This window comes from Chryseobacterium sp. 7, from assembly GCF_003663845.1.
GTDB lineage: Bacteria > Bacteroidota > Bacteroidia > Flavobacteriales > Weeksellaceae > Chryseobacterium.
In genome coordinates, this window is record NZ_RCCA01000001.1 from 2,133,840 (window position 1) to 2,595,212 (window position 461,373).

Annotated in this window: 432 protein-coding genes, 5 tRNA genes, 1 other RNA gene, 2 pseudogenes and 1 CRISPR repeat array (2 of these 441 running past the window's edge); of the genes and pseudogenes, 219 read left to right on the forward strand and 221 right to left on the reverse strand. The window is 36.1% G+C overall.

From position 1 onward, the window contains the following. Positions 1-673, forward strand: partial view of a glycerophosphodiester phosphodiesterase family protein gene (locus CLU97_RS09785; RefSeq protein WP_121487758.1) — the 3' portion only. Its footprint begins 272 nt before the window's first position; the window shows 673 of its 945 coding nt (coding positions 273-945); its start codon lies off the left edge, out of view; the stop codon is at positions 671-673. Positions 674-768: 95 nt separating this feature from the next. On the opposite strand, the gene CLU97_RS09790 is transcribed toward CLU97_RS09785, so the two are convergent. The 5 genes from CLU97_RS09790 to aroB form a co-directional block, all read right to left on the reverse strand. Further along, positions 769-1,488 (reverse strand): porin family protein, encoded by a 720-nt coding sequence (locus CLU97_RS09790; protein WP_121487759.1) that lies wholly within the window; start codon positions 1,486-1,488, stop codon positions 769-771. Between the two features lie 365 nt (positions 1,489-1,853). Then, positions 1,854-2,561, reverse strand: coding sequence for a porin family protein (locus CLU97_RS09795; RefSeq protein ID WP_121487760.1), 708 nt, complete (start codon positions 2,559-2,561; stop codon positions 1,854-1,856). A gap of 446 nt (positions 2,562-3,007) precedes the next feature. After that, positions 3,008-3,592, reverse strand: coding sequence for a porin family protein (locus CLU97_RS09805; protein ID WP_121487762.1), 585 nt, complete (start codon positions 3,590-3,592; stop codon positions 3,008-3,010). Positions 3,593-3,795: 203 nt separating this feature from the next. Then, on the reverse strand, positions 3,796-4,431 hold the full coding sequence (locus tag CLU97_RS09810) for a porin family protein (protein WP_121487763.1): 636 nt from the start codon (positions 4,429-4,431) through the stop codon (positions 3,796-3,798). A 275-nt stretch (positions 4,432-4,706) separates the two neighbouring features. After that, entirely contained in the window at positions 4,707-5,753 is a 1,047-nt protein-coding gene (gene aroB, locus CLU97_RS09815; protein WP_121487764.1) for a 3-dehydroquinate synthase, read from the reverse strand. A 369-nt stretch (positions 5,754-6,122) separates the two neighbouring features. Here aroB and CLU97_RS09820 point away from each other — a divergent pair, with 369 nt between their 5' ends. Next, on the forward strand, positions 6,123-7,037 hold the full coding sequence (locus CLU97_RS09820) for a pseudouridine synthase (RefSeq protein ID WP_410493423.1): 915 nt from the start codon (positions 6,123-6,125) through the stop codon (positions 7,035-7,037). A 177-nt stretch (positions 7,038-7,214) separates the two neighbouring features. Here CLU97_RS09820 and pncA read toward each other — a convergent pair whose 3' ends face one another. Continuing rightward, positions 7,215-7,820 carry a bifunctional nicotinamidase/pyrazinamidase gene (gene pncA, locus CLU97_RS09825; RefSeq protein WP_121487766.1) on the reverse strand — a complete coding sequence of 202 codons (606 nt, stop codon included), beginning with the start codon at positions 7,818-7,820 and terminating at the stop codon, positions 7,215-7,217. Positions 7,821-8,036: 216 nt separating this feature from the next. Here pncA and CLU97_RS09830 point away from each other — a divergent pair, with 216 nt between their 5' ends. From CLU97_RS09830 to CLU97_RS09850, 5 genes are all read left to right on the forward strand, one after another. After that, positions 8,037-9,179, forward strand: coding sequence for a DEAD/DEAH box helicase (locus tag CLU97_RS09830; protein WP_121487767.1), 1,143 nt, complete (start codon positions 8,037-8,039; stop codon positions 9,177-9,179). 219 nt (positions 9,180-9,398) lie between these two features. Then, positions 9,399-9,935 carry a YfiT family bacillithiol transferase gene (locus CLU97_RS09835; protein ID WP_121487768.1) on the forward strand — a complete coding sequence of 179 codons (537 nt, stop codon included), beginning with the start codon at positions 9,399-9,401 and terminating at the stop codon, positions 9,933-9,935. Continuing rightward, positions 9,929-10,390 (forward strand): DUF1569 domain-containing protein, encoded by a 462-nt coding sequence (locus CLU97_RS09840; RefSeq protein WP_228437619.1) that lies wholly within the window; start codon positions 9,929-9,931, stop codon positions 10,388-10,390. Before CLU97_RS09835 ends, CLU97_RS09840 begins: the two co-directional genes overlap by 7 nt. Then, positions 10,387-10,767 (forward strand): bacillithiol system redox-active protein YtxJ, encoded by a 381-nt coding sequence (gene ytxJ, locus CLU97_RS09845; RefSeq protein WP_121487769.1) that lies wholly within the window; start codon positions 10,387-10,389, stop codon positions 10,765-10,767. The genes CLU97_RS09840 and ytxJ overlap by 4 nt, the downstream gene beginning before the upstream one ends. Then, positions 10,764-11,360: a Crp/Fnr family transcriptional regulator gene (locus CLU97_RS09850; RefSeq protein WP_089691886.1), complete on the forward strand. Its 597-nt coding sequence runs from the start codon at positions 10,764-10,766 to the stop codon at positions 11,358-11,360. Before ytxJ ends, CLU97_RS09850 begins: the two co-directional genes overlap by 4 nt. A 138-nt stretch (positions 11,361-11,498) precedes the next feature. Here CLU97_RS09850 and CLU97_RS09855 read toward each other — a convergent pair whose 3' ends face one another. Next, positions 11,499-12,920 (reverse strand): PLP-dependent aminotransferase family protein, encoded by a 1,422-nt coding sequence (locus CLU97_RS09855; protein WP_121487770.1) that lies wholly within the window; start codon positions 12,918-12,920, stop codon positions 11,499-11,501. A gap of 97 nt (positions 12,921-13,017) precedes the next feature. On the opposite strand from CLU97_RS09855, the gene CLU97_RS09860 reads away from it, so the two are divergent. From CLU97_RS09860 to CLU97_RS09905, 9 genes are all read left to right on the forward strand, one after another. After that, positions 13,018-13,902: a DMT family transporter gene (locus tag CLU97_RS09860; RefSeq protein ID WP_121487771.1), complete on the forward strand. Its 885-nt coding sequence runs from the start codon at positions 13,018-13,020 to the stop codon at positions 13,900-13,902. 343 nt (positions 13,903-14,245) lie between these two features. Further along, complete coding sequence (locus CLU97_RS09865; RefSeq protein WP_121487772.1) at positions 14,246-14,842, forward strand: Crp/Fnr family transcriptional regulator; 597 nt, start codon at positions 14,246-14,248, stop codon at positions 14,840-14,842. Between the two features lie 57 nt (positions 14,843-14,899). Beyond that, positions 14,900-15,514, forward strand: a complete 615-nt coding sequence (locus CLU97_RS09870) for a Crp/Fnr family transcriptional regulator (RefSeq protein WP_228437621.1) — start codon at positions 14,900-14,902, stop codon at positions 15,512-15,514. A 219-nt stretch (positions 15,515-15,733) separates the two neighbouring features. Further along, positions 15,734-16,321, forward strand: coding sequence for a ferritin-like domain-containing protein (locus tag CLU97_RS09875; protein ID WP_121487773.1), 588 nt, complete (start codon positions 15,734-15,736; stop codon positions 16,319-16,321). A gap of 52 nt (positions 16,322-16,373) precedes the next feature. Then, positions 16,374-16,691 (forward strand): hypothetical protein, encoded by a 318-nt coding sequence (locus tag CLU97_RS09880; protein ID WP_147436469.1) that lies wholly within the window; start codon positions 16,374-16,376, stop codon positions 16,689-16,691. 15 nt (positions 16,692-16,706) lie between these two features. Beyond that, positions 16,707-17,084, forward strand: a complete 378-nt coding sequence (locus tag CLU97_RS09885; RefSeq protein ID WP_121487775.1) for a hypothetical protein — start codon at positions 16,707-16,709, stop codon at positions 17,082-17,084. 35 nt (positions 17,085-17,119) lie between these two features. Beyond that, positions 17,120-19,258: a catalase gene (locus tag CLU97_RS09890; protein ID WP_121487776.1), complete on the forward strand. Its 2,139-nt coding sequence runs from the start codon at positions 17,120-17,122 to the stop codon at positions 19,256-19,258. Between the two features lie 135 nt (positions 19,259-19,393). After that, a complete protein-coding gene (locus tag CLU97_RS09895) occupies positions 19,394-19,894 on the forward strand; it encodes a CinA family protein (RefSeq protein WP_121487777.1) in 501 nt (166 codons plus the stop codon). Positions 19,895-20,172: 278 nt separating this feature from the next. After that, on the forward strand, positions 20,173-20,829 hold the full coding sequence (locus CLU97_RS09905) for a DUF6766 family protein (protein WP_121487778.1): 657 nt from the start codon (positions 20,173-20,175) through the stop codon (positions 20,827-20,829). Here the strand turns inward: CLU97_RS09905 and CLU97_RS09910 are convergent. Further along, entirely contained in the window at positions 20,811-21,614 is an 804-nt protein-coding gene (locus CLU97_RS09910; protein ID WP_228437623.1) for an AraC family transcriptional regulator, read from the reverse strand. The genes CLU97_RS09905 and CLU97_RS09910 overlap by 19 nt on opposite strands. Before the next feature lie 116 nt (positions 21,615-21,730). Between CLU97_RS09910 and CLU97_RS09915 the strand changes: the two genes are divergently transcribed. After that, on the forward strand, positions 21,731-22,867 hold the full coding sequence (locus CLU97_RS09915; protein ID WP_121487780.1) for an Atu1372/SO_1960 family protein: 1,137 nt from the start codon (positions 21,731-21,733) through the stop codon (positions 22,865-22,867). Between the two features lie 120 nt (positions 22,868-22,987). Here CLU97_RS09915 and CLU97_RS09920 read toward each other — a convergent pair whose 3' ends face one another. Beyond that, complete coding sequence (locus CLU97_RS09920) at positions 22,988-24,418, reverse strand: PLP-dependent aminotransferase family protein (protein WP_121487781.1); 1,431 nt, start codon at positions 24,416-24,418, stop codon at positions 22,988-22,990. A 101-nt stretch (positions 24,419-24,519) separates the two neighbouring features. Here CLU97_RS09920 and CLU97_RS09925 point away from each other — a divergent pair, with 101 nt between their 5' ends. The 3 genes from CLU97_RS09925 (at position 24,520) to CLU97_RS09935 (ending at position 26,242) form a co-directional block, all read left to right on the forward strand. Continuing rightward, positions 24,520-24,975: a cupin domain-containing protein gene (locus CLU97_RS09925; protein ID WP_121487782.1), complete on the forward strand. Its 456-nt coding sequence runs from the start codon at positions 24,520-24,522 to the stop codon at positions 24,973-24,975. Positions 24,976-25,114: 139 nt separating this feature from the next. Further along, positions 25,115-25,999 (forward strand): dihydrodipicolinate synthase family protein, encoded by an 885-nt coding sequence (locus CLU97_RS09930; protein WP_121487783.1) that lies wholly within the window; start codon positions 25,115-25,117, stop codon positions 25,997-25,999. Between the two features lie 9 nt (positions 26,000-26,008). Next, on the forward strand, positions 26,009-26,242 hold the full coding sequence (locus CLU97_RS09935; RefSeq protein ID WP_121487784.1) for a thioredoxin family protein: 234 nt from the start codon (positions 26,009-26,011) through the stop codon (positions 26,240-26,242). A gap of 86 nt (positions 26,243-26,328) precedes the next feature. On the opposite strand, the gene CLU97_RS09940 is transcribed toward CLU97_RS09935, so the two are convergent. Continuing rightward, positions 26,329-26,835, reverse strand: coding sequence for a pyridoxamine 5'-phosphate oxidase family protein (locus CLU97_RS09940; RefSeq protein WP_121487785.1), 507 nt, complete (start codon positions 26,833-26,835; stop codon positions 26,329-26,331). Between the two features lie 159 nt (positions 26,836-26,994). Between CLU97_RS09940 and CLU97_RS09945 the strand changes: the two genes are divergently transcribed. After that, positions 26,995-27,792 (forward strand): helix-turn-helix domain-containing protein, encoded by a 798-nt coding sequence (locus CLU97_RS09945; protein WP_121487786.1) that lies wholly within the window; start codon positions 26,995-26,997, stop codon positions 27,790-27,792. Positions 27,793-27,858: 66 nt separating this feature from the next. Beyond that, a complete protein-coding gene (locus CLU97_RS09950; RefSeq protein ID WP_121487787.1) occupies positions 27,859-28,812 on the forward strand; it encodes a nitrilase family protein in 954 nt (317 codons plus the stop codon). Between the two features lie 165 nt (positions 28,813-28,977). On the opposite strand, the gene pdeM is transcribed toward CLU97_RS09950, so the two are convergent. The 6 genes from pdeM to CLU97_RS09980 form a co-directional block, all read right to left on the reverse strand. Continuing rightward, positions 28,978-29,622, reverse strand: a complete 645-nt coding sequence (gene pdeM, locus CLU97_RS09955; RefSeq protein ID WP_121487788.1) for a ligase-associated DNA damage response endonuclease PdeM — start codon at positions 29,620-29,622, stop codon at positions 28,978-28,980. 49 nt (positions 29,623-29,671) lie between these two features. Continuing rightward, positions 29,672-30,274 carry a 2,3-bisphosphoglycerate-dependent phosphoglycerate mutase gene (locus tag CLU97_RS09960; RefSeq protein WP_034698193.1) on the reverse strand — a complete coding sequence of 201 codons (603 nt, stop codon included), beginning with the start codon at positions 30,272-30,274 and terminating at the stop codon, positions 29,672-29,674. Positions 30,275-30,630: 356 nt separating this feature from the next. Further along, the gene (locus CLU97_RS09965; protein ID WP_121487790.1) at positions 30,631-33,084 is read right to left on the reverse strand and encodes a ligase-associated DNA damage response DEXH box helicase; all 2,454 of its coding nucleotides are present in this window, start codon (positions 33,082-33,084) and stop codon (positions 30,631-30,633) included. Between the two features lie 185 nt (positions 33,085-33,269). After that, positions 33,270-34,850, reverse strand: coding sequence for an ATP-dependent DNA ligase (locus CLU97_RS09970; protein WP_121487791.1), 1,581 nt, complete (start codon positions 34,848-34,850; stop codon positions 33,270-33,272). After that, entirely contained in the window at positions 34,847-35,869 is a 1,023-nt protein-coding gene (locus tag CLU97_RS09975; protein WP_121487792.1) for a ligase-associated DNA damage response exonuclease, read from the reverse strand. Before CLU97_RS09975 ends, CLU97_RS09970 begins: the two co-directional genes overlap by 4 nt. 194 nt (positions 35,870-36,063) lie before the next feature. After that, the gene (locus CLU97_RS09980) at positions 36,064-37,512 is read right to left on the reverse strand and encodes a S41 family peptidase (RefSeq protein WP_121487793.1); all 1,449 of its coding nucleotides are present in this window, start codon (positions 37,510-37,512) and stop codon (positions 36,064-36,066) included. Between the two features lie 199 nt (positions 37,513-37,711). On the opposite strand from CLU97_RS09980, the gene CLU97_RS09985 reads away from it, so the two are divergent. The 3 genes from CLU97_RS09985 to CLU97_RS09995 are packed head-to-tail and all read left to right on the forward strand — an operon-like array spanning position 37,712 to position 39,731. Continuing rightward, on the forward strand, positions 37,712-38,503 hold the full coding sequence (locus CLU97_RS09985) for an SDR family oxidoreductase (RefSeq protein ID WP_121487794.1): 792 nt from the start codon (positions 37,712-37,714) through the stop codon (positions 38,501-38,503). A gap of 4 nt (positions 38,504-38,507) precedes the next feature. Further along, entirely contained in the window at positions 38,508-38,909 is a 402-nt protein-coding gene (locus CLU97_RS09990) for a GlcG/HbpS family heme-binding protein (protein ID WP_121489699.1), read from the forward strand. Positions 38,910-38,927: 18 nt separating this feature from the next. Next, positions 38,928-39,731: a helix-turn-helix domain-containing protein gene (locus tag CLU97_RS09995; protein ID WP_121487795.1), complete on the forward strand. Its 804-nt coding sequence runs from the start codon at positions 38,928-38,930 to the stop codon at positions 39,729-39,731. Positions 39,732-39,964: 233 nt separating this feature from the next. On the opposite strand, the gene CLU97_RS10000 is transcribed toward CLU97_RS09995, so the two are convergent. The 4 genes from CLU97_RS10000 to CLU97_RS10015 all read right to left on the reverse strand — a co-directional run bounded on the left by CLU97_RS10000 (position 39,965) and on the right by CLU97_RS10015 (position 43,055). Continuing rightward, positions 39,965-41,032, reverse strand: a complete 1,068-nt coding sequence (locus CLU97_RS10000) for an SDR family oxidoreductase (protein ID WP_121487796.1) — start codon at positions 41,030-41,032, stop codon at positions 39,965-39,967. An 86-nt stretch (positions 41,033-41,118) separates the two neighbouring features. Next, complete coding sequence (locus CLU97_RS10005; RefSeq protein WP_121487797.1) at positions 41,119-41,703, reverse strand: Crp/Fnr family transcriptional regulator; 585 nt, start codon at positions 41,701-41,703, stop codon at positions 41,119-41,121. A 48-nt stretch (positions 41,704-41,751) separates the two neighbouring features. Next, entirely contained in the window at positions 41,752-42,198 is a 447-nt protein-coding gene (locus CLU97_RS10010) for a PPC domain-containing DNA-binding protein (RefSeq protein WP_121487798.1), read from the reverse strand. Positions 42,199-42,209: 11 nt separating this feature from the next. Beyond that, positions 42,210-43,055, reverse strand: a complete 846-nt coding sequence (locus CLU97_RS10015; protein ID WP_228437626.1) for an NAD(P)-dependent oxidoreductase — start codon at positions 43,053-43,055, stop codon at positions 42,210-42,212. Between the two features lie 221 nt (positions 43,056-43,276). On the opposite strand from CLU97_RS10015, the gene CLU97_RS10020 reads away from it, so the two are divergent. Then, a complete protein-coding gene (locus tag CLU97_RS10020) occupies positions 43,277-43,903 on the forward strand; it encodes a chloramphenicol acetyltransferase (protein WP_121487800.1) in 627 nt (208 codons plus the stop codon). 527 nt (positions 43,904-44,430) lie between these two features. Then, on the forward strand, positions 44,431-44,772 hold the full coding sequence (locus tag CLU97_RS10025; protein ID WP_121487801.1) for a helix-turn-helix transcriptional regulator: 342 nt from the start codon (positions 44,431-44,433) through the stop codon (positions 44,770-44,772). Between the two features lie 18 nt (positions 44,773-44,790). On the opposite strand, the gene CLU97_RS10030 is transcribed toward CLU97_RS10025, so the two are convergent. Then, positions 44,791-45,522 carry an MBL fold metallo-hydrolase gene (locus tag CLU97_RS10030; RefSeq protein WP_121487802.1) on the reverse strand — a complete coding sequence of 244 codons (732 nt, stop codon included), beginning with the start codon at positions 45,520-45,522 and terminating at the stop codon, positions 44,791-44,793. Positions 45,523-45,767: 245 nt separating this feature from the next. Here CLU97_RS10030 and CLU97_RS10035 point away from each other — a divergent pair, with 245 nt between their 5' ends. Beyond that, positions 45,768-46,952: an MFS transporter gene (locus CLU97_RS10035; protein ID WP_121487803.1), complete on the forward strand. Its 1,185-nt coding sequence runs from the start codon at positions 45,768-45,770 to the stop codon at positions 46,950-46,952. 78 nt (positions 46,953-47,030) lie between these two features. Here CLU97_RS10035 and CLU97_RS10040 read toward each other — a convergent pair whose 3' ends face one another. Next, the gene (locus CLU97_RS10040) at positions 47,031-47,411 is read right to left on the reverse strand and encodes a winged helix-turn-helix transcriptional regulator (protein WP_121487804.1); all 381 of its coding nucleotides are present in this window, start codon (positions 47,409-47,411) and stop codon (positions 47,031-47,033) included. A gap of 158 nt (positions 47,412-47,569) precedes the next feature. Here CLU97_RS10040 and CLU97_RS10045 point away from each other — a divergent pair, with 158 nt between their 5' ends. The 7 genes from CLU97_RS10045 to CLU97_RS10075 all read left to right on the forward strand — a co-directional run bounded on the left by CLU97_RS10045 (position 47,570) and on the right by CLU97_RS10075 (position 53,541). Next, positions 47,570-48,499, forward strand: coding sequence for an alpha/beta hydrolase (locus CLU97_RS10045; protein WP_121487805.1), 930 nt, complete (start codon positions 47,570-47,572; stop codon positions 48,497-48,499). 8 nt (positions 48,500-48,507) lie between these two features. Continuing rightward, on the forward strand, positions 48,508-49,674 hold the full coding sequence (locus CLU97_RS10050; RefSeq protein ID WP_121487806.1) for an MFS transporter: 1,167 nt from the start codon (positions 48,508-48,510) through the stop codon (positions 49,672-49,674). A gap of 249 nt (positions 49,675-49,923) precedes the next feature. Then, on the forward strand, positions 49,924-50,625 hold the full coding sequence (locus CLU97_RS10055) for a DsbA family oxidoreductase (protein WP_121487807.1): 702 nt from the start codon (positions 49,924-49,926) through the stop codon (positions 50,623-50,625). Between the two features lie 102 nt (positions 50,626-50,727). Continuing rightward, a complete protein-coding gene (locus tag CLU97_RS10060; RefSeq protein ID WP_121487808.1) occupies positions 50,728-51,309 on the forward strand; it encodes a nucleosidase in 582 nt (193 codons plus the stop codon). Positions 51,310-51,326: 17 nt separating this feature from the next. Continuing rightward, positions 51,327-51,848, forward strand: coding sequence for a GNAT family N-acetyltransferase (locus CLU97_RS10065; RefSeq protein WP_121487809.1), 522 nt, complete (start codon positions 51,327-51,329; stop codon positions 51,846-51,848). 143 nt (positions 51,849-51,991) lie between these two features. Continuing rightward, positions 51,992-52,567, forward strand: a complete 576-nt coding sequence (locus tag CLU97_RS10070; protein ID WP_121487810.1) for a Crp/Fnr family transcriptional regulator — start codon at positions 51,992-51,994, stop codon at positions 52,565-52,567. Between the two features lie 161 nt (positions 52,568-52,728). Further along, positions 52,729-53,541 carry an alpha/beta hydrolase gene (locus CLU97_RS10075; RefSeq protein ID WP_121487811.1) on the forward strand — a complete coding sequence of 271 codons (813 nt, stop codon included), beginning with the start codon at positions 52,729-52,731 and terminating at the stop codon, positions 53,539-53,541. A gap of 128 nt (positions 53,542-53,669) precedes the next feature. Here CLU97_RS10075 and CLU97_RS10080 read toward each other — a convergent pair whose 3' ends face one another. Beyond that, positions 53,670-54,767: a TauD/TfdA family dioxygenase gene (locus tag CLU97_RS10080; protein WP_121487812.1), complete on the reverse strand. Its 1,098-nt coding sequence runs from the start codon at positions 54,765-54,767 to the stop codon at positions 53,670-53,672. Between the two features lie 215 nt (positions 54,768-54,982). On the opposite strand from CLU97_RS10080, the gene CLU97_RS10085 reads away from it, so the two are divergent. From CLU97_RS10085 to CLU97_RS10125, 9 genes are all read left to right on the forward strand, one after another. Beyond that, positions 54,983-56,509 (forward strand): pyridoxal phosphate-dependent decarboxylase family protein, encoded by a 1,527-nt coding sequence (locus CLU97_RS10085; RefSeq protein ID WP_121487813.1) that lies wholly within the window; start codon positions 54,983-54,985, stop codon positions 56,507-56,509. Beyond that, complete coding sequence (locus CLU97_RS10090; RefSeq protein WP_121487814.1) at positions 56,481-58,889, forward strand: GNAT family N-acetyltransferase; 2,409 nt, start codon at positions 56,481-56,483, stop codon at positions 58,887-58,889. The genes CLU97_RS10085 and CLU97_RS10090 overlap by 29 nt, the downstream gene beginning before the upstream one ends. Continuing rightward, positions 58,882-60,198: a lysine N(6)-hydroxylase/L-ornithine N(5)-oxygenase family protein gene (locus tag CLU97_RS10095; protein WP_121487815.1), complete on the forward strand. Its 1,317-nt coding sequence runs from the start codon at positions 58,882-58,884 to the stop codon at positions 60,196-60,198. The genes CLU97_RS10090 and CLU97_RS10095 overlap by 8 nt, the downstream gene beginning before the upstream one ends. A 7-nt stretch (positions 60,199-60,205) precedes the next feature. Then, on the forward strand, positions 60,206-62,017 hold the full coding sequence (locus CLU97_RS10100; protein WP_121489700.1) for an IucA/IucC family protein: 1,812 nt from the start codon (positions 60,206-60,208) through the stop codon (positions 62,015-62,017). A gap of 124 nt (positions 62,018-62,141) precedes the next feature. Further along, a complete protein-coding gene (locus CLU97_RS10105; protein WP_228437628.1) occupies positions 62,142-63,416 on the forward strand; it encodes an MATE family efflux transporter in 1,275 nt (424 codons plus the stop codon). Between the two features lies 1 nt (position 63,417). Further along, complete coding sequence (locus tag CLU97_RS10110; RefSeq protein WP_047374822.1) at positions 63,418-63,663, forward strand: acyl carrier protein; 246 nt, start codon at positions 63,418-63,420, stop codon at positions 63,661-63,663. A gap of 4 nt (positions 63,664-63,667) precedes the next feature. After that, complete coding sequence (locus CLU97_RS10115; protein ID WP_121487816.1) at positions 63,668-65,056, forward strand: AMP-binding protein; 1,389 nt, start codon at positions 63,668-63,670, stop codon at positions 65,054-65,056. Beyond that, complete coding sequence (locus CLU97_RS10120; RefSeq protein ID WP_121487817.1) at positions 65,043-67,460, forward strand: TonB-dependent receptor; 2,418 nt, start codon at positions 65,043-65,045, stop codon at positions 67,458-67,460. Before CLU97_RS10115 ends, CLU97_RS10120 begins: the two co-directional genes overlap by 14 nt. Positions 67,461-67,462: 2 nt before the next feature. Continuing rightward, on the forward strand, positions 67,463-68,650 hold the full coding sequence (locus CLU97_RS10125) for a PepSY-associated TM helix domain-containing protein (RefSeq protein WP_121487818.1): 1,188 nt from the start codon (positions 67,463-67,465) through the stop codon (positions 68,648-68,650). Between the two features lie 263 nt (positions 68,651-68,913). On the opposite strand, the gene CLU97_RS10130 is transcribed toward CLU97_RS10125, so the two are convergent. Continuing rightward, positions 68,914-70,404 (reverse strand): PLP-dependent aminotransferase family protein, encoded by a 1,491-nt coding sequence (locus CLU97_RS10130; protein WP_121487819.1) that lies wholly within the window; start codon positions 70,402-70,404, stop codon positions 68,914-68,916. Between the two features lie 66 nt (positions 70,405-70,470). Here CLU97_RS10130 and CLU97_RS10135 point away from each other — a divergent pair, with 66 nt between their 5' ends. From CLU97_RS10135 to bioA, 5 genes are all read left to right on the forward strand, one after another. Continuing rightward, positions 70,471-71,094 (forward strand): hypothetical protein, encoded by a 624-nt coding sequence (locus tag CLU97_RS10135; RefSeq protein ID WP_121487820.1) that lies wholly within the window; start codon positions 70,471-70,473, stop codon positions 71,092-71,094. After that, a complete protein-coding gene (locus CLU97_RS10140) occupies positions 71,087-72,196 on the forward strand; it encodes an aminotransferase class I/II-fold pyridoxal phosphate-dependent enzyme (protein ID WP_121487821.1) in 1,110 nt (369 codons plus the stop codon). Before CLU97_RS10135 ends, CLU97_RS10140 begins: the two co-directional genes overlap by 8 nt. A 52-nt stretch (positions 72,197-72,248) precedes the next feature. After that, entirely contained in the window at positions 72,249-72,863 is a 615-nt protein-coding gene (gene bioD, locus CLU97_RS10145; RefSeq protein ID WP_121487822.1) for a dethiobiotin synthase, read from the forward strand. Continuing rightward, the gene (gene bioB / locus CLU97_RS10150; RefSeq protein WP_121487823.1) at positions 72,863-73,846 is read left to right on the forward strand and encodes a biotin synthase BioB; all 984 of its coding nucleotides are present in this window, start codon (positions 72,863-72,865) and stop codon (positions 73,844-73,846) included. Before bioD ends, bioB begins: the two co-directional genes overlap by 1 nt. Before the next feature lie 393 nt (positions 73,847-74,239). Next, positions 74,240-75,532, forward strand: coding sequence for an adenosylmethionine--8-amino-7-oxononanoate transaminase (gene bioA, locus CLU97_RS10155; RefSeq protein WP_121487824.1), 1,293 nt, complete (start codon positions 74,240-74,242; stop codon positions 75,530-75,532). A gap of 121 nt (positions 75,533-75,653) precedes the next feature. On the opposite strand, the gene CLU97_RS10160 is transcribed toward bioA, so the two are convergent. Both CLU97_RS10160 and CLU97_RS10165 read right to left on the reverse strand, forming a co-directional pair. After that, a complete protein-coding gene (locus CLU97_RS10160; RefSeq protein WP_121487825.1) occupies positions 75,654-76,208 on the reverse strand; it encodes a hypothetical protein in 555 nt (184 codons plus the stop codon). 81 nt (positions 76,209-76,289) lie between these two features. After that, positions 76,290-76,604 carry a winged helix-turn-helix transcriptional regulator gene (locus tag CLU97_RS10165; protein WP_121487826.1) on the reverse strand — a complete coding sequence of 105 codons (315 nt, stop codon included), beginning with the start codon at positions 76,602-76,604 and terminating at the stop codon, positions 76,290-76,292. A gap of 92 nt (positions 76,605-76,696) precedes the next feature. Here CLU97_RS10165 and CLU97_RS10170 point away from each other — a divergent pair, with 92 nt between their 5' ends. Further along, positions 76,697-77,464: an MBL fold metallo-hydrolase gene (locus CLU97_RS10170; protein WP_121487827.1), complete on the forward strand. Its 768-nt coding sequence runs from the start codon at positions 76,697-76,699 to the stop codon at positions 77,462-77,464. An 81-nt stretch (positions 77,465-77,545) separates the two neighbouring features. Here the strand turns inward: CLU97_RS10170 and CLU97_RS10175 are convergent, their stop codons facing one another. Further along, positions 77,546-78,751: a CynX/NimT family MFS transporter gene (locus tag CLU97_RS10175; protein ID WP_228437630.1), complete on the reverse strand. Its 1,206-nt coding sequence runs from the start codon at positions 78,749-78,751 to the stop codon at positions 77,546-77,548. 71 nt (positions 78,752-78,822) lie between these two features. On the opposite strand from CLU97_RS10175, the gene CLU97_RS10180 reads away from it, so the two are divergent. The 8 genes from CLU97_RS10180 (at position 78,823) to CLU97_RS10215 (ending at position 90,810) form a co-directional block, all read left to right on the forward strand. After that, positions 78,823-79,602: a helix-turn-helix domain-containing protein gene (locus tag CLU97_RS10180; RefSeq protein WP_121487829.1), complete on the forward strand. Its 780-nt coding sequence runs from the start codon at positions 78,823-78,825 to the stop codon at positions 79,600-79,602. A 584-nt stretch (positions 79,603-80,186) separates the two neighbouring features. After that, a complete protein-coding gene (locus tag CLU97_RS10185) occupies positions 80,187-80,795 on the forward strand; it encodes a hypothetical protein (RefSeq protein ID WP_121487830.1) in 609 nt (202 codons plus the stop codon). Between the two features lie 85 nt (positions 80,796-80,880). Then, entirely contained in the window at positions 80,881-81,009 is a 129-nt protein-coding gene (locus CLU97_RS24190) for a hypothetical protein (protein WP_262689888.1), read from the forward strand. 176 nt (positions 81,010-81,185) lie between these two features. Beyond that, a complete protein-coding gene (locus CLU97_RS10195; RefSeq protein ID WP_121487831.1) occupies positions 81,186-81,518 on the forward strand; it encodes a hypothetical protein in 333 nt (110 codons plus the stop codon). A gap of 201 nt (positions 81,519-81,719) precedes the next feature. Beyond that, positions 81,720-86,057 carry a CusA/CzcA family heavy metal efflux RND transporter gene (locus CLU97_RS10200; protein ID WP_121487832.1) on the forward strand — a complete coding sequence of 1,446 codons (4,338 nt, stop codon included), beginning with the start codon at positions 81,720-81,722 and terminating at the stop codon, positions 86,055-86,057. Between the two features lie 7 nt (positions 86,058-86,064). Next, on the forward strand, positions 86,065-87,216 hold the full coding sequence (locus CLU97_RS10205; RefSeq protein WP_121487833.1) for an efflux RND transporter periplasmic adaptor subunit: 1,152 nt from the start codon (positions 86,065-86,067) through the stop codon (positions 87,214-87,216). Positions 87,217-87,550: 334 nt separating this feature from the next. After that, positions 87,551-89,359, forward strand: a complete 1,809-nt coding sequence (locus tag CLU97_RS10210; RefSeq protein WP_121489701.1) for a hypothetical protein — start codon at positions 87,551-87,553, stop codon at positions 89,357-89,359. Between the two features lie 506 nt (positions 89,360-89,865). After that, complete coding sequence (locus CLU97_RS10215; RefSeq protein WP_121487834.1) at positions 89,866-90,810, forward strand: aldo/keto reductase; 945 nt, start codon at positions 89,866-89,868, stop codon at positions 90,808-90,810. A 165-nt stretch (positions 90,811-90,975) separates the two neighbouring features. Here CLU97_RS10215 and CLU97_RS10220 read toward each other — a convergent pair whose 3' ends face one another. Further along, positions 90,976-92,823, reverse strand: coding sequence for a chloride channel protein (locus CLU97_RS10220; protein ID WP_121487835.1), 1,848 nt, complete (start codon positions 92,821-92,823; stop codon positions 90,976-90,978). A gap of 173 nt (positions 92,824-92,996) precedes the next feature. Between CLU97_RS10220 and CLU97_RS10225 the strand changes: the two genes are divergently transcribed. The 6 genes and pseudogenes from CLU97_RS10225 to CLU97_RS10255 all read left to right on the forward strand — a co-directional run bounded on the left by CLU97_RS10225 (position 92,997) and on the right by CLU97_RS10255 (position 99,735). Continuing rightward, positions 92,997-93,671 carry a response regulator transcription factor gene (locus CLU97_RS10225; protein ID WP_121487836.1) on the forward strand — a complete coding sequence of 225 codons (675 nt, stop codon included), beginning with the start codon at positions 92,997-92,999 and terminating at the stop codon, positions 93,669-93,671. Positions 93,672-93,699: 28 nt separating this feature from the next. Beyond that, positions 93,700-94,058 (forward strand): annotated as a pseudogene (locus tag CLU97_RS10230) (four helix bundle protein). A gap of 26 nt (positions 94,059-94,084) precedes the next feature. Then, the gene (locus CLU97_RS10235) at positions 94,085-95,371 is read left to right on the forward strand and encodes a sensor histidine kinase (RefSeq protein WP_121487837.1); all 1,287 of its coding nucleotides are present in this window, start codon (positions 94,085-94,087) and stop codon (positions 95,369-95,371) included. Between the two features lie 292 nt (positions 95,372-95,663). Then, positions 95,664-96,419 carry a hypothetical protein gene (locus tag CLU97_RS10245; protein ID WP_121487839.1) on the forward strand — a complete coding sequence of 252 codons (756 nt, stop codon included), beginning with the start codon at positions 95,664-95,666 and terminating at the stop codon, positions 96,417-96,419. A gap of 22 nt (positions 96,420-96,441) precedes the next feature. After that, positions 96,442-98,892: a TonB-dependent receptor gene (locus CLU97_RS10250; RefSeq protein ID WP_317125979.1), complete on the forward strand. Its 2,451-nt coding sequence runs from the start codon at positions 96,442-96,444 to the stop codon at positions 98,890-98,892. Positions 98,893-98,925: 33 nt separating this feature from the next. Further along, complete coding sequence (locus CLU97_RS10255; RefSeq protein ID WP_121487840.1) at positions 98,926-99,735, forward strand: phosphatase PAP2 family protein; 810 nt, start codon at positions 98,926-98,928, stop codon at positions 99,733-99,735. Positions 99,736-99,793: 58 nt separating this feature from the next. Here CLU97_RS10255 and CLU97_RS10260 read toward each other — a convergent pair. Then, positions 99,794-100,596: pseudogene (locus tag CLU97_RS10260) on the reverse strand (SDR family oxidoreductase). Positions 100,597-100,614: 18 nt separating this feature from the next. After that, positions 100,615-102,273 carry an FAD-binding dehydrogenase gene (locus CLU97_RS10265; RefSeq protein WP_121487841.1) on the reverse strand — a complete coding sequence of 553 codons (1,659 nt, stop codon included), beginning with the start codon at positions 102,271-102,273 and terminating at the stop codon, positions 100,615-100,617. Between the two features lie 110 nt (positions 102,274-102,383). Here CLU97_RS10265 and CLU97_RS10270 point away from each other — a divergent pair, with 110 nt between their 5' ends. The 3 genes from CLU97_RS10270 to CLU97_RS10280 all read left to right on the forward strand — a co-directional run bounded on the left by CLU97_RS10270 (position 102,384) and on the right by CLU97_RS10280 (position 103,663). Further along, entirely contained in the window at positions 102,384-102,647 is a 264-nt protein-coding gene (locus CLU97_RS10270; protein ID WP_121487842.1) for a hypothetical protein, read from the forward strand. Between the two features lie 82 nt (positions 102,648-102,729). Further along, positions 102,730-103,158: a rhodanese-like domain-containing protein gene (locus CLU97_RS10275; RefSeq protein ID WP_121487843.1), complete on the forward strand. Its 429-nt coding sequence runs from the start codon at positions 102,730-102,732 to the stop codon at positions 103,156-103,158. Between the two features lies 1 nt (position 103,159). Continuing rightward, on the forward strand, positions 103,160-103,663 hold the full coding sequence (locus tag CLU97_RS10280; protein WP_228437632.1) for a TlpA family protein disulfide reductase: 504 nt from the start codon (positions 103,160-103,162) through the stop codon (positions 103,661-103,663). 456 nt (positions 103,664-104,119) lie between these two features. Here CLU97_RS10280 and CLU97_RS10285 read toward each other — a convergent pair whose 3' ends face one another. Then, on the reverse strand, positions 104,120-104,437 hold the full coding sequence (locus tag CLU97_RS10285; protein WP_121487845.1) for a DMT family transporter: 318 nt from the start codon (positions 104,435-104,437) through the stop codon (positions 104,120-104,122). A 257-nt stretch (positions 104,438-104,694) separates the two neighbouring features. Between CLU97_RS10285 and mug the strand changes: the two genes are divergently transcribed. Next, positions 104,695-105,198, forward strand: a complete 504-nt coding sequence (gene mug / locus CLU97_RS10290) for a G/U mismatch-specific DNA glycosylase (RefSeq protein ID WP_121487846.1) — start codon at positions 104,695-104,697, stop codon at positions 105,196-105,198. 6 nt (positions 105,199-105,204) lie between these two features. Here the strand turns inward: mug and CLU97_RS10295 are convergent, their stop codons facing one another. The 3 genes from CLU97_RS10295 to CLU97_RS10305 form a co-directional block, all read right to left on the reverse strand. After that, positions 105,205-105,807 (reverse strand): DNA-3-methyladenine glycosylase, encoded by a 603-nt coding sequence (locus CLU97_RS10295; RefSeq protein WP_121487847.1) that lies wholly within the window; start codon positions 105,805-105,807, stop codon positions 105,205-105,207. Positions 105,808-106,099: 292 nt separating this feature from the next. Beyond that, positions 106,100-108,271: a S9 family peptidase gene (locus CLU97_RS10300; RefSeq protein WP_121487848.1), complete on the reverse strand. Its 2,172-nt coding sequence runs from the start codon at positions 108,269-108,271 to the stop codon at positions 106,100-106,102. A gap of 14 nt (positions 108,272-108,285) precedes the next feature. Continuing rightward, the gene (locus CLU97_RS10305) at positions 108,286-109,680 is read right to left on the reverse strand and encodes an aminopeptidase P family protein (RefSeq protein ID WP_121487849.1); all 1,395 of its coding nucleotides are present in this window, start codon (positions 109,678-109,680) and stop codon (positions 108,286-108,288) included. A 149-nt stretch (positions 109,681-109,829) separates the two neighbouring features. Between CLU97_RS10305 and CLU97_RS10310 the strand changes: the two genes are divergently transcribed. From CLU97_RS10310 to CLU97_RS10365, 12 genes are all read left to right on the forward strand, one after another. Continuing rightward, positions 109,830-110,336: a GNAT family N-acetyltransferase gene (locus CLU97_RS10310; protein WP_121487850.1), complete on the forward strand. Its 507-nt coding sequence runs from the start codon at positions 109,830-109,832 to the stop codon at positions 110,334-110,336. Between the two features lie 216 nt (positions 110,337-110,552). Then, entirely contained in the window at positions 110,553-110,969 is a 417-nt protein-coding gene (locus CLU97_RS10315) for an RrF2 family transcriptional regulator (RefSeq protein WP_027372388.1), read from the forward strand. A gap of 83 nt (positions 110,970-111,052) precedes the next feature. Then, positions 111,053-111,766 carry a phosphoadenylyl-sulfate reductase gene (locus tag CLU97_RS10320; protein WP_121487851.1) on the forward strand — a complete coding sequence of 238 codons (714 nt, stop codon included), beginning with the start codon at positions 111,053-111,055 and terminating at the stop codon, positions 111,764-111,766. Positions 111,767-111,778: 12 nt separating this feature from the next. After that, entirely contained in the window at positions 111,779-112,687 is a 909-nt protein-coding gene (gene cysD, locus CLU97_RS10325; RefSeq protein WP_121487852.1) for a sulfate adenylyltransferase subunit CysD, read from the forward strand. Between the two features lie 105 nt (positions 112,688-112,792). Further along, a complete protein-coding gene (locus tag CLU97_RS10330; protein ID WP_121487853.1) occupies positions 112,793-114,031 on the forward strand; it encodes a sulfate adenylyltransferase subunit 1 in 1,239 nt (412 codons plus the stop codon). Positions 114,032-114,035: 4 nt separating this feature from the next. Then, positions 114,036-114,866, forward strand: coding sequence for a serine O-acetyltransferase EpsC (epsC, locus tag CLU97_RS10335; protein WP_121487854.1), 831 nt, complete (start codon positions 114,036-114,038; stop codon positions 114,864-114,866). Positions 114,867-114,893: 27 nt separating this feature from the next. Continuing rightward, the gene (gene cysK, locus CLU97_RS10340) at positions 114,894-115,805 is read left to right on the forward strand and encodes a cysteine synthase A (protein ID WP_121487855.1); all 912 of its coding nucleotides are present in this window, start codon (positions 114,894-114,896) and stop codon (positions 115,803-115,805) included. A 23-nt stretch (positions 115,806-115,828) separates the two neighbouring features. Continuing rightward, positions 115,829-116,674: a uroporphyrinogen-III C-methyltransferase gene (cobA, locus tag CLU97_RS10345; protein ID WP_121487856.1), complete on the forward strand. Its 846-nt coding sequence runs from the start codon at positions 115,829-115,831 to the stop codon at positions 116,672-116,674. Further along, positions 116,664-118,376 (forward strand): sulfite reductase flavoprotein subunit alpha, encoded by a 1,713-nt coding sequence (locus CLU97_RS10350; protein WP_121487857.1) that lies wholly within the window; start codon positions 116,664-116,666, stop codon positions 118,374-118,376. The genes cobA and CLU97_RS10350 overlap by 11 nt, the downstream gene beginning before the upstream one ends. Before the next feature lie 33 nt (positions 118,377-118,409). After that, positions 118,410-120,086: an NADPH-dependent assimilatory sulfite reductase hemoprotein subunit gene (locus tag CLU97_RS10355; protein ID WP_121487858.1), complete on the forward strand. Its 1,677-nt coding sequence runs from the start codon at positions 118,410-118,412 to the stop codon at positions 120,084-120,086. A 366-nt stretch (positions 120,087-120,452) separates the two neighbouring features. Then, positions 120,453-123,329, forward strand: coding sequence for a TonB-dependent receptor (locus CLU97_RS10360; protein ID WP_121487859.1), 2,877 nt, complete (start codon positions 120,453-120,455; stop codon positions 123,327-123,329). A gap of 5 nt (positions 123,330-123,334) precedes the next feature. Further along, positions 123,335-124,852 (forward strand): TSUP family transporter, encoded by a 1,518-nt coding sequence (locus tag CLU97_RS10365; protein ID WP_121487860.1) that lies wholly within the window; start codon positions 123,335-123,337, stop codon positions 124,850-124,852. A gap of 209 nt (positions 124,853-125,061) precedes the next feature. Here the strand turns inward: CLU97_RS10365 and CLU97_RS10370 are convergent, their stop codons facing one another. The 6 genes from CLU97_RS10370 to CLU97_RS10395 all read right to left on the reverse strand — a co-directional run bounded on the left by CLU97_RS10370 (position 125,062) and on the right by CLU97_RS10395 (position 129,446). Continuing rightward, positions 125,062-125,769: a type 1 glutamine amidotransferase domain-containing protein gene (locus CLU97_RS10370; protein ID WP_121487861.1), complete on the reverse strand. Its 708-nt coding sequence runs from the start codon at positions 125,767-125,769 to the stop codon at positions 125,062-125,064. A 10-nt stretch (positions 125,770-125,779) separates the two neighbouring features. Beyond that, entirely contained in the window at positions 125,780-126,688 is a 909-nt protein-coding gene (locus tag CLU97_RS10375) for a helix-turn-helix domain-containing protein (protein WP_121487862.1), read from the reverse strand. Between the two features lie 118 nt (positions 126,689-126,806). After that, a complete protein-coding gene (locus tag CLU97_RS10380; protein ID WP_121487863.1) occupies positions 126,807-127,742 on the reverse strand; it encodes an NAD-dependent epimerase/dehydratase family protein in 936 nt (311 codons plus the stop codon). Positions 127,743-127,957: 215 nt separating this feature from the next. Next, positions 127,958-128,143 (reverse strand): hypothetical protein, encoded by a 186-nt coding sequence (locus CLU97_RS10385; RefSeq protein ID WP_121487864.1) that lies wholly within the window; start codon positions 128,141-128,143, stop codon positions 127,958-127,960. After that, entirely contained in the window at positions 128,143-128,355 is a 213-nt protein-coding gene (locus CLU97_RS10390; RefSeq protein ID WP_121487865.1) for a hypothetical protein, read from the reverse strand. The genes CLU97_RS10385 and CLU97_RS10390 overlap by 1 nt, the downstream gene beginning before the upstream one ends. A 104-nt stretch (positions 128,356-128,459) precedes the next feature. Continuing rightward, a complete protein-coding gene (locus CLU97_RS10395) occupies positions 128,460-129,446 on the reverse strand; it encodes a polysaccharide deacetylase family protein (RefSeq protein ID WP_121489703.1) in 987 nt (328 codons plus the stop codon). A 90-nt stretch (positions 129,447-129,536) separates the two neighbouring features. On the opposite strand from CLU97_RS10395, the gene CLU97_RS10400 reads away from it, so the two are divergent. Next, positions 129,537-130,397, forward strand: a complete 861-nt coding sequence (locus CLU97_RS10400) for an AraC family transcriptional regulator (protein WP_121487866.1) — start codon at positions 129,537-129,539, stop codon at positions 130,395-130,397. 7 nt (positions 130,398-130,404) lie between these two features. Here the strand turns inward: CLU97_RS10400 and CLU97_RS10405 are convergent, their stop codons facing one another. Then, positions 130,405-130,896 (reverse strand): hypothetical protein, encoded by a 492-nt coding sequence (locus CLU97_RS10405; protein ID WP_121487867.1) that lies wholly within the window; start codon positions 130,894-130,896, stop codon positions 130,405-130,407. 394 nt (positions 130,897-131,290) lie between these two features. Here CLU97_RS10405 and CLU97_RS10415 point away from each other — a divergent pair, with 394 nt between their 5' ends. Further along, complete coding sequence (locus CLU97_RS10415) at positions 131,291-132,505, forward strand: hypothetical protein (RefSeq protein WP_121487869.1); 1,215 nt, start codon at positions 131,291-131,293, stop codon at positions 132,503-132,505. A gap of 434 nt (positions 132,506-132,939) precedes the next feature. Continuing rightward, positions 132,940-133,296 carry a hypothetical protein gene (locus tag CLU97_RS10420; RefSeq protein ID WP_228437634.1) on the forward strand — a complete coding sequence of 119 codons (357 nt, stop codon included), beginning with the start codon at positions 132,940-132,942 and terminating at the stop codon, positions 133,294-133,296. 58 nt (positions 133,297-133,354) lie between these two features. On the opposite strand, the gene CLU97_RS10425 is transcribed toward CLU97_RS10420, so the two are convergent. Continuing rightward, positions 133,355-133,744 carry a Fur family transcriptional regulator gene (locus CLU97_RS10425; RefSeq protein ID WP_121487870.1) on the reverse strand — a complete coding sequence of 130 codons (390 nt, stop codon included), beginning with the start codon at positions 133,742-133,744 and terminating at the stop codon, positions 133,355-133,357. A gap of 86 nt (positions 133,745-133,830) precedes the next feature. Here CLU97_RS10425 and CLU97_RS10430 point away from each other — a divergent pair, with 86 nt between their 5' ends. The 10 genes from CLU97_RS10430 (at position 133,831) to CLU97_RS10475 (ending at position 143,857) form a co-directional block, all read left to right on the forward strand. Further along, positions 133,831-134,169, forward strand: a complete 339-nt coding sequence (locus tag CLU97_RS10430; RefSeq protein WP_121487871.1) for a MerC domain-containing protein — start codon at positions 133,831-133,833, stop codon at positions 134,167-134,169. A 3-nt stretch (positions 134,170-134,172) separates the two neighbouring features. Next, positions 134,173-135,375, forward strand: a complete 1,203-nt coding sequence (locus CLU97_RS10435; protein ID WP_121487872.1) for a GTP-binding protein — start codon at positions 134,173-134,175, stop codon at positions 135,373-135,375. A 77-nt stretch (positions 135,376-135,452) separates the two neighbouring features. After that, a complete protein-coding gene (locus CLU97_RS10440; protein ID WP_121487873.1) occupies positions 135,453-136,850 on the forward strand; it encodes an alkaline phosphatase in 1,398 nt (465 codons plus the stop codon). Between the two features lie 151 nt (positions 136,851-137,001). Then, positions 137,002-137,616: a TetR/AcrR family transcriptional regulator gene (locus CLU97_RS10445; RefSeq protein WP_121487874.1), complete on the forward strand. Its 615-nt coding sequence runs from the start codon at positions 137,002-137,004 to the stop codon at positions 137,614-137,616. A gap of 85 nt (positions 137,617-137,701) precedes the next feature. Then, positions 137,702-138,985, forward strand: a complete 1,284-nt coding sequence (locus CLU97_RS10450) for a TolC family protein (protein WP_121487875.1) — start codon at positions 137,702-137,704, stop codon at positions 138,983-138,985. A gap of 15 nt (positions 138,986-139,000) precedes the next feature. After that, on the forward strand, positions 139,001-139,930 hold the full coding sequence (locus CLU97_RS10455) for an HlyD family secretion protein (RefSeq protein WP_121487876.1): 930 nt from the start codon (positions 139,001-139,003) through the stop codon (positions 139,928-139,930). Positions 139,931-139,953: 23 nt separating this feature from the next. After that, the gene (locus tag CLU97_RS10460) at positions 139,954-140,883 is read left to right on the forward strand and encodes an ABC transporter ATP-binding protein (protein WP_121487877.1); all 930 of its coding nucleotides are present in this window, start codon (positions 139,954-139,956) and stop codon (positions 140,881-140,883) included. Next, positions 140,873-141,616, forward strand: coding sequence for an ABC transporter ATP-binding protein (locus CLU97_RS10465; protein ID WP_121487878.1), 744 nt, complete (start codon positions 140,873-140,875; stop codon positions 141,614-141,616). The genes CLU97_RS10460 and CLU97_RS10465 overlap by 11 nt, the downstream gene beginning before the upstream one ends. 13 nt (positions 141,617-141,629) lie before the next feature. After that, the gene (locus CLU97_RS10470; RefSeq protein WP_121489704.1) at positions 141,630-142,736 is read left to right on the forward strand and encodes an ABC transporter permease; all 1,107 of its coding nucleotides are present in this window, start codon (positions 141,630-141,632) and stop codon (positions 142,734-142,736) included. Further along, entirely contained in the window at positions 142,733-143,857 is a 1,125-nt protein-coding gene (locus CLU97_RS10475) for an ABC transporter permease (RefSeq protein ID WP_121487879.1), read from the forward strand. Before CLU97_RS10470 ends, CLU97_RS10475 begins: the two co-directional genes overlap by 4 nt. A 76-nt stretch (positions 143,858-143,933) precedes the next feature. On the opposite strand, the gene CLU97_RS10480 is transcribed toward CLU97_RS10475, so the two are convergent. Continuing rightward, positions 143,934-144,722 (reverse strand): XRE family transcriptional regulator, encoded by a 789-nt coding sequence (locus tag CLU97_RS10480; RefSeq protein WP_121487880.1) that lies wholly within the window; start codon positions 144,720-144,722, stop codon positions 143,934-143,936. 450 nt (positions 144,723-145,172) lie between these two features. Here CLU97_RS10480 and CLU97_RS10485 point away from each other — a divergent pair, with 450 nt between their 5' ends. Continuing rightward, a complete protein-coding gene (locus CLU97_RS10485; RefSeq protein ID WP_121487881.1) occupies positions 145,173-145,457 on the forward strand; it encodes a bacteriocin-like protein in 285 nt (94 codons plus the stop codon). A 91-nt stretch (positions 145,458-145,548) separates the two neighbouring features. Here CLU97_RS10485 and CLU97_RS10490 read toward each other — a convergent pair whose 3' ends face one another. Beyond that, on the reverse strand, positions 145,549-145,932 hold the full coding sequence (locus CLU97_RS10490; protein ID WP_147436470.1) for a hypothetical protein: 384 nt from the start codon (positions 145,930-145,932) through the stop codon (positions 145,549-145,551). A 281-nt stretch (positions 145,933-146,213) separates the two neighbouring features. Between CLU97_RS10490 and CLU97_RS10495 the strand changes: the two genes are divergently transcribed. The 10 genes from CLU97_RS10495 to CLU97_RS10540 all read left to right on the forward strand — a co-directional run bounded on the left by CLU97_RS10495 (position 146,214) and on the right by CLU97_RS10540 (position 155,902). Next, positions 146,214-146,399 carry a hypothetical protein gene (locus tag CLU97_RS10495; protein ID WP_121487883.1) on the forward strand — a complete coding sequence of 62 codons (186 nt, stop codon included), beginning with the start codon at positions 146,214-146,216 and terminating at the stop codon, positions 146,397-146,399. Between the two features lie 152 nt (positions 146,400-146,551). Then, positions 146,552-147,517, forward strand: a complete 966-nt coding sequence (gene gwsG / locus CLU97_RS10500; protein ID WP_121487884.1) for a grasp-with-spasm system ATP-grasp peptide maturase — start codon at positions 146,552-146,554, stop codon at positions 147,515-147,517. After that, a complete protein-coding gene (locus CLU97_RS10505; protein WP_121487885.1) occupies positions 147,514-147,714 on the forward strand; it encodes a hypothetical protein in 201 nt (66 codons plus the stop codon). Before gwsG ends, CLU97_RS10505 begins: the two co-directional genes overlap by 4 nt. Beyond that, positions 147,686-148,684, forward strand: a complete 999-nt coding sequence (locus CLU97_RS10510) for a hypothetical protein (RefSeq protein ID WP_121487886.1) — start codon at positions 147,686-147,688, stop codon at positions 148,682-148,684. The genes CLU97_RS10505 and CLU97_RS10510 overlap by 29 nt, the downstream gene beginning before the upstream one ends. A 20-nt stretch (positions 148,685-148,704) precedes the next feature. Beyond that, on the forward strand, positions 148,705-149,511 hold the full coding sequence (locus CLU97_RS10515) for a GLPGLI family protein (protein ID WP_121487887.1): 807 nt from the start codon (positions 148,705-148,707) through the stop codon (positions 149,509-149,511). Between the two features lie 226 nt (positions 149,512-149,737). After that, positions 149,738-152,122: a TonB-dependent receptor gene (locus tag CLU97_RS10520; RefSeq protein ID WP_121489705.1), complete on the forward strand. Its 2,385-nt coding sequence runs from the start codon at positions 149,738-149,740 to the stop codon at positions 152,120-152,122. A gap of 303 nt (positions 152,123-152,425) precedes the next feature. Beyond that, the gene (locus tag CLU97_RS10525; RefSeq protein ID WP_183084549.1) at positions 152,426-153,580 is read left to right on the forward strand and encodes a BspA family leucine-rich repeat surface protein; all 1,155 of its coding nucleotides are present in this window, start codon (positions 152,426-152,428) and stop codon (positions 153,578-153,580) included. Between the two features lie 54 nt (positions 153,581-153,634). Beyond that, positions 153,635-153,844 carry a T9SS type A sorting domain-containing protein gene (locus CLU97_RS24360; RefSeq protein WP_410493424.1) on the forward strand — a complete coding sequence of 70 codons (210 nt, stop codon included), beginning with the start codon at positions 153,635-153,637 and terminating at the stop codon, positions 153,842-153,844. Positions 153,845-154,161: 317 nt separating this feature from the next. Then, positions 154,162-155,115, forward strand: a complete 954-nt coding sequence (locus tag CLU97_RS10535) for a DUF6624 domain-containing protein (RefSeq protein WP_121487889.1) — start codon at positions 154,162-154,164, stop codon at positions 155,113-155,115. A gap of 421 nt (positions 155,116-155,536) precedes the next feature. Further along, positions 155,537-155,902: a VOC family protein gene (locus CLU97_RS10540; protein ID WP_121487890.1), complete on the forward strand. Its 366-nt coding sequence runs from the start codon at positions 155,537-155,539 to the stop codon at positions 155,900-155,902. 283 nt (positions 155,903-156,185) lie between these two features. Here CLU97_RS10540 and CLU97_RS10545 read toward each other — a convergent pair whose 3' ends face one another. Further along, on the reverse strand, positions 156,186-156,968 hold the full coding sequence (locus CLU97_RS10545) for a YdcF family protein (RefSeq protein WP_121487891.1): 783 nt from the start codon (positions 156,966-156,968) through the stop codon (positions 156,186-156,188). A 574-nt stretch (positions 156,969-157,542) separates the two neighbouring features. Here CLU97_RS10545 and CLU97_RS10550 point away from each other — a divergent pair. Then, positions 157,543-158,307, forward strand: a complete 765-nt coding sequence (locus CLU97_RS10550) for an O-methyltransferase (protein ID WP_121487892.1) — start codon at positions 157,543-157,545, stop codon at positions 158,305-158,307. Between the two features lie 257 nt (positions 158,308-158,564). On the opposite strand, the gene CLU97_RS10555 is transcribed toward CLU97_RS10550, so the two are convergent. Continuing rightward, complete coding sequence (locus CLU97_RS10555; RefSeq protein WP_121487893.1) at positions 158,565-158,798, reverse strand: SymE family type I addiction module toxin; 234 nt, start codon at positions 158,796-158,798, stop codon at positions 158,565-158,567. Between the two features lie 150 nt (positions 158,799-158,948). Here CLU97_RS10555 and CLU97_RS10560 point away from each other — a divergent pair, with 150 nt between their 5' ends. The 8 genes from CLU97_RS10560 to CLU97_RS10595 all read left to right on the forward strand — a co-directional run bounded on the left by CLU97_RS10560 (position 158,949) and on the right by CLU97_RS10595 (position 166,200). Next, a complete protein-coding gene (locus tag CLU97_RS10560) occupies positions 158,949-159,350 on the forward strand; it encodes a helix-turn-helix transcriptional regulator (RefSeq protein ID WP_121487894.1) in 402 nt (133 codons plus the stop codon). Positions 159,351-159,380: 30 nt separating this feature from the next. Continuing rightward, the gene (locus CLU97_RS10565) at positions 159,381-160,736 is read left to right on the forward strand and encodes a HEPN domain-containing protein (protein WP_121487895.1); all 1,356 of its coding nucleotides are present in this window, start codon (positions 159,381-159,383) and stop codon (positions 160,734-160,736) included. 207 nt (positions 160,737-160,943) lie between these two features. Next, positions 160,944-163,058: a carboxy terminal-processing peptidase gene (locus CLU97_RS10570; protein WP_121487896.1), complete on the forward strand. Its 2,115-nt coding sequence runs from the start codon at positions 160,944-160,946 to the stop codon at positions 163,056-163,058. A 154-nt stretch (positions 163,059-163,212) separates the two neighbouring features. Next, complete coding sequence (locus CLU97_RS10575) at positions 163,213-163,539, forward strand: ArsR/SmtB family transcription factor (protein ID WP_121487897.1); 327 nt, start codon at positions 163,213-163,215, stop codon at positions 163,537-163,539. Positions 163,540-163,684: 145 nt separating this feature from the next. Beyond that, positions 163,685-164,152 carry an SRPBCC domain-containing protein gene (locus tag CLU97_RS10580; RefSeq protein WP_121487898.1) on the forward strand — a complete coding sequence of 156 codons (468 nt, stop codon included), beginning with the start codon at positions 163,685-163,687 and terminating at the stop codon, positions 164,150-164,152. A gap of 160 nt (positions 164,153-164,312) precedes the next feature. Then, positions 164,313-164,891, forward strand: a complete 579-nt coding sequence (locus CLU97_RS10585) for a YdeI/OmpD-associated family protein (RefSeq protein ID WP_121487899.1) — start codon at positions 164,313-164,315, stop codon at positions 164,889-164,891. Positions 164,892-165,009: 118 nt separating this feature from the next. Next, positions 165,010-165,306: a DoxX family protein gene (locus CLU97_RS10590; protein WP_317125980.1), complete on the forward strand. Its 297-nt coding sequence runs from the start codon at positions 165,010-165,012 to the stop codon at positions 165,304-165,306. A 339-nt stretch (positions 165,307-165,645) separates the two neighbouring features. Beyond that, the gene (locus CLU97_RS10595) at positions 165,646-166,200 is read left to right on the forward strand and encodes a DUF4256 domain-containing protein (RefSeq protein ID WP_121487901.1); all 555 of its coding nucleotides are present in this window, start codon (positions 165,646-165,648) and stop codon (positions 166,198-166,200) included. Between the two features lie 7 nt (positions 166,201-166,207). On the opposite strand, the gene CLU97_RS10600 is transcribed toward CLU97_RS10595, so the two are convergent. Then, positions 166,208-167,170 (reverse strand): hypothetical protein, encoded by a 963-nt coding sequence (locus CLU97_RS10600; RefSeq protein WP_121489707.1) that lies wholly within the window; start codon positions 167,168-167,170, stop codon positions 166,208-166,210. Positions 167,171-167,327: 157 nt separating this feature from the next. On the opposite strand from CLU97_RS10600, the gene CLU97_RS10605 reads away from it, so the two are divergent. After that, positions 167,328-167,831, forward strand: a complete 504-nt coding sequence (locus tag CLU97_RS10605) for a hypothetical protein (protein WP_121487902.1) — start codon at positions 167,328-167,330, stop codon at positions 167,829-167,831. A gap of 50 nt (positions 167,832-167,881) precedes the next feature. On the opposite strand, the gene CLU97_RS10610 is transcribed toward CLU97_RS10605, so the two are convergent. Next, entirely contained in the window at positions 167,882-168,910 is a 1,029-nt protein-coding gene (locus CLU97_RS10610; protein WP_121487903.1) for a threonine aldolase family protein, read from the reverse strand. 85 nt (positions 168,911-168,995) lie between these two features. Here CLU97_RS10610 and CLU97_RS10615 point away from each other — a divergent pair, with 85 nt between their 5' ends. Both CLU97_RS10615 and blaIND read left to right on the forward strand, forming a co-directional pair. Then, positions 168,996-169,649 (forward strand): metal-dependent transcriptional regulator, encoded by a 654-nt coding sequence (locus CLU97_RS10615; RefSeq protein WP_121487904.1) that lies wholly within the window; start codon positions 168,996-168,998, stop codon positions 169,647-169,649. Between the two features lie 273 nt (positions 169,650-169,922). Beyond that, complete coding sequence (gene blaIND / locus CLU97_RS10620; protein WP_121489708.1) at positions 169,923-170,651, forward strand: IND family subclass B1 metallo-beta-lactamase; 729 nt, start codon at positions 169,923-169,925, stop codon at positions 170,649-170,651. Positions 170,652-170,703: 52 nt separating this feature from the next. On the opposite strand, the gene CLU97_RS10625 is transcribed toward blaIND, so the two are convergent. The 4 genes from CLU97_RS10625 to CLU97_RS10640 all read right to left on the reverse strand — a co-directional run bounded on the left by CLU97_RS10625 (position 170,704) and on the right by CLU97_RS10640 (position 175,042). Beyond that, positions 170,704-171,879, reverse strand: a complete 1,176-nt coding sequence (locus tag CLU97_RS10625) for an aminotransferase class V-fold PLP-dependent enzyme (RefSeq protein WP_228437636.1) — start codon at positions 171,877-171,879, stop codon at positions 170,704-170,706. 99 nt (positions 171,880-171,978) lie between these two features. Further along, positions 171,979-173,118, reverse strand: coding sequence for a hypothetical protein (locus tag CLU97_RS10630; RefSeq protein ID WP_121487906.1), 1,140 nt, complete (start codon positions 173,116-173,118; stop codon positions 171,979-171,981). Between the two features lie 25 nt (positions 173,119-173,143). Continuing rightward, entirely contained in the window at positions 173,144-174,046 is a 903-nt protein-coding gene (locus CLU97_RS10635) for a TssN family type VI secretion system protein (RefSeq protein ID WP_121487907.1), read from the reverse strand. A gap of 54 nt (positions 174,047-174,100) precedes the next feature. Beyond that, on the reverse strand, positions 174,101-175,042 hold the full coding sequence (locus CLU97_RS10640) for a type VI secretion system baseplate subunit TssG (RefSeq protein ID WP_121487908.1): 942 nt from the start codon (positions 175,040-175,042) through the stop codon (positions 174,101-174,103). Between the two features lie 444 nt (positions 175,043-175,486). Between CLU97_RS10640 and CLU97_RS10645 the strand changes: the two genes are divergently transcribed. The 6 genes from CLU97_RS10645 (at position 175,487) to CLU97_RS10670 (ending at position 182,118) form a co-directional block, all read left to right on the forward strand. Further along, complete coding sequence (locus tag CLU97_RS10645; RefSeq protein ID WP_121487909.1) at positions 175,487-176,278, forward strand: S1/P1 nuclease; 792 nt, start codon at positions 175,487-175,489, stop codon at positions 176,276-176,278. A gap of 369 nt (positions 176,279-176,647) precedes the next feature. Further along, positions 176,648-177,514: an RNA polymerase sigma factor RpoD/SigA gene (locus CLU97_RS10650; protein WP_002979276.1), complete on the forward strand. Its 867-nt coding sequence runs from the start codon at positions 176,648-176,650 to the stop codon at positions 177,512-177,514. A gap of 234 nt (positions 177,515-177,748) precedes the next feature. Continuing rightward, positions 177,749-178,357 carry a hypothetical protein gene (locus CLU97_RS10655; RefSeq protein ID WP_121487910.1) on the forward strand — a complete coding sequence of 203 codons (609 nt, stop codon included), beginning with the start codon at positions 177,749-177,751 and terminating at the stop codon, positions 178,355-178,357. 15 nt (positions 178,358-178,372) lie between these two features. After that, positions 178,373-178,873, forward strand: coding sequence for a GNAT family N-acetyltransferase (locus tag CLU97_RS10660; protein WP_121487911.1), 501 nt, complete (start codon positions 178,373-178,375; stop codon positions 178,871-178,873). Between the two features lie 42 nt (positions 178,874-178,915). Continuing rightward, positions 178,916-180,034, forward strand: a complete 1,119-nt coding sequence (locus CLU97_RS10665) for an FAD-dependent monooxygenase (protein WP_121487912.1) — start codon at positions 178,916-178,918, stop codon at positions 180,032-180,034. A gap of 221 nt (positions 180,035-180,255) precedes the next feature. Beyond that, on the forward strand, positions 180,256-182,118 hold the full coding sequence (locus CLU97_RS10670) for an alpha/beta hydrolase family protein (protein ID WP_228437638.1): 1,863 nt from the start codon (positions 180,256-180,258) through the stop codon (positions 182,116-182,118). A gap of 102 nt (positions 182,119-182,220) precedes the next feature. Here the strand turns inward: CLU97_RS10670 and CLU97_RS10675 are convergent, their stop codons facing one another. The 9 genes from CLU97_RS10675 to CLU97_RS10715 form a co-directional block, all read right to left on the reverse strand. Continuing rightward, positions 182,221-182,838, reverse strand: coding sequence for a hypothetical protein (locus CLU97_RS10675; protein ID WP_121487913.1), 618 nt, complete (start codon positions 182,836-182,838; stop codon positions 182,221-182,223). A gap of 226 nt (positions 182,839-183,064) precedes the next feature. Continuing rightward, positions 183,065-185,962, reverse strand: coding sequence for a multicopper oxidase domain-containing protein (locus CLU97_RS10680; protein WP_410493425.1), 2,898 nt, complete (start codon positions 185,960-185,962; stop codon positions 183,065-183,067). A gap of 104 nt (positions 185,963-186,066) precedes the next feature. After that, positions 186,067-186,540: a DUF3347 domain-containing protein gene (locus CLU97_RS10685; RefSeq protein ID WP_121487914.1), complete on the reverse strand. Its 474-nt coding sequence runs from the start codon at positions 186,538-186,540 to the stop codon at positions 186,067-186,069. A gap of 121 nt (positions 186,541-186,661) precedes the next feature. Beyond that, on the reverse strand, positions 186,662-187,042 hold the full coding sequence (locus tag CLU97_RS10690; RefSeq protein ID WP_228437642.1) for an HYC_CC_PP family protein: 381 nt from the start codon (positions 187,040-187,042) through the stop codon (positions 186,662-186,664). Positions 187,043-187,172: 130 nt separating this feature from the next. Next, the gene (locus CLU97_RS10695; RefSeq protein WP_121487915.1) at positions 187,173-189,410 is read right to left on the reverse strand and encodes a TonB-dependent receptor plug domain-containing protein; all 2,238 of its coding nucleotides are present in this window, start codon (positions 189,408-189,410) and stop codon (positions 187,173-187,175) included. A gap of 43 nt (positions 189,411-189,453) precedes the next feature. After that, complete coding sequence (gene kdsA / locus CLU97_RS10700; protein ID WP_121487916.1) at positions 189,454-190,263, reverse strand: 3-deoxy-8-phosphooctulonate synthase; 810 nt, start codon at positions 190,261-190,263, stop codon at positions 189,454-189,456. A 311-nt stretch (positions 190,264-190,574) separates the two neighbouring features. Then, positions 190,575-191,099 (reverse strand): DUF1697 domain-containing protein, encoded by a 525-nt coding sequence (locus CLU97_RS10705; protein ID WP_121487917.1) that lies wholly within the window; start codon positions 191,097-191,099, stop codon positions 190,575-190,577. Between the two features lie 302 nt (positions 191,100-191,401). Continuing rightward, positions 191,402-192,667 (reverse strand): hypothetical protein, encoded by a 1,266-nt coding sequence (locus CLU97_RS10710; RefSeq protein ID WP_228437644.1) that lies wholly within the window; start codon positions 192,665-192,667, stop codon positions 191,402-191,404. 89 nt (positions 192,668-192,756) lie between these two features. After that, the gene (locus tag CLU97_RS10715; RefSeq protein WP_121487918.1) at positions 192,757-196,242 is read right to left on the reverse strand and encodes a DUF2723 domain-containing protein; all 3,486 of its coding nucleotides are present in this window, start codon (positions 196,240-196,242) and stop codon (positions 192,757-192,759) included. Between the two features lie 223 nt (positions 196,243-196,465). On the opposite strand from CLU97_RS10715, the gene CLU97_RS10720 reads away from it, so the two are divergent. From CLU97_RS10720 to CLU97_RS10730, 3 genes are all read left to right on the forward strand, one after another. Next, entirely contained in the window at positions 196,466-197,503 is a 1,038-nt protein-coding gene (locus CLU97_RS10720) for a PLP-dependent cysteine synthase family protein (RefSeq protein WP_121487919.1), read from the forward strand. Positions 197,504-197,587: 84 nt separating this feature from the next. Then, positions 197,588-198,859, forward strand: a complete 1,272-nt coding sequence (locus CLU97_RS10725; RefSeq protein ID WP_183084633.1) for an aminotransferase class I/II-fold pyridoxal phosphate-dependent enzyme — start codon at positions 197,588-197,590, stop codon at positions 198,857-198,859. A gap of 66 nt (positions 198,860-198,925) precedes the next feature. Beyond that, the gene (locus tag CLU97_RS10730) at positions 198,926-199,804 is read left to right on the forward strand and encodes a DMT family transporter (RefSeq protein ID WP_121487921.1); all 879 of its coding nucleotides are present in this window, start codon (positions 198,926-198,928) and stop codon (positions 199,802-199,804) included. A gap of 76 nt (positions 199,805-199,880) precedes the next feature. Here CLU97_RS10730 and CLU97_RS10735 read toward each other — a convergent pair whose 3' ends face one another. Beyond that, complete coding sequence (locus tag CLU97_RS10735) at positions 199,881-200,531, reverse strand: NADPH-dependent F420 reductase (protein ID WP_121487922.1); 651 nt, start codon at positions 200,529-200,531, stop codon at positions 199,881-199,883. Between the two features lie 137 nt (positions 200,532-200,668). Beyond that, positions 200,669-201,256: a Crp/Fnr family transcriptional regulator gene (locus CLU97_RS10740; RefSeq protein ID WP_121487923.1), complete on the reverse strand. Its 588-nt coding sequence runs from the start codon at positions 201,254-201,256 to the stop codon at positions 200,669-200,671. Between the two features lie 349 nt (positions 201,257-201,605). Here CLU97_RS10740 and CLU97_RS10745 point away from each other — a divergent pair, with 349 nt between their 5' ends. Then, complete coding sequence (locus CLU97_RS10745; RefSeq protein WP_121487924.1) at positions 201,606-202,367, forward strand: hypothetical protein; 762 nt, start codon at positions 201,606-201,608, stop codon at positions 202,365-202,367. A 122-nt stretch (positions 202,368-202,489) separates the two neighbouring features. Next, the gene (locus tag CLU97_RS10750) at positions 202,490-204,679 is read left to right on the forward strand and encodes a B12-binding domain-containing radical SAM protein (protein WP_121487925.1); all 2,190 of its coding nucleotides are present in this window, start codon (positions 202,490-202,492) and stop codon (positions 204,677-204,679) included. Positions 204,680-204,870: 191 nt separating this feature from the next. Here the strand turns inward: CLU97_RS10750 and CLU97_RS10755 are convergent, their stop codons facing one another. From CLU97_RS10755 to atpD, 3 genes are all read right to left on the reverse strand, one after another. Then, complete coding sequence (locus tag CLU97_RS10755; protein ID WP_121487926.1) at positions 204,871-205,689, reverse strand: hypothetical protein; 819 nt, start codon at positions 205,687-205,689, stop codon at positions 204,871-204,873. An 80-nt stretch (positions 205,690-205,769) separates the two neighbouring features. After that, positions 205,770-206,051: a FoF1 ATP synthase subunit delta/epsilon gene (locus CLU97_RS10760; protein ID WP_121489710.1), complete on the reverse strand. Its 282-nt coding sequence runs from the start codon at positions 206,049-206,051 to the stop codon at positions 205,770-205,772. 81 nt (positions 206,052-206,132) lie between these two features. Beyond that, entirely contained in the window at positions 206,133-207,641 is a 1,509-nt protein-coding gene (gene atpD / locus CLU97_RS10765; protein ID WP_121487927.1) for a F0F1 ATP synthase subunit beta, read from the reverse strand. 216 nt (positions 207,642-207,857) lie between these two features. Here atpD and CLU97_RS10770 point away from each other — a divergent pair, with 216 nt between their 5' ends. Next, a complete protein-coding gene (locus tag CLU97_RS10770) occupies positions 207,858-208,793 on the forward strand; it encodes a bifunctional riboflavin kinase/FAD synthetase (protein ID WP_121487928.1) in 936 nt (311 codons plus the stop codon). Then, positions 208,768-209,814: an acyltransferase family protein gene (locus CLU97_RS10775; protein WP_121487929.1), complete on the forward strand. Its 1,047-nt coding sequence runs from the start codon at positions 208,768-208,770 to the stop codon at positions 209,812-209,814. The genes CLU97_RS10770 and CLU97_RS10775 overlap by 26 nt, the downstream gene beginning before the upstream one ends. Positions 209,815-209,830: 16 nt before the next feature. On the opposite strand, the gene CLU97_RS10780 is transcribed toward CLU97_RS10775, so the two are convergent. Both CLU97_RS10780 and CLU97_RS10785 read right to left on the reverse strand, forming a co-directional pair. Continuing rightward, positions 209,831-210,322 (reverse strand): YbaY family lipoprotein, encoded by a 492-nt coding sequence (locus tag CLU97_RS10780; RefSeq protein WP_228437646.1) that lies wholly within the window; start codon positions 210,320-210,322, stop codon positions 209,831-209,833. Between the two features lie 82 nt (positions 210,323-210,404). Beyond that, entirely contained in the window at positions 210,405-210,758 is a 354-nt protein-coding gene (locus CLU97_RS10785; protein ID WP_121487930.1) for an MmcQ/YjbR family DNA-binding protein, read from the reverse strand. A gap of 118 nt (positions 210,759-210,876) precedes the next feature. On the opposite strand from CLU97_RS10785, the gene CLU97_RS10790 reads away from it, so the two are divergent. Then, complete coding sequence (locus tag CLU97_RS10790) at positions 210,877-211,533, forward strand: NAD(P)H-binding protein (RefSeq protein ID WP_121487931.1); 657 nt, start codon at positions 210,877-210,879, stop codon at positions 211,531-211,533. Positions 211,534-211,633: 100 nt separating this feature from the next. On the opposite strand, the gene CLU97_RS10795 is transcribed toward CLU97_RS10790, so the two are convergent. From CLU97_RS10795 to CLU97_RS10855, 13 genes are all read right to left on the reverse strand, one after another. Further along, entirely contained in the window at positions 211,634-212,149 is a 516-nt protein-coding gene (locus CLU97_RS10795) for a VOC family protein (RefSeq protein ID WP_317125981.1), read from the reverse strand. A 75-nt stretch (positions 212,150-212,224) separates the two neighbouring features. Next, positions 212,225-212,800: a glutathione peroxidase gene (locus CLU97_RS10800; RefSeq protein WP_121487932.1), complete on the reverse strand. Its 576-nt coding sequence runs from the start codon at positions 212,798-212,800 to the stop codon at positions 212,225-212,227. 35 nt (positions 212,801-212,835) lie between these two features. Beyond that, complete coding sequence (locus CLU97_RS10805; protein ID WP_121487933.1) at positions 212,836-213,498, reverse strand: histidine kinase; 663 nt, start codon at positions 213,496-213,498, stop codon at positions 212,836-212,838. An 84-nt stretch (positions 213,499-213,582) separates the two neighbouring features. Continuing rightward, positions 213,583-214,305, reverse strand: coding sequence for a 3-deoxy-manno-octulosonate cytidylyltransferase (gene kdsB, locus CLU97_RS10810; RefSeq protein WP_121487934.1), 723 nt, complete (start codon positions 214,303-214,305; stop codon positions 213,583-213,585). Between the two features lie 140 nt (positions 214,306-214,445). Beyond that, a complete protein-coding gene (locus tag CLU97_RS10815) occupies positions 214,446-215,432 on the reverse strand; it encodes a phosphatase PAP2 family protein (protein ID WP_121487935.1) in 987 nt (328 codons plus the stop codon). Positions 215,433-215,559: 127 nt separating this feature from the next. Continuing rightward, the gene (locus tag CLU97_RS10820; RefSeq protein ID WP_121487936.1) at positions 215,560-216,150 is read right to left on the reverse strand and encodes a hypothetical protein; all 591 of its coding nucleotides are present in this window, start codon (positions 216,148-216,150) and stop codon (positions 215,560-215,562) included. A 116-nt stretch (positions 216,151-216,266) separates the two neighbouring features. Then, positions 216,267-217,520: a pyridoxal phosphate-dependent aminotransferase gene (locus tag CLU97_RS10825; protein ID WP_121487937.1), complete on the reverse strand. Its 1,254-nt coding sequence runs from the start codon at positions 217,518-217,520 to the stop codon at positions 216,267-216,269. A gap of 28 nt (positions 217,521-217,548) precedes the next feature. Continuing rightward, a complete protein-coding gene (locus CLU97_RS10830) occupies positions 217,549-218,460 on the reverse strand; it encodes a hypothetical protein (RefSeq protein ID WP_147436471.1) in 912 nt (303 codons plus the stop codon). Positions 218,461-218,477: 17 nt separating this feature from the next. Continuing rightward, entirely contained in the window at positions 218,478-220,193 is a 1,716-nt protein-coding gene (locus tag CLU97_RS10835) for a phospho-sugar mutase (RefSeq protein WP_121487939.1), read from the reverse strand. Between the two features lie 56 nt (positions 220,194-220,249). Beyond that, the gene (locus tag CLU97_RS10840) at positions 220,250-220,951 is read right to left on the reverse strand and encodes a GIN domain-containing protein (RefSeq protein ID WP_121489713.1); all 702 of its coding nucleotides are present in this window, start codon (positions 220,949-220,951) and stop codon (positions 220,250-220,252) included. 326 nt (positions 220,952-221,277) lie between these two features. Further along, positions 221,278-221,670 (reverse strand): hypothetical protein, encoded by a 393-nt coding sequence (locus CLU97_RS10845; protein WP_121487940.1) that lies wholly within the window; start codon positions 221,668-221,670, stop codon positions 221,278-221,280. Then, on the reverse strand, positions 221,670-222,620 hold the full coding sequence (locus CLU97_RS10850) for a glycosyltransferase family 2 protein (protein WP_121487941.1): 951 nt from the start codon (positions 222,618-222,620) through the stop codon (positions 221,670-221,672). The genes CLU97_RS10845 and CLU97_RS10850 overlap by 1 nt, the downstream gene beginning before the upstream one ends. A 16-nt stretch (positions 222,621-222,636) precedes the next feature. Then, positions 222,637-223,239, reverse strand: coding sequence for a DUF4199 domain-containing protein (locus tag CLU97_RS10855; RefSeq protein WP_121487942.1), 603 nt, complete (start codon positions 223,237-223,239; stop codon positions 222,637-222,639). A gap of 131 nt (positions 223,240-223,370) precedes the next feature. Between CLU97_RS10855 and ffs the strand changes: the two genes are divergently transcribed. After that, an RNA gene (gene ffs / locus CLU97_RS10860) (signal recognition particle sRNA small type) lies at positions 223,371-223,468 on the forward strand. Positions 223,469-223,585: 117 nt separating this feature from the next. Here the strand turns inward: ffs and CLU97_RS10865 are convergent. The 6 genes from CLU97_RS10865 to gyrA form a co-directional block, all read right to left on the reverse strand. Further along, on the reverse strand, positions 223,586-224,272 hold the full coding sequence (locus CLU97_RS10865; protein WP_121487943.1) for a metal-dependent hydrolase: 687 nt from the start codon (positions 224,270-224,272) through the stop codon (positions 223,586-223,588). Positions 224,273-224,388: 116 nt separating this feature from the next. Next, positions 224,389-224,835: an SRPBCC family protein gene (locus tag CLU97_RS10870; RefSeq protein WP_121487944.1), complete on the reverse strand. Its 447-nt coding sequence runs from the start codon at positions 224,833-224,835 to the stop codon at positions 224,389-224,391. Positions 224,836-224,853: 18 nt separating this feature from the next. Then, the gene (menA, locus tag CLU97_RS10875) at positions 224,854-225,783 is read right to left on the reverse strand and encodes a 1,4-dihydroxy-2-naphthoate octaprenyltransferase (protein ID WP_121487945.1); all 930 of its coding nucleotides are present in this window, start codon (positions 225,781-225,783) and stop codon (positions 224,854-224,856) included. Between the two features lie 75 nt (positions 225,784-225,858). Then, positions 225,859-226,695, reverse strand: a complete 837-nt coding sequence (locus CLU97_RS10880; RefSeq protein WP_121487946.1) for a 1,4-dihydroxy-2-naphthoyl-CoA synthase — start codon at positions 226,693-226,695, stop codon at positions 225,859-225,861. Positions 226,696-226,914: 219 nt separating this feature from the next. Continuing rightward, positions 226,915-227,946, reverse strand: a complete 1,032-nt coding sequence (locus tag CLU97_RS10885) for a tetratricopeptide repeat protein (protein WP_121487947.1) — start codon at positions 227,944-227,946, stop codon at positions 226,915-226,917. A gap of 30 nt (positions 227,947-227,976) precedes the next feature. Further along, positions 227,977-230,571, reverse strand: coding sequence for a DNA gyrase subunit A (gene gyrA / locus CLU97_RS10890; RefSeq protein WP_121487948.1), 2,595 nt, complete (start codon positions 230,569-230,571; stop codon positions 227,977-227,979). Between the two features lie 149 nt (positions 230,572-230,720). On the opposite strand from gyrA, the gene CLU97_RS10895 reads away from it, so the two are divergent. Beyond that, positions 230,721-231,035 carry a DUF4286 family protein gene (locus CLU97_RS10895; protein ID WP_121487949.1) on the forward strand — a complete coding sequence of 105 codons (315 nt, stop codon included), beginning with the start codon at positions 230,721-230,723 and terminating at the stop codon, positions 231,033-231,035. A gap of 40 nt (positions 231,036-231,075) precedes the next feature. Here CLU97_RS10895 and CLU97_RS10900 read toward each other — a convergent pair whose 3' ends face one another. The 3 genes from CLU97_RS10900 to CLU97_RS10910 form a co-directional block, all read right to left on the reverse strand. After that, entirely contained in the window at positions 231,076-231,348 is a 273-nt protein-coding gene (locus CLU97_RS10900; protein ID WP_228437648.1) for a hypothetical protein, read from the reverse strand. A gap of 150 nt (positions 231,349-231,498) precedes the next feature. Then, positions 231,499-231,990 carry a GNAT family N-acetyltransferase gene (locus CLU97_RS10905; protein WP_121487951.1) on the reverse strand — a complete coding sequence of 164 codons (492 nt, stop codon included), beginning with the start codon at positions 231,988-231,990 and terminating at the stop codon, positions 231,499-231,501. A 5-nt stretch (positions 231,991-231,995) separates the two neighbouring features. After that, positions 231,996-232,508 carry a DUF421 domain-containing protein gene (locus CLU97_RS10910; protein WP_121487952.1) on the reverse strand — a complete coding sequence of 171 codons (513 nt, stop codon included), beginning with the start codon at positions 232,506-232,508 and terminating at the stop codon, positions 231,996-231,998. Positions 232,509-232,629: 121 nt separating this feature from the next. Between CLU97_RS10910 and CLU97_RS10915 the strand changes: the two genes are divergently transcribed. Together CLU97_RS10915 and CLU97_RS10920 are read left to right on the forward strand one after the other, a co-directional pair. Then, positions 232,630-232,833 (forward strand): hypothetical protein, encoded by a 204-nt coding sequence (locus CLU97_RS10915; RefSeq protein WP_121487953.1) that lies wholly within the window; start codon positions 232,630-232,632, stop codon positions 232,831-232,833. A 38-nt stretch (positions 232,834-232,871) separates the two neighbouring features. Next, a complete protein-coding gene (locus CLU97_RS10920; protein WP_121487954.1) occupies positions 232,872-233,171 on the forward strand; it encodes a hypothetical protein in 300 nt (99 codons plus the stop codon). Between the two features lie 30 nt (positions 233,172-233,201). Here CLU97_RS10920 and CLU97_RS10925 read toward each other — a convergent pair whose 3' ends face one another. From CLU97_RS10925 to CLU97_RS10955, 7 genes are all read right to left on the reverse strand, one after another. After that, a complete protein-coding gene (locus CLU97_RS10925; RefSeq protein WP_089692266.1) occupies positions 233,202-233,336 on the reverse strand; it encodes a bacteriocin-like protein in 135 nt (44 codons plus the stop codon). A 113-nt stretch (positions 233,337-233,449) separates the two neighbouring features. Continuing rightward, positions 233,450-233,854 carry a hypothetical protein gene (locus tag CLU97_RS10930; protein WP_121487955.1) on the reverse strand — a complete coding sequence of 135 codons (405 nt, stop codon included), beginning with the start codon at positions 233,852-233,854 and terminating at the stop codon, positions 233,450-233,452. Positions 233,855-234,100: 246 nt separating this feature from the next. Beyond that, positions 234,101-236,932, reverse strand: a complete 2,832-nt coding sequence (gene uvrA / locus CLU97_RS10935) for an excinuclease ABC subunit UvrA (RefSeq protein ID WP_121487956.1) — start codon at positions 236,930-236,932, stop codon at positions 234,101-234,103. Positions 236,933-237,187: 255 nt separating this feature from the next. Next, positions 237,188-238,075: a class A beta-lactamase, subclass A2 gene (gene bla, locus CLU97_RS10940; protein WP_121487957.1), complete on the reverse strand. Its 888-nt coding sequence runs from the start codon at positions 238,073-238,075 to the stop codon at positions 237,188-237,190. 272 nt (positions 238,076-238,347) lie between these two features. Further along, positions 238,348-240,231 carry a type VI secretion system baseplate subunit TssF gene (locus CLU97_RS10945; RefSeq protein ID WP_121487958.1) on the reverse strand — a complete coding sequence of 628 codons (1,884 nt, stop codon included), beginning with the start codon at positions 240,229-240,231 and terminating at the stop codon, positions 238,348-238,350. Positions 240,232-240,255: 24 nt separating this feature from the next. Next, on the reverse strand, positions 240,256-240,696 hold the full coding sequence (locus CLU97_RS10950) for a GPW/gp25 family protein (protein WP_002979175.1): 441 nt from the start codon (positions 240,694-240,696) through the stop codon (positions 240,256-240,258). Between the two features lie 159 nt (positions 240,697-240,855). After that, positions 240,856-242,268: an APC family permease gene (locus CLU97_RS10955; protein WP_121487959.1), complete on the reverse strand. Its 1,413-nt coding sequence runs from the start codon at positions 242,266-242,268 to the stop codon at positions 240,856-240,858. 142 nt (positions 242,269-242,410) lie between these two features. Between CLU97_RS10955 and CLU97_RS10960 the strand changes: the two genes are divergently transcribed. Continuing rightward, positions 242,411-242,908: a DUF4920 domain-containing protein gene (locus tag CLU97_RS10960; protein WP_121487960.1), complete on the forward strand. Its 498-nt coding sequence runs from the start codon at positions 242,411-242,413 to the stop codon at positions 242,906-242,908. A 123-nt stretch (positions 242,909-243,031) separates the two neighbouring features. On the opposite strand, the gene CLU97_RS10965 is transcribed toward CLU97_RS10960, so the two are convergent. Further along, positions 243,032-244,141, reverse strand: a complete 1,110-nt coding sequence (locus tag CLU97_RS10965) for a M14 family zinc carboxypeptidase (protein ID WP_121487961.1) — start codon at positions 244,139-244,141, stop codon at positions 243,032-243,034. A 968-nt stretch (positions 244,142-245,109) separates the two neighbouring features. Here CLU97_RS10965 and CLU97_RS10970 point away from each other — a divergent pair. Next, positions 245,110-245,646, forward strand: coding sequence for a helix-turn-helix transcriptional regulator (locus CLU97_RS10970; protein ID WP_121487962.1), 537 nt, complete (start codon positions 245,110-245,112; stop codon positions 245,644-245,646). Positions 245,647-246,100: 454 nt separating this feature from the next. Here CLU97_RS10970 and CLU97_RS10975 read toward each other — a convergent pair whose 3' ends face one another. The 31 genes from CLU97_RS10975 to CLU97_RS11125 all read right to left on the reverse strand — a co-directional run bounded on the left by CLU97_RS10975 (position 246,101) and on the right by CLU97_RS11125 (position 276,272). Next, on the reverse strand, positions 246,101-247,270 hold the full coding sequence (locus tag CLU97_RS10975; protein WP_121487963.1) for a proline dehydrogenase family protein: 1,170 nt from the start codon (positions 247,268-247,270) through the stop codon (positions 246,101-246,103). Positions 247,271-247,333: 63 nt separating this feature from the next. Beyond that, positions 247,334-248,263 (reverse strand): UbiA family prenyltransferase, encoded by a 930-nt coding sequence (locus CLU97_RS10980; RefSeq protein ID WP_121487964.1) that lies wholly within the window; start codon positions 248,261-248,263, stop codon positions 247,334-247,336. Between the two features lie 10 nt (positions 248,264-248,273). Then, on the reverse strand, positions 248,274-249,200 hold the full coding sequence (locus CLU97_RS10985; protein WP_121487965.1) for a mevalonate kinase: 927 nt from the start codon (positions 249,198-249,200) through the stop codon (positions 248,274-248,276). A gap of 133 nt (positions 249,201-249,333) precedes the next feature. Continuing rightward, positions 249,334-251,454: a M12 family metallo-peptidase gene (locus CLU97_RS10990; protein WP_228437650.1), complete on the reverse strand. Its 2,121-nt coding sequence runs from the start codon at positions 251,452-251,454 to the stop codon at positions 249,334-249,336. Positions 251,455-251,625: 171 nt separating this feature from the next. Further along, positions 251,626-252,507 carry an IS982 family transposase gene (locus CLU97_RS10995; protein WP_121486905.1) on the reverse strand — a complete coding sequence of 294 codons (882 nt, stop codon included), beginning with the start codon at positions 252,505-252,507 and terminating at the stop codon, positions 251,626-251,628. A 151-nt stretch (positions 252,508-252,658) separates the two neighbouring features. Then, positions 252,659-254,149 carry an MFS transporter gene (locus CLU97_RS11000; protein WP_121487966.1) on the reverse strand — a complete coding sequence of 497 codons (1,491 nt, stop codon included), beginning with the start codon at positions 254,147-254,149 and terminating at the stop codon, positions 252,659-252,661. A gap of 106 nt (positions 254,150-254,255) precedes the next feature. Continuing rightward, the gene (locus CLU97_RS11005; RefSeq protein WP_121487967.1) at positions 254,256-255,434 is read right to left on the reverse strand and encodes an acetyl-CoA C-acyltransferase; all 1,179 of its coding nucleotides are present in this window, start codon (positions 255,432-255,434) and stop codon (positions 254,256-254,258) included. Positions 255,435-255,491: 57 nt separating this feature from the next. Then, on the reverse strand, positions 255,492-255,902 hold the full coding sequence (locus tag CLU97_RS11010; RefSeq protein WP_121487968.1) for a hypothetical protein: 411 nt from the start codon (positions 255,900-255,902) through the stop codon (positions 255,492-255,494). A 2-nt stretch (positions 255,903-255,904) separates the two neighbouring features. After that, a complete protein-coding gene (locus CLU97_RS11015; RefSeq protein WP_121487969.1) occupies positions 255,905-256,309 on the reverse strand; it encodes a hypothetical protein in 405 nt (134 codons plus the stop codon). A gap of 334 nt (positions 256,310-256,643) precedes the next feature. Further along, a complete protein-coding gene (locus CLU97_RS11020; protein ID WP_121487970.1) occupies positions 256,644-258,026 on the reverse strand; it encodes a nucleoside permease in 1,383 nt (460 codons plus the stop codon). A 22-nt stretch (positions 258,027-258,048) separates the two neighbouring features. Continuing rightward, on the reverse strand, positions 258,049-258,648 hold the full coding sequence (locus tag CLU97_RS11025; protein WP_121487971.1) for a bifunctional nuclease family protein: 600 nt from the start codon (positions 258,646-258,648) through the stop codon (positions 258,049-258,051). 189 nt (positions 258,649-258,837) lie between these two features. After that, positions 258,838-259,785: an electron transfer flavoprotein subunit alpha/FixB family protein gene (locus CLU97_RS11030; protein ID WP_110010256.1), complete on the reverse strand. Its 948-nt coding sequence runs from the start codon at positions 259,783-259,785 to the stop codon at positions 258,838-258,840. A 98-nt stretch (positions 259,786-259,883) separates the two neighbouring features. Continuing rightward, the gene (locus CLU97_RS11035) at positions 259,884-260,630 is read right to left on the reverse strand and encodes an electron transfer flavoprotein subunit beta/FixA family protein (RefSeq protein WP_121487972.1); all 747 of its coding nucleotides are present in this window, start codon (positions 260,628-260,630) and stop codon (positions 259,884-259,886) included. A 149-nt stretch (positions 260,631-260,779) separates the two neighbouring features. Then, positions 260,780-261,487: an SDR family oxidoreductase gene (locus CLU97_RS11040; RefSeq protein ID WP_121487973.1), complete on the reverse strand. Its 708-nt coding sequence runs from the start codon at positions 261,485-261,487 to the stop codon at positions 260,780-260,782. Positions 261,488-261,567: 80 nt separating this feature from the next. Continuing rightward, entirely contained in the window at positions 261,568-262,506 is a 939-nt protein-coding gene (locus CLU97_RS11045; RefSeq protein WP_121487974.1) for a T9SS type A sorting domain-containing protein, read from the reverse strand. A 209-nt stretch (positions 262,507-262,715) separates the two neighbouring features. Then, entirely contained in the window at positions 262,716-264,095 is a 1,380-nt protein-coding gene (locus CLU97_RS11050) for a dipeptidase (RefSeq protein ID WP_121487975.1), read from the reverse strand. A 157-nt stretch (positions 264,096-264,252) separates the two neighbouring features. Beyond that, on the reverse strand, positions 264,253-264,534 hold the full coding sequence (locus CLU97_RS11055) for a hypothetical protein (protein WP_121487976.1): 282 nt from the start codon (positions 264,532-264,534) through the stop codon (positions 264,253-264,255). A 131-nt stretch (positions 264,535-264,665) separates the two neighbouring features. Beyond that, positions 264,666-265,751, reverse strand: a complete 1,086-nt coding sequence (locus CLU97_RS11060; protein WP_121489715.1) for a class I SAM-dependent methyltransferase — start codon at positions 265,749-265,751, stop codon at positions 264,666-264,668. Positions 265,752-265,851: 100 nt separating this feature from the next. Beyond that, positions 265,852-266,235 carry a GxxExxY protein gene (locus CLU97_RS11065; RefSeq protein ID WP_121487977.1) on the reverse strand — a complete coding sequence of 128 codons (384 nt, stop codon included), beginning with the start codon at positions 266,233-266,235 and terminating at the stop codon, positions 265,852-265,854. A 209-nt stretch (positions 266,236-266,444) separates the two neighbouring features. Next, positions 266,445-267,608, reverse strand: a complete 1,164-nt coding sequence (locus tag CLU97_RS11070; protein WP_121487978.1) for a methylmalonyl-CoA mutase family protein — start codon at positions 267,606-267,608, stop codon at positions 266,445-266,447. Between the two features lie 108 nt (positions 267,609-267,716). Further along, a complete protein-coding gene (locus CLU97_RS11075; RefSeq protein WP_034697620.1) occupies positions 267,717-268,073 on the reverse strand; it encodes an FtsB family cell division protein in 357 nt (118 codons plus the stop codon). A gap of 3 nt (positions 268,074-268,076) precedes the next feature. Next, positions 268,077-268,691 (reverse strand): uridine kinase, encoded by a 615-nt coding sequence (udk, locus tag CLU97_RS11080; protein ID WP_034697618.1) that lies wholly within the window; start codon positions 268,689-268,691, stop codon positions 268,077-268,079. Positions 268,692-268,901: 210 nt separating this feature from the next. After that, positions 268,902-269,207, reverse strand: a complete 306-nt coding sequence (locus CLU97_RS11085) for an ATP-dependent Clp protease adaptor ClpS (RefSeq protein WP_089692611.1) — start codon at positions 269,205-269,207, stop codon at positions 268,902-268,904. A gap of 10 nt (positions 269,208-269,217) precedes the next feature. Then, positions 269,218-270,576, reverse strand: coding sequence for a hemolysin family protein (locus CLU97_RS11090; protein WP_121487979.1), 1,359 nt, complete (start codon positions 270,574-270,576; stop codon positions 269,218-269,220). 269 nt (positions 270,577-270,845) lie between these two features. Continuing rightward, positions 270,846-271,709 carry an ATP synthase F1 subunit gamma gene (atpG, locus tag CLU97_RS11095; RefSeq protein ID WP_121487980.1) on the reverse strand — a complete coding sequence of 288 codons (864 nt, stop codon included), beginning with the start codon at positions 271,707-271,709 and terminating at the stop codon, positions 270,846-270,848. Positions 271,710-271,785: 76 nt separating this feature from the next. Then, entirely contained in the window at positions 271,786-273,363 is a 1,578-nt protein-coding gene (gene atpA / locus CLU97_RS11100; protein ID WP_121487981.1) for a F0F1 ATP synthase subunit alpha, read from the reverse strand. 16 nt (positions 273,364-273,379) lie between these two features. Beyond that, positions 273,380-273,919 (reverse strand): ATP synthase F1 subunit delta, encoded by a 540-nt coding sequence (gene atpH, locus CLU97_RS11105; protein ID WP_121487982.1) that lies wholly within the window; start codon positions 273,917-273,919, stop codon positions 273,380-273,382. Positions 273,920-273,921: 2 nt separating this feature from the next. Then, complete coding sequence (locus CLU97_RS11110) at positions 273,922-274,419, reverse strand: F0F1 ATP synthase subunit B (RefSeq protein WP_002979110.1); 498 nt, start codon at positions 274,417-274,419, stop codon at positions 273,922-273,924. Between the two features lie 83 nt (positions 274,420-274,502). Further along, positions 274,503-274,697 carry an ATP synthase F0 subunit C gene (gene atpE, locus CLU97_RS11115; RefSeq protein WP_002979108.1) on the reverse strand — a complete coding sequence of 65 codons (195 nt, stop codon included), beginning with the start codon at positions 274,695-274,697 and terminating at the stop codon, positions 274,503-274,505. 46 nt (positions 274,698-274,743) lie between these two features. Continuing rightward, entirely contained in the window at positions 274,744-275,841 is a 1,098-nt protein-coding gene (gene atpB, locus CLU97_RS11120) for a F0F1 ATP synthase subunit A (RefSeq protein WP_121487983.1), read from the reverse strand. 59 nt (positions 275,842-275,900) lie between these two features. After that, on the reverse strand, positions 275,901-276,272 hold the full coding sequence (locus CLU97_RS11125; RefSeq protein ID WP_121487984.1) for a hypothetical protein: 372 nt from the start codon (positions 276,270-276,272) through the stop codon (positions 275,901-275,903). 157 nt (positions 276,273-276,429) lie between these two features. On the opposite strand from CLU97_RS11125, the gene ffh reads away from it, so the two are divergent. Next, entirely contained in the window at positions 276,430-277,791 is a 1,362-nt protein-coding gene (gene ffh / locus CLU97_RS11130; protein ID WP_121487985.1) for a signal recognition particle protein, read from the forward strand. 70 nt (positions 277,792-277,861) lie between these two features. Here the strand turns inward: ffh and CLU97_RS11135 are convergent, their stop codons facing one another. From CLU97_RS11135 to CLU97_RS11165, 7 genes are all read right to left on the reverse strand, one after another. Then, positions 277,862-278,281, reverse strand: a complete 420-nt coding sequence (locus tag CLU97_RS11135) for an outer membrane beta-barrel protein (protein ID WP_183084550.1) — start codon at positions 278,279-278,281, stop codon at positions 277,862-277,864. After that, complete coding sequence (locus CLU97_RS11140; protein ID WP_121487987.1) at positions 278,241-278,519, reverse strand: hypothetical protein; 279 nt, start codon at positions 278,517-278,519, stop codon at positions 278,241-278,243. Before CLU97_RS11140 ends, CLU97_RS11135 begins: the two co-directional genes overlap by 41 nt. 77 nt (positions 278,520-278,596) lie before the next feature. Next, positions 278,597-279,262: an outer membrane beta-barrel protein gene (locus CLU97_RS11145; protein ID WP_121487988.1), complete on the reverse strand. Its 666-nt coding sequence runs from the start codon at positions 279,260-279,262 to the stop codon at positions 278,597-278,599. Between the two features lie 72 nt (positions 279,263-279,334). Next, positions 279,335-280,003, reverse strand: coding sequence for an outer membrane beta-barrel protein (locus CLU97_RS11150; protein ID WP_121487989.1), 669 nt, complete (start codon positions 280,001-280,003; stop codon positions 279,335-279,337). Between the two features lie 458 nt (positions 280,004-280,461). Continuing rightward, positions 280,462-280,962, reverse strand: a complete 501-nt coding sequence (locus tag CLU97_RS11155) for a hypothetical protein (protein ID WP_121487990.1) — start codon at positions 280,960-280,962, stop codon at positions 280,462-280,464. 145 nt (positions 280,963-281,107) lie between these two features. Beyond that, positions 281,108-281,773 carry a porin family protein gene (locus tag CLU97_RS11160; protein ID WP_121487991.1) on the reverse strand — a complete coding sequence of 222 codons (666 nt, stop codon included), beginning with the start codon at positions 281,771-281,773 and terminating at the stop codon, positions 281,108-281,110. 118 nt (positions 281,774-281,891) lie between these two features. Further along, positions 281,892-282,851: a PhoH family protein gene (locus tag CLU97_RS11165; protein WP_121487992.1), complete on the reverse strand. Its 960-nt coding sequence runs from the start codon at positions 282,849-282,851 to the stop codon at positions 281,892-281,894. 133 nt (positions 282,852-282,984) lie between these two features. Here CLU97_RS11165 and CLU97_RS11170 point away from each other — a divergent pair, with 133 nt between their 5' ends. From CLU97_RS11170 to rplI, 7 genes are all read left to right on the forward strand, one after another. Then, the gene (locus CLU97_RS11170; RefSeq protein ID WP_121487993.1) at positions 282,985-283,812 is read left to right on the forward strand and encodes an S-adenosyl-l-methionine hydroxide adenosyltransferase family protein; all 828 of its coding nucleotides are present in this window, start codon (positions 282,985-282,987) and stop codon (positions 283,810-283,812) included. A 63-nt stretch (positions 283,813-283,875) separates the two neighbouring features. Continuing rightward, positions 283,876-285,183, forward strand: a complete 1,308-nt coding sequence (locus CLU97_RS11175; RefSeq protein WP_121487994.1) for a dihydrolipoamide acetyltransferase family protein — start codon at positions 283,876-283,878, stop codon at positions 285,181-285,183. Positions 285,184-285,338: 155 nt separating this feature from the next. Then, a complete protein-coding gene (locus CLU97_RS11180) occupies positions 285,339-286,772 on the forward strand; it encodes a serine hydrolase (protein ID WP_121487995.1) in 1,434 nt (477 codons plus the stop codon). A gap of 293 nt (positions 286,773-287,065) precedes the next feature. Then, entirely contained in the window at positions 287,066-288,418 is a 1,353-nt protein-coding gene (locus CLU97_RS11185) for a chloride channel protein (RefSeq protein ID WP_121487996.1), read from the forward strand. A 146-nt stretch (positions 288,419-288,564) separates the two neighbouring features. Further along, complete coding sequence (gene rpsF, locus CLU97_RS11190; RefSeq protein ID WP_105701385.1) at positions 288,565-288,906, forward strand: 30S ribosomal protein S6; 342 nt, start codon at positions 288,565-288,567, stop codon at positions 288,904-288,906. Between the two features lie 32 nt (positions 288,907-288,938). Next, positions 288,939-289,241: a 30S ribosomal protein S18 gene (gene rpsR / locus CLU97_RS11195; RefSeq protein ID WP_034706728.1), complete on the forward strand. Its 303-nt coding sequence runs from the start codon at positions 288,939-288,941 to the stop codon at positions 289,239-289,241. 110 nt (positions 289,242-289,351) lie between these two features. Beyond that, complete coding sequence (rplI, locus tag CLU97_RS11200; protein WP_105701384.1) at positions 289,352-289,855, forward strand: 50S ribosomal protein L9; 504 nt, start codon at positions 289,352-289,354, stop codon at positions 289,853-289,855. A gap of 268 nt (positions 289,856-290,123) precedes the next feature. Here rplI and CLU97_RS11205 read toward each other — a convergent pair whose 3' ends face one another. Next, positions 290,124-290,927, reverse strand: a complete 804-nt coding sequence (locus CLU97_RS11205) for a helix-turn-helix domain-containing protein (RefSeq protein WP_121487997.1) — start codon at positions 290,925-290,927, stop codon at positions 290,124-290,126. Between the two features lie 214 nt (positions 290,928-291,141). Between CLU97_RS11205 and CLU97_RS11210 the strand changes: the two genes are divergently transcribed. From CLU97_RS11210 to CLU97_RS11225, 4 genes are all read left to right on the forward strand, one after another. Further along, the gene (locus CLU97_RS11210; RefSeq protein ID WP_121487998.1) at positions 291,142-292,398 is read left to right on the forward strand and encodes a TolC family protein; all 1,257 of its coding nucleotides are present in this window, start codon (positions 291,142-291,144) and stop codon (positions 292,396-292,398) included. 5 nt (positions 292,399-292,403) lie between these two features. Next, the gene (locus CLU97_RS11215) at positions 292,404-293,450 is read left to right on the forward strand and encodes an HlyD family secretion protein (RefSeq protein ID WP_121487999.1); all 1,047 of its coding nucleotides are present in this window, start codon (positions 292,404-292,406) and stop codon (positions 293,448-293,450) included. 320 nt (positions 293,451-293,770) lie between these two features. Then, positions 293,771-295,333 carry an MFS transporter gene (locus CLU97_RS11220; protein WP_121488000.1) on the forward strand — a complete coding sequence of 521 codons (1,563 nt, stop codon included), beginning with the start codon at positions 293,771-293,773 and terminating at the stop codon, positions 295,331-295,333. Between the two features lie 98 nt (positions 295,334-295,431). Next, positions 295,432-296,793 carry an aldehyde dehydrogenase gene (locus tag CLU97_RS11225; protein WP_121488001.1) on the forward strand — a complete coding sequence of 454 codons (1,362 nt, stop codon included), beginning with the start codon at positions 295,432-295,434 and terminating at the stop codon, positions 296,791-296,793. Between the two features lie 73 nt (positions 296,794-296,866). On the opposite strand, the gene CLU97_RS11230 is transcribed toward CLU97_RS11225, so the two are convergent. Further along, the gene (locus tag CLU97_RS11230; RefSeq protein WP_121488002.1) at positions 296,867-297,439 is read right to left on the reverse strand and encodes a thioredoxin family protein; all 573 of its coding nucleotides are present in this window, start codon (positions 297,437-297,439) and stop codon (positions 296,867-296,869) included. 80 nt (positions 297,440-297,519) lie between these two features. Here CLU97_RS11230 and CLU97_RS11235 point away from each other — a divergent pair, with 80 nt between their 5' ends. The 3 genes from CLU97_RS11235 (at position 297,520) to CLU97_RS11245 (ending at position 300,185) form a co-directional block, all read left to right on the forward strand. Then, complete coding sequence (locus tag CLU97_RS11235; RefSeq protein ID WP_121488003.1) at positions 297,520-298,404, forward strand: lysophospholipid acyltransferase family protein; 885 nt, start codon at positions 297,520-297,522, stop codon at positions 298,402-298,404. A gap of 6 nt (positions 298,405-298,410) precedes the next feature. Continuing rightward, entirely contained in the window at positions 298,411-299,388 is a 978-nt protein-coding gene (locus CLU97_RS11240) for a glycosyltransferase family 2 protein (protein WP_121488004.1), read from the forward strand. 242 nt (positions 299,389-299,630) lie between these two features. Continuing rightward, positions 299,631-300,185, forward strand: coding sequence for a 3'-5' exonuclease (locus tag CLU97_RS11245; RefSeq protein WP_121488005.1), 555 nt, complete (start codon positions 299,631-299,633; stop codon positions 300,183-300,185). A 38-nt stretch (positions 300,186-300,223) separates the two neighbouring features. Here the strand turns inward: CLU97_RS11245 and apaG are convergent, their stop codons facing one another. From apaG to glgB, 8 genes are all read right to left on the reverse strand, one after another. Continuing rightward, on the reverse strand, positions 300,224-300,613 hold the full coding sequence (apaG, locus tag CLU97_RS11250; protein ID WP_065398091.1) for a Co2+/Mg2+ efflux protein ApaG: 390 nt from the start codon (positions 300,611-300,613) through the stop codon (positions 300,224-300,226). Between the two features lie 81 nt (positions 300,614-300,694). After that, positions 300,695-301,948: a 2-oxoglutarate dehydrogenase complex dihydrolipoyllysine-residue succinyltransferase gene (odhB, locus tag CLU97_RS11255; protein WP_121488006.1), complete on the reverse strand. Its 1,254-nt coding sequence runs from the start codon at positions 301,946-301,948 to the stop codon at positions 300,695-300,697. A 39-nt stretch (positions 301,949-301,987) separates the two neighbouring features. Beyond that, on the reverse strand, positions 301,988-304,801 hold the full coding sequence (locus CLU97_RS11260; RefSeq protein WP_121488007.1) for a 2-oxoglutarate dehydrogenase E1 component: 2,814 nt from the start codon (positions 304,799-304,801) through the stop codon (positions 301,988-301,990). A 125-nt stretch (positions 304,802-304,926) separates the two neighbouring features. Next, complete coding sequence (locus CLU97_RS11265; protein ID WP_121488008.1) at positions 304,927-305,967, reverse strand: polyketide cyclase; 1,041 nt, start codon at positions 305,965-305,967, stop codon at positions 304,927-304,929. 249 nt (positions 305,968-306,216) lie between these two features. Next, the gene (locus CLU97_RS11270) at positions 306,217-307,485 is read right to left on the reverse strand and encodes a glucose-1-phosphate adenylyltransferase (RefSeq protein WP_121488009.1); all 1,269 of its coding nucleotides are present in this window, start codon (positions 307,483-307,485) and stop codon (positions 306,217-306,219) included. A gap of 17 nt (positions 307,486-307,502) precedes the next feature. Beyond that, entirely contained in the window at positions 307,503-308,012 is a 510-nt protein-coding gene (locus tag CLU97_RS11275) for a hypothetical protein (protein ID WP_147436472.1), read from the reverse strand. Positions 308,013-308,041: 29 nt separating this feature from the next. Beyond that, the gene (locus CLU97_RS11280) at positions 308,042-309,448 is read right to left on the reverse strand and encodes a glycogen synthase (RefSeq protein ID WP_121488011.1); all 1,407 of its coding nucleotides are present in this window, start codon (positions 309,446-309,448) and stop codon (positions 308,042-308,044) included. A 3-nt stretch (positions 309,449-309,451) separates the two neighbouring features. Beyond that, a complete protein-coding gene (gene glgB, locus CLU97_RS11285) occupies positions 309,452-311,398 on the reverse strand; it encodes a 1,4-alpha-glucan branching protein GlgB (RefSeq protein ID WP_183084551.1) in 1,947 nt (648 codons plus the stop codon). Between the two features lie 201 nt (positions 311,399-311,599). Between glgB and CLU97_RS11290 the strand changes: the two genes are divergently transcribed. The 10 genes from CLU97_RS11290 (at position 311,600) to ampC (ending at position 322,934) form a co-directional block, all read left to right on the forward strand. Then, positions 311,600-312,721, forward strand: coding sequence for an alpha/beta hydrolase-fold protein (locus CLU97_RS11290; protein ID WP_121488013.1), 1,122 nt, complete (start codon positions 311,600-311,602; stop codon positions 312,719-312,721). A 71-nt stretch (positions 312,722-312,792) separates the two neighbouring features. After that, positions 312,793-314,208 carry a M17 family metallopeptidase gene (locus CLU97_RS11295; RefSeq protein ID WP_121488014.1) on the forward strand — a complete coding sequence of 472 codons (1,416 nt, stop codon included), beginning with the start codon at positions 312,793-312,795 and terminating at the stop codon, positions 314,206-314,208. Between the two features lie 141 nt (positions 314,209-314,349). Continuing rightward, positions 314,350-315,564 (forward strand): acetyl-CoA carboxylase biotin carboxylase subunit family protein, encoded by a 1,215-nt coding sequence (locus CLU97_RS11300; RefSeq protein ID WP_121488015.1) that lies wholly within the window; start codon positions 314,350-314,352, stop codon positions 315,562-315,564. A 291-nt stretch (positions 315,565-315,855) separates the two neighbouring features. Next, complete coding sequence (locus tag CLU97_RS11305) at positions 315,856-316,569, forward strand: alpha/beta hydrolase-fold protein (protein ID WP_121488016.1); 714 nt, start codon at positions 315,856-315,858, stop codon at positions 316,567-316,569. Positions 316,570-316,625: 56 nt separating this feature from the next. Beyond that, on the forward strand, positions 316,626-317,579 hold the full coding sequence (locus CLU97_RS11310; protein ID WP_121488017.1) for a RimK family alpha-L-glutamate ligase: 954 nt from the start codon (positions 316,626-316,628) through the stop codon (positions 317,577-317,579). A 32-nt stretch (positions 317,580-317,611) separates the two neighbouring features. Continuing rightward, positions 317,612-318,733, forward strand: a complete 1,122-nt coding sequence (locus CLU97_RS11315; RefSeq protein WP_121488018.1) for a carboxylate-amine ligase — start codon at positions 317,612-317,614, stop codon at positions 318,731-318,733. A gap of 33 nt (positions 318,734-318,766) precedes the next feature. Further along, the gene (locus tag CLU97_RS11320; RefSeq protein ID WP_121488019.1) at positions 318,767-319,600 is read left to right on the forward strand and encodes a type 1 glutamine amidotransferase; all 834 of its coding nucleotides are present in this window, start codon (positions 318,767-318,769) and stop codon (positions 319,598-319,600) included. Positions 319,601-319,773: 173 nt separating this feature from the next. Continuing rightward, the gene (locus CLU97_RS11325) at positions 319,774-320,952 is read left to right on the forward strand and encodes a hypothetical protein (RefSeq protein ID WP_121488020.1); all 1,179 of its coding nucleotides are present in this window, start codon (positions 319,774-319,776) and stop codon (positions 320,950-320,952) included. A 15-nt stretch (positions 320,953-320,967) separates the two neighbouring features. Further along, positions 320,968-321,426, forward strand: a complete 459-nt coding sequence (locus tag CLU97_RS11330; protein WP_121488021.1) for a hypothetical protein — start codon at positions 320,968-320,970, stop codon at positions 321,424-321,426. 338 nt (positions 321,427-321,764) lie between these two features. Further along, positions 321,765-322,934, forward strand: coding sequence for a class C beta-lactamase (gene ampC, locus CLU97_RS11335; protein ID WP_121488022.1), 1,170 nt, complete (start codon positions 321,765-321,767; stop codon positions 322,932-322,934). Positions 322,935-322,982: 48 nt separating this feature from the next. Here ampC and CLU97_RS11340 read toward each other — a convergent pair whose 3' ends face one another. Both CLU97_RS11340 and cphA read right to left on the reverse strand, forming a co-directional pair. Continuing rightward, positions 322,983-324,413 carry a tetratricopeptide repeat protein gene (locus tag CLU97_RS11340; protein WP_121488023.1) on the reverse strand — a complete coding sequence of 477 codons (1,431 nt, stop codon included), beginning with the start codon at positions 324,411-324,413 and terminating at the stop codon, positions 322,983-322,985. Positions 324,414-324,595: 182 nt separating this feature from the next. Further along, positions 324,596-327,226, reverse strand: a complete 2,631-nt coding sequence (cphA, locus tag CLU97_RS11345) for a cyanophycin synthetase (protein WP_121488024.1) — start codon at positions 327,224-327,226, stop codon at positions 324,596-324,598. Between the two features lie 201 nt (positions 327,227-327,427). On the opposite strand from cphA, the gene CLU97_RS11350 reads away from it, so the two are divergent. From CLU97_RS11350 to CLU97_RS11360, 3 genes are all read left to right on the forward strand, one after another. After that, entirely contained in the window at positions 327,428-328,315 is an 888-nt protein-coding gene (locus tag CLU97_RS11350) for a cyanophycinase (protein ID WP_121489716.1), read from the forward strand. Between the two features lie 168 nt (positions 328,316-328,483). Continuing rightward, on the forward strand, positions 328,484-329,326 hold the full coding sequence (locus CLU97_RS11355) for an isoaspartyl peptidase/L-asparaginase (protein ID WP_121488025.1): 843 nt from the start codon (positions 328,484-328,486) through the stop codon (positions 329,324-329,326). A gap of 100 nt (positions 329,327-329,426) precedes the next feature. Then, a complete protein-coding gene (locus CLU97_RS11360) occupies positions 329,427-329,663 on the forward strand; it encodes a YtxH domain-containing protein (RefSeq protein ID WP_121488026.1) in 237 nt (78 codons plus the stop codon). A 128-nt stretch (positions 329,664-329,791) separates the two neighbouring features. Here CLU97_RS11360 and CLU97_RS11365 read toward each other — a convergent pair whose 3' ends face one another. The 11 genes from CLU97_RS11365 to CLU97_RS11415 form a co-directional block, all read right to left on the reverse strand. Further along, a complete protein-coding gene (locus CLU97_RS11365; RefSeq protein ID WP_121488027.1) occupies positions 329,792-330,583 on the reverse strand; it encodes a class I SAM-dependent methyltransferase in 792 nt (263 codons plus the stop codon). 46 nt (positions 330,584-330,629) lie between these two features. After that, positions 330,630-330,758 (reverse strand): SHOCT domain-containing protein, encoded by a 129-nt coding sequence (locus CLU97_RS24365; protein WP_121488028.1) that lies wholly within the window; start codon positions 330,756-330,758, stop codon positions 330,630-330,632. After that, positions 330,739-330,963: a PH domain-containing protein gene (locus tag CLU97_RS11375; protein WP_262689984.1), complete on the reverse strand. Its 225-nt coding sequence runs from the start codon at positions 330,961-330,963 to the stop codon at positions 330,739-330,741. The genes CLU97_RS24365 and CLU97_RS11375 overlap by 20 nt, the downstream gene beginning before the upstream one ends. 26 nt (positions 330,964-330,989) lie before the next feature. Next, entirely contained in the window at positions 330,990-331,166 is a 177-nt protein-coding gene (locus CLU97_RS23675) for a hypothetical protein (RefSeq protein WP_183084553.1), read from the reverse strand. 43 nt (positions 331,167-331,209) lie between these two features. Continuing rightward, positions 331,210-331,857, reverse strand: a complete 648-nt coding sequence (locus CLU97_RS11385) for a GNAT family N-acetyltransferase (RefSeq protein WP_121488031.1) — start codon at positions 331,855-331,857, stop codon at positions 331,210-331,212. A gap of 18 nt (positions 331,858-331,875) precedes the next feature. After that, positions 331,876-332,508 (reverse strand): PH domain-containing protein, encoded by a 633-nt coding sequence (locus tag CLU97_RS24025; protein WP_228437653.1) that lies wholly within the window; start codon positions 332,506-332,508, stop codon positions 331,876-331,878. After that, the gene (locus tag CLU97_RS11395; protein WP_183084554.1) at positions 332,508-332,723 is read right to left on the reverse strand and encodes a DUF4428 domain-containing protein; all 216 of its coding nucleotides are present in this window, start codon (positions 332,721-332,723) and stop codon (positions 332,508-332,510) included. Before CLU97_RS11395 ends, CLU97_RS24025 begins: the two co-directional genes overlap by 1 nt. A gap of 10 nt (positions 332,724-332,733) precedes the next feature. Beyond that, complete coding sequence (locus CLU97_RS11400; protein WP_121489718.1) at positions 332,734-333,597, reverse strand: SHOCT domain-containing protein; 864 nt, start codon at positions 333,595-333,597, stop codon at positions 332,734-332,736. 189 nt (positions 333,598-333,786) lie between these two features. Continuing rightward, on the reverse strand, positions 333,787-335,403 hold the full coding sequence (gene hisS / locus CLU97_RS11405) for a histidine--tRNA ligase (RefSeq protein WP_121488033.1): 1,617 nt from the start codon (positions 335,401-335,403) through the stop codon (positions 333,787-333,789). 302 nt (positions 335,404-335,705) lie between these two features. Then, a complete protein-coding gene (locus CLU97_RS11410) occupies positions 335,706-336,161 on the reverse strand; it encodes an HRDC domain-containing protein (protein WP_228437655.1) in 456 nt (151 codons plus the stop codon). A 14-nt stretch (positions 336,162-336,175) separates the two neighbouring features. Beyond that, on the reverse strand, positions 336,176-336,508 hold the full coding sequence (locus CLU97_RS11415) for a single-stranded DNA-binding protein (protein ID WP_121488035.1): 333 nt from the start codon (positions 336,506-336,508) through the stop codon (positions 336,176-336,178). A 351-nt stretch (positions 336,509-336,859) separates the two neighbouring features. On the opposite strand from CLU97_RS11415, the gene CLU97_RS11420 reads away from it, so the two are divergent. From CLU97_RS11420 to CLU97_RS11465, 10 genes are all read left to right on the forward strand, one after another. Continuing rightward, complete coding sequence (locus CLU97_RS11420) at positions 336,860-337,222, forward strand: helix-turn-helix domain-containing protein (protein ID WP_183084555.1); 363 nt, start codon at positions 336,860-336,862, stop codon at positions 337,220-337,222. Positions 337,223-337,789: 567 nt separating this feature from the next. Then, on the forward strand, positions 337,790-338,383 hold the full coding sequence (locus CLU97_RS11425) for an HPP family protein (RefSeq protein ID WP_121488036.1): 594 nt from the start codon (positions 337,790-337,792) through the stop codon (positions 338,381-338,383). Positions 338,384-338,388: 5 nt separating this feature from the next. After that, positions 338,389-338,733, forward strand: a complete 345-nt coding sequence (locus tag CLU97_RS11430; protein ID WP_034695532.1) for a hypothetical protein — start codon at positions 338,389-338,391, stop codon at positions 338,731-338,733. 26 nt (positions 338,734-338,759) lie between these two features. Continuing rightward, a complete protein-coding gene (locus tag CLU97_RS11435; protein WP_121488037.1) occupies positions 338,760-339,665 on the forward strand; it encodes a TIGR01777 family oxidoreductase in 906 nt (301 codons plus the stop codon). A gap of 48 nt (positions 339,666-339,713) precedes the next feature. After that, positions 339,714-340,295, forward strand: a complete 582-nt coding sequence (gene nudK / locus CLU97_RS11440; protein WP_121488038.1) for a GDP-mannose pyrophosphatase NudK — start codon at positions 339,714-339,716, stop codon at positions 340,293-340,295. A 100-nt stretch (positions 340,296-340,395) separates the two neighbouring features. After that, positions 340,396-340,770: a hypothetical protein gene (locus CLU97_RS11445; protein ID WP_228437657.1), complete on the forward strand. Its 375-nt coding sequence runs from the start codon at positions 340,396-340,398 to the stop codon at positions 340,768-340,770. Between the two features lie 63 nt (positions 340,771-340,833). After that, positions 340,834-341,292 carry a DUF2750 domain-containing protein gene (locus CLU97_RS11450; RefSeq protein WP_121488039.1) on the forward strand — a complete coding sequence of 153 codons (459 nt, stop codon included), beginning with the start codon at positions 340,834-340,836 and terminating at the stop codon, positions 341,290-341,292. 23 nt (positions 341,293-341,315) lie between these two features. Then, positions 341,316-341,978: a DUF2306 domain-containing protein gene (locus CLU97_RS11455; protein WP_121488040.1), complete on the forward strand. Its 663-nt coding sequence runs from the start codon at positions 341,316-341,318 to the stop codon at positions 341,976-341,978. Positions 341,979-342,543: 565 nt separating this feature from the next. After that, positions 342,544-343,308 (forward strand): hypothetical protein, encoded by a 765-nt coding sequence (locus tag CLU97_RS11460; protein WP_121488041.1) that lies wholly within the window; start codon positions 342,544-342,546, stop codon positions 343,306-343,308. 249 nt (positions 343,309-343,557) lie between these two features. Beyond that, positions 343,558-344,004 (forward strand): KTSC domain-containing protein, encoded by a 447-nt coding sequence (locus CLU97_RS11465; protein WP_121488042.1) that lies wholly within the window; start codon positions 343,558-343,560, stop codon positions 344,002-344,004. A gap of 303 nt (positions 344,005-344,307) precedes the next feature. On the opposite strand, the gene CLU97_RS11470 is transcribed toward CLU97_RS11465, so the two are convergent. From CLU97_RS11470 to recQ, 11 genes are all read right to left on the reverse strand, one after another. Next, positions 344,308-347,496 carry an efflux RND transporter permease subunit gene (locus CLU97_RS11470; protein ID WP_121488043.1) on the reverse strand — a complete coding sequence of 1,063 codons (3,189 nt, stop codon included), beginning with the start codon at positions 347,494-347,496 and terminating at the stop codon, positions 344,308-344,310. A gap of 7 nt (positions 347,497-347,503) precedes the next feature. After that, on the reverse strand, positions 347,504-348,565 hold the full coding sequence (locus CLU97_RS11475) for an efflux RND transporter periplasmic adaptor subunit (RefSeq protein ID WP_121488044.1): 1,062 nt from the start codon (positions 348,563-348,565) through the stop codon (positions 347,504-347,506). Positions 348,566-348,574: 9 nt separating this feature from the next. Further along, positions 348,575-349,942 carry a TolC family protein gene (locus tag CLU97_RS11480; RefSeq protein ID WP_121488045.1) on the reverse strand — a complete coding sequence of 456 codons (1,368 nt, stop codon included), beginning with the start codon at positions 349,940-349,942 and terminating at the stop codon, positions 348,575-348,577. Positions 349,943-350,030: 88 nt separating this feature from the next. Further along, on the reverse strand, positions 350,031-350,624 hold the full coding sequence (locus tag CLU97_RS11485; protein WP_121488046.1) for a TetR/AcrR family transcriptional regulator: 594 nt from the start codon (positions 350,622-350,624) through the stop codon (positions 350,031-350,033). 242 nt (positions 350,625-350,866) lie between these two features. Further along, positions 350,867-351,691, reverse strand: a complete 825-nt coding sequence (locus CLU97_RS11495) for a S1 RNA-binding domain-containing protein (protein ID WP_121488048.1) — start codon at positions 351,689-351,691, stop codon at positions 350,867-350,869. 196 nt (positions 351,692-351,887) lie between these two features. Next, positions 351,888-352,760, reverse strand: a complete 873-nt coding sequence (locus CLU97_RS11500; protein ID WP_121488049.1) for a DUF4476 domain-containing protein — start codon at positions 352,758-352,760, stop codon at positions 351,888-351,890. A 104-nt stretch (positions 352,761-352,864) separates the two neighbouring features. Then, positions 352,865-354,268 carry a dihydrolipoyl dehydrogenase gene (gene lpdA, locus CLU97_RS11505; RefSeq protein WP_121488050.1) on the reverse strand — a complete coding sequence of 468 codons (1,404 nt, stop codon included), beginning with the start codon at positions 354,266-354,268 and terminating at the stop codon, positions 352,865-352,867. A gap of 130 nt (positions 354,269-354,398) precedes the next feature. Beyond that, positions 354,399-354,785 carry a cupin domain-containing protein gene (locus CLU97_RS11510; RefSeq protein WP_121488051.1) on the reverse strand — a complete coding sequence of 129 codons (387 nt, stop codon included), beginning with the start codon at positions 354,783-354,785 and terminating at the stop codon, positions 354,399-354,401. A 32-nt stretch (positions 354,786-354,817) separates the two neighbouring features. Continuing rightward, entirely contained in the window at positions 354,818-355,162 is a 345-nt protein-coding gene (locus tag CLU97_RS11515; RefSeq protein WP_121488052.1) for a hypothetical protein, read from the reverse strand. 79 nt (positions 355,163-355,241) lie between these two features. Next, positions 355,242-356,324: a glycosyltransferase gene (locus CLU97_RS11520; RefSeq protein ID WP_121489720.1), complete on the reverse strand. Its 1,083-nt coding sequence runs from the start codon at positions 356,322-356,324 to the stop codon at positions 355,242-355,244. Between the two features lie 199 nt (positions 356,325-356,523). After that, positions 356,524-358,728, reverse strand: coding sequence for a DNA helicase RecQ (recQ, locus tag CLU97_RS11525; protein ID WP_121488053.1), 2,205 nt, complete (start codon positions 358,726-358,728; stop codon positions 356,524-356,526). Between the two features lie 158 nt (positions 358,729-358,886). Here recQ and CLU97_RS11530 point away from each other — a divergent pair, with 158 nt between their 5' ends. The 4 genes from CLU97_RS11530 to CLU97_RS11545 all read left to right on the forward strand — a co-directional run bounded on the left by CLU97_RS11530 (position 358,887) and on the right by CLU97_RS11545 (position 364,570). Next, positions 358,887-359,846: an SIS domain-containing protein gene (locus CLU97_RS11530; protein WP_121488054.1), complete on the forward strand. Its 960-nt coding sequence runs from the start codon at positions 358,887-358,889 to the stop codon at positions 359,844-359,846. Between the two features lie 135 nt (positions 359,847-359,981). After that, positions 359,982-360,809: a twin-arginine translocase subunit TatC gene (tatC, locus tag CLU97_RS11535; protein WP_121488055.1), complete on the forward strand. Its 828-nt coding sequence runs from the start codon at positions 359,982-359,984 to the stop codon at positions 360,807-360,809. 139 nt (positions 360,810-360,948) lie between these two features. Then, positions 360,949-362,580 carry a M1 family metallopeptidase gene (locus CLU97_RS11540; RefSeq protein WP_121488056.1) on the forward strand — a complete coding sequence of 544 codons (1,632 nt, stop codon included), beginning with the start codon at positions 360,949-360,951 and terminating at the stop codon, positions 362,578-362,580. Between the two features lie 133 nt (positions 362,581-362,713). After that, complete coding sequence (locus tag CLU97_RS11545) at positions 362,714-364,570, forward strand: PDZ domain-containing protein (RefSeq protein WP_121488057.1); 1,857 nt, start codon at positions 362,714-362,716, stop codon at positions 364,568-364,570. A 111-nt stretch (positions 364,571-364,681) separates the two neighbouring features. Here CLU97_RS11545 and CLU97_RS11550 read toward each other — a convergent pair whose 3' ends face one another. From CLU97_RS11550 to pepE, 4 genes are all read right to left on the reverse strand, one after another. Then, complete coding sequence (locus CLU97_RS11550) at positions 364,682-365,869, reverse strand: sensor histidine kinase (protein ID WP_121488058.1); 1,188 nt, start codon at positions 365,867-365,869, stop codon at positions 364,682-364,684. A 7-nt stretch (positions 365,870-365,876) separates the two neighbouring features. Next, positions 365,877-367,250, reverse strand: a complete 1,374-nt coding sequence (gene dacB, locus CLU97_RS11555; protein ID WP_121488059.1) for a D-alanyl-D-alanine carboxypeptidase/D-alanyl-D-alanine-endopeptidase — start codon at positions 367,248-367,250, stop codon at positions 365,877-365,879. 95 nt (positions 367,251-367,345) lie between these two features. Then, on the reverse strand, positions 367,346-368,206 hold the full coding sequence (locus CLU97_RS11560; protein WP_121488060.1) for a hypothetical protein: 861 nt from the start codon (positions 368,204-368,206) through the stop codon (positions 367,346-367,348). After that, the gene (gene pepE, locus CLU97_RS11565; protein WP_121488061.1) at positions 368,206-368,898 is read right to left on the reverse strand and encodes a dipeptidase PepE; all 693 of its coding nucleotides are present in this window, start codon (positions 368,896-368,898) and stop codon (positions 368,206-368,208) included. The genes CLU97_RS11560 and pepE overlap by 1 nt, the downstream gene beginning before the upstream one ends. Before the next feature lie 247 nt (positions 368,899-369,145). Here pepE and CLU97_RS11570 point away from each other — a divergent pair, with 247 nt between their 5' ends. Continuing rightward, complete coding sequence (locus tag CLU97_RS11570) at positions 369,146-369,628, forward strand: tetratricopeptide repeat protein (protein ID WP_228437659.1); 483 nt, start codon at positions 369,146-369,148, stop codon at positions 369,626-369,628. A gap of 68 nt (positions 369,629-369,696) precedes the next feature. Here the strand turns inward: CLU97_RS11570 and CLU97_RS11575 are convergent, their stop codons facing one another. Beyond that, entirely contained in the window at positions 369,697-370,185 is a 489-nt protein-coding gene (locus CLU97_RS11575) for a YdeI/OmpD-associated family protein (protein ID WP_121488062.1), read from the reverse strand. A gap of 279 nt (positions 370,186-370,464) precedes the next feature. Here CLU97_RS11575 and fsa point away from each other — a divergent pair, with 279 nt between their 5' ends. The 3 genes from fsa (at position 370,465) to CLU97_RS11590 (ending at position 374,249) form a co-directional block, all read left to right on the forward strand. Then, positions 370,465-371,118: a fructose-6-phosphate aldolase gene (gene fsa / locus CLU97_RS11580; RefSeq protein ID WP_105703618.1), complete on the forward strand. Its 654-nt coding sequence runs from the start codon at positions 370,465-370,467 to the stop codon at positions 371,116-371,118. Between the two features lie 125 nt (positions 371,119-371,243). Further along, positions 371,244-372,236, forward strand: coding sequence for a serine hydrolase domain-containing protein (locus CLU97_RS11585; RefSeq protein WP_121488063.1), 993 nt, complete (start codon positions 371,244-371,246; stop codon positions 372,234-372,236). Positions 372,237-372,839: 603 nt separating this feature from the next. Further along, positions 372,840-374,249, forward strand: coding sequence for a beta strand repeat-containing protein (locus tag CLU97_RS11590; RefSeq protein WP_147436473.1), 1,410 nt, complete (start codon positions 372,840-372,842; stop codon positions 374,247-374,249). A gap of 189 nt (positions 374,250-374,438) precedes the next feature. Here CLU97_RS11590 and CLU97_RS11595 read toward each other — a convergent pair whose 3' ends face one another. The 3 genes from CLU97_RS11595 to CLU97_RS11605 all read right to left on the reverse strand — a co-directional run bounded on the left by CLU97_RS11595 (position 374,439) and on the right by CLU97_RS11605 (position 377,665). Next, entirely contained in the window at positions 374,439-375,329 is an 891-nt protein-coding gene (locus CLU97_RS11595) for a GLPGLI family protein (protein ID WP_121488065.1), read from the reverse strand. Positions 375,330-375,392: 63 nt separating this feature from the next. After that, positions 375,393-377,294, reverse strand: coding sequence for a M56 family metallopeptidase (locus CLU97_RS11600; RefSeq protein WP_121488066.1), 1,902 nt, complete (start codon positions 377,292-377,294; stop codon positions 375,393-375,395). 5 nt (positions 377,295-377,299) lie between these two features. After that, entirely contained in the window at positions 377,300-377,665 is a 366-nt protein-coding gene (locus CLU97_RS11605; protein WP_121488067.1) for a BlaI/MecI/CopY family transcriptional regulator, read from the reverse strand. A 458-nt stretch (positions 377,666-378,123) separates the two neighbouring features. Here CLU97_RS11605 and CLU97_RS11610 point away from each other — a divergent pair, with 458 nt between their 5' ends. The 8 genes from CLU97_RS11610 to CLU97_RS11645 all read left to right on the forward strand — a co-directional run bounded on the left by CLU97_RS11610 (position 378,124) and on the right by CLU97_RS11645 (position 384,728). Next, on the forward strand, positions 378,124-379,080 hold the full coding sequence (locus CLU97_RS11610) for a heme-binding domain-containing protein (protein ID WP_121488068.1): 957 nt from the start codon (positions 378,124-378,126) through the stop codon (positions 379,078-379,080). Between the two features lie 3 nt (positions 379,081-379,083). Continuing rightward, on the forward strand, positions 379,084-379,557 hold the full coding sequence (locus tag CLU97_RS11615) for a hypothetical protein (RefSeq protein WP_121488069.1): 474 nt from the start codon (positions 379,084-379,086) through the stop codon (positions 379,555-379,557). A 55-nt stretch (positions 379,558-379,612) separates the two neighbouring features. Continuing rightward, complete coding sequence (locus CLU97_RS11620; protein WP_121488070.1) at positions 379,613-380,506, forward strand: hypothetical protein; 894 nt, start codon at positions 379,613-379,615, stop codon at positions 380,504-380,506. A 224-nt stretch (positions 380,507-380,730) separates the two neighbouring features. After that, positions 380,731-381,663 (forward strand): sensor histidine kinase, encoded by a 933-nt coding sequence (locus CLU97_RS11625; protein ID WP_228437661.1) that lies wholly within the window; start codon positions 380,731-380,733, stop codon positions 381,661-381,663. Then, positions 381,638-382,399, forward strand: coding sequence for a LytR/AlgR family response regulator transcription factor (locus tag CLU97_RS11630; protein ID WP_121488072.1), 762 nt, complete (start codon positions 381,638-381,640; stop codon positions 382,397-382,399). Before CLU97_RS11625 ends, CLU97_RS11630 begins: the two co-directional genes overlap by 26 nt. A 148-nt stretch (positions 382,400-382,547) precedes the next feature. After that, on the forward strand, positions 382,548-383,219 hold the full coding sequence (locus CLU97_RS11635; RefSeq protein WP_121488073.1) for a Crp/Fnr family transcriptional regulator: 672 nt from the start codon (positions 382,548-382,550) through the stop codon (positions 383,217-383,219). Between the two features lie 35 nt (positions 383,220-383,254). After that, the gene (locus tag CLU97_RS11640) at positions 383,255-383,821 is read left to right on the forward strand and encodes a glutathione peroxidase (RefSeq protein WP_121488074.1); all 567 of its coding nucleotides are present in this window, start codon (positions 383,255-383,257) and stop codon (positions 383,819-383,821) included. 325 nt (positions 383,822-384,146) lie between these two features. After that, positions 384,147-384,728 carry a hypothetical protein gene (locus CLU97_RS11645; RefSeq protein WP_121488075.1) on the forward strand — a complete coding sequence of 194 codons (582 nt, stop codon included), beginning with the start codon at positions 384,147-384,149 and terminating at the stop codon, positions 384,726-384,728. Positions 384,729-385,065: 337 nt separating this feature from the next. Here CLU97_RS11645 and CLU97_RS11650 read toward each other — a convergent pair whose 3' ends face one another. Beyond that, on the reverse strand, positions 385,066-385,518 hold the full coding sequence (locus tag CLU97_RS11650; RefSeq protein WP_121488076.1) for a GNAT family N-acetyltransferase: 453 nt from the start codon (positions 385,516-385,518) through the stop codon (positions 385,066-385,068). Between the two features lie 181 nt (positions 385,519-385,699). Between CLU97_RS11650 and CLU97_RS11655 the strand changes: the two genes are divergently transcribed. After that, entirely contained in the window at positions 385,700-386,413 is a 714-nt protein-coding gene (locus CLU97_RS11655) for a 2OG-Fe(II) oxygenase (RefSeq protein WP_121488077.1), read from the forward strand. Between the two features lie 33 nt (positions 386,414-386,446). After that, positions 386,447-386,704 carry an Ada metal-binding domain-containing protein gene (locus CLU97_RS11660; RefSeq protein ID WP_121488078.1) on the forward strand — a complete coding sequence of 86 codons (258 nt, stop codon included), beginning with the start codon at positions 386,447-386,449 and terminating at the stop codon, positions 386,702-386,704. Positions 386,705-386,953: 249 nt separating this feature from the next. Here CLU97_RS11660 and CLU97_RS11665 read toward each other — a convergent pair. The 5 genes from CLU97_RS11665 to CLU97_RS11685 form a co-directional block, all read right to left on the reverse strand. Then, positions 386,954-387,026 (reverse strand) — tRNA-Met (locus tag CLU97_RS11665). A gap of 38 nt (positions 387,027-387,064) precedes the next feature. Further along, positions 387,065-387,137, reverse strand: a tRNA-Met gene (locus CLU97_RS11670). Positions 387,138-387,175: 38 nt separating this feature from the next. Next, positions 387,176-387,248: transfer RNA gene (locus CLU97_RS11675), tRNA-Met, on the reverse strand. A 38-nt stretch (positions 387,249-387,286) separates the two neighbouring features. Continuing rightward, positions 387,287-387,359 (reverse strand) — tRNA-Met (locus CLU97_RS11680). A gap of 38 nt (positions 387,360-387,397) precedes the next feature. Then, positions 387,398-387,470: transfer RNA gene (locus CLU97_RS11685), tRNA-Met, on the reverse strand. A gap of 101 nt (positions 387,471-387,571) precedes the next feature. Between CLU97_RS11685 and CLU97_RS11690 the strand changes: the two genes are divergently transcribed. The 7 genes from CLU97_RS11690 to CLU97_RS11720 all read left to right on the forward strand — a co-directional run bounded on the left by CLU97_RS11690 (position 387,572) and on the right by CLU97_RS11720 (position 393,600). Beyond that, entirely contained in the window at positions 387,572-388,183 is a 612-nt protein-coding gene (locus CLU97_RS11690) for an L-threonylcarbamoyladenylate synthase (protein WP_121488079.1), read from the forward strand. Positions 388,184-388,241: 58 nt separating this feature from the next. Further along, complete coding sequence (locus CLU97_RS11695) at positions 388,242-388,943, forward strand: CPBP family intramembrane glutamic endopeptidase (protein ID WP_121488080.1); 702 nt, start codon at positions 388,242-388,244, stop codon at positions 388,941-388,943. 4 nt (positions 388,944-388,947) lie between these two features. Next, a complete protein-coding gene (gene yaaA, locus CLU97_RS11700; RefSeq protein WP_121488081.1) occupies positions 388,948-389,706 on the forward strand; it encodes a peroxide stress protein YaaA in 759 nt (252 codons plus the stop codon). Beyond that, positions 389,707-390,555: a peptide chain release factor N(5)-glutamine methyltransferase gene (gene prmC, locus CLU97_RS11705; protein WP_121488082.1), complete on the forward strand. Its 849-nt coding sequence runs from the start codon at positions 389,707-389,709 to the stop codon at positions 390,553-390,555. A gap of 21 nt (positions 390,556-390,576) precedes the next feature. Further along, positions 390,577-390,936, forward strand: coding sequence for a DUF4180 domain-containing protein (locus CLU97_RS11710; RefSeq protein WP_121488083.1), 360 nt, complete (start codon positions 390,577-390,579; stop codon positions 390,934-390,936). Positions 390,937-391,478: 542 nt separating this feature from the next. Continuing rightward, complete coding sequence (locus CLU97_RS11715) at positions 391,479-392,051, forward strand: hypothetical protein (protein ID WP_121489722.1); 573 nt, start codon at positions 391,479-391,481, stop codon at positions 392,049-392,051. A 7-nt stretch (positions 392,052-392,058) separates the two neighbouring features. Beyond that, on the forward strand, positions 392,059-393,600 hold the full coding sequence (locus tag CLU97_RS11720) for a lectin-like domain-containing protein (protein ID WP_228437663.1): 1,542 nt from the start codon (positions 392,059-392,061) through the stop codon (positions 393,598-393,600). Here CLU97_RS11720 and CLU97_RS11725 read toward each other — a convergent pair. The 7 genes from CLU97_RS11725 to CLU97_RS11755 all read right to left on the reverse strand — a co-directional run bounded on the left by CLU97_RS11725 (position 393,582) and on the right by CLU97_RS11755 (position 402,467). Further along, positions 393,582-394,661 carry an NAD-dependent epimerase/dehydratase family protein gene (locus tag CLU97_RS11725; protein ID WP_228437664.1) on the reverse strand — a complete coding sequence of 360 codons (1,080 nt, stop codon included), beginning with the start codon at positions 394,659-394,661 and terminating at the stop codon, positions 393,582-393,584. The genes CLU97_RS11720 and CLU97_RS11725 overlap by 19 nt on opposite strands. Then, positions 394,607-395,392: an SDR family NAD(P)-dependent oxidoreductase gene (locus CLU97_RS11730; protein ID WP_121488086.1), complete on the reverse strand. Its 786-nt coding sequence runs from the start codon at positions 395,390-395,392 to the stop codon at positions 394,607-394,609. The genes CLU97_RS11725 and CLU97_RS11730 overlap by 55 nt, the downstream gene beginning before the upstream one ends. 146 nt (positions 395,393-395,538) lie before the next feature. Further along, positions 395,539-396,627 (reverse strand): helix-turn-helix domain-containing protein, encoded by a 1,089-nt coding sequence (locus CLU97_RS11735; RefSeq protein ID WP_121488087.1) that lies wholly within the window; start codon positions 396,625-396,627, stop codon positions 395,539-395,541. A gap of 31 nt (positions 396,628-396,658) precedes the next feature. Next, positions 396,659-397,300: a rhomboid family intramembrane serine protease gene (locus tag CLU97_RS11740; RefSeq protein WP_121488088.1), complete on the reverse strand. Its 642-nt coding sequence runs from the start codon at positions 397,298-397,300 to the stop codon at positions 396,659-396,661. Positions 397,301-397,341: 41 nt separating this feature from the next. Further along, positions 397,342-399,933, reverse strand: a complete 2,592-nt coding sequence (locus CLU97_RS11745) for a DNA gyrase/topoisomerase IV subunit A (protein WP_121488089.1) — start codon at positions 399,931-399,933, stop codon at positions 397,342-397,344. A 5-nt stretch (positions 399,934-399,938) separates the two neighbouring features. Continuing rightward, entirely contained in the window at positions 399,939-400,355 is a 417-nt protein-coding gene (locus CLU97_RS11750; RefSeq protein ID WP_228437666.1) for a hypothetical protein, read from the reverse strand. A gap of 225 nt (positions 400,356-400,580) precedes the next feature. Beyond that, entirely contained in the window at positions 400,581-402,467 is a 1,887-nt protein-coding gene (locus CLU97_RS11755; RefSeq protein ID WP_121488091.1) for a DNA topoisomerase IV subunit B, read from the reverse strand. A gap of 490 nt (positions 402,468-402,957) precedes the next feature. Here CLU97_RS11755 and CLU97_RS11760 point away from each other — a divergent pair, with 490 nt between their 5' ends. Further along, complete coding sequence (locus CLU97_RS11760; protein WP_121488092.1) at positions 402,958-404,106, forward strand: methionine aminotransferase; 1,149 nt, start codon at positions 402,958-402,960, stop codon at positions 404,104-404,106. A 103-nt stretch (positions 404,107-404,209) separates the two neighbouring features. On the opposite strand, the gene CLU97_RS11765 is transcribed toward CLU97_RS11760, so the two are convergent. From CLU97_RS11765 to CLU97_RS11795, 7 genes are all read right to left on the reverse strand, one after another. Next, complete coding sequence (locus CLU97_RS11765) at positions 404,210-405,460, reverse strand: tail fiber domain-containing protein (RefSeq protein ID WP_121488093.1); 1,251 nt, start codon at positions 405,458-405,460, stop codon at positions 404,210-404,212. A gap of 422 nt (positions 405,461-405,882) precedes the next feature. Continuing rightward, positions 405,883-406,647, reverse strand: coding sequence for an SDR family NAD(P)-dependent oxidoreductase (locus CLU97_RS11770; RefSeq protein WP_121488094.1), 765 nt, complete (start codon positions 406,645-406,647; stop codon positions 405,883-405,885). Between the two features lie 89 nt (positions 406,648-406,736). Further along, the gene (locus CLU97_RS11775) at positions 406,737-407,675 is read right to left on the reverse strand and encodes a helix-turn-helix domain-containing protein (protein WP_121488095.1); all 939 of its coding nucleotides are present in this window, start codon (positions 407,673-407,675) and stop codon (positions 406,737-406,739) included. Between the two features lie 59 nt (positions 407,676-407,734). Then, the gene (locus CLU97_RS11780) at positions 407,735-408,514 is read right to left on the reverse strand and encodes a helix-turn-helix domain-containing protein (protein WP_121488096.1); all 780 of its coding nucleotides are present in this window, start codon (positions 408,512-408,514) and stop codon (positions 407,735-407,737) included. A gap of 6 nt (positions 408,515-408,520) precedes the next feature. Continuing rightward, a complete protein-coding gene (locus CLU97_RS11785) occupies positions 408,521-409,564 on the reverse strand; it encodes an MBL fold metallo-hydrolase (RefSeq protein WP_228437668.1) in 1,044 nt (347 codons plus the stop codon). Between the two features lie 83 nt (positions 409,565-409,647). Then, positions 409,648-410,301 carry an NAD-dependent epimerase/dehydratase family protein gene (locus CLU97_RS11790; protein WP_121488098.1) on the reverse strand — a complete coding sequence of 218 codons (654 nt, stop codon included), beginning with the start codon at positions 410,299-410,301 and terminating at the stop codon, positions 409,648-409,650. Positions 410,302-410,304: 3 nt separating this feature from the next. Further along, the gene (locus CLU97_RS11795; RefSeq protein ID WP_121488099.1) at positions 410,305-411,330 is read right to left on the reverse strand and encodes an SDR family oxidoreductase; all 1,026 of its coding nucleotides are present in this window, start codon (positions 411,328-411,330) and stop codon (positions 410,305-410,307) included. Positions 411,331-411,549: 219 nt separating this feature from the next. On the opposite strand from CLU97_RS11795, the gene CLU97_RS11800 reads away from it, so the two are divergent. From CLU97_RS11800 to CLU97_RS23680, 3 genes are read left to right on the forward strand one after another with little or no spacing between them, the layout of a single operon-like run. Then, entirely contained in the window at positions 411,550-411,741 is a 192-nt protein-coding gene (locus tag CLU97_RS11800; RefSeq protein ID WP_121488100.1) for a hypothetical protein, read from the forward strand. Positions 411,742-411,771: 30 nt separating this feature from the next. Then, positions 411,772-411,969, forward strand: coding sequence for a bacteriocin (locus tag CLU97_RS11805; RefSeq protein ID WP_121488101.1), 198 nt, complete (start codon positions 411,772-411,774; stop codon positions 411,967-411,969). Positions 411,970-412,005: 36 nt separating this feature from the next. Continuing rightward, positions 412,006-412,164 carry a hypothetical protein gene (locus CLU97_RS23680; protein ID WP_183084556.1) on the forward strand — a complete coding sequence of 53 codons (159 nt, stop codon included), beginning with the start codon at positions 412,006-412,008 and terminating at the stop codon, positions 412,162-412,164. Positions 412,165-412,606: 442 nt separating this feature from the next. On the opposite strand, the gene ychF is transcribed toward CLU97_RS23680, so the two are convergent. The 7 genes from ychF to CLU97_RS11845 all read right to left on the reverse strand — a co-directional run bounded on the left by ychF (position 412,607) and on the right by CLU97_RS11845 (position 420,920). Next, positions 412,607-413,698, reverse strand: coding sequence for a redox-regulated ATPase YchF (gene ychF, locus CLU97_RS11815; RefSeq protein ID WP_121488103.1), 1,092 nt, complete (start codon positions 413,696-413,698; stop codon positions 412,607-412,609). 125 nt (positions 413,699-413,823) lie between these two features. Next, the gene (locus CLU97_RS11820) at positions 413,824-415,776 is read right to left on the reverse strand and encodes an AAA family ATPase (RefSeq protein WP_183084557.1); all 1,953 of its coding nucleotides are present in this window, start codon (positions 415,774-415,776) and stop codon (positions 413,824-413,826) included. 97 nt (positions 415,777-415,873) lie between these two features. After that, positions 415,874-416,425, reverse strand: coding sequence for a ferritin (locus CLU97_RS11825; RefSeq protein WP_121488105.1), 552 nt, complete (start codon positions 416,423-416,425; stop codon positions 415,874-415,876). Positions 416,426-416,659: 234 nt separating this feature from the next. Continuing rightward, positions 416,660-418,276 (reverse strand): glycoside hydrolase family 10 protein, encoded by a 1,617-nt coding sequence (locus CLU97_RS11830; RefSeq protein WP_121488106.1) that lies wholly within the window; start codon positions 418,274-418,276, stop codon positions 416,660-416,662. Positions 418,277-418,405: 129 nt separating this feature from the next. Then, positions 418,406-420,211 (reverse strand): translational GTPase TypA, encoded by a 1,806-nt coding sequence (gene typA, locus CLU97_RS11835; RefSeq protein ID WP_121488107.1) that lies wholly within the window; start codon positions 420,209-420,211, stop codon positions 418,406-418,408. 137 nt (positions 420,212-420,348) lie between these two features. Continuing rightward, complete coding sequence (locus CLU97_RS11840; protein ID WP_121488108.1) at positions 420,349-420,555, reverse strand: bacteriocin-like protein; 207 nt, start codon at positions 420,553-420,555, stop codon at positions 420,349-420,351. A 110-nt stretch (positions 420,556-420,665) separates the two neighbouring features. After that, a complete protein-coding gene (locus CLU97_RS11845; RefSeq protein ID WP_121488109.1) occupies positions 420,666-420,920 on the reverse strand; it encodes a DUF1294 domain-containing protein in 255 nt (84 codons plus the stop codon). A gap of 193 nt (positions 420,921-421,113) precedes the next feature. Between CLU97_RS11845 and CLU97_RS11850 the strand changes: the two genes are divergently transcribed. Beyond that, positions 421,114-421,470 (forward strand): hypothetical protein, encoded by a 357-nt coding sequence (locus CLU97_RS11850; protein WP_121488110.1) that lies wholly within the window; start codon positions 421,114-421,116, stop codon positions 421,468-421,470. 74 nt (positions 421,471-421,544) lie between these two features. On the opposite strand, the gene CLU97_RS11855 is transcribed toward CLU97_RS11850, so the two are convergent. From CLU97_RS11855 to cas9, 4 genes are all read right to left on the reverse strand, one after another. Further along, complete coding sequence (locus CLU97_RS11855) at positions 421,545-422,222, reverse strand: YceI family protein (RefSeq protein ID WP_121488111.1); 678 nt, start codon at positions 422,220-422,222, stop codon at positions 421,545-421,547. Between the two features lie 287 nt (positions 422,223-422,509). Further along, positions 422,510-424,943: direct repeats of the CRISPR family, unit length 47 nt; unit sequence GTTGTGAATTGCTTTCAAAATTTATTATCTTCGTGATTAGTCACAGC. Between the two features lie 57 nt (positions 424,944-425,000). After that, positions 425,001-425,339 (reverse strand): CRISPR-associated endonuclease Cas2, encoded by a 339-nt coding sequence (gene cas2, locus CLU97_RS11860; protein ID WP_121488112.1) that lies wholly within the window; start codon positions 425,337-425,339, stop codon positions 425,001-425,003. Continuing rightward, positions 425,336-426,229 carry a type II CRISPR-associated endonuclease Cas1 gene (gene cas1 / locus CLU97_RS11865; protein ID WP_121488113.1) on the reverse strand — a complete coding sequence of 298 codons (894 nt, stop codon included), beginning with the start codon at positions 426,227-426,229 and terminating at the stop codon, positions 425,336-425,338. The genes cas2 and cas1 overlap by 4 nt, the downstream gene beginning before the upstream one ends. A gap of 4 nt (positions 426,230-426,233) precedes the next feature. Beyond that, a complete protein-coding gene (cas9, locus tag CLU97_RS11870) occupies positions 426,234-430,520 on the reverse strand; it encodes a type II CRISPR RNA-guided endonuclease Cas9 (RefSeq protein ID WP_121488114.1) in 4,287 nt (1,428 codons plus the stop codon). Positions 430,521-430,738: 218 nt separating this feature from the next. Here cas9 and CLU97_RS11875 point away from each other — a divergent pair, with 218 nt between their 5' ends. Together CLU97_RS11875 and CLU97_RS11880 are read left to right on the forward strand one after the other, a co-directional pair. Continuing rightward, the gene (locus CLU97_RS11875) at positions 430,739-432,862 is read left to right on the forward strand and encodes a Tex family protein (protein WP_121488115.1); all 2,124 of its coding nucleotides are present in this window, start codon (positions 430,739-430,741) and stop codon (positions 432,860-432,862) included. Positions 432,863-432,904: 42 nt separating this feature from the next. Then, positions 432,905-433,546, forward strand: coding sequence for an HAD family hydrolase (locus tag CLU97_RS11880; RefSeq protein WP_183084558.1), 642 nt, complete (start codon positions 432,905-432,907; stop codon positions 433,544-433,546). 95 nt (positions 433,547-433,641) lie between these two features. Here the strand turns inward: CLU97_RS11880 and CLU97_RS11885 are convergent, their stop codons facing one another. Together CLU97_RS11885 and CLU97_RS11890 are read right to left on the reverse strand one after the other, a co-directional pair. Continuing rightward, positions 433,642-435,213, reverse strand: coding sequence for a M28 family peptidase (locus CLU97_RS11885; protein ID WP_121488117.1), 1,572 nt, complete (start codon positions 435,211-435,213; stop codon positions 433,642-433,644). 277 nt (positions 435,214-435,490) lie between these two features. Next, positions 435,491-435,667, reverse strand: a complete 177-nt coding sequence (locus CLU97_RS11890) for a histone H1 (protein WP_047377485.1) — start codon at positions 435,665-435,667, stop codon at positions 435,491-435,493. Positions 435,668-435,998: 331 nt separating this feature from the next. On the opposite strand from CLU97_RS11890, the gene CLU97_RS11895 reads away from it, so the two are divergent. Next, the gene (locus tag CLU97_RS11895; RefSeq protein WP_121488118.1) at positions 435,999-437,483 is read left to right on the forward strand and encodes a M1 family aminopeptidase; all 1,485 of its coding nucleotides are present in this window, start codon (positions 435,999-436,001) and stop codon (positions 437,481-437,483) included. Between the two features lie 97 nt (positions 437,484-437,580). Here CLU97_RS11895 and CLU97_RS11900 read toward each other — a convergent pair whose 3' ends face one another. Beyond that, positions 437,581-438,993: a PLP-dependent aminotransferase family protein gene (locus CLU97_RS11900; RefSeq protein WP_121488119.1), complete on the reverse strand. Its 1,413-nt coding sequence runs from the start codon at positions 438,991-438,993 to the stop codon at positions 437,581-437,583. A 119-nt stretch (positions 438,994-439,112) separates the two neighbouring features. Between CLU97_RS11900 and CLU97_RS11905 the strand changes: the two genes are divergently transcribed. From CLU97_RS11905 to CLU97_RS11925, 5 genes are all read left to right on the forward strand, one after another. Continuing rightward, a complete protein-coding gene (locus CLU97_RS11905) occupies positions 439,113-439,628 on the forward strand; it encodes a hypothetical protein (protein ID WP_121488120.1) in 516 nt (171 codons plus the stop codon). A gap of 184 nt (positions 439,629-439,812) precedes the next feature. Then, on the forward strand, positions 439,813-440,727 hold the full coding sequence (locus tag CLU97_RS11910; RefSeq protein WP_121488121.1) for a helix-turn-helix domain-containing protein: 915 nt from the start codon (positions 439,813-439,815) through the stop codon (positions 440,725-440,727). A gap of 88 nt (positions 440,728-440,815) precedes the next feature. Then, positions 440,816-442,021 carry an MFS transporter gene (locus CLU97_RS11915; protein ID WP_121488122.1) on the forward strand — a complete coding sequence of 402 codons (1,206 nt, stop codon included), beginning with the start codon at positions 440,816-440,818 and terminating at the stop codon, positions 442,019-442,021. Between the two features lie 192 nt (positions 442,022-442,213). Further along, positions 442,214-442,729 (forward strand): MarR family winged helix-turn-helix transcriptional regulator, encoded by a 516-nt coding sequence (locus tag CLU97_RS11920; protein WP_228437670.1) that lies wholly within the window; start codon positions 442,214-442,216, stop codon positions 442,727-442,729. Continuing rightward, entirely contained in the window at positions 442,726-443,568 is an 843-nt protein-coding gene (locus CLU97_RS11925; protein WP_121488123.1) for a universal stress protein, read from the forward strand. The genes CLU97_RS11920 and CLU97_RS11925 overlap by 4 nt, the downstream gene beginning before the upstream one ends. A gap of 163 nt (positions 443,569-443,731) precedes the next feature. Here the strand turns inward: CLU97_RS11925 and CLU97_RS11930 are convergent, their stop codons facing one another. Next, entirely contained in the window at positions 443,732-444,328 is a 597-nt protein-coding gene (locus tag CLU97_RS11930; protein WP_121488124.1) for a Crp/Fnr family transcriptional regulator, read from the reverse strand. A 109-nt stretch (positions 444,329-444,437) separates the two neighbouring features. Then, positions 444,438-444,794: a winged helix-turn-helix transcriptional regulator gene (locus tag CLU97_RS11935; protein WP_121488125.1), complete on the reverse strand. Its 357-nt coding sequence runs from the start codon at positions 444,792-444,794 to the stop codon at positions 444,438-444,440. A gap of 116 nt (positions 444,795-444,910) precedes the next feature. Here CLU97_RS11935 and CLU97_RS11940 point away from each other — a divergent pair, with 116 nt between their 5' ends. After that, on the forward strand, positions 444,911-445,513 hold the full coding sequence (locus CLU97_RS11940) for an FMN-dependent NADH-azoreductase (RefSeq protein ID WP_121489724.1): 603 nt from the start codon (positions 444,911-444,913) through the stop codon (positions 445,511-445,513). Positions 445,514-445,825: 312 nt separating this feature from the next. Continuing rightward, positions 445,826-446,242 (forward strand): RidA family protein, encoded by a 417-nt coding sequence (locus CLU97_RS11945; protein ID WP_121489725.1) that lies wholly within the window; start codon positions 445,826-445,828, stop codon positions 446,240-446,242. Here CLU97_RS11945 and CLU97_RS11950 read toward each other — a convergent pair. After that, entirely contained in the window at positions 446,239-447,555 is a 1,317-nt protein-coding gene (locus CLU97_RS11950; RefSeq protein WP_121488126.1) for a M20 family metallopeptidase, read from the reverse strand. The two genes, CLU97_RS11945 and CLU97_RS11950, sit on opposite strands and share 4 nt — an antisense overlap. 472 nt (positions 447,556-448,027) lie before the next feature. Here CLU97_RS11950 and CLU97_RS11955 point away from each other — a divergent pair, with 472 nt between their 5' ends. The 4 genes from CLU97_RS11955 to CLU97_RS11970 are packed head-to-tail and all read left to right on the forward strand — an operon-like array spanning position 448,028 to position 453,553. Continuing rightward, positions 448,028-448,474: a hypothetical protein gene (locus tag CLU97_RS11955; RefSeq protein ID WP_121488127.1), complete on the forward strand. Its 447-nt coding sequence runs from the start codon at positions 448,028-448,030 to the stop codon at positions 448,472-448,474. Continuing rightward, positions 448,471-450,546 (forward strand): GMC oxidoreductase, encoded by a 2,076-nt coding sequence (locus CLU97_RS11960; RefSeq protein ID WP_121488128.1) that lies wholly within the window; start codon positions 448,471-448,473, stop codon positions 450,544-450,546. The genes CLU97_RS11955 and CLU97_RS11960 overlap by 4 nt, the downstream gene beginning before the upstream one ends. A gap of 4 nt (positions 450,547-450,550) precedes the next feature. Beyond that, positions 450,551-452,008 carry a ferritin-like domain-containing protein gene (locus CLU97_RS11965; protein ID WP_121488129.1) on the forward strand — a complete coding sequence of 486 codons (1,458 nt, stop codon included), beginning with the start codon at positions 450,551-450,553 and terminating at the stop codon, positions 452,006-452,008. Positions 452,009-452,026: 18 nt separating this feature from the next. Then, complete coding sequence (locus tag CLU97_RS11970) at positions 452,027-453,553, forward strand: peroxidase, FMP-type (protein WP_121488130.1); 1,527 nt, start codon at positions 452,027-452,029, stop codon at positions 453,551-453,553. A 72-nt stretch (positions 453,554-453,625) separates the two neighbouring features. On the opposite strand, the gene CLU97_RS11975 is transcribed toward CLU97_RS11970, so the two are convergent. From CLU97_RS11975 to gndA, 5 genes are all read right to left on the reverse strand, one after another. Next, positions 453,626-454,264 carry a TetR/AcrR family transcriptional regulator gene (locus CLU97_RS11975; RefSeq protein ID WP_121488131.1) on the reverse strand — a complete coding sequence of 213 codons (639 nt, stop codon included), beginning with the start codon at positions 454,262-454,264 and terminating at the stop codon, positions 453,626-453,628. A gap of 737 nt (positions 454,265-455,001) precedes the next feature. Continuing rightward, positions 455,002-455,640, reverse strand: coding sequence for a TetR/AcrR family transcriptional regulator (locus tag CLU97_RS11980; RefSeq protein ID WP_121488132.1), 639 nt, complete (start codon positions 455,638-455,640; stop codon positions 455,002-455,004). 649 nt (positions 455,641-456,289) lie between these two features. After that, positions 456,290-457,000: a 6-phosphogluconolactonase gene (pgl, locus tag CLU97_RS11985; RefSeq protein ID WP_121488133.1), complete on the reverse strand. Its 711-nt coding sequence runs from the start codon at positions 456,998-457,000 to the stop codon at positions 456,290-456,292. 27 nt (positions 457,001-457,027) lie between these two features. Next, on the reverse strand, positions 457,028-458,509 hold the full coding sequence (gene zwf / locus CLU97_RS11990; RefSeq protein ID WP_121488134.1) for a glucose-6-phosphate dehydrogenase: 1,482 nt from the start codon (positions 458,507-458,509) through the stop codon (positions 457,028-457,030). Between the two features lie 13 nt (positions 458,510-458,522). Then, positions 458,523-459,941 (reverse strand): NADP-dependent phosphogluconate dehydrogenase, encoded by a 1,419-nt coding sequence (gene gndA, locus CLU97_RS11995; protein WP_121488135.1) that lies wholly within the window; start codon positions 459,939-459,941, stop codon positions 458,523-458,525. A 252-nt stretch (positions 459,942-460,193) separates the two neighbouring features. On the opposite strand from gndA, the gene CLU97_RS12000 reads away from it, so the two are divergent. Then, a complete protein-coding gene (locus tag CLU97_RS12000; protein ID WP_089692434.1) occupies positions 460,194-460,553 on the forward strand; it encodes a prevent-host-death protein in 360 nt (119 codons plus the stop codon). A gap of 132 nt (positions 460,554-460,685) precedes the next feature. Here the strand turns inward: CLU97_RS12000 and CLU97_RS12005 are convergent, their stop codons facing one another. Further along, positions 460,686-461,373, reverse strand: the 3' portion of a protein-coding gene (locus CLU97_RS12005; protein ID WP_121488136.1) for a response regulator transcription factor. The gene runs 71 nt beyond the window's last position; only the last 688 of its 759 coding nucleotides appear in the window; the start codon falls outside the window, past its right edge; its stop codon occupies positions 460,686-460,688.

The window sequence follows — 461,373 nt, forward strand, 5'->3', positions numbered from 1 at the left end:
TTATTATAAAATTTATGAAATGCCTTATGCAAAGATTAAAACATTTGACGTAGGCTTAAAGAAATTGAATAACTATCCTGATCAAAAGAAAATAAAGGTTCAGAAACCTCTTTTCTCAGACGTTATAGATGCATGTGAAGCATACGCCCGTGAATTGAAGAGACCACTGCCTTTTTATAATATAGAAACAAAAACCCGTCCTTTCTCTGACAAGATATTGCATCCGGAACCGAAAGAATTTGTAAATCTGATGATGAAAATTATTATCGGAAAAAAGATTCAGGACAGAGTGATTATCCAGTCTTTTGATCCCAGAACACTGGAAATACTTCATAAAGAATATCCTAAAATCATGACCGCTTTACTGGTAGAAAAAGTAGATGATAAAAAACGGGCTCAGCAGCGGTCTTATTTTAAACAAATTCCTGTGGAAAAGTTCAAAATGTATCCTAATCATATGAGTGGAGTGGCTGGAGATATGAAATTCCTAAGCTTTACCCCGACTATTTACAGCCCGGAACATAACCTCGTTACACCCGAATTAGTAAAGGAATGCCATACATTAGGCATGAAAGTAATCCCTTGGACGGTGAATACCAAAGAAAGAGTAAAAGAACTTAAAGAGATGGGAATAGATGGGGTGATCAGTGATGATCCGAGAATATTTGAATAACAATTAATATGATATAAATAAATAGCCGGAAGAAATTCTTCCGGCTATTTTATGCGTGCAGGTTAATGCACTTCGGTTAAAAATTGGTTCTTTAATTAGAATTTATAGTTCAGTCCTAACTGAAATACTCTGTTGTTATTTTCAGCGGCAGGTCTGCTCTTTTCAATTTTTGTCAAGCTGTTTACATATCTTGCACTGATACCAATATTTGGAGTGATATCATATCCTAGACCAAGACCTAATCCAAAGTTGAATCTGTTGATATCATCTTTGTTGATATCTTCAGTATTTGAACTTGTAGTAGTGGTTGTAACACCTCCTGTAGTACTTGCTACACTCGTTTCTCCTTTAGTTTTTCCATTGATGAAATAACTGAATTCAGGCCCTGCTTCAATATAAAACTTGTCAATAGGTCTCATTTGAACCATTAGCGGAACTGAAATGTAGTTCATCTTTGCTCTGCCTTCTACCTTAGTCTTTACATTGGTAATTCCATTGTCTGTTTCCGTAGAAGAGAATACATCTTTCGCTCCCATTTGGTTATATAAAACCTCTGGCTGGATGCTGAATTGTTTTGAAAGTGGAATATTTACGAATGCACCTGCATGGAAACCTATTTGCTGGCTGTTAATACCAAACTTCTGCTCACTAAAATAAGCTGAGTTTCCCCCTGCTTTAATACCGAATCTAACGGGTTGAACATCTTTTTTTAGAGGTGATGCATTTACTGTTTTAGTCTCTGTCTTTGTTTCTGTTTCCTGAGCAAAAGCTAGCGTACCAGCAGTTAATGCTAATCCTAAAAATAACTTCTTCATAATTTTATTTTTTAATTTTACTATTTGTGTGTCGGATGATTTTTTCAGTCAGACTTCAATTATTTTGCAAATTGCTTGCCAAAGTCGAAAAAGGCTCATTTAAAGGGCTTTACAGGTTGTTTTAAGAATGTGTTTTCTTAATGTTTTTCCCTTTTTGATGAATAAATATAATGCCATACTCTATATTTTATACAAAAAACTCAATGCTTGAAATATATTATTGCCGATCATTGAAATGATTAAAAAAAGAAAAAATTAAAGCAGTTTTAGCCAAATGATGAACCATCCGGATCGTTTTTAGATGCAGAAATAAAAAATGCCAGGCTTTTTCAGTCCGGCATCAGTTTTGAAAATAATAAATATCGCTATTTAAATTGATAAGCCACTCCAATCTGAAGCGCATTGTTTCTTATTTTATTGTTATAATCATTGTTCTTAAAAAGACCCGTGATCCCCGCCGTAAATCTTGCAGTCACTCCAAAATTTTGGGTAAAATAATACCCTGCACCAATGCCTATCCCAAAATTGAACCTTTTGTAAAGCTCCATTGGAATTTTATTTGAAAAGCTATTACTGCTAACGGTTGTAGTACCTCCAAACGTATTTTCGGTTTTTTGATCCCCTTTCGATTTTCCTCCTAAAAGATACCCAAATTCCGGCCCTGCCTCTACATACAGCTGAGGAAGAATTTTGTACTGAACCATCATAGGAAGAGTAAGATAATTCAAATTGGTTGTATAGCTGAATTCCTGTCTTATTAAATAAGCATCTGATACAGACATATAGGTATACTTTTCTTCTGTTTTAGAGCCCATTTGGCTAAAAAGAAGTTCAGGCTGCACACTGAATTTTTCTGCAACAGGAATATTGACAAATACACCCACGTGAGAACCTAGTTTTACTTTTTCATTATAATCACTGTATTCATTGTTGCTATCACTAAATGTAGATGCATTGAATCCTGCTTTTACCCCAAATCTGACAGGAGATTTTGAAGTTGCCGGCTGCTCCTTTTCCTGAGCGTTCATTAAAAGTGATCCGGCTAAAGTAAGTCCTAGAAATATCTTTTTCATGGTTAAAGTTTAAAATTTTCTTTTTCGCGGCAAAAGATCTGCCACAAATAGTAGAAGTGATAAAAATCATACTGAAAAGCGAAAAAGTCAGACTTAAACTAATAAACCTGACCTTTTCTATTGAAATCAAAATGTATCTAATTATGAAGCAAAATACTTTTAAAGTATTTGCTTTGCACTGTAAAGTATTAAACCAACTCAATGCAGTTCCCGTTAAAAAGTTTAAAATGGTAATAGTTAGATTTTTAATATTGAACTTCAATTGACAAATCAACTGAAGCAATACCTATTTCATTGTAAAAACAGAAATCATAAGTTGGAAATTTCCGCAGTAGAGTACAATCATTACTCAATACGCAAATTCCTTGCCAAAATAAATGAAAAATAAAAAAGCCGGATTAAAATAATCCGACTTTGTATTGATTAGAAAGTTTGCTTTTAAAAGCTTAGAATTTATAAGCTAAACCAATCTGGAATACTCCGTTTCTTGAAGCATCACCTGTATTGTTTTTAGGGATATCAGATAATCCTGCAGTATATCTTACATTCACCCCAATATTTTGTGTGAAATAATATCCAGCTCCTAGACCAAGACCAAAATCAAAAGTCTTGAAATTGTCTTTAACGTCAACCGAAGCTCCGTTACCTTTTCCTTTAGCACTGATAAGGAACCCGAATTGAGGACCAGCTTCTACATATAGGTTAGGAATAAGGTTATACTGTAACATTACAGGTACTGCGATATAATCTGTATTTAGTTTTATATCACTATTACCTTTATACTTACCACCTAAACCACTATATAATACTTCCGGCTGTACAGAGAAGTCCTGTGCTACAGGAATGTTTGCAAAAACACCACCATAGAATCCAGCTTTTGAATTTAAATCACTGTTTGAAATACTAGAGATATTAAGACCTGCTTTTAATCCAAATCTAACTGGAGAAGATGCAGCAGTAGAAGTTGAAGTCTTCTGAGCGAAACTGAAAGTACCTGCTACTAGAGCCAGGCCTAAAATTAACTTTTTCATAAGTTTATATTTTAATAGTTTTTAAGTTTTATTTAACATTTCATTAGCAATCAAACAGCGTGCCAAAGTTAAATATTACTTCTACTTCTTTATTCATCAGCTTTTTCCGGGATAATATTATTTTAACATAAAAAAAGACCAGATTAAAGAATTAATCTGATCTTTTTCTATTGAATATAAAATTTGTTAGTGAATGGGTAAGCTTATTTGAATTTATAAGCTAAACCTACCTGGAATAGGTTGTTTCTTGTAGCATCAGATCCACTAGGTCTGTTTTTCGCTACATCCGTTAAACCTGCAACATATCTTGCGGTAAGCCCTAAGTTTGGAGTGAAATAATATCCAGCACCAAGACCGATACCAAAGTTAAATGTATTCAGATTGTCTTTGTAGTTATCTGTAGTATTAGACTGCCCGGTTGATTCATTTTTGAACTTGTTTTTAGCACTTACCATGAAACCGAATTCCGGACCTGCTTCCACATAAAGATTAGGGATCAGGTTATACTGGAACATTACAGGTACCGTAATATAATCTAATTTAGTAGAAGCAGAATATTTTGTTCCTGCTAATGTATAATCTGATTTATTACCATATTGAGAATATTGTACCTCCGGCTGAACACTGAATGAAGCTGCTAATGGAATGTTAGCAAATACACCTGCATTAAACCCTATTTTAGATTTCTGATCATCAAGACCACTGTCTTTTGAAAGTGAAGATACGTTCATACCTCCTTTTACCCCGAATGTTACCGGATTAGAAGATGTGTTTCCTGTCTGTTGAGCGAATGCGAATGTTCCTGCAGTTAACGCTAATCCTAAAATTAACTTTTTCATAACTTTAATTTTTTAATTTTACTCTTTCTTAATTTTAAATTTTACTACTGTTCAGCATTTTCAGTTGAACGCAGAGTATCTTTCAAATTGCTTGCCAAAAATATTTTTTATGACTAAAATCAATAAAAAAATCACTTAGTGTTTAAGTGATTTTTGAAATATTCATTTGGATATCAATTAGTTGTAATTTTAAATAAACATTTGTTTAGATGTGGTCTAAATTGACAATTTTGTCAAAAACTATTTAAAAACGAATTTATTTTTCCGGAAAATTATTAAGCATCATTCAATTTTCTGTAAAAAGAAAGTGATTCAAGGATATTTTCCTGACTAGACTGATGATCATACGTGCAAGAACCAATTCCGGAAAGCAGAGAGAAATTGATTTTGCTGTCTGTATTCTTCTTATCATTTAGTAATAATGCAGTAATATCTTCATCTTTAAAATCGCTGATATCAAGGTAAGGGTAGTATCTCTGAACATTTTCAATGATGGCTTTTGCATCTTCTTCAGAAATAAGATTTTCAAGATAAGCAAGATGAGCTTCTGCAATCATTCCCATAGCCACTGCTTCACCGTGAAGGATAGGATTTCCTTGCTGCAAACATAAGCTTTCTACGGCATGGCCAATGGTGTGTCCAAAATTCAGGGTTTTTCTGATATTCTGTTCATGAAAATCTTGATCTACAACCACTTGCTTAATATTCATAGAAGTCTGAATATGCGGAATTACCGTTTCTACTTCCAGCTTACGGATCTGAATCAGTTGGTCCCAATGATTTTTATCAGCAATTAAACCATGTTTCAGCATTTCTGCGAATCCGCTTCTTAATTCTTTAAAAGGTAATGTTTCTAAGAATTTCGGGAATATAAAGATCTGTTCCGGAAATGCGAAAGTTCCCACCATATTTTTATAATGCATCAGATCAATACCTGTTTTTCCTCCTATAGAAGCATCGCACATTGATAAAAGGGTAGTGGGGATGTTGATAAACTGGATTCCTCTTTTATATGTAGATGCAACAAATCCTCCCATATCCGTAATTACACCGCCGCCAAGGTTAATAACCAGTGCTTTTCTGTCCGCCTGCATTTCCGTAAGAATTTCCCAAAGCTGATTGGCAGTCTGGATGTTTTTCATTTCTTCTCCGGCTTCAATTTCTAAAATTTCAAAACCAAGGTCTGTTTCCATATTGCCTAAAAGAATAGGAAGACAGTATTCATGTGTATTTTCATCTACCAGGATGAAGATTTTACTGAAAGTTTTTTCATGAAGAAACGCATTGAGTTGAGAAAAATTATCGTTTAATATTGTTATCATCTTCTATATTATGTAAAGTTAAAAATGTAAACTATAGTGCAAAGTTATGATTCTTAATTTTTAACTCGTAACTAAATTACTATCTTTGCAGAAATTTTTAGAATGAGCAGAGATAATAATAATTCAGACAGACCAAAGAGACCAAGAATTTCAACCAAGAAAAGTTCTGATGATTCTCGTGCTTCCAGATCTGGAAATTCTTCAGGATCAAAGCCTTTTAAGAAACCGTTTTCTAAAGACGAAGGAAGAAAAGGACCAGAACATCAGGGATCCAACTCAAGATTTGAAAAGAAACCTTTCAAAAGAAATACAGACAGTTTCGAAAATTCCAATGAAGATTCAGGTTCAAAATCTGAAAGAAAACCTTACATCACGAACAAAAGTGAAGGATATGAGAAAAAATCTTTCGGTAAACCTAAAAGAGGCGGAAAAAATTTCGATACCAGAGATAAGTATGAAAGAGGCAGTCTGAAATACGGAAGAAGACCCTCTAACGGAGATGAAAGAAATGACGACAAAACAAGATCTTTTGTTCAGAAAAGAAGACTGAACAAAATTGAAAAAGACGTTCATAAAGACAGCATCCGTCTTAATAAGTATATTGCTAATTCCGGGATCTGCAGCAGAAGAGAAGCTGATGAGCTGATTACCCAGGGATTGGTAGAAGTAAACGGAAAGGTAGTAACTGAAATGGGATATCAGGTACAGAAAACAGACAGAGTAGTTTTTGACGGACAAAACATTACTCCTGAAAAACCTGTTTATGTACTTTTGAATAAGCCAAAAGGTTATATTTCTACTACAAAAGACGATAAAGCAAGAAAAACGGTAATGGATCTTGTAGCGAACGCTTCTCCATACAGACTTTTCCCAGTGGGAAGACTTGACCGTTCTACAACAGGAGTTATTTTATTGACAAATGACGGGCACATGACGAAAAAACTGACGCATCCATCTTTTGATGCTAAGAAAATTTATCATGTAACGTTAGATAAAAAGCTTACTGGTGAAGATTTACGTCTTATTGCAGAAGGAATCCGTCTTGATGAGGGAGTAGCAGTTGTAGATCAGATTTCATACATTGAAGGAAAGCCTAAAAACGAAATCGGAATTGAGATCCACATCGGATGGAACCGTGTTATCAGAAGAATTTTCCAAAGATTAGGGTACGAGGTAGAATCTTTAGACAGAGTAATGTTTGCAGGATTAACGAAGAAGAATATCAAGAGAGGACACTGGAGAATCCTTACCGAACTGGAAGTAAACAACCTTAAAATGCTTTAAAATAATGATAAATGATGAGTTATGAATTATGAATGACAAATTCAGGGCTCTAGCTTATATCATTTTTTCAAAAAGGATTTTAGGATAAAAACAATAAAAAGCGCAGAAAATTCTGCGCTTTTTATTGTATTAAGCTGTGAATCTAAAAATTCATAACTCATCATTTATAATTCATAATTACCCCAGAACTGTCACTCCTTTTTCAATCATGTCATAAATAGCATCTCTGGCGTTGTCCGGTTTTACGTTTACAGCACGCGTTCCGTTGAAATGAAGACAAGTTACATATCCGCTGGCTACAGCATCCTGTGCTGTGAATTTAACGCAATAATCTAATGCCAGCCCTACTATTTCAACCAATTGGATATCATGATATTTTAAGAAGTCATCCAAACCGGTTTTCATAAAGTGATTATTATCCTGGAAACCGCTGTAGCTGTCTATTTCTATATTTTTACCTTTTTGTACAATGTGGGTTACTTTATCTCTGTTCAGATCTTTGTGGAATTCTGCCCCAAAAGTTCCCTGAATACAGTGATCCGGCCACATAAACTGTGGAACACCATTTAAAATAATACTTTCTCCTACCTTTCTGCCATTGCTGCTTGCAAAACTCTTATGACCTGCCGGATGCCAGTCTTGTGTAAGAACTACCTGATCATATTCATTTTCCTCCATCAGGAGATTGATATAGGGAATAATTTCGTTTGCTCCAGGTACTGCAAGTGCTCCGCCTTCACAAAAATCATTCTGTACATCGACTATTATTAATGCTTTTTTCATATTTTAAATTCTCGAATTTTTGATAAATTTACAAAACTAATCCACAAAAATTTGTCCAAAACCGAATTATCGGACAAATCGGCAATATCAATTTTTAATTCTCCTGGAATAAAGAAGTTAGAAATTAAAATAATTAAACTTTGTCTGCATTGTATTAGGTTTTAAGGCATAAACCAAATATCAATAACGTATCTTTGCCGGAAATAAGTATTTTTTATGTCATTTGAGTCTTTAGGATTATCACACAATATTATTCGTTCTGTTAAAAAGTTAGGGTATTTAAAACCGTTTCCCATTCAGGAGCAGGCTGTTCCCGTTATTTTGCAGGGGAAAGATCTGATGGGAATTGCACAGACAGGTTCCGGGAAAACGGCTTGTTTTGTGATGCCGATTTTAGAAAAGTTGCAGAATGCAGAAGTTAAAAAAGACCGTAATGTTCAGGCTTTAATATTGGTTCCTACGCGTGAGCTGGCGATTCAGATAGATGAAGTCTGCAGGGCTTTTACCGAAAACCTGAAGAGAGAAGTTCGCACAATGGCTGTATACGGAGGTGTTTCCATCAACCCACAGATGAAAGGCATGTTTGGGATAGAAGTTTTGATTGCAACTCCGGGACGTTTGCTGGACTTAATTGATCATAATGCATTAAGCATTTCAGGAATTAAACATTTGGTGATTGATGAAGCTGATAAAATGTTTCAGTTAGGATTTGGTGAAGAAATGAATAAGCTCTTTGCCATGATGCCTGTTGCAAAACAGACTATCCTATTTTCGGCGACTCTGAATGATAAGGTTGCTGAAATGAAAGAACGTCTTTCTATCAATCCTACGATTATTGAAATCAAAAAAGAAGAAGTTGAAATTGATCATATTGAACAACTTGCTTACCACGTTTCTCCGGAAAATAAAGGTCCTTTTTTAAGATATTTAATTAAAGAAAAGAAGGTTGAAAAAGCGTTAGTTTTTGTTTCCTCCACAAGATCTGCAGATAATCTGGTAGAGAAGCTTAAAAAGAATAAAATAAAAGCCGTAGCAATTCACAGCCAGAAATCGCAAGGTGCAAGAAGGAATAACCTGGAAGAATTCAAGGTAGACGGCGCTCAGATTTTGGTAGCTACCGACTTAATTGGTCGTGGAATTCATATAGAATCTCTGCCATGTGTCATCAATTACGAATTGCCGCGTTCTCCACTAGATTATATTCACCGAATTGGTAGAACAGGACGTGCCAATGAAAAAGGAACCGCAATCAGTATTCTGACGGATGATGAATTGCAGCATTTCAGAGTCATTCAAAAGAAAATGGGCAGAAAAGTGACGCTGCAAAGAACAGAAGGTATTGATTTACACGGATATTAATCTTTCATGATAAATAAAAAAGGTTTCAGTTTATACAATTGAAACCTTTTTTATTGAAAAAATCGGTACCACAAAAATCATTATCGGTACAATTAATGCTTTATTCACTTTAAATTCTTGAATTTTTGATAAATTCGCGCAAGCTGATCTTTTTACATTGTCCTGATACATAATGACAGGACAAATCGGCAATAATTAAAAATTAAAAACCCTTGAACAATGAGCGATTTAGAGAAAAAAAAGTTTCCAATAGGCCAGTTTGAAGCTCCTGAAAACATTTGTGACACCACATTGGATACTTATATCAAAGTGATCAAAGACTTTCCCGGAAAACTGAAAAATCTCATTGAACATCTTACAGACGACCAGCTGGATACTCCTTACCGAGAAGGGGGCTGGACGGTAAGACAACTTGTAAACCATCTTTCAGACAGTCATATGAACAGTTTTATCCGTTTTAAACTGGCGCTTACAGAAGATAATCCTACCATAAAACCTTATGATGAAGCCAAATGGGCTGAGCTGCAGGACAGTTTTCATATGCCTGTAAAACCAGCTATGAGAATGCTGAAGGGAACACATCAGAGATGGGTGACACTTCTTAAAAGCCTTACCAATAAACAATTTGAAAGAACTTTTCATCATCCCGAACACAATAAAAACTATAACTTAAGAGAAAGTCTTGCTTTATACGTTTGGCATTGCAATCATCATTTTGCTCATATTGAAAATCTGAAGACAGAAAAAGGTTGGTAAGAAAACATCTTAATAATCCCATATATTATCAGGGAATTATCAACAGAATTTCCTTGTTATCTGAAAACTCCACCGGAAAGTGGGGTAAAATGAACGTGTGTCAAATGCTGAAGCATTGTGATCTTGTTCTTCAGGTAGCATTGGGAAAGCTTGAACTTCCGCGTATTAACGTCCTGTTTGAGTCCATTGGGAAATTTACTAAAATAGAAATGTATGTTTTCAACAATGGAATTCCCAGAAACATGCCTACTTTTCAAAAACTAATCGTTAATTTTGAGTGTGATTTTGATGGTTCAAAAACCAATCTGCTGAAAACGCTGGAGGAGTTCCGGGAAGCTTGTGAAATACACACGCTGCCCGACCGCCACAGATTATTCGGTAAAATGACTGAGAAAGACTGGACATTTTTAGAGTACAAACATCTTGATCATCATCTAAAACAATTTAATGTATGAGTTTTTTTGATAAAATATTTGGTGGAAAAAGCGAAGCCCCGGAACAGAAAACGTTCTGGAAAAAGATAGAGTCTGAAGAAGATCTTGCAAAAGCAATAGAAGATTCTTTTCAGAATAAAATAGCGATATTTAAACATTCAACAAGCTGTTTTATCAGCAGAACAGTATTGAAAAACTTTGAAAAAGAAATTGAAAATTCTGATCAGGAGGTACACATATACTATTTGGATTTATTGGCCCACAGACCTGTTTCTAACAAAATAGCAGCGGATTTTGAGATCCGACACGAAAGTCCGCAGTTGATTGTAATAGAAAATGGAAAGGCTGTAAACAACGCTTCACACCAGGATATTTCTTTAAGCCAGATTGTATCATGAAGAATATAAATAATTATTTAGCCAAAGTATTGAATGTTCCCCTTCAAAATGTGAACACCTGCAGCCTTCACTATGAAGTAAAGAAGATTCCTAAAAATCAGTTTCTTCTTCAGTATGGCGAAATCTGCCGTCATATTTTCTTTGTAGAAAAAGGTCTGATAAAGATGTATTCTATTGATAAAAACGGAAAGGAACATATTATACAATTTGCCCCTGAAAGCTGGCTGATTTCTGACCGAAGCAGTCTTTATTTCAATGAAAAATCCATTTATTATATAGAAGCAGTGGAAGATTCGGAAGTTCTGTTCCTTCACCCTGATTTCTTTAATAAGTTAGTGGAACAGTTCCCGAACAGTATTGAAAGAAGTGATTTTCTTCTTCAGAAACATATCAGAAGTCTTCAGAACAGGATCAATTCTTTGTTGGGAGAAACGGCAGAAGAAAGATACATGAAATTCATTAAAATGTATCCGGATTTACTTCTGAGAGTTCCACAATGGATGATTGCTTCCTATCTTGGAATTACACCTGAAAGTTTGAGCCGTGTAAGAAAAGAACTGGCAAGGAAAAATTTCGTTCCGGATAATAAATAAAAAAAGCTGGGAGATGGAAGAAGGAGGCTTGAAGTTCTGGTGAATAAAGAGCTGTAAGATATCCTTTACATTATCAATGAAAATTGAGATAATTTTTTTAAGACTACAATAATTTCCATCTTCCATCCTTCATCTTCCTTATTTTAAATAAATCTTTTTCGCAAGATTTCCAATCTGTGTAAGCTTTTCCTGGGTATTTTCAGTCCATGGAAGTCCTATGCAAAGTCTCATGCAGTTTTCAAACTGGTTCTGAAAGGTAAACATTCTTCCGGGAGCAATACTGATATTTTGTCTGATGGCGAGATCATATAATTCTGTGGTTCTTATTTTTTTATCAAATTCTACCCATAAAGAAAGTCCTCCCTGCGGACGGCTGGTTTTGGTTCCTTCCGGAAAAGATTCAGCAATCGTCTGAACATAATTCTGATAATTGAACTGTAATGTTCTGCGAAGCTGATGAAGATGTTTTTCATATTTTCCTGACTTCAAAAAGTTGGCAACAGCTTCATTCACAATCGAAATAGAAGAGGTGGAATGCAGAAGTTTAAGCTTAAGAATTTTATCTTTATACTTTCCCGGAGCAATCCAGCCTACACGATAACCTGGAGCCAGTGTTTTTGAAATAGAGCTGCAATACAGTACGTTTCCGTCTTTATCGAAAGATTTACAGCATTTTGGACGGCTGGAACCAAAATAAAGGTCTCCGTAGACATCATCTTCTATCAGTGGAATATTATTTTCAGAAAGTATCTTTACAATTTCCTTTTTATTTTCATCAGGCATGCAGCTTCCCAAAGGCGAATTGAAATTGGGAATGAGCAGGCAGATATCTATTTTCGGAATTACTTTTTTCAGAGCTTCAATTTCAATTCCGGTCATAGGATGGGTAGGAAGTTCCAGTACTTTTAAGCCTAATCCGTTGGCAAGCTGCAGGATTCCGGGATAGCAGGGACTTTCAATCGCAATGGTATCTCCTGGTTTTCCTAAAGCCATTAAGCAGAAAGAAAGGGCACTCATTCCGCCATTGGTAGTAATCAAATCGTTTTCACTCAGATTTCCTCCCCATTGCAGAGACCGTATAGCAATCATTCTTCTGAGCTTCAGATTTCCCTGAAGTTCTTCATATTCTGTACCTCCTTCTTTTAATTCTCTGATAGCGTTTACAATTTCTTTCTTGAGTTTAGCCTGAGGCAGCAGATCTCCAGATGGAATTCCGATAGAGAAAAAGGTAAGGTCTTTTTTACCCATATTTTCATATACTTTACTGATCAGCTCATCCGGTTCATCATTATTGGCAATCAATGAAGGTCGGCTTACTTCCGGCAAAGGAAGTTTTGCAGACAGCAGCTGGCTTACAAAATAACCGGATTGAGGTTTAGATTCTACCAAAGACTGGGACTCCAGCTCAAGGAAAACACGTTTGGCCGTATTCATGCTCACCTGATGTTCATTACACAACATTCTGACTGAAGGAAGTTTGTCCCCCGCCTTTAAAATGCCATTTCTGATCTGTCCTGCAATTCCGTCTGCAATTTCTGTATATAAGAATTCTTTGCTCATATTTTTAAACTGTGCTCATGCAAATATACAAAACTGATACTGTGTTTATCTAACTATCCTTTCTAATTTTGAACCATCAATTAAAAGCTCGAATAAAATGATGACAAAACAATTATCAAAAGATGAAAATATAAGCGGCTGGATTAATGGTTTTATTGGCGTAGTGCTATTCAGTGGCGGATTACCGGCAACAAAATTAGCCGTAATGGAAATGAGTCCTACTTTTGTAACCATCGTTCGTGCGGCAGTTGCGGGAGTTTTAGCACTTATTGTATTATGGTTGGGTAAAGAAAAACGTCCTGTCAAAAAAGATCTGGTGCCATTGCTTTTGGTTTCCCTTGGTTGTGTAATAGGCTTTCCGCTTCTTTCTGCATTGGCTCTTCAGTATCTTACTTCCGCTCATTCTATTGTATTTCTTGGAATGCTTCCTTTGGCTACAGCAATCTTTGGAGTTTTTCGTGGTGGGGAAAGGCCTCATCCTGTATTTTGGCTGTTTTCGATTGTAGGAAGTCTTCTCGTGATTGGCTATGCCGTTTCACAGGGAATATCTGCTTCTCCCGTTGGCGATATTCTGATGCTTCTTGCTGTTATTTTATGCGGAATGGGGTATGCTGAAGGGGCTAAGTTATCCAAAACTTTAGGCGGATGGCAGGTTATTTCATGGGCTTTGGTATTAGCATTGCCTATCATGATTCCTTTATTCTTTATTTATTTTCCTAAAGATATTCAGAATGTGAGTTTCCAGGGATGGTTTGGATTGGCTTATATTTCTCTTTTCAGCATGTTTATTGGCTTTATCTTTTGGTATAAAGGCTTGGCACAGGGTGGTATTGCCACAGTAGGCCAGTTGCAGCTGCTTCAGCCATTCTTTGGTCTGGCACTGGCTGCATGGCTTCTGCATGAGCAGGTAAGCATGGGAATGCTGGGTGTTACAATAGGAGTGATCTTATGTGTTGCAGGAACTAAAAAATTTGCTAAATAATTAAAAAATACAGTTATAAATGGCAGCCCAACGCCCTTTGGTGTTGCCCACAAAAGGCCCTTTTTCATAAAGAAATGGGGCTTTTATCTTTCAAAACCAAAATGTTGCAATAAATTTCAGACTTATTTAAATTGCAATAAACCGGCTATAAAGTGATTTTATTAGTTTATTTTAATCAATAAAATCAAAACTAATTTAAATTAATAATTATTTTAACTTTATTTAACGTTTTTATTATTTATAAAGGTTCAGTTTTTGCATGCATACCAAAATCGATTACCAATACAATTTTTACTAAGATTAAGAGGATAGGAAGAAGAAAACAATTCCAAAAAGAGCTATTATGGTTATCGACGAGAAGATTTTGATTTCAGCGGGAGCAGAAGCAAGACGTTATACCCCTTCAGAAACTCTATTCTGTGAAGGGGATATTCCTAATTACTACTACCAGATTATTAAAGGAGAGGTAAAACTCAACAATTACAATGAAGAAGGGAAGGAGTTTATCCAAAATATATTATCCAACGGAGAAAGTTGTGGAGAATCTATTCTTTTTATAGAAAAGCCTTATCCTATGAACGCTGAAGTGATCACAGAATGTACTGTTCTGAGGCTTCATAAATCTATTTTTTTCAATCTGTTGCAACAGTCTCCGGAATTATGGCTGGAAGTAAGCAGCTTTCTTTCACAGCGTCTTTATTATAAATTCATTATGATGCAGAGCCTGTCATCTCAGAATCCTTCTATACGGCTTCGGGGATTGATGGATTATCTTAAAAGTTTTCAACAGGATCTGAGTCCTTATTCTTTTTTGGTTCCGTTAACGAGGCAGCAAATGGCAAGTCTGACGGGGCTTTGTGTAGAAACAGCTATAAGAACCATTAAGCATATGGAAAGAGACAAGATATTAAGAATTGAAAACCGTAAAATTTTATACTAAAAAATTATTTTAGGTATATTATTTGCGTTTTTCATTACTTAAAAATCAATTAAAGCTATGAAAACTATAAGCTGTATGAATATTCCTGAAAGCCTTCTATACTCATTCGGGGCAGAAGAAAGAAATTATAAGAAACGCGAAATTGTCTTTAAAGAAGAAGATCATGCGCTTTATTATTTTCAGATCAGTGTAGGAAAAGTAAAGCTTAATAACTATAATGAAGACGGAAAGGAGTTTATTCATAATATTTTGGGCAAAAAACAAAGTTTTGGTGAAGCTATGCTCTTTCTCAATCAGGATTACCCGATTAATGCAGTTTGCCTTGATGAAACCCAGATTATAAGACTTCCCAAAAATAATTTCTTTGAAATGCTGAGCCAGAATCCGGATCTTTCACTGGAAATGAATGCCTGCCTTTCTCAGGAAGTTTTTTATAAGCTGAAAATGATGCAGAGTATGGCTTCTCAAAACCCGGCGCAAAGATTGAGAGCGTTATTGGATTATCTTAAAAGCTATCATGATGAAGACTGCCACCAGTGCTTTCATATTGAGTTTACCAGACAGCAGCTAGCCAATCTTGTTGGGCTGCGTGTAGAAACTGTGATCAGAACTTTAAAGAAAATGGAGAAAGAAGGTATGCTAAGTTTAAAAGACCGTAAAATTTTGTATTAATATCATTTAACATGATTCAGGTCATAAAAAAAATGTTTATTAAGACATACATTTGATATCTTATTCTTCACTACCTTCTTAAGACCTTAGTAAAAGGCGCGCAAAAAAGCATTTGCTTTTTATGAATTCATTTAACATTACCGATACTCAACTGTTGCCGTCTAATACTAGTCACGGACTGTAATACCCATCACTAAAAATATAAACACCATTCACACCATGCCAAATAAGATTTTAGAAACAGACAGTGCGGTTCCTGTCACAAAAAAAGGAACGGCAAACAAGTTAACCGCCAACAAGGAGGAAATGAAAAGTTCACCACTTCACAAGTTCTTCGTAAGCGCTCTTAAAGATATTTACTTTGCGGAAAATGCTATTCTTGAAGCATTGGAAAAAATGCAGGAATCTGCTACAACCGAAGAACTGAAAGATGCTTTTGAAGATCATCACCTTCAGACCCAGAAACACGTTAAACGTCTTGAAAAAGTTTTCCAGCTTATTGATGAAAAGCCTGAAAAAAAAGAATGTAAGGCCATAAAAGGAATTATTGAAGAAGGTGAAGAAGTGATCAAATCCACAGAATACGGCTCTACAACAAGAGATGTTGCATTGATTATTGCAGCACAAAAAGTAGAACATTATGAAATTGCCACTTATGGCGGATTGGCTCAGCTTGCCATCACCATGGGACATGATAAGGCAGCAGATCTTCTTGAAAGAACACTGCAGGAAGAAGAGGATACCGATTCTCATCTTACAGATATTGCAGAAGCATCCATCAATTTTGATGCAGAACAGGAAAATTAAATATACAATTACAATAAGCCATGTAGCTTTTTCTATGTGGCTTATTTTAAACATGAAATCAAAATATATGGACTGTCAGAAAATAATAAAAACATTGAGACACAAAGATTTTATAAAAGTAGACCATACGGGAAAGTGTTTCGAAGACGGAGCTGCAATCTATGCTAAAGAGATCACAGAAAATATCTTTCTTTTATTTGTCATTCTGAAAGATATTGATATTGAAAATATACAGGCATTAATTGCTCATTTTGACTGTTTCGGCAGCATCGGCTTAAAAGAGCCGGAACAGATCATGTTTTATTTGTCTATAAAAGATAAAAACGATCTCCATTATTTTGAACAATATTTGAAAGCTTCCCATAACTAATACCATTTTTTGAATATGACATTTGAAAACGACACTTTGCAAAATTCCGGATTAAATGATAAGAATAATGCATTAGAAAATGAGTCCTTATTCCCGCCTATTATCAATTCTTACGGAGTTACGGCTTTTCTGATCAAGTCTTTGGAAAAGATTAAAAACAATGCTACCTGTGAAGTTCTGAAAGGAGTAATAGATAATTATATGGAAGAATACATCCTTAATATCCGCGAGTTTCATATCAAAAACACAGCGGAAATAACCTGTAAGGATGATGAAATAAGATTTGAATCTCCCGCTTTCAGCCTGTATGCCAAAACAGCTTATTATAAAGTTATGAAGGAAGAAGAGTACATCATACGGCTTCTGGAAATCCTTAAAAATAAAACAGATTGAACTGTTTCTGAAAATATACTAACCACAAAAAGATTATGAATATGAAAACTAACGAACCTAATAAAAAAGCAGAACAGCTGGATGTACACAGTACTTCTAATGAAAATGAAAAGCTTACTACCAATCAGGGCTTAAAGATCAATAACAATCAGGATTCTCTGAAAGCGGGAGAACGTGGGCCTTCATTGCTGGAAGATTTTATTCTGAGAGAAAAGATTACCCATTTCGATCATGAAAGAATTCCTGAAAGAGTAGTTCATGCACGGGGTTCCGGTGCTCATGGAGTTTTTAAACTTAGCAAAAGCCTGGCAGGATATACCAAAGCCAAATTTTTAACAGAACTGGGAAAAGAAACTCCTGTTTTTGTAAGGTTTTCCACTGTTGCAGGAAGTAAAGGAAGCACAGACCTTGCAAGAGATGTAAGAGGTTTTGCAATAAAATTTTATACTGACGAAGGGAATTATGATCTTGTAGCCAATAATATGCCTGTATTTTTTATTCAGGATGCCATTAAATTTCCGGATCTGATACATGCCGTAAAGCCTGAGCCTGATAATGAAATGCCACAGGCAGCATCTGCCCACGACACCTTTTGGGACTTTATATCATTGATGCCCGAAAGTATGCACATGATTATGTGGGTCATGAGCGACAGAGCAATTCCGAGAAGCCTGAGAATGATGGAAGGTTTTGGGGTACATTCTTTCAAATTCATCAATGAGGAAGGAAAGGTTCATTTTGTGAAATTCCATTTTAAACCGAAATTGGGAGTACATTCCGTAACCTGGAATGAAGCTCAGATTCTTTCAGGAGTAGATTCTGATTTTCACAAAAGAGATCTCTGGGAAGCTATTGAAAATGGCGATTATCCGGAATGGGATTTCGGAGTACAGCTGATTCCTGAAGAAGATGAGCACAAATTTGATTTTGACCTTCTTGATCCTACAAAACTGGTGCCCGAAGAAGAAGTTCCTGTAGAAATCGTTGGAACATTAACGCTTAACAGAAATCCGGATAATTTCTTTGCAGAAACTGAGCAGGTTGCTTTTCACCCCGGACACATCATCCCCGGAATTGATTTCACCAACGATCCGCTGCTGCAGGGAAGATTATTTTCATATACAGATACTCAGCTTTCGAGACTGGGATCTCCCAATTTCCATGAAATTCCGATCAACAGATCCATTAATACCGTTCATAACAATCAAAGGGATGGGCATATGAGACAGCAGATTGTTAAAGGAAAAACAAGTTATGAACCGAATTCCATTGGGGGCGGTTGTCCTTTCCAGGCGATGATGTCTGATGGAGGATTTGCTTCCCAGCAGGAAAGAGTTTCCGGAGAAAAAGTACGGGAAAGAAGTAAAAGTTTTGTAGATCATTATTCACAGGCTAAATTATTCTATAACAGCCAGTCGACACCAGAGAAACTGCACCTGCAGAATGCTTTGATATTTGAATTGTCTAAAGTAACCCGTCCGGAAATCAGAGAAAGAATGGTAGGACAATTAGGTTATATTGATATGTTTCTTGCCTGGAGGGTTGCAGAAAAAGTAGGTGTAGAAGTTAAAAAACTGGAATGGCCTAACCAGAGCTTACCGGCAGATAGCAATATGGCAGAACTGCAGAGTGAAGAAAGAGAACCTAAAACAAAAATTTCTGATGCTTTGAGCATGAGACATACAGTAAAAGATACTATTAAGAGCCGGAAAATAGGATTTATTCTTGCCAATGGTGCTGATGGCGGAGCCATAAATGATCTTAAATCGAAACTTGAAGCAAAAGGAGCAAAAGTTGAATTGATTGCTCCAAGCCTGGCTCAGGTAAGAACCAATGACGGAGCTGAACTGACCCCGAAACATTCCTTAAGCAATACAACCAGTGCATGTTTTGATGCGCTTTATATCTGCTCAGGAGCAGATTCCGTAAAAGAACTGATGATTACTGAAAATAAAAACCTTGTTCTGCATTTTATCAATGAAGCTTATAAACATTGTAAAGCTATTTATTTCGGAACAGATACGCAGGTTCTTTATCATCATTCCAATGTCTCGGCAAAACAACATGATGACCCGGGAATTATTACATGGGAAGACGGGAAACAGACAGATAAATTCATTAACGCTATAGCTAAGCACAGAGTCTGGGATCTTGAAATGGAGAGAAACGCCTAATCACAATAAATACCTTTCACACCATATTAAATGTTTCAGTTATGAAAGCTGCTGTCTTATTCATTCAGCAGCTTTTTGAAACTCAGTTTTTCATTTTCTCAAATTAATTTTAAACACCATTCAAAATATAATATTATGAAATTTCAACAAAACCTTCTTGATTATATAAGCCAGTCACTCATTACCATTGATGAAACCATTTCTGTTGCAGAAAGTGTTACTTCAGGATGTTTACAACTGGCTTTTTCACAGATGCCGAATGCTTCAATGTTTTATAAAGGCGGAATGACAGCTTATTCTTTGCCTGAAAAAGTAAGACTGCTAAAAGTCAACAGACAGGAAGCTGAAGAATTTGACTGCGTTTCCGAAAATATTGTAGAAACAATGGCATTGAATGTTGCAAAATTGTATGAATCTGACTGGTCTATTGCCACCACAGGCTATTGCACACCCATTAGAAATTCAGGATATAAAATTTTTGCTTATTTCTCATTTTCCTATAAAGGTGAGATTATTCTGACTAAAAAACTTGAACTACATCCAAAAACCCAAGCTTTGAATGCCCAGTTATACTATACGGAATTTATTATGGGATGTTTTAAAAGTGAACTCAACAGGCTTTTAATCTTAAAATAATATCTTTTGTAAACGAAAGCATAAAGAAACTCTTATCAGAAGAAAAAAATGAGATGAGAAAACAAAAGTTGAAATTGAGAATCTGAACAGGAAATGCTTCATTTTTCAGGGAGATATCAATGATTATGAATTTTGTGAACACACTGTGAAAGAAATCGTTTCAGTATTGGAGGAAATTGCTTTCAGCTTTCTGTTTCTGGCAAGTGCTGAAGCCTCACAAATGACAGAGTTCTAATGGAGGACTGATTATAAACGGCTAAAACTTTAAACCAAAAAATATGTCACGTTCAAGTTTTTTTTATCGTAACAGCTTAAGTATTGTTTTGATTATTTTGATGATCATCTTTCTTATGGGACAGTTTTTTACAGGCTGGAAAACTGAAAACAAAGAATTAATGGAAAACGGGCAGGCAGCTCTAAAAATCAGTGAATACATTCATAGCGGGCATTTTATACAGGCTACTTTTGAAAACTGGGAAAGCGAATTCCTTCAGATGATGATTTATGTTGTATTAACGATTTTTCTCAGACAAAAAGGTTCCAGTGAATCAAAATCTATGACAGGTAAAGAAGATGTAGACAGAGAGCCTTTAGCACATTCTAAAGCACCATGGCCCGTTAAAAAAGGCGGAATTTGGCTGAAACTTTATAAACATTCTTTATCCCTTGCTTTTGCAGTTCTGTTCTTGGGAAGCTTTATTTTGCATTTCTACGGCAGCTTTACATATTTTAATGATGAGCAGATGATGAAAAATAAACCGGTTGTAACCGTTTTACAATATATTTCAGAATCAAGATTTTGGTTTGAATCCTTTCAGAACTGGCAGAGTGAATTTTTGGCTGTAGCTTCCCTTGTTCTTCTATCCATATGGCTTCGTGAAAAAGGTTCCCCCGAATCAAAACCTGTTGATATGCCTCATGATGAAACCCCCTGATTTTTATTCAGTTTTGGTTTTGTCTGCATGATGGCATAATAAGAAGATGTAAATGCTGAGAGACTTTGATAGCCCACTTTATAGGCTACTTCACTCAAGGTATACTGTTTGGTGTCTATCAGTTCAATGCTTTTCAAAATTCTTGTCAGCTGAAGGTATTTTTGCAGCGTAATTCCGGTTTCATTTTTAAAGATTCTCTGGAGACTTCTCACAGACATTTGTGCTTTTTCGGCTAAAGAATCGATATCCAGATTATATTTAAAATTAACATTAATATCATTGCATACGGGAATCAGCCTGGTATCAGCTGGCACAGGAATTTCCAGACCGCTGCTTTCCTTGCAGAAGTTGGGAAGACTTTTTAAAATAGCTTTAAAAAAAATATCCTGTTCTTCATTTTCATCCAAAGCTTGATTCCACTTTGAAGCATATAAAAGCATTTCCTTTAACACAGGCGGAACGGCAAATATCTGAACATTCTGATAAAATTCGTCTTCAAAGACAGATTTAAAAAGAAATACCATCAGATTCACTGTTTGTGCTTCAGAAGTTATTTTGTGAGCTTTTCCGGAAGGAATCCAGATTACATGATGCTGTGGAACAAGATAAATTTTCCTGTCGATGTGAAAATACTGATAGCCTTCTTCCACAAAAGTAAGCTGAGCCCGGTTGTGTCTGTGCTCGTAGTCATCATGTTTCCAGTTCTTTTCACACCACACGTAAGCTTCTTTTTCGATAGAATCTACAAACTGGCTTTCCGTTTTTTCAATCAATCCACATTTCATGTTGTCGTTTTGTATGTATATTTTGGCAAATTTAATAAAAACGCCATTAGTAATTTTGTATTATTAATGTAATCACTACATTATTACTATAAATTATAATCTATATTTTATTCAGAATGAAAAAACTATGTCTTTTTTTTATTTTAATTTTATTATCTAATACCACCAACATCATGGCACAAAATAAAGCTAAAATATTGGTTCTTATCCATTCAGACAATGGCGGAACTTACGAACTGGCTAAGGAAATAGCCAAAGGAATTGAAAGTGAAAATAATGCAGTTTCCTATATAAAATTAGTCAAAGCATCACAAAATCCCAATCTGAAGAATCTTCCGGTAGCAACAGTAGATGAACTTACAAATTATGACGGAATTGCTTTTGGTTCTCCCGTTTATTTTGGGAATATCAGTACTGGGATGAGTGAATTCTTATCCAAAACGGTTCAGCTATGGACCAATCACGCGTTGGAAGGAGTTCCTGCCACCGTTTTTATGTCTGCAGGAAGCGGAGCAGGAAAGGAGCTTGCTCTTCAGGCCTTCTGGAACAGTCTTACTGTTCACGGAATGGTAATGGTTTCTAATGGGATCCGTGGAACAGAAGAACTGAACAAAGCTATTCCACAAGGAAATACTGTTTTAGGAGTTACCAGTATGGCTTCTTTAAAAGATGTTGAAAGACCTACGAAAGGTGAACGAAATATTGCTGAGCTGCAGGGAAGAAATTTCGCCAATGTAGCCTTAGCATTAAAAGACACGCGACCGAAAAAAACGGCAGTTGTTGCTGAAAATCGTCAGAATTTCAATGAAATATTAAAACAGAAAAATATTACGCTTCCACAGGTTCCAAAGCCTGCGGGAAATTATCAGCCGTTTGTCCGTTCCGGAAACCTCGTATTTATCAATCAGGTTGCCTTGAAAGACGGTAAAATTTTCAATCCAGGAAAATTGGGTGTTGATGTGAATGAACAGCAGGTAAAAGATGCCACAAAAGTAACCATGCTGAATGTTATTTCTGTGTTGAATGAAGCTGTAGGAGGAGATTTGAGCAGAGTAAAGCAATGTGTCCAACTGACGGGGATTTTCAATACCAAAGATGATTATACAAAACATGCCGAGTTGATGAATGTGGCTTCTGATCTGGCTGTTGAAGTCTTCGGTGATAAAGGAAAACATGCCAGAGCTACTTTGGGAGCATCTTCTATTCCTGTGGGCTCTTCGGTAGAAATTCAGGCGGTTTTTGAAGTAGAATAAGCTTTAAATCTTTTTTAAATTAAAACATAGATGTCTCAGATTTTCAAGGATGTGAAAACCATAATATTTGGTTTGAACCTAATATCTGTGTAAATCTGAGTAATCTGTGGTTCAAAAAAATTAAGAAAACTTAGAAATAATCTCTGAAATAATAGAAATACTCTGTTCCAGCTGTTCCTCAGACAGCGCTCCATAACTTAATCTGAATCCATTCACCTGATTTTGGCTGTATTGTTCAGGATGAATAATTTTAATATTTTTTTCTAATAACAAAGCCGCTACCACATCCCAATCTAATTGTACTTTAGGAACAATCCAAAAAGCAAGACCACCTTCAGGCAGTGTAAAATCTGCAATGTCTATCATATGCTTTTTCAACAGTTCAAAGACAAAATCTCTTTTGTTTTTATAATGAACGGTTGCTTTTCTGATATGCTTTTTTACCGCACCTTCTTTAATCAATTGAAGCACTGCCTGTTCCATGATGACATCTCCATGCATATCTATAATCTTTCTCAGATCACCGATTTTTTTCAGTAATTCCAGGTTTTTAGTAGCCAGATAACCAATTCTCAAAGCGGGCGCTACCACCTTACTCAATGTTCCGATATACACATAATTGTGAAGCTCAGAAAAGCTTGAAATAGGCAGGATAGGGCGATATCCAAAATGAAACTCATTATCATAATCATCTTCAATGATAGTCATATTGTACTGGTTTGACAGCTCAATCAGTCTTAATCTTCTTGACAGGCTCAATGTAACTGTAGTAGGATATTGCCTGTGAGGAGTAATGTATATCGCTTTTATATTCTGATGTTGTTTTAAAAGTTTTTCAACAGCTTCAATATTGATTCCTTCCTGATCCACAGGCACAGGTAAAAGGTGTGCTCCGGCATATTGAAAAGCCTGCCATGCGGGCTGATATCCCGGGTCTTCTACAATAACACAATCCCCGGAAGTTAAAAGACTCTGAGCAGTCAGAAACATTCCCATCTGGCTGCCCCGGGTAATAGAGATTTCAGTTTCATGAATATGCATTCCGCGCTGATGGTTAAGCATCTGAGAAATCATTTTCCTGAATTCTATATCGCCATGTTCATCTCCATAACCCATCATCTGCCATTTTGCTTTGATGCTGAAAATTTGCCTGTAAGCTCTTGCCAGCTCTGTTACGGGTGCAATTTTACTGTCGGGGTGGCCGTCATCGAAATTGATTAATATTCTGTTAGACATTACTTGTTGATTGTGAGAATAGTGGAGCGCATCAGCATTTTTTTCATACAAAGCCGGAAGATTTTCAGAAACAAAAATTCCTTTCCGTTCTCTGGAAATCACCCATTCTTCATTGATCAGCACCTGATATGCTTCTACAACAGTATTCCTGTTGATTTTCAAAGCCTGTGCAAGATTTCTGCTTCCGGGGAGTGTATCTCCGGCTTTTAACCTTCCTGAGCGGATATCGGTGATAATAGTATCCGCAATCTGTAGATAAAGTGCCTTATCAAGCTTTTTATCAATTTCTAATTCCAATTTCCAAGGGCGTAACATCTGGACTATCTATTTATGTGAAAACTGAATCATTTAAACAGTCCAAATATAAAATAATTTTGTCATGCAATAAAGCACAAAACCATAATAATTTTAAAATCATGGATAAGAAACAATTCAGTTCTAAAGACTTCCACGAAACATTTGCAAGACCAAAGTATGTAAAGCCAAGTCATCTGATTCATAAAAATGTAGAAAATGCAGGTGAGCACAATCAGTTTTCAACAGAAAGAAAGCATCCGGTTTTCTTTGTAGACCTTCCGAGTAAGAATGTGAGCATGACGATTGGAGGATTAACTCCCGGACAGCAAACCAACAGACACCGTCATACGTATGAGACTGTATTATATGTCATTGAAGGAAAAGGCTGGACAGAAGTGGAAGATGAAAAAGTACACTGGGAAGCAGGTGATGCTGTATATATTCCTTCCTGGGCTTGGCATAAACACCAGAATCTGAGCAATACGGAACCTGCCAAATATATTGCCTGCGAAAATGCCCCTCAATTGCAGAACTTAGGTGTAGCCCTGAGAGAGGAAGAAGGAAGAGATCTTTAATATTAATATCTTAAGCCATTAAGAAGCATAAGTCTGTTGTATTTGATATTGGATATGATTTTTTTAAAGGAAGCTACTCTTAACAACTTATTCTTTCTGAATGGTTTAAAATTATTTTAAATTTTTAAACAAGCAAAACATGAAAAATGTACCATTCAAGGGGATTATAGCCTATCCCATAACCCCTTTTGATGAAAATGAAAAAGTAGATATTCCTCTTTTCAAACATTTGGTTGAAAGGCTGATCACCTCAGGAAGCCATGGAATTGCTCCATTGGGAAGTACAGGGGTAATGCCTTATCTGTCTGATGAAGAAAAAGAAGAAGTTACAGAAGCCACTTTGCAGCAGGTAAAAGGAAGAATTCCGACACTTGTAGGAGTTTCTAACCTGACGACAGAGAAAACGATTCACCATGCTCAGTTTGCGGAGAAAGCAGGAGCTGACGCTGTTATGATTATTCCCATGAGCTACTGGAAGCTTACTGATGATGAAATTGTAGCACATTATGATGCCGTAGCCAGTAAGATTTCCATTCCGATCATGGCCTACAATAATCCGGCAACGAGTGGAGTAGACATGTCTCCGGCTTTGCTGAGGAGGCTTCTTGAAATTCCTAATGTAACCATGATTAAAGAAAGTACGGGAGATGTTCAGAGAATGCACTATCTGAGAAGAGAACTGGGTGAGGAAGTGGCTTTCTATAATGGTTCAAACCCTTTGGCACTCGCTGCATTTTCTGCAGGAGCAAGAGGATGGTGTACAGCTGCACCCAATCTTATTCCTGAATTGAATATCAGTCTTTACAATGCAATAGAAGAAGGGGATCTTGAAAAAGCAAAAACGATTTTCTACCAGCAGTTTGACCTTTTAAAATTTATTGTGAACAAAGGATTACCAAGAGCTGTGAAATCCGGTCTGAATATTCTGGGTGAAAATGGCGGGAATCTGAGAAGCCCTTTGAAACCTTTACATGAAAAAGAAACAGAAGAATTAAAAAATATTATTAAAACCCTTATTAATTAATACAATCGTATGAAAAAATCCATTTTTTATCATGCAGGGTGCCCTGTATGCATTAGCGCAGAACATGATATCGTTAGCCTTATAGGTTTGGAAAATGTTGAAATTATCCATTTGGGTAATGACAGAAACAGAATTGAAGACGCTGAAAAAGCAGGTGTAAAGTCTGTGCCAGCTTTAGTAAATCCTAACGGCAATGTGCTTCATATTAATTTTGGAGCGTCTATGGAGGATGTGAAAGGTTAGACCATCATTAATCTTGTATACACGAAACGGCTCATTTTTTGAGCCGTTTTTTCTTGTTAAAGAATTTATTGATTATTTTGAACCTTCTAAATTACTGCATTTCCTTCCACACCGTCAGAATTATTGGTTTTATGTCCTGTTATGGCAGAAGCTACAAAACTAAAGAGACTGACCAGTTTTCCTGCTTTCGTATCCCAATAATAGGTTTCTTTAGGTTCTACACGAATAATAGTGACATTGGGATCATCTTTCCCGTCAAACCAAGCTTTAGCAAGAGGAGACCATTTATCTTCTATCGTTGCTTTGTCTTTATACACAGAAGCTTCTCCATATACCGAAAGATATTGAGAATCGCTGTTATTCATAAAAAATAACTGCACTCTTCGGTCTTCTTTTATTTCAAAATTTTTGTTGCTGGTTCCACTGCTGATAAACCATAGATTTCCGCTGTCGTCAGTTTCCTGCAGCGTCATAGGTCTTGAATTGATAGGAGTTGTTTCCAATTCTGTACAGAACATGCATATTCTGGCTTTTTCTGACAGTTCTTTGATCTTTTTAATCGCTTCCAGGTGGGTAAGATTTTCTGTTGACATAATATAATATTTTAAGTGATTGATATTGATTGTGGATATTTATCCATCAGAATGAACAAACATGTAGTAAATCATTCAAATACCTGACCAAAGAGAAATAAAGTGTGGTATCTGGGTTTAATTTCTCTTCAATCAATAAGTTTTGCGTAAATTTGATGGATGCAGATTTCGCCTCCCAAACATCTGGCCCGTTATATCAGGCATTATATTTTTTTGGAAAATTTCCAAGAGGATATAAAAAGCTTAAGGCTGTTTACGGATGGAAGTTCGGGGCTTATTTTGTCAGAAGATATGAATCTGTATTCCGGTATTTCTGAAGATCGGATGCCGGTTTCCTTTTTCTACGGTACTTTAAACGGCTATAAAGATTTCTCTTCAAAAGGTAAATTTTCCCTTATTGCTGTTGTATTTCAACCTTATTTTCTGAATATCCTTTTAAAAACTTCAGCTAAAGATATTCGGAATCAGATTGTTTCTGTAGAAGATGTATTGATGAACAAATTGGAAGTATTTCAGGAAAAGCTTTTTAATAAAGAGAACCCTTTGACAATAATCAAGGATTTGAATATTTTTTTTACCCATTTTTTATCAGAAAGAATGCATTCAGATCATCATTTAATAACAGCTACACAACAATATCTTCTTCAAAATAAAGGTTCTGTAACTTCCAAACACTTGCAGTATTTCACTGGATATTCTGAGCGTCATTTAGAGCGAAAATTTGAATACCACATGGGAATGTCTCCCAAAAAATACGGAAATATCATCCGTCTTCATTACTTTTTAAGTCTTATGAATTATGGGATTGATGATAAAAATATGACAACACTTTCCTATGAAGCCGGATATTCTGACCAGTCACACCTTATCAGGGAATTCAAAAATAATATAGGGCTTACTCCAAAACAATATCTGAATACAGAAAATAAAATGGCTGTTAATTTCATTGAGCTGTAAAACAAGGATGTCGGTTTTATACAATTTTTCAGATATGATACCAGCTAGTTTTGCTTAAAAAAATCAATGAATATTAAAATTTCAACTGCACAATTTGAAAACAGAAGCGGAGATAAAGCTTATAATCTATCCATTATAGAAAAATTAGCCGGTGAGGCAGCATCTAAAGGATCTCATGTGATTGCTTTCCATGAGTGTTCCATTACAGGTTATACTTTTGCCCGAAAGCTTTCCAGAGAACAGCTTCTTGATATTGCTGAACTTATCCCGGAAGGTGAAAGCATTCAAAAATTACAAGAAATCGCGATCAAGCACAATATCACCGTTTTAGCAGGATTATTTGAAAAAGATGAACATGATAACCTTTTCAAAGCATATGTCTGTGTTGATAAAACTGGTCTGAAGGCTAAATACAGAAAACTGCACCCTTTCATTAATTCCAATCTTACTCCTGGAAATGGGTATTGTGTATTTGATATTATGGGCTGGAAGTGCGGAATTTTGATCTGTTATGACAATAATGTGATTGAAAATGTAAGAGCCACTAAACTTCTGGGTGCTGAAATTATTTTTATGCCTCACGTTACAATGTGTACCCCTTCCACACGGCCGGGAGCAGGTTTTGTAGATCCTCAGCTTTGGGAAAACAGGGTAGCAGATCCTACTTCTTTACGTCTGGAGTTTGATGGAATGAAAGGCAGAGACTGGCTGATGAAGTGGCTTCCGTCCAGAGCTTATGATAACGGAGCTTATATTGTTTTTTCAAATCCTGTTGGGATGGATGATGATCAGCTGAAAAACGGATGTTCTATGATTATTGATCCTTTTGGAGATGTAATTGCAGAATGCCGTTCGTGGGAAGACAGTTTTGAATCAGCAGTCCTTACTCGTGAAAAACTTACCCAAGCAGGAGGATATCGCTATATCAAAGCCAGAAGGCCGGAATTATACAGAGATATTATTGGGCAGGAGCATTTATCTGAACAAAAAGTAGTTTGGCTTAATGATAAATCCCATTAAAAATTGACTCTCTTCTGTAGATAGTATGCAGGAGAGATTTATTCTTTTATATGGATAGGAATCCTATTTGTGCTATCCCTGTCAAGGTTCAAAACCTTGACAGGGATTCTTTTTATTTAATGACATTATTTTCCATATAAAATCCTCTAGTAATAAGATTTTAGATTAAATTTCATAAATTTCGGCATCTGTAAATACAAAAAATGTACTTTTCTTAGGCAGGTTTTTCGTGTCCAGTCCTGTAAATTTACTGAAAGCAGGTAATAATAACTGATTGCTGCTTAGAGCAAAACAAGGGAGTCGAATATTTTTCACAGCAGAATTTAGCACAATTCCCGGATGAATATGTCCGGTAATCTGAAACCCGGATTTTGTTGCATCAAAATCATGAATAAAAGTAATACCATTCACTTCAAAGTATTCAGATTTGTGATTAAAGCATAATTTTTTCTCCAGAGCTTCTGAAATCCGGTCATGATTTCCTTCAATAAGATAGAACTGTATGTCTGGATATTGGTTTTTCCAGGTGCAGAATTCGTCCACATCAGAATTGTCCCCTGCATGAAGTAAATCTCCAACTACAATGAATTTTTCAGGCTGAAAATATTCAATCAGCGCTGATAATCTTTCCAGATCACTTTTCATAATATGATTGGTAAGTGCAATCCCATTTTTACGAAAATGAGCAGTTTTCCCGATATGCAGATCAGAAAGGATCAATGCTTTTTCTTTTTGCCAGAATGCTGCCCGCTGATTGGTCAGAGTGAAAGTTTCGTTATGGATGGAAATATTTTTAGTTGCTATAAACACTTGATGGATTGAAAAATGAATGTTTAAAATTAAACTATTTAGATCATATTTAGCCAACCTTCCGGCTTACATGAAATTTTTCATCAAAAACATAAGTCAGAGGAAAACCGGTCGCAATCTCTCTTTCCAGAATTTCTTCCGGAGAAAGATGTTCAAGATACATAATGAGTGCACGAAGGCTGTTGCCATGGGCGACGATCAATACATTTTCGCCTTGTTTCAGCAAAGGTCTTATCTGGCTTTCAAAATAAGGAATCACTCTGTTGTAAGTATCCTTAAGACTTTCTCCGCCCGGTGGAACCACATCAAATGATCTGCGCCAGGTATGAACCTGTTCATCACCATACTTCAGAGCGGTTTCTGCTTTGTTGAGTCCTTCAAGATTTCCGTAAGAACGTTCGTTTAATGCTTTATCTTTGATGACCGGGATATTGGGATTTCCAATTTCATTCAGGATAATAGAAAGGGTGTGTTGTGCTCTGATCAGGGCAGAGGTGAATGCTATATCTATTCTTTCCCCTTTTAGCGCAAGACCTGCTTTTTTTGCTTCTTCAATGCCGGCTTCTGTTATATCGATATCTTTCCACCCTGTAAATCTGTTTTCAAGATTCCAGAGTGACTGCCCGTGACGGACTAAGAACAATTTTTCCATTATTTAAATTTTATTTCAACTTCTAAGAAGGTATATTCTAAGTTACGGTGATTATTTAAAATTATCAAGAAAATTAACGTATAATATTAGGCTGAGAATAAGATTAAAACGATAGGTTTTTATTTGATTTTATAAATTTTAGAATCTCGCAAATTTTATAGTATCTATTTTTATTTAAGGCGCAAGAACATTTCGACTTAGCTCAATGTGAGATTTTCAGCAAGTCTAACGGGACTAAATTTTACCGGAGATAAAATCTTTGTGCCATAAAACGTTATTATTATCAATTTTTTACGTCTTTGCGATAAACAAATATTCATCGGCATATCTGTTCTTACAGAAAACACATTAATTGATTATAAAAGATCACTTATATTGGATAGCTTCAGCATTCTTTTAATCCTTGCATCCAGTCCTTCGCTTGAAAGGGTCTGCCTTAAGCTGTCAACCTTGATCGGGAAGCTGATAGGAGTAAAAGAACGGGAATGTTTTAAGATAATTTCAGATTTTTCAATCCTTTTAAAAGCCTCCACAAGCCGCTGTTCCTGAAGCTGCATATTGAAGACTTCTGTATAGGCCTGTTTTATTAAAAAATGATTGGGATCATGATCTTCCAATACTTTAAATATCAGTCCGGCAGAACTTTGTAAAGACTTGTTGGAGCGCTGTTGTCCTGCATAATTTTGAATGACCATTCCTGAAATCACTGCGATATCACGAAATTTTCTCCTCGCCATTTCAGCAGAATTGATACTTGCAATTACATCATTCATCAGATTATCTCTGCTTAAAATGTGTTGCAGATTTTCTTCATTTAACGGAATTTCTTTATCGCTGAACAGCTCAAATCCATAATCATTCATCGCCATAGAAAAAGAAATTGGAGCCAATTTTGAGATACGATAAGCGATAAGAGCGGCCATTACCTCATGTACCAGACGGCCTTCAAAAGGATACATGAACAAATGATATCCTTCACGGTTTTTGATCATTTCCACGAGAAATTCATCTTCTTTGGGAATGTGTGAATTTTTTTCCTGATTGATCAGGAGAGGGTGTAAAAATTTAAGTTCTTTTTCCGAAGCTTTAGGACTTAAAGCATGCGACAGTTTTTCTCTTAAAAAGTTCCCCAGATTGGAACTCAGAGGAAGTCTTCCACCAAGATAACTTGGAACTAAAGCTCTTCCTTTTGCTGCTCTTACATATACTGTCATATCTTTAATCATAGCCACTTCCAGTGTACGTCCGGCCAGAATGAATTTTTCCTCTTTTTTCAGTTTTGAAATAAAATATTCTTCAATCATTCCGATATAGCCTCCGGAGATAAATTTTACTTTCAGCATGGCATCACTTACAATTACGCCCATATTCATCCGGTGGAGCATGGCTATTTTCCTTGAAGTTACTTTATAAAGACCGTCTTCCATAATGACGATTTTATGAAACTCTTCATAGTTTTTTAAAACACTGCCGCCAATGGTAAGAAATTCCAGAATATTTTTCCATTCTTCGTCCAGCATTTCCTGAAAAGCATATACTTTTTTGATTCTCTCATACAGTTCATCAGGATAAAAGCCGTCTCCAACCGCCAATGTCATCAGAAACTGCACCAATACATCAAAACATAAGACCTGTGGCTCTCTGGGCTCAACCACTTTCTGTTTTACGGCTTCTTTTAAAGCTGAAACTTCAATCAGTTCCAGAGAATGGGTTGGAACACAATATATTCTGGACGTTTCAAAAGGGGAGTGGCCGCTGCGTCCGGCTCTTTGAAGAAAGCGGGCAACTCCTTTGGCAGAACCAATCTGAATAACGGTATCAACAGGTTTAAAATCAATTCCAAGATCTAGAGATGATGTAGAAACTACGGCTTTTAATTTTCCTGAGCTTAAATTTTCTTCAATCCAGATTCTTAAATGGGCATCAATAGAACTATGATGAATGGCGATCTGACCTGCAAAATCAGGATAAGCATCCAGTAAAAGCTGGTACCACATTTCACTCTGGCTTCTGGTATTCGTAAATACAATGGTAGATTTTGACTCCAGAATAATGGGAACTACTTTATCTGCAAGTTTGTTTCCAAGATGTCCTGCCCATGGTAATATCTCGATTTCGTCCGGAAAAACGGGGAGAATATCTATTTTTTTATGTTCTTTGGCTGTAATTTTTGTCTTTTTGATGTCATACGGAATAAGCACTTCCATGGCTTCATCCAGGTTTCCAATAGTGGCTGTAATGCCCCAGATTTTAATCTTCGGAACATATTTTTTAAGTTGTGAAATTCCGAGTTCTACCATGACACCACGCTTGGAGCCCAGCAATTCATGCCATTCATCCACCACTACGCATTTCATATCCCTGAAAAAATTTTCATTATTTTTCTGAGCCAGAAGCAAATGAAGACTTTCGGGAGTTACCACAAGAATTTCAGGCATTTTTTTTACCTGCTGCTGTCTTACTTTTGGATCCGTATCTCCGTTTCTTACGCCTACCGCCCAGTCTAGCCCTATTTCATCAATAGCTTCCTGCATAGCCTTTGCAATATCTTTGGAAAGAGACCGGAGAGGCGTTATCCAAAGCATCTTTAAGCCTTTTTTGTATTGTTCAGGATGATTCAGAAAATCTGCAATTAAAGCTAAAAAGACAGAAAAAGTTTTCCCAAAACCGGTAGGAGCCACCACCATTCCGCTGTATCCGTTGCCAAATTTCTTCCAGGTTTCAAGCTGAAATTTAAAAGGGGCAATACCTTTATCGCCCATCCATTGCTGAATGATCTTTAATCCGTCGGTATGTTCAAAAGCTGCCAATTTATATTTGATTTAAATTTTTGACGCAAAAGGCGCTCAGAGTTTGTATAATAACATTTTATTTTTCGATCGCAAGAGCGTTTCACTTTGCAAAGTTCATATTTTATTGTAGCTGAACGAAGTGCCTTTACGAACAACGAATTTTACGCTTAAGTAAAAAATTCTTGTGTCTTTGCGTTAAAATATTACTGTATTAATTTTTTAATTTCTTCCAAATCATCAATTTCGTCTACTGTTTTGTCTTTCCGCCATCTTACAATTCTTGGAAACCGCAGGGCTACACCACTTTTATGACGATTGCTGAAACCAATTCCTTCAAAAGCAATTTCGAAGACCAGTTCTGCTTTTACGGTTCTTACAGGACCGAATTTTTCAATGGCATTTTTGGTAACAAACCGGCTCACTTCCATAATTTCTTTGTCCGTTAATCCTGAGTAGGCTTTGGCAATGGTCACCAAACTATCCCCGTTTTTCACGGCAAAAGTATAATCAGTATAATAGGCGCTTCGTCTGCCGCTGCCTTTTTGGGCATAAATAAGAACTGCATCAATGGTAAACGGATTGATTTTCCACTTCCACCAGTCGCCTTTTTTTCGTCCTGAGTGATAAGGTGAGTTTTTTTGTTTTAACATCAATCCTTCGCTGTTTACGTCTCTTGAATTTTCACGAAGAGAATCCAGTTCTTCCCATTTTTCGAAATCCAGGCTTTTGGAAATACTGATTCGTTCCGGATTTTCATTCAGTAGCAATTCTTCAAGCAAAGCTCTTCTTGCGGAGATTGGTTTTTCTCTCAGATCATTGTCTTCCAGTTCCAGCAAATCATAGACAAAAACTTCTATGGGAATTTCCGAGAGCATTTTCTTAGTTAAAGTTTTCCTGTTTAATCTTTTTTGTAATTCATTAAAATTTAAAACTTTACCCTCTTTTACCGCAAGTATTTCTCCATCCAGTACAAAGTTGCCTTTCATGGCTTTTATGACTTCTGCAATTTCCGGAAATTGTTCTGTCACGAGTTCTTCACCTCTTGACCAGATGAAGACTTCATCGTTTCTCCGGATGATCTGTCCGCGTATTCCGTCCCATTTGTATTCTACCAGCCATTCATCGGGATCTCCCAATTCTTTAGTTTCTTTTTCCAAAGGATAGGCCAGGCAGAAAGGATAAGGTTTTGAATTGTCCGGATTCACATTTTCCGCATCAATAAGTTCTTTGAAAGAGACTTCATCCGGCAGCCATTTCCCCATTAAACTGTGCATCAAAGCACTCGATTCCTGTCCTGAAAACCTGGTCAAAGCATTAATTAATGTTTTATCTGATACTCCGATCCGGAAGCTTCCACCAATTAATTTATTGAAAATCAAACGTTCGGTATAATCCAGACCGTTCCATGATTGCAGTACAAATTCTTTCTTTTCTGCATCTGTTTTACCTTTCAAACTGACAATATCGCTCATCCATTCTGATAATGAACGTTCTATCTTTTCCTCCGGAGGGGGAAGAATTAATGATAACGTTTCTCCAAGATCTCCCACGGAAGAATATGATTCCTGAAACAGCCAGTAGGGAAGTTTTATGATTTCCAGCGCCCATTCTTTCATGTAATTGGTGTTTACATTTCTCTTGGGTCTTTTTCCGGTAAACAAGGCAATAAACCATACTTTATCCTCATCAGGAGCCCGTTCCAGATAATCTATGATGGCATCAATTTTAGCATTGGTTTTATTGGTGGTTTCCAATGCGTTGATAAGTTCTGCAAAATGTCTCATGATTCCGGATTTTCTGGTGTTTCTTTTTCAGATTCTTCTTCATCCTCACCGTAAAGTGTTTCTACAACATCTGCTTCAATTCCTATTTCATTCAGATATTTTGAGAAAACCTCTGTCTGTCCGTGAGTAACGTGCACCAATTCTGCTTCAGTGGCTTTTACAGTCTGCAATAATCCTTTCCAGTCTGCATGATCACTCATGGCAAATCCTGCATCTGCACTTCTCCATCTTCTGGCACCTCGTACCTGCATCCATCCGGAGCATATGGCTGTAGCCGGATCCGGAATTTTCTTAATAATATTACTGTCGAGTAAAGCAGGGGGTACAATAACAATTTCATGTTCCACTTCTTTTGGACGTTCTCTGAAATCTGCAATGGTGTATTCCGGAAGATCAATTCCTACTGTTTCAAAAGCTTCATTCAGTTTTCCGATGGAATAATGGACGTATATTTTCCCCAATTCTTCCACTGCTTTCATGATACGCTGGGCTTTTCCCAACGAATATCCTATGAATACAGAGGTTTTATTGTTTTCTTTATTTTTCAGTACCCAGTTCTGAAGTTTTTTATTTAAATCCGGAACTTCCAGCCAGTTGTAAATGGGCAGACCAAAGGTGCTTTCTGTGACAAATTCATTGCATTTTACCAGGTCAAAAGGAGTGCTCAGTCCGTCTTCCTGAACTTTATAATCTCCCGAAATGACGGTTACATATCCTTTATATTCAAGCCTTATCTGTGCAGAACCAATAATATGCCCGGCAGGATGCAGGGAAAGTTTTACTCCATTAATGGTAATCACTTCTCCATATTCTACACTTTGACATTCAATGTCCGGTGCAATTCTTTGATATAGAATGGGCTTGGTAAAATGGTGGCAAAGATATTTTTTCATTCCCCAGCGGGCATGATCGGCATGACCATGGGTGATAACTGCCATATCTACGGGTCTCCAGGGATCTATGTAGAATTTTCCCTGTGGACAGTAAATTCCTTTTTTGGTAAATGTGATTAATTTCAATGGTGTGACTGGTTTAGAAAATACGCTTCAAAAACTTAACCAATTTACAATAAACTGTTTATTTTTTAATTTTTGTGGTATAAAATCTAATAACGGTTTCATATTAGATGAATGATTAATAAAATCATAGGTTTGATAGTGGAACAGTAAAAGAGATAAAAAAAGCTGTTTCGAATAGAAACAGCCTGTATCATTTATTTTTCATTCAGTACATCATTTACAAAGTCAATCCATTGATAATCCGGGATGGTTTTATCAATGAAATAGTCCGGCTGAATACCTTTTTCATCAATAGCCATATCGGGAATCCTGAAGCTTTTGGAAAGAGCATATCCCATTTTAAACTCGTTACAAGGTGAATTTATGAAATACATATTGGAGATATCCAGAACTCCGGCAGTGGTTGTCCCGAAAAGCTTTACTTTTTTACTCTGTTTAGCGGCGAGTAAAAATTCTTCTGCAGTACTTCCGTTTCCTTTATTGATGATAATCCCTACATTCTTTGGATAGGGTGAGATTTTATCCATTTTATTGATTCCCACTAAATTTCCATCGTCCTGCAGACTTACGAATTTTCCTAAGTTTTTATTGAGTTTATCATTGGCTTTTTTTAAATATTCTCTATCCTCCGGAGATATTCCATATTTTTGATAGTTTTCATACAGGTCTACCATTCTCTGATTATTCAGTTTTGTAGAATAAAATTGCGTTCTTACACTTCTGATAGGATTGGTATACAGGTATGGAATAATTTTAGCAAAACTGCCATCACTGCCACCTCCGTTATTTCTAATATCAATAATAAGGTTTTCCGTACTTTCAATTTTAGATTGATTGGCTGTAATGACACTGTCTATATCTTTTTTCAAAGCCCCATTGAATGAAGGGATTCTCAAAAGTAGTGTAGTTTTGTTAAGTTCTTTCAGAAAAGGTTTTTGAGCCGTGATTGCCTGATAATGCGTTTCAATTTCTTCCTCTTTTTCAAATTTAGGGGAAACTCTTTTCAAGGTAAAATCATTGATTTCAAGATAGTTTTTTCCAACAAGCCTTATATTGTAAATTTCCTGACCAGATTTATTTCTTAAATAGTAGGTTCCTTTGGTTTTATCGGCGTTGAAAATCAATTTCAACTCATTAGGTTTCCAGTTTTCCGCTCCGGACTCGATAATGAATCCTTTATAGGCTTCTCCAATCTTTTTAATTCCTATGGTATAAGGTTCAACTGCCCAGATACCTTCAATGTCTATGTCTTTTTTAGATGCAGCTTCTTTTTTGAACTTTTCAATATCTATTTTTACCAGTTCTGTTTTGGCATTTTCATTAACTATTAGTGGAGCTTCAGCCGTTTTATTTTCAATTTTTGAGATTGAAAAATGTCCGGATCTGAAAAATTTGAACCAATCATAAATGGTCTGATAACATTCTGTATCGGATTTTGAATTTTTAATTTTTTTCAGAAAGTCATCATTATGTGCCTGATAAGCTGAAACGCCTTTTTTATCAATGATATACTGATATCCTGCATCATTTTCCTCGAAAGTTTTTTTCACCCACTCATAATTACTTTCACAAGTACAGTTTTGAGCCAAGCTGAAAGAAGAAGAGGTGATAAAAATTAAAAGGAGTGTCTTAATTTTAAGCATACGTTGGTTTTTAGTTTTTAAAGGTTACAAATCTAACGATAAATCTGTTTTTTTATGATTTGGAATGATATTTATCTGGAGAAATATTTCATTTGAATGATTTTTTTGAACTTTTCAGCAATACAAAAATGAACGTTGCGCCAATATCATCCTTCTGAAAATCTATGAACTTTGTACCATCATTTAAAAAAGAATAACAATGAGTAAAACAATTTTAATTACAGGTGCAGCAAGCGGATTTGGGAAGATTGCGGCTTTTGATCTTGCTAAAAAAGGACATAAAGTAATCGCTACAGCTCAGGTCTATCCTCAGATGAGTGATTTAATCCATGAAGCAAAAGAACAGGGAGTTGATCTGACTGTGGACAAGCTAGATGTAACGAACCAAAGAGATGTAGATTATATCTTAAAGAAATATGGTGATATTGATATTCTCATCAGCAATGCCGGGATTATGGAAGGCGGTCCTATTGCCGAGCAGCCCGTAGATATTATCCGTTCTATGTTTGAAGTGAATGTATTTGGTGCTCTGAATCTTGCACAGGGCTATATCAAAAAGTTTGTGGAAAAGAAGGAAGGTAAGATTGTGTTCACCTCTTCAATGGGAGGTTTATGGACGGTTCCTTATGTTGCAGCTTATTGCTCTTCAAAACATGCCTTAGAGTCTATTGCAGAAGGTTTGAGAACTGAACTTGCACCATTTAATATCAAGATTGCAACTTGTAATCCGGGGGTATTTGGAACAGGTTTCAATGACAGGGGAGTAGATTCTATTTTCCACTGGTATGATCCGAAAACCAATTTCACTCCGGAATCGGCTTTTGACGGAGCTGCTGAATCTTTAGCACACCAGCTTGATCCACAATCTATGGCAGACGTTATTGTGAATGTAGCTCTTGATGATAACAGCAACTTTAGGAATGTACACCCGAAGGAAACCGAAGAGTTTGTAAAACAGCTTCAGGCAGATGCATGGACCGCAAAAAGCTAACATCATGGAATTGAGTTATAAAACTGCCGAAAAGGTTTTACAGGCGGCAAAGGAAAAGGCATTATTTCTGAATATTCCTGTGAGTATTGCGGTAGTAGATGCCGGAGGGCATCCTGTTGCATTGGCAAGACTTGATAGTGTTTATGGCGTAATTGATTTTGCCATTAAAAAAGCAAGAACCGCGGCTATGTTTGGAATAAACAGTGATGTAATGGGAGATATTATTTCAGAAACCGGTATTAATGGATATGGAATGCTGAATTCTAATGACGGAATTTTAACCATTGCAGGTGGCATTGTCCTTCAAAATGCAGAAGGAAAAATTATAGGTGCAGTAGGTTCTTCAGGGGGAACTCCTGAGCAGGATAAAGAAATTGCAGAGGCAGGAGCTCATGCTATTGCTTAAATTTCAGATATTTGTATCATGGAAAATACTTCTGAAATCATATTTGACAAACTGGTTTATTCATGTGCTTTCGAATCTTACAGAGGGCATGAGGAGTTTATTCCTGATCACTTTCTGGGGTTTCAGATATCCGGAGAGACTCATGCTTTTCATGAACATGGTAAAACAGTAATCAAAGAAAATACAGTAGTTCTGGTTAGAAAAAATCAACTGATCAGAACTATTAAATATCCATCTGCTCATGAAAAGTATCAGTTTGTTTCCATCACATTGGATGATGAAACACTGAGACAGTATGCCGCTGAAAATAAAATAGCTGTAAATACCCCTTTCCCAGATAATCAACGGTTATTTTTTAAACCTGATGATTTTTTTAAGAGCTATTTTACATCTCTTATTCCTTACATTAATAAAGCGCAGGGAATATCTGCCAAGTTAGCTGATTTAAAGGTAAAAGAGGCTATAGAATTACTGTTATTGAGTAATCCTGATCTTAGCAATCTTCTTTTTGATTTTTCTGAACCTCATAAAATTGATCTTAAAGAGTTTATGAATAAAAACTTTATGTTCAATGTCTCAGTAGATGCTTTTGCAAAGCTTACAGGGCGCAGTCTTTCGGGGTTTAAAAGAGATTTCAGCAAAACTTTTGAAATGACTCCCAAACACTGGCTGAAAGAAAAAAGATTAAAGGAAGCGTATTATTTGATTAAGAACAGAGATAAAAAGCCTTCAGATATTTATCTTGATCTGGGTTTTGAGAATTTATCTCACTTTTATTCTTCTTTCAAAAAGAAATTTGGAGTGACAACTACGGAGGTATAACTTTTAACCATAAAAAAACACAATTATATTATATGTAACTGTTGGAAAAACGCAAAGACGCAAGAAAGGTTTTATAATGTGACTGTTCTAAGACGCGAAGATTTTATCTCCGATAAAATTTAATCCTGGATATTTCAAAGCATTATTTTATTGCCCGTTGATTAATCACAAAATCTGCGAGAATCTATCAATCATTTGTAATTTCCTGCTTCTTTGCGTTTCTCTACAAGTTATTAAGGAATCATATTTTCAGATCTCAGTCTTTCAAAGACATTGATAAAAGAGTCTTCTGTACTTGTATAAGCTGTAAAGCCTAGTTTTCTGCTTTTGGACATGTCACACATTACTTCCAGAGGTCTTCCAAGATCCAGATCGGTATGCCATGCGGATGACAATCTATCCAGATTGGTTTCTTTGAGATTATATTTTTCTGCAATGGCTGTCCAGATTTCGTGGTCGTTTTCCAGCTCTTTTTCAAGAGGTCGTAAGCTACCGTTGAAACCTTCGGCTTCTATACCAAACCAATCTGCCAGTCTTTTCCATAACCATTTCCATCGGAAAACATCTCCATTGACAATATTAAAAGCCTGATTTTGGGCTGATTTTGTAGATGATGCCCAAACCAACTGTTTAGCTAATATTCTGGCATCCGTCACATCAGAAATACCGTTCCATTGTGCTTCAGAGCCTGGCCAGATGAACTTTCTTCCGGTTTCTTTGCAGATGCTGGCGTACACGGCCAAAGTTGCTCCAATATTCATAAGATTTCCCACGGCATATCCAACCACGGTGTGAGGCCTGTGAATGCTCCATGTAAAACCATCTCTTTCTGAAGCTTTGTATACTTCGTCTTCCTGTGCATAATAAAAGTTGGGGAGCGGAAGCCGTGGATGTTCTTCGCGGACGGGAGTTTCCGGTAAAACGCCTTCTTTAGCATAAGCCTCAAATGGCCCCAGATAATGTTTAAGCCCTGTAACCAAAGCCACATGCTGAACTGATTTTTTAGGAGATAAAACATTTAATAGGTTTCTTACCAGTGTACTGTTGACACGGATATTTTCTTCTTCAGTATCGTTGCGCATCCATGTGGTAAAGTAAATATGAGTAGGAGAGATCCCTTCTAATGCTTCTGCAAGGTTCTGCTCATTCATCAGATCTGCTTTAATAGGACGAAGACCTTGGGTATTGGTATCTGGATTTCTGGATAATCCATAGGTTGTCCAGCCCTGTGCAATTAATTCTTCTGCAAGGTTACTTCCTGTAATTCCGGTAGCGCCCACTACCAATGCAATATTTTCCATAAGTATTGTAAAATTTCTTGTACAAAATTATGGCTGTCGTCAGGCTTTTACCCTTGATTTGGGTCATGCATTTGCGTTGATCTGGATCAAGTGTTATTCAGAGAATTCTTTTTACGGATTCTGCTTATGGTTTCAGGGGCCATACCAAGGTAAGAGGCGATAAGGTTGTGTGGAACTCTTTTGATCATTTCCGGATTCTTTTGTGCCAGTTGAAGGTATTTTTCCTCGGCAGTGTAGCTATTTGACACAATGAGTCTGTAATCTTTCGTAACGAGACTGTTTTGATATAAAATTCTGAAATAACGATCCATCACCGGGATTTCCAGCATCATTTTTTCATAGTTTTCCAAAGTGATCATCAGTACTTCAGCTTCTTCAATGGCATCAATATTCAGTACAGATTTTTCCTGATTGATGAAACTATTAAAATCTGAAATCCACCAGCCTTCAAAGGCAAACATATTGATGTGCTCATTTCCTTTTTCATCCAGAAAATAAGACTTGAGCAAACCCTTGCTTACAAACGACAATGACTTGCAGATATCTCCTTCCTGAAGCAGATACTGTTTTCTACGAAGTTTTTTAAGGATAAAATAAGACTGAACCTGATTTTTCTGCTCGTCTGTGATATCAACCTTATTTTCAATATGCGAAAGCAACACTTCAAACATCAGATAAATATTTCATCAAAAATACTATTTTCAACCACAATTAATGTTCTACTTTTCAAAATCATAGAGATTGATTCCTATTTCTTCATTCTTCACTTTTACCACTCTTGTATTCAATGGATAAAAGATAAATTCCGCAGCTCCCTGAATTTTTGCGTCCAGCAGATGTCCTGCCAAAGCCGTGTAATCTTCTCTTCCCAGCGTAATGTGAAGATGAAGAGTGGATTTTCCTTCTATTTCAGATACATTTCCGGAAATATTGGTGACCTCCATTTGTTCTTTGAAAGTCTTATCCACATATTTTTTTGTTGATGGGTTAAAGAAACGTAGCGTAGCTTCACTCACAGCTCCTATTCCGGTTACTTCTCCTGCCTGAATATTCTGGTTTTGAATAAAATCTGTTAAACCTTCCACAATACTGGAATGATTATCAAGACTAACTATATAAATCTGGTCTACTTTTTTTGCAGACCAATTTTTTCCTTTGTAATTCATCAGTTCTATATTTATTCTATAGTTTTCAGATAATTGATGATTCCGATAACGTCATCATGACCAAAACCATTATCATGCGCATTTTGATATGTTTTAATCAAAGCTTCAGACAGAGGATAATCTGCGCCTGCATTTTTAGCAAGAAGAATATCTTTCAGCATCAGATCAAGGGCAAATGCCGGAGCGTACTGATCTGCAATCAACAGAGGTGTTTTTACTTTGGTAGCACCGCTTCCACTGGCACTTTCATTGATGATTTTCAGCATGTCTGATCTTTCAATTCCTAACTTTTCTGATAGTAAAACAGTTTCCGCCAGTCCCTGATAAATGGCAGACAGAAAATAATTGATCGATAGTTTTCCTGCGATTCCTTTTCCGTTTTCACCTAAATGTTTTACAGATTTTCCCATTTTCAAAAGGTAGGGCATAGCACGCTGGATATCTTTTTCTTCACCTCCTGCCATAATGATCAGTGTTCCTTCCTTTGCTGGCTGGGTACTGCCTGCTACAGGAGCATCAATAAACGAAGCTTCTTTTATTTTCAAGGCAGATGCAGTTTCTGTAGAAGCTTCCGGGGAGATGGTACTCATATCTATAAAGAGTTTCCCTTGAATGTCTAAGGGAAGAATTTCTTCGTATACTGCTTTTACAGCATTGTCGTTGGTCAGCATTGTGAATATAATATCGCTGTTTTGTACAAGGTATTTAATTTGAGTAGAGATGGTAGATTTTTCTTCGAAATCTTTAGCTTTTTCCGGTGATCTGTTATATACTGAAAGTGGAAATCCTGCTTTTTCAATATTCTTTGCCATAGGGTGACCCATATTTCCTAATCCGATGAATCCGATTTTTTCCATTGTCATCTTTTATTTTGTTATTAATTAAAATTTTATGTTTTCAACCTTCTGAATGAAAATGAGTTATATGAAGATAGGTTAATAAGTAGGTAAAATACATCTGTTTTGCAGCAAAATATCGACCAAATAGCCCCATTACAAAGTTAAGTTTTAATTATATTTTTAAGTATAAGTTTTTAAAACCGGAGAAACTTTCAGAAATTTGCAGCAAATAAGAATCAATGAAGATTGTAGATATAGAGAACTGGAACAGGAAAGAACATTTTGAATTTTTTTCTAATATGGCAAGCCCTTATTTTGGATTTACAACAGAGGTAGACTGTACAAAAGCCTACGATACGGCAAAAGAAAAGGAATATTCATTTTTTGCTTATTATTTTCACAAATCTATGGTGGCAGTCAATACGGTGGATGAATTAAAGCTCAGAATTATTGATGGGCAGGTAATACAGTTTGATATAGTTCATGCGGGCAGTACAATCGGAAGACCGGATGGTACTTTTGGTTTTTCATTTACTCCTTTTTCTGAAGATTTTGAAACATTCAACACTGCTTTACAGGAAGAGATAAAAGGAGTTCATGCCACTACAGGATTAAGGTTAAGCAATGAAAGGCTGGGGAAGGATCACATCAGGCATACTACTATTCCGTGGAATTCGTTCAGTGCAATATTGCATCCTACAGATTTTAATACCACAGAATCGGTTCCCAAAATTGCTTTTGGAAGGTTCAACATCAGAGAAGGCAGAAAATATCTTCCGGTTTCTATTGAAGCACATCATGGGCTGGCAGACGGAATTCACCTTTCCAAATACCTGGAAGAGTTCCAAAAGCAGCTTGATCAATAGTAATAAACACAATATAACTTACCCAAAAGCAGGATTTACAATAAATCCTGCTTTTTATTATGGATACTCCTTTTTTATTTCTGTGATGAACAGGCTGAAAAACATTGATCAAGATCATAAAAAGTAAACACACAAAGCCTCTATATTTACCATAACCAAAATGGGAGGGGAGATAATGGGAAACAGGCTGATAAAAGCTGTTGTGATATTTTGCTTACAATGTAACGTGGTATCTATGTGGTACGCATATTTAACAAAATTTTAATCATTTTTTCTTTCTTTGTCAGGATAAAAATAAACCGAAATTTATAGGTGATGTTTTTTAACTTAATTATTTATAGAATATTATTAAATATTGTAAACCATTGAGTTGAATTAATAAAAACCATTGAATTTTGAATATCTAAAAATCATTTTGTTGCCGATATTAAATTAGCAGAATACAGATTGATATTAGGAAAAGACTTTGTATGGATGCACAAAAAAGACGCTGGCATCTGAAAAATAAGTAGAGATGAAAAATTATTATGAAAAATAGAAAAACTGAAACTGATTTAGAAAATTTAGATCAAAAAATTCGTGTACAGGACGAAATAATGGCATTAGCCAAAAGCAATTCTCCTCGTCTCCTGAATAAATTCCGATTGGTTTATCCTGATTTTTTTAAGAAGTTATCTGATATACAGCCTATCCTTAAAAATTCTGAATTGATCTTTTGCATTTACCTTAAGCTCAACATGACCACCAAGGAAATTGCAACCTATATCTTTGTAACTCCAAAAGCAATACAGAACAGGAAAAACAGGATCAGAAAAAAGCTGAATATTCCTTCTGAATTTGATATTTATAAATGGTTTAATGAATTTTAAACCATTTTTTTTCTGTATTTAAACGTTTATTATGGCTTTGTCCAGATCATGATACAAAAGAATTTTCCAATTGTTTTCTCTTGCTTCTTTTTCCCACTTAAGCCTTAGTTCCATTGCTTTTCTGCCATCAAAATCACTTTTATAGGCTAAGTGATATTTTAAATAGGAAGCCTGTGGCAGGTCATCAGCACCGTAGAAAACCGTTTCCCCATTTTCCTTGATCCAGAAAACCTGCATAAAAGGGGTATGGCCACCTACTACTTCATAGGAAATTTCATCTGTGATCTGTCCATGATCTTCATTCATCCATATAATATTTGGAAGTTTGATCAATTTTTCCAGGATATCAAAATCAAAAGAAGGATTGCCTTTCTTTTCCATCGCAAAATCCAGTTCACGTTTTTGGATATAGATCTGGGCATTCGGAAAAGCAGCCTCGAAACCATTTTCCGTAAGCTTCACAGCTCCTTCAATATGATCTTTATGAAGATGGGACAACAATAATTTTGTGATCTGTTCAGGACGAATATTATTGTTTTCCAGAATTTCTGAGACTACAGTTATTCCGGACTCATTTTTCCAGCCAATACCGGCATCTAAAAGGATATAATCATTTTCAGTAATAATAAGAAACGGCTGAACAGACATTTTGATTCCTCCGATTGTATCAAAATTTTCTTCGGTTAAAAGAGTAAAGTCTTTGGTTTTACTTGCCGAAAAATTGCCTTCTTTGAGTGGAATGATTTTCATGCTGCAAATTTCCTCAATATTTCTAATATTCAAAAAGTTTTTCGTCGATATATATTATCAATAAAAACAATCATAGAGGCAGAATGCTGAAATTATTCTACTTACTGCAAAATCCTGCGCTATTCATGAAAATGTAAAGGAAGGAAGCTGATCAATTCTTTTTTTAATGATTATCTTTGATCTCTTAAAAATCTGGCGGCAGCTGCCGTTGGATTACTTTCAATTCAAATAAAACTTTATACGTAATGCAGGAGAGTTCTTCCCATGGTATTTCCCGGACTGTGATCTGGCTTATGTCCATTATTTCCGGGCTTGTAGTGGCCAACAATTATTATAATCAGCCTTTATTAGCCCTTATTTCTGAAGAGCTTCAGGTTTCTGAAAGTGCTGCGAGTAAAATTTCTGTACTTACGCAGATCGGGTATGCATTGGGATTGCTGTTAATAGTTCCGTTGGGAGATAAATTTTTTCGCAAGAAATTAATTTTAATTGATCTGTTTCTGGTGTTCGGATCACTTTTGTGGATGACTTTTGCGACTCAGTTGTGGATGCTGTATGCTGCCAGCTTACTGATTGGAGCTACATCGGTTATTCCGCAGTTGTTTGTCCCCATTGCCGCAGAACTATCGTCAGATAAAGAAAAATCCTCCAATATCGGATTGGTAATGTCCGGGTTATTGCTAGGAATTCTTCTTTCCCGTTTTATAGGAGGAATTGTAGGAGAGGTTTGGGGTTGGAGAGCCATGTTTGGTATTGCTGCAGGATTGATGATTCTGGTTTGGCTGGCTGTCTATAAAATGCTTCCTGAAATGTCTCCTAACTTTAAAGGTACCTACAAAGAACTGATGCGTTCTGTTGCCCAGCTTGCGAAAACACAGCCTGTCCTTCAGCTGGCATCATTCCGTGGAGCAATGGCATTTGGATCTATGTGTGCTTTATTTACCACACTGGTTTTTCATATGGAGAAACCTCCTTTTAATGCTGGATCTTCTGTAGTGGGCAGTTTTGGATTGGCAGGTGCTGTAGGCGCTTTAGCCGCAGCCAAAGTGGGAAAATTGCAAAAATATCTGGATATTAACCGAATCATACTGTATTCTTTATTAATCGTTATTGGAAGCTGGGGCTTTACCTATTTTGCAGGAGAAACGTATTGGGGGCTGATTGTAGGGGTAATTCTTGTTGATTTAGGAGTACAGTCGAGCCATATTATGAACCAGACCAATTATTTTTTAATTAAATCAAATGCTGTGAACAGGCTTAATACCGTTTATATGGTATCTTATTTCATTGGAGGATCACTGGGAACCTGGCTGGCTTCTATTGCCTGGCAAAAGGCTCAATGGACTGGTGTCTGTTTTGTAGGTACAGTATTTGGCGTATTGGCATTGATAGCGCATATATTATTTTGTAAAAGAGTCAATAAAGCATAAAACAGAATTTGTTTTACATTTCTGATTTTTTAGAGTTTCAGGGATTTTATCTGCGATAAAATCCTCGAAACTTTTTTATTATAAATCTACAGCATCTTCCTGTGCCTGCATTAATTCTCTGTGTCTTCCTCCCCATTCATCAAGCTGCTTCCAGATGGGGATCAATTCTCTGGCAATAGCTGTCAATTCATAATCTACCCTTGGCGGAACTTCAGCATGGACGGTTCTTTTTACAAGGCTTTCTTTTTCCAGCTCTCTCAGCTGAAGGGTTAGCATTCTTTCCGTTATTCCTGAAATAGAGTTTCTGATTTCACTGAAACGGAGTTTTCCGTCTTTTAACTTGTTTAAAATAATCAGCTTCCAACGTCCACCGATTCTGCATACTGCATAGCTCAGATCGCATCCCTGGATATACTTTTTGTTGATATTATTCGTTGAATTTTCTTTTATCGTTCCCATTACTTACAAATTTGTTAGTACCATACATTTAGCTGTATACAATGCAAATGTAAGGTTTGAGATTTAATTTTGTTCATCGAAATAGAAAATATACTGCCTAAAGAACAATAGCGCTAAAGTTCTCAGCAGAAGTAACAATAATTTAAATAAAAAATACAATGCAATTAACGCCTAAAATAACACAGATTTTAAATCATTTAGAAACCATACAACCTTTTAATCCTCAGGATTCTTTAGATGGTGCACGTAAATTCCTTGAAACCATGTCTTTCCAGCTTAGCGGGAAAAAAGAACCCGTGGCCATGATTGAAGAACTGAATATTCAACAAGAAAATCATCAGATTCCCATTCGGATTTATCGTCCTAAGGGAAGTGACACACAAAAGGCGCCAGCTATTATTTATATTCATGGAGGCTGGTTTATCGCTGGAGGATATGAGACTCATGATGCTGTAGTCCGTAAGCTAGCTAATAGAACAGGATCCGTAGTGATTTTTATAGATTACCGTCTTGCTCCGGAACATCCTTTTCCAGCTGGTTTAAATGATTGTATTGATGGGGTAAAATGGGTATTCGACAATGCAGAATCTCTAGGAATTGATCCTGATAAGGTTGGAATCATTGGTGACAGTGCAGGTGGTGCCTTGTCAACGGCAGTTTCTACTCAGCTAGGAAAACAGTTGAAATTTCAGGTATTGATTTATCCTGCAGTAGACAATCAATTGAACTCTAAAACCTGGAAAATCTATGAAAACGGTCCAGTTCTTAACAAACAAGGTGGTATAGAAGCCTGGGCTGGCTATCTTCCGAAAGAAGAAAAAGATAATCCCCTTGCGATTCCTATTTTGATTAAAGACTTTAAAGAAACACCGCCTACCTTAATCATTCTGGCAGAGCATGATCCTTTGCTGGATGATGGAAAACAGCTTTCTGAAAATATGGAAAATGGAGGGGTTGAGCTTAAAACAAGCCTTTACAAAGATATGGTTCATGGATTTATGCACATGGGAGAACTGTTGGAAGAAGTACAGTCAGCAGTGAATGAAATGGCTTCTTTTGCCCATCAAAATTTAAAATCTGACGAATAAAAAGGATCATGAAAAAATATGCATACATTGGATGTCTGGGATTTATAGCTGTTATTACCACAGAATTTGGGATCATCGGAATTCTCCCGCAGGTTGCAGAGCATTATAACATCAGTATAGACAAAGCGGGGTATCTTTTAAGTGCTTTTGCTTTGATAATTGCGCTTACGGGACCTTTTATGACCTTGCTTACATCAGGTTTTGACCGTAAAAAAATAATGCTCGTTGCTATTTTCATGTTTCTGATTACAGGATTTGTATCATCTTTTTCACCGCCTTTCTGGCTGTTGATGCTGGTGAGAATTTTACCTGCATTTCTTCAGCCAGTTTATATTGCGACAGCACTATCAGTAGCGGTATCTCAAGCAGATCAACGAAAAAAGAACGAATTGATGGGAATTGTTTTTAATGGGGTAGCTATTGCAATGGTAACTACAGTGCCTTTTGCCACTTGGATTGCAGGGCTTTGGTCTTGGGAATATTCATTTATGATACAGACTGTAGTAAGTTTGATTGCTTTGGCGATTATTTATTTCCTGCTTCCTCCCATGCCTGTGAAAGAGAAGAAATCTTATGGAAATCAGATCAGAATATTGAAGCAAACACCATTTGTTCTGAGTACACTGACTAATTTTTTCATGATTACAGCCTGGTTTTCTACCTACAGTTATTTTGCAGATTATCTGAACAAAGCGAAAGGAATGGATACATCAATGGTAAGCTATATGCTCTTGTTATTCGGAATTATCGGAGTATTGGCCAATGGAGTTGCCGGAAAAATGCTCAATAGAAATGTAGCAGGTACAACCGCTATTTTTCTTTCCGGAACCATTCTAGTGCCAATTCTTCTCTATTTTTCTGATGGAAACTTATGGGCAACGATAGCAGTTATTGGAATCTGGGGGTTTCTGTATTCACCAAGCTTTTTGAATGCATCTACGTATATGATTTCTTCAGCACCGGAATCTCTGGAGTTTGCCAACAGCCTTGCTACATCTTTCGGAAATCTTGGAGTTACGGTGGGAACTACAATCGGAGGATGGGTAATCGTTACAAAGGGCGTAGAGTATATTCCATGGATAGGCGTTGTTTTTGGGCTTCTTGCATTTCTGATGATGATCTTAAAAATGATAGTAAAGAAACGTAGTCAGGTGCTTTCCACCTGTCAGAGTTAAACTGTAATAATTTTTGTTACATTAAATAAAATACACTATCTTTGCATTATTAATTTGAAACTGGGTTAAACTTTTATTTTGATCCATTAAGATTTATAATTAAGCATTTAAGAGTAGTAAGATGAGCTTCGCTTTAAGCTTAAAAATCAGAATGATTCATCTTAACTATACTTTATTACTTAAATCTTTCTTAATGGTTTTATATTATTTGATAAGTTTAAACAGTTTTTTGATGTAAAATTAAATACAATGAAAATAGAAATCTGGTCGGACGTGATGTGTCCGTTTTGTTATATCGGAAAGAATAATTTTGAGCAGGCTTTGAATAAGCTTCCTTTTAAAGATGAAGTTGAAGTAGAGTGGAAAAGCTTTCAGCTGGATCCAAGTTTAGATCCGAAAGAAACTCAGGATACCCTTCAATATTTCAGAGAAAAGAAAGGTTTCCCTGAAGCTCAGGCTACCCAAATGCTTGGTCAGGTAACTCAAATGGGAAAAGGAGCGGGAATTGATTTTAATTTTGAAAAAACTCTAATTACCAATACCTTCAGTGCTCATAAATTGCTTCATTTGGCTAAAAAGCACAACAAATCCAATGAAATGGAAGAAGCATTATTTATTGCTCATTTTATTGACGGGAAAAATGTAGGAGATGCAGAAATTTTAGTATCTCTTGCTGAAAATTTAGGAATTGATAAAGAAGAAGCAAGACAGGCAGTTACAACGGATCAATTAGACGATGAAGTCAACCAGGATATTCAGGAAGCGAGAAACAATGGTATTTCCGGAGTTCCTTTCTTTGTTCTGAATGGTAAATATGCCGTTTCCGGTGCTCAGCCTGCGGAAGTATTTGAAAATGCACTTCAGCAAACTTATAAAGAAACGGTGAGTCCGTTTAAGGATCTTTCCGGTGAAAACGGAGCCTCCTGTGATGCAGACGGATGCAGCATTTAAGATATCAAAACCCCAAAATAAAACTATTTTGGGGTTTTTAATTGAATAGAGTCTCGTATCTTTGTCATACAGCGCCAATAGCTGTATAAATCTGATTTTTCAATGATAAAAATTAACAACGAAAGTCATTATTCAATTGATGATACCCTTTTTGTTTTTGCATTAGATTCCGAAGCGGGAACAGTATTCAACGATAAAAATAAATTAATTACCGGCATCGGAAAGGTGAACGCAGCAATTGAATTAACCAAAGAAATTCATGCTAGAAAACCTAAACTGATTGTGAATTTAGGTTCTGCCGGAAGTAAAGGATTTCACAAAGGCGAAGTGGTATGCTGTACAAAGTTCATCCAGAGAGATATGGATGTACGCGGCCTTGGTTTTAAACTCTATGAAACACCACTGTCCGGGGTTCCTCCAGTGTTGGAATACGGTCTTAAAATGGATACTCTGAAAGAGGGAATCTGCGGAAGTGGTGATAGCTTTGAAATGAATCATTCCGAAACCGATTATAATATCGTAGACATGGAAGCTTATCCACTGGCATTGATTGCCCAAAAGGAAAACATCCCGTTTCTATGCCTGAAATATATCTCCGATGATGCCGGAAGCGATGCTGCAGATGACTGGAGTGTACAGGTTCACCTGGCTTCTGAAGCTTTTAAGAAAATTCTTTTTTCATAACATTTAATCTTACCATCATGAGCTCAATCATTATTAACAAAGCCTCAGCTGAGGACGTAGAAATTATACAAAGTTTAGGTATAGAAACGTTTTCTGAAACTTTTGCAGAAGATAATACGGAAGAAGCTATGAAAAAATATCTGGAAGAAAGCTTCAATACCGAAAAGATAAAATCGGAGCTCAATAACCCTGATTCTCATTTCTATATTGCATGGGAAGAAGACAATCCTGTAGGTTATCTTAAAGTAAATACGGGCAATGCCCAAACAGAACTTCAGGATGATAAGAGCCTTGAAATTGAAAGAATCTATGTAAAGAAAAGCCATCATGGAAAAAAAGTTGGACAATTACTTTATGATCAGGCTTTGGAAATTGCTCAGCAACTCAAGAAATCTTACTTGTGGCTTGGAGTATGGGAAGAGAACCTGAGAGCTTTACAATTTTATAGAAAAAACGGATTCGTTGAATTTGATAAACATATTTTCAGATTGGGAGAAGAAGAACAAACGGATCTGATGATGAAAAAAATACTGGATTAAACTTTTTAATCACGGATGACGTAGATTTTCACAGATGATTGTGTTTTAAAATTTGAGAAAAATTAGTTTTAAATTTTTTATCAGAAATTTTGTGATTCAATGACAGAAAGTAAGGCAATTGTATTTGAGTAAAATATTTCCAAATGAACCATTCAGAGTTTGTAAAACATATTAATCAGTATTATCCTTTATCCGAGGAAACAGTTAAAGATTTATCAGATATCTGTACGGAAGAATATTACCGCAAAAATGATCTTCTGCTGGAATCCGGGTCTATGGGAAGGTATTATTATTTTGTAAAGTCCGGATTGATAGGCTATTATACAGAGGATGAACAAGGGAATAATATTTATAAAATCTTCTTCGAAGAAAACAATTTTGTAGCTTCCACAGCAGCCATTATTAAAAATGAACCCAGCAATTTCAATATCATTGCACTGGAAGACTGCTCAGTGATACAATACCCTGCAAAAGCCTACCGTGAATTGCTAAAAAAACATCATGATCTGGCTCTTTTTCATCTGTATTATCTGGAAAAAAATTGGGTAGTAAAAAAGGAACCACTTGAAGTCTCTCTAAAATATGAAACCGCAAAAAAACGGTATTTACAATTACTGGAAAATCCATCTTTATATAACAGACTGAAACAGCATCACATCGCTTCTTATTTAGGAATAACCCCTACACAGCTAAGCCGGATCAAAAAGGATGTTAGCTGAGATTGTAAATTCAACTAGAAAATAAATTAACAAAAGCTTCAACATATGTTGAGGCTTTTTCTCTTTTTCTGCCGCAATTTTGCTCTGTCAAAAGATCATTGGTACATTATATGTTCTACCATTAATAACCTGTGATTATAATTCATTAAATATTTTTCAACATGAAGAAGCTTATCAACATTGTATTTGTACTGACGGCATGTATTCAGCTATCAGCACAAAAAATTATTCATCAGGAAATTTTCAGTCCGAAAATGAATAAAAAAATTAAAACAGTAATCATTATCCCTAATCTTCAACCTAACACAACTTATCCATCAGTTTATATTCTTCACGGTTTCAGTGGTAATCCGGACAGAATTATTAAGCAGGATATTCCGGATCTGGTTAAAAAAGCACAGGAATTTAAAACCATCTATATACTTCCGGATGGTAACTACAGTTCATGGTATGTGGACAGTCCGATAATAAAAGATTCCCAATATCAAACCTTTATTGGGAAAGAGCTGGTAGAGTTTATTGATAAAAATTATCCGGTAAAAACAGAAAAAAAATCCCGCGGAATTTTGGGTTGGAGTATGGGAGGTTATGGTGCAACCAATATCGGAGTTACTTATAATAAAACATTTGGTATTGTAGGAAGTTCTTGCGGAGCTTTGGATTTCAATTCTTTTGGAGAAGGCTATCAGAAATATATGGTGAATAAAGTGCTTGGACCACTGGATTCTATCAATCCGAATTTCCTGACAGACAGCAAAATAAAACTGATGGCCGGAGCAGAGCAGCAATATATTTTCGATTGCGGAACAGAAGATACCCAAATGATCTACATGAATAGAAATTTTCATAAAAAACTGACAGAAATGAAGGTTCAGCATCTCTACACAGAATCTTTGGGAGGACACGTCCCGGAATATTGGAGCAGATCATTATCTGAGCAATTGTCTTTATTTGACAGGTTTTTTAAACAGTAAATTATACCCCATTGATTTTAGGTTTCGGCTAAGGCCAAAACTTAAAATCAAAAAAAAAATCCTTTTTGAGCTATGCGCAAAAAGGATTTCGATTGATTGATGTTAAAAATTGCTAATAAGTCAGCATATTAAAAATGTTGAAAGTTTTTACCCAAATGTTCTTCTATCACAAAAAACGGATCTTCTGTAAGTGTATGTGCTCTCATATCGATAAGACTCACTTTACTCATCATACGAAGCATGATTCTTCTCTCACACGGATGTTCTATTCCGTCAATATTTCTTACGCCCGCACGGAAAGCCGATCTCCCGTGAGCACATAAATGATTGTTTACAAGGATAACGTCTCCTGCCTGAGGTGTAAATCCTGAGTAAATCAAATGTCTGGCTTCTTCCCAGAACTCATGCAGTGTACTTTGCGCTTCCTCCGATTGTCTTATGCTTGAATTGAAAAGCTGTTCCGCAGCATCAAATCTCATAAACGGAAGACTATAATTACCATACAGTACAGAATCTAACGTCTCTTCTTCATTATCTCCCGTTTCCAGGTTGGCATCTTTCGGGATTTTATAAATACGCTCAAAAAGAGGTCTGTAATTTTCCCCGATAGACTCATGAGAACGGATAGAATAAAGGGTAGAAGGAACCTGCTCTTCATTTCTTACATACATAAAGCTTAAAAAATCGGCCTGATGTTTCAGAAAAGCATCTTCAGTATGCACATATAAATCTGTTGAAGACCCTGATCCGGTTTGTGTTTCCTTCATTTTTTCATCAGGAATAATGGCATGGATCAGTCCGCCTCCTTTACGTTGTGAATAATATTGCACAGGCTTTGATGGAAGTGCCCCATGAATAAGAGCACACGCAAAACCATATAAATTAAATTTCGAATAATCTGCTGCCTGCCAATTGGGAGGGGTAGATCCTATATCCTCCTGATCTATATCCATTAATCCTGTAAAGATCAGTGCACCATATTGATTTTTTGAAAAGTCACTCGCAAAATCAGCCGCTATATTTAAAATTCTCTCCGGTAAGAAATAAGACGCCAGCTGATGTACATGCTTTATAAAATCACGGTTTTCATAATTGTCATACTTTTTCTGAAGATGCAGCGCCGCATCTTTTATCATTCTTCTTTCCTGAGAGGTGACTTCTATGACCGTAGGAAGCAGTTTTACCGCTGTTAAACAGTCTTTATCTAAAATTTCTGTAGAATTCATTAAAAAAAATTTGGTGTTAAGTAATAATTTTTATCTTTGTTTTTAATTATTCTAAATAACAATAGCTGGTTCAAATTTAGTAATAATTACGTAATCACCAAATAAATTATAATAAAAAATGTAAAATTTAAAAACCTGACTATCAGATATATATAGTCGTATATCGAAAAAACCACAACAACTCACAGATTAAAAAATCACATTACAAAACTTTTATGAACAACAATTTAATATCCCTAGAAGAGCTCGCAAGCACCACTTCACCTCACATTTCGGGGAATTTTGGGAATATTTTTCATCCTGACAATTATGATCATTATCGTAATGCTGTCAACAGTACTTTAGACCTGGTTCAGGAATTTCTTCACAGAAACAACAAGCCTTTCAGTGGTATAGAAGCCAAAACAATGAAAGGAATGGTACAACAGATTGATCTTAATCAAAAATTATCTAATTATAATGAGCTGCTTACAGAAGTAGACGAAATCTATGTAAAACATGCCACTGCTTTTCACCTTCCACAATATGTAGCTCACCTTAACTGTCCTGTAGTAATCCCGGCATTGGCAGGAGAAATTCTTGTAAGTGCCATCAATTCTTCACAGGATACTTATGATCAAAGCGCAGGGGGAACTTTCATGGAAAGAAAACTAATCGACTGGACTGCCGGTCAGATCGGATATAATACGAATGTGAGCGATGGTGTTTTCACCGCGGGGGGCTCACAGAGCAATTTAATGGGATTGGTCATGATGCGTGACTGTTTTTCTCAGAAAAGATATCATCACAATATTAAAATGGATGGTCTGCCAGCAGAGGCAAGCCGTTTCAGAATATTTGTTTCAGATAAATCTCACTTCAGCAATCTGAAAAATGCGTCCATTATGGGACTGGGTGAAAAAAGTATTGTTAAAGTACCTACTGATGACCGTTTCCGTATGGATATTTCTCTTTTGAAAAAGTATATCAAGAGAGAAGAACAGCTGGGAAACATCCCTATTGGTATTGTAGCAACAGCTGGAACCACAGACTTTGGAAATATCGATCCATTAGATGATATCGCCAATATCGCAGAACAATATAACATCTGGATGCATGTAGATGCAGCTTACGGTTGTGCTTTATTATTAAGTGAAAAGTACCGTGACCTGATCAATGGTATTGAAAGAGCAGATTCTGTAACGATTGATTACCACAAATCATTCTTCCAGCCTATCAGCAGCAGTGCTTTTATTGTTAAGAACAAAAAAGAACTCCTGATTCTTAAACATCACGCCGATTATCTGAATCCGAAAGAAATGGACGAAGAGGAAATTCCGGCACAGATCAATAAATCCATTACCCAGAGTACGAGAAGATTTGATGCTTTAAAACTTTGGTTTACCATAAGAATGATGGGGAAAGAACAGTTAGCAGAATATACAGATACAGTGATTGATCTTACCAAAGATGCCGCCGCAATGATTACGGAAGATGCAGATTTTGAGCTTCTTTCTGATTCTGACTTAAGTGTTCTTGTTTTCAGATATATCAATCCGGAAATCAGTGATCTGAATGCGCTGAATCAATACATCAAGATGAAATTGTTCTACAGTGGAGAAATCCTTGTAGCAAGTACAAAAGTGGATGGAAACTTCTATCTGAAGTTTACGTTCCTGAACCCGATTACGACTACAGAAGACATTCATCAAATTCTCACCACAATCAAAAATCATGGAAAAGACTTTAATTCAGAAAAATAAAACAGGAGAAAAAGCCCGGGAAATTACTTTCAGAATTCTGTTGAACGGAATGTTGAGAGAACTGGGAAACGGAAAATTCTATCAGGGCGTTCCGAAATATGATCTTCTGACAGCAAAAGCTCTTCAGAATAGCAATTATCCGCTGTATATGAGATTTGAAATGAAGAAAAGCGGACTGTTTTTATTTGCTCCGGTTTCTTATCGTTCCGAAACCCTTTTTCATGAATACGGACCTGTTTTGTGGGCAGTGGATCATCAAAATCAGGAAGTTTTTGAAGTTAATGATCAAAAGCTTACTGAACTGGTTTACAGAGAACTTTCTGAGACTACAAACGAAACGGGTTTCAGAAACTTTGTGGAAAGAATTCAAAGCAGCTTAAGAAATCTGGAACTGACAACAGAAGCTTGTCTTCAGGATGATCAGCTGTTGACCTATTCTTTCCTTGAATCTGAGCAAATGCTTCCTGCCGGACACAATCTGCATCCTTTCACCAAATCAAGAATGGGATTCTCGGAGGAAGAACAGCTTTTATATGGTCCTGAATTCGGGAAAGGATTTCAACTGGATTATTTCCTGATTCACAAAGACTGCATCACAGAAAAATCTCTTCCAGGGATTTCGGCAAAAGAGATCTTCGAAAAATGGACTTCTTTACCGGAAAGCTACGATTTTGAAAACACAAATGATTTTTACATCGTTCCATGCCATCCATGGGAGGCACAATATCTTTTATCAACCGCAGAATACCCTGAAATGTTGGGTTCCGGGAAAATTATTCACATCGGACCATTAGGTGAGGATTTTTACGCAACATCTTCAATAAGAACGGTATACAATCCGGACTTTAGCTGGATGTTAAAGTTCTCTTTGCATGTTTTAATGACAGGCTCTGTAAGAACAAATAGCTTAAAAGATCTCAACAGAGGTTATGCTTCGGCAATCTGGTGGCAGCATGAAAAAGCTTCATTTGAGCAAAATTTCCCGAATTTTAAATTATTGCTGGAACCTTCCACGTTAAGTGTTCATTATGGAGGAAAGAATATGGACAGTCTTAATATACTGCTCCGTGAAAATCCTTTTTCAAATGAAGATAAGGTGATTTTATTAGCAAGACTTTGTCAGGATGAATCTACAGATGGGTTTAATTTTACAACGCATTTCTTTAAAAATGTTGCGAATCAATTGGGTGTAGATGTAGAAAAAGCAGCTATTATCTGGTTTGAAAAGTATGTAAATCTATTGCTCTCTCCTTTAAACAGGTTGTACGATCAATTAGGTATGGCTCCTGAAGTTCATCAGCAGAATCTGCTTGTACAATTGGATAATCAATTGCTTCCTCAATCTATTTATGTAAGAGACGGACAAGGATATTTGATCAAAGAAAGTGTCAAAGGAAAATATGAATCCCTGATCAAAGATTATCCTGAAGTGGAAGACCTTTTTATCAGAGATGAGCGTCTTCTGGATATTGTTTCTCATCATCTTTTGGTAAGTAACCTGAGCGCACTGATTGCTTCAATAGGCAAAACGGGACTGGTTAAAGAAAGAAGATTAATCCATATTCTATACAGGGAGTTTGAAAATCTTCATGAAACTGAACCTTCATCGTTAACGGATTATGCTTTGAATCAAAGATATTGGGCGGTTAAATCTAACTTACAATCGGCTGTAGCTGATTTAGACGGAGGAGTGAATGCGGCATCTATTGCTTATGCGAAAGTTCCGAATCTTCTTCACAAACATTTCTTCTCGGATCAGTTAATCAATCCTCAGGGAACAGAAGTTTTCTTTAAAAGGTATTTCCAGAAAGAAGATGTAACTATGAGTATGCGTCCTATAGATCTTGAAAATGACCTTGAAATGCTTCATGAATGGTTCAACCGTGAACATGCTGTAAAAATCTGGCAGATGAACTGGCCGATAGATGAGCTTGAAACCTACTACAGGCTGATGCTTCCAAGTGATGAAGCTCACAGTTATATCATCGCAGGAAACGATGAACCTTCTTGTAATATTGAAGTGTATTGGGCTTGCAGAGATATCGTAGGAGATTATTATGAAGTACTGCCTACCGATTATGGAACACACCAGTTTATTGCACCTATTGATCCTAAAAAGAAATTTGTATCTCCATCCACTCAATCTATGGTTGACTATGTTTTTGCACAGCCACAGGTAGGAAAAATGGTAGGAGAAGGATCTGTAGACTCTCTTGCATCTATGATGAATAAAGCCCATGTAGGCTTCAAAGTAGATAAAGTAATAGAAATGCCTCATAAAAAAGCCAATCTGAACTTCTGTTACAGAGAATGGTACTGGGAAAAATTCCCACAGAATAAAGAGGTACAAATCACCACAAACATCACAAAAAATGACTAACGAAGCCGTATACAATGTAATAGGCATAGGTATAGGCCCTTTCAATCTGGGACTTGCCGCATTATCCAATCCGATTTCAGAACTGAAAACCCTTTTCCTGGACCAGAGAGATGGTTTCGACTGGCACCCGGGACTGATGATTGACCATGTAACCCTGCAGACCCCATTTTTATGCGACTGCGTTTCCATGGCTGATCCTACGAATCCTTTAAGCCTTTTGAACTATCTGAAAGAAACCGGAAGACTGTATAAGTTTTTTATCAGAGAAGATTTTTTCATTCCGAGAAAAGAATACAACCGTTACTGCCAATGGGTGATTGAACAGCTTCCACAATGCCGTTTTTCTACTCAAGTAGTGGATATTACTTATGAAGATGGTTTATATCATGTAACTACGATTCACACCAAAACCAAAGAAACTGCGGTTTTCAAAACGGAAAGACTGATTTTGGGAACAGGGACACAGCCTCATATTCCTTCTTTCATTCCGAAGGATGATTCCCGTGTTATTCATACAAGTTCTTATCTGTATAGAAAAGAAGAACTTTTGTCTCAGGGTAAAAAAATAGCAATTATCGGTTCTGGCCAGAGTTCAGCAGAAGTTTTTTATGATCTTCTTCAAAACAGAAATGAAGAAACACAACTGGGATGGTATTCCCGTCCGGACAGATTTTTCCCTATGGAATATTCTAAACTGACGCTGGAGCTTACTTCACCTGATTATGTAGAATATTTCTACAACAGAAGCGAATCTGCAAGGAAAACCATTTTAAGCAAGCAGCAAGCTCAGTTTAAAGGGATCAATTACGATCTGATCAATGATATCTATGACTTCATTTATGATCTGAATATCGATAATGCTGATCCTAATCTTAAAATTATTCCTAACAGCCAGCTGAATAGAGTAGACAACAGTAATCCTGACTTCATCAATCTTGAATTTACCCAACTGGAACAGGAAGTACCTTATGATCAGGAAGCGGATTATCTGATTTTAGGAACAGGATATCGTTATCACGAGCCTGCCTTCTTAAAGAATATTCAGGATAGAATCAAGAGAGATTCCAGCGGATTATTTGATGTTAACAGAAATTATTCAATAGACCACAACGGAGGAGAAATCTATGTGCTTCACGCCGAAGTTCATACTCACAGCTATATTTCTACAGATCTGGGAATGGCTGCGTACCGTAATTCCTACATCATCAATGATATTCTGGGAAGAGAGCATTATAAAATTGAAAAGAAAATTGCTTTCCAGGATTTCGATGTAGAAAAATATGCTGATTTACCAACTGCCAAAATTTAATCAAAAAATGAACACCAACTTAAAAAATACAGTAAGCCAGGAAAACTGGAATCAGGCTAACAGAAACCTAATGGCCAAAACCATCGCAGAACTGATGCATGAAGAGCTTCTAAAGCCTGTGGTGACCTTTGAAAATAAAAACGGATATACTGTTTTTACCCTTGAAACCGGAGTTGAAAATATTATCTACAGCTTCCGCGGACAAGAGAGAATGATGGATTACTGGCATATTGATAAAGACAGCATTACAAAAACAGAAAACGGTGAAGACCTGTCTTCTGTGGATGTAGCAGCTTTCTTTTTGGAAATGCAGACTGTTTTTGACTTAGATCCTTATACCATTGCAAGATATACAGAAGAATTACTGCATACGTTGTATTGTGATGCTTTGATTTTATCTAAAGGTGTAATGTCTTCAAAAGATCTTGCTGATGCAGATTATCAGACGGTAGAACACAATATGACCGGACATCCGTGGGTCATTGTGAACAAAAGCCGATTAGGTTTTTCTCCACGTGATCTGAAAACATACGCTCCTGAAGCAGATGAAAATTTAAAAGTAATCTGGCTGGCTTCTCATAAAAGCAGATCATCATTTCAGTCTTTGGAACATATTAACAGAGAAGAATTTTATCGTTCTGAAATAGGAGAAAATCTATATAATGATTTTCAGCAGCAGTTGTTGAACAAAAGAAAGGTTGTTGAAGATTATCATTTTATCCCTGTACATCCATGGCAGTGGGAGCATAAGCTTCAAATCCATTTCGCAGGAGATATTGCTTCCGGGCTTTTAATCCAATTAGGAGAGGGTAGTGATACGTACAGTCCACAGCAGAGTATCCGTACTTTATTCAATGTAGATCATCCTAAAAAAAGATACCTGAAAACGGCTGTTTCTATTCTGAGCACAGGAAATATCAGGGGATTATCTCCTAAGCAGATGAAAATTGCTCCGGCCATTACAGATTGGGTAAAAGGTTTGATCAAAGACGATGCTTATCTGGAGAACAAAGAAACTATTTTCTTAGGGGAAGAGGCTGCTATCACTTATTTACATCCACAATATGGAGCTATTGCCAGTGTACCTTATCAGTATAATGAATTCCTTGGCGCATTATGGAGAGAAAGTGCTGAAAACTATCTGAAAGAAGATGAGCAAATGGTAACCATGGCTTCTCTACTGTATGTAGACGAAAATGGAGTTCCATTGGTTCAGGCATTCGCAGAAAAAGCAGGTGTGAGTATCAAAGAATGGATTGAAAGCTATCTTGATGCTTATCTTACCCCATTATTACACATTTATTACACGCATTCATTATGTGTAACGCCACATGGAGAAAACATTATGGTGGTTTTGAAAAATGGAATTCCAAAAAGAATCGTAATCAAAGATTTTGTGGATGATATTGTACTTACCACAGAAGCCAGAGAAAAACTTCCTGCACACCTTGCAGACGGTTTGATTCAGTCTTCCAACAAAGAAAATATTCCATTGTTTATTTTGCTTGGCGTTTTTGATGCCTTCTTCAGATATCTGTCGAATGCTTTGCATACGTATTCCAACTTTAATGAAGAAATATTCTGGGAACTCGTTCACAACTGTGTAGAAAATTATAAAGCTGAGAATACTCACCTTCAGGAAAGATACGAAAAGTATGACCTGTATGTGCCGGCATTCAAAAGATTCTATATCAACAGTCTGCGTTTGAAAAATAACGGGTATAGTGAAAACAAGGCATTTGCTATTCCGAGAAAAGACGGAGCACTGCCTAATCCGCTGTATCAGATTGCCAATAAAAATTCAGTAGCAGCAGTATGAGGAAATTCCTGCATATACTAAAAGAAGGAGCGGTTTTTACGTATGGAGCCATAGCCGGGAAAAAGTTGAACTGACTTCCGGAAGTATCAACCGTTCCATCTTTAGTCTTGCCATTCCCATGGTGATGGAACTTGTCATGGAATCTGTTTTTGTGAGCGTCAATCTATTGATTATCGCAAAATTAGGAGACAAGGTTCTGGGGCTTGTGGGAATTACAGATAACTACATCAACTTTGCTTATGCTATTGCCGTAGGTTTGGGAATTGCAGCAGCAACCCTTACCGCCAGGAGAGCGGGTGAAAAAGATAAAGAGGGAATGGGCAGAACAGCCCAATACATCATCTTACTGGCTCTGTTTTTTGCAGTGTTGATTGGTGGTGTTTCCTGCTTTTTCGCATCAGAAATTGTTGATTTTCTGGGGATCAATGCCAGTACGGTAACAGAAGGCGTTTCTTTCTCAAGACTGGTTTTCCTGAGTATCGGGCTTGTGATTCTTCGTCTTTCTGTGAATGGACTCTTCAGAGGGGCTGGTGACGCTGATATTGCTATGAAATCACTTTGGATCTGCCATATTTCCAATATTATTTTTGCTGTGATCCTTGTTTTCGGATTAGGATTTATTCCTGCTTTTGGATTGATGGGATTAGCGTATGCTACAGTTTTATCAAGGCTTTTAGGGGTTTTATATCAGGCTTTTATATTTATGTCCGGTAATACCAGCATCAGCATCAGAGTTCCTTTACAGCTTGATGTACCCTTACTGCAAAAGATTTTGAAAATAGCCTTTGGTGGATTGGTACAGTATATCATCCCAACATCCAGCTGGCTGATTATGGTGAAGATCATCTCCACTTTCGGAACCACAGCACTTGCAGGATATATCATTGCCCAGCGTATTGCTTCCGTGGCTACAATGCCTGCATGGGGAATAGGAAATGCTGCCGGAGTTCTTACTGGCCAGAATTTGGGTGCCGGAGAACCGGAACGTGCTGAAAAAACAGTTTGGAGAGCCGGAACCATCAACATGACGTACCTGGTACTTGTAGCCTTATTCTGGCAGATTGCAGCGGAATATGTAGTGAAATTTTTCACTACAGAACCGGAAGTTGCAAGATATGCGGTTCAATACATCCATGTGGTATCTATGGCTTATCTGCTGTTAGGATTCACAATGGTAATCAGCCGTGCTCTGAATGCGGCCGGAAACATATTACAGGTAACGTTGTTGTACCTCGTCATGTTTTATGTGATTCAGCTTCCTCTGGCTTATCTCTTAGGAGTAAGATTTCAGTGGGAACTGAGAGGAATATTTACCGCAATTGTTTCTTCGGAAATTGTTTTGGCTGTACTATTCCTCATGATTTTTAAAAATGGAAAATGGAAAACTATAAAAATTTAAAATGAACACTACAGAAGAATTTTATGAAATTATCGCCTCTGCCATCGCAATAAAAAAAGAATTGGTAGATGAAAAACTAACGTATCAGGAAATCCCGGAATGGGATTCCATGTCTCATCTTCTTATCGTAGAAGCGCTTGAGCAGTTTTATCAGATCAAGTTTGATTTTAATGATATTCTGGAGATGGGAACCGTCGGAAAAATTCGCGAAAAAATGAAAAAATACGAAGTATTCGTAGAAAACTAAGCATATGAAAATTTTAGAAAATGTAATTGCCAATAAGAACTTGGGGTTTACAGATGCTTCCACCGGTACAACAATACCGGTGGGAACACTGTACCGGTCTTTAGGCTTAAACCCGGTAGAAAAAGGACTGCTCTTTTTGTACAATGACAATCAGCTGTCCAGCATTGAGGTGCTTCTCAATTTTTACGGAACAGCACATACGATTGCTGTATTAGGGCAGAAACTGCATGAGGAATTCAAAGAACGTATTGAGGCAGAATACCGTCCGAAATACATCTTTGATCCACAAAGAGAAGCCATTGAAGGATATACTCTGAAAGCATTCTCAGACAACATCAGCATCTTTGCAAAGGATGATTATAAGAGTGAAGTTACCATTCACCCTGACATCAAAATCCTTTTGAGTACTTCAGGGACAACAGGTGTTCCGAAACTCGTTAAATTATCTGATGAAAGCCTTTATCAGAACGCATTGAGCATCCTTCAATATATGCCGATTCAGGGAACGGATGTAGTTCCTTTAAATGTTCCGATCAACTTCGTATATGGATTCTCTATTTTCACTACCAATTGTATGCGTGCCGGAAGAATCGTGTGTACAGATAAAGACATTATGCAGAAAGCATTCTGGGACGAAATGGAGGAGTACGGTTACAGTACTTTGGGCGGAGTTCCTTTCCTTTATGAAAACCTGAACAGAATAGGGTTTTTCAGAAAAGATTCTCCAAGCCTGAGATATTTTACCCATACCGGAGGCGTGATCAACGCTGAATTGAGAAAAACTATTTTCACGTATTGTCATGAATTTAAAAAAGATTTTTTTGCGCAGTACGGACAAACGGAAGCAGGAGGAAGAATGGCTTACCTTACCACAGAAGGATTGCTGGAAGAAGAAACATCAATCGGAAATGTGGTAGAAAGAGGAAGCTTCAAAATTGATCCTGAAACGGATGAATTGCTCTTTTCTCATGTCAGTATTTTCGGAGGCTATGCCAATAAACTGGAGGATCTTGCCACTTATGAGCAGCCTTCCGTACTGCATACCGGAGATACCGCCAGAAAAGGTGAAAACGGAATTTATTACATCACAGGTAGAATAAAGCGTATCATGAAGCTTTTCGGAATACGTCTTAATCTCGATGAGGTAGAATTTATCCTTAAAAATGAAATGCAGGGCAATACTTTCGTATGTCTGAATGCCAATGATAAAAAAATCGTGGTATTGTATGACAATCCGGAAATAGATCCTCAGATCATCACCGAAACTATTAAAAATAAACTGCGCATCAACCCCCAATATGTACGCACAGAACTTATAGAATCATTCCCATTATCACAAAACGGTAAAATAAACTATCCCCTGTTACAAAACTTACAGCATGAAAACATCTAAAACCCTTATATTACTTCTTGGTCTTGCTTTATCTTCAAATTCGCTTTCTGCACAGCAAGGCGACAGAATTCATGGCAAAATCATGCTGTCTGAAAAAGCACCGGTAAAAAATGCTATTTTAAGACTTGTCAACACGTCTTATCAGGCAAAAACCAATAATTTAGGAGAATATTACTTTGAAAATGTGCCACCTGGAGAATATACGCTTCAGGTGGTTTTAAATGACATTGAACTGATGAGGGAACCCATCCAAATTCTGAAAGATGTCTACGAAATCCCTGCGATCTACGCTCCTTTACACAATAATGTGATTGAGGGAATTACAGTATACGCAGTGAGCAGAAATAAATTTTTGGATAAAGACAGTACTTCAGTGGCTAAAATGCCTTTGAAAGTGCTTGAAAATCCACAGGCTTACACAAGCATCAACCAACAGATCATGAAAGAACAGCTTACTTACGATATTTCAGAAGTATTGAAAAACGTTCCGGGTATGGTAAAAATGCAGGGAAGTCCGGGAAGAGGTTCCGGAGACGGAAGTTTCTACTACAGCCTCAGAGGATTTCCTACCAAAGTATCCATGGTAGACGGTGTTCCTGCAACCACCAACGGAGAAATAGATCCTGCCGATCTTGAGCGTCTTGAAGTGATCAAAGGACCTTCAGGAACATTGTATGGAGGTGCGGTAACTTCCTTTGGAGGTTTGATCAACGCTGTAACCAAAAAACCGAAAGATTATTTCGGAGGAGAGGCCTCTTATCTGATGGGAAGCTATAACCTGAACCGTGTAACTGCTGATGTGTACGGCCCAATGACGGAGTCCAGAAAAATGTTGTTCCGTTTGAATGCCGCTTATCAGTATCAGAACGGATTCAGGGATTCTGAATTCAGAAAATCATTCTTTGTAGCCCCCACGATAAGCTATGAAGTGAATGACAGATTGAAATTCAATTTAGGAGCTCAGATTTACAATTATGAAGGAACCAATACACCGATTATTTTCCTTGCGAGAACAAGACCTTACTTCGCTCATAATCCGGACGAACTGGGCTTCGACTGGAAAAAATCGTATTCCAATAATGATATTACTTTAAAAGCACCATCTATCAACGTAAAAGCGGAGGCGAATTACAAAATTTCAGATAAATGGACTTCACAAACCTTACTTTCAAGAAACTTCAGAAAAACAGAAGGATTGTATCAATATCAGTTCATCAGAGGGAATTTAAATGATGCTACGTTGGAACGTAATGTACAGTGGCAGAACTCAGAAGCTTCTTCTACAAGTATTCAGCAGAACTTTAATGGTGAATTTAAAATCGGAAGCATAAAAAATAAAGTGTTGATTGGATTAGATTATTTAAATCAAACAATCAATAACAACCATTCCCCAATTGTGGTGTATGATAACATCAACGGACAAACTTTAGCAGGTTATGCCAATATCACAAGAGATCTTGTCCTGCAGAAAATCCAGACTTCCACAGCTCCTTTGGTAAGAAATAATTCTGCATCAAACCTTTATGGAGCATACATTTCAAACGTTACCTATATTACAGACCGTTTGATCACTCTTTTAAGCTTACGTATGGATCACTACGAAAGTAAAGGACAGCTCAACCTGAATAACAATACCAGAACCGGAGATTTCAATCAGACTGCATGGTCTCCAAAAGTAGGAATTGTATACCAAATCCTTAAAGATCAGTTATCTGCCTACGGTAACTATATGAACGGTTTCAGCTATACGGCACCTGTTGCACAGCAGCTTCCGGATATTAGCGGAGAAATGAAACCTCAGATGGCGAATCAGTGGGAAGTAGGATTGAAAGGAAACCTTTGGAGAAACAAGATTAATTTTACCGTTTCATATTACGATATTCTTGTTGACAATATCCAGAGAGGAAGCGGCGTAATACGTGACGGAAAAGAGTACAACATTGTTGTTCAGGATGGAAAACAGAGAAGTAAAGGGATTGAAATAGAAACCATCATGAACCCTGTTCAGGGATTAAATATTATGGCCGGATATGCCTACAATCACAGTAGATACGAAAAAGCAGACCCAACTGTAGACGGGCGTCGTCCGGAATCTGCAGGTCCTGCGAATGTATTCAATTCATGGATCAGTTATATCCTTCCAATCAAGGGACTTCAGGGACTTGGAGTTGGTTTCGGGGTAAACCGTGTCGGAAAACAGATTACCGGAAACAAAACCGTTACCGGACAGTTTGCATTTCCAGCCTATACTTTAGTGAATGCTTCCATTTCCCTTGAGAAAGAAAGATACAGATTAGGATTTAAAATGAATAACCTGGGCAATGTACAATATTTTGCAGGGCAGGGAGTTGTAGTCGCTCAGATGCCTCGTAATTTTGTTGCTGAGGTAAGCTTTAAATTTTAAGAATGAAGCTGAAGTTTAGAAAAATTGCATATCAGTTACATCTATGGCTCGGACTAACGTCCGGGCTTATAGTTGTTATCATGGCCGCTACGGGATGTATCCTGGCTTTTGAAGAAGAATTAAAACATATTGTTCACCCCAACAGATATTATGTTGAAAACATCGGAAGAAACAAACTTTCATTGTCAGAGCTTACGGAAAAAGCAGAAAGAGCACTTCCGGAAGGTTTAAAGGTCAAAAGAGTGGTTATGCCTTCCAATCCCTCAAGAAACTATGTATTCCGTACCTTAAAAATGAACGATGAAGCTTGGACGTATTGGGGAACTTATCTTTATTATTATCGAATTTACGTAAATCCTTACACCGGAAAAGTACAGGAAGTAGAAGATGCCAAAAAAGATTTCTTCGAAATTGTACTGGACCTTCACAGAAGGCTTCTATTAGGTGAAAAAATCGGAAAAACGATTACCGGTTATTCCACATTGATATTGGCTATTATACTTTTATCGGGGCTTGTGATATGGTATCCCCGAAAAATGAGTAAAGCCATGCTGAAAGGAATGTTTTTCATTAAAACATCTGCTAATTGGAAAAGGATTAACTATGACGCTCATAATGTGCTGGGATTCTATGCCATTATTCCTTTACTCTTAATCTCTTATTCCGCATTGATATGGAGCTTCGAAGATGTAGATAAATGGGTAAAGAACACACTGAACGGAAATACTCCTACAGAAAAAAAAGCAAAAAGTACCATTCCTTCCGAAGAATTTTCAAACCGTGAAAATATTCTCAATCTGATTGGAAATACTATGGAAAAAGGATTGAAAGACAAGGAATCAGCCCTTGTGAATTTTCCGAAATCGGAAGAAGGAACCTATTATGCTGAGCTGACTTATGACGGAAGGCAGTATAGAAATGAACATTTTAATTTTGATCAATATTCAGGAGAAATTTTAAAATCTCAATCTTATAAAAACAAAAATATCGGATATGGAACCGCATTAAGAGAAAGAAATTATGATCTTCACACCGGAAGTATTCTGGGACTGACTACCAGAATTATTTATTTTCTGGCAGCCATTATCGCTTTATCACTCCCGATTACCGGTTTTATTATTTATTTGAATAAGAAAAAGAAGAAACCAAAACATAAGAAAAACAAAGTTGTTTTTCCTTCTCATCATTAATAAAGAGAAGAGGTTATCTCAGAGGGTAATAATCCGGCTTTTGCCATTCTGACGAAGGAAGAATCTCATTAATAACTTAGGTTAAGAGATTCTTCACTACATTCCATTTCGTTCAGAATGACATTTCTGAATAACCTCTTTGCTTATATTATATATCCAGTATCAATTTTGTCGCAGATAAAATCCTCGCCTTAAAACAAGTTATCTTTATATCAATTGCGTCTTTGCGTTTTCCAACCAATAAGTATTCAATTGATTATAAATCACCCCATCAATTCCTTCACATTTTTTGAAAACACCTCAATTCCTTTGTTCATCTCTTCAAAATTAAGATCCCCAAACCCTAATCGCATGGACGTAAGTTCTTTATTCTGATACAGCAAAGTTTTAGGAATGAAAAGGTTATCCTTAGCACAGTTTCGGCTCAGTTGCATCAGATTCAGTGGAATATTCCATTCCAGCCATATGGCAAGCCCTCCGGAAGGTTTCTGAAACGTAATAAAATCTCCAAGATTTTCTTCCAGCAAAACAGAAAAATAATCACGTCTTTCTTGATATACTTTTAAAGATTTTTTCAGATAACGGTTGATTTCTCCTTCTGCAATCATCTCTCCAAGTGCTCTTTCCATCAGAATATCACCCTGTCGATCTATAATCCCCAGATATTTACGCATTTCCGTCATCAGATTCTCCGGAGCAACAATAAAACCTGTCCTAAACCCTGGAGCCAAGGATTTTCCGAAAGAACCGATGTAAATTACCATTCCATTCGTATCAGCACTGGCTAACGGAAGAATTGGACTTTTATCGTAGTGAAATTCGTAATCATAATCATCTTCCAGGATAATAAATCCGTACTCATTGGCAAGCTCCAACAGCTCAAATCTTCTCTGCGCACTCAATGCAACGGTAGTAGGATAGTGGTGATGCGGAGTAAGGTAAAGCATTCGTATTTTCTGTTTTTTACAGGCTTCTCTTACACTTTCTACAATAATACCTTCCTCATCAATAGGAATAGAAACAATATCAACACCCGCTTTCATAAAGATCATATTGACGGAGAAATAACTCAAAGCACCTACCAATACAGTATCACCAGCCGAAAGAAGAATCTCGGAAACAATATAAATACTCATTTCTGTACTTCGGGTGATGAGTAGGTTGTTCTTAGAAATAGGAAGTCCACGGGAAAGATTCAGGTATTGGGATAAATGTTCTTTAAAAAATTCACTTCCGTCATGATTATAATGTCCCAAAGCTTTCTGATTAGATTTACGTTTCAGGATAGAGCTGTAAAACCGTGAATGCTGTCCGATCTGAGTCAAACGGATATCCGGCACCCCATCATTAAAGACATACTCACAATCCGAATGTTCAAAAGGATTATCGAGAATATTAGATGTTTTGAACGAAAAACCAGTCGAAACAGGGTAGTTTTGAAGGTTATTTTGTTCAAAATCGTTTAATTTAACAGGTTTCTCCTGATCTTTTCCAATCACAAATGTTCCTTTATTCGGAAAACTCTCGGTCCAGCCCTGCGCAGAGAGTTCATCATACACTGCAACCGCAGTATTTCTGTGGATTTCCAGCATTTCACTGAAAGTTCTGGTTCCGGGAAGTTTTGTTCCAAAGGGTAAAAATCCTCTCTGAATCGCATTGATCAGCTGATTGGCAATCTGCAAATAGATAGAAGTCTCTGATTTTCTATCTATTTTTATAAAACTTTCATAAGGAATCTTAACCGGACTATCCATAATATCAAAACTGGCACCATGTAACCATCCGGCAATATACTACTTTTGACATCAAAATAAAAATCTATGGAATTTCATCATCTGTTAAAAAAAATTGTACAGGAAGGAAGTACCCACGCCAAATGGCTAAACACTCTTTCTTTTATGGAAAATGCCGGTGCAAGAAAAATATCAAAATGTGAACATCCAACATTGGTTTCTCAGATTCAGCTGAAACATGCTGCTGAAGAACACCGCCACGCTTATTATTTAAAAAAACAAATCGGGAAAATAAATCCTGCACTCTGCAAAACCTACGAAAGCACAGAGCTTCTGGCGCCTATTGCAACAAGCCAATATCTTCACTCACTGGATATTAAAGCCTGTCGTTATCTTCAGAAAGCATTCAATCTTGATAAGGTAGATATTAAATATGCAGCCTATCTTTTTGTAACCTATGCTATTGAAGTGCGTGCAGATGAGCTTTATCCTGTTTACCAACAAGTGCTTACAGAAGCGTCTTCTAAAATCATGGTAAAATCGATCATTCTTGAAGAAGAAGGACATCTGGAGGAAATGATTCATCAGCTTAATGAATTTTCATCTGACTGGAAGCGCCATGCCGATCATATTCTGACCATAGAAAAAGAACTGCATGAAGAATGGATCAACGCTATTACCCAGGAAGTAGCTCAATTGAATTATGCTTAGCAACAGCTCTCGTTTTCAGGAATCTCTTGATAAAAGAAAAGAGGAGGGAACGTTAAGGCGTTTACGGCTTCAACCTGATGGAATTGATTTTTATTCCAATGATTATCTGGGGTTTGCAAAAAATAAAGATCTACAACATTTGCTGTTGCAAAAGGTTATGAATAATCCTCAACTGCTTTCCGGAAGTACTGGTTCAAGGTTGATTAGTGGAAACAGTGACATTGTTGTTTCTGTAGAAAAGGATATTGCTCAGAAACATCAGTTTGACTCAGCATTGCTTTTTTCATCAGGATATAATGCAAATCTGGCCTTATTTTCTACACTTCCCAGCCGTCACGATACAATTATTGTGGACGAACAGATCCATCGGTCGGTACATGATGCGTGTAAATTATCGAATGCGAAAAAACTGAAATTCAAGCATAATGATCTTGAGAATCTTGAAAATGTTTTAAAAAAGCAAGAAGGTCATTGCTATATCGCAGTAGAAAGTCTTTACTCGATGGAAGGAGATTTTGCACCTATTCAGGAAATTGCTTCAATTGCAAGTAAATATAAAGCTTCTTTGATTGTAGATGAAGCCCACGCATTCGGAGTTTTTGGATATGGACTGATTGAAAAATATCAGTTACAGAATCATGTTTCAGCAGCAGTTATAACCTACGGAAAAGCTCTCGGATCTCATGGAGCTGCAATTGTTTGCAGTGAGACAGTGAAATCTTATCTGATCAATTTTGCAAGTCCGTTCATCTATACCACATCAGCACAGGATTTCCAGTGGATGAGTATAAGAACAGGATATGAATTTTTAGATCAGCATCATGAACTGGCCGTAAAACTTCAGGATAATATTAAAATTTTCCGAAGCCAAAATTTACAATCTCCGTCAGCAAAAACAAGTCCGGTTCAGGCTATTATAATCCCTGACAACCAAAAGCTAAAGGAATTACAGCAAACTTTATCTGAAGAAGGATTTTTAACCTACGCTATCTACAGCCCAACAGTAAAAGAAGGAAGTGAACGGTTAAGAATATGCCTTCACAGCTTTAATACAGAAGAAGAAATTATGAAATTAACCGGGATTATTAAAGAATTTGTTTAAAACAAAAAATAAACTTTAAAACCCGGAACACAAATCCAGAACCCCAAATTACATGAAATTATTTATAACAGGAATAGGAACCGAAATAGGAAAAACAGTCTGTTCAGCCGTTTTGGTTCAGCATTTTAAAACAGAATACTGGAAACCCATACAGTCCGGAGATCTTCACTATACAGATAGTCATAAGATTGAAGCATGGACAGATACCGAATTTTGCCATCCGGAAACTTACCGTTTACAGCTGGCAGCATCACCACATCAGTCTGCAAGAGAAGAAAATATTACCATTAATCTGAATGATTTTCAACTTCCAAAAACAGCAGGTCCATTAATTGTTGAAGGAGCTGGAGGACTTATGGTACCCATATCAGACACTACATTCATGATAGATCTGATTGAAGAATTAAACCTTCCTACAGCACTGGTAGTCAGAAATTATTTAGGATGCATTAATCACAGCTTGCTGTCAATCATCGCATTACGACAGAGAGAAATTCAGCTGGAATATTTAATTCTTAACGGAGATTTCCCTGAAGATACAGAAAGAGTGATCTGCAGTTTTATTGAAAAAGAAACAAAAATTATAAAGATTCCCGAAATCAGCAATACGAATAAGGAATCTATACAAAATGCTGCAAAGCAATTAACAATAACAAAAATAGGATAATGGATACAAAAACAACATTGAGAAACAACTGGACAAAAGAAGAAATTGAGGAAATTTATCACCTTCCTCTGATGGAACTGATTTATAAAGCAGCAACCGTGCACCGTGAATGGCATGATCCTTCTGAAGTACAGATTTCAACACTATTATCTATCAAAACAGGTGGATGTCCTGAAGACTGTTCATATTGCGGACAGGCAGCCCGTTATCACACGAATATCAAAGTACAGGCTTTATTACCTACAGAAACAGTAATTGCTCACGCTCAAAAAGCGAAAGACTCGGGATCTTCAAGGTTCTGTATGGCTGCGGCATGGCGTGAAGTTCGTAATAACCGTGATTTTGACAGGGTTATTGATATGGTAAAAGGAGTAAATGATCTTGGTCTGGAAGTGTGCTGTACACTGGGAATGCTTACAGAAGAACAGGCCGTAAGACTTCAGGAAGCAGGATTATACGCGTACAATCACAACCTTGACACTTCTGAGCAGTATTATGAAGAGATCATCTCTACCAGAACCTTTGACAACAGAATCAATACAATCAATAATGTAAGAAAAGCAGGAATCACAGTGTGTTCAGGAGGAATTATCGGACTTGGAGAAACCCATAGAGACAGAATTTCAATGCTTTTAACTTTAGCAACTATGCCAAAACATCCGGAATCCGTTCCTATCAATGCTTTAGCCAGAGTAGCAGGTACGCCGTTAGCAGATAACGAAAAAGTAGACACTTGGGAAATGGTAAGAATGATTGCTACCGCAAGAATCGTAATGCCTTCTTCTATGGTAAGATTAAGTGCAGGACGTATAGAAATGTCCGAAACAGAGCAGGCATGGTGCTTTATGGCAGGAGCTAACTCCATTTTTACAGGAGAAAGAGAAACGTTATTGGTAACACCTAACCCTGGAGTTTCTGAAGATATGCAGATGCTGGAGACGTTAGGGCTGAAACCTATGATGAAAAAAGAAACATGCTGTTAGGTAATTATGAATTATAAATGATAAATGATGAGTGATGAGCTGGATTGCTGGTGTTATAGCACTTATTATAAAATTTGTTTTTGAATTTTTATAAACTGCTCTACAAGTTGGAAAACGCAAAGACGCAAATATTTTTAAGTTTTAAGTTGCAAAGATTTTATCTCCGATAAAATTGATTACGTACAAATGATACAGACCAGTCACTCAATATGCGTTTCACTTGCTGAAAATCTCACATTGAGCTAAGTCGAAATGTTTTTGCGTCCTTAAAATAATAGCAATCGATGAAAAATTTTGTGCTTTTGCGATTAATCCAACATTCAACATAACATATTCAACTAAATTATTGTTAAATCCATCTCCATCACTCATTTCTATTCTTTACATCAATATATGAATACAATAAAAAAAGAAACCAGCCTTCAAAAAAGAGATAGAGCCGTCAACTGGCATCCCTATACCCAGATGAAAACAGCCGATGATGCCATTCCTATTGTAAAAGGAAAAGGGATTTATCTTTATGACAACGAAGGAAAACAATATCTGGATGTTGTTTCATCTTGGTGGGTAACGCTTCATGGGCATTCTCATCCTTATATTGCGCAACGTGTTTTTGAACAGTTAAATACACTGGAACAGGTTATTTTTGCCGGGTTTACGCATGAACCTGCGGTACAGCTTTCAGAAAATTTACTGAAACTTCTTCCGGCTGGCCAGGAAAAGGTATTTTATTCAGACAATGGTTCTACTGCAGTAGAAGTAGCCTTAAAAATGTGTATCCAGTACGCCTACAATAAGGACAAAAAGAAAACAAAGATTTTAGCTTTTAAAAATGCGTATCATGGGGATACCTTTGGAGCCATGTCTGTAAGCGGAAAGAGTTTCTGGACAAGACCCTTTGAAAGCATGCTGTTTGAAGTTGTTTTCATCGATACCCCCAACGCTGCGAACCTGGACAGTTTACATAAACAGATTAAAGAATTAGCCGATGAAGTAGCATGTTTTATTTATGAACCGTTAGTTCAGGGAGCTGCCGGAATGCTGATGTATAAAGCGGAAGACCTTAGCCAGCTGATGAAATTCTGTAGAGAAGAAGGTGTTCTTATGATTCAGGATGAAGTCTTTACAGGATTTGGAAGAACAGGAAAGCTTTTCGCAGCAGATTATCTTACGGAAAAACCGGACATTATGTGTTTTTCAAAAGGATTAACAGGAGGAACTATGCCCATGGGAATCACCACTTGTTCCAATGAAATTTACAATGCCTTTCTTTCCGATGACCGCCATAAAACCTTATTTCACGGACATTCGTTTACGGCTAATCCATTAGCCTGTACTGCGGCTCTGGCCAGTATGGAAATACTCTTGACAAATGAAACTCAAATGAATATTAACCGCATCACTCATCAGCATTCTGAGTTTGTGAAAGCGCTTGCTTTGCATCCTCATGTAGAAAAGGTACGTCAGATCGGAACTATTTTAGCTTTCGATTTTAAAACCGGGAATGATACTTCTTATTTCAATGAAATAGGGAAGAAGCTTTACAATGAATTCTTGCAGAGAGGCATTATTATGAGGCCGTTGGGAAATGTAATCTATCTGGTTCCCCCGTATTGTATTACTTCAGAAGAACTGGATTTTGTCTATCAGAATATTATGGAAGTTCTGGATCAGTTTAAAGAATAAGCTGATTCTCTTCAGATTATAATTATATTTAATTTTTTTAATACACCTTATAGGTTTTTGTAAACCTATAAGGTTTTATGTATCATTTTTTAAACAATCACTTCTCCTTTTGCAGGTTTCTTTAAAGCTCCTGTTCTGCTTTCTTCAAAAGGCCAATCAGATCTTTCAATTCATCTTTATTGAATTCCAGTAAGTTCTGATTAAAATAATGGGACGGAATTTTTATATAATTAACCCATGAAGAAAGCTTTTCACGATAAACACTTCCGAATTCAATATTACTCATCGTAACAAACTTGTACTTTGTTTCCTGACTCACTTTTTCATTTTCTTTCTGCTCCACAGTCTGAAGAGACTGAATCAGTTTTCCCAGTTCATTTTTATCAACGGTAAGTGTTTTTTTGGAGATTTCATCAAACGTTTCGTATTCATACATGATTCCCAGAAGAGACTCTGATGAATTGTCAGAAACATCTTTCGTCACAATTTTCTGAATATTCAGGTTTTTAAATTTGCCCAGATTACTGACTTTTTTCTCAATCAATGTCCCTTTTCTTGAATTAACGGCTAGTCCGCGGGAGGTTGGTATAGATCTTTGGATAGTAGGTGGTGGTGCTGTTTGAGCAGTTGCCCATGTACCTAATACACAGGATATCAAAATAATGATTCTTTTCATTTGTAAAAATTGTTATTAGTTTTTATACACTTAAAATTATACTGTAATATTCGACAATATATAAAATATTAATCAAATCTTTTACCCCAGCTCATTTCCCCAGGAATGCAATTGAAAAAGGATAGGACCTAATTTTTTTCCTTGTTCCGTCAACTTATAATATACCTCTGGCGGGAAATTGTAAACCTCGATTCTTTCAATAATGAGATCTTCCTCCAGCTGTTTCAGCTGTTCTGCAAGTACTTTCTTGGACACCCTGGGCATATTTCTCCAAAGTTCCACAAAACGGACCTGATCTTCTTCAAAAAGATTATGCAGGATCAGCGGTTTCCATTTTCCCGCAATGATATTCAGGCTTCGTCTTAATCCACAGTTTTTAAATTCTTCAAAATTCATATATCACCTAAGTATTTATGGGAAACCTTTTGGTAACCTTCGATTGTTTGACCTTCGTTAGTCAATAAATTTGTTCAACAAAAATACTCAAAATGAAATTACAATTATGGCGCAATGCAACATTGCTACTGAATATTGACGGAATTTCCATACTGGTAGATCCGATGCTCGGAGAAAAAGGGTCTATGGGAAAAATGCCTATGACAGAAAGTGAATTACTGAATCCTCTTGTTGATCTGCCTTTCAGTAGAGAAGAATTAAAGAAAAAATTAGAAGGAATAGATGCTGTCGCGGTAACCCATCTTCATCCGGATCATTGGGATGCTGACGCAGTAGAACTTCTCGATAAAAATATTCCGGTTATCTGTTCAGAGGTTATTGCTGATCATATTGCAGAACAGGGATTTACGAATATTTTAATTGTAAATGACCATCTTCAATGGAAAAATATTGAAATTTCTACCACCAAAGGCCAGCACGGTACCGGAGAAATTGGAGAAAAAATGGGAATAGTAAACGGTTTCGTTTTTAAAAAAGAAGATAAATCAGTTTACATCGCAGGAGATACCATTTGGTATGATGAAATTGCACAGGAACTCAACAAACATCAGCCACAGCACATTATTGTAGCTGGAGGAGCTGCTACTTTTTCCGTAGGAGATCCTATTATTATGACCAGCGAGAACATTAAAAAAGTCTGTGAATACGCTCCGGAATCCACTGTTTGGGTAACCCATTTGGAAGCCGTAAGCCATTGCAGGGAAGACCGGAAATTTATTCAGGATAAGATCAGAGAAAGCGGTCTGGAAAACAGATGTTTTATTCTTGATGACGGGCAGGAAGTTGAGCTTCATTTTTAATATTGAAGACAGAAAGTAATAATATAATTATAAAGGATAGAGCTTAAGCCTATCCTTTATTGTTTTTTATAAACACTCAGTTTAATCTTCCACATACTTATTTCTCGCTGCTTTCAACCCAAAATACAGCATTAGTAATACTGCAAAACTTAACAGATAGAAAGAGCTGTTCCAGGAAATATCCCAATCATGCAGCTTGCCAAACAGCGGAGGCCCGAATGCAGCAATCAAGTATCCTACAGACTGAGCCATTCCCGATATCTTAACTGCATTAATGCTGCTTTTCGTCCTCGTAGAAAAGAACAGAATCGAAAGACTGAAAGACAATCCGTTAGAAATCCCTATAATCACAGCATTCACATAGATCCACTGAGACTTCAGAAATACAAACATCATTGTACTTCCGAACATCAGAGCACATATAAAGAGGATCATAAGCCTCTGATCTTTCATTTTACTGGCAATAATCGGGCAGCAGAATGTTACAGGAATCATGGTAATCTGAATCACAAAAAACACCCATCCGGAACTTTCTCCCTGCATATGATAATCGGCAAGAAACGAAGGAAGCCACGCTACCAGACAGTAGTAAAATAATGACTGTAGTCCCATAAAAATACTGATATTCCATGCCTGTGCAGATTTGAACATATTAAAATCCGAAGTGCTGAGTGCCATTTTAGATGAGTTTGGATTTCTTTTATTAAAGATGAATTCCAGTGACAACACCAGAAAACCCAATGCCGCAATCACCAGCCAGATTCCAAGAGAACCTTTCCAGCCAAAACCCGTCAATTCTCCAATTTTCACACTGAATCCGGAAGCTAAAGCAGCTGTAAGATTCATAGATACAGCAAAAATACCTGTCATGAGAGCAATCTGTTTAGGGAAATTATTCTTCACATATCCCGGAGTAACCACGTTCCCGATGCATATTCCTAAACCAATAAATATTGATCCTAAAAACAAAAGCCAGAGCGATCCGGTAATTCGCAGAAACAATCCGAAGCTTAAAATAATCAGGGAATACATCAGAAGCTTACTGATCCCCAGTTTATTAGAAAACCGACTGACTAAAACTGAACAGGCTGCAAACATAAACAGTGGAATAGAAGTAAGCAGACTTACCTGAAAATTATCCAGTTTCAAAGCATCTCTTACTTCTCCCAATACAGGAGCCACTGCCACAATGGGCGAACGCAGGTTGCTGGAAATTAATATAACTACCAGAACATTAATGAGTAATAAAACATACGAAGCATTCTTTTTTACTTCATTCTTCATCATAATAAAAACTTTTGTACAAAAATAATATAGTAATTTTGTTTAATTTTGCCAAAGTTTTAACCTGAAACGACATGAACGCCAACGACGGTATTATAATAGACGATCTGAAGAAACCCTATTTTGTATGGTTTGAAGAAAACTGGGTTCATGATGACGTTCTTCATCATCACCAAAAAGGGCAGCTGGTATACGTAGAAAGCGGGTTCCAGTATATCACCATTGAAGAAAAAATATACCTTCTTCCGCAGAACCATGCGGTATGGATTCCTCCTAATGCTGTTCACAAAACCAATTCTCACTCAGAAAAGATCAAACTGATGATCATGTTTGCAGAGATTAGTACAAAAGTTCCATTTTATCAGAAAGTGAATGTATTTTCCGTTCCACCGGTTTTAAAAGAAATGATAAAATATGCTGAAAAATGGTCTAAGCTGATGACATCAGACGACGATGAAAATGTATTTTTAAAAGCACTTTTCAATGAACTTCCGAGGTTTGTAGAGCATTCTCTTACCCTTCACATCAGTCTTCCTAAAGATCAGCGTCTTACCAAAGTCATGAAGTATCTTCACACCCATTATCAGCATGACATTAAGATGGAAGATCTCAGTGATACAGCACTCTTATCTTTCCGTACTCTGGAACGTATTTTCAAAAAAGAAACCGGGCTTACTTTAAGCAAATACCAGCAGATGCTTCGCATTATTAAAAGTCTGGAGTTTTTAAGCTCAGGTGATCTCACTATTTCTGAAACCGCATACAAAGTAGGATATAAAAGTGTGCAGGCCTATACAAGAAGTTTTTTTTCTGTGATGCAATTCCGGCCAACAGATTTTATTAAAACCATCTAAAAGCCCTTCAAAGTACCTGCAAGAGGGGTGGAAATATAACAAAAAAGGGATTTATTAACCTGTTAAAACTTCCTGTATTCCTTTGTAGAAAAGCGATTGGCTCATTTGAAAAACAGAATATTTCACATTTAAGATAATTTTTCACTTCAATAGCCTATATTCAATTATGAGATTATTAGAAATAAAAAGGTCCCCACGAATGGAGACCTTAAAAAAACACAAATGATGAAAAAAAATTATTTCGATTCACAAATATAAGCAAAAATCCCGTTATACAAGACACTATAAGTTCAATTTTTTTAAAAATTGTTTATTTTAAGTAAAAATAAATATTCACTAAATGATTTTAATTTTTTTTAGGATTCCGGAATTCTTTACACAAAAAGATTGGCTAACAAAGATAATTCGCCACCTGATGAATTGTGAACGGTTTTTTAACTCAAAATAAAGAATAGCTAAAAGTGAATTATTCCCTAAACAAAGCTGTTTGATTATAGTTTTCAAACATTTGTTTAACTATTTTGTGACGCCAATCATAAAAATGTGTACGGTTTTTGTAGTAGTTTCCCAAAACATATAATTGCATGAGTCCAAAAACATTCAAGGGAGTTCCTACACAAAAATTCGGTGGTTTCCATGATACGGAAAGCAGGATACTATTTAAGCAGGACTTGATTCCGTTGAAGTTTGAAATATTGAAAGAAAAATTCTTATCAATTAATAAATGGGAAGATTATTGCGGAAAAGAATTTGCGTCATTTAAACTCTATGACTTCAATGGTCATCCGGCAGATCGTGAACCTCAAAAAGGAGATTTTATCCGTATCGATATTCCGGGGCCGGGAGAGAAGGAAGCCAAAGGATATGATTGGGTAGAAATTACCGATTTCTGCTTCTATGAAGACAGCTTTTCCGAAAGTATATCCATGATCTGCAGGCCATCCAGAAATCCTCAGGATAAAAAAAGTAAACATATTGCCCACTTTTACAGTTCTGCAGCCAGCTCTACCTTTATGATCTCCAGAAACCCAGCCCACTTGAAAGCTGCAGTATATGGCAGAAATGAAAGACCTAATTTCAATGCTAACTTCTTCGATATTATAAGAAATGTCACCATTGCTGCCGGAGGAATGGTGGGGACTGCTAAAATACAGTGGAAATGTCTTACTGATGGTTTTTTAAATCTTGATTAAAACTGTTCTGCTTTTTTTGATCTAAGTCAAAATTTTTTATTTGTTGTACCGGGACCTTTGTACCCGAATATTTTAAACAAAATTTATGAGTACAACATTAGAAAAAGGGCAGACGATTAATTTCTGCCATTTCCTGGATGAAAATCCTGTAGTGGTAAGAAGGCTTTCTAATAAAATGATGGCTTCATATCTTAATATTTCAAAGTCAGATTAAAATCTAGGCTTTGATTTTTGTTTGATGAAACTAACATTATTACGAAGAGTTATTATTTATTTAAACTGCTTTTAAACTGGCTAAAATTCTCAAAAAATTAATATCAGAGCCTTCTTAAGAAAAATTTAAGCCTTATATTTGCATCCATGTTAAAATGGTTCTCCATATTATGTTCAATGATGTATGTACTGGCTACCACCAATGCGGGGGAAGTATTAAAAGTGCCTATGTTTGTTGAACACTTCATGGAATACCACGGAAGCTTTTCAGAATTTGTTATGGAGCACTACGATAATCACAAAGAGGATTCTGACTGGGATGCAGATCAGAAACTGCCGTTTATCAATCCGCCAATTGTATTGACTGTACATGCCCAGCTTCCGCAGCTTTCATTCGAAATAAAAAAACCTAAGGAAATTACTGTTTCCCAAAAAAGCAGTATTTATAAGGAAAAAGATTTCTCTAATCAATATCTTTCTCAGATTTTCCAGCCTCCTCGGCTTTCTTAATCAACTTTACATTGAAAATTAACACTTTATGTTTTTTACTTAAAGTACTGAATTCTTGTTACATATCAATTAATCCGTAATGCATTGTATTGATGCTTAAGCCTTAACGAGAGAAGTTACAAACGCTTGTTTTGATACTTTAATTGTTGGGAGAATTTCAGCCTCTATAAAGCATTCCGAGTTACAATTAATAGTTTTTCCATGTTAAATAAAATCATTGAGTTTTCTGTAAAGAATAAACTCATCATTGCTCTGTTTACAGGGGCTCTCATCATTTTTGGGGTTTATGAAACCACCCAACTTCCCATTGATGCCCAGCCGGACATTACCAATAACCAGGTTCAGATCATTACTACAGCTCCTTCGTACGGTGCAGCAGATATAGAACGTCTTGTTACATTTCCTATTGAACAAGCTACCAGCAATATCAGCGGAATTACGGAGCTGAGAAGTTTCTCCCGATTCGGACTTTCACTGGTGACTGTTGTTTTTGATGACAAGACTGATGTGTATTGGGCACGCCAGCAGGTTCAGGAACGTTTACAGCTTGTTCAGGATAATATACCAGCCGGGATTGGTAAGCCGGAATTAGGACCCATTTCAACCGGATTGGGAGAGATTTTCCAGTATGTGGTAAGAGCAAAAAAAGGATACGAAAATGTATATGATGAAACAGAACTGAGAACCATTCAGGACTGGGTGGTCAGAAGACAGCTTCTCGGAACGAAAGGGGTGGCAGATGTAAGCAGTTTCGGAGGTAAACTGAAACAATATGAAATTGCCATTAATCCTAATAAATTACAGGCGTTCAACATCAATATCAATGATGTTTTTGCCGCGCTGGAAAAGAACAACCAGAATACCGGAGGCGCGTATATTGAAAAGAAAGAAACCGTTCTGTTTATCCGCAGTGAAGGACTTTTGGGAAGCACAGAAGATATTGGCAGCATTCAGGTAGCGGAAACCAAAGAAGGTATTCCAGTGCACATTAAAGACGTAGCATCTGTAAAGATTGGTTATGCGACAAGGTATGGCGCTATGACTTATAATGATACCGGAGAAGTGTCCGGAGCTATTGTTCTGATGCTGAAAGTGGAAAATGCCAATGTAGTAATTGGAAATATCAAGCAAAGACTGGAAAAAATTCAGGAATCATTGCCGGAAGGAGTAGTGATTGAACCATTCCTTGACCGTGCCAAAATGGTAAACAATACCATCAGTACCGTAAAAACAAACCTGATGGAAGGCGCTTTGATTGTTGTTTTCATTCTGGTTCTATTTTTAGGAAATTTCAGAGCGGGATTATTGGTTGCTTCCGTGATTCCTTTGGCGATGCTTTTCGCAATTATTATGATGAACATATTCGGGGTGGGAGGAAACCTGATGAGCCTTGGAGCACTGGATTTCGGTCTTATTGTAGACGGAGCCGTTATTATTGTGGAGGCCGTACTGCATCAGCTTGCCCATAAAAAACACTTTGGAAAAGACAATATGCTCACCAAAAAAGAAATGGATGATCAGGTTTCAAGCTCTGCTACCAAAATGGTTAGCAGTGCTGTTTTCGGACAGATCATTATCTTAATCGTATATCTTCCGATTTTTACGCTTCAGGGAATTGAAGGAAAGATGTTCAAGCCTATGGCTCAGACCGTCGCTTTTGCGTTGATTGGGGCATTTATTCTATCCCTGACTTATATTCCGATGATGAGCTCTCTGGTATTAAGCAGAAAGAAAAAGGAAAAAGAAAATATTTCAGACCGTGTCATGGGTAAAGTGGAAACCGGACACCAAAAACTCCTGATGAAAGCTCTTAAATTCAGAAAAACTATAATTATTGGTGTGCTGATTTTATTTGCTGGAGCTGTTTTTACCCTTTCCAGAATGGGTGGAGAATTTATTCCGTCTCTGGAAGAAGGTGATTTTGCTGTTGAAATGAGGGTTCTTCAGGGAAGTAACATTAATGAAACCAAGAAAGCCACCAGCCAGGCCGCAAATATCCTTTTAACACAGTTTCCTGAAGTGGAAAAGGTAGTTATGAAAATTGGTAGTGCAGAAATTCCTACGGAACCAATGCCGATGGATGCGGGAGATATGATTATTGTTTTGAAACCGAAAAAAGAATGGACTTCTGCAAAATCATTTCCTGAACTTTCTGATAAAATGAGCAAAGCATTAAGCGTTATTCCCGGACTGACTACCAGCTTCCAGTTTCCAGTACAAATGCGTTTCAACGAACTGATGACCGGAGCCAGACAGGATGTGGTTTGTAAAATTTACGGCGAAGATCTGGACAGCCTTGCTACCTATGCCAAAAAGATTGGAAGCATCATCAATACTGTAAAAGGGGCACAGGATCTTTATATTGAACCTGTAGTAGGTGCCCCGCAGGTTGTGATTAATTATAACCGTTCTGAGCTGTCCCGATATAATATTTCGGTAGCAGATATCAACAGGGTCATCAATATGGCTTTTGCTGGCCAGACTGCCGGAGCTTTGTATGAAGGAGAGAAGAAGTTTGATATTGTTGTCCGAATGGATAATGAACATAAAAAAGATATTACCAGCATCCGGAATCTTTTGGTTCCTACCTCTTCGGGAGAGCAGATTCCATTGTCACAGCTTGCTAAAGTAGAGCTTAAAAACAGTCCGAACCAGATTCAGAGGGAAGATACCAAAAGGAGAATTATTGTAGGATTTAACGCAAGAGGAAGAGATGTTCAGAGCATTGTGGAAGAACTTCAGCAAAAAACTGCTAAAAGTCTGAAACTATCACCGGGATATACCATTTCTTATGGAGGTGCTTTTGAAAATTTAAATGAAGCCAAAGCCAGATTAGGTATAGCTGTTCCCATTTCGTTAGTGATGATTTTCCTGTTATTGTTCTTTGCTTTTGGATCTGTAAAACACAGCCTGCTGATTTACACAGCTATTCCATTATCAGCGATAGGTGGTGTGTATTTTCTAGCGCTGAGAGGTATGCCTTTCAGCATCAGTGCAGGAGTAGGGTTCATCGCTTTATTTGGAGTGGCTGTACTTAATGGAATTGTTTTAATATCAGAATTTAACCGATTGAAAAATAATGGAATAACTAACACCAACAGAATCGTGCTCATCGGTACAAAAATAAGACTTCGTCCGGTTTTAATGACCGCTTTTGTGGCGTCTCTGGGATTTCTTCCCATGGCAATCAGCAACGGTGCAGGAGCTGAAGTACAGAGACCTTTGGCAACTGTGGTGATTGGAGGACTTATGCTGGCAACTCTTTTAACCTTATTTGTACTCCCAATTTTATACGTCCTTTTTGAACATATTAATAAAGATAAAATGAAATTCTCGAAAAAACTCAATTATAAAAAACTGTCTGTTTTCTTTCTGTTATTGTCCTTCGGAACTTATAAGGCTCAGGAAAGCATTACTTATGATCAGGCTTTGGAAAAAGCATACCAGCAGAACGGGACCCTTAAAAACTCAAAATTAATATCAGATTATCAGGAAAAACTGAAGGCCAGCTATCTGGATATTCCCCAAACGGAAGTTACGGGCGGATTTGGACAGATTCAGGGAGAAGAAACGGATAATTCATTCGGCATTTCTCAAAGGTTCAGCTTTCCGACAGTGTATTCAAAAAGAAAGCAAATGCTGGATGCCGAATGGTCTGCCAGTGTCATCAATCAGAATTTGACCAAAACACAGCTTACCAAAGAAGTAACAGACGTTTTCTACAGAATATTAGTCTTTCAGGAGAAGAAAAAAGTACTGGAATACATCAGTCAGCTTTACAATAATTTTGCAGATAAGGCAGGATTACGATTAAAAAAGGGGGAAGCCAATATTCTGGAGGAATCCACCGCTGAAATTCAGAAAGAACAGATAAAAGTACAGCTGAATACCCTTGAAAATGATTTGAATATCGCAAAACTTCAGCTTCAATTATTACTTCAATCTACAACTTCTTATCAACCTGTTGCAGAAAAGCCTATCATTAATATTGGACTTCAGATTTCAGAAGAAATGGTAAAAAACCATCCTGAGCTTCAATATCTGCAGCAACAGATTAAAGTGGAAGAGGCCGAAGTACAGCTTGAAAAAAGCAGACTGCTTCCGGATCTTCTTATAGGATACACTAATCAAAGTATGAAAAACATCAATAACAACCGTTTCAATTCGGTTCAGGTGGGTGTTGGAATTCCATTGTTTACCAAAGGGCAGAGAGCTTTGGCCAAAGCAGCACAAGCTAAAATCGCCATCTCCGAAAACCAATATCAGAGAAAAGAAATTGAACTTAAAAACAGGCTGAATCAACAACTGAGTAATTATATAAACCAACAGCGGATCATCGAAAATTATGAACAAAAACAGCTTCCAAAATCTGAAATCATTTTAAAAACAGCCCAGAAACAGATGGAAGTAGGAGAAATAGACTATCTGGACTGGGTAATACTGGTGAATCAGGCCGTAAAAACCAAGGCAGATTATATTGATCAGCTGGAAAAACTGAATCAGATCGGAGCCGAACTTCAATTCTTAATTTCAAAATAATACCATCATGCATTTCAAGAATATATCACTATACAGCCTTGCTTTCATCCTTACTTTATCTTCATGTGCAGGAAAAAAAGAGGAAGAAAAAACGGTTTATGAAAACACCAAATTTTCTAAAAACGACAAAAACTCCGTTCATCTTACAGAAAAGCAGATCCAGTCTGTAGGATTAACAACAACAAGTATTCAGAACAGAAATATGGAAAAGCTAGTGAGATTGAACGGAAAAGCGGAAATCGCCCCGTCTCACATTAGTTTGGTTTCCAGTATTATGGGTGGACATATCAAGTCTATCAATGTCATTAATGGAAGCCATTTCAATAAGGGGCAGGTACTTGCGGTGGTAGAAGATCCGCAGTTTATCCAGCTGCAGCAGGATTATCTGGTAACAAAAGCGCAGCTTGAAGCAGCAAGACTGAATTTCAACCGTCAGAAAGATTTGAATACAAGCAAAGCCAGCAGCGATAAGACTATGCAGACTGCTCAGGCAGATTATTCTACTTTGAATGCCACTCTAAAAGGGTTGGAAGAAAAGCTGAGAATCATTGGAATTAATGCCAAAGGTCTGACTACCGGAAATATCCGAAGTAAGATCAATATTTATGCTCCGTTTACAGGTTTTGTAAGTAAAATTCTGGTGAATAACGGGCAGTATATCAACCCCGCAGATACTTTATTTGAACTCATCAATCCGGCTGGATTACTTTTAGAATTAAAAGTTTTTGAAAATGATATAAATGACGTAAAAGTCGGCCAGGAAATTTTGGTGTACAATAATCAAAACCCTGATGTCAAATCCAGTGCCAAAATTGTCAGTGTAGTTCCAAGTATTGAAAATGGAGGTTCCGCAACGGCAATCGCCAAATTATCTTCCGTAAATACTGAATTTGTAAAAGGAATGTATGTGAATGCCGAAGTAAATATCAGCAGCCGTTATACACAAGGGCTTCCTAATGAAGCGGTAGTATCGTTTGAAAACAAAAACTATGTTTTCGAAGACCTTGGAAAATCCAATTATAAAATGATTCCCATAGTAACCGGAATTTCAGATGACCAGTTTACAGAGGTATTAAAAGCTGATTTTTTAAAGGATAAGAAAATTGTACAGAAAGGAGCTTACAGTCTTCTGATGATGCTTAAAAACAAGGCAGAATAGTATTAAATAAATTCTATATCAATAAAAAATAAACGCAAAGTTATCACAGCTATGTATTATAAAGTAAAGAGAGCAAAGAGAGAATCAATTTTATCGATTCATTTAAGCAAATGTATAATCATAAAGCTTCTTCAGCGACAAAGTCGCACTCACAATAAGCATCTGAATCATTGTTACTTTGCGTTAATGAAAATAGAAACATGACATTTGACATGTTTTACATATTGACAAATACTATTTGATGCATAATTCATTTTAAAATAATATTTTTAAGAAGTGAATAGTTGTAAAGGATTTTTAGATGAATAATAAAAGAACTTTTATCAAAAACTTTATGACAAAAAAACCTTTGCACAATTTCCATATTCCGGTAATGGGTCTGGCTTACACAATAGACAGCCCTATTCGTGTTGCCCAATATGGAATTTCTTCTGTGATCTCCATTATTGATGATGAAATCCTGGAAAAAATGAAGAACTTTTACAACAAAAAGTTCAACCTTGACTATTTCGGAATTTCAACAAAAACAGAAGATTACAGAGCAAAAAGAGTCACCGCTTATCTGGATATGGTGGATGATATCGTGAATGAAAAATTTGAATCTTTCAAACAGGAAATCAGCAAAAATAAAGAAGCACTGAAGGACTTCATGGCCATGCTTCCGAATACTTCAGATCTTAAAAACAGTCTTCAAAATCTTGTCAATCAAAAAGATGAGTGGAGCTCCAATATCAAAAGCTTTATTGAATCCAATCTAAAACCGGGAAGCATCGATGTCAATATCATGACGAAAGTAGATAAAGACAACTACCAAAACAATGAACAGCTTCCTGTGATGTATAACGACGCCCATGCTTCTCTGCGTGGATTTGCCAAAAGTAAATTATCATCATCAATGGTTCTTTCCGCAGGCATGAATCCTCGCTTATATAGCTATATGGAAGAATTCGAAGACTTTTTTCCCGACGAAGAAGGAAAGATCAAAAAGAAAATCATCCTTAAAGTCAGTGATTTCCGTTCAGCCATGATCCAGGGAAATTTTCTGGCGAAAAAAGGATTGTGGGTATCAGAATACCGAATAGAATCCGGATTGAACTGTGGAGGCCATGCTTTTGCAACTGAAGGAATGCTTCTTGGGCCCATTATGGAAGAATTTAAGCAGAAAAAAAATGATCTGATTCAGTCTGCTCATGCCTTAATGACAGCTGCCTTAGAACAAAAAGGAAAACCCTCATTTTCTGAGCCTTTAGAAATGAAAATTACCGTTCAGGGTGGAGTAGGAACTTCTGAAGAACACGAATTTTTATTGGCCAATTACAATGTAGACAGTGTTGGATGGGGTTCACCGTTTTTGCTTGTACCGGAAGCAACTTCTGTAGATAAAGAAACCAGAAATCTTCTCTTACAATCAAAAGAACAGGACTTTTATCTGAGTAATATTTCGCCATTGGGAGTACCTTTCAATACCATAAAAGGAACATCCAACGAAATATTAAAGCATGAAAAAGAAGCTAAAGGAAAATATGGAAGTTCATGTCCCAAAAAACTTTTGGCATTAAGCAAAGAATTTTCTCAGGAAGGAACCTGTACCGCTTCCAGAAAGTATCAGGACATCAAACTGAAAGAGCTGTATGAAAACAAGCAAACCCTGACCGAGAAGGAATTCAATAAAAGAAAATCCGAAATTACCGATAAAGCCTGCCTGTGCGTAGGACTTGTGAATGCGGCATATCTGGAACAAAACCTTGAAATTAAAGGTGAAAAACAAGGTGTGGTAATATGTCCGGGACCTAATATTGCCTTTTTTGATAAAGAAGTTTCTCTTTCGGAAATGGTAAAACATATCTACGGAAATACCAATATTCTTTCTGATAACCAACGTCCGAATATGTTTATCAACGAATTGAAAATGTATGTAGATTATCTGAAAAAGGAAATTGCAGAATCTGCCACACAGATTACCCATTCGCAGACAAAAAAATGGAATGCTTTCAGGAAAAATGTACTTGAAGGGATAGAATACTATTATGAGCTTTTTAAAGTATCATCATTCTTCAGCAACGGTTTATCAAATATCAACCATCAGTTACAGGAATATAAATTTCAGCTTATCGCTATTGATATTCCGCAGGTTGAAAAATAACCGTATTTTTTAATTGATAGATAATAAAAACAGCTTTACATAGGCTGTTTTTATTTTTTTAAATTACTAAGAAACATATATATTTTTTTGTTGGAGAAACGCAAAGATGTACAGCTTTATATTACAATATATATTTTTTAAGCCCCAAGAACATTTCGACTTAGCTCAATGTGAGATTTTCAGCAAGAGATATGTTATAGGTATTTGCCGCAGATTAATGAGAAGATTATACAATTTTTTTATTGTTATCTGTTTAATTTTTGGTATTTGTGAGAGACATAAAATAAACAGTATTCAATTTTATCGGAGATAAAATCTGTGCGTCTTAAAGCAGTTAGCTTTTAATTTATTTGCGCCTTTGCAATTTTCCAACAAACTATTAATAATCAAAAAAAACAAGGAAACATCAGCATTTTCATTTATAATAACTATAGCCGGAATGGCTATTTTGAATATTCTCCGGACTTAATATTTCTTACCTTAGAGCTCACTAGTAAATTATTTTTATGGAAAAAAGAAAAATCAAAAACACCGATTTATCGATTGCGCCAATCAATTTCGGAGGAAATGTTTTTGGATGGACGCTGGACGAGAAACAGTCTTTTGATATACTGGACCGTTTTACAGAAGCGGGATTCAATTTTATAGATACTGCAGATACCTATTCATGGTGGGTAAATGGGAAAGGCGGACAATCTGAAGAGATTATCGGTAAGTGGATGAAAAGCAGATCTAACCGTAATGATATCGTTCTGGCAACCAAAGTAGGTTCAGAAACAAAAGAACATGGCTATGATATCAGCAAAAAGCATATCCTAAAATCTGTAGATGAGTCACTGCAAAGACTTCAGACGGATCATATTGATCTCTATTATACGCACTTTGATGATAATATTACTCCGGTGGAGGAAACCCTTTCGGCTTATGATGAAATCATTAAGGCTGGAAAAGTACGTTATATTGCGGCTTCCAACTTATCTCCGGAACGTTTGAAAGCTTCATTTGAAGCCGCCGAAAAGAATCATCTTCCTAAATACGTTGCTTTACAGCCTCATTATAATTTAATGGAAAGAGAGGGCTTTGAGCAAAATTATGCTCCTCTGGCAGAGCAGTTTGATTTAAGTGTATTTCCGTATTGGTCGCTGGCAGCAGGTTTCCTTACGGGTAAATACCGTGATGAAGCAGATTTTGCAAAAAGTGCGAGAGGTGAAGGGGTAAGAAAATATTTAAATCCAAAAGGACTTGAAGTATTAAAAGCGCTGGATCAGGTAAGTGCAAAACACAATACCACTCAGGGAACGGTTTCTCTGGCATGGCTGCTGTCCAATCCATTGATCACTGCGCCTATTGTAAGTGCTACCAGTGCATCACAGCTTGAAACGGTATTCAATGCACCAAAACTTATTTTGGATCAGGAAGATATTGCTCTGCTGAATAACGCGAGCAACTAATTTTTTCAACTTTCATTATAGATTAAAATTAAATCCGTTCATTGCTGAACGGATTTTTTTATCATTCGACGATGTTAACTACCCCGTCAAAAATTCTTTGAATTTTCGCCACCCCTCCAGAGGAGGGAAATTCAGGTTTTCGGTTGTTATATTCTGTTATTACTATTAATCGGAATATTCTTTCAGAAGCTGTCTGTAGCTCATTAATATTGAAGACTTTGAAATAAACCCGATAAAATCATTGTTATGACTTACTACCGGAAGATTCCATACTCCAGTATCATCAAAGGTCTGAAGAATATCCAAGGGCTTATTCTCCCTGTGAAGAATGGCTGGTGGGGCTTTCATAATCTGGGTAACCGTCTGAGAGATTTCCATCTCTTTGTTGAATAAATAAGGTCTTATATCATCCAAAGTAAGAACTCCTTTCAGTCTTCTGTTCTCATCCACAACAGCAAAAATATTTTTATCACCATTCTTTACCATTTCAAACAGTTCTGTAACAGAGGCATTTTCATTAATGGTCTGTGAATATTTATCAATAAAATCTTCGGTTCTTAATGCGAAAAGAAGGTTTTTATCATGTTTATTCGTGAATATTTTCCCTTCATCAGCTAAAGATTTTAGTTCCGGAGAAATAGGTGAGAACCATTTGGCAATAAGGTAAGATATGATGGAAGCAATCATTAAAGGAATAAACAAATCATATCCGAAACTTGATTCTGCAATCAGAAATATAGCTGTAAGCGGAGCATACAGTACACCGCTCATGGCACCTGCCATTCCTACCAGAACAAGATTAGTCACCGGAACATCTGTAAAACCAATGTGCTGGCAAACTAATGCAAACAAATATCCCAAAGTTCCTCCTGCAAAAAGGGAAGGGGCAAAGTTACCACCATTTCCACCACTGAATATGGTAAATGAAGTGGCAAATGCTTTTAAAAGCAATACCAGAATCAAAAATATGATAATGGTCCAGTCTCCGATTTCAAAATATCTGAAAAAACTGTTTTCAATAATAGAGTAGGTATTTCCGTTGGTAAAAGCTTTTACCGTTTCATATCCTTCCCCAAACAAAGGAGGAAAAAGAACACATAATAGAGAAAGGACAGCTCCTCCAAACATAGCTTTACGTATTCTCGACAGCTGAAGTCCTTTTATAAAATGTTCTACTTTTTGAGAAATAATCACAAAATAACGGGCATACAAGCCTGTAACAATTCCTAAAATAAGATAATAAGGAACATTCTTATAGTTAAATGGATCTCTGGTATAAAACCTAAAAAGTACATCTTCCTGCAACAAAATCCTCGACAAAAGACTTCCGCAAACCGCAGCTACAACCAATGGAATAAAATCTGTAAAAACTACTCCGGTTAAAAGAATTTCAAAGGCAAACATAATTCCTGCAATAGGAGCATTGAAAGCCGATGCAATCCCTGCTGTAGCTCCTGCAGCCAGCAATAAAGTACGTTCTTTATAGCTTAATCTATACGTCTGTGCATAGTTGGAACCAATAGCTGCTCCGGTAACTGCAATAGGACTTTCCAACCCTGCAGAACCTCCCAATCCTACAGTAACCGCACTTTGTATAACCTGAGAATACATTTTAACAGAGGCTACAATACTTGAATTCTGTGCAATTTCATATAAAATAGCTCCGATACCTTTACGATCCTGACCTTTAAATATTGTCAAAACAATCATTGTAGTCAGAACAATTCCTAAAAAAGGAAAAACAATATAAAATAATATCTGGTATTCAAAATGAACTTTATTGGTAATAAAATAATGAATATTATGTACCAGCGTTTTCAGGATGACTCCCGCAAGACCAGCCGTACAGCCTACCAGAATTCCGGAAAGAACAAGAAACTGATTTCTGCTCAGCCTGTTGTTCAGCCAATGCAGGATAAGCTCATAACTGCGTGCCTTTTCCAGTCCGTATTTTTGGAAATCTCTTTTAAATTTAAGGAAGCTCAGGTACTTTTTTTTGTTGTGAATTTTCACCTTGGAAATATTTTACACTATCATCAGATTGATACAGCACCGTAAATTTATGAAATATATCACAAAAAACCGCCTTTTGAACCTTTACACTTGTTCTATAGATTCTATTTTTGTAATTTATGTTTTAATTTAAAATTCAAAATTTCTTCTAAATTTGGTAATAGATTTATCGCATGAAAATTCTCATCGTTGAAGACGAAGCTGCGCTTGCTCAAAGTATTTCCGAATACCTTTCCGGAGAAAATTACCTCTGCGAAACGGCCAGTACATTCGGTGAAGCGATGAATAAGATAGAAACATTCGACTATGATTGTATTTTACTGGACATTATGCTTCCTGATGGAAATGGACTTGCCATACTGGAAGAATTAAAAAAACAGCAGAAACAGGACGGTGTAATTATTATTTCGGCCAAAAATGCCCTTGATGATAAAATTGAAGGACTAAAGCTAGGTGCAGACGATTATCTCACCAAGCCTTTTCATCTTTCTGAGCTTATGGCAAGGGTATATTCTATTATTCGGCGGAAACAGTTCAGCAGTTCCAATGTAGTAAAGCAGAATGAACTTCAGATTGATCTGTTAGCCAAAACGGTAGCTGTAAACGATGAAGTTATTTCGCTGACTAAGAAAGAATTTGATCTCCTCATTTATTTTATCGGAAACAAAAATAAAGTAATCTCTAAAAGTACGCTGGCGGAACATCTCTCCGGAGATTTTGCAGATATGCTTGACAATCATGATTTTGTATATGCCCATGTAAAAAACCTTAAGAAAAAGCTCTATGACGCGGGATGCGGCCATTATCTTAGAACAGTGTACGGAACGGGGTATAAGTGGGAAAGCTAGAGTAATTATGAATGATGAATTATAAATTATGAGTGAAAAGAAAAATGTGCTGAAAGATAAAAGTTTTAGTTTTGCAATTAGGATCATTAATCTTTATAAATATCTTTCAGCTAATAAGAATGAATATGTTCTGAGTAAACAATTATTAAGAAGTGGAACTGCAGTAGGAGCCTTAATAAGAGAATCACAGAATGCAGAAAGTAAAGCAGATTTTATTCATAAACTTTCTATCGCCCAAAAGGAGTGTGATGAATCTATTTACTGGATTGAGCTTTTGTTTCAGACAGATATTTATCATCCACAGAATATGAAAGTATCAATAATGAAGCTACAGAAATATTAAAAATAATCCGAAGCATCATCATTACAACAAAAAATAAATCATAAATCATAATTTATAATTCATAATTACTGTGAAGCCTCTACTTACCAAACCCACCAAACCCTTTCTTATCTACGTACTCATTGTACTGATGATCAGTATTCCTGTGTACTATTTTGTGGTGGATACGATCTGGAAAAGTGAACTGGATGAGCACAATCAGATTATTGTAGAGAAAACGGCTTATGAATTCAATCAGCTGCAGCTTTCGGAAGAAGCACTCGACAAAAGTCTTGAATTATGGAATCATATTCAGCCTGAAACCAATATTGAAAGAATTTCTCCCAGACAGGTAAAACGGGACAGTGTTTATACTTATGAAAGACATCTTCCTTTTATTTCAGAACAGAAAAAGGAACGTTACAGGTGTCTTGAAAAAGTAATTTATATTCATGGTAAGCCTTATCTGTTTACGATACAGACCAATATTGAGGAATCTCATGAAACTATAGCCGTAATTGCTATGATTACCATCTTCTTTTTTGTAATGATTGTGATTGGGCTTTTGTATCTTAACAGAAAGCTTTCTTCATCTATCTGGAAGCCATTCAGAAGTACATTAGATCAGCTTAAAACATTTAACCTTAACAGTCAGAATACTATAAAATTTCCGGTTTCTGACACTGCTGAATTTGAAGAACTTAATCAGTCACTGTACAGGCTTATAGAGCGTAATGTGTCTACTTATAAAACCCAGAAAGAGTTCACTGAAAATGCTTCCCACGAATTGCAGACTCCGCTGGCCATTATTAAAAACAAACTGGATCTTTTACTTCAGGATCAGAATCTTACCGAGAAGCAATACAGCATAGCAGAAGATATGAACAGGGCACTTACAAGAAGTTCACGTATCAATAAAAACCTTTTGCTGCTTGCTAAAATTGAAAACAATCAGTTCGACAGTTCGGAAATTATTTCGTTTGATCATTTGCTTCATCAAAGTATTGATATTCTCGGAGAACACTTCGAGCAAAAAAATATTTCCGTTACAGAACAAATTTCAAATGGAGTACAGGTAAGCGGAAACAATATTCTGGCAGAAATATTAATCAACAATCTTATCATCAATACCATTCGGCATACGGCTGTCGGAGGCAGTATTTCTATACAGCTTACTAATTCTGTTTTTGAAATTTCCAATTCAGGGGCTGAAAAGCTGAATACGGATTTATTATTCAAAAGATTTTCAAAACTTTCAACAGATAACAGCGGAAGCGGGCTTGGACTGTCTATTATTCAGGAAATATGCAGGTTTCATCATTGGACAATCAGTTACAGGTTTGAGAATCAACAGCATATTTTCTCTGTTAAATTATAGTTAAAAAAATTCCTGCTTCCGGCAATTCTAAATTTCTTCTAAATCGGATTGCACCTTTGTATTGAAAACATACTGAGGTATAAATTTTATTTAGAAATGATTTTAAAAACATTCCTTTTATGGGCAGGAAAAGATCTTTATCTGCCAAATCGCCACTACTTGTGGAAGCAACGCCGGTTTCATTCCGATTCCCGTTGGAAAAATTCGGCTGCACGAATCAATGATTTTTTTTCTCCAGATACAGATACTTGTAATTCTCCGGTATCATTTATTCAATATAAATTAAATCGGAATGAGAACAGCAAATAAAGTTGCAGCCGTGACTCTTCTTTTTTGGCTGATGAAAATTGTAGCCACTACACTGGGAGAAACTTTAGGTGATTTTATTTCTATGACACTTAATCTCGGATATGTTGTAGGAATTCTTGTTACCCTGCTGTTTTTTATAATTATTCTAACGGTACAGCTCCGTTCGAAAAGATATATTCCGGCAATTTACTGGATGGTAATTATAGGAACTACAACCTTAGGAACGGAAATCTCTGACTGCATCGACAGAACACTGAAAACCGGATACCTTACCGGCAGTTTAATTTTACTTTCCGGTCTTTTACTTTCTTTGTTTTTATGGTATAAGAAGTACAGTAACCTTGAGGTATATCCCATTTTTGAAAGGAATAAAGAACTGTATTACTGGACTGCCATCTTATTTTCCAACAGTCTGGGAACTGCTTTTGGAGATTTTCTGAGTGATAATTTAGGACTCAGCTATATGACCGGAGCTTTGATTACCGGACTGATTATTCTGATCGTTGTAGTGCTTCATTATGTCACCAAGATCAATCATGTTTTGCTGTTCTGGATTGCTTTTGTTTTTACCAGACCATTTGGTGCCACATTCGGAGATCTTTTAACAAAACCTTTAGCTAAAGGAGGTCTTGATCTGGGAACCCTGAATGCTTCTCTGATATCTCTTGCTCTGATGGTATTGATGATTATTGTTTCACAAAGAAAAAACAACCGGGAATTACCCTTTCAAAACGAATAATTCGACATCTGTTATAACGAAAATGATTTTAAAGAAAATAAAAACCAGAAGAATAAATAAAACAGCCCTGTTATTTTTTCCAGCCTGTATGATGGTTTCTTCTCTTGTTTCTGCACAGACAGCTTCTGTGACAGCTTCAGGAAGGATCACAGGTATACACAAAACGGCATTGCCTTATGCTCATATTATTTTAAAAAAAGAAAAAGACAGCACTTTTACAGCCGGAACCATTACCCATGAAGACGGCAGATTTTCTCTTACCGGAATACAACCAGATCATTATCTTCTGGAAACCTCACTCACAGGATATCGTACACAGATACAACCTGTTTTTATAGGAAGCCTTTCAGAATTTCTGGAAATTCCCACTATTGAACTAAGCCAGGAACAGGAAACTGAGAACAAAATAGAAGCAGTTACCATTACAGCTTCCAAAAAGAATGAAATAGACAGCCGTCTGGATAAGAAAACTTATTCTGTAGCTGATAACATCAGCCAAAGTGGTGGCTCTGTATTACAAAGCATGCAGAATCTTCCCGGAATTACCGTACAGGATGGCAAAGTACAACTCAGAGGGAATGATAAAGTAACAGTGTTGATTGATGGTAAACAAACTGCTCTCACCGGTTTTGGAAGCCAGACCGGACTGGACAATATTCCTGCTTCCGCGATTGATAAAATTGAGATCATCAACAATCCTTCCTCAAAATATGATGCCAACGGAAATGCCGGAATCATCAATATTATCATGAAAAAAAATAAACAGAACGGCTGGAACGGAAAAGCTGGGTTTACCACAGGTTTAGGCTCACTTTGGGTAAGAAAGGAAAATCTGCCTACGATAAGACCGCAGTATACGTTTACGCCTAAAATTAATCCTTCACTGTCTGTCAATTACAGAAGAAATAAGGTTAATATATTCTTACAGGCAGATAATCTTTATACGGAAACCCTTAACAAGAATGAATTTGTAACCCGTACTTATGATGACGGAACAGTGATCAATTCACAGCTGAAAAGAAACAGAAACACCAATTTCTTTACCACCAAAGCCGGAATAGACTGGAATATTGATCCTCAGAATACCTTAACCATTTCAGGAATGTATGGAAGTGAAAAAATTATTGACAGGGGAGAGCAACCGTTTTTCAATGGAGACAGGTCTCAGCGCCTGCGTCTGTGGCGGTTTCTGGAGGATGAACTGAAAACAACTGTGATGGGAACAGCTTCTTATCAGCATAAATTCAAAGAAGCAGGGCATATACTGAATGTGGGATTCAATTATACGTTCCATAGAGAGGATGAAAAATATTTCTATGATAATTATCTCCCTTCTTCTACAGGAACTGATGCCTTTAAGCTATTATCTGACGAACAGGTGTACGATTTCAATGTAGATTACGTAAAACCTTTGAAATACGGACGAATAGAAACGGGAATTAAGCTGAGAAACAGAAGCATTCCTACCAATATGAATTTCATTCCGGGGGCTAATTCTGTTTTGGATGTTTCTGCGGGTGGGAAGGCAGATTATAAAGAATTTATTCCTGCCGTATATGGAAATTATGTTTTTGAAAATGAGAAATGGGAAGCAGAATTGGGACTCAGATTAGAATATGTGAAAATTCAGTATGATGTCAATCCAAACCATCCAACCTACAAAAGTGACGGGTACAATTATACCCAGCCATTCCCGAATTTCAGGCTTGCTTACAAACTTGATGACCGTAATAAGTTCTCTATCTTCTACAACAGAAGGGTAGACCGCCCCAATGAAGTGGATATCAGAATTTTTCCAAAATATGATGATGCAGAGATCATTAAGGTAGGAAATCCGGCATTGCGCCCTCAGTTTACAAACTCTATTGAACTAGGATATAAGCACAATTGGGATAGCGGATATTTATATTCTGCATTGTACCATCGTTTTGCCAATGGAACCATCACCAGAATTTCCAGTATTGTTCCGGGCAGCACACTTATTTATGCTGTTTTTCAAAATGCAGGGAAAAGCTATAATACAGGACTTGAAACAATATGGAACCAAAACATATCAGATGTTTATTCCCTGAATGTTAACGGAAATATATACCGTAACCAGATTGATGCATTTACTGTACAAAATCTGTATCCTCAGCCTAATACATTCTCTGCAGATCTGCAGACCGCTATTTCAGGGAATGTTAAAATGAACAACGTTTTTCATTTCTCAAAAGGACTGGATATGCAGTTTACATTGGTATATCTGGCTCCGGATATTATTCCTCAGGGAAGAATACAGTCAAGGTTTTCAATGGATGCAGGGATAAAAAAAGCAATTCAGAAAGGGAAGGGGGAAGTCTTTTTTAACGCTTCGGATCTGCTCAACACCATGGTAATCAAGAAGTCTGTACAGGGTAACGGATTTGCCTACACCAGCAATGATTATTATGAAACCCAAGTAATCAGATTGGGATACAGCTATAAATTTTAATATAAAATCGGATAATTTTAAATGTGATTTAGAATGAAAAAACAATTTCAAAAAACACTGGTGTATGTAATGATTTTGAGTTCAGCTTTAAGCCGGATCAATGCTCAGAATACCAATGATACGATAAATGTTCAAAAGTCTGTACAGGATACTATTACCACAACGGAAATTCCAAAAACCACTCTGAATTATAAGAGTTTCATCATTCCTACCGCATTTATTGCCTACGGAGTGGCAGGTCTTTCCATCAAGAATCTGAAACAGCTCAATCTCTCCACTAAGGATGAAATCAACGAGCATCAGCCTAAAAAAATACAGCTGGATAATTATACCCAATACGCTCCGGCAGTAATGGTATATGGGTTTAATGCAATGGGAATAAAAGGAAAACATAATCTGAGAGACCGCACCATCATTTACGCTTCCTCACAGTTGATTGCCGCTGCCTTTACCATGCCTTTAAAGTATCTGGTAAAAGAAGAAAGACCGGACGGATCCAATACTTTATCTTTTCCTTCGGGACATGCTGCCACTGCATTTTCTTCAGCACAGTTTATGTTCCGGGAATATAAAGACACCAATTTCTGGCTCAGTATCTCCGGATATCCGTTTGCTGTTTTCACCGGAGTATACAGAATGCTGAATGATAAACACTGGCTGGGAGACGTGGTAGCAGGAGCCGGATTTGGAATTCTTTCTACAGAGCTGGCTTATTGGCTGTTTCCCAAAATTGATAATTTATTACGAGGTAAGAATAAAGTTAAAACATCACTTTCATCCACCATGGTAATGCCTTTTTATCAGAATAAAATTGTGGGAATAGGCTTGGTAAAAACCTTTTAAAACAAATTCTTCATTATATTTAGTAAAGCATCATTTCTCCTTAAATGGTGCTTTTTTCTTACACCACTTTGGCTTTACGGATTATTTTTGCCAGCATATCCGGAAAGAACCTCTTCAGATACACAGCCATAACTTCTTTACCGCCTATGGCCTTTTGTCTTTTCTGTTTCTCAATAGCGTACAGCATCTTTTTTGCGAAAATATCGACAGGCATTCCATTTTTGTGGCATCATCCATTGTACCCTGTAGTGAACCGTCTCCGGTAACAGCATTAATAGAAATATCAGTCTGGATAAAGCCTGGACAAATAATAGTAATTTTAATATTCTGACTGAATAATTCTGCCCGCAATGCGTCAAAAAAACCATGTAATGCATGCTTTGCACCGGCATATCCGCTTCTCATTGGAGCTCCGAAAATGCCCATAAGGCTGGACACAACAGCAATTTGCCCTCCTTTATTTCTGATCATATAGGGCAGAACTGCTTTTGTAAGAGCTACTGTTCCGATATAATCAATATCAATGAGCTGTTTATCTACTTCAATATCGGTTTCCATGGCTAGTGAACGTTGTGACAATCCGGCATTATTAATCAGAATATCAATCTTTCCGAATTGTTCTGATGCTTTTGCTGCAATGGCAGGCATTTCTTTATAATTTTTAAGATCTAAAGGAATTACCGCATACCGATCTTTATTCAAACCAGCTTTCTCAGCTACCCAATGAAGCTGTTCTTCTTTTCTGGATGAAAGGATGATTTTTGCATTGCTGCTTTTTGTTAGCTCTTTTACCAAAGCTTCTCCAATGCCTGACGATGCTCCCGTGATCCAAATGACTTTATGATCAAAATAACGGTTCATATTTAATAGTTTTTAATTTTAAAGTCCGGCAATGTATTTTCCGGCCTTCATTCCAGAAAAGATACAGCCTCCTAAAAATGTTCCTTCCAGAGCTCTGTAGCCATGCATTCCGCCGCCGCCAAAGCCCGCCGCTTCTCCGGCAGCATACAATCCTTCAATGATGCTGTCATCCTCTCTCAGTACCTGGCCATTCAGATTGGTTTTTATTCCACCCAGTGTTTTACGCGTCAAAATATTAAGACGCACGGCAATTAAGGGTCCGTTTTCAGGGTCTAAAATCTTATGGGGAGATGCAACACGCCCTAATTTATCTCCTAAATAATTTCTTGTATTTCTGATGTAATTAACCTGAGTGTCTTTCGAAAACTTATTGTCTAGTTCGCGGTCCCTGGCTTCAATCTGAGATTTTATCTTTTCATATTTCAACAGGTTATTTCCTGCCAGTTCATTCATTCTTTTAACCAGATCTTCCAGGTTATCTGATACAATAAAGTCTTTTCCGTGTTCTTTGAAAGCTTCTACAGGTTCGGGAGCTTTTTTGCCAAACATCCTTTTCAGAAAAAGCCCATAATCTTTATTCGTAATATCCGGATTCTGTTCCGAGCCTGAAAGTGCAAATTCTTTTTTGATAATTTTCTGGGTAAGAATAAACCATGAATAAGAAAATCCGGTTTCCTGAATATATTGCAAGGTTCCCAACGTATCAAATCCCGGAAGAAAAGGAGCGGGGAGGCGTTCACCTTTTGCATCAAACCATAATGATGAAGGCCCAGGCAATATGCGGATTCCATGGTTTGGCCAGATAGGATTCCAGTTTTGCAGCCCTTCCGTATAATGCCACATTCTGTCCGGATTAATGATATGAGCGCCTGAATTCTCTGCAATACCAATCATTTTGCCATCTACATAAGCAGGAACACCGCAAACCATATTTTCAGGGGCTTTTCCCAGTCTTTCCGGCCAGTTTTTTCTTACCAGTTCATGATTGGCACCAATTCCTCCGGAAGCGATGATGATATTCGGAGCTGTATATTCAAAAGTGGAAATTACATTTCTGTTTGTCTCAGCACCTCTTTCCTTAGTATCATTCTCCAGAATATCTCCTTTAAGCCCTTTTATCTTTCCGTTTTCTGTAATAATTTCTGTTACCCGATGCCTGAATTTCATCTGAAGCAGTCCTTTTTCCTGGGCTTTGTAAGCTTTTTCCACAAAAGGTTTTACAACTCCCGTACCTGTTCCCCAGCTTACATGAAAGCGTGGTACGGAATTCCCATGACCTGTTGCAGAACCATCACCACGTTCTGCCCAGCCTACCATAAACATCAGCTTAATTCCCAGTTTTGAAATATATTCATATTTTTCACCGGCTGCGAATTTCAGGTAAGCTTCTGCCCATTGGCGAGGCCAATAATCTTCCGGACGGTCAAAACCAGCTGTTCCTTTCCAATCCTGCAGTGCCAGTTCATAAGAATCTTTGATTCCCACTCTTCTTTGCTGGGGTGAATTGATCAGAAACAGACCTCCGAATGACCAGAATGCCTGCCCGCCAATATTCTGTTCCGTTTCCTGATCCAAAAGAAGTACTTTTTTCCCGGTATTGGTAATTTCCATCGCAGCGGTAAGCCCTGCCAGTCCGGTTCCGATGATAATCGCATCAGGCTGGAATTGATCTCCCATTTTTCAAGGTATTTTTTTGTTGATGATACTTGATATAAATGTATTAAATATTTAAATGAAGCCATTAAAAAAAATCTTAATACTTTTATTCTTTAATATAAAATAAAGAAATGAAAGAAAACCATACTTATCAAGCGTTTGCTGTTTTAAAGGATGGAACAAGACATCTTATTGAAGCCGAATCCATTATTATACAGCTTGAAGAAGAAATAGAAATTTCACTTGTTCCTCCTCATCCTGTTTTTCAGGGTAAACTGACGCTTGCTACCGGATCTGCCATCCTAGGACGGGAAAATGAAAGAGACGGAGGAACTCAACTTATTATAGAACCCGGTGCTTCTAATGTAATTCATATTACTCCTAAAAGGTTTTAAATTCTATACAATATCTTTAACAGAGCCACTTGTCTATAGGCACACTCTGCAAAACATTTCTATCTTTGTGAAAAATAGAAGAATGAAGTATTTGCTTATCATTGCATGTTTTGTCTGCTCGGTGTTCAGCCAGGCACAGCAAAAACAAGATCCATGGAAAGACAGCCAGCTGATGGATCCCGCGTTACTGGCTTCCAGAATTGAAAAACATAAAACAAAAGATCTGGTGATCATTTCAGTAGGTCCTGAAGCGATCATCAAAGGTTCTGTTGACATTGGGCCAACGCATGAGCCTGAAAACCTGGAAAACCTGAGAAACTATCTTAAAGATATTCCGAAGAACAGAGAAATTGTGATTTACTGCGGATGCTGTCCTTTTGTAAAGTGCCCCAATATACGTCCTGCATTTGCATTGCTGATGGAAATGGGTTTCAAAAATGCAAAGCTTTTAAATCTTCCGAAAAATATCAAAACAGACTGGTTAGATAAAGATTATCCTACAAATGATTAGTATGAAGACGTGTTTTACCCTACTATTATTAATGCTCTTTTCAGGGTACAGTATTGCTCAAAACAAAATAGAAGTAGGAAAAAAAGCGCCTGAAATTACCATGACTAAAGCAGATGGAACTTCATTTTCTCTTTCCACATTAAAAGGGAAACTGGTTCTGATTGATTTCTGGGCAACGTGGTGCGCTCCATGCGTGGAAGAGCAGCCTCAATTGAAAACAATGTATGATACCTATTCGGAACAGGTAAAAAATAATCAGTTTGAAATACTGAGTATTTCTTTAGATAAGAATAAAGAAAGCTGGCAGAAAGCGATTGGCAGATTTAATATCAACTGGATACAGATCAGTGATTTAAAATTCTGGAAAAGCCCTGTAGCAAAGCTTTACGAAGTTGATGAACTGCCTTTTAATGTTATTATTGACGGAGAGGGAACAATTTTAGCTAAAAATCTTCATGGAAAAGAACTTGAAGATTTTATTAAGAAAAGTCTTGTACAGAAATAAAACTGACAAATTCTGTAATTACAATATGAAAAGGAGTGGTAAGTTATTTTACCACTCTTTTTTTCGTTGAAAAGAAGTATTTGTGTATTAGAATCTTGTGTTCAAAATAATTTAAGAGCATCATTGTGCCAGCAGGTCAATGATTATGAGGGAATAAATCATTTGACGTGTATTAACCATTTTGTTTTTAAATTCTAAATAGTGAGTCTTACGGTTGATAGTATTTTTTGCATATTATATTATTTTGGTGTTTGGTCATTGACTAATTGTAAATATAATAATTTATTTTAAGTAAATCACTAATTAATGATTTATTAAAATAAAATTTATAAAAAATAATATTGGCTTAAAATACTGTTCATGCTTAATAAAATACGAAGACAACAATATAAATGAGTAGTTTATTATTTGAATGTTGAATACTGTTTTAGCTTATTATCTTAAGCCATTTTTATTTTAGAATAATTTAAGACCAACGATTCCCACTAGAATCAGTAAAGCAGACAATAATCTTAAAATGCTTGCAGAGTCTTGGAAAAAGAGAATTCCTGCCAGCAAAGTTCCTACGGCACCTATTCCCGTCCAGACCGCATAAGCTGTTCCGATCGGGATGCTTTTCTGGGCATACCAAAGAAATCCACCACTTATCATCATGCATAAGACAGAGAACATAATCCAGCTCCATTTATTATTTTCCGGCTGTTGAGATAGCTTAAGTCCTAAGGGCCATCCAATTTCAAAAATTCCTGCGATAATTAATGCAAACCAGTTCATACCATTTATTTTAGAGATGTTCAATCGTCCTTTCTAATAGGATATAACATCTCAATTACTGCTGTAAAATTAGCTTTCCTTATTCCGGTTTAATACAATAAACTGAGTGACACGGTAAAAAACAGGGGTAAAACGTCTTATAAACACTACGAAACGTTTGTTATTTTAGAATTAAATCTTAGAATGAAATTCATTAATATTAGTATCTTTAAAAGATTAAATAGGGAAGTCTTTACCTTATAAATATTCAGTCCAATATGCTAACAGATATTATTAAGCCTCATCTCAACGTTATTTTTTGTGGAATCAATCCCGGTTTAAAATCATCTAATGACGGTCATCATTTTTCCGGAAGGAGCAACCGTTTTTGGAAAGTACTTCATCAGTCAGGTTTTACACCGTATGAAATAGAAGCGGTACATGATACATCTCTTCTGGATTTCGGATATGGGCTGACGACTGCTGTGGCAAGAGCGACTTCCCGCGCAGACGAGCTTTCTAAGGAAGAATTTGATGAATCTCTTGAAAGTTTTAAATTAAAAATAACAACATTTCAACCGAAATATATTGCTTTTCTCGGCAAAGCGGCTTACAAGGCTTTTTCTAAAAAGAAAGAAATTCTTTGGGGCGAACAGTCTGAAGAATTCTGTGGAGCAAAAGTATGGGTTTTACCTAATACCAGTGGTTTGAATCGTGGATTTTCTCTTGACAGTCTGGTTATGCATTATAAAGAGTTTTATCATACTGCTCATGAGTCCTGATCTTTATTATTTATTGGGCTTGCTCACATATTTGTTTCCTTTTACAAAAAAACGCCATGGTAAAAGTGCATCTTCCTGTGCATAAGCAACACCAATACGAGGTCCTGAAATAATTTGATCCGGAGTATAAGAAATTCCATGATCTTCAATCCAGATTTCATCTCCGTTCAGGTCTTTTTTGTTAAATGACTTATCTATTCCCAACGCTTTGGATGCTGAGCCCGGTCCCACAGAAATAGCAGCTTTTGAAACGGGCATATTTCTTCTTAATTCCATGATTTCTTTACCGATTAAAGGTTCAACAGCTCTCACCAAAACGGCATGCGGATCATCTTGCAGGGAAGTCACCACATTGAAAAGATGATGGATTCCATAGCACAAATACACATAAGAAATTCCACCTTGGCTGTATAACGTTTCTGTGCGGTCTGTACGTCTGCCTCCATAAGCATGGGAAGCTTTATCCTTAACACCAAAGTAAGCTTCTGTTTCTACAATGATTCCGGCTGTTATTTCACCATTGATTTCTGTAAAAAGGACTTTTCCCAAAAGATCCTGAGCCAGAAAAAGAACATCCTGGCTGAAATAATAGGAGGGTGGTAGTTTCATGAATGGTTTTAGAAATTATTCACTCAAATTTAGTGATAATCTTATAAAAACAAAAGCTATTGGCAGTGAAGCAGACAAAAGATACCACAAAAAATAACATTTCCTAAATCAGTGAGTAATTTGGCACATCCATTGTTACTTTCTTGATAACATCATTTTACACCACTATAAAAATTTATAGGTTTTGACACTTATTTTTCCCTGGAGCAGTCCGGGGAATTTTTGTTAGAGTCTAAAATGGTTTTAATAATTAAAAATAAAAAGTCCCACATTGCTGTGAGACTTTCATTATTTATCTTGCTCCCGGAGGGCAGTGTTCTTTTAAATACTTCGTAAACAAAGTTGTCAGATGCAGAGATGTTCCTTCTCCTTCATTAATAGCGTGGGTACGGTTAGGATAAGACATTAGCTGAAACTGTTTGTTGTATTTTACCAACTCATTGATGTATACTTCTGTATTCTGATAATGTACATTGTCATCACCTGTTCCATGAACCAATAGAAGGTTTCCTTTTAAGTTTTTAGCATAAGATAACGGTGAACCCTTAACAAAATCTTCTCTATTTTCCTGCGGAAGTCCCATATAACGCTCCTGATAGATATTATCATAGAACAACTGATTGGCAACTGGTGCAATAGCGATACCCGTTTGGTAAATATCAGGATATTGTCCTAAAAGGTTCAGGGTAGAAGAGCCTCCACCGCTCCAGCCCCATACAGCAACTCTTGAAGTATCCACATATGGCCATTTTGCGAATAGGGCTTTGGCTCCCATGGCCTGATCACGGATATTCATCTGGCCTATTTTTCGGTAGACAGATTTTCTCCATTCACGCCCTCTTGGAGCAGGTGTTCCACGATTTTCGAGAGAAACATATAAATAGCCGTCTTCCGCCATATCCCCGGCATATAACCAATTCCAACCTGTATAAAATTCGTCTGTTACTGTTTGCATAGCGGGTTCTCCATACACTGTAAAAACGATAGGATATTTTTTATTGGGATCAAAATTTTTAGGCTTTACCACCCAGCCATCTAATGTAACACCATCCTGTGTTGTAATTTGAAAAAATTCAGTTTTAGACTTAGAAGGATCAGCTTTTGCAGATCTTTTGGCAGCTACAAGCTCTTTATGTTCAGGAAGTGACACCACTGCATCTGCGGAAAATGCATTGATACTGCTATTGGTGAACATGGCAATCTTTCCATTAGGAGAAATAGTATATTCGTTGGATCCTTTATAGGCTTCCGGGGTCACTTTTTGAGCATTTCCTCCTTTCATACTTACTTTATAAAGGTATTTCTGAGTGGCGTTATTGGGGGAAGCTAAAAAGAAAATCTGTTTATTCTGAACATCAAAAAACTCTGGCTTAATCACATCGAAGGCATCTTTTGTAATCAATGTTTCCTTACCGTTCATATCTATTTTATAAATATGTCTCCATCCGTCTTTCTCAGAAAGCCATAAGAATTCTTTACCATTGTCAATCCAGTCCCAACCCTTTGGATCGTTGTCGTTCCAGCGTGATTTTATATCAATCCATGCAGCATCGGTTTCTGTATAAATGGCCTTACTGCTTCCTGAATTGGCATCTGCGACAATAATTTTACTTTGATTCTGTTTTCTGTTCAATTGCTGCAGAATAACGGATTTGGAATCCAGCGCCCATTCCATTCTTGGAATATAGTTTTGCATTTCATCACCCGCAATATCAGCTTTTTTTGAAGATTTAGAGACAAGATCATAAAACCAGATACTGCATCCGGAAGGGTTTTCTCCTACTTTTGGGTATTCTACCGGAATGGTAAAAGAATACAGGCTGTCTGTATTATTGATCATCAGGAAGTTTTTCGTCCCTCGTGCATCCAGTTTCCAGTAAGCGATTTTACTGCCATCAGGAGACCATCTGAATCCATCCTGAGTTCCGAATTCTTCTTCATATACCCAGTCAAAAGTACCGTTAATCATTCCGTCTGTTCCATCTGTAGTAATCTTAGTCTGTTGATTGTTAGCAAGATCCTCAATATAGATATTATGTTTGGACACATAAGCCACTTTTTTACCGTCCGGTGAATACTTTGCAAACATCAGTGATGAAGCTGGTAAGCCTTTTCCAAGCTGGGTAAGTTTTTTGGTGTTTTTGTCAAAAATCCAGTAATCTCCACGGGTATTGTCTCTCCATACTTTTTTGGTATTGGCAAAAAGCAGTAAGCTTTTATCATCAGGAGATACCTGAAAACTCTGTACCTGCAATGCTTCAGCACTTCCGGCAGGGATCAGTTCACTGCTGCTTAGGAGCGTCTGATCTTTTCCGGGATGGAGTACATCTACAATTTCAACTCCTTTTTCAGTAACGGAATAGTATGCATTGCCATCTGGAGTCCATTGTGTCTTTTGCGCGGCAAGGGGCGACAGACATAGGATGTACAACGCAATAATTGTTAGTTTTTTTATTTTCTTCATAGGTATTATTTCAATTAAGCTAAATGTTCAGCTCTGTAATTTTCAATGTCTTCAACGGTTTTAATCAAACCGTTGCCAAGGAGTCTGTAGCCTCCATCCGTGATCAGGAAATCATCTTCTACACGAATCCCTCCGAAGTTTCGGTATTCATTTACTTTATCATAATTGATAAAGTCTGCATTTTTATTTTCAGCCTGCCACATATCAATCAAATCAGGAATCATATAAATACCAGGTTCAACTGTTACTACAAATCCAGATTCCAGTTCTTTTCCTAAACGTAATGATTTCAGACCAAATGTTTTAGTATCTTTTGGTTCGGCTTCAGTATAGCCAATATATTGTTCTCCAAGATCTTCCATATCATGTACATCAAGCCCCATCATATGCCCCAATCCGCACTGGAAAAACAGGGTATGAGCATGGTTTTTCACAGCTTCTTCAGGATTTCCTTTCATCAGCCCAAGATCAATAAGACCTTCTACCAGATGCTGAGCTGCTTTCAAATGAATATCTTTGAATCGTACTCCGGGTCTCAGAAGACTCTGAGCATTATTAAAAGTATTCAGAACTACTTCATACATTTCCTTTTGCTTTGTGGTAAAAGTCTTACTCACAGGAAATGTTCTGGTAAGATCCCCGGCATATCCCATTGAAGTTTCCGCTCCGGAATCATTCAGAAACAGATCTCCTTCTTTCATGGTATTGAGACGGTAATGATTATGAAGAATACCGCCGTTTATGGTTACAATAGGAGGATAAGACATCTGGCATTCTTTATTACCCGCAAGATGCTGAATTGCATTGGCAATTTCATATTCTTTCATTCCAGGTTTCGCCGCAAGCATTGCCAACAGATGCATTTCATTGGATACATTTACTGCCTGTTCTATCTGAACGATTTCCTGAGGTTCTTTAATGGAACGTTGTTTTACAATTGCTTTGATCATTTCTACAGAAGGTTGTAATTCTGCAATCTTAATCCCAAAAAGATCTGCCAGTAAAATTTTATTAGAAGACTGATACGGAGGAAGATAATGCACTTTTCTACCTGAAGACAATGCTTTTATGATGTATTGAGAAAGTTCCGCATAAGGAAGCGTTTCCTGTACACCGGATTTCAGACTTTTTTCTTTCAGAGTTTCCTGTCTGCCCATCCAAACAATATCATCAATACTCAGTTCATCTCCGAAAACGACAGTCTTATTTTCATCAATATCAATAATGGCTGCAATACGGGGTTCCTGGATTCCGAAATAGTATAAATAAGTACTGTCCTGACGGAAATAATAAGGATTGTGCTCAAAGTTCACCGGATTCTCTATATTTCCCAAAAATAACAGAATGCCATTTTCTACATTGGTTTGTAACACGGCTCGTCTATCCTGGTAGGTGGTTGCTGAAAACATATGATGAATAGTTTTTTATTTAGAGGTTTAATGTATGATTTGTATCGTTGAAAGACTTCTTTGTTACAATAAAGTTTAGATTTTTATGATAGGTTCTTAGTTTATTTATGTAATTTTATCGTATTGGCAAATTTCATTATAAAATTTCAATGTACTATAAAAACGACACCATCATTATCCGCGAATTTACTCCGGAAGAATTCCCTTTATTTTTTCATCTTTTTGAAAATGAAAATGTAACACGATATCTTCCTTACAAAACCCCTGAAGAATACAGGGAGATGTTTGACAAAGCATTGACAGATTATAAGAATGGATCATTCAGCAGGTGGGGAATATTTAATGCTGAAAACCATGATTTTGTAGGAATGTGTCTTGCCAGAGTTTTTCTTGACAACCCGGAACAAATAGAAATAGGGTATACCTTAGGAGAAAATTACTGGGGAAAAGGTCTTGGAACCGAAGTATGTAAAGCTCTTGTTGAATACTGTTCCTCTCCTAATCACCAAAAAGATATTGTTGCGGTAACCGATCTTGATAATATAGGATCTCAAAAAGTACTTCTGAAAAGCGGCTTCAACAGAACTGAAAATCTTGTACGAGAAGAAAGAGAACTGGCTTATTTTATTTTACAGAATGAACAAACTCCAAGATAGGTTCTCCCACAGATTTTGCAGATTCTCACAGATGTTTTTCACCTATTTCCCCTGATTTTTAAACTTTAGTGAACTTCTCAGCAGCTTTATTCTCACTTAAAATTAACTTAAATATTTTTTCTTTAAATCTTTTGTGACTTTTGTGGTTGAGGTATAATCAGGCTTCTACGTAAAACATTTCATTTATACAATAAATTATCATAACTTGCAGAGATTATGATGTCGAAACGTTGCAAATATGCGCTTAAAGCAATGGTCAGATTAGCAAGGAATTATAACCAGGGCTTTCTGCCAACCTCCGTTATTGCACAAGACGAGAACATCCCCAAGAAATTTCTGGAACAAATTCTTCTCGAACTTAAAAGAGCCAAACTTGTCAATAGTAAACAAGGTAAGGTAGGAGGGTATTACCTTCTAAAATCACCTGATGAGGTCTCATTAGCAGATATTTACCGTATTTTCGATGGTCCTATTGCGCTTACACCATGCGTTTCTTTAAACTTTTACGAAGCCTGTGACGATTGTGTAGATGAAGCAGTCTGTTATCTGAGAAAAGAGTTAATGATCGTTCGTGAAAAGACCAGAACAAGCATGATGGAAGCCACTCTGACTAAGTTTATCAATAACAAATAAAATTTTTTTTATTTAAATTCTACTATTTTGATAGGAGTTATAGAATTTTATATATATTTGCAAAACTTAAATCTCAATTCAAAATGAATAACAGTCTGAAAAATGAATTCGAAAATCTTGTAAAAGAGTCTAATGAAGCTTCTTTTCAAACTAATGGGCTGGAAATACTGACTAAAAGATTCCCGGGTAAAGTGATCTTTTCAACCAGTTTCAGTTACGAAGACCAGGTCATCACCCATCTGATAAAGGATTTAAATATTGAAATATTTACCCTGGATACGGGAAGACTTTTTGAACAAACTTATGAAACGTGGACATCCACTAAAGCTTTCTTTAAAAAGAACATCAAAGCCTATTATCCGGATATGGAAGAACTTAGAGAATTTGTCACAGAAAATGGTCCGGATTCTTTTTATCAATCTGTAGAAAAGAGGAAAGCATGCTGTACCATTCGAAAGGTTCATCCTTTAAAAAAAGCACTGGAAGGTTATAAAGTATGGATTACCGGTCTCAGATCCGAACATTCAGCCAACAGACAGAATATGCCCCAGCTGGAATGGGATCCGGATAACAAGATCATAAAATTTCATCCCATCCTTCACTGGACCACAGAACAGGTGACAACGTATGTAAAAGATCATCATTTGCCTTACAATCATCTTCATAAAAAAGGATTTGTAAGCATAGGATGCGAGCCCTGTACCAGAGCCATCAAAGAAGGGGAAGATTTCAGAGCAGGCCGTTGGTGGTGGGAAGATGCCAACAAAAAAGAATGCGGTCTGCATATTCATCAATAAAAAAAGAAAAAAATGTCAATACATCAGTTAAACTATTTAGATCAGTTAGAAGCCGAATCTATTTATATATTAAGAGAAGTCGCAGGTCAGTTTGAGCGTCCTGCCTTATTATTCAGTGGAGGAAAAGACAGTATTGTACTGGCTCATCTGGCGAGAAAAGCATTCTTCCACGGGAAAATCCCATTTACATTCGTTCATGTAGATACCGGGCATAATTTTCAGGAGGTATTGGATTTCCGTGATCAGCTGGTAAAAAAGTTAGAGGTCAATCTGGCTGTAAGAAAGGTGGAAGACACTATAAAAAGTAAAAAACTGACTGAGGCTAAAGGTAAATTTCCAAGCAGAAACTGGCTGCAAACTTATACACTTCTTGATACCATTGAAGAATTTGAATTTGATGCCTGCATCGGAGGCGCCAGAAGAGATGAAGAAAAAGCAAGAGCGAAAGAAAGGATATTCTCCGTTCGTGATGAATTCGGGCAGTGGGATCCTAAATTACAGCGTCCAGAGCTTTGGAATATTTTCAACGGAAAAATCCATAAAGGAGAAAATGTAAGGGTTTTCCCTATCAGCAACTGGACAGAGCTTGACATCTGGAATTATATCCGCAGAGAAAAAATTGCTCTCCCTTCCATCTATTTTGCGCATGAAAGAGAAGTAATCGATTTTAACGGCCAATGGCTTGCTAATTCTACACATGTCGTGTTAGAACCGGAAGATATCATTACTACCAAGAAAATCCGTTACCGTACAGTAGGAGATATGACCTGCACTGCTGCGGTAGAATCTAATGCGGTAACAATTGATGCCGTAATAGAAGAAATAGTAGCCACCAGAATTTCAGAACGTGGTGAAACCAGAATTGACGACAGGGTAACAGAAGCCGCAATGGAGGACCGAAAAAAAGGAGGCTATTTCTAGATAAGCAATCAACAATGAGTAATAAGTAATAGAATAGACAGCTTTACTTTTTAACAACAGAACATTACTCATAGCCCATTACTCATTATTTATAATTACAATCGGATGGATATATTAAGATTTATAACAGCAGGAAGCGTAGATGACGGCAAAAGTACCCTTATCGGAAGACTGCTTTACGATAGCAAAAGTATTTTACAGGACCAGTTGGAAGTCCTTGAAAAACATTCTAAAAACAAAAATGAAGACGGAGTAGACCTTGCCCTTTTAACAGATGGTCTGCGCGCAGAAAGAGAGCAGGGAATCACCATTGATGTTGCCTACCGTTACTTTTCAACGGCAAAGAGAAAATTCATCATTGCTGATGCTCCCGGGCATGTGCAGTATACCCGTAATATGATCACCGGAGCCTCTAATTCTGATCTGATGGTGATTCTGATCGATGCAAGAAAAGGAGTGATAGAGCAGACCAGAAGACATTCCATCATCGCTTCTTTATTACAGCTGAAAAAAGTAGCTGTAGCCATTAATAAAATGGACATGGTAGATTATTCCGAAGAAGTTTTTGAAAATATAAAATCAGAATATGCAAAAATTGCAGAAAATCTGGGATTAAATGACGTAAGCTATTTTCCAATCTCTGCATTAAAAGGTGATAATATTGTTTCAAAATCTACCAGAACAGACTGGTACGAAGGAAATTCACTTCTGGAATACCTTGAAGAAGTAACGATCAATGAAGAAAAAAATAACGGAAGCCGTTTTCAGGTTCAGTATGTAATCCGCCCTCAAACGGAAGAATTGCATGATTACAGAGGGTATGCCGGACAGATATTAAGTGGAAAATTTGCAAAAGGAGATAAAATTCACATTCTTCCCGCAGATCTCACCACCGAAATCACGAAAATTGAGATCAATGGTATTGAAAAAGAAGAAGCCTTTGAAGGTCAGCCTGCCGTTATCCACCTTGCTCATGATGTAGACATCAGCAGAGGAGATATTTTTGCCACGGAAGAACATACTCCCGCCGTTGAGAAAGACCTTGAAATTCTTTTATGCTGGCTTGATCAAAAACCTTTACAGCCGGGAAATAAATACCTTCTGCAACAAAACAGCAGACTTGTAAAAGCAGTAGTGAAAGAGGTAGACTACAAGATTAATGTCAATACTCTTGTCAGAGAACAGGTGGATGGAGAAATTAAATTGAATGAAATTGTAAAAGTTACCCTCCGTACAGCACAGCCTCTGGTTTACGACAGTTTTACCCATAATAAAACAACAGGTTCTGCCATTTTGGTGGATGAAACGTCCAATTCAACAGTAGCAGCCTGCATAATTCAATAGAAAAATGGCAAATTCCGATCAATTAATACAAAGAATTCATCAGACGAAACAAAATAATATTCATGGATTCTTTGATAAAATAAAGACTAAAAAATGGGTGAAGGATTTGTATGAAACACTTTTCCTTCCTCAGAATGACAATACAGAAGATCAGCTTAAAAGAAATTTTGAAGCACTTCAGGAGACTCTTTCGGATCTTATCAATACAGTAGCAGGAGATAAAATCCTTACTGAAAAGCAGGTCAGTCAGTTTTTTGAAGCTTTGCCGGAATTATATAATCAGTTGGTGCTGGATGCAAAATCCATTTTGGAATTTGATCCTGCTGCTGATTCACTGGAAGAAGTATACCTGGCATATCCCGGTTTTTTTGCCACCTATGTCTACCGTATTTCGCACCAGCTTTGGAATCAGGAGGTGAAAATTTTACCGCGTGTCATTTCAGAATATGCCCACAGCAAAACCGGGATTGATATTCATCCGGGAGCAACAATAGGAAAGTCTTTCTTTATTGACCATGGAACAGGAATCGTGATTGGAGAAACAACCATTATCGGGAATAATGTCAAAATTTATCAGGGAGTAACCCTCGGAGCTTTGAATGTTTCCAAAGAAAAAGCCCATCAGAAAAGGCATCCTAACATTGAAGATGATGTGATTATTTATTCGGGAGCCACTATTCTGGGAGGAGAAACCACCATTGGTAAAGAAAGTATTATCGGAGGAAATGTGTGGGTAACACAGGATGTACCGCCCAATTCTCTGGTCTACCATAAAAGTGAAATAAAAATAAAGGATAATAGTTCCTTACCGGAATCATTAACCTTTGTGATCTAAAAAAACAAAAATAAAAAGTACATTGATATGAAATTTCAGAATGCATTGGAAACGATTGGAAATACACCCGTCGTAAAAATTAACAAACTCTTCAATTCAGATCATGAAATCTGGATCAAACTTGAAAAAAGCAACCCTGGCGGAAGCATTAAAGATAGAATTGCATTATCAATGATAGAAGATGCAGAAGCCAAAGGATTATTAAATAAAGAAAGCGTTATCATAGAGCCTACCAGCGGAAATACAGGAATAGGACTGGCTTTGGTAGCTGCCGTAAAAGGATACAAACTCATTCTTGTCATGCCGGAAAGCATGAGTATAGAACGCCGCAAAATTATGGAAGCTTACGGAGCAGAATTCGTGCTTACTCCAAGAGAAAAAGGAATGAAGGGTGCTATTGAAAAAGCCAGTGAATTGGCTGAAGAAACACCCAATTCATGGATTCCGAGACAGTTCGACAATCCTGCCAATGTAAAAGTACATGTGGAAACTACCGCTCAGGAAATTTTAAAAGACTTCCCGGACGGGCTGGATTACATCATTACAGGAGTAGGAACCGGAGGACACATCACCGGAATCGCAAAAACGGTAAAAGAAAAATATCCTAACGTAAAAGTAATTGCTGTAGAACCGGAATTATCTCCTGTATTAAGTGGAGGAAGCCCGGCACCACATCCATTACAAGGATTAGGAGCAGGATTTGTCCCCTCCATTCTGGATATTACCCTTTTAGACGGAGTGATTACAGTGGGCAAAGAAGAAGCTTATGAATATGCTCTTAATGCCGCTAAAAAAGAAGGTCTTTTTGTGGGAGTGTCTACAGGAGCCGCTTTAGCAGCCATTGCCAAACAATTACCAGAAATACAGCCTAACGCTAAAATCCTTACCATCAATTACGATACCGGAGAAAGGTATCTGTCTGTAGAAGGACTTTTTTAAATCCTTAATTAACACCTACTTCAATGAAAACAAATATAAAATCACCAAAGGTCTATCTTATCGGTGCAGGGCCCGGCAATCCTGAACTGATCACTGTAAAAGCAGTAAAAGCTATTGCAGAAGCAGACGTCATTTTATGCGACCGCCTTGTAAGTCCGGAAATTCTGGAAACCTACGTTAATGAAAATACAGAAATCATTTATGTAGGAAAAGAATGCAGCAAAAATGCTTCCACCCCTCAGTCTCATATCAATGCTTTGATGGTGGAATATGCCTTTCAGAACAAAACTATTGTAAGACTGAAAGGAGGCGATGTTTCCATATTTTCCAATATTCTGGATGAATTGCAGGCTTTAAAACAGAATCATATTCCCTACGAAATTATTCCGGGAATTACAGCAGCTTTAGGAGCAGCAGCGTTTGCAGGAATGCCTTTAACAGCGAGAGGATATTCTACATCTGTACGTTTCCTGACGTATTATAAATCGGAGATTGTAAGTGAAGAGTACTGGAAAGAGCTTGCTTTAACCAATGATACTCTTGTTTTCTATATGTCAAAAGGAAACCTTACCCCTCTTGTAGAAAAACTGAAAGAACTTCAAATCTCAAGTGATAAAAAAATTGCAGTCATTGAACAGGCTACAACGCCTTTCCAGAAGGTCTACACCTCATCATTTGATGATTTTAATGAAAAATTCGGGGGCAAGAAATTTGCTTCACCTTCATTGGTTGTTGTGGGTAAAATTGTGAATCTCCACGAAGAATTTTCATGGCTTGAAAATGCCAAGCAGGAAGGTCTTTATTTTAAATCAGTAGAAAACGGAAGTCTAATCCCTACCACTCAAAATTTCTTTGAATATGCTGTCTGAAACTAAATTAAATGTATTAAAACAAATCTCCGGAGACCTTTCCAGAGATGAAGCCATCTGGGCAAGCGGATATTTGGCCGGAATAGCCGGAGGATCATCATTCACAGCTGTTCTACCGCCACAGGAAACGAGTAGTACTACACAGAATGTGGTAAAGAAAATAACACTGGCTTACGGTACAGAAACAGGAAACAGTAAAAAACTTGCCACAGCCCTTGCAGGTATCGTTAAGAAAAAAGGACTTCAGGTTAAATTGGCTGATCTTTCTCAATACAAGCCCAAAGATCTGGCAAAAGAAGAGTTCTTTTTCGTAGTCATCAGTACGCAGGGAGAAGGTGAACCACCAGCCCTTGCCAAAAAGTTCTACGATTATATCTATGAAAATGAAATTAATCTTAGCGCACTAAAATATGGAGTATTGGCATTGGGAGACAGCAGTTATCCTTTGTTCTGCCAAACCGGAGAAGATGTAGATTCACGTTTTGAAATATTAGGAGCTCAACGTGTTATTCCATTAAAGAAATGTGATATTGATTATGAGCAGGAATCCTCTCATTGGATAGAACATGTATTTGAAACGGTTAATAAAAATGCCAGTCAGAATACAAAAAATGTTTCAGCTGCAAAGGCATCTACTGGAAGAAAGAAATTTCAGGGAAAAGTTTCAGCCATCATCAATCTGAATGATATTACGTCTGAAAAAGAAACCTATCATATTGAAATTGAAACAGAAGAAGTACTTACATACCAACCTGGTGCATCTTTAGGAGTGATTCCATTCAATTCAAAAACGGTTGTCCATGAAATTATTACTCTCACAGGAATTGATCCTCAGAAACAGATCGAAACAGCAAAGATTACGGATTCTGTAGAAGAACTCCTGCACAAACATCTTAACATCAGCTATCTGCTTAAATCTGTTGTTGCTCAATATGCGAAAATAACAGGACATTCCATTCCGGAAGTCAGATTAAGCCTCCTTGATCTGCTTAGGATTTATCCGGTAAAAAATGCAGATGAATTTGAAGAAATTATTAAGATTTTAACCGCTCAGTCACCTCGTCTGTATTCAATTTCTTCTTCTGTAGAGGCGCATGGAGATACGGAAATTCATATTACCGTGGCCAGATCAGAATTTTTTATTGACCATCAGAAACATAATGGATTATGCAGTGGTTTTCTGAGTGAATTCAAAGAAGGAGAAGATATTGAGTTTTATATTCAGGATGCAGGGCACTTCAAATTGCCGGAAGCTGATAAAGACATTATTATGATTGGTCCGGGAACAGGAATAGCCCCTTTCAGGTCTTTCCTTTGGGAGCGTGATGCCACAGGAGCAGAAGGTAGAAACTGGCTGTTTTTCGGGGACAGAAACTTTGTATCAGATTTTCTTTATCAGGCCGAACTTCAGGATTTTCTCAAAACAGGCAGCTTAACGCATTTAGATCTTGCTTTTTCAAGAGATACAGCAGAGAAAGTATATGTTCAGCACAGATTGGAACAAAACGCTCAGAAAGTTTTTTACTGGCTGGAAGGTGGAGCATCGGTGTATGTATGTGGAGCCAAAGAACCAATGGCCTACGATGTAGAACAAACGCTTCTCACCATCATACAAAATGAAGGAAAACGCAGCAAAGAAGACGCTATAGTTTACCTCGAAGAAATGGAACTGAACGGCAGATATGCGAAAGATGTGTATTAAAAGAACTACTCGTAAAAATTAAAGGAAACAGTTATGAACAATGATAAAGAAAACCTTTCACCGGTAGAAAGGATTAAAACCAGCAGTAACGGGCTCAGAGGATCTTTAAAAGAGAGCCTTGCTGATCAATTTACCGGAGCCATAAGGGAAGATGACCAGACTCTGATCAAATTTCATGGAATGTACCAACAGGACGACAGAGACCGTAGGGAAGAACGTGTCTCCAAAAAACTGGAATGGTTATATTCTTATATGATCAGACTAAGGCTTCCCGGTGGCTTTTTAACTCCGGAACAATGGGTAGGATTGAATGAAACAGCAGAAGATCATTCCACAGGAACCATTAAAGTAACGACAAGACAAACGATTCAGCTGCATGGTATTTTAAAATCGCATTTAAGGCCTACCATTCAGAGCTTCAATCTGCAGCATCTGGATTCTATTGCGGCCTGTGGGGATGTCAACAGAAATGTAACGTGTACAGCCAATCCTTCGGAATCTCCTTTACAGCAGGAAGCTTACGAACTGGCAGGAAAAATCAGTGAAATGTGTCTTCCAAAAACCCAATCTTATTATGACATCTGGATTGATGATGAACTTCTGGTAGACCGTAAAGCAGAAGAAGATCCTCTGTATCAGGACAGATATCTTCCGAGAAAGCTGAAAATAGGAATCGCAGTCCCTCCTAATAATGATGTGGATGTATTCATTAATGATATTGCTTTAATTGCAATTATTGAAAATGATAAAATTGTTGGCTATAATATCGCTGCCGGAGGAGGATTAGGAGCAACTCACGGAAATGAAGCTACCTACGCACGTCTTGCATCCATCCTGGGATTTGTAGATACGGAAGAAAAAGTTTTGAAGGCTGTCTACGAAATCATCACGGTACAAAGAGACTTCGGAAACAGAAGCGACCGGAAATTATCAAGATTAAAATATACAATTGATAAATTAGGTATCGACCAGTACAGAGCTGAAGTAGAAAAAAGAACAGGATTCAGCTTTGAACCTGCCAGAGAATTTAAGTTTGAACAGAGAAAAGACCGTTATGGCTGGATTCAGAATCATGAAGGAAAATGGTTTTATACCGTATTTGTAGAGCACGGAAGAATTCTTAACACAGAGGAATATCCTTTAAAATCAGGATTATTAAAAATCGCACAAACTGGAAAAGCTAATTTCCGTTTTACCTGTAATCAGAATCTTATTCTTGCTGATATTGACGAAAAAGATAAGCCTGAAATTGAACATATTTTAAAAGAGCACGGAATTTCAGAATATACCAATGGAGCAAGCGCCTTACGTAAAAACTCTGTTGCCTGTGTGGCCCTGAACACTTGTTCATTGGCTTTGGCAGAAGCACAGCGTTATCTACCTTCTTTGGTCACGAAAATAGAACCTATTCTTGAAAAATATGGTCTGCTGGAAGAAGATATTACCATTCGTATGACCGGATGTCCAAATGGCTGTGGGAGATCTCCTAATGCCGAAATCGGATTTGTGGGGACAGCTTATGGGAAATATAATCTCCACATTGGAGGGGACCGTTTAGGAATGCGACTAAATACAAAATTTAAAGAAAATATTGGTGAGGAAGAAATTCTTACCACTCTGGATGAACTTTTCGGAATATATGTACAGAAAAGACTTGCAGAAGAAACATTTGGCGATTTTTCATACCGTTATTTACACACCTTAAATTAATTATATGGCTAATTTTCATTATGATCTGAAAAAAAACAAAAAAAATCAACCTCTTCTTTTAGGCGGACGAATGTGTATGTGTTGTTGATTCTTAAATAACAATACATACAAAGCTGTTTGAATATTTTGAACCATCAAGGAAAGTTAATACCAGAAACTGTCATTGCGAACCGAAGGTGAAGCAATCTCAGCAATAATATTAATGGCTTAAACCACTCCGTCAAAAATTCTTTGAATTTTCGCCACCTCTCCAAAAGAGGGGAATTCTAAGCCCTTCAATTATAATATTAACCAATATAGAAGACTTTCATCATAGAAGTAAAAAATTCAGACAGCTTCATTCTCAACCTAAAAAATGAAGAAAAAATGAAAAACAAAAAGCAGGGAAATTTTCTACCAAAAGCAGGTATTATTGCATTCACATTTCTATTCTTTAACTTCGCAGAAGCACAGCAGCAGCTTATAGAGCTTAGCGGAAGCATCAAAAATACAGATACACGAAAAGGTCTTGACTCCGTAAAAGTACAGATCGAAAATACACAGGATAACGCATTTACAGATCAGCTGGGTAACTTTAAGCTCAGAACAAGGGTTACCATTCCGTTTCGAGTGGTCATTCAAAAAGAAGGTTTTACAGGTCAAACCGTTGAAATCCTTTCCCCTTCCAACAAAATAACGATAGGTCTTAATCCACAGAACACCATCATTGATGATGTGGTAATTTCTGCCTCCAGAGTTCCGGAAAAAATATTAAGATCACCGATTGCCATTGAAAAAATTGATATTAAAACCATCAGAGAAAGTCCGGCAGCTTCGTTCTATGAAACATTGGAAAATGTAAAAGGACTTCAGCTTTTAACCTCAAGTCTTACGTTGAAAATTCCTAATTCGAGAGGTTTCAATTCACCTAATAATTTTCGATTCATGCAGCTGGTAGACGGGGTAGATGTACAGTCGGCAACGTTGGGAGTGCCATTGGGAAATGCAATAGGACCTACCGAACTGGATATCCAGTCTATGGAAGTCACTCCCGGAGCCGCTTCAGCATTGTACGGAATGAATGCCATCAACGGACTGGCCAGTTTACAGACCAAAGATCCGTTTACATCCGAAGGAATAAGCGTTTATTTCCGTGGCGGGGTGAATCATGTAGACAATTTTAATCATAAAATAAGTTCCCTGGGCGAAAGCGCCATTCGTTTTGCAAAAGTGATCAATAAAAATTTCGCTGTTAAAGTCAATGCCTCATATTTCAGTGGAACAGACTGGATTTCAAACAATCTGACTGATCAGAATTCAGGATCATTGGTCACAGCCAATCCTAATTTTGCGCTTGCCAACAATCCGGCAGAAGACCTTTGGAATAAATATGGTGATGAAAGAAATAACCGTGTAGCTGTAAAGGTAGATTACAACGGAAAGCCTACCACATTCAATGTTTCCAGAACAGGATATCTGGAGAAAGATCTTGTGAGTCCGGATGTGAAAAATATCAAGTTTGATGCGGGATTATACTACCGTTTCGGAGATCAGTGGAGAACATCTTACGTGTATCGTTATGGCTTACTGGACGGAACTTTCCAGAGAGGAAATAAAATCCGTTTGCAAAATGCTACTGTTCAGAACCACAAAATAGAACTGACAGGAAAGGAACTTACTTTCAGGGCTTATGTCTCGATAGAAAATACAGGAGATTCTTATAATCTGAAACCTTTGGCAGATAATCTTGATCTCACTAATCTTTCCAATACCAACTGGAGAAATATATTCCAAACAGCTCTTCAGAATAATCTGAATGCAGGAGCCAATCTTAATGACGCTTTTATTCTTGCTCGCCAACAGGCAGATAAAAACAGAGTCGTACCGGGAACTGCAGCCTTCGAACAGTTGAAAAATACCATTATCGGAATCAACAACTGGGATTCCGCAAATGGAGGAGTAGCAGGTGCTCCGGCAACGGGAGGGGCAAAACTTGAACAGAAATCCCGCTTTTATCAGGGAGAGCTTACTTATGATTTCAGCAGATTTGTGAAGATTTTCAATCTTCTGGCTGGTGTAGATTACCGTCTGTACAGTATTACTCCGGATGGAAACAATTTTGTTGATTTCGACCGTCCTGTGAATGAAAGAAACATTCCTTTAGCCAACGGCACCTTTGGGAAAGATGTTATTTATCAGAAATATGGAGCTTTTGCTCAGATTACCAAGCTTTTCTTTAATGATAAATTAAAAATCAACGCTGCTTTACGGATCGACAGAAATCCCGAATTTGAAGCCAAATTAAATCCGAGAATCAGTGTTGTTTATTCTCCGGTTAAAGAGCATAATTTCAGAGCTTCTTTTCAGAACGGATATCGTTTTCCATCCTTGTTTGAAGCACTTTCTTTCGTAAACAACGGAAATGTAAGAAGAGTGGGAGGTCTTTCAAAAGTAAATGACGGATTAGGTTATCTGGAAAATTCCTATACACTGGCTTCTATTGATAAATTCACCTCAGCAGTGAATGCAGATGTAGACGCCGGAAAAACTCAGGCTCAGGCCGCTCAGGATAACAAACAACTTTTAACTGTAGCCAATCTGCAGAAGTTACAGCCAGAAAAGATCAATTCATTTGAAGTAGGGTATAAGTCTGCTTTTTTCAATAATAAACTGGTGCTGGACTGGGATTTCTACTACAATATTTACGAAGGATTCCTTGGTCAGGTAGAAGTAGCTGTTCCAAAAAACAGCCAGGTAGGAAGCAATACGGCAGTTCTTGCAATGCTCGATAGAAGCAAACAGGACCGTTACAGGGTTTATACCAACAGCAACAGTACTTATAAAAGCTATGGAACCTCTTTAGGAATTCGTTATAATATTACAGGAAATTATAATGTCAATACCAATGTTTCCTATAATGATCTTGCATCCAATAATAGTTCAGACCTGTTTATCACAGCTTTCAACACTCCAAAATGGATGGTGAATGTAAGTGTAGGAAACAGAGAAATTGTTAAAAATATAGGGTTTACCCTTGTGGCAAGATGGCAAAGTGGCTTTATGTGGGAAAGTCCTTTAGCATCAGGAGCAATTCCGGCTTATTACACGATTGATGCTCAGGCCACATGGAAGCTTCCTGAAATTCGTGCAAATATTAAAATTGGAGCTACCAATTTACTGAACCGCCGTTATTTCCAGTATGCAGCAGGTCCTGAAATCGGAGGACTGTACTATCTCGCTTTTACTTATGATTTAAAACTGTAATCAGGATGAGTAATTCATTATATCCCATATTTTTAAAACTTGAAAACCTGTCACTGATCATCATTGGCGGTGGAAAGGTCGCTTTGGAAAAACTCGAATCTGTACTGGGCAATTCACCGGAAACTTCCATCAAACTGGTGGCAAAGGAGATTATTCCTGAAGTTAGAATCTTACAAAATCAGTTTTCCAATATTACACTGTACGAGAGAGCGTATGATGATCATGATTTTAATGATGCCGATCTCGCCATTATTGCAGTGAACGATATTGTTTTGGCAGGAGAGATCAGAAAAAAAGCCCAGAAAAGAAATGTATTGGTTAATGTTGCAGATAAGCCGGATTTGTGTGATTTTTATCTAGGTTCCATCGTTAAAAAAGGAAGTCTTAAAATTGCTATTTCCACCAATGGGAAATCTCCAACTATTGCTAAAAGATTAAGGGAAACCTTTACAGAAGTGATCCCTGACGAAATGGATCATGTATTGGATAATATGCAGAATATTCGCAATCAGCTCACCGGAGATTTCAATTATAAGGTTAAAGAACTCAACAAAATTACTACAAAATATCTGTCTGACGGAAAAGCTGCTGCAAAACCGGACATGGAAATTGAAAAGCTGATCAATATTACCAAAACAGCCCAAAGAAAAGCAAATATTTACCTTGCCGTTATTGGTGTTTTACTTCTTTTCGGATTATTTGGTCTGGTGGTGTATCAGTTCAATCTTTCCGGGGATATTCAGTACTTTCTGAATAAAGATGGCCATATCTTTTACTGGATGCTTTTTGCAGGTTTTATGGCAGAAATTGTGGCCGGATCCATGGGAATGGGATATGGTGTAATCTGTACCACAATCCTTTTATTGCTGAATGTTCCGCCACCCGTTGTAAGTGCAAGTATTCACTCTGCAGAGTCATTTACTACTGCTGCCGGAAGCTTCAGTCATTATAAACTGGGAAATGTCAATAAAAAAATGGTATGGGTTTTATTCCCACTGGCTATTGTAGGCTCTATTATTGGTGCTTTGACCTTATCCCACTATGGCGAACAGTACGCTCATATTGTAAAACCTATTATTGCCTGCTACACCTTGTATCTTGGAATCAATATCTTAAGAAATGCATTCAAAGATAAAAAATCAGGACAAGTTAAAAACAAACGGAGAACCAATCTCAGAGTATTGGGACTCGCAGGTGGTTTTATTGATTCCTTTGCAGGAGGCGGATGGGGACCATTGGTAACCGGAACCCTGATTAAAGAGGGAAGGATTCCCCGTTATGTAGTGGGAAGTTCTACGGTAGCCAAGTTTTTACTGACAATAACAAGCGCCGTTACATTCATTTTTACAATTGGTATTCATCACTGGAATATTGTGTTGGGACTTTTATTGGGTGGTGTTTTTACAGCTCCGTTTTCTGCAATGCTTACCTCAAAGCTTCCCACAAAGAAGATGTTTGTTGTGGTGGGAATAGTGGTAATCATAATGAGTCTTGTTACGATAACAAAATCAATTTTATCATAAGAAATTGATCATAATAAACCTTCGGGAAAAGTGTATTTTTTTGAACGCAAAGCTTTTAATGTTTTACTTTAATTTTGAGGGATCAAAGGGGAAAAATCAATGATACAGTTTATCAAAACGATCATTACTCATTTTTAGTAGAAATCTGAAACCATTAAATCTTTGCGTTTTTATTTTAATACTTTTAAGGTATTTATAGTTCCTGCACTTTATGTACGTAAACTGAATGTTTCTTTCTCCAATTCAGAAACAACTACTTTAGCCATTTCTTTAGAGCTGAAAGGGTTTTGTCCTGTAATCAGATTACCATCAGCCACCACATTGGAGGTCATAGGAATCAATGCTTTTTTGTAATGTACACCACGCTCCTTAAGAGCTGCTTCAAGATTAAAGGGCACTTCATTTTTTCTTCTGGCCAATGTTTCTTCAAACCAGTCAAATCCGGTGATATTCCGGCCTTTAATCATATACTCACCGTTTGAAAGGCGTACATTCAGTAATCCTCCGACACCGTGACAGATTGCGGCCACCATTTTATTATTTTCATACTGATTTCTGAGGATTTCCTGCAAAGTAACATTGTCAGGAAAATCATACATCGTTCCGTGCCCTCCTGTAAGATAAATACAGTCGAAAGATTCATCCTTTATCTCATCAAGGCTTCTTGTATGAGCCAGTTCGTTCATAAATTCCGGACTTTCATAATATTTTTTTGAAATCGTGTCAAGTACGAGCGGTTTCAGGCTTTCCGGATCAACAGGAGTATTTCCGCCTTTAGGAGAAGCTATGGTAACGGCCCATTCTTTTATTTTTGCTGATTGATAAATATGGGTAAGTTCGCTCAGCCATAATCCGGTTTTAAGATGGCCGCTGGCATATCGATCTATGTTTGTTACAATTAATAAGATATTTTTCATCGCGGTATCATTAATTAAAAGATTTTCTGAATTCCAGGGGAGAAACTGCCGTTTGGTTTTTAAATAAACGGTGAAAAGACTGAGGATGTTCAAATCCTAAACGGTAAGCAATCTCAGAAACAGACATTCCGGTGGTAGAAAGCATCTCCTTTGCTTTTTCAATCACTCGGTTCTGAATATGCTGCTGCGTTGTCTGCCCGGTAAGTACTCTCAGCATATCACTCAGATAATTAGGACTTATATTCATCTGTGCGGCCACTAACTGTACTGTTGGAATGCCGTTAATCAAAAGTTTTTCATCTTTAAAATACTCATTGAGTAAAGTTTCAAGCTGGGTTAAAAGATCATGATTCACTTTTTTCCGGGTTAAAAACTGTCGGTTGTAAAATCTGTCACAGTATTTTAAGAGCAAATCTAGGTTAGATACCAATAAATCCTGGGTAAAACCATCCATATTGGTTTCTATTTCTCTGCTGATATTATTCATGATGTCCGTTACAGATTTTTCCTCTTTTTCTGAGAGATAAAGGGCTTCATTGGCCATATAGGAGAAATAGCCATAATCTTTTATGGTGCGGGCTAAAGGATATCCGTGCAGAAAGTCAGGGTGAATAACGAGTACATTTCCTTTCACCTCAGAGAGCAGAATGTCTTCAAACTGAAGAACCTGATAGGGAGCAATAAAATACATGATTCCATCCTCAAAATCATAATAATGCTGTCCGTATTTGCATCTTCCTGCACAATCTTTTTTAATGGAAATGACATAGAAATCTGTGGTCACCGCACTCAGAATGGTTTCCGGATCTACATGTACTTCATTAAAATCAAATACACTCACCAATGGATGGGAAGGCTTTTTCAGCTTTAGGTATTGGTGTAATGCGGTGATTGAGGTTATTTTTTCAGGAGCTTTCATTGTATATCTTTTTTACCACCCGTCAAAATTTTTTGAATTTTCATCCCCTCCGGAGAAGTGGGATTTCAGGCTCTTCGGTTGTGGTGTTTCTGTCTCTAAGTTACTTATTTTAGCAGGATTATCCTGTGGCCTGCTGTTCTTTTTTGATCTGTTCAATTCCCTGTCTGTAAGTAGTTACCGGAAATTTGGGAAATCTTTTTCTGAATTTTGTATCATCAAACAGATTATCATACTGATATCTTGGAAGCAGTTCCAATAATTCTTTGGCATTTTTATTGAATAAAGATCCGATGGTAAAAAACAGTTTAGGAATTACAGAATACCTGAATTCTTTTCCGTAAATCTGAGAAGCCAATGCTATAAATTCTGTATAATTAAGTTTATGATCATCTACCGGCAGATGCCATGTCTGCCCGTAAGCATCGGGAGTATTTCCGATTAAAGCTGTTGCACGGCTTGCATCTGGAGTCCAGATCAGGCTTCGTAATTGATCATCTCTTAAAGGAACTCTCAGTTTTTTATCTTCTTTAATGGCGTTGAAAATAAGACTATTGGTAATACTCTGCGTTTTTCCGGGACCATAGAATTCAGGCGCTCTGCAAATAACTGCTTCTATTGTTCCGGCTTTCATTTCTTTTAAAAGCATTTCTGTCATCTGCTTTCGTACCATTCCTTTTTTTCCTACAGGAGCAAATTGGGTCTCTTCCGTTAAAACTTCATTATTTTGAGGATACATATAAGTATTGTCAAAAAAGACAAGCTTGGTACCATTGATCTTACAGGCTTCAATAACGTTTTTCAATATTACCAGAAATTGTTTTTCCCACAAATCAGTATCCATAGGTAGCCCAAGAGTAAAATAAGCAGTTTCACTTCCTTTTACAGCTTCAATTGCTTTTTCTCTGTCTGATAAATCAGCGGAGAAAACAGAATCTGTAGCATTTACTTTTTTAGCGTTTCTGCTTACAATGCGGATGTCTGATGTATAATTTCTTTTCAGTTCTCTTGCCAGTTCTTCACCAATCTGTCCATTGGCTCCTAATATCGTTTGCATCTTTTTCTATTTTAAGGTGATGTATTGCATTGAAAATAAACAGGATATTTTCAATCGTTTTTATTGATGATGCAAAATTCGGGCATAATTATAAAATCCGGGTAGCTTAATCTATGAAAGTTGTAACATAATCTCTGAGATCATAAAAAAACTGGGATAGTAAAGATAACAACGTTTCCCTTTCTATCCCAGCTTGACTGTTCTGTTAATTTTGTTTAATTTTTCCTATCCAGAGCCAGATAATTATCATCAATTCTGCTGATCAATATATAAAATAGACCTGCATAAATCATCTGAATGCCCATGGCTTCCCAGTTTTCAACAGTACTGCTTCCAAAAAGCAGCAAGACAATGAGAGAAGCTCCAGCTATTGTAGCAATTCGGGTTTTAAAACCAATCATCAGCAATAATCCGATGAGAAATTCAAAAAGGGGAGTGTTATTCCAAAGATTTGTACAAGTGTCTGAGGAAGCCAGCTTGTTTCAAAACCTTTCATCATTCCTGATGCAAAGTCCTGCAGTTTTACGAGACGGATCAATCCGTGTCCCAGGAGATTGATTCCCATAGATACACGAAGGAAAAAATAGGCTGTTTTTGGATTTTTTGTATTCATAGAGATGTTTTTGGATGGAGGACAGAAGTATGAAGCTGGGGGTTATACAAGTTATAAAAGTACTTTGTGACCTTATAAAACCATTCATCCAGCCTCCAGCTTCATTAGTTATTATTATATTTTTCTTCACTGTTGTCAACAGGAGTATTGGGATCATTCATTACCATTTTAACAATATCATCTTTTCTCATAAAAACGACACCCTGTTTTTCTTTGGTATACTTAATAAACTTCTCCATTGCATGCACCATTGCAGGAGTTCCGCCAATTCTGTCGTGAAAACTGATGCTCATCATTCTTCTCTTTGATGCTCCTTCCTCGTAAAGACGGTCAAATTCAAATTTCAGCTGTGTCAAAAACTGATCAGGGCTCCAGTGTTTTCCTTCAATATTGACAATGTCATTATTACGCAAGGTATAAGGAATGACAACAAATTTTTTCCCGTTTACTTTGGTAATGAAAGGCTCATCATGGCTTAAGTCATCTATATGATACAGAAAACCAAGTTCCTGTAATACCTGAAGGGTATTCGGACTTCGTCTGAGCCAATTGGCGTTATAACCCACAGCTTTCTGACCTGTAATCTTTTCAACAACGTTTACACCTTTTTTCACAAAATTCAGCTCATCAGTATAATTTTTATTCCACTGCTGGTCCCAGGCAATACCGTGGGCTGCAATTTCATGTCCTCCCTTTGCAATAGCTTTGGCTACTTCGGGATACCTTTCGGCAGCTGTTCCTACTACGTGGGATGTTACTTTAATATCATATTTTTTCCATAAATCCAGCATACGGTAAATGCCTTCATTCGCTCCATAGCGATACCAGCTTTCTGCCGGAAGATCGGGTTGTCCTGCAGGAAGGGGAGTGCCGCTGAACGGGCTTTCTGCACCATCCGGCTGGCCGCCGGTTTCAAACTGCATTGATACGGAAATAACCAATTGAGCTCCATTAGGCCAGTACTTTTTAGTTGAGACCTGTGTTCTATGCTGCTGCTTTTTATCTGTTTTATCCCTGTCATCACGATCAGAAAAGGACATCAAAGCGATTGCTGAAGCAACCAGCAGTACGGATTGTTTTATGTATTTCATTTTGAATGTATTGATAGGACAAAATTCATCAATAAACAAACATGATTTATTGTAAAAATTAATGGTAAATTTGTAAAAATCCATTCTTCTATGAAGCGAATTGTCAATTTCAATTCTTTTAATGTTTTCAGTATTGAAAAGGAAACCTGGGATGTAGAATACCACAATCATAACTTTTATGAGGTGGTTATTATCGAAAATGGAAGAGGGTTTCATCATCTCAACAGCATTACTTTTCCTTACAAAAAGGGAGATGTTTTTTTCCTTAGACCCAGCGACGGTCATGAGTTTTCTATTAAAAGCAAAACAAAATTCATTTATATTAAATTTACGGAGCAGTATATATGGGAAAATCTTTTATCTAATAAAAAGAATGAGCTCAAAAAAGTAATTCAGCTGCTAATGGAAGATCATTCTTTCGTCTATGAATCAGTGATTAAAAATAAAACAGACAGGGAACATCTGCTACAGCTTGCCCGGATTCTTCTGTATGAATTCAGTCATAAGAATACCTATAATAAAGAAATTACCACCGATATTTTCTCGGGGATCATCACCATCATGATCCGAAACATTATGAACGCCACCACCAAAAAGTGGATCGCACAAAATGCAAGCAGAATTGAAAGAATCCTGTATTATATTAATGTCAATGCTTTGGATGCAGATAAAATGAAAATTGAAAAACTTGCCAAAGAATTTATGCTTTCACCCAATTATATCAGTATGTATACCAAAAAGCAAACGGGCTTCTCTGTACAGCAGCATGTTATACAGCTGAAAATAAAAACAGCTGAAAAACTTTTATTGCAAAGTCATTACAATATCAGTGAAATTGCAGACAAACTGGGCTTTAATGATGCCAGTCATTTCAATAAAATATTCAAGGTATATAAAGAAATGTCTCCTTCTGAATTTAAAAAGAAATCAACAGTAAAAACAGTAGTTTAAGTGCAATTTATCTGAGGATCCCTATTGCCTTTAAAGCACTGGACGTTAAAAAAATATCATCAAAAACAGTGAGGGATTCTACATCATGAAACCCTGCAGGGATCAGATCATTTTTATTAAAAGACAGCTCAATGGAGGGGTCATATGCAGCAATAATTCTCACTTTTGAATATCCGTTATAATCCACTTTGAATGCTTCAAACATGCAGTTTTGTTCGGCCTTCTGATATTCGGCATATTCTTCAAATCCTGCAGTATCTGTTCTTTTTCCGTCATTATGACCAAGAGATTTCCACTCAAAATAATTTTTAGGCTCTTTGAGGATATTTCCTTTTGAGTCTACAGGAACAAACATGCCAAGGGTCAAACGCTTCTTTAAAAAATTAGCATAATTATTCATCAGATTTAAAATCTGCAGATCGGCATATCCTTCGTGCGAATAATATTCCAGCACGAAAGTGGTCATCGGAATCAGCTTATGAGAAGCATCAGTCGGCATATTGAGTGTTTACTTTTTGGCCGATAAAAATAGTATTTTTATTTACGCTACCCAATGCTGGCGGGTGATTAGGATGGAATTTATACCCATTCTGAATAACAATAACTTTGGAACAAACTCTCATTTTCAGTATTTTTGAAGGAATAACTATAAACTTGTTTACACTTTTTTGAACCATTAAGATTGCATTAAGGAGGTTAGAGTATTAAAATGAACTTCGCTTTAAGCTTAAAAATCAGAATGATTTATCTTAACTTAACTATGCTTTACTGCTTAAATCTTTCTTTATGGTTTAAAAAATATCCAATTTTTGATAAGTTAAACAACTCATATATAAACCATTATAAACCCACCTGCAAAAAGCATAAAATATTTTACATACACCTATTACAATATGTTGAATAAGATACTATTGGCATTTGGTCTTATCCAGTGCTTCTTTTACAATATCCAGGCTCAGAGTGCCGGAGCCCATCCTGTCTATACCTCAGAATGGGGATATCTTTATAAGGAAAGCGGAAAAAATAAAGATCTTTTGGGTATATTTTCTACTGAAGCTCCTGTTTATGTTCTGGATTCTACCCAAACACAATACAAAGTACAGGTAAACAACGGGGATATTGGTTTTATAGACCGCCAGCCCTTGCAAAAATCCATGCGGGGAAAGAAATCTGCCGGTGAACCCACTCAGTATTTCTATCGCGGAGCCCAAGGATATCAATGTCCACACTTCTATGTACAGGTATCGGAATTACGTGTGAGAAAAGCGCCTACCACAGAAAGCACAGCAACCCGAAGAGCAAGTTTAAATGAGCTGGTCTGTATTGACTACGTTCCTTTATATCAAGATGGCTGGGTCTATATTGGTGATCATTTCCATGAAAATCCTGAATATATTCAAATGAAATATCTGGGTACTGAACTTACTTATGATAAAATTCTCAAAGAATATCTGACGGCAAAAGGAAAGAATAGGGAAAAAGAATTAACCCAGGTTGGAAGATTACGTGAAATAGCATGGATTGAAGATAAAAACCTTAAACAAGCTTTACAGTATTGGAAAGAATCTTACAGCAGTTCCGGAGTAGAAAACCCAAAAGTAGATATTGATTTTGAGCTCCTTCTGGCAGATCAATTTGCTAAAAAACCCTCAACAGAAACCTATGAAAAAAAACTGAAAGCTTTAAATATGCATTTTGTATGGAAGGAAACCCAGCTTTTTGACGGTAAAATTACCGATACACAGCTAAAACAGCTGGAAATGCAGAAAGTAAAAGATATTCCCAATACGCCAGAATGCGGCTGGGAACCTCAATATTTTTATAAAAATCCTAATATCATAGTGGCTTTTGAAGAATACAAAAGCAAAGTTTCCGGAAGTATTTACAAAATGTCTTTTAGCAATGGTGAAGCCGTGGTTTTAGGAAACGAGTACATGGATTCTAATTACGATGAAAAGAATTTTGTAACCTATTTTGGAGATTTGCTTTCTTCACGCTGGATTTCCTCCCCACATGAATACTACATTCAGAATGGAGATGCAGGACTCTTTATTTTCACTTTTAAAGATGGTAAACTTTTCAGTTATGAATGCATGTTTTATTGTTAGACAATTTTAAACATTTTTATCAATAGAAGAGGCTGTCTCAAAAGTGTCATTCTGAACACAGACTAAAAGTCTGCAAACAAAGTTCTGAAATGTAGTAAAGAATCTCATATATTTGGTTATCAATGAGATTCTTCCTTCGTCAGAGTGACAAAAGCCAGATTGTTTGACTTTTGAGACTGCCGCTTAATTTATTATTTACCATAAAAAAGGGTTCAGCCAAAAACTTAATAATCAGATATAATTTTCCAAGATCGGTGATTAAATTTTAAAGCCGTATCTTTACGTCACCAAACAAAATATTACAATATGTCATTTATTACACCGGAAGGAGCCAGGAAGGCTCAGCTATCCCTATCAGAAAGGGCACCCGTTGCCCACGCAGTTCTCTCGGGGAAGAGAATATTTCGAAATATAACAGTGGAGTATGTCATGATGTGGTAGCTTATGCATTGTATATGCGTGGCGCCAGGATAAGTCCAACTCAGCTTGCAGAATCAGCAGGACAGAAATGGTTAACCTTATTCAATTATCCGGCAGGAGAAAAATGGGACGGATATGCACCCATTCCGGCAGGGAAAGCCATTGGTTTTTACAGACTTATTGATAAAACTTTCTTTCATTCTGCAATTACTACAGGAAACGGAAACGAAATAAGATCTGTTAACGGATTTTCATTAGGGTCTGCATGGAATGTGCCTGTAGATATGAAATGGGTATTAGGCAAAAGAAATTCTGATGGTACCTTCAATTATGACGGAACCAAAATAGAAGTTTACATCTCTTCTTTATAACACCTTATAAAAGGGTAAAAAGGCAGATGAGCAAATTCGCTTTTCTGCCTTTTTATTTTTATGCGTCAGCACATTTCGGGCAGATCCCGCTGATAATAAAATTAAATTCCTGCGCAATAAAGTGTTCCGGTAAACTGATTTCCGGAATTGCATTTTCAATGCACGTCACAGAATGACATTCTTTACAATTAAAATGAACATGATTGTGGAAATGCTGCTCATGAGTACATTTACCACTACATTTTGCAAAATTTACCACACCGTCGATATTAACGATCTTGTGTATTTCACCTTCATTTTCAAGCCTTTCCAAAACCCTGTAAATGGTTACTCTATTGCATAAATCTCCCAGCTTCTTCTGAATATCTGAGTGGGTAAGGGCAACATCTGAACCATTAATAAGGTTCAAAATCTCAGTTTTGGCATGTGTATTTCTAACCTGTTTCATATTTTAATGCAACAAAGTTGCGTTATTTAATTTTTTATTTCTACTTTTGCAACAAAGTTACGATAAGAAAATTAATCCATACTATTATGAAATCAAAAATTCTTGATGCTGTAGGAATCTCCGCTGCTGTTTTATGCCTGATTCATTGTATTATCTTTCCGTTATTGCTGATTGTTCCGTTGGGAATATCACACAATCCCTATATTGATCTGGCTTTCCTTTGCATTGGAGCCGTTGTAGTATTCAGGATAACGAAGAAAATGGAAAACAGATGGCTGAAGTTTCTATTCTGGCTATCCATTGGTTTGATTTTCATTTCTATACTGGCCGATTTTCTGTTTGAAATTCATATTCCTCTGATCTATATTGGAGCTGCCGGCCTGATTACAGGTCATATCATCAATTTTAAAAATCATAAGCATTAAAATATGACTAAAAAACTTCCTGTAACAGTACTCAGCGGCTTTCTGGGAGCTGGAAAAACTACACTACTGAATCATATTCTGCACAACAAACAGGGCTTAAAAGTAGCTGTTATTGTGAATGATATGAGTGAAGTCAATATTGATGCGCGTCTTGTTGAAAATCAAAACACCCTTTCAAGAACTGAAGAAAAGCTGGTGGAAATGAGTAACGGATGTATTTGCTGTACGCTCCGTGAAGATCTGATGGTGGAAGTAGAACGTCTCGCTCATGAAAACCGTTTTGATTATCTTCTTATTGAAAGCACGGGAATCAGTGAACCTATTCCTGTAGCTCAAACCTTTACTTATATTGATGAAGAAAGCGGAATAGATCTTTCCCGATTCAGCTATGTAGATACTATGGTAACGGTGGTTGATTGTTTCAATTTTATGAAAGATTTTGGTTCTGGTGAACTGTTGATGGATCGTGATCTTACGGATATGGAAGGAGATTACAGAACTATTGTCAATCTTCTGACTGATCAGATTGAATTTGCCAATGTGATTATTTTAAATAAAACAGATCTCATAGATGCTGAAACACTAGGTTTTTTAACTGCTGCTATTAAAAAACTGAATCCAGACGCTAACCTTTTACATTCAGAGTTTGGGAAAATTGAGCCTCAAAAGATTCTAAATACACAACTTTTTGATTTTGATAAGGCACAGTCTTCAGCAGGTTGGCAAAAAGAATTACAATCTGATCATCACACTCCGGAAACTGAAGAATATGGAATAAGTTCATTCGTTTTCAGAGATAAAAAACCATTCCATCCTATAAGACTTTGGGAATATTTAAACCATCATTATCCGGAGGGTGCCATCAGGGCTAAAGGTTTGTTTTGGCTGGCCTCAAGACCTGATGATGCCTTAAATTTTTCTCAGGCCGGAGGTTCTTTCAGACTTGAAAAAGCTGGGGTTTGGTGGAGTAGTATGCCTTTACATCACAGGGTGCAATATTCTTCATTTGCAGAAAATCAGGCTTTTATAGAAAGCAGATGGGATAGAAACTGGGGTGACAGAATCAATGAGCTTGTATTTATCGGACAGAACTTAGATAAAGATCAAATGCTTTCAGACCTTCAATATTGCCTGATTAATGATATAGAAAAAGAAATGTTTGATCAAAAAATAACTTTTGAAGATCCGTTTCTGGAGAATATTTAAAATTAACCTTTAATTAATGCAACTAAGTTTCAGTAAAAGTTAAAATACAATACCTTACAGCATTATTTTAAAACAGTATGGACAGAAGAAAATTTCTAAAAGGCTCAGCATTACTTTCAGGGTTATTGACCTTATCACCGTCTGATCTCTGGAGTTTCGGGAAGAATACCGAAATGCATCAGAAAGGAAAAGCAAAGAATATCATCTTCATGGTAAGTGACGGAATGAGCCTTGGAACACAGTCAATGGCAGATTTATATTCAAGAAATATTTTGGGAAAAGGAAGCAACTGGCTTAATCTGTACCATGACAAAAAGGTAACCCGTGCTTTGATGGACACTGCTTCAGCAAGCTCAATTGTAACGGATTCAGCGGCTGCAAGTTCAGCTTTTGGAGGAGGAATAAGAGTAAAAAACGGAACCCTGAACATAGGAGCCAACGGAGAAAAACATCTTCCCATATGGCAGCAATATAAAAAAGCAGGAAAGAAAGCCGGATGTGTAACTACGGTTACCATTACTCATGCAACACCCGCTGGTTTTTGTGTCAATTCTTCAAAAAGAAATGCAGAGCCTCAAATTGCCGAAATGTATGCTGACTTGGAACTGGATGTACTTTTAGGAGGTGGTGACGAGTTTTTTAACCCTGCCAAAAGAGAAGACAAAAAAGATCTTTATTCCGTATACCGCCAGAAAGGATACAGAATCCTGAAAACGCAAAATGAACTGAAAGAAATCAAAAAAGGAGAGAAGCTGTTAGGAATATTCAGTACAGGGGCATTGCCTTATAGTATTGACAGAAACCATCTTCCGGAACTTAAAAACACTCCGACTCTTGCTGAAATGGCCAGCACAGCTATCAATCAGATGAAAGATCATCCCGCTGGTTTTGTTCTTCAGGTAGAAGCCGGAAAAGTAGACTGGTCTGCTCATGCCAATGACGTAGCAGCACTTATTCACGATCAGCTGGCATTTGATGAAGCCGTAAAAACGGTAATGGATTTTGCAGAAATAGACGGAAATACTTTAGTCATTATCACTACAGACCATGGAAACGCTAATCCGGGAACGATTTACGGAACGGATGCAACCAAGAATTTCAACAGTATTTCAGACTACAAATACACTAATGAATATATTCTGAACAATATTCACAAAGAATATTCAGCAAAGGATATAAAAGACTGGGTTTATGAAGGCAACAAAATTATCCTGAATGATGATGAAGCCAAACATCTTCTGAGCTTTTACAATGGTCTTGAAAAAGCAGAAGAAGGATTATATAATTATAAGAAACTGCCTTTTAAGCTTTACTCGGAAATTCAGAAAAACAGGAATTCTGTGGGATGGATCAGTATGGATCATTCGGGAGATTATGTGGAAGTGGCAGCCTATGGTCCTGGGAATGAACTTCTAAAGCCTTTTGTTAAAAATACAGATTTGCATGATCTGATGCTGAAGGCCTGTACAATATAAACATTCATATTTTTTCATATTTATTTATTTGGGAGATGCGAGGCGGATTGATTGTGTCCGCCTTGTTTTTTTGCGAAATTTAATCAAATGATTAAAATAATTGATTAAGCTATGTATTTTCTTTATATCTTTGTAAAAGAATAGAATAGGAATGAAAAAAATAGATACCAGTACGGAAGAAAAAATCAAAGAAGCAGCCCGTATTGTGTTTTATAAAAAAGGATTTGCTGCAACGCGAACCCGGGATATTGCCGAAGAAGCAGGAATCAATCTGGCATTGCTTAACTATTATTTCAGAAGCAAAGCCAAGCTTTTCGAGATGATCATGGTAGAAACAATGGCTGGATTTTTCCAGAACTTAATGATGGTTCTGAATAATAAAGATACCAGTATTGATGAAAAAGTAGTAGAAGTTGTTGGAAAATATATCGATCTCATCATTAAGGAACCAGAAATTCCTACTTTTATTATTAGTGAACTTCGTAATAATCCCAATCTGCTTTTACAAAAGATACCTCTAAAAGAAGTAATAGAAACCTCAGAGTTTTTAAAACAACATCAGGAAGCTGTAAAGAATGGAAGCATTAAGGAACCCAATCCTCTCCATTTTCTGATCAATATACTCGGACTTACTGTTTTTCCTTTTATTGCCAAACCGATGCTCCTGGGAAGCAGCAAATTAAATGATAAAGAATTTGAAAAAATGATGCTGGAACGCAAAAAGCTTATTCCTATGTGGATAAAAGCTGCCATGTCATCAGGATAATTTTTTTATCCTGAATTTAATCAAATGATTAAAACCCATGAATAATAAAGACAAAATTGATTTTAACTTAAAATAATCAATTATTATGTGTAGAAAATTTCATATCTCTATTATAGTTTTTTTGAGTTGGGGTGCTGTTATTCCTCTGAAAGCTCAATCTGAATCATTAACACTTGAAGAATGCTATCACCTTGCAAAAGAAAACTATCCTGAAATCAAAAAATTAGGAATGATGGCAAAAACTGCAGAGTATACAATAGATAATGCAAACAAAGGCTATTTGCCCAAAATTCTATTTTCCGGGCAGGCTACTTATCAGTCCCAGACTATTAGTTTTTCTGATGCTTTAGGGGCACTTCCTATAAGTGCATCGCTGCCGTCATTAAGTAAGGACCAGTATAAAATTCAGGGAGAGGTAGATCAGTTGTTATATGACGGAGGCATTATACACCAGCAGAAAGAACTTACAAAAGCCAATAATGAACTGCAGACTCAAAATATAGAAGTTTCATTATATACATTAAAACAGAGAATCAATGCTTTATTTTTCTCCATTCTTTTAACCAATGCTCAACTCAAACAGAATGAAATAAAAAAAGCAAACCTTCAGACTCAGGTACAGAAGGCCGAAGCTGCTTTGCAATACGGAACCGCCTATCGCAGTAATGTAGACGAACTGAAAGCAGAAGTTGTAAATACAGATATGGCCAATACAGAGTATATATCCAACCGTAATGCCTATCTGAAAATGCTTAGTATCTTCATTGGTAAGGATATTTCCGATTCTTCAGTATTGCAGTCTCCGAAACTAGAACTTTTGTCTTCAGAAATCAACAGACCGGAGCTGAAAGGTTTTGATCTTCAGAAATCGGTTTATACATTACAGGAAGAGCAGCTTAAATCTGATCTTATGCCTAAGGTAAGTGCCTTCTTTCAGGGAGCGTATGGAAGACCAACTCTCAACATTATAGAAAATAAATTCGGGCCATGGTTTATTACCGGAGTAAGATTCAGCTGGTCCCTCGAAAGTTTATATACTTCTTCCAATAAAAAACAAATCCTGGAGCTGAACAGAAAAACGACAGACACCAACAAAGAAACATTTTTAATCAATACCAAAATGGATCTGGCACAGCAAGAAGAAAATATTAAAAAATATAACCTTCTGCTGGAACAGGATAAATCTGTAATTGACCTCCGTCATTCCGTAACCCAATCGGCAGAAGCCCAGCTGGCTAATGGTGTGATTACCACCCATGAATACATCCAGAAGCTCAATACCGAACACCTGGCCAATCAGGCCATGATTCTGCACCAGATTCAGCTGTTACAGGCACAATATAATCAGAAATTTATTTCCGGAAATTAATAATCCTTAAATCCTATGAAAAAAGTTACCATCATACTAAGTGCTTTTATTCTGTTAAGCGCATGTAAACCTAAAGACGATTTCGACGCTTCAGGAAACTTTGAAGCAGATGAAGTTATTGTTTCTGCCCAGCAAAACGGAGAATTAATTTCCTATTCTATACAGGAAGGGACTCAGCTTAAAGCAGGAGCGCAGGTGGGACAGATTGACGTTACAATAGCCCAACTTCAAAAAGCACAGGCAGAAGCCAGTATTGAAGCTTTACAGCAAAAAACAAGCAACACTAATGAACAGGATTTATTGGTGAAAAAACAGCTGGCGGTGCAGGAAGCACAGCTGGATCAACAGCTCTATGAACGTATCCGTACTGCAAACCTTGTAAAAGCAGATGCCGCAACCCGGAAGCAGTTAGATGATATTGATGCCGCTATTGTACAGCTTAAAAAGCAGATCGCAGTTACACGCCAGCAGCTTTCTGTCAATACCTCAAACAACAGCACTCAAAACAGAAGTATTTTAAGTGAAAAAGCACCGCTTGAAAAAACAGCTGCACAGTTTCAGGAACAGATTAATAAAGGAAATATCATCAATCCTATCCAGGGAACGGTCTTGGTAAACTATGCACTGAAAGGGGAAATGCAGACTATTGGAAAACCGCTGTATAAAATAGCAGATATCAGCACTCTTGATCTCAGAGCTTATATTACAGGAACCCAACTACCACAGGTAAAGCTTGGACAGAAAGTAAAAGTAAGAATAGATCAGGGAGAAAAAGGATTTAAAGAATATCCCGGAACCATTACATGGATTTCAGACAAATCGGAATTTTCTCCAAAAACCATTCAGACTAAAGACGAAAGAGCCAATCTTGTCTATGCCATCAAAATACGGGTAAAAAATGACGGCTATTTAAAGATAGGAATGTATGGAGAAACATTATTTTAAGAATTAAATACGATCATCAAAACATGTTTTCCATTACCGTAAAAAATATAATCAAAACCTACAACGGCGTAAAAGCAGTTGATGATGTTTCTTTTGATGTAAGGAAAGGAGAGCTTTTTGGCCTCATCGGGCCTGATGGAGCCGGAAAAACATCCCTGTTCCGGATTCTGACCACCCTTTTACTGGCAGACAGCGGAACGGCAGAAGTGGAAGACCATGACGTAGTAAAAGAATATCAGACCATCAGAAATAAAGTAGGTTACATGCCCGGAAAATTCTCATTGTATCAGGATCTTACCGTTGATGAAAACCTGAAATTCTTTGCAGCCATTTTTGAAACCAGTATCGAAGAAAATTATGACCTGATTAAAGACATTTATGAACAGATCAAACCATTCAGCAAACGGCGGGCAGGAAAGCTTTCAGGCGGAATGAAACAAAAATTAGCACTTTGTTGCGCTCTGATTCATAAACCGGAAGTATTATTCCTGGATGAACCTACCACCGGAGTGGATGTTGTTTCCAGAAAAGAATTCTGGGATATGCTGGCTAAGCTGAAAGAGCAGAATATTACCATTTTGGTCTCAACTCCTTATATGGACGAGGCAAGGCTTTGTGACCGAATTGCGCTAATGCAGAATGGAAAAATAATGTCTGTAGATCAACCCGAGAATATTGTCAACAGTTTTCCTAAATTACTTTTTGCGGTAAAAAGTAAAAATATCTATCCGCTTCTGCAAGCTCTTCGTACAGACAAAGATGTTGAAAGCTGCTATGCATTTGGAGAATATCTGCACCTTACATTAAAAGAAGACGGCAAACGGCAAACTGTAATAGAGATAGCAGAAAAATACCATCCCGAAGATCTGGAAGTTATAGAAATAACGCCCACTATTGAAGATAGTTTTATCCGGCTGATGCATGAACAAAAAGAAGTAAATCATGGAAAATAAGGCAATTATATGCAGAGATCTCACCAAACAATTTGGAGACTTTAAAGCCGTGGATGCCATCTCTTTTGATGTAGATCAGGGAGAAATATTTGGTTTTCTTGGCGCTAACGGGGCTGGAAAAACGACCGCCATGCGAATCCTTTGCGGACTATCTTATCCTACTTCAGGAACAGCATCAGTGGCAGGATTTAATGTTTATAAACAACAGGAACAGATCAAAAAAAACATTGGCTACATGAGCCAAAAATTCTCTCTCTATGATAATCTTACTATTCTGGAAAATATTGAGTTTTATGGCGGTGTATACGGTGTTTCCCGCAAGGATATAAAAACAAGAAGCACTGAACTTGTTTCTACACTGGGCTTAGAAAGCGAAGCTAAAAAGCTGGTAGGAGCGCTGCCGTTAGGATGGAAACAAAAACTGGCATTCTCTGTGGCTGTCTTTCACAGACCTAAAATTGTATTTCTTGATGAGCCAACAGGAGGTGTGGATCCTATTACCAGGCGACAGTTCTGGGATATGATTTACCAGGCTGCTGCAGATGGGATTACCGTGTTTGTAACCACTCACTATATGGATGAAGCAGAATACTGCAACCGGATCTCCGTCATGGTAGATGGAAGGGTAGAAGCCATGGATACTCCTTCTAATCTTAAAAAGAAGTTCAATACCCATTCAATGGATGATGTATTTTATGAACTGGCAAGAGGAGCCAAAAGATCAGGAGATTAAAAACAGTAAAAAAATGAAACAGTTATTCGTATTCATCAGAAAAGAATTCTATCATGTATTCAGAGACCGGAGAACTCTGCTGATCCTTTTCGGTATGCCCATTGTCCAGATTATCCTTTTTGGGTATGCTCTGAGCAGTGAGGTCAAAAATATCGGGATTACTGTTTTGGATAATTCCCATGATGTTCAGTCTGAGCAAATCATTTCAAAAATAAGATCAAGCACTTATTTCCGGATGCAGGAACCTTCTTTAAACTATCCGGATATTGAAAAAAAATTCAGGGAAGGAAACATAAAATGTGCGGTGATATTTCCTGTAAATTTCGGAGCAGATATTTATACCATGAACGGAGCACAAATTAGGATTATTGCTGATGCTTCAGACCCAAATACAGCCACTATTCTTACTAATTATCTCAATGTGATGATTGCAGACTACCAGCAGCAGCTCAATCCCAATATAAAACCTTCCTATCAGATCATTCCCGAAATGAGACAACTTTATAATGAAGAGCAGAATGGATCTCTCAACTTCATTCCGGGCGTTATTGCATTAATCTTTATGATTGTAAGTACTGCCTTAACATCTGTGGCTGTAGTCCGTGAAAAAGAACTTGGAACGATGGAAATACTATTGGTGTCTCCTTTTAAGCCCGTTATGGTATTGGTAGCAAAAGCGATTCCTTATCTGGTTCTTTCTCTTGTCAACTTTATCATTATTCTCCTTCTTTCTGTTTATTTATTAGATGTTGAGATCCGTGGAAGCCTTATTTTGCTGTTTGCGGAAAGCATATTGTTCATTATCACCTGTCTTTCATTGGGCTTATTGATATCCAATGTTACCAATTCCCAGCAAACCGCTATGCTGATTTCCATGATGGGAATGATGCTTCCTACCTTATTATTAACTGGTTTTATGTTTCCGGTAGAAAATATGCCCGTTGTTTTTCAGGTAATATCCAGAATTCTTCCTTCCAGATATTATTATGATATTGTAAAAGCAGTTATGCTGAAAGGCCTTGGTTTCAGATACGTATGGAAAGAGACGCTTATTTTACTGATCATGTCGGTGGGATTGCTGGCACTTGCCCTGAAGAAATTTAAAATCCGCCTGTCATGAGAATAATGATATTCATATTGAGGAAGGAATTTCGTCAGATATTCAGGGATAAAACAATCCTTGCCATGATGTTTGTAATGCCTGTTGTACAGTTGATCATTATGCCTCTGGCAGCCAATTTTGAAGTAAAAAATGTTAATGTGGCCTATGTAGATCATGACCATAGCAGCTATTCTCAGAAATTACTTCATAAAATTACCTCTTCCGGTTATTTTAAGCTGGCAGGAAATCCTAATTCTTATAAAAATGGATTAAAAATGATTGAAGAAGGAAATGCCGATCTTGTTTTGGAAATTCCTCCCGGATTTGAACGGAATCTTGTTCGCGAGGGAAGCCAGAAGGTAAATCTTTCTGTAGATGCAATCAATGGAACAAAATCAGCATTGGGAGGAAGTTATCTCCGCTCTGTCATTAATGATTTTAACAGCAGTTTAGATGTTAATATTAAATTATCTGCCAGAAAACCGGATATTACTCCTGCAAAAATGATTATTAAAGAAACCAATTGGTACAATCCGAGAGCAGAATATAAATATTACATGGTTCCGGGTATATTGGTACTTCTCCTCACCTTAATCGGAGGCTTTATCACAGCCTTAAACATTGTAAAAGAGAAAGAAATAGGAACGATTGAACAAATCAACGTAACACCAATTAAAAAATGGCAGTTCATCTTAGGCAAGCTGATTCCTTTCTGGATTGTAGGAATGACTGTTTTTACCATTGGGCTCATCGTGATGTATGTGATTTATGGCATTTTTCCTGAAGGAAGCCTTCTCACCCTGTATATTTTTGCAGCCGTTTATCTTATTGCCTTACTTGGATTAGGATTACTGATATCTACATTTGCCGATACACAGCTGCAGGCCATGTTTATTGCCTACTTTTTTATGATGGTATTTATGCTGATGAGCGGTTTTTTCACCAATACGGAGAGTATGCCGGACTGGGCAAGAAAAATGTCAAACCTTACGCCAGTAACCCATTTTATCAAAGTAGTTAGGTTAATTGTACTTAAAGGAAGCAGCTTTTATGAAGTACAAACCGAATTCTTTTATCTGATAGGCTTTGCTGTTCTTCTCAACGGTCTTGCCATCTATAATTACAAAAAGACCAATTAAATGTAATGGGTGAAATTTAAATTTCACCCATTACAAAAATATCTTCTATAGCAGAATGGTATTTCCTGCTCAAATATTAAGACTGCTTACGGCGGCGTCCTGAAACCTTTTTATCAAGATCTCTGATATCCTGTCTCAGCTCACGGAACATTTCTTTAAAATTGTAGCTTTCATAATCACCTGGCTCAAAATCTTCCGGGAAAATCCCTGAAGCATACTGCCAGATTTCTACCACTTCCTCAAAAGGAATATCGTAAGGCTCGTAAAAAGAATTGTCTGCACTTACACAAATAGCATTTTCTTTCTTTTCTTTAAAACGCTTATAGGTAATTCCATCATTCAGGGTTACAAAAACATAAGTTTTCCCCTGTTTCAGTTCACTAATTCCTTCTACATATTTTCCTACAATATAAGAACCGTTTCTGAATGGCGGCATAGAGTCCCCATCTGCCGGAAATGCTCTGTACTTCCCATTCGTAAGAAAAGGCAGGGCAATACGCTGAAGGCTCTCAATATAATCAATATCACTATAACCTTCCAGATATCCCATGGAAGCTTTCTGTGGAATAATTTCTATGGTATCATTTCCCTGAGTATCCACCGCAACCGGAAGAACAATTCTGTTATCCGGAAGCTTCAGCATCTCGTCCACAGGGTGTTTCTCAAGATCTACAGACAACATAAGATCGATACTTACATGAAAATACTTGGAGATTTTTACTAGCAGTTCTATAGGAGGTTCGGATATTCCGTTTTCGTATTTTGAATAACGAACTCTGGAAATCGTCAGCTCATCTGCTACATTCTGCTGGGAGAGCTTTCTTCTGGCTCTTAAAAAGCGTATATTATTTGAAAAAATTGACATTGATAAAAGTATGTCAGCAAAAATACAAAATTTGATTCCGTTATCAACCACTGAAGCAGGTTTTACTGTAAGATATAAGGAAATTTGACTCGCTTATTTTCCATTTTTACCAAAACAGGAAAATTTCCAGGCATTTTTACCGGCAATTTAATCAGTCTGACTACTGGTTTTTGATTCAAAACAAGGGATACCACACACGTTAAACAATAATCATTAATAAACATATTTTTATGCATAAATAATAACTCTAAATTTCACAAATTGAGTTATTATTTTTAACATTTAGTAAATCAATCACATATAAGTGAAAATCATATTTTTATTAAAAACCATTTATATTAATAAAATATTAAATAATAAAAACATATAATTAATTTATTGAAAATAATTTGTAATTGTAATATTATTATTCATATATTCGTGATGTAATAATCATATAAAATTATAGTTATGAAAAACTTAAAAAAATTAGACAGAAACGAATTAAAAACTATTTCAGGTAACGGATTACTAGATCCAATCGGCGGACTTCTAGGTGGACTAGGAGGAGTTGTAGGAGGAGTAGTAGGCGGTGTAGGAACTGTCGTTGGCGGTGTTGTCAGCGGTGTAGGTTCTACAGTAGGTGGTGTAGTAGGTGGTGTAGGCACTATCGTTACTAACGCTTTATGCCAAACACAATGTGTTGTTAATGGTGTAATCCACATCAAATTACTTGAGTGCGGTTCTACTTGCTAATAAGTAAGCATTGACCTTAAAAATTATGAGGCTGCCTGGATGGGCAGCCTCTTTCTATGTTATCAGAAGATTTGAAACTAAATTATCTGTATTACTTTATTTTAATCATCTCACATTCCATTACTTCATCAGAAAAATTAGAGCGAAGTCTTAGTAAAACTTTTTCATTTACTACATTTAAAATTTCTGCCATCAGGGTATCATAGGGAGTACTTCCTTCAAGGGATTTGCCCTTTATTACTTTTCTTTTTTTTAATTGATACTCACAGTCATTAATCCAGGTGATATCATATCTTGCCTTATAACCCATTTTTTCATTGGTTTCAATCTGAAATTTACTATTCCGTTCAATGATGGTGATCCCATATTCGCCATTATCTATCTGAAATTTTCCAATATGAGCAGATTTACATTTAAAATTTTGAGCATTTATTATTAAAGAAATGAATAAAAATGGAAAAAATAATTTGTTCATGATAATTTTTTTTTGGCTTTTAGTTTCTGCTAATTTAAAATTTAATCTAAAAAAACGAAGGATTTTTACATGATAAAATTCATATCCTAACTCACTACAATAGAACACCTTTTAGTGTCTAATAGGCACATTTATTTCCACAAAAAAATATTCACCTAACATTGAATTGGGTTGCAAATACCTTTGTACAAAGCATTTAACATAATAAAAAAATCAACTTCGGATAGATTTTGTATTATTTTTTTATCTACTTTTGGAACTCAAACTTTAACAATTTAACCATGAAAAAAGAAAATCAAAATTCTAAGAAATCCTTAGAATCCTTAAAAGGTAAAAAATTAGGTGATTTAAAAACTGTTTATGCAGGATTACAAAATCACACTCTTCAAGATGCTGAAATGGGCAACTGTATTACCCTTATCTATAACGGTGGTACTGCTGATGATTCATCTTGGGATCGTAAGTAATAGCAAGTTAAAAATGGTCACCTCAATTCTATTGGGGTGGCTTTTTTTTGTCTTTTTTTTTGTAATTCCACAAAGGGAAGGTGTTTTTCGGGCGGGTAAATCTCAACCCTTATCACTTGCTTCCCCAATAGTTTTTTTCAAATTATTACAGTATGATTTTAATTTTATCTACACCCAAAGATGATGATACCAATTGGGTAATGGAGCACTTGTCAATTCTTGGCGAAAAGTATATAAGAATTAACGATTTGGATTTATTTACCGGAAAAACGAAAATGTATGTTGAATTACAGCCACAGCCTAAACTGATTGTAGAAAACCAATTTTTCGGAAAAGTGGATATGGCGGAAATCAAATGTGTCTGGTTTAGAAAATTTGGTTTCTTTAACAGGTATAAAGAGAATATAAAAACCGAAAAAAATATAGAGCTGTTAAATTATCTGGAATCTGAATACATTTCAACATTAAATATCTTCTTTGAATTCTTAAAAGATAAAAAATGGCTTAACCATTACCAGAAGCTAGAGTCCATGACCAAAATAGGGACTTTAATGGCTGCCCATGAAACAGGCATTAAAATTCCTAAAACGTATATCTCTAACAACTCCGACAATCTAAACTATGACCAACCTTATATCACCAAATCCATCAACGAAGGCTCTGTGATAGGTATTGAAGATAAAGCATTCTTTTTTTTCACCACTCAATTGAGCGAGAAGAAAATCAAAAGCTATAAAAATTTCTTTCCGAGTTTATTTCAGGAGATGATCAACAAAGAATATGAGCTCAGGATTTTCCATCTGAACGGAAAGAATTACAGCATGGCTATATTTTCCCAAAATGATGCTCAAACCAAAACAGATTACAGACAGGTGAATTATGAAAGTCCCAACAGATATGTGTCTTATAGTCTCCCGGAATCTGTGGATAAAAAAATAACGGCTTTAATGCAGAAAATAGGGTTAAATACAGGCTCTGTAGATATGATAAAAGCCGATGACGGTGAGTATTATTTCCTGGAAGTAAATCCTTCCGGCCAGTTCAGAATGACCTCACTGCCTTGTAATTATAATCTTCATTATGAAGTTGCCCATTGTTTAAAAACCATGAACACATGAAAAAAAGTTTAATACAAGAACTAAAGCATAAAAAGGAATTATTTCCGGTTGTTTTTTCCAATGTTTATCCTTTTCCGGATACCAAAAAAGCAAGAAGAAATAACCTGAGCAGAACAATCTCAACATCTATTCACCAATCTGAAATCTACTGTTTAAGAATATACAAAGATGGGATCAATTTATATACAGAACAATAAAGACAAATATATCAACTTCTTTTCCTGCTGTATACTGGTAAAAGGATTTGAAAGAAGTGTTATATACGATATTCAGAGAGAAACAATAGAGTTCATCCCCAATACCCTGATTGATTTTGTGGAAGATATCAGAGGAAGAAAGGTGAGTGATGTTCTGGAAGAGTATAATGGGCACAAAGTAGCAAAAGAATATCTGAATTTTCTGGAAAAAAAGGAATTTATTTTTTACTCCAGCCATTCATCTTTCCCTGAATTATCTCCTATAAGCACCAATGAAGATACCTCCGAAATTCTTTTTACAACCGTTATTGTATCACAGCATATTTATGATAATTTAGAAACATTTGCTCAAAATATACAGCAACTAGGGGTTAAAAGGCTACATCTTCATTTGGATAATGACAACTGTATGGAAGAACTGCTGAACGTATTATCCTCTTTGGAATATTCCAGAGTAACTAATATATCGCTTTCTTTTCCGTACCAAAAAATCAGTAAAAAAGTTTATGATCACAAGCGGATTACTTCTATCACCATATATAATTCACCAAGAAAGAGATCTGTGAATGAAAATGATATGATCAGAAATTATATCACCGTCAATGATTCTAAATTATTTTTAACCCGGTTTAATTTATTTGATATTGCTATCAGCATAAATGCCTATAATGTGGCAAAAAATTATAATTTAGCCTTGTTCAAGACGATATTTATTGATGGAAACGGGAATATAAAATATAATTCTTCAGATAAAAACAGCTACGGAAATATTTTAGATGATTTTAAAACAATAAAAAAAGACGCTGTAAAGAAGTTATCTAAAATATGGAACATTAAAAGAGAGGAAATTGAACCCTGCAATGTTTGTGAATTCAGATATTGCTGTACAACAACATTTATTCCTGAGAAAAGCAAAAACGGATATGCCGTTAATTGCAATTATAATCCCTACACCGCAGAATTTAATTAAATGATAAATCCTTATTTATTATGAATTATAATATTTTAAAAAGCTTAGTACTTATTTTTCTATCCTGTAATGTTTATGCCCAGAACTTCAGGATTGATTATCTGCTTACTTATAAAGAAGATTCTTTAAACTCAGAGAAAACAACTAAAAACATGCTGCTTTTTGTTCAGGGAAATAAATCGAAATTTTTGGCAGAAAAACAATACCAGACAGATTCAATCAGAAGTACAGGATTTAAAGGACCTTCAATAGGAGATAATAGTTTTTTAGTGATTAATGAGGAAGAGAACTTAAGTTCTAAATATTATTTTTATTTCCGCGATACTTACAGAATAAAAGAACAGGTAAAATTAAACTGGGAACTGAAACCTGATACCAAAAAAATAGACACCTACTTGTGCAGAAAAGCGGTTTTAAAATACAAAGGAAGAACATGGGAAGCATGGTATACGCAAGATGTACCTATTCAGGCAGGACCTTATATCTTCAGAAACTTACCTGGATTGATTGTTGAAATGGAAGATGCTACCGGTTCTTACAAGTTCAGTCTTTATTCCATAAAGAAAAGATCTGAAATGCTGGATTTTGAAAATATGTATAAAGAAGCCCTTACCATTCCGCAAAAGCAGTTAAAGAAAGTATCTTTAGACTATTATAATGATCCTTTAAGAGAAATGAAGTCAAGCAATGTGCAGGCTAAATTTGTAGACGAAAAAGGGAAAGAGGTAAAGCCAGACTTCAGAGAAATGACCAAAACCATTCAGTCCCGTCTGAAACAATACAACAATCCGATAGAACTTTCAGAAGCTATAAAATATCCGAAATAAAGAAAATTCATAATACAATATTCAAGTTTAATAGTTCAACCGCTCTTTCCAGAGCGGTTTTTTTTTATAGCTATAGAAAATATTGAATTTAGAAAATAAGCAATAGAGTACTGATATTCATTTTGTTATATTTAAATAAGGAATCTTATAATAAATCAATAAAGCAACAATGTTGCATTAATAAATTTAATTATCTAGCTTTGCCGGATCATTAAAGTATATGCACATGAAAAAGACCGTTTATTTTTTGATGGGGAGTACACTTTTATATTCCTCATCCATTCTGAAGGCGCAGAAACTTAACCCTGAAAAAAAAGTTGTAAAGGACATAGAATCCGTTGAGATACAGGGAAAAACCAATTACAGTTCAGTAAATATTTCAAGAAAAAAGCTGGATTTCATTCAATCCAGCACGTTAGGAGAGACATTGAGCAAAATTCCGGGGATTCAAAATTCGGGGTATGGACCTAACTCCGGTGCTCCTGTTATCCGAAGCCTGAGCGGAAATCGTGTAAAAATTCTGGAAAACGGAACTGCAGTCAATGATCTTTCCGGAATAAGCCCGGATTTTAATACGGATATAGAGATAAACAATGTTCAAAGTATTACCGTGTACAAAAATTCTGCATCCGTTTTATACGGAGGAAAAGCTATTGGAGGAGCTATTGATATTGAAACCGATTATATTGCCAAACAGTTGCCGGACAAAAAGATCAACTTTAAAGGACTTCTTGAAGGGGGTAGTAACAGCGGACAGAAACAGGCATTCTCAGCCAAAGGTGTGATTGCTAAAAACTGGGTCTGGACAGTAGGAGGGAGCAATCAGAAGCAGGAGCTCGTAAGAATTCCCGAAAAATCTAAAGACAGCAGATGCTATGATCCCAATCTGATGGGTTTCAACAGTATTTTACAGTCACTGTGCCAGGTAGATGTAGATTCCAGAAGAGTCTTAAATAAAAGTCTTTTCCCTTACATCAGTCAGTTTGCAAAAGATCATATGATAGATTATGAGCTTTCTGAAGATGATCTTTACACATTCAGTCCAACCTATTATAACCCTGCTGACGGTAAAAACTATCCTAATCCAAAGAATGATCTTTACGTTCCCGGCCAGGATGCTGCAAAAGACCGCTATAAAAGTGAGGTAAACGGAATTAGAGATTACGTAGAAACAAAAGATGGTGTTATCCCAAACAGTCATTCGGAAAGTAACTCATTTTACGTAGGAACCAGCTATATTGGAAAATCTTTTTATGTGGGAGGAGCGTATCAGAATTCTTATTCTTATTTTGGTGTTCCGGGATATGCTATTGCTAAAATGCCCAAACATACTCATGGAAAACCCCAACAAAAAATAGAGTACCTTCCTATTAATATCAGAAGTTTATCCCATAAAGCTATGTTTGAATCAGGTTACAGCTTCACCAATTTTCCAATTTCCAGTATCAAGCTAAATTATATGGGAGTATTCTCTAAAAATGCAGAACTTCTTGCCCGTTACAGAGCGAATCAGTTTGCAGTGAATCAACATAATGGCCGCCTGGAAATCACACAGCAGAAATTAAAATTCCTGACAGGAAACACAGGGCTGGAAGTGCAATACAGAGATATGGAAGGAACCGGCGGCCAGAGATATTTACCCAATACTATAAGCCGTGAAATCGGGATTTTTACGATGCAACACCTAGATTTTAACTTTATTCAGCTGGATTTGGGATATAGAAATGACCATGTACAGCGCAGAGCAGAAGCAGATAATAAATATGTGAGAAGCCGTGGCCTTTCCGGAGGAAAACTTAGTGACAGAGACTTTACCCTTCATCAATTCCATAGCTCGGCACAGTGGAATATCTTCAAAAAAGCTTATCTGAAAGTACAATACAACCATTCCGAAAGAGCACCGGAAGTGAATGAACTTTATTCCGGAAACAATCATTTTGCCATTCTTACAGAAGAAAACGGGGATGACAGATTGGACAAGGAAATGGCAAATACCGTTGAAATAGGAGCGGGCTTAAATCTCAAAAGCTTTCGGGTATCTGCCAATGTTTACCACACTTTTTATAAAAATTATATTTATCTGGCTCACACAGGCCTTTCCAGAGAAGTTTTTCTTGTAAAAGAATGGCGTTCTGATGATACAGAAATCAACGGAATGGAAGCAGAAGCAGCTTATAAAGCAGACCTGGGAAAACTAGGGAAGTGGGAGATAGGCGGTTATTATGACCTGGTGAGAAACATAAGTGTGGCCGACAGTTCCATAAGAAAATGGAGTGATGGTGATTATATGCCCAATATGCCTACAAGCCGTTTTGGATTCAATCTGGAAGGCACTCTACAGAACTTCAGCATGAATGTAAGTTTAGACCATTATTTAAAACAAAAATATTTAGGGAAAAATATAAACCCAGAGCTTCCTATGCCGGCATTTTCACTACTAAATGTCCGTTTAGCATACAAAGACAGCAGTTTAGGCATTGGTGATCTGGGATATTATATCATAGGAAACAATCTATTGAATACTGAGGCCAGACTTCAAAATTCTCAGTTAAAATTTCTAAGTCCGCTACCTGGAATTAATATTTCAGTAGGAGTAAAAATCACTATATAAACTAACTTTACTTTTGCAGCTATTATCAATAATAGCTGCATTTTTTATAGCTGTTTCAACATAAAAAATTATCAAAAAAAGCTTAAAAAAAGAGCTAGAAAAATTATAATACGACAAGTTCTGTCGCTGTGCGTCTATATCTTTGTATTAGAAATAAGATAAAGAATCCCGGGAAATTTATTGTCTTAGTTAGCTCAATTTTAACCTTAAAATCACTCTTTTTAAATTATGTGTAAAAAACAACTAATAACCATTTTTCTTTTTTCATTTTTCATTTCCTATGCGCAGAATGAATTTATAACCTTGTGGAAACCTAACATCAATGGCATCATTGATCATTCCATAACTTTTGGTGGCACCGGCACCGGCTACACCATTAGCTGGGAAGAGGTAGGCTTTCCGCAGCACAGCGGAGCCATGAGCTCTGTAACCTCCAACAGCAACAATCCAATTACCATTTCTTTCGGTACTTCTTTAAATACCAACCCTCTCCAGGCAACGTATAGACTGAAAGTTTCAAATGGCAGCGGATTATTTTACGGATTCAGGGCCGGTACAGACTCTATTAATCCTAATGCAAATCCCGAGATTACTGAAATTAGTCAATGGGGAGATATTATTTGGCTCCAGCAGTTTAATGCAGGATTTGCAGGCTGCCCAAACCTTAATGTAACTGCTGCAGACGCTCCCAACCTGACACAGGTAAGCAATCTGTCTCAAATGTTCTTTAACTGTTCATCTTTGGTGGGGAATAATTCATTTTCTAATTGGAATACAGGCACCATTACCAATATGAACAGTATGTTTAGCAGAGCTCAACTTTTTAATCAAAATATCGGAACCTGGAATACAGCGAATGTGACAGATTTTAGCAGCATGTTTTCTTATGCAACCGCCTTTAATCAAAACATTTCCGGATGGAATACAGCAGCTGGAACTAACTTCTCTGCGATGTTTAAGGATGCAGTAAATTTTAATCAGCCATTAAATTCATGGAATACAAAGAATGCTGTTAATTTCAGGTATGTGTTTTCTAATGCGGCCGCTTTTAACCAACCCCTTAATAATTGGAATACAGGGAAAGTAACAGATTTTGAGTATATGTTTGAAAATGCAGTATCATTCAACCAGCCGATTGGAAACTGGGATGTAAGTAAGGTGAGCTATTTTGCCGGCTTTAATATGTTTAATGGTGCCATTCTTTTTAATCAGGATATTTCCACCTGGAATATCAGGCTTCAAAACTTTAGTTGGGGTTCAATATCTTTCGGATTTAAAAACTCTGGCTTATCATGTACCAATTACAGTAATTTTCTGGTTGCTCTGAATAATAATCCTACATGGACGAACTCATCAGTAACGTCTGGAACTATAGATGCAACGGGACTTGTTTATTCTACACCGCAAGCCATTTTGGCCAGAGCTCAATTAATTAACAAAGGTTTTAATATCATTTGAGATTCCTATAATTCCGGGTGTTTTTTATCAACATTAGAAACTTCAAAAAAAATAATAACTCCGGCTTATCCCAATCCAACATCAGGAGTCGTAACGGTAGAGTCTGCTGAAAATGGAAATGCTTATTTATACGATATCACAGGTAAAATCATTAAAAATATCACTTTAAACAAAGGAAAAAATAATATTGACCTTACCAACTGCCCATCTGGGAATTATCTGTTAAAAGGAAATAGTATTTTCTCTAAAATAATCAAGAAATAATAAGTCATCCGAAAGGTTAATCGGTTAATTATAGCCCCAAAATCTTCAGATTTTGGGGCTTTTTTGTGTGTAAAATACGGTGCTACATTTTCAAGATTTGTATGTTATTTATTTATCTATCTTTTTATCTTTACGTCTTGGTTTTCACCTTTAGAGGAAGAACTTTTAAATCATCAAAATAAATTTTATATTAGCATAAATGGCTTTACAAAAGTTATATCAATCAGATTCACTCAATGTGTAAATTTGAAGGTCAGCAGACATTATAAAAACATAACCTGGAAACATCAAAAATTTAGCAATTAAATACAGAAAAAATGAGAAACACTTTTTATACTTTGTTATTAGTATTTTTATTCACAAGCGTTAATGCTCAGGAATATTCAAAATTAATAAGTGAAGCTAATAAATTATATGAGACAAAAGAATATAAAATGTCTACAGATTTATATAGTAAAGCTTTTAAAATTGAAAGCGAAAATCCAAGCCACTTATATAATGGCGCATGTTCATCTTCTTTAGCAGGAAATACAAAAAAGGCATTTAAATGGTTGAACTTATCAATAGAAAAAGGTTGGACCAATCTAAGACACTTAAAATCTGATACTGATTTAGAAAATTTACATTCAAAAAAAGAGTGGGGGAAAACAATTGAAAAGTTAGAAAAAAAAATAGAATTAATAGAAGCAAATTATGACAAACCATTGCAGGCTGAACTATTGGCAATTTATGAAGAAGACCAAAAGTATAGAATGCAAATGAGTGAAACTCAAAAAAAATTCGGTCCGGATTCTAAAGAAATGAATGACCTTTGGAAAATAACAATGCAGAAAGATTCTATTAACTTATTAAAAGTAAAAAAAATATTAGATGAAAAAGGTTGGGTGGGCAAAGACAAAGTAGGCGCACAAGCCAATAGTACATTATTTCTCGTTATTCAACATTCGGATTTGGAAACGCAAAAAAAATATTTACCTATGATGAAAGAAGCTGTAGCAAAAGGAAATGCAAGTCCAGGTTCTTTAGCTTTGTTAATTGACAGAATAGAAATTCGGGAAGGCAGAAAACAAATATACGGAAGCCAGATAGGAATCAATCAAAATAATAAAGCGTACTATGTTTTACCTTTAATTGATCCTGACAATGTAGATAAAAGAAGAACAGAAGTTGGATTAGGACCAATCTCTGACTATATTAAAAATTGGAATTTAATTTGGGACGTTGAAAAATACAAAAGAGATTTACCTGAATTAGAAAAATTAAAGAAATAGAAAAAACGTCTGTTAACAAAAGCGGCAGATTTAGAACTTAATTTCTAAATCTGCCGTTTCTAAATTTAGAAGATATATCCAGTACAACCTGGGATACAGATTATTATTCCTTGAAAAATTTAATACAATAATCAAGGGTGGAAAAATAATAGAATCTATATATTTTGTGAATCTCTGAAACCCGAAATACATTCAATTTAACATAATATAAATTATAGGATTTTTATTTACCGATAGAAAGAGAGGTTTAAACCGCCTGAGAATCTCTTATTTTCAAAATTTTACGGCCAAATATGCTGTAACGGTTTCTAGAACTTTCCATTATTTTCATCTGATACTCTAAAATTACAAAATCTTGCCACATGACAGCTTTTATGATAAAAAAACGGAATACCTTTATCCCAACCAAAAATAATATAATATGAAACCTAAAATGATATGGGCCAATCTGGCCGTAGCCGATCTTGAACGTACACAGAAATTTTATACAGAATTGGGATTTAAACCCAATAATCCGCACAGTTCTAATGAATTGGTGAGTTTTTTTATGGCCGGAAATGAATTAATCGTGCATTTTTTCTTAAAAAACGTTATAGAAAACAATTTGAAAAGCATGAAATTCGGAGATCCTCAAAGCTCCAATGAAATTATTTTCACCCTTTCTGCAGAAAGTAAAAATCAGGTCAATGAATGGGCTGAAGAAGTAAAAAATGCAGGCGGAACTATTGTTTCAGAACCGGAAAGTTTTGGAGAAAATTATGTAGACTGCAAATATCTTAAAAACTGATTAATCCAAAGAAAAGTTGTTGGTTTTGAACAGCCACAATACTCTCCTATCCTATTATTTCATTACTTTGATGCTGGAAAACGTTTTGCCCATTTATCTCCCCTATTTTCAGTTAGATAGCATAGTTACTGACTTGAAAAACACGGCTTTTTTGGGCGTATTATCGCTTTTTTGTCAAGTTGGCTTATTCCTTTGAAGAAAACAAAATAACAAACCCAAACGGGACACTTAATCAATTAAGTGTCCCGTTTATATGATATAGGATTGAAACAAATCAAAAACATTATCCATTCATTCCCAGGTTATTATATAAATTCACCTGCCATATTCCCAGTACTTCTTTAAGCATTACAAAAGTAAATGCGGCGTTATAGCTGTTAGGAAACATTGTAATTTCAGTATCTATAAAATCTGATGCCTGCGGAACCGGATTCAATCCAAATGTCTGAAACAGAGAAACAGATCTCTTCATATGAAATCCTGAAGTAACCAAATATACACTGGAAGGAGCCATTTTCTTTACGATCTTGCTGGAATATTTTGCATTTTCATAAGTATTCATGCTTTTATCTTCTTTGATAATATCAGCATCTGCTACACCCATTTTTTTGAAATTTTCACTGAATAATTCTGCCTCACTTTTACGGCCTCTGCCCTTTCCGGAAATTACTATTTTACAAGGCAGACTATTTTTCTTGTATTCATAATATAACTGATAGGCTGTAACAATTCTGGAATAAGACATAGTATGCAATCTTTCGGTATTATCAAAATCTACAACACCTCCTCCCAATACTACAATAACAGGATTTTCAGAAGCCATATTTTTAGTTGAAGTAACATTAACATAGCTTTTCTGTAAATAACCGGAGAGCAGCTTGCCCAAAAAACCATTTCCTGTAAAAATGATCATTAAAACTGCTGCTATACCAATTCCTATCCTAAGATTTTTGCGTTTATTTTTTCTTTTTAAAAGGGCTATAATGACTACAGCAAGAAATACTAAAAAATAAGGTTCTGTAAAAAGCTGGAAAACACGGAATAAAAAGTCAAGTAAAAATTTCATCTTCAAATAATATAGATTAATGTATAGAAAACATTGAAACTACAAAAATAAAGGAATTTCTTAAATACTACTTTTGGTAGGAATAAGCTATTCAAGATTATTAAAATCATTTATCTTTCTATTTATACAATTATTTTGTTACATTTGCAATCATTAAACAACACACCATTTAGTGTGTTAACAAAAACCAATACCTACCCAAATGAAAAAGCAGAAAAGAATCACCGTTTTTATGGCCGTGCTCCATATATTTTTGGACAGGCATTTTTGTAAAGTAAAAAACAGATATTTACGTAATCAGAATTAAAAAAAGCAAGGGATATTTACAGACATTCTTTAAACATACCGCTTACCTCAAATTCATTTGAATCTTAACTTTACTTAAAAACTTCACCCTCCTTAATGGTTTAAAATATTTGAGATTACTTTAAAAATAAACATTTACTAATAATTAATCACTAGATATTTTATTAAAAAATCATCAACAAATCTACCCTCAAAATTAATATTATCTCAATCTACAATGGATTAAAAAAAAATACATTTGTCTTGTAACCACAACACAATCAAACAGATGTCAACAGTTATCAAAACATTTGTAGCTTATCTTAAAAGACCTGCTCTTTATCCTGAACTGGGCAGAAAAATTATTAAAAATACAATAAGCAGAAGAAGCCCATTTAGAGGAAAGGTAAAAACAAATACCTGGGCAGCATCTATAGCTGTTTCTCAGAAAGAGGCAATCTCCAGACTTTTTTCCATAGATGCCGATCATTTCAGAGAACTGTATGCTGAAACTCTGGAAAAAGCCAACCTAAAAGAAAAAGAATGTCCTATTACAATGGGCGGCCCTGGCGCACTGGAGCTTATTTATTATGCATGCGAATTTACAAAAGCGCAAAACGTTCTTGAAACAGGAGTCGCTTATGGATGGTCTTCCTTAGCAATACTGCTGTCACTTCAAAAAAGGAATGGTACATTATACAGTTCAGACATGCCTTATCTTGCTCAGGACGGCGATCGTTACGTAGGATATGTTGTTCCTGAAAATCTTAAAAAATACTGGAAATTATTCCGTTTTGCAGATAGAGAATCTTTACCCAAAATTTTTAAAAAAGTCTCTTCTTTTGATGTTTTCCACTATGATTCTGACAAAAGCTACCATGGAAGAATGTGGGCCTATCATCAGATCTATAAAAGGCTGAAACCCGGTGCGGTATTCATAAGTGATGATATTGGCGACAATTCTGCGTATCAGGATTTTTGTACTAAAAAAAATATTAAAACTTATGTTGTGCAATACGCTGGAAAATACATCGGAGTTTTTATAAAACAATAAAGAAAATTATCTACATCGCTTCATAAGACAAGCTTACTTGTCCAGTCTTCGCCACCTCAAAATATAAAATCCTTCTTCTTAAAACTTTGCGTTTAAGAATTCTAATAAAATAGTTGAACCATTAAGAATAGATTAAGCTGTTAAGAATATTAAGTAAATATCTGGAGATATTTTAGAAGCAGAAAGCTTTATTCAAATTTATTTGAATCTTAATTTTACTTAAACCTTAAGCCTTCTTAATGGTTCAAAATTAATATTTATCCTTCATAATCTACTTCCCTTTCCAGAATAATCTGGTTTCTGCATACAGTTACCAGTATTTTATCTCCTGCCTGAAAGCCACATTGCTGTACCCACTTCCCTGCTATTCTTATTTCCGGGAAGAACACTATTTTACCATATGCTCTTGAAAATGATTTGAGGGAAACCGTAAGGTTACGATTGCGCATTTCATTATATTTGCTGCTGTTCATTCTTCTTTTTCTTTTCATATTTGTTATTTTTCAGCAAATCAAGACATAATCAGGAGGATAAACCAGTTGAGGAAAGGATAATTTATTCCAAAGCAGAGATAATTTAGAATAGAATTTATTTTAAACAGGAACTTTATTTTTTTGTTCTAAAGCTTTATATTTGTTATTATGAGTTACACAGATATGCAAAATAAGAAAATACATCAGGGTAGAAATATAAAGCGTTTCCGCGAAATGCTGGGAATCAAACAGGAAGCACTCGCTTTTGAACTGGGTGATGACTGGAACCAAAAGAAAATCTCCCTTTTAGAGCAAAAAGAAACCGTAGAATCTGATATTCTGGCGCAGGTAGCGAAAATTCTGAAAGTTCCTGCGGAAGCGATTGAGAATTTTGATGAGGAACAGGCAGTGAATATTATTTCTAATACATTTAACGATCAATCAAACGGTTATAACTACTATCCTAATTTCAATTTTAATCCGCTTGATAAGATGGTTGAGCTTTATGAGCGTATGCTTCAGCAGCAGAGGGAGATGATTGAGAAGTTGGAAAAAATACTTAACAAATAAAAAAACACTAAAAAACTAATAATATACGATTTGAAAACAAAACCTTTAGTAGTAGAATACTTAATTATAATTAAGCAAGAAAATACCTTTTGTAATAGTGATGTATTATTTCTAAAATTCTTAGAGGTAGACAGTAGCCTTACAATATCTGGAAATCAACTTACAGTTAGTTTAAAAAAAGGAAATAAGCTTACTGTTTCTTATTCTATAGCTTCCGATTTAGTTCCTTCTCAGGAACAAAGGTATTTTCGATTCATTATTTCAAGTGGAGAAGGTGACAAAATAAATGAGCTTTATGATCTTACAAAATTATTGGAAGAGATTATTGCTAAGTTACATCCAGAAGCAAGTATAAATATTCTTTGGAATGATATAGCACGTAAATATGCTGTTGAAGGTTATACACTAATTAATGAGGTAGAAAATCTTCTAAGAAGACTAATAGCTAACTTTATGCTCACAAAAGTAGGTTATGATTATCCAAAATATCATATTCCAAATGAAGTTGAAAGTAGAGATAGCCATTTGAAAATTAATTATTCTGATTATTTACATCAGACATACTTTAGTGATTTGAAAACTATACTTTTTGAAGGGCAAAGAGAGTTCACACATAGAAATATTGGTGATATTCAACGCATAGTAGAAAAACATATTTCAGAAAAAAAGAAAGAGATTTCAATTGATGATCTGAAAGGTATAATTTCTAAATCTCTATGGGAAAAATATTTTGCAAAGGAAACAGATTATAAAAAAGAAAATTTAGAAAAAGATCTTGAAGAATTAAATTCTTTAAGAAATGAAATTGCACATAATAGACATATAGATAGGGATACCCTTGGTAAAATCCGAAATATTTCTGTAAAAATTATAAAAACACTAAATCTAGCTATAGAAGATTTATCTAATAAAAAATTAAGTATTGATGAGCAAAACTTTCAAGTGAGTACAGAAAATAGTAGAATTGTACAAGCTTCACCACAACAAGAAAGGATTCTTCTCAAACAATCCATAATAAATTGGTATTTTGCCCGATATCCTTCAATCACAGTATTTGAAGGAAATGAATATTATAGATATATTGATTTAACTATTCAAACAAATTCAGGAAAAATAGCTATTGATTTAAGGTTAATGTCAACAACTTTTTTTAAATTAAGAAAGCAAACCATTAGTGATAATTTTGATACAGAAGAATTTAAACAGATAATAAATAATTTTTCAGAATACCATCTCATAATAGCTTTTAGAGATGAAAATTACCCTGTAGGTATACGTATGGTAGAAATGCTAAATAAATCATTAAATTCAATTAATTCTAAAATAAAGTTAATAATTGGTAATATTGATGAAGTGCAAAACTTTAACCCTACAATAATCTTCTAAATATATTTAATACTGTAATATCTTATTTTTTAATTAAAAATTAAATAGTTAAATAACTAGCAAATAAATTTAATAAGATATTTATTTAAATCGATGGATATCTTAGTTTTCAAACCATAAACTTATCTTAAAATACTCCCTTACAACTACTTATTATAAATATTTTCCATACATTCACCTGATTTTTATAAGAACACAATCATACATATGTTGAAAAATTTTAAAACCGTTCGTTTTTTACTTCTTCTTCCCCTTTCAATGTCTTTGTTTGGTTTCCGCCCTCCCAACAATGAAGAAGAAAAGATGCAGATCATTATGGTCAATACAAAGAATGTTCTGTCTTACCTACATTACAGCCCCAAGCCTATTAATGATGCATATTCAAAAGATGTTTATAAACAGTATTTTGAATCAATAGATCCTACAAAAACCTATTTTCTGCAATCTGATATGGATGAGTTTCGTAAATATGAAACCAAACTGGATGATTATCTGAACAGCGGAGATCTGACCTTTTATAAACTGACAGTCGATAAATTGTATCAAAGGATTGATGAAATTGATGAAATGACCAAGGATATTTTCAGTAAACCAATTAATCTGGAAGAAGATGAAACTCTGACTTTGGAGCCCAAACTGAAAAATGCACCAGCCAATAAGCAGCAGCAGTACAATGAATGGAGGAAATATGTGAAATACAATATCCTTCAGGAAATAGCATCTATGAACAGGAAAAGCGAAGAAAAAAAGAATGAAGATTCTAATAATAAAGAAAACAACAGCAAGCCCGAAGTACTAAGCGAGAGTGAAAAGATAAAAAAAGCAACAGAAAATGTTAAAGATCTTCTGGAAGACAAATTTATCCGCTTCAAGAAAAGACAAAAAATGGATTGGTTTACGGTATATATGAATGCTTATACCCATATTTTTGATCCTCATACCAATTATTATTCACCGCAGGATAAAGAAGATTTTGATACGGATTTCAAAGGAAAAATAATCGGGATAGGTGCAGTGATTCAGGAAAAGAAAGGAAACCTTTATATTGGTACATTATCCATTGGAGCTCCGGCATGGAAGACAAAGCAGCTCTCTGAAGGCGATAAAATTATAAAAATAAAATCTAACCCCAATACTGATCCTGTAAATGTTGTGGATATGCTTTCCAGCGAAGCCATAAAATTAATCAGAGGTGAAAAAGGAACTCCAATTACTTTAACGGTACAGAAAAAAGACGGAACTATTCAGGATGTAACCATGCTCCGTGAAGAAATATCCATTGAAGATACTTTTGCTAAAAGTATTATCATAAATGCATCTGATAAAAAATACGGCCTTATTAATTTGCCTAAGTTCAATGCTGATTTTGAAGATAAAGAAGGAAGAAATGCATCTGATGATATTAAGAAAGAAATTATCAAACTCAAGGAACAAAATATAGAGGGAATTGTTCTGGATCTCAGAAATAATTCCGGTGGTTCTTTAACAGAAGTGGGTGATATTATGGGACTTTTTATGAATGCAGGTCCTTACGTACAGGTGAAGGATAGCAATGGAAAGATTACAACCTTAAAGAATAAAAATGAAACTCCCATCTGGAACGGCCCTCTTGTGATTTTACAGAATGAGTTTTCAGCATCTGCTGCAGAAATTTTATCCGGTGTAATGCAGGATTATGGCAGAGCTGTTATTATGGGATCTCCTGTATCTTATGGAAAAGGAACCGTACAGGTATTTGTAGATTTGAACAGATTTCTAAATACCCAGGAAGACTTTGGTTCTATAAAACTAACCATTCAGAAATATTACAGAATTACCGGAGAATCTACACAAAGAAAAGGTGTCAGCTCGGATGTTCCAATGAAAGACATCCTTTCATATGCTGATATAGGTGAAAAATATGATGACTATGCATTAGCTTGGGACAAAATACCTGGAACAGATTTCAACAAGCAAAACTCTTTCAATATTCAGGCTTTGCAGAAAATAAGTGAAGAGAGAATAGCTAAAAACGATAATTATAAATTACTACTTGAATATTCCCAATGGAAAGAAAATTTGAGTAAAGGAAAAACAATCCCTCTGAAGATTCAAAAATTCAATGATCTTATGAAACAGAGAAATACTGAGGGCGATAAATTCAAAGTTTTAAAGACTTTAGAAACTGATCTTAAATTTACGATGTATCCGAAAGATATTGAAAGAGAGAAAAGTGATACAGCATTCAAAAGTAAATCGGAAGTATGGGTTAAAAACCTGCAAAAAGACCTATATCTGCAGGAAGCAATAAATATAGTGAGAGATATTGAAGTAAGATCTTAATACTATTTCTGGATCCTGTAATTTAAAATTAAAAAGCTCAAAGATGTATTTCGCTACATTTTTTGAGCTTTTTTTATTAAAAATCAAAAATTTTGCACAAAATATTTGCGTAGCTAAATAACTACATATATATTTGTAGTCAAATGACTACACAATGAATTTAAGAAGAGATGTATTTCAGGCAATAGCAGATCCTACAAGAAGATCTATACTGATACTGGTAGCAGCACAGTCGATGACAGCTGGAGCTATAGCTTCCAATTTTGATACGGCAAGACCTACCGTTTCAAAGCATCTCCAGATCCTTACAGAATGTGAACTGCTGAGGTCTGAACAAAACGGCAGAGAAATTATCTATCACCTAAATCCCAATAAAATGAAAGAAATAGCCGATTTTATAGAACCTTTCCGCAAAATGTGGGACGAAAAATTCAACAAACTTGAAGATGTGATGAAAGCATATCAGAACAGAGAAGTGTGAGACGAGATGGATCGGATAAATGAGTTGCAATTTAAAACGACTCGAATTTCTTACTTCGAATCTCATAAACATAAAAACCCAGATCTCGCGTCCGGAACCCCAACTCTCCCACTCTAAAACCCTCCAACCCAAGAAAACTTAAAATATGGAACTCAAAACAAAAATACAAGCTGAAGACGGCAGACAGGAAATTTTCATTATCAGAGAATTTGATATTCCTGTAGAACTCCTTTTCAAAGCCTATACAGAAGCAGAGCTTTTCGAGCAATGGATGGGAACCAAAGTAACTAAATTCGAAAACAAGCAACATGGAAGTTACCGTTTCGAAACTTCAAATCCTCATGGTGAAGTGGTTTTCAGTGCTAATGGAACCATTCATGATATTGTTCAGAATGAGAAAATTATAAGAACTTTCCAGATGGAAAACACGCCTTTTCCGGCTCAGATTGAGTTTTTAGAATTTGAAAAATTAACGGATGCCACGAGTAAAATTATCATTCAAACCATTTATAAATCCACAGACTTCAGAGACCAGCACCTGAAAATGCCGTTTGCTCAGGGTATTAATATGGCACATAACCGTTTGCAGGAATTATTAGGTAAGATGAGATAATAGATAATAGATAATAGACGAAGAGATGAGAGACAATAGGCACCAAAGTTCAAATTATGATTATCAATGTCAATAGTGAATTTTGCTTTGCAAGTGAATCGTCAATTATTAGTGAAAAGGATAACAAACCCAGAACCTTGAATATTAAACATTAAACCACATGAATCCAAAAGTTAATTTTTTCTTTAATGATGCCAAGCAATGGAAAAAAGAGTTTGAAAAACTAAGAACCATTGCCCTTAGCACCGAGCTCGTAGAAGATTTAAAATGGGGCTGCCCGTGTTATACCTATGAAGGGAAAAATATTTTCCTGATCCATGGTTTTAAAGAATATTGTGCGCTTCTCTTTTTTAAAGGAGCTTTAATGAAAGATACGGACCACATTTTGATTCAGCAGTCTAAAAATGTACAGGCAGCAAGGCAGATTCGTTTTACAAATGTAGAGCAGATCAATGATTTGGAAAAAATTCTTCAGGCTTATATGTTTGAAGCCGTTGAAATTGAAGAATCAGGCGCTAAAGTTGAAATGAAGAAAACAAAAGAATTTGAGATGGTTGAAGAGTTTCAAAGTAAACTGGATGAAAATCCTGCATTATCAGAAGCTTTCAAAGTATTAACTCCGGGAAGACAAAGAGCGTATCTACTCCACTTTTCCTCTGCAAAACAGTCCAAAACCCGTGAAGCCCGCATAGAAAAATGCATTCCACAGATCATGGACGGAATAGGATTAAACGACTAATTATAAAAAAACAGATCATGAACACACCGCAACAATCACAAAAAGAACAAAGATCATCTATTGGATATTTACCCTTTGGATGGCATTGGGAATGGTTTCCACTGCCATTGTTCAACTGATGAAAAATAAAGATGAGCTGGCCAATTTTACCAATCTCGGCTACCCTTCTTACCTGATGACTATCATTGGAGTATGGAAAATTCTGGGCGTTATTGCCGTATTGATTCCAAAACGTCTCCTGCTTAAAGAATGGGCGTATGCAGGATTTTTCTTCGTTATGTCAGGCGCTGTCATTTCCCACCTGATCGTGGGTGACACGATAGGAAGAACTTTTCCGGCAGTACTACTATTTGTATTAGTACTTATTTCGTGGTATTTCAGACCTGCAGAGAGAAAAATCACTGTTATTGATTAATAGTTTTAATATCAAAACTTGTTAAATTTTTAGTTTTGAAACATTAAGATGATATTAAGTTGTTAAGACTATTAAGGTAAGCTTCACTTTAAGCTTAAAAATCAGAATGATTTATCTTAACTATACTTTACTTCTTAAATCCTTCTTAATGGTTCAATATGTACTGAGTATTTTGATAAGTTTAAATATTTTTTATAAAATCATTTTTTTAAAGATAAAGAGTCAGAACTTTTATCGAAGATAAAATCTTTGCGCCTTAAGAAATATTCTCATTAAGATAATTTGCACCTTTGCAATTTCCAACAACACAAAACAACAAACTGTAAAAAAAAATTTGACATGAAAAAGAAACTGACCCAGGAACAAATCAACGAGCTTTTAAAAACACTAAAAACTCGTTTTGAAAAAAATATGAACCGCCATAAAGATCTTAAATGGGAAAAAATTCAGCAAAAACTGGAAGCCAGCCCAGAAAAACTAAGGTCTTTATATGAAATGGAAACCACAGAAGGTGAACCCGATGTAGTAGATTACAATAAAAAAACAGATGAATATTCCTTCATCGACTGTTCGCCAGAAAGCCCAAAACGCCGAAGTCTATGCTATGATTATCAGGCATGGGATGCCAGAAAAGCCAATAAACCTGAAAGCAACGTCATTGACACCGCTTCTGAAATGGGTATTGAACTTTTGACAGAAGAACAATACCATCATCTTCAGGAATTGGGAAAATTCGATCAAAAAACCTCCAGCTGGATCAAAACACCAAACCAAATTAGAGAGCTGGGAGGCGCCATTTTTTGCGACAGACGATACAATACCGTATTTACCTATCACAATGGTGCAGACTCTTACTATGCAGCAAGAGGTTTCAGAGGAATATTAAAAGTATAACTGTAGATTATTTGGAATCTCTCAACCAGGGAGATTCCACACTCCAGAAGATGATTTTCACTCCCAGATAATTTACTGCATATTCCACAAACTCTTCTTTGGTAAAAGGCTTTTTAGTTTTAGGATTTTTATAGGTAAGCGTTGGCTCCTGAACTGCCATGGCTACAAGAGGAAGCTTTCCTTTGTATTGATTAAAAAAGGGATAAGAATTTTTCATTTGTGCTTTTTTATTCGGAACAATATCCGGACCACCCAATCCTATATTATTTTTATAAGCAAAATCGAATAGTCTGGACATATATTGGTGATCATTATCCCACTCACACGGAAAAAAATTAACATATTGCAATACATGAGAATCATGGAAAACACTTCTTGCAAACTTTAGATTTTCCAGCTCAGCCTGAAAATATCGATCACAGCTGAATCCTGTTTTATCCTTTTTCATATCAATATCAATCGCTGTTTCCGGAAGATTAATTCCCTGAATTTTTCCATCAAATTTCTTTGCGAGCGCTCCTATCAATTTCTGAAATCTCATTTGAACAGCCGGATTCCATTGCTGGGTTACCCAACCGCTTCCAACAGGTTTATTCTCCCCCGGATTATCAAATTGAGGGACTAATCCTCCCGTATATTCTCTGTCATTTAAAACATAATCAGGAATATATCTTGCCTGCGGCTCAAAAAATCTGTCCTGAAGCTGAATAAATAATTTTTTATGAAGACCTGTCAAATAATCCAAATCTTTCTCAATAACAGAAAAATCATACACATCTTTTGATTTTTCCAAAGCCCTCCAATTATAAACAATCTGAACTCCGCCAATATCTTCCCGTGTAATCATCTTTTCAATTGTATGAAGGTCTCCTGACGAAGTATAAATATAATTCTGAGGAGTTTGTCCTGACACAACATAAAAATTTAAAATAAATAATACCAGTGCAAGTGCTTCAGTAATCTTTTTCATTAAAATCAATTTTAAAAAGTAAATCATTTTCCGTGCCTAAAATCTTTACTAATTTCAAAATTGCTGAAAATTACCCTTATTTATCAACAATTTTCTTTCATATATAAATACTATTGCTATTTTTGGAATACGAAATTTGATTTTAACAATTAAGGATATGAGAAAATTAATCTTACTGGGCACTGTTTCAGCTTTTTTAATCAACTGTAATAAAAAAACTGAAGCTCCGGCTCCAGCTCCAAAAGCAGATACGATTGCTGTTGAAGAACCCGTAATAGATACTCTTGGGCCAAAATCGTTCTGTTATATCGGGGTAACTGGTAAAGACAGTGTTTTTGCTTCTATTGATGACAATTTGGGGACAATCACCGGAAAATTATCTTATAAAAACAGCGAAAAAGACAGTTCAAAAGGAGATGTTACCGGTTTCAAATCCGGAGATACCCTGAAACTGACTTACGAATTTACTTCTGAAGGGAAAAAGAGCAAAAGAGATATCTACTTCCTTCAAAAAGATAATGCCTTGACAGAAGGGATTGGTGATCATAAAGATGAAGACGGACAGTCTAAATATGCTGATGATAAAAAAGTAAGCTATAAAGACGGACAAAAGCTAAATCCTGCTGACTGTAAAGTAGTAAGTGAAGCTTTGAAAAAATAATTCAATTATAGAAATAAAAAACAGCCTTTTTTCGAGGCTGTTTTTTTATGTTAATTCTGTTCAATCAGTTCAATAAAACGGTTCACAGCGTCATCATCCGTACTCCATGATGTAATAAGACGAATGGCAGAAGAATTTTCATCTATTTTCTTCCAGACATAAAATTCAAAGTTTTCAGATAATACTTCAATCAAATCATTGTTTAAAATAGGAAAAATCTGGTTGGTATAAGTATCTGAAAGAAATACAGCTCCTTTTTTCTGTAATGCATTTTTAATTTTCATGGCCTGCTGGTTAGCATGCTTTGCCAAATCAAAATACAGATTGTCTTTCATCAGTTCCATAAACTGGATTCCCAGCAGCCTTCCTTTTGCCAGTAATGCTCCTTTCTGTTTAATATTAAAAGCAAAATCTTCCTGAAGAACAGGATTATTAATCACTATAGCCTCTCCTATTAAAGCTCCGTTTTTGGTTCCTCCAAGATAAAAAACATCGGTAAGAGCCGCGACTTTTTCCAGGGTAAGATCACTGATTTCAGCCGTCAGACCGTGTCCCAGCCTTGCTCCATCCATGAAAAGGTATAATTTATTTTCCTTACAAAATGCTGAAAGTTCTTCCAGTTCTTTTGCCCGATAAATTGTTCCCAGTTCTGTAGAATTGGAGATATACACCAGCTTAGGCATCACCTGATGTGGCACGTTACTATGTCCTTCTAAAATCGGGATAATATCTGACGGTTTTATTTTCCCGTCTGCAGTTTCAATGCTTAATACTTTATGACCTGTGGCTTCAATAGCTCCGGTTTCATTATTCAGAATATGTCCGGGTGCGGCAGAAATGACACACTGATAAGGTTTTAAGATCGCAGAAATAACAATTAAGTTAGCCTGCGTTCCTCCCGAGACTAAAAAAACTTCAGAATTCTGATTGTTAATTTTTTCTTTGATTAATGCTTTCGCTTTTAATGAATACTCATCTTCTCCATAGCCAGCCTGCTGTACAAGATTATGCTGCAAAAGTGCCTGTAAAATATTGGGGTGGCAGCCTTCAGAATAATCGTTTTTGAATGAAAATTTCATAGAGTAAAAGTAAAAAAAGTTAAAATAACAAGAGCCAACTTTTCATTTTATTTTGTTAGATTTGTGCTGAAAATCATCTAACATTTTGAAAACAACCCTAACAGAAGAGAATTACCTGAAAGCTTTGTTTCATTTAGTTGACAATGAAGGTAAGGTTACGATTAATGAGCTCAGTAAATTTTTGAATGTAAAAATGCCGAGTGTCAATAATATGATGAAGAAATTTGCCGAGAAAAAATGGGTCATCTACGAAACTTATAAACCCTTAATCGTTACAGAAAACGGAAGACGTGAAGCTGCGCTTGTAGTTCGTAAACATCGGCTTACCGAAATGTTTTTGGTCAAAAAAATGAATTTTGGCTGGGAAAATGTTCATGAGATTGCAGAACAGCTGGAACACGTACATTCTCAAATCTTTTTTGATAAAATGGACGAAATTCTGGATCATCCTAAATTTGATCCTCACGGAGAGCCTATTCCTGATAAAGACGGAAACATCATCTCACAAGATCTGCAAAAACTAAGCAATTGTGAACCTGGTGAAGATGTAACTTTTGCCTCTGTCACTCTTTCTGATGATGCATTCCTTACTTATTTAAATGACAGAAAACTCCTTCTTAATACCAAAGTAAAAGTCTTAAAAGTGGAAAGTTTTGATAAATCAATGGCTATAGAAATTGATGGTAAAACGGAAATTTTAAGCAAAAAAGCGACGGAGAAAATATTGGTTAAGAAATAATCTTAGAGAATCTCCAATAAACCTCACAGGCTTTCGAAACTGCGAGGTTTCTATTTAAATAGTTTAAGCTTATCTTAATACTCTTACCATCTGAATGGTTCAAAAAGAATATATTTATTGTTAAATTTAAACTCTATCATAACTGTTAAAAAACGGTTAAACTCCATTTTTTCAAATACCCGAAAATTTATTTTTAATTAGGTTTGCAAAACTTTCTACAGATTTTGTCTTTCTGACAAATACTAACCTATAATTTAATTATTACTAAAAATGATGAAGAAAAGCATTCCGTTTTTTATTATGTCGATGTTATTAAGTCCATTTACAAATGCCCAGACTACTCAGGTTAGAGATTTTGTGATTGAACCACAAATTAAACCTAATTTCTATATTTATAAAACTTTCGGGATATTCGGTGGAAAAGAATATTCTACCAATGCAGTGTATCTGGTGACCAAAAAAGGAGTTGTTTTATTTGATGTTCCATGGCAGAAAACACAATACCAAAGCTTACTGGATACGATTCAAAAACGCCACCATCTCCCTGTTATAGCGGTATTTGCAACTCATTCTCACGAAGACAGAGCCGGAGATTTAAGTTTTTATAATAACAAAGGAATCAAAACGTATGCAACTGCAAAAACCAATGAGCTGTTAAAGAAAGATGGAAAAGCTACTTCTACAGAAATTATAGAAACAGGAAAAACATACCGAATTGGCGGCGAGAAATTTATAGTTGATTTTCTTGGTGAAGGACACACGGTAGATAATGTAGTGGTATGGTTCCCAAAATACAATATATTAGACGGCGGATGTCTTGTAAAAAGTAGAACTGCGGAGAATCTGGGATACACTGGAGAAGCTAACGTTGCCCAATGGCCGCAGACTATGGCAAAACTAAAATCAAAATATTCAAAAGCCTCCCTGGTTATTCCAGGTCATGATGAATGGAAAGGGGGCGGACATGTAGAACATACACTGGAACTTTTGAACAAAAAATAAAAGTTTCGGGCTCTGGCGAATGCCAGAGCCCGAAACTTTAAAACTTATCATTTTAATGGTTGATATTTTCTAAAAGCTGTGAAACCGTTTCAATTTCTTCCAATGTATTGAAATAATGAGGTGATAATCTGATGGCGTGATCTACATTTTTAAACGTAAAATCAATTAACGCATCCGTTTTATGATTCTCTTTAAAAAACACATTATTTTCACTCAATATTTTATGAATTTTTTCAACTCCTCCATCTTCCTGGCAAAAGGTAATAATACTGCTTAATCTATTTCCTTTATCCAAAATTCGGAAACCACTATTCTGCAGATTATTTCTTAAAGTATCTGCCAATGTTCGGTTATAACTTTCAATTTTTTCTATCCCTATTGCATTGGCATATTGTAAAGCTTCTGTAAAACCGAATAAAGCGGCATAAGGTCTTTCAAAAAGTTCAAATCTTTTGGCTGTATCAATGAGCTGAAAATCATCAAAAGAAGTCCATTTTGCTCCAAAACTATCTAAAAATAAGGGATACATGTTCTGGTTTAACGCCTTATCTGAAACAAATAGAAATCCAGTTCCTCTTGGTCCGCGCATAAATTTTCTTCCGGTTGCTGTCAGAAAATCACAATTCAATCTTTCAACATCCACTACAATCTGACCTACTGACTGACAAGCATCTACAAGGTACAGTACATCGTATTGCCTGCAAAGCTTTCCTACTCCTTCTACATTCTGAATCAACCCGGAATTGGTAGGAATATGAGTAATAGCAATTAACTTTGGGTTATGCTTTTTAATTAAATTTTCAAAGTCTTCAAGATCCAACTCATTATCAGGGAGATTGGCAACCCGTATAATTTCAATCTTATATCTTTTCTGCAAAGAAATAAAAGCAATCTGATTGGATATATAATCGTCATTGGTAGTGATGATACAATCTCCTTCTTTAAAAGAAATACTGGACAAAGCTTTGGCATAGCCATCTGTAGAACTGCCTGCAAATGCAATATTCGAAGGTTTTGCATGAATCAATTTTGCAGCCTCTTCATAAAACCGATTGACCTGCTCTGAGTTTCTTATTGCCGCTGCGTATCCTCCAAACTCCTGTTCTTCATATAAAAACTTAACTGTTGTCTCTACAACGGATTTTGGCATTAATGAAGCCCCTGCGCTGTTTAAAAATATCTTATCCGAACATCCCGGTGTTTCCTGTCTTATAATCTCTAAATTCATTTTTATCAATCCTTACAACAAATTTACCTTTATTTTTATCTAAATACATTCATAAAAAATCCCGAATTTTCATCCGGGACTGTATTTTTAATAGTGATTTTAATCTAAAACACTCCAACCTCTTTTTGGATTCGTGTTGGTAGAAACTTCCTGCTCATTAACAATGATATTTTCTTTTCTCTGACCGATATAATCAAGCTCGCTCAATTTGGAGAAAATAATTTCAAGGCTTCTCAACATCTGTTGAATATAAAGCAAAGGTTCACCACAATTATGATGATCATAATTTGTTTCTGCAACAATAGAAAGCTGGTTCAGCAAAGTATGAGGAGCTATTTCACTCCATTCTAAGCTGTAATTCAGCATTTCTTCCAATTCGGCAGGAACTAATAGCTGAGTTGAATTATATAAATGAAGTGCCAGTCTCGCAAAAGATTCAATCAAAAATACAGGGGGCTGCCATGGAGTAATATTTCTAAACTGGAAATACATATCCCCAAAAGTATTAACCATGGTAGTACACAGGAACTTAACATTTTGTGCCAGCGCAGTATTCTGATTTTTGTGAGAAGCTTTCTGAATAATTTTAAAAGCATACTGCTGAAGATTTCCTATGGATTTCGCATAGCTGCTGTAATACTCCACCAAAGCCGGATGACTCTGTACAGAAGTACAAGGCGGAATAAAATTGGAATCCACCTGAGCAATATTTCCTTTTAAATCTACTTTTCCGATGATAAGATAATTACCTCCCGAATAGCTGCTGTTCAATGAAGTTACAGGAAGCAGTTCAATGTGGTGATTCGGCTGTGCACTTGGATGGCGTGGCGGAATTTCTTCAGGATCAATATCTCCAAACGGTACTTTATCAAAAGGATTTACAGAGATCAGAATATAATACTCTCCATCTGCCTGCTCCTCGTTCATAGATTTTGCTAAAGACTTCACACTGATTCTTCTGTCTGTAAGCTCAATACGGTATCCAGCCATGGTAACCGCACTACAACGCTTGATTACAAGCTGTACATCATTAGTTGCCGTATTGTGAACATCAAAAATAGTACGGTCTGTAAATTCATTGGAAATAGGCAAAAGTCCGTAGTTATATGTAGTAATTCCAAGTGAATTGGAATCTCTGATGGTGTCAATTAAGAAATTATCCTGATCATTAAGGTGTCTCTGGGAAACCTTCATCCCATCCACCCAATTGATTGCAAAATGTTTAATAGGCTGTATCATGTTTAATACTTTTTAGATTTTTGTGTTATTGTTTTTTGGCGACTCCCTCCTCTTCATGCTGAATAACTCTCTTACAAATTACCACTTCATTTTCAGAAATGCTGTTTGTAGAAATGTCGTGGTCGAAATCTATATATTTTCTAAAACTGAAAAACGATTTTTTGGTGTAAAAGATCCAGTAGTAAGGTTCATTTCCTTCGTCTGAAAGATGGATAATAGAACCCGGATTTTTGTGGTTGTAATCATCTACCACTCTGTAGAACCAATCTCCGAAAGTAACTCCCGTGGGAAGTGTTTTGGCTTTAATTCTGAAACGGTTGGTATCTTCTAATTTTTTACTTAGTTCAACATTCAATACCATTAATCTGTCAAAATCTGCCCCTTCAAAATCTGGCAGCTTCTGCTCCGGTGAATACCTCCATGTTTTATAAATATCAAAAGGAATACTGATAAACTGAATATAGCAGTAGTAAAATACCATCGGAACCACAAAGATCAGCATACTTGTAGCAGCCATCACAGCATATCCCGTTCCTTTACTCATCAAGTTGAAGATCAAAGTGAAAAGATATCCTCCCAAAGCAATACACGTTAAAGAAAGTATAGATTCAAACAAAATGCTCATGGAAAGAGATTCTATGTGCTTTTTGAAATATTTGTGCAGTAAATTCACATGAATGATCCCCAAAATAAGGTAAATAACCTGCGCGATAAGATACCAGTACGGATTAAAAAGATTTCCTGCAAATCCGAAAACTCCCGGAATAGCCAGGCACAAACTGCACAGAAGCACGTATATAATAATTACTTTAATTTTGATCGCAGGTTTATTTCTCCTGATTACACCCAGTATAACCATCATAATAATTGCGATTAAAGGCATTAAGATATACCTTAAAAAAATACCTTTTACTGAAGAAATTTCCATTTGTTTCTTTTCGAATTTATACTTTGTTGGTAATTGTAAATATAATAAAATAATTTAGAGGAAGGTAGAGTATCCAAGGCGGCTGGCATTTCGTTCATCATCCTCAAGACTGAATGAATATTCTTCCTTTTCTGTGACAAAATTCTCTTCTACATCCACCGTTACCGGAAGAAAATAATCATACAGTGCCTCAAGTACATTTCTAAACGGACTTCCCGGAATATATTTTTTCATATCTGCGTAAGGAATCGGGCCAATATTTACCACCCAGTTTCTCTGCCCGTCCATATGTGGACCACTTGGAATATAAGTTACCCCTAATCTCGAATTCCCCAACAGCATAGAATTATTATTTTTCTCAATCTCATCTATAATATTGGGTGAAAAAGTAATGTTTACCGGTACCTGAAGAAAAGCCGTCATACATCTTTCAAACCATCGCTTATCTCCTCTGATCTGATGGAAAAACGGTAAAATATGCATAAAGATATAAGCACTCTGCTTATCCAGCATTTTAATCATGGGCCAAAGCTCACTTACCGTTTCCAGTAAAGAATCTGTATTGCTGGTAATATCAAATTCTGATTCCTTAAGCAAAGCACTGATCTCCGTAAAAAATACTTCAAGCTCAAAAGGACGGAAAAACTTACGGGCATCATCTTCTACCCTCTTCTGTTTCCGGATTTCCCTTACCACACTATCTACATTCTTTCTGGAAGCCCCAAGAGACGGCGGATGGAACAGACCTTCCGGAAGGTAATCATAAATACCTTCCCTGTAACTCTCTATGGTAAATACTTCTTCGTCAAATCCTAAATAACTGCTCGAAATGCTTTTAATATCCTTAAGATAAGCACGGTCATTCACTCCCACACGCTCTATGAAGATATTGCTTACCGCACGGTGGTATTTCAATAGGTTAACAGCCACAGCTTCAGCCTTAAAGTCTGTCTGCAGCTTATTGTAATGCATATCTACAATATTATTCTCATACATAGTGTTTCCTCTGATTATGACTTGTAAAGATAATATATCTCATAAGTTTGAAAAAATATTTTTACAACAATTTTATCCTAAAAATAATAATTTATTGACATTAATAGGAATAATTTTCTGCAAATTCCGTGAAAATACGGTAAATAGAAAGTTTGCTTGTTTTTTTTAATTTAAAACTAATGATTCAGAATCAATGGTTTAGAGTCCGGGATTCAAGGTTAAAGGTTTAATGTTCAAGGTTGTGATTAAGGCTTTACTTTAGCTTTTACATATTATATGAAGAGATTTTTATCCCTTTATGTTCTCTTCTTTTCAAACCTCACATTATAGAACATTTATTTAGATTAAATTTTATTAACATCATCTTATAGAATAAAATTGGGATAATGCATGCTCATTCCGAAAGCGGAGCGTATCTTTGCAGACTGAAAATTGTTATTTAAAATGAAAAGTATTTATTCTAAAATTCTGATTTTAGCATTCATGGCCTCTTCACTTTATTCTTATGCGTGGGGATTAACGGGGCACAGAGTTATTGCAGAGATTGCAGAAAACCATCTTTCCCGCAAAGCAAGAAGAGAGATAAAAAAAATGATGGGAAAAGAACGTCTGGCTTATTGGGCCAATTGGCCGGATTTCATCAAATCGGATACTACAGGTGCGTGGAAGCAGGCTTCATCATGGCATTATGTAAACATTGATCCAATGACGGATTTTAAAGCTTTTGAGCAAAACCTAAAAGCACAGGCAGGACCAAGCCTTTACACTCAGGTAAACACCCTCTCCAGCCAGATTAAAGATAAAAACACTTCTGAAAAAGACAGAAAAATTGCTTTAATCTTCCTTATTCATATCATGGGAGATCTTGCTCAGCCATTACACGTAGGAAGAGCGGAAGATTTGGGCGGAAACAAAATCAATGTTACCTATTTCGGGGAAAAAACCAATTTACACTCTGTTTGGGACGGAAAATTAGTAGACTCTCAAAAATACAGCTATACAGAATATTCTAAGCTTTTGGATATCAAATCTAAAGAAGAAGTAGCCCAGATTCAATCCGGAACACTGGAGGACTGGCTGTATGATTCTCATAAAATTGCCAACAAGATTTATGCACAGACTCCTAATGATTCTAAATTATCTTTTGATTACCAGTACAAATTCAATGATACTATGGAAAGACAATTGCTGTACGGAGGATTAAGACTGGCAAAAATTTTAAATGAGCTTTTTTAAATACAGATTACAGGTTGTTTAACCTGAGACAATTTAAAATATAACTCTTAGTTATAAAAACGGGACTTCGGTTTCGTTTTTTTTTGTTTAAAGTTTAGGGATTAGGGATTAGGGATTAGGGATTAGGGATTAGGGATTAGGGAATATACAGGATTTTCAAATAAATATTAGTTTTTTTGATTGTTGGTTTATGTTTTATTTTTTAAACGAAAATGAATATAAATAACTCAATATCAATCTATTAAATCTATTTAAAAATACATGAATACATTTTACGTTATACATTGTGCAAAAAATATTAAATTGTGTGTAACCTTTTTACCTTTTCATACGTATATATTATAGTAACTCTTTTTTGAGGAAAAATAAATGAGACAATTAAAAATCACTAAGCAGGTTACCAACAGGGAAACTGCTTCATTAGACAAGTATTTGCAGGAAATTGGTAAAGTGGAACTGATCACTGCGGACGAGGAAGTAGAATTGGCACAAAGAATACGTGCAGGCGACAGAGCCGCACTGGAGAAATTAATCAAGGCCAATCTTCGTTTCGTAGTATCCGTATCTAAGCAATACCAAAATCAAGGTCTTTCTTTACCCGATTTGATTAATGAAGGTAACTTAGGATTAATGAAAGCGGCAAAAAGGTACGATGAAACTAGAGGTTTCAAATTTATCTCTTATGCAGTATGGTGGATCCGTCAATCAATCTTACAGGCATTGGCTGAACAGTCAAGAATTGTAAGACTACCGTTGAACAAAATTGGATCTATCAACAAAATCAATAAAGCATACGCTCACCTTGAGCAGGAAAATGAAAGACCACCTTCTCCGGAAGAATTGGCTGAAGTTCTTGACATGAGCGAGGAAGATATCAAAGAATCTATGAAAAACTCCGGAAGACACCTGTCTATGGATGCTCCTTTAGTAGAAGGTGAAGATTCTAATCTTTATGATGTATTACGTTCAGGAGAATCTCCAAGTCCTGATAAAGATCTGATGCTGGAATCTCTACAAATTGAGATTGAAAGAGCATTGAATACTTTAACTCCGAGAGAGGCAGATTTGGTAAGATTATACTTCGGACTGAACGGAAAACACCCAATGACTTTAGAGGAAATTGGTGAAACTTTCGATCTTACAAGAGAGAGAGTTCGTCAGATCAAAGAAAAAGCAATTAAGAGACTAAAACACAATACCAGAAGCAAGATTCTTAAATCTTATCTGGGTAAATAATTTTAGCGTTAAAAATTTTATAACGGAGTCTGTTTTCAGGCTCCGTTTTTTATTGTAATCTAATCAGAAACATTTATTCTGGTTTACATTCTATTTTTGATAAACTTCTGTAACATTTTTCAAAGTTTGTTCAACTAATTAAAATCATATCCTGTATCATCCGTGATAAAATTGAATTGATTAATTTTAGTTGCCGTGATATACTACTGATTATCAAATCAAACAAAACATACTATGAAAAAAATACTGTTAGCCTCTGCCCTTGCATTATCCATACTTTCCTGCAGAGAAAATAACCCCCGGCAAGCACCAACTGTAGAAAATGCGGTCGACAATGCTGAGTCTTCAGTTTCCAACTCTATTAAAAAAAATACTGATTACTCTTCACGCAGTGGAAACCTTGTCAATGAAATCTATCAGGAGCTTATCAAAAATGACAAAGCTTTACAGGAGCTTGACATCAGAATAGAAAATATTCATAAGGAAACTGATACTGTGCTTTCAGAATATGATGACATTCTTGGAAAATCAGAAACATATTATAATGATGCCACTGCATTGTCAAATTCAATAACAGACTCTATTTCCAAAAAACAGATTGAAAAAGAGATCAAGGAAAGTTCTGAAAAATATGATGTAAAAACTCAAAACATTAGAGACCTCATCAGCAAAATAAAATCAAACAAGGCGGCTCTTTATAATGAATATATCGTGTTCAAAATCAGAAAAACGCTTCCTGAAATTGAAAAGTATCAGAATGCCCATCCTCTGAAAACTGACAGCCTTAATCAATGTATTAATAAACAGAATAAATTGCTGGAAGAATTGAAAAAAATAAAATAAACACCATTACACCTCATGAAATATACCACTAAATGGCTTACTGATAAAGCCCGCATCAAAGAGCTCGTAGACTTTTTTATAACCCATAAAACAGATTCCTATATTTCTCATGGTGAAATGATGTCTGGAAGAGCTATCGATTCTCACCACTGGAATCCGGATCTTGAAGTAATCCTTACAGAGCAGCTTATTACTGATTTTAATTCTGACGGCAATTCCAAGCTAAATATTCTGATTGCAGAAAATGAAAATGGAGACATTGTAGGAATGATGGTTTTCAATGTGATCAACAGTCCTTTCAAAAAATATGCAATTCTGGAGGATATGCTCCTGGATCAATCTGTGAGAGGCCAGTCTCTTGGAAGTACTCTTTTGGAAAAAGCTATTCATGAATCTAAAAGCTGGAATATCAGTTTTATTTTGCTGGAAAGTGGCGTCAATAATCACGGTGCTCACAATTTCTTCAGCAGATATGGCTTTAAGAAAGTATCAGAGAGCTATATTTTATCTTTATAGAATAAGTAAAAGTGATCTTACATTCAACAAAAATCAATGCGCATGGATACTATTTCAATCATCGGAGCCGGAATTGGGGGACTTACCCTCGGAAATGTACTGAAACAGCATCACTATGATTTTACGATCTATGAATCTGCTCCTGAAATAAAACCTGTAGGCGCCGGAATTATGATGGCCGTAAATGCAATGCAGGTTTTCGACGGTTTGGGTTTAAAAGAAAAGATTGAAAATGCAGGTAATAAAATTCATAGGATTATTATCTCTGATGAATCTATGCGCCCTATTTCAAAAACAGAAATCCTGGAACTGGAAAAACAGTATAATTCCTGTAATGTTGCAATTCACCGGGCTGAACTTCAGAGAATTTTGGCTGAAAATTTAAATCAGGATTCAATACAATTAAACCATTCACTACAAAAAATAAGAAAAGAAGAGAACTATATTTTAGATTTTGAGAATGGAAACCAGGTAGAAAGTGCCATTGTTTTTGGTGCAGACGGTATAAAATCTCCTATCCGCAATCAGATTTTAAAAACCGGAACCATACGGAATTCCGGGCAGAAATGCTGGCGTGGCCTGGTAGATTTTGATCTGCCGGAAAAACATCATCAGGAAGCTTTTGAAATGTGGGGAAAAGGAAAACGTTTCGGATTTGTAAAAATTTCAGACAAAAAAGTGTACTGGTATGCCTGTATCAATGAAAAAAATTTTGGAAAGCATTTAGAGATTGCAGAGATCTTTAGGGATTTTAATTCTTTGCCTGTAGAAATTATTGAAGCCACTGCCAGTGAAAATATCATCTGCAATACTATTTCCGACCTTGCTCCTATTCCTCAGTGGTATTCTGAAAACCTTTGTCTGATTGGAGATGCTGCCCACGCCACAACTCCCAATATGGGACAAGGTGCCTGCCAGGCCATTGAAGATGCTTATATCATGGGTAAGCTGCTGGAAAATCATCAGGACTTCAATGCTGTCTTCGAAAAGTTTCAGAATATCAGAAGGAAAAAAGTAGATTATATCGTGAATACAAGCCGCAACATCGGAAAGGTTTCTCAATGGGAAAAAGGGAACTCAATCCGTAATTTTCTGATGGGACTTATTCCGGAAAGTGTGAATCAGAAAATGGCAAAAAGAATTATAGAACTGGAAATGTAAAAATTCAAAAAAATTATATCCGATCTATTAATAACAACTAAAATCAAAAACATGAAAAAAATATTTTATGTACTGCTTCTGCTCATAGGAGTTCATACAGTACGAGCACAGGAGGTCCCGATACTGGACAGAGGTTTATTTTTGGTAACCCGGAGATTGCCGGAGGACAGCTGAGTCCGGACGGAAAATGGATTTCTTTTACAAAAGAATATGAAGGAATCATGAATATCTGGGTAAAAAAAATTGATGAACCCTTCGATAAAGCACGCCCGCTAACCAATAGCAAACGCCCGTTAAATGGTTATTTCTGGACAGAGGACGGAAAATATATTCTGTATATAAAAGATAATAATGGTGATGAAAACATGAATATTTTTGCAGTAGATCCTATGGCAAAAGTAACAAAAGGTGTTCCGGAATCCCGAAATATCACTCCTCTTAAAGAAGTAACAGCTCAGATTTATCTGGCAAGCAGAAAAGATCCTGATTTGTTGATGGTTGGCTTAAATAACCGTGATAAATCTTGGCATGATTTATACTCACTGAAAATTTCTACGGGTGAGATGAAAAAAATTTATGAAAATAAAGACCGTATCACAAGCTATGATTTTGACTGGGATGAAAAATTAAGAGTTCTTTCCAAAACAGATGATAAAGGGACTACGCAGTTCTTTTATAAAGAAGGTGATAATCTTACCCCAATTTATGAAACACTGGTAACAGAAAATGCTTATATCTCTAACTGGAATGAGGATAATTCTAAATTTTATCTGGTAACCAATAAAGGAGATCTTGACAAGTCTACCCTATTCCTGATGGATCCGAAAACCAAGCAGATCACAAAAATAGAAAGCGACCCTAAAGATAAGGTAGATTTCGGAGGATTGTTTCTTGACAGAAATACCAGAAAAATGATCTACACCTCCTACACAGGAGATAAAACCGAATATTACTGGAAAGATAAAGCTTGGGAAGCTAATTACAAGTTCCTGCAAAGCAAATTTCCTGGAAGAGAAGTTGGTTTTGCAAGCTCTACTAATGATTATTCTAAGTTTTTGGTTTCTGTAGGAGGAGATAAATATGCTTCTGAGGCGTATTTCTTTGATGCTAAAACAAAGGAGTTGATCTTCCAGTACACTCCAAGAGCAGAGTTAAAGAAAGTTGAAAAGTATCTTGCAGCTATGACACCTATCAGCTACAAAAGCAGTGACGGGCTTGAAATTCCAGCTTATTTAACACTGCCTGTAGGATCAACAGGAAAAAATGTTCCTGTAGTTGTCTTTGTACATGGAGGCCCTAAAGGTCCGAGAGATTACTGGGGGTATAACTCTGCTGTACAGTTCTTAGCGAACAGGGGATATGCTGTCTTGCAGCCTAATTTCCGATCAAGCGGCGGATATGGAAAAAAATTCCTGAATGGCGGAGATCTTCAATGGGGAAAACTGATGCAGGATGATATTACCTGGGGTGTAAAATACCTTATTGATCAAGGAATTGCGGATAAAAACAAAGTAGCCATTATGGGAGGAAGCTATGGAGGATATGCAACGCTGGCAGGTTTGGCATTTACACCAGATATATATGCTGCCGGAGTAGACATTGTGGGCCCTAGTAACCTGTTTACCCTATTGGATTCTGTGCCTGCTTACTGGGAATCCGGACGTGCCTTTCTGTATGGGATGGTAGGTGACCCAAGAACTGAAGAAGGTAAAAAGCGCATGCATGATGCCAGCCCTTTATTCAGTGTGGATAAAATTAATAAACCTTTACTGATTGTTCAGGGAGCAAACGACCCAAGAGTAAAACAGGCTGAGGCAGATCAGATTGTCATTGCACTTCGTGATAAAGGTAAAAAGGTTAATTATATTTTAGCGGATGATGAAGGTCATGGATTCCGTAAACCGATTAACAGCATGGCGATGTATGCTGAAACAGAGAAATTTCTTTCTGAAGTAATCGGGGGAAGATATCAGAAAGAAATGCCGGAAAATGTAGCCAAACGTCTGAAAGAAATGACTGTTGATATTTCAAAAGTAACTTATACTCCTGCAAAAAGTGAAAAGACCGCAGGAGCTTCCAAATAAAACTTCCTGTCTCAATAAAATAAATAAATAAATAAATAAGCAGAGCCTGAAAATCAGGCTCTGCTTATTTATTTAGATCGTAATTTTTCTTATCAGTATTTATTAATTTACTCTTGTAAGTGTTATGGTATAATTTCTTGCCACGTTTGAATTGTTTACTACATTTATTGTAGCGGCAGCAGGCATTGTCAACGTATAATTAAAAGATGTAGCATTACTTCCATCTGCGCACCCTGGCACACCTGACCAGGTTACCCCAATAGCAGTAGCAACTGTCTGCGTAAAAGTTGGTCGATTATTCGTATCAAGAGTAACAAATCCTCCCTGGCCATTAAGACCATAATAATTATTAAATGAGCTGATATTAATAAGAAATTCTGCTGAAGCAGAAAGTGCACAACCATTACCCGTTACAATGAGAGCCTTGTAAACACCATTGGATATACTTCCAAGCAATGTTCCGGTGCCACCACTTGCTACGTTGACAGTATTTGATCTTATACCTCCATTAGTTGGTGAAGTTGAGGATTTAACAACAACACCCGTATTATCTACATACAGAGGATATATTTCAGCTGTACCTACCCCTTGATTAACAGTTCTGACTCTTGCAGTACCATTAACATCTAGAGTATTTGTGGGAACAGAAGTATTTATCCCTACTTGGGAATATGCCAATGATGAAATCACCAAAGAACATATTAAAAATTGCTTTTTCATTTTTTATTTGTATTTAAAAGTTTTCACAAAAATACAAAAAAAAACAATCTCATAAACTTTTATGAAATAAATATTACACTGATAATCAACACATAATAATTCGCAAAAAAGATTTATTTTAAATAATGATGATTACTCAATGATCATAAAATATTCAATAGATACTAAGATGGCTATAGCAAAAGCGCCTCATGAATGAGGCGCTTTTTATACAATTTAGTTTTAATTAATACGTTAGAGTAACACCTGCACCCCAGCCCATTTCATTATCATAGTTTCCGGAAAGGGATAACCATTTTTGAACAATGTACCGGAGACCTGTAGAAAACTCTCCATCTGAATTGACACTGAAGTTTCCTCTCAGCCTTCTGGAAAGTGGAATGTCTTCACGGCTTAGCTCTAATAATACTTTTCCGTTCTGGTCTACACTTGCATCAGCTGTAATCAGCATAGGCAATACATACTGCATCCCTACCATGAATACCAATCTGTTTTTTGAAGCTTTCTGCTGTCCGAACCAGGTCTTCTTCCCATGAAAATCCATTCCCATATCTTCTGCCATCTGTCTCTCCATGATTTCATGGTTTTTCTGAACCCTGAACCCTGCATAAGGAAGCGCCCATTGAAATTTTCCTAAAAAGCGACCTACTTTTGCACTTCCTTCAAAATGATCGAAATTCCAGTTAGAATGAAATTCATTCAGGTTAGCCCATCTCGGTCCGAACATTGTCATCGTTTCAGCATGAATTTTATTGCTTGCTACATCCAGCATGGCCATAGAACTGGTCATTTTATTATCCTGAATAAAGTTTTTCCAGGCCAGTTTTCTATTGGGAAGCTGTGGATTAGGTTTTGAATTTTCATAGCTGAAGATTCTTCCCATTCCCGCCATCATATGGTATAAAATATGACAGTGGAAAAACCAGTCTCCATCCTGATTGGCCGCAAATTCTATCGTCACGGTTTCCATTGGCATGATATCTACTACATTTTTCAGAGGAGAATACTCTCCTTTTGAATTGATGAGTCTGAAGTCATGACCGTGAAGGTGCATCGGATGGCGCATCATAGAATTATTGTATAGCTTGATCCTGAGAATCTCTCCTTTTTTAATCATTATTTTATCGTTCTCCGTCACCGTTTTGTTGTCCAGCGTCCAGAGATAATGACTCATATTTCCCTCTAAGGTAAATTTCATTTCACGAATGCTGTCTGAAGGAAAAATGGTTTTCTCAGGAGACTTTAAAATATTGTAAGACAGTCTTTTGATTGTTTTCTCGTCCTTCATATCCATTCCGGAGTGTTGAGAATGATCTTCTTTGGTTTTCACTCCCATCATCTCACTGATGTGCTTTGCAGTAGTTTTTCTTTGATTTTCAGAAAGTTCCGGGTACATCACTTCGTTCATATCCATCATCTGATTTCCCATCGTCATGTTCATTGGTTTCATATTTCCGCTCATCTCCATCATGCCGTTCATCATTTTCATCCCTTCAAAAAGCATCAGCCTTGGAAGATTGGGAGCTTCCACCTTCTCTCCTGAACCCAGCCAAAGCGAAGCATGTCCTATTCTATCTTCAGAAGTCGCTCTGAATTCAAAACTTTTATTCTCAGGAATAGTAACTTCAATATCATAGGTTTCAGAAACTCCTACAATCAGGCGGTCAACTTCAATGGGAACCACATCATTTCCGTCATTTCCGACTACTTTTATTTTTCCTCCTCCATAATTCAGCCAAAAATAGGTAGAAGAACCTCCGTTAGCAACTCTCAATCGTACTTTGTCACCCGCTTTTAAATTAGAATAATCTGAACTTGGAGTACCATTGATTAAAAATTTATCGTAGTAAACATCACTTACATCCATGGCTTCCATCCTTTTCCATTCATTCAAAGCTTTTGTTCCTAAGTTTCCGGATTTAATGGCTTCCCAATAACTTTGCACTGCATTTTTCTTTACAGCATACCAATCTGTATTGGCCATATGAAGCCTTCTTGCAATCTGCATAGGGTCATCATCACTCCAATCTCCTAATAATACCGGGATTTCAGCATTATATTGTGTTTGGGGTTCGCCTTCTCTTTTTTTGAATACCAAAATACCATTCATCCCTATCTGTTCCTGGAGCGCTTCATGAGAATGATACCAATAGGTTCCGTTTTGGGAAATTCTGAATTTGTATAAATGTGTCTCTCCCGGCTTTACAGGTTTTGTCGTAAGATAAGGAACCCCATCCTGCTCATTGGGAAGAATTACTCCATGCCAGTGCAACCCTGTATTTTCTTTAAGCATATTGTGCAGATAAATTTCAGCGGTGTCTCCTTCTGTAAAATATAACGTTGGAGCCTGAAGCCTACCATTGACCGCAATTGCTCTTCTGTTTTTTCCTGTGAAATTAACAATGGTATCTTTTACATACATTTCAGCGGTGTCTCCTTCTGTAAAATATAACGTTGGAGCCTGAAGCCTACCATTGACCGCAATTGCTCTTCTGTTTTTTCCTGTGAAATTAACAATGGTATCTTTTACATACAGATCATAGCGAACTGTTTTTCCGCCAAAAGTAACTCTCCCGTTTTCAGAATTCCGTTTTAAAACAGATCGTTCTTCTTTTGGATTTTCCGTATTTATAGCAGAATCAATTTCTTTTTCTACCAATTCCAACCCACATTTAGGGCATTTTCCCGGCTTATCTGAAATTACTTCAGGATGCATCGGACAGGTATAAATAGATTGAGATCTGGATTGAGATTGAGTTAAAACCTTAGCTTCAACTGGCGTTGCTGCTTTTATATCCAGTTTATTATAAGACCTCACTATCTTCGTTTTATCAGCTTCTTTTGTCTTATCGATGATTTTAACAGCTTCTCTTTTTTCAACTTTACCCTTATTTATTTTTGTTTCCGAGGGCTTTGTCTTTGTCTCTGTTTTAGGAATTAGCTTTACTTCCGGTTTAGCTGATGCTTTGGGTTGTAGAACCACCGTCTTTTTTACCAATGTCATTTTGCATTTCGGACAGTCTCCAGGTTTAGAGGAAACTACTTCCGGGTGCATCGGACAGGTATAATATGTTTTTGTAGTTTGTGCGAAAGTAAATACAGAGAACAAAAGTACCAGAAACATTATCAGCTTTTTCATAATATTTCGAACTTTTTAGAAGTTGCATAGCTTAAAGTTAATTAGAACTCAAGCTATACAACTTATTATTTTATAGAATAATACTGCAATTATTTAATCTCCGACTTTACACTTCCGCATGAAAGCATAGACTTCCCATAGTAAGGATTAATGATCTGTTTTTCATTGCTCAGCCAGCTTCCGTCTGCCATTGGGCAATACTGAACATAAACGGGTTGATCAGAAAGCTTAAACTGCTTGGTTAAAGCAATCATATTGTCTGAAAGGTTTAAAAAAGTTTCTCTTTGGGATGCAACATTTCTTGCATCGGAAATTGCAGAAGCATCTTTTCTTAGTACGTTCAGATTTCCTTCTGAAACTACTTTATAATCTATCGTAGAAGCTGTTTTAATGAATTCTGTTGCGGCTTTTGATGTTTTATCCGCATCATCTGAAGCTAAGGCAGACTTGATGGCGATATAGTTTTGATACAGTTTGGAAACCTTAGCATCTTTTTTAGACTGTGCTGATAATGAAACGATTGAGAATAATGATAAAGCTGCTGTTATGATATATTTTTTCATTGTTTTAAATTTTTAGAATTAATTTTTAATAAAGAATAAAGGTAACGCATCAGTAAGTGCGTCAGAACGTATCGCTTATAACAGTATAAAATAAATTATACCGAAAAACGACTGACGGATTCTAAATTCTAAAATTACAATGATTGATGTAAATAGCTACCGGCCTGTATTCGGGTGGTGCATTAATTTGAATCTGGGTAAATTTGGTTGCAGAAAAAGACTTGTCAATAACCGCAAACTGATGTTCTACGGGAATCTCTGAAACTGCACTTAAAAAATCAACATTCAGATAGTCAGACTTCTGGGAATCGTCTACTTTTACGATTTTGATTTCTGTTTTGCAGCATCCTTTTTTGTCTTTAACACCGCATTTTCCACAGATATCATCTGCTTTCTGGCTTACAGAAACAAATTCTTTCATGCAATAATGAATGCTGAAAGCTGCTCCGGAAGAAAACCCGAAGTAGAAAACAGAAAACAATATGGCCAGAATCTTTTTCATTGGTAAGACAAAGTTAAAAATATCTCTGAGACCGTTGTTATAGAATTTGGTAATGTTGTTATAAAATTCGGGTAAATAAAAAGCTTCCGAAAATTTCGAAAGCCTTTACTGTATTTTTTTGATTTCAATTCTATAGTCTGAATTCCAGTTTCACGTTAAAGAAACGTCCTGTAAGACGTACCGGAACAGGATACATATAATTGCTGTTATAGTCTGTAATCCATTGGTTCGCAACCGTATTGTTGATATTAAAGGCATTGAAAACCTGAACACCTAGTGTAAGTTCTTCAAAATTCCCCCAGAAACCGGATCTCTTATTTTTTTCTTTTGGATCGATAAATACTTTCGTCAGTCCTAAATCTACTCGTTTGTAAGAAGGAAGTGTCTGCTGGTAGTTGTAAGCAGCATTAAAATCAGGCTGTCCGTTACTGTTGAACATTACAGGAGCTCCTGTAGGTAATCCCATAGCGTATACCAAAGTAAGGTTTACACGCATAGACGGGAAGCTCGGCATATAATCCTGATAGAACATGGCAAACCTTAACCTTTGGTCTGTAGGTCTCGGAATATCTCCTTTTCCGTCAATATTTTCATAAACTCTGGCATAGCTTGCAGATAACCAAGAATCTACACCCGGTACAAATTCTCCGAATAATCTGGTATCAATACCATAAGCATATCCTTTAGAATTATTCTGCCCGGAGTAACGGATCCTTACATTATCCATATAGTATGGAATCAGATTATCCATTTTCTTATAATAAAGTTCCGTAGTCAGTTTAAATGGCCTGTCATACATCTGGAACTCATAATCATTGGCAAGAATTACCTGGATAGAACGCTGTGATTTTATATTTGAATTAAAATTACCATCTAAATCCTTGATTTCTTTATAGAAAGGAGCTTGATAATAGATACCTCCGGAAATTTTAAACAACATATCACTGTCCCAATCTGGTTTTATGGCAAACTGAGCTCTTGGAGAGAAAATAGTTTCTTTGTTAAAACTCCAGTTCGCAACACGTACTCCGGCATTCACAAATACTTTACTTGCTCCCCAATAAAACTTCTGTGAATACTGAGCATAGGCAGACAGTCTTGTCGGCTCAATATTATTTTGTCCGGCAATATAGTACGCAAGCTTAAGATCTCCTGTATTTCCGGTTCTCGGGTCAATCACTTCCGGTCTTGGAAGGCTGTACCCTGCCGAATCTACCAATTTCCATTCATTGGTAAGATCTTTCAGGTTTTCTTTCTCATATTTGAATCCAACCTCAAAATCGGTATTAACGTTAGGAGAAAATTTGGCTCTGAACTGTGTTCCGTATGTTCTTACAAATAAATCGTTTCTTGCATGTTCTATTTGTCCCCCCACATCAAAAGAGGTCACAGGCTGTTGTGTAACAGGATCAAAAGTCTGCAGTTCGTACGCTGACTGTATGGTATAATATTCTCTTTCTCTGTTCTGATAAGCAAAGGCATCCAAGGTAAGCTTCCATTTGTCTGCAGGCTTATAGTTCATGGAGAATGTACCCATCATATTTTTATACTGGTCGTTTTCCTGCCCTCCATAGCCGATATTTACGGTAATAGGCTGCTGAAGGCTTCCGAACGTAACACTTTTCGCTTTAGGAATCATCTGATAATCATTCTTGGAATAATATCCGATGAATGACATGGAAAATTTATCACTTACATGATAGTTCAGATAAGACTGAAAATCCCAATACGTAGGGTTAAAATCTGTATCTTCTTTTAAGGTATTAAGAACAAGATTGGTATTTCTGTATCTTCCGGAAAATAAGGCTGTAAATTTTTTATTTTTTGAAGCGAGACCTGTTGTAAGCCTTCCTCCAATTAAACTGGCCTCTCCTGAAACTTCAAATTTTTCAGGCTCACGGTAATAGATGTTTAAAGCTGATGACATTTTATCACCATACTTCGCTTCAAATCCACCTGCTGAGAAATTCACTGCGGATACCATATCCGGGTTGATGATACTCATCCCTTCCTGTTGAGAGTTTCTGATCAGGAAAGGTCTGTAGATCTCAATATCATTAATGTAGATCAGGTTTTCGTCATAGTTTCCACCACGAACCATATATTGTGAAGACAGCTCGGTATTGGAGTTTACGGAAGGTAAAGTTTTAAGCAATCCTTCAATCCCACCATTGATAGAAGCTACTGATTTCGCTTCTTTCGCTGAAATTCTTACATTGGTAAGGTCATTGGTTCTTCCTGTTGCTTTTTTCTGGAAGACAACTTCCTCTATATCGGTCACTTTAGTGGTCGCCGTATCTTTTTTCCTTTGTTGGGAGAAAAGCAGTACAGGGACCATAAGGCTTAGCGGTAAAACTAGTTTTTTCAAAAGAAATATTTTAGAATTTCTAAAATTAATGTTTTTTTAACAATTACAAAATTGATTCTCTAATTCTTGTCAATTTTTGTAACAAATCTTCTAATAAATCTAATCTTAACATGTTGGCACCATCAGACAATGCGGTTTCCGGTGTAGGGTGCGTTTCTATGAAAATTCCGTCTGCTCCTACTGCAATTCCTGCTTTGGCAACGGTTTCAATAAGGTCCGGTCTTCCTCCCGTAACTCCTGAGCTTTGATTAGGCTGTTGTAAAGAGTGGGTAACATCCAAAATCACAGGTGCATATTCTCTCATGGTAGGAATTCCTCTGTAATCTACAATCAGATCTGTATACCCGAAAGAATTTCCTCTTTCAATAATGGCAACTTTCTCGTTATTAGAATCTGTAATTTTCTGAACGGCAAATTTCATGGCTTCCGGAGAAAGGAACTGCCCTTTTTTCAAAGTCACACACTTTCCTGTTTGTGCTGCAGCCACCAATAGATCGGTCTGGCGAACAAGAAATGCCGGAATCTGTAGAACATCTACATATTGTGCTGCCAATGCCGCATGTTCATTTTCATGAATATCTGTTGTGGTAGGAATATTGAACGTCTCTCCTACTTTTTTAAGGATTTCAAGAGATTTCTCTTCACCAATCGTCGTGAAAGAATCTACACGGCTTCTGTTGGCCTTTTTGAAACTTCCTTTGAAAATATACGGAATATTATATTTATCTGTAAGGCTGATTACTTTTTCAGCGATTCTAAGTGCCATATCTTCCCCTTCAATAATACAAGGTCCGGCAATAAGGAAAAAGTTCTTTGAATCTTTGTGCGAAATATTATCTAAATACTGAATCATTTTTGTTGTAATTAAAAAGTTCAGTAAAAATACTTAGAAAGTTTCACAAATGGAAATTATTTGATTGCTTTAACAGGCTATGATTGAAATAGTCTTTTGAGTCTTTTGAATTCTTGAATTTCCGATTATTAAATTGATAAATGCTTCGGCAAGCTCAGCATGACAGCCCTAATACTATCTGTTATATTAATTTGAAAACTATGATAACCAGTATAAACAACTCTATGGCAAACACATCAGAATTCGCGTTACATTAATGTTATTTTATAGCGATGTCATACTGAGCTGTTGAAGCATCTGCAATGATTTATTTAAAATTTCTTTAAAACCTTCTCAAACGTATTTACGTTTCTGCTGGTAAACTGATCTTTAAGGCTTTTTTTGCCCAGCACTTTTCCAAAGGTTGAATCTAAGGTATTTCCTTTCGGTACCTGCCAGTAAAATATATTATTAATGATTTCTGCCTTTTCATTTTCTACCCGACCTGCTTTTTGAAATTCCTCCATTAGAATTTTTTCCACTCCCGGAATACCGACAAAAGCATAAATATGAAGTTCATCACTCTTATCAAAAGGAATACTGTTCCAGAAAATTTCCGTTTCTTCCTGAGATTTTACAAACAAAAAGGCTTCGTAAGAAAAATGTTCCGACATCGCTTTTTCCAAAATGGTTTTCAGCTCCTCTACCTTTTTATCCGAAGAAAAAACAATATTTCCTGAAGCCAGAATTGAACTCACATCCTTCATTCCGGCATTTTTAAAAACCTGGCATACATCAGCCATTTTCATATTGGTTCCTTTTACATTGACGCCGCGGAGAAAAGCACAGTATTTCATTTTTTTAGGTTTTAGGTAATAGGTTGCAGTTTTTGAGCCTTAGAGTTTGAGAGTACTAGAGCGATTATAAATCTTTTAATCAACTCTAATGTACAAATTATAGTCTGTTCCAGAAGGTTTCAGGTTGTAAATTTTTTCTAAAATCTTATTGTCACTTTTCAGATGATCCTTTACTCTGAATTCTTTCAAAAGCTTATAGTGAGTTTTATAATACTCTGCATTTGCATTCTTTTCTTCGTATAGGTTTTCGTAAGAAAGAAGATATTTCGGTTTTCTTGTTTTTACGGTATTGATCCAGTAATTTACTTTATCTTTTTTATCTCCTCCTGAATTTGTTTATCTACCAATCCAACCTCATCAATCGTTTTTAGTCCTGAGAAATAAGGTACATAACCAGCTGGTTCCAATAAGATCCACTGGTTTTTATCTTTTTCATATTGGTTTAAGAATGTTCCAATTGTTCTGCGGTAGTTCCATTCTCCGTTTCCTGTTGCAATACAGTGAACAGTCTGGAAAACAAGCATCGGGAAAATATAGAATATTACAAGTAATGACAACCACAGGTTTCTCTTCTCTTTCTGCTCCAATACAAAAATAAGAATAGGAACGAAAAGTAAAAGTTGCGGCACCCAGTAATACCAGTCGAACAAGCTTTTCTGAGAAATAAATATAATCTGTTTTGCCCATCCGAAAAGGAAGATTATCCATAGAAAATAGTTTCTTTTTTCTCTTTGTCTGATCAGATAGATAAAGCAAACCAGCTCAAAAATCAGGATCACAATAGTCATTGGATTAAAATCTCCGGGAACTTTCAGCATTCCCCAGAAGTTTCCGAAGCTTTTAAAAAAGTAACCTATATGCTGCTGGATCGTTAAGTTTTCACTGTAAAGAAGTTTTTTAGCTGTAATGGTGTTATTCACCAATTCTCCAAAGTAGAACCAATTGAAAGCAACCGTGGATAAAACCCCCAGGGCTCCTCCAAAAATATAATTCCATCTGATTTTTTTATTCCAGAACAGGTCTACAAGAAATACAATTCCAAGGAAGATCACAGTATCAATTCTGGTAAACATAATCAATACCGGAAGAATTGTCAGCACCCATTTTTTGCCTTTAAAAAAACCATAATATAATAATGACATCTCCAGAAAGAACAGAAGCCCATACTCCATTCCTAGAATGGAGATTTTAATGGATGGCGGCAAAATACCGATCAGAAATATAAAAATAGCTTTATGCCAAGGGTTTTTAAGAACCAAATGAGAAAGCAGTAAAGTTCCTATTGTAAATAATAGCGAATTGAAAATCAGAAGAGGTTCAATAAAGTATTCTTTTCCAAAAACAAGATTGAAAATATAAGACACAAAAACATATAGATGTGTGGTAGACGCAGAAATTTTGGTATCTCCATTGAAACCAATTACGCCATAATCCAGAAGATTCTGGGCGACCCGCCATGTAATAAACGCATCTTCCTGAATGTAATGCGTAAGTAAAAAAAGAAGCTTAAAAGCAACAGTAGCTATTACAGCATAGATTGGGAACCTGCTATTTTTTGTTTCAGCCATTATGTATTTTTAATTGTACAAATATAATCTTAATATTCAGGATTCCCAATAAATAAAAAAACGGAACCGAAGTTCCGTTTTAAAGTATGTTATTTTGTTGCTTTGATAATTGCGTTGGTAATCTGACTTTCTTTTTCTTTTGAATAAGTGGAGTCATAAGGTTCCATCACATCAAATAAATACTGATAGAATGGCGTGATCTGCTGAACATTTTCAGACTCTTTCATGGCCTTTTCTCTACCCATTTCCTGAAGGTCTTTGATAAATACATTGAACTTTTTATCAATTGGCTCTATGGATTTTACCAGATAAGCGTATGCTTTTTCTTTCTGTCCGATTTTTGTGTAAGCATCCGTTACAGCAGAAACCACAAGAGAATATTCCATCGGTTTTGTTCTCATCTGTCTTCTTAGGTAACTTTGGTCTGCTTTGGATAGGCTTAAATAATAATCGTATTCTTCAAAGATTCCTTTTTTAAGTACCTCAGCAATCTGAAGACCTTTCTGCTCCTGACCTGCGATGATGTATCCCGAAACAATTGAGCTTAATGAGCGTGGATCATTATATTTCTCAGCAGGAATTTCTTTGGCTGCAAGGTCCAGAATTTCTAATGCTTTCGCTTTCTGTCCACTTAATGCAAGTGCCGAAGCAGCTCTGCTTGCTGACATTCTGTAGCTGATGATATTAGAAGTAGCTGTTTCATCAAAGTGAGCATTTAAGTTTTTGAAGTTCCCCCATCTGAAGTTTTTCACTACGTTATAAAGAGAATTGGCATCTACTCTTCCCATATCTCCATCAGCTGTTGGAGGTGTTTGGATAGGAATTAATCGGTAGCTGAATCCGTCAAACTGAAGATAATCGTTCAGGTAGAAAATATTCTCACTGTCATAGATACCTCCTGATGAGAAGTTGATTGGACGCTTCCAGTCGAAGTTCGCCAAAAGATCCATCAAAATAAGGTTGTTTTTATACAATGTATTTCCTTTGTAAGTAATCATAATCTGATTTGCTACGTTTGGAAGATCTTCTTTGTTGATGATTCCTGCTTTCAAAGCATTCTCTTTATTTACCGGAAGGATGAATTTGTTAACCGGAAGAATATTATATTTTTCATATTTCTCTTCTCCGAAGTACATTTTCAATAACTCGTCTTTTTCAGGAGATTTGAATTTAATGAATTCAATTGCCTGTTTCAGTGTTAAAGAATCCTGAGTAAGATATTTTCTGAAAGACTGGAATTCTGTATCCGGAGCTCCCTGTTCTTTCAACATAGAGAAAACACCTTCCCAATCTTCCTTCTTCATCATATAAATCTGGTCATTTACACCATCTCTGTAATCGTCATGGGTCAACTGGCTAGGGATTCCCATAGCGTTGTACGTTCTTCTTTTAATCTGATCAAGGTTCCATGGAGTTGAAGCAAGGGTAAAGTTCACTACCTTCACATCATCTCTGAATTGTTCAGTCTCCTGAATCGCCCAAACCGGGTAAGTATCATTATCTCCGTAAACGAAAAGGATATCATTTTTCGGTAATGATTTTAATACTGAATAGGCATAATCGTAAGCTGTATACCTGTTGCTTCTGTCATGAACATTATAGTTCTGGAAGCCCATCATGAAAGGTACTCCTAATAAAACCACTCCTAAACCGATGTTGGCTCCGTTTGATTTTATTTTGGACTGTAAGAACCATAAGATAGCTCCTGCTCCCAAACCAATCCAGATGGCAAATGCGTAGAATGAACCTACCATTGCATAATCTCTTTCTCTCGGCTCAAAAGGTTTTACTCCTGTATAGAAAACAATTCCTACACTTGTTAATATAAATAAGGATAACAGTGCATAGAATCTTCCGAAGTCCCTGTTTAACTGGAAGAAAAATCCGATTAAACCTAAAATTAATGGCAGGAAGAAGAACTTCACCGTACTTTCATTCATGAATTTTGCAGGCATCTTGTCCTGATTTCCTACCGTAGCATTATCAATGAAAGGAATTCCGGAAATCCAGTTTCCTTTTGTGCTTTCCATATTTCCTTCAAGGTCATTCTGTCTTCCTACGAAGTTCCACATCAGGTATCTTACAAAGTAATATCCGTTCTGGAAAGAGATAAAGTAATCCATATTCTGAAGGAATGAAGGCTTCTGAACATTGATCAGGTTATAAGGTTTTACTTTCAGATAATCTGCAGCTGTAATAGATTTGTCTTCATATTTAGCTCTCAGTTCATCAAAGATCTGCTTAGCCTGTGGATTGTCTGCCACATCTTCATTACCATAGTTGAATGTAAAATCAGGAGCACCATACATAGAAATATAGTTGGCCATTACATCCTTATCTTCATTAAACATTCTTGGCATTAAGCTTACCTGAGACTTGTTGAATACATAATTGAAACGGTCTCCGGTTTTTCTGTAGGTTCCGGTTTTTTCATCTTTCTCGTAGATCTCTCCGGTTTTTTGTGTTTTGAAGCTTCCGTCCTCATTTTTCTCAATTCCGTTAGCATCAAGGAATGCGGTATAGTTTTGTCCGTAGATTGTTGGCCAGTCACCATACTGTTCTCTGTTATAATAATCCAGCATACCAATTGCCGTATCCGGATCATTAAGGTTCATTGGCGGGTTAGCATTCGCTCTGATAGGAATAACCATCCAGCAAGAGAATCCAATCATCATGAAAACTACAGATAATGCAGCCGTCTGATAAATATCTCTTTTTGCTTTTCTTGCATACTTAAGTAAGAAATAACAGATCGCTACCATCAAAACAAAAGCTGCAATTGTTCCTGAGTGGAAAGGAAGTCCAAGACCATTTACGAAGAAAATCTCAAGTCTTCCGAACATTGTCATAATTAAAGGGAAGATAATTTTGAAAACGATAATCAAAATTCCTAAGGTAATAAGGTTGGCCAAGATAAAGTTTTTCCAGGTAAACTTATAATTTCTTGCATAGTATACCAGACATACCGCAGGGATTGCCAGCATACACATCATATGCACTCCCACAGAAAGTCCTAAAACGAAGAAAATAAGAATAATCCATCTTTCACTGTCTCCTGCTTTATACTCATTTTCCCATTTGGTGATTAACCAGACCAAAAGCGCAATAAACATAGAAGCCATAGAGTAAACCTCACCTTCTACTGCCGAGAACCAGAACGTATCTGAGAATGTAAAGCAAAGTGCTCCTACCGCTCCGGCAAATAAAATAGAAATTTCCTGATGTTTAGTAATTTCTTCAAAATCTTTGTTCAAAAGTCTTCTCACAAAATGTGTGATCGTCCAGAACAAAAATAAAATCGTCAGCGCACTGAACAATGCAGACATCGCGTTGATCACGATAGAATAGTTTTCGCCTTTTCCTAATGCAAAAATGGCTGCCACGGCACCCACTATCTGGAATAAAGCAGCTCCGGGAGCGTGCGTTACTTCAAGTTTTACTGCAGAAGAAATGTACTCGCCACAATCCCAGAAACTGAAATTGGGTTCTATGGTGGACAAGTACGTGAAAAACGCAATGACGAAAATCACCCATCCTGAAACGGTGTTCCATTGCCTAAAAGTCCAATTTTTCATAGTATTAAATCAATTATGCGAAAATAAGGCTTTTATCTTATTTTATGCGGGTTTTAACAAAATTTAAAAATTTTGGCGTAGTATTTGCGATTATAGACGTGTCAAAACTGTAAATACAAAAATAACTTTTTACAAAACTATGCCCTAGAAATCAAACAAAAGTTTAGTAATTATTTATTTTTTTGTATTTTTGCAGTCAGATTTTTATTGAAAATAACAAATAATGAGTAATGTTTACGATAATATTCTTGGCCTGATAGGACACACTCCGATGGTGAAGCTAAATACTGTTACAAAAGATATTCCAGCAACCGTTTATGCCAAGTTAGAATCATATAATCCTGGACATTCCACCAAAGACCGAATCGCACGTCATATTATAGAAAACGCAGAAGAAAGAGGCCTTTTAAAAGAAGATTCTGTAGTTGTAGAAACTACTTCCGGTAATACCGGGTTTTCTATTGCGATGGTATGTATTATTAAGGGATATAAATGTATTCTTGCAGTAAGTGATAAAACAAAACCTGAAAAAATTGCTTATCTGAAAGCATTGGGAGCTACGGTATATATATGCCCGGCCAATGTACCGGCAGATGATCCCAGATCATACTATGAGGTTGCTAAAAGAATCGCTCAGGAAACACCTAATTCTATTTACATCAATCAGTATTTTAATGAGCTTAATATTGATGCGCACTATCAGACTACAGGTCCTGAGATCTGGGAACAGACAGAAGGTAAGATCACTCACCTTTTTGCCTGCACCGGAACTGGTGGTACGTTATCCGGTTCTGCCAAGTTTTTGAAGGAAAAAAATCCGGATATCAAAATCATTGGTGTGGATGCTGATGGTTCCATATTAAAGAGCTATCACGAGACAGGAGAAATCCATAAAGAAGATGTACATCCTTATCAGATTGAGGGAATGGGTAAAAACCTTATCCCTGCAGCCCTGCTTTTCGACAAGGTAGATGAATTTGTAAGGGTAAATGATGAAATGTCCGCGTACAGAACCCGTGAAATTGCTTTGAAAGAAGCCATCATGGGAGGTTATACTACCGGAGCTGTAACACAGGGACTCATTCAGTATGCCCAGTCTCATGAGCTTACAGAAAATGACCTGGTTGTTTTAATATATCCTGACCACGGTTCCAGATACATCACTAAAGTATACAGTGATAAATGGATGGCCGAGCAGGGATTTGTAAACAACTGTGTTCACAATTATGACGAAGTTTTCAAAACAGAGTTTATCAAATAAGAACGAATAAAATCACGATACAAATAAAGCCTTTTGCGTGTTCTGACAAAAAAGGCTTTTTTACTTAAAAATTACGATACAATGTTGGATATTTTTGAAAGAATAAAAGAAAATCCAGGACCACTTGGACAATTTGCAGATTATGGTGAAGGCTATTTTATTTTCCCAAGATTAGAGGGACCTATTGGCCCTAGAATGCAGTTTCAGGGGAGAGAAGTAATTTTCTGGAGTGCCAATGACTATTTAGGACTGTGTAATCACCCTGAAGTTATAGAAGCGGATGCAAAAGCGGCTGCAGAATATGGAATGTTCTATCCTATGGGAGCAAGAGCAATGTCCGGAGAAACAGATCAGCACCTTCAGCTGGAAAGAGAATTGGCAGACTTCGTTAAAAAAGAATCAGCATACTTATTAAATTTCGGTTACCAGGGAATGGTTTCTACCATTGATGCTTTGGTAAGCAGAAATGATGTGATTGTTTATGATATGGATTCTCATGCCTGCATCGTGGATGGAGTAAGACTTCATTCCGGTAAGAGATTTACCTATAAGCACAACGATATGGAAAGCCTTGAGAAAAACCTTCAGAGAGCCACTAAAGTAGCTGAAGAAACAGGAGGAGGTATTCTTGTTATTACGGAAGGAGTTTTCGGGATGAGAGGCCAGCAGGGAAAAATTAAAGAGATCTGTGATCTTAAATCAAAATACCAGTTCAGATTATTAGTAGATGATGCTCACGGTTTCGGAACTCTTGGTACAACTGGTGCCGGTGTGGGTGAAGAGCAGGATTGTAACGATCAGATTGATGTTTACTTCTCTACTTTTGCTAAATCTATGGCAGGTTTCGGAGCATTCCTTGCGGGTGACAAAGAAATCATCAGATATCTGAAATTCAACCTGAGATCACAAATCTTTGCAAAATCTCTTACGATGCCAATGGTAATCGGAGGATTAAAAAGACTGGAGCTATTGAGATCAAGACCTGAGATCAAAGCTAAACTTTGGGAGAATGTTGAAAAACTACAAAACGGGCTTAAAGAAAGAGGCTTCAATATTGGGGACACCAACACTTGTGTAACTCCGGTTATGATGCAGGGAACTCCGGTAGAAGCTACTCTATTGGTAAAAGATTTAAGAGAAAATTACGGAATCTTCACCTCTGTGGTGGTATATCCGGTCATTCCTAAAGGAATGATTCTTTTAAGACTGATTCCTACCGCTTCTCATACAGATGCAGAGATCAATGAAACTCTGGCAGCGTTTGAAGCGATTCATGATAAATTAGTAGGTGGCTACTACAAAGAGCAGGAGCAAAAATTACTGCAGGAACAAGGATTAAGTTTTAAACCGATTTAATCTTAAAAAATAGAAAAAGCCACTGATTGATTCAGTGGCTTTTTTGTTTAATACCTATAAAAGCAAATGAAACTTAGAGGTTACACACTGGGAATTTTATCGGCTGTTTCATATGGTCTGATTCCGATTTTTATTCTGCCTGTGAAGCGGGCACACTTTTCAATGGATATCACACTGTTTTACAGATTTTTCTTTTCAGCTTTAATGGTGGGAGGATATCTGCTGTATTCCAGGGAAAGTTTTAAAATCAATAAAAAGGAAGCCTTAATTCTGGCCATCCTTGGAATCTGCTATGCCCTTTCTTCAGAATTTCTGTTTTTGGGTTATGATTTCCTCACGCCGGGAATTGCCTCTACCGTTTTATTTGTCTACCCGATTATTGTAGCGTTGATCATGCTTTTCTTTTACAAAGAGAAACTTACTAAGCTATCCGGAACCTCTTTGCTTCTGGCTTTCGCGGGAGTAATCGTTTTATGTTTAAAAGGAAACGGACTGGGAATCAATTTTGCAGGACTGGGAATTGTAATGCTAAGTTCGCTGTTCTATGCTTTATATATGGTTATCGTCAACAAATCGAATATTAAGGTTTCAGGATTTAAGCTGACGTTTTATTCTATGCTTTTCACTTCAATATTCTTTATGACCAAAGCTTTAATGGCGAATGAATCATTTGCTATTCCTTCAACAGAGGTTTTCATTAACTTTCTTATTTTCGCATTTTTGACTACGGTTATTTCCAGCTTATGTCTGGTATTTGCCATCAAATATATCGGCTCTACTCCTGTTGCTATTTTAGGAGCGTTGGAGCCTGTAGTTGCTGTATTGATCAGTGTTTTGATGTTTCATGAAAAATTCACTCCTAATCTGTTGATCGGAATTACTTTAATTCTTTTTGGAGTTACGTTGAATGTGATTGGTGATCAAAAGAAAATAGGTCATGCTTAACGGATATAAAAAATAATACAAAAGCCGGACGTCTTTATGAGTCCGGCTTTTTTGTATCACTTGAGTAAGTGTTTTCCTATAATTTTGATTTTGCTTCTGCAAGACTCACCGTTTTTCCCAGTGCTCCAAATTCATGCAGATCTCCAAAAACTTCAATACGGATCGACTGATCAATCCCTCCCACTTTTAAAGGATCAAATCCTGCATTTGTAATTACATCTTCCACATCCTTGTCAACTGAAGCATCATCTGAAGCATAAAATAATACCGCTTTTTCAGGACTAATGTTAGAAGCACCTGCAAGACTTCCAGCACCCAATGTGCCGAATGCTTTTGCAAGTTTAGCACCCTGGGGAAGCACTGCTCTGTTAAGTTCTCCTGCAGATTCCTGTTCTCCAATAATCTTTTTAAATCCTCCATTTCCATCCGGAGCAATAGGATTAGATACATCAATAATGGTTTTACCTTTCAGAATGTCTCCATGGTCATTGAAAAACTCTTTAAAAGCACCAAACCATATTGCCGGAATAATAATATCTGCATTATTAATCGCCTGATCAATATCCATACTTTGGGCAAAACCTTTAGACTGTTGAGCAAAGTCAGCAGACTCTTCATTATTTCTTGACGCTACAATCACATGGTGGCTGTTATTAACCAAATCACCTGCAATTGCTTTTCCAATGTTACCAAGACCGATAACGGCCACTTTTTTTAATGTTTCCATTTCTTTTGATTTTTACTATTTATCTATGTCAAAATTAGGTGGAAAGACATCAAAAAAATGGCAAACTAGTTTAAGAACTGATCTTGATATTTGGTAAGGCAAATGATGAAACTAGTTTCATAAAAAGATAAATAGGGTCAGCTTTTTATTCTTCTTTGCCGGATTTTGCTTAAAAACTGCGGAGTAATTCCAAGATAAGAAGCAATCTGGGTATTGGGAAGCCGATTGGCCAACTGAGGATAATGCTTCAGGAAAGATTCATATTTTTCTTCTCCGGTAGCACTTATATTTTGAAGCACCCGGTTTTGGAGCTCAATAAATTTTTGTTCAATAATTACCCTGAAATTCCTGTCGAATTTGGGATAATAAGTATAAAGAAACCAAAGGTCATTTTTCTCAATCTGCAGAACAGTAGAAGTTTCAAGAGCTGAAATATACAGCTGGCTTGGTTTTTTATTATGAAAACTGTCTATATCTACAATCCAGTCGTTTTCTGCAGCAAACTGAAGATTATGCTCCTCCCCGTTACCATCTATATTGTACATTTTTAGGCATCCTGAAACTACAAATGTATAATATTGGCAAATTTCATTTTCCTGCAGGATAAATTGTTTTCGCTTGATTCTTCTTTCAACAAATCTTTCATTCAAAACCTCAGTTTCTTTCTTTGAAAGCGGAATATAGCTTTTAAAATATTCTACAAGCGGAGTGGTTTCTTTTGACATTGTAAATAAAATGTACTTGTTATATAGATTTTGAGTAAATCATCATTACAATATATCAAAAAAATTGAACACTATAAGGATAAATCATGCTAAAAAATCAATATCAAAAAATTATTTTAATACTGTTCCTTTTTGTATCAGAATAATAAAATACCATACAGGAGTTCGTAGAAGTGAGTCTATTGATAAAATAATATCATATTAAGCTAAAAAAATATTATGCCGGAAAACATTTAAGAAAATAAATCCTTTACTTTCTGGCATAACAAAATTTATCTGACTATATTGCATCTGTCTATTAATAGGTATTTCCTCACTTTGAAGACCAATGTATATACTTTTGAAACCGATGAAAGAATTGCAAAAACTCACCAAAGATCAATTATATAAAAAGCTCAAAGAAAAATCAGAAAATCTTTATAATGTAGCTCATGAAGCGCTGGAAAATAATTTTTTCGATGAAAGCAATTTAGATGAAGAAAGTCTTGCAGAATTTCTCGAAATGCTGGATGATGAAACAGCAGAAAAAATAAAAGACGCTTCCCTGCACATCAATAATGAAAATGATGTCCCTGAAATTGTTCTTATACAAAATGAAAGCAGTTCTTCTCTGGAACTGATTACTACGGAAGATGAAGGATATAAAATTGTTCTTATAGAAGATAATCTTGACTTATCGGAAAAGCTGTTTGTGGAAGATTATATTATTCTCATTGTTACAGGTAATATTCAGGCAAAAAATATCATTATCAATGGTTCACTGTACTGTTCCGGAAATATTACATCCAAAGTATTATTTGGAGCTTCGGGTAATGATAATGAAACGTATATCGGAGGAAGTATTATGACCTCTCTTATTGCAGAAAACGGCCATTATACGGTAGCAGAAGGCAATATATATTCAAGATATCTCATTAGCTTTCATAACGAAATCATCGGAAAAACCGGAAAATTCATAGAGAATATCAGCATTGAAAAACCTAGCGAAATTGGATTGCTAAAAACTGAAATTCTTGATGAAGACGGATATTTTGATGAAGATGCTTTTTTACATTTTATCGACAGCAATTCTCCGGATGCCTTGTTTAATAAACCTGCCAATTTATTTTAGAAGATTACTTGTAATAGAGATTATAATAACACCGAACGCAAAGTCTTTTCCTGATTATCTATAATCAGGGGAAAAAATTTTTTTCTAAAAAAACTTTAGAATAACTTTGCAAAAAATTTCTGTTGAAAGACCTGCTTCTTATTACTCCGCCTTTTACCCAGCTTAATACTCCCTATCCTGCAACGGCTTATATTAAAGGATTTTTAAATACTAAAAATATTTCCGCATATCAGGTAGATTTGGGGATAGATGTTATTTTGGAATTATTTTCAAAAGACGGAATTCAGAAGGTTTTCAATAAAGAAATTGATCTTCATAACACCTCTGAAAACTCTCAGAGAATTTATGCACTAAGAGAAGAATATTTAAAAACAATAGATCAGGTTATTACTTTTTTGCAGGATAAGACTCCTACTTTGGCAAGACAGATCTGTAGTATGAATTTCCTTCCCGAAGCTTCCCGCTTCAATCAGCTGGATGACATGGAATTTGCTTTCGGAAATATGGGTCTTCAGGATAAAGCCAAACATCTGGCAACGTTATATCTGGAAGATATTTCAGACTATATTGTAGAAAATATTGATTCTGATTTTGGCTTCAGCAGATATGCAGAACGTCTTGGGAAAAGTGCCAATTCTTTTGATGAATTATATTCCAAACTATCTGGTGAATTCACATTTATTGATGAATTTACTTTAAAAATTCTTCGTGAAAAAATAGAAACTGTTCAGCCGAAACTGGTTTGTTTTTCGGTACCGTTTCCTGGTAACCTGTACTCTGGTTTCAAATGTGCACAATGGATCAAGAAACATTATCCTCACATTAAAACGGCTATGGGAGGAGGTTTTCCCAATACAGAATTAAGGGAAGTGAAAGATCAGAGAGTATTTGAATTTTTTGACTTTATTACTTTAGATGATGGTGAACTTCCACTTGAACTTCTTCATCAGAATTTAAAAATTGATACTGAGGAAGGTGAATTCAAGAGAACTTTCCTTCTCGAAAAAAATGAAGTTGTTTACAGGAATAATTCTAAAAGACATGATTATAAACAATCTGAAATAGGGACACCTGATTATACAGATTTAAAACTGGATCAGTATATTTCCGTTATCGAAATCGCCAATCCTATGCACAGCCTATGGAGTGACGGAAGATGGAATAAACTGACCATGGCACATGGATGCTACTGGGGAAAATGTACATTCTGTGATATTTCTTTAGACTACATCAAAATCTACGAACCTATTTCTGCTAAAATTCTGGTTGACCGAATTGAAGAGCTGATCAGGACAACCGGTGAAACAGGATTCCATTTTGTAGATGAAGCAGCACCACCTGCCTTGATGAGAGAAGTAGCGCTGGAAATTCTCCGTAGAAACCTTGTTGTTACGTGGTGGACTAATATCCGTTTTGAAAAAAGTTTCACCCGTGACTTATGTTACCTTCTAAAGCTTTCGGGATGTGTCGCCGTTTCCGGAGGACTTGAAGTGGCCAGTGACCGATTGTTGAAATTAATTGATAAAGGTGTTTCTGTAGAGCAGGTTGCCAACGTAACCAGAAATTTTACAGAAGCCGGAATCATGGTTCATGCCTATCTGATGTATGGCTACCCTACCCAAACCGTTCAGGAAACCGTTGATTCTCTGGAAATGATCCGGCAGATGTTTGAAATGGGAATTCTTCAAAGCGGATTCTGGCATCAGTTTGCCATGACTGCTCATTCGCCTGTAGGAATCAGCCCCGAAGATTTCGGAGTAGTTCCCCTAAAGCAGGAAATCTTATTTGCCAACAATGATATCGATTTTAAAGATAAAACCGGAATTGATCATAACAAGTTCAGTTTCGGATTAAAAAAATCTCTATTCAATTATATGCATGGAGTCAATTTCGAACTTCCACTTCAGGAGTGGTTTGATTTTAAAATTCCTAGAACAACCATTCATCCGGATTATATCCATGACTGCCTTTTGGAAGATGGACAGTTTAGCTTGAAAGGAAATTCTAAAGTTATCTTTTTGACCAAAAACGTAATCGCTGAGAATCGCGTAAAAAATAACAAGAAATATTCTGGTACATATACGCTTCTTACATTCCACTTAAAAACCAATATTGTGAAGGTAGAGTTGGAACAGGACAAAGCAAAATGGCTGATGAACATACTGGAAGAAAATGCGATTGAAAATTCTAAAAAACCTACAATTCAGCAACTTAAGACTCAATTTGAAGAAAACTTTGAAGATTTTGAGTTATTCTGGTTCTCAAAACCTATACAGCAATTGAAGGAAAATGGCGTGATTTTAAGTTTATAAAAATTTTCGTTTTTTTTCAGGGATTTTTGAAATTGCAGAATTTTTTGTGAATTTTTATTTTTCTGGATGAATAAGACTTGATTGAATTATAATCTCTCACAGATTACACGGATTGGATTTACTCAGATTTTTATTTAAGAGAATAAAATTTTCTATTTTTCATACCGAAGGAATTCCTATTGATAAATAAATCAGTTAGGAGTTTCCTTTGATACGGTTCCTACAGATACCTTTTCCTGAATTTTAATAAAATTCGGATCCATAATAGCCATACGTTCTGCCAATGCTTTATAGGTTGGGAATTTTAAAATAGAGGCTCTACCAGACATTTCCTTGTATATGGTAAAAGATTTTCCTCCCGCTGTCTTCAATTGTTTTGTTGTAGTGATATATCTCCCGATAAGCTTGCTTTTAGCATCATAGATCTCAATATCTATAGGGGTCTTGTCCATAATGGTATCTTCTGAGCCGAAACTTATGGGTAAATTGGTAAAATATCCTACGGGAACACCATTACTGAGGATCTCTCCCACTTTGTTCACCTCAATATTCATCTTATCTATTTTCTTTCTGATGGTGTAGGCGTCTTTGGTTTTAGTGTCCAGTTTTCTTTTGGGAACATTAGAGAAAAGCTCATCAAGGTTTTTGACATTGATTCCTTTATTATCAATGATTTTAAGATCTTTGACGGAAGTAAAAACGGCTGACTTTTCTTCTCCGGAGAACGCAGAAGGTGATGAATAATCAATCTCAATGGTTTTATCTCTGTTGTATACTCTATTGACAATGATATAGCTGTCACGAACAGAATCAACGATGCTTTTATCAATGAATTTTATCGTATAGAGCGGAGTCTCTTTTAAATCCATAAAAGTATATTCGCTGGATTTGCTGGAGAGCTTAGCTACCGGAATGCCGTCAAGATTGATAATTCCTCTCTTGGTTTTGATATTCTGAGCATGGAGGAAAACACCCAGAATTGTAAAAAATATGATTATGCCTTTCTTCATACCATCAGACTTTTACATACATAAAAAAAGTGTAACACAAAGTTACACTTTCTTGAAAATATATTTAGCTTTTCATTTAATTATTCACAAAGGATAATTCCTTTATTATGATTAAATTCTACAACACCGCTTTTGATAGCATAAGCAAAAACAGAGTCTTTTCCGGATTCTTTAGTAAAGTTTTTAGCAAAAGCCTCATCAATAGAATTAGCAAAAAGCTTTACTTCACCTCCGATTAAAGAAGAAACAATTCCTGCGTGGTTTTTCATGATGTGAAATTCACCATTTTTTCCAGGCAATAATACTGAGTCTACTTCTCCTTCAAAAACTACGTATTCTGGTGTTAAAATTTTTATATTCATAGAAACAAATTTGAAATTTGATGTTTGAAATTTGAAATTACTCATAGAACTTCAAATTTCAAATCTCAAATTGTTAATAATTTATGCGTTATCAGCTAACATTTTTTGTCCAGCTTCGATAGCTTCTTCGATGGTTCCTTTCAAGTTGAAAGCTGCTTCTGGTAAGTGATCTAATTCACCATCCATAATCATGTTGAAACCTTTGATAGTATCTTTGATATCTACTAATGATCCTGGGATACCCGTAAACTGCTCTGCTACGTGGAAAGGCTGAGATAAGAATCTCTGAACTTTTCTTGCACGGTAAACAACAGATTTATCTTCTTCAGAAAGTTCTTCCATACCAAGGATTGCAATGATATCCTGAAGTGCTTTATATCTTTGAAGGATTTCTTTTACTCTCTGAGCACAGTTATAGTGATCGTTCCCTAAAATTTCAGGGTTTAGAATTCTTGAAGTAGAAGAAAGTGGATCTACTGCTGGATAGATACCTAATGAAGCAATCTTTCTGTCAAGTACCGTAGTTGCATCCAAGTGAGCAAACGTAGTTGCAGGAGCCGGGTCAGTTAAGTCATCCGCAGGTACATATACCGCCTGTACTGAAGTAATTGAACCGTTTTTAGTGGAAGTAATTCTTTCCTGCATCGCACCCATTTCAGAAGCTAGTGTTGGTTGGTAACCTACTGCTGACGGCATACGACCAAGAAGTGCAGATACCTCAGAACCAGCCTGTGTAAAACGGAAGATGTTGTCTACGAAGAAAAGTACATCTCTACCTTGTCCGCTTTCTCCACCATCTCTGTAGTACTCAGCCAATGTAAGACCAGAAAGTGCTACTCTCGCTCTTGCACCTGGCGGCTCGTTCATCTGTCCGAAAACGAATGCAGCTTTAGAATCTTTCATAGCTTCTAAGTCTACTTTAGAAAGATCCCAACCTCCGTTTTCCATAGAGTGCATGAAATCATCACCATACTTGATAATACCTGATTCCAACATCTCTCTCAAAAGGTCATTTCCTTCTCTCGTTCTTTCACCTACTCCGGCGAATACAGAAAGACCTCCGTGTCCTTTTGCAATATTATTAATCAACTCCTGGATCAATACTGTTTTACCTACACCGGCACCACCGAACAAACCAATTTTACCTCCTTTTGCGTAAGGCTCAACTAAGTCGATTACTTTAATACCTGTAAATAAAACTTCTGCAGAAGTTGAAAGTTGATCAAATTTTGGAGCTGGTCTGTGAATTGGAAGACCACCTTCATTAGAAATATTTTGAAGTCCGTCGATAGCATCACCAACAACGTTGAATAATCTTCCGTTTACCGCCTCACCGATAGGCATCATAATAGGATTTCCGTATCCAATTACGTCCTGCCCTCTTTTAAGACCGTCAGTAGCGTCCATTGCAATACATCTTACTGTATCTTCGCCAATATGTTGTTCTACTTCTAAGATTACTTTTTCACCGTTTTCTTTTGTAATTTCTAACGCGTCATAGATTGCTGGAACAGCTTCCACATCTGTGAAGACAACGTCGATTACCGGACCAATAATTTGAGAAATTTTACCTTTAATTTGGTTTGCCATTGCTAAATTTTTTCTTGGTGCAAATATAGTGATTCTTCATAAACCCGCAATTGGTAAAAAAAAGATTTTTATCATGCTTTTTGAGAATAGATTATTTTAGTAATATCCCGATATAGCAATATATTCGGGTAACAATGTTAAGGTTACGGGTATTACTCTATGTTATATTGATACATTGGTACATTATTTCTATATTTGCAATCAAATTTTTCCGTTTTGAAAGTTTTCAAGAATTTTACAGATTACTCTTCTCAAAAGCCTTTAGCATTGTCTTTGGGTATGTTTGACGGGGTACATCTCGGGCACAAGAGTATCATTGATGAACTGACTAAAGTAGGTACAGAGAATAATCTGGAAACTGCTATCCTTACTTTCTGGCCGCATCCAAGGTTTGTTTTTAATCCTAATGAAGATCTAAAACTGCTGAATACGCTGGAAGAAAAAAAACAGCTGGTGGAGAAATATGGTATTGATAATCTGTTCCTGAAAGAATTTGATGAAGAATTCAGAAACTTAACCGGAGAAGAGTTTGTACGTCAGATTTTAGTTGATAAACTCAATGTAAAATACCTTATTATAGGATACGACCATTCCTTCGGAAAAAATAAAAGCGGAAACTTCGAGCTTCTTAAGAAATTATCCAAAGAGCTTGATTTTGAAGTAGAACAAATGGAAGCCATTAACATCCACGAAAATAATATCAGTTCAACAAAGGTTCGTAATGCTCTTTTAACCGGAAATATTACAGAAGCTAATGAGATGCTGGGGTATCCCTACTCAGTATCTGGTACAGTAGTCCACGGAAAGAAGATCGGAAGAACCATTGGTTATCCTACCGCCAATATTGATACGGAATCTATTAAGCTTTTACCCAAAAAAGGAGCTTATATTGTAGAAGTATTTATAAAAGGTAATTCATATAAAGGAATGCTGAGTGTGGGCACCAACCCTACCGTAAACGGAGAAAAATTAACTGTTGAAGTTTATATTCTGGATTTTAATGACGATATATATGATGAAAAAATAACCGTCAGGTTCAGAGATTTCCTTCATGATGAAATTAAATTTGAAAGCTTAGAAAAGCTTATCGAAAGACTGGACCTGGATAAAAAACACACCCAGGATTATGATTTCAAGAATCAACAATTTTGATTTTCTTAGATTTATTTTTGCAAGTTTTGTAATTATTTCCCATTCTTATGCCTTGTCAGGCGCTACTGAAGGCGATATATTATCCCGGATCACTAAAAGCCAGATGAATTTTTCATACGTTGGTGTCCACGGATTTTTTATTATCTCCGGATATTTAATTTTTAACAGTCTTCTTCGCTGTAAAGGCTTAGCCGATTATTATTGGAAAAGGCTTCTACGGCTCTACCCTGCATTATTCGTAGTTCTTTTTCTTACCGTTTTACTCGCACCCGCGGTGTATGAAAGCTCAGTTCCTTATCTGCATAATAAGTCGGTATACACTTATATTCCTCAAAATTTAACTTTATTTTTCCGTCAGAAAGGTATTGACGGTGTTTTTGAAAACAATCCTTACAAACACAGTATCAATGGAAGTTTATGGACTATATGCTATGAATTCAGCATGTATATCATGGTTTCATTCTTATTTTTTATAAGGAAGAAAAAATTCATGAAAATAGTTGTGATCCTCCTTTTTATAATAAGCTATGCCTTAACCATTTTTCATCCTGATTTTCTTTTTGGAGTATTCAGAAGAATGGAACTGGGCAGCGGCAGTTTTTATAATCTGATGTGCTTTTTCACAGCCGGAATGGTATTAACCTATTTGGATATAAAAAGTAAAAAAACAGAGAATATTCTTATTATCCTTTCGTTTATTGTACTTGCTCTGAGTATCTATATGGGCTTTTTTATATATGCCAGTTATATTACGATTCCTATATTAGTCATTCTTCTTGGTAAAAGATCAACCCAATATATTAACAGGCTTGGGGAAGTAGTAGGAGACACTTCCTACGGAATTTATATTTATTCTTTTCCTGTACAGCAGACACTGATGTATTTTTTTAAGCTGGATCCGGTTCTTTTGATGATTATTACATTACCGCTTTCATTTATGTTAGGATATATTTCCTGGCATCTGATTGAAAAGAAAGCATTAGGATATAAAGATTTATTTGCAAAAAAGGCTATTCAATAATGAATAGCCTTTTTATTTATTTCAATATTTTAAGATAAATCTTTTGTGGCTCTCCATTCAATTTCACATTAGGAAATTCTTTGTCATGGTCAATATAAATATCTCTTTTTTCCCCTGCTTTGCCATCCCCGTCAGAATCCCATTTGATGGAAACGTAATATTTCATACGGTCTGCAATTTTGGGATCAATACGACTGGCAGCATCCTTAGGAACTGGCATATCGATTGTAAACGGCACCGATGTCTGTTCATACTCCTGTTCGGTAATTAATGTAGCCGGAGCATCTGCCATAAGCGGATCGTGAGCATATAAACTTACTTTAAATTTAGGGTTTTTAATAGCAAAATGATCTGAACCTGTAAATTCCAGTTTAAGATTTTCAGAGGAAGCTTCTGCCGTGGAGGCTTCAGGAGTTGGATTTTCTGTAGTACTTTTCTTTACCGGATTGGTACAGCTTGATAGCATTAAAGCTCCTGTTGCTGCGAATAATAAAAGGTAGTTTCTCATTTGTTCTTTATTTTATTAACGTTAAATATATATTTCACCGATAATAGACAACAAATTTCGTACCTCAATTATTTTCAATCATTTATAGTGAATTCACTTCATTCTGAGCTTTTTTCGTCAGAGATTTAAAAACAAGATCATAAGACTGATCAATAAGTTTAAAGACCAGATCTCTTTTCAAGCCATCCAGTAATACAGAATTCCAGTGGGTTTTGTTCATATGATAGGCTCCTGTAATCTGAGGATATTGCTCACGAAGTTCTGCACTCCACTCAGGATCTGTTTTTACATTAATTGCCAAAGGCTGTCTTTCAAGGCCCATCAGTAAAAACATTTTGGTATCTACTTTAAGTACAAGTGTTTCGTTATCAAACGGAAAGCTTTCCGTAACTCCTTTTTTAGCAAGACAATAGTCTAAAATTTCGTTGGCATCCATGCAATTATGAGTAATGAGTGATCAGTAATTAGTAATGATTAAATGATATAATTCTTTAATCTTTGATTCAAATTTAGTAAATTTAAGAAAGAAATAATCCCGCAAAATCACAATTATTATGAAAGCTCTGGTAATAGGCGCTACAGGTGCCACAGGAAAAGATCTCGTCAATCAATTATTGAATGACAAAGAATTTGATGAAGTGGATATTTTTGTCAGAAAACCTGTCGATATTCAGAATAATAAGCTTAAAGTTCATGTTGTGAATTTTGAAAAGCCTGAGGAGTGGAAAGAGATGGTGAAAGGAGATGTAGCATTTTCTTGTCTGGGAACTACTTTAAAGGATGCCGGAAGCAAGGAAGCCCAAAAGAAAGTAGACTTTGACTATCAGTATGAATTTGCAAAAGCAGCGAAAGAGAATCAGGTGGAAGATTATATTCTGGTGTCAGCTTATGGCGCGAATCCCGATTCTAAGATTTTCTATTCTAAAATGAAAGGACAACTGGAAGAAGCTGTAAAACAATTACATTTCAATAAGATTACTATTTTCAAACCGGGAATGCTTGAACGAAAAGATTCTGAAAGAACCGGAGAAGTTTTAGGCAGCCGGATCATCAAATTCGCGAATAAATTAGGTTTACTGGAAAGTCAAAAGCCTCTGCCAACTGATATTCTGGCAAAGGCAATGATTAATTCTTCAAAAATAAAAAGCAACGGCTACTCCAGTATAAAACTTGGAAATATCTTTTGTTTTGCAGAGAAAAGTAATGAATGATTTGGGATGAGAGGTAATGTATTTCGTGTTAAAGAGGAAAACCTTCTTAGTAATTTCCCTAAAACCTAATTCCTGCTACCTATCACTTATAATCTATTACCTATTTTGTTGTTTTACTGTTCATTTTCTGTCCTAACTTCTCGTATTCAACATCATTAGGCTCCCAAAGTTCTATTTTGTTGCCTTCAATATCCATGATATGGACAAATTTCCCATATTCATACGTTTCTATCTTATCAACTATGATTACATTTTCCTTTTTTAACTGCTCCACCAGCTTTTCAAGATTTTCTACACGGTAATTGATCATAAAATCTTTCTCGGAAGGCAAAAAATATTTTGTTTTTTCACTGAATGGGCTCCACTGACTGAATCCTTTTTTAGAGTTATCAGCACCCTGAAACCATTCAAATACGGCTCCATATTCGTTCGTATTGAGACCAAGATGGCTTTCATACCATTCTCTCATTTTCTTAGGATCTTTGCATTTAAAAAAGATACCGCCAATGCCGGTTACTCTTTTCGTATCATCAGAACTGTTTTCCTTAACAGCCTTAAAAGCAAATCCTAACATAAATGAAGCCAGGACACAAAGGGTAAAAATTATTTTTTTCATAGAGATCGTTTATTAAGTTTAAAAATAAAAAAAGTGGATGTAAACACCCACTTGTAAAAATATAGTTTTTTATCTTTATTTCAGATACTTTGTAATCGCCTCACCGTTAGGGTTTGTAGTACTTACAAAAGTGTCTATCAGCTTTCCGTTTTCATCTACCAGGAATTTGGTGAAGTTCCAGAGGATGCTTGTATTTTTTACTCCGTTTAATTCTTTCTCTGTCAAGAATTTAAAGATAGGAGCTGTATCATCGCCTTTTACAGAAACTTTAGCCGCCATCGGGAATGTTACCCCATAGTTTTTCTGGCAGAAAGCTCCAATTTCAGTATTGGTTCCTGGCTCCTGTCCTCCAAAATTATTAGCAGGGAAACCTATAACTACCAATTTATCTTTATATTGCTCATACAAATTCTCAAGATCTGCATACTGAGGGGTAAATCCGCATTCTGAAGCAGTATTCACAATCAGGATTTTCTTTCCTTTGAAATCTGCAAAGTTGATTTCTTTACCATCAAGACTTTCTACTTTGAAGTCATATATTGTTTTTCCCATAAGTTCGTTGGTTTTGGTTTTTGAAATTTCACTTTTCTGGTTGGTGCAGCTTTGCAGAAATGCGACGAAGGAAAGCAGCATTAAAAAAATCTTTTTCATTTTTTTATCATTTTGTACAGCGGACTGCAGTTGGATTAAAACTTGAAAATATTAGCCGGAAATACTTTATTAATGTCTATTTTGTTTAATAACATCACATAATCTCCGTCTTTTTTAGTACTTGAAGATTCTATTCTGAAAGGCATTGTAAGGTTTCCTACTTTTCTAAAATCAGAATAGACAAGCGTTTCATCTTTTTTCACTTCTTTTATCAGCATATAAGTTTTTGTATCGAAGTAATACATATTCTTATTAACGTTCTTGGTAAGTTCCACTTTATGGCAGTAGATCTCTCCTACCTTTTCTTTTCCAAGGTATTTGGCATCAAATCCTTTATTTTCCCAGTCAATGAAGTCGTTATCAAAACTTTCCGGCACATATTCAGGGTATTCCTGAAGCTTATTGGCCGCATAGTTCATTGCGTAGCCTTTGGAACCGTCAAAACCTTCAATCGCGGTTTCTTTTCCTCCGGTAGTAATCAATGTTTTAGTAAGATTCGGACGCTGCTGAAAAATTCTTATCGGATACTCATCTTTGATTCCCAATACTACTTTTCCCTGAAGCAATACTGAATTCAACAATTTCCAATTGGTTAACCCTCCGGATAATTCAATATTCTTGTCAATAATTTCCTTTGCGGTCTGTCCGAATATTACATGCGAAAATATCAGTCCAAATACGAGTAGTAACTTCTTCATTAATTTTATTTATAAATTCAAATATAGGGGGATTTATGTGAAATTGCAAAAGTGCTAAAAGGCCAATTCGCTAATTTGCTTATTCTAAATTAACTTTCGGGCTTTTTCCAAATCTTCCGGTGTATCTATGCCTACTCCTACGAAATTGGTTTCTATCATTTTGATTTTCATTCCGTATTCCAGATAGCGGATGCATTCAATTTTTTCAGAAATTTCCAATGGTTTCATTGCCAGTTTTGAAAACTGCAGCAAGGCTTCTTTTCTGAAGGCATATACGCCGATATGTTTAAAATAGCTTACATCATAGGAAATCTCTCTGTGAAAAGGAATTACGGAACGGCTGAAATACAGGGCAAAACCGTTATTATCAGTAATTACTTTTACGTTATTCGGATTTTCAATTTCTTCTTTTTCATGCAGCTGAATTTTTAAAGAAGCTAAGGAAATTTCCTGCTGGTCATCATGTTTAAAAACTTCAATCAGCTGGCGTAAAGGTTCCAGTTTCAGGAAAGGTTCGTCTCCCTGAACATTGATCACGATGTCACAGTCTATATTTTGTACTGCTTCAGCAATACGGTCGCTTCCTGTCTCGTGTTGCCCTGTCATTACGGCTTTACCACCGTTTTTTACAATTTCATCAAGAATAATTTCGGAGTCTGTAGCTACAAATACTTCATCAAACAGCCCGGTTTCCACTACGTTCTGATAGGTGGTGGTGATCACGGTTTTTTCTCCTAAAATCTGCATTAATTTCCCCGGAAAACGGCTTGCTTCGTAACGGGCAGGGATGACAGCGATTATTTTCATTCAATACGATATTAAGTAATTCTTTTAAAATCAACAGGTTTCATTCCGGCATTTTCAAAAGCCTGAATAATCCTTTTATCCTGAGACCAAATGTAGTGAAAAGTATCTTATTTACTCTACAAAACAGAGATTTCAGCAGCTTAAAAAGAGAGTTTTACTCCTACCATATTGTATTCCCATTGGCGGGACGCGGTAAAATTGAGATTGTATTTTGTTTTTCCGATAGTTCCTTCTGATGAAGTATATCTGCTTTTTGAGATGGTTTTCCCGATAAAATATCCCATTAACAGGGCTAAAGGATAATCTGAAGCCCAGTGAACTTTACTCTGCATCATCTGAAAGCATAGTGCTCCTGCCAGTGTATATCCTACAGGTTTAATCCATTTTGCATCGGGATAATTGTCTGCAATCACGGTGATACCTGCCATAAAAGTGGTTAAATGTCCGGATGGCATAGCATCGTAATTCGAGGTATTTTTTCCGAAGGCTGAGAAACTTGGGAAAGGATTCCATGCCCCTCCTTTATGTTCGTATTCTTCTGCAATAAACGGGCTTTCTCTTCCGGTAATTCTTTTAAGGGTCTGAGTGAAAACTCCGGAAAGAATTAAACTTTCCATCAAACCGCTGGCTGTGGCCTGTGCTCTGTAATCATTCTTAATCAACCCATACGTCCCGAAACCAATTCCTAATAATACTAATGTGGAACCGTTTCCTATCAGGTACAGGGTAGATCCTATATCTTTCGGGATTTTAAAAACTCCACCTACTTTGGTGTAGTTATTATCTTTATCCATTCCCCATCTTTCTGCCAGCTCTCTGGAATTGTCGATCAGTTTCTGGTCAAATGGCAGGAGAATCAACGTTGCTGCAACAGCTCCTCCCAGATAATAGGCATGGTCCTGAGCCACGAAATCTTTATTGGTGTTGATAAAGTTTCTGGGTAATTTGGTTACAAAATCTAATAATTTCGGCTTTGGATAGGTCCGGACAGATCCGTCTTTCAGGGTGTAGGTTTGTACTTTTGGCAGTTCCAGTTCTTTTGGAAGCTCTTTCACCTTCAATGTGTCAATCTCTTGTGAGCATACCAATATTGAAACTGGTAAGAGTAGAAATCTCAGTTTTTTCATCGTGTAATTTTCGACTTTATTATATTTAAGTGTGTAAAAGCCCCAAAGGTAATCCCTAGTTGAGCTTAGTACAAAGAAGCAACCTGATTTTTAATATTTATTTAATTTTTTATAAATAAACGCTACTTCAGTTTAAATATTTGATCAAATAAATAATTCCATACATCCATGAAATATAAAGAAAAGAGTAAAAAAGTCCGAACCCAAGGCTTTTTAGCAAATCTCCTTTACATTTTCCTGAGTTTTTGAAAACCAATCTGAGCGCTCTGAAAAACACCCAATACAAAATTGCTCCCAGCAGAAATACGGCTGACCAAAAGAAAAGTCCGAAAAAATAAGAAAGAAAAATGAGCAGAATGGAAATTACAATCCATGCAAGAATAGAAAGAAGAACACCTCCTATTCCATCCCCTACAGCGGGTGGATCAAATTCGAAACCATTAAATTTTGGCGTTTTATCTGCATACCTTTGTATTCTTTCTTTGTTTAAAATATTTCCTACATTATCTTTTAATTTTAAGCCAGAATAGAGACCTATGCTGATAAACAGGAAAAATGCTCCGGCCAAAACGGATGTTGATAAGATTGAATTCTGAAAAAGGGAACGATGATCTGCTTTTCCTGAAAGCCATACACTTAGAATGACTACCGTGATGATCACCAGTGTTGAAAAAAATAAATATTTTGTTTCAAGAAAGGATTTCCGTGGAGGTTTCATGGTTTTATAGGATATAAAAACGCTTCGACTCCGATCAGCGTGACATGTCTAATACTCTTTTTGAGATCAAACAGTGTCATGCCAGGCAGAGTCGAAGCTTATATTTTATTGGAAAATTACTTTAATTTGTTCAAAGCGCTTTCCAGTTTTGGAAGCATTCCTTTGATCTCATCTACGGCTAATCCTCCTACAGAAGCACGGAACCAAGGTTCTGATTTTTCTTCTCCGAAAGCTGAGAATGGTACTAACGCCACTCCTGCTTCATTAATTAAGTAGAAAACAAGGTCCGAAGAGTTTTCAAGTACCGCCCCATCTGGTTTTGTTTTTCCGATATAGTTTAATTTAATGGTAAGATAAAGAGCTCCCATTGGTTCAATACTGTCTACAGCAAGTCCTTTTCCTTTTAAATCCTGAACTCCGTTGTGAAGAACTTTTAGGCTTTCTTCAAGTTTAGCTTTAAAATCATTAACGAAAGTATCTACATTCTCGTGATTTTCATAGAATTTAGCGGTTGCTTCCTGCTCCGGTTTTGGTGCCCAAGCTCCAACGTGGGTAAGAAGTGCTTTCATTTTATCAAGGATATGAGCGGGACCGAATCCCCAACCCACACGTACTCCTGTTGCTGCAAGGCATTTTGAAATACCGTCGATATAGATCGTATAATCTTTCATTTCCGGGAAAAGAGAAACCGGATCTACGTGCTCAGCCCCGAAAGTAAGGCAAGAATAAATCTGGTCATACATTAAGTATAACGGTTTTTCATCTGCTCCCCTTTTTTTGTTTTCAGCAATGACCAATTCGCAGATTTCTGAAAGCTGTTCTTTTGTAAACATAGTTCCGGTAGGGTTCAATGGTGAACACAATGCCAATAATACGGCTCCATCCAAATGAGGTCTTAAATCATCTGCTGTTGGAAGGAAGTTGGTTTCCGGTTTTGTCTTTACTTCTACAGCGTTGGCTGAAGTAAGGTAAGCATAGTGGTTGTTGTTCCAAGATGGTGTAGGATATACTACTTTATCTCCTTCGTCTACGATGGTTTTGTACACGGCATAGATCAAAGGTCTTGATCCTGCTGTGATCAGGATGTCTTCCGGAGAATAATCCAGGTTCCATCTTTTTTTAAGGTCTTTGGAAACTTCTTTTCTTAAAGATAAAAGTCCGTTGGCAGGAGGATAGTTCGTCAGATTATTCTGATATGCTTTCTGAATCTCTTCCTTCAGCAATGCCGGAATAGGATAGATATTAGAATTCAGATCACCAATAGTAAGATTGGCAATTTCCGCTCCTTTTGCTTTTAGATCATTTACTTCGTTACCAATTTTTACAATTTCAGAACCGATCAGGTTCGCTGCTAATTTTGAAACTTTCACTTTTTTTCTTATTTAAAATTTACTAATATTATCGTTCTCCATTAATTCTCTCATCTATTTGATCTACGGGCGTTTGTGCATCAAAAAGAGTGATTACTTCTTTTGCTTTTTTTGCCGTATTGGAATTCGGATATTTTTTAATGATCCTGTTAAATTCCGCTGTGTTTTCATCGTTTAGTTTTCCGGTTCCTTTGTCCTGATCTCTTTCGTAGGTTGGCGTATTATCCATTCCCAGAAGATAATCGGACAGGTAGTAGTTATAGTCTTGTTTTACAGTCTTTATCAGCTTACTCTCAGGATATTTATTCATAAAATTTTCCCAGAACATCAGCCTGTTTCCCAGTTGCTCCCAGCTGATTATCAATCCTGCATCTGCTGCATAATTGGTTTCACTTTCTTTGTCAGTCTGAGAAATATAGGCTTCATAATCCGGAGTTACTTTATTCTTAAAAAGTGAAGAATAATATCCCGGAATGGTCCATATTTCAGTCATTCCTTCTCCTACTTCCCTGAATTCAAGACCTGCTTTTTTGAGTTCTGAGGCTATTTTTTTAACATTATCCGGAAGGTTGTACTGATCCTTTTCGGAATTATAATAATTCACATATTTATCTAAGACATCAGTATGCATATTCATCAGACATTCGGTATACTTTCCTCTTATTTTTAAATAATCCTCGTATACTTTATCATTCTGTTCCGGACTGTTTCCTGGTATTTCTTTTTCGATTTTGGTACGATACCATTGAAGTGACGTGATATAATCCTCCGTTTTGTTGGTGGATGAACACACTGTGTCTATGGGCTTGTATTGATCTTCTTTGACTTTCGTTGTAGCAACCGAATCATTTACCGGTTTTGTATCTGCAACTGCAGCTTCCTTTTTACAGGAAACTACAGCTGCAGACAATAGGCAAACTGCTATTATTTTTTTAATCATCTGCTATTTTCAGAGTATTAATCCAGTTTTAAATCTGTTTTAACGGCTCCGATTTTAGCTTCCAATGATTTTAATTTATCTCTGAAATCTGCTTCTGAAGTAACGGAATCTTTCACTGAAACATAGAACTTGATTTTGGGTTCTGTTCCTGAAGGTCTTACGCATACTTTTGTTCCATCCTGAGTGTAATAGATCAAAACGTTTGACTTCGGAATGTCATTCATTACTTTTTTCTCGTTCGTAGAAATAGTAAGACTTGTCTGTTCCTTAAAGTCTTTTACTTCTTCTACCAATGAACCTGCCAGTTCTTTTGGAGGATTTTCGCGGAAGTTTTTCATCATATTCTGAATTTCTTCAGCACCTTCTTTTCCTTTTCTTACGATATTGATTAATCCTTCATAATACATTCCAAGATCTTCGTAGATCTCGATCATGTACTGATACATTGTTCTTCCGTTAGCCTTACACCAGGCAGCAATTTCGCAAGCTATAAGGATACTTCCACAAGAGTCTTTATCACGCACAAAATCTCCGGTCATGAATCCGAAACTTTCTTCACCACCACATACGAATTTCTGTGTACCTTCTGCTTCACGGATCATTTTTCCGATCCATTTGAATCCGGTAAGACCTACTTTGCATTCTACCCCAAATTTTTGTGCGATATCAAAGAAGATATCTGAAGTCACAATCGTAGAACCTATGAATTCTTTTCCGGTAATTTTCCCTTGTTTTCTCCATTCATTCAGGATATAATAAGTAAGAATTGTATTGGTTTGGTTACCGTTTAATAATTGCATTTCACCATCAAGGTTTCTTACTGCAATCCCTAATCTGTCTCCATCCGGATCTGTTCCGATCACGATATCTGCATTAGTAATTCTTGCCAGATCCATTGCCATTTCCAATGCTGCAGGCTCTTCCGGGTTTGGAGAATCTACTGTAGGGAAATTTCCGCTTGGAATCATCTGTTCTCTTACAAGATCTACTTTTTTAAATCCTGCTTTTTCAAGAGCCTTAGGAACTGTTGTATACGTTGTTCCGTGAATAGATGTGAAAACGATATTTAAATTTTCTTTTCCAACATTCTGATAGGTAGAGTTTTCAATACAGGCATCGATATACACATCATCCTGCTCCTCTCCGATCCACTCGATCAGATCATCATTTCCGTTGAATTTAATTTCTTCGAATTTCACAGAATATACTTCATTGATAATCGCTTCATCATTAGGCGGAACAATTTGTGCTCCATCGTTCCAGTATACTTTATACCCGTTATATTCTGGCGGGTTGTGAGAAGCCGTTAATACAATTCCTCCATTACATTTTTTATCACGAACTGTGAAAGACAATTCAGGAGTCGGCCTGTGATCCTTGAAAAGCAATACTTTAATTCCGTTTGCTGTCAAAACATCTGCTACCAACTTTCCAAATTCTTTGGAATTATGACGAACATCATAAGCAATAGCCACTTTAATTTCTTCACCTTTGAACTGCTGCAGCATATAATTTGCCAATCCCTGAGTAGCCTGTCCCAGTGTATATTTATTCAAGCGATTGGTTCCTACTCCCATTATCCCACGCATACCTCCTGTACCGAATTCCAGTTCTCTGTAGAAAGAATCTTCCAGATCAGGGGAATTGCTGTCGATCAATGTTTGTACAGCATCTCTCGTTTCTTTATCGAAAGTATCACTTAACCAAAGTTTCGCTTTTTCTAATGTATTCATATTTGTATTGTTGTTCTTTTATAGTTTGTAAAGTTTCTAGTTTAAATAATACTGTTTTAATCCAGTTTTTTGTTTTCGACTTTCGTTGTTTTATCAATTTTGAAAGCTCTGATTGGATCGTTATAATAGATAAATTTTGCAGTATTCTGAATATGTCCTTTTAACGAATCCTTTACATTTACTTCTGCATAGTTTCCGTTTTTAGAATCAATATTCAGATTGGTGATTTTCCAGTAAGGCGCAATTAAACTTGCTGTATCTGAAATCTTTATCACTGCATTTTTTGACAATCCAAGGAAATTAGCACGGCTTCTGTTTTGCATTTCCACTTCTGCTCTTCTGGTGTTTACAGATCCCATGAAGCTCGCATTATTTTTCATGTTGAGTCTGAAATTGTCTGTTTTGATTTCACTTGAAATATTCACTTCAACAGAATCAGAAACGGCTACTTTTTCCAGGTTGTATTTTGAATAAATCGTCACGTTGTAAAAATCAACTCCTTTTGTCCCTCTTTTTTCTTTAATGAAAAGAGTTTTATCTTTTACATCCACATCCAGATTGCCCGCCACATTTGGATAGGTTTCTATTTCCACAAAATTTTTCGGACCTCTGGCATAAAATACACGGAATTTTCCTTCTAAATCAAGGTTTACAAACTCCGAAACATCCACATCTTTCTTTTCAATATTTCCTTTTGGAGAAACTTTTCCACAGGAAACAACTGCCACCAGCATTAATGTGTATACAACTTTTTTCATATTTAATTTTAAATATTCTATATTATAATCGCAACGATTTTTACTGAAAATCTCTGAAAGCTTTTTCATGTCTCTCAAAGGACTTTCAATATTACTTTAAACAAAAATAGGATTAAAATTTCTAAAAATCTTTGTCTTTTGACAATAAAATACCTGATATTTTTAATTTTCTGCTTTTCAGGAAAAGACTATTTCTTTGTATGCTTTACTTTTGCTTTTGATCTGATAAGTTCAAAATACAAAAAACACTCTGTTTTTTGCAGAGTGCTTTTTATTATATTTCATTATTAGCCTATAATAACTGATAAAAGGTATAGTTTTTTGTTCTAGCTATTTTCCACAGAAGCACCATAAATGATTAAAGCTAAAAGGATTGCAACAATAACAACCCCAATAATCAAAGGTTTCCATATCGCTTTTTTTGAATATTTTTCTTCATCCGGAAAATATTTTGGCATAAAGTAGTAAGAGAGTAAGCATCCCCCACCAAGACCACATAAATAAGCCAATGAACTTTTAGGCTCTTCCGGGATGTTTACAATAACTCCTGTGATAACCGTCAGCAGAATAGAAATTGCCAATACGGTATATGCTTCTTTCTTTTTGTTAGCCTCAATTAAATTTTGGTATAACAAAACCCCTCCGAAAAGCGTTGAAAAACAAATAGAAAATCCTAAAATGGTTTTTTTAGAATAAATTTTTGGCAGCTTTTCTTCCATTATATCACTTCATCAATATTATAATTCTTGTGCTCGCGGTTTGTTCTGATAATCATTTCTCCTAAGAATCCTGCTACAAACAGAAGGCTTCCCATGATCATCATCGTTAATGCGATATAGAACCATGGATTATTCGTAATTAAATGTCCGTAGATTCCTCTTGCTACATCAATCAGTTTAGAGATTCCTAACCAAAGCGCAGAAAGAAAACCAACAATAAACATCAAAGTACCAACAGCTCCAAAGAAATGCATTGGTCTTCCTCCAAAACGGCTTACAAACCAAAGGGTTATCAAATCCAAAAATCCTCTGACAAATCTTTCAGTTCCGAATTTTGAAGTTCCGTAAGGTCTTGCCTGATGCTGTACTTCTTTTTCCGTAATTCTTCTGAAGCCTGCATTGGCAGCCAGTACTGGAATATAACGGTGCATATCGCCGTAAACATCAACAGATTTTACGACCTGTTTTTTGTAAGCTTTCAAGCCACAATTGAAATCGTGAAGGTAAACTCCTGAAACTTTTCTTGCGGCGGCATTGAATAATTTTGACGGAATATTTTTCGTCATTACATTATCAAAACGCTTCTTTTTCCAACCTGAAACAATATCATAATTATCATGGATTACCATATTGTAAAGTTCCGGAATTTCTTCCGGGAAATCCTGTAAATCGGCATCCATTGTAATCACAACATCTCCGTTTGTTCTTTCAAAAGCGGCATGAAGCGCCTGAGATTTTCCATAATTTCTGGAAAATTTAATAGCGTGGATCTGAGGATACTGAACTTTCATATTCTCAATAATGCTCCACGACAAATCCGTACTTCCATCGTCTACAAACCAGATTTCGTAAGATAAATTGCTGGTTGTGCATACTTTATCAATTCTTGAAAAAAGCTCTTCCAGAGAGTCTTCTTCGTTCAGTAACGGAATAACTATAGATAAATTCATTTAATTTTAATAAAAATTAGGCTTGATTGGTTTCTTCGGGCTGATGTAGTGTTCTTGTTCTGAAAAACGCTCCGAAAAACACCGACAAAACTACGTAAAATATAAGAATTGCTGCAAAATATCCTGAAAAATGACTTGCAGTAAGCATGTCTTTTCCTTTAACCGCCTCTGGTGTGAAGCTTTGTAATCTTTCTTTATACTTCTGATCCAGCTCATCAATATCTTTCTGATGCTTCAGAATTTTTCTTGCAGAGGTATATTCTGTATCCAGCTCCGATTTTTGTCTCTGAACATACTGGTAGTTCAACAGGTTTTTGGCTGCCGGATCTACAAAGTTTAAAAAGGCATAAATGCTGAAAATGGAAAGAATTCCTCCCACAAACATCGGGACGAATGCTCTTTTGAAAGCGTCTTTGAATTTTACTACTCTATGGGTATTCCAATAAGATTTTACAGACCAGAATGCTGCCCCGGCATAAAGAAGAGGCAAAACAAAAGCATTGGCTTTCAATGAGATATCAAAATAATTGATTCCTGAAAAAAATGTATATACTACAAAAAAAACGATCATTGTAGCGATAAAAAGTATAATTCCTAGTGTTGATGGACTTTTCGTCATATTTAAATTTTTAGAAAAAAGTTGAAAAATTTTCCCTCTAAATGTCAGGCGTTTAGCCTTACCACTGCATTTTTTCAACTAATTTTCTTTAATAAAGTTTTGAAGTTTATAAAATATTCCTACCTTTGCAACGGCAAGTCCTAAACAACCAGCTCCTGAGAATCCTCCAGGGTGGGAACGCAGCAAAGGTAATTGGTCGTAGCGGTGTGATTTAGGTAGCTTGCCATTTTTTTTTGATCTAAAGTAAGAAGAGAGGTAATTTGATAATTATCTTTTTTTGTTTTTAATACCTTACGCATCATTTTCATTTTTCTAATTTTCAGATTACCTCCGGTTCAGTTATTGATTAAAATTCGAATGTCTCACCTAATTTTGGTAAAACAAGTTCTACATTTTTATCTGCAAAATGCTTTAATGCGCTTTCATGATTGATTTCAATAGCAGGGAAAGTATCAAAATGGCATCCGATTACTTTCGGTGTTTTTAACAGCTCTGCTGCTGCAAAAGAAGCTTTTCTAGGGCACATAGTGTAGTGGCTTCCGATTGGAAGAATAGATAGGTCTATGTTTCCGTATAGTCTTGGGAACAGCTCCATATCAGCCATTACTCCTGTATCTCCTGCCAAATAGATATTCTTACCTTCAGGAAGTCTGAAGATATACCCTACAGGAACGCCTCCATAGCTTCCATCCGGGAAAGAACTTGTATGGTGAGCCGGAACCATGGAAATTTTAAGATCGTCGATTTTTGCCGATCCTCCTAAGTTCACATCATCTCTGTTTTTAGCCTGCTGGAAGTAACCGCATACTTCAGGAACTCCAATAATGGTAGCTTCAGGATAATGCTGCAATACTTCTGCTACATCAGCAATATGATCACCGTGCGCATGGGTCAAAAGGATATAGTCGATTTTTTGAGCAGCAATATCAAAACCTGATTCTGCTTTTTTGTAATTGTAAAAAGGGTCACTCAAAATTGTTTTGTCCTTGTACGTGAACAGGAAACAGTTTTGTCCTAAGAATTGTATTTTCATTTTAAATTTAATTTCAAATATTATTAAACACAAATGACTCAAATAATTTCACAAACAGCACAATCAGATTAGTGATATTTATGAAAGCATTCGTGTCATTCGTGTTTTCTTTAATTTTATTTCTGTGGGAATTTATCTTCAATCAGTCTGAGATTAATTCCATGTTCCAGATAAGCTTTACACCCATCTAAGACTGTTGTAAAACCTCCTGTATTGTCATTAATAACTTTTAACAGATCTTCGCCCGTCTGGCTGAATCCGTAGCTTTTAATGATAACAAGAGTTCCTTTTTCCATGGTTTTGAATTCATAGTCTACATGAGTTGAAGGTTCTCCCCACTCTGTTCTGATCAGCTGGTTTAGGATGATCTCCTGAACTTTCACTTCGGATTTTACGCCATACATTTCCCATTCCCAGGTAATTGTTTTACCTTCTTCCAGTTTTCCTGTAGATTTTGTAAACCAGAAATGAGTGGTTACTTCCGGATTGATGAATGCCTCAAAAACATCCTCAATTGGTTTTCTGATAAGCATTTGAGCTTCAACATAGACATTGGAATTCATAAGTGTTTTATTTTTAAATTAGTTAAATAAATTAAGTCCGACCGCCGTCAGAATAGCCATTACAAACGTCATGATTCCTACCTGTTTTAAATATTGGTCTAATTCTTTCGGTTCTTTTACGGACAAAATCTTTCTTCTTAATTTTGATAATGGGAATAACAGAATCATTACAATAAAAACATAGTAGTTTTGCCCCTGCATGAATCCATTTATTCCTAAAAACATAAGAATCAGCAATAATGGAAGCTGTAACAGCACCATTTCATAGATCATTGCATTTTTGAATCCGATTCTCAATGCAAAGCTGTTTTTTCCTGATAATTTATCACTTTCGATATCTCTCATGTTGTTCAGGTTAAGAACCGCCATACTCATCATTCCTACAGCCGTTCCGGGTAATAACATATCCCAGCTGAACGTTTTTGTAAACAGAAAATAACTTCCACATACGGAAACCAATCCAAAAAAGATAAACACGAAGATATCTCCCAGTCCCATGTATCCGTAAGGTTTTTTACCCACCGTATATCCAATGGCTGCAAGAATACATGCTATTCCTAATCCTATGAAGATATAGAATTCATTCATATAATTCGGAATGAAAGCTACGTACAGCAAAGCAATGGTAGCAATGAAAGACAATGCTGCGAAAAGAATCACTGCATTTTTCATCTGTTTGGCGGTAATTTTTCCTGATGCTACAGCTCTGGCTTCTGCTTCATTGATTCTTTTGGCATCAGTTCCTTTTACTCCGTCACCATAATCATTGGCATAATTTGATAAAATCTGGTATAAAAGCGTTACCAAAAGAGCGAGTGCAAGGATCTTCCAATCCCAGGTTCCGCCTTCTCCGTACAGTCTCCATTTTGCAATGAAAGCTCCCATAATAATTCCGCTTAGTGAAAGCGGTAAAGTTCTTAGCCTTGCGGCTTTTATCCAATCCGTCATACTATTTATAAGTAATAAGCAATGGGTAATAAGTAATGAAGAATATTGCTCATTACTTATTACTCATCACTAATGTTATGATATCCATTGATCTTCTCCGAAGTTGGGCTTTCTTTTTTCAAGGAATGCATTTCTTCCTTCTTTAGCTTCTTCGGTCATGTATGCTAAACGGGTTGCCTCTCCTGCAAATACCTGCTGTCCTACCATACCATCGTCTGTAAGATTCATCGCAAACTTCAGCATTCTGATAGACATTGGAGATTTAGCCAATATTTCCTGAGCCCATTCGTAGGCTGTATCTTCTAATTCTGCATGTGGAACAACTTTGTTTACCATCCCCATTTCAAAAGCTTCCTGAGCCGAATAATTTCTTCCTAAAAAGAAGATTTCGCGGGCTTTTTTCTGACCTACCATTTTAGCAAGGTAAGCAGAACCATAACCACCGTCAAAACTTGTCACATCCGCATCTGTCTGCTTGAAGATTGCATGCTCTTCACTTGCTAAAGTTAAATCACATACTACATGAAGCGAGTGTCCTCCACCAACTGCCCATCCCGGAACCACTGCGATAACCACTTTCGGCATGAAACGGATTAAACGCTGAACTTCAAGAATATTCAAACGGTGTCTTCCATCTTCTCCAACATACCCTTGATCTCCTCTTGCTTTCTGATCTCCTCCGCTACAGAAAGCCCAACCTCCGTCTTTAGAACTTGGCCCCTCTCCTGAAAGCAATACAACACCTATTGAAGGGTCTTCAGAAGCGTCATAAAAAGCATCGTATAATTCTGAAGTTGTCTTTGGCCTGAACGCATTACGAACTTCCGGTCTGTTGAAAGCAATTCTTGCTACTCCGTTACATTTTTTATAGGTAATATCTTCGTATTCCTTGGCGGTTTTCCACTCGATCATCTTATAAAAATTTTTCTCAAAGATACGGAATTACAGAGAATTTCTATAGGGGAAATTTACGATCATTGCTATTGGGAAGAGAAATTTTGAATGATGGATTTTTGGCTGAAAATATTTAGCAAAAGGGTAATTTCAGATTGATTAAAAGTGGCTGATTTTAATCAAAACAAAAGCCGGAACATTTCTGTTCCGGCTTTATATTATTGAGTTATCTAATGATTACTTGGCAGCTCCACTAAGTTCAGCTTCTTTCGCTTTCATTTCTTTAACTTTATCCATGTTTTTAGTTACCATGTAAATTTCTTTTAATGCAGAAACTGCATCAATGCTCTTTGGATTTGCCTTATACCATCCTTCAGCATATGGTAATGCTTTTGTAAATCTTTCTCTTCTTTCGTCGATCAATTTAGAAGCGTCATCCGGCTTATCTTTTCTCAAAGCGTTAATTTGCCCTACTACTTTAGCATCATCACCAATAATAGTATACACCAGGTTCTGGTATGCATCAGAGAAGTCCGGCTTAAGCTCAACTGCTTTTTTGAATGATTCTATAGCATCATTTACAGTGGCTGGTGTTTTAGCCTGCATTACTCCAAGGTTATACCAGTTTGTAGGATCGCTTGGGTTCTTAGCCAACTGTTCTTTCAATCCTGAAACAAATTTATCTGTGTTTCCAGACTGAAGGTATGCTGTAGTCTGAGCTTCTTTAAGTTTAGCATTATTTGGGAATTTTGCTAATCCTTTTTCAATAATTGTAAGCGCTTCAGGGCTTTTTGCGTTAAGAAGCAATGAAGACAATGTTTCATATAAATCTGGTTCTATACTTTTTGTCTGCTCAGTTTTGAAGTCAGAATAGTCTGAATTCTTTTTCATAAGCTCCCAGGTAGATTTATCAAGATTTACCACTTGTCCTGATTTCTTTTCTTTAGCAGTGTAAGTAGTTTCTACTCCTGTAAATCCGGAATTAACAAGGTCTGTAAATATTTTGATAGACTGGTCATTGTTGTTCGCTAACGCATGGCTAAGACCGGCATAATACATATATATTTTATTGTCCTGACCGCTAGACTTCAGTAAGTCATATACTTCAATGAACTTTGGTGCTGCTGCTGCATAATTTTTTGCATTATATGCATCCATAGCAACTTTGTTCGCTTCCTGAAGCTGAGCATTCAAAGCAGCGGCATCTTTTTTCTGCCCAAAAGCAAAAGCAGATGCTACGATAGCCATTCCTAAAATTAGTTTCTTCATAATAACTATTTTATATTTATATTGTACAATTTATTCTTCAGAATCAGAATTCTCGTTTTCCTCTGCTGTGTTTTCATTTTCAGCCTGAGGTGCTTCATTATTTTCCTGGTTATCAAATAGGTTTCCTACTCCTTCTTCCCCTTCTTCAAGCTCTTCAGAATCTTCTTCTACATCTTTATCCATTTCTACTTTTGCAATAGCAGCAATTTCGTCATTTTTCTTAAGATTAATCAGCTTCACTCCCTGAGTATTTCTACCCATTACTCTCATTTCATCCATTCCCATTCTGATGGCAACACCTGATTTATTGATGATCATCAATCCATCTTCATCTGTTACGTTCTGAATAGCGATCAGATTTCCTGTTTTTTCGGTAATGTTCAGGGTGATTACTCCTTTCCCTCCTCTGTTGGTAATTCTGTAGTCTTCCACTGCAGTTCTTTTTCCGTATCCTTTTTCTGATACTACAAGTACTGTTTCGTTCTCTACATCGTTCACAACAATCATACCAATAGCTTCATCATTATCTTCCATGGCAATACCTCTTACCCCGATAGATCCTCTACCTACTTCTCTTACTTTTTCTTCCGGGAAACGGATACATTTACCATTTTTAGTTGCAATCATGATCTGAGAAGTTCCATTCGTAAGATAAGCTCCTAATAGCTGGTCATTATCTCTGATCTCGATAGCATTTACCCCATTTACTCTTGGTCTTGAATAGGCTTCTAATGATGTTTTTTTGATTGTACCGTTTTTGGTAACCATTACAACGCTCATTTGATTTACATATTCAGAATCCTTAAGGTTATTGGTTCTGATATATGCCTTGATCTTATCATCTGGTTCAATGTTGATAAGGTTTTGTACTGCTCTTCCTTTTGCTGTTTTAGAACCTTCAGGAATTTCAAATACTCTCAGCCAGTAACATCTTCCTTTTTCTGTAAAGAATAGCATATACTGGTGGTTGGTTGCAGAAACAATATACTCAAGGAAATCGGAATCTCTTGTTGTAGCGGCTTTGTTTCCTACACCTCCTCTGCTTTGAATTTTATATTCTGAAAGTGAAGTTCTCTTGATGTATCCTGCATGAGAGATAGTAAGAACTACAGATTCATTCGGAATAATATCCTCAATAGACATTTCTCCTCCGGAATAATCAATTTCCGTTCTCCTTTCGTCCCCGTATTTTTCTTTGATTTCGATCAGTTCGTCTTTGATGATCTGGAATCTTCTTGGCTCGTTGGCTAAGATATCTTCCAAATTCGCAATTTCTTTCATAATTGCATCATACTCATCACGGATCTTATCAAGCTCCATTCCTGTAAGACGGGCTAATCTAAGATCAAGAATCGCTTGTGCCTGAATGTCTGAAAGTTCAAATGCCTCAATTAAGCCTTCTTTTGCAGCCTGAGGATTTGCACTGTGACGGATAATAGAAATGGCTCTATCCAGAGCATCCTGAGTTCCGATCACTTTCATGAACCCTTCAAGGATGTGTGCTCTTTCTTTCGCTTTTTTAAGCTCATACTGAGTTCTTCTTACGATTACCTCATGCCTGTGCTCTACAAAGTGATGAATAATATCTTTAAGGTTCAGCTGCTCCGGTCTTCCGTGTACCAATGCAATGTTGTTTACACTGAAAGAAGTCTGAAGTGCCGTATATTTATATAATAGGTTAAGAACTACATTCGGGATTGCATCGTTTTTCAGTTCGTATACAACACGAAGTCCTTTTCTATCCGATTCGTCTCTGATCTCATGGATACCAGGAATTTTTTCGTCTTTAACGAGTTCCGCTGTTCTGGCGATCATTTCAGCCTTGTTCACCTGATAAGGGATCTCAGTAACGATAATAGCGTTTCTGTTTCCAATTTCATCAAAGTTTACTTTAGCTCTTAAAACAACTCTACCTCTTCCTGTGTGGAAAGCATCTCTTACACCGTCATATCCATAGATGATACCCCCTGTAGGGAAATCCGGTGCAATGATGTGCTGCATCAGCTCGTCTATTGTAATGTCTTTATTATCAATATAAGCGCAGATAGCGTCTACAGATTCTGATAAGTTGTGCGGCGCCATATTGGTTGCCATCCCTACTGCAATACCTGAAGTACCGTTTACCAAAAGATTTGGAACTTTCGTAGGCATTACTGTTGGTTCCTGTAAACTGTCATCGAAGTTATTCTGGAAATCAACTGTTTCTTTGTCAAGGTCTGAAAGAATCTCATCAGAGATTTTTTTCAATCTTGCCTCGGTATAACGCATTGCTGCAGGCGGGTCACCATCCATTGAACCGAAGTTACCCTGCCCGTCTACCTGAGGATAACGTAAGCTCCAGTCCTGAGCCATTCTTACCATAGCATCGTAAACAGAGGAATCTCCGTGCGGGTGATATTTACCTAAAACGTCCCCAACAATTCTCGCAGATTTTAAATATTTTCTATTAGAAAACACCCCTAATCCATACATACCATACAGTACTCTTCTATGAACGGGTTTCAAGCCATCTCTTACATCCGGTAACGCTCTTGAAACGATAACGGACATCGAATAATCGATATAAGACGATTTCATTTCATCAACAATGTTGATAGGAATCAGTCTTTCTCCTTCTTTTTGCATAAACAAATTTTATTGTAATGATATTCAAACCTTTAGCTGTAAGTCTGAAAATTATTTATTTCCAATTTTTATTAACGGGCTAATTTACGAAAAAAAAGCCGATTTTTGCTCTAGAATTTATCCAAAAAATCTTAAAAATTCATAAAAATATGGGCATACTAAGTATAACTTTCCACTGTACAAAAGATAACCTTGAAGAATGGGAAAATTATATTGATGAAACACTGGTTTTAATGACGGAAAACCTGATGGATGTCAACAAATATATTCTTTCTGAGGTACACAGTGATTATATTGAAGATGGTAAAAATTACAACCTCTTGTTGATTTTTGACAATGAAGAACTGCGGGAAGATTTTATTCAAAGCGAGCTTCTGAATATTTCTGAAAGAATTGAGAAAAAGTTTGGCCAGGAAGTGATGATCTTTAATACTTTCCTGAATCCTAAAAAAACAAGACTATAATTTATAATAAAAAGCACTGAAAAATTCAGTGCTTTTCTTACTATCTGTGATGTCCACGACCACGACCTCTGTGATGATGGCCGCGCTCTTCATAAATATATACTTTCTGAACATGACCCGGTGCATAGTATCTTGCACTTCCTCCATAATACCTTTTTGCGTGTCCCGGCGGCATTCTTCTTCCGTAAGGCTCACTTACCACACAGGAAGACAGCATTAACAGCATCACGCCTGCCCCAACAATTTTCAACATACTTTTCATTACTTTCACTTTTTCAATTTCGATAACAAAATATTTCAATATTAATGCCAAAAAATGAAAATTTAAGGTTTAAAGTTGGGATATACTGACTTTTATGGTCAATGGTCAATTTTGCTTCGCAAGTCAATGGTGAATGTTATTATGGAGATTATTGTGCTTATTTAACAAATTCATCATTCATCATTCATCATTTATAATTCTCTAAATCGTTTCGCTTCTTTTCTCCATCAGAACAAGATCTTTCCATTCTCCGTTGAGCTTTCCTATTTTTTTACGAACTCCCACTGTTCTGAATCCGTTTTTCTGATGGGATTTAATGGCCATTTCATTTTCGGAGAAGAGATTGGTCTGTAATGTCCAGAATCCGTGGTCTTCGCTATCCAAAATGATCTTTTTAAGCAATATAGACCCCAATCCTTTGCCCTGATATTCTTTATCGAAATAAATGCTTACTTCTGCCACTCCTTTAAAGCTTTCTCTTTTACTAAAAGGTTTAAGGGCACACCATCCTATTACTTCATTATTTTCATTTTCCAATACCCATCGGCAGTCGTTGAAATATTCCATGCTCCAGGCTTCCGGAGTGGGAACTTCTGTTTCCAAAGTGGCAATTCCACTGTCTATTCCCTGCCTGAAAATTTCCAGCACTCTGGCTTCGTCACTGGGAAGCATTTCTCTTAATTCGTAATTCATTGTATTTAATGGTATTTTCTTTTCATTTTTCTTTTTATCCTTGAATAATGAGTCTGTTTACTTTTCTCGTCCTGAGAAACCACACTGATATTCCCATCTACTTCCAGAACGGAAAGCTTTACATTTTGTATGTTTTCAATCCCATGTTCTCTGATAGCTTCTTCCAATTCACTTTCTGTGATTTTCACACGATTCAGAGCTGCCTGATCTGCAACACCATCCCTGATCAGAATAACCGGCTCATCTTCCATAAAAGTCTGAAAGGAACGATTGGAAAACATTAATCTTTTTAGAATGAAATTAGCAACAAACAAAACCAATGCCGCAATAATTCCTCCCTGAAGAGAAGTATCAGGGCCTACCATGGCGTTCTGAACAGCATTTGAAATTAATAAGAGTAATACAACATCTCCCGCATTGAGCTGAGAAAGCTGATTTTTCCCAAATAAACGGATAGCAATTACCATGAAAAGGTAAACACAGAGGGAACGGACGGCAACATTAAGAATAGGATCCACAATTTTTTTATCTACTCAAATGTATTGATTTTTGTGATTCATAAAAAATATTTTACGAACAGATTTTGGTATACATTTTGACCTTAGGATTCTGATAAATAGCACAAAAAAATACCATCAAATGAAAAAGTTATTTCTCTTTTTAGGAATTATCCTGCTCTTTACCTCCTGCAAAAAAAATGAACCTAAACCTTCTCTATCTTCAGATGCAGCCATCAAGGAAAAAGTAAATGAACTTTACACCCGGTATGGTAAATCTAATGAAGCGATTTACAACCAACCGATTCCTGACAGTTTATTTTCCCAGGATTTAAAAAAGTTTTAGATGAAGCAATTAGTGCTTCAAAAGCGGATATTGAAAAGGTGAAAAAAAGTGATCATCCTGATGAAAAGCCTTTAATTTTTGAAGGGGCTATGTTTTCCAGTCTGTATGAAGGCTTTACAAATTATACAATTAAGTCTGTCAAGGTACAGGATAAGATGGCTGAAGCATTGGTAACTTTTGAATACAATATGGCTGAACCTAAAGTAACATGGATGGATACGGTACATCTTACCAATACAGAGAAAGGTTGGAGAATAGATAATGTTATTTTTGATAAAATAGGAAACTCTAAAGATCTTAAAGCAAGATTAACAGAGTTTGTTCAAAGTACAAAATAAGGAAAGCCGCTATAAAAGCGGCTTTATTTTTTAAGGGCACTGAACGATTGGAATATCACTGCAAATTACTTTATTTGCCCATTCGCAAAATGTACAGTATTTTTTTGGCTCTCCTCCGTACACTGACTTCAAATCTGACTTCGTCAGTTTCTTTAGATTTTTCATATAGTTTTAATTTTATGGTAGGCCAAAATTAAAAACCCGGAGTTTATTTTTATTACAACTTAATCTGATAAGTTTTCATTATTCACACATTATTGAATAATATGATATGAATATTATCTGCTGTGGATCTCTACTGTCACAGGCATTACGTAAGTATAAGCAACCATGTTTTCAGTCAGTTTATTGCGGTCTACTCTATAGTCAAGATCGCTTAATACGGTTTCAATTTCTTTGTTCACGGTTTTGCAGTCTCCACTGGAATGAACATTGACGATTTTCCCGTTTTTTGCTATATCAAATTTCACCACTGAGTTTACCGTTCCCTGTTTATAATCAGGATTGGTAAGGTCGAAATTGGCTTCTAATTTATTTCTGATATCATTAAATGTTTCACTCCTATTCAGCTGAATTTCCTGAATGGTATTATGATCTGTAGTTTGAGCTTTAGCAGTGTTCAAAACAGCAGCAAATCCGCAAACGAAAAGTGAAGCCATCAACATTTGAATTCTATTTTTCATAACTAACTGGTTTTAAATATTATACTAACCTATTTTTATATCTCTTACCCAAAGTTATTAAAAATAATTCATATTAATTTTACATTCAGTTAACATTGGGTTAACATTAAAATGTAAAACATTGATTTCCAGATAAATAAATTTTTAAAATAATTGAAAATTTAATATTGGAGGGTTATTTTAAGTATAAAAAAGGCTAAACTATTCAAGTTTAGCCTTTTTTTATATGAATTTTTATTCTAATATCTACTCCAGTTCCCTCTTCAAAAACTTTCCTGTCAAGCTCTTCTTAGACTTCACAATTTCCTCAGGAGTTCCCTGTGCAACGATCTGTCCGCCGTATTTTCCTCCTTCTGGTCCTACATCAATAATATGGTCTGCTAATTTGATGACGTCCATATTATGTTCGATGATAATGAATGAGTTTCCGAGTTCTACCAATTGGTTAATGGCATCCATCAGGATTTTCACATCTTCAAAATGAAGTCCTGTGGTGGGTTCATCAAGGATATAAAGGGTGTTTCCTGTCTGTCTTTTTGCTAATTCAGTTGCCAGCTTGATACGTTGTGCTTCACCTCCTGAAAGGGTTGTCGATTGCTGCCCAAGGGTAATATATCCCAAACCTACATCCTGTAATGTTTTCACTTTGGCAAAAATCTTAGGAATCGGCTGGAAGAAATCTACCGCTTCATCAATCGTCATATCCAATACATCAGAGATTGATTTTCCTTTGTAACGAACTTCAAGTGTTTCTCTGTTGAAACGTTTTCCGTTGCAGGTTTCGCAGTGTACATATACATCCGGAAGGAAATTCATTTCGATCACTTTCAATCCTCCACCCTGACATGTTTCACATCTTCCGCCTTTTACGTTAAAAGAAAATCTTCCCGGTTTATATCCACGGATTTTACTTTCAGGCAGTTCGGCAAAAAGGTTTCGGATGTCAGTAAACATTCCGGTGTAAGTAGCAGGATTCGAACGTGGCGTTCTTCCGATTGGAGTCTGGTCTACGTCTACAATTTTATCAATATTATCCAGCCCTTCAATTTTTTTGTACGGTAACGGCTCCTGAACCGCTCTGTAGAAATGTTTGTTAAGAATTGGATATAATGTTCCGTTAATCAAAGAAGATTTTCCGCTTCCAGAAATTCCGGTTACTACCACCAGCTTTCCAAGAGGAATATCTAAGGTTACATTTTTAAGATTGTTCCCTGTAGCTCCTTTTAAAACAATATTTTTTCCGCTTCCCACTCTTCTTTCTGCGGGAATTTCTATTTTTCTTTTTCCATTAATATATTGAGCAGTAATAGTATCGGCTTTCAATAAATCTTTCGGTTTTCCCTGCCAAAGGATTTCCCCTCCGAATTTTCCGGCTCTTGGACCAATATCCAGAACCTCATCAGCTTCCAGAATCATATCTTTATCATGTTCCACCACCAATACAGAGTTTCCGATATCTCTCAGATTTTTCAGGGAATGGATCAGTCTTTCGTTATCTCTCTGGTGAAGCCCGATACTTGGTTCATCAAGGATATACAATACATTCACCAATTGAGAACCGATCTGAGTTGCCAGACGAATCCTCTGTGACTCGCCTCCTGAAAGAGTTTTTGAACTTCTGCTCAGACTTAAATAATCCAAACCTACATCCAGCAAAAACTGAAGCCTGGTTTCAATTTCTTTTAAGATCTCGTGAGCAATGATTTTATTTTTTTCCGAAAATTTATCTTTAACATCAGCTAACCAATCTTTTAAATCTGCTAAACTTAAACCGTTAACCTCAGCAATATTTTTTCCGTCAATTTTAAAACTTAAGCTTGAAGGCTGAAGACGGGTTCCGTGACATTCCGGGCAGGTTTCTTCTGTGGTGAAATGCCTTTCCAATAAAATGGCTTCATAAGATTCTCTTTCCTCGATAATTTCTTCCATGAAAGCAATCAAACCATCAAAGCCAATCTTTATTTTCTTGGTAATTCCTGCGTATTTAAGATCTTTATTAAATTCTTTGTGACATCCGTTGTAGATATAATCCAGTGCTTCCTCCGGAATATCCTGCAAAGGAGTTGTTAATCCTAGTCCAAAAATCTCAAGAATATTTTTGATCTGGGAAAGAATCCATTTGTTAGATTTGATATCTTCCAATGGTAATAATCCGCCCTGATTGATCGATAATTTTGGATTGTCTATAAAATAATCAGTATTAATCTTTTTGATTGTTCCCAAACCTTTACAGTTCGGGCAGCTTCCTTTTGGAGAATTAAATGAGAATGTATTGGGTTCCGGCAGCGCCAAAGAATGTCCGGTTTCTGCATCCATCAGATTTTTAGAAAAGTATTCGATATCTGTACTTCCCAATTTCTGAATTCCGATAATGCCTTCTCCCATTTCCATTGCTGTACGCAATGATTTTTCCATTCTGCCTTCTGAGGCATTCTCCCCGATAATCCAGCGGTCGATTACTATATCGATGTCGTGGGTTTTGTAACGGTCAAGTTTTAAATCATATTCAATATCCTGCAGCTCACCATCAATTCTTGCCTGTCCGTAACCTTTTTTGGCCATTTGTACAAAAAGTTCGTGATAATGTCCTTTTCTGGATCGTACCACTGGTGCCAAAAGCATGATTTTCTCTTTCTTATAATTTTCTTTGATGGTTTCAAGGATCTGATCTTCGGTATAGCTTACCAATTTCTGCCCCGTAGACAAAGAGTATGCATCCGAAACTCTTGCATATAAAAGACGCAAAAAGTCGTACAGTTCAGTAACTGTTCCAACAGTAGATCGCGGGTTTTTATTGGTTGTTTTCTGCTCAATAGCAATAACCGGAGAAAGTCCTTCAATTTTATCTACATCAGGACGCTCCAAACCACCTAAAAACTGACGTGCATAGGCAGAGAATGTTTCTATATAACGACGCTGACCTTCTGCAAAAATAGTGTCGAAAGCCAATGACGATTTTCCACTTCCTGAAAGACCTGTAATAACAACCAATTCGTTACGTGGAATTTTTACATTTATATTTTTAAGGTTGTGTTCACGTGCTCCGTAAACTTCTATATATTCTGTTGATTTGCTCATAATTTGGAGTGACTTTGCCTGAAAATCACAACGTGCAAAAATACGGAATTTTATGGAATTTTTCTGAATATAAAGGCGATAAAAGTTTCATAAAAAATTCTTAGGTTTTGTTAAGGGATTAAATGGGGAATGGTTGAATTCCGGTTTCGAGTGATGATGTTCCGGCTAAAGCCAATAGGTTTGTTTTGAAATAAAAAAACGGACTAAAGCCCGTTCCTATTAATATTTAGAAGAAAGAATTCATCATCACAAATTTTATTTGCGTGTATAGTAATCCCAGACAGTGCGTGTAATATCTGCGATAATTTTTTCTGTATCTGCCATTTCTTCGTTAATGTTTTTAAGATAAATGGATAAAACAATGTGTTTTCCATTAGGAAGTTTTATAATTCCCACATCATTCATTGCTGCACGTAGATTATTTTCGTTTCTTCCGGAAATTCCTGTACGGTGAGCCAGTTCTGTACCAGTGGGTAACCCTGCCTTCATCCAGGTAAGTCCTCGTGAGGTTTCTACCATTACCTGATACAGGTATTTTGTAGATTCTTTTTTCAGCACTTTTCCTTTATAGAATTTTTCTAAAAGTTCTGTGGTTGCCAAGGGCGTTGTGGTATTTAGATAGCATTTTTCGAAGGATGCCATTTCCTTCTCGTTTACTTTTATTGTAAAATCTTTAATTCCCTGTTGATTAATGAATTTCTGCACGGTCTCTGTTCCGCCAATGATATTCAGCAAAATATCGCAGCCATTGTTATCACTATGGGAAACCGTATACCTTATCAATTGATCTAATGTAAGATACATATTCCCCTGAGGATAGTCTTCGCGAATTGGGCTCCAGGTTTCAGGCAGAAGGTCTTCTTTTTTAATAAAGAATTTTTGATTGAGCTTTAATTTTCCTTGATCTACCCGATTCAAAACGGCTAATGCAATATGAAATTTGAAAACACTCATCATCGGGGTTTCCTTTTTTCCGTTGATGCTAAGCGTATCTTTGTTTTCTATTCCTTTTAAAGATATTCCTACTTCAGCTTTTTTTGTAGAGATGATATGATTGATTTTATTTCTCAGATCTTTAATAGTCTGGCTTTTCATGTGGATTCCAAAAAGGAAAAGCAGCAGCAAAAGTGATATTTTTTTCATTTAATTGTGATTCTTATTATTACGGATTTGCTTAAACTTTTTTTTAACATTAAGATTGCATTAAGGTGTTTAGAGTATTAAGATGAGCTTCGCTTTAAGCTTAAAAATCAGAATGATTCATCTTAACTTAACTATGCTTTACTGCTTAAATCCTTCTTAATGGTTTAAAAAATATCCAATATTTTTTGATAAGTTTAAACAACTCCTACATTAAAAATGCCATAGTAGATACGGCATTTTATATTTTAGTTTGATTTTATTTTTAAAATAATTTATATATCTTGAAAATCAACATCTTCATTGTTTATTCTTACAATATATTCAATTCCGTCAATAGCTTTGGCGATAATCTGATTTCTGATAATATTCGCCATATTTTCCCAATACGCCCTTCCGTAGAAAGAATAATTCTGAGGGATAATTTCTACCTCAACTGTTCTTACAAAACCTTCTTTAGGCTTATTGCTGATCATTGTTCCTCTTCTTACCCTTACTTCTCTTACCTCATCTTTCAGGATCATTCGGCAATAATTTTTAACGTCTTCCAAGGAAATGATTTTATCTCTGGTCGTGAGTGCATATTTATAAGCCTGAATACTATCTGTTCCTTTCTGTTCCTCAGCTCCACCCAATGTTTCTGTAAGCAGTACAACGGTTTGTGATTTCAATTGATTGGAAAGTTCAGTTCCGGGACGCATATGATTGGCCAGTGTACAGTGTGTTACCCAGAAAGCGGCATAGGTATGGTCTGTTTTTTCTACAGGTTCCATAATCACATAGTTCAGCTCCTGTCTGATACTCCTTTTGGCATTATTTACTTTTTGTACCATGGATTTCATTTTATCGGACATTTCGCTGAGAACTCCTTTTACATTATCTCTGTTCAACAAAGAAAATGCAGCAATTTCATCCCTTGTCAGTTCCAGAACATTAGCAATCATATCTACAGCATTTCTGCTTGTGAAACGCTCCATTCCTCCTTTTCTTACCGTATATAAACCTTTTTTAAGATCATCAGCCGGAGTAAAAGGGATTTCGGTGTATTTTCTTCCATCACCGTCCTGTACTTCGTCTACATAAAGGAAATGTTCGCCTTCATCTGTTACCAAAGGAATATTATTTCCCATGATGTCAAGGCTGTATTCTGTTTTTTTCCAACCTCTGTTGTATACAGGAAAGGCATTCAGTACAAAGGAGAAATTATCCAGGATTTCAGCGGAAAATTGTGGTGGAAACTCAAAAGTAAGCCACAGGTAACGTTTATTATCCAGGAATTTGGTAATTTCTTCTTTCTCTGCAAGGAAGTTAAGATTCTGTGGAAGCTGTCCAGGTTCTGAAAACAGACTTTGAGAAATTCCTGTTACCTCAATAAATTTATGGCGGTAGATACTTTTAATATCTTCAATTACTTTATTTCTGATAGACTGTTCTTTGAACATCTGCTCATAACCATCATTTTGCGTTTCTGAAAGATAGCTTAATCCTTCTCTTACAAAAAGCGGATTCCCATTGCTAGTCACGTTGATATACGGCAATAATTTATACACAAAATCAAGGTGTTCAAAAGCCGGGTTGGAGCAGAATATGCTCAGGTATTTTGGGAAATTTTCACTGATATATTTACTGACATCTACTCCTATCGTAATTTTTCTGTAATCTTCAGGTCTTCCCTGAAATCTGGCAATAGGAATTTTATTAAACCTGTCATCTATGCTGTAGCAGGTATTTCCCACAAACATAATAGACGTATGAACTTTATTGATCCTCACATTTCCTACCGGAGTAAAAGGAATATTAATCTGTTTATCTGACTCTGATTTTACAGTGGAAGTCATCTGTTTACGGAAAAAAAACTCCGTATGTTCCAATAAAACCTCTGAAGACTCATAAGGTTGCGTAAAAGCCACCGAATGAGCCGGAATAGGATGAGTATAAATAGACGGTGTAAGTAGTTTTGCCAGTTTTTCCAATATACGGGCATTTACCGTTTGTATTTCATTATTCGCTTTAAAAACTTCTGTACTGAATGCATCTATCAATAGCTTTACAAAAGGATCTAAAGACTGAGGGCTTCTCAATCCCCATACTTTAGTAGCATTCTGCAGCATTCTTGCTTTTACAGATTCTTTGGAATATATATTCTGATCTAAATTCATAATTTTCTTTCGCTGTTAAAAATATTAATCAATAGACATCGGGCTTAGAAACAGTTCTGTTGAAAAGCTGAAACGCTCTCCTGTTTCTTCCATTTTTGCATTGATGGCAATTCTTACCTTCTTTTTAATTTCGGTGTGTTCTTTGGTATCGTAACTGTGCTCTACAAACTGGATGTGAGCATCAATCTGCGGGTTGACGATTCTTGGTTCATATTCCTGAATCTGTCTCCTTAAGCTTTTGATGAAAACGCTTTCCCATATGGCACTTGTCACTCCATTATCGAACTCAAGGTTCCAAACATCATTTCCATAGTTTTCATCATATCTGTTCTCCCCTTTTTTGGTGGTGATCAGCAGCATAATATTGTGGGCAATACTTTCCCCCATATCGCAGGTATCGATACTTCCGCCTTCGGTCATTAAAGTAGACGGTACGAAAGGCATTCTGTAATTTGGTGTATCCATAACTTTTAGTTTTTACTTCATGGTTCCGTTTATCTAAAAACGGAATACCAAAATACGCATTTTCACCAAATAATGAATATAATGTCCTAAATATTATTCAAAAAGAAGGGCCTTCAAACTGAATTGAAAGCCCTTAATCTGTTATATTTTTATTTTATTTTAAGCATCTGCCTTTTTTCGGTTGATAAAATAATACACTGGAAGTCCCAGTAATACCAAAATAAAGCCTGGCCATGTATACTGTTGTTTGTAGATTAACAGTAGAATACAGAAACAAGTTCCTATTAAAAGGTAAATAAGAGGTGTTACCGGATAAAGCCATGTTTTATAAGGTCTTTCCAGCTCAGGCTGTTTCATTCTTAAATAAATTACTCCAAAAACCGTAATCATATAGAACAGAACAATTACGAAAGAGATCATATCCAATAAATTCCCGTACTGCCCGCTCAGACACAAAATGGAAGCCCAAACTCCCTGCATCCATAAAGCATTTTCAGGAACTTCATTTTTATTGTTTTTCTCCGCCGACTTGAAGAACATTCCGTCTTTTGCCATAGTCTGAAAAACTCTTGCTCCCGCCAGAATCAATCCGTTATTACATCCGAAAGTAGAAATCATAACCAATAAAGCAATGATAATCGTTCCTGCACTTCCAAAAATATTCTGAGAAGCCGCTACCGCTACTCTGTCATTAGCCGCAAAAGCAATTCCGTCTCTGTCTAACGCATTTAAGTATACATAGTTTACCGCTATATAAAGGATCATTACGGCAGAAGTCCCGTAAATCATTGATTTTACAACATTTTTTTTAGGGTTTTCAATCTCACCGGAAACAAATGTTACACTTTCCCAGGCCACAGAACTGAAAACAGAACCTACCATTGCTGCAGCAATTCCGCCTAAAAGTGTCATTCCGCCAATAGGTTCCCACCCTTCTTTTAGGAAGTTACCACTCAAATCTTTTTTAAGGTTATTAAAAGAATCTGTTCCCCAGCTAAAATTTTCTGCCATATGAGAGAAATTCACCAGTATAAAACCTGCAGCAATTAACCCTAATAATGCAATAATTTTAGAACCTGTAAAGATATTCTGAAGGATTTTCCCACTTTCTACACCTCTTGTATTGATATAGGTAAGCAATACGATAACGGCAATCGCCAGAATCTGTATCCACGTAATTTTAAATTCACCACTCTGGAAAATAGGTGCAGCATCATTAAGGGAAGGGATCAGATATGCGGTAAATTTACCGAAAGCCATTGCTACAGCAGCAATCGTTCCGGTTTGTATAACTGTAAATAGCCCCCATCCATAGAGGAACCCCATTCTTTTTCCGAAAATTTCTTTTAAATATGTGTATTGTCCCCCTGCTTTTGGGAACAGTGCGGACAGCTCACCATAGCTTATAGCAGCGGCTACGGTCATTATTCCTGTGATCACCCACACCACAATAAGCCAGTATCCGGATCCCAGATTCCTCATCATGTCTGCACTTACAATAAAGATTCCGCTTCCAATCATAGATCCCATCACCAGCATGATGGCATCCCATAGTTTTAATTTTTTCTGCATAGTCAAGTATAGGGGTCAAATATAATCAAATCTGCCTTGTATTTTCAATTTTGTTGAAAATTCATTAAAACACCTGTTTTTTGTCATTTTTTATTCCGTTATGATTCAATTTTAATTAGTATTTTTGGAAAAAATATTAAACATGAAATTTAAAGCAATATTATTAAGTGCAGCTTTAACGGCTTCTTCTTTAGCATTTGCTCAATCCGGTCCACCGGAAGGAAAAGCTTTGGTAGGTGACACTTACGGAGATCAGGTAACTTCTTCTGCAGAATCCAAAGCGATTACCGTAGATAAACTGAATAAGCAGCTTAAAAAAGATAACAAAAAGGTTGAAAATGTATCCGTTAAAGGAAAAGTAACGGATGTCTGCGACAAAAAAGGTTGCTGGCTTACCATTCAGACGGAAGATAATTCCAAGTTTTTTGTGAAAATGAAAGACTATGCCTTCTTTGTACCTACAGCCTTAAAAGGGAAAAATGTAGTATTGGAAGGAAATGCTGAAAGAAAAGTAACTTCTGTCAACGAGCAGAAACATTATGCGGAAGATGCTAAAAAACCTCAATCTGAAATTGATGCCATTACACAACCAAAAGAAGAGATCAGGTTTGTTGCAAACGGAATTAAAGTAGTTAACTAATGTTTAATCATTGAATAAATTAATTCTAAAATTAGATTTTGGCTAAAGCCCATCCCTATTGAATAGAGATTTTAGAAATTACATAAAAATAGAATCGGCTGTCCTTCAGGACAGCCGATTTTTTTAATCTTCAATTGTAAAATCCACTACAGAATCCAATTTCGGGTATTTAGTAGCAGAAATAAATTTCTTTCCGGTGCAGTCTATTTCCTTCCAGCCTTTTCTTTTCTTTACATCTCCAGCTTCCATCACAAAAGGAATAAATGAAATTTCGCTCTTCCCGTCCTCTTTTATTTCTCTATACTGAACGGCAATATCCAAAATACATTCATGATCCGTGTTCAATCTTACATTTCTATAAATTAAGTCATAATGCGTTTCCTGATTTTCTGGAATTTCAAGGTAAGTTTCCCAGCCTGTAATATCAGAGTTCAGTTCACTGATTGCCTTCAATGCGTAATAAAGAGCTATCGTATAATATTTTCTTGTTCCTGTTCTGGTATAATCTTCTACAAAATGTCCGCCTTCAAATAAAATCGTTGGCATTCCTGCTTTAATAAAATTATCTCCAGTAGAAGTCGGATAAAATTCATCAGAATATCTTCCAATCTGATTAGGGATCATTTCCTTTAAATGGTTGTATACACTTCCGATAACCGCCATGCATTTTTTCCTGTTTTCAGTCACCGTACGTTCTACGTTTTCAGAAGGTGCCAAAAAAGAAAGTGTAGCAGGATGAATACCATCAGTAGTAAAGATGGTTCTCTGCTCATGAAGATTTAATGCATAGTCATATTTCTTAGAAGCCGCAGCTTTTTTCAGGAATTTAATCTCCTTGCTGGCTTCGTTATGAAAATCTCTGTTCAAATCAATATCGGCAGCATTCAGTCGGGTCCATCTTTCAGATCCGTCCGGATTCAGCATGAATATGAAATCGAACTGTATTTTACTGAATAAATCCTCTTTCATTTCCGGTGCTTTATCAAGACTTATCAAAAGATCAAGCATAGCATGTGTAGCATTGGATTCATTTCCGTGCATCTGCGACCAGGCCAATACGTTGATGTTTCCGGTTCCGATGCTTAACTGATAAATAGGTTTATCTAAATAGGATGTTCCGATCTCCTGAATATAATCGCTGAGATTGGTCTGTAGATAAGAAAATAATTTTTCAGGGGAAATATAGCGATTTGAGAAATCGGGGTTTTGAGAATAGATCTGTTCAAAATTCATTTTGGGAATTGTTTACAGGAATCAAATTTAGCCATTTTTAGTCAAAAACTTAAATTAACATTTGTAAATATTGGCGAAATTTACAAATTTACATTTGACATTATTTTTAAAATTGTTTACAAGGTTTAAATCATGTGATTTTTAAGCTGTAAAGGCAAATTAACACTTGTAATATTATTAAACACTTACGGAAGACAATTTGTCTGTTAGTAAAATTGTGGATTGCGAATAATTTAATACGTAATATTTAATCTATTAAAAGTCAGATAATTACAAAACTTACCTCAATTGTATTTACAATAGTGCTTTAAGTGTATAAAAGGATTATTTTTGCCATTTGAGGGCTATTTTACTAAACAATAAAATTGTGGATAACTCTGAAATTTACTACTGTATACATATGTAAAGTGTTTAGAAAATTCTATTTTTCCTTTAAAATTTATTTTTGAGGTCAATTTTTGAAGTACTCTAATCCAGAATAAAAATTGTTGTTTAATAAGAATATCATTTCTCTCCAATAAAGCATAAAATGAGCTTAAAATGCGGTATTTACATTAGTAATTTACCTATGTAACGCTTAAAAAAGTGCCTTCATATGGCTTTTATAAAGGATTTGCATAGAATTATAGATTCAAAGAGAATTTAATTGGTTTAATATTGTATACTCTACTTTTAAAGAGATTTAAGGGACAAAATAAATACCCAAAATGTATGAATTTACATTTTTAAACTCATATTTAAGGTAAATAATGTTCTAAAATTATAGTTAAAAGGATTTATCATAGGATCTGCAATAGATAAGTCTTTTATTTAAATACAATTGTAATTATTATATAACATATTGATTATAAAATAATTATATATATGTTACAAATGTATACAAAGAATATTTTCATTTATTTACATTTGTATTTTGCATTTGTAAATTATAAGAGTTACATTTGTAAAATAATTAAAGGCTTATTTTTATGAGTTTAAATGAAAGAATTTCCAAAATTATAGAGTATTCTAATCTTACTCCTTCTGAGTTTGCTGATGAGATAGATGTACAACGTTCCTCTATTTCCCATATTACTTCCGGAAGAAACAAACCGTCTCTTGAGTTTATCATAAAAATAAAATCCCGCTTTCCTGAGCTTCTGTGGGACTGGCTTGTTACGGGTGAAGGTGAGATGCTGAAATCTCAGCTGCCAGAAACAGAAATTAGCGAAGAATATTCCGAAGAAGAGAAAATAAAAACAACTCCACTACCCGATCTTTTTACGATGATGAATAATGATGATGAATTCGGGAGTGATGAAACGGAAATAGAAGTTCCAAAATCAAGTTCTGGAGAATCGTTTATACCGACCCAAGATAAAGCTCCGGAAAAAATATCGGATTCTCAGCGATTAGAAAATTCAAGCGATCAAATATTAGGACAACTATTTGGAAATCAACAAAGTAAAATAAAACGTATTGTTTTGTTCTACGAAAACGGAAAATTCGAAAGTTTTGAACCGTAAAAAAACCTGATCAAAAAAAATGATCAGGTTAAAAAATATTTGAAGAAGAAAACTAAAGCTATTGCTTTATTTGTTTTTGAAAAGTGATAGGAAATCAGGATGATGAAATTTTCTTTTTACGGCATCATCTGTTCACAATATGTTTTATAGTTTCGGTTATTTATAAAGAAGTAAATATTGTTCTTTGCAGGATAAAAATCCTGTTATAAGTTGTATTATAATAATTAATAGAATATTTTCATTCATTGTTTTTTTATGGCTCTATCAAATATAAATATTTAAAAACAAATTGGCAATAAAAATAGAATTATTTTAACATATAATTAATGTAAATAAAATTTATATTGATTTTTAGTAATTATAGTTAATAATGAAAACCCATATATTTCATGAATTAACCCTCATAAAAAAGGCCCGCAAATCTGCGAGCCTGATTGGTATATAAAGAACAATATTATTGTTTCTTTCTTCTTTCCAGTTCATTTTTAATCAATCCCAGTTCTCTTCCGGTTTGTCCGGCTACAGAGGTATTTTCCTGGGCTCTTCTTGTTAGATATGGTACTACATCTTTTACAGGTCCATATGGAAGATATTTAGCCACATTATAGCCCTTATCAGACAAATAGAACGTGATATTATCACTCATTCCGTAAAGCTGCCCAAAATACACGTGCGGATTATCATTTTCCAGAGATTTTGCCTGCATTTTATCCATAATCAGCTCCGAAGAGATCTCGTTATGGGTTCCGAAGAACGCAGAAACTTTATCCAGGTGATTCATCACAAAATCAATTCCGGCATTATAGTTTTTATCTGAAGCCTCTTTATTAGGCTGAATAGGATCTGCATAACCTTTTTCTGCTGCTCTGGCTCTTTCTTTTTCCATATAAGCACCACGCACGATCTTGTATCCAATAAAGTAGTTCTTCTCCCTTGCTCTCTGAAGATGAGCTTCCATATATTCCAGCCTTCCGGTTCTGTACATCTGAATGGTATTCCAAACGATAGGTTTTTCCTGGTTATACTTCTCCATCATCTCTTCGCAAAGGTGGTCTGCGGCATCCTGCATCCAGGTCTCTTCAGCATCTACCATTACTTTTTTATCATTTTCGTGACAAAGACTGCATACTTCATCAAATCTTTTCACAACTCTTTCCCATTCCTCTTTCTGGCTGGTAGTAAGTTCTGCTCCTTTTCCAACTGCTTCATAAAGATCAATTCTTCCGAAAGCCGTAGGTTTAAACACAATAAAAGGAATTGCCGGATTTCCCACTGAGAATCTTACAATATCTTTAATTTCTTTGCAGACAGCATCAAAAGTTGCTTCATCTTCTTTCCCTTCAATAGAGTAATCGAAGATACTTCCAACTCCTCTTTTGAACAGCTGTTTCACCACTTTCATACTTTCTTCACGGGTTTCGCCACCACAAAACTGTGCAAATAAGGTATTTTTTACAATTCCGGTAACGAAAGGAAAATTGTTGTGTACTGTAAAATTAAGGACAGATGTTCCAAGGCTGGTAAGAGCAGGCTGTTCAATCATTTTAAACATCCAGTAAGCCTTTTTCAATTGTGCATCAGACTTGTCTGCAAATGCAACTTTAGTATCGTTAAAAATGGGCATTCCTATTTATTAAATTTATTTTCGCAAAGGTACTAATAACCTCAGTTTATTTAAAGAAATTTTTTATAATTTATGCTCTATTCCGTTTAAAAGCATGGCAATAATTCCTACAAAAACCCAAAATCGTAAAATATTTAACGTAAAGAAGTTAGCCCTTCTGGAAGCATTAATAAGGAGATAGATACACAAGATCATAACAAAAAGCCCTCCGGCAAAATAATACGCCATGAATCCTGTAACTCCTGTTTTGGTGATGATCTTCATAGAAACCGCCATAGTGATCATCAATAAAACGGTCAGAATTATTTTGGTATTTCTGCTTTTAAAATAATTGGGAATAGTAGTATATCCAAATGTTTTATCTACACTTTTGGTAAGGGTATCTTTCACAATATCAATGCACAGTAAGATAAGAAAAAGGAAAACAGCCATCAGAAAGACTTTTTTGGAAAAGGTTTCATAATATACCATCATTCCAAAGAAAGGATATAAGGTAAGGCTGACAAAGGTAAGGTTGTTTAAGATCAGAATTCGGCTCAGTTTATGGCTGTAAAACCACATAAAGAACTGATATACCACAAAGAAAACAAACACATTATGGGAAATTGCCCACGCCACTCCTAAAGAAATAGCACTAAGTGTGAGGTAAGCGTATAGAAAGTATTTCTGCTTGATGAAGCTCTGTACCCTCGTTCTGAAAGGCTTCACAATATGATCTTTTTCCAGATCATAGAACTGGTTAATAATTCCTCCAGCAAGTATGGTAAGAACGGTACAGAAAATAATACCGTGTACTTTGAAATCAAAGACGAATTTTTGAAAGGATTCATCCTGGTTGAACAGGAAAAAAGTAGAAACATAAAGGGCAAACGTCAATAATGCAGCTACAAAAAAACGTGCTCCGAGGAGAAAGCCCAGGAATTGTGAAAATCTGTAAAATAAAGATTTTGATACATAGTTTTTAGATTGGAAAGTTTCTTTTTCAGAATTCATTCCAATCTGTTTAAAATCTGTAAATCACTTCTTTTTGGAAGCCTTCAAGCATTTTTTCTGCTTTTGCATAATCTTTGGTAAATCCTAAGATATAGCCGCCTCCACCGCTGCCGCAGAGTTTCAGATAATAGGCATTGGAATCCAGACCTTTTTTCCAGATATTAAAGATACTTTCAGGAATCATTGGACGGAAATGTTCATAGGCCCAGTGAGACAGTTTTTTCAGGTTTCTGAAGAAAGGATTCATGTCTTTTTTAAGGAAAGATTCAATACATGCGTTGTTATAACGGATGAATTCTTCTTTCAGGGTTTTACGGAAACCTTCTGTCTTCATTTTTTCAAAGAAAATCTGAATCATAGGGCCTGTTTCTCCCGTTATTCCCGAATCGATCAGGAAAATAGCTCCTTTTCCTTCTTCTCCTTCCGGAATATTTACCCGGTCTAAATTTTCTTTATTTTCGATAAGAATCGGCAGGTTCATATAACAGATCAACGGATCCATTCCAGAACTTTTTCCATGGAAATAGCTTTCCATTTCTCCAAAAACAGCTTTTAATTTTTTAAGATTATCTTTTGAAATGTTCTCCGGATTAAGCTTACTGATTGAATATTTTTCAAAAATAGCCGCTACCAAAGCTCCTGAACTTCCCACTCCATATCCCTGAGGAATATTAGAATCAAAGAAAAGTCCGTTTGAGATATCGTTTTTAAAGCTCTCAATATCCAACTTAAAATCGTCAGAAAGATCAAGCTTTGAAAGAAAATCAGAGTATTTCTGCAGGTGTCTGTTGGAATTAAGTTCAAAATCAGAACCCAGATCTGAAAACTTTAAAGTTCCTTTATAGAAACTGTAAGGTACTACAAGTCCCTGGGAATCTTCAATCATTCCATATTCTCCGAACAGAATTATTTTTGCATAAAATAAAGGGTTGGTCATATTGACAATAAATCTTTTTGCAAAGTTAAAAATTATTCCGCTGAATATAAGCAAAATTCAGGCCGAAATTTTTCTATTAAATATACAAAAAAAGCCTGATAATCTCAGGCTTTCATCATAAATTATTTAAAAATTACTGTTTAATCAGTTTTTTATTGATGGTTTGTTTCTCTGTTTCAACGGTAATCACGTAGTTTCCTGTCTGAATGGAAGAAAGGTTGATCTCCTGTTTATTCCCTTTCAAAGAAGAATCTGAAAGCACCAGTCTTCCTGCTTCATCATAGATTTTATATCCCTTCAGTCTTTCTTTTGATGACACGGTGATTATATTTTTGGCTGGATTCGGGTAAATATCAATTGAGTTATTTTTTATATTGATATCTTCTACAGCTAAAACACTGCAAGAAAAGTTTGCACTCCATCCATTTCCTGTAACCCCACCATCAGAAACAAATCTTACCGTAATGGCACCGGAAGGATCTGTAGAAGTAAAAGTTCCAGGCAATGTGCTTCCCGTCAGATTATTCCCGTTGGCGAATAATGGTGAGGCTGTAGAAGGTCCATTATATACATACATAAAATCATATCCTTGTTCCAGATCAAATGCTGTAAATGCCATTGTCATCGCTGAACCGGAAGTTGGATAAAATGTTTTTACCAGTTCTTCATTATCTCCATACTGCCCTGTTGAACCTCCTGTATCCAGGAACTGGGTTCCGTCACACCATGCTCCATCCGTTAAAAACAGCTGCGATAATTGAAATGCATTTGGTCCGCTGCAATCTGTTCCTACACTTAGTCTGTAGTATGTAGCGGGCTGAAGATTTGTAAAATTAAAGGAAGGTGCTGTTGCATTTCCGGAAGATATTGCCGTTCCGTTGCTTGTCGTCAGCTTATACTTCCATGATGTAGAGGAAGCATCCGTAAAAGTAGCGTTTGCTGAACTCTGTGTGATATTGTTAATCGCAAGATTAGAGATGGTTGTAGTACAAGATGTTGTACAATTGGTTCCAAGGCACCCTTTAGAATCTACTGTATTTCTGATCAGCGTTCCCGGCTGTACTCCAAAACCGTTTGCGAAGTTAATTCCTACACTGCTTAGCAAATGACAGTAGCTCATAATGGTACCGCCACCTGCCGGAGGAAGAGCCGCGGTACACCCTTCGTTGTTTCCTGATGCGGGCCCACAGCCGTCAATAGCTGTATTATTGCCATTCCAGAAGCAAGAGTGTGTATGTGGTGAACCTAAATTATGCCCAAGTTCATGGGTCATTACTTCAATATTCCAGGAATAGGTAGGTACGTTCTGATAGTTTAAATTCATTCCGCAATAAGAATATTTGTAAGTGGTGCATAGTGAATTAACATAAGCAATACTTGTTGTAGCGGGATTTCTTAATAACTGCGCTACATCTCCATTAAAAGTAGTTCTTGTCGTTCTGAATTGATTCAGAATGGTACTTGGTGACCCTGCATAAGGATCTGTAGTAGTCCAGACAAAAACTTCGCTTAAAGCTACATTCACGTTCTCATTGGCATATAGCGTTGTTACGTTATTATGCATGGCAGTTACCCAATTGGTTGTAGTAGTCGTATTACTCCCATTTTGAGTATACGGGCCGAAACCTACTTCATAGTAGATTCTTACACAGTTATCCGTTTTCTTTTTGCTGGTATTATTGGGATTAAAAACCGGTCTTTGAACCTGATTTTCTTTCAGCCCATCCACATCACAGGCAAACGGATTGGAACCTGTCAACTTAGAATCTGAATAGCTTACAAAATCTTCAGAATTTTTAGCTTTTCCTATTACAACATTTCCTAATTCAGGGGTAGAAGCGACTCCTACAATATCATCATTAAAAAAACTAAAGGCTGCAATAGAAGCATTATCTCCTTTTACAATCCCCTGATAATATACTCCCGGAGTATATTCTACGGCTTTGCCTTTTTCGGTAATTACTTTAAAATCGTTGGTTAAAATCTGATGTTTATACATTTCAACAGTGATCTGTCTGCCGCCATCAAAGGGAAAAGAGATTTCAAGAAAATCGGGTTTTTCTTTGATTAATCTTTTTAGTTCTGCAGGTTTCAGAGACATTACTGTGATATCTGTTGCGGCCTTTTTATATTCGGTTATTTTATCCGGGTTCTTATCAACGTGAAATAAATTGTAGGTTTTAACTTCTGTTTTCCGATTATGAAATTCCGAAACTTTTTGAGCAACGGGTTTTAAATTTTGAGAAAAACTCAAGATAAAACATTGTAAAAAACAAATTAATAGAAACTTTTTCATGATTTTGGTAATTTTGTCTATGGTTTTACAAATAAACAAAAAAAATCAACATATAGTGAAAAACAATCATTATATTCTAATAATTATAAAAACCAGATAAATAATTTAAACTAAACTCGTAGTGCATTATCAAACTAACGCAATTTTAATATTGTTCATTTTTCTATTAAAGACAAAAACATTTACAAATTGAATAAAAGTTAGTGCTGTTATTTTGCTCAATATCCTTGTCTTAAAGCCATTAAATGATTTTGCATAGTTGCTTCTAATTTTAAATTGATCACAAAGTTGAGAAAACAGGGTCTCAATTCTCTTTCTCGATTTTCTGAAAATATATTTCTGTTTTTGGTAATTTTTTTGATTGATTCTCATTGGTGTATCCAGTTTTATATTTGCATAATTGAACAAGTCAGATTGTACCTGAGCGGACAAATAACCTCGATCTCCGATCAATGTACAGTCATTAATTTGATGTTTTATATCCTGCAAAAAATGAATATCATGAATGCTTGCCGTAGAAATGTCAAAACTTTGAAAAACCCCGGAAACAGAACATATTGCATGCAGTTTGTAACCGTAATAATAACTGGACTGGGAAGCGCAATAACCTCTACTTGGAAATGAAAATTCACTTTCTTTACAAATTTTGGAGCGTTTTGCTCTTGCATTTCTACAAATTTCCAAAGGCATAGAGTCAATAATAAAAACGTTTTCAATCTCATTAAACCGAACAACTATAAGCTTTCGAATCCTTTCCAAATGCAGGAATAATTTCCTCTTTCTACGGTTGTAAACACTTCTTTCGATCATTCCGTTTAATTTTGAATTTGACAGATGTCTAAATAGCTGGTATTCTGAATCTATCGATAAATATTCTGCAGAAATATTAAGAGCAACAATCTCTAAATCAGACAGTTTTGGCTTAATTGGTTTGAAATAAAAGTTCTCATCTGAGATTAACTTCTTTAATTCATTTAAAATAAAATTGTAAATTGCATCTAGGTTATTCATTATGTATCAGATTGATAGTCAATACAATATACGAATTTTTCGTATTATGAATAACCTTTTTTATAATGCACTACGGGTAACTAAATATTATTTCAAATGTTTTTTATTCGTTAAAATAAAAAAAGACGTTAAAAATAACGTCTTTTAAATTTTATAGTGTTTCTCTGTCGGTTCTTATTTTGACCTTGAGAAATCTGATTAAAATGAGCCCAGCAGCAAAGAATACCGTCATAGACAATGCTGCAATACGCATATTATTAAAATGCTCAATTAATGTTGCAAAGATAAATGTCCCGATGATGATGGCAATTTTCTCCAATACATCATAGAAACTGAAATAGGTAGTATTTTCCATTGAGTTTTCCGGAAGTAATTTTGAATACGTGGATCTGGACATCGCCTGAAGTCCACCCATTACCAAACCTACTACTGCTGCCACTCCATAGAACTGGTATTCTACCGTAGGATTTTCTTTGTTCAGGAAATACGCCCATAGACATGCTACGATCCAAAGGATGATGGCAATGGAAATAACGTTTCTGTTACCAATTCTCTTAGATAGTCTTGAGAAAATAACGGCTCCGATGATGGCTTCAATCTGAATTACCAAAAGGGTTCCGATCAGTTTGTCCTGAGCAAGATTGATCTCACTCTTTCCGAATAGGGTTGCCATAAGGAAAATAGTCTGCATTCCCACACTGTAAAAGAAGAAACTGGACAGGAAAAATTTCAGGTTTCTGTCTTTGAAAAGCTCACCTCCTACTTTAAACAGTTCGTGGAAACTCTCTTTTGCAATATCTTTATAGAAGCTCAGATTGTCTTTCAATACTTCAAAGAACCCTCCCTGCTCTTCATGCTTTTTGAAGATGTTCTTGTAATTCAGCAATACCAAATCTTTGGGAAGTTTATCTTTCACATCTCCAAATTGAGGAAGGTGTTTGAATGTATATTGGGAGAACCCGAACCACCATGCTCCTGTTAAAAGGAAACTGATTCTTGTAAATAATAACTGCTGCGCGGCTCCTTTAGCAAAAACCTGAATCAGAACCAAACAGATTACTACTAACACTACAGACCCAATGTATCCGTACACATATCCTCTTGCAGAAAGTGCATCCTGCCTGTCCGGCGTAGCAATATCCGGCAGGAAGGAGTTATAAAACACCAAACTTCCCCAGAATCCAACACTGGCCGTAATACTGAATAAGAGCCCCAGAAATACATTATGCATCCCTGTAAACATGGCTAATCCCATACAAGATGTTGCTCCCAGGTAGCAGAAAAACTGCAGGAAAGATTTTTTATTCCCGATGGTATCTGCTAATGAAGATAAAAACGGAGACAATAATACTACGATAAAGAATGATATGGTAAGTGAATATCCGTATACGGCATCCGGCTGATATCCTTCTCCAAAAATTTTGATGGTATGCCTTACCGGGACATCAATCCATGTTTTGGTTTCTGCTATGTATTCCTTTTTCTCATACGCTGTGGTAAGAATAGAATAATAAATAGGGAAAATAGTAGAGGTAATAACCAGGGAATACACGGAGTTTGCCCAGTCATATACAGCCCAGGCTTTCATAATCTTCGGATTATTCTTTATGTTTTTAGGCTGTCGATTCTCAGTTTCAGACATTTCAAATATATATTAGTAGCACAAAAATAAAAAAACCATTAAGAAATGGATAAGTTTTTAAAAAAATTATCGATTCCTTAATGGCAATATATTCTGAAACAGAATATTAGATATTTTCAATTACGATAGCAGAAGCTCCTCCACCACCGTTGCAGATTGCTGCTGCACCGTATTTTGCGTTATTTTGCTTCAATACGTTAATTAATGTAACGATGATTCTTGATCCTGAACTTCCCAGTGGATGTCCTAGAGCTACAGCACCGCCGTTTACGTTTACTTTAGCGGCATCTAATCCTAAAATTTTGTTATTAGCCAATCCTACTACAGAGAAAGCTTCGTTGAATTCGAAGAAATCAATGTCAGAAACTTCCAATCCTGCTTTTTTAAGAGCGATAGGTAAAGCTTTAGCCGGAGCAGTTGTAAAGTTTTCAGGCTCGTGTGCTGCATCAGCGTAAGAAACGATTTTTGCAAGAGGTTTTAATCCAAGCTCTTCCATTTTTTCTTTGGAAACAAGGATTAATGCAGAAGCCCCATCGTTCAGAGTAGATGCATTAGCTGCAGTTACCGTTCCTTCTTCTTTTTTGAATACAGTAGGAAGGGTTGAAATTCTGTCGAAGTTTACAGCTTTGTATTCTTCATCTTCAGCAAAGATTACGGGCTCTCCTTTTCTCTGAGGAATAGAAACCGGTACAATTTCTTCACTGAATTTACCTTCGCTCCACGCTTTTGCTGATCTTTTGTAAGATTCAATAGCGAAATTATCCTGATCTTCTCTTGTAATATTATAGTCTGCCGCACATTTTTCTGCACATACTCCCATATGTACTTTGTTGTATACGTCTGTAAGACCGTCAAGTACCATTCCGTCAAGCATTTTGATATCGCCTAACTTGGTAGCTACTCTTGCGTTGTAATAGTGAGGAACTAAAGACATATTCTCCATACCTCCTGCAACAATTACTTCTGCATCTCCAGCTTTGATTGCCTGAGCTGCCATTGTTACAGCCTTCATTCCTGAAGCACAAACTTTATTCACTGTAGTAGAAGGTGTATTGATTGAAAGACCTGCACCTAATGCTACCTGACGAGCCGGTGCCTGGCCTTCTCCTGCCTGAAGAACATTTCCCATATAGATTTCCTGAACAGCATTAGGATCTAAACCAATTTTATCTAATGCTCCTTTTACAGCAGTTGCTCCCAGTTTTGTAGCCGGAACTGTTGATAAGCTTCCCATAAAACTCCCCATAGGTGTTCTTACTGCGGAAACAATGAATACTTCTTTCATGTATATAATTTTTATTTAGCCAAAACGGAACCAGCGTTCCATTTTTATAGTTAGAATTTATTTCACTTTTACGTACACTACGTCGAATGATGTTCCTTCAATTTTAGTATTCACTTTCAAAAGATTATCCTGAGTGGCTACTATTTTATTGTTGAAGACATCTCCTACCTGTGCAGGATCATTTTTATCAGACTTTTCCATGACAATCGCTTTGTAGTTGCAATCATCTATGAAAACCAATGTTGATTTGATAAAATCTTTTCCATTATTGAAATATTCGGTCTGAACATTATCTTTAATGGTCATATTCCATATGGATTCCGGGTAGTTTGCTCTTATAAACTTCCCTTCTTTAATGTTGGCACATTTAGCCGGATTATCCGGTTTTTTCTGCTCTGTTGTCTGAGCCTGAATCTGAATAGCTGCAGTCAACAGCATTCCTGCTGAGAATATTTTTAATAAGTTCATTTCTATATTTGTGTTGTATTATTAACTTTCTTATTTCCTCCTGAGAAAACCAGAAGAAAAGCTCCTAAAAACTCTACGATCCAGCCCCATCTCAGTTTAACGATTCCGGCAAAAGTTTCCTGCCAGGATTTGAATGGTAAAAAGCTGAAATATTGTAAAGACTGCATTTTTACAGCGAATAAGGTAAACGCAAATAAAAGAATAAGCAGAATACCAAAAAGCTTTACTATTTTCGCACTGTTATTCACAATTCCAAAAGCCGCACATGCACAAAGAATCCAGCATGCAACAGCCAGGTAATGATCAAGCTTCCAATAGTTCCAATTTCCTATGATTGGTACATGTACCAAGGGCAAAAAACTACCTGCAATTACTAACAGTAATCCTAATAACTGAATATTTTTCATATTTACTAAAGTGCCAAAATACAAAAAAAAACACACTTTTAAAGAGTGTGTTTTAAAAATAGAATTTCCATACCCGAACACTTGTTAGCTATAAAAAAGACTCGATATTTTTAATAATTACACAAAGAAAGAAGAAATTTATTGCTAAATCAAAAATTAACATTTAAGAGTTCTGTATCAGTCTGAAGTCCCTATTTTTCTTCAGAAAAGCATCGTTTCAAAAATCGGGAATAAAAGTATTCTTAACCAGCAGATTCCAGACAGCACAAGGATTTAAAATAAAAAAATTGCATCTTCTTTCAAAAATGCAATTTAATATCTTATTAATTTTTAATTAATGCTTTACGGATGAAACATCTTCCGGGTTATGTTTATGTTTAAACAATATACCAAAAAATATTGCCAGCACCAGTGCATAGATCGCGAAAGAAAGCCATATCTGCTGCCAGTCTTTTACCATCACTACAGCAGAAAGAGTTCCGTCTGAATTCACAGCTGAATTGAAACTGTTCTTTAAAATTTCCAGGAAAGTAGGATTATCCGGTGTCGTTTGAAGATAGGTAGACAGATCTGAAGCCGTTGTAAATTTATGTGTAAAGAATTTATCAATAGCCCATCCTGCAATATAACTTCCAAAAACAGCTCCGAAACCGTTAGTCATCATCATAAACAATCCCTGAGCCGAAGAGCGTATCTTTTTATCAGTAGTAGTTTCTACGAAAAGTGAACCTGAGATATTAAAGAAATCGAAAGCCATTCCGTACACAATACAGGAAAGAATGATTAATGAAAGCCCGAACCCGTCCGGAACACCATATGCAAAGAATCCGAATCTTAACACCCAGGCCAGCATAGACATCAGCATTACTTTTTTGATTCCGAATTTCTTCAAGAAGAAAGGAATTGCCAGGATAAACAGGGTTTCAGAAACCTGAGAAATTGACATAATGATTGTAGATCTCTGTACTACAAATGAGTCTGCATATTTCGGAAAATGGGCAAATTCACTTAAGAACACATCTCCATAAGCATTGGTAAGCTGAAGTGCCGCTCCTAAAAGCATTGAGAATAAGAAAAACAATGCCATTTTATAGTTTCCGAAAAGCTTAAATGCATTCAATCCTAACTGTTCAGATAATGGTGAATTTTTATCAATAAGCTTTTGCGGTGGGCATTTGGGTAATGTAAGAGCATAGATACCTAAGAGAATAGCTACAGCCCCTCCAATATAAAACTGTCCTTCTGTCGCTTTGTTTCCACTAAGATTGGTAATCCACATGGCTACAATAAAACCAATAGTTCCCCATACACGAATGGGTGGGAAGTCTTTTACAACATCCAGATTATTATTTTTCAGGATTGTATAAGAAATAGAGTTAGCCAGGGCGATCGTAGGCATGTAGAAACACATAGCCAGCAGCATCACCGAAAAGAAAGAATTCGGGTCTGCTGAATGAGGAAGTACGAAAAGAATGACCCCATACAGAATGTGTAATACTGAAAAAATACGTTCCGCATTGATCCAGCGGTCTGCAATAATTCCAGTAATGGTTGGCATAAATATGGAAGCAATTCCCATTGTTCCGAACACTGCTCCAAACTGCGTTCCGTCCCAATGTTTGGTGCCAAACCAGAAGTTAGCCATCGTAATCAGCCATGCTCCCCACACAAAAAACTGGAGAAAACTGAGGATGGTCAGTCGTAATTTTAAATTCATAGTTTATATAAAAAGTATCTCTTTAGTCAATTTTCTTTTTCCTCCTCTTGATTTCTTCCTGAATTTCAAGGGCGGTATCATAGTCTTCTTCTTTAACGGCATCTTCCAGTAATTTCTGAAGCTCTTCCATAGAAAGAGATTTCAGGCTGTCTTCCGTCTGTACAGTTTCTGAGAAGGACTGATCTTCTTTTGCAACGTCTTCCAGCTCCAGTAAAATTCCTGCTTCATTTAACACCTGCTGTGTGGTAAATATTGGGGCATCAAATCTTACGGCCATGGCAACGGCATCAGAAGTTCTGGCATCAAGGATTAATTCTTCTTCAGTAACTTTATTTTTAAAATTGATATTAGAAAAGAATACTCCGTCTACAATCTGATAGATTATGACAGAAATTAACTCATAATTGGCAGAAACAATAAATTTTGTAAATAAATCATGAGTAAGAGGACGCGGTGGATGTATATCTTTTTCCAGTCCGAGAGAGATAGACTGGGCTTCGAAATTTCCTATAACAACAGGTAATTTTATGTGTGTTTCTTCATGCTCCAGTAACAATGCGTACGCCCCTGATTGTGTCTGGCTGTACGATATTCCGCGAATAATTAGCTGCTTATAATCCATAGCTACAAATATAGATTAATTTTTTGTTGTGTTTTCACTTTTTTACGCAAAAATAAAAGCCCGGAAAGCCGAGCTTTTATCTATATTATTGATGATTGTCAAAAGTCAATAGTGAATTTTGCTTCGCAAGTGAATTATTTAATTAAAAATTACCAAGCAAAGCGAATTGACTATTCACAATTCACTTTCTTATCCTTTAATTGCTTTAATTTTCTCTGTCAATGCAGGAATAATCTGGAAAGCATCTCCTACTACTCCGTAGTCAGCAGACTTGAAGAACGGTGCTTCAGGATCACTGTTGATTACTACGATCGTTTTCGAAGAGTTTACTCCAGCAAGGTGCTGAATAGCTCCTGAAATTCCTACAGCCACATAAAGGTTAGGGGAAATTGCTTTACCTGTCTGTCCTACGTGTTCTGTGTGAGGTCTCCATCCGATATCAGAAACCGGTTTAGAACATGCTGTAGCAGCTCCTAAAACGTTTGCTAAATCTTCAATCATACCCCAGTTTTCAGGTCCTTTCATTCCTCTACCGGCAGAAACAACAACTTCTGCTTCTTTAAGGTCTAATTTACCTGAACTCTGCTCGTGAGAAATTACTTTAGTATCTTCATTGGCTACGGATAAGTTTTTCACTTCTTCTGAACCAGATACTGCATTTTCTTTAACACCGAAAGCATTTTGAGAAACGGTAACAATTACTCCGTTTCCTTCTGCTTTTGCATGCATGAAACCTTTTCCTGAGAATGCTCTTCTTTTTACCTGGAAAGGAGAAAGGCTTTCAGGAGCTTCCAGTGCGTTGGTAATTAAAGAATAGTTCTTCATTACAGCAAGCATAGGAGCAACGGAAGAGGCATCAGTAGTATGAGGGAAAACGATTATATTTCCGTCTGCCACTTCACTTACAGCCTGTGCAAATGCTTTTGCTGAGAAGTTTTTAAGACCTTCGTCTTTGATGTTGATAACGTTTGATGCTCCATATTTGTACAATAAATCTGAAGAATCTGTTGGGTTTACAGAGATTGCCGTTACGGTATCTCCAGCTTTATCAGCAATAGCTTTAGCGTAAGAAACTGCTTCGAAAGCTGCTTTTTTGTAAACTCCGTTTATATTTTCTGCGTATACGAATACTGCCATTGTTTTTAATTTTTAGGTTGTAGGGTTTAGGTTCCAGGGATTAGGTTTAAGAAGTTTGTATAAAACTGCTGCCTATCACCTCATACCTGTTATCTTTATTAGATTACTTTAGCTTCTTCGTGAAGTAATCTTACCAATTCATCCAGATTGTCAGGAGAAACCATTTTCACAGCAGCTCTTGGCGGAACGCTGTCATAAGATACGCCCTGAACTTTTACTTCTGAAGAAGACGGCTCTACTACCTGCAGAGGTTTTGTTCTTGCCGACATAATTCCTCTCATATTCGGGATGATAAGGTCTTTCTCATCTACCAATCCTTTCTGACCTGCAATAATTGCCGGTAATTTTACAGAAATAGTTTCTTTCCCTCCTTCAATTTCTCTTACTGCAGTAGCTTCGCTTCCGTTTACATCTAAACCTACTGAAGCGTTTACGAAAGGCTGGTTCAATAGCTGAGCCACCATTCCCGGAACAGATCCTCCGTTATAGTCGATAGATTCTTTTCCGCAAAGGATAAGATCATATCCTCCGTTTTGAGCTACAGCAGCAATTTCTTTTGCTGTAGAATAGCTGTCTTTCGGATCAAGATTTACTCTTACAGCATCATTAGCACCAATAGCTAAAGCTTTTCTGATCACAGGTTCTGTAGCAGCATCTCCTACGTTGATAACTGTTACTGTTGCTCCCTGAGCTTCCTGAAGTTTAACCGCTTTTGTCAACGCAAATTCGTCTAATGGATTAATTACCCACTGAATTCCGTTTTTGTCGAAAGCAGATTTATCTGCTGTAAAGTTAATTTTGGAAGTAGTATCCGGAACACTACTAATACAAACTAATATTTTCATGTGTACTATTTTATTTTTTCCCTTTAATGCATAAAATCATGACAGTTTATGCAGAGATTTTGTTTAAATTAATTTTTGCTAATATAAATAAAAAATATATTATGCATGCATAATACTTATTAAATTATTATTCAATACATTAGATGTAGTTACTTGGCTGGTTTTGTTGCCCTAAACTCTATTTTACTTGGCAAAACTCTTGGATTCATCTTCAAAATATCCAATATAAGATTCCCCATATCTTCGGGCTGGATCTTCCAATTATCCTTTTCAGACGGAATATTTCCATTAAAATGAGTAGCTACCGATCCCGGCATAATCACTGTAGATTTGATATTGTATTTTCTTAAATCAATCATGGCAGCCTGTGTAAACCCTACCACACCGAATTTTGAAGCGTTATACCCTGTTCCGTTTTCAAAGAAATTGGCACCTGCCAGACTGGAAATGGTAATATAGTATCCTTCTGTCTTTTTCAGTTCTTCTACAGAAGCTTTTAAGGTATAAAAAACACCGGTAAGATTGGTTTCTATCATATCATTCCACTCTTCTGCCGTCAGTTCGTCTACGGGCTTAAAAATACCCAGCCCGGCATTCGCAATAATATAATCCAGTCTTCCGAATTTTTCTACTGTATATTTCACAGCTTCCTGCTCGCTTTCCAGACTTCTTACATCGGAAACAATCCCTAGCACATTTTCTGAATATTGCTTAAGTTCTTCTTCTGCCTTCATCACATCTTCTCTTTTTCTTCCCGAAAATGCTACTGAGATTCCATTTTCAAGTAAAATCTTCGCAATCCCGAAACCGATACCTTTGGTTCCTCCTGTTATATAAGCTGTTTTATTTTCTGACATAGGCTTCAAAATTTTAATTCCCTAAAATAACAAAAACGCCCCAATTGGAACGTTTTACTGATACTAAGATTTATCAGGATTTATTTTTTAATGAATTTCTTATTGAATCTTCCTTTTTCTGTGTCAATGACAAGAATATAGTTCCCGGCAGCCAGTTCTGATACATTTACAGGAGCATCATTTTTCTTATCACCGGATGATATCGTTTTGATTGATTTTCCGGTCATATCTACAATACTTACTTGGGTAATTTTTGTCTCTTTTGAATCAATATTGATAAAATCTTCAACAGGATTTGGGTAAAACTTCAATTCCATATCTTTTAAATTAGAATCTTTTACATCCATGAGTTGTAATTCGGTATTAATTTTAATATTATCAATATAAGCGGATCCCGATACATTATTATGTACAAAACGCAGCTGATTGATATTCATAGCACCTGCAGCTATGCCTGTATAAATCAGATTCTCATTAAGGTAATACCTGACATCTGCAGCGGTTCCAACAATTTTAAATCTATACCAGGTATTAGGCAGCCATGTTGAAGGTACAGCAATCAGATCCTGTATTCCTGATATTGTATTCAGAATTTTCATCAGCCCTGTTTTATCAAAATCCAGTCTTATGACATACTGATCATCAACATCATTTACGCATTGAAAACCAAAATCAGAACCGTTAAGCTGTGACATATTGATATCAAATGATACCGAGAAGTTGTTGTAAGAAAGGGGGATTGAAAGATTATAAAATCCTCCGATAATAGGCTCTGACTGGGTTCCGTAGGTGGCTTCCTTTACAATTTTAAGGGAAGCACTTCCATCGCTGGCTTTATCTGCTGTAATAATCTGATGCGTTATATTTTCCGGCACACCGCCTGTAGGAGTGCTGATCCATCCCGCCTGTCCGTGAATATTTCCGGTACTGAAACCTTCACTAGGTTCAAATGATATTGCCTGTTGTGAAAAAATGCACATGTACAACAATAAAAACGCAATTGAGTAGTATTTTTTCATAGTAAATCAAGTTTTGGATTAAAAATATAAACTTTCCATGAATGGTGAAATAACTTATTGCAAATAAAAATTAACACTTTTATTTTCAGTGAATTTAATTTTTAAAGACATCAAAAGCACATTTCTAAAAGGCCATAATGGTATGAAATGGATAAAAAAATAAGGTATCTCTTTGCAGAAATACCTTATGATCTATTATTTTAGTTAAATTACTTTGAATAATTTTCAAAAAACATTGGGATACTTTCAATTCCTTTATAGAAATTAAATAATCCATAATGCTCGTTTGGAGAGTGGATTGCATCAGAATCCAACCCAAAGCCCATCAATACAGACTTAGCTCCTAAAATCTGCTCAAACATGGCAGTAATCGGAATACTTCCTCCTCCTCTGTACGGAAGAACTTCTTTTCCGAATGCAGATTCCATTGCTTGTTTTGCAGCAGCAAATTCTTTCGTGTCTGTTGGCAGAACGTAAGGCATACCTCCATGGTGAGGGGTTACTTTTACTTTTACAGTATCTGGAGCCATTTTCTCGAAATATTTCGTGAACTTTTCTGTAATCTCCTGTGGAGTCTGGTAAGGAACCAAACGCATAGAAATTTTAGCAAAAGCTTTTGAAGGAATTACTGTTTTCGCCCCTTCTCCTGTATAACCGCCCCAGATTCCGTTGCAGTCTAAAGTAGGACGGATAGATGTTCTTTCTAACGTTGTATATCCTTTTTCTCCTTCAATATTGCTTAATCCGATTGATTTTTTGAATTCTTCAGGATTGTCTTTCAATTTGTTCATTTCAGCTCTTTCTGCGTCTGAAACTGCTTCTACGTTGTCGTAGAATCCGTCAATGGTAATGTGCCCGTTTTCATCAATCAGGTTGGCAATCATTCTTGAAAGAACGTGAATAGGGTTCGGTACTGCTCCGCCATAAAGCCCTGAGTGTAAGTCTCTGTTTGGTCCTTCCACTTCTACTTCTACATAGCTTAAACCTCTTAATCCTGTTGTAACAGTAGGTTGTTCGTTGCTGTAGATATGGGTATCGGAAATCAGGATACAGTCGCAAGCTAGCTTCTCTTTATTTTCATTTACCCAGTCTCCTAAGCTTACAGATCCTACTTCTTCTTCTCCTTCTAAGATAAATTTAACATTGCAAGGAAGAGCATTGGTTTTCATCATGGCTTCAAAAGCCTTCAGATGCATGAAAAACTGTCCTTTATCATCCGCAGAACCTCTTGCGAAGATGGCTCCTTCCGGGTGTAGTTCAGTTTTCTCAATGTAAGGCTCAAAAGGCGGCTTTGTCCATAATTCCAATGGATCTGCCGGCTGAACATCATAATGCCCATATACCAATACTGTAGGTAAATTTTTATCTAAAATCTTTTCCCCGAAAACAATTGGATATCCTTTTGTCTGGCAAACTTCCACATGATCAGCTCCTGCATTCTTAAGGTGTGCAGCCACTACATCTGCACATTTCAAAACGTCATCTTTATACGCCGGATCTGCAGAAATAGAAGGAATTCTCAATAACTCAAATAATTCATCCACGAAACGCTGTTTGTTTTCGTTAATGTAATTTAATGTCTCTTGCATTGTAAAAATTTATTTTGTTAAAATTAAAAAAAATGGCCGGCAGCGACAAACAAAAAGGCAGGATTTTCCAAACCTTTTGTGAATGAGCCCTTTAGTCAGATTTTTTAATAAAAAATGCCCTGCAGAAACAGGGCATTTGTATGTTGTATACTACTAATTAGTGTTCAGCTTTTGGAGCTTCTTTTGCTTCAGCAGGTTTTGCCGCAGCAGTACTGTCTGTTGCATGAGCTTCAGGTTTTGCAGCTTCTTCTTTGTGCCCTTCCGCAGTTGCAGCAGCCTCATGACCATGTCCCTGAGCTTCTCCACCTTTCTGAACGTCATCAGAATATCTTTCTGCTCCTTCTTCTAGTTTTAGAGTATTCTTGTTCCCTCCAGCAGATATTTTTTTACAGCTGACAGCTACAGTTGCAATAGCTAAACATATAATCAATTTTTTCATATGTACAATTTAATTTTTTTAAAAAATCATATGAAACCGCCCTGTTTTTGCTTATTTAAACAGCCTGCGATTTCATCCTTCAATTTTTGATTGCCCAAAATTAAGAAATCCTGCATTTTTCAGCAACATTTTTATACTGATTTTAAAATAATTTTCCCTTTTTTGGATTGTGTAAAAATAAGGTAGTGCTCTCCTCCATCTTTCAGCCCGTATTTCTTTTTGATTTCTTCCGGTTTTAAAGGGTAATTTTTTGAAATGACATTGAACTGTTCTTTCTTTTTAATGCTTTTAGAATCAATAACTTCCATTTCTAAAATTCTTCCGGGAAAGTTTTCATTTTTCTCAGCTGAAGTATACAAATGACTGTTCGGATGAAGCTTTTTCAATCCGAATTTTTGAGAAATTAAATTAAAGACTCCTGCTTTCAAGATGGAGTGATTGGGAATGTAAATGTATTTTTGCGGTTCAGAATATTCTGATTCCGCAGTTTCTTCCTCCCCAAATCTAAATGTAAAGACCGCTTCTTCAGTTTCAAGGTTCACACAGTTGCAGGTAATTCCTTCCATATTTTCGTTGGATAAAAAGACTACAACTTCCTTTACGTCATTTTTCAGAGCAATAATATCAATCCTTGAGATACCGGGCAATACTGAAACAAGATACTTAAGATCAATAAGCGGGGAAAGCTTTATGACCACAAGATCAGAAATAGAGCGTAATTTTTCCTGAATTTCGAGAATATCAGGAGACAGGTCTTCTAAAAGAAAAACTTTGTTTTTTTGCTGGTCTCTTCTGGCCGGATCAAGATAAATAACATCAAAGTGTTCCTGATTTGTCTCCAAAAAATTTTCAAGCTTAAGGTTCATGAACTTTGCCTCACGACCTAAGATATTCCAGTTATTTTCAACGATCTTTAAAAGTTCGGTATTCTGTTCTACCAAAGTGATATTGTCAAAGTTTTGAGACAGATAATAGGCATCAATACCAAAACCACTTGTAAGGTCAATAAATGTTTTTCCTTTCAGAATTTCGGATTTATATAGGGCTGTTTTTTCTGATGATGACTGTTCCAGATTAAGCTGTGGCGGGAAAAGAATGCCTTCCTTCAACAGAAATGGAAATTTTCTCTCTGCTACCTGTTTTCCTTTGATCTGCTGTACAATTTCCTGCATAGAAACCTCTGGAAATGGTGATTTTTTTAATAACAATGAGTGCATATCTGTTTTTAGATTTGCATAGATATAGTGCTGTACTTCTTTATTTAGTAATTTAACCACAGATTTTCACAGATTTACACAGATGATTATCCTTCATTTTTTAGTCTAACTTCCCATTTATCTTTCTAAAAATACTTTTATCAATATAGTCAGTATTAAAGTTAACTAAAATCCCTAATTTTAAATTTGTTAGTTTTAAATATGTTAATAATTGCTGATGATGAATATTTGAGATTTCAGTAACTGCTTTAACTTCAATGATTACTTTATCTTCAACAATTATATCTGCTATAAAACTTGAATCAATAAATACATCTTTAAATTTAATATTCATTGAAACTTGGGTTTGTACTCTTAAACCATTATTTTCCAGTTCATAAGCTAAGACTCTTTCGTAAACTTTCTCCAAAAGACCCGGACCTAGTTCATTGTAAACAGAAAATATAGATTTTCTGATGTAAAAACTTATCTCATTTTCTTTCATTACATTGTATTTATATTAAAAGTACAATATTATGAAATAGCATTACAGTTTCTTAATTTAAACCAAAATTTAAATAGGGACTTATAATTTAATTTTATCTGGGCTTAATTTCACAGAATTGTTCATGTATTAAACTTATGATACAAAAAAATTCACAGATTATTATGAAAATCATCTGTGAAAATCTGTATAATCTGTGGTTAAAAATCTTATTCAAACATTTCTGCCCAACGAACGGCTTTTATTTCTTTTTCGTTGTAAAGATCTTCAATAGACTTTTTAACGTCTAATTTTGGATATAAATTGACTCCTATCAGCTTTATTTTTCCTTCTTCAATCCATTGCTGCTCTTCAATAGCATGATCGTAGATCTTTTTCTGAACAATTCCCTGTTTCAAAAGCTCAAGATATCCTCCAGCTTCTTCTATTTCCACCAATAAATCCCATGCTTTTTCTGCAAACTGACGGGTAATGTCTTCTACATAATAACTTCCGTTGGAAGCGTCTTCAAATACATTAATAATACTTTCGTAAGCCAGAACAATCTGCTGTTTGAAAGAGATTTCCTCTGAGTTATCCGTACTTCTGTCTACAAGATAATTATTGGAAAATACGGCATCAGCACCTCCAATCATTGCAGAAGCAAGTTCCAGCGTGGAACGGATCAGGTTGTTTTCGTTATCAGAAACAGCTTTATTTCGCAATGAAGTCTCTGCAAAAATGTATGGAACTTCATCCAGTCCGTATTCTTTAGAAAGTTGGTTAAAAACGATTTTAAATGCTCTCAGTTTGGCCATTTCAAAGAAATAACTTCCTCCTACGGCTATTCTGAAAATCAGTTTACTTAAAATTTCAGCTCCATATGTCTCTATCAATTCCTTAGTTTTTGCCAAAGCAATACCCAGCTGTTGATAAATAGCAGCACCAGCATTCTGATGCAAGGAAATATCTATACAAATGCTCCTTTTAAATTCTTTCGCCAGCAATTCTTTTACCAGCTGATCATCAATGCTTCCTTCTTTTTCATTAAAAACATCTATCAAAGAAAAATACTGATCTTCTTCTTTAGGACTAATGTGCCCTGCAAGCTCTTTGCTATTAACAAAAATGGTTTTCTGATCAAGATTTTCTACATTCTGATCAAGAACAAATGCAAATACTTCATCTTCCAGACTTTCATGGTATCTAGCTACCAAATGGGTGCTTTCTTCAACTCTGGGAAGGTTTGACAAAGGTTTCTGAACTTCTGTATAAAAAGGCTTTACCTCTACTCCTTCCAGGTTTTGTTTTTCTAAAACAGGGTAAATATCTTCTGTTTTAAGCTGTTTTTTAACTAAATTTTCCCAGTTTGAAAGTATATCTGTATTTGACATTAGTTTTAGTTTAAATGGTGAATTGTCAATGGTGAATTTTGTTTCACAAGTGAATAGTACTATCAGACAAGCTGAATTGCCTATTCATTATTGACGCTTAGCATGCTCTTATTTCTTAGCCACTTTTGTGCTGTCTACCACCAAAATGAAGATCTCTTCATTCGGTTTTTTCATAAAATAATTTTCTCTTGCATACTTTTCTTTTTCTGACTTGTTGTTCATCAGTTTTTTATAAAAAGCATCATTTTTCTCATATTCTTTTTTATAATAATCCAGCTGGTCTTCATATTTATGAATCTCGCCATTCAGTTCATTAATTACAAGAAATGAGGTTTTATCGAAAAAAATCATCCATACCAAAAACAGACAGATCGTAATGGTATACTTGTTCAAAACATATTTCTGGATAAGTTTGAATGTTTCAGATTTCGGCTGAATGTCTTTGATAAGGTTATTTTCTTCCATTTTTTAGTGTTTTTTCAACGAATTTTTAATAACAGTAGTTAAAAAATCAATGGCTACGGAATTCTGCTTCATATTGGGGATAATAAGATCGGCATCATTTTTAGACGGCTCGATGAATTCCTGATGCATTGGTTTTAATGTAGTCTGATAACGGTGTAATACTTCGCTCAAATCTCTTCCCCTTTCCTGGGTATCTCTTCTGATCCTCCTGATCAGTCTTTCATCAGAATCTGCATGAACAAATACTTTCAAATCAAATTCTTTCAGCAATTCTTTGTTGGTAAGAACAAGAATTCCTTCTACTACCAATACGTTTTTAGGTTCTACAGTGACATGATCTCCTGTTCTGGAATGGGTAACAAAGCTATAAATAGGCTGTTCAATAGACTCATTATTTTTTAAAGCTTTTACATGTTTTATCAGTAAGTCAAAGTCTATGGATTTCGGATGGTCATAGTTTAAAGCTTCTCTTTCCGTGAGTGTAAGACCTTGGTTGTCGTGATAATAATTATCCTGAGAGAGGATATTCATTCCCTCAATATCAAGCTGCTGAAGTATCTTATCAACAACTGTAGTTTTGCCGGATCCTGTACCACCGGCAATTCCTATTACAAGCATTGTTTTTTGTTTCTTTATAGTTGGTACAAATATACTATTTTAGATAAAATATGGCAATGTAAGTGTACTGAGAAATTAAAAGATTAAAGCATTTAAAAATTGAAAGATTGCCCGGATGCCCGTTAGTCTTTGTCATTTATCATTATTACTCAACTTTCCTGTCCGGATTTAATAAAAAAAACCGACAAATTGATTGTCGGTTTTTTTATTTTATACGATTTCGCTTGTTAATTCACGCGAAATTAATTTTTCATGCATGGGCTTCAAAACATCCATTGAGCCAGTTTTTACGGTACACTTGCCTTTGTAATGAACCAAAATAGTGCATTGCTCAGCCTGTTCCAGCGTATGCTTGCATATTTCGATCAGGCAGTCTATTACGTAATCAAATGTATGAACATCATCATTATGCAATACCAGTTTATAAACTTCATCTGTATCATCCAGGACAAGGACTTCTTCCTCATACTGACGTTTTGGATTTTCGTAGTCTTTTATGCTGTTATAAAAACTCATTCTCATTCTTTTAAACTTCTCCAATTTTATCTGCTAAATTATCAATAGCATTGGGTTCCTGATATACCAGCTCCACCAGTTCTACACTCTTATTATTCATTTTCAGAATCTTGAAGTGATAATTTTCAAGATCAAACTCCTGGTTTTCTTCAGGAATTTCTTCCAATTCATAAAGAATAAATCCGGCTAATGAATTGTATTCGCTTTCTTCAGAAAGAGGTAGCCTTCTAGGCAGGAACTCATTGATTTCGTCCAAAGGCTGTGTAGCCTGTACCCAATAGGTATTATCAGCTATTTTATCAACTATTTTTTCTTCATCATCTTCTTCATCCTGAATTTCTCCTACAAGCTCCTCAAGAATATCTTCCAGGGTAATAATTCCTTCAGTTCCTCCAAATTCATCAATAACAATGGCAATATGTTGTTTTTTAAGCTGGAACGTTTTCAGTAAGTCTGACACTTTTTTACTTTCTACCACGAAAAATGCATCACGCATTAAATCTTTAAGGTCTTCGTGATCCAGATCTCCTTTTCTCTTCACAAATTCTCTTATAATTTCCTTTGTGTAGAAAATTCCGATTATATTGTCAATAGAGTCAATGTAAACAGGAATACGGGAGTAACCGCTGTCCATAATTTTGTTGATAATATCGTTGACATCTTCTTCAAAGTCTATAGAAGTAATATTCTGTCTTGGAACCATGATCTGCTTGGCAGAGTGATCTGTAAAATCAAATGCATTTTTGATGATCTCATAGTTTTCTTCTTCAATCTCACCGCTGTCTGCACTTTGTTTTACCAAAAGCTGAAGTTCTTCCGTAGAGTGAATTTCCTGTTCGGAAGCGGGGTGAATTTTAACCAGTCTAAGAAAACCGTTTGACATCGAATTCATCAACCATATAAACGGCTTAAAAATTATATAAAAAACTCTCAACGGAACTGCAGTTGCCATTGTAGTTGCTTCAGATTTTCTGATCGCGATTGATTTTGGAATAAGCTCACCGAATACGATGTGCATAATGGTAATTAACACAAAACTGGTTACCACTGAAATTGTCGTAATCGTTGTTTGGGTCAAGTCTATATTAAATGAATGAAAGAGGCTTTCAACCACGTGGTGCAAAGCACTTTCTCCTACCCAACCTAGGGCAAGAGATGCCAATGTAATTCCTAATTGTGTGGCGGAAAGATATTCATCAAGATGCTTGATGATATGTTCTGCCTGTTTTGCCATAGAGTTTCCTTCTGCGGCTTTTAACTGAATTTGTGAGTAACGAACTTTAACAATTGAAAATTCTGCGGCTACGAAAAAGCCATTAAGTAAAACAAGAAATAAGGCCAGCAAAAGCCTGACTATGTCCGAGTCCATTTAGAGATTGTATATATTTTATTAGCTACAAAGATATGTAAAATAAAAATAACCTGAATCCGGGATAGATTATTTTGATACAGGAATTTTTGAAAGAGAAAATTGGCACAATAAAACACCTTTGTTTTTCAATGAAAAAAATAATTGGACCATCTGTTCATTTTTGTAAAAAAGTAAGGTTTTTGAATAGTGTAAAGCAGTTTTTGTCTTCATTAAATAAAAAAGCACCGATAATTTCGGTGCTTTATATTGTATATTTTAAATAATTCTTACGAATTTTTCAAAGCTTCTGCTCCGGAAACAATTTCCAGGATTTCGTTGGTAATGGCAGCCTGTCTTGCTTTGTTGTAGAAGATCTTAAGATCATTTCTCAAAGCTTCTGCATTATCGGTTGCTTTGTGCATTGCTGTCATTCTCGCTCCGTGCTCAGATGCTACTGAATCTAATATTGCTTTGAAAACCTGAGTTTTAATAGACTTAGGAATCAAATTATCCAGGATCTCAGTTCTGTTAGGTTCAAAGATATAATCTGTTTCAACCTGTGGCTCAGTGTTTTCCGGCATTGAGATGGGAAGAAGCTGTTCTGTAGTTACTTCCTGAGTAGCAGCATTAACGAATTTGTTATAGATCACATAAACTTCGTCAAATTTACCTTCTCTGAAACTTGCCATTACACCTTCAGCGATATGAGCAACTGCATCAAAGCTCAGATTATCATAAACAGAACTTCCGTTAGTATATACCGAACGGTTTTTTCTTACAGCATCATATACTTTTTTACCTACAGGAAGAACTTCAATCTCGTATTGAGCATTGTTCTGGAACTGAAGGTTAAGCTCTTTTACGATAGAAGAGTTAAAAGCTCCCGCAAGACCTCTGTTTGAAGTAACAGCGATGAATAGTACTCTTTTAACCTCTCTTTTCTGAGCATATACAGAAATCTGATCAGGATCAGAGCTAGAATTCACATTCTGGATAAGCTCCTGTAATTTTTCAGAATAAGGTCTTAACATTACGATTGCATCCTGTGCTTTTTTAAGTTTCGCTGCGGAAACCATCTTCATAGCACGTGTAATCTGCATCGTAGACGAAATTGACGTAATTCTGCCTCGTATTTCTTTTAAGTTTGCCATTAATTTGGGTTCAAAGTTTAAGGTCTAAAGTTTAAGGTTTAAAACACTACATTTCAAACCTTAAACATTGAATTTTTTAGTTGTATTTAGAAGCTAAATCGTTAGCCGCCTGCTTAAGAACACCTGTAATATCATTGTCGATTTTTCCAGCCTTAATTGCAGCCATTGTATCTGGGTGCTTAGACTTTAGGAACTCGATGTATTCGTGTTGGAATTCTTTAATCTTGTTCAATGGAACGTTTCTCATTAAGTTTTCTGTTCCAGCGTATACAATCGCTACCTGACTTTCTACAGGAAGTGGTGCATTTACCGGCTGCTTAAGGATTTCTACGTTTCTTTCTCCTTTAGAGATAACTGCTAAAGTAGAAGCATCAAGGTCAGAACCGAATTTAGCAAACGCTTCTAGTTCTTTATATTGAGCCTGGTCAAGCTTCAATGTACCAGAAACTTTTTTCATTGATTTGATCTGAGCATTACCTCCTACTCTCGATACAGAGATACCAACGTTGATCGCCGGACGAACCCCTGAGTTGAATAGATCAGACTCCAAGAAGATCTGTCCGTCTGTAATAGAGATTACGTTTGTAGGGATATATGCAGAAACGTCACCAGCCTGAGTTTCGATAATTGGAAGGGCTGTTAATGAACCACCACCTTTTACGATTGGCTTAAGAGACTCTGGCAAATCATTCATTTTCTTAGCAATGTTATCATCAGCGATTACTTTTGCCGCTCTTTCCAATAGTCTTGAGTGAAGGTAGAAAACGTCTCCAGGGTAAGCTTCACGGCCCGGTGGTCTTCTCAATAGTAGAGAAAGCTCACGGTAAGCAACAGCTTGTTTAGATAAATCATCATAAACGATAAGTGCCGGTCTACCAGTGTCTCTGAAGAACTCACCGATAGAAGCTCCTGCCATTGCAGAATATACCTGCATTGGAACCGGATCTGATGCGTTAGCCGCAACGATTACAGTATAAGCTAAAGCTCCTTTATCAGAAAGAGTTTTAACGATTTGTGCTACAGTAGAAGCTTTCTGACCGATAGCAACATATATACAATATACTGGCTGACCAGCATCAAAGAATTCTTTTTGGTTGATGATTGTATCAATAGCAACAGTAGTTTTACCTGTTTGTCTGTCACCAATGATAAGCTCTCTCTGACCTCTTCCTACAGGGATCATCGCATCAATTGCAACGATACCAGACTGTAAAGGCTCAGTTACCGGCTGTCTGAAGATAACTCCAGGAGCCTTTCTTTCCAATGGCATTTCGTATAAATCCCCAGTAATAGGACCTTTACCATCGATAGGGTTACCAAGAGTATCTACTACTCTTCCTAACATACCTTCTCCTACTTTAATAGAAGAGATTCTGTTTGTTCTTCTTACTGTATCACCTTCTTTTACTAATTTACTTTCACCAAGTAGAGCAACACCTACGTTGTCTTCTTCAAGGTTAAGTACAATACCTTCTACATCACTAGAAAATTTCACCAACTCTCCGTATTGTACGTTTTCTAACCCGTATACACGAGCAATACCATCACCGATGGTTAAAACTGTACCTACTTCCTCAACGTTTGATTGAGTATCGAAGTTGGCCAATTGCTGTTTTAAGATCGCAGATACTTCTGCCGGATTTATTTCTGCCATTGTATGGTTGTTTTTCTTAATTTAATTGGAAATCTTTTTTAACTTGGTTCAATTTTGTCTTCACAGACGCGTCTACCTGCTGGTCACCTACTCTTAGAATATATCCACCAAGAATTTCAGGCTTCACATTTACTTTCAGATCAAAGTTTGAATCAGCATTTACAAGATTGGTATATCTTAAAATCTGATCAAGATTTTCTTTTGAAAGCGGAGTTGCTGTAGTAAGTGTTACTCTCTGTACACCACTAAGGTCTTCAACTTTGTTGATGAATTCCTGAGCGATATTTTTCAATTGGCTTTCACGTCCGTGTTTAATAACCAATCTAATCAGGTTCTGAGAAGAAACAGATAAACCTTTGAAAATTTCGTTTGCTACTTCTATTTTCTTTTTAGAATCGATATAAGGAGTCATGAAAAATTTATTTAAGTCCGCAGACACTTTCATGATCTTTACTACATCTTTCATTTCAGAAAATACAGTAGCCGTTTGACCTGATTCGTTTGTAAAATCAAGTAAACCTTGTGCGTATCTTTTAGCTACTTTAGATGTAAGCATTCTTAGTTAAGGTTTGATTTGTTTAAATAATTTTGAACTAATTCGTTTTGAGCTTCGCTGTTGTCTAATTTTTGTTTCAAAATAGACTCTGCGATGTTTACAGATAAAGTACCAATTTGAGTTTTGATGTCTGCCATAGCAGCATTTTTCTCAGCATTGATCGTCTGTTTAGCAGCTTCGATCATTTTGTCTCCTTCAGCTTTAGCAACATCTTTAGCTTCTCCTACGATTCTGTCTTTAATTTCTCTGGCTTCTTTAAGGATAGCATCTCTTTCGATTTTAGCTTCACGAATGATTCTTTCGTTATCCTCTTTTAAAGTTTCCATTTCTTTTCTAGCTAATTTAGCTTGATTAAGAGCGTCAACAATAGATGTTTCTCTGTCATTGATAGACTTTAAAATAGGTTTCCAAGCGAATTTACCTAACAAAAATAATAATGCTAGAAAAATAACAGACTGGATAATAAATAATCCTGATGAAAACTGATGAATTAATTCCATTATATAAATGTATAAATAATTATTACTTTTTTTAAAGAACCATTATCTGTAACCAACCGTCACAGATAATGGTTTGAGTTTAATTAGTTTACTGCGAATAGAGCAGCAAACGCAACACCTTCTACAAGTGCAGCTGCGATAAGCATAGCTGTTTGGATTTTTCCAGATTGCTCAGGTTGTCTAGCGATAGCTTCAAGAGCAGCAGCTCCGATTTTACCAAGACCGATACCTACACCTAGTACTACGATACCAGCACCTACAATTTTAGGGATTTCCATAATATATAATTTTAAAAAATTTGTTTTACTTAATTTATAATTTCAATTAGTGAGCAGCATGATGTTCGTGCTCGTGCTCTTCTACTGCCATTCCGATAAACAGAGCAGATAACATTGTAAAGATATAAGCCTGTAGGAACGCTACCAATACCTCAAGTAAATAAATTACTAATGTAAGGAACGGGAATGCTACACCTGCGATGAAATTCTTGAATACATAGATCAATCCGATCAAACTCATTACTACGATGTGACCTGCCGTCATGTTGGCAAAAAGTCGGATCATCAATGCGAAAGGTTTAGTGATTGTCCCCAATAATTCGATTGGAAGCATGATTAACTTCATTGGAACCGGTACTCCTGGCATCCAGAAGATATGTTTCCAGTAATCTTTGTTAGCTGAGAACGTTGTAATCAAATAAGTAAGGATTGCAAGGAAGAATGTCATGGTAATATTACCTGTCACATTAATTCCGAAAGGCATTAATCCTAAAACGTTAAGGAAAAGAATAAAGAAGAATACAGTTAACAAATAACCCATAAATCTCTTATACTTGTGTCCGATATTTGGAATAGCAACTTCATCTCTTACGAAAATGATTAGCGGCTCTAAAAATCTTGCAGCTCCAGTAGGAACAACTGATTTTTTATAAGACTTAGCCATACCTCCGAATAACACCAACATAAAGATTGATACTAATAAAATAATCAGTACACTTTTTGTAATAGAAAGATCTAATGGCTTTTCGTTTGTTGGGTGACCATGATCATCTAAAGTGATAGTTCCAGCTGCATCAGTCTTATAGATTTTCTCGTGGTGCAACACATAAAAAGAACCGTCTATCTCAGTAGGCTCTCCGTGCATAAACCCTTCTTTGTTACTCATGAAGGCGTGAAAACCGTTGTCATATACAATAACAGGAAGAGGAAAACCGATGTGGTGACCATCTTTATCAACCATCAATGTGAAATCATGTGCATCCAACAAGTGATGATCGATGAACTCTTTGTTTTCTTTGCTTACTTTGTCTTTCTCTGAAAGCTCTTGAGCAGGAGCTGTGCCAGCAGTAGCCTCACCGTGCTGTGCAGACACTAAGTTTAATACAAAAATACTGTAGAATAAAACTGCGAATTTCTTAAACATTGATAGGTTTTTTTCGTTGTGCAAAAATATGATATTTTTTCTAGTTTCAATAAATTATTTTACTGTTTTTTATCATGATTAATCAGCTTGATGGCATAGTATGTAAGCAGGGCTGTCAGGACAAAATACGGGATAATAAAATGAAATTTATAGCCTGGAATCACTTCAAAGTTCAGTTTCTTTCTGATTAAGTACATTAAACCGAATTTTAAAAGGATCAAACCAATGACAGACAATCCTAAAAATTCCGGTGCCACTCTATTAATTAAAATAATAAGAGTAATCATCATCATAAACATGACGCTCAGAAAAAGATAAAATTTAATGATCACAATTTCATTCAGGTGAAAAACAAATTTCCAAAGGGAAAAGTGCACCAGAAACGTCAGGAAGAATAAAATGACAACAAGAATATTGGGATTGATTTTCATTCTAAATTTTAATTGATCGCAAAAATAGACTTTTTCTATCGTATTATGATAAGATTTGATATATATCATTTTTTCTTATATATATAATATTACGTTCCGGACACTTTAGATATCCCAAAAATTCCTTATTTTTGCAAACCTATAATTTACAATAAATATGTTTAATAGTTTACAGGATAAATTAGATAAGGCATTACATAATATTTCCGGGAGAGGAAAAATTACTGAAATCAATGTAGCGGAAACCGTAAAGGAGATCCGTAGAGCATTGGTAGATGCCGACGTTAACTATAAAGTTGCAAAAGATCTTACTAAAAGAGTTCAGGATAAAGCATTAGGAGAGAATGTTCTTACTTCCCTTACTCCGGGACAGTTGATGACAAAAATTGTTCATGATGAATTGGTAGACCTGATGGGAGGTTCTCAGGAGGGAATCAATCTTTCAGGAAAACCTTCTGTAATCCTTATTGCTGGTCTCCAGGGATCCGGTAAGACTACTTTCTCAGGAAAACTTGCTCATTATTTACAAACAAAAAGAAATAAAAAACCTTTATTGGTAGCATGTGACGTTTACCGTCCTGCAGCGATTGACCAGCTGAAAGTACTGGGAGGACAAATTAATGTTCCTGTTTATACTGAAGAAGGTGCTACCAATCCGTCTACGATTGCTGAAAATGCGATCAATTTTGCAAAAGCCAACAACCATGATGTTGTAATTGTGGATACGGCTGGTCGTTTGGCGATTGATGAGCAGATGATGAACGAGATCAAATCTGTTCATTACTTCATTAAACCAAATGAAACCCTATTTGTTGTTGACTCAATGACAGGTCAGGATGCTGTGAATACGGCAAAAGCATTCAACGATGCTTTGAACTTTGACGGAGTTGTTTTAACAAAATTAGATGGTGATACAAGAGGGGGTGCTGCATTAACGATCCGTTCTGTGGTTGAAAAACCTATCAAATTTATCTCTACAGGAGAAAAAATGGAAGCTTTAGACCTTTTCTACCCGGAAAGGATGGCAGACAGAATCCTGGGAATGGGAGACGTTGTTTCCCTAGTAGAAAGAGCTCAGGAGCAGTTTGATGAAGAAGAAGCGAAGAAACTTCACAAGAAAATTGCTAAAAACGAGTTCGGTTTCGATGATTTCCTTAAGCAGATCAACCAGATCAAGAAGATGGGTAACATGAAAGATTTGATGGGAATGATTCCTGGAGTTGGAAAAGCAATTAAGGATGTGGAAATCAGTGATGATGCATTCAAACACATTGAAGCGATCATCTATTCTATGACCCCTGAAGAAAGAAGAAGACCTTCTATCATCAATACTCAGAGAAAAGGAAGAATTGCTAAAGGTGCCGGAAGAAAAGTTGAGGATGTAAACCAGTTGATGAAACAGTTTGATCAAATGGGTAAAATGATGAAGATGATGCAGGGGCCTCAAGGAAAGCAAATGATGCAGATGATGAGCAAAATGCCGAACATGCCTGGAATGGGCGGAATGTTTGGAAAATAAGAAAGACAAAATTATTCATAGAAAAACTCTCAGAATTTCTGAGAGTTTTTATTTTTATATGAAGATCTGTTTATTTAAACTTATATCCTATTCCTAATTGGAAGAAATTCATTTTTAATGTTTCTCCATCTACAGGATTTTTAATCATATTCGTTAGGCCAAAGCTGTAGCGTGCATCCACAAACAATCCTTTATGAATATTGTAATCAGCTCCTAAGAATAAACCGAAATCTGTAGATTTTAAACCATCATTCAGTTCTCTTTCCAAATAGCGTTCTCCTTCTTTAAGTCCGGAAGGATCTACCATACCAGCATTAGGACCACTTACTTCAAATTTTGCTTTATTATTCGTTTTAAAGCTCACATAGGGACCCGCATAAATTCCCAGTTTCGGAGTTGCATAATATCTTGCAGATACAGGAATAACAATTCTGTTAAGGTTCATCTTTTCAGTTAAGGTAATACCTGTACCCGGTATTCCTTCCGCCAAGATTGGCATATTCTACCTCTCCCTGAACAGCAAACTTATTATTGAATTTATGCTCAACCAAGCCTCCGATATAAAACCCTGATTTGGATTTTAAACTTGCTTCGAATCCACCAAATTCAAAATCACCCTCACTGGAATTCAATTTTGATAAAGCATAACCGGCTTTTACACCGAATGTAGTTTGTGCATTCAGGCCTGCAAATAAAGCGATTGCAGACACCAATAAGATTTTTTTCATGATTATTATATTAATTAGTTTTTAAACTTAAAAAGCCTAAGATAGCTTTCAGCAGGCTAATGTATATATTTTGTGTATTATTTTGCAAATATATATTTTACTCCAAAGGTAACTGCAGCTAAATTGAGATCAAATTTGTAGCTGTTATTCCTTTTAGCACCATCAATATCTCTTTTGTAGGTATTGTATCCAAACTCCCCTATTGTAGCTTCAATGGACCAGTTTTTATTAACGAAATAATCCAATCCCGGCTTGACATTCACTCCAATATTGATATAGTTATTCTTTCTTGAAAATGAAGGAGCGAGAAGAGGATCCCCCATGAAGATTTCACTGTTTGATTCCAGTTTTTCCTGGCCAAACTCCAACGGAATCTGTAGTTGTCCAAAGATATATAAGTTTTCAGATAAAGTCCAGTATTTTCTCACAAACGGAGCTACTACAAATGCATTATTGGTTTCTTTTATTTCCAGCTCATTGCTGAAGAAGTCACCACCTACATCATACTTTGTAACAGCACTTTTATATCCTACACCCAATCCTACTGCTAAATTATTAGTCACAAAATACCCCACTGTAGGAAGAATTTTGATAACATCATCCTTTCTGGCACTGTTATAATAGGCATTATTTTCACTGTGATTGTACTCTACCTGTCCTGAAAGGTAAGTTTTTCCTTTAGCAATCTGTGCGTTTGATAAACCGAAAAGCGCAACAGCGCTCATCAATAGGATTTTTTTCATGGTTTTATATTAGTTTTACAGAAAAAAAGCCCTAAGAGTTTCTCAGGGCTTTCTTGCTATATGCTTTGTTTATTATTTTGCAAATACATATTTAACTCCGAAAGTTACAGAAGATAAATTCAATCCGAAGTTATAGTTGTTTGTAGCATCACCACCTTTTGGTTTGTAGTTGCTATAACCGAACTCACCGATAGTAGCTTCGATAGACCAGTTCTTGTTTAAGAAATAATCTAAACCTGGTTTAACAGTTACACCAATTTTAGTGTATTTAGCTTCAGATGAAGTAGAGCTAGATGCCACAGAAGTTCCTGAACCTGTTGTAGTTGTAGCTACAGAACTAGTTTCAGTTTCAGTTTTTCCGAACTGCATTGGTACTGCTAACTGTCCGAAGAAATATAACTTGTCAGATAAAGTCCAATACTTTCTTACGAATGGAGCAACAACGAATGCTGGAGTTTTAACTACGTTCTCGTTTACGATTGTAGTGTTTCCTAGAGTTGTAGTAGTAGATACAGTATTCTTTTCAGTTTGGTATCCTACACCTAATCCGATTGCTAAGTTAGTGTTTACGAAATATCCAACTGTAGGTAATACGTTGAAGTTTTCTTTTTTATCGTTACCGTTGTTAGATTCTACTTGAGAATAACCAACAGATCCTGATAAATATGTAGTTCCTTTAGCAATCTGAGCGTTTGATAAACCGAAAAGTGCAACTGCACCCGCTAATAATATTTTTTTCATTGTAAAAAATTTTAATACTTTCTGAGGGCAAATTTACAGTGGTACCCACTAATATTAAAATTTGTTAATGTGATTAATATCATTGTTAAAATTTAAGGTTTTGTAATAATAAATCATACTTAAGAGAAGTTATTGAGTTTTTCACAATATTATGAATAAAAAAACTCTATTTTTTCAACAAGACTTAAATATATTTACTTTTTCAAATTTTTCATTTTTTTGTAAAAGCCCATGAATTCAGAGGAAACTCTAAAATTAATTAACCTAAAATATTAATATCTAAGTTATTATCTCTTAAAATTTAAACATTTGTTTATATTCAAGGCTGTTTTCACCTTTTCCTAATGGCTGTAAATGTGTTATTTCAAAAATTTCTGAGTACAAATCTGTACAGCGCATTTATAATAATATAGAAAACTCCGGCCTTCGGCCGGAGTTTTCTATATCCATTTGCTTTCTTATTTAATAAAGAAATTATAACCAAGGTTAACAGCTCCTACATTCCAGCTGTATCTTCCCCATCCCGGAAGATCACGTTTATTGCTGATAGATTGGTAACCGATGTACAGCTCTCCTTTAGACATTTGGTATCCAAATTTAGGTTGCGCATAGAAACCTCCATCTACTCCATCTTTTGTAGAAATACCGTATCCTAAGTCTAAACCTACAAAGATAGGTGCGCCGGAGAATCTGTATTTTCCGGACACTGCTACAGGAACAAATCCGAAATCATCAAAATGATCTTTTCCGAAGAAATGAGAATATCCTGTGGTTACCCCAAGATCAAGCCCTTTGGCAATATTCCACATATATGCCGCATCTACTCCTAATGTAAATGAAGATACATCACTTGCATCAGACACAGGAATGCCAATATGTCCTCCAATTTTAAAACCTTCCTGCGCTTGAGCAGCACCTCCTAGAAGTGCAAAAGCACCTAGTAATAATAGTTTTTTCATTTTTTTAGTAGCTTTAAATTACGGTGCAAAAATACTAATTATTTTTCATCAGATAGAGGATCCATATGAATGATATACCATAAAATAAAAATCAGGACAATTTTTGTCCTGATTTTTTTATTATTTCTGGGTAAAATTTTCAGAATTAGTTTCCTCCAAATTTGAATCCTACACCTACCTGCACAAAGCTGTTAGTTAGCTTTTCATTCCCTTCTGCATGCTTAGCAAGGTTAGAAACACCAAGGTTATATCTTGCATCAAAGAACAATCCGTTTTCCAATGCATATTCAGCACCAAGGAATGGAGCAATATTCAAAGTATTCATCTGATCTTTGATATCTCTTTCGTCATTAGCATCAATTTCAAATCCTGGAATTCCAAACCCGAAATCAGCAGTAAGCTTTTGCTTAGCAGAAAGAATTACTCCGAAGCTTGCTCCCGCAGAAACAGACAATCCTTCAGTGATAAAATACTTAGCAGAGATAGGCACTAATAAAGTGTGAAAAGTCTGCTTTGCTTTTACATTTAAAAAAGTAGTAGGATCATCCGGATCAGCTTCAGCTACGTTTACTTTTCCTCCTAGTGGAGAATACAAAAGTTCTCCCTGAAGAGCAAATTTATCACTCAGCTTATATTCAGCAATACCTCCAATATAAAATGTGTGTAAAGGATCTGAAGTTTCAGACTGTCCGTCACCCTTCAATTTAATGGTAGAGTAAGAGTATCCGGCTTTTGGACCAAAACGAAATTCTTGTGCGTTAGCAGAAATTCCCATAACAGCGACTGCTGCAACTAGTAAAAGTTTTTTCATGTTTAATTAGTTTTTACATCTAAGGACTGCAAAACTAATTAATTTTTTCAAATTAACAAATTTTAACTAACCATTTCAAGGTTAACAAAAAGTTAATGGAAACTTTCACTACTCAAAATTAGTCATTTCTTACTCTTTTATCTTCATCGTTATAAGCCAGAATAATCTTTCTTACTACAGGGTGTCTTACTACGTCTTCTTCTGTAAGATGTACAAATCCAATCTCCTTTACTCCATTTAAAATCCTCATAGCTTCTTTCAGTCCAGACTGTTGATTTTTCGGAAGGTCAATCTGACTTGGATCCCCTGTGATAATGAACTTAGCATTCATACCCATTCTGGTAAGGAACATTTTCATCTGTGCATGCGTGGTATTCTGTGCTTCATCAAGAATCACAAACGCATCATCCAGTGTACGTCCTCTCATAAAGGCCAATGGTGCTACTTCAATTACCTTTTTCTCCATGAAACCCTCAAGTTTTTCATGAGGAATCATATCACGAAGTGCATCATATAAAGGCTGTAAATACGGATCCAGCTTCTCTTTAAGATCACCAGGGAGGAATCCCAGACTCTCTCCTGCTTCTACAGCCGGTCTTGTCAGGATAATTCTCTTCACTTCTTTATCTCTCAAAGCTCTTGCTGCCAATGCCACGCTGGTATACGTTTTTCCGGTACCTGCAGGGCCAATAGCAAATACCATGTCCTTTTTCTCCGTTTCCTTTACCAGCTTTTTAAGATTGGTGGTCTTCGCTTTAATAACTTTTCCGTTAACTCCTTTTACGATAATATCCTGATCGAATACCAGCTGCTTTTCGTTTTCGTCTTTAATATTCAATATATTTTCAACGTCTTTCAGTCCTATTGAATTGTTTTTGGAGATAAAGCTGACAATATCATCCAATTTTTTTTTCAGTATGTCTAAAGCTTCCTGATTACCCATGGCAAAGATGAAATGATCTCTTCCTGTAATTTTTATGGTTGGAAAGCTTGATTTTATTAAGTTGAAATATTGGTTATTAACTCCATAGAAGATTTTTGCGTCGATATCTTCCAAATCATATGTTAATTCAAACATGCAGTATTTTTATTTTTAGATTTTAAAATTAAAGCTTTTTTTCAAATTTATATCAAATTCTTTTCAACAATCTTTCGGGCATTCTTTTTATTTTAAATAACTTTGCAATACTACACTATTCTAGAAATTGCTCATGTCAATTATTACCCTTACTTCGGATTTCGGAAATTTAGATTACAGAGTTGCCGCTGTGAAAGGCAAAATTCTGTCTCTAAACCCTGAGGTTAATATTATTGATATAACCCACGACATCCAGGCATTCAACCTTATACAGACTTCGTATATTGTAAGAAACGCTTATAAATATTTTCCCAAAGGAAGCATTCACATCCTTTCGGTAGACAGCTTTTACCACAAATCCAGAAAAAATATCATCTATAAAGCCGATGGTTCTTACTTTCTGGCAGCAGATAACGGACTTTTAAGCCTTATATTTTTCGATATCAAACCTGAGGCGATCTATGAACTGACATTGAACAACCGTTTTGATGATGTTATTGATTTTACCTCTACTGATATTTTTGTTCCTGCAGCAGTGCATCTTGCCAATGGCGGACTTCCTGAAGTGATAGGACGAAAAATACAGTCGGCAAAACAACTGATGTTTCCAAGAGCGGTATATAACGAATCTGAAGGCATGATCATTGGTGAAGTTACCTATATTGATAATTTCGGAAATATAATCTCAAATATCAACAAAGATTTTTTCGAGAATATCAGTAAAGCATACACCAGTTTTACCATAAAATTCAGGAATTTAAGTCTTTCAAGGGTATTTTCCAGCCATACGGAAGTGGTTTCGGACTGGGAAAGGGAGACGGAATTTCACGGGCAGTCTGCTGCCATCTTCAATGATAGTCAATTATTGGAGCTTACCATCTACAAAGGAAGCAAGAAAAACGGCGCCAAAAGCCTGTTTGGACTGAATGTAGGCGAAAATATTTATATTGAATTCAGCTAAGATTATATATTTCATAAAAAAACCGATTTTTTTTATATATTTGTCAAAATCTAAAAATCAAAAATGGCAGAATACAAATTATTGCTTCCTTCCATGGGAGAAGGGGTTATGGAAGCGACAATTATCACTTGGTTATTCAATGAAGGTGATAACGTAAAGGAGGATGACTCCGTAGTAGAAATTGCAACAGATAAAGTAGATTCAGACGTTCCGACACCAGTTTCGGGGAAAATCGTAAAAATTTTAAAGCAAAAAGATGAAGTTGCAAAAGTAGGTGAAGCCATTGCTATTTTAGAAATTGAAGGAGAAGGCACAGCTTCAGAAGAAGTGAAAACTGAAACTCCGGCAGCGACTCCGGATGCTGAAACTTTAAAAGCGATTGAAGAGCCTTTACAAACAGTGGCTGCTTCAAACGTAGAATTCTCAGGAGATCTTTACTTATCTCCACTTGTAAAATCTATTGCACAACAGGAAAAAATTTCTGAAACTGAACTGAAATCTATCAAAGGAAGCGGTTTAGAAGGAAGAATCACAAAAGAAGATATATTAGCTTATGTTGCTAACAGAGGAAGCCAGCCAGCTCAGGCAGCTCCTGTACAGGCAGCAGCATCTACTCCAAAACCAGCCGTATCTGCTCCGGCAGCTACCATTCCGGTAAGTGCAGGTGATGAGATCATTCCTATGGACAGAATGAGAAAGATCATCGCTGAAAACATGGTAAAAGCTAAACAAATTGCTCCACACGTTACTTCTTTCATTGAAACAGACGTTACCAACGTTGTAAAATGGAGAAATAAAAACAAAGCAGTATTCGAAAAACGTGAAGGTGAAAAACTTACGTTTATGCCTATTTTCGTAAAAGCTGTAGTGAAAGCAATTCAGGATTTCCCAATGATCAATGTTTCTGTAAATGGTGAAAACATCATTAAGAAGAAAAACATCAACATTGGTATGGCTACTGCTCTTCCGGACGGAAACCTTATTGTTCCTGTGATCAAAAATGCAGATCAGTTATCATTATCCGGACTTGCAAAAGCAATCAACGATTTAGCGTACAGAGCAAGAAACAAAAAATTAAGACCAGAAGATACTCAGGGTGCAACGTATACAATCTCTAACGTAGGAAGCTTCGGAAACCTTATGGGAACACCAATTATTCCTCAACCTCAGGTAGCTATTTTAGCCATCGGAGCGATCGTTAAGAAGCCTGCAGTTCTTGAAACAGCTGACGGTGATGTAATCGCGATCAGAAACTTAATGTTCATGTCTCACTCTTATGACCACAGAGTGGTAGACGGGTCTTTAGGAGGAATGATGCTGAAACATGTTCACGACTACCTTGAAAACTGGGATCTGAACACAGAAATATAAGTAATGAGTAATCAGCGATAAGTAATTTTGTTGATTTTAAATACTAAACCTTCGATTTAATCGGAGGTTTTTTTGTTGGAAAAAAGGTCTACAATGTAACAGAGGCCATCACTCAGTTGTCTTATATGAAAAGTATAACCTTGAACTATCAACAAATGAAACATATCCTTCTTGCAGCATTTGCATTACACATTTCCACAACGGCTTTTTCACAGCAAACCAATCAGTCTAAAATGATTGACAGCTATGTAAAAGAGGCCATGAAAAACAATAAAATTCCTGGATTAGCTGTTGGAATTATAAAAGATGGTAAAGTAATTTTCGAGCAATATTATGGAACCGAAAATCTGGAAGATCTAAAAAAAGTAAGTCCAACTTCAATGTTCAGGATATACTCTACTTCAAAATTAACAGCCAATGTCGGCATTTTCCAACTGATTGAGCAGGGAAAGCTATCTTTGGAAGATAACGTCTCCAAATATGTTGAAAATTTTCCCAAAGAGTGGCAGGAAGTAAAAGTAAAAAACCTGTTAACGCATTCTTCCGGAATTCCAAATTTTATCGCTTTCGAAGATATTCCGGTGAGTGATTCCAATGCAAAAGTGATTGAACGTCTTTCCAAAGAAAAAATGGAATTTAAAACAGGAAATGAATTCAGATACAATCAAACAAATTATATGCTTCTCACCATGATTATTGAAAAGATTACGGGGCAGTCTTTTGATAATATTATCATTAATAATCAATTTTCAGACACAAAAAATCAGGTCTATTTCTCATCAAATTCTCTTGAGCAGATTCCCAACAGGGTCCAGAAATACAACTACAACAACGAAAAAAAACAGTACGAAAAAACTCCATTTGACAACGGTGTAAGGTCCCATTCCGGAAATGGGTTAGCTATTACCCTTCCTGCTTTTTTACAATGGAGCAACCATCTTAGCAAAAATGATTTGTTGAATCAAAAAATGATGGAAATGATGTGGAAACCCTTTGATTACGGCAACAAAAAAGATGTTTTTGCTTACGGCTGGGAGATCAATAGAGCGAATAATATTCCGTCTTATGGTTTTTCCGGTGGAAACGTTAGTGCTTACAGGATTTTCCCACAAAATAATATGGCCATTATTATGATGTCGAACGGGTATAATTTTTTCCCGGCACAGTATCATATTGTTAATCATGTTGCAGCCATCATTGATAAGAATCTTACAGATGCTTATTCTCTTGCTGAAGAATCTATTATTGCCGGATTTGCCCAAACCCACAATCCAAACGCAGAAAAAAACTACTATGCTGTTAAGTCCAAAAATCCCAAATGGGATTTTGACGGAACATTGAATAACATTGGCTATATTTTAATGGGAAATTCAAGAATTGATGAAGCAATTAAAGTTTTTGAACTCAACGCGAAAGAACATCCACAATCCGGAAATGCTTTCGACAGCCTGGGAGAAGGATATTTCAATGCTAAAAACTATCCTTTGGCGCTAAAAAATTATAAAAAATCTCTCGAACTAAACCCTCAAAACACCAATGGTTCTGATATGATTAAGAAAATAGAAGATCTTATGACTCAGAAAAATTAATTAAAATTGACATTCATTCAATACATAAAGTCCTGACGAAAGTCGGGATTTTTTTATTTAATTCAAGCTTTCTTTGTTTTACTAAAAACTGGCAATATTTGATTTTTAAATTTAATAATAATTCAAATAAAACAAGAAATAGATGCTAATTCAATAATTAAAATTAGTTAATTTGGTGTAATAATCACTTTCTTGGAAGTTTAAGGTATTAGTAGTAATTTTATAACAAATATTATTTGAAAATAGATACTGATTATAGAAGATCGCGTATTTTTACATCTCTAAACTAACAAATGCTGAAAATTTTCACCCTTATAAAAAAATCCCTCAAAAATTCCTTCGATAATATCCGGAATGAGCAACTGAAAAACAATCTTCTTCAGGCGATTCCTTTTTGGATAGGCTCTGTGATTACAGGTTTTTTTGCCGTTTTGTACGCACAGGTATTTGCCTGGGGTGAACATCTGATGAATTTTATATTTGACTGGCATGCATGGATGATTTTTATTATTGCTCCTATTGGATTTGTAGTATCCTGGTGGCTGGTGAAAGAATTTGCTCCCAATGCCAAAGGAAGTGGTATTCCACAGGTGATGGCAGCTGTAGAACTGGCTAACCCAAAAGAACACCGGAAGATCCGAAATCTGTTAAGCATTAAAATCATTTTTTTCAAAATATTATCTTCTGTTATTCTGGTGATCGGAGGAGGTGCAGTAGGACGTGAAGGTCCTACGATTCAAATTGCAGGCTCTGTTTTTAGAAAAGTAAACGAATATCTTCCGGAATGGTGGCCAAAGATTTCTAAGAAAAACATGATTATGACAGGCGCGGCGGCCGGACTGGCAGCAGCGTTCAATACTCCACTTGGGGGAATTGTTTTCGCTGTGGAAGAGCTGTCCAAAACGCATATCAATTACTTTAAAACAGCATTATTTACAGCCGTTATCATTGCTGGTCTTACTGCACAAACATTGGCTGGGTCTTATTTATATCTGGGATATCCGAAGACCAATGATGTTTCCTTAATGGTGATGTTTCCAATCATGCTGGTTGCTGGTATTGCTGGTATTCTGGCTAGTCAGCTTTCGGTTACTATGCTTAAAATCAACAGTTGGAAGAAGAAAAAATTAAAGACAGATAAAGCCAATGTCGTTTTCCTGATCATTTGCGCTTTAATTATTGCTTCAATCGCTTATTTCATTAATAGAGAAGTTTTAGGTTCCGGAAAAGAAATCATGGAGCGGGTTCTTTTCACCAAAGATAAACACGAAGACTGGTATGTGCCAATTCTGAGGATGCTGGGTCCTGCCCTTTCTTTTACTTCGGGAGGTGCCGGCGGAATTTTCGCTCCGGCTCTTAGCGCAGGAGCAAGTATAGGTTCTGTTATTTCAGGAATCATTCATTTAACTCCTAACGAAACCAATGTGGTGATCCTTGCAGGAATGGTAGCTTTTCTTACCGGAATTACAAGAGCCCCGTTTACTTCAGCCATTATTGTTCTGGAAATGACGGATAGACATTCATTGATATTCCATCTTATGCTTGCCGGAATGGTATCTTCCATTGCTTCTATCCTGGTGAGCAGACATTCTTTGTATGATGTTTTGAAGGTGAATTTTCTAAAGGAGTTGAGAGAGAAAGATTAGCCTTAAGATTGCTTTTGCTTAAAAAAGACTGATGATAATTATTTAATGAGAAGATATTTCTATTCAATTTTCTCCAGTACTCTTGCATATAAGAAATATATTTTCTAATTTTGCACCTCGAAATAATTAACAAATTTTTTAACATTATGAACAATTACGAAACTGTTTTCATTTTAACTCCCGTTCTATCTGAGGCACAGGTAGAGGAAGCAGTGAACAAGTATGTAGATCTTATCAAAGAAAAGAACTGCGAAATCGTTGCTAAAGAAAATTGGGGATTGAAAAAGTTAGCTTACCCTATCCAATTGAAAAAGAATGGGTTCTATACTTTAATCGAATTTAAAGGAGAAGGTACTGTAGTAGCTGATTTAGAATTAGCATTTAAGCGTGACGAAAGAGTAATCCGTTACCTTACTACAAAACTTGACAAGCATGCTATTGAGTATGCTGTAACAAGAAGAGCTAAAGTAAAAGCAGCTAAAGCTTAATTATTAACCCTATTTTTTAAAAAAGACAAGACATGGCAATAGATGAAATGGCTAAACAAGCCTCTGCAGGAGGAGAATCAGAAGTAAAATTCCTTACTCCGCTTGATATCAATACAAAATCTGAAAAGAAATATTGTAGATTCAAAAAATACGGAATTAAGCACGTTGACTACAAAGATGCTGATTTCTTATTACAATTTGTAAACGAGCAAGGTAAAATCTTACCAAGAAGATACACTGGAACATCTTTAAAATACCAAAGAAAAGTTTCTGCTGCTATCAAAAGAGCAAGACACCTTTCTTTACTACCTTACGTAGCTGACTTATTGAAATAAGACAAAAAATAAATAAAAGAAGAGATCTCCCTCTTCTTTTGTTGCTGAATAAATAATTAATTCTAACTTGATTTTAGATTACTCTAAAATCCCAAAAAAGGACAACAACAATGGATATCATCCTAAAACAAGACGTAGAAAACTTAGGACTTGAGTTTGATACAGTAAGCGTAAAGCCAGGTTATGCTAGAAACTTTTTACTTCCTCAGGGAATTGCACTTTTAGCTACACCTAAAAACAAAGCAGCTCTAGAAGCTACTTTAGAAGCTAGAAAAGAAGAAGAAGCTAAATTAATCGCTGCTGCTAATGCTGTAGTTGAGCAATTGAAGAAAACTTCTATCACTATCCCTGCAAAAGTAGGTTCTGGTGACAAATTATTCGGATCTATCAACAATGCAGATCTTTCTGCTGCTCTTGCTAAAGCTGGAGTTTCTGTAGAGAAGAAATACATCAAAATTCCAGGGAACACTATTAAGAGAACTGGTAAAGTAACAGCTAACATCAGATTACACAGAAACGTTGAGTACAATTTCGAATTCGATATCGTATCTGACGCTCCAGTTGTAGCTGCTCCTGCTGCTAAGAAAGAAGAAGTTAAATCTGAAGAAGCTTAATCTAAGCAACTGAGATTTTCTCACAATACAGACCACTTCAATTTATTGAGGTGGTTTTTTTATTGAACTACCCCGTCTTTTTGCTTTGCAAAAATCCACCCCTTCAAGGAAGGGGAATATAGGAAATCTTAATTGATATTATGCATACAATAAACTTCCTCCCAGATTCACATCGTCCAAATACAACATAAGAGAGATCAAAGGATCTTATTACGTATTACAAAACCTGCACTTCACAACTCTCCTACTCTAAAACCCTCCAACCCAACTACCGGTTTCCCCTCAGTTTCCGCTGATATTCCGTAGGAGCAATACCAATAATCTTTTTAAAAATATTGCTAAAAGAAGACAGGCTGTTGTACCCCACCATCATCGCTATTTCGTACATGTTGTACTTATCTTCCAGCATCAGTTCAAGTGAGCGCGTAATTCTTAATGCTCTTAGAAACCGAACGTAATTCATGCCCAGAATCTCTTTAAATTTCCTGGAGAGGGTTCTTGTGCTCATTCCGAATTCTTTTGCCGTAGATTCAATAGTAAGAGGCTTTTCAAGGTTAGCATGAATATATCTTGCAATCTTCAGTAAGGTTTCATCTTTTGGAAAAGGATGTTGTATGGGAAATGCAAGATGCTTGTATTCTTTCTCTTGTAAAACACCTTTCAGCGCTTTGAGAAAAAAATATTTAGACGTATCATTTTTTGTGATTTTCCCATCCCATTCTTTAGTATACAAAATCATCTCTCTGAGCAAATCATTGACAGAATAAATGTTAATTTCATCAAAGAAGCCATTTTCACCTTCTTCTTTTTTAAAATAAAAATTATATAAATCCACTTTAGGACTGGTAGAAAAAATATAATGAGGGGTTCCGGCAGGAATCCACATAAAACATCTTGCGGGAAGGTACCAATGTTTCTGATCCGTAAAGACATGTACAATACCGCCTTCTGCATAAACTAACTGAGCAGAACTGTGGTAATGAATCTCTGTGGTTACATTTCCGGTAAGAACATGATAAACATAAAATTCGGTATCATCTTCTTCTACTTCTTTAAAATGCCTGTTGTTCATCCCTTAAAGGTAAGAAGAATTTTCAAATTGGCGTAAATGAGCAAATCTTTTTCTGTTTTCACAAATAGAGTCTGTGGCTAGTGATCGTAACTTTGCTGCATCAAAATCATTTTAGCAAAAATCCTTTAATTAATTTATGAATATCATATTAAACGCATGCCGGTATATGTGCATGGCGTTATGCTTATTATTGAGCAACATTTTACACTCACAGATGATAGATTACCAGCATCTCGGCTTACAGCAAGCTGTAGAGATTGGTCTGAAAAACAACAAAAACATACAGATAAGCCATCTGAAAAATGAAATGTCCGTTACCAAAGAGAAAGATCTCAAAATGGAAAAACTTCCGGATATTGAGTTTCATACCAGCTACAATCAGGTAACTAACCTGTTTCAGCATCAAAATGGCGTATTTAATAAGGCCACTAAATATGATGTAATCAATGGAATGTATGACTTTACCTTATCTGCTTCCATTCCGGTGTATATGGGTGGCAAAATCAAAAATACAGAGAAGAAAGCGGCTATTGATACTGAAATTTCAGCTTTAAAAACGCATTTGGATGAGAGACAGCTTAAAATGGCTATCATTACTGCTTTTCTGCAGATTCATCACTTAAAAGAACAGCAGAGTCTTATTAATGATAAAATGAAGGAAGATTCTGTCAATATTAAGCAAGTAAAAGCTCTGAAGGCCAACGGTGTTGTTACTGTAAATGAAGTCTTAAGAACCTCGCTACAGCTTTCTAATCATAAAATGAGCTGGACAGAACTGGATAATAATATTCAGATTGCGGAGCATAAACTGAAAACGATTCTCTCGCTTCCGGAAAGCCAGGAAATGCATGTGAATACGGAAGATCTTATTTCAGACAATGCTTCAATTCCTTATATTAATGATTTGACAGAAACAGCTTTAATGAAAAATGAATCTGTTGATATCACTCACAAAAATCTTTCACTGAAGGAACTGGATCAAAAAATTACCAAAGCGAATTATTTACCCAAAATTACAGCTGGCGGAGAATATTTTTTAAAGTATCCGAATATGATGTTTTTTCCTCCCGAACCTTATGCATATCGTTTGGGAATGGTGGGTGTAAACCTTACCTATCCTATCGAAAATCTGTACAAAAACAAATACAGAATGCAGGAAGCAAGAGAAAACATTGATTTGGCTAAGCTTCAAATAGAGGAAAACGAGGAAAATGTAAGACATAATGTGTATGAGGCTTATAAAAAGTTTGAAGAAACAGACCAGAAGGTAAAAATTGCTGAAGAAGCCATTAATCAGGCTAAGGAAAACTACCGTATCGTAAGAACGAAGTACGCCAACAAGTTAAGCCTTATCACAGAACTGATAGACGCCGACAATACTTATCTGGAAGCTGAATCTAATCTTATTTCCGTAAAAATCAACAGACAACTTAAATATTACCAACTCCAATATACGATTGGGAACTTATAAAAACTATGGCACAGAAACAATTGACACAAAAGGAAAAAAGAATCAACAAGTCCATTACTTTACTGGCCTGGATCCTGATCATCAGCGGAATCACAGGGATGTTCAGCTTTTATCTTTTTTCCAGAAAAAATGTTACTACGAATGATGCGCAGATTGAGCAATATATAACGCCTGTATCCAGTAAGATTTCAGGTTTCATCAAAACGATAAGGTTTAACGAAAATCAGTTTGTACATAAAGGGGATACATTAATCGTCATAGACAACAGAGAATTTGTGAATCAGGTACATATGGCAGAAGCTAATCTTCATGCCAATACAGCAACCATCAGCACAATTGAAAGCGGTGTCAGTACCAAAGAAAGTGATACCAAGATCATTGATGCTAAAATTGCTTCCGCAAAAATTGATATCTGGAGAACAGAACAGGATTATAAAAGATATAAAAACCTTTTATCCGAAGATGCTGCTACAGAACAGGAGTTTGAGAATGTAAAAGCTTCTTATGAGCAATCAAAAGCCAATCTTTTGGCACTAGAGCAACAGAAAAATGCAGTAAGAGCCGGAGCTAATGAGCAGCAGACAAAAGTTGCCCCCGTGAAAAGCCAGATCCAGCAGAGTTCTGCAAGTCTTAACAATGCTAAATTGTATCTTTCTTATACAGTCATTACGGCTCCTTATGACGGATGGGTGGGAAAAAAGACCATTCAGGAAGGACAGCTGATTAAGGAAGGTCAGACTCTGGTTCAGATCGTAAGCAAAGAAAAATGGATCATCGCCAATTATAAGGAAACACAGCTTGGACAGATTGATCAGAGCAAGGAAGTCATCATAACCGCAGATGCTTATCCCGATGTGGAATTTAAAGGAAAAATACTTTCTGTTTCACCAGCTTCAGGATCTCAGTTTTCATTGGTAAAGCCAGATAATGCAACCGGAAACTTTGTGAAAATCGAGCAGAGATTTCCTGTGAAAATTATTCTGGATAACAATAAAGACAACGAAAAACTGCTTTCCGGAATGAATGTTCTGGTGAGTGCGAAGAAGATATGAGGGTTGGAGGGTTTTAGAGTTTTAAAGTTTTAGAGTTTTAGAGTTTTAGAGTTTTAGAGTTTTAGAGTTTTAGAGTTTTAGAGTTTTAGAGTTTTAGAGTTTTAGAGTTTTAGAGTTTTAGAGTTTTAGAGTTTTAGAGTTCAAAATTAACTTCTGATCAACCTATCTCAAATTTACAATTAAATTATTTTTTTAGCGAAAAGGCAAACTGCAAAATAGCGAATCTGCAAATTTTTTCTTAAAGCATATTTGCCATTTTACCTTTTACTTATTTACACCTTTGCCCTTTGTCTTTTCGCATTTTTGCTTTTCATAAAATTATGCAGCATAATACAGTTTATCATAAATGGGTACCACAATGGCTGAAACTGCCACTTCTGATACTGGCATTGTTTCCCCACCTGATGTTGTTGTCGCTTTTACATTCAAACAGCGCCTTCACATCTTCTTTTATGGATGCAGATTCAGATGACATCCAGTATTTAATGATTTTGATGTACGGGACATTTGTGGTTACCCTTTTAGTTTTACAGCGGTTTATGGCCTATTTCAGCGTTAAATATTATGTTTTGCTGATGGCTTCCATTTCCGTTATTATTCTTTACGTCTTGTCAGTGACTCATGATTATCATGTTATATTGGTGATCCGGTTTTTAGAGGGAATTTTCGGATTGTTGGAAGGCGCTATTTTTCTGCCTTTGATTATTGCTGAATTAAAAACAAAACATGCCAAAGTTTTAGCCTATCTTTTTATGTATACAATTATGCTGACTGGAGGAACCATTACCACTTCCCTCCTAAAATCAAGTATTGAAGATTACGATTTTCAGCATATGATCCTGATGATGGTCTATTTTCATGTATTTGTATTGATTATTGGGATCGCCCTGTTCAACAGAAACAGATTTTTCCCTAAAAAACCTTTGTATCAATTGGATATTACCAGCTGGTTTTTACTTTGGGTCTGTCTGCAGGCGGGCGGTTATGCTATTATTTATGGGAAAAGATTGATGTGGTTTGAATCTGACACCATTATCATGTGTCTGTTTATCTTTCTTCTTTCAGGGGGATTATTTATGCTTAAACAAAGAAATTCTAAAAGACCATTGTTTCATTTCGAAGTTTTCAGTTCAAAAAATGTAATTGTAGGGATGATTCTGTTTTTTATTTTTTATCTGATCCGCTCCGGACTTAATAACGTCTACAGCATCATGGCTACGGTATGGAAATGGCCTTGGGATTATATTGTCAATATCCAGTACTGGAATGTCGCGGGAACTCTTTTGGGAATAGTATTATCGGGAATCTGTCTTGTTCGCGGAATTTCTTCAAGAATTGTTTTCTTCACAGGATTTCTTTTACTGGCCATAGATTGTGCCTGGTTTACGTATACTTTTTATCCTGATACTACCCTTTCCACAATCTGTCCGCCTTTATTTCTGCAGGGAGTTGCTCAGGGATTATTATTTACACCGCTTGTTTTCTTTTTGATTTCAAAAACTCCGGAAGAATATGTATCCAATGCTACAGCGTTAGGAACCACAACCCGTTTCTGGACCACCGCTATCGGTTATGCTCTGATGCAGAATCTGATGCTTTTTTTAACATTAAAACATTCTGATACACTCAGCGCGAATTTTACAGACACTAATCCTCTTTTTTACAGCCAGTGGAGTCAAATTTTCGGGGCTAATATTTCAAAACTGTCAGTTAATGATTCTTTATCCATGACTGCTGGAGCTTTTAAAGCCAAAATAACAGCTCAGTCTATTCTCCTTTCCAATATGGAAATTTTCACAGGATTATTCTGGCTGGCGCTTGTTACAGCAATTGGTCTGTTGCTTTACCATCCTGTAAAAATAGCAGTGAGGAATATTATGTAAAAGAAAGCTTCCTTTTTAAAGTTTTTTGGCCGATTTATTGTTCGTATTTCAGACCGCAATATTGCGCAGATGACTACGTTTAATATAAAAGTCCACCCATGGAAATTGAAAGTATTTTACTGAAACAAACAGATTTTTTCAAGACCCAGCAGACCAAGAGCCTTGCTTTCCGGAAAATGTATCTTGAAAAGCTTAAAAGTCTTATTATTTCTAATGAGAATATGCTGTGTGAAGCCATTAACAAAGATTTTGGAAAATCAAAATTTGATACTTTCACTACAGAATTATCTTTTATTCTGAATGATATCAGTTATTATATCAAAAACTTAAAATCCCTTTCAAAGCCTAAAAAAGTAAGCACCAATCTCGCCAATCAATTGGGAAGCAGTAAAATTTATGCAGATCCACTAGGTTGTGTATTGGTCATTGGAGCCTGGAATTATCCTTATCAGTTATCCCTTTCTCCCATTATTGCCGCCATGGCTGCAGGAAACTGCTGCATTCTTAAGCCCAGTGAAATTGCTGAAAATACCATGAAAACCATGGCATCTCTCATCAATGAAAACTTTCCGCCAGAATATCTGTATGTATATGAAGGAGGTATTGAGGAAACGACTGCTCTTTTACAATTGAAATTCGACAAAATATTCTTTACGGGAAGTACAAAGGTCGGAAAGATTGTATACAAGGCAGCTGCAGAACATCTTACCCCCGTAACCCTTGAATTAGGCGGAAAATCTCCGGCTATTGTCACAAAAAATGCCAATCTCGATATCGCAGCTAAAAGAATTGTGTGGGGAAAATTCCTCAATGCCGGACAAACCTGTGTAGCTCCCGATTATCTTTTGGTGGAAGAAACCATTCAGGAACAGTTTCTGGAAATGCTCAGAAAATATATCAAAGAATTCAGATATGATAAGGGTTCTGAACAATATACAAGAATCATCAATCAAAGAAATTTCCAACGTTTGATAAACCTGATTGATCAGGGAAAAATTTATTCCGGAGGCCATTTTGACGAAGAAAAACACTATATAGAACCTACTATTTTGAACCATATAAACTGGAATGACGAAATTATGCAGGAAGAAATTTTTGGACCTCTTCTACCGGTCATCAGTTTTCAAAATTACAATGCAGCGCTGAATTCTATTGTAGAACTCGAAAAACCTCTGGCTGCTTATCTCTTCACCAATGATTCTGAAGAGAAAGAAAACTTTACACGAAAACTATCTTTTGGAGGCGGTTGTATCAATGATACGGTGATGCATTTAAGCAATGACAATCTTCCGTTTGGAGGTGTTGGAAGTTCAGGAATAGGAAATTATCATGGAAAATATGGTTTTGAAACCTTTTCACATCAAAAAGCGGTTCTGGAAAAAGTTACCTGGGGAGAACCAAATATCAAATATCCACCTTATTCAGAGAAGAAATTAGCCTGGATTAAAAAGTTATTATAATTTCTACAGGTTATTATTTTAACCATCACGCAATAAAAAAACTGCTTCATTGCTGAAGCAGTTTTTTTTTATTTTATCCTTTTTTAGGAGCCCAGGTAGTAAAGAATTCCTTTACTTTATCTTTACTGTAGCCTTTTCCTTCTTCCAACACGTCACTCTGCTGAACTTTGATCATTTTTCCGTCTTTATCTAAAATAATAAACACCGGATATCCAAATTTTTCACCCGGATTACCATATTGGGCAAAAACTTTTTCATTCTTATTCTCCGGAGAATAGTTCAGGTGATAATAAACATAATTCTTATCTGCCAATTCCTTCAATTCTGGAGTAGTCTGCACATAATTATTAAAACGAAGACACCAGATACACCAGTTTCCACCAGCCTGGATCATCACATTTTTGCCTTCTTTCTTAGCCTGAGCGACCAATTTATTAATATCAGCCTGCGCATCAGCTTTTGGATCATAGGGCTTTGGAAGCTTAGCTTTTTCTTCAGCTGCTTTTTTCTTGGCTTCAAGCTCTTTATGTTCTGTAGGTACTATAAGAGCTGTTTTCTGTTTTCCATTATCTGGTAAATCCTTTACATCTTGTGAAAAAGCGAAAGCACCTAATCCCAGGAAAGCGAATATTGTCAATTTTTTCATAACATAAAAGTAAAAAAATAATATATATCCGTCAGCAAAAATAGAACCATAATTTTATTATCACTAAATTTGCCTGTTTTATGAATTTCTTAATCAAAATATTATACTTCGTCTCTAAGCTGCCGCTTAAAATATTGTATATTTTTTCGGACGTTATCTTTTTCCTCAATTATTATATTGTAGGATACAGAAAAGAGGTCATCACCCAAAATCTGAGAATGTCTTTTCCGGATAAATCCGAAGAAGAAATTAAAGATATCCGAAAAAAATTCTATCTTAATTTTTCCGATTATCTGGTAGAAACTATAAAATCTTTCAGTATTTCTGAGACAGAAGCCAGAGTGAGAATGCAGCATATCAATCAGGAACTGTTTCATGATGCTAAAAAGGAAGGTAAAAATATTATCCTGCTGGCAGGACATGTTTTCAATTGGGAATGGATCAATGCATTGGCAAAGATTGTTCCCCAGGCTCATTGTCATCCTGTATACAGAAAAGTAAACAGTGATTTCTGGGAGAATCAAATGAAAAAGGTTCGAAACAAATTCGGAAATGAAGCACTGGAGGCCAATGAGGTTATTCTGAATATCTTCAGATCTAAAAACAACGGTGATTCTGCTTATATGTTTGTTGCCGACCAAACTCCTCACCACGCTCATGTCACTTATGGTTTGGAATTTTTGAATCAAAGAACTCCTGCTTTTATAGGATATGATAAGCTGGCCACAAGGATGGATCTTGTTTTTATCTATTGTGAGATGAAAAAGGTAAAACGCGGTTATTATCAGGTTAATTATCATAGAATATACCCGGATGGGGAAAAGTTTACAGAAAATGAAGTGGTAAGAAAATTCCATAAATTATTGGAAAATACCTTACACAAACATCCCGACAACTACCTTTGGTCACACAGAAAATGGAAATATCAGGACTCTATCAAGAATTTTGATGCAGAAAAAAAATAGATTGACATGCAGAAAAAACTAGCAGTTGCCATCTTAAACTGGAACGGCAAAAATTGGCTTGAAAAATTTCTTCCGGGTGTGGTTCAGTTTTCTCAGAATGCCGATATCTATGTGATAGACAATCTTTCTACGGATGATTCCGTTGAGTTCTTACAAAAGAATTTTCCTACCGTAAACATTATTAAAAACGATAAAAACTATGGGTTTGCAGGGGGATATAATGAAGGATTGAAGTCCATTTCCAATGAATATTACTGCCTTCTGAACTCCGATGTAGAAGTTACAGAGAACTGGACAGAACCTGTATTGGAACTGTTGGAAAAAAATCCTTCTATTTCAGCGGTACAGCCTAAAATTTTATCTTATCATAACAAAAGTTATTTCGAATTTGCCGGTGCTGCCGGAGGTTTGATAGACAACCTTGGATATCCTTATTGCAGAGGAAGAGTTTTTGATGATCTGGAAGAAGATAAAGGCCAGTATAATGATGAAACAGAGATTTTCTGGGCTTCAGGATGCTGTTTTTTCATCCGTTCAAAAGATTTTTGGGATCAGAATGGTTTTGATGCAAGGTTTTTTGCCCATCAGGAAGAAATAGACCTTTGCTGGAGGCTTATCAATTCGGGAAAAAAGATTTATTATACAGGAAAATCCAGTATATATCATGTAGGAGGAGGAACTCTTAATAAACAGAGTGCACAAAAAACTTATTTAAACATCAGAAATAATCTTTCTATGATGCTTAAAAACCTTCCTTTTCCTCAATTGATCTGGCTGATCTTTTTCAGATTATGTCTGGATAGTGTAGCGGGAATTTATTTTGGCTTAAAACAGGGTTTTCCACATCTGTGGGCGGTTGTAAGAGCTCATTTTGGGTTTTATGCCCAGCTCCCCGGAACATGGAAACTTCGTCAGAAACACCAGAAGAGTCAGTTTTACCAATCAAAATGGCTGATATTTAAACATTTTTTGGGAGGAAAATAGGTAGTAAATGGTAGGTTGCAGGGATTAGGGATTAGGGATTAGGGATTAGGGATTAGGGAAAATTACAGTTTTCTTTTTTCTTATATGAACTAAAACTCATTAAGTAGAAATTCATAGCTTCAATTAACCTTAAACTTTAAACCCTGAACATTAAACTCGAGGCAAGAGAACCAGTAACAAGCAACAAAAAACAACCAGCAACTAATAACCAAAACCAACCAAACAACTTATAATAAAAAACAATGGATTTCTGTGCAATAGATTTTGAAACGGCCACTCACGAGAAAAGTTCAGCTTGTGAGATGGGAATCTGTGTCGTGCAGGATTCTAAAATTGTTGAAACAAAAACATGGCTGATTAAGCCGCCAAGTTTTCCTTATTTCAGTAAATTTAATATTGCGGTTCACGGGATTTATCCTGAAGACGTAAAAGATGCCCCAACCTTTGATGAAGTGTGGTATGAAGCCCAGGATATGATGTATGGAAGCCTTATGATTGCTCATAATGCAGGATTTGATGCTTCTGTTTTAAGAGGCTGTCTGGAACATTACGGGATGTTTACTCCAAAATTAAACTATTTGTGCAGCATACAGCTTGCTAAAAAGTCATGGAATTATCTTCCGAAATACGGCTTAAAACCTTTGGCAGAATATCATAAAATTGATTTCACCCACCACAGAGCGGGTGCAGATGCTGAAGTGTGTGCAAAGATATCTCTGCTGGCTTTTGAGAAACTGTTTCTCACCAGCAATGATGAAGTAAACGATTATATGAAAGCGAAAATCAAAAAGCTTTAATAAGAACCCGGGTTCTTAATCTGTTCCTCTGCTCATCATTAATTACTCAACACTTCAGACAAAAGATTGAATTTTGGAATATCAATCTCAAATGTTTCTTGTGTTTCGAGGTTTTTAACCAGGTATTTTCCGCTCATATTTCCTACTCCGGAACGAAGCATTACATTGGAGAAGTAAGCGAAATTTTCACCTGTTCCTATTTCAGGAGTCAGGCCGATAACGCCATCACCTATAATCTCTGTGTATCCGAATCCTACATCGAAGATCAGCCATTTTCTTTTTAATACTTTGATAGGAAAGCTTCCGTCATTTTCTATCGTGATATTGTATTTAAAAACGTAGCGGTTTTCGGATGGATAACTGTTTTTACTATCATATTCAGGTATAACTGAAACTTTGATATTGGAAGTCATTTTTGAAAACATCATTGTAGCATTTTCTTAATAAATACAAAAATCTCGCCTTTTTATAAGGCGAGATCATATATTTACATTATAATTATATTAAAACTATAATCCAAGGCCTTTTCTTTCGTCACCTCCCAATAATATTTCAACCGGATTGTCGATACCTTCTTTTACCGCAACAAGGAATCCTACAGATTCTTTACCGTCGATAATTCTGTGGTCATAAGACATTGCAACGTACATCATTGGTCTGATTACTACCTGTCCGTCAACAGCTACTGGTCTCTGGATGATGTTGTGCATTCCTAAGATGGCAGATTGTGGAGGGTTGATGATTGGTGTAGACATCATAGATCCGAAAGTACCACCGTTTGTAATCGTGAAAGTACCACCAGTCATTTCATCAACAGTAATTTTACCGTCTCTTACTTTGATAGCAAGATCTTTGATGTTTGCTTCTACGCTGGCAAAAGACATGTTTTCAGCGTTTCTCAATACCGGAACCATTAACCCTTTAGGACCTGAAACGGCAATTGAAATATCACAGAAATCATAATTTACTTTAAAGTCTCCGTCAATAGATGCATTTACATCCGGATACATTTGTAAAGCTCTTGTTACTGCTTTTGTGAAGAAAGACATGAAACCAAGTCCTACTCCGTGTTTTTGAGCAAATTCTTCTTTATATTGTTTTCTTAATCTGAAGATTTCAGACATATCCACTTCGTTGAAAGTCGTCAACATTGCAGTTTCGTTCTTTACAGAAACCAATCTCTGAGCAATTTTTCTTCTTAAAACTGAAAGTTTAGTTGTAGTGGTAGTTCTAGCACCTGTAGCAGTCATAGGGCTTCCTCCCAATGCAGGAACTGCCGCTAATTCAGCATCAGTTTTAGTAATTCTTCCGTCTCTTCCTGTTCCTGAAACCTGAGCAGCATCCATTCCTTTTTCATCAAGGATTTTCTTAGCAGCCGGAGATGGAGCTCCTGTTGCGTAAGTTTGTGGAGCAGCTACCGGAGCAGCTGGTTTTGGAGCTTCTTGTTTAGCCGGTTCAGCAGCTTTCGGTGCTTCTTCCTGTTTTGGAGCTTCAGCAGCAGGTGCAACACCTTCTGGCTTAGCAGCATCCATATCAATTAAACAAACTACCTGACCTACCTGTACTACATCACCTTCTTCTGCCTTTAAAGTGATAACACCACTTTGTTCTGCCGGCAATTCAAGAGTTGCTTTATCTGAATCCACTTCGGCGATAGGTTGATCTTTTTCTACATAATCACCATCTTTTACAAGCCAGGTTGCAATTTCAACTTCTGTAATTGATTCGCCCGGTGAAGGAACTTTCATTTCTAAAACTGACATATCGAGTATTTTTTATTTTTTAATTGGATATTATTTAAATTAAGCTGTAACGGGTCTTTTTGCAGGAGCATCATCTCTGTCAAAAACTCTGTTGATCACTGCATTTTGGTTTTTCTCAAACATTTTGTGGCTACCTGGAGCCGGAGCACCGCTTGGTACCGGAGCAACTACCTGGATTCCTGTATCTCTGAAGTTTCTAAGGATATAAGACCAAGCTCCCATGTTTTCAGGTTCTTCCTGAGCCCAAACCAATTGTTTTTTGTTTTCGTATTTGTTGAAGATCGCTTCAATAGCATCTGTCTGAAGCGGATATAACTGCTCAAATCTTACTAATGCAATATTTTCACAGTTCAGTTCTTCTTTCTTCGCTAATAATTCGAAGTACAGTTTACCTGAACAAAGAACTACTTTTTCTACTTTTTTAGGATCTGCAGTAGGATCGTCTAAGATTGGCTGGAATGTACCGTTTGCAAAATCTTCGATTGGAGAAACCACTTTAGGATGTCTCAATAAAGATTTAGGGCTCATTACGATCAATGGTTTTCTGAAGCCCCATTTCAACTGTCTTCTTAATAAGTGGAAGTAGTTGGCAGGTGACGTAATATTCGCTACCACCATGTTTTCATTGGCACAAAGGGTAAGGAATCTCTCCAGTCTTGCTGAAGAGTGCTCAGCACCCTGTCCTTCTGAACCGTGAGGCAATAACATTACCAATCCATTCTGGATTTTCCATTTTTCTTCTGCAGCAGCAAGGTACTGGTCAACGATGATCTGAGCTCCGTTCACGAAATCTCCGAACTGAGCTTCCCAGATGGTTAATGTATTTGGAGATGCCATTGCATATCCGTAATCGAAACCTAAAACCCCATATTCTGAAAGGTGAGAGTTGAATACATCAAATCTACTTTCTGATACGTGTCTTAAAGGGATATATTCTTCTTCTGTATCTTCTGTTTTTACTACCGCATGTCTGTGAGAGAATGTTCCTCTTTCTACATCTTCTCCGGAGATTCTTACGTTGTGGCCTTCCACAAGAAGTGTAGCATATGCTAACCACTCTCCTAGCGCCCAGTCTAATGAGTTTCCTTCAATAGCTTTGATACGGTTTTCAAAAAGTCTTGTAATTTTATTGATGAACTTTTTATCAACAGGAAGTGTTGACATTTTAAGTGCTAATTCTTTAAGCTTCGCTGCATCATATTTGGTATCTACAGGCAACTGAACTGCTCCTCTCTTTCCGATTGGATAGTTCGTCCAGTCTTCAGCCATGAATAGATCCATTACGTTTTTCTCAATCTCTTTAGAAGCATCAAAATCTTTGTCCAGAAGAGCTTTGAATTCCGTTTCCATTTTAGCAATTACGTCGTTTGAAGTAATGCTGTCTTTCAATAATTTATCTTTATAAATTTCTCTTGGATTCGGGTGTTTTGAAATGGTTTTATATAGGTTAGGCTGAGTAAATCTTGGCTCATCACCTTCGTTGTGACCATATTTTCTGTACCCTAAAAGGTCAATATAAACGTCTTTTCCGAATTTCGCTCTGAAATCAGCAGCAAAGTGGATGGCATGAACAACCGCTTCAGCATCGTCAGCATTTACGTGCATTACAGGGGATTCTGTAACTTTTGCAATGTCTGTACAATATGTTGAAGATCTTGCATCCATATAGTTAGTTGTAAATGAAACCTGGTTATTTACAACGATATGAACGGTTCCTCCAGTTCTGTATCCTTCCAACGTCATCATCTGAGCCACTTCGTAAGCAATACCTTGTCCGGCAATCGCTCCATCACCGTGAATGATGATTGGCAATACTTTAGAGTAATCTTTGTATTTGTCATCTACTTTTGCACGGCAGATACCTTCTACAAGAGCAGCAACCGTTTCAAGGTGAGATGGGTTCGGAGTAAGGTTGATACAAACTTCTTCTCCTGAAGCTGTTTTGATCTTTTTAGATGATCCTAAGTGATATTTAACGTCACCAGAGAATACATCTTCTTCGAATTCTTTTCCTTCAAATTCTGAGAAGATCTGTTTGTAAGATTTCCCGAAGATGTTGGTCAGTACATTAAGTCTACCTCTGTGAGCCATTCCCAATACTACTTCATCTACTCCTAACTGAGAAGATCTTGAGATCAATTGATCTAAAGCAGGGATTAATGTTTCACCACCTTCTAATGAGAATCTCTTTTGTCCTACAAATTTTGTGTGAAGGTAGTTTTCAAAAGCAACTGCCTGATTTAATTTTAATAAGATTTCTGTTTTTTCGTTGGCAGAAAGACTTGGATGGTTTTCATTTACCTGAAGCCATCTTTTGATGAAATCTTTTTCTTCAACGTTGTTGATGTGCATGTATTCTACTCCAATAGAATCACAGTAGATGCTTTCAAGGTGCTTGATCAAATCTGCCAAAGTAGCAGGTTCTTTCATTCCTGTTTCAACCGCGCAGTTGAATTTTGTATTTAAATCTTCTTTAGAAAGACCGAAGTTTTCGATGTCTAAAGTAGGGGTATAATGTCTTCTTTCTCTAACAGGGTTAGTTTTCGTGAAAAGGTGCCCTCTTGTTCTGTAAGCCTCAATAAGGTTTACTACTTTAAATTCTTTCTTGATATGCTCAGGAACTTCTCCGTTTGATACTGCCTGAGAAATCTGTTGTACTGCCGGAGCAGCGCTGGCCGAAGCCTGAATAAACTGGGTGTTATCGTCGTCTCCATAGTTCTCCAAAGCAAAATCGAAGCCTTGAAAGAAAGCTTTCCATGATGGTTCTAGAGAGTCTGGGAATTTTAAGTACTGTTGGTATAAATCCTCAATTAACTGAGAATGAGCTGCGTTTAGGAATGAAAATCTGTCCATTATTACAGTTTATCTATTTATTAAAATTTATTTGTAGAATTAATCTTCAAATTTAATAAAAAAAACCGAGTTAGAACAGTCTGGAACCGTTAAAAAAACTTAAGAAAAAAATAATTAAATAAAAATTACTTATACACTGATAATGAGAGCTTAACGTTTACCTCCTGACCTTCCATAGGACGCTCAATAAAGGTCTGGCGGATATCTCCGAAGCGCATCTCGTCTTTTTTGGCTTTCTGGATCAGCTGTTGAATTGCCCGAATTCGGCCCTCATAGTTCCCTTTGTAGTACATCACGTAATTTTGAGACGGGTTTACAGACCTAAAATTGAAATTATTATCAGACACTCCAATTTTCTTAGAAAGCGGAATTCCGAGGAAGTAAGAAACCTCTTTGTCTTTGTAATTATCCGCATCGGTAATCAGGATCGGATATCCAAATTCATCATCTCTTTTTCCAAGATCCATCGTCACAAAATTATAGACTTTGTTATAATTCATCACGATATTTTTGTAAAGTGCATCTTTTTTGTTTGATGTGCTTACATTGATCCCCAACAATAACTTGTCTTCTTCATTTTCCACCATCAGACTGTCGTATTTAATGGCGGCCATCTGGTTATCTTTTTCTACTTTATTTCCTAAAGAGTTTTTAAGATTTGCCATACTTTTGTTGATATTTTCGGCAAAACGGTCTTCCGTCCAGAAGTTCCCTACTCTTTTCCAAACAGATAATTTCGGAGTATGTACGTACCAGATGATTTTTGTTTTTTCTGCAGAAACGGATTTAAACTTGACATCAACCAAAGTTGGATTTTCGTTTTCATCCTCAAAAAGCTGGTATTTCAGAGTCTTATTAAGGTTCTCATACCTGATGAACATTTCTCCATCGGTATCATTTTTAGGATCTACATAGCTAATGGCACTTCCCTGCCCTTCATAAGGCGTATAATAATCAATATCGATAGATTGTGAACTGGTAAAAAAATTGTTCCATCTTGTGAAATTCTGAAGGTTATTGAACTGGGCAAAAACCTTATCTACCGGATAATCAATTTCTTTTTCAATGGTGAAATTTTTACTTTCGTCCACAAAATAATACATGGAAGCCGCATAAGCTCCTCCCAACAAGATAATGATAAAAGTTAATATCTTAAAAATACGCATCGCACAAAAATAGTATAAATAAAAAGAGTGAACAATATGCTGATCACTCTGATTGTATGTTTAACAATAATTAACCTTGTTAAGTGCTGGAAGCGGGATGAGGGAAGTTGGAAGTTACTATTTGGTGAATGATCACTAGAAATTTTATAATTTAAAACATTTCATCTTACTTAATAAACCTAAATAAGACTTCTATTGGTACTCTGTCCTTCAATAACCTCCAGCTTCCAGCATCCAACTTCCTTTCTATTATCCTATATGTGTTCCCGGCGCAATTACAGCGCCTTTCTTCACCACTACAATCCCATCCTGTACGGAATAAGTTCCGTAATCACCATCAGGGATATGTTTTCCTCCGGTGATCTTTACATTATCCCCGATGTAACAATTTTTATCAAGGATTGCTTTTTCTATATAACAGTATTTTCCGATTCCCATATTAGGACGGCCGCCTCTATCGTTCAGGACAATTTCTGTTGTATTTTGGTAGAAATCAGCTCCCATCACGTAAGAGTTCACGATGGTACTTCCTTTATCTATTCTTGTTCTGTTTCCGATCACGGAATTTTCAATTTTATCTGCCATAATGATACATCCATCTCCAAAAACGGCTTTACTTACGTATGAGCCATTGATTTTTGACGGCGGAAGCATCCTTGCTCTGGTATAGATAGGTGAAGAAGAAAAAAGATTAAACTGCGGCAGATCCAGACAAAGGTCAAGATTGGCTTCGTAAAAAGATTCTATAGTTCCTATATCTGTCCAATAGCCTTCATACTGATAACTTAACGTTTTGTATTTTCCAATTGAACTCGGAATAATATCTTTTCCAAAATCATCACCTGCACCTTCTTCAAACATCTTTTTAAGGATATTCTTAGTGAAAATATAGATTCCCATGGAAGCCAGAAATTCTTTTCCGGCATGCTTATTTCCTTCTGAAACTTCAGATTTCATGCCTTCCAGCATATCATAATCCGGTTTTTCATAGAAGGAAGTGATATTTCCTTCATCATCAGATTTTAAGATTCCAAAACCTGTGGCATCTTTTGCATTCACCGGAATGGTTGCAATGGTAAGATCTCCTCCGTTTTCAATATGGAAATCCAGCATTTCCCTAAAGTCCATCTGATACAACTGGTCTCCTGAAAGAATCAGGATGTAGTCATAATCATATTTTTCAAGGTGCTTCATCGTTTGACGTACAGCATCTGCGGTACCCTGATACCAGCTGTCATTTTCTACATTCTGCTCGGCTGCCAGAATATCAACAAAGCCTTTGCTGAAGATATCAAAATGATAAGAATTCTTAATATGCGAATTAAGAGAAGCGGAATTAAACTGGGTTAAAACCAGAATTTTATTCAGTCCTGAATTCAGGCAGTTTGAAATAGGAATATCTACCAGTCTGTATTTTCCTGCAATAGGAACAGCTGGTTTTGATCTGGAATACGTTAATGGGAATAGTCTTGTCCCTCTGCCTCCTCCTAAAACAATGGAGATTACATTTCGATTCATAAATATCCTGCGTTTTTTTAATTTATTAAGTTTACGGTTCGGTTCTTAGTGTTTACTGCTACTTTAAAGCATTCTTTATTCTCATATTTCAGATTTGAATTGACTATGGCCACCTCGTATTCTCCCTGATCATTAAGTTCTTTAACCTGTTTATCCACATCATCAATAGGAATATTGTGGTCCTTCAATTTATTTCTGAACATTTTATTTACAATCAGCACATCCATTACATCTGCGCTTTTCATGGCAAAATTTTCTATATCCTTATGATATTTTGCTTCCCAGCCCTTACCATATTTCTTTGTAATGGCAGCTAGTGTTTTTTTATTCGCCCTGTTTATCTTTTTTTCCAATTCACCATCAATAACGCATCCGCCGGCATGTACTGTTTTTATTTTCCATTTTTCAGAAATGCCATTGGCAGCTTCTTCGCCATACATATCTTTAAGACCAGATCCGTAAAGCCAGAAATAGCCATTACGAAGTCCTTCATCTTCTTTTTTACAGGAAGAGACTATAATTATCATTAATAGAAAGGAAAAAAACTTTCTCATATTTAGCTATTATATAAAGCTATGTATTTTTCTGCAGATTTCTCCCATGCAAAATCAAAATTCATGTTGGCATGGATGAGTTCTTCCATGACACCTTTTTGATTATAAATTGCTATGGCTCTGTTCATGGCATGTACAATATCATCCACACCAGGATAAGTAAAGTTTAAACCTGCTCCTCCGGTTGAAATATCTTCTACGGTATCTCTGAGGCCTCCTGTATATCTCACTACAGGAACGGTTCCGTACCTCATGGAATACATTTGATTCAACCCGCAGGGTTCTACTCTGGAAGGCATAAGCAAAAAATCTGCCGAGGCGTATATTTTATGGGAAAGATGTTCTTTATATCCCAGATCCAAAGCAAAATTGGTATACGTATAGTCGTATTCTTTTAATTTATTTTCGATATAGCTGTTTCCTGAGCCGAGAATCATAATATTTAAAGCGCCATAACTTTGCTTAATGCTTCTCCAGACTACATCCGGCAGCAGATCTGCTCCTTTTTCCGTAGCGAATCTTCCGATAAAGGCAAACAAAGGAAGTTCCGGTTTTAAACCATATTCTTTACAGAGTTTTTCTTTATTTTTTTTCTTTTGAGCGACTGCATTTTTGCTGCTAAAATTAAAATCCAGCATAGGATCGGTTTCAGGATTCCAGACTTCGGTGTCAATCCCGTTGATAATTCCGTAGGCTTTCCCGAATTCCTGACGAACCAGGCTTTCCAGACCGCGGAAGCTTATGAAAAGTTCTTCAAGATATCCTTCGGAAACAGTGGTGAAGGCATCGGCACATTTAATCATACTTGCGAGAGGATTCATAAATCCGTTCCAATCCATTAAGCCCCATTTGTAAGCATCGAAAGAAGGCATGTAATTAGCCATATTCCAGCTCATCATTCCCTGATATTCTCCGTTATGAATGGTTCCTATTGTCTTCACTCCTTTTAAAAACCCGAATTCTGAACAGTTTTCTACCATAAAAGGAACTAACCCGGTATGATAATCATGGCAGTGCAGTACATCCGGACGGATTTCCATGGCACACAGCCAGTGCAGCACTCCATGCTGAAAAGCCATAAACTGAAAGCTTTCATCCTGATATCCGTAAGGGTTTTCCCTGTCTAGTAATCCGGGAATTTTCACCATATACAGCTCAAATCCCAGAACATTTGTTTTTTCTTTTAACACCTGAACCTGCAGCATATTATCTCCCTGATGAATAAATCCATCAAAAACCAGATCAAATTCATGATCATAGACAAAGGTTTTATTGTACCATGGCATTACTACCTTAGCATTTATTCCTTTTATTTTATTCTGATATTTCGGAAGTGCCCCGACAACATCTGCCAGACCGCCTACTTTTGCTACAGGATAACATTCTGTACTTAAATGATAAATAACCATTCTTTATCTCTTGTGTTTAATTCTGTGTAATTTATACTTTTTATCTTTCTTCTGTCGTAAAATAATTCCGGCCAATGGCGGAAGTTTTAAGGTCATTGTTTTTGGATGTCCTCTCCATTCTTCATATTTCTCTTCTAAGATTTCAGGCTCTACCCCGCTTCCGCTGTATTTTTCATTATCGGAATTTAAAACAACTTCCCAGTGTGTCCCTGCAGGAATCCCGATTTTATAATCCAATACTTTGGGTGCCAGATTTAAAGCAACCATCATTACATCGTCCTTTCTTTTTCCTTTTCTCAGGTATACATATACTGAGTTTTCAAGATCATCTGCTTCTATCCATTCAAAACCATGTTTATCAAACTGATTTTCGTAAAACGCAGTTTCTGATCGGTACAGGTGATTCAGTTCTTTTACCATTTCATGCATTCCTTTGTGAACAGGATATTTTAGCAAATGCCAGTCGAGACTTCTGGTAAAATTCCATTCACTGGTCTGCCCGAATTCATCACCCATAAAAAGCAGCTTAGCTCCCGGATGGGTATACATATATACATACAGGGCACGCAGATTGGCAAATTTCTGCCATTCGTCGCCTTTCATTTTATAGATGAGGCTTGCTTTTCCGTGTACGACTTCATCGTGTGACAAGGGCATCATATAATTTTCATTATACATATACATGGAAGCAAAGGTCAGTTTATGATGATGAAATTTACGATTAGAAAAATCTTCTTTAAAGTAATCCAATGTATCGTGCATCCAGCCCATCATCCATTTCATTCCAAATCCTACACCGCCATCATGAACAGGCTTGGTAAGCATAGGAAAATCTGAGCTTTCTTCTGCTATCGTCATGATATTATCCCCGAATTCTTTATAAACAGCCGTATTAAATTCCTGTAGAAAAGCTTTGGCTTCCAGGTTTACATTAGTTCCATATATATTAGGTTCCCATTCGCCTTCATTTCTGGAATAATCCAGGTGAAGCATTGAGGTTACTGCATCCACACGCAATCCATCTGCATGGTAACGATCCAGCCAGAACATCGCGTTGGAAATCAGAAAAGATTTAACTTCATTTCGTCCGTAATTGAAAATATGTGATTTCCAATCCGGATGGAATCCTTTTCTCGGATCTTCATGTTCATACAGATAGGATCCGTCAAAAAGGTGAAGCCCGTTAGCATCTCCCGGAAAATGGGATGGAACCCAATCCAGAATAACGCCTATCTCGTTTCTATGAAGTTCATCAATGAGAAACATCAGATCCTGTGGCGAACCGAAGCGCGAAGTAGCTGCATAAAAACCTGTAATCTGATATCCCCAGCTTGGATCATAAGGATATTCCATCACAGGCATAAATTCCACATGGGTAAATCCCATATCCTTTATATAAGGTACCAGTTTTTTGGCAATATCCCTATAGTTTAAAAAGCGTTGGGGCTGATCTCCTTCCCTTACCCATGAACCCAGATGCAGTTCATATACAGATATTGGAGCATTCAATCTGTTTTTTTGCCAGCGGTTGTTCATCCATTCCTTATCCTCCCATTCATACCAGGTAGTAGAAACAAGAGAAGCGGCCTGAATATTCTGTTCCCAGCTCAATGCATAGGGATCACTTTTCTCCAGAATTTCACCTCTGGGTGTTTCAATAGCATATTTATATAGTGTTCCCCAGGTTAATCCTTCAATAAACCCTTCCCAAATCCCAGATTCGTCCCATCTTGGAAAGAGGATATGATCTTTATGATTCCAGTTATTAAAATTCCCGATTACGGAAACTTTTTTTGCGTTGGGTGCCCATACTGAAAAATAGATTCCCTTTACACCATCTTTTTCCGCAGAATGTGCTCCAAATTTACCATACAGCTTATAATGTCTCCCTTCTTTGAAAAGATACACATCATGATCGGTGAAAAGCGTGTAGGTTTTAACAGAATTCATCAAGATCAGTTTAAATTTATAATTTCCTTGAAACTACGAAAAATACTGACAATAATGGTTAATTACTCATCAAATAATTATCAATATCATTTCGTGTTTTGTCTTTCTACCAAATATATCATTTTTTACCTCACATTTTTATGATTTCAAAACAATCTTTTTTTATAAATTTAGCATCACTATTTTTATTAAACACATACGATGAGGTTTGAACTTTATACAGAAGAAAAAGACGACAGACCGGTATTTATCACCGGAAATTTCAACAGCTGGAATCCTAAAGATTACAATTTTCAGCTCAAACAAACAGATTCCTCCAATTATTTTATAGAAATTGAAGACCAGATCCTTGCGGACGAAATTGACTACAAATTCACCAAGGGAGGCTGGGAGAATGTGGAACTGGATCAATATGGAAACATTACACCTAACCGGAAAGTAAAAAAATCAGCAGGCAAAACTTCTGATACGGTACAAAAATGGAGATTAAACTGGGGACCTTTTAAAGAAGAGTATTATCCTATAGCAGAAGTTATTTCAGAAAACTTTTATATTCCACAGCTTGACCGTCACCGCAAAGTCTGGGCGCTGCTTCCTTATGATTATCACACTACTGATAAAAGATATCCCGTTTTATACCTTCAGGATGCCCAAAATCTGTTCAGTGAAGGAAGTGGATTCGGAAATTGGGAAATCGACAAAAAACTGTCTATCCTTGCAGAATACGGACGTGGAGACCTAATCATCATTGCCATAGAACATGGTAGCGAAGAAAGAATCAAAGAATATATTTTTGATAATGATCATGTGGCCAACGGCTCTGAAGGAAAAAAATACATCCGCTTTATTGCAGATACTTTAAAACCTTTTGTAGACGAAAATTACAGAACAAAAAAAGACCGTGACAATACCGGAATCGGAGGTAGTTCATTAGGTGCTTTAATTAGTATCTACAGTGGATTTCTTTATCCGGAAGTCTATTCTAAGTTGTTAATCTTCTCTCCTTCTCTTTGGGTAGAACCCAATAACAACTTTCCGATGATGAATTTCAGGGTTCCTTATAAAACAAAAATTTACCTTTATGGCGGAGCTCAGGAAGGATCTAAAATGGTCAAAAGAATTCACATTTTTGAAGAATACCTGCGAAGATGGGAAGAGAAAAAGCTTTTTGATTTTGAATTTAAGACCAATATCAATCCGGAAGGCACTCACAATGAATTCTACTGGTCACAGGAGTTTCCAAGGGCAATAGAATGGCTGTTCTACGACAATACAGAGAATCCTGTAGAAGTAAAACCACAACAACAAAGCATTAAAGATTAGATGAAGGAAATTGCAGAAGAAAATTTCTCAAAACAGCAATTCATCATCTTAGAAAAATACAACATCTATTTATGAAACTAATCAATAAAAAAAACAAGAATTATACTCAGGTTTTTCATCTGTTTACTGAAGAAGAATGGGCTAAAACCGGTAAAAATTTCAATAAAAATATTTCCACTTTTTTTACGGGAAAGAAATACGAGATTTTTGTAAATGCTCATGAAGAAGGAATTACTTATTTCATTGGTTTAGGAAAATCTGCTTTACAAAATTTCGAAATTCAGCAGGTTGCCGCTAAGTTTTCACAGACGCAGAAAGAAAAACTACAGGCTGTACCTACTTTAGCATTGGCTGATTTCATGAATGAAAATCAGTTTGAGGAGTTTGTAAAAGGACTTCTGGCAGGAACATACAACTACCCTTTTGATAAAAAACATCCTTTCTGGAATGCAAAATTTGAGTTGCATTTTGAAAATTTAAGCCAGAAAAAATTAGACCATGTCAGCCAGAAAACAGAAGCTCTGATTAATGGTCAGACTGCTTGTCAGGAATGGCTCAACAAACCTGCGAATTTAAAAAGACCGGATAGCTTAAGCGCCTATCTTAAAAATCTGGCTAAAAAATATGAATTAAAATACACCGTTTTTAACAGAAAGAAATGTGAGGAACTTGGATTGGGAGCTTATTTAGCAGTTAATCAGGGAAGTGCTTATGATGCCGCTTTCACTATTTTAGAATATAAAACTACGGTTAAAAATGCCAAAACTTTCGGACTGGTAGGAAAATGCGTCTTGTTTGATACGGGAGGAATATCTATTAAAAGTTCTGCCAACCTTCACTATATGAAATCTGATATGGGAGGTGCTACAGCTGTTATAGGAGCTCTAATTTATGCCGCTGAAATGCAGCTTCCGGTGAATATTATTGCTGTACTTCCTATTACTGACAATGCTGTTTCAGAAAAAGCCCTTCTTCCGAGTGATGTGATCACCGCTTACAACGGAAAAACCATCGAAGTTCTGGATACTGATGCAGAGGGCCGATTGATTCTTGCAGATGGATTATCTTATCTTTCTAAAAATTACAAAACAGATTTCCTGATTGATCTGGCTACTTTAACCGGAAGCTCAGTAAGAATGTTTGGAGATACCTGCGCGGCTATGTTTTCCAATAATGAAGAATTGAAAAATAATTTGATAAAAACTGGAGATCTAACCAATCAGAGAGTTTGGAATCTTCCTTTATGGGACGTGTGGAAAGACGATATCCAGTCGGATGTGGCAGATATAAAAAACATTTCCTTAAAACCAATCGGAGACTGTATTATTGCAGCAAAATTTTTAGAACAATTCATTGAAAACCACTCTAAATGGGCACATTTGGATATTGCGGGAGTAGCCTTTGGGAATGTAGGCTATGCCAAAGAAAAAGCAGCAACAGGTTACGGGGTTCAACTCCTCGTGAATTTAATTGAAAATTATCACTAAAAATTAGTTTTTTACGAAAAAACTCTGTATACTTGATTAGTGGATTTTCAAAACCGCATGATATTTCATTTTTTACTATTAATAAAATAATAAATAAATGCTTTTATTTTTGAAAATTCACTAAATCTTAAAAAACATTATATGGAGAAGAAAACGATTGTGTGTATTTCGTGCTATTACAAGGGCTACGATTTTATGGACGAGATGAAGAAACTCGGCAATAAAATCATTCTTGTAACTTCGGAAAACCTCAAAGAAAAGGATTGGCCCTGGCATGCCATTGAGGAAACCTTTTATATGCCTGAACTTAAGCCGTCTGTATGGAATCTGGAGCATCTCATTCAGGGATTCTCACACCTGATGAAAACCAGAAAGGTGGATGCTGTAGTGGCTTTGGATGATTATGACGTAGAAAAAGCCGCATTAATCAGAGAAACATTCCGTATTCCGGGAATGGGACAGACTACACACCGATATTTCAGAGATAAACTGGCCATGCGCCAAAAAGCAAAAGATTCCGGGATCAGCGTTCCTGAATTTACAGCGGTATTTAATGATGATGAGGTGAACGAATTTACAGACCGTGTTCCTGCACCATGGGTACTGAAACCCCGTTCCGAAGCTTCTGCATCGGGAATCAAAAAAATAACTTCCAAAGAACAGCTTTATGAGGCATTAGAAACATTGGGAGAAGAACGTCATCTTTTTTTACTGGAAAGCTTTAAGCCCGGTGATGTTTACCATGTAGACAGCCTTACTTTTAATAAAAAAATTGTATTCACATCTGCTTCGAAATACCTTGCTCCTCCTATGCAGGTTTCCCATGAAGGCGGAGTATTCAGATCCAAAACTTTAGGCAGATATTCTGAAGAGTTTAAGGCGTTAGAAGAAATTAACGCCAGCGTACTTTCCAATTTCGGATTGATTAATGGCGCTACCCATACAGAATTTATCCGTGGAAAAGAAGATGGAAAATGGTACTTCCTGGAAACTTCGTCAAGGGTTGGTGGAGCTCATATTCCTGATTTGGTAGAAGCTTCAAGCGGCATTAATATCTGGAGAGAATGGGCTAAGATTGAAGACGCCCTTCTGAGAGGAAATGATTACGATGTTTCTCCTCCTACAGGATACTATTCCGGACTGATTGTAGCACTGATTAAAGATAAAGAACCGAACTACAGCAGTTTTGAATGTGAAGAAGTCGTAAAGTTTCTTCCCATAGATTATCACGTCGGAATTGTGTACAAATCCGGTGATGCATCTGTTGTACAGGAAAGACTGGACGCAGCCGCCGAAATGATTCATGCAGATATGCTGAATATTTTACCTCCAAAAAGCAGCAAGCTCAGCTCCTAAATCATGAACCCTGATATTGACATTCAAAATGTTATCGAATTCATAATATGCAACTTACCTGAAGAATCACTTCTAAAATGTAATCTAGAGAACATCAATTCCGGAAAATGGCAAAGCATATTATCAGTTCACAGACTCAATCAATGCCAATAAACCAGGTTCAAAATGGATCTTTAAAGAAAATATCATTCTTGAACATCCAAAATTTGGAACCCTTGTATTGGATATTTTAGAAAAAGATCAGCTTGGAGGAATAGAATTTATTGAATTAATATAATTAAACACAAAAAAATGCCTCATATAGAACATACAGATTATTATTCACACATATTGGGAACAAGTCTCAAGGTAGAAGTGACCGGACATTATGGTCATCCTATCATCATGTTTCCTACTTCGCAGGGACAATACACCCAAAACCATGATTTTCATCTCAACGGAAGCATCAACTGGTTTATAGAACAGGGAAAAGTAAAACTTTACAATGTGCAGACCATCGACAGCTGGAGTTTTTATGATGATAAAATCTCTCCTCAGCAAAGAATAATAAACTACGAACGATATGTACAGTTTCTGATTAAGGAATTTGTACCTTATATTCAGAAGCTTCACAAAACGCATCGTGTAGCAGTTGCCGGAGCTAGTTTCGGAGGATATCATGCTGCCAATTTTGCATTCCGGTTTCCGGATGTGGTTTCCCATCTGTTCTGCCTTTCCGGGGCTTTCAGCATAAGAAATTTCATGGATGGCTATTCTGATGAAATGGTCTATTTCAACTGTCCAAGAGAATTTGTAAGAAATGATGAAGCCTGGAAATACAAACATATGCACATTGTACTGAGTACTTCTGATCAGGACATCTGCAAAGAAAAAAATGTAGAAATGGCAGAAATTTTAAGACTAAAAGGCATAGACTTCTGGTATGACGAAAGAAAATGGATAGGCCACGACTGGCCTTTATGGAGAATGGTCTTCCCTACCTTTATAGGCACATTCTTCTCTTAAATTAAACAATAAAAAAACAAATAGAAAAAATATCATCCATCTTAAAAACAAAAATTATGACAAAAAAAGTAGGAATTCTTTTCGGTATGGAAGACACGTTTCCCTGGGCATTTATAGACAAAGTAAATGAATTGGGAGGTGGAGAAATCGTAGCTGAACCTGTTAATATAGACAAACTGGAACAGGGCGCAGATTATGGCTATGCAGTGATCATCGACAGAATTTCGCAGGACGTTCCTTTTTACAGAGCGTATCTGAAAAACGCAGCACTTAACGGTACTTATGTGATCAACAATCCGTTTTGGTGGAGCGCGGACGAAAAATTTTTCAACAATGCCCTGATGTCTAAACTGGGAATTCCGCTTCCTAAGACTGTTCTTCTTCCGTCACACGAAAGACCGGAGAATACTTCAGAAACTTCATTCAGAAATCTTAAATTTCCACATGACTGGGAATATATTTTCAATTATGTAGGATTTCCGGCATATATGAAGCCTCACGATGGCGGCGGCTGGAAAAGTGTCTACAGAGTAGAAAACCCGGATGATCTTTGGAACAAACTAGGAGAAACGGAACAGCTGGTAATGATGGTGCAGGAAGAAATTGTCTTTGATGACTATTACAGAGTGTACTGCCTGGGCAGAAAATATGTTCATATTATGCCTTATGAACCGAGAAATGCACCTCATTTGAGATATGCAACTACTCACCAGACCCAAGGAAAAGATCTTGAGAAATTGCTGAAAACCATTCATGATTATACCATTAAAATGAATGAAGCTTTAGGCTATGATTTCAATACAGTAGAATTTGCCGTAAGAGACGGAATTCCTTATGCCATCGACTTCTGTAACCCGGCTCCGGATGCCGACAGAAATTCTGTAGGAGAAGAAAACTTTGCATGGATTATAGAGCATGCTGCCAAACTGGCTATAGAAAAAGCTAAAGAATATGTTCCGGGGAAACCTAACATTGCCTGGGGAACCTTTGTAAAAGATTCCATAAAATAACATTGAAAAAAAATTAAAAAACACAAAAATAAATGCATCATCAGTTTACTATTGGAATTGAAGAAGAATATCAGATCATTGATGTTGAAAGCAGAGATCTTGTTTCTCACGTTTCAAAGATCATTGAAGGTGGTAAAGCTGTTTTAAGTGAAAATTTAAAGCACGAAATGCACGAATCCATGATTGAAATGGAAACGGGCATCTGCCAGAATATTCAGGAAGCAAGAGCTGAATTAACGAATTTAAGACGTCATCTTATCAATACCGCACATGAGCAGGGACTTCGTGTTTCCGGAGGAGGTACTCACCCTTTTTCACACTGGTCAGATAACAGCATCACTCAAGGAGAAAGATATATCAAGATTGTGGATGATATGGGGGATGTAGCCCGTGAAAACCTTATTTTCGGACTGCATGTTCATATTGGAATTCCCAATCGTGAAGAAGGCGTAAGAATTCAGAACGTTATGCGGTATTTCCTTCCTCACGTGTATGCCCTTTCTACCAATTCACCATTCTGGATTGGAAGATACACAGGTTTCAAATCGTACAGACAGGAAATTTTCGTAAAATTCCCAAGAACCGGTATCCCGAGCTATTTTAATTCACTGGCGGAATTTGACAGCTATGTAGATCTTCTGGTAAAAACAGGAACCATAGACAATGCAAAAAAAATATGGTGGGATCTGCGCGTTCACCCGTTCTATCCTACGATTGAATTCAGAATTTGTGATATGCCACTGAGAATTGATGAAACCGTATGTCTTGCGGCCATCATGCAGTGTTTAGTTGCCAAAATTTACAAACTTCACCAGCAGAATCTGAGCTTCAGAAGCTACAGAAGACTGCTTTTGAATGAAAATAAATGGCGTGCCTCCAAAAGTGGTATTGAAGCCCATCTGATTGATTTTGGGAAAGAAGAATCTGTGCCTTATCCGCATTTACTGAAAGAACTTCTTGAGTTTATTGATGATGTAGTAGACGACTTAGGATGCCGTAATGAAGTGGAGTATGCATGGAAGATCCTTGAAAACGGTACCGGAGCAGACAGACAGCTTCAGATCTTTAAGGAAACCGGGGATCTGACGAAAGTTGTTGATTATATGATCTCTGAAACAGAGTATGGTATTACCCATGGTGAACCTGCTTCATAATATTTTTGGTAACTTTACAAAAAATATGTTGTAATGAAAGATATTCGAATTGCTCTGCTGGACATGAACAACAATCATGTAAATCAAGGCTTTAGAAACATTAAAGAAATTTCAGAAGCATTTCAGCAGAGCTCTGAAGAAAATGTGATGATCAAGACATTTGATGTGAGATTTAAAGATGAAATGCCGGAGATCGAAGATTTTGATATTTTCATTTCTTCCGGTGGTCCGGGAAATCCACATCGTGAAGGTCTGGCATGGGAAGATAGGTTTTCTCATTTTCTAGACTCTGTTTTAGAACATAATAAATACAGTGAGGATAAAAAGTATCTATTCCTGATCTGCCATTCATTTCAATTGGCAAGCATTCACTGGGATTTGGGAAATATCTGCAAAAGAAAGTCTTACTCTTTCGGGGTAATGCCTGTTCATAAAACAGACGAAGGCAAAGAGGAATTTTTATTCAAAAATCTTCAGGATCCCTTTTATGCTGTAGATTCCAGAGCTTATCAGTTTATTGAGCCTAATCATGAACGTTTTGAAGAACTTGGAATGACCGTTATGGCGATTGAAAAATTCCGTCCACATATCAATCTGGAAAGAGCGGTAATGGCGGTTCGTTTTTCGGAAGAAATATTCGGAACTCAGTTTCATCCGGAAGCAAGCCCTGAAGCTCTGATTGAAAATCTGAAAGATGAAAAAAACAGAGAAGCTATGATTGAAAACTTCGGAATGGAAAAATATCTTGAAACCGTAGACAGGATAGATGATGAGGACAAAATCATTCTGACCAGAAATCAGATCCTTCCGAGATTCCTTCAGTTTGCAAAAAAAAACATTTTGAAAGAAGCTGAATCTTTGGCTTAAAAGGTTAGAAGCTGGAAGAAGGATGCTGGAGGTTATTATTCGTTAAGACTACTAACTATCCTTTTATTTATGAACAATAAATATTTTCAGGCTTGAAAACTTCCCTCTTCCAGCTACATATAACAATCGGGCAGAAATGCTCGATTTTTTTAACATCACAAAAGAAAAAAAATATGATTCCAAAATACAGAAAACAATTTAATCAGGAGTTTTCGGAGGAAAAATACAGTCAGGTAAAAGATATATTACTGCAAAAAGGAGGGATAGCCCCTACTTTCAGAATTTCAGAAAGTCCTATTTTTCTGACTAAAGAATTTGAAGCAAAACTTATAGACGCCAGCGAAAGCATCATCAGCCAGATCAAGGCCATGCCAAAAGAGGCTCTACAAAAAGCCATTCCGGATAACTGCAGGGTTCCCAATGATACGGATCAGCCTCACTTTTTCACCATAGATTTTGGAGTCTGCAAAAGTGAAAACGGAGAAATAGAACCTCAACTAATAGAGCTTCAGGCATTTCCTTCTTTATACGCTTTCCAGAAAGTATATGAAGAAACGTTCTGTGAGGTGTATCCTTTTCTTTCAGAAATCAAAAATCCTATGCCTCATGAAACCTTTAAAAATTATTTGAAGGAGTTAATTGTAGGCGGTGAAAACCCAGAAAATGTAATTCTGCTTGAAATTTTCCCGGAAAAACAGAAAACAGCTGTTGATTTTGCTTTAACAGAAAAATTGTTAGGAATAAAAACAGTTTGTCTTACCAAGGTAAAAAAGGAAGGCCGCAAACTGTATTATGAAAATAACGGAAAGTTAACGGAGATTAAAAGAATCTACAACCGTATCATATTTGACGAGCTGGATAATATTCCGGATCTTGTTACAGAATTTAATTTCCGTGAGGAAGTAGATGTCAAATGGATCACCCATCCGAACTGGTTTTTTAAAATCTCAAAGTTTCTTTTACCTTTATTGAACCATCAGTTTGTTCCGAAAAGCTATTTCCTGCATGAGTTTCCGGAACACGAAAATCTTGAAGATTTTGTATTGAAACCATTATTTTCATTTGCGGGAAGCGGAGTTAATTTAAATCCAACAAAAGAAATAACCGATACTATTCAGGATAAGGAAAACTACATTTTACAAAGAAAGGTAACCTATGAGCCTATTTTTGAAGATATCAACGGAGAGTTTTCAAAAGCAGAGATCCGTTTGTTATATATTTGGCGGGAAAATGACGAGCGCCCTATCCTATTGGAGAATCTGGGAAGAATGACGAAAGCAGCAATGGTAAATGTAGATTTCAATAAAAAAGATGCCATCTGGATCGGAAGTTCGAATGCTTTTTTTGGATAAAAAAACTTATAATACATGGAAGAAAAGTCAACAGCTTTTGCAGAATTTGAAAACACTACTTTAACTCGAAGACGGAACCTATTACCCACATGGATTAAAATTTTCTTATGGATCTTTTTAATTGGAGGAGCAGTAGCTGCTATTTTATTAATGTCAGGCTCTTTTTTAACTCATATTAGTTTATCTATATATGGAATAAATGCAAATCATCCTTATTCAATGACAGGACTTTTGATCTCTTTCCTGTTTCTATATAAAGGTATTGTTGCCTATGGACTTTGGTTCGAGCAAAAATGGGCGGTACAGGCAGCAATAGTTGATGCAATCATAGGTATTGGTATTTGTTTAATCATGATGGTTATTATTCCTTTTACTTTTTCCCATATCAACTTCACAATAAGACTTGAATTAATTCCTTTGTATTTCTATCTTGTGAAAATGCAGAAAATTAAGAAAACCTGGGAAAGCTTATAAGGACTGCTGTAAATATCCAGCAGTATATTCTTTAAATTATAAAAACAGGCTTCGGCTGAACCTTTGGTTCAGCCGAAGCCTGTTTTTATGCACCTCTATTCATTATCACTTCTTTTGAACAATAAAAGACTTTCAGATAATTATTTCAAACCAATTCCCTGTTATTTCAAAAGCCCTTCAATAAAATCACAAAACACTAATTATCAACAAAATAAATTACTGTAGTGCAATTGTAGTAGTACTCATGCTGCAAATTTATTTTACTTTCGCTTAAGAATTTCCCGGAAACTTCTCTTTGTAAATCGTAGTAAAAAATTCAATTATAAAATCTTAAAATTATGCGAAATTTAAAAAACATATCTGTTGCAGTATTATGTTTATCTTTTTTATCAAGCTGTAATAATCCAAAGAAAAATGAGACCTCAGATTTTGACAATTATTTGGACGCCTTGGTACAGCCCGTGATGGAAAAAAATGATATCCCTGGATTAAGTATTGCCATAACAGTAAATGGTAAACATACTTTTTTCAATTACGGACTGGCTTCAAAAGCAGACAAAATAGAAGTTACCAATAAAACTTTATTCGAGCTGGGTTCTGTAAGCAAAACATTCACGGCTACTTTAGCCAGTTTATCACAAGTGAATGGAACGCTTAACTTATCTGATCCTGTAAGTAAATATATGCCCGAAATTAAAAATCCAGCTTTTGACCAGATAAAACTTTACAATCTCGGAACGCATACAGCCGGTGGATTTACATTGCAGCTACCTGATGAAATTACTAATAATGAACAACTCATTAATTACTATAATAAATGGAAGCCGGATTATCCGGCAGGTACCCAAAGAATGTACACTAATCCAAGCATTGGCCTTCTGGGTGTTATTGCCGGAAAAACATTCAAACAGCCTTTCACCAAAGCAATGACCCAAAATGTCTTCATTAAAATGGGGTTGAATAATACTTTTTATGAAGTACCTGCTGAAAATATGAGTCAATATGCATTCGGTTATAGTAAAAATGATGAACCAATTCGTGTAAATCCGGGAGTTTTGGCAAATGAAGCTTATGGAGTAAAATCATGTACACAGGATATGATTACTTTTGTAGACGCCAATATGGGAATTGGAAACATTGACAGTAAATTATCCGCAGCCATAATGAATACACATACCGGTTATTTTAATACCGCAGAAATGACTCAAGATCTGATTTGGGAACAATATAATTATCCGGTAACACTGGAACAGCTTCAAAAGGGAAATTCCGCGGATATGGCTTTCAAGCCTAATCCTGTGAAAGAAATTCTTCCGCATCAAAAACCGAAACTTGATGTTTTAATCAATAAAACCGGAGCTACCAATGGTTTTGGAGCGTATGTAATGTATGTTCCTACGAAAAAAATTGGTATCGTAATTCTTGCGAATAAAAATTATCCTAATTCTGAAAGGATTGATATTGCTTATAAAATCTTATCCTATATAGAAAAAGCTGAAAAGCTATAATAGATTATCATAAAATGCCTCAGACATATCTGAGGCATTTTCTATTCATTATAACTCCAAAACCCAAGTCCCTAAGTCCATGTCTGTGGGTAATTCGAGTTTCTTTTTAAGCCTGTATTTCTTGGTTTCAACAGCTCTTACCGTTACATTACTGCACTGTCCGATTTCTTTATTGGTAAGATTAAGCCTTACATAAGCGATAAATTTTATATCATGATTGGTAAGTTCGGGATATTGTGAAGTCAGCTTTTCATAAAATTCAGGATACACTTCTTTAAACTTACTTATGAAAAAAGGATTATTGGATGTGGCCATTTCAGCCAGATCATTAATGGAAGTATCTACTTTCCTTTTCAGCTGATCTGTTTCTACTATTTTCTCAGTAATGAGTTTATTCTGTTCTTCAAGCAACTCATCTCTTCTTTTATTTTTGTTTTTATTCCGTTTCCGGATCATAAATACAGCAGTAAGAGACACCAAGGCAATACCTGTAATGGCAGCGATAATAAGATAAAGATTATTCTTCTCTTTTTCCTGTTCAATAGCAAAATTATTCACAACAGAAGCCACCGCTTTTCTTTCTCCGGACTGAATGCTGTCGTTAAGCTCAGTATATTTTGTAAGATATTCATTCGCTTTTGGAAGATCATGTAAGGCCAGATAGGTTTCATAAATCTTCTTATACGTGTTTATAATATCTGCACCCCGGTTTATTTTCAGATAGATGGGTAAAGATTCCTGATAATATTCAAGAGCCTTTGGATAATCTTTTTTCAGCGTATACAGATTTCCGCGTCTTGTGGCAATGGCTCCGAAAGCGTGAAGTGAACTGTTATTTTTTACAGCTAACACAGATGCCTTATTCAGGTAGTATTCTATAGAATCTAGATGTTGCTTTTTAGATAAAAATTGCTCTGCAATTCTTACATAGATCTTGGGTTCATTGGGAAAATCTTTCAACCCTTTTCTCCGCATCATGTTAATAGAATCCGGCTGTTTTAAATCTTCAAAATTAGACCACTTCCAGATGTATACAAAAAACAAAGCGTTTCTGTTCTCTTGTGTATCAGGAGCATGCTTCAGATATTCTATAGATTTATTAAGCTGAATATTAGCCTGATTATATAGGCCTAAAAAAGCATAGTTTCTTGCAATTTCATTACACAGTCTGGCGTTCAGGCCATTGTTATTAATTAATTTAAGCTGTTTTCCAGCCTCATCCAGATAATGAAGGCTTTTCTGGTGCTCATCAAATGTAGAAAGTGCATTGGCGATATTAATATTGGCTAAAGATTCTCCTTCGGAATTATTATTTTCTTTATAATGTCGGAGCGCTTCAATATTGTACTGAAACACCTTTTCATATTCTCCTCTGTTTTTATAGATCGTTGTGATACTATCCAGCTTTGCAGGAGGATAATTTTGAGAATAAGACTGTACAGAAAAATAAAGAAAGAAAATAAAAAATGCCTTTTTCATAAAACCCGATCGTACGGCAAGTTAATTATTTTTATTTTTTATCTCTTTTAAAAAAAGGTTAAAAGTATGTACTTCCTCTATTGGATCATTGAAAACTACCTTCTATAATGCAATGGGTACAATAAAAAATTGCAATACATTTTTATTCTGTATTGCAATTTAATAAATTTATAAAGATTGATCTATCCGTTTTTATCGTCTTCCAACAATTCTCTTGCCTGATATTCCTGTACCAGATCAATGGCATTGGAAATAACATCACTCAAAGCAGTGATAAACGTTCCTTCTTCCGCCATTCCCATAGCGTGCTTCAATGCTTCTATTTCCTTAGGAATGATCTCATAGCTCACATCTTTTCCTGCAGACTGCATTCCTTCGATAATCAGACCATTGATCTCTTCTTCGGTTCTTCCGCGAAGATGTTTTTCGTTTCGAATGATGATATGATCAAACATTCTTCCTGCAATTTTTCCACATTCTCTGATATCGTTATCTCTACGGTCTCCAACACCGGAAATAATACCGATTTTCTTTGTAGATTCCACATTTTTCAGATAATCTTCAATGGCTTCATATCCTGAAGGATTATGGGCAAAGTCAATCAGAACCTTAAAGTTTTTAAATTTAAAAACATTCAGTCTTCCGGGTGTAAGCTGAGCACTTGGAATAAAGGTTCTCAAAGAATTGGAAATATCTTCAATCCCGAATCCGTAAAGGTAACTCGCTAAACTCGCTGCCAATACGTTTTCGATCATGAATCTGGCCTTCCCTTCCATAGTAATCGGGAAATCTTTGGCTTTTCCTATTCTGATTTTCCAGTCTCCTTTTTTAATGGTCACAAAACCTTCTTCATAAACACAGGTGATTTTTCCTTCTTTTGCGAATTTTACGATATGAGGATTATTTTCATCCATACTAAAGATGGCCACATTAGAGTCAAGATCATTGACGATTCTCATAGAATATTCGCTGTCTGCATTCAGCACACTCCAACCGCTTTTCTTTACACTATCCAGTACTACCCTTTTTACTTTGGTAAGATCTTTTAAATTGTGAATATCATTCATTCCCAAATGATCTTCTTCAATATTGGTTAAGACTCCAATGTCACATTGTGAAAAACCAAGTCCGGAACGCAGAATTCCTCCTCTGGCAGTTTCCAGAACAGCAAATTCTACCGTAGGGTCTTTCAGGATAAATTCTGCTGAAAGTGGTCCTGTAGTATCTCCTTTTGACAACATGGTATTTTGAATATAAATTCCATCCGAAGTAGTGAATCCTACTCTATACCCGTTGCTTTTTACAATATGTGAAATAAGTCTCGTAGTGGTTGTTTTCCCATTAGTACCCGTTACCGCAATAATTGGAATCGTAAAAGGTTTTCCCTGTGGATAAAGCATATCCACCACAGGGGCAGCTACGTTTCTGGGCAAGCCTTCACTTGGAGCAAGGTGCATTCTGAATCCGGGGGCAGCATTTACTTCAATAATGGCTCCACCGCTTTCCTTTAAAGGTTGAGTAAGGTTCTCCGCCATCACATCAATACCACAGACATCCAATCCGATAATTTTGGAAATTCTTTCTGCCATTGTGATATTTTCCGGATGCACCATATCTGTTACATCAATAGATGTTCCTCCGGTTGAAAGATTTGCTGTTGACTTGAGATAAACTATTTCTCCTTTCTGAGGAACTGTTTCCATCGTATATTGAAGTTTATCAAGCAGTTCTAGTGTATCTTTATCTACCTCAATTTCGGTAAGAACATTTTCATGGCCATAGCCTCTTCTTGGGTCTTTATTTTCTTTTTCAATAAGCTGCTGAAGATTCAGTTCACCGTCTCCTACCACATGAGCAGGAACTCTTCTTGCGGCGGCCACCATTTTATTATTGATGACCAGAATTCTGAAATCGTACCCTGTAATATATTTCTCAACAATTACTTTTCTTGAATATTTTTGAGCATGTTCCAACCCAATTTTAGCTGCTTCCCACTCTGTAACATTGATAGATGAGCCTTTTCCGTGATTTCCATCCAAAGGTTTTAAAACAATCGGATAGCCAATTTTTTTGATTACTGTATTAAGCCCTTCTTCATCTAACACTAAATCTCCAATCGGAACCGGGATAGCCGCATCGTGAAGCATTCTTTTCGTTAGTTCTTTATTACAGGCAATATCTACCGCAATGGAACTTGTTTTTCCAGTAATAGTAGCCTGAAATCTCTGCTGGTTCACTCCATATCCAAGCTGTACCAGAGAATTTGTCCCCAGTCTGATCCATGGGATTCTTCTGGAAGCCGCTTCTTCTACAATACTTCCGGTAGACGGCCCCAAACGTACACGTTCTCTGATTTCCTTTAAGCGGTGAATACACGCGTTCAGATCGTAATCTTTTCCTTCTATTAATGCTTCTGCAATGTTCACAGATTCCTCTGCAGCGTAAATACCTGCATTTTCTTCAATATAATTGAATACCACATTATACACGCCGGGGGTTTTTGTTTCACGGGTTCTTCCAAACCCTACATCCATTCCTGCCAGAGTTTGTATCTCCAAAGCAATATGCTCAATAACGTGTCCCATCCAGGTACCTGTTTCCACTCTATGGAAAAAGCCTCCTTCCACTCCTTCTGAGCATCGGTGGGTAATTAATGAAGGAATTAATTTTTCAATTCTCTCACGGAAACCTTCTATTTTATTGGTAGGATAATCCTCCATTTCTTCCAGGTCTAACCTCATCTGTATCAGCTTCTTTCTTCTGATACTCCAGATATTAGGACCTCTTAGTGCCTGAATCTTTTCGATTTTCATAGTCTATTGGCATTTTAACATTTAATAATAACTCCTTTCACAACCAAAGATAATGTAAAACCCTAAACGAAACCATACCACAATTAAAGATTTATTAAAAAAATATTAATTTTAATTAACATTCCTAAAACATTAAAAATCAACTAAAGATGGCACGAATTTAGCCAGTGAATGTGAATTATTTTTTAATTTTGTACAATGATGAAACCTGTTGGAAAATTAATAGTTATCGGAGGAGCTGTAAACAAAGGAAGTTTTGCTGAAACCGATTATGATCAAAATATAGAAAAGAACCTTAATTTTTTTGAGCGTGGGATCTTAAGAAAGATCATCAACGAATCAAAGCACAAAGAAGACTCTGTGATTGAAATTGTCACCACTGCTTCTCAAATTCCTCAGATTGTAGGTTCTGAATATAAAAAAGCATTTGAATTTCTCGGTGCCAAAAATGTAAATGTTCTGGATATCCACAACCGTGAAGAAGCGAATTCTGATGCAATGGTCGCAAGAGCCAATGCTGCCGATGTCATGATGTTCACCGGAGGAGACCAACTGAGACTGACTTCTATTCTTGGAGGAACAAGATTCCACGATACTATTTTATTAAAATACCAGGAACAGGATTTTATCTATTCCGGAACTTCCGCTGGTGCCGCTGCCGCTTCTGAAAATATGATCTATCAGGGAAGCAGCTCTGAAGCTCTTTTAAAAGGAGAAATCAAAACCACTCAGGGATTAGGTTTAATAGATAACGTAATTATTGACACCCATTTCGTTCAGCGAGGAAGAATCGGACGACTTTTCCAGGCGGTAGTAAACAATCCAAGAACTTTGGGAATTGGGTTGGGAGAAGATACCGGGCTTTTCATTCATAATGATGTGATGACAGCCGTAGGTTCCGGTCTTGTGATCTTAGTAGACGGAAGATTCATTAAAGACACCAACCTTACCAACATCAATCTTGGAGAACCTATTTCTATTGACAATTTAACGGTACATGTAATGTCTATGAATGATCATTACGATCTTACAACAAAGACGTTAACCATCGAAAATTCTCAGTTTAATCCGATACCACAGGATAAGTAGTGCGGGATGCGGGATGCGTGTAGAGTATATACTTTTGATATTTTATAGATAATCAGGATTCAATTTTCCAAAACGATAAACACGGAACCCGTATTAATAAAATCCCTACCTTTTCTACCTATTTAATAACCGGGCATTAAGCCACGGAACACGAAACCTATATCTACTATGAAAATCATTATCCACGGCGGTTTTTTCTCAGAAAGTGACCAAAGCCACGAAGTAAAAACAGCTAAACAGGACTCTTTAAAACAAATTGCCCAAAAAGCGTTTGATTATCTTACAACCCATTCCGCTTTTGATACAGTTGCCTATGCCGTTTCATTACTGGAAGATGATCCTTTATACAATGCAGGAATCGGTTCCCAGATTCAAAGTGATGGTGTAATCCGTATGAGTGCTGCTATTATGAACGGAAACACTCAGAAGCTAAGCGGCGTGATTAATATTCAGGATGTACAGAACCCAATTTTTGTGGCTAAAGATCTCATCAATGAGGATGACAGAGTTCTAGGAGGAAATGGAGCCAAAATTTACGCTACGGAGAATGGTTTCGAAAATTTTTCTACGGAAATTCCTCAGAGAAGAAAAGAATATGAAGCTAAACTTGCCAACGGCGGAAAAGGAACGGTAGGCTGTGTAGCCATTGATAAAGATGGAAAATTAGCTGTTGCCACTTCTACCGGAGGAAAAGGTTTTGAGATTCCGGGAAGAATTTCAGATTCTGCCACGGTGGCCGGAAATTATGCCAATGCTTTCTGTGCAGTGAGCTGTACCGGTGTAGGTGAAGATATTGTAAGCAATGCTACTGCTGCAAAAATTGTAACAAGAGTTACAGATGGTATGAACCTTCAGCAGGCTTTCAGCAAAACTTTTGATGAACTTAAAACTATTGATGGGTTCGCAGGTGCCATTGCTATTGATAAAGAAGGAAATGTGTATCATCAGGATTCCTATCCTACTATGGTTTTCGCCAGTTTTGACGGTGAAATTTTTGAAGTCTTTTCTTAAATTTAACATTTTTTTATAAGTCCGATTATTTTTTTGGCACGTATTTTACATTATTCATAACAACAAATTTTAATAGTAATAACATAAAAAAATAGAAATCATGGGAAACAAAGGAAAAGGACTATTAGCTTTATTAGGTTTAGGTGCATTAGCTTATTGGAAATATAAGAACTCAAGCCCTGAAGATCAACAAGCTGTAAAAGATAAGATCAATACTGCAAAGGATAATCTTAACAAATGGGGAAATGACCTTAAAAGCAAAGCCAATGATGTTGCTTCCCAGGTTCAGAATAAAGTAGACGAAGCTAAAACAAAGGCTGAAGATTCTCTGAGCTAATTAATAAGAGCAGTTTTTTTAACATTCATATATAGGAAAAAGTCATCGTAATAGTAATTGCGATGACTTTTTATTTTAATTTAAACGTTTAAGACGTTTAAGTAAAGATCTTAACGGTTAAAAACATATTATTTCTTTTCTGCAGCCAAAGCAAACACCAACGGTATTTTATTTCCAAATTGTGGAATTCTCCATTTTCCTTTTTCAAACTCTTCTACATGTTTGAAACAAGGATAAGGTGACCAGTCAAATTCCAGGAAAGTATTTAGGTGTAAATCTTTTTTAATCAAATTATCTAGAACTTCTGCTAAAGAGTGATTCCACATGACATATTCCTGAACAATAGGTGCAGACTGGTCAGCATAGGTTCCTTCATAAGTCTCTACAATAGGTTTTTCATTGAAATAGCTGTAGGTCACTTTTGCAAAGTCATCATCAAACATCCAAACGGCAGGGTGAAATTCTGCCATTATGAACTTTCCTCCGGGCTTTAAGAAATGTTCAATAACAGCAGCCCATTTTTCAAGATCAGGAAGCCATCCTATTGTTCCATAACTTGTGTAAACGATGTCAAATTTCTGATCCAAAACATTCGGCAGATTATATACGTCTGAGCAGATGAATTCTATATCCGTGCCACATTTCTGTGCAAGCTCTCTGGCGGTATCAATGGCTTTGTCGGAAAGATCTATTCCGGTAACCTTAGCGCCCATTCTTGACAGTGAAATGGAATCCTGTCCGAAATGAGACTGCAGATGCAGAATGGTTTTTCCTTGTATATCTCCAAGAAGTTCAAGTTCTATGGAGTTCAGAGATGTTCTTCCTTTTAAAAATTCATCTACAAAATAGAAATCCGATTTCAGATGCGGTTCTACTTTTGCGTTCCATGAATTCCTGTTTATTTCTAAGTAATTTTCCATGATTTAAGTTTTAAATTATATTAGTTTCCCTATACCTTCAATTTGTTTATAATTTCTCCATTAATTTTTTCTTTTGCTCTAGAAATTCTTCCTCGCTTAACACTCCGGCTTCTTTTAATCTTCCCAACTGCTCGAGCTGATCTAAGATACTTGGTTCAGAACTTACTCTGAAAATGAGTTTCCGGACGGGACATGAATTCTCTTACTTTTTCGCAAAACAGTTCGGCATGGTACTTTCCTACGCCATCAATTTCTACAATGTCATCTGTAACCTGAATATCTATGGAAGCCAGCAAGAACGCTGTTTCATATTGTATAGAGCTTATTTTGCTATAAGAAAAATCTTCTACCTTCAAGCCGTACATAAATTCCTTATCCACAAAAATCAATCTTCTGTCAGTTGCGACTAAAATGATATGTGGTTGTTCAATTTGTTTCTGCCCTCAACGAGATAGACAATTTTTTCTTCCGGTGAAAGGATATCCGGTAGTTCATGAATTTCTTTTCGGGCAAATATGGTAGGGCTGATGTCGAGACTTTTTAATTCATCTCTTATTTCGTCAAGTCTTGATTTTTCACTCATCATCTTCGTTTATGGGTTATTTTAAGTTTATTTATAAAAAAAATCAGTCTTCTGATGGTATCACAATGGAAGTATGCAGACAGTAGAGCTTCCAACCTAAGGTTTCGTACAATAACTTTCCTTCTTCGGTAGCCACTAAAAGATTATTTGTAACGCCTTTGGATAAGGCAATTTTCTCCAGTTCTTTCAGTAAAAAAGTAGCAAGTCCTTTTCTTTGATGATTCCTTTCGGTAATAATTCTGTCATACACGGCCATATCATCTGTAAGAGAAACACGGCCTATAGAAGCCTGCTCGCCGTTTTCTGCTGTAATTCTTACAACGAAGGTTGTATTGTACTCAGAGAATTCTAAATGATAGCCTTCTGCAAGACTGATTTTCGGGAAATTCATTGGATGAAAACAGGTCATCATATATCCCTGTGGCTGCAGTTTCCACCGTTCAGGGATTTTATTTATAAATTCTTCGGGAGAAATAGACACCTTCAGATAAATCCAGGGTTCATCTATTGAGTTGGCAAGCTGGAAAAAATCATCATTCAGCTCAGGAAATATGAAACGTTCTTTTTGCTTTTCGTCTCCTACCATCACATAAAATCCTGATGTATAGGAAACGGGAAAAGGTACTTCTCTTGATAAGCACCATCCTTTAAGCCATTTTTCTACGATTTCCGCAGATACTTTATCTTTCATGATTCCGTATTAAAAATTTTATTGCAATTGCTGCAGGAGTTTCTTTTTCTGTTCTGCAAACTCTGTATCGGTTAAGATTCCGTTTTCTCTCAGTTTTCCTAATTTTTCAAGCTGATTAAAAATTTCTTCCGAGGAAACCGAAATATTTGTGTTTGCCGAACCTATTTGTTTTGAAGAATTCTTCTGAGAATTATTATATATTCCTTTTATCTTATCGTAAAACTTCTCTGCATCTTCTTTATCCATGAAACATTCAAACTCTACTACTCTTTCATCAAGATGCAATTTAATAATTGGGGACTTTGAATGTGACACAAAGCTTACAGCCTTGATGGTTTCGTTAGGATAATCATTAATTTTTGCTTCTCCAAACATTGCTTTTGATACAGAAATTAATCTTGTAGGTGTTGCCACTAATATTCCAGCGGCCAGCGTATTGACAAACTGAGCATCTGTAATGGCGATGATTTGTTCTTCTTCCGATATCAGATAAGGAAGTTCTTTAATTTCACCTTTTGTAAACATAGAAAGGTTAGCATTCAGCATTTCAAGCTCGCTCTTTATCTTCTGATGTCTTCTCTTATAAACTTCTTTTGAGATCTGACGGGAGCCGGAATTTATGGCTACAGGAAGATTCTGTTCTACAGTCATTATTGTCTGAACTGTTTCATTTTTTCTTCAGTCAGCATTTTGTTGATATCATTAATGCTGAATTTATTGAGGTTGTACAGCAATTCTTCGTTGATATCACTTACTTTATTTAAACATTTATTGCACAAAACATTACCGTCTGAAAGCTTATTAGCTCCCAAAAGGGTATCCATGGATGTTAGTTCTGTATTGCACAATGCACAGTTATTGCTCATTTTTTTTCTTTTATAATTGATCCAGCAGTTTTTTCTTTTGTTCTGCAAATTCTTCATCTGTCAAAATTCCGTTTTCTCTCAGTTTTCCTAATTTTTCCAGCTGCTCAAAAATAGCTCCGGAATCACTTTTACCAGTAGAATATACATTTTCCTCTACCAGATCCGGAATCGTTTGAGCAAATGCCTGAAACGGACTTGAATTTTGTGTGAATTCGTTTTCATTGTAAGACGTACTTCTGTTTTGAACATTGGAAAATGCTCTTCCATCATTTTTATTATGCAGCTTGAACTGTGCCGAACCTCTATAAGTATAGATTTTCAAGATAGAGTACAAAAGGTTTTCAATATGATCAATGGAAGAAATATCATGAATAAGGAATTCATTTTTTACAACCCCGCCCAAAAATTTTTTATCAATAAAAGCAACTCTTTTCTGGGTTGAAAATATAATTCCTTCCCTGTTGCTCTGAAGATCTATTCCTTCTGCGATGGCAAGCAGTCTTTCATCTCTGTCCAGTACATTGGCGAGTTCATTCACTTCTTCATTAGCCAGAATGCTGAGCCTTGCATTAAGCGCAACAATCTGATCTTTTATTTCATCCAGTCTGATAGGTGCATCATATTCGTAACGGTTGTTTGCATTAGATTGAATTCCTCCCGGATTTTGGCTGGCCTCTATTTTACTTTTCAGCATCATTCCTGTAATTTCTGCAAAATAAAACTGGTCAAGAGTATTGATGAGGTCTCTGTTGATAGTAATGGCTTTTGTAAAACATGCTGCACACAAATAACCGCCATCAGCCAGTTTATTTTTACCAACAGACAGATCTGTTTCCGTAAGCAGTGTACCGCACAATGCACAAATAGTATTCATTTGAGTTTTATGTTTAAAAGTTTTTATGAGTACAGGGCTTCAGTGTACCTGTTTTTATAACATCGACTCCAAATTACAAATTCTGAACCGATTGTAAAGGTCAAAAATATTTAAATCTTAGCACCCGCCAAAAAAATCGACCACAAAATTGCTTTTGTGGTCGATTTATTTTTGAATATATATAAAATTTTATTCTCCTAAAAACTCCGCTAACGAAACCGTTTTCTTTTCTCCAGCCTCAATATCTTTATAAGTAACCGTATTATTTTTAAGCTCTTCTTCGCCCAGGAATACTACATTCTTGATTCCTTTCTTTTCTGCGTAGGTAAACTGTTTATTGATTTTTGCATTTTCAGGATATAATTCTGCAGAAATTCCTTTTGCTCTCAGCTGCATAATCAGTTTCAACGCTTCTGTTGTTTCTTCTCCTCCGGAATTGGCAAACAGATATTCTATTTTAGAAGAAGCTTCTTCAGGGAAAAGATTCAATTCTTCCATTACCAGATAAATTCTGTCTAACCCGAAAGAAATTCCTATTCCCGGAATGTTTTTAACTCCGAAAACTTCCGTCAGGTTATCATATCTGCCTCCTCCTCCAATAGAGCCCATAGCTACCTCGTCTGCCTTTACTTCGAAAATAGCTCCGGTGTAATAATCCAGACCTCTCGCCAGAGTTATGTTGAACACAAGATTTTGCATATCCACACCCAGATTTAGAGATTGTGTAAGAACATATTCCAATTCTTCTACTCCTTTCAAACCGATTTCATTCCCTATGAATTTCTCTTTCAGCTGTAGAAGATTTTCCAGTGCATCATCTGACTGGCTGAATAAGAAATCCAGTTTATCAATAGATTCTTGAGCAATTTCTCTTTCCAGCAATTCTTTTACAACTCCTTCTTTACCAATTTTATCCAGCTTATCCAATGCTACTGTGAACTCAATCAGTTTATCTGTAATTCCTGCATATTCTGCCAATCCGGAAAGAATCTTTCTGTTATTCATATGAATGGTTACCGGAACTTTCAGATCTGCAAAAGACTTCAGATACAACTGAACCAGCTCTACTTCCTGTAGCAAACTTTCACTTCCTACTACATCTGCATCACACTGATAAAACTCTCTGTATCGTCCTTTCTGGGGCTTATCTGCTCTCCAAACCGGCTGAATCTGATAACGTTTGTATGGGAATGTTAATTTCCCATGATTCATCGCTACGAATCTTGCAAAAGGTACGGTAAGATCATATCTAAGGGCTTTATCTGAAATCTGTGGAATACTACGCTTACTATCTAGCAAAAAAGAATTTGAATAGCTTGAAAGATAATTATTTCTTAAATATTCTAAAAGATTATTTGTATTCTCATCTTCCAATGCTAAATCTAATGAATTATGAATTGAAGAATTTCTAATGGTTCTAATAATATCAATATTATTATTATCATTAAAAAAATTGTTTAAGTGCTCAAAGTTATACTTCTTATTAGATTTATTTTCAAAATTATTATTATCAGTATTATTAGATAATACCTCATTAAGATAATAATCGAAATCATTATTTAATGAAGTTAATTCATCTCTTTTTTCTTTCAGATAATCCCCGGACTCCAAAATTTTAAAGATCAGTCGGTCACCTTCTTCTCCGTATTTTCCTGTCAACGTAGAAAGATTTTCAAAGCTTGGTGTTTCCAATGGCTGAAACCCGAATAATTCAAAATTATTCTGTAAAATATTGATGATATATTTTCTTCTGGAAACTTCCTGTGCCGTAAAATCTCTCGTCCCTTTTGCTAAACTTGGCTTCATTTGTTGTATGTCATTTTGATAAATGCAAAAGTAAGGAATTGAAAGGAATTTTACATAGTATAAAAAAAGCTAAAGAAACAATCTTCTCCAGCTTTAATTGTAGTAATATTAATTATAGAGTTGTTTAAACTTATCAAAAATTTGGATGTTTTTAAACCATTAAGAAAAATTTAAGTAGTAAAGCATAGTTAAGAACAATCATTCTGATTTTTAAGCTTAAAGCGAAGCTCATCTTAATACTCTAAACTCCTTAATGCAATCTTAATGGTTCAAAAAAGCTTAAATAAGTTTTATTTCAAAAATTAAATACTTTCTAAAATCTCCAGAATTTCTTCACCATAATTTTCAATTTTATGCTTTCCAAATCCTTTGATTTCTAGCAGCTCTTCTTTCTTGACAGGCTTATATTTAGCTACAGACATCAATTCTTTATTACTGGCAATGAAATAAGTGGGAAGATTCTGTTCCCGGGCTTTTTCTGATCTCCAGAGCTTCAAGGCATCCAGAATTTTTTCTTCATCTGCGTTCAAAAAATCGTTTTCTGCTGAATATTTGACTGCTTTGGGTTCTTTTACTGTATTTTTTGTCAGTTTTAAGTCTTCAAAATACAGTATTACAGACCAATACCGTTCGTCACTTACAAAAGCGGTTTCTACTTTCAGAATCTCATTGATTTCCAGAAAATCATCCAGCATTTTCTGATCTTTATAGAGAAATTCTTCAGGTAATCTGATTTTAAAAATTTTTACTCTCATCATTTGTGTTTTTAGAATTATTTTCCTCCTAATAACAGGATTTCATCTACACGAATTTCCGTGATATAACGCTTCACCCCATCCTTATCATCATAAGATCTGTAGGTAAGCTTTCCTTCTATGGCAATTTCTTTTCCTTTGGGAACATACTTTTCAAAAATTTCTGCGGTTTTCCCGAAAGCAATAAGATTGTGCCATTGCGTTTCTTCCACTTTTTCTCCTTTGGCATTTGTGTAATGATCGCTTGTAGCTAAGGATACACTTGCTTTTACATTTCCATTATCAAAATTTATCATTTCAACTTCTTTACCGGTGTAACCAATTAATGTTACTTTGTTTCTTAGTGACATAACTTTTAGATTTTAAAGATTAATAATTCAGATAAGAGACGTTCACTGTTTTTCTCAAATCTCTGTTGCAAAGATTGTGATGTTACCTAAGCGTAGTCGGTTATAAACTGTTTAAATTCGTTTGTAGTCGTTTGAAAACGGATAATAAAATAAAGAGAATACAGCAAAAAACACTATTTATAAGAATTAAAAGCTGGTAATTCTTACCTTAAAATTAAAAAATTCAACAAAGAAAAATCTAATCCTAACATATTTTTCACTCTTAAAAAAACATTGAAAAATAGATCTATCACAAGGGATTTTTTTCTATTTAATTTAATTTTTTTTTGCAAATTTGTAAAAATGTCTGATATGCAAAAAGAAAAACTACGTACAGTAAGAAAAATGAAAGGATATACCCAGCAGGAATTGGCTGATGTAATCCCCACTGACGTCTCCAATTATAGCAGAAAAGAAAGTGGCGGGGTATCTATAACACAGACAGAATGGCAAAAGCTTGCTAAATTTTTAGAGGTTCCTGTAGAGGAAATTTATGAAGAGGAAGAAGCAAAATTCATTATCGAGAATCCGGTTTTTACTGACAATACTGGAGTCAATGTAGGTAATAATATTGCTACAACAAATATCAATAATGAATTAAGCATAGAAATTATAAAAACGATGCAGGAATATATCGGTTTGTTGAAAGAAGAAATCAACAGATTGAAAAAATAAGCTGAGATACTTCCGCACCGAAGCATGATACAATAAAATATAAAAGCGTTCCTCAATGGAGCGCTTTTTTAGGTCATAGACTATTAAAAAGGCACCCAATACAATTATTGAATACCTTTCACTTAATCATGTAATTTAAAATTGGAATTTATGTCTTTTCACTTTCCACAATATGTTTTGAAACAAGTAAGAATTTTTAATTAAAATATAACTATTTATGAATATCAAATTTATAAAAAAACACGATTATGTGAAATAAAAATTAAATTTATTTGTATGAAAATAAGCAAGTTATACACAAAAACATCATTATGTAAGTGAATTATTTTTTCAAAATATTGATGAGTACTGCTTATTTATAACAAAAGTCTTCACATAAAAAAGTTTTCAAGAAAATATCATAATGAGAACAAACAAGGTCTAAAGCTATCCATTTACAAACGGATAATTCCGTATCTTTGACAAGCGGGCTGTAATGGACACAATTATGAGAAAATTTATATAATTATCATATTTACAGCCATTTGCATAAAATCTAATTTAAATTATAAAAAGAAAGAAGACGCAATGAAGAAGAGCATCAAAAGAACATTCAGGGTTTCAAAATATGTGATTTATAAAGAAACACTTGTTGATTACAAGGAACATTTCTGGTCATTTTTGGGTGCATTTTTCGGAATCGGGATCATTGCATTCATCCAGTCTCATACTATTACAGAAACTGAGAATATCTTTCTGATCGGTTCTTTTGGAGCATCAAGTGTTCTTATTTATGGAGCCATACAGAGTCCGTTGGCACAGCCCAGAAATCTTATCGGCGGACATGTTCTGTCTGCATTAGTAGGTGTTACAGTTTATCAGTTTGTTCCGCATATTATCTGGCTTTCGGCGCCTTTAGCAGTGGCATTTTCTATTGTACTGATGCAGTATACCAAGACTTTGCATCCACCAGGCGGCGCTACGGCCCTGATTGCAGTAAGCTCTACAGGGAAAATTCCGGAATTGGGATATTGGTATGTTCTTTCCCCTGTTCTTTCCGGGTGCATTATTCTTTTGATAGTAGCCTTATTTTTTAACAATATTACCCCGAACAGAAGTTATCCTACTCACAGCATGTTCAAAAAACTGCTGAAAAAAAGACACAAACATCACTTAAAATAAAGATCATGAATTGTCTGGAATGTGGCGAAAAAATCATCGGAAGATCAGATAAAAAATTCTGCAACGATGCCTGCCGGAACGCCTATAACAATAAGCAGAATAAGGACTCAAGCAATCTGATGCGGAATGTGAACAACAAGCTCCGTAAGAATTACCGTATCCTGATGGAAATAAATACCGATGGCAAAACAAAAGTTCCAAAATCCAGACTGGATGGCTTGGGTTTTGATTTCGATTATTTTACCAATCTGAAAGTTTATAAAAACGGCTCTGAATACAAGTTTATTTATGATTACGGCTATAAACTTCTGGAAGATGATTTTGTTCTGATTGTAAAAAACCAGGCATAACCCACACACACCACAAATCTATTATTATGAAAGAAGTTGTTCTAATTACCGGTGCCGGAGGCATGATTGCCAAAGAACTGGCAAAAAAAATAGGCAGAGAATATGAAGTCAGGTTTCTGACGCGAAAAAAAGCACATGATCATGAATATGAATGGGATATTAAAAAAGGAAGTATAGATGAAACTGCTTTTGAGAATGTTTCCCACATCATTCATCTTGCGGGTGCCAATATTTCAGAAAAGCGATGGACCCCGGAAAGAAAAAGAGAATTGATCTCCAGCCGTGTAGATTCTGCAGAACTGCTCCGAACAACTTTAAGAAAAAATAAGATAAAGCTAAAGTCTTTTATTTCAGCTTCGGGAATCAATTTTTATGGCACAGAAACTTCAAAAAAAATTTATACCGAAAACGACCCGCCTGGTAATGATTTTCTAAGTGAGGTAGTTGTTTTATGGGAAAGAGCCGCTGACGATTTCAAAGAACAGGATCTGGCGGAAAGAGTTGTGAAAATAAGAACTGCTGTTGTTCTATCTGAAAAAGACGGTGCTTTAAAGAAAATGATCCCTCCTGTTCAATATTATATTGGTTCTCCGCTGGGAAGCGGCAAACAATATATGCCATGGGTTCATCTTGAAGATATCTGCTCTATCTATGAATTTGCTTTAAAAAATTCAGCAATGGATGGCGCCTATAATGCTGTATCTCCACAACATGCCACCAATAAAGAGCTAACGAAAAAAATCGCTCAAGTACTTGGCAAACCTTTATTTATGCCTAATGTTCCCGGATTTGTTTTGAAACTTCTCTTTGGAGAACTCTCTACAGCTATTCTGGAAGGTTCCAGAGCTTCTTCAAAAAAAATTCAGGATGCCGGTTTCCATTTTAAATTTCCGGATCTGGAAAATGCTTTAAGAGATCTTTTAAAGAAATAAATTCAAAATATAATCAATACTCATATATATAATACAGGAAATATTCTCATGCAAAACCCAAATATCACTTTATTAAACACAGAAATACTTTCGGACAACTGGTATACCTTAAACAAAGTCACTTTTTCTGTTCTGAAAAAGAACGGAACCACAGAAACCCAAAGCAGAGAGGCCTACGACCGTGGAAACGGTGCTGTAATCCTTCTTTACAATACAACCTCAAAAACAGTTATTCTCACCAGACAATTCCGCTTACCCACATATATCAACGGAAATCCTACAGGAATGCTCATTGAAGCCTGTGCCGGACTTTTGGATAATGATAATCCGGAAGACTGTATAAAAAGGGAAACGGAAGAAGAAACAGGATATAAAATTTCTAAAGTTGAAAAGATATTTGAAGCTTATATGTCGCCCGGATCTGTAACGGAAATTCTTTATTTTTTCATTGCAGAATATTCCAGTGAAATGAAAATTAATGACGGGGGCGGGCTGGAAGAAGAAGGAGAACATATCGAAGTTTTAGAACTTCCTTTTGAAGAAAGCCTGAAAATGATTAACACAGGAGAAATCAAAGATGCCAAAACCATTATGCTTTTGCAGCATTTGAGGATCAAAAGAATTATGTAACAGTTTATAAATGATGATTGATTAATGATCATTGATATTTAAAAACTACATATTTAAATAAAAACATTACCTTATAACTCTTATTTTAAACTATTAACAGATGATTGAACATGTAAAGCTTGCCATTAATCCCAAATTCCAGGATTGGGTTCTTTTTGAAAACGGTACTTATATTATTTTTGATGACATCACTACTATCGAAGATGTAAAAGAGGAATCTATAAAGTTAATGAAAGAATTCGGGCCGGTTTCAGCCGGAGGTCCTGCCGGCGATTTCAGTGTGATCCATTTAAATCTTACTGAAGGATGGCTGGTTTCCGGACATGGATATGGTATGTATACGTATGTACATCCTTCCGAACTGGACAGCGAATCCCCGAATGATCTTGAAATAGGCCTTTATGGCAGATCTAAGAGAGATTCTGATGGTCAGAATCCCGAAATCATTCATATCAACAGCGCTGAAACTTTATAAACATATACTATCAGAGTTTCCGTCATTCATTATTCATAACTTATAATTCATAATTAGATAAAAATGCTCCAGGATCATATTACTGTTCAGAACCGCTATAAAGATTTTATTAAAAAGATTAGTGAAACAGAAACAGTATACGCTTTAAAAGATGATAAGGGATATGCAACTTCCTACTCCAACGAATCAGAATATGAAGACGGTGAACCGGTACAGATCATTTGTTTCTGGTCTGATGCTGCAAGAGCAAAATCATGCATAGAAAATGAGTGGAACAGGTATGAACCCTCTCCCATTCCTCTTAACGAGTTTGTAGAAAACTGGTGTCTGGGGATGAATAGTGACGGAGTTTTGGTTGGAACTGATTTTGACAGCAATTTATTTGGTTATGAAGCGGAACCTTTAGAATTGATCCTTGATATTATTGAGGAGTTTAAAATTTCAGGAAAATCATTGAACCTGAGAAAGTTTGAAAATATGGACGATCTGGAAATACAGATCAGAGAAGTATTGGAAGATTAAAAATTTCATCATTGAAATAACTCATGAAGTCGTTGGGAATAAAAACCGTTAAAGCCATTGCTTTATTTTTGGTCTTTCTTTTCAGTATTCTGATGCTGAAAACCATTTCCCAATATACTTCTTTTAATAAGCATATCGGGTTTCTGGCTTTTAAGCAACAGGTTGTAGACAATCCGTATTGGATGACTTTTTTCTACATTCATATTTTTTCGATAACACTTTGTCTTCTGGCTGGTTTAACTCAGTTTTCAAATCGGTTTTTGGCTGAAAACAGAAACCTTCACAAGATAATCGGGAAAATATATGTTTACAATATTCTCATCATCAATGTTCCGGCCTGTTTTGTCCTTGGACTTTTTTCAAATGGAGGACTCATCGGGATTACTGGATTCCTGATACAGGATATCCTTTGGGCTTATTTCACTATTGCTGCTGTGATTTTTATCAAAAAAGGAAATATCAGCAGACACAGAATGTATATGATCCTAAGTTATGCCGTAACCACCACAGCCATTACTTTCAGAATCATTAAAAATCTATTTTACAGCGAGGCACATCACGATTACGGGCTTTTTTATGGTTTAAATGTCTGGACCGCCCTTTTTATCAACCTTTTTATTGGTTATTTAATTCTCAAAAAAGAGGCTTTATTACCTGGAAAAATCAACGGTAGAAAAGAAAATTAAAAGACTGAGAAATGAAATCAGAAAAAATGATCCGATAAAAATTAAAGTGTTAAAAAAAATTTCATATTTATTATTATGAGTCCATTTACTGAAAAAGCGCATTATCAGATAAGCAGCTCCTCCAAAAAGAGCGATAATAAAAAGAAGAAAATAATAATAGATTATGGTTTTGTGTTAATTCATGTAAATCTACTAAAAAACAACCATCAGGAAGAAGAAAAGATCTATAAACAGTACTCCATTTGCTATAACTTTTTGAATTTTATTCTATTACCCTTCAATCTAATCCAAAATCAACGTAGAAATTTATCTAAATTTATTCAAATTATCAACAACACTTCTTGTAATGTTTTTCCTTTATACTCTCCCAATCCCCTATTATAAAAGGGTTTTCAGGCAAATTAAATGTACGCTGTAGATGCTGGACAAATTCTGCAGTACAAAATCCGTATAAAATTTGCAAAATCCATTGAGAAAATCTATTTAATCCTTTATATTTTGAATTTAAAGCCTTAATTTTGCATAGAAATTCAGAAAATTCGGATTCTTTCAACAGGTTATGTACATGAAAAAAATGATGATCGGGCTTGCTTTGGCCTTATCCATTACTATATGGGGGCAAAAAACTCCTGCAAAAGCAACTCATCTTACCCCTTACAGTTATCAGACTTTTAATTGTGACAATCAGGGGTATTTTGATCCGGCTAAGTATAAAAAAGAAGAAATAGACGGGGTTAACAAACTTTTGTATCAGTTCAATGGGGTTGTATTTGATACCCGACCAGTTTTTAAACTGTCCCAACTTGAAGAAATCCGCCAAAACAGAGAAGCTTATCTGGAGGAACTTGAAAAGCAATATGAAGAAAAGAAAAAGGAATTGTACAGCCTTAAAGTAATTGATCTTCCAAGATGGAAAAAATTAATGGAAGAAACCATTGATTCTTTTGAAAATGAATATCAGCTCAATAAAGAAGAAATCCTTGCCTATTCTGATCCCAGCACTCTTAAAAACAGTAAGTATTACAATACCTGCAGAGAACAGATAGATGCAGTATCTTCTCCCGACAGAGAAAAAATGTTCGCTGCCTGGAAAAATTATACCGAGCTTAAAAGTAAAAATAATGCTGACCCGAAAGGGGTAATGGCCAGGTTTGATGCTAAAATGAATGATCCTCAGAAAGAAGATTATGCCCTTATTGATTTAATTGGTCTTGGTTTTCACAATTGTGCTAACAGCAGTTTCAGACAGAAACGTGAAGACGAGGGAACCTCTTACAAGGATTTTGATAAGATTTTTACTAAGCTGAAAAGAACTTGTGATGAGCCGTAGCTGAATTAAAAAATTGAAAGATTGAAGCATTTAAATATTTAAAAATATAATAGCAGTACTCAGATTGGGTACTATTTTTTGTTGATTATTTTTCCAAAAATGTGCATTCGCCGTTTAATAAGCTGTAAGAGTTAATTTTATACATTCTATTTTGCCTCCGAATATTCCCAAATAAATTAATAATGAATAAGTTATGATTTTATGGATTAAATTCCTTAATTTTGCACCCCGAAAATAAGGATTAGAGATATGAAAAAAATTGGTGAGCACAGAACGCTTCTTGGAGTAGATAAAAATGTTACTTTAAAAGAATTAAAGACCATTTACAGAAATGTGATGAAAGATACCCATCCTGATAAGTTCATTAATGATGAAGCGGGAAAGATAGAAGCTGAAGAAAAAAGCAAGTCTGTAATTGAGGCATACCACTTTTTGGTAAGTATTAATTCTGAAACACAGGAAAAATACAAAGAAGAATATACGGAAACTACTACAAAATCTAATATTCAGGATTTTTATCTTGAGAAATCAATTTTAACGGTTCAGCATTTAAACGGAAATATGTATGAGTATATGGGTGTTCCAAGAAATACATATATCAAAATGGTCAATTCCGATTCACCAAGCCGTTTTGCAAGAAGACACATCTATGGAAACTTCGTCTACAGAAAGTCCGGAGAGGCTATGGCAGATTAATTTTTTTCCATTACAATATTGGAAGACTTTCAGTTTATTCTGGAAGTCTTTTTTGTTTTCAATATTATGTTTCATTTGATGTTATAGAATTAAACGGCTCCTGTGGCCACACGCTCAGGATTATAGCCCGCTCCTATTGAATATTTTTTAATTTATGGGTGTCATTCTGACGAAGGAAGAATCTTATTTATATAGCATTATAAGATTCTTCTCTACATTTCATTTCGTTCAGAATGACATTTACCAACAAAAAAAGCCGCATCAAAAAATGATACGGCTTTTAGGTTAATTAAAGGTCTAATTTTATTTATCTAAATGTTTCGGAGTAAATCCGTCTTCATTCAATTCTCTGTGTACATATTCTGCTTTCATTTCAGCTTCGTAGTCTACTTTAGTATCTTTACCCATTCTTCTTAGAACGGAGTCAAATAGAGAGTACACTACCGGTACAATGATCAATGTAAGGAATAGTGACGATGTTAAACCACCGATTACTACCCATGCAAGACCTTTGTTCATCTCAGCTCCTGCACCTGTTGCCAATGCAATCGGTAACATACCGAAGATCATCGCAATAGTGGTCATCAGGATCGGACGAAGACGGGCGTGGTTAGCCTGTACCAAAGCATCGTGAGTATTTGCGCCTGCTGCTTTTCTCGCATTCGTAAAGTCAACGATAAGGATCGCATTCTTCGCTACAAGACCAATCAACATGATCATTCCTAACATCGTGAAAATGTTCAGTGAGTTAGCAGTTAAGGCAAGGATTACCATTACCCCGATCATTGCTAACGGAATTGAGAACAATACCACGAAAGGATATACAAAACTGTCATATAGTGAAACCATTACCAGGTATACCAATACGATAGCCGCTAATAATGCAATTCCTAACGTACCGAAACCTTCCTGCTGGTTTTCCATATCTCCACTCCAGATATACTCCACTCCTACAGGTTTTTTGGTGCTCTTCATGAACTGATCTGCCCATTCGTTAGCAACGTCCCCTACCGGTCTACCTACTGCTTTAGCTCTTACTTTTACTGAAGGAGATTTATCTCTACGTTCAAGCAAACTTGGTCCTGAACCCATTTTTACATCAGCAAACTGGCTTAAACGAACCTGCTGCCCCTGAGGGTTTGTAAACATCAGGTTTTTCACATCATCAATAGACTGTCTGTTCACATCTCCGAAACGGATATTGATGTCATATTCATATTCTCCGGCTCTGAATTTCCCGTCTGTATTTCCGTTGAATGCAGTCTGCATCGTCTGTCCTACACTTGAAAGATTTAAGCCCAGAGAAGACATTTTATCTCTGTCAATACTTACCTGAACTTCCGGGCTCCCTGTATCTGTCGATAATTCGGCATCTACCGCTCCGGGAACTTTCTTCAATAGCTCTAAGATTCTGGTTGCCTCTTTTACTGCTGTTTCGTTATCAGGTCCTGTCACTACCATTTCAATTGGAGCATTTTCAGCACCCATGATACCGATTGGAGCGGTTTTAAATTCAACTCCTGTGAATTTCTCTTCCAGCTGTCTTTTTATTTTCGCAGCTTTGATGTTGGTACTTTCAGAACGTTCAGATTTATCTGTAAGGTTTACCTGAACCTCAGACTGGTATGTTGTTGCCTGAGCTCCACCAAAACCTGTAGACTGCTGTCCAACTGTTGTAATAAGGTCTACAACATCTTTATCGTTTCTTAAAAACTTCTCAACGTCTAATGTCAATTGGTTTGTTTTTTCAACGGTTGCATCTTTTGACAATTCCATTTGTACTAAGAACTGACCTCTGTCGATTGGCGGGAAGAATTCACCTCCAATGAAACCAAATGCTACCAGCATGAATGAACTGATTAAGACAATAAATGTAATTACTACTGTTGAAATTCTTCTTAAAGTCGTTTTCAGACACCATTCAAGAATTCCTGTAATCCAGTGTGTAAATTTGTCAATTAATCCTTCAAACCAAAGAATAAATTTCTCAAACCAGTTTTTACCTGTCAAATGTTCCAGTTTACCGAATCTTGATGATAACCAAGGAATGATAGTAAATGAAGCCAATAATGATAATAGGGTTGCAATAACTACCGTGACGCAGAACTGAGCCAAGATGTTCGCTACAAGACCTGAACTCATCGCAATCGGTAAGAATACCACCACAATTACCAATGTAATCGCCGCAACGGTAAACCCGATCTCTGAAGCTCCGTCATAAGCTGCCCTGATCTTACTTTTACCCATTTCCATGTGACGGTAAATGTTTTCAAGTACTACGATCGCGTCATCCACCAGGATCCCTACCACAAGGGATAGCCCCAGTAAGCTCATCAGGTTCAAAGTATATCCCATAAGGTTCATTCCGATGAACGCTGCCACCAATGAAGCCGGGATAGAAACCATTACAATGAACGCGTTTCTGATACTGTGAAGGAATAATAACATCACAATTGCCACGAGGATAATCGCCAAGAATAAGTCGAAAATAACGTGGTTGGCAGATTCAAGGGTAAATTCTGTAGTATCGTTTACGATTTTTACTTTTACTCCCTGAACTTTATAAGCCTCTTCTACTGTTTTAATTGTTTTCTGAACGCTTTCAGATACCGCTACCGCATTGGCGTCAGATTGTTTTTTAACCTGCATTAAAATGGTCGGGAACTGGTTGAATCTTGCTACCTTTTCTACATCTTTCTGAGAGTCGAAAACAGTTGCAATATCAGATAAACGTACCTGAGCACCATTTTTATTGGAAACTACAAGGTTGTTCATTTCCTCGGTAGATTTATACTTTCCTGAAAGTCTGATCGTAGATTTTGTAGTTCTCGTTTTCAAACTTCCTGTAGGGAAATCAAGGTTTGATGAAAGGATTGCCTGTTGTACATCTCCGATTGAAAGTCCGTACCCTTGTAATTTTTTTTCATCAAGATTCACCTGAATTTCTCTCTCCTGTCCCCCCACAAGGTCTACCTGAGCTACACCGTTTACACGGGAGAAAATAGGTTCAATCTTTTTATCTAATAAGTCATAAAGGTCTTTACTGTTTAATTTATCAGATGAGATACTCATCGTGATAATAGGTAGATCATCTAAAGAGAACTTGTTCAGAGAGGGCGCTTTCACGTCGTCCGGAAGGTCTGCAAGAATTGCATTTACCTTTCTCTGAGCATCATTCAAAGCATAGTCTACATCGGCACCATCATTCAGCTGAACCATGATTACGGATAGACTCTCATATGAAGAAGATTCTACTTTTTTTACGTTTTCCAGAGAACCTACGGCATCTTCAATCTTTCGGGTAACGGAAGTTTCCACCTCTGCTGGGGAAGCTCCCGGATATACCGTAGAAATGGTTACCATGTTGGTTTCAAACTTCGGAATCAATTCGTATCCCATGAGCGTATAACTCAGGATACCTCCCAACGTCAGAATTGTAAATAATACAATTACCAGCGAGGGTCTTTTAATGGATATTTCTGCTAACTTCATGGGTCTGCTACTTTATAATATTCACTTTAGATCCATTGTCCAGATTGATCTGTCCGCTGGTTACCACCTGCTCTCCACCATTCAATCCGCTTAGAACCTGAACTTTATCTCCGTAAACTTTTCCAATGGTTACTTTGATCAGTTTAGCAACGCCATTCTGAACAACAAATAATTGCCCTGAGCTTACTCCGTTTACAAATGCTTCTGCAGGAACTGTAAGCATATTCTTAGTTTCTGCACCGTTGTTGGTACTGAATTTAGCTGTTGCATACATACCCGCTTTCAGATTTCCTCTGTTCTGAACCTCAATTTCCACAGGGAAATTCAAAGAAGCATCACTTTTAGGAGCGATGAAAGTAATTCTACCTACGAATGAATCTTCCGGTAAAACATTTACTTTAATCGGAACTTCCTGACCTAACTGGATTTTCCCTATCTGGCTTTCATCTACTAAAACAGAAAGTTTTAAGCTGTTGATGTTAACTATTTCAAACATTGATGTTCCCGGGGAAACTACAGTACCAGGCTCAACCATTTTTTTATTGATGGTACCACTGATTCCTGCACGGATGCTTGTATCATTTACTTTTACACCTTGTGCTTTCACTGCAGCCTGCATATTTTTCAGCTGTAGTCTTGAGTTATCAAGCTGCTGCTTTGTAACCCCGCCTGTTTTGTATGCGTTTTCATAACGTTGGTTATCCATGATCGCATTCTGAAGATTATTCTGAGCCTGAGTAACATCTACTTCAATAGCATCTCTTTTAATAGTTGCTAACACCTGACCTGCACCTACTCTGGAACCTTCTTTTACCAAAACGTTTACGATACGTCCTGAAATTTCAGAAGACTGGTTCATTTCCTGCTTAGGAATAAAAGTTCCGTTAGCAGAGTAATCAGTATCAATATTTTCTCTTGTAACAGTTACAATATTCACATTGATTTTATCTACCTGCTTGGCCACTTCTTTTACTTCCTGAGTCTGCTTTTCTTTGTTCCCGGCAATCTTGTAAGCTGCTAAACCTACCAGTACTGCTGCTACGATGATATATATTAAAGTTTTTTTCATTTTAGTTTATTATAAGTTTTGTAGTGTGTTTAGTTCACCCTTAGCTTTTATCAGCTTGATCTCAGCCTGTTTGTAGTCTAGCAATGCAGTTGAATAGTTCTGTTTAGCCTGTGTAAGCGAGTTTTCAGTATCCAATACTTCAGTAAGTGTAGCCAATCCGTATTGATAGTTAGATTGGGTATTCTTCTGTACTTTCTCTGCCAGATCCACATTATCTTTCATGCTTTGAATATTAATGATGGCATTTTCCATATTAGAAACAGCATTTTTATAATCTAAGCTCAGATTGAGTTTTTTATTTATAATATCCTGATCTAAATCCTGAATGTCTATTTCTGCCTGCTCGATCTGAGCTTTAGTAGCTCCCCCCATAAAAATCGGGATTTTAATTGCTAATCCAACAGAAGCATAGTCTCCCCAATTGGTTCCCTGGCTTGATCCTGAAGTATAAGGGAATTTATTTCCCAACCCTTGCCAGCCATAATTGGCAGAAAGACCTACAGTAGGATAAAGATTAGCTACTGTTGCTTTTTTATTATATATCAAAAGTTCTTTTTGTTTATTTAAAACTTTTAATTCAGAACGTGTTTCAAGATTAACATTACTGTCTAATAGCTGAGGATTCGGTACAATTGTTTTTTCTTCAAGTTCAATGGCTGTTTCAATAGGAATCCCCATATAAAACTTCAATGAATTCTTTGAAACTTCAACTGCGTTAATCAATTGCTGCTTGTTTGAACCGATATTGGTAAGCTGAACATTGGTACGATCCAGATCAATTGGTTTTGCCAGACCATTATCTACCAAGCTTTTGATTACATTCCTTACTCTTTCTGTATTAGCATAGCTTTCTTGTACAGTTTTCAGATTCTCTTCCTGAACAAATACCTGATAATAAGCTGTGGCCACATTTTCAATAATCTGTTCATTGGTCAGTTCGGAATTCAAAAGATAGAACTCTCTTGTTGATTTTGCAGCTTTAAGACCGATAAAAACTCTCTGATCAAAAATGTTCTGATTCAGCGTAACTACATTTACAGACTGCCATTTTGTTCCGAAAGCAACCGGAATAAGCTCTCCGGGTTTCCCTAAAACTTCTCCGGGAAGAACAGATTTCTGCAAAATAGGATTATACGTATTGTTTATCGTTGCACTTATCTGAGGTAAGGCACCGGCTCTGGCTTCATCAATCTTATATTCGGCTTTTTTGACCTGTAAGGCGGCTTTTTTAGCTTCTGCCTTATTTTGAAGTGCCTGTTTTATTGCTTCCTGCAGGGAAACCTGCTGCTGGGCAGACATCAGTGTAGAGCCGAAAATCATAAATGCTGAAGCTATCCCAATTTTTAGCTTTGTAGCAGTTATACGTTTTCTATTCATAATTTTATACTTCGTTTATTTTTTATTTATTTTCAGTCATTATTTATTTCTAAATGACGAATCATTGGTAGAAATACTTTAGTTTTTTTCAGTTTTTGAACAACATATTGATAATAATCTCTTTTCGCTCAGAAATGATCTTATCATATTCTTCATCATTAATTAATAAATTTTCCATAAATAAGGGTCTTATGGCACTTGGGAAAACCAATAGCGAAACCATATTCAGAATAAACTGAACGGGTGCCATTTTCTCAATATTTCCCAATTCCATTTCTGTTTCAATATCCTTATACATATCGTTCAGGATATCTTCTTCAATTTCTCTCTGATGGCAGGTCCCTTTATTAATCTGTGATACAATATACGTTTCAAGATACGGATACTGAAGGCTCGTAGAAAGACTGCTTTCTATGAATTGGCTGATCTTTTCTTTAAAAGGCAGATCAGAATTCTGAATGATCTTCGACTTTTCCTGTTCTACTCTTTGCGCTTCATCAAAGATGATCTGGATAAGCTTATCCCTTGAACGGAAATAGTAATTAATAAGGGTTCTGTTCACTCCGGCTTCATCTGCAATCTCCTGCGTAGTAGCATCAAATTTTCCTTTCACAAAGAACAAATTCTTCGCTGTCTCCTTAATCAATTCCTGTGTTTGGTCTTTTTTTGCTTGATTTGACATTTTTGTTAAACAAATTTGTGCAAATTTATACTAAAATTTATTTTTGACAAAATTGTTAAACAAAAAAATTAAACAGAAATGTTATGACATCCATCATGTTTTGAATTTAAAAGCCGGAACAAAAAAACAATTCTCCTCAGCAAAAACATTACTGAGGAGAATTATTTTAGCGGAGAAATCCAATTACAGACGACTCCGAAGGAAACAAAAAAACGGGCAGAAATCTCTGCCCGTTTTTTGTTTTATAATAATTTGATCTTGTCTTCAAGAATATCGATAACCTTATCCTTATAAAGTCCACCGATGGCTTTTTTGAAGTTTTTCTTGCTCATCTGAAGTTCATCTTTGATCTCTTCCGGAGAAGATTTATCAGATACATACAGAAGTCCGTAGTTTTCTTCCAGCTTATTCAGAATCTTTTGTTTGAACTCGTCTATATTTTCAAACCCTTCCGGCTGTAAAGAAATGTCTATTTTTCCATCTTCACGTATGGTTTTGATGTATCCTTTTTCTTCTGACAGTGGATATAGTTTTTTAAAAACATCAGAAGCATAGATCAAACCGATATATTGTTTGTTGATAACAACATTCCAGCCCAATTCACTTTCATTCATCATCAGCAGATCTACTTTGTCTCCTTTCTTGAAAGGAAGATCGTCATACTGAGGATTTCTCTTGAACTTCGTGGTACCGGTAATCAGTTCCATATCTTCGTCTACATAAATATAGACCAAGTATCTTTTCCCTTCAACAATTTTCGTTTTCTGCTGTTTGTAAGGAATAAATAAATCTTTAATAATTCCCCAATCCATAAAAGCCCCGCTTGGAAGACTCTGTACACAGCTCATTACGGCAAATTCACCTACTTCTGCTAATGGGATTTCTGTTGTTGCCTTCAGTTTATCATCATCCTGGTATACAAAAACTTCAACTTCTTCGCCTTCTTCTTTTTCGTCCTGAATAAAGATTTTAGGCAGAAAAGCTTTCTCACCGGATTCGTCTACGAGGATCCATCCTGAATTAATTTTTTCTGAAATTGTTAAAGTTTGAGTTTTTCCGAGTTGCATTGATGATAAAATTAGCTGACAAAGGTACGGAAATTTGAAGATGCCAACCTAGTCAATGAGGGTATAATTCTTTTATGGTTTTTATAAATACAGTGAAACAATGAAAACATTCCGTTTTTAAAAAGATATATTTTGACTGAAGCCAATAAACTGGATGGTAAAAAATAAACGCGTTTTAGCCCGTTTCTATTAAATATTATAATTTCGAAATATACTCCATCAGCTCACGTTTACTGCTTTCAAAATCAAAGGCATCTGTCACCATAAAATAATGCTCTTTGTCTACACAGTTACGATATATAGATTTAGCTAATGCCAACTTTTTATTATCAAAACTTATTGCTTTCACTAAATCTCTTATTTGTGCAGCAGTAAACATTGAAACACGCATCTGCTGATTAATCATGGTAATTTTCCCATCATCAAACCTTTCATTTTCCATCATCGTATCAAAAAAGTGGCGAAAAGATTGAGTATCCATCGCATTCCCATTAAGATATCCGCCTCCGGACTGATTTCCGTAAGGATTGTTCCAGATATCATTCCAGTCATTAAATCCATACTGATTTTGAAGAGGATAAGAATCCAATAGATACAGACCTTCATTAGTGAAAAAATCCAAGACCATTCTGTTATTATTGCGGAGCATCAGAGTGGTTCTGTAAATCAGAAAACCATTCTCATAGATTGAAATGGGCATACTTCCTGATGACAGGTCAAAAAATCTGTATTTTCCGGAACCGTTTGACATCATCTGATCACCGACTTCTACGGTAAAAAATCCCTGCTCAGGAATTCTCAGAAAGACTTCTGCATACCCGTAGTTTCTGTCCCATTGATAATTTTGATTTTTTATTCTATTTCCAAATCCATTTCCTCCTCTCTGAGGAATGGCAGTATTTCCAGATCTCGACCGATCAACAATTTTATTTCTTTCATCCGGGCTTTTAGAGGTTCTCATCTCTGTGCCTGAAGCCTCATTTTTTAATAACTCCCCTGCCTTTCCTGCTTCCTGTGCGAATGAACTGATCCCAGCCAAAAGCACCCAACTTATAAAAATCTTTTTCATATATGAAATTTTCAAAAACCATGTCCATTTTTATGCCAAAAAAAGGAGAAACCGAATCGATTTCTCCTTTTTATATTTAAATGATTAAATTTATTAATCAGCTATTACATATGAATAGGTCTTTTTGCTGTAGCATCTAATGCAGCTTCTTTGATAGCTTCTGCATACGTTGGGTGAGCATGAGAACTTCTTGCGATATCTTCAGCACTTGCACGGAATTCCATAGCAATTACCCCTTCAGCAATCAGGTCAGCAGCTCTTGCTCCTACGATGTGCATTCCTAAAACTTCATCCGTTTTTTCGTCTGCAATAATTTTAACAAGACCGTCGATATCACCACTTGCACGGCTTCTACCTAAAGCTCTCATTGGGAAAGATCCTACTTTGTAAGCTACACCTTCTTCTTTTAACTGTTCTTCTGTTTTACCTACTCCTGCAACTTCAGGCCATGTATAAACAACTCCAGGAATCAGGTTGTAGTTGATGTGAGGTTTTTGCCCTGCTAAAGTTTCAGCAACAAATACACCTTCTTCTTCAGCTTTGTGAGCAAGCATAGCTCCTTTGATAACGTCACCAATTGCATAGATGTTAGCAACATTAGTCTGTAAGTGGTCGTTTACTTTTACTCTTCCTCTTTCGTCAAGCTCTACTCCTGCTTTTTCAAGACCAAGACCTTCTGTGTAAGGCTTTCTACCTACAGAAACTAAACAGTAATCTCCTTCTACTACTACTTCTTCTCCTTTTTTATCTTTAGCCGTGATCTTTACAGTGTCTCCGTTTCTTTCAACCGCAGAAACCGCAGTAGAAAGCATAAACTTCATTCCTTGTTTTTTAAGAACTTTAGTCAATTCTTTACTTAAAGCTCCATCCATTCCAGGGATGATTTTATCCATAAATTCAACAACAGTTACCTGAGCACCTAACCTTAAGTACACAGAACCTAGTTCAAGACCGATAACTCCACCTCCGATAACTACTAAATGTTTAGGAATTTCTTTAAGATTTAAAGCTTCTGTAGAAGTAATTACTCTTTCTTTATCTAAAGAGATGAAAGGCAGCGTAGATGGTTTAGAACCTGTTGCAATGATTGTATATTTAGACTCGATGGTTTCAGAAGAACCGTCGTTTTTTGTCACTTTAACCTGAGTAGCAGATTCGAAGCTTCCTACTCCTTCAAAAACAGTAATCTGGTTTTTGTTCATCAAATAGCTGATACCGTCTGTATTTTGTTTAATCACTTCGTTTTTACGTGCGATCATTCTAGCGATATCTGCTTGCGGCTCATTAATAATGATTCCGTGGCCTGCAAAATTGTGTTTTGCATTTTCGAAATGCTCAGAGCTGTCAAGAAGCGCTTTTGACGGAATACATCCAACGTTAAGACAAGTTCCGCCTAAAGTTGAATATTTTTCAATAATTGCTGTTTTGAAACCTAACTGTGCTGCACGGATAGCAGCAACATAACCACCGGGACCAGAACCTATTACGGTAACATCGAATTGACTCATGTTATTCTATGAATTTGTTTATTATTATCTATCTTAATTCTCACAAATTTACATATAAATTACCAAGCACCAAAGTGAGTTTTATCAATTTTAAAAATGATAATTATATGCTTTAGTTTTATGAAAAGTATTATTTTATGAACTTAATATTTTCTTCGTTGCCTTCCTTCAGGTAAATAGCGGTGAAGACAAGAGGTTTTTCTGCTGAAGCATTATCAAAATGGAGAATTTTCACATTTTTAGGTTCGTAAAAAGCATCGCCTTCATGAAGTATCACTTTTTCCTTTCCTTCTATCTGAAAAATAACTTCACCGGAATTGATTATTCCTACCACAGGACAGGGATGCAGATGTTCCGGAGCTCCTTGTCCGGCTGCCATTGTTATTTCCTGAATCTCTGTAGATTTTACTTTTTGATCAAGAGCAGTTTTCAACAATTCTTTTCTGGAGATTGCCTTCTGCTGAGCCATCATTCCAACAGAATTCAGCATCAGAACAGCAATGATAAATGATTTCATAAATTTGATATTTATTTAAATCAACATACATATTATACATTCAGTTTTCCTTGTCCAAATTCGCCTGTACTTTCAAAAAAAGAACCTCCATATACATACCATTCAAGACTTTCCAAATATTCCACTGCATTTTCCGGGGTTATATTGGGGCGGTCTTTTTTAGAAACAATTCCTTTGTACCATCTTCCTGATTTGGAAAAACTTTCATATTCCACAAAATAATGAATCCATATTCTCTGGCACAGTTTACACTGTTGAATGGATACTTCTCCATATCTTCCGTTGGTATGATCAATTCCTAATGCTGAGCTTCTATATTCCGTATAATTTGAGTTCGGCTTCTCACAGGCACATCCTAATTTCTGGATTTTATTCATGAATGAAAAAATTGGTTTTCAGATAAAATTTATAGCTCCAAAGGTAAGAAATTGACATCCGATAAAGCAAATGGACTCATCAGGGTTTTATCAGATCCAATAAAACTTTTTCGTATTTATCTAAAATAATATTCTTTGAAAATCTGGATTTAATGGAGTTTTTTATAGCATCTCTGTTATAATTGTTCTGTAATACCTTTACAATCTGCTGGGCAAAACTGTCATAGTTTTCAATATTGGCAACTTCACCGTTTATGTTGTGCTGGATGATCTCATTGATTCCTCCCGGGCAGTTGTTGGCAAGGGAATACGTTCCGCAGGCTCCTGCTTCCAGAAGCACGTTGGGAAATCCTTCGTATCTGGAAGAAAGCACAAACAGATCCGCATATTTCAGATATTGGTAAGGGTTTTCCTGTCTGCCATGAAAAATAACTTTTTTTAATCCTAAAAGCTCTTTTGTTTGAAGCAAAACGTCTTTGTCTTTTCCGTCTCCTAAAATATGAAGGATAATATTTTCGTTCTTCAGTCTTGAGAACACTTTTAACAAGTTGTCAAATCCTTTTCTGGAAGATAAATTTCCAATGGCCACTACATTTTTATAATTGTATTTGAAACATTCTGGCTTCAAAGAAATGGCCATTTTATGTTCAATAAAATCAAAGTCTACAGGATTATTGATCTTGACAATTTTTTTCTTTTTAATATTAAAATTATCAACCAAATCCTGCATCATATCATCACTCTGAGCAATGATTCTCTGATAGTTATTGTAAAAATTATAGAAAAACTTAATCTCTTTACGGGTTACATGCTGTGTTACCACATTGGTCTCTCTGGCAATGAATTTTGTTCTTGGAAAAAGTTTTATGAATAGTGATAAATAAGCATTTACCTCTCCGAAACCTGAAAAAACAATATCCGGTTTTCTTCTGTAGATTTCACCTAGAATAGGTCGTAATGAGTGTCTTATTCTTTCGGTATTAATATCGATGATTTCGACATCTTTTTTCAGAAAATCCAGGTATCCGCCTTGTTTACGTAACAGCAAAATCTTGGGCTCAAACCGATCTCTGGAAAGATGGTTCGCTATGGTAGTAACAATCCTTTCTGCTCCTCCGGTCTCTAGGTCCGGCAGAATAAATATGACAGATATTTTTTTCATCATATCAAAGTTACTAAAAACTTTGGTTATATTTCAAATATTGGGAGCGTGAAAATTGCTGTTTTGGTGCTTATTAACAGAAATTAACTAAGCTTTAAAATTTGATTTTATCTTACCATTTATTGTAACTCCATACATTATAAAAATAAAGTAAGCTTTTGCGTTGAAAAGCTTACTTTATTTAAAAATACATTTATTCTTAATTCGCTACATCGCTGATGAATTTAATTCTCAGCATTCTTACTTCTTCATCAGACAGTTCATCCCCGAATTCATCCAGCAGTACTTTCATACTGTCACTTTCTGATTCGTTCATGAATTCCATGAATCCGTCTACAATATCTTCGTCAAAATTATCTTCAATATAATAATCAATGTTAAGCTTTGTTCCCTGATATACAATCCTTTCCATTTCTTTCAGAAGTTCGTCCATAGAAAGGTTTTTAGCTCTCGCAATATCTTCAAGATCAATCTTTTTATCAGTGCTCTGGATGATAAAAACTTTATGGCTCGATTTATTGGCCACCTGTTTCAATACCATATCCTGAGTACGTTCGATATTATTATCTTCTACATATGTTTTGATGTAGTCTGCGAATTCTTTACCGTACTTTTTGGCTTTTCCTTCACCTACTCCATAGATTTTGGTAATTTCATCTACTGTGATCGGATATTGAACCGTCATATCCTCCAAACTTGGATCCATAAATACCGTATAGGGTGGAATTCCATGTTTTTTGGCTACTTTCTTTCTCAATTCTTTTAACAGGTTGAAAAGCTTCTGATCCAAACCTCCGCCAGCCTGCTGCTGTACCTGATCACTCTCCGCTTTTGTCTGAGTAAGGTCAAATTCTCTGTCTTCAGCAATTAAAAATACTTCTTTGGATTTACCATTCAGGACATTTCTTCCTTTTTCTGTAATCTTTAAAACGCCGTAAGTTTCAATATCTTTCTGTAAAAAATTCTGAACGGTTGCCTGTCTAAGAATCGTTTTCCAGTAATTGTCTTTTTCTTCTTTTCCAAACCCGAAATAAGAATTTTGTTCCAGTTTGTAAGATTTTGTCACCGCATTTTCTTTTCCTACGATAACAGAAATCAAGTCTTTAGATTTGAATTTTTCTCCTGTATTACTAATCAGCGCCAATGACTTTTCCAAATCTGCCGTAGCGTCTTTTAATTTTGGAGGATTGGAAGAATTGTCGCACATTTTGGCTCCGTCTCCATTTACCGGATCGAAGGTTTCTCCAAAGTAATACAGAATGTACTGTCTTCTGCTCATTGAAGTTTCAGCATAGCCTACCACTTCATTCAGAAGCTGTAATCCGATTTCTCTTTCTGAAACGGGTTTTTGTGCCAGGAATTTCTCCAGTTTTTCAATATCTTTAGGATCGTAGAATGCCAGACAATGGCCTTCGCCTCCGTCCCTTCCTGCTCTGCCGGTTTCCTGATAATAGCTTTCCAGGGATTTCGGGAAGTCATAATGGATTACAAAACGTACATCGGGTTTATCAATTCCCATCCCGAAGGCAATAGTTGCCACAATCACATCCACTTCTTCCATCAGGAATTTATCCTGATTGGCCACTCTCACTTTCTGGTCAAGACCGGCGTGATATGGAAGGGCATTGATTCCGTTGACCTGCAGAAGCTGGGCAAATTCTTCCACTTTTCTTCTGCTCAGGCAATATACAATTCCTGATTTTCCTTTATGCTGATTGATAAATTTAACGATTTCCTTATCTACATTCACTTTAGGACATACTTCATAGTATAGATTAGGACGGTTAAAACTTTCCTTAAACACCAATGCATTCGTCATTCCTAAAGTTTTCTGGATATCATCCTGAACCTTAGGAGTAGCGGTAGCCGTTAAAGCAATCACCGGTACATTGGCGATTTTGTCTATAATCTGTTTCAGATTTCTGTATTCCGGTCTGAAATCATGCCCCCACTCTGAAATACAGTGGGCCTCATCGATAGCAAAGAAAGAAATTTTTACTTCTTTCAAAAAATCCAGGTAATCATCTTTAATTAATGATTCAGGAGCTACATACAGAAGTTTGGTTTTTCCGCTTTTGATATCGTCAAAAACCTGTTTGGTCTGCGTTTTGTTTAATGATGAATTCAATACGTGTGCTACCCCATCCTCAGATGAAAGACCGTTCACCGCATCTACCTGGTTTTTCATCAATGCTATCAGGGGCGAAACGACTATGGCCGTACCTTCCGAAATAAGTGCCGGAAGCTGATAACATAATGATTTCCCACCACCTGTAGGCATTAAAACAAATATATCCTTCCCATTCAGTAGGTTGTCTATAATTTGTTCCTGCTGGCCCTTAAATGTAGAAAACCCAAAATACTTTTTCAATTCGCCTGATAAATTGGCTTTTTTTGCGCTCATCTAATTTTCTATTGCTAAATTTGCATCTCACCCAAAGTTATAAAAATTCTGCTTAAAATAAAAGCGAACGAATTTATAAAAAATAAAATTTATATTAAATATTCTTTTTAAAATATAACGTTTATTAAGAACTTTTTTGTATACCTTATCATCATAAAATGGATAGAACCAACATTATATCAATTGCAAAAAGCACTTTAGAAATAGAGATTTCTGAGCTCGAAAAATTAAAAAACAGACTTGATGACCAATTTGCACAGGCGGTAGAGATTATTCACTCTGCAAAAGGAAAGCTTATTGTAGTAGGAATAGGAAAATCTGCACACGTAGGTAATAAAATTGTAGCCACTTTAAATTCAACGGGTACCCCTTCACAATTTCTGCATGCTTCAGAAGCCATCCATGGAGATCTTGGTGTAATTCAGAAGCAGGATGTTGTGTTGTGCATCTCCAATTCCGGGAATTCTCCTGAAATTGCAAATCTGGTTCCTTATTTAAAAGACTATTCTTCTGCTTTGATTGGTATGACCGGAAATAAGAGCAGTAAACTTGGAGAGTTTTCCGAGGTTATTTTAGATACACATGTGGATGTGGAAGCCTGCCCGAACAAACTGGCACCTACCAGCTCTACTACTATTCAGATGGCTTTGGGAGATGCTTTGGCGGTCGCTTTAATGGAACTTAATGATTTCAAGGCCAATGATTTTGCAAAATTTCATCCTGGAGGAAGCTTAGGGAAAAATCTGACTTCTAAAGTAGAACAGTTCCTTTCTTCACAAAAACCACAGGTTACAGAAGATGCTTCCATAAGAGATGTGATTATCTCCATCAGCGGTTCCAGCCACGGAATTACCGTAGTAACAAATGCTGACCAGATTATTGGAGTGATTACTGACGGAGATTTAAGAAGAATGCTGATGAAAGGTGAAGATATTGGTAAAGTTCTGGCTAAAGACATTATGTCTGCCCGTCCAAGAACAATTGAGAAGGATTCATTAGCCAAAGAAGCTATGAAAATTCTGAAAGAAAATAATATCGGACAGCTTGTGGTAACGGAAAACGGGAAGTATTTCGGGATTATAGACCTGCACAAGCTGCTGGACGAAGGGATTAATTAGCAATGAAAAATCCTCAGATGAGAAATTAATAAATGACAGATAATTTGCAGATTAAAAGTAAAATTTAACTAATATCCCGCAAACTCTTACTTCTGTCATTTTTTTTATAAATTTGCGCTTTAAAAATTGTAATCTGTGAGTGATGGTAAAGACATGTCCTTTCTTGGGCATATAGGAGAATTAAGAGGGCATCTGATCCGTTCGATTATTGCTATCATAATTGCGGCTTTCGTAGTGGGCTTTAATATCAACTGGATTATGGACCATATCTTTTTTGGTCCCACCAGAAATGATTTCCCTACATTCCGCGTGGTTAATCATTTTTCAAGAATGATTTTGGGAGAAGACAGTATTCATCTTCCGAAAGATTTTCCTGTTCGTGTACAGAGGCTGTATCAGCAATTCAATGTGATGATGGCTGTTTCTATTTTTGGAGGAATGGTGGCTGCATTTCCTTATATTGTATGGGAATTATGGCGTTTTATAGGTCCTGCTTTACATCCGAAAGAGAGAAAGAATTCTATTTATATCATTAATGCGGTATGGATGCTTTTCATGACCGGAGTATTGTGTGGTTATTTTTTAATCCTTCCGTTTGCGGTTAATTTTGGGGTTATTTTTAAAATATCAGACATTATTGTTCCGCTTTATGACCTGAGTGATTATACCACCTTATTTTTACAGGTTGTTTTGGGTATGGGAGTTATTTTCCTTTTCCCTATTCTGATCTACTTCCTTACCAGCATCGGAATTCTTACTCCTACATTTATGAAGACCTACCGTCGTCATGCTATAGTTTTGATCATGGTAGTGGCGGCAATCATTACTCCAGCAGACGTTTTGAGTATGATAATGGCTGCATTACCATTGCTTGTTCTTTATGAATTCAGTATTATGATGTGTAGTTATACTTATAAAAAGGCACAGAGAAATAACGGAAATCTTCCGACAGTACAGAAATAACAAATCAACAACTTATATCAAAGCCCGGTTATTGCCGGGCTTTTTTTATGTCTTCCTGAGTCTACACTTAATTTGAGTTCCCTCGTGCAGCTATCAATTTTATTTTATACTTTTGAAAAGATTATTAATAAAAGTTTAAATGAAAAAGTTATCATATACACTCTTATTGGCTTCAGCACTGGTTTTCGGGCAGTTCTTTGAAAAGGGTAAAACTTTCACCAAACAGGATACTTTAAAAGGTTCCAATACTGAGTTCAGAAATTTTTGGGATGTCAAAAAATATGATCTTTCCGTAGAGCCGGATTTCGAGCAGAAAAGTATCAAAGGAAATAATACTATCAGCTTTGAGATTACCAAAGATGTTACCAATCCTGTTTTCCAGATTGACCTTCAGCAGCCTATGAAAGCAGATAAGGTGGAAGGAAGTTTTCCTATTGCCAATTATAAGCAGGATGGAGACTTTATTTGGATAACAGCGAATAAAAAATTCAAAAAAGGAGAAAAATACACCATCAATGTTCTGTATTCCGGGAAACCTACGATAGCCAAAAATGCTCCTTGGGACGGAGGCTGGGTTTTCACCAAAGATGAAAAAGGAAATCCGTGGATGAGCGTTGCCGATGAAGGAATCGGGGCTTCTATATGGCTTCCTACAAAAGATATATGGAGTGATGAGCCAGACAACGGTATCGTGATGAAAATCATTACACCTAACGACCTTGTAGGGGTTGGAAACGGAAGACTTACCAGCAAAAAAACAGAGGGTAATAAGACTACTTATACCTGGGAAGTGAAAAATCCAATCAATGCCTACTCTATTATTCCGAATATTGGTAAGTATGTGAATTTTAAAGATACTTTTAATGGCGAAAAGGGCAAACTTGATCTGGATTACTGGGTACTTGACTATAATTTAGACAAAGCAAAGAAACAGTTTGAGCAGGTAAAACCTATGCTTTCTGCTTTTGAATACTGGTTTGGTCCTTATCCTTTCTATGAAGATTCTTACAAACTTGTTGATTCTCCGTATTTAGGAATGGAGCACCAAAGTAATGTTGCTTACGGAAATGGCTATCAAAACGGTTACAGAGGAAAAGATCTTTCCGGGACCGGAGTGGGTTTGAAATGGGACTACATCATTATTCATGAAAGTGGCCATGAGTGGTTTGCCAATAATATCACAGCGAAAGATCAGGCAGATATGTGGGTTCATGAAAGCTTCACTATGTATTCTGAAGTTCTTTTCACAGAAAAATATATCGATAAAAAATCAGCTGATACTTATCTGATAGGTCTTAGAAATATAATCGATAACGACATTCCTATTATTGGCCATTACGGAGTAAGAAATGAAGGCAGTGGAGATATGTATCCAAAGGGTGCCAACATGATTCATACGATAAGACAGGTCATTAATAATGATCAGAAATTCAGGGAGATTTTAAGGGGACTGAGCAAAGATTTCTATCATCAGACTGTTACCACACAGCAGATTGAAAAATATATTTCCTCAAAATCCGGCATCGATTTCTCAACCGTTTTTGATCAGTATCTGAGAACGATAAAAATCCCAACGCTTGAATACAGCCAAAATGGTGATACCCTGAAGTTCCGTTATACAGATGTTGTAAAAAAACTGAAACTGCCTGTTATCATCAATGGTGACCAAACCATTAGTCCTACGGAAGAGTGGCAGACGGTAAAACTTAAAAAGAGTGCTCCGGTAGAGCTCAATCCTAATTATTATATTCATTATCAGAATATTAAATAAAGAAAAAAGGCAAATTTGCAGACATGCAGATTTGCTTTTTTTCTTTTTGTTTTAAAATTTTAAGAAAAGTTTAATACTTCTTTCGTAACAAAATAACAAAAAGAGCAACTATTTAACTATTAATGTAAACGTAATGAGAAAAACAGTACTTAGTCTCGGTATTTTTGCTGCTTTTTTAGCAAATGCCCAGTCTATAAAAACAACCATTGATCTTGTCAATGTAAAAGATGATAAAGTAGCCGTTACCATGGAGTTTCCGAAAATGAAATCCAAGGATATTAAATTTCATTTCCCCAAAACGGTTCCGGGTACTTATTCTGTAGACGACTATGGAAGATTCATTGAAGGGATCAAATTTTACGATAATAAAGGTCAGGAACTTACGTATACCAAAGTAAATGACAATACCTATTCACTGAAAAACGCTCAGGGACTTTCTAAGATCTCTTATCTTGTGAATGACAGTTTTGATGATGAATTGGATACTTCAAAGCATAAAGCGGTATTTTCTCCGTCAGGAACAGATATTGAGGAAGGAAAAGTATTTATGATCAATACCCACGGATTCATCGGGTATATAGATAATATGCAGGATGTTCCTTACCAGCTTGTTGTTCAGAAACCAGTAGATTTCTACGGAACAACAGCTTTAGTAGATCAGGACAAATCTGAAAATACGGATACGTTTACTCTTGCCAACTATGCGAAGGTAACAGATTCTCCGCTAATGTATACGAAACCGGATTATATTACCTTCAATGCAGGCGGAATGGATCTTGTACTAGGTGTATATTCTCCAACAGGAAAATATAAAGCCGCAGACTTCAAAGAAAATCTGGAAAAAATGGTGATTGCTCAAAAGAAGTTTTTGGGCGATATGAATACCAATAAAAAGTATGCAATCATGCTTTATCTTTCCGGTGGTGACGGACCTAGAGTGAAAGGTTTTGGAGCACTGGAGCATCACGAATCTACCAGTGTGGTTCTTCCGGAAGCAATGCCGAAAGAGGATATCGACAAAACGATTACTGATGTGGTTTCCCACGAATTCTTCCACACGGTAAATCCTTTGAAAACGCATTCGGAAGAGATTCATTATTTCGATTATGCAGACCCGAAAATGTCTCAGCACTTATGGATGTACGAAGGCGGAACGGAATATTTTGCTAATCTTTTCCAGATTCAGGAAGGTTTGATTGATAAAGATCAGTTCCTTGAAAGAATTGGAGAAAAAATTGCAAACTCTAAGAGCTATGACGATACCATGCCGTTTACAGTAATGAGTAAAAATGTATTGGTGGAGCCTTATAAAGATCAGTACAGAAACGTTTATGAGAAAGGGGCTCTTTTGGCGATGTGTTTAGATATTGAACTTAGAAAACTGTCTAACGGAGAAATGGGCTATCGTGATATGATCAGGAAGCTGTCTCAGAGATTTGGTGAAAACAAACCTTTCAAAGATGATAAACTGATTGACGAACTGGTAACGGTAACCGGATATCCTCAGGTGAAAGATTTCTATAACAAGTACATTGCAGGAAACCAGCCAACTCCTTATGCACAATATCTGAGTATGGTAGGGGTAGATATTAAAAAGCAGGAAAGCCATCCTATGTTCTGGTTTATCAAAGACCCGAACCAGACAGGTTTTGACGAAAAGACCAATGCTTTTGCTTTTGACGATCATTCTGCTTTGTCTCCATTTGCAAAAAGTATCGGATTCAAAATCACTGACCAGGTTCTTGCTTTAGATGGCAGAACAGTAGACATCAAAAAGGTGCAGGATTTTATTGGGTACACCAGAACCATCAAAGACGGACAGGACGTTACGGTAACTATTTTAAGAGATAATGCCGGCAAGAAAGAAAAAATGACGCTGAAAGGAAAAGCTATTCTGGATAAAATGACGATAGAAACACCAACATTTAAAGCAAATCCGACTCCGGAAGAGCTGAAACTGCAGACCCAGTGGCTTACTGGTAAAAAATAAGAAGAAAAAGCGTGGAAATTTCCACGCTTTTTATTTTATTCAAATTAATCTGTGCTCTTAGATTCAAACCTTATAGGTTTTAAAAACCTATAAGGTTTCTTTTTTGCAAAACTAATTTCCAGTCAAATAATTTTCTCCTTTCCTGATGGTTATTCTGAAGGTACTTCCCTTTCCTACTTCAGTCTGGGAAATTTTAATATCTCCGTTGTGATATTCGTGAATTACTCTTCTTGCCAATGACAACCCCAGTCCCCAGCCTCTTTTTTTGGTAGAATATCCAGGATTAAAAGCATTTCTCGCCTGCTGCTTGGTCATTCCGCTTCCGTTGTCTTTTACTTCGATGAGGATATTTTTGTTTCTTTCAAAAACAGACATGGTAATAGCGCCTTCACCTTTCATAGCATCTACCGCATTTTTCACCAGGTTTTCAATTACCCAGCTCATCAGAATTTTATTATGCGGCACCAAAACAGTATAATTGGGAAGATTCAAAGTAAAATTGACTTTTCTCGAAATTCTGGTCTTTAAATAATCATAGTTTTCCTGAATAGTTTCATTGAAATTTCTGTCGTTCAACTCCGGAACAGAGCCTATTTTAGAAAATCTTTCAGAGATGGTTCTCAGTCTTTCGATATCTCTTTCAATCTCATGTACACCATCAGAATCCGGATTATCCAGCTTCATGATTTCTATCCAGCCAATCATAGAAGATAATGGAGTTCCGATCTGGTGAGCCGTTTCTTTAGCCAAACCTGCCCAAAGATAGCCTTCATCCGTCTTTTTGATGGTTCTGAAAAACCAGAAAGAGAAACCGAAGTATAGTAAAATAAATAATCCTAAAATATAAGGCGAATACCGAAGATTATTCAGCATACGAGAGTTGTCGTAGTACACAAACTGGTTATTTCCGTCCGGCACTTTAATCTCGATGGGATCATAATTTTTCTCCATATTCCGGATCAGATCCTGAAGTTTCTCGGGATCTTTAATGGTACTTTCAGGGATATTTCTGTAATATCCCAGATCGAGAATCGGGTTTTTAAATTTATCCGTTACAATAAACGGAATCGTATTGTTGATATTGAGGATATCCGGCAAAAGGTCCAGAACATCCGTATCAGGAGTTTTCACTTCCTGCTGTATTCTTATCGCTTTGGAAAGAAGACTGATCCTTTTGATCTCCTCTTTTCTGAGAAAATTAATAAGGGATGTGGAGGACACTACAATGGCAATCACCAAAGTAGTCATGACCACAAAAATGATCCAGTTATTCAGCCTTGTAAGTATGGATTTTCTCAAAGGTATTTTATTTTAAAACATTCAGAATTTTCTGCAGCTCTGCATTCCCACTTCCCTGATAGTTGTTGATAATAATCGAAAATACATATTTTTTTCCATCTTTTGCAGTGTGATATCCGGCAAAAGATTTGGTATCTCTCATCGTTCCGCTTTTCATCTTCATCCCGTTATCCTGAACCGGGAAACCGTCATAATAGACATCAAACCAGGATTGTTTTTTAGCATATAACAGCGCCTGTACTTCAGCTTTTGCCGCCACATAATTTTGTGGTGAAAGCCCGCTTCCGTCAGCAAAATTGATCATATTAGGGTTAATTCCTTTTGATTTCCAGAATTCTTTCAGGTAAGCGACTCCACTTTTGAAACTTGGATTTCCTTTTTTCTCTTTCCCCAAGGTTTTAATTAAGGTCTCCCCATACAGATTGACACTTTTTCTCAGAAACCAATAGATAATTTTATCCAGAGTTGGCGACTGATAAGTGAGAATAATATTATTTTTAGGAGCCTCCAACGCTTGTTTTCCTTCTATTTCAAGCTGTGAATTTGTTACTGCTTTTCCTGAAAGTTCAATTCCAGATTCTTTCAGCCATTGTTTTACTTCTGCTGCCAGCTGTAGTGGTGGATTAGGAGTAGATCCTGAAACAGTTACCGTTTTTCCTGCCGGAAGCATTCCGTTAATTAATGCTACATCAGAATGAGGTGCTGTGAAAATAAGACTTTGGTCAGAACTGCCACCGGTTTTCAGATCATTCAGCCATTTTACTCCTTCCAAGGGATAAGAAAAACTCTTAAAATCTGTTCCGTTGATATTGATGTCAAATTGATTTTCTTTCCAGTTGATTCCCCAAACTCCGGCTCCGTAATAATTTCCAAGATCATCCCACGGCCATCCTCCAGGAATCGTTTGATGATCAAAATAAGAATCATCAATCACCAGATCACCGGATATTTTAGTTATTCCTGAACTTTTAATCGCATCAATCAGCTTCTTTTTAAAATTTTCAGGTTTATAAGCATCATATCTCCAGCTTCCCAAAGTAGGATCTCCGTTAGAACTTATAAAAAGATTTCCGTTCAGCGTTCCTCCGGATATATTCCCGGAATAACTTGAAGTGGTTGTAAAAGTGTAATTTTTCCCTAAGGTTTCCAATGCGGCACCAGCAGTAAAAATTTTCTGTGTAGAAGCAGTGGAAAGCCCCTTGTTCCCCTGATATTCATAGATAAAGTTGCCGTTTTCATCCGAAACATAAAAAGATAATCCGGAAGAAATGGCTCCCGAAGAATCCATAAGATCTTTTGTAGCTTTATCCAGTTTTTGGGCCATATTCTGCGCTGTTACCATTTGTACAGAAAACGCAAGAACAGCAAGTGTTTTTTTCATTGCATTGTTGTTTGAGGCTAAATGCACAAGTTTCAAATACAGGTTTGGCTGGTATCTGAATCTATTTCATTTATTTAAATTCTAATCAAATATAGTTAAAATAAAAGCTTTTCATACTCTCTGAGATCATCGGGACTGAAAAGAATCTTATGATCAGGGATCTTTTCAAAAGAGCGGTCTGCTATAAAATATTTCTCATAATCATCTTCATCTAAAAAAATATCCATCTGGCATTCTTTGATGTAATTTGATTTTTCTCCGTAATCTTCAATAAGATAGGCTGAATTATTCCAGGGTTCCTGATGACAGCGCAGACAGCTTCTTTGGTATACCGCTTTATGACCACAGATTTCACAGTCATTCAAGCTTTGAAACAACATATAAATTTCCAGCTGTGTGTCTTTCGGAAACAGTGATAATGGAATTGTTTTTAAAAGCAGATAGTAATTGGGCTCCTGCCACGAAAAATATTTCTTTCCTTCCCAATCATTCTTTCCTGTGTAAAGACACAACTTCTGAAGATCATATTCCACCTCAGCTTTCACCACATTTTTAATATTCAGGACGGTCTTATTATTGAGCTTAACATTCTGTTGATCATCAATTTCAATAACAGGCTGCTGTTCCAGAAAATGGTTCAGGCATAATGTGGTCTGCCATGAGCCTATAGTTCTCATTTTTCCTTCACTGCCACAGATTTCACATGTTTTTACAGATAACTGTGAATATTTGTCTTTGATATTTTTAAGCCTGATATTGAGTGCTTCATCCTCCGAATAGGTGTAGCATCTCAATTCACCAAACTTTTCTTTTCCAAAAACGGGATGTTCCAAATTCCAGCCTGCAATGGCAAATTCAAACAGTAATTTCCGAATCAGATCATTCCATCCGGTACTGTTCACTGAAAAATTGGTCAGATTACGTTCTACAAAAAGGTTAATTTCTTCTGTATTCATTAAAGCGTGCTTCCTGCTTCTATTTCATAAGGCTCTTTCCCTTTTTCAAAAATCCTGGTCAGTTCACTTCCTTCAACTGTTATTGAATCTCCGGTTCTTCTGATCCAGTTTCCTTCTCTAAGGCCAACTACTTTAATATCATTTTGGGTAAGGAATTCTTTGATACGGGTTTCTCTGGTTTCCCCGTTATGCTTCAAATCCGGATTCGGATCCAGGTAATGTGGGTTGATATTAAAAGGAACCAATCCCATACAGTCGAAACTTGGCGGATATACAATCGGCATATCATTGGTGGTTTTCATATTCTGACCTCCGATATTGCTTCCGGCACTGCATCCAAGATAGGCTTTCCCTCCAGATACATTTTCTTTTAAGACAGACATCAAACCTTCTTCGTGTAATGTTTTAACCAATAAAAAAGTGTTTCCGCCTCCGGTAAAGAAACCTTTTGCCTGATGAATGGCTTCTTTTTTATCTTCAAATTCATGAAGTCCTTTTACTTTAATATTAATGGCTTCAAAGAAAGAACGCGCTTTTGCGGTATAGTCATCATGAGAAATTCCGCCCGGTCTTGCGAAAGGGATAAACACAATTTCGTCAATTCCTTTATATAATTGAATTAATTCTTCTCTTAAGTATTCCAGATATTCTCCACCAAAAAGCGTGGATGTTGAAGCTAATATGATATTCATACCACTAAATTATGTGTATTATTAAAAATGAATCACAAAGATAACCTCAAAGATCAACGAATCAAAAATTAATCTAAAAAAATACTGTTTCCCGTTAATATTTTCTAAAAAACCTTAAAGCCTCTAAAATTTATAGTTTTGTGGAATTATTCTTGAATTTTAGATAATGAATTTAAAATATAAGATTATGAAAATGAGTAAAATTAATAGTAGAAGTCTATTTTTAGGTTTAATACTAGCGGGAAGTATGAGTTTTGTAAACGCGCAAAGCACTCAGCCGGAAACAGCAGCAGCAACGAGTCAAACAACTAATCCAACCATTGAGGCTCTTAAGAAACAGATTGAAGCCAATCCTAAGGATGCAGAATCATTAGCAAAATTGGCTAATGCTTATCAGGAAGCCTCAGACTGGCCTAATGCCATTGATACCTGGAAGAAAATATCTGTTTTATTACCAGACTGGGCACCGTCTTATTACAGCCAGGCTTATGCCTACCAGTCTGCAAAAGATGATGCCAACGCAAAAATTGCTTACGAAAAGTATATTGCAACAGTAAAACCTGAAGAAGTAGAGCAAAACAAGAAGAATCTGGCATATGCTTATTTCTACCTTGCCTTTACAGAACAGCAAACTGATCCTAATAAAGCAAAAGAGCACATTGCCAAGTCTATACAGTATGATCCTTCCAACCAGGATGCTGTAAAGCTTAGTAAAGCATTAAATTCTTAGTAAATAAAAAAGACCGGAAAAATTTTCGGTCTTTTTATGTAATTATAAATGATGAATAATGAGTTTCACTACTCAATCTTTTTCCCATAAAAATCTGTTTCTCCATGTAAGTGGCGGATGATTTTCTCAATATTCCGCTCAATACCGGATTCTGTTTTCAGGTTATTAATATACCGGATCAGCTCATTTCTTCTTGAGGGAATCAGGTTTTCGAAATTCTCTGTAGCCAAAGCACTTTCTTTGATGGCTTTTTCTAATTGGGGATGAATGGAAAGACTTCTGTCCGAACCATCATATTCCAGCATCACTTCAATCGTTTCTCCGATTCTCTTTGGTGAATTTTTCAACATTGTCAGATTGATATACAGCCTCCATTCGCCGAGATATTTCATCAGGTTCTGTTTAAATTCTTTTCCGTTCACCGTTCCTTTTACAGCAATCGGGCTTTTATTTCTCCCTGATTCATTAAAAATCTCTTCCAGAATCTCTTCCGGAATAAAAACAAAAGGATTGATTCCTATGATTTCCAACGTGGCTGTGAAACTATTGTCTTTCATGGATATAAATTTAAAGGCTGGAAGCTAGAAGCTAGAAGCTAGAAGCTAGAAGCTAGAAGCTAGAAGCTAGAAGCTAGAAGCTAGAAGCAAAAATAACTATTTGATTTAAGATGAATACAAAATTATTTTTTTCCTCACTATCATCCTCCCACTCTCAAACTCTCTCACCTGCAAACTCTATAACACATATACCCAAAAAACCGAACTCCGTAACTCAAAATTCATATCTCAGAACCCAATTAATTCCCTATCTTTGTAACAATAAATCTATTTATCAAAATGAAATTTTTTATTGACACAGCTAATTTAGAGCAAATCAAGGAAGCCAGAGATCTTGGAATTTTGGATGGTGTAACTACCAATCCTTCATTAATGGCTAAGGAAGGTATTCAGGGAGCTGAAGCCATCAGAAACCACTACAAAACGATCTGCGAACTTGTAGACGGAGATATTTCTGCGGAAGTTCTTTCTACTACGTATGAAGAAATGATTAAGGAAGGAGACGAATTGGCTGCTATTCACCCAAATATCGTTGTAAAGATCCCAATGATCAAAGACGGTATCAAAGCTTTAAAATATTTTTCTGATAAAGGAATCAAAACGAACTGTACATTGATTTTCTCTCCGGGACAGGCTCTTTTAGCAGCTAAAGCAGGAGCCAACTACGTTTCTCCATTCTTAGGAAGATTAGATGATATTTCTACAGACGGTCTGAACCTTATTCAGGAAATCAGATTGATTTTCGATAACTATATGTACGAAACTGAAATCTTAGCGGCTTCTATCCGTCACTCAATGCACATTATCGACTGTGCTAAAATTGGAGCAGATGTGATTACCTCTCCACTTCCTCCGATCTTGAGCTTATTGAAGCACCCATTAACAGACAGCGGACTGGCTCAGTTTATTGCAGATTCTCAGAAATTAGCATAATCACTGATTTTTATTCAGATATAAAAATCCCGGAACAATGTTTCGGGATTCTTTTTTGGTATCAATATGGAATTGTTTTCAGATTTAACTAATCCCCAGGATCCGAATCAAAACAAAAAAGAGCCATGAAAAAAATTATTCTTCTATTGGCATTATTTTCTTTTGTTTTCGGGTTATCTCAAAACATTACTTTTTTAAAAGAAAAACTGGAGCAGCTTAATCAATTTAATCTTGAAAACAAGAGCCGGGCTTTTATCATTTTTCAGAATGGAAGAATAATTAATGAAAAATATTTTGGAACTAAGATTATAGACAAAGAGCCTTTTGATGAAAACTCCAATTGGTATTGGGCTTCTGCAGGGAAATCACTGACAGCTGTTCTTATCGGAATTGCCCAACAGGAGAATTTATTAAACATCAATGATTCTGTCTCAAAGTATCTGGGAAAATGGACTGGAATGGATAAAAATTCTGAAGATAAAATTACTATCAAAAATCTTCTGACCATGACTTCCGGACTTGATTATTCTCAAGATCAAACCTGCAATTACGGAAACTGTTTTGCTATGAAAAATCCGGCAGGGAGCTTCTGGTATTATGATACCTCAGCCTATTCTCAGCTGGCCAAAGTCATTGAAAAAGCAAGCCATAAAAGCATTGACCAGTATACTTCTGAAAAGCTTTCAGGTTCCGGTATTTCCGGAAAATGGATTCCTTATGAAAACGGTCTTGTATTTTCCAGCAGCGCAAAGAGTTTTCTGCAATTCGGAAAGCTGGTTTTGAATAAAGGAAAACTGAATGATAAAGCATATTATCTATATGATAGTTATTTTCAGCAGATGACAGACACTTCTCAGGAAGTCAATCCTTCTTACGGTTATTTATGGTGGCTTAATGGGAAAGGCAGTATAAGAGTTCCCGGATTTGAACAGTCTTTCCGCCAATCGCTGGTTCCTGATGCTCCTAAGGATATGTTTTGTGCACTGGGAAAAAACGGACAAATTCTGGATATAATTCCCAGCAAGAATCTTATCATTATCAGGATGGGAGAAAATCCGAGTGTCTACAGCAATATGATAAAGTTCCACAGGGACCTTTGGGATAAGATTTTGAAATAGGACATTTCAGTATCCTATTATTTATAGGAGATGGCTCTACTATCCTCTGGATAATATTCATCTCGCAGATCTATTTTCATGGTAATCCTGTAAAGTCTGTGAAAGTAAAAAATTGAATATCCACTTCAAATTATTCAAAATTTGCGTTTTCACAAAAATTTTGCAAATTTTATATCATATAGCATAAAATTAATGAGGCATCCCTCATTTACATTCAATCAGAATTAAGGGGCTTTTTTTTCATTTATTTTTTAAATCACACCCATGATCTCCGGATCGTCCTATCGAAAAATATCGACATGCATTATATTCGTTTTTGCACAAAAAAGACATTTCTTTGCTTAAGCATTTTACAAATTGAAAAACACAAATTTTAATATAAATATTTCAAACAGGCTAGTTTTAGGCTATTTGATTTAAAAATACGTTCCCTAAAAAACACCAAATATGAAATTCACTAACATCAACAAATTATCATATAGAGTATAAAGAGCAGGCAAACAGTAACTTACCGTATGCCATTTTTCACTAATCCTGAGGTCTATCTCTGGAACAATGCCATTTATACCATATTCTAATTATAAAATTACAAATAACTTTAAGATGAAAAAAAAATTATTACCTCTTGCGGTACTTTTAAGTATTGCCATTGAAGGTCAGGTGGGTATTAATACCCTTACTCCACAAGCAACATTAGATGTAGTAGGAACTCCTGGTGTAACTACCACTTTAGACGGGATCATTGCTCCCAGACTGACTGGAGATGAGCTACGTGCCAAAACTTACACAGGAACCCAGACTGGAGCTTTAGTATACGTTACAGATGTTGATTCTGCACCACAGGGTCAAACTAAAAATGTAACTTCTACAGGGTATTTCTACTTCGATGGAACTCAGTGGGTAGCATCAAACGGGACTTCCGGAAAAACAGCCAGCTGGTCACTTTATGGAAATTCAAATACAACAGCGGGAATTAATTTTTTAGGAACTACAGATAATACAGATCTACTTTTTAAGAGAAATAATACCCAAGCCGGATTATTGAGTATTGCCAATACAGCATTAGGGGTTAATTCTTTTAATTCAACTGCAACAGGGGGTTCCAATACGTCTATTGGCTCATTCAGCCTGTTCAGTAATACTTCAGGATCATCCAATACTTCTATTGGAGAGTCTTCTCTCAGAACCAATACACAGGGTATCAATAATACAGCCAGTGGAGTTCAGGCATTACAAAGCAACACCATTGGTTCCAACAATACAGCTAATGGATTGCAAACGCTGCAAAGTAACACCATAGGAATGTCTAATACCGCCAATGGATATCAGACCATGCAGAGCAATGTGTCCGGAAACTTTAATAATGCCAGTGGATATCAGGCATTGCAGGGAAATAATTCCGGAAATAATAATACAGCAAGCGGGTACCAGGCTCTACAAAGCAATAACACAGGATCTAATAATTCCGGGATCGGTTCACAGGCTCTCTTCAGTAACACAACTGGCAGTCGAAATACAGCTATAGGAAATTTAGCCGGAGGCAACCTTACTACAGGAAATAATAATATTGCGATTGGCAACGCCACCGATTTTGTATCCGCAAACGCTTCTAATCAAATGAATATCGGAAATATGATTTTTGGCACGGGGCTGTCAGGTAGTATTACAACGCCTGAAGGCTATATTGGGATTGGTAATTCTTCACCTGCCAGCACATTACAGGTTTCAGGTTCATTTGGAGCCTCCATTACCACAAAATCATCGGGGATATTGGATGCAACGAACAATACCGTTATCGTTACGGGAGGAATTGGGCTGCCTACGGCTTCGGACTCTAAAGGGCGTATCTATCATATTTATTTAGGAACTTCTTCCGCAATTACCATTACAGGAAACATCTCCTACCTGGGAAGTACCAGCAGCAGCTGGGTATTGGATAATACTGTCGGAAACAGGGGAATTACACTACAAAGTGACGGCACAAACTGGGTAGTGATCGGAAGAGCCAATTAAAAAGGCCACTCTTACCAAATAATTAATTAAGGCTTGGATTTTATAATCCGAGCCTTTCTTCAATAAGAAACATAAAAACTGGCAAAAAAACATATTGTTTCCGGATGAAAAATGAATCATTTTTCTGATGTAAAAAACAAAACAGGATGACACTCTTGCCATCCCGCTGATATTAGAAAATATATAATTTTACTTGAACAGATCCGGTTCTATTTTATTGTTGTTTTTTAATTGATCTTCTTTTGCTCTTTTTTCAATGTTTCGATACATTTCATTTACATCAATACTTTTTCCATCCTGATTTTTCATTTGCACTACAGCTCCCGCAGGAAGAGTACTCATGGTCTGCTTCATATCCTTTGTAGGATCCAGCAGATAATCTTTCCATGCTTTTTTAAACTGCTTTTTGCTTATCTCTATTTCTTTACCTCCAAAACCTATGGTAGTAAGGCCGGGTATCTGAATATCTTCCTGTGAAGCAGCTTCTGTTTTCTTGTTACCGATCAGGGTCATTATATGAGAGCCTGTTTTATCCTCAATTTTAACAATAAGCCCTGGCAATCCATAGAATTTATAAGGACCATCCTGGAAAGGAATATCTGTAGAAAACCACGCTATCCAACTTCTTCCTCCATAATTGATGGTTGCTTTCTGGGTATTATACTCCCCTATTTTCTGCTTTTCGGGAAGAATTTTCCATTCAGGCTTTTGATCTTCCGGCATTTTATAACTGGTATTTCCAATGTTTTCTGAGAATGAAACACTGTAATCCGGATACTTTTTTATAACCGTTGAGGAAATTGTACCGGGCTTTATGTTTCTTTTGATATTAATACTGCCTCCAAATCCTCCCTTCATCTGCTTGGCAATATCAGCTTTTGTTGTTGAATCTGCTACAAACTTTTCACGGCTATAATATTTTGATCCGTTTTTATCAATGTCCAGAAACATAACATCACTTTTCACATCTGCTTTATTGGTAGAATCAGAGATGTATTTATAATCGTAAAAGAATCTGTTAACCTGTGCGTTGGCAAACACTCCTAAAAATGCTAATAAAATCAAATATTTTTTTCCCATAGTTATTTTAAATGGTATTAAAAAGGCTTTGTCAATTTCAGATTGGCAAAGCCTGATAAAACTTTATTTCTTTGTCTCGATTCTCACTTCCCCTTGCTTAAGATCTCCATTCTTCTGAGTATTGACATTTACTCTCGAGATATTCTTTGTATCTAATGAGTTCACATCATTCTGAGAAACTTCTCTTCCGTCAATGTAATATTTATAATTTACGTCATCAGTACCGGATATTTTAAACTTCTTCACCCCATTCATTGCAATGTTTCCGTTACCGTCTTTTTTGATAAAATCTGCATTCATTACGATAACTCCAGGTGAACCGCTGGTTACTTTAATAAAGGTACCATCTCTGAAGCTGGCTGATCTTTTTTCGGCTTCTGCACGGGCTTTTTCAACGTCTCTTCGGATTTTGTCCCCATCAATCCTGATTCTTTCACCTTCTACTCTTATTCTCTCTCCTTCAGCTCTGGCTCTGTCACCTTCCATTCGTGCCTTGTCTCCCTCTGTTCTGGCTTTGGTTGCTTCGGCCATAGCTTTTTTAGCTTCTGCCATGGCTTTTCGAACCTCCTCTTTTTCTTTGGAGCTGAGATCTTTATAATAAACTGTATTATTATTTTTAAAATAAACTTTATATCCTTTAGGCTCAGAAGGAGGTGTTGGCGGCGTTGGAGGTGTCGGAGGAACAAACTGCTTTGCTACTTTTGCGGCTTCTTTTCCCGCTTTTTTTGCTGCTCTTTCTATTTTACGAAGCTCTTTTTTGCTAAGAGGTTCCATATTTTCGAGCTCCTTCATCTGATTTTTCCATTCTGCAGAATTGAAATACTGATCAACTTCAACTTTTGAGGCAATCTCTCCTATTTCTGATGCCAGATTGCTTATTTCTTCTATTTTATCACTGAAAAGATCACTTTCAGGATCCAAACCTTTCAGCTCTTTCTCTTTTTCTTTTATCTTCTTTTCAAGACCTGCAATTTTTGTATGGTCTTCAGGTGATACGGTTTTCAGCTCTGCAATTTTTTCCTGACCAGATTTTTCAGGTCTTATTGTATCTTTCTTGATTTCTGAAACTGCTTTTGTTATAGAAAGATTGGTTTCTTCAATTTCTCTATTTTTAGCATTTACCAGATAAGCAAAAGCTATAGAGAATACTACCGGCAATGCAAAAATTCTTCGCGCATATCCGAATTTGGTTTTTGGTTTTTGTAACATCTTAAGTCTTTTTTTAAGGTTTGAACTTAGAAACGGACTGGTAACAGGCAACTGTGTTCCGGAAAAGTGGCTTGCTAAAAGCATCTGCGCAAATGCTTTGGTGTCCGATTGTTTTACGGCTTTTTTATCAGCCAGATATTCGTGGATTAAATTAATTTCTCTTTTAATGAGATGAAAAAACGGGTTGAACCAGAAAATAGAGGTAATAATCTCGATAAAGATTTTATCAAAAGAGTGTTTCTGTTCAATATGTACCATTTCATGCTTTAAAATCTGTTTTCCGATATCAGAATGCAGGGTGATTGTATTCTTCCAGAACAGGTTTTTAAAGTAGGAAAATGGAGCTTCGGTAAGGTCTGTACGGTAAAAGTTGATCCCGTCAAAACTTTCTTTCTGAAATTGGTTTTTAAACTGCTGGATTTTGAAAACCCCATACAGCAGCTTTCCTAAAAAATAGAAAGAAACCAGTCCCAGAGCTGAAAAAATAATGTTAAAATAAAGGTTACCATTGTCTATGTTTTTTTCTGTGTTAAAATTCTGAATCTTATCAAGAAGCATATACATATCATTATTTACCTCTATCGTAAAATCGTCTACTCTGATGAGTGGCAGCAAAAGTGAGATCACAATGGCGGCCAACAGATAAAATCTGTTATAATGATGGAATGTCTTGTCCTTTAAAGACAACTGGTAGTACAAAAATGTTACACCCGAACATAAAATAACTTTCCCAAAGTATAAAAGTATTGCTTCCATAGGTCTTAGTCTTTCTTTTTGAGTTCATCCAATAGCATCTCAAGATCTTCTACCGTCATTTCATTTTTTTCTACCAGAAATGAAACGGCACTTTTATAAGAACCTTTAAAATAGTTTTTCACAAGGCTCTTCATGGTTTTCCCGGAGTACTGTTCTTTTGAAACCAGCGGAAAATACTCATGCTGTCTTCCGTGTACAAGATAGTCTACAAATTCTTTATCCTTCAATACTTTTAAAATGGTAGAAACTGTATTGGTATGTGGTTTAGGTTCCGGGAAAAGATCAAGCACATCCTTTAGGAAGCCTTTTTCTAATTTCCACAAATACTGCATTACCTGTTCTTCTGCTTTTGTTAGAGTCTGAATTTTCATATCCTGTTCATTTATCAATTAAAGTGATATACAATCATCCAATTCATATCACTAATAAATTAGTTATACAAATGTAGAAATAAAAATGAATCAAACAACTATTTTTTTAGTGATAAAACGTTTAAAAACACAATGTATTGATAATCAACAACATAAAAATAGTTAAAATTTATTAAATTTTTAATGAATGGAATTATTGAGTGTCTATTTTACATAAAATCATTCACTGGGGTTATTATTTTGCACTAAAAGTACCTACTTATTTTTGGTCTTTAATCAATCTGAAAAAATTCTTGTCAATGTTTAGAACCTTGAAGGATAAATGCGGATCAAAGAAAAAAGACTAAAAAAATTCATAATCACAAATGTCAGATTCAAAGTAAAATTTGTCCTATTGATCAAATTTTTAGAAAAACATACATCAAAAACTCCTGAAATTTGAATAAAAACAAAGAGATATGAATCGTTTTTTGAAAAAACTTAATACAAAAAATATCCTGATTCTTGTGCTTGCAGTTTTTATTGGAATCCAGTTTTACAGACCTGAAATTGTGCAAAAGCCTATAACTGGTGAGATTCATGTTCCCAGTGATGTAAGGGCAATACTGCAGCGATCATGTTTCGACTGCCATTCTAATCAGACCGATCTGAAGTGGTTTGATCAGATTGCTCCGGCATACTGGCTGGTAGCAGATCATATTAAAAAAGGAAAAGAGGGACTGAATTTCTCTGAATGGGATAAACTGGCTCCCCCAGCACAAAATGCAAAACTTTGGGAAGCTTTTAACCAGATTAATCTGAAAGCAATGCCTCTAAAAAGCTATGAATTACTGCATCCTGAAGCTAAACTTTCTGAAAATGATATCCGCATTCTGAAAAATTATGTGACTTCTCTTGCCCCTAAACAAAAAATGGATACAGCAAAGGTTTCTGCTTATAACAAACAACTTAAGCAACTTAATACAACTTATACAGAAACATCTAAATCATTGTTTCCCACTGCGCTGAACGGAATCAGCTATATTCCTGATTATAAAAACTGGAAGCCGATAAGTTCTACAGAGAGATTTGATAATGGGACAATGCGTATCATATTCGGGAATGATATTGCTGTAAAGGCGGCAAAAGAACATAAAACCAACCCATGGCCAGACGGAACCATATTGGCAAAAGTAGCCTGGGACCAAATTATTGACAGTGACGGAAATGTCACTACCGGAGCCTTCAAGCAAGTGGAATATATGATTAAGGATTCTAAAAAATTCGCCTCTACAAAAGGATGGGGATGGGCAAGATTTTTATCTCCTAAACTGGAACCCTATGGAAAAACAGCAGACTTTGCCAACGAATGCATCAGCTGCCACCGCCCTATGAAAGACAATGACTTTGTATTTACCTCTCCTATTAACCATTAAGCTATGAAGAATCTGATTGTTTATTTAATAATATGCGTATTTGTTGTGAGCTGCAATTCCAAAAAACAATACGAGCCTGTGAATCAAAACGCTTCCCTTCCTGAAAGCTTTGATTTTAATGCCATGAACTTAAAGGTGGTAACCTCTTCAATCAACCATAAAAAACAGACCATGATGACGCTTTACGGAACTGATTCAGCAATTGATGATTTCAAGAATAGTGCTGGAAAGGTAGAAAGTCAAGAAAAAATATTGGCACTGGTTACCTGGTCACAGAAGGAAGATCCCTACTGGTACGGAGCCAAAATTCCCGATAATTTATTGTCAGTAGAAATTATTAAAAGCCGGCAGCCATTCTCGCAAAATTCAGGTATTGTGTATCAAAAATATGAAGGAAAAGAACTTAAAAAAGTTAATGCAGACGGAACAGACAGAATCCGTACAATTCTGGGTATGAAGCCTTCAATAATGCCTTAGCAAAGAAATTTGAAATCAAAACATTAAAAAATAATATTCATTAAAACTATTAAAAATGGAAAAATTTACATTCAGTTCAAGCCTGGTCACAGGATGTATTTCAGCTGCATTACTGCTTTTCACTTCTGTTGCCTGTTCAAAGGATAATCAGGACGAGTCATCTGATCCTGCCGTTAAAGAAGTACAATTGAGAAATGATGCCAGCCTTGGCAGTGTTCTGACCGATAAAGAGGGGCATACTCTTTATTATTTTGCAAACGATGCCACCGCTACCAACAATTGTACCGGCGGATGCGAACCGGTATGGCCTGTCTTCAATGTAGACAACCTTTCTGCGGAAAAACTGGGCTCAGGATTAGAGCTTTCGGATTTTACTACGATAACAACAGGTTCGGGGAAAAAGCAGGTTACTTACAAAGGAAGACCTCTTTATTACTATGCACCTTTAGTGAACGGAACCAACGTAAAAGAAGATGCGGGGAAAACCGGTGGAGAAAATATCGGAGGTGTATGGTTTGTAGCAAAACCTGATTACACCATTATGCTTACTAATGCACAATTTGTAGGACATGACGGAAAAAACTACACTTCCACTTATACGGAAGGTACAGGAAAGACATTGTATTTTACAGATGCGAAAGGAGTAACCCTGTACACCTTTAAGAATGATAAGCAAAATAAGAATAATTTCACTGCTTCTGACTTCTCAAATAATGGAGTGTGGCCAATTTATGAAACGGATAAAATTGTAGTTCCTTCCGGATTAGATAAAGCACTTTTCGGGTCTATTACCGTATTTGGAAGAAAACAGCTTACGTATAAAGGATGGCCGCTTTACCGTTTTGGTCAGGATAATATGGTGATGGGATCTAATAAAGGGGTTTCATTTCCTGCTCCGGGCGGGATCTGGCCTGTACCTGTGAAAAATATGGCAGCAGCTATGCCTTAATTTTGTGTTTTTATAGAAATCTAAATGCTAAATAGCGGTCGTGCTGCCGTACCGTTATTTAGCTTTTGTATCTTTGTTATTGCTTAACTGCCTGATTTTTATTTATGATCTATGCAAAATATATAAACACCAACGGAAGAAAGGTATTCAGGATTGATCCGAGAATCATTCTCTTTAGCGCTCTTTTTATGGGGATTCTGGCTTCAGTGCCAAAAATACTCCGTATGCATATTACATTGGGAGAGCTCACAATAGATTTTTCCATCTCCTTTTTATTCTCGCTGTTTGTATGGTATTTTAATATTTACAGTCTGCCGAAGTTTTCTATTCAGAATATATCTACAAGATTTTTTAATAAAAAACTGGCAATCAGCTTATCAATTGGAGTGGTAGTGATGGCTGCCCTGGTTCTTATTCATCATATTCTGTTTCCGAAATATGGGTTTAATACTATGGTACTGATGTATGAATTCCGTGGAATACTGATCAATCTCACGATTTATATGTTCCTGTATCTTTTGTATCAGACTTATAATTCTCAGCAGATTAAATTTGAACTTGAACAAATCAGAACAGACAATCTCAATGCACAATACGAACTGCTGAAACAGCAGATTAATCCTCATTTTTTGTTCAACAGTCTCAATACGCTGAAATCTATGATTGATATAAAAGATGAAAATTCCGGGGATTTTGTGGTGAGGCTGGCAGATTTCTACCGTTTTACTTTAGACAACAGAAAAATGGATCTTATTCCCTTAAAAAAGGAACTTACAATACTGGATGCCTATGTTTTTCTTCTGACCTCAAGATTTGAAGATGGTATAGAATTTAAAATAGATATTCCTGAAGAGCTCTTAAATTCTTATATTCCTCCATTTACGCTGCAGCTATTGTGTGAAAACTGTATAAAACATAATATTGTATCATTGGCTAATCCTTTAATCATCAAATTATACAGTGATCATGAATATATTATTATTGAAAACAATTTCCAACCCAAGAATATTCCACAGGAATCTGCCGGGATAGGTATTGAAAACATCAGAGAACGTTATAAGCACTTTGCTGAAAAAGAGCCGGCCATACTGCAAAATGAGCAAAATTTCACCGTCAAATTACCCATAGTAGATGAAAGTTTTAGTAATAGAAGATGAGATAAAAACCGCCAAGGCATTGGGGCGGATGATTGTTGCGGTACAACCGGAATCTACCATAGTACAGTATATTGAAAGTGTTGCTATGGCTGTTGAATATCTTTCCGGCGCTGAGATTCCTGATGTGATATTTATGGATATTCAGCTGGCAGACGGAAACTGTTTTGAGATATTCAGCCAGGTCAAAATAAATGTTCCTGTCATTTTCTGTACGGCCTTTGATGAATATGCTGTTGAAGCCTTTAAAAGTAACGGAGTAGATTATATTTTAAAACCTTTTGAGAAAAAAGATATTCAGTCGGCTTTTGAAAAAATCAACAACCTTAAAAACTTCTTTCAGAACTCCCCCGACAGAAAGCTTGAAGATATCCTGAATAATCTGACAACCGGAAGAGGAAAAACTAATTTTCTGGTCTTTTCCAACCATAAATACAATAATATTCCTGTCGACAGAATTGCCTGCTTTTACAGCCAGTTTGGAAGCACAGTACTCGTTACCTTCGATCAGAAAGAATATTCTATTCCGCAGTCATTGGATGAGATTGGGCAGCTGGTTTCGGGATCTCAGTTTTTTAGAATTAATAGACAATATCTGATCAACTTCACTGCAATTGTAGAAGTGGAACATTATTTCTCCCGAAAACTTCTTGTCAGCCTAAAAATTACAACTCCGGAAAAACCACTGGTTACCAAAGACAAGGCTTCCCGCTTTCTTCAATGGCTTGAAGAACGGTAAATGATCAATTAAAAAACGAAATATACAACAAATAAATCTCCGGTTATCATTGGAGAAAGCTACTATTTTGCCTTACCAGAAGTAGTTTCCGGAAATCAGAAATAGAAAAATAAAACTCAGCAACTACTGAAAATAGGAACAATTGAATATGGATCAAAAAAATAATATTGCAGACGGATTTATTCGCCGTAAATTTGGTTTTCTTGGCGAGGATTTTCTGGAAGAGCTAAAGACCCATGGCATCTACGAAAAAATAGAGGCACGAAAGGAAATTATACGCGAAGGTGACCGCGTCAAATATGTTTTGTTTTTAATAAAAGGCGCCATTAAAGTCTATTCTCTCAATGATGGCCGCGAACTTGTATACTATTATATTGGTAATGAAGAAAACTGTCTGATGACTTTTTCGTCAATTTTTAATAATAATATCAGTAAGGTATATGCCATGACGGAAGAAGATTCCGAGGTACTTTTGGTTCCGCTGACAGTTATGAGCAGGTGGCTGACAGCATTTCCCGCCATTAACAAAATATTTTTTCATGAATATGAAAGAAGATTTTCAGCGGTAATGGATATGATTAATGAAGCCATGTTCCATCATCTGGATACCAGGGTTCTGAACTATATTAAACGAAAAGTGATTTTAGCGGGAAATCAAACTGTAAAAATCAAGCATAGAGAAATAGCAGGAAGCCTGGGAACCTCAAGAGAAGTGGTGAGCAGAGTGCTTAAAAAGATTGAAAATGAAGGAAAGATCTTTAAAGATGAAGAAGGTAAAATAGGAACAGCAGATCAAATGCTTATTCCATTAAATAAATAATTCAACATATAAATTAATAGTAAAATCTTTTTTAAATGAAAAAAATACTTTTTATCGGAATGGTGCTTATTGGGATTGTAAGCCTTTCATCATTTATTAAATCAGACGATTCTACAGGTCCGAAACCTGCAAAATCAATTTATGATTTTAAGATTGAATCCATAGACGGCGGAAAAATTGATTTTTCTGATTACAAAGGGAAATACATCCTTATTGTAAACACTGCCTCCAAGTGCGGGTATACGCCTCAATACAAAGGATTGGAGCAGCTTTACAAAGATTACGGTGATAAACTGGTTGTTGTGGGTTTCCCATCTGACAATTTTGCAGATCAGGAGTTTCATGATAATGTGGAAATCAAATCTTTCTGCGAAAAGAATTATGGTGTAACCTTTCCTCTTACCACTGCTGTAGATGTAAAAGGCTCAAAAATTACTCCTGTATTTGATTTTCTTACCCACAAATCCCAAAACGGAGTAATGGATGCGAAAATAAGCTGGAATTTCAACAAATTCCTGATCAGCCCCGAAGGAAAATTATTAGAGTATTTTGATTCTAAAGTGGTTCCTGAAAGTGAAAAAATCACTCATTATTTTAAATAAGTAATTCTAAAAAAACACTGCTATGAATATGATAGCAGTGTTTTTTTATTCATTTGATCTTATTATTTACCATTACATTTTTAAGCTCCCTTTATTAAAATACTGAATAACATTTTTTCCAAAGAAAAGCAATTCAAACAGATCAATTGAGTTTTATTAACACTTTCCAATTACAAAAATCACTTCAATAAAGACCCTGAACGCATCATTTTTACAACAATGAATACTTTACATTATAAATTTGTTAAAATTTATTAAATAAATATTAAAATGTATTTGTTTTAACCGGGAAATTATATTTATTTTAGTGCTTTAAAAATTTCTCATGAAAAGATATAATTTATTGATTGTACTATTACTGCTTATTTTCAATGTTACTACAGCACAAAAGAAGGGTTCTCCTGCTGCCGATCTTAGCATATTAAAAGATACGAAATCAAAAATAGAAGCTACCGTTCCATTGGTAATTCAGCATCTTCAGACGATTTCTACCAAGGAGGGGGATAATAATATTGTGAACAACGGAAAAATAGCAGTAGGTAAACAATATGGCATTTTAGAATCTGAATGGTATTTATACAGAAACAATATGAAAAACTGTATCCTGAACAATTCTTCCAAAAAAGCTAAGAAATGTATGGAATATCATAACAACATGTTCAGAGGTACAATGATTAACTACAACAATTATATTACCAACCTTACCAGAAAGAACGGGTATCTGGGTGTTGAAGGAGATACAAAATTCGAATTTAAGCCTGCTGATATCGCTACAAAACTAGGGGAAGCTTACCTGAATGCCAATGAGGCTGCAGGAAGAATGAAAGCTGATCAGAAAAGAGACTTTTTAGGACAAACAATGTCTGATGACAACAAGCTTACGCCTTATGCTCAACTGGCTCAATAATAACTGAATCAGATTAAAAGATAAAAAAAAGAGAACTGCAGTTTGCGGTTCTCTTTTTTCATTTAAAAGCAAAAAATCTCTGTCGGAAAAAGCAGTTTTGTGGTACTAATCATAAAACCCTTGGGGAAAAAGTAGAAAATTAGACAGAGATTTTTTTGCATACACTCTACAGATCAACTGTCCTACCCATGATCTGTAAGAGCTTTACAAAAATAGGGCTATACACTTCTGCAAGATGGAAATCCCTGTAGAATTAAACGTTCAGAATTGTAGAACTAATACTACTTTCAAAAAAAGAAACATCCATCTTTCATCTTCCAACTCTTATCCTGGGCAATTATATCTGGCTCCACCAATAGTAGTAATTGTGCAGTCCGTCATACTCAAATCCACAGCGTGGATATAATGTATTTCCGATATCATTCGTTTTCTCTGTTTCCAGCATCAGTCCGCATGCTCCTGTTTCTTCACACCATTGCTTACTGCGATCTATTAATGCTACCGAAATCCCTTTTCCTCTGTAGCCGGGATGAACAAACAAATCGCTTAACAGCCATTGCTTTTGTAATTTGGTATAGTGAAAGAGCTTATAAAGCTGTACAAATCCTACTACTTTGTCATCCGTCACCACAAGAAAAATATCTGATTCGCTGTTTAAAAACCGTTCTTTGAGAAAAGCTTTTCCTTTTTCAACATCTGATTCCTGTCTGTAAAAAACACGGTAAAGGTTAAATAATTCTGCCGCTTCATCAAGATCTTCAAGACTTGCTTTTTTAATACTGTAATTCATAGTTATGTATTTTAATTAACACGGCAAAAGTAGGCCTAAACAGGACTGGTTTTGAGATCCAGATTAGTATTATACAGATAGTCCAATACTTTTAATTCTTATCCATAAAAGATGAATTCCGCATGTTTCGGATTTTATTATGATGAACAACTTCAGAATTTTGCAATATAAAATCAATCCAATGAAAGACAGTATTCAAAAAATAGAAAATACAGACTGGCAACACGTTACGGAAACAATGCATAAAAACGGATATGCTGTAATTCCTAATCTGTTATCAGATAATGAATGTGAACAATTAAAATCCAACTACGAACATTCCGCTCTCTATAGAAAAGCAGTAGTCATGGCCAGATATCGTTTTGGATTGGGAGAATATAAATATTTTAATTATCCATTGCCTGAAATCATTCAGACCTTACGAACCAACATATATCCTCATCTGGCTCCTATAGCTAATTCATGGTTCAACGCTTTACATATTGACATTCAATTTCCATTGAATCATCAGGACTTTCTTGAACAATGTCATGTTAACGGGCAGCAAAAAGCTACAGTCTTAATTTTGAAATATGCAGAAGGAGGATTTAATACTTTGCATCAGGATTTATATGGAGATATGTACTTTCCTATTCAAATGGTGCTAATGCTCAGTGAGCCCGATCATGATTTTACAGGAGGAGAATTTGTTCTTACCCAGCAGATTCCCAGAGCACAGTCGAAAGCTATTGTTTTAAAACCTAAAAAAGGAGATGCACTTATTTTTACCACTCAATTTAAGCCTGAAAAAGGAACTAAAGGATATTACAGAGTGAATATGAAACACGGAATAAGTGAGGTAAAAGAAGGCAGCCGATATGCTTTAGGAATTATCTTCCATGATGCAATAAGTTAGCTATGTATCAACAACCATACATTATACATTACAATGATCCGGCATACTCAAATATCAGGTGAAGATCTGAGAAGTAAAATTCACAGCAAAGAAATTGTCTTTGGGGGAAATAAAAAATTAAAAATCTATGGATTATTGAGCTGTGGATCAGGTAAAAGAATGAAAAAGGAAAACAGGGTTTTCTTCATGGATGAAAAAGAAGCACTGGAAAATAAGTTCCGGCCTTGTGGACATTGCATGAGGGAAGCTTATAAAAAATGGAAGGAAGAAATGAATATTTATATTAGTTAAACTCAAAGGTTTAATAACTTAGATCAAATTTTTAAGGAAGCAAAGACGGAATCAACTTCATTGATTCTTTCTAAGCTAACGCATGCCATATACTTTCATTATCTGATTTCTTTTTAATCCACCATATAAATTAAGTCATAAAAACGTGTGTCTTAGTGTTATTCCAGCCTGAGGTTGTTTCACTTTGTTCGCAATGAATGGCTCATAAATAAAAAAGAGAAGCAATATCATATTGCTTCTCTCGTTTAGTAGCGGGAACCGGACTCGAACCGATGACCTTCGGGTTATGAGCCCGACGAGCTACCTACTGCTCCATCCCGCGGTGTATTTTTAGAGTGCTTACCGAAAGCACTTGCTTAGTAGCGGGAACCGGACTCGAACCGATGACCTTCGGGTTATGAGCCCGACGAGCTACCTACTGCTCCATCCCGCGGTGTATTTTTAGAGTGCCTACCGAAAGCACTTACTTAGTAGCGGGAACCGGACTCGAACCGATGACCTTCGGGTTATGAGCCCGACGAGCTACCTACTGCTCCATCCCGCGGTGTATTTTTAGAGTGCCTACCGAAAGCACTTACTTAGTAGCGGGAACCGGACTCGAACCGATGACCTTCGGGTTATGAGCCCGACGAGCTACCTACTGCTCCATCCCGCGGTGTATTTTTAGAGTGCTTACCGAAAACACTTGCTTAGTAGCGGGAACCGGACTCGAACCGATGACCTTCGGGTTATGAGCCCGACGAGCTACCTACTGCTCCATCCCGCGATATTGGATTGCAAAGGTACGAATATTTTTTACAAATCCTAATTTTTCTTTTAAATAAAGGACTTTTATGAAAACTATTTTATTATTTGTATCTTTGTTTTATGGCAAAAATATTAAAAATTTACCCAGACAACCCACAGGAAAATCTTGTGAATGAGGTTATTAAAACCCTAAATAATGGCGGGCTGATTATCTATCCTTCGGATACGATTTATGCGTTAGGCTGCAATATTTTTGACATAAAGGCCATGGAAAAGCTGGCACAGCTCAAAAAAATGAAGCTGGAGAAGTCTAAATTCTCAATTATCTGTAATGATCTGAGCCACCTTTCTGATTTTACAAGACCTATCGACACCTCAGTTTTCAGATTTCTGAAAAGTCATCTTCCCGGACCGTTTACTTTTATTCTTGAAGCGAATAAAAGCTTACCTTTAGCCTATAAAGGTCATAAAACAATTGGTATCCGTGTTCCTGACCACCCGATTCCACAGCTTATTGTAGAAAAACTGGGACATCCTATTGCTTCCACATCCATTAAAGATGATGATGAAATCATTGAATACTCTACTGATCCTGAGTTAATTGCAGAAAAATATGATCACTTAGTAGATATTGTGATTGATTCCGGATATGGAGATAATGTGGCTTCCACTATTGTAGACCTTACTTCAGGAGAACCGGAGATTATCCGTCAGGGAAAAGGGACTATCTAGTTTAAAAATTCAAGGTTTAAGGCTTAAAATCCAAGGTTTACGATTGACAGATTAGATTATGGGGATTAATGGGAAGTATTCTATAGGAATTTTACTCACTTTTGTTATTTTGGCTGGCGCAATGCTTTATGCTTTCCCTGCTGTTACCATGATAACGGGTGTAAGAGGCATTACGGAAACTAATTTTCTCCTTACCAGATGTATAATTTGGGGGATCTTTTTCATTGTATTTCTCTACAGTTTTATCATCGAAAAAGGATCTTTTCTATTAAAAAAAGATATTAGATATTCCCTATTATTCTATATAAAGGCGGTTATCTGTCTTTATCTTATCTGTAGTATCGGCGGAGCGCTGTTGAATGTAATCATCCATTTTCTGGTTCAGGAAAAGATCAGTGACAAGCTTTTCGACCTTACTTCTATTTTTAAAAACAATTATTTTTTACTTATTTTTACATGCTTTACAGCTGGAGCAGTTGAAGAACTTCTGATGCGGGGGTATGTACAGCCCAGGATTGAAAAACTATACAATAGTCCCACTTTAGGCATAATTTTTTCTGCAGTTTTATTCGGAATTTTGCACAGTACTTACGGAACCATAGGTCAGGTTGTTATCCCTTTCTTTATTGGAGTTGTATTTGCTGTATTTTATAAACGCTATTCAAATATTAAAATCCTGATCATCTGTCATTTTATGATTGATTTTATCTCTCTGATGGCTATGAATTTTATGAATATTAAACACTTATCTTTATTGTAACATTATGAAAATTATAACATCACCTGCCAAATTAATGAATGTAGAAAACTCAACAGATCTGTTGAAATCTTCTACCCCGAAATTCATTGAAGAAGCAGCATTGATACAATCGTATTTAAAAGAAAAATCACCAAAATATCTTTCCGAGCTGATGGAAATATCCCCTAAGCTGGCCGATGAAAACTGGGAAAGAAATCAGAAGTGGAAATCTAAACCTACGGCAAAAGAATCAGCTCCGGCCATGTTTGCATTTGCTGGAGAAGTTTACAGAGGACTGGATGCCAAGACGCTGGATAAAAACGCTGTAGATTATCTGCAGAAGAATTACAGAATGCTTTCCGGATTGTATGGTCTGCTGAAGCCTTCGGATAAAGTAATGCTTTACAGATTGGAAATGGGACGTCCTTTTCAGTTTGAAGAATACAAAAACCTATATGAATTCTGGAGAGAAAAAATCACGGAACAACTGAATTCTGAAATGAAAAAAGGAGAAATCCTGCTTCACCTTGCCAGCAACGAATATGGGAAAGTCATCGACAGAAAGAAACTTAATCACAAAGTAATTGATTTCGATTTCTACGAATTAAAAGATGGAAAACTGAAAACTATTGTAGTCTACACCAAGCATGCAAGAGGACTTGTAGTACGATTCTGTGCGGAAACCAATGCCAAAACGCTGGAAGATGTAAAGGCATTCAACTATGAAGGGTACAGAATTGATGAAGAGAAATCTACAGATACAAAACTGGTTTTTACAAGATAAATGACAATCTCAGCATTTAAACAATATTTCAAAACAGAACTTTCCGGCCTTTATACTGAGTCGGAAAGTGCATTTTTATCGTCACTTTTCATTCATCAGATTGTAGGTTTTGATCATTTTCAGCAAAGACGGTTTTCTGAGCAGGAACTTCTGATTGATGACGAAAAAAAGCTTTCTGAGTTAATTTCTGAACTTAAAACGGGAAGACCTTATCAGCAGATTCTTGGGGAAACTGAATTTTACGGTATGAAATTCTTTGTGGATGAAAATGTACTAATTCCCCGTCCTGAAACAGAAGAATTGCTGGAAATTGCCATTCGGGAAATTCAACATTCAAAGTTTAAGATTCAAAGTTTAAAGATTTTGGATATAGGAACCGGAAGTGGTGTGATACCTTTGGTTTTAAAAAAACATTTTCCGGAAGCGAAAGTTTCGTCCATAGATTTTTCTGAAAAAGCACTGGAAACAGCTAAAAAAAATGCAGACTTCCATCAGTTGAATATACATTTCATTCATGACGATTATCTTCATTTTGAGCCGATTGAAAGCTATGATATTATTATTTCAAATCCGCCTTATATCGGAATTGAAGAAGAGATTGAAATTGCTGATTCTGTGAAGGAATTTGAACCTAAAATGGCGCTTTTCTCCCCGACTTCCGATGCGTTGATCTTTTACAGGAAAATTGCAGAAGATGCTAAAAAACATTTGAATAAAGACGGGCTTTTGTTCTTAGAAATCAACCAGAAATTGGGTCCCAAAACGCTGGAACTCTATCAATATTTTTCTAACGCCCAATTATTGAAGGATTTATCCGAAAATGACAGGTTTATTTTTGGCAGGAAATAAATTAAATAACCACTAAACACCATGCTAATCCAATCTCACGAAATCAATTCTATAAAAATTGCGGAAATTATTTCCGATGACATCATCATCCGATCTGCTCAGGACGGGCTTGATCTTATGGGAAATATTTATTATCAGGGATTTGATAAAGTTATTCTGTACGAAAAAAATATTACTCCAGAATTCTTCGATTTAAAAACAAAAATTGCGGGAGAGATTTTGCAGAAATTTTCCAACTACCGTATCGGGTTGGCCATTGTAGGGGATTTCAGTAAATATGAAAGTAAAAGTATGAAAGATTTTATTTTTGAAAGTAATAAAACAAAACACATTAATTTTGTGGAACGACTGAAAAATGCATTGGAAAATTTTTCAGAATAAGCTCTTTTACAATTCTTTATAGTGAAAAAATTGAAATTTTCCTTCATTTCCTAATATTAACACCCCCATAAAATCTATTTTTTAAACATTTCTCAACATAATACAAAAATTTATATATTAAAAATAATCTCATTAACTTGTGAAATATATAAAATTTTAAACCAAAATATATTAATTATTAATAAAAATTCATAGAATTAATTCTATGAATTTCAATTTTTGGATATTTCTTTGTACATTTGCAAAAAACACGAGGGAATATGAATCTTACTTATTTAAGGGCTTATACAGCTAAATAATTCAATTTACTTTTTCGATTATTTCAGATAAGGCATAGAACTGTCCACTATGAGGCATAATGCTATATCTGTTATTGGCTTTTAGGAACCCAAAAGTTTCTACGTACTATATTCTATGAAAACAATTCATTATTTAAATGAACTGTTTATGATACTTATTCCTTATTTAGAAAAAATCTGGCTGAAAAAATGCTTGCAAAAAAACAAAAAAAACATACAGATACAAAAATTATTAAGAACATCATGATTAAAAAATTATTTCTACCAATCGTTTTAGTAAGTTCATTATCATATGCACAAATTGGGATTAACACATCCAACCCAGACACGAGTGCAGCTCTCGATATTTATAGCCAAAGTAAAGGGATGCTGATGCCAAGACTTACTACAGCACAAAGAAATGCCATAGTTAATCCGGCCAGCTCACTTCTTATCTATGATACTGATAAAAAATGCCTTAGCCAGAATGTAGGAACGCCAGCCAGCCCAGATTGGTTGTGCATCAGCAACAATGCTGTAAAAATGTTTTACATGCCAAGTGTTTCTTTCGATACTTCCACTACCGCAACGGGTAGAACCAAAGACTTATATACACTATATAAAACTCAGTTCGGGTCTCCAAGAGCAAAGAGCACCAGTGCCCCTGCATCTATTCCTTTTTTCCCGTCCAGCAAAGACATCTATTATTATGTAACAGATGCTGATCCTAATGTATTCAGTAATATAACGATAACTGATGATGGTCTCATGAAGTATGATGTAAAAGCAGCTGCTACAGACTGTTCTTTTATTAATATTGTTTTTGTTGTCAAATAATTGAGCTATGATAAAAAGTACCTCAATTGTACAATACAAAAGACTTTTGCTCGCATTTCCGCTGTTTATGCTGTCTCAAAATATGAAGGCACAGAATGAACAGGGAACAGGATATCCGTATTTTGTGAACTTTACCCAGGGGTTACAGCCTCAGGAAGCCTATAAAGTAGCTACAAGCGGTGTTCAGAATGATGCTACTTTTACTACGGACGGACTACGACTGACGCGAAGCGTGAATAATATTTCAGGAGGGGTAATCCTTGCTGATAAAATATTCAAAAGTGACCAGGGAATCAAGTTTGAATTTGAATTTGCCATTTATGGAGGAAACACTAACGGAGGAGATGGTATTTCTATCTTCTTAGTAGACGGTTCCATTCCTAAAGACCAGCTTAATCTAGGATATTTTGGTGGTGGATTAGGATACAGCTTTGTACGTGGTGGCGAATCTACAGAAGGGCTTAGAGGCGCTTACCTAGGAATAGGTCTGGATGAATTCGGGAATTTTAAAACAAGCTTTAACCAAGGTGAAAGAGTAAGAAACGGAATTTTTGGAGTAAGTTTAGCCGATGGAAGAAGCAATATTACTTTAAGAGGTAAACGTGGAAACCAGTACCTTTCTTCAGCTGAACCTGCCGGATATAATGGTTATCCAATGCTTTACAGTACAGCTACTAATGCCTCTCCTTCCAGCAACAACAGATCTGCTTATCTTGATACTGCAACGGGAAAATATATTGGTATTAAAAATACAACTCTTCAGCAATTTAGTATTGAAAGTGGCGGAACAACCATTCCTGCTACCGAAAGTGATGCAAGATTCCGTAAAGCATATGTAACATTGACACCCAATCCTGCAGGAGGTTATAATATAACCCTGGAAATACAGCACGGAACGGTGAAGGAAAAAGTGATTGATAATTATTACTACCCTACCTCTGTAAAATATACTGAAACTACGATCTCCAACAGCACAGTGAGAACTTTAGATACTTCAGCGCCTGCTACTTTCAGAATTGGATTTGCTGCTTCTACAGGAGCTGCTAAAAACATCCATTTATTGAAAAACTTAGGGGTTACAAGACCTTATGCTGCCGAAGTTACAGATGATTTGTTTGCAGGCTGCCCGGGGATCAAATCAACGTATTATCCTTTGCTTAATGATGCAGCTTATTCTTCAGCAAGCGGTCAAAACCCTCCAACGCTTTCCTATAATAACCTTGATTTCAATTCATTCAGGTTTTTGGATAACAACGGAGCAGTGATTCCGAATATTACAGGCGGGATCTATACCAACAGCCAGGGAACCTGGACCTACTTCCCTACTACCGGAGCGCTTTCTTTCAGACCAGCGGCTGGATTTACAGGAGTTGCCCAGATACAGTATGACATTAAAGGTGGTGGAAGCAATGGTACTGAGGCTCCTTACAATAAGGAAGAATACAGATCATTGCCTGCACTGGTACAGGTTAATGTTTCAAGCACGAATAACTGCAGCAAGGCCTGCGTTATCTCTAACAAAAATGTAACTCAGTACATAAAAAGATAATTTGATATTTGATAAAACCAGCTTTTAGGAGCTGGTTTTTTTATTACAGGGTTTTTAATAAAGTACTGAACGGCTTCTTCGATGGCTTTATCAATTGGCTGATATTGAATGCCCAATTCCTCTACTGATTTCTGATTAGAATAATAATTATTGATTTGCAGTGCTTTCATATTGGAAGAACTCAGATCTGTTTTTATGCTTAACTTCCTCAAACCATCACCAATCAACCCAAGAAAGCTTAAAACCATATCAGGAATAGCAATCATAACTGGATTTTGATGGGTAACCCAGTTTACTTTCGTAAAAAATTCTTTATAGCTTAAATTTTCATTGGCTAAAAGATATTTCTCGCCGTTTTTACCGTTTTCAACAGCGTTCAATATTCCTATTGCTGCATCTTCTGCATGCACAAAATTCTTTCCTCCTTTCGGATAGAAAACCAGCTTCTTCTTCCAAGCCCAAAAGATGATTTTTCCTGAACTTGGTTTGCTGTCGTACGCTCCAATCATAAAGGTTGGATTAACAATAACAACCTCTACATTTTTACGGTTCTTTAAAAGGTAATCTTCCGCCGCCAGCTTACTTCGAGCATAGAACGAATGGATAAAAGGATAAATCTGCGGTGCTTTCTCAGTTCCCCAGAAGGCTGTGTTTCCAAATCCTAAAGTATTGGCCGTACTCACAAACAAAAACTTTTTTATCCCCATCAGTTCTGCATGGGTAAAAAGATTCACAACAGCTTCATAGTTTACTTTCTTATATTCATCATAACTGATAAGATTCTGGCGTGTTTCTGCCGCAATATGGATAATACAGTCTATATGAATAAGATGTGCCGAGATATCGGATGAAAGATCCGCTTCCACCAGCTTCAGATTCTCGTTTTCTTCACCCAGCCAGCTGCTTTTTTTGCGCACCAGAGCAATAACAGAATAACCATTTTGTAATAATTTAAGAATGACATTAGTTCCCAGAAGCCCGGTTGCTCCGGTTACACATACTTTTTTCATGCTTCGATCTCTCTTTTTATAGCCTGGGTCATCAACGGAAGTTTGATCCATATGGGTAAAATTTTCATTACCAGCCAGCTGATTGGATTCACCATAATTACGGAATCTTTTTTAAATAACTGGCGAATGCAGTAAGATGCTACTTTATCAGGATTTAAAAGTGTTAATTTACCCATAAAACCCTGTTTTTCTATTCTTTCACATACATCCTTATTGGTTTTCATTGCTCCGGGATTCACAACGCTTACAAAGACGCTGGTATCTTTCAGCTCTTCATGAAGTCCTCTTGAAAATGAATGGATAAAACTTTTGGAAGCGGGATACACGGTTTTAAAGCCAATGGGAGAAAAAGCTGCCATACTTGAGACATTCAGAATATAGGCTTTAGGCTGTTTTAAAAGATTAGGAAGCAGTTGGTGGGTAATCAGTGAAGTGGCTGCTACATTCACCTGCAAAATGGTGTTGATATAGTCAGAAGAAGCTTCTGTAAATTTCTTCGTTCCGCCAAGCCCTGCATTATTGATGAGAATATGAATATCAAAAGACTGATTAAGCCATTCTGTGAGCTTCATTACATTTTCATGAACAGAAAGATCTGTTTCGTAATAGTGAACTTTTACATCATACAAACCCATTAAATCTTCAGAAAATTCTTTGAGATTTTGGTCTGGAAGACTTACAAGAATAACATTAATATTTTTCTTTGCGAGATTTTCAGCGAATGATTTACCGAGCCCCTGACTTGCTCCTGTAACCACAGCATATGATTCTTTGGTATCCATACGTTTAAATTATGGTACAAAGCTATCGTGTAAAGAAGGCTTAAATGTTCCGGATTATCTGAACGAACTGATTTCCAAGCAAAACACAAACCATTAAAAATCAATTATTTAAAATTAAAAACAAGTAAAACTTTATAAACCGGAACTTATTTTTTGAACTCAGAAGGGGTTTGTCCGGTCACTTTTTTAAAGGTAGTATTGAAAGAAGTTTTCGAATTGAATCCGGACTCGTAAGCAATTCCTAGAATAGAGAGTTTACTGTTCGGTTCTTTCAAAAGTTTTTGGGCATAATCTACTCTGTATTCATTCACATACTGGAAGAAATTTTTTCCAAAACCGGTATTGATGACATATGAAAGATGATGGGTGGAAACGGACAGCATTTCAGCCAGCCTGATCAGATTGAGCTCGCTGTCAAGATAAGGTTTCCGTACTTCCATAATTCCTTCCAATGAGTTTTTAATCTTTGAAAGTTCTTCATCGGAAATAAGTTTTCTCTTTACTTCTTCTGTATTGGAATCTTCATCAATAGAGATCAGTTCCTGTCTTTGCTTTTCTTCTAAAGGATAAATTTCTTTCTGTTTCAAAGAATAGTACCCCACCCAATAAATAACGGATAAGAAGACAGTATTGATAAAGAAATTCAATGATTTCGGGTCATAGAATAAGTTATAGATCACATAAATGATGTTCACCATAAGAAGTACCAGAATAATATATTCCAGCCAATTCAGATTTATTCCTTCCGTATTGGACGAAAACTGTTGAATCTTTCGCTGGTGCTTTCTGATGGTAATATAGGAAAGACCGGTATAGAAAAGCGCCTGAATCAGAATGAGAATGACACTCAGATTGTCAAATGGTTTTTCATATCCGCATTTGATCAATACAAGACAAACCAGAAAAGCCGCCGGAAGGATTAAGAACTTAACCGCTGTAATTTTAAAGGTAAAAGAAGGATTGGTATAAAACAGTACACTAAAATAAAAAACAACGGGAGTAAAAAACTGAATAAACCTCACCCAAAACAGAGAATGAAACTCGATAATGGAACCTGTAATGAGAAACAGAATTTCATCCAGCCAAAAGGTAGACCACAGAAAGAGAAATATCCCGAACCAGAAATTGGCTTTGTTATTTACTTGTAAAGGGTTGGCCAGCTTCAGCAGAGAAAGCAAAACCAATGAACCATAGATAAGTATCACGATGAAACTGTTTAACTCTGATGTGTTCATTGGTTTTGATATTTTGATTAAAAATAGTCTTTTATCCTATTCGTTTCTTTATAAAAATTTCATATCCTAAATAAATTAACGGAAGTGACATGGCTCCTAAGAAAAGAATGTTGCTCATGGCCAGCTGCGGATGCATTACAATGGAGTAAACCAGCCCGAAAAAAGCACCTCCAAGGTGAGCCGCATGTCCCAGATTATCCCATTGCTTTGGGTTCAGCATCATATAAACGGAATATCCGAAATATAATGTTCCAAATATCCATCCGGGTAAGAAGTTCACACTAATCTCGTTGGGTGCCATAGCGATAGAAGCAAAAATAATTCCTGAAACAGCTCCTGATGCTCCGATAGCTGAATACCAGGGTTGGTTTTTATAAATCAGCAAACTGAATAAATTCCCCAGAATCATAGATCCGAAATAAATAATGACAAATCCCGTTTCGCCAAAGAAACTCACCACTACTCCCTGGAAAAAGTATAGGGAAAGCATATTAAAAAATAAGTGCATAAAGTCTGCATGCAAAAATGCAGAACTGATAAGCCTTATATATTCTTTACGATTTGCAATAGCCCCCACATTGAATTTATATTTTTCAAAGAGTACCATATTGTTGAATCCCATGTAACTGAAAATACATGTGACTACAATGATAATTAAAACAACTATATCCATCGTATGTTTTTTATGTTATACCTGAAAAGATCACTTATGATCTATTCACTTTCATTATTCCCGTCTTCCTGAAAAAGATCTCCGATAATTCCACCGTCTTCATCTATATCCCCGGTTGGTTCCGGATCTTCATATACTTCGGGCTCTTCTTCTACCGGCTCAGGAATGGTAATATTAATCGCTTTTACTTTGAATTTGGTAAACTGATTACCGATTGCTTTTATTCCCTTTACAGCAATAAATTCATCAATATTGATGGTTTCCGGCTCACGCTCTTTTCCTTTATCTTTTGCAAAAATGATTTCCGCCGTTACATCATTAGCAACAATTACATTCTCAATAAATGATTTCGGGTGCTCAGAAGGCATGAAAGTCTGTACATTGACCGTATTTTCCAACAGGAATCTCTTGATGAAGTAAATATCTTTTTCTCCATCATAATAAATACAAGTAATTGGTTGTGCAGGTCTCCACTTTTCCAGAACCAGATATTCATCATCAAAACGGTTACCCAGGTCAAAAGAAACCAGCTTTACTTCTCCATTTGTATTGATAGTTAATATTTTATCATCTCCTTTGAAGCTTCCCAGTAATGTTCCTCTTACATCTGCATTCAGTCTTCTCACGGTGTCATCAAACCAGATTTTTCTGGGTGCCAGAGTAGAAACTCCTTCTTCCTTCATATCTACTTTCTTTACCGCATATTTGGTTACCAGATTTCCTTTGGAATCTCTTCCTTTAATGGCCAGATCAGAGAAATTAATCTCCATTTTATTCTTTCTGATTCTTGGATTTGGCTTTAACAATACCGTTACGGTTTCTGCTTCCCCATTAGGATTGGCTGAAAAATAAAGGGTTTCTGATCCTTTTTTATCTGATGCTAACGGATAATCTGTATTTCTGGTCACTCCGGTTACAGAGAATCGTTTCATATAATATGGTCCTTCCCTACCTTCACGATAGATCATATTATATACTGTTCTCTTATCATTTTTCTTCCAGATGGCAACATGCAGAATATCTTTTCCAACAAATGTTTTGGCTTCTACTTTTACCACTTTCATACTTCCGTCTTTTCTGAAGATAATGATATCATCAATATCAGAACAATCGAACAGATATTGGTCTTTTCTCAGAGATGTTCCGATGAAACCTTCTTCAAAATTGGCATAGAATTTCTCGTTGGCTACCGCTACTTTTGTAGCATCAATGGTATCAAAGATTCTAAGCTCTGTTTTTCTCTGCTTGTCTTTACCGTATTTTTTCTGGATATTTAAATAATAATCAATGGCATATGCAATCAGGTTGGCAAGGTGGTATTTTACCTGTTCTATTTTGCCTTCCAGCGATGCTATATTTTCTTTAAATTTATCTAAATCGAATCTTGAAATTCTTTTGATCCGGATTTCGGTCAGTTTTAGAATATCCTCTTCCGTTACAGCTCTTAAAAGATGTTTGGTGTGAGGTTTTAATCCTGCATCAATAGTTTTTATTACGTCTTCCCATGTTTTCACCTCTTCAATATCATGATAGATCCTGTTTTCAATGAAAATTCTTTCCAGTGAAGAGAAATGCCAGCTTTCCTGAAGCTCATGAAGTTCAATTTCAAGCTCTTTTTTCAATAAAGACACCGTATGATCCGTATTCATTTTCAGAATATCGGAAACATTCATAAACATTGGTTTATCTCCTACAATCACGCATGCATTGGGAGAAATAGTCACCTGACAGTCTGTGAATGCATAGAGGGCATCTATTGTCTTATCAGGTGAAACATCATTATGAATATGAATCAGGATTTCTACTTTATCTGAAGTATTATCCTCAATTTTTTTGATTTTGATTTTCCCTTTCTCATTGGCTTTTAAGATAGAGTCAATAAGATCAGTCGTTGTTTTAGAGTAAGGAAGTTCAGAAATAACCAGTGTATGCTTATCCGTTTGGGTAATTCTGGCTCTGGCTCTTACTTTTCCACCTCTGTGGCCGTCATTATATTCGGAAACATCCAGATAACCGGCTGTTAAAAAGTCGGGATACAGTTCAAATCTCTTTCCTTTTAAATAAGCTACAGAAGCATTGATAAGCTCATTGAAGTTATGCGGAAGTATTTTTGTAGAAAGTCCTACCCCAATACCTTCTACTCCCTGTGCCAGAAGCAAAGGAAATTTCACGGGTAAATCGACAGGTTCATTATTTCTTCCATCATAAGACTTCGTCCATTCTGTAGTTTTAGGATTAAAGACAACTTCCAGCGCAAAAGGAGTAAGCCTGGCTTCAATATATCTTGCTGCAGCTGCAGAGTCTCCCGTATAGATATTTCCCCAGTTTCCCTGAGTATCTATCAGCAACTCTTTCTGCCCAATCTGCACCATGGCATCTGTAATGGAAGCATCACCGTGCGGGTGGTATTTCATGGTATTTCCCACAATATTGGCCACTTTGTTGTAACGGCCGTCTTCCAGCTCCCGCATAGAGTGCATGATTCTTCGCTGAACGGGTTTTAAACCATCATACACCGAAGGGATAGCTCTATCCAAAATTACATAGGAAGCATAATCCAGAAACCAGTCTTTGTAAAGACCGGAGACCTTCTTTAAGCTTTCGCCCTCATGCGAATGTTCTTCTGTCGTCATCTGTTTTAATCGTTTTTCTCTTTATTAGCTTTCACTACTTTGTTCAGAGAGAGTTTTAAATCATTTACTTCTTTTTTGGTCAGATAAGAAATCTGGTACTTCAGCATTGTAGAGCCATTATTCTTACTGGAAACGGTAACATATAATCTTTTGAAAAAGAGGATACTTACCACATCATATTTTATGAGTTTGTATTTTGGAAATTCGTCGTGAAGAGGTTTGTCTAAAAAAGGAATAATATTCCTGTTTTTAAAGTTTAAAGCTTCTCCATCGCTGTCATATTCAAAAACCTGTCTGCCGCTGATGTAAAATATAATCAGCAGTACAAGGGGAACAATAATCAATAAATAACTTTCTTTACCCAGTGCATTAAATCTATATTCATTTGCTATAAATATGACTATTCCAGACACTGTTATCATTAAAAGTATAGTAATCAAAGAGTTATACATTGATACTTTATTACGGTTGCTTAATCTCATTTTGATTTTTTGGGTGTAATTTTTCTTATTTTTTTATACCTCATCCAAAATGTGTGTGTGTATTTTTGTCTGTGTTTGTTCGTTTTCACGAACAGTTTTTCTGATGTTTTATTTAATGAATTTTTATTTTCTCAGTTTTACATGATGGTTTTTAAGTCTATTTTTTCAATTTTCTATTTCGTCCAGGGTTTCTTTTTTATCAATATCAGTATCATCTTCCACCACAAGATTTTCCAAAATAAAAGTCTGCCTGTCTGGGGTATTTTTCCCCATGTAGAATTCCAGAAGCTGATCTATCGTTTGGTCTTTTCCTACTACTACAGGCTCTAAACGGATATCTTTACCAATAAAATGCTTAAATTCATCCGGAGAAATCTCTCCTAATCCTTTAAATCGTGTGATTTCAGGATTTTTCCCCAGATCATTTAATGCTTTTACTCTTTCTGCTTCTGAATAACAGTATCTCGTTTCCTTCTTATTTCTCACCCTGAATAGAGGAGTCTGAAGGATATAGAGGTGTCCGTTTTTAATCAGATCCGGGAAGAATTGCAGGAAGAAAGTAATCATCAGCAGACGAATATGCATCCCATCCACATCGGCATCGGTAGCAATGATTACCTGATTGTATCTCAGATCTTCAAGGCTTTCTTCAATATTCAAAGCGGCCTGAAGAAGGTTAAATTCTTCATTTTCATACACTACTTTCTTCGTAAGACCATAGCAGTTCAGTGGCTTACCCTTCAGTGAAAATACAGCCTGGGTTTCTACATCTCTTGATTTTGTGATAGATCCTGATGCAGAATCTCCCTCAGTAATGAAGATTTGTGTATCTCCTTTTCTTTCGGCTTTCTGATCATTATAGTGCTGTCTGCAGTCACGAAGTTTTTTATTGTGAAGAGATACTTTTTTAGCTCTTTCTCTTGCCAGTTTCTGGATTCCGGAAAGTTCTTTTCTTTCCCGCTCAGATATTAATATTTTTCTTTGAATTGCTTCTGCAATTTCAGGATTCTTATGTAAAAAGTTATCCAGCTTGCTTTTCAGGAAATCAATAATGAATGTTCTTACCGTAGGTCCGTTCGGGCCCATATCATTAGACCCCAGTTTTGTTTTGGTCTGAGACTCGAAAACCGGTTCTTCTACATTAATCGAGATCGCTGCAATGATAGATTTTCTGATATCAGAAGCATCAAAACTTTTATTGAAAAATTCACGAATGGTCTTCACATATGCTTCACGGAAAGCATTCAGGTGTGTTCCTCCCTGAGTGGTGTTCTGCCCGTTAACGAATGAGAAATAGGTTTCCGTCTGCGATTTATCAGAATGGGTAATGGCCAGTTCAATATCTTCATCCTTCAAATGAACGATCGGGTAAAGAATCTCGCTTTCCAGTTCTTCCTCCAACAAGTCTTTAAGACCATTTTCGGAATAATAGGTTTCTCCGTTGAAAAGAATTTTTAATCCCGGGTTCAGATAGGCATAGTTGCGGAGCATTCTTTCGATATACTCTTTTCTGTATTTGAAGTGCAGGAATATCTCTCCATCCGGAATAAAGGAAATTTCGGTACCATTTCTGTCCGAAGTTTCTTTTTCTTCAAAGTTTTCTTTGATCATCCCGCGCGAGAACTCAGCAACTTTCATTTTTCCATCTCTGAAAGAACGTACACGGAAGTAGTCTGAAAGGGCATTCACCGCTTTGGTACCAACACCGTTCAATCCTACAGATTTTTTAAATGCTTTGCTGTCGTATTTACCACCGGTATTCATCTTGGATACGGCATCTACTACTTTCCCCAGCGGGATTCCACGTCCAAAGTCACGAATGGTAACTTTACCGTCGTCCAGCTTTATTTCAATTCTTTTTCCTGAACGCATTCTGAACTCATCAATAGAGTTATCAAGAATCTCTTTAAGCAGGATATAAATACCGTCATCAGCAGAAGAACCGTCACCGAGCTTCCCGATGTACATACCGGGGCGCAGACGGATGTGTTCCTGCCAATCGAGGGTTCTGATATTATCTTCGGAGTAGGTTGGATTTATTTCTTGTGACATATATGATTTCAGCAAACATACAAAAGTACGAAATTGTCCAAAATTATCCGAATTTTAAAAATCATTTTTTCCTAACTTTTATCGTTTAGCCAATAGAGATATAATAGAATTTCAAGTCAATTAAATAGGTTACAGTACAAAAGCAATCAGAGTGCATTCTAAATTTTAAAATTTTCATCAATGTATTGCATAAAATAAAAATATTGCAGCCTATCTATTGATATGTATTTTTTATTGCGCTTTTCAATTAAACTATAGCATTTTTTCAATAAAACCAATGCAATAAGTTCAATAAAACGATAAATTTCTTCGAATTAGTTAAAAAATAAAAACCACCTTTAAAATCATTTTTGCCTTTTAAAATTTAACATTTAAATACAGGAATATCCAGATATTATATCCCAATCTATACTTTGTCTGATTTTTTATTTTCTTTAAGTTGAAAACTGTTTTAAATATTTCATTAAATTCGGTCAACAAAACTTTTCTAATGATACAACTTCCTTTGTCTAAACTTTCCAATGTAGGAACTACCATTTTCAGTCAGATGACTCAACTTGCCAATGAAAATGAAGCTATTAATCTGTCTCAGGGATTTCCGGACTTTATGCCAGATCCGGAATTATTGAACCATGTAGATCATTTTATTAAAAAGGGATTTAACCAATATGCTCCACTTGGAGGAATGATTGGGCTAAAGGAAGAAATTGCCCGAAAAATAGAAAACAGCCATCAGGCAGTCTACCATCCCGATTCTGAAATAACCGTTACAGCGGGCGGAACCCAGGCTATTTTCACCGCTATTGCCTCTTTTATCAAGAAAGATGATGAAGTGATTATTTTTGAACCTGCATATGACTGCTATGAGCCTACCGTAGAGCTTTTTGGAGGAATTGTAAAGCGTTTTGAAATGAAATCTCCGGAGTATGAAATAGACTGGGCTGCTGTAAAGAACCTGGTGAGTGACAAAACCAGAATGATCATTCTTAACAATCCTAACAATCCATCAGGGAAAATCCTGAAAGAAAATGATATACAGGAACTTATTCAGCTGGTAAAAGGAACTTCCATTCTTATTTTAAGTGATGAAGTATATGAAAATATTGTTTTTGACGGAAAGCAGCATTTAAGTATCTGCCAATATCCTGAACTGAAGGAAAGAAGTCTTCTTGTTGCCTCTTTCGGAAAGTTGTTCCATGTTACCGGCTGGAAAGTAGGTTATTGCGCCGCACCTAAAAACTTAACGGATGAATTCAGAAAGGTACATCAGTTCAATGTGTTCTGCGTAAACACACCTATTCAGCTTGCATTGGCAGAATACATGAAAAACGAAGATCATTATACCCATCTGAATCAGTTTTTTCAGGAAAAAAGAGACTTTTTAAGAAGAGGACTGTCAGGAACTTCTTTTGAACTGCTTGATTGTGAAGGAACGTATTTTCAGGCGGTAAAATATGATAAAATATCAGATAAAAATGATTTCGATTTCGCTTCTGAGCTCACCATCAATCATAAGATTGCCAGTGTTCCTTTCTCCTCATTTTATAAAAACAAACTGAATGAAAATGTGATCAGATTATGTTTTGCCAAGAAACAGGAAACTTTGGAAAGAGCGATTGAAAACTTATCAAAAATTTAAGAAAAAAATATAAAAATATTTCTATTAAAAAAGGCTGAGGAAAATTATTCCTCAGCCTCTCAAAAATATATCTATCAAACACTAAATATATTTTGGTTAGTTCTTAATTATGTTTTTTAAGCTCTGAAATCTCTTTTTTAAGCAGATTAATTTCTTGCTGCTGCTGCTGTACTGCATTCACCAAAATTTTTGTAAGTGCACTTTCATCAAATTCTCTTTTGTCTTTAAGACCACTTTTCGCACTGTCATCTATTATATTGACCATATAAGGCGCAACTTTTTCAACATCCTGAGCTATAAAACCTACATATTTCTTATTTTGATCTTGATATCCTGACTTTTCATTATATCTATACGTAACAGGCTTTAATTGGTTAATAACATTTAATCCGTCCTCAAATTTTTCAATATCTTTTTTAACTCTTCTATCTGAGAAAGTTCCCCAGCTTCCTCCTCCAGGCTTGTCCGCTGTACCATTTACAGAAAGCAAGCTTGTTGGTGCACTTGTTCCAAGACCTAGAGATCCGTTAGCTTTAACTCTCAAACGCTCTTGGTAATAACCACCTACAGAATATCCAAAATAAAAATCTTCTTCATCTTTGCCAGTACCATTACGTATAGAACCGATCCCCCAGTTTGCTCCGCCAGCATTTGTTCCATCGTTTGTGAAACCTATGAGCGCTAAATTATTTGCTGCTGTTGTTGAAGTATTTCGAACCGCCAAGATAGGATACTGATTAGTACCATTAGGAGCATCGATTAAGGTATATCTGTTACTGACAGCTTCTGTTGCCACAACATGAAATCTGTTTTCAGGGGTGCTGGTATTAATACCTACATACCCATTAGCTCTTATTCTCATACGCTCGACATATTCGTTGTTAACTGGAGAGTTCCCAAAATAGAAATCTTCATTCGTATTACTCTGGTTACGTATGGATCCAATACCCCAGGATGCTCCTCCTCCTGCAGGTCCATTATTTGTAAAACCAATAAGGGAAAAGTTATTTGCTGCTGCGGGTGATGTATTTCTCAATGCTAATATAGGATGTTTAATACCAGCATTAGGAGCATCAATTAAGGTATATCTGTTATTTACAGATTTTGTTGTGATAACCTGAAACTTATTCTCCGGTGTTGTAGTTCCTAAACCAAAATTTCCGCTTTGCTGCAGAACCATATCATTATTTTGCTGAGCTGCTGAAGGTGTTCCGGAAGCAGGATTATCTTTTGCTCCATCTACGTGAAAAGTTCCTTGGGGATTTGAAGTCTGGACACCGACTTGTGAGTACATTAATGCTGGTGATAGCAATACCAACGCCAGTAGAGAAACTGTGTTTTTCTTTTTCATCATTTGTTAAAATATATGTGTTTAATTTTATCTTTCTTTTTCAATGTCTTCCCTATATTGTATCATACAAAGGAAAAATTAAAAAAGATCTTCTCGTTATGAAAAGCCCGGCAAAATTGAATGTTTCAGCTAAATTAATCTAAAAATGATATACAACAAATATACATCACATCTAAATCAAACTACAACAAAATTTCTATAATACTGATTATCAATAATAAAACAAACACAAAATAAAGAAATCCTACTTGTATCAATCTGTTTTCATACATTACTATTCGGAAAAATATTAACTCGGTTATCATTACCATTTATCTATATATTATAAAAATGTACATTCTCTATATGTAATCAAAAAGAACGTATCATCATTGATACGTTCTTTTTGATAGGTAAGGATTCGGATTGGTTATTAAAGAATGCTATTATAAAAACATTCCTCCTGAAACTTCAATTCTTTGTCCGTTGATCCATCCTGCATCTTCCGTACAAAGGAAAGCCACTACTCCGCCAATATCATCAGGCAGACCTACTCTTCCAAGAGCTGTGGCACCAGCTACCATTGCATTGATCTCTTCATTATCCCTTACTCTTCCGCCACCGAAATCTGTTTCAATAGCTCCCGGAGCTACAACATTGGCTTTAATCTTTCTTGCTCCTAACTCTTTAGCCATATATTTTGTAAGCATTTCGACTCCCGCTTTGATTGATCCGTAAATGGAAGATCCCGGTGTAGCGAATCTTGCCAGCCCCGAAGATACATTGATAATTCCTCCTCCATCATTGATGAATGGCAACAATTTCTGAGTCAGGAAAAATACTCCCTTGAAATGGATATCTACCACATCATCCAGCTGTTCTTCCGTAACTTCTGTAATTGGTGCATATAAAGCTGTCCCCGCATTATTGACAAGATAATCAATATGCGTACTTCCCGTGTTTTGTTGTAAGTGATCTGTTACATTTTTTACAAAAGCATCAAAACTTTTTATATCTTTTGTATCCAGCTGATAAGCAACGGCATTTCTTCCCATTGCTTGTATTTCATTCACCACAGCATCAGCTTCTTCTTTGTTACTTCTGTAGGTAATTATAACGTCTAATCCCTTTTGAGCTATTTTAAGTGCAGAGTTTTTTCCCAATCCACGGCTTCCGCCTGTTACTAATGCAATTTTTGTTTTTGTGTTCATTGTATTTTGATTATTTTGATGGTACAAAGTTGGGATATTTTCAGACTGAAATGTTTGCTTGAATCAATCTGAAATTTGCAAAATTCAAATCAGGAGCGAAATTCTAAAGGAGTAAAGGAAGTTTTCCTTTTGAAAAAGTTGGAGAAATGGGCAATTTCTTCAAAACCCAGAGCATAAGAAATCTCAGAAACATTCCATTTGGTTTGCCTTAGAAGAATTTTAGCTTCCTGAATAATACGGTCGGAAATAAATTCGGTAGTTGTTTTTCCTGTACTTTCCTTTAATTTTTTATTCAAATAATTAACATGAACAGCCAGCCTGTCAGCATAATCTTTAGCTGTTTTCAGCTGCAATCTGTGATCTGAGGATTCTATGGGAAACTGTCTTTCAAGAAGTTCTATAAATAAAGAAACCACTCTTAATGAAGCATCATTTGAAGCTGAAAGTTTAGCAGCGGGCTGCAGTTTCTGACCATAATGAATCAGCTCCAGCACATAATTCCGGATCAGATCATATTTGAAAATATAATCGGAATCTATTTCTTTTTTTATTTTGGTGAACAGAATTTCTATTTCATCTGCCAGTTCATCCTCAATTTCAAACACGGGAATATTTCCCGGTTGGAAAATAGGCAGATCTTCCAATGAAAACCGGGACTGTGCCTTGATGAAAAAATCTTCGGTAAATACACAGAAACTCCCCGACTGGTCAGGGTCTTCCGGAACCCAGTGATAAGGAACTTTCGGAGTTGCAAATAACAAAGCATTTTGCTGTATCGAAATGATCTTATCTGCATATTCTGCCCGGTTTTTCCCTCTGATCAGGCTTATTTTGTAATACTTTCTCCTGTTATAAGGCATTTCTGAAGTGGTTTTCACCCTTTCAATAGTCTGTTTGATATCAAAAACATTAAAGTGTCCAATATCTTTATGAAGCCCTTTGGGGAAAATACTTTCAAGATCTTTGCCCAATTTGGCAGCCATTTCTCTATAAAAGTCTTCCAGTGAAGTATGTGCCACTTTTTCCATCGCAGATGATTTGTAAAATTCAAATATACGAAGTTAGAAAATAGTCTGCTTTGGATGGATTACAAATTGCTCGCCAGAATTCCAAATTCTTTCTTGAAAGCAAATGAAAAGTGTGATAAATCCTCAAATCCCAAATCAATATAAATATCTGAAGGCCGCTGTTTTTTTTCTTCGATCAGAAATCTGGCTTCCTGCAATCGTCTTTTAACCAGCCAGCGGTTGGGTGTTTCATTGAATATTTTTTTAAAATCTCTTTTAAAGGCAGACAAACTACGCCCGGTAAGGAATGCGAAACGTTCCAGATTCACATTAAATTTATAATTTTTCTGCATAAATTCTTCCAGATCCAGCCTTCCCGGAATCGCAAAATCAAAAAGAATATCTGATAATTCAGGATGCAGCTGCAGCAGAATCAGCAATAGTTCTTCTCTTTTTACATCTGAAAATGCATTATTTATCTGCCCGGATTCTGTATAATAAGGTTCCAGTGAAAGCAGAAAGCTGTTAATCAAAGGATCTTTTTTAACAGGAATAAAAGCATTTTTTGACTGATGATTCTGAAAAGACAGACTGTGTTTTTTGTGAAAGTTCATCAAAAACAGTTCATCAAACATAAAAATAACTTTTTCGAATTCATTATTATCTTTCTGTTTATTGTAACGGGCGAGACGATTTTTGAGTACAATACAGCTGTCACCGGGTTTTAAAACATAATGTTTATTACCATCATAACCATTCATTGTTCCTTTTACCAGAAACAAAAAGAAGTGTTCTGCTATAAATTGCTCCGGCGAAACTACAGGGCCTACGAAACAGGATTTTATCTCAGTTATTTTCATTGTTCATCATTTTACATTTTTCCACCATTGTTTAAACTGCTGCGTGTTGTCACTTAATCTTACCTTTTCACCAATCACAGGAGTGGCAAGACGGTATGCTTTTCCTTGAGACAATGCTGAAATACGCTCTAAAGGCTCATTCCAGGGATGTCTTGCTAAAGTAAATTTGGAGTGGTGAACGGGCAGCATATTTTTCGCTTTCAACTCTGTGGCTGCCAAAGCTACTTCTTCGGGTAATTCATGTACAGACTGCCATGCTTTATTGTATTGACCACACTCCATGATCGCCCAATCAATTGCAGGATATTTTGCGGCAATCTGTTTAAAACGATTACTGTATCCGCCATCTCCACTGTAGTAAACATTCATCCCCGGAGACTGAATGAAAAATGAAAGCCATAAAGCCTGTGAGCTTTTAAATCCTCTTCCACCATCATGATGTGTGCTTTCCGCAAAAATGGCAAGATCAGGCTTTACCTGTACTTTTTCGCCCCAGTCTTTCTCTATAATCTGCTGTTTTGTATATCCCCATCTTTCATAATGAGCCCAGGCTCCCAGCCCGCAAACAACATATTTTACTTTACGCTGTAACGCGGTTACTGTTTCGTAGTCAAGATGATCGTAATGGTCGTGAGAGAGCAGCATATAATCAATCTCAGGCATATCAGCTGCTGTATAAATATCACTTCCTTTGTAAGCCTTCACTCCCCAAGGAAGGGGTGATGCTTTGCCGCTGAAAATCGGGTCTACTAAAATTTTCACTCCATTCAGTTGTAAAAAGAATGAAGAATGCCCGAACCAAACGATTATATTTTCATTGGCCGGGATTGATTTCAGATCTGTTTTTACAGAAGGGAGAACGTCAAGAGGCTCTGTATGAGGAAATTCTTTTGTAATGGACGTCCATATTTCCCCCAGCATGCTATATCCTTTGGTAATGGTTGGTTTTTCTTCCAGATTCCTGAATTTTCCATCTTTATAATGGGGTGATTTTTTTATAAGTTCCAGCCTTTCTCGTTCCGGTAATGCCCCAAATTGTGGTTTCCTCATGTAAAACCAGGTTATAAAAATCATAATCAGGGCAAGAGACAGAATACCAATTAATGTCCTCTTTACTATTTTTAGAAATGTCTTCATCGGGCTGATATTTTAATATCTTTCACTTCCAGAACGGCTTTAGGATAGCCTTTGGAAACGCAGTGAATCATTGCCAGTCCCACTTCTTCCATTCTGCAGATCCAATTAGGAAATGTAAGATACCACAATGGTGATATTGCATCAAAAATACGGTAAATAAAACGAATATTTTTTTGCCCTTTTACAGGCTTCATAAATCCTGGGCGGAAATTATATACGGCTTTAAAAGGGAGTTTAAGCAAAGCGTTTTCGGTACGCCCTTTTACCCTTGCCCACATTACTTTTCCCTGTTCTGTGCTGTCGGTTCTATTTCCTGAAACATAAATAAACGTCATAAAAGCATTGATTTTTGATAAAGTTTCTGCAAAAGGAACGGTAAAATCGTAGGTTTTCCTGGTAAAGGTTTCTTCTGTTTCTCCTACTGAGCTTGCTCCTGCACAAAAGAAGCATGCATCATAACTGCTCAGTTCGGAAGCGTAGTTCTTTATTTCTGAAAAATCTTTTACAATCAGTTCTTTCAGCTTATTATGCTTGCGGTTAATTGGCTTTCTGCTGATGCTTAGAATCTCAGTTACTTCCGGATTTTCCAGGCAAACCAGTAAAACACCTTCGCCAACTAATCCTGTTGATCCTGTAATGATAACTTTCATTTTTTAAATCTGATTAAATTTAATTAAACTTTCTGCAGCAGCTAATATGGCTTCATCAGCCATTCTCGGCTTCCATCCCAATTGTTGTATTGCTTTTTCACTGCTTGCTCTTTTTACCAAACCTAAGTGTGGAACAATCATTTTCAGCCTCGGATTAAAAACTGCAAGCAATCTGATAAGCCAGTTGGGTAATTCTTTTGTAGGAGCTTTTTCTGCCGTTTTTCCTAATTTCTTTCTGAGAATTGCTGCCACTTCCAGCATAGAAAGTGCTTCTCCTGCCACAGCAATGAAGCGCTGGCCGTTTGCTTCGGGCATACTTAATGCTTTGACATGAAGATCCGCAACATCCCGTACATCCACAAATCCTGTAATCAGCTTGGGGCAGCCTTTCATTTCTCCATTGAGCATTTGCTTTATGATCTGGATAGAATGGGCATAATCGTCTGATAAAACAGGTCCCATAACTGTTGTTGGATTCACCACCGCCAGTTCCATACCCTTGCCTTCATTTTGGATAAAATCCCACGCAGCTCTTTCCGAAATAGTCTTGGAACGCTGATAAGGAGCAACCGAATCATTAAGTACCGTCCAATCTTCTTCTGTGTAGGGTGTATTTTTCCATGTTCCGTAGCTTACAGCTCCGAAGGCTGAAGTAAGCACTACTCTTTTCACCCCTGCATTTTTTGCGGCTCTCAATACAAACAGCACCCCATTTTTGGCAGGAATTACAAAATCTTCTTCTGTTTTGGCGTTGGTATGAGGCGTAGGTGAAGCAGTATGAATAATATATTGGCATCCTTCCACAGCTTTTTCCCAACTTGTTTCATTTTCTAAATCCGCCACCGCAAAGGATAGGTCTTCAAATGAATTGATACCTCCTTCTTTCAGCATTTGTTTTACCAGTTCGCTCTTATCTAAAGAACGAAGTGAAGCTCTTACTTTATATCCATTGTTAAGCAGGGCAATCATACAATAGCAGGCTATGAACCCTGAACCTCCTGTTACCAAAACGGTTTCTTTATTTTCCATTTTCTAAAATATTAGTAAGGCAAATTTCCAAAATAAAGCATCATGTTGATGTGTTGAAAAGTCCATTTTGATTGTGTTGAAAAGTTCAGGCTTTTATTAATTCAATTATCAATACCACACTGCTTAATCGAAATAATTCTTTATTTTATCTAAACATAGTGATATATTTCATTTATTTTTATTACTTTCGTTAAAACTAACCCATTAAAAATCAAATCAATGAAAAATCAAATCAGTCAAATCGGGAAAAAACTTAACAAAAAAGAGTTAAGAACTATTAAAGGAGGGCTTATCAATTGTATGGAACCCGTTCTATGTCCGGCACCTCCATGTGAACCTGCTTCTGATCCTTATGGATGTACTATTATCTCTCCAAAATGTGCTCAAAAAGAGTGCAGACCGCAATTGTAGCAGCTACTCATTTAAGCAACAAAATATATTATGAAAAAACTGCATCTAAACAAAGGTAAAAGACTCAACAAAAAGGAGTTAAAGTCTATTCAAGGGGGAATGCTGAACTGCATGGAACCTATTCTCTGTACGGAGTTTCCTTGTGAAACCTATCCTCCGGGAGATGTGAGAAACTGTACTACCATTTCCATGGGATGTGCACAAAAAATCTGCAGACCACAACCTTAAAGCTTTAGCAAAATAATTCACTAAATACCAAACATTATGAAAAATCAAGATTTAAATCACGGAAAAAAATTAAATAAAAAGCAACTGAGAATCATTACTGGTGGAAAGGAAATGTGCCTGCTTCCAGATCTAACCTGTAAAAAATACGCTCTTGCTTGTGCAGAAAAACAGTGCCAGCCAGGGATTGAATTGTAATCTATAGAAAAAAAACTAAACTATAAAAACTATCAATGAAAAGCTCACATTTAAACAAAGGAAAAAAACTCAATAAAAAAGAATTGAAAACTATTCAAGGAGGTGTAAGGATATGCAGTATACAGAATGGAACAATATGTACACAGATTCACCCATCATGCTATGAACCGCAGTGCCGAACTGGTCAGGCAGATTTAACATGTACAGATATAGTTGGTAACTGTGTTGTTGTCTCCATAAGCTGCATAGAGCCAAAATGCAGATTCGAGACAGGTGTCTAGCTTTAAAAATAAAACAAAAAAACTGTTCTCTGATTTCAGGGAGCAGTTGTAAGCAAAAGAATTTATTTAAATAATAGATCTCACTTGCTACAAATACATGCAAAAAGCGCTCCCAAATACATGGAAGCGCTTTTTAAATATAACTAACTTTAATACTTTTCTTATACATTGAATCTGAAGTGCATGATGTCACCATCCTGTACAATATATTCTTTGCCTTCTACAGAAAGTTTTCCGGCTTCTTTTATTTTTACTTCAGAACCGTACGTGATATAATCATTATACTTGATTACTTCTGCACGGATAAATCCTTTTTCGAAGTCGGTGTGGATTACTCCCGCAGCTTGAGGAGCTGTCCATCCCTGTCCTATAGTCCATGCTCTTACTTCTTTTACTCCGGCTGTAAAATACGTCTGAAGTTTTAAAAGGTCATAGGCTTTTCTGATCAAACGGTTAACTCCCGGTTCAGTAAGACCCAACTCATCAAGGAAAATTTCTCTTTCTTCGAAAGTTTCAAGTTCATTGATATCTGCTTCAATTTGCGCGGCCAATACCACTACTTCAGCTCCTTCACTCTTAGCCATTTCTTCAATCTTACCAATCCAGTCGTTTCCATTTTTGATAGAATTTTCGTCTACATTACAAACGTAAAGTACCGGCTTATTCGTCAATAACTGAACTTCTCCAATGATTGATTTTGTGAAATCATCTACAGCAAATTCTCTTGCATTTTTACCATCCTCAAGGAATTTCTGCAAATTCTGAAGGGTTTCGTAAGTAAGAATATCTTCTTTCTTTCCTGATTTGATGAATTTTTTAGCTTTCTCCACTGCTTTCCCTACCGTTTCCAGGTCTTTCAGCTGAAGCTCTATATCGATAATTTCTTTATCTCTTAACGGATCTACAGAACCTTCTACGTGAACGATGTTTCCATTGTCAAAACATCTTAAAACGTGAATAATAGCTTCACACTCACGGATATTAGCCAGGAACTGGTTCCCCAATCCTTCTCCTTTGCTGGCTCCTTTTACAAGACCTGCAATATCAACAATCTCAACTACAGCTGGTAAAACTCTCTCCGGCTTTACGATTTTCTCCAGTTCAAACAATCTCTGATCCGGTACAGAAACCGTTCCAAGGTTCGGTTCAATAGTACAGAAAGGATAGTTTGCTGATTGAGCTTTTGCGTTGCTCAGACAGTTAAAAAGTGTTGATTTACCTACATTCGGCAGGCCTACGATTCCACATTTCATATTGTAAAATTCAAAGTTTAAGGTTTAGGAGCAACTCAAGGTATTCTCAACTTTAAACATTGAACTCAGAACCTTGAATTACGAGTGTGCAAAGATAGTGAAGTTTAACCGTAATAAAAAATGATTTATCTATAATTAGATTTTTGAATAAAATCATATAGATTCTGTACTATAGAAACTATTTTAGGATTTGTCTTGAAATCATCCCAAGTTATTAGTTCCTGTTCTGTTAATTCTAAAACTTTAAAGCTTACTTCGGATTTGTTCATTAAAGTTCCTTCTGTTTTATCCCAAATTTTATTCAATTCAGGAACATTTGCTTTAATATTTTTTAATAATTTTCCAATATACGCTGTTTTATAAACTTCTATTTTTTTCTTTTTTAGAGAGTTTGATATTTCTAGTTGCACTCTTTCAATATCATCATTTGTTTTCACTTTTCTCTTGTCACAAAAGTTAATTAAAATTTTATCCCAAATGCTGAACGGTAACAAGTTCTCTATTTCTCTATAATCCTTAGTTGTCTGATATTTAAAGTTATTATTTTCTTTTTCTATTTCTTCGTAAATAGCATGTTTTTCATTTTTATATGGCCCATCATAATCAGAGATTAAGAATATTTTATTATTAATTGAAAAAGCATTTATTTTTTGTTTTAATTCAATTTCATCAAAATTATAATGATCTATATTACTTCCAGCATATTCAATGAATGCAAATTCAATATCTTCCTTAGGATATATTTTATTTGAATTAGCTCTACAATATGCTTTTAAAAATGCTTTCAAATAGTTTCTATCAGAAATTCCCTCTACCCATATAGAACAATTAGCTAGAAATACAGAAGAATTAGTTACTCCAAGGTATTGTAGGGCAGAATTATCTCCATGATTAACATTCTTTACAATAAATTTATCTTTATTTACCTTATTAAATAGGAAAATAGAAATATCATCTTTTTCAATTGTCAAATCTAAGAAATGGTTTGAATGTGTAGAAATGAAATAAGTTATCTCCTTTTCTTTTAGAAATTTATTATTTGTAATCTGTTCTAAAAATAGGCGTTGCATCCCTGGATGCAAATTAATCTCAGGTTCATCAATAAAAATAACACTTTTATTATCACAAGTATAAATCTTGTACATTAAAATAAACAAAGCCTGAATCCCATCACCTAGCTCATGTAAATCTTTGCTTTCCTCGTCAATGAAAACATTAATTATTTCCGAGTCATCTTTACCATTGTGCTTATCATAAATATTAAATTTTGCAACAATTTCTACACGCTTTCCGTGGAAAAAATTTTGAGATAAAAATTCTTCAAATTTTTCAAATCTTTCTCTTTTATCTTTTATATCATTTCTTACATTCACAATTTGATAATACAAATCCATTCCTGTAAAAACTTCAATCTTTTCATCATCCAAATAATAACTTTTCACGATTGTCTGCTTTAAAATATCCGTTGATATTTTTGAAAAACTTTCATCGCTTTTTTTTTGAAAAATTGAATGAGCAGTCCTAAGAGTTGGAATAAATATTTTTTTCCTTTCTTCAAAAAAATTTTGATGCAGCATTTTTTTTATTTCCATTAACAGCAGATCAATTTTTTCTTTATCATCTCCAAGCAGTTGAATAAATCCATTATGTCCAAAGTAATTTAATGAAAGGTCATTATAGTTCTCAGTTAAAAATTTAAAAATATTTATATTAAAATCTATATCTTTTAAGATGTCTAACTGAAATTCAGAGTAGTTTAAAATTTTAAAGACTACTTCATGCTGGTCATTTTGATATGAAGTAAAACGTACATGATTATTTCTATTAAATCCACCGAATCTTTTATTAGTGATTAGTTCATTAAATTCTGTAAGATACTTTTCTAATAAAAATTTATTTTCATAATGAATAGTATTAGCAACTAGAAAAGTTCTTATAAGTCTACTTTTACCACTATTATTAGCACCCGTAAATATATTAATTGTAGAAAGATCATATAGTTTTACCAGCTCTACTTCATTTTCATTATAATATGAATTAAAAGCATTAGGAAAAATTAAATCAAATTTATAACTCATATACATTAGTTTATTCAAAAATAGATAAAGTTAGTTTACAAAAAAAATCTGCCAGTATTCTGACAGATTTTCAAAAGGTTTGTATTCACCGGATATTTTATGGATTGTTTCCCGTGGCATTCTGAGCCAAAGGAACATCATTCGGGGCTTCCTGTAAAGTTTTATCTAAAGTAAATAAAGATTCATCAGTAGCTCTGTCACCGCCAGCAATTTTCAATTTATCAATTAAATTCTGAGCCAGTGTTTCTTCTTCAATCTGCTCCTGTACAAACCACTGCATAAAATTCCAGGTTGCCCAGTCTTTTTCTTCCATAGAAAGATCTACAATTTTGTAAATAGCAGTTGTATTATCTACTTCATGTTTAAAAACACCGTCAAAACATTCTGTGAGTGTTTTAGGATCAGCCGGAGGAGCTGGAATAGCGTTTACTTTTGGTTTTCCGCCTCGGTTTAAAATATATTCCATGAATTTGATAGAGTGATTTCTTTCTTCCTGAGAATGCCTGTAAAGAAAATTGGCTATTCCCTGATATCCTTTGTCATCTGCCCAAATTCCATAAGATAAAAAAATGTGTGATGCATGAATTTCTTTGTTCATCTGGTCACTAAGCGCTTTTTCTATTTTTGCGGAAAGTCTTTTAGTATTCATAATGTTATATTTTGGTGATTATAGAATGAATCATGCAAAAACAGTTCCGATAAGGTTATTGTTTTGTATAATTTTTTCAAAAACACTTTAAAATACAACTGTATTTCAATTATTTAAGTTGATAATTTATAGTTATTCTAAAATAAAAACCAGCTCTTTTGGAGAACTGGTTTTTAAACTATTATTGAGACTGCTTCACCTAAAGGTTCGCAATAACTTAGGATTTATCCTTATCTATTTAATCTTTCTGGCTGTATAATCGCTTTCATTTCCTAATCTGTCGATAGCTTTAATGGCCACTGCATTCAGTTTTTTACCATCTTTAAACTTAGGGATATCTTTTGAAAGGGTATCCAATGTTAAGATTTCAGTCTGCCAAACTCCGTTGTATTGTGAGAAAAGAACCCACAGGAAAACATCAGCGGCATTTTTTGTACTCCAGCTCGTCTGTGCAAAGCTCCCATTATCCGTAATGAATAAGGTAGGAGTCTGCAATGGTACAGCTTTGATCCATGGGGATTTCGGAACCAATGCTTTTTCACTGTATGGTCCACTTTTCAAAGCAGGTAGCATGTTCGGGTTTTTGGTAAGCCCGGCAATACTCCAGTGTATTTCTCCGGCATCATTTTTCAGGATATTTCTGGAAATAGCAATCTGGTTTTTGATTTCCGTTGGACGGTCTGATACTTTAATCTCAACAGTATTCAATCCCGGCCATAAGTGACGGTTCATTGTATTTTCAGACTGCCACCAGCTTAACAGGGCTTCAAAGCTTTGTCCCTTGGAATCTATAGGCCAGTAAAGCTGTGGTGAGAAATAATCTACCCAGCCTTTATTTAACCATAATTTGGCATCTGCATATAATTCGTCATATTGAGAGGAGCCTACAATTCCTGCAGGATATCCGGGTTTCCAGATTCCAAATGGACTAATCCCGAATCTTACATTATTTTTTTCTGCGTGAATTTCTTTATAGATACGTTCTACAAATTTATTCACGTTATCTCTTCTCCAATCCGCTCTGGATAAGGTACCTCCACTGCTTACATAAGCATTCCATGTGGCATTATCAGGAAAATCAGCCCCTTTATTGTAGGTAGCATAAGGATAGAAATAATCATCAAAATGAACGGCATCAATATCGTATCTTTTTACAATATCTTTCACCACATTGGATACGTGGCCTTGTGTTTTCGGATTAGCCGGATCAAACCAGTACATTCCGTTCTTTAATCTTATCACAATATCAGACAGCTTATTGGCCATTGACAGGCTATTCACAGCACCGCCGTTGGTGTGGTGTGCGCGGTAAGGGTTTAACCAAACATGGAGTTCCAATCCTCTTTTGTGAGCTTCTTCAATCCAAAACTGAAGCGGGTCATAGTTGGGAGAAGGAGCGGTTCCCGTTTGTCCGGTAAGAAAGTAAGACCATGGTTCGATATTACTTGTATAAAGTGCGTCTGCGGAAGGTCTGATCTGAAAAATAGCCGCATTGAAATTATTATCTTTCAACATATCAAGCATGCTGATAGCTTCTGCTTTCTGCTGATCTACTGTAAGGTCATTTCTGGAGGGCCAGTTGATATTGGCTACACTCGCAATCCATGCTCCACGGAATTCTCTTTTGATTTCGGGAAGATTGGTTCTGAAATTTTCTTCAGTTGAAGCTGTAGTTCCAGTTGTAGGCTTTGTAGCCACCGGATTTACTTTTGGTGGGGTTGTATTATTGGTAGGTTTCGTAGGATTCTTTGTGGATGGTGTTTTTACAACATTGTTCTGAACTGAACATGAGGTGGTGTAAGAAGCAAAAAAGCCCAATAAAACGATAAGTTTTAATTTATTCATTCTCATAGTCACAAAACTACATTAAAATTTATTTTTATTCTTAGAGATTATTATGCCAAAATAAGCATTTTAATGGGTTGGCATAGAAAAAAAGCCCCGAAAATCGAGGCTCTATTATATTTTAAGAATTTTAGATTAAGCTTTTGCTCCTCTTTCAACTCTTTTTCTTTCTTCTTCAGAAAGGATTTTCTTTCTCATTCTAATGAAGTTTGGAGTTACCTCAATGGCTTCATCACCCTGGATGTATTCCATACATTCTTCAAGAGAGAATAAGATTTTCGGAGCAACCCCTGTATCTTTATCTTTTCCAGAAGCCCTCATGTTGTTCAACTGTTTTGCTTCTACGATGTTTACTACAAGATCTCCAGGTTTGTTTTGTTCACCAATGATCATACCTGTATAGATTTCCTCACCCGGATCAACGAAGAACTTACCTCTATCCTGTAATTTAGCAATAGAATATTCTGTAGCAGGACCTGTAGTTTTGCTGATTAAAACACCATTGTTTCTTCCAGGGATAGCACCTTTGAAAGGCTTGTATTCTGTGAAACGGTGTGCCATAATAGCTTCACCAGCAGTAGCTGTCAACATCTGAGAACGTAGTCCGATCAAACCTCTTGAAGGGATTTCGAACTCCATGTGCTGCATTTCACCTTTAGTTTCCATAATGTGAAGATCTCCTTTTCTCTGAGTAGCTAAATCGATTACTCTTGAAGCAAATTCTTCAGGAACATCAACTACCAAAGATTCATAAGGCTCACATTTTTCACCGTCAATTTCTTTATAGATAACCTGTGGCTGACCGATTGTCATTTCGTACCCTTCTCTTCTCATTGTTTCAATCAAAACAGATAAGTGAAGAATACCTCTACCGAATACAAGGAATGTATTAGCATCATCAGTCTGCTGAACTCTTAATGCAAGGTTTTTCTCTAATTCTTTTGTTAATCTTTCTTTCAGGTGGTTAGAAGTAACATATTTACCGTCTTTACCGAAGAAAGGTGAGTTGTTGATAGAGAACGTCATGTTCAGCGTAGGCTCATCAATTGCCGTTCTTTCCAATGGTTCAGGATTTTCAAGATCTACGAACGAATCTCCGATCTGGAAAGCATCGAAACCTACTACAGCACAGATATCTCCTGCTTTTACTTCAGTTACTTTTTTCTTTCCTAATCCTTCGAAAACGTAAAGTTCTTTTACTTTTCCTTTTACAATTTTACCTTCTGCCTGAGCAAGACCAATCCACTGAGATTCTTTGATCTCACCTCTTGTTACTTTTCCTATTGCAATTCTTCCCAAGAAAGAAGAGAAGTCAAGAGAAGTAATCTGCATCTGAAGATTTCCTTCTGTAACTTTCGGTTCAGGAACATATTGTAGGATACCATCTAATAGTGGTAAAATATCTTCAGTCTGCTCTAATGAAGTGTTGAACCATCCCTGTTTTGAAGATCCGTAAAATGTAGGGAAATCCAATTGCTCTTCTGTAGCCTCAAGATTGAAGAACAAGTCGAATACTTTATCATGAACTTCGTCCGGACGACAGTTTGGTTTATCTACTTTATTGATCACCACTAATGGTCTCAATCCTAATTCCAAAGCTTTCTGTAGAACGAATCTTGTTTGTGGCATTGGTCCTTCGAACGCATCCACCAACAAAATAACCCCATCAGCCATTTTTAATACTCTTTCTACTTCTCCACCAAAATCGGCGTGACCGGGAGTATCAATTACGTTAATTTTTGTGTCTTTATAAGTAACAGAAATATTCTTGGATAAGATGGTGATCCCTCTTTCTCTTTCAAGATCGTTGTTATCCATAATTAACTCCCCACTCTCCTGATTTTCTCTGAAAATGTTGGTAGCGTGAATGATCTTGTCAACCAAAGTCGTCTTTCCGTGGTCAACGTGTGCGATAATCGCAATATTTCTAATGTTTTGCATAAAAGATTTTTACGGGTGCAAAAGTAGTGAATTTTAATGAAAAAATATTTAGTTATACAAATATTTAATATTTTGTTTAAAATACTTATGGACAGGATCATAAAAAAAGAGTGTCCGAAAAACACTCTTTAAGTTATCTATACACAAGCTTGTATTTCGCATGGATCTACTGCAGGTGGTTCTCCGCAAATGATGTCAAACTCTGCACAATTGCTGGAGAATCCGGTTGCCCATCCCCATCTTACGGCGCATGTGTCGGCATCCTTACATCTTACCATTCCTTTGATGATTCCTCCCTGGACTGATTTCATTTCAGTTCTGGAAATTTTTCTAAGATTTCTCATATTGATTTGTTTATTTGTTATTAGCACGATAAAATTATAAAAAAAATACACATAAAAAGTAAATTATTAAAATATTTAACGTTCAGGGGGAATATATTACCTATTCAAAATCAATGCCTTAACAATCTATAAAACAAAACCAGGTCTATCAGCACAACCAATACAAATTTCATGAGAAAAGATTTCTTGGAAACTTTATGATTGAAGAGAATCATTCCGGCAGCGGCTCCTATAATTCCACCCAGCAGAGAAATTCCTAAAAGGGTATTTTCGGAAATTCGCCATTGATGCTTTTTGGCCTGCCATTTATCAAAACCAAAAGCACCTAATGCAAGCACATTTATTATCAACAGAAAAGGAATCATTCTTCATTTAATTTGCAGCAAAAATAAAGCATAATCTATAGAATGTTCTTAAATATTCAATCTTTTTAAACCATTAAGAATGTATTTAAGAAGTAAAGTCCAGTTAAGATGAATCATTCTGATTTTAAGCTTACAATGAAGATTATTTAATATGATTTTAATGTTTTAAATTTGCTCTTTTAAAAATAAATCAATGACAGTACACGATCTGGTGGGAAGCTACTCCATTGAAGGAAGCAACCAGGAGGAATCTTCGCTGCCAACTTATCATGGTATATTAACTCTATCTGTTGATGAAAATAACCGCATTATTGCTCAGTGGATGATTGGTGAACATCAGCAAAACGGAACAGGATTTTATAAAGACCAAATTTTAGTGATCAATTTCAACTATGAGGGTGAAGATCATACCATTTATAAGGGAGTTGCGGTATACCGATGCCTAAGTAAAGACCTATTGGATGGATTTTGGTCTGAAAAGCATGGAAATCCTTTATATCTTGGGAGTGAGTATGGTGTGAGAATTCAGCATTCAAAGATTTTGAATTGATTGTATTTCCAGTCCCAAAATAAAAGAGCTGCCTTCATGAAGGCAGCTCTCGTAGTTATTATAATTTAAATAACTTATTTTTTAGCTTTTACGTCGATAGCGATCTCAATATCTTTGCTGATCATCCATTCTGCAGGATCTGCTTCAGAAGTACCGAATTTAAGCCCCCAATCTGCTCTGTTTACCGTAAATTTAGCCTGAATAGCCGCTGAATTTTCGGCAACGTCTACTTTTGCAGGGAAAGTAACATTCATTGTCTTTCCTGATAAGGTAAGATTTCCGCTTACTGTTTTATTAGCTCCTGCTATCGCATCTTTTGGCGCTTCTTTCAAATCTGTAACACTTGTAATTTTGAAATCTGAAGTAGGGTTTTTCGCTACATCAAAGAAATCAGGATTTTTAAGGTGTGCTTCAAGATCTGCCGGTTTTTTATCTTTTTCTGTTACTGAAGCCGGATCTACTTTAATAGAGTTCATATCGATCACAAAGTTTCCTGCTGCAACCTGTCCTCCATCAATGCTAAGATCTCCAGACTTTACAGTAAGAGTTCCCCAACGTGGAGCCATACCTCCTTTGTGGAAAGCTTTCCAGTTTACTACTGAACCTACTGTATCTACTGCCAGCGTCTCACCTTTGCTTTCTGCTACGGTTTGTTCCTGAGCGGTAGCTGCTGTTTCTGCTGTTTTTCCTTTATCACATGATGCCAAAAGCAATCCTACTCCTACTAATGCAATTACGCTAATTTTTTTCATATTGAACTGTTTTAAAAAAGTTTATTGAAATTTTGTTGTTTTCGGGTACAAAAATAGAAAAACCAGATTTGTATGATCTTATCATATATCAAGAAATGTGAAAATCTTCAATTATTTGCAATCATATTTCCAAATTCGGTATAAACTCCATCAGTATTGAGAATCAAAACAGCTTGAATCTTATACATTTAAAATTTCAGAAATACTGTTTCAAGGCAAAAATAAAAAAATTTATTATCTTCGTGATTAGTCACAGCAATATCATGAAACCCCTGAATCAGCATCCTGTTGTGAATTGCTTTCAAAATTTATTATCTTCGTGATTAGTCACAGCTTTAATGGAGTAAATCCTAATGAAAATATTGTTGTGAATTGCTTTCAAAATTTATTATCTTCGTGATTAGTCACAGCGCATCTTGTTTAAGGTGCTTTTTATTTTGTGTTGTGAATTGCTTTCAAAATTTATTATCTTCGTGATTAGTCACAGCATCCATTTGCAGCACTTGGATATGAGATTGGTTGTGAATTGCTTTCAAAATTTATTATCTTCGTGATTAGTCACAGCCTCCATCACTTGCACCATAGGTAAAGCCTAGTTGTGAATTGCTTTCAAAATTTATTATCTTCGTGATTAGTCACAGCATATCAGGAAAAGAAGCTAGAAGCCTTTCTGTTGTGAATTGCTTTCAAAATTTATTATCTTCGTGATTAGTCACAGCATCTTTGGGTGATGTTTACATTTTTTTATAGTTGTGAATTGCTTTCAAAATTTATTATCTTCGTGATTAGTCACAGCTATACATCGTTGTTTGAATCTTTCATCCTCGTTGTGAATTGCTTTCAAAATTTATTATCTTCGTGATTAGTCACAGCGGCTTAATCTCAGTGCCTTGCATGCTTTTCGTTGTGAATTGCTTTCAAAATTTATTATCTTCGTGATTAGTCACAGCTTGCAGACCAGCTCTCCGTTTACTATCATGGTTGTGAATTGCTTTCAAAATTTATTATCTTCGTGATTAGTCACAGCCGTAGCTGCTATTGATCTTCATAAAGTCGGGTTGTGAATTGCTTTCAAAATTTATTATCTTCGTGATTAGTCACAGCGATCCTGAAGAACACTCTTTTTCAACCTGAGTTGTGAATTGCTTTCAAAATTTATTATCTTCGTGATTAGTCACAGCAAGTTCTTATAAAGCTTTGTTCTATATGTCGTTGTGAATTGCTTTCAAAATTTATTATCTTCGTGATTAGTCACAGCTTGAAAGATTTCTGGAACTGGCCAGACCTGGTTGTGAATTGCTTTCAAAATTTATTATCTTCGTGATTAGTCACAGCTAAAATTATTAAAGAACTGTGAGGCTTTACGTTGTGAATTGCTTTCAAAATTTATTATCTTCGTGATTAGTCACAGCGTTTCAACATCATAGCAGCGAGGGATCATGGTTGTGAATTGCTTTCAAAATTTATTATCTTCGTGATTAGTCACAGCTTTTAGTCTCAGGTTCAGACGATGATGACCGTTGTGAATTGCTTTCAAAATTTATTATCTTCGTGATTAGTCACAGCTGTAGAGGGATTTACATATGATCCGCTTACGTTGTGAATTGCTTTCAAAATTTATTATCTTCGTGATTAGTCACAGCTCAAATGATGCTTTTTTGTATAGATCATAGGTTGTGAATTGCTTTCAAAATTTATTATCTTCGTGATTAGTCACAGCAGGATCATTCGGCAGAAAATTCTTTGCAGTGTTGTGAATTGCTTTCAAAATTTATTATCTTCGTGATTAGTCACAGCGATGTGTCAAATTCTCTTATAGAACAGTCTGTTGTGAATTGCTTTCAAAATTTATTATCTTCGTGATTAGTCACAGCCTATAATCCTACATTAATGAATAGAATTTAGTTGTGAATTGCTTTCAAAATTTATTATCTTCGTGATTAGTCACAGCGACTATTTAAAAGACCTTGAATCTGATAGGGTTGTGAATTGCTTTCAAAATTTATTATCTTCGTGATTAGTCACAGCAGGATCATTCGGCAGAAAATTCTTTGCATTGTTGTGAATTGCTTTCAAAATTTATTATCTTCGTGATTAGTCACAGCAAAAGGTGTAACAGTAGCGGGGGCAATTGAGTTGTGAATTGCTTTCAAAATTTATTATCTTCGTGATTAGTCACAGCCTTCCAAGAATAGTAGATAAAGTAAGACAAGTTGTGAATTGCTTTCAAAATTTATTATCTTCGTGATTAGTCACAGCGTGCTGTTGAAGATTATCTGGCTTTATGTCGTTGTGAATTGCTTTCAAAATTTATTATCTTCGTGATTAGTCACAGCATCACCTCTTTCACTTTTAATCAGATCATAGTTGTGAATTGCTTTCAAAATTTATTATCTTCGTGATTAGTCACAGCACCGTAGCAAGCGAAAGGTTGAGTATTTGAGTTGTGAATTGCTTTCAAAATTTATTATCTTCGTGATTAGTCACAGCCTCTCTGAGCCTTTAATTCAGCAATAGATAGTTGTGAATTGCTTTCAAAATTTATTATCTTCGTGATTAGTCACAGCTTAATTGTATTTGGAACGATCTACAACACTGTTGTGAATTGCTTTCAAAATTTATTATCTTCGTGATTAGTCACAGCTTAACGATTTTAAACTTTGGCCAGAGGCTTGTTGTGAATTGCTTTCAAAATTTATTATCTTCGTGATTAGTCACAGCCTCAAAAAATAATCTACTGATTTTCAGTAGATTATTTTTATAATTAGAATTTGCAATTTAGAATAATTCGAGCTGCTGGAAGGTTGGAGGTGGCTCTTCCTTATTTCTGGCAAAGAAAATTTCAATATCTCCGAATTGCTTGTCCGTAATGCACATAATAGCAACTTTCCCGGCCTTTGGAAGCATGAATTTTACTCTTTTGATATGAACTTCAGCATTTTCGCGGCTTGGGCAGTGACGTACATACATAGAGAACTGAAAAAGAGTAAAACCATCATCAATGAGCCCTTTCCGGAAGCGGTTCGCTTCTTTCATATTAGCTTTGGTCTCAGTCGGGAGATCATATAATACTAAAACCCACATAATTCGGTATGCATTAAACCTTTCGGAGTTCATAACAGTTGAGGATAAGAGATCAGCCGCTTTTCCCCTGTATAACATTTATATAGTGACGAAGCTGTTGTTTTAACAGCAACGAGCAACGGCCTTATTTTACTATCAATATTCACATCTTTGGTAGCAATCTGTAGAATATGTGCCTTAAATTCTTTAGTCAGTTCGTCTATATCCGGATGTATTTTCAGCCATTGCATGACAAGTAAATCGATAAACGGACGGTAAGGTTCCATCAGGTCATCAGCCAGACAATAGGGATTGTATTTGTTTTTATGGAAAATTCCCATAACCGGCAGCAGCCCTGTTTCTACAATAGCCCTTGCTACAATACTTCTGAGAACAGTATAGCCAAAATTGAAAAACTGATTGGGAGAATCTCCGAAACGCTGTCTTAAAAAATCCAGGCTGATTAGATACTTCCAATAATGCTGAGCCGCAATACCTTCCATATTAGTTGTATCTCCGGACAGTACATTTTTTTGATACTGAATCATAGGTTCATAATAGTTTCCCAATTTCATAAGAACATTTTTCTGGTTTTCAATTTTACATTCCACCGTTTGTTTCCAAAGCTGTTTTTTAAGCGGTTCACTGGCTTCCAGCTGATCTTTTACTCTGTTGGAATGTTCCGTATGACCATACAGCGGAAGCATAATTCCGTGGGGTAAATGATGGGAATCACAACTAATCACCACCACATTATTCCCCATCATTTTCTGAATCAGATTGTGCGAAATGGTAATCTGATAATGATCCAGCATGAGTAATCCCAGATCTTCCACAGGAACACTCCCCTTTTCCGTTTTGGTTTCCGGACAGAGGATTTTCATCTGCTCATCTTTGAGTTTGAGATAAGCGGGATTGCCGATATAGATAGAGCGCGTGATCATAATATTATGCTTTAGAGATATTTCCCAAACGGTCTACTTTTAATTTGATACAATTTTCCTTAATCATTAATCCATCAATACTACGCTCCATTTTGTTCAAAGTGGAAAATTCTGTTTTATTTACAATTGATATGGCAATTTCCTGCCTTATAAAAAACAACTGGCTTCCACTAAAACTAACTACCTTATAAATTTTTTTGTTTTGATCTTTTTTAAAATTTTTGAAGTCAATGTTGCTACTATTTTCAAGTTCATCTTCTGAAGGAATATATACTAAATCATTCGGGCAAAGAAAAAAATCAATTGTTCCTTTTAAGTCAACTACAGATAAACCTTGCTTTTGTCTTTCTATAACCTCATTCAAAGGAATAGTTTCATAACTTCTGTTTCCATTTTCATTTTCATAAACAGCAAAAAACAGATTGGTTCCTTTTGCAGCTTCTACATATTTATCTTTTTTATTTCCGGTTTGTCCTACCTGAAATTTACTTCCCAGTTCAAAAACTCTTACTTTGTTAATCGGTTGATGAGATTTTCCATCATTATACTTCTCAATATTCTTATTCAGATCTTCTATTCCTTCCGGTGAAAATGCAAGTTCCGGACTGCCTTTGAATTCCAGATAATTTCTGAGAATTTTCTGAATCCCTGTATCAGTAATAGATCCTATCGATTTTAAATCAAATGAAGTATCAAGGCTTTTCCTCGTTGCTGTTAAAATTTTTCCTTTTGGAACTTTTACCCAAGGTAAATCTATTTTTCCGGATACTGTATCCTTATGCATTGATTTTCTAATCGCCCAGTTTGTTCCTGTCTGTTCTACTCTTTCCTTATTTTTTAAACCACCTTTCTCTACATATTTTTCATAATAATTAGTCGCCTTATTAATGACACGAAGGTTTTGCTTAAAACTTATAATAATTTCTTCTAAAGAATTTTTGGTTTCAACTGTAAAGTTTTCCCAAGGTTTTAAAAATTGTTTTGGTATTTCCCTTTCTATTTTTTGTCCTGTTTGCGTATTGTGATAAACAACTTTTTCAAACTTCATTAATTTCTTTTTCAAATCGTAGCGTCTGGTATCCGATTTTGCCGATTGATTATTTAATAAATTCACGTGATCTTTTGTGGCACAGGCAATCACCAAAGCATCTAAAGCGTGATGTCGATGGTCAATTCTTTTCTTTGAAAATCCTTTGGAAAACTCAATTGGAATGGTAGGTAAAAACTTTTGATGATTTTCATTCCACGCGGTAAAATTTTTTGAATTAGTAAGTTGATTCATTCTTTCAAAACGTGGTAAAATCAAATCATTCCAAACATCATTCAATCCCCAATCTTGTTTCAGTTGGGTGGTGATTTTTCCATTTCCTGGAACAATATTTTTAGAATTTACGCCCTCATCTGAACCATCTTCAACGCGAACAATATTAGAAAGTATACCGGAAATATATCTACTGATATAACGGGTATCGTTCAATTGCCGTTCAATCATTTTTTCAGGAATATCTTCTAATAAAAGCTTATTCCTTTTACTTCGATTGTTCGCATAATGTTTTTTGACAAAATCTTCATATTGATCTTCTTTTAAAACTGTTACCGATTTTCCGTTTCCACATTCTACAACAGTTCCGCCTAATTTTTTAATGAATTCTAAGCCAATGTAATTATCTTTCAATTTATTAACTGCAGATTCACAAATTACTTTATTACTAAAACTGTCATCAAAATAGCGACTTTGCGGAATAATGTGTTCAATTTCGTATTCTGGCGTAAACAATTTATTCAAAGGAATAATTTGTCCTGTGTAAGGCGATTTGTATTTCTGTTCCAGCCAAAGTTTATATCGTTTTAAATCTGCTGATGAAGGCTGTGCGGTTTTGCTTATTTTTAAATATTCATCTTCGATCTCAATACCTGAATTTAAAACTCCGTCTTCATAGATTTTCAGAATTTCCTGTTGCATAGGCGAAAACGGACGAACATTTTCTACAGAATGATCATTCATCATTTCAGCCAAAAGAGCTTTGATGCGGAGATTGGTATTTTCATTTTCAGAAATCTGGTTAGTGAGTTTTTTTCGATCATCAGCAGGAAGTTTCATTTCTCTTCCTAACTCAATATGAATTTCATTAAAGAAATCTTTTGCTCCATTTCCGTATTTTAGCCAAATATCTTTTACAACACGCAAAGTTTCTGTAATTACCTGTTCTACAATTGGATTGCGAAGTGAGTGTTGTTTAAAATCTTTTAAAAACACTTCCAAATCATTAGTAGAATTCCATTTCCCTATTATTGATGCTTCCGAATGTCTTCCGTAAATAATGTATTGAGCCAACCACAATTGTAAACCTTGGAAATCATTTTCCGACGTAAGATGAACCGCTTTTTCTCTTACTTTATCTTTGATATTTTCATCATATTCTCCATTAATGATTTTCTGAATTCTATCTTTTGAAAATGTATCAATATCTGCATAGTTCCAATATTTTCCTAATCGCATCAAAGGCAACAATTTCTTAATTGCTTTTTCCGAAAAGGAACCATATTCACTTTTAAATGGTGGAAATTTCCTGAAAGCCTCAGAAAAAGAACTTTCATCTAAATGATGCTTTTTCGCAAAAGATTTTAAGGCTTTCTCGTACTCTATTTTATCATTGACGGAGTAAATAATGTGCCAAATTTTCTGCACAATGTCCCTCGTCAGGAAATCATCAGAAATATTATCCACTTTATCCAATCGAGAAGAAATCATCGTTTTAGTTTCGTTGCAAGGATATTTCTTGTCTTCTACATAGTTCCAGCGATATTTTTCTGCTTCAGCGTTAAACAATTTTTTATTGATATCTTTTTGTTCAAAAAGAAATTTAATCAATGGCTTTTGTTCAATTTCCTTTCTATTATTTAAAAATTCAAACAGATTTTCAAAATCTTGGGCCGTACTTAAAAAATCTTTGGTAACATTCGCTTCATCATCTTTTCTATAAATATTTAAATTGCAGATCCATTGCCAAAGGCGGAATTCCTGATAATAAGGATTAGATTTTGGAATCGCTTTTAAGTACTGTGTATGCTCCATTCCATTTTCATCCTTATATTTTCTAAATTCCAACGTACAGTTGGAAATAGAAGATTTCTGGCTTCTCAGCGGTCTTTGGTAGAAAATAAGGTCATCCATCAAAAGATGAACAAAATCTTTTTTACTCAGAGTAAGTTGATGTGCTTCATTGTTTCGGTACAACTCACGAATGCAGTCATTATACAAATCATCATTTTGAAGTTCCTGATGAAATTCCCTTTGCTTTTCTAAAATTTGTTTTAGCTCATCTTTATAGAATTTTCTTTCAATCGTCCGAACCAATTTTCCTTTAATCTTTTGTTTCGGATTTTGAAGAAGCGCTTCATAGATGTAAATTCCAACTGTTTTGCGAGATTGGTCGATTTCCTGTTCGGTTTTGGTTTTTATTGCAATCCAATCTTTTTCAGAATCAACTGCTTTGAAAGTTCTTTTAACTTCCCCACTTTTTAAAATGGATTCACTTACAATAAATTCTTTTGTACGATCAATCCAGTCTTCAGTCTTAACAATTTGCTTGTCATATTTCCAACCATTATCAAAATAAACATCATATAGAATTTTCCCTTTAATATTTTCGCCTGAATCAACTACTCTTTCGACTTTTAATAGAACAAACGTCTTATCTTTTTCTTCTTCAAAATCTTCACCACGCAATTGATAATATCCACGTTTTTGGTTAAAATTCAAAAGAATCCAGGCCAGTTCCTCCTTTTCAATTTTTTGTGAAAGGGCTTTTTTTCTAAGATAATAAATTGTCCAGTCGTAAGGAATTTTTAAATCCTGTCCGTTTGCCTTAAATTCTTCAAGCATGTCGTTGAAAGAAACCTGAAACAGAAATGAAAACTGTCTACCAATATTTTTCCAGGCCAGTTTGGGTTCGGTTTCTTCTTTAAACTTTCCGAATCGCTTTTCAAAATCTATTTGTGAAGAATAGTGTTCCGGAAGAAAGTTCAGAATATTTAAAACCCTGTGAAGCCTCTCTCTTCTTAGAAGGAATCGTTCCCGTAGTCTTCGTACGCTTCTGTATTTTGTTCGTTCTGCGGTTTGCGAAACAGAATTCCCTTTTCCAAAATCGCCCAGAATATCCTGTGACATTGGAATAATCCTGCTCCCTATCCCAAGAATTTCTCCGTATTTGTTTTCAAAATCCTGTTTTATCAATGCCCACCCTATCGAATTCGTTCCCAAGTCTAAGCCAAGTATATTTTTAGTCATCGTGGTTATGTTTTTGATACCACATAAAAATAGCAATAAAAAAAGCATTCAAATTACGGATTTCCATAATTGTATTAAATATTTTTTCTTCTATATTTGTATTATAAATTTTGAAAGCAATTCACAATAAGGATTATTCCGTTGTGAAAACATTCAAGGCGGGGCAACTCGCCTTTTTTCGTTTTAAAACCCTATTTTAGCGATCCGAAAACAGAACAATGACGACCGTAGAATTTATACAGAAGCAGCTCAATATTTCTGAAAAGAGCATCAATAATACCTTACAATTATTAGCAGAAGACTGCACCATTCCTTTTATTTCCCGTTACCGAAAAGACAAAACCGGAAATCTTGACGAAACACAGATTGAACAGATCTCAAAGATCAGCAAGCAATTTGAAGAAATCGTTAAGAGAAAGGAATCCATTTTAAAATCGATAGAAGAACAGGACTCTTTAACATCTGAGCTTCAGCAAAGAATTGAAGAAAGCTTTGATATACAGGAACTGGAAGACCTTTATCTGCCTTTCAAAAAGCGTAAAAAAACCAAAGCAGATACTGCCAAAGAGAAAGGACTGGAACCTTTAGCCAAAATCATCATGAGCCAGAAAAATAACGATATTCTGTTTCTGGCCTCAAAATATCTTACCCATGAAGTTACTTCCGAAGAAGATGCATTACAGGGAGCAAGAGATATCATGGCAGAATGGATCAATGAAAACATGTATGTCCGTAAGAATCTCAGAAGGTTGTTTCAACGTAAAGCTGTGGTTACCTCCAAGGTGGTAAAAGCTAAAAAGGACGAAGAAGATGCACAGAAATTCTCTCAGTATTTTGAGTGGGAAGAAAGTCTCAGCAGAACACCTTCTCACAGACTTCTTGCTATGTTAAGAGCAGAAGCTGAAGGTTTTGTAAAAACAAATGTAGGAATTGACAAGGAAGAAGCCATTGATTTCATTGAAAAGGCTGTTATCAAATCTAATAATGAAAGTTCGGATCAAATTGCACTGGCGATAAAAGACAGTTACAAAAGACTTCTGGAGCCTGCAATCTCTAATGAGGCACTGCAGGAAGCCAAAGAAAAAGCAGATAAAAAAGCCATTGAAATTTTCTCTGAAAACTTAAGCCAGCTTCTTCTTGCCCCGCCTTTGGGAGAAAAAAGAATTCTGGCAATAGATCCGGGATACCGAAGCGGATGTAAAGTCGTTTGCCTGGATGAAAAAGGAGATTTATTACACAACGAAACCCTCTATCCTCACGCTCCGCAGAATGAGAGCGGAATGGCTATGAAAAAGATCCGTTCTATGGTGAATGCTTATAATATTGAAGCCATTTCTATCGGAAACGGAACTGCAAGCCGTGAAACTGAATTTTTTATTAAAAAGATTGCTTTTGATAAACCTTTGCAGGTTTTCGTAGTTTCGGAAGCCGGGGCCTCGGTTTATTCTGCAAGTAAAATCGCGAGGGAAGAATTTCCGACTTATGATGTAACGGTTCGTGGAGCCGTATCTATCGGGAGAAGACTTTCTGACCCGTTGGCAGAGCTTGTAAAAATTGATGCTAAATCTATCGGTGTAGGGCAATATCAGCATGATGTAGACCAAACCCAACTGAAAAATGAACTTGATTCTACGGTAATGAAATGTGTAAATTCTGTTGGGATTAATCTTAACACCGCAAGTAAATCACTGTTAAGCTATGTTTCCGGAATTGGAGAAAAAATGGCTGAAAACATCGTTAATTACCGTGCTGAAAATGGAGCCTTTGAAGATAGAAAACAGCTTAAAAAAGTTCCAAGACTTGGGGAAAAAGCATTCCAGCAGGCAGCCGCTTTTGTAAGAATTGCAAATGCAAAAAATCCATTGGATAATTCCGCAGTACATCCGGAAGCTTATGGAATTGTAGAAAAAATGGCAAAAGATCTAGGTATTAAAACCGATGAACTTATCGCCAATAAAGACAAAATAGCCCTGATAAAACCTGAAAGTTATATAACAGGTGAAATCGGGATTTTAGGAATTAAAGATATTTTAAAAGAGCTTGAAAAACCGGGACTGGATCCAAGAAAGGCTGCGAAAGTATTTGAATTTGATCCGAATGTTAAAAGCATTAAAGATTTAAAAGCAGGCATGATTCTTCCGGGAATCGTCAACAATATTACGGCTTTCGGGTGTTTTGTAGATCTTGGAATCAAAGAAAGCGGACTGGTTCATATCTCCCAGCTAAAAGACGGATTTGTATCAGATGTTAATGAAGTGGTAAAACTTCATCAGCATGTTCGTGTAAAGGTAACGGAAGTGGATGAAGCCAGAAAAAGAGTGCAGCTGAGCATGATTCTGTAATTTTTCACTGTAAACTAAAACATACATTACAAAATATTTATTTTGAAAACAAAGAACTTAATTTTTGATCTTGACGGAACATTATGGGATTCCAGGGCTACCATTATCAAAATCTGGAATGAAGTACTGGGTAAACATCAGCTAATCCAAAGAGAATTGAAACCCGAAGACATGAATCAGTATATGGGATTATTGGCTCATGATATTGTAAAAGATATTATTCCAGGCATTTCAGATCTACAGGCTCAAGCTCTTCTTTCTGAAATTGTTGCTGAAGAAAATAAAATATTACACATACAGGGTGGGATTTTATATGATGGTGTTGAAAGTACCCTGAAAAGTCTGGCCAGTACCCACTCTCTTTTTATTGTAAGCAACTCTCAGGATGGTTATATTGAATCATTTTTAGAATATTATCAGTTCAATGATCTTTTCATTGATTTTGAATCCCATGGACGAACCCAAAAAACAAAATCTGAAAATATAAAGCTTCTTATGGAAAGGAATCATTTAGCCATCGAAGATTCCGTATATATTGGTGATACCCAAACGGATTATAACTCCGCAAAAGCCAATGGATTACCTTTTGTCTTTTGCCAATATGGATTTGGTGAACTTTCAGATTCACGTTATCAGCCAGCCATCTTTAAGTTTTCAGATCTACAGGATGTCGGGCTTCAATAATCCTAACAGAATTAAGAATTGATAGAAAATCAGCCAATAAAAAAGATCATCTTTATGATGACCTTTTCTATTTTTATCTAATTGTATAAAAAGCTTTATTTATAATCCTTAGAACTTCTTCTCGGTTCTTTGAGCTCCGGCCATTTTACCGTCTCTCCTTTTTCATCCTGAGGCATCACTCTTTTTTCTCTGTTGCTGAATTCAGGATCTTCAGAAGCCATATATGCTAATGCAGCCGTTAAAATCACATTATTTTTTACCTCATCGAAAACAATTTTATCATAGGTATCTTTTGTTGTATGCCATGTATATCCAAAATAGCCCCAGTTAAGGGATCCCAAAGAAATTCCCGGTACCCCCGCTGCTACGAATGAAGCATGGTCAGAACCTCCGCCGCCGGGCATTCCAGGGAAATCTGTTTTGATGTGGCTTCTTACTGCTTTCGGAACTCCGTCAAGCCATCTTCCGACATAATCATAAGCCTTTACAAATCCCTGACCACTGATGTTGACAATACGTCCGGTTCCGTTATCCTGATTGAAAGCAGCCTGTACTCCTTTAATAATCTGCGGATTATCTGCCACAAAACCTCTTGAACCGTTTAATCCCTGCTCTTCGCTTCCCCAAAGTCCGATGACGATAGTTCTCTTGTTATTAGGATAATATTTTTTCAGGATTCTCATGGTTTCCAGCATAGTAATCGTACCGGTTCCGTTATCTGTAGCGCCCTGTGCTCCGTCCCATGAGTCAAGGTGAGCAGAAAGAATCACATATTCATCGGGTTTTTCTTTCCCTTTGATAATTCCTATGGTATTAAAGCTTTTGGCTTCAGGAAGTATTTTAGACTGGGCATCAATCTTAATTTTAGGCTGGGTGCCCTTTTCTGCCATTCTGTAAAGCATTCCGTAATCTTCCACATCAATATCAATCATTGGAATTTTGGATGTTTTGGCACCAAATATTCTGTTAGCGCCCATAATGCCTGTCCAGTTTGAAATGGCAATTCCTGCCGCTCCTGCTTTTTCTAAAGCTTCCGGAAGACTGTTATTATCATATCCTATGTTCTTGATATACGCTGTAAAATCTTTGGCTGCCTGTTCTTTTTCTGCTTTAAGCTTTTCATACAGTTCCGGAGTCGCAAATTCTTTGATCTGCTCATCAGAACGTCCTATCTTCTGATATTGAGCCATCAGCACTATTTTTCCTTTTACAGAAGGAAGCCACTGATCAAATTCTGCTTTGGAGGCTGCTTTCGGAAGAATAATCACTTCTGCCTCAATGGCTTTTTTGGTAGCAGGGCTCCATGCAAGCTGTGTTGCGGAAAGAGATTTTACACGCGGATAGGTCATATCTACATGAGTAGTTCCTCTCTGCCATCCTTTCCATGTTCCGAATTGCTGAAGATTGGCATCTACCCCCCAGGAACGAAGTTTACCAACGCTCCATTCGTTGGCAGCCAGCATTTCAGGAGTTCCCACAAGACGAGGCCCGATTCCGTCGAGCAGCTCAGAAGCCAGATTTTCCAGCTGGGAATTATTATTTACTTCATCTACAAAACTTTTTACGACAGGGCTAAGCCTTTCTTTCGGGTCAACCTTTATCTGAGCCCATGAAAACTGAGCAGCCAGCATTACCGCAGGCACTGCAAAAAATCTATTTATCCTCATACTATTTATTGATTGCTTTAAAGATAAAGGAAATTGGGGAGATGATGAAAGATTAAGCCTAAAAAAGAGGTTTTACAATGATTTTATTAATTTTTTTATCCAAATACAATAACAAAATCAGCCTTATGGCTATAATTCATAAAACAGCATTTAAGATTATCTGTTGAATGTAAGGAAAATCGCTCTATCATTGAGCGTTTTTAACATATTTCAGATTTAGAAAATCATCGAATTGGGGGATAAAAAAAGCCGGCTTCAAAAGCCGGCTGAAAGTAAATTATTTTTTAGCTTCTTCTACAGAAACTTTTCTGAAGTCTTTGAACAATTTGCTTAGTTCTAAAGCTGCTTTACGAGCTCTTGTTCCAGCTGCTTTGTTACCTTTTTCTGCTTGTTGGTTTGCCTCAGTTGTGAACGCTTCAAATTCTGCGTTGATTTTTTCAATTAGTTCTTTCATTTATTTAAAAATTTAGGCTGCAAATATAGGTTTTATGGTGATTCCAGCCTAATTGTGTTGAAAAAAAATAGTTCATTTAATCATTTTTTTTAAGTCTTTTTTAAATTCAATTTAATTTTTAAAATAAAATCAAATTATTGTAGAAAAACAGCCGTATAATCGGATTTTAGATAAAGCAAGGGCCTATAATTAAATAAACCATTAAGAATCAACAAGAACCGAGGATAAATCAAAACAACATCATTTAAAAATAATGCCTGACAAAAATGCAACTAAGCATCAACGCCGAAGTTTTCGAATTTTATTATAAATTTGAAAAAACGACTTATCCATGTTAAAGAAATTATTCATTCTGACTTTATTATTACCTCTGCTCACCTATTCTCAGAACAAAATAAATTACAAAATCTTTTATGATGCAGATCTTGAGCAAAACGGATTAAAAGTTCAGGTTGATTATATCCTTAAAAAACCATCAGATACCATTTCCTTCTATTTTGCCAATGAAAACTGGGGCGAAAATAATCTCTTCAACAGTCTTACAATATCAAAAGATGAAAATCCGGATATTAGTTTTGAAAACCTTCCGGAAAAGAATAAAATAAAAGTCAGGATGAAAACAGGAAACAAAGTTTCACTTGTCTATCATATTAAACAGGATTTTAAAGATCCTAATTATAAAATATTCAATCGTCCCAAGATTAACAATACATTCTTCCACGTTTTAGGTAAAAACCTATTCATAGTTCCCGTTTCATTTACAAAAATACCGGAAGACAGGGAATTTGAGTTTTCCCTTGAATGGATAAATTTCCCTGTGAAATTCAGACTTCACAATAATTTTGCTACACAGGCCCGGGTCCAAAACATCAAAACAACACTTTGGGAAGGATTTTACAACTCATTGTTTATAGGAGGTGATTATAGGTTTTATTCCTTTAAAATACAAAATAAGCCAGTTTATCTTGCATTAAGGGATCAGTGGCAAAACGGATTTACAGATGATTTCCTTTTTTCAAACCTCAAAAAAGCGATACAGTCTCAAAGAGATTTCTGGAAAGATTATGATCAGGATTATTATACGATTACCTTAACCCCTACTGTTTCACAAAAAGACAGCCTTTTCAAAGGATATAGCTCAACAGGGTCTGCTATCAAAAATGCATTTATGATCCAGGGAACTAATAATCCTTTCAACAACAAAAGTGCCTACCTTTATCTTCTTCATCATGAACTGATGCACGAATGGATTGGAAATAAGATTCAAAATAAGAACGAAGAGCTTAATTATTGGTTTAGTGAAGGCTTTACTGATTATTATACTTATAAAAACAGATTAAGAATCAAAGATATTTCTATAGATGAGTGGCTTTCCTCATTCAATACTGAAGTCATTCAAAGTCATTGGAAGAATCCACAACGAAATATTCCGAATTATAAAATAAAAGATGATTTCTGGAAAAGCCGTGATGTAGAAAAAGTACCCTACAGACGGGGCGCTATTTTTGCTTTCTGGCTGGATAATCATATTTTAATAAAAACCCATTATAAAAAATCGCTGGATGTTCTGATGCGTGAATTATTGAAAGTATGTACGGAAAAGAAACTCAGGTTTACAGATGAACTTTTTCTCAATACAGCTCTGCAATATCTGAATGAAGATATTACTTATTTCTTCCAGAAACATATCATTTCAGGGGTAGATATTGACCTTACGAAAGAAAAATGGATTGATGGTTTTAATTTTAAAATGATTGATAATATCCCACAATTGGAAATTGACAAAGGCAAGAAAGTACAATATGGCCTTAATTGAAAAAACAGGCAATCTCTTATCTCTGATATTCCACAAAACATGTTTTTATACCTGTCAATTGAAGTTTAAAATCCTGCTTTGAATAAAGTTCTTATGTTCAAAGTAACCTATTCTTAACCTTTTTCCCTGCTTTCCCCAATAAGGTTAAGCTTTCGGGAGTAATCCTTTCCGCAAAGACCACCCGGAAATGGCCATCATATTTATCCGTGAATGAGAAAGTATGCCCTGGCGTAAATAGGATGCTGTGTGTCTCACAATATTGATAAAATTTCTGCATATCCGTATGCTCCGGAAGCTGTCCCCAAATGCTGTAGCCGCCCTGAGGTTTGTGAAAATAAGAACCTTCAGGAAATGAATTCCTTAAAGCATCCAAAACCTGCATCGCCTGCTGATTGAGTTTTTTCCGGAATACCCGAAGATGTCTTTCATAGCTGTTTCCCTGCAACAGTTTCAAAACCAGCTCCTGATAAACAGGAGAAACCGTACGCCCTAATACAAACCTGACTCTTTCGGATTTTGCATAAAAATTTCCGGCATAAAGCCAGCCCAGACGTATTCCTGGTGCCAATGTCTTTGAAAATGATGAATAGGTCATCACAATCCCCTTTTTATCAAAGCTTTGTATGCTGCGCGGTCTTTGTTCTTCAAAATAAAGGTCAGAATACATATCATTCTCCACAATGCACAACTGATACGTTTCTGCAATGCCCAAAACTTCTTTTTTTACTTCATCTTTCATTATAATTCCTGTAGGATTATGAAAATTGGGAGTTATAACAAGAGCCTTAATCTCGTTTTCTTTACAGGCTGTTCTGAAATATTCTGCATCAAAACCACTTCTGTAATGTACAGGAATCTCGATTACTTTCAATTCAAGATGCATCATCACTTCCAGTACAGAAAATACACAAGGGCTGTCTACTGCAATTGTATCTCCGGCTTTAGTCACCGATTTCAAAGCTATTGTAAGTGCCTGTAGAGCACCGTCTGTAATAATAATCTCATCAGGATTCATTGTACAGCCATAAGCTCCCATCTGTTTGGCAATATGCTTTCTTAATGCTTCCATACCGTTTGACGGATAATATCTCAGTAATGCTGCACCTTTTTCACGAATCACCTCCTGCATTGTTCTGAGAATAAGTTTCTGCGGAATGAGAAGATCTCCCGGCATCGCTGCATTGAAAGAGTTGGATTCTGAAGCTCTTTTGGAGGTAAACATCATATTTTTCATAAATGTTTCATCCCGCGTTACGATAGGTAGTGTTATTCTTTCCTCCGGAATATTTTCTTCCTGAATAGCCGCTACAAAATACCCAGACCGTGGACTGCTTATGACAAGGCCTTTGATCATAAGATATTCAAATCCGCTTTGCACTGAACTTGTACTCAAGTTGTATTTTTCTTTGATCTGCCGGACAGACGGAAGTTTGTCTTTCTCCTGTAAAATTCCACTTCGGATCTGTTTTTCTATGATGGTTGTAAAAATTTCGTATTTAAAAGGTTTCATGATGTTGATCAGCTGTACTGAACAAATTTACAAAAACATTCATCTGTACCGATGATATTTTAGCAAACTGTATCCCTGATGAATGTATTATTCTTATAATTTTGAATAAAAAAAATCCCATGGATATCATTTCAAAATTTACAGTAGGTTCTGAAGAAGGAATTTCTGATCTTATAGCCATTATTGATTCTTCCGTTTATGCATTACACAAAGAGTTCGTAAGCGAGGAGGAAATTAAAAAGTACATTCAAAACGAAATAGATCCGAGAAAGATGATTAATGAGCTGAACGATCTTTCCAACCAGCTTATTATGACTTATGCTGATCAGAAACCTATTGGATACAGTATTATTAAAAGTGGTTCTCTGCATCCGGAAATTCCAGACGGAAAAAGAGCAACCGAGATCAGCTTTGTAATCCTTTCAGAGTTTGATTCTCCTGAAACAAGACAGTCACTCTGGAAAAAATGCAGATCAGCGGTGAGTTTTACAGATATAGTATGGATCAATATGTTAGATCATGATCCACTTTCAGAGTTTTTAAAAGAGGTTGGATTTGTTTCTGTATCGGGTTCAAAGGCTGGAGCTTTTCAGTTGCCTTCTCATATTTTGGAACTGGAAATTAATAAAGGATAGTTTAAATTTTATAACCGCAGATTTCACAGATTTGCTCATAGTTTTTCCTCTTTTATAGTAAATAAATCACTTTTTACTCTTATAACTATTGAGGGAAGCTATAATTCTTATTTCTATTATCTCACTTAAAATCATTTTAAGTAAGCAATAGTTTATATATCTTTGATTTTTATAATTTTTACCTATGAGTGATCAGCTGGAAACAATAGAAGATTATTACAGACGCATCCGTAAAGATCAGATCAAAATGTTTGATTCTGAGGATTTTGAAACAGGAAAATCTCATTTCAATATTTCCATGCGTAGGTATTGCAGCTTCAAGAGTCCTTACAACCGCCGCGATTATTATAAAATCAGCTTTATCATCGGAAAAGGTACGATTCATTATGGAGCACACCAGCTGTTTATAGATGGTCCGGCTTTGTTTTTCCCATCTCCAAGTATACCGTATTCATGGGAGTGCGAAAGTGATGTACAGGAGGGCTATTTTTGCCTTTTCAATCAGGAGTTTTTTAACGGAAATTCAGAATTTAATCTGTTTAAAAAAACTTCTATGTTCAAAGAATGGAGCAAACCGGTTGTCTTTCTCAATGAGGAACAAACTCAGCTTGCTACTCTGTATTTTGAACAGATTTACAGGATGAACAATTCAGCGTATCCTTTCCGTTGCAGCAGTATCAAAAGCAATCTGGCCTCAGTGATGCATCTGGCACTGGAAAACCGTGTGGAAGACATTCACCCTAATGAGCTTCCTGCGAATGTAAGGCTGTACAAACTTTTCGACGAATTGCTCAACAAACAGTTTCCGTTGGACTCCCCCGCTTATCCTCTGGCTTTAAAAACGCCTTCCGACTTTGCAGAGCATCTGAATGTACATGTGAACCATTTGAATTCTTCTGTAAAATCAGTTACCAACCTTACTACAACTCAGATTATCAAAGAGAAAATGTTTGAAGAGTCTAAAAATCTGCTGAAATATACGAATTGGGATATTGCCCAGATAGGCTACACTCTAGGGTTCGATCAGCCGGCTCATTTTAATAATTTCTTTAAAAAGCATGCACAGACTTCCCCATTAAAATTTAAGAATTTATCTTAATATTTGATTTTTGTAATTTTTACTTTGTCTTTTAAAATCAGGTTTTATATTTCTTGACTTATTTTTGCAAGGTAAAAAATGAATGAATATGTTGAGAGAAGCATCTGAAAAAAGAATCAGATTAATTACCATTATGGCTTTCGTGTCAATTCCGCTTTCGGGATTTGTCACGGATATTTATTTACCATCGTTCCCTTCTATGGCCAAAGAAATGATGGTTTCAGAAAAAGATATTCAGATTACATTAACGTCATATCTTCTGAGTTACGGAATTTCTCAATTGTTTGTAGGGGGAATTCTGGACAGCATCGGGCGCTATCGTCCTAAATTGATAGCCTTATTCTTACTGATCCTTACCAGTATTTTAATTACGATGACCAACAGTATTTTACTGATTTGTCTGCTTCGTATTCTTCAGGGAGCTGCGGTTTCTGTACTTGTTGTGGCTACGCGTGCTATTTTTGTGGATATTTACGATGCAGAGAGGGTGAAACATTATTTGAGCTACTTTACCATTGTATGGTCTTGCGGTCCTATTCTGGCACCATTCCTTGGAGGTTATCTTGAGAAAATGTTTAACTGGCATGCTAATTTTTATTTTCTTGCAGGATACGCAGGGTTCTTATTTTTATTCGAATGGTTTTTCAGTGAAGAAAGTCTTCCTCAGAAAAAGAAGCTGGATCTGTCTGAAAATATCAGTCTTTATAAAATGATGCTGAAGAACAGGATTTTTATGCTGGGAATTTTCATTTTAGGACTAAGCTATTCTATAGTAATGCTGTTTAATATTACCGGACCTTTTATTATTGAAAACACGTTTCATTTTACTCCGGTAGTTATTGGATACTGTACCCTGATCTTAGGTTTCTCATGGATGATTGGAGGCTTTATCGGGAAGCGCAGACTGACTCTGGATTTTAAACCCAGAATATTACAGCCTATCTTATTGCAGCTTATTTTGATTGCATGCCTGATTACGACCAGTTATTTTGCAGAAAGCCTTTTCATAATGATCCCTTTTGCCTTTTTCATTCATATCTGTTCCGGAATTTTATTTACCTCCTTTTTTACAACAAGTATGCTCTACTTTCCTAAAAATGCAGGAACAGCCGGTGGATTGATGGGTGGATTGGTCTATGTGATTACTTCCGTAACGAGTTTTATCATTTCTGTAAGTGGCACTGTAACGGATCAAAAGGGGCTGTCCTGGCGCTATCTTATCATAGCCTGTTTCCTTTTGGGAATTATCCTTATCATGCATCAGGCGGTAAAAAAAGAAAAAGCAGGGAATTAATCTCTGCTTTTTTTTATTTCTGTTTTGTACTTTTTAAACCCTTAGCCATCAGACAGTAAAATTCATTCCTTCAGATTTATATTTTCTACACTTCATTTTAAATCATATAATATTTTACCCTTAATTAGTTTTAATTAAAACTAATTTTCCGTATATTTGGTATGATTAGGTACGCAAGAAGATTCTTTTAACATGATGCATCTTATCATGCTTAATCATTATTATCAAACTATGCTTGCAAAACAGAATAACATATCAGAAATGGCTTTGGAACTTGGCCTGGCGATGAGCGAAATGAAAAGCCGCCTTCGACAGAAAATCCAAAACAGCATTAATGAATATGATCCGGATCTTTCTTTTGAACTAATTGAAATTCTGGGATTGCTTTCCCGAAATAACGGGATTAATCAGCAGGAAATAGGAAACAAGGTAAGCAAAGACAAGTCAAGCATTACGTATCTCATCAACAGTCTCGTAAAAAGAGATTTGGTAGAACGAATTGCCTATCAGAATGACAGGAGAAATAAGCAGATCTTTCTGACTCCAAAGGGTAAACAGATTGTAGAAACCGTTTATCCATGGGCATTGGATCTTTATAAAAAAGCAGCTGGCGATATTGATGCGGAAGAAATCAGCAAAGCGCTGCTACTGGTAAAAAAAATGACAGCAAACCTGGAAGAACCGGGACCAAAAAATGATACACTATGAGAACAATCCTTGTACCTATTGATTTTACATCAACTACGGAAAATGCAGTAAGAATTGCCGCAGACTGGGCAAAAACCTATGAATATCAAAACATCATCTTATTAAAAACTGCAGGTGAGTCTGAATTTGATTATCTGCATATCGCAGAAGGACATTCATTTGTGAATGAAGAAAGTGTTAACAACCTTTTACAGAGAACGGAGCTACTGTTTGATCAGTTAATTGGAATCATAAAAGAAAAATCTCCTGAAATAAAGGTTTCTAAGGTATTAAGCGACTGGGCACTTACCAGAAGTATCAATGAACTTTTAAAAAACCAGCCGTCTGTAGAACTTATTATCCTGGGAAGTGACGACCAGACTTCTTCCACTGAAAGTTTTGTTTCCGACAACATCATTAGCATTGCAAGAACAAGTCCTGTAAAAACTCTAATTGTGCCCAACAGCTATCATTACACTCCTATTAAAAATATTTTTATTCCTTGTGATATCAATGGTATTAAAAGGCTGGAAAGACTTTTCCATCACAAGTCTGTTATTCATAAACAGGATGTGCGTTTGATGTTTTTGAATATCAATAACCGTGAAAAAGAGGATGAGAACAAAAAGAAAGAACTGGAAAATTATATCCGTGAACATTTAACGGAAATCCCGAGCAGCATTCATTATTCCTACGAAGAAAATGTAATTAAAGGCATCCTGAATTTTGCTTCAACTAATGAGGCAGATCTTATTATTGCTTTGCCAGGCAAGCATAGTTTTCTATATTATCTTGCAAGCAGAAGCATTTCTGAAGGGATTTACCAGAACACCCACCAGCCTGTTTTAATTTTAAAATAGAAACATTTGAATCTAAAAAATGTTCTGTATAAACCATTAAGAATAAATTTAAGAAATAAAGTATAGTTAAGATTTTTTTAGCTTAAAGCAAAGCTCATCTTAATATTCTAAACCTCTTAATACCATCTTAATGTTTCAAAAAATTAAAGTGAATGACTGAAAACTAGTAATAAATTTTAGTACTTTCAATTTTAACCAGTTTCTGTTCCTCCATTTTCTTCACATATCTGATTACCGTCTCTACCCGAAGACCGGTCAATGTTGCTATTTGCTGTCTCGTATAGGGAATAAGAAAGGAATAAGCCTCTTCAAATCCGAAATATTTTTTAATATGGTCAAACAGCTTCATGAGCTTTACAATAGGGTCTGAAATAGCCAGAAAGCTGGAGATCATGTACCTGAAATGCATTCTATCTGCCATATATTTATTGATTTCCAACATAAGATCAGGTTTTTCTACCAGTATCTGCAGAAATTTGGTTTTGGAAATCTTAATAATTTCACAGTTGGTAACCGCTATAGCATTGATGGCATACGGATGAACTGTAAACAAATAGCTTTCGCCAATACAATGACCATCAAAAGGCAGCCCATGAACAAATTCTTTTCCGTCTTCCAAAAAAGTATTCAGTTTCACAGTACCGCTTCTGATCTGAAAATAATATTTCACCGCAGCGCCTTCCTGAAAAACAGAACTTCCTGCTTCATAATTTTCCAGTGTGGCTCCATGGGAGAATAATAAGTCTTCACATATGATCATCTTGCTATTATTAATTTGGGTAAAAATACTTAAAGTAGGAGCTTATTGCAAATTATCAAATACCACAGAAAAGTGATTCTTTCAACATCTGCAATATTCTTTTATTTTATTATGCTGTAATTTTCTTTTTATGTTTTGAACCCCAATCCGCAAGAGCAGCAATCACATCTTTCAGGGATTCACTATATTCCGTAGGGACATATTCTACCAAAACCGGTTTCTGATCGGTAATTACAGTTCTTTCTACCAGATGATTCACCTCCAGTTTCTTTAATTCGCTGGATAAGACTCTTGCTGAAATACCGCTGATGGTTCGCTGTAGCTCGTTGAAGCGTGTATGTCCGCCCAAAATGGCAATCATCACTCTGATGGTCCATCTGCCTCCCAAAACATATAAAGCATCCTCAGTAGCAGCCAGATGCGTACTGCATTGCGGCCTTGAATACACTATTTTTTCTTCTTCCATTGTCTATGTTTTCATTGATTACTAACCTAAATGTTATTACTAACCTTTTGGTAACTACTATCTTTTTATTAGTAAATATAGATAATTTTGAAACATCAATTTTAAAAAAAATAAAAATGAAAAAAGTACTTCATATTATCTCAAGCCCGAGAGGCGAATCATCTATCAGTAAAAAACTGGGAAATGCTGTTGTAGAAAAAATCACAGCCAAATATCCTGACAGTGTTTTTAAAAAGCGTGATTTGGCCAATCCTCTTTTTCCTCATTTGGAAGAAGCACACATCAATGCATTTTTCACTCCGGCAGAACACCGTACTGCTGAGCAACTGGAAACGGTGAAACTTTCAGATACGGTGATTGATGAGCTTCATGAAGCGGATATTATCGTTATTGAAGCTCCATTGTACAATTTCAGCATCACTTCTACCCTGAAATCATGGCTGGATCACATTGCGAGAGCAGGAAAAACATTCAGCTACAGCGAAAATGGTCCTGAAGGGCTGGTAAAGAATAAGAAGGTATATCTTGCCTTTTCAAGTGGTGGAGTATACTCTGAAGGAGAACGACAGGCTTATGATTTTGTAGTGCCTTACTTAAAACAAACCTTAGGATTTATGGGAATGACGGATATTTCTGTTGTCCGCGCGGAGGGACTTTCCGTTCCGGTTATTCAGGAAACGGCTCTGCAAAAAGGAATTGAAAGTATAGTGGTAGAATAAAAAATTTAAAATGCTGTTTCAAAACTGTCATTCTGAATACAGACTGAAAATCTGCGAACGTAGTTCAGAAATGTAATGAAGAATCTCATGTGACTTATTGTTAAAGAGATTCTTCATTCGCCAGAAATCGAAGATTCGACGTAGTCAATGACAAAAACCCAACTATTTTTCTTTAGGAGACAGCATTTTTTATATCAGTATCTCATTATTACCGAAGAGAATCTTTACGCAATTAAAAGAATATTTTTCTCAACATATGTAAAGTCCTTTATTGTTTTTATCTCTCATTTTTACCTGATCAAAATCAAAATTATGGAAAACACTCAACAACCTCAATTGATCAATCCAACGGCCTTATTTAATCCCAGCCCTTATGGCTTTTCACACAGCATTTCTGTGGAAAATCCTTCCAAAATATGCTTTATCTCTGGGCAGAGCGGCGGTTTGGGAGAAAATCATGTATTGGCTGACGATTTTAAAACCCAGGTTCAGGATGCTTTAAAAAATATGGAAATTGTTTTACAGAGCCATTCTATGACATTTGAAAATATTATCAAAATCACTCTTCTCATTGTAGGTCATAATCAGGAAAAGCTTGAAATATGGGCTGAAGAAGCAAAAAATATATGGAAAGAATCATTCTTTCCTACCAGCACGCTTATTCCAGTGAGCCAGCTTGCTTTGCCAGGGATGCTGTTTGAGATTGATGCCGTTGCAGTAAAAAATTAATTTCTGTTAAGACGTTCAATGATTAATGATGAAAAGCTTTTCACTCCTGTTCTGATGCTTTCTTCATCCACCTGAAAATTGGGAGAATGATTCATCGCAATCACTCCTTTTTCAAAGCTGGAACCCCCGAGAAAGAAATAAACTCCCGGGATTTTTTGTTGGAAATACGCAAAATCATCATTGAAAAACGGAACCTGGCCATAATCTGCAGCCACTGTATTTTTTCCATACAGATTCTGAAGAATTTCTATTGCTGAATGCGTCAGTTTTTCATTATTGATAACCGTTGGATTTTCCTGAACAAATGAAACTGAAACAAGCTGATTTTGATACCCATTGTCTATAATCACTTTCTGAACTTCAGGAATTATTTTATCTAAATGAGAAGCGTTCGTTTCGTACAGATAGGCTTCAAGAAAAGACTGATTATTTTTGGAATAAATAGTAAATTTTCCGTCCGTGAACATATAATCTTTGAAAATAGTATCAGGATTCGTCAACCCGATTTTAGGATCAACAATGGATTGTATTTCCCATGGTTTACTTCCGTTAGACGTTCGGAATAAAGCATTGCTGATTTTCTTGGCTAGCCCGTTGAGCTGTTCCTCAGTCAAACCGTTTTTCAGCTGAATTCTTATTCTTTTCTGATAAGCAAACATTTCATCAGGCTTCACCATGATTTGTCCTACAGGTGTGGCTGTCACATGCAATCCATAGATTTCATCAGGATGTATTTTGGAAAGTAATCCATTGTTAATCATTTCTTTTGCTCCTTTGAAAGTTTCCTCTTCAGGCTGAAATATAAAATATACGGTTCCTTTTAACGATTTTTTGCTTTTGGACAATACCTCAGCAATTCCCAGCCCAACCGCCATGTGTATATCATGACCACAACCATGCTGAATGCCTTTTATTTTTGATTTGAAAGTTTCAGGATCCGGATAATCATTGGGTAAAGCATCCATATCTGATCTCCATGCTATCTTTTTCCCTTTTTTATCACCTTTCAGAATTCCTACAACACTGTGTCCATAATTATCTGTTTGAACTTCTAATCCCAAATCCAGCAGATATTGCTTAATTTTTTCCTGAGTCTGTTTTTCATTACCTGCCAATTCCGGGTTTTCATGGAACTGTCTTCTTATAGTCACTAATTTATTGAATATCCTGTCCGTCTCCTGTTGAACAGATTGATGAATTGTTTGTCCGTTCAAATTTTTGGAAGGAACAGCTGCGTCTTTTTTACTATTCAATCCCTGAGCTGTCAAAACAGAGGAAGCAAAACACAATAAAGTTAAGGTAAGTTGTTTCATGGTCAGTGATTAGTGGTTTTATAATTGGTAATTACTGAATCAAAAGTTCATTTATAGAGATTAGACATTCGCTGTTTCACTTTCGTTACAGCCTGATCATCAATTTATTATTATTTTTTGGTAACTGAATCTTTCCGGCTTCAAAATCTTATCCTGAATTCAATACCACACTATTTAAATTAATTCTAAACTAGGTGAAAACAAAAACCTATTAAACACCCTTGAATAAAGGATTTATTAACAAAAATACAAATACCCGTAATTACAAATTACGTAGAAATACTGAATCTTATCTGCAGGGATCTGATTAATTTCGGATAAACAAAAACTGACAAACTATGGATAGCTTGAAACCTGGACATTCATTTCTGAAAAAGAGGTGGTATCTGAAAAATCGGCAGCTATAGATCAATCGGCATGATTAGCTCCTGTAAAAAGGAGTTGAAGATATCTAACCTAAATTTTTAACGAAATGAACATCATTAACAAAATCCTCAACGTCGACGATTATTATTTCGACGTGTTTATGTCTATCTCGGAAAACCTCACCGGATTTACAGTCAATGAACTCCAGTCTACCGGCCTGGCAGAAACCTATTACACTTATATCCTCAAAAGTTTAGATGCGGCTACTTTCGTAGAATTTCTGACCGTTTCGAAAAATATTCTCGAAAAATATCCCCCTGGAGAGGAATTGAAAAAAGCCATTCAATCTGAAATTATTAAAAATCCGGGAATGACTGATATTTCTGGAAAAGTGATCACCATGTGGTACTTGGGAATCTGGGAAGGGGCTTACATCAATGATCTTTCCTACAAAGAAGGACTTGTCTGGAATCTGATGCATTCTCATCCGCCGGGAGCCAAGCAGCCCGGCTACAAATCTTGGAATATTAAACCTGTAAACAGCCACTCATGAATCAGAACAACCATAAAAAAGATGTGATTATCGTAGGAACGGGAATCGCAGGATCATTGATCGCAAAACTGCTGTCAGATCATGTATTTGATGCTACAAAAGGAAAAATGATTCACCGTGCAGACGCCGGAAAATCAGACAATATCCGTGAAATATCCATCCTCATGTATGAGGCAGGGTTAGAAGCCGGCCTGGAACTGGATTCGGTATCCTCAATGACCAATTATAATGAGTATATCCGTACTTTTTACAGAGAGGAAGCCAAGGTTCCCAACTCTCCTTATCCAAACCTGAAGCAAGCCCCTTCTCCGAATGTTCTGGATATGGAACATATTGTACAGCCGTTTCCTGATAAAAAGGGATATCTGGTTCAGTTTGGGCCAATGCCGTTTGCAAGTGATGCAATCCGGGTGGGTGGCGGAACTACGCTTCACTGGCTGGGAACTACGCCAAGAATGCTTCCGAACGATTTCAAACTTACAGAAAAATATGGCATTACAATCCCTAAACCAAATTCTGAAGAACCATCTCCAGTCAACTGGCCGATAACTTATGATGAGCTAAAGCCTTATTATGAAATGGCAGAATTTGAAATCGGGGTTTCCGGAGATGTTTCCAGACAGGAATATCCAATTTCTGAGAATATGGAAGAATATTACGGAAATTATGTGTTCCCGATGGAAGAAATTCCTCAGAGTTACATGGATCATAAGATTATTGAAGGTCTTAAAGGTACCAGTGTAAAGCTAAGTTCCGGAGAGATTCCGTTAATGATGGTGCCTTCTCCTCAGGGAAGAAATTCTATCCCCAATCCGAAATACGGAAAAACAAAGATCATCAAGGCAGAAACGAAAGATTCCGGGTATAAACTTGTTTTAGACAGCTCCGAAAAAGAAGAATATAAAGCTTTGGGCTCCGTATGGAATCCTTATATGGGAGAACGCTGCGAGGGAAATGCTTCCTGCGTTCCGATCTGCCCGGTTCAGGCTAAATACAATGCTTTAAAAACATTGAAAAAAGCTTTGTATAAAATTAATGAGAATGAAAATTTAAGCCGAAATCCATTCATGCAGATCCAGGCTCAGAGTGTGGTTTACAGATTGAGTGTTGATCAGAATGATCAAGATAAAATCTCCAAAGTTCACCTGAGAAGATATACTTCAAGAGAAAAAACAGATTTTATTGAAGAATCCATTGATACTTCTGATGCGATTGTGATTCTGGCAGCGAATGCCTTTGAAAATCCAAAGATTTTACTGAATTCCAAATATACTGTAAATAATGTGGTAAAAACGGCTGCCAACAGCAGTGATCAGGTAGGAAGAAACTTAATGGATCACATGGTAATGCTTACCTGGGGACTTTTCCCTGAGCCAGTTTATCCATACAGAGGCCCTGGTTCCACCACCAATATCTCGTCTTTCCGTGATGGAAATTTCAGAGGTGAATTTTCTGCATGGATCTCTCCTCTAGACAATTGGGGATGGGGCTGGCCTGCATTCTCTCCGGGATCTGACATAGCAGAATTCATCGGAGATGGAATTTTTGGAGCTGAGTTGAGAAAAGAACTTACAAACAGACTTTCAAAACAGGTATTATTCCATTTTGAAATTGAGCAGCTGCCAAATCCCAACAACAGAGTTACCATTAATGATCAGTATCTTGATGTTCTTGGAATTCCGCGACCTGTTATTCATTATGAACTGACGGAATACGAAATGAAGGCGATGGAACAGGCCAAACATGCTTCTGATCAGATGTTCAAAAGATTAAATATCGAAGATTTCACGAAATATACAGCAGCAGACAAGAATTCCGTAATCTACAATGGCGTAAGATATTCTTACAACGGAGCCGGGCACATTGTGGGAACGCACAGAATGGGTTCTACAGCTCAAGATTCTGTTACCAACAGCTATTGTAAAGCCTGGGATCACCCAAATTTATACATCGTAGGAGCCGGAAATATGACGACTCTGGGAACTTCAAACCCTACTTTAACCTTATCAGCATTCACGATCCGTTCGGTAGAATCTATCCTTGCTGATCTTGAAATTCAACTAAAAAAATAACAACATGAGACAAAAACTTATCAATAAAACAACCCCACAGGAAACATTATTAACAGGAAAAGAAGCTGGAATGGCAGGCAGAAGCGCTGTTGTTGCTGAAACTATTTCGTTACCTTCCTTATTGCTTGATTCAACACTTAGTAAAGAAGACTGGACAGAAGGGTTAAAACATCACAGTAAAACCTTAACTACCCTTTTGCTTAATGATCAGATTGATGGTTTCAATGCTTATCTGCAATCTCAATTCGGTTCTGAAACTTCTGAATCCAAAAAAGGATTAACCGAAATTGATTATAAACCGGTTTTACAGGATCTTTTGCAAACGGCTATTCTTATTGAGCACTCTACTATTCCACCCTATCTTACCGCTTTGTATTCAATCAAGGATGGAACCAATGCTTTAGCTTCACAAATTATCCGAAGCGTTGCAGTAGAAGAAATGCTTCATCTGATTATGGTGTGTAATGTTTTGAATGCTATTGATATTCAGCCTTCTGTCAATCAAAAAGAAAACTACCCTACTTACCCGATGAAATTACCCATGAATGTTGATTTCTATGTAGGTCTGGAGACATTCTCAAGCAACAGTATTGCAACATTTATTGCTATTGAAAGTCCAAGCAAGCCTTTGGTAAAAGCTCCGAAATACGATCACGAAACCGACACTTCGGCATTATATTCCCAAAGAGCAGCTGTACAGGAGAATAATTTCTGGACGCTTGAAAATATGAAAGGGTTCATTATGGAAAATGTACATACCATTGGTGAATATTACGACGTTTTATTCTTCTATATCGTTATTTTCCAAATCATTGCTTATTACAAAGAGCACGGAACATTTCCGAAAACATTTGAAGAATTGAATACCGGAGGTATTTTTACAGGAAATCCAGCTAAACAGATCCGTCCTGAACAATATTACGGAAGTGGTGGAAAACTGCATTCTGTAGAAGCTTTAGCAGGAGTAATTGCGGTTTTTCAGGAGATTAAAGGACAGGGAGAGGGTGCTGATGATTCTATTTTCGATGTTGATCCTTCTCAGTTTGAAGAAGGCGTGGAACTGGCTCATTATTTCAGATTTAAAGAGGTTTTTCATGAGCATTTTTACCTGGGAGGAAATTATGAACCCTTCATGGATGAAGACGGAATGATGCCTGTAACAACTCCACCTACAGGAAAAGATTTACCTGTAGACTGGAACGAAGCCTATCCGATGAAACCTAACCCGAAAATGGAAGACTATGTAAAAAACAAAGAATTACATGCTCAGGCCGTTGAATTTAATAAAACCTACAGAAGATTATTAGATGCCATCCAAAGTGCTGTAGAAGGCAATCAGAGAGAGCTTGAGAAATCTATCATGTATATGTATGCATTGAAAGAACAGGCTGTCAACCTGATGAAACAACCGTTGGATGCCCAAGCCAATGCGGGCCCAACTTTCGAATACATCAATTTATAACCATAAAAACGATATATCATGTTAAAAAGAAAAAAAGAAAGTACACAGGCAGGAGGTGAACAGTTATTCCGTAAGATGCCGGGCAAACAGGAAACTAATCTGGCTGAGCTTATGGACGGATATTCAAAGCTTCTTATTGATGATCCTGTAAGACCATTCAGAGAAGACAACCTTCAGGCAATTGAAAATAGTGTAGATTATGGAATTCTTGCCGCATTAGACGGTACGTGGGTAAGCTATAACGTTAACTACAATAAAGATATTACCAAGCCTTCATTAGCAAGCGGAGTGCATACTACCATTATGCCTTCCCCGGGAACCAATTCAGGAACGATACCCGGAAAATTCGCTTTTGACAGTGAAGAATATATTGAAAAGTTAACATTTTCCATTGTTCCGGGCGGAGTTCGTAACCGCGGTGGCGCTAGTGAGCTTTTCTGTGGGGCAGTGAAATACGAACAAAGCATTAAGAGCGTAAATTCAGTGCAAGGTCAGGACGCTTTAAAGTACACGCCTATTCATGAAGAAAACGGAATGTATCTTTGGCTAAGTGATGTTTACAACCATGCTGCAACTAAGGAATCTATTGAAAGAGACCGCGGTATCCATGCTGTTTCAACAGAAGATGCTAAATATGGCTATACAGGAGAATACAGAGATGAGCCTTTGTTAAGAATTACACCAGACGGAGTAGAAAATCCTCAATATATCCTTCAAAGCCAGCTGCAGCCGGGGCAGCCTTATTATGAAATTATTCCGGCTCAGGAAATAAAGCCGGGAGCAGGACTTGACGGTCCTTATTTCATCCCGGATTACTCTATCTCGCGAAGCGGTGTGATCCCTCATGGAAGTACCATTACTTTGCTTGGAGATATTATTCCTCAAAATAAAGATAATACAACGTTCTATTTAATTGAAGGCTCCCCTCAATTCCCTTATGGTAAAGAAGCCTGGGAAACCAATCACCTTTCTATTTCACGTACAATGGGTAATGCAGGAGTAACACCTGAGGAAATCATTGATCTTGATAAACCGGCACCGGATTGGGTTCATGAAACGTTAAATGATGAGAATGATCCGGGTTCAAACAAAATTTATACCCAGAGGATTCTTGCAGACGATTTATATCCTTATGCTGTACGACCGGATCTGAGACTTAGGGATACATTAAGAGGCCAGAAGGTAAGCAATTATGTCCATGTAAGAATGTCTTCCAAGATGAAAACCGGAGCGCAGGGAGGAGTCCTGAACGTTCCTTTTGTGAACCGTTTTGTTCCGACTGTAGAAGTGGATATGGATATGTGGATTGAAACCGTTATTGAAGACGGAAAAGAGATTCTTCAGCTGCAGTATGAGCAAATTGTATTCTTCGAATTTGATTTCGGAAATGACGGAGGTACTACAAGCTGGCCTCATATTCAGGTGAATACCCTTCGTAAGATACAGGATATTCCTGAGGATCAGAGAAAAGTCATTGAAGAGCAGTTTTACAATACAAACGGAAGTTCTGATGCCGCTTCAGGGTGTCCTTATCATAAAGGATAAATACACATTAAAAGAATACAAAAAGGGGCAAATGATTGCCCCTTTCTATTTTTACTATATTATTTCTTATCATTACAATCCTTCATAGGTCTGGTCTACCATAAAAGATATTGCTTTTTTAATTTTTTCACGGCCTTCCGGTGTATTTACGTCAATTCCGCAGAAAATACTGCCATTCAGGGAAGCAAACATATTCAGATAATACAATCCGGAAACCATAATCGCCATAATGGAACGATAGGTATCCATTTTATCTTTAAAATGAGATTCCATCAATAATTTGAAAATATATTCTCCATTTTCTTCCTGGGTATCGATTAGTTTTTTCAATGATTTTCTCGGTTCGGAAATCGTCCATAAAAGAAGTTTCTGAGCTTCTTTATTGGTATATACATAGTCAAACTGTGAGAGCAGCATATGCCGGATAAATTCTTGTCCTCCATCTTCAAGATTCGGCTTCATCTTTTCTACTTCTTCGCTATTAACTTTTACCCAGAAGTCTTGTGTACGAACATATTCGTCCATCAACCCATCCATTCCGCCAAAATACGTATAGATCATTTTCTTGTCTACTCCTGCGGTTGCAGCGATATCATTGATCTTCAATCCTGCATACCCTTTCGTTTTCAGAATTTTTCCTACTGCATCTAAAAACTTTTTCTTACTGCGTTCTTTATTTCTAATACTACCTGATGCTGACTTTCTTTCCATGACTAAACATTCAATATACAAGTTTAAGAATTTTTTTTATTATTTTAGACACCAACAAGTGTCTAATATCAACTATTTATATATATTTGCACCAACTAACACCATTCTATATATAAAACACTATCGGGATTGAAAAATTAAAAACTATTCAGATTGTATCGTTAGTTTCCTCAGTTTGAAATATTTTAACATAAAACAACTGGGGTAAAAACACAACCAAACAGTATCATTTTCCATAGTGATGCTGTTTTTTTATTTCCTAAAAACTACATCTGCCATCAATGAAATAGTTTTTATAGATTTTTTTTATGGTATTAATTATTATTTATTCCAAAATAGATGTTTTTACTCTTGAACAAAACCAGATTTACTTTGTTTAATAGCCCAAAATGAACCATAACTCTAACAAAAAGAGACAATTCATTATGAAATATAAAAAATAAATAAACTGATAATCAACACATTAAATAAAATTAACAAAAATTTAATCTTTTTACACACTTTACAGTGTCTTATTTTATATATTTGTAGAAACTAAAACCATCTATATATTTAAAAACACTTTTAGGTTGAAAAAATAAAACAATTAAGGTTGTATTATTTAAGTTCCCTCACTTTAAGACAATTTCGAAAGCGAAAAAGCTAAGGTAGAAACACAACTCACAAACTAACCATTAGAATTCTAATGGTTTTGTTTTTTTTTTAGACTTAATATCTTACAAATTTCAACTTACACACTATAAATTTTCATACGTATGCTTTAGCAAAAAAGAAATCGCTTTCTTTATTTTATCTCTTCCTCTGATACTGTTCACGTCTATTCCGCAGAAAATACTTCCATTCATGGCGGCATACATATTCAGGTAATATAATCCTGAAACAAGAATTGCCATAATAGAACGCACATCTTCTGTGTTATCTTTGAAGTGAGAGTCCATCAGCAGTTTAAAAATATACTCTCCGTTTTCTTCCTGAGTATCCGTTAATTTTCTTAATGCTTTACGCGGTTCTGATAAACGCCATAGAAGTAGTTTTTGTGCTTCCTTATGGGTGTAAACATAATCAAATTGTGATAACAGCATTTCTTCCATAAAAGATTTTCCCCCGTCATCCAGTTTTGGTTTTATTTTTTCTACTTCTTCAATGGTTACTTTGCTCCAGTAATCCTGCGTTTTTATATATTCATCTATCAGACCATCTAGTCCATCAAAATAAGAATAGATCATTTTTTTATCTACTCCGGCAGCGGCAGCGATACTACTCACCTTTAGTGCGGTGTATCCTTTTGTTCTCAGTATCTTTCCCACTGCATCCAAAAATTTTTTTTTACTGCGTTCTTTATTACGGATACTTCCTGCCGCTGACTTTCTTTCCATGGTAAACTTTCAATCGTACAAGTTTAAGAAATTTTTTTCTATTTAGACACTTTTTAGTGTCTAAATGTATATATTTGCATCAACTAATAACCATTTTTATATAAGCAAATGATCTAAGTTGTGAGATTAAGAGAGATCAGGTTGTATCGTTAGTTCCCTCTGCTTAACCATTTAATATGGAATAACTGAGGTGAAACATGACTCCAACAGCATCATTATCATCCTTATGGTGCTGTTTTTATTTTATGAAAGTATTTTTAGTATAAATGATGATAAAATGATCATTACAATTATTTTTTGACTCTCGACACCAATAAAACAAACTGATAAACAGTACTTTAAAAAAAATATCAAAATTTTAACACTTTTTTTTTACTTTTAGACACTTTGTAGTGTCTTATTTTGTATATTTGCTTCAAACTAATAACCATTTTACATAGAAGCACTATTTGAGTTGAGAAAAATGTAAAGTTTTCGAAACAAGCAACTAAGGTAAAAGCACTAAATGCAACAGTATCGTTAACAGTTTAATGATACTGTTTTTTAAAATTACACAAGACTGTATATACCGATGATCGGTTTTTAGAATAGTTGATATGAAAAGAGACTGTCTCAGGACAGTCTCTTATATTTTAAAGAGTAAAGGAAATTATCCTTTTGCTTTTTCGTCTGTGAAAAACTCAAAGCCATCTTTTCTTTCAATAAGCTGCATTGGGTATAATGCAGGATTATATTCACCATTCAGCACTTCATTCAGGGCATGTTTTTTTGATTCTCCAAATGCTACAACAAGAATATTTCCAGCTTTGTTAATCAATGGTGCAGTTAATGTGATCCTGAACATTTCCTGGGGCTTAAGATAGTAAGCGGATACCCATTTTTCTTTTTCATTTAAGACTGCTTCGCCTGGAAATAATGATGCGGTATGACCATCATCTCCCATTCCCAAAAGGATAAAATCAAAAACACCTTCGTCACCCAAAACGCTTCTGATCTGTTCTTCGTAGTTTTTTGCATAGTCTTCCGGAAGAATTCCCTCAGCATACATAGGAAAAACGTGGTTTTTGTTTACAGGAACCTGGCTGAGAAGAGCTTCATCCGTCATTCGGAAGTTGCTTTTATCATCGTTTAAAGGAACCCATCTTTCGTCTACCCAAAAGAAATAGACTTTATTCCATTCTATTTTTCCTGCATATTCCGGAGTCGCCAATAACCTGAAAATAGCTTTGGGAGAAGAACCTCCACTCAATGCAACCACAAAGCGGTCATTTTTCTGAATAGATTTCTTCGAAAGGTCAACAAATGCCTCTGCTGCCTTTGTGTACAGTTTTTCCAGATCGTCAAATACTGTAATATTCATTTTTTTCTGTTTAAATTTTATATTCTTTTATACCCAGCTGTGCCCTTGTCTTTCCACCAAAGCATTAACGTCTTCCGGTCCCCAGCTTCCTGCTTTATAATTTGGGAAAGACAGGTCTTTATTACTTTCCCAGGCTTCCTGTATGGTGGTAACCACATCCCAGGCTTCTTCTACCTGATCGGAACGCATAAACAGGGTAAGATCTCCTAAAAGAGCATCCTGTAAAAGGGTTTCATACGCTTCGGGAGTATCATCCTGGCAGGCGAAATTATCAAAAATCATTTCTGCAGGTTTAAGATCCAGCGTTAGTCCCGGTTTTTTCGTCATAAACTGCAGTCTGATATCCATCATTGGTTGAATATTAATAATCAACCTGTTGGCAGATAAAAGATGTGGACTGTCTGAGAATGTGGAATGAGGAAGCGGCTTAAACTGGATGGTAATATAAGAATGTTTTTCTTTCATTTTTTTTCCGGTACGAACGTAGAAAGGAACATCCTGCCATCTTTCGTTATCCAGATAAAACTTAATAGCAGCAAAAGTTTCTGTATTGGAATCTGAAGCAATTCCGTCTTCCTGACGATATCCCTTGACTTCTACTCCATTAATGGTACCTTTTCCATATTGACCTCTTACTGCGTAATGATCTACCTGATCCGGAGAAATTCTGCGGATGCATTTCAACACATCTACTTTACGATCTCTGATCTCCCCAGACTGTAATGAAGCTGGAGGTTCCATAGCCACCATGCAAAGGATTTGTAACAAGTGGTTCTGAATCATATCCCTCAAAGCTCCTGTCTGTTCGTAGAAAGCTCCTCTGGTTTCCACTCCTACTTCTTCAGCTACGGTAATCTGTACAGATTCTATATATTTATGCTTCCATAAAGGCTCAAAAATAGAATTTCCAAATCTGAATGCCAATATATTCTGTACCGTTTCTTTACCTAAATAATGATCAATACGATAAATTTGTTCTTCTTCAAATGTTTTTGCCAGAAGACTGTTCAGTTCGATTGCCGACTGCTTATTATGCCCAAAAGGTTTTTCAATAATAATTCGGTCTTTCTTCGGATCGGAAGCTAATGACGTTGTTTTGATATGATTTGAAATCGTGGTAATAAAATTAGGGCCTATTGACAGGTAAAATAGCCTGTTGGCTCTTACTCCGTAAACGGCATCGAAATCCTGAAGCTTTTGCTGTAGATTCTGATAAGAAGCTTCTTCATCCAGCTGATGCTGAAAATAAGTAATATGAGCCTGAAAGCCTGCCCAGTCTTCAGAAGTCACCTTCTTTCTGGAGAAGCTTTCAAGGTTTTCTTTGATATAATTTCTGAAATTTTCGTTGGTATTTTCTGCCCTTCCCAATGCTACAATATTGAAGCCTTTAGGCATTCTGCCATCGATATATAAGTTGTAAAATGCCGGAAAAAGTTTTCTTTTTGCCAGATCTCCTGTAGCACCAAAAATAACGATAGATGTTGGCTGCAAGATTCTATTTTGATTCATTTTTTTCCGAATTTTAGTTGTTTGCTGTTTGCCAAGAAGTGTGAAAAACGCCCTCTCTGTCAATACGCTGATAAGTATGAGCACCGAAATAATCACGCTGAGCCTGGATTAAGTTCACAGGAAGAGATTCTGTGGTATAAGCATCAAAATATCCTAAAGCGGTCTGAATTCCTAAACTTGAAATTCCGTTGGTAACGGCAAATCCGGCTGTTTTTCTTAACGCTTTGATCTTAGATTTTACCAGTTCGGAAATATCGTGATCAAGAAGAATATTAGAAAGATTAGGATTTTGAGTGTATGCAGAATAGAATTTCTCCAGCAATACAGAACGAATGATACATCCTCCTCTCCAGATTTTCACCACATCTTTCAATGGAATTTCAAAGCCATATTCTTCAGATGCTTTTACCAATAAAGATAAACCTTGTGCATAGCTGATTAATGTTGAAAGGAAAAGCGCATCACCTACCTCCTGAATAAACAATTCTGTGTTTTCCGGTTTTGTGATTTCTTTTTCAGAATATATTTTTGAAGCCTGAATTCTTTCTTCTTTATAGGCTGATAAAATTCTGGAAGTTACCGCAATATCAATGGTTGGAATAGAAACTCCAATTTCCATAGCCTGCTCAGAAGTCCATTTTCCGGTTCCTTTGGCTCCGGCTTTATCTAAAATCTGATCCACAAGATAATTTTCTGTGAATGTATCTTTCTGTGTGAAAATATCTCTGGTAATTTCGATCAGGAAAGAGTTCATTTCCCCATTATTCCAGTCTCTGAAAACCTGGTAAAGCTGATCATTATTTAAACCAGCTCCTCTTTTAAGAAGGTCATAAGCTTCACTGATAAGCTGCATGATGGCATATTCAATACCGTTATGTACCATTTTCACATAGTTTCCGGCAGATCCTTTGCCCATGTAAGCGGTACATGCTTCGTTATCTACTTTTGCGGCAATGGCTTCCAGCATTGGTTTTAAAAGTTTAAAAGCTTCAAGATCTCCTCCAGGCATTATACTTGGTCCTCTTCTGGCACCTTTTTCACCACCAGACACTCCCATTCCCATAAAGTGAAGTTTTTTGGATGCAAGATCAGCAACTCGTCTGTTGGTATCTTCAAAATAAGAGTTTCCTGCATCTATTACAATATCACCTTCACTCAAAAGCGGTGTGATGCTTTCCAGTACGGCATCCACAGGTTTTCCGGCAGGAACCATCAAAATAATTTTCCTTGGGGTTTCTAATGCTGATACAAAATCTTCTAAAGAGCCTGTACCTTTCACTTTCATTTCTGAAGCGGCTTCCTTTTCTAATTCTTTAACTTTATTCTGATCAAGGTCGAATCCTGCGATTGAAAACCCATTGTCAGCAATATTATAAAGCAGATTCCGCCCCATTACTCCAAGGCCAACCATTCCATAACTATATCTTTCCATTATATTGGTATTAATATGAATTTTGTTATACAGACAATAAAATTACGGAAATGCCAATAAGGAAAAAAATAAAGAATGGAAAAAATTCTATAAGCCCCTAATTATTCCTTTATTTATAAGTATCTAATGTCCACATTTTCACATAATTTTGGTCTTATAGAATAAAATTCAATTATTATTATGGGAATGATCTATTAAAACAGTCTGTTTTTTGGCATAATTAAACTTATATTTGCCAAAATTTATAAAGTAATGAACTATAAACTTGAACTCAACACTCAGGAGCCTAATTCTAAAATTGTTTTTCATAACGTCAAATTTGATTCGTTCAAGATTAATATAGTTGAAAGATATATCGGGTCCATGAAGGCCCGTCCTACATTATGTGAAGTTTTATTTAAAGTAAGAACTTTAGATGATGTACTCATCAACAGAAGAGACGGTAACATCAGAGTAAAGATTAAGGGTGATGATTTTGAAACGTATCAGAAATTATCCAGAGATCTTAATTCTTATGAATATAAAAACAAACTGATCAATAGAAAAGAGGTTGAAGAGAACTATGTGCACTTCATTCTGAGTTTAGTGATTGCGAATTATCAGCTTAACTAAGCTGTTCGGGTATTGCTCCTTTATATTTTGTAAGGGAGCAGTTCTCAAAAAATATTATAGCAAAAGGAAAAATTCAGTTTTCAAAATCTTAAAAACTGTAAGTGATCCGGAAAATTTTTCAAATAGTATAATTTAAATCAAATTATTCGATATTACGTAAGAAATTGCTTCAATAATATTTTTCACTCCAATTCTTTCAAACAATTTGCTCCTGTGAAACTTTATGGTACTGGGAGATACAAACAACTGCTCTGCAATTTCTTCTATTGTTAACCCCTGAAGATAGAGCCTTATAATTTCAATTTCCCTTATTTTCAAGGTAATTTTACATTCTTCTGTCCATTTTCCGGTAAAAAGATTATACTTCCAATAAGAATCCGATGTGTTGGAAATGACACGGATATTTCCAGCAGTTCGGCTCAGGGAATAGGATACTACACAGACTATTTTAGAAATTTCTCCCTGATCACAGATTTCTATAGGTGTAATTTTATGATTCACAAGAACATCTACACTATTAGCAGATTTAACATGGAAATCATAGGTAATGGTATGTGCTTTTTTTTCTTCCGGTGAAAGACACTCGAAGAACTTCAGCCCATTAGTGCTTACTTTTTTTAATATTTCGAGATCCTCCTTCTTGGTGTATTTACGGAAAAAGCTATAACCCATTTTTTCAACCTCAGCAGCACCCAGTCCGGAAAAAAGTAAAGGATTCCCTGAAATAAATTCCAGTTTTCTTGTTTTGAGATCTGCAATGTACGCGCAGCCCAAGCTGGTTTTTGATAAGGCTTTCAGCACATTAAAGTATTTATTCACG

Bases quoted from the DNA above. Each gene is read 5' to 3' on its own strand.
- CLU97_RS10270 (WP_121487842.1), top strand. From the start codon at position 102,384: ATGAAAGAAAACCATACTTATCAAGCGTTTGCTGTTTTAAAGGATGGA.
- CLU97_RS10285 (WP_121487845.1), bottom strand. From the start codon at position 104,437: ATGAACTGGTTTGCATTAATTATCGCAGGAATTTTTGAAATTGGATGG.
- CLU97_RS11400 (WP_121489718.1), bottom strand. From the start codon at position 333,597: ATGAATACTATTTGTGCATTGTGCGGTACACTGCTTACGGAAACAGAT.
- CLU97_RS10205 (WP_121487833.1), top strand. From the start codon at position 86,065: ATGCATTTCAAGAATATATCACTATACAGCCTTGCTTTCATCCTTACT.
- CLU97_RS10975 (WP_121487963.1), bottom strand. From the start codon at position 247,270: ATGCCCATTTTTAACGATACTAAAGTTGCATTTGCAGACAAGTCTGAT.
- CLU97_RS10105 (WP_228437628.1), top strand. From the start codon at position 62,142: ATGGAACTTGTCATGGAATCTGTTTTTGTGAGCGTCAATCTATTGATT.
- CLU97_RS11775 (WP_121488095.1), bottom strand. From the start codon at position 407,675: ATGGAAAAAGTGGCACATACTTCACTGGAAGACTTTTATAGAGAAATG.
- recQ (WP_121488053.1), bottom strand. From the start codon at position 358,728: ATGAGCGCAAAAAAAGCCAATTTATCAGGCGAATTGAAAAAGTATTTT.
- CLU97_RS11180 (WP_121487995.1), top strand. From the start codon at position 285,339: ATGAAACATATCCTTCTTGCAGCATTTGCATTACACATTTCCACAACG.
- CLU97_RS10465 (WP_121487878.1), top strand. From the start codon at position 140,873: ATGGAAAATAAGGCAATTATATGCAGAGATCTCACCAAACAATTTGGA.
- CLU97_RS11785 (WP_228437668.1), bottom strand. From the start codon at position 409,564: ATGAGGAAACCACAATTTGGGGCATTACCGGAACGAGAAAGGCTGGAA.
- CLU97_RS09880 (WP_147436469.1), top strand. From the start codon at position 16,374: ATGAAATCAAAATATATGGACTGTCAGAAAATAATAAAAACATTGAGA.
- CLU97_RS10080 (WP_121487812.1), bottom strand. From the start codon at position 54,767: ATGAATTCTACAGAAATTTTAGATAAAGACTGTTTAACAGCGGTAAAA.
- CLU97_RS10535 (WP_121487889.1), top strand. From the start codon at position 154,162: ATGAGAAACACTTTTTATACTTTGTTATTAGTATTTTTATTCACAAGC.
- CLU97_RS11000 (WP_121487966.1), bottom strand. From the start codon at position 254,149: ATGTCTGAAACTGAGAATCGACAGCCTAAAAACATAAAGAATAATCCG.
- CLU97_RS10905 (WP_121487951.1), bottom strand. From the start codon at position 231,990: ATGAATTACGAATTAAGAGAAATGCTTCCCAGTGACGAAGCCAGAGTG.
- atpD (WP_121487927.1), bottom strand. From the start codon at position 207,641: ATGGCAAACCAAATTAAAGGTAAAATTTCTCAAATTATTGGTCCGGTA.
- CLU97_RS11765 (WP_121488093.1), bottom strand. From the start codon at position 405,460: ATGATGAAAAAGAAAAACACAGTTTCTCTACTGGCGTTGGTATTGCTA.
- CLU97_RS10225 (WP_121487836.1), top strand. From the start codon at position 92,997: ATGAAAATTCTCATCGTTGAAGACGAAGCTGCGCTTGCTCAAAGTATT.
- CLU97_RS10655 (WP_121487910.1), top strand. From the start codon at position 177,749: ATGAAAAAAATACTGTTAGCCTCTGCCCTTGCATTATCCATACTTTCC.
- CLU97_RS10000 (WP_121487796.1), bottom strand. From the start codon at position 41,032: ATGGAAAATATTGCATTGGTAGTGGGCGCTACCGGAATTACAGGAAGT.
- CLU97_RS11850 (WP_121488110.1), top strand. From the start codon at position 421,114: ATGACAGTACACGATCTGGTGGGAAGCTACTCCATTGAAGGAAGCAAC.
- udk (WP_034697618.1), bottom strand. From the start codon at position 268,691: ATGCTTGTAATAGGAATTGCCGGTGGTACAGGATCCGGCAAAACTACA.
- CLU97_RS10170 (WP_121487827.1), top strand. From the start codon at position 76,697: ATGAAATTACAATTATGGCGCAATGCAACATTGCTACTGAATATTGAC.
- CLU97_RS10480 (WP_121487880.1), bottom strand. From the start codon at position 144,722: ATGTCAATTTTTTCAAATAATATACGCTTTTTAAGAGCCAGAAGAAAG.
- CLU97_RS11980 (WP_121488132.1), bottom strand. From the start codon at position 455,640: ATGGAAAGAAAGTCAGCGGCAGGAAGTATCCGTAATAAAGAACGCAGT.
- CLU97_RS10475 (WP_121487879.1), top strand. From the start codon at position 142,733: ATGAGAATAATGATATTCATATTGAGGAAGGAATTTCGTCAGATATTC.
- CLU97_RS11470 (WP_121488043.1), bottom strand. From the start codon at position 347,496: ATGAAGTTAGCAGAAATATCCATTAAAAGACCCTCGCTGGTAATTGTA.
- CLU97_RS11010 (WP_121487968.1), bottom strand. From the start codon at position 255,902: ATGAACTTATTAAAAATATTCTCAGCAGGAATGCTGTTGACTGCAGCT.
- CLU97_RS10645 (WP_121487909.1), top strand. From the start codon at position 175,487: ATGAAAAGTATTTATTCTAAAATTCTGATTTTAGCATTCATGGCCTCT.
- cphA (WP_121488024.1), bottom strand. From the start codon at position 327,226: ATGAAAATCGAAAAGATTCAGGCACTAAGAGGTCCTAATATCTGGAGT.
- CLU97_RS10960 (WP_121487960.1), top strand. From the start codon at position 242,411: ATGAAATTTAAAGCAATATTATTAAGTGCAGCTTTAACGGCTTCTTCT.
- CLU97_RS10805 (WP_121487933.1), bottom strand. From the start codon at position 213,498: ATGAAGAAGTTACTACTCGTATTTGGACTGATATTTTCGCATGTAATA.
- CLU97_RS11895 (WP_121488118.1), top strand. From the start codon at position 435,999: ATGTTAAAGAAATTATTCATTCTGACTTTATTATTACCTCTGCTCACC.
- CLU97_RS11940 (WP_121489724.1), top strand. From the start codon at position 444,911: ATGAAAAAAGTACTTCATATTATCTCAAGCCCGAGAGGCGAATCATCT.
- CLU97_RS10585 (WP_121487899.1), top strand. From the start codon at position 164,313: ATGAATCCAAAAGTTAATTTTTTCTTTAATGATGCCAAGCAATGGAAA.
- CLU97_RS11445 (WP_228437657.1), top strand. From the start codon at position 340,396: ATGATTGAACATGTAAAGCTTGCCATTAATCCCAAATTCCAGGATTGG.
- CLU97_RS11660 (WP_121488078.1), top strand. From the start codon at position 386,447: ATGATCCGGCATACTCAAATATCAGGTGAAGATCTGAGAAGTAAAATT.
- CLU97_RS10050 (WP_121487806.1), top strand. From the start codon at position 48,508: ATGAAAAAATATGCATACATTGGATGTCTGGGATTTATAGCTGTTATT.
- CLU97_RS11890 (WP_047377485.1), bottom strand. From the start codon at position 435,667: ATGAAAGAACTAATTGAAAAAATCAACGCAGAATTTGAAGCGTTCACA.
- CLU97_RS10005 (WP_121487797.1), bottom strand. From the start codon at position 41,703: ATGTTTGAAGTGTTGCTTTCGCATATTGAAAATAAGGTTGATATCACA.
- kdsB (WP_121487934.1), bottom strand. From the start codon at position 214,305: ATGAAAATAATCGCTGTCATCCCTGCCCGTTACGAAGCAAGCCGTTTT.
- rpsR (WP_034706728.1), top strand. From the start codon at position 288,939: ATGGCAATAGATGAAATGGCTAAACAAGCCTCTGCAGGAGGAGAATCA.
- CLU97_RS10855 (WP_121487942.1), bottom strand. From the start codon at position 223,239: ATGACGAAAAGTCCATCAACACTAGGAATTATACTTTTTATCGCTACA.
- CLU97_RS10590 (WP_317125980.1), top strand. From the start codon at position 165,010: ATGAAAAATAAAGATGAGCTGGCCAATTTTACCAATCTCGGCTACCCT.
- CLU97_RS11165 (WP_121487992.1), bottom strand. From the start codon at position 282,851: ATGTTTGAATTAACATATGATTTGGAAGATATCGACGCAAAAATCTTC.
- CLU97_RS10400 (WP_121487866.1), top strand. From the start codon at position 129,537: ATGAAGCGAATTGTCAATTTCAATTCTTTTAATGTTTTCAGTATTGAA.
- CLU97_RS11225 (WP_121488001.1), top strand. From the start codon at position 295,432: ATGGAAATTGAAAGTATTTTACTGAAACAAACAGATTTTTTCAAGACC.
- CLU97_RS11360 (WP_121488026.1), top strand. From the start codon at position 329,427: ATGGGAAACAAAGGAAAAGGACTATTAGCTTTATTAGGTTTAGGTGCA.
- CLU97_RS10555 (WP_121487893.1), bottom strand. From the start codon at position 158,798: ATGAAAAGAAAAAGAAGAATGAACAGCAGCAAATATAATGAAATGCGC.
- CLU97_RS10215 (WP_121487834.1), top strand. From the start codon at position 89,866: ATGGAAAAAAGAAAAATCAAAAACACCGATTTATCGATTGCGCCAATC.
- CLU97_RS10430 (WP_121487871.1), top strand. From the start codon at position 133,831: ATGAAATCAAAAATTCTTGATGCTGTAGGAATCTCCGCTGCTGTTTTA.
- CLU97_RS10835 (WP_121487939.1), bottom strand. From the start codon at position 220,193: ATGAATACATTAGAAAAAGCGAAACTTTGGTTAAGTGATACTTTCGAT.
- CLU97_RS11970 (WP_121488130.1), top strand. From the start codon at position 452,027: ATGTTAAAAAGAAAAAAAGAAAGTACACAGGCAGGAGGTGAACAGTTA.
- CLU97_RS09950 (WP_121487787.1), top strand. From the start codon at position 27,859: ATGAATATTAAAATTTCAACTGCACAATTTGAAAACAGAAGCGGAGAT.
- cas9 (WP_121488114.1), bottom strand. From the start codon at position 430,520: ATGACTAAAAATATACTTGGCTTAGACTTGGGAACGAATTCGATAGGG.
- CLU97_RS09805 (WP_121487762.1), bottom strand. From the start codon at position 3,592: ATGAAAAAGTTAATTTTAGGCCTGGCTCTAGTAGCAGGTACTTTCAGT.
- CLU97_RS10045 (WP_121487805.1), top strand. From the start codon at position 47,570: ATGCAATTAACGCCTAAAATAACACAGATTTTAAATCATTTAGAAACC.
- CLU97_RS10570 (WP_121487896.1), top strand. From the start codon at position 160,944: ATGTTGAAAAATTTTAAAACCGTTCGTTTTTTACTTCTTCTTCCCCTT.
- CLU97_RS11055 (WP_121487976.1), bottom strand. From the start codon at position 264,534: ATGAAAAAATTGATTATATGTTTAGCTATTGCAACTGTAGCTGTCAGC.
- ytxJ (WP_121487769.1), top strand. From the start codon at position 10,387: ATGAGTTTTTTTGATAAAATATTTGGTGGAAAAAGCGAAGCCCCGGAA.
- CLU97_RS11695 (WP_121488080.1), top strand. From the start codon at position 388,242: ATGGGGATTAATGGGAAGTATTCTATAGGAATTTTACTCACTTTTGTT.
- CLU97_RS10330 (WP_121487853.1), top strand. From the start codon at position 112,793: ATGGATATATTAAGATTTATAACAGCAGGAAGCGTAGATGACGGCAAA.
- CLU97_RS09935 (WP_121487784.1), top strand. From the start codon at position 26,009: ATGAAAAAATCCATTTTTTATCATGCAGGGTGCCCTGTATGCATTAGC.
- CLU97_RS11275 (WP_147436472.1), bottom strand. From the start codon at position 308,012: ATGATAATTATAGTCTCTTCCTGTAAAAAAGAAGATGAAGGACTTCGT.
- CLU97_RS11755 (WP_121488091.1), bottom strand. From the start codon at position 402,467: ATGTCACAAGAAATAAATCCAACCTACTCCGAAGATAATATCAGAACC.
- CLU97_RS10130 (WP_121487819.1), bottom strand. From the start codon at position 70,404: ATGGATAGTCCGGTTAAGATTCCTTATGAAAGTTTTATAAAAATAGAT.
- uvrA (WP_121487956.1), bottom strand. From the start codon at position 236,932: ATGAGCAAATCAACAGAATATATAGAAGTTTACGGAGCACGTGAACAC.
- CLU97_RS11725 (WP_228437664.1), bottom strand. From the start codon at position 394,661: ATGGATCAAACTTCCGTTGATGACCCAGGCTATAAAAAGAGAGATCGA.
- CLU97_RS11950 (WP_121488126.1), bottom strand. From the start codon at position 447,555: ATGAAACAACTTACCTTAACTTTATTGTGTTTTGCTTCCTCTGTTTTG.
- CLU97_RS10460 (WP_121487877.1), top strand. From the start codon at position 139,954: ATGTTTTCCATTACCGTAAAAAATATAATCAAAACCTACAACGGCGTA.
- CLU97_RS11795 (WP_121488099.1), bottom strand. From the start codon at position 411,330: ATGGAAAATAAAGAAACCGTTTTGGTAACAGGAGGTTCAGGGTTCATA.
- CLU97_RS11290 (WP_121488013.1), top strand. From the start codon at position 311,600: ATGAGGTTTGAACTTTATACAGAAGAAAAAGACGACAGACCGGTATTT.
- CLU97_RS11955 (WP_121488127.1), top strand. From the start codon at position 448,028: ATGAACATCATTAACAAAATCCTCAACGTCGACGATTATTATTTCGAC.
- CLU97_RS10600 (WP_121489707.1), bottom strand. From the start codon at position 167,170: ATGAAAAAGATTACTGAAGCACTTGCACTGGTATTATTTATTTTAAAT.
- CLU97_RS09890 (WP_121487776.1), top strand. From the start codon at position 17,120: ATGAATATGAAAACTAACGAACCTAATAAAAAAGCAGAACAGCTGGAT.
- CLU97_RS11575 (WP_121488062.1), bottom strand. From the start codon at position 370,185: ATGAAAGACAATAGTTTCACAGCCACGTTGGAAATCATAGGAATCAAT.
- nudK (WP_121488038.1), top strand. From the start codon at position 339,714: ATGCAAAACCCAAATATCACTTTATTAAACACAGAAATACTTTCGGAC.
- CLU97_RS10505 (WP_121487885.1), top strand. From the start codon at position 147,514: ATGAAAAAAAGTTTAATACAAGAACTAAAGCATAAAAAGGAATTATTT.
- CLU97_RS11170 (WP_121487993.1), top strand. From the start codon at position 282,985: ATGTCAATTATTACCCTTACTTCGGATTTCGGAAATTTAGATTACAGA.
- CLU97_RS10055 (WP_121487807.1), top strand. From the start codon at position 49,924: ATGAAAATAGAAATCTGGTCGGACGTGATGTGTCCGTTTTGTTATATC.
- CLU97_RS10100 (WP_121489700.1), top strand. From the start codon at position 60,206: ATGAACACCAACTTAAAAAATACAGTAAGCCAGGAAAACTGGAATCAG.
- CLU97_RS10360 (WP_121487859.1), top strand. From the start codon at position 120,453: ATGAAAAACAAAAAGCAGGGAAATTTTCTACCAAAAGCAGGTATTATT.
- pgl (WP_121488133.1), bottom strand. From the start codon at position 457,000: ATGAATATTACAGTATTTGACGATCTGGAAAAACTGTACACAAAGGCA.
- CLU97_RS11545 (WP_121488057.1), top strand. From the start codon at position 362,714: ATGAGAAAAACAGTACTTAGTCTCGGTATTTTTGCTGCTTTTTTAGCA.
- CLU97_RS11825 (WP_121488105.1), bottom strand. From the start codon at position 416,425: ATGAATACTAAAAGACTTTCCGCAAAAATAGAAAAAGCGCTTAGTGAC.
- CLU97_RS10660 (WP_121487911.1), top strand. From the start codon at position 178,373: ATGAAATATACCACTAAATGGCTTACTGATAAAGCCCGCATCAAAGAG.
- CLU97_RS10720 (WP_121487919.1), top strand. From the start codon at position 196,466: ATGAGTAATGTTTACGATAATATTCTTGGCCTGATAGGACACACTCCG.
- CLU97_RS11840 (WP_121488108.1), bottom strand. From the start codon at position 420,555: ATGAGAAATCTTAGAAAAATTTCCAGAACTGAAATGAAATCAGTCCAG.
- CLU97_RS11830 (WP_121488106.1), bottom strand. From the start codon at position 418,276: ATGAGAATGAATAAATTAAAACTTATCGTTTTATTGGGCTTTTTTGCT.
- CLU97_RS10650 (WP_002979276.1), top strand. From the start codon at position 176,648: ATGAGACAATTAAAAATCACTAAGCAGGTTACCAACAGGGAAACTGCT.
- CLU97_RS11610 (WP_121488068.1), top strand. From the start codon at position 378,124: ATGAATCGTTTTTTGAAAAAACTTAATACAAAAAATATCCTGATTCTT.
- CLU97_RS12000 (WP_089692434.1), top strand. From the start codon at position 460,194: ATGAACTATAAACTTGAACTCAACACTCAGGAGCCTAATTCTAAAATT.
- CLU97_RS10020 (WP_121487800.1), top strand. From the start codon at position 43,277: ATGAAGATTGTAGATATAGAGAACTGGAACAGGAAAGAACATTTTGAA.
- CLU97_RS09795 (WP_121487760.1), bottom strand. From the start codon at position 2,561: ATGAAAAAGATATTTCTAGGACTTACTTTAGCCGGATCACTTTTAATG.
- CLU97_RS11205 (WP_121487997.1), bottom strand. From the start codon at position 290,927: ATGAACAACAGGCATTTTAAAGAAGTAGAAGAAGATGATACCGAATTT.
- CLU97_RS10385 (WP_121487864.1), bottom strand. From the start codon at position 128,143: ATGATTGGTTTTAAAACCCGAATTGCTACAATAGCTGGAGCTTCTCTC.
- CLU97_RS09985 (WP_121487794.1), top strand. From the start codon at position 37,712: ATGAGTAAAACAATTTTAATTACAGGTGCAGCAAGCGGATTTGGGAAG.
- CLU97_RS11340 (WP_121488023.1), bottom strand. From the start codon at position 324,413: ATGAAAAAGGCATTTTTTATTTTCTTTCTTTATTTTTCTGTACAGTCT.
- CLU97_RS11245 (WP_121488005.1), top strand. From the start codon at position 299,631: ATGGATTTCTGTGCAATAGATTTTGAAACGGCCACTCACGAGAAAAGT.
- CLU97_RS10560 (WP_121487894.1), top strand. From the start codon at position 158,949: ATGAGTTACACAGATATGCAAAATAAGAAAATACATCAGGGTAGAAAT.
- CLU97_RS10125 (WP_121487818.1), top strand. From the start codon at position 67,463: ATGAAGCTGAAGTTTAGAAAAATTGCATATCAGTTACATCTATGGCTC.
- CLU97_RS09850 (WP_089691886.1), top strand. From the start codon at position 10,764: ATGAAGAATATAAATAATTATTTAGCCAAAGTATTGAATGTTCCCCTT.
- CLU97_RS11920 (WP_228437670.1), top strand. From the start codon at position 442,214: ATGATGCATCTTATCATGCTTAATCATTATTATCAAACTATGCTTGCA.
- gyrA (WP_121487948.1), bottom strand. From the start codon at position 230,571: ATGCAAAAAGAAGGAGAAAGACTGATTCCTATCAACATTGTTGATGAA.
- CLU97_RS10865 (WP_121487943.1), bottom strand. From the start codon at position 224,272: ATGAAAATACAATTCTTAGGACAAAACTGTTTCCTGTTCACGTACAAG.
- CLU97_RS10245 (WP_121487839.1), top strand. From the start codon at position 95,664: ATGAGAACAGCAAATAAAGTTGCAGCCGTGACTCTTCTTTTTTGGCTG.
- CLU97_RS10435 (WP_121487872.1), top strand. From the start codon at position 134,173: ATGACTAAAAAACTTCCTGTAACAGTACTCAGCGGCTTTCTGGGAGCT.
- CLU97_RS10495 (WP_121487883.1), top strand. From the start codon at position 146,214: ATGAAAAAAGAAAATCAAAATTCTAAGAAATCCTTAGAATCCTTAAAA.
- bioB (WP_121487823.1), top strand. From the start codon at position 72,863: ATGGATACAAAAACAACATTGAGAAACAACTGGACAAAAGAAGAAATT.
- CLU97_RS10320 (WP_121487851.1), top strand. From the start codon at position 111,053: ATGAATAACAGTCTGAAAAATGAATTCGAAAATCTTGTAAAAGAGTCT.
- CLU97_RS10450 (WP_121487875.1), top strand. From the start codon at position 137,702: ATGTGTAGAAAATTTCATATCTCTATTATAGTTTTTTTGAGTTGGGGT.
- CLU97_RS10085 (WP_121487813.1), top strand. From the start codon at position 54,983: ATGAACAACAATTTAATATCCCTAGAAGAGCTCGCAAGCACCACTTCA.
- CLU97_RS10025 (WP_121487801.1), top strand. From the start codon at position 44,431: ATGAAAAATAGAAAAACTGAAACTGATTTAGAAAATTTAGATCAAAAA.
- CLU97_RS11800 (WP_121488100.1), top strand. From the start codon at position 411,550: ATGAAAAATCAAATCAGTCAAATCGGGAAAAAACTTAACAAAAAAGAG.
- CLU97_RS11745 (WP_121488089.1), bottom strand. From the start codon at position 399,933: ATGACGACAGAAGAACATTCGCATGAGGGCGAAAGCTTAAAGAAGGTC.
- typA (WP_121488107.1), bottom strand. From the start codon at position 420,211: ATGCAAAACATTAGAAATATTGCGATTATCGCACACGTTGACCACGGA.
- CLU97_RS09910 (WP_228437623.1), bottom strand. From the start codon at position 21,614: ATGAAATGTGGATTGATTGAAAAAACGGAAAGCCAGTTTGTAGATTCT.
- CLU97_RS10815 (WP_121487935.1), bottom strand. From the start codon at position 215,432: ATGAAAAAACTGAGATTTCTACTCTTACCAGTTTCAATATTGGTATGC.
- odhB (WP_121488006.1), bottom strand. From the start codon at position 301,948: ATGTCAGTTTTAGAAATGAAAGTTCCTTCACCGGGCGAATCAATTACA.
- CLU97_RS11585 (WP_121488063.1), top strand. From the start codon at position 371,244: ATGAAAAAAATTATTCTTCTATTGGCATTATTTTCTTTTGTTTTCGGG.
- cysK (WP_121487855.1), top strand. From the start codon at position 114,894: ATGAAATTTCAGAATGCATTGGAAACGATTGGAAATACACCCGTCGTA.
- CLU97_RS10675 (WP_121487913.1), bottom strand. From the start codon at position 182,838: ATGAAAAAGCAATTTTTAATATGTTCTTTGGTGATTTCATCATTGGCA.
- zwf (WP_121488134.1), bottom strand. From the start codon at position 458,509: ATGAATCAAAATAGAATCTTGCAGCCAACATCTATCGTTATTTTTGGT.
- CLU97_RS09915 (WP_121487780.1), top strand. From the start codon at position 21,731: ATGAAAAAACTATGTCTTTTTTTTATTTTAATTTTATTATCTAATACC.
- CLU97_RS10685 (WP_121487914.1), bottom strand. From the start codon at position 186,540: ATGAAAAAATATATCATAACAGCAGCTTTATCATTATTCTCAATCGTT.
- CLU97_RS11045 (WP_121487974.1), bottom strand. From the start codon at position 262,506: ATGAAAAAATACTACTCAATTGCGTTTTTATTGTTGTACATGTGCATT.
- CLU97_RS10280 (WP_228437632.1), top strand. From the start codon at position 103,160: ATGAAGACGTGTTTTACCCTACTATTATTAATGCTCTTTTCAGGGTAC.
- CLU97_RS10840 (WP_121489713.1), bottom strand. From the start codon at position 220,951: ATGAAAAAAGTTGTATACACATTAATGCTGGTGGCAGTTGTTTCCTGT.
- CLU97_RS10490 (WP_147436470.1), bottom strand. From the start codon at position 145,932: ATGAACAAATTATTTTTTCCATTTTTATTCATTTCTTTAATAATAAAT.
- bioD (WP_121487822.1), top strand. From the start codon at position 72,249: ATGAAATTATTTATAACAGGAATAGGAACCGAAATAGGAAAAACAGTC.
- CLU97_RS10830 (WP_147436471.1), bottom strand. From the start codon at position 218,460: ATGATTAAAAAAATAATAGCAGTTTGCCTATTGTCTGCAGCTGTAGTT.
- CLU97_RS10640 (WP_121487908.1), bottom strand. From the start codon at position 175,042: ATGTATGAGAATAATATTGTAGATATGCATTACAATAAGCTGCAGACA.
- ffh (WP_121487985.1), top strand. From the start codon at position 276,430: ATGTTTAATAGTTTACAGGATAAATTAGATAAGGCATTACATAATATT.
- hisS (WP_121488033.1), bottom strand. From the start codon at position 335,403: ATGAAGCCAAGTTTAGCAAAAGGGACGAGAGATTTTACGGCACAGGAA.
- aroB (WP_121487764.1), bottom strand. From the start codon at position 5,753: ATGATAACAATATTAAACGATAATTTTTCTCAACTCAATGCGTTTCTT.
- rpsF (WP_105701385.1), top strand. From the start codon at position 288,565: ATGAACAATTACGAAACTGTTTTCATTTTAACTCCCGTTCTATCTGAG.
- CLU97_RS10485 (WP_121487881.1), top strand. From the start codon at position 145,173: ATGAAAAACTTAAAAAAATTAGACAGAAACGAATTAAAAACTATTTCA.
- CLU97_RS10255 (WP_121487840.1), top strand. From the start codon at position 98,926: ATGAAAAAACAATTTCAAAAAACACTGGTGTATGTAATGATTTTGAGT.
- CLU97_RS11640 (WP_121488074.1), top strand. From the start codon at position 383,255: ATGAAAAAAATACTTTTTATCGGAATGGTGCTTATTGGGATTGTAAGC.
- CLU97_RS11280 (WP_121488011.1), bottom strand. From the start codon at position 309,448: ATGGTTATTTATCATTTAAGTACAGAATGTTATCCTGTAGCAAAAGTA.
- CLU97_RS10745 (WP_121487924.1), top strand. From the start codon at position 201,606: ATGAAAGAATTGCAAAAACTCACCAAAGATCAATTATATAAAAAGCTC.
- CLU97_RS11560 (WP_121488060.1), bottom strand. From the start codon at position 368,206: ATGAATACAGAAGAAATTAACCTTTTTGTAGAACGTAATCTGACCAAT.
- CLU97_RS10300 (WP_121487848.1), bottom strand. From the start codon at position 108,271: ATGAAGAAAATAAAAAAACTAACAATTATTGCGTTGTACATCCTATGT.
- CLU97_RS11320 (WP_121488019.1), top strand. From the start codon at position 318,767: ATGAAAGATATTCGAATTGCTCTGCTGGACATGAACAACAATCATGTA.
- CLU97_RS11930 (WP_121488124.1), bottom strand. From the start codon at position 444,328: ATGATCATATGTGAAGACTTATTATTCTCCCATGGAGCCACACTGGAA.
- CLU97_RS11960 (WP_121488128.1), top strand. From the start codon at position 448,471: ATGAATCAGAACAACCATAAAAAAGATGTGATTATCGTAGGAACGGGA.
- CLU97_RS10355 (WP_121487858.1), top strand. From the start codon at position 118,410: ATGAACAATGATAAAGAAAACCTTTCACCGGTAGAAAGGATTAAAACC.
- CLU97_RS10210 (WP_121489701.1), top strand. From the start codon at position 87,551: ATGACAAAAAAACCTTTGCACAATTTCCATATTCCGGTAATGGGTCTG.
- CLU97_RS11510 (WP_121488051.1), bottom strand. From the start codon at position 354,785: ATGAAATCATTTATCATTGCTGTTCTGATGCTGAATTCTGTTGGAATG.
- CLU97_RS11645 (WP_121488075.1), top strand. From the start codon at position 384,147: ATGAAAAGATATAATTTATTGATTGTACTATTACTGCTTATTTTCAAT.
- CLU97_RS11845 (WP_121488109.1), bottom strand. From the start codon at position 420,920: ATGATTCCTTTTCTGTTGATAATAAATGTGCTTGCATTAGGTGCTTTT.
- CLU97_RS09860 (WP_121487771.1), top strand. From the start codon at position 13,018: ATGATGACAAAACAATTATCAAAAGATGAAAATATAAGCGGCTGGATT.
- CLU97_RS10200 (WP_121487832.1), top strand. From the start codon at position 81,720: ATGTTAAATAAAATCATTGAGTTTTCTGTAAAGAATAAACTCATCATT.
- CLU97_RS10060 (WP_121487808.1), top strand. From the start codon at position 50,728: ATGATAAAAATTAACAACGAAAGTCATTATTCAATTGATGATACCCTT.
- CLU97_RS11915 (WP_121488122.1), top strand. From the start codon at position 440,816: ATGTTGAGAGAAGCATCTGAAAAAAGAATCAGATTAATTACCATTATG.
- CLU97_RS10665 (WP_121487912.1), top strand. From the start codon at position 178,916: ATGGATACTATTTCAATCATCGGAGCCGGAATTGGGGGACTTACCCTC.
- CLU97_RS10950 (WP_002979175.1), bottom strand. From the start codon at position 240,696: ATGGATACACCAAATTACAGAATGCCTTTCGTACCGTCTACTTTAATG.
- CLU97_RS24190 (WP_262689888.1), top strand. From the start codon at position 80,881: ATGAGTACAACATTAGAAAAAGGGCAGACGATTAATTTCTGCCATTTC.
- CLU97_RS11570 (WP_228437659.1), top strand. From the start codon at position 369,146: ATGAGTTTTGTAAACGCGCAAAGCACTCAGCCGGAAACAGCAGCAGCA.
- CLU97_RS11425 (WP_121488036.1), top strand. From the start codon at position 337,790: ATGAAGAAGAGCATCAAAAGAACATTCAGGGTTTCAAAATATGTGATT.
- CLU97_RS10735 (WP_121487922.1), bottom strand. From the start codon at position 200,531: ATGGAAACATTAAAAAAAGTGGCCGTTATCGGTCTTGGTAACATTGGA.
- CLU97_RS10580 (WP_121487898.1), top strand. From the start codon at position 163,685: ATGGAACTCAAAACAAAAATACAAGCTGAAGACGGCAGACAGGAAATT.
- CLU97_RS11090 (WP_121487979.1), bottom strand. From the start codon at position 270,576: ATGGACTCGGACATAGTCAGGCTTTTGCTGGCCTTATTTCTTGTTTTA.
- CLU97_RS10375 (WP_121487862.1), bottom strand. From the start codon at position 126,688: ATGAAAGCTCCTGAAAAAATAACCTCAATCACCGCATTACACCAATAC.
- CLU97_RS11210 (WP_121487998.1), top strand. From the start codon at position 291,142: ATGATAGATTACCAGCATCTCGGCTTACAGCAAGCTGTAGAGATTGGT.
- CLU97_RS11215 (WP_121487999.1), top strand. From the start codon at position 292,404: ATGGCACAGAAACAATTGACACAAAAGGAAAAAAGAATCAACAAGTCC.
- CLU97_RS11590 (WP_147436473.1), top strand. From the start codon at position 372,840: ATGAAAAAAAAATTATTACCTCTTGCGGTACTTTTAAGTATTGCCATT.
- CLU97_RS11315 (WP_121488018.1), top strand. From the start codon at position 317,612: ATGCATCATCAGTTTACTATTGGAATTGAAGAAGAATATCAGATCATT.
- cysD (WP_121487852.1), top strand. From the start codon at position 111,779: ATGTCAATACATCAGTTAAACTATTTAGATCAGTTAGAAGCCGAATCT.
- CLU97_RS10515 (WP_121487887.1), top strand. From the start codon at position 148,705: ATGAATTATAATATTTTAAAAAGCTTAGTACTTATTTTTCTATCCTGT.
- CLU97_RS10880 (WP_121487946.1), bottom strand. From the start codon at position 226,695: ATGATCGAGTGGAAAACCGCCAAGGAATACGAAGATATTACCTATAAA.
- CLU97_RS11065 (WP_121487977.1), bottom strand. From the start codon at position 266,235: ATGAAAGAAAATGAGATAAGTTTTTACATCAGAAAATCTATATTTTCT.
- CLU97_RS11625 (WP_228437661.1), top strand. From the start codon at position 380,731: ATGCATATTACATTGGGAGAGCTCACAATAGATTTTTCCATCTCCTTT.
- CLU97_RS11035 (WP_121487972.1), bottom strand. From the start codon at position 260,630: ATGAAAATATTAGTTTGTATTAGTAGTGTTCCGGATACTACTTCCAAA.
- CLU97_RS11160 (WP_121487991.1), bottom strand. From the start codon at position 281,773: ATGAAAAAACTTTTACTAGTTGCAGCAGTCGCTGTTATGGGAATTTCT.
- CLU97_RS11395 (WP_183084554.1), bottom strand. From the start codon at position 332,723: ATGAGCAATAACTGTGCATTGTGCAATACAGAACTAACATCCATGGAT.
- CLU97_RS10030 (WP_121487802.1), bottom strand. From the start codon at position 45,522: ATGAAAATCATTCCACTCAAAGAAGGCAATTTTTCGGCAAGTAAAACC.
- CLU97_RS11770 (WP_121488094.1), bottom strand. From the start codon at position 406,647: ATGAACACAAAAACAAAAATTGCATTAGTAACAGGCGGAAGCCGTGGA.
- CLU97_RS11820 (WP_183084557.1), bottom strand. From the start codon at position 415,776: ATGAGTTATAAATTTGATTTAATTTTTCCTAATGCTTTTAATTCATAT.
- CLU97_RS10545 (WP_121487891.1), bottom strand. From the start codon at position 156,968: ATGAAATTTTTACTTGACTTTTTATTCCGTGTTTTCCAGCTTTTTACA.
- CLU97_RS10295 (WP_121487847.1), bottom strand. From the start codon at position 105,807: ATGAAACTACCACCCTCCTATTATTTCAGCCAGGATGTTCTTTTTCTG.
- CLU97_RS10305 (WP_121487849.1), bottom strand. From the start codon at position 109,680: ATGTTTTCAGCAACCACCTACCAGGATAGACGAGCCGTGTTACAAACC.
- CLU97_RS10180 (WP_121487829.1), top strand. From the start codon at position 78,823: ATGAACGCCAACGACGGTATTATAATAGACGATCTGAAGAAACCCTAT.
- CLU97_RS11025 (WP_121487971.1), bottom strand. From the start codon at position 258,648: ATGGATTATAAGCAGCTAATTATTCGCGGAATATCGTACAGCCAGACA.
- CLU97_RS10315 (WP_027372388.1), top strand. From the start codon at position 110,553: ATGATGTCGAAACGTTGCAAATATGCGCTTAAAGCAATGGTCAGATTA.
- CLU97_RS23680 (WP_183084556.1), top strand. From the start codon at position 412,006: ATGAAAAATCAAGATTTAAATCACGGAAAAAAATTAAATAAAAAGCAA.
- CLU97_RS11710 (WP_121488083.1), top strand. From the start codon at position 390,577: ATGCTAATCCAATCTCACGAAATCAATTCTATAAAAATTGCGGAAATT.
- CLU97_RS09810 (WP_121487763.1), bottom strand. From the start codon at position 4,431: ATGAAAAAGTTAATTTTAGGATTAGCGTTAACTGCAGGAACATTCGCA.
- CLU97_RS11300 (WP_121488015.1), top strand. From the start codon at position 314,350: ATGGAGAAGAAAACGATTGTGTGTATTTCGTGCTATTACAAGGGCTAC.
- gwsG (WP_121487884.1), top strand. From the start codon at position 146,552: ATGATTTTAATTTTATCTACACCCAAAGATGATGATACCAATTGGGTA.
- CLU97_RS10175 (WP_228437630.1), bottom strand. From the start codon at position 78,751: ATGATGAAGAATGAAGTAAAAAAGAATGCTTCGTATGTTTTATTACTC.
- CLU97_RS10095 (WP_121487815.1), top strand. From the start codon at position 58,882: ATGACTAACGAAGCCGTATACAATGTAATAGGCATAGGTATAGGCCCT.
- CLU97_RS11540 (WP_121488056.1), top strand. From the start codon at position 360,949: ATGAAAAAGTTATCATATACACTCTTATTGGCTTCAGCACTGGTTTTC.
- blaIND (WP_121489708.1), top strand. From the start codon at position 169,923: ATGAAGAAAAGCATTCCGTTTTTTATTATGTCGATGTTATTAAGTCCA.
- CLU97_RS11020 (WP_121487970.1), bottom strand. From the start codon at position 258,026: ATGAATTTAAAATTACGACTGACCATCCTCAGTTTTCTCCAGTTTTTT.
- CLU97_RS09945 (WP_121487786.1), top strand. From the start codon at position 26,995: ATGCAGATTTCGCCTCCCAAACATCTGGCCCGTTATATCAGGCATTAT.
- CLU97_RS09960 (WP_034698193.1), bottom strand. From the start codon at position 30,274: ATGGAAAAATTGTTCTTAGTCCGTCACGGGCAGTCACTCTGGAATCTT.
- CLU97_RS11475 (WP_121488044.1), bottom strand. From the start codon at position 348,565: ATGAAAAAAACTTTAATATATATCATCGTAGCAGCAGTACTGGTAGGT.
- CLU97_RS11595 (WP_121488065.1), bottom strand. From the start codon at position 375,329: ATGGGAAAAAAATATTTGATTTTATTAGCATTTTTAGGAGTGTTTGCC.
- CLU97_RS10930 (WP_121487955.1), bottom strand. From the start codon at position 233,854: ATGAAAAATAGAATTCAAATGTTGATGGCTTCACTTTTCGTTTGCGGA.
- CLU97_RS11605 (WP_121488067.1), bottom strand. From the start codon at position 377,665: ATGAAAATTCAGACTCTAACAAAAGCAGAAGAACAGGTAATGCAGTAT.
- CLU97_RS10165 (WP_121487826.1), bottom strand. From the start codon at position 76,604: ATGAATTTTGAAGAATTTAAAAACTGTGGATTAAGACGAAGCCTGAAT.
- atpE (WP_002979108.1), bottom strand. From the start codon at position 274,697: ATGGAAATCCCTAAAATTGTAGGTGCTGGTATCGTAGTACTAGGTGTA.
- CLU97_RS10455 (WP_121487876.1), top strand. From the start codon at position 139,001: ATGAAAAAAGTTACCATCATACTAAGTGCTTTTATTCTGTTAAGCGCA.
- CLU97_RS10790 (WP_121487931.1), top strand. From the start codon at position 210,877: ATGAAAGCTCTGGTAATAGGCGCTACAGGTGCCACAGGAAAAGATCTC.
- CLU97_RS11450 (WP_121488039.1), top strand. From the start codon at position 340,834: ATGCTCCAGGATCATATTACTGTTCAGAACCGCTATAAAGATTTTATT.
- CLU97_RS10820 (WP_121487936.1), bottom strand. From the start codon at position 216,150: ATGAAACCTCCACGGAAATCCTTTCTTGAAACAAAATATTTATTTTTT.
- CLU97_RS11925 (WP_121488123.1), top strand. From the start codon at position 442,726: ATGAGAACAATCCTTGTACCTATTGATTTTACATCAACTACGGAAAAT.
- CLU97_RS11730 (WP_121488086.1), bottom strand. From the start codon at position 395,392: ATGGATACCAAAGAATCATATGCTGTGGTTACAGGAGCAAGTCAGGGG.
- CLU97_RS10670 (WP_228437638.1), top strand. From the start codon at position 180,256: ATGAATATCTGGGTAAAAAAAATTGATGAACCCTTCGATAAAGCACGC.
- CLU97_RS10715 (WP_121487918.1), bottom strand. From the start codon at position 196,242: ATGAAAAATTGGACTTTTAGGCAATGGAACACCGTTTCAGGATGGGTG.
- CLU97_RS11365 (WP_121488027.1), bottom strand. From the start codon at position 330,583: ATGGAAAATTACTTAGAAATAAACAGGAATTCATGGAACGCAAAAGTA.
- CLU97_RS11750 (WP_228437666.1), bottom strand. From the start codon at position 400,355: ATGATAACAGTGTCTGGAATAGTCATATTTATAGCAAATGAATATAGA.
- CLU97_RS10395 (WP_121489703.1), bottom strand. From the start codon at position 129,446: ATGAAATACATAAAACAATCCGTACTGCTGGTTGCTTCAGCAATCGCT.
- kdsA (WP_121487916.1), bottom strand. From the start codon at position 190,263: ATGATTCAGTATTTAGATAATATTTCGCACAAAGATTCAAAGAACTTT.
- CLU97_RS10160 (WP_121487825.1), bottom strand. From the start codon at position 76,208: ATGAAAAGAATCATTATTTTGATATCCTGTGTATTAGGTACATGGGCA.
- CLU97_RS24025 (WP_228437653.1), bottom strand. From the start codon at position 332,508: ATGACTGTAGAACAGAATCTTCCTGTAGCCATAAATTCCGGCTCCCGT.
- CLU97_RS10630 (WP_121487906.1), bottom strand. From the start codon at position 173,118: ATGATACAGCCTATTAAACATTTTGCAATCAATTGGGTGGATGGGATG.
- CLU97_RS09790 (WP_121487759.1), bottom strand. From the start codon at position 1,488: ATGAAGAAGTTATTTTTAGGATTAGCATTAACTGCTGGTACGCTAGCT.
- lpdA (WP_121488050.1), bottom strand. From the start codon at position 354,268: ATGAGTCAATTCGATGTTACCGTAATAGGTTCTGGTCCCGGTGGTTAT.
- CLU97_RS11175 (WP_121487994.1), top strand. From the start codon at position 283,876: ATGGCAGAATACAAATTATTGCTTCCTTCCATGGGAGAAGGGGTTATG.
- CLU97_RS11900 (WP_121488119.1), bottom strand. From the start codon at position 438,993: ATGAAACCTTTTAAATACGAAATTTTTACAACCATCATAGAAAAACAG.
- CLU97_RS10470 (WP_121489704.1), top strand. From the start codon at position 141,630: ATGAAACAGTTATTCGTATTCATCAGAAAAGAATTCTATCATGTATTC.
- CLU97_RS10965 (WP_121487961.1), bottom strand. From the start codon at position 244,141: ATGAATTTTGAACAGATCTATTCTCAAAACCCCGATTTCTCAAATCGC.
- CLU97_RS10970 (WP_121487962.1), top strand. From the start codon at position 245,110: ATGAGTTTAAATGAAAGAATTTCCAAAATTATAGAGTATTCTAATCTT.
- CLU97_RS10980 (WP_121487964.1), bottom strand. From the start codon at position 248,263: ATGAATTCTGAAAAAGAAACTTTCCAATCTAAAAACTATGTATCAAAA.
- CLU97_RS11240 (WP_121488004.1), top strand. From the start codon at position 298,411: ATGCAGAAAAAACTAGCAGTTGCCATCTTAAACTGGAACGGCAAAAAT.
- ampC (WP_121488022.1), top strand. From the start codon at position 321,765: ATGCGAAATTTAAAAAACATATCTGTTGCAGTATTATGTTTATCTTTT.
- cas1 (WP_121488113.1), bottom strand. From the start codon at position 426,229: ATGATCACGCGCTCTATCTATATCGGCAATCCCGCTTATCTCAAACTC.
- CLU97_RS10800 (WP_121487932.1), bottom strand. From the start codon at position 212,800: ATGAAAAAGATTTTTTTAATGCTGCTTTCCTTCGTCGCATTTCTGCAA.
- CLU97_RS11805 (WP_121488101.1), top strand. From the start codon at position 411,772: ATGAAAAAACTGCATCTAAACAAAGGTAAAAGACTCAACAAAAAGGAG.
- gndA (WP_121488135.1), bottom strand. From the start codon at position 459,941: ATGGAAAGATATAGTTATGGAATGGTTGGCCTTGGAGTAATGGGGCGG.
- CLU97_RS11485 (WP_121488046.1), bottom strand. From the start codon at position 350,624: ATGTCAAATCAAGCAAAAAAAGACCAAACACAGGAATTGATTAAGGAG.
- CLU97_RS11125 (WP_121487984.1), bottom strand. From the start codon at position 276,272: ATGAAAATCAATCCCAATATTCTTGTTGTCATTTTATTCTTCCTGACG.
- cas2 (WP_121488112.1), bottom strand. From the start codon at position 425,339: ATGAACTCCGAAAGGTTTAATGCATACCGAATTATGTGGGTTTTAGTA.
- pncA (WP_121487766.1), bottom strand. From the start codon at position 7,820: ATGAAAAAAGCATTAATAATAGTCGATGTACAGAATGATTTTTGTGAA.
- CLU97_RS11040 (WP_121487973.1), bottom strand. From the start codon at position 261,487: ATGTCAGAAAATAAAACAGCTTATATAACAGGAGGAACCAAAGGTATC.
- CLU97_RS09980 (WP_121487793.1), bottom strand. From the start codon at position 37,512: ATGCTTAAAATTAAGACACTCCTTTTAATTTTTATCACCTCTTCTTCT.
- CLU97_RS10705 (WP_121487917.1), bottom strand. From the start codon at position 191,099: ATGAAATACTGTGCTTTTCTCCGCGGCGTCAATGTAAAAGGAACCAAT.
- CLU97_RS10350 (WP_121487857.1), top strand. From the start codon at position 116,664: ATGCTGTCTGAAACTAAATTAAATGTATTAAAACAAATCTCCGGAGAC.
- CLU97_RS11760 (WP_121488092.1), top strand. From the start codon at position 402,958: ATGATACAACTTCCTTTGTCTAAACTTTCCAATGTAGGAACTACCATT.
- CLU97_RS09905 (WP_121487778.1), top strand. From the start codon at position 20,173: ATGTCACGTTCAAGTTTTTTTTATCGTAACAGCTTAAGTATTGTTTTG.
- CLU97_RS09830 (WP_121487767.1), top strand. From the start codon at position 8,037: ATGTCATTTGAGTCTTTAGGATTATCACACAATATTATTCGTTCTGTT.
- CLU97_RS11030 (WP_110010256.1), bottom strand. From the start codon at position 259,785: ATGGCAGTATTCGTATACGCAGAAAATATAAACGGAGTTTACAAAAAA.
- CLU97_RS10415 (WP_121487869.1), top strand. From the start codon at position 131,291: ATGTTGAATAAGATACTATTGGCATTTGGTCTTATCCAGTGCTTCTTT.
- bioA (WP_121487824.1), top strand. From the start codon at position 74,240: ATGAATACAATAAAAAAAGAAACCAGCCTTCAAAAAAGAGATAGAGCC.
- CLU97_RS10445 (WP_121487874.1), top strand. From the start codon at position 137,002: ATGAAAAAAATAGATACCAGTACGGAAGAAAAAATCAAAGAAGCAGCC.
- CLU97_RS09855 (WP_121487770.1), bottom strand. From the start codon at position 12,920: ATGAGCAAAGAATTCTTATATACAGAAATTGCAGACGGAATTGCAGGA.
- CLU97_RS11720 (WP_228437663.1), top strand. From the start codon at position 392,059: ATGATAAAAAGTACCTCAATTGTACAATACAAAAGACTTTTGCTCGCA.
- CLU97_RS10035 (WP_121487803.1), top strand. From the start codon at position 45,768: ATGCAGGAGAGTTCTTCCCATGGTATTTCCCGGACTGTGATCTGGCTT.
- CLU97_RS09930 (WP_121487783.1), top strand. From the start codon at position 25,115: ATGAAAAATGTACCATTCAAGGGGATTATAGCCTATCCCATAACCCCT.
- CLU97_RS10250 (WP_317125979.1), top strand. From the start codon at position 96,442: ATGATTTTAAAGAAAATAAAAACCAGAAGAATAAATAAAACAGCCCTG.
- CLU97_RS11310 (WP_121488017.1), top strand. From the start codon at position 316,626: ATGACAAAAAAAGTAGGAATTCTTTTCGGTATGGAAGACACGTTTCCC.
- CLU97_RS10870 (WP_121487944.1), bottom strand. From the start codon at position 224,835: ATGAATTCCAATGTCTATGTTGAAGCTCAAATGCTTATCAGAAAACCA.
- CLU97_RS10390 (WP_121487865.1), bottom strand. From the start codon at position 128,355: ATGAATACAAAAAATCCAAAAACAGCCTATTTTTTCCTTCGTGTATCT.
- CLU97_RS11650 (WP_121488076.1), bottom strand. From the start codon at position 385,518: ATGAATTACAGTATTAAAAAAGCAAGTCTTGAAGATCTTGATGAAGCG.
- CLU97_RS09995 (WP_121487795.1), top strand. From the start codon at position 38,928: ATGGAAAATACTTCTGAAATCATATTTGACAAACTGGTTTATTCATGT.
- rplI (WP_105701384.1), top strand. From the start codon at position 289,352: ATGGATATCATCCTAAAACAAGACGTAGAAAACTTAGGACTTGAGTTT.
- CLU97_RS11735 (WP_121488087.1), bottom strand. From the start codon at position 396,627: ATGAACACATCAGAGTTAAACAGTTTCATCGTGATACTTATCTATGGT.
- CLU97_RS10440 (WP_121487873.1), top strand. From the start codon at position 135,453: ATGGACAGAAGAAAATTTCTAAAAGGCTCAGCATTACTTTCAGGGTTA.
- CLU97_RS10370 (WP_121487861.1), bottom strand. From the start codon at position 125,769: ATGAAAAATATCTTATTAATTGTAACAAACATAGATCGATATGCCAGC.
- CLU97_RS10425 (WP_121487870.1), bottom strand. From the start codon at position 133,744: ATGAAACAGGTTAGAAATACACATGCCAAAACTGAGATTTTGAACCTT.
- CLU97_RS11155 (WP_121487990.1), bottom strand. From the start codon at position 280,962: ATGAAAAAACTATTATTACTAGGTGCTTTTGCACTTCTAGGAGGTGCT.
- CLU97_RS09970 (WP_121487791.1), bottom strand. From the start codon at position 34,850: ATGAGACATTTTGCAGAACTTATCAACGCATTGGAAACCACCAATAAA.
- atpB (WP_121487983.1), bottom strand. From the start codon at position 275,841: ATGTTTAAGAAATTCGCAGTTTTATTCTACAGTATTTTTGTATTAAAC.
- pepE (WP_121488061.1), bottom strand. From the start codon at position 368,898: ATGAATATCATATTAGCTTCAACATCCACGCTTTTTGGTGGAGAATAT.
- CLU97_RS10955 (WP_121487959.1), bottom strand. From the start codon at position 242,268: ATGCAGAAAAAATTAAAACTATGGGATGCCATCATGCTGGTGATGGGA.
- CLU97_RS10740 (WP_121487923.1), bottom strand. From the start codon at position 201,256: ATGTCAAAAGAAACCACTCCGCTTGTAGAATATTTTAAAAGCTATATT.
- CLU97_RS10730 (WP_121487921.1), top strand. From the start codon at position 198,926: ATGAAACTTAGAGGTTACACACTGGGAATTTTATCGGCTGTTTCATAT.
- CLU97_RS11515 (WP_121488052.1), bottom strand. From the start codon at position 355,162: ATGAATAAAATCCAGAAATTAGGATGTGCCTGTGAGAAGCCGAACTCA.
- CLU97_RS11855 (WP_121488111.1), bottom strand. From the start codon at position 422,222: ATGAAAAAAATTAGCGTAATTGCATTAGTAGGAGTAGGATTGCTTTTG.
- CLU97_RS11220 (WP_121488000.1), top strand. From the start codon at position 293,771: ATGCAGCATAATACAGTTTATCATAAATGGGTACCACAATGGCTGAAA.
- CLU97_RS11330 (WP_121488021.1), top strand. From the start codon at position 320,968: ATGGAAGAAAAGTCAACAGCTTTTGCAGAATTTGAAAACACTACTTTA.
- CLU97_RS10915 (WP_121487953.1), top strand. From the start codon at position 232,630: ATGAAAAAGTTATTTCTCTTTTTAGGAATTATCCTGCTCTTTACCTCC.
- CLU97_RS11455 (WP_121488040.1), top strand. From the start codon at position 341,316: ATGAAGTCGTTGGGAATAAAAACCGTTAAAGCCATTGCTTTATTTTTG.
- CLU97_RS23675 (WP_183084553.1), bottom strand. From the start codon at position 331,166: ATGAGTGAAAAATCAAGACTTGACGAAATAAGAGATGAATTAAAAAGT.
- CLU97_RS11690 (WP_121488079.1), top strand. From the start codon at position 387,572: ATGGCAAAAATATTAAAAATTTACCCAGACAACCCACAGGAAAATCTT.
- CLU97_RS10405 (WP_121487867.1), bottom strand. From the start codon at position 130,896: ATGCCGACTGATGCTTCTCATAAGCTGATTCCGATGACCACTTTCGTG.
- CLU97_RS11885 (WP_121488117.1), bottom strand. From the start codon at position 435,213: ATGAGGATAAATAGATTTTTTGCAGTGCCTGCGGTAATGCTGGCTGCT.
- CLU97_RS11075 (WP_034697620.1), bottom strand. From the start codon at position 268,073: ATGGAAGAAAATAACCTTATCAAAGACATTCAGCCGAAATCTGAAACA.
- CLU97_RS09870 (WP_228437621.1), top strand. From the start codon at position 14,900: ATGAAAACTATAAGCTGTATGAATATTCCTGAAAGCCTTCTATACTCA.
- CLU97_RS10520 (WP_121489705.1), top strand. From the start codon at position 149,738: ATGAAAAAGACCGTTTATTTTTTGATGGGGAGTACACTTTTATATTCC.
- CLU97_RS09875 (WP_121487773.1), top strand. From the start codon at position 15,734: ATGCCAAATAAGATTTTAGAAACAGACAGTGCGGTTCCTGTCACAAAA.
- CLU97_RS11715 (WP_121489722.1), top strand. From the start codon at position 391,479: ATGATTAAAAAATTATTTCTACCAATCGTTTTAGTAAGTTCATTATCA.
- CLU97_RS11185 (WP_121487996.1), top strand. From the start codon at position 287,066: ATGCTGAAAATTTTCACCCTTATAAAAAAATCCCTCAAAAATTCCTTC.
- CLU97_RS09865 (WP_121487772.1), top strand. From the start codon at position 14,246: ATGGTTATCGACGAGAAGATTTTGATTTCAGCGGGAGCAGAAGCAAGA.
- CLU97_RS11495 (WP_121488048.1), bottom strand. From the start codon at position 351,691: ATGCAACTCGGAAAAACTCAAACTTTAACAATTTCAGAAAAAATTAAT.
- CLU97_RS10850 (WP_121487941.1), bottom strand. From the start codon at position 222,620: ATGAATTTATCTATAGTTATTCCGTTACTGAACGAAGAAGACTCTCTG.
- CLU97_RS10925 (WP_089692266.1), bottom strand. From the start codon at position 233,336: ATGAAAAATCTAAAGAAACTGACGAAGTCAGATTTGAAGTCAGTGTAC.
- CLU97_RS11140 (WP_121487987.1), bottom strand. From the start codon at position 278,519: ATGAAAAAAATCTTATTGGTGTCTGCAATCGCTTTATTTGCAGGCCTG.
- CLU97_RS10680 (WP_410493425.1), bottom strand. From the start codon at position 185,962: ATGTTTCTGGTACTTTTGTTCTCTGTATTTACTTTCGCACAAACTACA.
- CLU97_RS11005 (WP_121487967.1), bottom strand. From the start codon at position 255,434: ATGAAAGAAGTATTCATTGTTTCCGCAGTAAGAACACCTATGGGGAGT.
- CLU97_RS10380 (WP_121487863.1), bottom strand. From the start codon at position 127,742: ATGCAAACGATATTAGGAGCCAATGGACAGATTGGTGAAGAACTGGCA.
- CLU97_RS10070 (WP_121487810.1), top strand. From the start codon at position 51,992: ATGAACCATTCAGAGTTTGTAAAACATATTAATCAGTATTATCCTTTA.
- CLU97_RS09940 (WP_121487785.1), bottom strand. From the start codon at position 26,835: ATGTCAACAGAAAATCTTACCCACCTGGAAGCGATTAAAAAGATCAAA.
- CLU97_RS10075 (WP_121487811.1), top strand. From the start codon at position 52,729: ATGAAGAAGCTTATCAACATTGTATTTGTACTGACGGCATGTATTCAG.
- CLU97_RS10365 (WP_121487860.1), top strand. From the start codon at position 123,335: ATGAGTAATTCATTATATCCCATATTTTTAAAACTTGAAAACCTGTCA.
- CLU97_RS11305 (WP_121488016.1), top strand. From the start codon at position 315,856: ATGCCTCATATAGAACATACAGATTATTATTCACACATATTGGGAACA.
- CLU97_RS11945 (WP_121489725.1), top strand. From the start codon at position 445,826: ATGGAAAACACTCAACAACCTCAATTGATCAATCCAACGGCCTTATTT.
- CLU97_RS11790 (WP_121488098.1), bottom strand. From the start codon at position 410,301: ATGAAAGTTATCATTACAGGATCAACAGGATTAGTTGGCGAAGGTGTT.
- CLU97_RS11420 (WP_183084555.1), top strand. From the start codon at position 336,860: ATGCAAAAAGAAAAACTACGTACAGTAAGAAAAATGAAAGGATATACC.
- CLU97_RS10310 (WP_121487850.1), top strand. From the start codon at position 109,830: ATGTACTATAAAAACGACACCATCATTATCCGCGAATTTACTCCGGAA.
- CLU97_RS11480 (WP_121488045.1), bottom strand. From the start codon at position 349,942: ATGAATAGAAAACGTATAACTGCTACAAAGCTAAAAATTGGGATAGCT.
- CLU97_RS11410 (WP_228437655.1), bottom strand. From the start codon at position 336,161: ATGATGAGAGTAAAAATTTTTAAAATCAGATTACCTGAAGAATTTCTC.
- CLU97_RS11635 (WP_121488073.1), top strand. From the start codon at position 382,548: ATGGATCAAAAAAATAATATTGCAGACGGATTTATTCGCCGTAAATTT.
- CLU97_RS11975 (WP_121488131.1), bottom strand. From the start codon at position 454,264: ATGGAAAGAAAGTCAGCATCAGGTAGTATTAGAAATAAAGAACGCAGT.
- CLU97_RS09835 (WP_121487768.1), top strand. From the start codon at position 9,399: ATGAGCGATTTAGAGAAAAAAAAGTTTCCAATAGGCCAGTTTGAAGCT.
- CLU97_RS10040 (WP_121487804.1), bottom strand. From the start codon at position 47,411: ATGGGAACGATAAAAGAAAATTCAACGAATAATATCAACAAAAAGTAT.
- CLU97_RS10755 (WP_121487926.1), bottom strand. From the start codon at position 205,689: ATGAAGAAAGGCATAATCATATTTTTTACAATTCTGGGTGTTTTCCTC.
- CLU97_RS10550 (WP_121487892.1), top strand. From the start codon at position 157,543: ATGTCAACAGTTATCAAAACATTTGTAGCTTATCTTAAAAGACCTGCT.
- CLU97_RS10845 (WP_121487940.1), bottom strand. From the start codon at position 221,670: ATGGAAGAAAAGCTGCCAAAAATTTATTCTAAAAAAACCATTTTAGGA.
- CLU97_RS11500 (WP_121488049.1), bottom strand. From the start codon at position 352,760: ATGAAAAAGATTTTTATAAGTTGGGTGCTTTTGGCTGGGATCAGTTCA.
- CLU97_RS10780 (WP_228437646.1), bottom strand. From the start codon at position 210,322: ATGAGAAACTACCTTTTATTATTCGCAGCAACAGGAGCTTTAATGCTA.
- CLU97_RS10885 (WP_121487947.1), bottom strand. From the start codon at position 227,946: ATGAAGAAACTAATTTTAGGAATGGCTATCGTAGCATCTGCTTTTGCT.
- CLU97_RS10775 (WP_121487929.1), top strand. From the start codon at position 208,768: ATGATTTCAAGAATCAACAATTTTGATTTTCTTAGATTTATTTTTGCA.
- CLU97_RS11260 (WP_121488007.1), bottom strand. From the start codon at position 304,801: ATGGACAGATTTTCATTCCTAAACGCAGCTCATTCTCAGTTAATTGAG.
- CLU97_RS09925 (WP_121487782.1), top strand. From the start codon at position 24,520: ATGGATAAGAAACAATTCAGTTCTAAAGACTTCCACGAAACATTTGCA.
- CLU97_RS11415 (WP_121488035.1), bottom strand. From the start codon at position 336,508: ATGTCACTAAGAAACAAAGTAACATTAATTGGTTACACCGGTAAAGAA.
- CLU97_RS11620 (WP_121488070.1), top strand. From the start codon at position 379,613: ATGGAAAAATTTACATTCAGTTCAAGCCTGGTCACAGGATGTATTTCA.
- CLU97_RS11265 (WP_121488008.1), bottom strand. From the start codon at position 305,967: ATGCGTATTTTTAAGATATTAACTTTTATCATTATCTTGTTGGGAGGA.
- CLU97_RS10610 (WP_121487903.1), bottom strand. From the start codon at position 168,910: ATGAAATTTTCATTCAAAAACGATTATTCTGAAGGCTGCCACCCCAAT.
- CLU97_RS11015 (WP_121487969.1), bottom strand. From the start codon at position 256,309: ATGAAAAATATTCAGTTATTAGGATTACTGTTAGTAATTGCAGGTAGT.
- mug (WP_121487846.1), top strand. From the start codon at position 104,695: ATGCTAACAGATATTATTAAGCCTCATCTCAACGTTATTTTTTGTGGA.
- CLU97_RS11740 (WP_121488088.1), bottom strand. From the start codon at position 397,300: ATGGATATAGTTGTTTTAATTATCATTGTAGTCACATGTATTTTCAGT.
- fsa (WP_105703618.1), top strand. From the start codon at position 370,465: ATGAAATTTTTTATTGACACAGCTAATTTAGAGCAAATCAAGGAAGCC.
- prmC (WP_121488082.1), top strand. From the start codon at position 389,707: ATGACAATCTCAGCATTTAAACAATATTTCAAAACAGAACTTTCCGGC.
- CLU97_RS10635 (WP_121487907.1), bottom strand. From the start codon at position 174,046: ATGGAAATTTCTTCAGTAAAAGGTATTTTTTTAAGGTATATCTTAATG.
- CLU97_RS10115 (WP_121487816.1), top strand. From the start codon at position 63,668: ATGAAAATTTTAGAAAATGTAATTGCCAATAAGAACTTGGGGTTTACA.
- CLU97_RS11460 (WP_121488041.1), top strand. From the start codon at position 342,544: ATGAAAAAAATGATGATCGGGCTTGCTTTGGCCTTATCCATTACTATA.
- CLU97_RS10760 (WP_121489710.1), bottom strand. From the start codon at position 206,051: ATGAATATAAAAATTTTAACACCAGAATACGTAGTTTTTGAAGGAGAA.
- CLU97_RS11615 (WP_121488069.1), top strand. From the start codon at position 379,084: ATGAAGAATCTGATTGTTTATTTAATAATATGCGTATTTGTTGTGAGC.
- CLU97_RS11050 (WP_121487975.1), bottom strand. From the start codon at position 264,095: ATGCAAGAGACATTAAATTACATTAACGAAAACAAACAGCGTTTCGTG.
- CLU97_RS11905 (WP_121488120.1), top strand. From the start codon at position 439,113: ATGGATATCATTTCAAAATTTACAGTAGGTTCTGAAGAAGGAATTTCT.
- CLU97_RS11780 (WP_121488096.1), bottom strand. From the start codon at position 408,514: ATGAAAATAACTGAGATAAAATCCTGTTTCGTAGGCCCTGTAGTTTCG.
- CLU97_RS11655 (WP_121488077.1), top strand. From the start codon at position 385,700: ATGAAAGACAGTATTCAAAAAATAGAAAATACAGACTGGCAACACGTT.
- CLU97_RS10595 (WP_121487901.1), top strand. From the start codon at position 165,646: ATGAAAAAGAAACTGACCCAGGAACAAATCAACGAGCTTTTAAAAACA.
- CLU97_RS10110 (WP_047374822.1), top strand. From the start codon at position 63,418: ATGAACACTACAGAAGAATTTTATGAAATTATCGCCTCTGCCATCGCA.
- CLU97_RS10985 (WP_121487965.1), bottom strand. From the start codon at position 249,200: ATGACCAACCCTTTATTTTATGCAAAAATAATTCTGTTCGGAGAATAT.
- atpH (WP_121487982.1), bottom strand. From the start codon at position 273,919: ATGCTTACATCTAAAGTAGCTAAAAGATACGCACAAGGTTTACTTGAT.
- CLU97_RS11435 (WP_121488037.1), top strand. From the start codon at position 338,760: ATGAAAGAAGTTGTTCTAATTACCGGTGCCGGAGGCATGATTGCCAAA.
- CLU97_RS10690 (WP_228437642.1), bottom strand. From the start codon at position 187,042: ATGAAAAAGATTCTGGCCATATTGTTTTCTGTTTTCTACTTCGGGTTT.
- CLU97_RS10795 (WP_317125981.1), bottom strand. From the start codon at position 212,149: ATGAAAAAAATAATTTTTACCCTTTGTGTCCTGGCTTCATTTATGTTA.
- CLU97_RS10195 (WP_121487831.1), top strand. From the start codon at position 81,186: ATGATGTATGTACTGGCTACCACCAATGCGGGGGAAGTATTAAAAGTG.
- CLU97_RS11910 (WP_121488121.1), top strand. From the start codon at position 439,813: ATGAGTGATCAGCTGGAAACAATAGAAGATTATTACAGACGCATCCGT.
- CLU97_RS10275 (WP_121487843.1), top strand. From the start codon at position 102,730: ATGAAGTATTTGCTTATCATTGCATGTTTTGTCTGCTCGGTGTTCAGC.
- ychF (WP_121488103.1), bottom strand. From the start codon at position 413,698: ATGAAATGTGGAATCGTAGGCCTGCCGAATGTAGGTAAATCAACACTT.
- CLU97_RS10015 (WP_228437626.1), bottom strand. From the start codon at position 43,055: ATGGAAAAAATCGGATTCATCGGATTAGGAAATATGGGTCACCCTATG.
- CLU97_RS10140 (WP_121487821.1), top strand. From the start codon at position 71,087: ATGCTTAGCAACAGCTCTCGTTTTCAGGAATCTCTTGATAAAAGAAAA.
- CLU97_RS10010 (WP_121487798.1), bottom strand. From the start codon at position 42,198: ATGAATTACAAAGGAAAAAATTGGTCTGCAAAAAAAGTAGACCAGATT.
- CLU97_RS11875 (WP_121488115.1), top strand. From the start codon at position 430,739: ATGACGACCGTAGAATTTATACAGAAGCAGCTCAATATTTCTGAAAAG.
- CLU97_RS11520 (WP_121489720.1), bottom strand. From the start codon at position 356,324: ATGAAAAAAATATCTGTCATATTTATTCTGCCGGACCTAGAGACCGGA.
- CLU97_RS11530 (WP_121488054.1), top strand. From the start codon at position 358,887: ATGGATAGAACCAACATTATATCAATTGCAAAAAGCACTTTAGAAATA.
- CLU97_RS11230 (WP_121488002.1), bottom strand. From the start codon at position 297,439: ATGAAAAAATTGACAATATTCGCTTTCCTGGGATTAGGTGCTTTCGCT.
- CLU97_RS11085 (WP_089692611.1), bottom strand. From the start codon at position 269,207: ATGAGTTTTTATAACAGCATAAAAGACTACGAAAATCCAAAACGTCAG.
- apaG (WP_065398091.1), bottom strand. From the start codon at position 300,613: ATGATGTTTTCAAAAATGACTTCCAATATCAAAGTTTCAGTTATACCT.
- CLU97_RS10625 (WP_228437636.1), bottom strand. From the start codon at position 171,879: ATGAATTTAGAGATTATAAGACAGGAAACACCGGGATGTTCGGATAAG.
- CLU97_RS10120 (WP_121487817.1), top strand. From the start codon at position 65,043: ATGAAAACATCTAAAACCCTTATATTACTTCTTGGTCTTGCTTTATCT.
- CLU97_RS11355 (WP_121488025.1), top strand. From the start codon at position 328,484: ATGAAAATCATTATCCACGGCGGTTTTTTCTCAGAAAGTGACCAAAGC.
- CLU97_RS11150 (WP_121487989.1), bottom strand. From the start codon at position 280,003: ATGAAAAAAATATTATTAGCGGGTGCAGTTGCACTTTTCGGTTTATCA.
- CLU97_RS11110 (WP_002979110.1), bottom strand. From the start codon at position 274,419: ATGGAATTAATTCATCAGTTTTCATCAGGATTATTTATTATCCAGTCT.
- CLU97_RS10185 (WP_121487830.1), top strand. From the start codon at position 80,187: ATGAGTCCAAAAACATTCAAGGGAGTTCCTACACAAAAATTCGGTGGT.
- atpG (WP_121487980.1), bottom strand. From the start codon at position 271,709: ATGGCAAACTTAAAAGAAATACGAGGCAGAATTACGTCAATTTCGTCT.
- CLU97_RS11070 (WP_121487978.1), bottom strand. From the start codon at position 267,608: ATGTCAAATACAGATATACTTTCAAACTGGGAAAATTTAGTTAAAAAA.
- CLU97_RS10265 (WP_121487841.1), bottom strand. From the start codon at position 102,273: ATGGGAGATCAATTCCAGCCTGATGCGATTATCATCGGAACCGGACTG.
- CLU97_RS11060 (WP_121489715.1), bottom strand. From the start codon at position 265,751: ATGCACTCATTGTTATTAAAAAAATCACCATTTCCAGAGGTTTCTATG.
- CLU97_RS10785 (WP_121487930.1), bottom strand. From the start codon at position 210,758: ATGGATGCCAACGAAATTTTAGACTATTGTCTTGCTAAAAAAGGAGTT.
- CLU97_RS11965 (WP_121488129.1), top strand. From the start codon at position 450,551: ATGAGACAAAAACTTATCAATAAAACAACCCCACAGGAAACATTATTA.
- CLU97_RS10605 (WP_121487902.1), top strand. From the start codon at position 167,328: ATGAGAAAATTAATCTTACTGGGCACTGTTTCAGCTTTTTTAATCAAC.
- yaaA (WP_121488081.1), top strand. From the start codon at position 388,948: ATGAAAATTATAACATCACCTGCCAAATTAATGAATGTAGAAAACTCA.
- dacB (WP_121488059.1), bottom strand. From the start codon at position 367,250: ATGAAAAAAACACTTGCTGTTCTTGCGTTTTCTGTACAAATGGTAACA.
- CLU97_RS11430 (WP_034695532.1), top strand. From the start codon at position 338,389: ATGAATTGTCTGGAATGTGGCGAAAAAATCATCGGAAGATCAGATAAA.
- CLU97_RS10995 (WP_121486905.1), bottom strand. From the start codon at position 252,507: ATGAATAACCTAGATGCAATTTACAATTTTATTTTAAATGAATTAAAG.
- CLU97_RS11465 (WP_121488042.1), top strand. From the start codon at position 343,558: ATGAAAAAAATTGGTGAGCACAGAACGCTTCTTGGAGTAGATAAAAAT.
- menA (WP_121487945.1), bottom strand. From the start codon at position 225,783: ATGACGGATTGGATAAAAGCCGCAAGGCTAAGAACTTTACCGCTTTCA.
- CLU97_RS11325 (WP_121488020.1), top strand. From the start codon at position 319,774: ATGATTCCAAAATACAGAAAACAATTTAATCAGGAGTTTTCGGAGGAA.
- CLU97_RS10575 (WP_121487897.1), top strand. From the start codon at position 163,213: ATGAATTTAAGAAGAGATGTATTTCAGGCAATAGCAGATCCTACAAGA.
- CLU97_RS09990 (WP_121489699.1), top strand. From the start codon at position 38,508: ATGGAATTGAGTTATAAAACTGCCGAAAAGGTTTTACAGGCGGCAAAG.
- CLU97_RS11630 (WP_121488072.1), top strand. From the start codon at position 381,638: ATGAAAGTTTTAGTAATAGAAGATGAGATAAAAACCGCCAAGGCATTG.
- CLU97_RS11385 (WP_121488031.1), bottom strand. From the start codon at position 331,857: ATGAAAGATAAAGTATCTGCGGAAATCGTAGAAAAATGGCTTAAAGGA.
- epsC (WP_121487854.1), top strand. From the start codon at position 114,036: ATGGCAAATTCCGATCAATTAATACAAAGAATTCATCAGACGAAACAA.
- CLU97_RS10090 (WP_121487814.1), top strand. From the start codon at position 56,481: ATGGAAAAGACTTTAATTCAGAAAAATAAAACAGGAGAAAAAGCCCGG.
- CLU97_RS11295 (WP_121488014.1), top strand. From the start codon at position 312,793: ATGAAACTAATCAATAAAAAAAACAAGAATTATACTCAGGTTTTTCAT.
- cobA (WP_121487856.1), top strand. From the start codon at position 115,829: ATGAAAACAAATATAAAATCACCAAAGGTCTATCTTATCGGTGCAGGG.
- CLU97_RS11350 (WP_121489716.1), top strand. From the start codon at position 327,428: ATGAAACCTGTTGGAAAATTAATAGTTATCGGAGGAGCTGTAAACAAA.
- CLU97_RS10135 (WP_121487820.1), top strand. From the start codon at position 70,471: ATGGAATTTCATCATCTGTTAAAAAAAATTGTACAGGAAGGAAGTACC.
- bla (WP_121487957.1), bottom strand. From the start codon at position 238,075: ATGAAAAAAATATCACTTTTGCTGCTGCTTTTCCTTTTTGGAATCCAC.
- CLU97_RS10895 (WP_121487949.1), top strand. From the start codon at position 230,721: ATGGGCATACTAAGTATAACTTTCCACTGTACAAAAGATAACCTTGAA.
- CLU97_RS09920 (WP_121487781.1), bottom strand. From the start codon at position 24,418: ATGTTACGCCCTTGGAAATTGGAATTAGAAATTGATAAAAAGCTTGAT.
- CLU97_RS11145 (WP_121487988.1), bottom strand. From the start codon at position 279,262: ATGAAAAAAATCCTATTGATGAGCGCTGTTGCGCTTTTCGGTTTATCA.
- CLU97_RS10710 (WP_228437644.1), bottom strand. From the start codon at position 192,667: ATGGCTGAAACAAAAAATAGCAGGTTCCCAATCTATGCTGTAATAGCT.
- atpA (WP_121487981.1), bottom strand. From the start codon at position 273,363: ATGGCAGAAATAAATCCGGCAGAAGTATCTGCGATCTTAAAACAGCAA.
- CLU97_RS09895 (WP_121487777.1), top strand. From the start codon at position 19,394: ATGAAATTTCAACAAAACCTTCTTGATTATATAAGCCAGTCACTCATT.
- CLU97_RS10945 (WP_121487958.1), bottom strand. From the start codon at position 240,231: ATGAATTTAGATCAGAATATATATTCCAAAGAATCTGTAAAAGCAAGA.
- CLU97_RS11270 (WP_121488009.1), bottom strand. From the start codon at position 307,485: ATGAATCGAAATGTAATCTCCATTGTTTTAGGAGGAGGCAGAGGGACA.
- CLU97_RS10065 (WP_121487809.1), top strand. From the start codon at position 51,327: ATGAGCTCAATCATTATTAACAAAGCCTCAGCTGAGGACGTAGAAATT.
- glgB (WP_183084551.1), bottom strand. From the start codon at position 311,398: ATGAATTCTGTTAAAACCTACACGCTTTTCACCGATCATGATGTGTAT.
- CLU97_RS11600 (WP_121488066.1), bottom strand. From the start codon at position 377,294: ATGGAAGCAATACTTTTATACTTTGGGAAAGTTATTTTATGTTCGGGT.
- CLU97_RS11235 (WP_121488003.1), top strand. From the start codon at position 297,520: ATGAATTTCTTAATCAAAATATTATACTTCGTCTCTAAGCTGCCGCTT.
- CLU97_RS09885 (WP_121487775.1), top strand. From the start codon at position 16,707: ATGACATTTGAAAACGACACTTTGCAAAATTCCGGATTAAATGATAAG.
- CLU97_RS10510 (WP_121487886.1), top strand. From the start codon at position 147,686: ATGGGATCAATTTATATACAGAACAATAAAGACAAATATATCAACTTC.
- CLU97_RS11935 (WP_121488125.1), bottom strand. From the start codon at position 444,794: ATGGAAGAAGAAAAAATAGTGTATTCAAGGCCGCAATGCAGTACGCAT.
- CLU97_RS10540 (WP_121487890.1), top strand. From the start codon at position 155,537: ATGAAACCTAAAATGATATGGGCCAATCTGGCCGTAGCCGATCTTGAA.